Origin of the sequence: Streptomyces sp. NPDC058326 (assembly GCF_042879855.1) — a bacterium.
GTDB lineage: Bacteria > Actinomycetota > Actinomycetes > Streptomycetales > Streptomycetaceae > Streptomyces.
Window position 1 is genome coordinate 1 of record NZ_JBHVZO010000008.1, and the last position, 323,931, is coordinate 323,931.

The window sequence follows — 323,931 nt, forward strand, 5'->3', positions numbered from 1 at the left end:
TGAGTTCTCAAGGAACGGACGCTTCCTTTGTACTCACCCTCTCGGGCTTTCCTCCGGGCTTCCCTTCGGTCTTGCGTTTCCGACTCTATCAGATCTTTCCGATCCGATTTCCTCGGTGCTTTCCGGTCCCTTTTGTTTTCACTCCGGGGGCCTTTCGGCGGTTCCGACTTTATCAGATTCGTTTCGGCCGACCTAATCGGTGGCTTTCTTGATTCGAATAAGAATCGGAGTGACTCCGTGGAATCGAGTTCCCGACCGGAGTGAGTAAGAGTCTACGCTGGTCGCCACCGAACTGTCCAGTTCCAGGCAACCGTTAAAATCTACCTCCCCACGGCCGCCATGTCAATGGCTTTTGTGGGCACCGGTGGAGACTAGCAGCTCAGCGGGGCCGTACGCACATCAGGCGGCAGTGGGGAGCTCGGCGCTGCGGTCGGGCTCGTCCAGGTCGCCTGCCTCGCCGGCGCGGGAGGCTCGGCCACCCAGGACGTAGACGTAGGCGAGGAAGACCAGCTCAGCGGCGATGCCGATGGTGATGCGGGCCCAGGTGGGCAGGCCGGACGGGGTCACGAAGCCTTCGATCAGACCCGAGACGAAGAGGACAAGGGCCAGGCCGATCGCCATGCCGACCGCGGCCCGGCCTCGTTCCGCCAGGGCCGCGCGGCGGGTGGTGGGCCCCGGATCGATGACGGTCCAGCCGAGGCGGAGACCCGTGCCCGCGGCCACGAAGACGGCGGTCAGTTCAAGCAGGCCGTGGGGAAGGATCAGCCCCAGGAAGACGTCGAGGCGGCCGGCCGATGACATCAGACCGATGGCGACGCCGACGTTCAGCATGTTCAGGAAGAGGATCCAGAGCACCGGGATGCCCAGGAACGCGCCCAGGACCAGGCACATGGCCGCGGCCTGGGCGTTGTTCGTCCAGACCTGGGCGGCGAAGGAGGCTGCCGGGTGGCTGGAGTAGTACGTCTCGTACTGGCCGCCGGGGCGCGTCATCTCGCGGAGCTCGGCGGGGGCGCCGATCGCGGCCTGGACCTCCGGGTGCGTACCGATCCACCAGCCGATCAGCACGGCGAGCAGGGTGGAGAGGACGGCTGTGGGGATCCACCAGTGCCGGGAGCGGTAGACGGCTGCCGGGAAGCCGGCCGTCAGGAAGCGGGCCGCGTCGCGCCAGGAGGAGCGGCGGGTGCCGGTGACGGTGGCGCGGGCGCGGGCCACGAGCTGGGTGAGCCGGGCCGTGAGCATGGGGTCGGGGGCGCTGGACTGGACGATCGAGAGATGGGTGGCCGTGCGCTGGTACAGGGCGACGAGTTCGTCGGCCTCGGCTCCGGTGAGTTTGCCGCCCCGGCGCAGGAGCTGGTCGAGGCGTTCCCACTCGGCCCGGTGGGCGGTGACGTAGACGTCGAGGTCCATGATCGGCTGCTGCTCCAGGCATCGGCTGCGAACGGGTCCGTACTGCTGCGGCGCGCTGCGGGTCAGCTTGGCAGACTGGCGTTCGGAGGGGTCGGGAAGGTCGGAGAAGGGTGGGTGCCGTGAGTGGGCTGGTGACGGGAGACGCCGTCGTACTGGGATTGCAGCCCGCGCGGCTGCCGAGCCGGGCGCTGGCGGTCCTCATCGACCTCGTCGTCGTGTGGGCCGCGTATCTGCTGATCACGCTTGGGCTCGCGGTCGCCACCGCGTCGCTCGACGAGGCGGCGGTGACGGCTGTGTCCATCGCGTCCTTCCTGCTGATCCTCGTCGGGGCTCCGATCGCGGTGGAGACGCTTTCGCACGGACGGTCGCTGGGGAAGCTGGCCTGCGGTCTTCGCGTGGTGCGGGACGACGGCGGGCCGATCCGGTTCCGGCACGCGCTGGTGCGCGGGGCGATGGGGGTCGTGGAGATCCTGATGACCTTTGGGGTCGTCGCCTGTGTCGCGTCCCTGGTGTCGGAGCGGGGGCGGCGGCTCGGGGACGTCTTCGCGGGGACGCTGGTGGTGCGAGAGCGGATACCGGCGGCGCGGGTCCAGGTCGTGCCTCCGCCGCCGCCGTGGCTGGTGGGGCGGTTCGCCGGGCTCGATCTCTCGGCCGTGCCCGAGGCTCTGTGGCTGGAGATACGACAGTACCTGACGCGCGCGCGTGAGCTGGACCCGGTGGTGGGACGGCAGCTCGCGGAGCGACTCGCGGACGAGCTGGTGGCCCGGACGGGGACGCCCCCGCCGCCGGGGGTGCCGGCCGACGCGTATCTGGCGGGGGTGGTGGCCGAGCGGCAGGCTCGGGACGCCCGGCGGGCGTTCGTCTCCTCACCGGAGGTGGGGACGGGGACGGGCTTCGTGACTGGGGAAATGCCGGGTGGGGGTGGGCCGGTCGTCGGTCCGCCGACTGCGGGGGCGACGGTTGTCGGTCCGCCGGTTGTCGGCTCTGCGCCTGCTTCTTCGCCCGTTTCTTCGCCCGCGGCCGGAGAGCCCGCGGCGCCCGTCACCGGGTTCGCTCCGCCCGCCTGAGCGTCAGGGAAAGACCGACGGCGGGGTCTCCAGTGCTTCGAGTTCGATGCCGGGGGCTGCGAGGACCACGTCGCCGGCGATGTGGACGGTGTGCCGCTCGCCCGTGTCCAGGGCGCTGACCTGGTACTCGTCCACCATCAGGGGGCCGTTGTCAGTGGCATGCGCTTCACTCTTCAGCAGGGCCCAGGACTGGTCGGCCGTGAGGGGGGCGAGCACCGGGTCCGTGAAGGCGACGAGCCTGACACGGGTCTCGGGGGAAGCGGGGGTGAGACGCAGGAGTCGCGTGAGCGCGATGAGGAACGCCGGGGACATGCCGGTGAAGGCGTGGGCGCGCACATTGCCTTCGGTGGCGTGGGTTCCGGTGGGGTCCGTGCGGACCCAGGTGACGCCGTCGAGGGCCGCGCCGCGGACCTGCCAGCCGGCGGCGTGGAGTTCGAGGCGGATGGGGCGACCGAGTTCGTCGACGGCCAGGTCGACGGAGCCTCGGTGGTCGCCGGAGGGGGTGGTGATCTGCGAGACGTAGCGCCAGCCGGAGGGGCCGGGCGCGCAGTGGAAGTGTTCTTCACCGAGGGGGGTGTGGTCGTGCGGGTCATGGAGCGAATATCGGCCGCGGGGCATGGGTCGGTCCTCGGGAGGGGTCGCTTCCAGGAGCGGTAGCGGGGGCGGGACGGGGCAGGCCCCCCGGCACGGGGGTGCGGGGGGCCTGCCTGAATCCTCTACGGGTGTCCGGGACGGCGCCGCGTCAGCGCGCGGGCGGCGCCGGCCGGGATGTCAGTAGCGGTAGTGGTCCGGCTTGAAGGGGCCCTCGACCTCGACGCCGATGTAGGCGGCCTGCTCGGGACGGAGGGTCGTCAGCTTCACGCCCAGGGCGTCCAGGTGGAGACGGGCGACCTTCTCGTCCAGGTGCTTCGGCAGCACGTAGACATCGGTCGGGTACTCCTCCGGCTTCGTGAACAGCTCGATCTGCGCCAGCGTCTGGTCCGCGAAGGAGTTCGACATGACGAAGGAGGGGTGACCGGTCGCGTTGCCCAGGTTGAGCAGGCGGCCCTCGGACAGGACGATGAGGACCTTGCCGTCCGGGTAGGTCCAGGTGTGGACCTGCGGCTTGACCTCGTCCTTGACGATGCCCGGCGTCTTGGCGAGACCGGCCATGTCGATCTCGTTGTCGAAGTGGCCGATGTTCCCGACGATCGCCTGGTGCTTCATCCTGGCCATGTCCCCGGCCATGATGATGTCCTTGTTGCCCGTCGTGGTGATGAAGATGTCGGCCGTCTCGACGACCTCGTCCAGGGTCGTGACCTGGTAGCCGTCCATCGCCGCCTGGAGCGCGCAGATCGGGTCGATCTCCGTCACGATCACCCGCGCGCCCTGGCCCCGGAGGGACTCGGCGCAGCCCTTGCCGACATCGCCGTAACCGCAGACGACGGCCGTCTTGCCACCGATCAGGACGTCGGTGGCGCGGTTGATGCCGTCGATGAGGGAGTGGCGGCAGCCGTACTTGTTGTCGAACTTCGACTTCGTCACGGCGTCGTTCACGTTGATCGCCGGGAAGAGGAGCGAGCCGGCCTGGTGCATCTCGTACAGGCGGTGGACGCCGGTGGTCGTCTCCTCGGTCACACCGCGGATCTCGGACGCCAGCTGCGTCCACTTCTGCGGGTCCTCACCGAGGGTGCGGTTGAGGAGACGCAGGATGTGGCCGTACTCCTCGCTGTCCGCGGTGGAGGGGTCCGGGGCCGAGCCGGCCTTCTCGAACTCGACGCCCTTGTGGACGAGGAGGGTGGCGTCACCGCCGTCGTCCAGGATCATGTTCGGACCGCCGGTGGGCGTGTTCGGCCAGGTCAGGGCCTGCTCCGTGCACCACCAGTACTCCTCCAGGGTCTCGCCCTTCCAGGCGAAGACCGGGACACCCTGCGGGTTCTCCGGGGTCCCGTGGGGGCCGACAGCGATGGCCGCGGCGGCGTGGTCCTGGGTGGAGAAGATGTTGCACGAGGCCCAGCGGACCTCGGCCCCGAGAGCGACCAGGGTCTCGATGAGAACGGCGGTCTGCACCGTCATGTGCAGCGAGCCGGTGACCCGGGCGCCGGCGAGCGGCTGCTGCTCGGCGTACTCGCGGCGGATCGACATCAGGCCGGGCATCTCGTGCTCGGCGAGAGTGATCTCCTTGCGGCCGAAGGCGGCGAGGGAGAGGTCGGCGACCTTGAAGTCCTGGTGGGCGGCAGTCGTCATGACTGGGCTGCTCCTCGTGTGATCGAGTGCGAGGGTCGGTTGGGCGCCGGGCGCCACGAAGGGTCCCTGGGCACACGAATGCCCGGGGTTCTCCACGGTGCCGTCGTCGGAGGCCCTCTCTCCCTCGGCCGGTCCGTGCGGACCGCCCGACCGCCATCAGCAGCGACGTCTGGCTGGTCACGAATCTACACCGGACGGGGCGGCGGCCACAGTCCGCGTCGGGCGGCGGGGCGGTCCCGGAGTCTCGTACGGACGCACGAGACCCCCGGGACGGCGGGGTCCCGGGGGTCTCGTGACGGCGGGGGTCAGTGACCGGCGCCGTCGGGGCTCTTGGCCGGGTTCCCGCCGGTGGAGGCGGCGTTCTCGGTGTAGATGTCGGGCTCCAGGTAGATGACCCGGGCGATCGGGACGGCGGCGCGGATACGGTCCTCCGCCGCGTTGATGGCGTTCGCGACGTCGATGGCCGATTCGTCGTGCCGGACGGCGATCTTCGCGGCGACGAGGAGCTCCTCGGGGCCGAGGTGGAGCGTCCGCATGTGGATGAGGCGGGGGACGGTCGCGCCGTCGACGACCGCTTCCTCGATCTTCTTGACGTCGTCGATGCCGGCGGACTCGCCGAGCAGCAGCGACTTGGTCTCGGCGGCCAGGACGATCGCGATGACGATGAGGAGGACGCCGATGCAGAGGGTTCCGATGCCGTCCCAGACGCCGTTGCCCGTGGCGAGCGCCAGGCTGACGCCGACGAGCGCGAGGATCAGGCCGACGAGGGCGCCGAGGTCCTCCAGGAGGACGACGGGCAGCTCGGGGGCCTTCGCCCGGCGGACGAACTGGGTCCAGGACAGGCCGCCGCGGATCGCGTTGGACTCCTTGATGGCGGTGCGGAAGGAGAACGTCTCGGCGATGATCGCGAAGACGAGGACGCCGACCGGCCAGTACCAGGCCTCGATCGCGTGCGGGTCGTGGATCTTCTCGTAGCCCTCGTAGATGGCGAACATGCCACCGACGGAGAACAGGACGATGGAGACGAGGAAGGCGTAGATGTACCGCTCGCGGCCGTAGCCGAAGGGGTGCTGCGGGGTCGCCTCGCGCTGGGCCTTCTTGCCGCCGAGGAGCAGCAGGCCCTGGTTGCCGGAGTCGGCGAGCGAGTGGACGCTCTCCGCGAGCATCGAGGACGAACCACTGAAGACGAACGCCACGAACTTGGCTACGGCGATCGCCAGATTGGCGGCGAGTGCCGCCACGATCGCCTTGGTTCCGCCTGACGCGCTCATGGTTGTACGTGGTCCCTTCGTCGGTGCACCGGCTCTGTCGCCGCGGTTCGGCCGGTCATTGTTGCATCAGGCCACGACCGTCGCGCGGAAGACCGTCCCCGTACCGGAGAGTTCGAGCGGTTCGCCCGCCGGTACGAAGACGGATTCCCCGGGAGCGAGGGTGACATCGCCCGCTTTCGGCCGGCCTGCGACGGCGAGCAGGATCTGCGGGGCGGGCCTGGTCAGGTCGGTGGGGGCGGCGCCCTCGGCCCGGGCGAACCGGGAGAGGCGGAACTCGTCGGTCGGGGTGTCGTAGACCTCCTCGCCGGTCGGGGAGGCCTCGGGGCGCAGGACGTTCGGGTCGGCCGGCTCGAAGCGGACCACGCGCAGGAGTTCGGGGACGTCGATGTGCTTGGGGGTGAGTCCGCAGCGCAGGACGTTGTCGGAGTTGGCCATGATCTCGACGCCGAGACCGTCGAGGTAGGCGTGCGGGACGCCCGCGCCCAGGTAGAGGGCCTCGCCGGGCTGGAGCCGGACCCGGTTGAGCAGCATCGCGGCGAGGACGCCCGGGTCGCCGGGGAAGTGGTGGGCGAGGCGCGCGAACGGGGCGTGGTCACCGCCCAGGCGGTCGGCGGCCGCTGCCGCTTCCGCGACGGTGTGCGCCATCTCCTCCGGGTCCGCGGTCAGCAGCCCCGTCAGGACCTCGCGGAGCGCGGCCTCCTCGGGGTGGGCGTGGAGCAGGTCGACGTACGGCTTGAGCGAGTCGACGCCGAGCGCGGCGATGAGGTCGGCGGCCTCGGCCGGGGCGCGGAAGCCGCACAGGCCGTCGAAGGGCGTGAGGGCGCAGATCAGCTCGGGCTTGTGGTTGGCGTCCTTGTACGTGCGGTGCGGGGCGTCGATGGGGATGCCGGCGGCCTCCTCGGCCGCGTGACCGGCCTGTGCCTGCGTCAGGTCGGGGTGGACCTGGAGGGAGAGCGGGGCGCCTGCGGCGAGCACCTTCAGGAGAAACGGGAGGTGCGGGCCGAACTTTCCGACGGAACGCTCCCCCAGCTCGCGTACGGGATCGGCGTCGATCAGCTCGTTCAGCGAGCCGCGCTCGGTGCGGGAGGGCGCGCCGGGGTGGGCGCCCATCCACATCTCGGCCTGGGGCTCGCCGGACGGGGCGATTCCGAGCAGTTCCGGGATGGCCGTCGTGGACCCCCAGGCGTAGGGGCGAACGGTGTTGACGAGGCGGTCCATGGTGCCTGCCAGCTCCTCGGGGTGGTGACGGATGGTGAGGGTGTCGGGAGACAGGTGACAGGGGGCGGGTGACGGGTGGGTGACGGGGTGGTGGACGGGGCGCGAGGGGTGGGGTGTGCCCCAGTGGGGGTCCCTAGTGGGGGGTGCGGGCCGGGGTGGTCAGGGAGAGGTAGACGGCCGCGAAGTCGGTCACCGCCAGCAGCTCCGCCAGGGTCTCCAGCTCGCCGCCCTCCTCCGGCTCCAGCTCGCTGACGGCCGTCTCATGGCTGAGGGCCAGCTCGCGGGCCGCGTGGGCCGCCGTGAGGCCGTCCGACGGGCGGTCACGGAGCAGGACCACCCGCGCGCGCAGCGCCTGCGGCTCGTCCACCCGGTCGCGGAAGAAGTCGTCGGGATCGGCGCCCGCCGCGTAGTCGCCCGCCAGCAGGACGCCGTGGGCGGGCAGGGCCTCCGGGAGTTCCGCGGCCAGGGCCGGCAGGCCGGCGAGTTCGGCGAGGACCGCGGCGAAACGGCGGCCCGCCGGGGCCGCGGCGGCGCCCTCGGTCCAGATCAGCGGAAGGGAGTCCGCGAGCTCGGCGGCGAGCGTCTTCGCCGGGTTGCTGTACGTGGCGATGGCCGGACCGCAGCGTTCGGCCGTACGGTCCAGCCGGTCGGCCACCTTCTCCAGTGTCTCGGGCGGCGCGTCGAGGAGCCCGACCCGGTCCAGGAGTACGAGCAGGGGGGTGAACAGGGCCCACAGGGCGCCGGGTCCGGCCGCGATGGTCTCGGCGTACTCGTCGGCGGACTCGTTCGGGGCGGTGGCCATCGGGACGAACATGCCGTGGGAGCCGCTGACGGACTCCGCGAGCGGTGAGGCCTTCGGGGCGACGGCGACGACGGTGACACCGCGCCGGTACGCCTGCTCGGCGAGGAGCGCGAGGCCCGGTTCCGCACCGTCCGTCGTCGGGAGCAGGAGAAGGTCCACCGAGCCCGCCCAGCCGGGCAGGGCCCAGCGCAGGGCGCCAGCGGCGGGGGCGACGCCGGTCGGCTGGAGCCGTACGACGGGGGCGGAGGCTCCCGCGAGGGCGCCGATCAGGTCGGCGACGCCCGCGGCGACGGTGCCGGGGCCCGCGACGAGGACGGCGCGGGGGCGGCCCTCGGGGCGCAGGTCCGCGATTCCGGCCTCGGCGGCGTGCCGGGCCGCCGTCCTCACCCGGGCGCCGGCCTCGGCCGCGGCGCGGAGGAGGCCGCGGCGGTCGGCCACGGCCAGGTCGTCCGGGGCGTCGAGGAGGGTCTCGTCGAGCATGGGCGGTGCCTCCGGTCGCGTCGTCGTCGGGGTCCATGCGGGGCCCTGCGGGGCGGGGCGGGGTGCGGGCCTCGTGGTGCGCCCCGTGGTGCGGGGCCCTGCGGGGCGGGCGGGGTGCGGGGCCTGCCCGCCCGGCCTTCGGCGGGGCTTGTCGGTTCCCACCCGCATCACCCGTGGTGCGGGGCTTCCCGTAGGGGGTCCTCGCCGTCGGCGGCGGGCCCCCAATGGGAGGGGGCGCCGGGCGGGCGGTCGTCAGCCGTGCCGTACGGCGTCCCGTGCCGCCTGTCCCGCGCGCTGCCTGCCGGTGGGAGTGTCCGACGCGGTCAGGACGGGCGGCGGGCTTCGTCCGTCAGGAGGACCGGGATGTTGTCGCGGACCGGGTAGGCGAGGCCGCAGTCCGGGCTCGTGCAGAGGAGTTCGGGGGTTTCGTCCGCCGTGCGGTCGTTCAGCGGAGCGTGGCACGCGGGGCAGGCCAGGATCTCCAGGAGGCCGGCTTCGAGCGGCATGGGGTGTCCCTTCGAACAAACGGTGGTGGTGCTGCCCTTCGGGCCAGGTCAGCCTACCGCCGGGGAACGAGGGGCGCCCCGTTCCCCGGCGGCCGGCCGGGTCAGTCCGTCGCCCGGACGAGGGCGAGGACCTCGTCGCGGATCTTGGTCATCGTGGCCTCGTCGCGGGCCTCCACGTTCAGGCGGAGCAGCGGCTCGGTGTTGGAGGCGCGGAGGTTGAACCACCAGTCCGCGGCCGTCACCGTCAGGCCGTCGAGGTCGTCGAGCGTGACGTCGCCGTGCTCGTACGTCGCGCGTACCTTCGCCGCGCTCGCCGTCTGGTCCGCGACCGTGGAGTTGATCTCGCCCGAGGAGGCGTAGCGGTCGTACGCCGCGACCAGGTCGGAGAGGGTGCCCTCCTGGCCGCCGAGGGCCGCGAGGACGTGGAGCGCGGCGAGCATGCCCGTGTCCGCGTTCCAGAAGTCCTTGAAGTAGTAGTGCGCGGAGTGCTCGCCGCCGAAGATGGCACCGGTCTTCGCCATCTCCTCCTTGATGAAGGAGTGGCCGACGCGGGTGCGGACGGGCTCGCCGCCGTTCTCGCGGACGACCTCGGGCACCGACCAGGAGGTGATCAGGTTGTGGATGATCGTTCCGCCGGGGTGCTTGGCGAGCTCGCGGGCTGCGACGAGGGCCGTGATCGCGGACGGCGGGACGGGCTCACCGCGCTCGTCGACGACGAAGCAGCGGTCGGCGTCGCCGTCGAAGGCGAGGCCGAGGTCGGCACCCTCGGCGCGGACGCGGGCCTGGAGGTCGACGATGTTCTTCGGGTCGAGCGGGTTGGCCTCGTGGTTGGGGAAGGTCCCGTCCAGTTCGAAGTACATCGGGACGACGTCGAGGGGGAGGCCCGCGAAGACGGTGGGGACGGTGTGGCCGCCCATGCCGTTGCCCGCGTCGACGACCACCTTGAGGGGGCGGATCGCCGTGAGGTCGACCAGGGCCTTCAGGTGGGCGGCGTAGTCGGCGAGGGTGTCCCGCCGCGTGATCGTGCCCGGCGTCGCCGCGGCTTCCGGCGCACCCGTCTCCGACCAGCGCTCGGCCAGCTCGCGGATCTGGGCCAGGCCGGTGTCCTGGCCCACGGGGGCGGCGCCCGCGCGGCACATCTTGATGCCGTTGTACTGGGCCGGGTTGTGCGAGGCGGTGAACATGGCGCCGGGCAGGCCGAGGCTGCCGGACGCGAAGTACAGCTGATCGGTGGAGCAGAGTCCGATCAGGGTGACGTCGGCGCCGAGGCGGGCCGCGCCGCGCGCGAAGGCGTCGGCCAGACCGGGCGACGAGGGGCGCATGTCGTGTCCGATGACGATCGCGTCCGCGTCCGTCACCCGTACGAAGGCGGCACCGAAGAGCTCGGCGAGGTCCTCGTCCCACTGGTCGGGTACCACTCCGCGGACGTCGTACGCCTTCACGATCTGCGACAGATCGGCAGTCACGGATCCACCCTCCTGAGTCTCGGCACGCGTGTGCGGCGCGTGTACGGAACGCCAAAACTACCCGGAGGTGTGAGGGGTATACGCGGACGGTGGCCGGTTGCGCCCGGCCGGCGGCTCAGTTGTCCGGGGAACGGAGCACCCTGAGGTGACCTCTGCGGCCGACCTCCATGGGGTCGCCGCCGCGGCCACCGCCGCCCTTGCCGCCGGCCTCGGCCGCGCGTTCCTGGGGGCGGGCGGCTTCCCGCACCGCGTTGGCGAGGGCTTCGAGGTCGTCGCCGCTGGGGCGGGCCGGGGCGGAACCGTCGGTGAGCCGCACGACCTCCCACCCGCGGGGGGCGGTGAGGCGCTCGCTGTGCTCGGCGCACAGGTCGTAGCAGTGGGGCTCGGCGTAGGTGGCGAGCGGGCCGAGGACCGCAGTCGAGTCGGCATAGACGTACGTCAGTGTCGCGACGGCAGGGCGGCCGCACGCGGTGCGCGAACAGCGACGTACAGGGCTCACGACGTTGGACGGTACCGCACTCTTGAGCGGGCCGCGACGACTCTCCCTCAGGTCACTCCACCGTGTCGCGCTGCGACCTCCGCCACCCTCCTCGGGAAGGTGGTCACTCTGACCTGCGCGGGAGGGGGCGCAAGGGGGCGGGGCCGGGAGTCGATCCGGACAGTCCGGGGTACAGATCCGGTCAGCCACGGCCAGATGGCCGATCGCGAGGGGCTGTCGGATCGAGCGGATGGTCGGCCGGAATGTTCAGGTTTCGACAGGGGGCGTGGTGGCGGCTCGGCGGCGCCGGGGAAGGTGGCGAGGATGCGCCCCGGTGCGGGGAGACAGATGAGGGTTACGCTGCGTCAGTGATGGACAGTCCTGTACCGCCGAGCCAGCCGCACCCCTCGCCGGAGCCCCCCGCGGAGCCTCGGGCGCGCCGCCGTGACCGGCACGGCCGCGGGATGCGCGGACCTGTCGCCCCGCCGCAGGTGCCGCTCTCCGCGAGCCGGGCCGACACCTTCCGCGATCTGGTCCTCGACTCGGTGGAGCGTCTGGAGCGGCGCTGGCCGCAGCTCGCGGACGTCGAGTTCATGGTGATGGAGGTGCCGCCGACGGTGACGGGCGAGACGGTGCCGCTGGGCGGTTCGGCGCCGGCCGAGAAGAACGAGCCGGCCCGGGTGGTCGTCTACCGGCGGCCGGTCGAGATCCGGTCGAAGAACCGGGACGAGCGGGCCCTCCTGGTCCACGAGGTGGTCGTGGAGCAGGTCGCCGAGCTCCTCGGGCTCTCCCCCGAGTCGGTCGATCCCCGGTACGGACAGGACTGACCCCGCCCGTACGCGAGTCCTGACGACAGGCCGGACTGACCCCGCCCGTACGCGAGCCCTGACGACAGGGCAGGGCAGGCGCCGCACGTACGCGAGCCCTGACGACAGGGCAGGGCTCAGTCCAGTACGCCGAGGTCCTGGCGGGCCGACGGGACCTCGACCGTGCCCCGGTCGTCGACGAAGGTCTGGACCGTGAACATCGGGGTGCCGTCCAGCGGCACGGCGAGGATCCGTGCCGCGTACACCTTGCCGCCGGAGACCGGTTCGACGGTCAGCGCGTAGGAACCCTTGAGGCCCTCGGGGACCAGGTCCGTGAGGGTCGTCGTCGTGCCCGCCTTGACGGTGACCGTCCTCGACACCGGCGTACCCCCCTCGGAGCCGGCCGAGGCCGTGACCTTGACCTGGGCGGCGGCGTCGGGAGCGGTCAGGGTGAGCGTCGTGCCCTTGGCCCGGTTGTCGGCGACCGTCGCACGGGCGGCGACCGCGGCGGTCGCCGGTACGAAGGCGATCTCGGTGTCGTCGCCCTTGCCGCGGACCACCCGGAGGCCGGCCACGATCGGCGTGGCCTTCTTCGGGTCGCTCGGGGTGAGCAGCAGGGAGCCCCCGTCGCCGCGGGTGAGGTCGGGCAGGTCCACCGAGGCCGTCATCCCGGACTTGACGTGCAGGGATCCGGCGCCCGCGGGGACGATCGTGCCGGACTCGGTGACGAACTGGACCTTCAGGTCGGCGTCGTCCTCGCCGGGGACGAAGGCCACGAGCCGCACGGAGGTGGCGTCGGCCGGGATGCCGGGGAGGACGGCGCCGGTCGCCGGGTCGGCCGCGGCCGCGATCCAGTCGCTGCCGCGCTTGTCGTCGGCGGCGGCGATGGCGGCGCCGATGCGTCCGCTGCGGGTGGTGACGTGGACGGTGACGGCCTCCTTGGCGGCCTCGCCGGTGAGGGTGGAGAGGAGGACAGGGACCGTGGAGCGGGCGGGGACGGGGATGCCCTCGGTGAACTGGGACTTGAGGGCGCCCTCGGGGCCGTACAGCTCGATGTCGGCGACCGCGGCCGTGTCGTCGGGGTTGGTGAGGTGGACGTAGTCCTGGCGCTCCTTGGCGGTGGAGGCGGCGGGGAACCAGAAGTCGGTGTCGGGGGCGCCGCAGCCGAGGCCGAGGAGGCCGCGCGCGCCGCCCGCCGGGACGACGGTGGTCTGCTGGACGGTCCAGCCGGGGGCGAGGGTGCCGGTCGCCGAGCCGGCGAGGGCCGGTGCGGCGGGGCCGTTCGCCTCGGCGGTGACGGGCTTGCCGGGGGCGGTGACGGTGGCCGGGGCCTTGGGGGCCTTGGGCTTCTTGCCGTTCTTGGCGGTGCCTTCCGGGGGCGTCGTGCTCGCGGCGGGCCGCAGCTGTGCGGTGGGCTGCTCGGACTTGTCCGTGCCGCCCTTCGCCGCGCCCGTGCCGGTCGGGGTGTACGAGGTGTAGAGGGTCTCGGCCACCTCGGAGGTGCTGGGCGCGGGGCAGACCAGGCCGACGCGCTCGACGGGCAGCCGGGTGGGCGCCTTCGCCTCGGGGGCGGCGGTGCCCGCCGGGGCGCTGAGGGAGGCGAGGCCCGTGACGGCGGCGAGCGCCGTGGTGACCGCGATCAGGGAGAGGGTCGTGCGCTTCACTGGTTGCTGCTCCCGTCGGGACGCTGCTCGGTCTCGTGGCCCTGGGGGTGCCCGTAGCCGGGGTCGTACGGGTCGTACTGCCCGCCGTCGTACGGCTGCGGGGCGTACTGCTGTGGGGCGTACGGCTGTTGCGGGTCGTAGCCCTGTTCGGCGTACGGCTGGGGCTGGTCGTACTGGTGCGGCTGCTGCTCGTACCCCTGCTGAGGGTAGGCGTAGGGCTGCTGCTGGTACGGGTCGGCGGCGTACTCCTGGTAGTAGCCCTGTTCGGCGTACGGCTGGGGCTGCTGCTCCTGGTACTGCGCCGGGGCCTGTTCCTGGGCCTGAGCGTAGGCAGGGTCGTGGCCGCCGTCCCATTCCTGGGGTTCGTAGGCCTGCTGCTCCGGGACCGGGGCCGGGCCCGCCGCCTCTTCCGGGCCGTGCTCGGTGGGCTCCACGGCTTCCGCCTCCGCCTCCGCGGCGGCGCGCAGCCGGCGGGCCCGGCGGCCGTCGCCCTCGGTCGCCTGGGCGGGGATCGCGAGCTCCTCCTCGGGCAGGTCGTCGTCGATCTCGCGGCGCCGCCCCGGCAGGGCGAGGACGAGGAGGACGACGGCGAGGCCGGCCTGGGCCCAGATCCACGCCGTGTGGGTGAGCGGCTCGTCGTAGGTGACGTCGAGGCGGCCGCCCTCGGCGGGGAGGGCGAAGCCCTGGGCCCAGCCGTCGACGGTGGTGGGCGTCAGTTCCCTGCCGTCGAGGGTGGCGGTCCAGCCCTCGTCGGCGCGGTCGGCGAGGCGCAGGACGCGGCCGGCGGGGCCGGCCGGGATCTCGGTGTGCGCCTCGACGGGGCCGGCGGCGACGGGGACCGGCCGGGCGGTCTCGCCCTTGGCTCCGGTCTCGGCTCCGGCCTTCGCCGCGGGCGGCACGATCACGACGCGGGCGACCTCACGGTCCACGCGCCAGAGGGCGCTGCCGTCGAGCTGGCTGAGGCGGCTGAGACCGGGGGTGGAGTCGAGGACACGGCCCATCCGGCGGGGTGCGCCGTCCCGTACGAGCACATAACGGATCGCGTAGCCGCTGAGCTCCTCGGTCTGGTCGGCGCCGGAGCCGGCGACCAGATGGGCGACGACGTCGTCGAGACGCGGGTCGTCCTCGGCGGCCGCGGTGAGTTCGGCGTCGCCGAGGCGGGCGCCGGAGCCGCGGACCAGGGTGTAGGCGACCTCTCCGGAGGTGCTGCCGCCGAGGACGAGGGTGCGGGCCTGGTCGCGGGTGCCGCTCTCCTCGGCGACGAAGGCCGGAACCTGGACCGGGTCGCGCCGGGTCAGCGGCCCGTCGGCGCCGCCGATCATCCATCCGGCGGCGGCGACGGCGGGGCCGACGGCGCAGGCGAGGGCGATGAGGGCGGCGACGGGCTGGCGCCAGCCGAAGCCGTGTGCGGCGACGCGGGTGCGGCCGCCCTCGGCGCCGATCATTCCGGCGGCGATGAGGGCGGCGCCGTAGACGAGGGTGGCGGGTCCGGCCCAGCCGGTGCCGCCCGCGCCGTTGGAGAGGACGGCGAGGAGGAGGCCGGCGAGGGCGGCGGACCAGGCGGTGAGGACGGCGAGCCGGCGCTCCTCGCGCAGCAGCCCGGCCAGAGCGGCGAGGACGAGGCCCGCGAGAAGGAGGCCGCCGGTGGTGCCGGGGCCGCCGGGGCTGGTGCCGAGGAGGTCGAGCGCGGTGGCCGTGCCCGTACGGATGTCGATGCCGGCCTCGCGCAGGAAGGCTGCGGGGTCGGTCAGGAGCGTGAGCGACCAGGGCGCGAGGACGAGCAGCGGGGTACCGACGGCGGCCAGGAAGCGCAGTCCGTACGCGGTGATGTCGGAGCGGCGTACGGCGAGCACGCCGAGGCCGAGGACGACGGCGAGCGGCCAGACGGCCGGGGTGAACGCGGTCGCGAAGGTGAGCAGGAAGCTGTACGCCCACGTGGCGCGCCAGCTGCCCCGGTCCGGCCGGTTGAAGCCGTGGGCGGCGACGGCGGCGCGGGCCATCAGCGGGAGCAGGATCGCGAGGACGGCGGTGCCGAGCCGGCCGGTGGCGAGGGCCCCGGTGACGGCGGGCAGGAAGGCGTACGCGACGGCGCCCCAGGCGCGCAGGAGCCGGGACTCGACGATGCCGCGGGCGGCGAAGTAGGCGGTGAAGCCGGCGAGCGGGACCGAGCAGACGAGCAGCAGGGTCAGCGCGGTGGAGGTGGAGCCGAGGAAGAGCGCGGAGAGCGCGGCCAGGACGGCGAGGTACGGCGGGGCGGTCTGGGTGCCGCCGGTGCCGAGGGCGTGCCAGGCGTCGGCGTACCGCGACCAGAGGCCGGAGACGGTGTCGGGGGCGGGCAGCAGGGCGCCGCCGGCCAGGGAGCCGCCGGTGAGGAGGTTGCGGCAGGCGACGAGGGAGACGAGGAGCAGGAGGGCGAAGAGGACCGGGCCGGGTCTGGCGGCGATCTTCTTGAGCCGGGCGAACTGCTCGATCTCCAGGTAGTCGGCGTCGTCGCCGCCGGGGCCCGACTCGACGACGCCGTGGCGGGAACCGCCGGAGTCGGCCTCGGAGCCGCCGAAGTTGGCGGTGAACTGTTCGACGGCGGCGCGGACGGTGGCGCCGGGCGGCGGGAAGAGCGCGCGGAAGTAGGTGTTGAGGACGGCCGGGTTCTTGCGGCGCTTGCGGGCGGCGAGGATCTTCTCGGGGCGCAGCAGGGTGGCGAGGAGGCCCATGACCTCGTCGACGGCCTGACCGGGGACCTTGCCGACGAGGTAGGCGAGGGTGCGGAGCAGCGTGCTGACGACGAGCCGTGCGAAGACGTACGGGAGGGCGGCGCCGCGGGTGTTGGCGAGGAGGGTGTAGACGGCGCCGGCCTTGTCGACGCGGTGCGGGTTGGCGGCCGTGCGCCCGGCGCAGTCGACGGTGCGGCGCTCGCGGGCGGAGGCCTCGGCGTGCCGCAGGACGGCGTCGGGCGCGACGAGGACGTGGAAGCCGGCGGAGTGGGCGCGCCAGCACAGGTCGACGTCGTCGCGCATGAGGGGCAGGCGCCGGTCGAAGCCGCCGAGGCCCTCGAAGACGTCGCGGCGGACGAGCATGCCGGCGGTGGAGACGGAGAGGACGGAGCGGACCTGGTCGTGCTGGCCCTGGTCCTGCTCGCGGCGGTCGAGTCCGGTCCAGCGGCGCCCGCTGCGGGCGATGGAGACACCGGTCTCCAGGAGTTGTTTCCTGTCGTACCAGCCGCGCAGCTTGGGGCCGATGACGGCGGCGTCCGCGTCGGAGTCGGCGACGCGCAGGAGTTCAGCGAGGGCCCCGGGCTCGGGGGCGCAGTCGTCGTGGAGGAGCCAGAGCCACTGGACCGGTTCGCCGTGCGGCAGGTCGGGGAGGTCGTAGGCGTCGTCGTTCCAGGTCCGGCTGACGGGGTCCCAGCCGCTGGGGCGCTTCAGATAGGGGAGGTCCTCGGGGCCGAGCACGGGCGCGGTGCGGGCGGCCTCCTCGACCGCGGCGCCGAAGCCGGTGCGGCGGGCGAGGTGCAGGACGCGGTCGGCGCCGATGGCGTCGGCGAGGAGCTCCGCCGAGTCGTCGGCGCTGCCGGTGTCGGCGGCGACCACGTTCTGCACGGGGCGTTCCTGGGCGAGCAGCCCGGCGAGGGCGTCCGGCAGCCAGCGGGCGCCGTCGTGGGTGACGAGCACGGCGGTGACGACGTGTCGCGGAAACTCAGGAGTTGAGGACATCGAGCTACGGGCCCTCCGGCCGGGGTCGCCCGCGGGGGGCGTGGGGAGCGTCTCGGACGGAGGCCCACACTAACGGCTGCACGCGGGGCGGTCCGCCCCTGTGGACAGCGCCCTGTGGACAGAGCACGCAGAACGGTCCGCCGCCTGGGGACGGCGCCCTGCGGACGGAACACGCAGAACGGTCCGCCGCCTGTCCGTAAAGCACAGGGGGCGGACCGTTCCGCTTCTTCCGGGTGTTCTGGTGGGCCGCGCCGTGGTGCGCGGGGCCCGGTGGGCTTCCCGCCGTTCAGACGGCGGCCTTCTTCAGGCGGCGTCGCTCTCGCTCGGAGAGGCCGCCCCAGATGCCGAACCGTTCGTCGTTCTGCAAGGCGTATTCGAGACATTCGGAACGGACCTCGCAGGCGAGGCAGACCTTCTTGGCCTCGCGGGTCGAGCCGCCCTTCTCGGGGAAGAAGGACTCGGGATCGGTCTGGGCGCACAGCGCGCGCTCCTGCCAGCCGAGTTCTTCGTCCGCGTCCTCGACCAGCAGTTCCTGGAACAACTCGGTCATGTGCGCCCCTCGTCTGTTCTGTGCGTCCCCGTGATGTTGCCGTTGCTGAACCGGCCGAACGACACGAGTGAAATTACAAGTTCGTGCTCTGCGCGAGTCAAGCCGAGATCTGCTATTGGGCCCCGTATTCACTCTGCGGAACCAAGCCTATGCGGAAAGTGTTCAAATCACCAAAAACCATGACACATGCCACCGGCCTGGATGGCACCGAGCGGCCCTCACCGAGGAGGACGTCCGAGACTTGGATCTTGTTGCGATCCAGCCATGGAAGCGATCCGGATCACAGTCCGGTCACGGACGGTCCGGACCCGGCAGTGACCGACCGGAGTCGATCACGCGGGCGCTGCCATGTTTACGGGCACGGCTGAAGCGGCATCTCTCCTGGTCCACGCCTGAACAAACCTTTCTCCGGGCGCTGTAACCGGATGAGGTGAAACATTACCCCCAAATCGGGCATTGGGTTGACAGTCGGATGCTGTTCCGGCCACCTTTGGTGGCATGCCAGCGACCGCAGCGCTCTCCGCGACCCACAGCCGTGGGTTCCGCAGCGCTGTCCAGGCGCGCTGTTGCTGTTGCTGTCCCAGCTGTTGAGCCGTAGAGCTCCGGCTTCTTTCTCCCAGCGTCACCCTGCGTCACTCGCGTCACTTCGTCTCCGTGACCCCCACCGCTTCTGTTTCTGCTGAGGAACCACCCCACCCATGAACATGGACAGCGACCTTCAGATCGCCGGCGACATCCTCGAGGTCCCCCACCTCCTCCAGCCCGAGCGAGCCCACCCCCTCACCGTGGCCGAGTTCGCCGGCCTCGCGCGCTCGATCGCCGACGACCGCTCCCAGTGGGCCCCGTACGTCGAGTACGACGCCACCACCCGCTGGTACCACCGGCTGCGCACCGGCCCCGGCTACGAGGTGTGGCTGCTCTCCTGGGTGCCCGGCCAGGGCAGCGGACTCCACGACCACGGGCTCTCCTCCGGCGTACTGACCGTCCTGGAGGGTGAACTGACGGAGCGTACGGACCGGGGCGCGCGGACGCTCGAGCCCGGGGCGCAGAGGGTCTTCGCGCCGGGGTACGTCCACGAGGTCGTCAACGGCTCCCTCGAACCGGCCGTCAGCCTCCACGTCTACTTCCCCGGCCTCACCGAGATGCCCATGCACGAGTCGCTCCAGGCGCAGTGCGCCCCTGTCACCGCCGGTGTCATCGCGGCCTGACAGACTGCTGTGCATGCGCATTGTGGTTCTGGCCGGCGGCATCGGTGGTGCCCGTTTCCTTCGCGGCCTCAAGCAGGCCGCGCCGGACGCGGAGATCACGGTCATCGGCAACACCGGTGACGACATCCATCTCTTCGGGCTGAAGGTCTGCCCCGACCTGGACACGGTGATGTACACCCTCGGCGGTGGCATCAACGAGGAGCAGGGCTGGGGCCGCCGTGACGAGTCCTTCGCCGTCAAGGAGGAGCTCGCGGCGTACGGCGTCGGACCCGAGTGGTTCGGCCTCGGCGACCGGGACTTCGCGACCCACATCGTCCGTACGCAGATGCTCGGCGCGGGGTACCCGCTGAGCGCCGTCACCGAGGCGCTGTGCGCTCGCTGGCAGCCAGGCGTACGCCTCCTCCCCATGTCCGACGACCGCGTCGAGACGCATGTGGCGATCGAGGTCGACGGCGAGCAGCGCGCGGTGCACTTCCAGGAGTACTGGGTGAAGCTGCGCGCCTCCGTGGACGCGAAGGCGATCGTGCCGGTCGGCGCGGAGGCCGCGAAGCCGGCGCCCGGCGTCCTGGAGGCTGTCGCCGAGGCGGACGTGATCCTCTTCCCGCCGTCCAACCCCGTGGTGAGCGTCGGGACGATCCTGGCCGTCCCCGGGATCCGTGAGGCGATCGTGGCGGCCGCGGCGCCCGTCGTCGGCCTCTCCCCCATCGTCGGCGGCGCGCCCGTGCGCGGTATGGCCGACAAGGTGCTGGCGGCCGTGGGCGTGGAGGCCACGGCGGCTGCCGTGGCCCGGAATTACGGCTCCGAGCTCGTCGACGGCTGGCTCGTCGACACCGTCGACGCGGGCGCGGCCGCGGAGGTCGAGGCGGCGGGCATCCGCTGCCGGGCGGTCCCGCTGATGATGACCGACGTCGAGGCGACGGCCGCGATGGCACGGGAGGCCCTCGCGCTCGCCGAGGAGGTCCGCGGGTGACCGCCGCGCCCCCCTCGTACCGGGTCTGGGCCCTGACCGGACTGCCGGAGGTGACGGCCGGGGACGACCTGGCCAAGCTGATCTCCTCCGTCTCGCCGGGGCTCGTCGACGGGGACGTCCTCCTCGTCACCTCCAAGATCGTGAGCAAGGCCGAGGGGCGGGTGATCGCCGCCGACGACCGCGAGGAGGCCATCGACGCCGAGACGGTACGGGTGGTGGCGCGGCGCGGCACCCTGCGGATCGTCGAGAACCGGCAGGGGCTCGTCATGGCCGCCGCCGGGGTCGACGCGTCCAACACCCCCGCGGGGACGGTGCTCTTGCTGCCCGAGGACCCCGACGCCTCGGCGCGGCGCATCCGTTCGGGACTGCGCGAGGCGCTCGGCGTCGACGTGGGCGTCGTCGTCACGGACACCTTCGGGCGGCCCTGGCGCAGCGGGCTCACCGACGTGGCCATCGGGGCGGCCGGTGTACGGGTCCTGGACGACCTGCGCGGCGGGACCGACGCGCACGGCAATCCGCTGAGCGCGACCGTCGTCGCCACGGCCGACGAACTCGCCGCCGCGGGCGACCTGGTGAAGGGCAAGACGGCCGGTCTGCCGGTCGCCGTCGTCCGCGGTCTGCCGCACGTGGTCGCCGGGGACGCGGAGCCGGGGGCGCGGGCTCTCGTGCGCGGCGCGGCCGACGACATGTTCCGGCTCGGCACCTCGGAGGCCGTGCGCGAGGCGGTGACGCTGCGGCGCACCGTACGGGAGTTCACCGGGGATCCGGTCGACCCGGGCGCGGTCCGGCGCGCGGTCGCCGCGGCCGTGACGGCTCCCGCCCCGCACCACACCACGCCGTGGCGGTTCGTGCTCCTGGAGTCGGCGGCCTCACGAGTGCGGCTGCTCGACGCGATGCGGGACGCGTGGATCGCGGACCTGCGGCGGGACGGCAAGTCCGAGGAGTCCATCGCCAAGCGGGTGCGGCGCGGGGACGTCCTGCGGAACGCCCCCTACCTGGCGGTGCCCTGCCTCGTCATGGACGGCTCCCACCACTACGGCGATCCGCGCCGGGACGCGGCCGAGCGGGAGATGTTCGTGGTCGCGGCGGGCGCGGGCGTGCAGAACTTCCTGGTGGCGCTCGCGGGTGAGCGGCTGGGGTCGGCGTGGGTGTCCTCGACGATGTTCTGCCGGGACGTCGTACGGGAGGTCCTCGACCTGCCGGACGGCTGGGACCCGCTCGGCGCGGTGGCGATCGGACATCCGGCGGCGCCGGCGAGGGAACGGCCCGCGCGGCCGGCGGCGGAGTTCGTCGAGGTGCGCTAGCCGCGAGCCCGGCCTGATCGACAAGACACCCCCTGGGGCGGTTTCCGCGTCCGCCGGGTGAGCGCGGAAAGGCATCGATCGGCGGTCGGTGGGTGCAGACGTGTCCGGACTCCGAGTGGACGGCGAGGTCCTGGCCAGGTCAGATCGCCGTGATGTCACCCGGGGTCATGCGGGGCGCCCTGCGGGGCGGGACCCGGCCGCTGAGGAGGATCAGCCGGGCCGCGCGGTGGCGCTGGCCCGCGTACGGGGCGAGGAGCTCCAGCATCGTCTCGTCGTCCACCGTGCGGTCGCCCGCGAGGGCCCAGCCGACGATCCCCGGGAGGTGGAGGTCGCCGGTGGTGACCTCGTCGGGGGCGCCGTTGCTGCGCTGGATCGTCTCGGCGCTCGTCCAGGGGCCGATGCCGGGGACCAGTTCCAGGCGTGTCCGGGCCGCCGGCGGGTCCATGTGCGCGGCCTCCTCCAGGCGCGCGGCCACGCGGGCGGCGCGGACGATCGTGGCCGAGCGTTTGCCGTCGACGTTCGCACGGTGCCACTCCCAGGACGGAATCCTCGCCCACGTGCGCGCGTCCGGCATCACGTACATGCCGTCGGGGGCGGGGCCGGGGGCCGGCTCGCCGTACTTCCGTACGAGGAGTCGCCAGGCGCCGTACGCCTCGTGCGTCGTGACCTTCTGCTCGAGGACGGAGGGGATCAGCGACTCCAGGACCAGGCCGGTACGGGTGAGACGGAGGCCGGGGCGGCGGCGGTGGGCCGCCAGGAGCAACTTGTGGCGAGGGACGAAGGCGGCCGGGTCGTCCTCGGCGCCGAGCAGCGCGGGGAGGCGGGCCATGAGCCAGGAGCCGCCCGCTCCCCACGCCTCGCCCGCGACCCGGCCGCCGCGGACGGCGACACGGAGGGTGCCGGGGCCGTCGGGGGTGCGGCTGGCCCGCCAGACCGAGCCGTCGGGGGTCATGCGGAAGGTGGGGTCGGCGGGGCCGCGGCGGAGGGGGCCGAGAGTGAGGCCCAGGTCAGGGCCCTGGACGTGGACCGGATCGTGGTCCACGGACTCAGGCTGGGGCTCCGGTGGCGGCTGGTCGTCCGGTGCGGCTTCGGTCCGGGCGTCCGGGACCGGGCCGTGCGGTACGGGTATGTGGCCGCCGCGGATCGTGGTGCGGGTGGGTCTTGGTGCGTAGCGGCCGGCCATGGCTACGAGCGTAACCGGGCGCGGGGGGCTCGCGGGCGGGCCGGAGTGGGGACCCGCGTGAACGGCCGGAGTGACGCCCGCGGGCGGCCGGAGCGGGGGCCCTCGCGAGCGTGGTCGGTGCGGGGGAGGTCCCCCGGGGTCCCCGGGTGGGCGCGCTGGTGCACGGAGGCCCGCCTCCACCGTGAGGTCTGGCCCCGCTCGGGGCGATGAGGCGGGCCATGCGCGTCGGTCTCGGCGTCGCCGGCCCGGTGGGCCGAGGCGGAGGGGCCGGGGCCCGCCCCTGGTGGGGCGGGCGACCGGGGGTTACTGGTCCGAGGAGAAGCGGACCGTGGCTGCGGGGAGGGTGGCGTCGCACCAGACGCGGACGCCGTCGCGGAGTTCGTTGTCGGGGCCCACCTGGGCCCCGTCGCCGATGACCGCGCCCGTGAGGACCGAGCGCGCGCCGATGCGGGCGCCCGCGCCTATCAGGGAGTCGGTGATCACCGCGCCCGGTTCGACGACCGCGCCCGCCAGGAGCGTGGAGCCCGTGATGCGGGCGCCCTCGCCGACCACCGCGCCTGCGCCGACGACCGTGCCGCCGGTCAGCTTGGCGTCCGGGGCGACGCGGGCCGACGGCAGAACCAGGCGGTCGCCGCAGCGGCCCGGGACGGCCGGGGAGGGGGCGCGGCCCAGGACCAGGTCGGCGGAGCCGCGGACGAAGGCCTGCGGGGTGCCGAGGTCCAGCCAGTACGTCGAGTCGACCATGCCCTGGAGGTGCGCTCCGGAGGACAGGAGCTCCGGGAAGGTCTCGCGCTCGACCGAGACCGGGCGGCCGGCGGGGATCGTGTCGATGACCGAGCGGCGGAACACGTACGCGCCCGCGTTGATCTGGTCGGTGACGATCTCCTCCGGGGTCTGGGGCTTCTCCAGGAAGGCGGTGACCCTGCCCGTCGCGTCCGTCGGGACCAGGCCGAAGGCCCGCGGGTCCTCGACCCGGGTGAGGTGGAGGGAGACGTCCGCGCCGGAGGAGGAGTGGGTGGCGACGAGGGCCCCGATGTCGAGGCCCGTGAGGATGTCCCCGTTGAAGATGAGGACCGGGTCGTCGGGGCCGGAACGCAGCCGGGAGGCGACGTTACGGATCGCGCCGCCGGTGCCGAGCGGCTCCTCCTCGGTGACGTACTCCAGGCTCAGGCCGAGCGCGGAACCGTCTCCGAAGTGCGGTTCGAAGACCTCGGCCAGGTAGGAGGTGGCGAGCACGATGTGCTCGACGCCGGCGGCGCGGGCGCGGGCCAGCTGGTGCGTCAGGAAGGGGACGCCCGCTGCCGGGACCATGGGCTTGGGCGTGTTGACCGTGAGCGGTCGCAGCCGTGTTCCCTTGCCACCGACCAGGAGGATCGCTTCTGTCACCTTGTCGTCTCTGCTTCCTGTTCGGGGCTGGTCAGCTCGCCCGTCTCGGTCGTCCGTGCGATATGACCGGTCAGTTTAGGCAGATGGTTGCCCCGATGACCCCATCAGCGCCTTCCCTGGTACTTCGCGGAGCTCGCACGAGCCGTTCCGAGCTTGCCGTACAGCCGCACTCCGGGGCATTCCGTGGCGAATCCGTCACGATGTCCCGCGATGGCGTTGAACCGGACCTTCGTGCCCTTCTTGTACAGGTTTCCGCCCCCTGAGACGAGATACGACGTTCCCTGCGGGTTCAGCCCGTACAGCCCGAGCTTCCAGGCCGTCAGACGGGCGACGGCGGTCACGGCGGCCGCCGGCGGAGTGGTCTTGCTGAAGGTGCCGAGGACGGCGATGCCCATGCTGTTGGTGTTGAAACCGAGGGTGTGCGCGCCGAGAACGGGCTTGGCAACGCCCCCCGCACGTCCTTCGTAGATGTTTCCGCACTTGTCGACGGCGAAGTTGTAGCCAAAGTCCCGCCATCCGCTGCTCAGGACGTGGTAGCGGTAGATACTGCGCAGGACGGAGGGCGCCTGGCCGCAGGTGTAGTTGTTGCCGGTCGCGCTGTGGTGGACGAAGGCCGCCTTGATGCTCTTCGTGTAGACGAAGCCCTTCTCCCGGATCTTCTCGTCGGCGCCCCAGCCCTTGCGCGTGATGATCTTGGGCCGGGGGCCGATGTACGGCTTCGCCGCGGCCGGCTGCGCCGCTTCGGGGGCGTCCGGCTGCGCCGCGTCCTGTGCGGCGGCGTCCTCGGCCGCCTGGGCGGCGGCGTCCTCGGCGTCCTCGGCGGACGCCGTCTGGACGTAAGGGAGGTGGGACCAGAGGCTCTCCATCGTCTGCGTCCGGGGCAGGAACGGGATCGTGATCTCCGTCGCCTCCTTCGACAGGGCGGGGATCCAGTGGGCGCCGAACGCGGCCAGCTGGGCGTTGACCGCGCTGGCCGCCGCCTCCGCCGCGTGCAGTCCGGTCAGGCCGGCGAGGCCCGCCACGGGGATCGGGGACGCGGCGGTCCGGGTCACGGGGGCGGGCGCGGGCACGGACCCCGGCGCGGGTGCCCCCGGGCCCTCGCCCGGGTCGACCAGTTCCAGGCGCAGACCCTCGGGAAGCGGTTCCTCCCCCCGTACGCGGATCTCCACGCCGTCCGAGTCGCCCACCCACAGCGGGGCGGTGGAGCCCTTGAGCGCCCGTCCGGAGCCTTCGGCGGTGTCCGGGTCGGCGCCGTGTTCCTCGTTGTGGGTCTCCACGTCCTGCCACTCCGACCAGACGTCGCCGCCGGTGGCCCGGGTGCGGACCTGCACGGTGCCGTGCAGTGCGGCGGCCGGGTCGTCCCAGACGACCCCGACGAGGGAGAAGGGCCTGACGTCACGTCGGGTGAGCCCCTGCGCGTCCGTCCCGTCCGCGCCGCCGCCCAGGGAGCGGTCGGCGTCACCGCCGAGTGCTTCCAGCGGCAGGGACTGGGTCGCGCCGGGGAGGTCGGGCTTGGGTGGCTGTGCGGAGAGTGCGGGTGGCAGTCCGAGCGCCGGGGGCACCTCGGCCGCCGCGGGCGCGGCGAGGGAGACCGGCAGGGCGAGGACCGCCGCGCAGGTGACGGCGATCGAGGAGGCGAGTGAGGCACGCATGGGCCGATCGTGCGTAGCCGGGAGCCGTTCCGCGCGCCGGGAACCGGCCCGGAAACTGACGTCGTGTCGGGCCGACCGGTGGACGGCGTCACCGGTACGGCGGACCCCGCGTGGCCCCCGCGCGTACGCTGTCCGGCGTGAACGCCAGCGACCGTACCCCTGCCGACCTGCTGCGATCCGCGCTCGCCGCGGACCCCGCCCGCCCCTTGGTCACCTTCTACGACGACGCCACCGGTGAGCGGGTGGAATTGTCCGTCGCCACCTTCGCCAATTGGGTGGCCAAGACGGCGAACCTGCTCCAGGGCGAACTGTCCGCGGAACCCGGCGACCGGCTCGCGCTGCTGCTGCCCGCGCACTGGCAGACCGCCGTCTGGCTGCTCGCCTGCTCCTCCGTCGGGGTGACCGTGGAGATCGGCGGCGACCCGGCGGACGCGGACCTCGTGGTGGCGGGTCCTGACACGCTCGACGCGGGTCTCGCCTGCTCCGGCGAGCGGATCGCTCTCTCGCTGGCCCTGCTGGGCCGCCGCTTCCCGGCCGCGCCCCCCGGATACGCGGACTACGCGGTCGAGGTACCGAGCCAGGGCGACCGTTTCGCCCCGTTCGCACCGGTCGATCCCGACGCCGCCGCGCTGGTCGTCGACGGTACGGAACGCAGCGGCGCGCAGCTCGTCGGGCAGGCCCGCGCGGACGCGGAGGCGCTCGGCCTCGCGCCCGGCGCCCGGCTGCTCTCCGGGCTCGGATACGGGGAGTGGAAGGGGCTCTCGGCCGGTCTGTACGCGCCCCTCGCGGCCGGCGGTTCCGTGGTCCTCTGCCGGAACCTGGACCAGCTGTCGCCGGAGTCCCTCGCCAAGCGCGTGGAGAGCGAGCGGGTGACCGTCACGGCCACCGCCTGATCCGGGACACCGACCGCCCCGAACGAGGAACCGCGACCACCGCCGACGGTCGGGCGCCCGCCGGCTCCGGCCACGACGCCCGTCACACCCCCGCCGGCATCGGCCCTCGACCCCCGTCGCACCCCCGCCGGCATCGGCCCCCGACCCAGCCGGGCGCCGCTCCGACCACGGACACCACCCCGTTCGGCGTAGCACCGCGCCGAGTCCCCGGGTCCCGGCACGCCGTCCGGTGGATGATCGGCCGGGGGGAGTCGATTCCTTCCGTACAACCATGTGTCGGGTTCGGCCGTCTCCTTCTTCGACCGGCGGCCGCCCGGCGTGCCGCCGACGCCATGAAGGACGGACTCAGACGTGACGGACCGCGTGGGCACGCCCGCCGAACCGGATCCGCCTCCGGCGGAGGGCACGGCGCCCGGCGCCCCGGAGGGGCATCGCCGGCGGCAGTGGCCGGGGTGGGCCGCGCCCGGCGCCCCGGAGGGGCCTCGCCGGCACCGCTGGCTGCGGTGGACGGCGCTCGGCGTCTCGTTCGTCGTCCTGGCCGCGGCCGGGGCCGGCTGGTGGTTCTACCGGAAACTCGACGGCAACATCACCACGGACACCCACGCCGCCGACGAGCTCCGGAAGTACGAGAAGGAGCGGCCGGCCGCGGTCGTCTCGGCCGCCCGGAACATCCTGCTCATCGGTTCGGACACCCGGTCCGGCGAGGGCAACCGCGAGTACGGCAGGGACAAGGGGACCCAGCGCTCCGACACGACGATCCTGTTGCACCTGTCCGCGGGGAAGTCGAGCGCGACCGCGGTCTCGCTCCCCCGCGACCTGATGGTGACGGTCCCGAGCTGCCGCAAGGCCGACGGGACCCGGACCCGCGAGCAGTTCGCGCAGTTCAACGGGGCCTTCGAGGTCGGTGGTACGGCGTGCACGATCCGTACCGTCGAGAAGCTGACGGGAATCCGGGTGGACCACCACATGGTGATCGACTTCCGGGGCTTCAAGACGATGGTCGACGCCGTCGACGGCGTGGAGGTCTGCCTGAAGGAGCCCGTGGACGACCCCGACGCGAAGCTGAAGCTGCCCGCGGGGCGCCAGACGCTCCACGGGGAGCAGGCGCTCGGCTTCGTACGCGCCCGGAAGTCGATCGGCGACGGCAGTGACACGGAACGCATGGACCGCCAGCAGCAGTTCCTCGGCGCCCTCGTCAACAAGGTGCAGAGCGACGGGGTGCTGCTGAACCCGACCAGGCTCTATCCGGTCCTGGACGCGGCCACCAAGGCGATCACGACCGACTCGGGGCTCGACTCGCTGCGGGACCTGTACGACCTGGCGCGGTCGATGCGATCGGTGCCGACCGAGAAGGTGCAGTTCCTCACGGTCCCGCGCCGCCCCTACGCATATGACGCGAACCGTGACGAACTGGTACAGCCGGCGGCGAGTCAACTCTTCAAGCAGCTACGGGAGGACAGGCCCGTGGCGGTGACCCCGGTCGAGAAGGACGACGACGGGCGGGGCGGCGGGACGGACGGAAAGCCCGACGACGCGGACACCCCGACACCCTCCACGACCCCGACCTTCACCGGCCGGAACGCGGCGGAAGGGGTGTGCGCCTAGGAGGCCGGTCCGGCGGGGGCCGGTGGAGGGGCGGTGAAAGGGGTCTCCCCGAGGGGCCCCTGGGGACGCTGAGTAAAGGCCACACCAAGGGGAGGGCCGAGAGCGATGAGGTTTGAGCAAATTGCCCGGTTGTAAGGGGCGTGGAATTTGTCACGCGCGTCGCCCCACGCTGAACTGGGCGGATAGTGTGACGCGATCCGGTGCACCCCGACCGTGTGGTCGCATCACCAAGGATCGAACGACCGAGAGAGCGGCGCCCTGTGGGGGAGGCGCCTCGCGTGGCACCGACGGAGGACTCGAGTAACCGTGGACGCGCACAGCCGTGGACGGGCGGACGAGATCGACCCCGCCGACCAGTGGGTGCTCAACCCGCAGACCGGCAACTACGAACTGCGACTGGACCACTCCGCTGGGCAGTCGCAGCCGCAGGCCCCGTCCAGGACCCGCAGAGCCACCGTTCCCGCGCCGGCGCCCGCCGACACCCCCGTCGAGGCACCCGTGCCCGGCCAGCGCCGCCGCCGGGTCACCGAGACGGGCGGCGGCCGGCAGCAGCCGCCCGCGAGCCGCCGCAAGCGCAAGCAGGGCGCGTCCCGCAAGAAGAAGGTCCTGCTGTGGACCGGCGGCACGATGGCGTTCGTCCTCGTGGGCGGCGCGACCGGGGCGTATCTGCTCTACAGCAAGCTCGACGGCAACATCGGCTCGGTCGACGTCGGCAACGCCGCCGTCAATGCGGAGACGATGGACGGGCCGCTCAACATCCTGATCATCGGCAACGACGTCCGCACCGGTGAGGGCAACGAGAGCTACGGGAATAAGACGAACGTCACCGGCCACGCCGACACGACGTTCCTCATCCACATCTCCGAGGACCGGACCAACGCGACGGCCCTGAGCATCCCCCGCGACCTCAAGATCAAGATCCCGGACTGCCCCACGAAGCAGCCCGACGGCTCGACGAAGATCATCCCCGGCTCGGTCGGCACGACCAAGTTCAACGAGTCGTTCGGTGTGAACGGCCGCGACCCCGGCTGCACCATGCGCACCATCACGGAGATGTCGGGCCTGGGGATCAACCACTTCATGATGGTCGACTTCAACGCCGTCAAAACGCTGTCGACCGCGGTCGGCGGCGTGAAGGTCTGCCTGTCCAAGCCCATCCGGGACAACAAGTACTCCAAGCTCAACCTCTCCGAGGGCGAGCACCGCATCCAGGGCGAGGACGCGCTCGCGTTCCTCCGCAACCGGCACGGCCTCGGCAACGAGAGCGACCTGGACCGCATCAAGATGCAGCAGCAGTTCCTCGCCTCGATGATGCGGCAGCTCAAGGAAGACACCCTGGACAGCCCGTCGCAGCTGCTCGACGTCGCGAACGCGGCCACCGAGGCGCTCACGGTCGACAAGGGGATAGACAGCGTCATGAAGCTGACGACCCTGGCCAAGGAGATCGGCAAGGTCGACCTGAAGAACATCAGCTTCGTGACCGTTCCCGTCGTCGACAACCCCGACGAGCCGCCCACCAAGCGGGCGACGGTCGTCCTCAACCAGGAGCTGGCCCCTCAGGTGTTCTCGATGATCGAGAACGACGTCTCCTTCACCGAGGTGAAGAAGAAGGAGAAGCAGGCCAAGGACGCCAAGGCGCAGGCCCAGGCGAAGCTCCTCCAGGGACCGCGCGCCGCGGCCGCCGACGTACGCGTCGACGTCTACAACGGCAGCGGCATCCAGGGCGCGGCCCAGTCGACCATCGTCTGGCTGCAGAACGAGCAGGGCGTGAGCCGGTCCACCAACAAGAGCAACGCCCCCGAGAAGGCGGCGAAGACCACGCTCACCTACGCACCGAACCAGGCCGATCAGGCCCGCAAGCTCGCGGACATGATGGGTCTGCCCGCCACGGCGCTCAAGCCGGGCACACAGGACGCCGGGGAACGCGAGCCCATGACGCTCGTTCTCGGCGCCGACTTCAAGGGCGCAGGGATTTCCATGGCCGCTCCGACGAAGGCGCCGGACGTGGGTCAGGTAGAAGCTGACAAGCAGGTGTGCGCCAAGTGACCCGGAAACACCGGGACTCGGCACGCTCCTGACTGACGAGGGGACCAGGGGTGGGACAGAACAGCGTGCGTGGGGAGGGAACGCGGGGACGCGTACCACGCGCCCGTGAACTGGGCTGGGACGACGATCTTCACGACGCCGGTGAGGCCACCGGCGCCGGGGGCGGCGCTCCCGGGGAGAAGGCGGCCGACGCACCCGCGTCGACCCGCGCCGAGCGCCGCCGCGGAAACGCCGGCGGCGGTACGGGTCCTGGCCGCGGTGGTACGGGGTCGGGCGGCGGTACGGGAGCGGGCGGCCGCGCCGCCGCGCGCCGGCGCGCCAAGAAGACCGGCAAGCGCAGAGCACTGCGCTGGGTGGCGATCGCCCTGTCGGTACTGATACTCGGCACGGCCGGCGCCGGATACCTGTACTACGAGCACCTGAACAACAACATCCGCGGCGGCTCGCGCGCGGGCGGCGACAGCGGCGTGAAGAAGGCCCCGCCGAACGCGCTCGGCGACACCCCGCTGAACATCCTCCTGATCGGCTCCGACAGCCGGGCGGACGCCAAGAACGTGGCGCTCGGCGGTGGCAAGAACCTCCGCGAGGCGAAGCCGCTCGCCGACGTCCAGATGCTGCTGCACGTCTCGGCCGACCGGCAGAACGCCTCCATCGTCACCATCCCGCGGGACACGATCGTGCCCATACCGGAGTGCAAGGGCGAGGACGGCTCCACCTACCGCGCGACGACCACGGAACCGATCAACGAGACGCTGGGACGCGGCGGTCCCGGTTGCACGCTGACCACCTGGGAGAGCATCACCGGGGTCTACATCGACCACTGGATGATGATCGACTTCGCGGGTGTGGTGGCGATGGCCGACGAGGTCGGCGGTGTCCCCGTCTGTGTGAAGACCGGCGTCCACGACAAGCCGACGGCGAGGGTGAAGGGCGGCTCGGGTCTCAAGCTGAAGGCGGGCACCACGGAGATCCAGGGCAAGCAGGCCCTCCAGTGGCTCCGCACCCGGCACGCCTTCGGCAACGACCAGGGCCGGGCCAAGGCCCAGCACATGTACCTCAACGGCATGGTCGAGAAGCTCCAGAAGCAGAACGCCTGGAGCGACACCAGTCAGCTGACGGGACTCGCCGAGACCGCCACCAAGGCGCTCCAGGTCTCCGACGAGCTGAAGTCGGTGAAGAAGCTCTTCGACCTGTCGATGCAGCTCAAGAACGTGAAGATGAACCGCCTCACGACGGCGACGGTCCCCACGGTCGAGTGGTCCCAGGACAGGAACAAGCTCGAGATGGTCAAGTCGTCCGCCGACAAGATGTGGGCGATGCTCCGCGACGACATCGCCTTCGACAAGAACGGCAAACCGGCCACGGCCAAGCCCAAGCCGAGTACGTCCGCGAAGCCGAAGGCCACTCCCGAGGCCCCCGGCTCCTTCGCCGTCACGGTCGCCAACGGCACCGCGGGCACCGGCGACGCGCCCGTCGAGGGACGTGCCAAGGCCGTCGCCGACACCCTGACGGGCAAGGGCTTCACGCAGGCGGATGCCTCCAAGGAGGCGCAGCCGCGCGCGGACTCGGTCGTCATGTACCCGAAGGCGGACGGCGACCAGGGCAGGGCGAACGCGGTGTCCGTGGCGAAGGCCCTCGGGCTGCCTGAGGCCAAGGTCCGGCCGGACGCCAAGGCGGAGGGCATCACGCTCGTCGTCGGCGCGGACTGGCGCGAGGGCGATGTCTACAAGGCTCCCGCGGTGGAGGCGGGCGATCTGCCCGAGGGCGCCGACGACAAGGCGACCTGCATGGACATCTACTCGGTCTACCAGTGGGACGGAAAGAGCTGACCCCCGCGCGCGCGTGAACGCCGACGGCCGGGCCCCGTGAGGGACCCGGCCGTCGCACGTGTCCGGGAAGCGGTCAGACCGTCTCGGTCTCGCCGGCCTTCACGGCCGGGCGGCGGCTCGCGATGACCTTCTTCGCGAGCGAGCGGGGGCTCGTGAGGAAGCCGTACCCCCACGACATGTGCATCGTCGCGAGCGCCACCGGGATCTGGAGGCGGGCCTTGAGCGGGAGGCCCCTGCCCGCCGGGACGGAACCGGCCGTGATCGCGGCGAGGTAGCCGGCCGGGATCACGAAGCCGAGCGGGGTCAGGACGGCGCCCACGACCAGGCCGGCGGCGATGGCGCAGACGGCGGTCGGCGGGGCCAGGTAGCGGAGGTTGATGGAGCCCTGGTGGTAGCGGGCCACCACATGGCGCCAGCGGCCGTAGTCCTTGTACTGCTTGGCGAGGGCCTTCACGGAGGGCCGCGGGCGGTACTGGACGCGCAGCTCGGGCGAGAACCAGATCAGGCCGCCGGCCTCGCGGATGCGGAAGTTCAGCTCCCAGTCCTGGGCGCGGATGAACTCCACGTTGTAGCCGTCCTGCCGCTCCAGCGCCTCGCGCCGGAAGACACCGAGATAGACCGTCTCGGCGGGGCCCGCCTCGCCGCCCGTGTGGAAGGCCGCGTTGCCGACGCCGATCTTCGAGGTCATCGCGGCGGCGACCGCGTCCTCCCAGGCGTTCTCGCCCTCGGCGTGCATGACACCGCCGACGTTCTGCGCGCCGGTCTCCTCCAGGAGCCGGACGGCGGTGGAGATGTAGTTCGGCGAGAGCATGCCGTGGCCGTCGACGCGCACCACGATCGGGTGACGTGAGGCCTTGATCGCCGCGTTGAGGGCGGCGGGCGTGCGGCCCGTGGGGTTCGGCACGGTCGTGACGCGGGGGTCCTCACGGACGAGTTCGGCGGCGATCTCGTCGGTACGGTCCGTGGACGGGCCGAGCGCGATCACCACCTCCATCTCGCCGTCGTACTCCTGCTCCAGGATGTGACGAACCGAGGTGCGCAGATGCCGCTCCTCGTTGAGGACCGGCATGATCACGGAGACGGGGGGCGTGGCGTTCATTGCCCGCCACGTTACCGCGAATGGGGGACAGCGGTGCGCGCCGCATGGGTGGTGCTCCCTTGCGCTGATCGTATGGGCCTACGGTGCTCACGGTTCCCTTTGTCACACCCGCGGAGGTGTCCGTCCGTGCCCGCACCGCCCCGCACGCCCCGTCCCCGGCCCGCCGCCCGCCGCGTGCCGGTCCGCCGGCCGCGGAGGCGCCCCCGGTGGGGCATGCGGATGGCGACGGCGCTCTCCGTGGCGGTCCTCGCGGCCGGCGGGATCGGGCACGCCGTGGTGACGGGTCTGGACACCGGGATCACCCGGGTCGACCCCTTCAAGGACATGAAGAACCGTCCGCAGGCCGGGCACGGGATGAACATCCTCGTCGTCGGCACCGACGGCCGGGACCGGATCACCCCGGAGGAGAAGGCGAAGTACCGGCTCGGCGGCGCGCCCTGCCACTGCACCGACACGGTGATGCTCGTGCACATCTCGGAGGACCGGGAACGGGCGAGCGTGGTGAGCCTGCCCCGTGACTCGTACGCCGAGATGCCCGAGCACACCGACCTCACCAGCGGGAAGAAGCACCAGGCGCACCCGGTGAAGCTGAACGCGGCGTACGCCGAGGGCGGTCCCGGGCTGACCGTGCGGACCGTCGAGTCGATGACCGGCGTCAAGATCGACCACTATCTGGAGGTCGACTTCACCAGCTTCATGCGGACCGTGGACGCGGTCGGGGGGGTGCAGATCTGTACGACCCGGCCCGTGAAGGACGCGTACACCGGGCTCGACCTGGCCGCGGGCACCCATGAGCTGGACGGTGGCCAGGCCCTCCAGTACGTGCGCTCCCGGCACATCGACGGGGCCGCCGACATCGGGCGGATGCAGCGGCAGCAGCGCTTCCTCGCGGCGCTGATCGACCGGACGACCAGCGGCGGGGTGCTGCTCAACCCGGTGCGGTTCCGTCAGGTGGCCACGACCATGCTGGGCTCCGTCCGGGCCGACGAGGACTTCGGTACGGACCAGCTGTTCGCCCTCGCCAAGGCGATGCGCGGCTTCACTCCGGCGTCGTCCGAGTTCGTGTCCGTACCGGTCGGGGACATGAGCTTCCCGGTGAAGGGGATCGGCTCGACGGTGAAGTGGGACGCGTCGAAGGCGCAGAAACTCTTCCAGGCGCTGCGGGAGGACCGGCCGCTGACCCCCGCGGAACCCGACTCCTCGGCTTCCGCGGAGAAGACGCCGAAGGCCGTCGTCGTGGACGTGGCGCCGCGCGAGGTGCGGGTGCAGGTCTACAACGGGACCGGGACGGACGGGCTCGGCCGGAAGGTCGACGACGCGCTGCGCGGGACCGGCTTCGACACGACGCGGACGCCCATGACCGCGCCGGGGAAGGACCGGGCGCGCACGGTCGTGGAGTACGACCCGCGCTGGGACCGCTCGGCGAAGACCCTCGCTGCGGCGCTGCCGGGGGCGGAGCTGAAGCCGGTGACGGGACGGGGCGGGACCCTGCGGGTGACGGTGGGGACGGATCACCGGGGCGTGCGGGCGGTGGCGGAGGAGGAGACGGGGCGGGAGGGGCCGTTCGAGGCGGTGACGGGGGACCGGGTGGTGTGCCCGTGACCGCCGTCACGGCGCGTCTCAGTCCTCGTAGCCCTCTGCCGCCCGGTGGTCTCTCAGGTCCTTGATGGCCTGGCGGCGGGCGAGGCGGTGGGTGCGGCGGATCTGGGCTTCCTGGTTCCGGCGCTTGTCCTGTTCCGTCTCCGGGATGACCTGCGGGACCTCGCGCGGCTTGCCCTCCGCGTCGACGGCGGCGAAGACGAGATAGGCGGAGCCGACCTGGGTGGCGGGCGTGGACTCGTTCCAGCGCTCGGCCATGACCCGGACGCCGACCTCCATGGAGGACCGGCCGGTCCAGTTGACCTGGGCCTTCACATGCACCAGGTCCCCGACCCGTACCGGCTCGAGGAAGGCCATCTCGTCCATGGAGGCGGTCACCGCGGGCCCGCCCGAGTGCCGGCCCGCGACGGCACCGGCGGCGTCGTCCACCAGCTTCATGATCACGCCGCCGTGCACCGTACCCAGGAGGTTGGTGTCGTGGCTGGTCATGATGTGGCTGAGGGTGGTGCGGGAGGCGGAGGTCGGCTTGCCCGGGATATCGCCCTGATCTGTCATGCCCTCCACCATATGCCGGGTCCCGCGGGGGTCGCCGTTCGGTCCGCTTTGCATCAGCTTGGCAACAGCACCGGTCCGATGTTCCACCCGGCCTGTCGCCCGTAAAGCCCTGACCGGCACACTGGTCCGCATGAATGACTGGCCCGATGACGGCGGACACGGCCGCGGCAGCTCGAACCCCCACCCGGAGGGTCCTCGCCGCATGAGCCATGTGCAGCGCCCGCAGGTTCCGCAGCAGCCGCCTCGGCACGACCAGGGCTACAACCCGAACTTCACGCAGGCCCAGGGCCAGGGGTACGACTCCGGTTACAGCTCGGGCCAGGTCTACGGCGGCCCGCAGGGCCAGGGCGGCGGGCGCGGCACCGTTCCGCCGCAGTACGCGCCGGGTCCCGGCACCGGCGGTCCCGGGCGGCCCGCCCCGGACTGGCGCAAGCGGATCAAGGTCGGCTCGATCGTCCTCGTCGTCGGCGTCCTCGCCTGGGGCATCGGCACCTACGCCTGGGCCAGCTCGCAGATGCGCAACGAGGTCGACCTCGCCAAGGTCATCGAGCGGCCGGCCGAGGGCGACTGCACGACGTACCTGATCGTCGGCTCCGACAGCCGCGAGGGTATGACCGCCGAGGAGAAGAAGAAGCTGCACACCGGCTCCGCCGAGGGCAAGCGGACCGACTCGATGATGATCCTCGCGGCCTGCTCCAGCGGGAACACGATGGTCTCGCTGCCCCGTGACTCCTGGGTGACGATCCCGAACTTCGTCGGTTCCGAGTCCGGCAAGTCCTTCCCGGCCCGCGGCGGCTCCAAGCTGAACGCGGCGTACGCGATGGACGGCCCCGAGCTGCTCGTGCGGACCGTCGAGTTCAACACCGGCCTCCGCATCGACCACTACGCGGAGATCGGCTTCGCCGGCTTCGCGAACATCGTGGACGCGCTCGGCGGTGTCGAGCTGAACATCGAGAAGGGCTTCAAGGACAAGAAGTCCGGCGCCGACTTCCAGGCGGGCACGCAGACCCTCGACGGCGAGCAGGCCCTGGCCTTCGTCCGGACCCGGTACGCCTTCGCCCAGTCGGACCTCCAGCGGACGAAGAACCAGCAGAAGTTCCTGTCCGCGCTCGCCAACGAGGCGGCGACTCCGGGCACGATCCTCAACCCGTTCGCGCTGTACCCGACGCTGGGCGCCGGTCTGGACACGCTGATCGTGGACAAGGACATGTCGCTGTACGACCTCGGGAAGATGTTCTTCGCCATGAAGGGCATCAGCGGCGGCGACGGCACGTCCATGAACATCCCGATCTCCGGCAAGGCGCCGCAGAACTCGCTCAAGTGGGACATGCCGAAGGTCAAGCAGCTGGTGCAGCAGATCCAGAACGACGAGAAGGTCACGGTCGTTCCGAACCCGTGACCCCCGGACCGGAGGGGGGCGCAGCGCACGGCCGCCTGCACCCCCTCCGGCCAGGGCACGACTATGCTCGGGCAGGCATTCCGCCCGACCTTCCCTGGAGACCCGCATGGCCCTCAAGATCACCGTGATCGGCACCGGCTACCTCGGCGCCACCCACGCCGCGGCCATGGCGGAACTGGGCTTCGAGGTCCTCGGCCTGGACGTCGTCCCCGAGAAGATCGAGCTCCTGTCGTCCGGACGGGTCCCGATGTACGAGCCGGGTCTCGAGGAACTCCTCGCGAAGCACGTGGCCGGCATCGAGGGGTCGAGCGGACGGCTGCGGTTCACCACCTCCTGGGAGGAGGTCGGCGCCTTCGGCGACGTGCACTTCGTCTGTGTGAACACCCCGCAGAAGCACGGGGAGTACGCCTGCGACATGAGTTACGTGGACGCCGCCTTCACCTCCCTCGCCGGGGTCGTACGCGAAGGGGCCCTGGTCGTTGGCAAGTCGACCGTGCCCGTCGGCTCGGCCGAGCGGCTCGCGGGCCTGCTGCCGGAGGGCGTCGAACTCGCCTGGAACCCCGAGTTCCTGCGGGAGGGCTTCGCCGTGCAGGACACCCTGCGCCCGGACCGGATCGTGGTCGGCGTCCACAGCGAGCGCGCCGAGAAGACGCTCCGCGAGGTGTACGCCGGGCCGGTCGGCGAGGGCTCGCCCTTCGTGGTGACCGACTTCCCGACCGCCGAACTCGTGAAGACGTCCGCGAACTCCTTCCTCGCCACCAAGATCTCCTTCATCAACGCGATGGCCGAACTGTGCGAGGCCGCCGGCGGCGACGTCGCCAAGCTGGCCGAGGCGCTCGGCCACGACGACCGGATCGGGCCCAAGTTCCTGCGGGCCGGCATCGGCTTCGGCGGCGGCTGCCTCCCGAAGGACATCCGCGCCTTCATGGCCCGCGCCGGCGAACTGGGCGCCGACCAGGCGCTGACCTTCCTGCGCGAGATCGACTCGATCAACATGCGGCGGCGCGGCCAGATGGTGGAGATGGCCCGGGAGACCCTCGGCGGGAACTCCTTCCTCGGCCGCCGGGTCGCCGTGCTCGGCGCCACCTTCAAGCCGGACTCGGACGACGTCCGCGACTCCCCCGCGCTGAACGTGGCCGGTCAGATACACCTCCAGGGCGGCCAGGTCACCGTCTACGACCCCAAGGGCATGGACAACGCCCGGCGCGTCTTCCCGACCCTCGGATACGCGGACTCGGCGCGCGAGGCGGTGCGCGGGGCCGACGTGGTGCTGCACCTCACCGAGTGGCGCGAATTCCGCGAGCTCGACCCGGCGGACCTGGTGGACGAGGTCGCGTCGCCCGTGCTCCTCGACGGCCGGAACGCGCTGGACGCGGAGCGGTGGCGGGCGGCCGGCTGGACGTACCGGGCGATGGGCCGCCCGCGGGCCTGACACGAGGACACACGAGAGGGAGGGGGCGCGGTCGCGCCCCCTCCCTCCTTCGTACGGCCGGTCAGGCCACGGCCCGCCGGGTGCGGTTCGCGCGGGACAGGAACTCCGTCTCCCGCAGTGCCCGGGTGACGTTCGCGTGGGCGAGCCCGACCAGGTCCTGGGCCGGCCAGCCGCGGCGCAGCAGCTCGGCGAAGAGCGGGACGTATCCGAGGGCCGGGGCCGTCGTGTGCGAGACGCCCGTACAGTGCGGCCCGGCCTCCGTGCGCACCCGGTCCAGGACGTCGGCCGCCGGAACGGGGTCGTCGGTCACCGTGACCATGCAGACGGCGCCGTTGTCTCCGAGCAGGCCCAGGACGTCGTCGGAGAGGCTCTCGGGGGCCGCCCGGGTCAGCAGGACCGGGGCCCGGGTGACGGCGAGGGTGCGGTGGACCGTGTCCTGGTCGGCGCCCGAGAGGTCCACGGCCAGGCCGATGCGGTTCATCTCCCGTACCGCCTCGCGGGCGAAGCGGTCGAAGCGGGTGAGGTTGACGACCCGTACGCCCAGGGCGTGGTAGGCCCGCAGGGTGGCCGCCGAGCCGCCGAGCGTCGTCCAGCCGACGGGGCCCAGGAGGGCGGCGACACGGCCGCAGTTGCGGGCGTGGGACATCTCGCCCGTGGTGTGCGCGAGGCGGAGGTCCTCCGGGCAGGCGGCGACGAGCGCGCGGACGGAGTCGATGCGCCGCAGGGTCCCGATGACGCCCTCGTCGGTGTCGACGAGCAGGGACCAGAACTGGGCCCCGGCCTCACGGGCGCGGACGGGCGGCAGATCCTCGGGGTCGAGGGACCCCGGGAGCTCGGTGTGTCCCTCGGCGACCGGCTGAGCGGCCAGGAGGGCGCGGGCGCGGGCCGTCTCGTCGAGCGGCGGGGGTGGCTCCGGTGCGTCGAGCTCGCCGGCGGCGGCAGGGACGGTGGAGAGGTCGGGAGGGTCGTCTATCAGGTCCGCCATGGTCTTACTCCGAACTCGGCGATGCAGTACCGCCCCGCCGAGTTCGGCGGGGCAGTACCGTCCACCGTGCCACCGGCCCCCCGCGGGGGCGCGGCGGGCTGGACCGTTCGGGTGACCGCCTGGTTACGGTGCGTCGAGGACGTCGATGGTCGCGTTCGACGGTGCCGTACGGCTCCTCAGGTCGCGGGAGACGGCCTCCGCGTCTCGGAGGACGCGGACCGCGTTGGACCAGGTCAGTTTGGCCAGGTCCGGGTGCGACCAGCCGCGGTGCAGCAGCTCCGCGATCAGGTTCGGGTAGCCGGCGACGTCGTCGAGACCGGCCGGGGTGAAGGCCGTCCCGTCGTAGTCGCCGCCGATGCCGATGTGGTCGATGCCGGCGGCCTCGCGCATGTGGTCGAGGTGGTCGGCGACCGTGGCGGCGGTGGCGACCGGGCGCGGGTTCGCCTCCTCGAAGGCGCGGTGCAGCTTCATCGCCCCCGCGGTGGTGTCGAGGTGGTCGAAGCCGTGCGCGCGCAGGTTCTCGTCGGCCCGCGCGGTCCACTCGACGGCCGCGGGCAGGATGAACTTGGGCACGAAGGTCGCCATCGCGACGCCGCCGTTGGCGGGCAGCCGCTCCAGGACGTCGTCCGGGATGTTCCTCGGGTGGTCGCAGACCGCCAGGGCCGAGGAGTGCGAGAAGATCACCGGCGCCGCCGTGGCGTCGAGGGCGTCCCGCATGGTGGTGGCGGCGACGTGCGAGAGGTCGACGAGCATGCCGGAGCGGTTCATCTCGCGGACGACCTGCCGGCCGAACGCGGAGAGCCCGCCGACGCCGGGCCCGTCGGTCGCCGAGTCCGCCCAGTCGTTGTTGTCGTTGTGGGTGAGCGTCATGTAGCGGACGCCGAGGGTGTGCAGCGCGCGCAGGGTGGCGAGGGAGTTGTTGATCGAGTGGCCGCCCTCGGCGCCCTTCAGGGAGGCGATACGGCCCTGCTTCCTGGCCGCCTCCATGTCGTCCGCCGTCAGGGCGGGGGCCAGCTCGCCCGCGTACCGCTCCAGGAGCTGGTCGACGATGTCGATCTGCTCCAGGGTCGCGCTGACCGCGTCGTCGCCGGCCAGCCGGCAGGGCACGTACACCGACCAGAACTGGGCGCCGACGCCGCCGGCCCGCAGCCGGGCGAGGTCGGTGTGGAGCGCGCCGGTCTGGTCCGCGCCGATGTCCATGCGGTCCAGGTCGTACCGCACCTGCTCGCGGAGTGCCCACGGCAGGTCGTTGTGGCCGTCGACGACCGGATGGCCCGCGAGCAGCTCGCGGGCCTCCGCCAGACGGTCGGCCGCAGCGCTCACTTGCCGAAGCCGAAGGAGTCGGCGCCCTCGACCTTGGCCCGCAGCCGCTTGCCCTTCTCGGCCGCCTGGTCGTTGAGCTCCTGCAGGAACTCGTTCATCCGGGTGAGGAGCCCGGGGTCGTGGGCGGCGAGCATCCGGGCCGCGAGCAGGCCCGCGTTCCGGGCACCGGCGACGGAGACCGTGGCGACGGGGACACCGGCCGGCATCTGCACGATGGAGAGCAGCGAGTCCATGCCGTCGAGGTACTTCAGCGGCACCGGGACGCCGATCACGGGGAGCGGGGTGACGGAGGCGAGCATGCCGGGCAGGTGGGCGGCGCCGCCCGCGCCCGCGATGATCGCCTTCAGGCCGCGGCCCGCGGCCTCCTCGCCGTACGCGATCATCTCGCGCGGCATCCGGTGCGCCGAGAGGACGTTGACCTCGTAGGGGATCTCGAACTCGTCGAGCGCCTGGGCCGCGGCCTCCATGACCGACCAGTCGGAGTCGGATCCCATGGCGATGCCGACGACGGGGGAGGTGCTGATGCTGCTCACTCGGTGATCGTTCCTCGCAGGTAGCCGGCGGCGTGACGCGCGCGCTCCAGCACGTCGTCCAGGTCGTCGCCGTAGGTGTTGACGTGCCCCACCTTGCGGCCGGGCTTCACGTCCTTGCCATACATGTGGATCTTGAGCTGCGGGTCCCTGGCCATGCAGTGCAGGTACGCCGCGTACATGTCCGGGTAGTCGCCGCCCAGGACATTGCACATCACGGTCCACCGCGCGCGCGGCCGCGGATCGCCGAGGGGCAGGTCGAGGACCGCGCGGACGTGGTTGGCGAACTGCGAGGTGATCGCCCCGTCCTGGGTCCAGTGACCGGAGTTGTGCGGGCGCATCGCCAGTTCGTTGACGAGGATGCGGCCGTCCGTGGTCTGGAACAGCTCGACGGCGAGGTGGCCGACGACGCCGAGCTCCTTGGCGATCCGGAGGGCCAGCTCCTGCGCCTGGCCGGCGAGCTCGCCGTCGAGGCCGGGCGCGGGCGCGATCACGGTGTCACAGACGCCGTCGACCTGACGGGACTCGACGACCGGGTAGGCGACGGCCTGGCCGTGCGGGGAGCGGACGATGTTCGCGGCGAGCTCGCGCGTGAAGTCGACCTTCTCCTCGGCGAGGACCGGGACCCCCGCGAGGAACGGGTCGCGGGCCTCCTCCGGCGTACGGACGAACCAGACGCCCTTGCCGTCGTAGCCGCCGCGCACGGTCTTGAGGATGATCGGGAAGCCACCGCCCTCGGCGGCGAAGGCCGCCGCGTCCTCCGGGTCCGCCACGATGCGGTGCCGGGGGCTGGGCGCGCCGATCTCGTCGAGCTTCGCGCGCATCACCCCCTTGTCCTGGGCGTGCACAAGGGCGTCGGGGCCCGGGCGGACGGGAATGCCGTCCGCTTCGAGGGCGCGCAGGTGCTCCGTGGGGACGTGCTCGTGATCGAAGGTGATCACGTCGCATCCGCGCGCGAAGTCACGCAGCGTGTCCAGGTCGCGGTAGTCGCCGATGACGACCTCGCTCACCACCTGGGCCGCGGAGTCCTGCGGGGTGTCGCTGAGGAGCTTGAACTTGATGCCGAGGGGGATGCCCGCCTCGTGGGTCATACGGGCGAGCTGCCCGCCGCCGACCATGCCTACTACGGGGAACGTCACCCTCTTAGGGTATCCGCACCATCCGGGAACACTCGTCCGGCTGTGGTTTGGCACAAGAACACCGCAGGTGAAGCCCTGGTTCTCCAGGGGTTTACGAGGTACACGGGCGGGTGACAGGAGCGCTGGTTAGCATGGATGGGTTGACGTCGCCCGGACGTCATCCGGACGGACGGGACAGAGCCATCACCATGAGTGAACCCGGCGCGCTGCGCACGCGACTCGACCGGCTCGTCCGCGAGGTCGCCAAGTTCGGGGTGGTCGGCGGTCTCGGCGTCCTGGTCAACCTCGGCGTCTTCAACCTGGTCCGCGGCACGACCGACATCCCGATGGTGCGGGCGAGCCTGATCGCCACCGTCGTCGCCATCGTCTTCAACTACGTGGGGTTCCGCTACTTCACGTACCGCGACCGGGACAAGTCGGGGCGGACGAAGGAGATGTCGCTGTTCCTGCTGTTCAGCGTCGTCGGCATGGTCATCGAGAACGGCGTGCTCTACGCGGCGACGTACGGCTTCGGCTGGGACGGCCCGCTGGCCAGCAACTTCTTCAAGTTCTTCGGGATCGGCATCGGAACGCTGTTCCGCTTCTGGTCGTACCGCACCTGGGTGTTCCGTGCGCTGCCCGCGAAGGAGGCGGTGCAGACCGCCGAGTCCTTCCTGGAGCAGGCCCCGCGGCAGGCGACCCGCCGCCAGCCCGACCGCGTCTGACCAGCCCTTCTCAGCGTACGGGGCGGTCCCTGGGCTCGTCCGAGACGCTGCGGACCTCCCGGCTCAGGAAGAGCGCGAAGACCGGCGGCTGCTGCTGGAGCAGTTCGAGCCTGCCGCCGTCCGCCTCCGCCAGGTCGCGGGCGACCGCGAGGCCGATGCCGGTGGAGCTGCGGCCGCTGACGGCCCGCTCGAAGATCCGGGCGCCGAGGTCGGCCGGGACGCCCGGGCCCTCGTCGGTGACCTCGATCACCGACTGGTTGCCGATGACCCGGGTCCTGAGGGCGACCGTGCCGCCGCCGTGCATGAGCGAGTTCTCGATCAGGGCCGCGAGCACCTGGGCGACCGCGCCCGGGGTGCCGACGGCCCGCATCCCCTGCTTGCCCGAGTGGACGATGGCCCGCCCGGCGCTGCGGTAGGCCGGCCGCCACTCCTCGATCTGCTGCTTGACGACCTCGTCCAGGTCGAAGGCGACGGCGGAGCCGGAGCGCGGGTCCCTGGAATTGGTCAGGAGCCGCTGGACGACGTCGGTGAGCCGCTCGACCTGGGTGAGCGCGATCGTGGCCTCCTCCTTGACCGTGTGCAGGTCGTCGGCGAGGGCCACTTCCTCCAGGCGCATGGAGAGCGCGGTGAGGGGCGTCCGCAGCTGGTGCGAGGCGTCGGCGGCGAGCCTGCGCTCGGCGGTGAGCATCCGGGCGATGCGTTCGGCGGAGGCGTCGAGGACGTCCGCGACCCGGTCGAGCTCGGGCACCCCGTACCGCTTGTGCCGGGGCCGCGGGTCGCCGGAGCCGAGGCGTTCGGCGGTCTCCGCGAGGTCGGTGAGCGGTGAGGTCAGCTTGTTCGCCTGACGTACGGCGAGGAGGACGGCGGCGATGACGGCGAGCAGGGCCACCGCGCCGATGATCAGGAGGGTGCGGCCGACCTCGTCGGTGACGGTGGAGCGGGACTCCTCGACGGTCACGGTCTCGCCGCGCTCGCCCTCGGCGAGGCCGCGGATGACGTCCCCTTCGGGACGGGTGCCGATCTCGATGGTGTCGCGGCCGGGGATGTGGATCTGGGCGTACCGCTTGGCGCCGCTCTGCTCGGCGAGGATGTCCGGGTTGACCGGCTCGCCGCCGATGAGCCGGCTGTCGACGATGGAGGCGAGCCGCACCGCCTCGGTGTCCACCCGCTCCTGGGCGGTGCTGGTGATGGTGCGGGTCTCGACGATGACGAGGGAGACCCCGAACACCGAGATGACGACGAGCACCACGGCGAGCGTGGAGTTGATCAGTCGGCGGCGCATGGCGTGGGGGTGGCTCAGCTCTTCTCGAAGCGGAAACCGACTCCGCGCACGGTGGCGATGTAGCGCGGGTTCGCCGCGTCGTCGCCGAGCTTCTTGCGCAGCCAGGAGATGTGCATGTCGAGGGTCTTGGTGGAGGACCACCAGGTGGTGTCCCAGACCTCGCGCATCAGCTGGTCGCGGGTGACGACCCGGCCGGCGTCCCTGACCAGGACCCGGAGCAGGTCGAACTCCTTCGCGGTGAGCTGGAGCTCCTCCTCGCCCATCCAGGCGCGGTGCGACTCGACGTCGATCCGTACGCCGTGGGTCGCGGGGGCGACGGCGGGCTCGCTGGAGCCGCGCCGGAGCAGGGCCCGGACCCGGGCGAGGAGTTCGGCGAGCCGGAAGGGCTTGGTGACGTAGTCGTCGGCGCCGGCGTCGAGCCCGACGACGGTGTCGACCTCGTCGGCCCGTGCGGTGAGCACCAGGATCGGGACCGCGTGCCCCTCGGCGCGCAGCCGCCGTGCGACCTCGAGACCGTCCATGCCGGGCAGGCCCAGGTCGAGCACGACCAGGTCCACTCCGCCCTGGAGTCCGGCGTCGAGTGCGGTCGGACCGTCCTCGCGGACCTCGACCTCGTACCCCTCTCTCCGCAGGGCACGGGCCAGCGGTTCCGAGATGGAGGCGTCGTCCTCGGCGAGCAGTACACGGGTCATGGGGTGATGGTAGTCGGCACGGGTACCGGGGCGGGGCGTGATGTGCAAGGACCGGGTAACCCTTGGAGATCTTGTGACCATCCAGCACATGACCTTGGAATGGCCTTGTACGGTTGCAGTTCTACCTGTGATCCATCTCTCAAGTCCTTCCATATCCGGCACTGTCGTGTCGTATGGTGTCGAGACGTCTGTAGCGGTAAACGGGGACCTTTGGCCAGCTTCGCGGGCCAAGGTCCTCTTTCTGCGTGAGGTCGGCCCCGCCGATCCTCGAAGACGGCGAATGACCTGTGGGCCGGGTCCCGGGACGCGCAGACGCGTCTCCCGGGGCGTGGATCCCGGTGGGGCCGTACCGGCTCCCGCCGGTGCCGGCCTCCCCCACCGGGCGCACCACGCTCACAAGGCGCGCGTCCCGACAGAGCAAGGATCGACATGGCGTCCAGCCTGACGAAGGACTCGGCCGACACCCTCGGCTACGAGAAGACCTTCCTCGGCCACCCCCGCGGCCTGGCCACTCTCTTCATGACCGAGATGTGGGAGCGGTTCTCCTACTACGGCATGAGGGCCCTTCTCGTTCTGTACCTGGTCTCCGGCGGCGTGGACGCCGCCACGGGCAGCCAGGGCGGCGGCCTCGCGATGACCGCGGCGACGGCGACGGCGATCTACTCCGTCTACGTCTCGATGGTCTACCTCATGGCCATGCCCGGCGGCTGGTTCGGCGACCGCGTCTGGGGCGCCCGCAAGACCGTCACGATCGCGGCGTCCGTGATCATGCTCGGCCATGTCTCGCTGGCCCTCCCGGGCCAGGCGATGTTCTTCGTCGGTCTCGCACTCGTCGCGGTCGGCTCCGGTCTGCTGAAGGCCAACATCTCGACGATGGTCGGCCACCTCTACAAGAACGCGGACGACCCGCGCCGTGACGGTGGCTTCACGATCTTCTACATCGGCATCAACCTGGGCGCGTTCCTCGCTCCCCTGGTGATCGGCACCGTCGGCGAGAAGGTCAACTGGCACCTGGGCTTCGCCCTCGCCGCCGTCGGCATGGGCCTGGGCCTCGCCGTCTTCCTGCTCTTCGGCAAGACGCTGAACCCGAAGAGCAGCGAGGTCCCGAACCCGCTGTCCGCCGAGGAGCGCAAGGCCGTCATCACCAAGGCCGCCGTCGTCACCGTCGTGATCGCCGCGTTCTACGGTGCCGTCGTCGCCCTGGGCATGTACACCCTGAACTGGGCGATGGTCCCGATCACCCTCGCCGGTCTGATCATCCCGGTCGCCGTCCTGGCCCGCATCAAGCGCGACAAGGACCTGAGCTCCGGCGAGAAGTCCCGCGTGACCGGCTACATCTGGTTCTTCGTCGCCGCCGCCATCTTCTGGATGATCTACGACCAGGGTGGCTCGACGCTGTCCCTGTTCGCCGACGACAAGACCGCCGACACCATCTTCGGCCTCGGCTTCCCCGCCACCTGGTACCAGTCGCTGAACCCGCTGTACGTCATGGCGCTGGCCCCGGTCTTCGCCTGGCTGTGGCTGTGGCTGGCCCGCAAGAACCAGGAGCCGAACACCATCGTGAAGTTCGCGATGGGTCTCGTCCTGGTCGGCGCGTCCTTCTTCGTCTTCATCGTCCCGATGAACATGGCGGGCGACGGCACCAAGGTCTCCCCGATGTGGCTCGTCTCGATCTACATGATCCAGACCATCGGCGAGCTGTGCCTCTCCCCCGTCGGCCTCTCCGTCACCACGAAGATGGCGCCGCAGAAGTACGCCTCCCAGATGATGGGTGTCTGGTTCCTCGCCGTCACCGCCGGTGACTGCACGACGGGTCTGCTCTCCATCGCGGGTGTCGACCTCAACGGCACGGGAATCATCGGCATCCAGGCGGCGCTCGCCGTCGCGGCCGGATTCGCGATCTACATGTACCGCAAGAAGGTCCAGGGCCTCATGGGCGACGTCCACTGACGCTTGCAGGTCCGCGGAGGCCGCCGCACCGGGTCCGGTGCGGCGGCCTCCGTCGTTCTCTCACCTCCTGAGCCGCGCCCACGGGGTGAAGGTGAACACCGCGCCGCCGAGCAGGATCACCGTGCCCGCGACCAGGGCGAGGGCGCGCAGGGCGCCGTCGCTCTCGGCGCCGGTCTCCGCGAGGTTCCCGCCGTCGGAGCCGCCGGAGCCCGAGCCCGATCCTGAGCCGGTGGTCGTGCTCGTACCGCCGTCGGAGCCGCCGGACGCGCCGCCCGCCTGCTTGCTGGTGTCCAGCTCCAGGGAGGCCTGGACCGCGCCCTTGACCGCGCAGGGGATCACGATCGGGGTGCCGCCGAGCGAGACGCTGATGGTGAGCGCGCCCGGGCTGAGGGTGGACCGGCCCGTCGCCCCCGGCGTGTACGTGCCCTTCATGTCGGACAGGTCGACCGGCTTGCCCGCCTCCAGCGGGGCGGCGTTGGCGGGTCCCGTGACCTTCACCGTCCCCCCGTCGGCACCGCCGACCTTGACGGCCATGGACGGCTTGAGTGCGCCGGCCGGGAGGGCCGCAGGGCTGTTCATGACGCCCTTGGCGGTCTTGACGGTGAGGTCGTAGCCGTTGCCGTTCTTCTTGGCGTCGATCGTCACCTTGGAGGCGATCGAGGCGGGGCCGGGGGGCTGGCAGGAGAACTGCACGGAGACCTGCTTGCCGGGGAAGTCGGTCTGCCCGCCGCCCCCGCCGGAGCCTCCGGAGCCTCCGCCGGAGGTGGACGTGGAGCCGCCCGTACCGCCGCCGGAGCTGGTGGAGGAGCCGCCGGTGCTGGTCGATCCTCCGCCGGTGCTGCTCGTACCGCCGGAGGTGGTCGTGGTGCCGCCGGTGCTGCTCGTACCGCCGGAGGTGGTCGTGGTGCCGCCGGTGCTGCTCGAACCGCCGGAGGTCGTGGTGCCGCCGGTGCCGCTCGTACCGCCCGACGTCGTCGTCCCGCCTCCGTCCGCCGTCACCTTGATCGTCGCGGCGACCGGGACCGTCTCCTTCGGCGCGCACTTCGTGTCCGTCGACAGCGGCTTGGACACGTTGATCGTGTACTTGTCCGGCGTCAGCGTGATCTCGCCCGCCTTCTCCAGCTTCAGCTTCCCCTTCATGTCGGGGAGCACCATCGGGCTGTTCTTGGGGATCGGCGGGTTCTTCCGCGGTCCCTCCATCGCCACCGTGCCGCTCGCCGCGCCGCCCACGGTGAGGACGCCAGTCGGTTTGACCGTGTCCTCGCCGAGGTCGAGCACGTCGGGGTTCTTCGAGGCGGCCTGGACCGTCTTCCAGACGATCTCGACCTCGTCTCCGACCTTGGCCTCCGCCGGTGCGGTGATCAGCACCTTCGTGGTGCCCTGCACGGGCGGAAGCCCGGAGATGGACGGCGGGATGCACTCCGTCCGGTACGAGACCTCGGCGGCCTGGGCGGGGCCGGCGGAAATCAGGATCCCCGCGCCGCCGAGCATCAGCGCGACTCCGGCCGCGCTCATCCTCCGTTGCGTACTCACGCATGTCCCTTCGTCGTCGGGCTGCTCTCCGGTGCTGACGGTGCGGAGTCAGGACTGAACCACGGCAGGACCGCGGTCGGTCCGTCGTCCCCCGGGTCCCGCCGCGCGGGAACGGGGGCACGTGTACGGGGCCGCCGGCGGCGCGGGGGCCGGGCCCGGGCAGGGCTGGCGGCCGGACGGACGCGGTCCACCACCGCCATCCCGATCCGGAACAGAGCCGCCGGTACGACGAGGGCGAGGAGAGCCCAGAAGAGCGTCACGCCCCAGGGTCTGCCGACCCCCCACGGCTGCTCGGCCAGGACCTTGCCCGCGTACCGCACGGAGACCTGGTAGTCGCCGTGCGCGCCCGCCGCGAGTTCCACCGGGAGCCGGACGAGGGCCTTCCCGCCGGGTGCGACGGTGCCGCGCCACTGGTGTTCCTCGTACTGCGGCGCGAAGACGCCGTGGCCGGTGCCGACCTGGAAGACGGGGTCCTTGACGGCTGCGGAGCCCAGGTTGCCGACGGTGAGGACGATCTCCCGGCGCGGCGGCGCCCCGAACCAGGTGAGGAGGCCGCTGGAGCCGTCGAGGCGTACCGCGGCGAGGACGGCGAGCCGCCCGTCGCCGGAGGCCTCGGGGAGCGGGGCCGTGGGGTGCCCGGCGACGGTGAACTCCCGGTCGACGGCGTCCTGCTGGCCGGTGACCCCGGCCACGTGCACGACGCAGGGGCAGGGCTTGGGGGGCTCGGCGACCGGGAGTCTCGTACTGAACGCGCCCCGGACGTCGACGGTGGCGGCCCTGCCCTCGGTGTTGGCACAGGAGTTGGTGCCGCCGATGACGCCCGTACCGGGGGCGGACTGGCCGCAGATCAGGAGCATGAGCAGCGCGCCCGGCTTCCAGCCGCTGCCGCTGACGGTGATCGAGCCGCCCTTGCCGCCCTCCTCCTGGGAGAGTTCGACGACGGGGCCGGGGGCGGCGTGTGCCGGGGCGGCGGGCAGCAGAGCGAGGGCGAGGACCGCCAGGAACGCCGTGGCCGTACGTGTCCATCTCATGGGGTCGCTCCCGCCGACGCCGGTGGGGTACGGGACCCTCCGCGCCGCCGTAGCGCGTGTCCGCCGCCGGCCGCCGCCGCGAGGAGCAGGCCGGCCGCGCCGGTGAGCGCTGGGCCCGAGGCGAAGGAGGCCTCGGCGCGGGCGGTGGCAGGGGCGGCGCCCTGGGCGGTGGCCGTCAGCCGGACGGTGACGGAGTCGAGGCCGGGCGGGTCGGGCCAGGGTTCGGTGCGGGTGGTCCGTTCGCCGGGGCGGAGGGTGAGCGGCAGGGGGCGGCGGGGCCGGTCGAGGAGGGTGCCGAGGACGCCTTCGGCGTGGACCGCGAGGTGCGGGGCGAGGACGGTGGTACCACGGTTGACCAGGGTGTAGCGGAGGGTGCCGGTCGCGGTCTCGACGTGGACGTCCTCGACGGTGAGGGCGGCGAGCCGGGGGCCGCTGACCCGTAGCCGCAGGTCGACGCGTATCTCCCGGTCCGCCGCCGCTGCCCGTACGGTGCCCCGGTGTTCGCCCGGCGGAGTGTCCGCGGTGACGGTCACGGCGAACGGCACGTCCGCCCTGGTCCTCGCGGGCACGGTCACGGTCCGGGCGGCGAAGGACACGGGCGCGCCGTGGCCGCTGAGCCGTACGGTGAGCGGCCGGGCGCCCGGGTTGGTCAGCGACAGGGTGTCCTGGAGGACGCTCCCGGCGGGACCCTCCAGATAGGCGTACGGCCGTCCGGCGGCCGGCGCCGCCGTCCAGGCCCGGGTGCCGGGGGGAGCCGCCGTCCGGTCCTCGGTGCCGGGGGGAGCCGCCGCGACCGCGCCGATGAGGGCGGTCACGGCGGCCACGAGTCCGGTGCGTGCCGCTGTCCTGGGCGCCTGGCGTGCCGGACGCCGGCCCGGGCGTGCCGCCGTCCGCATCAGCGTGCCGTGCGCCGGGTGAGCCAGAGGACTCCTGCGGCGCCGGTCAGCAGGACGGTGCCGCCGAGGGTGCCGAGGGCCATGGCGGAGTCGAGCGGGCCAGTCCTGGGCAGTTCGGCTCCGGTGTCCTCCGGGTCGTCGGCGGGCGGTGGGGTGCCGGAGCCCCCGGAGACGCCGCTGACCTGGAGTTCGAGCGACGGCGCGGGGCTGTTCTCCGGGGTGCAGACGGCCGCGTCCATGCCGAGGGCGTGGACGGTGAGCCTGCCGGCCGTGAAGGTGACCTTTCCGTTCTTCTTCGGGGTGTACGTGCCCGTCAGCGTGCCGATCCTGATGGGGGTGTCGGGCGGGACGGCGGCCGTGTTGGGCGTTCCCTTGACCTGGACGGTGCCTTCGGCGTCGCCGCCGAGGACGAGTTCGGCGCGCGGGGTCATGACCCCCTTGGGGAGTTCGACCGGGCTGTCGGAGACGCCCTTCTCGAACGACATGGTGATCGTGTAGGCGCTGCCGTTCCTGACGGCCTTGATGTCGACGGGTGAGACGGCGCTCTTGGGGCCGATCTTCGTCTCGCAGGCGTAGGCGACGTCGACGACGGCCGCCTGCGCGGCCGGGGCGCCGGCCAGCACGGCCGCGCCCGCCACCGCGGCCGTGAGCGCGGCGGTCGTTCTTCTCCGGTTCGGCTCCTTGGACACCCCGAGCACCCCTCACCGCAAGGCAACTGACGGTCTATCAGATTGGGCGTCAAGGTACGCCTGAGGCCTTGCGGAGGGAAGGCAGGAGAACGAGTGGGATTGTGAAGGTCCCAGGGGGGCGGGGGCGGCGCGCGGCTCCGCAGGGGCGGGGCGCCCCTGGGGTCAGGTCCTAGACGGGCGAGGCGAGTTCGGCCCAGACCGTCTTGCCGGGCGCGCCCGGGGTGCGCTCGATGCCCCAGTCGAGGCAGAGGCGCTGCACGATGAACATCCCGTGGCCGCCGGGCCGGCCGGACCGGTGCGGGGTGCGGGGCGCGGGCTGGCCCGCGCCCCGGTCGGAGACTTCGAGGCGCAGGACCTTGGCGAGCCGCAGGACGCGGAGGCGCTCAGGGCCCTCGGCGTGCAGGCACGCGTTCGTGACGAGTTCGGAGACGACGAGGAGGACGTCCTCGGCGGCGGCCCTGCGGTCGGCGGTGGCGGCAGGCAGCCAGCCCCATTCGTGGAGCGCCGTCCGTGTGAAGTCACGGGCGAGCGGAACGGTTCCGCTGGTCTCGCCGAGGGCGAGCGTACGGACGTCGGAAGCTTGGTCCATCAGCGCTTCACCTCACCGATCGACGGGACAGAGGGGCAGGACGTACGGGCCGTGCGGGCGAAGCCGTGGCACGCGGGCCGGGGCCCGGCCGGGGAGGGCCGGGACTCAGCCGGAAGAGTCGGGGCTCAGCCGGGAGAGCCGGGGCTCAGCCGGGAAGGGCCGTGTCGAGTGTCTCGTGCACGGTGAAGACGGCTTCCGCGCCCGTGATCTGGAACACCCGGGCGACCGCGGGCCGCATCGCCACCAGATGGACCCCGCCGCCGGCGGCGTCCGCCCTCAGTCTGGCGCCCAGCAGGACGTTGAGTCCGGTCGAATCACAGAACTCCAGGCCCGAGCAGTCGACGACCAGCCGTGAGCGGCCGGCGTCGAGCGCGTCGTCCAGGGGGGAGCGCAGCAGGTCGGCGGTGTGGTGATCGAGCTCACCCGCCGGCGAGAGGATCGCGCTCGCCCCCACGGTCCGGACCTCGACCCGCAACCGCGCGGGCGGTGCGCTGCCGATGTTCTCGCGGTCCATGGCCGTGCCTCTTCTCGCTCTCGCGGATGCCGACTGACGTGCCTCGAACCCTACAAGCGGGGCGGCCTTCCGTGCACACGAGGTCCCCCCTATAACCGGACAAACCGGATTGTCGACACTTGCGACCTTGCGCGTCCAACAGGTAGGGCTAGAAGAGAACACCCGACACGACCGGCTTCGGAGGCGCCGCAAACCGCAGCAGAAGAACCACGAAGGAGACCCATGTCACCCCGGCTCGACGCCCCGCGTACCCCCGACGCGCCGTCGGCAGCAGTCACCCTCGACCGACCCACGACCCCTGCCGTGAACCGACCTCTCGACCGTCCCGCGGACCCCGCCGCGGCCCCCGCCGACCGTTCCGTCCGGCTCCCGGACGAGCTCACGGACCGGCTCGCCGACGGGCCCCTCGACCGGATCGCACCGGTCGACGCGCGCGCCCTGTCGAAGCAGCTCTTCGCCCGGCTCGCCGAGCTCGAAGAGGGCACCCACGACCACGCGTACGTCCGCAACACCCTGGTGGAACTCAACCTGGCCCTCGTCCGGTTCGCTGCCGCCCGCTTCGGCACCCGCAGCGAGCCGATGGAGGACATCGTCCAGGTCGGCACCATCGGCCTCATCAAGGCGATCGACCGCTTCGAACTCGCCCGCGGCGTCGAGTTCCCCACCTTCGCGATGCCGACGATCATCGGCGAGATCAAGCGCTTCTTCCGCGACACCTCGTGGTCCGTGCACGTGCCGCGCAGACTCCAGGAGCTGCGGCTCGACCTCGCCAGGGCCGGTGACGCGCTCTCCCAGCGCCTCGACCGCGCCCCGACCGTCGCCGAACTCGCGAAGGAGCTCGGGATCTCCCCCGAGGAGGTCGTCGAGGGCATGGCCGCGAGCAACGCCTACACCGCCACCTCGCTCGACGCGCAGCCCGACGAGGAGGACGGCGCCGGAGGCGAGGCCACGCTCGCCGACCGGCTCGGCTACGAGGACCACGGTCTCACCGGGATCGAGTACATCGCCTCCCTGAAGCCGATGATCGCCTCGCTGCCCGCCCGCGAGCGGCAGATCCTCTCCCTCCGCTTCGTCTCCGGCATGACCCAGTCGGAGATCGGCACGGAGCTCGGCATCTCGCAGATGCACGTGTCCCGGCTGCTCGCCCGCACCCTCGGGCGGCTCCGCCGCGGACTCACCCTGGAGGAGTGACCGCGCCCCGGAGGAACGTCCCCACTGTGGGGGAATGACCTCCGCCGCCTCCCCCGAGCCGCCAAGATGGCTTCGGAAAGGGCCCGTTCACGGTCTTCGGACCCGGGACGGGCCCTTCCGCGTGACCGGAGGTGCCTTGTTGACGCGCCGTCCGGATTGGGCCACATTGAGCCCGGGGTTCAGGGGGGAATCACATGGTTTCTGCGTACGCGGACATGGAAGAGCGCATGCGCGGCAGGCTCGGGGGCCGAGAGTGCCTCTACGTGCCGTCGTGCCGCTTCGGTCTCTATCTCGCGCTGCGCCACTGGTGCCGCCCCGGCGGCCGGGTGCTGATGTCACCGGTCAACGACGACGTCATCCTCTTCGTCGTCCTCGCCGCCGGGCTCCGCCCCGTACAGGCTCCGCTCGACCCCCGGAACGGGTCGATCGACACGGCCGCCGTGCCCGAGGCCGTCTGGCGTGACCTCTCGGCCGTCCTCACCACCAATCTGTACGGGAACCCCGACCCGGCACCGGAGCTGCGGGACCGCTGCGACCGGCTCGGCGTCCCGCTGATCGAGGACGCGGCGCACGCGATCGGCTCGACCGTCGGCGGACGCCCCGTCGGCACGTACGGCGAGGCCTCCGTCTTCAGCCTGTCGAAGCACACCGGCGCCAAGGCCGGCGGCTTCCTCGCCCTCGCCGACCCGGCGCTGCGCGGCGAACTCACCGCCGCCCGTGACGCGTTGCTGCACCCGACCCGTACCACCGCCGAACTCGCCTATCTGCTCAGGCCGTACGCCGAGGCCACCCTGCGCGGGCTGCGCCTGACCGGGGCCGCGCGCGCGGCCGTGCGGCGGCTCGGCCTCCAGGAGCGCGAGGAGATCCGGATGCCGCTCCGTGCCGATGCCCTGAAGCGGGCCCTCCCGTCCGCGCCCGCGCTCGAACCCTTCCACTCCTGGGTCCGGGTCGACATGCACGACTACCGGCTCCGGCCCGGCACCGGCAGGCTCCGCCGCACCTCCCGCAGGCTCGACCGGCTCGACGGTGTCCTCGCCGCCCACCGGGACGGAACCGCGCGCCTCCTGGGCAGCGAGTACGGCACGCCCGGCGCCGCGGAGGAACCGGCGCAGCCGCTGTTCCGGGTGCCACTGCTCGTCGACGACAGGGACGCGGCGATCGACGCCCTCGCCCGGCACCGGATCACCACCGGCTACGTCTACGACCCACCCCTCGACGGCTACGCGGGCGAGGCGTTCACCGAACCCTCCCCCGCGCCCGGCCCTGCCGCCTGGTTCGCCCGGCACGCCCTGCCCGTGGACCCGCGCCGCGCGGACGAGGTCCTGCGCGTCCTGCGCACCGCGGCGATCCGCCCGGCGCACCTGTCGGCGGCCCCCGGCGGCGCCCGGTGACCGAGACCGTACGGCTGCGGGACACCGACCGTCCCGCCGCCGAGGAGCCCGGGGACGCGGCCCCGGAACCCCCCGCCGGCCAGGACGGCGCGGGCGACGGCTCCGGCGAGAGCTCCCTCTTCCGCAACGCGTACGCGCTGATGCTCTCCACCGGCGTCTCCGCCGCCCTCGGGCTCGGGTTCTGGCTGGTCGCCGCCCGCTACTACACGGAGGAGGCCGTCGGACAGGGCTCCGCCGCCATCGCCGCCCAGCGGATGCTCGCCTCCCTCACCGCGACGACGCTCACCGGCGCGGTCGTCCGGTACGTGCCCCGCGCCGGGCGCGCCACCGGTCCCCTCGTGCTGCGCCTGTACCTGTTCAGCACCCTGGTCGTCGGTGTCGCCTGCGGGGTCTTCCTGCTCACCCTGGACTGGTGGGGACCCTCGTACGCCCCCCTCGGCACCCTGTCCGCGGGGATCTTCTTCACCGCCGCCAGCATCGGCTGGGCCCTGCTCACCCTCCAGGACGCGGTCCTCACCGGGCTGAGACGCGCCGTCTGGGTCCCCGTCGGCAACGCCGTCTTCTCGCTCGGCAAGCTCGTACTCCTCGTCGCCCTCGCCGTCGCCCTGCCCGTGCTCGGCGTCTTCGTCTCCTGGGCTGCGGCCATAGCGCTCTCCGTCGTGCCCGTCGGCTGGCTCGTCTTCCGGCGCCTCATCCCCCGGCAGGCGCGCGCCGACCGGGACCGCGAGCCGCCGACGATGCGCGAGATCGGCCGGTTCCTCGCCGGGGACTCGGTCGGTTCGGTCTTCAGCCTCCTCATGATCAGCCTGCTGCCGATGATGGTCGCCGTCCGCTTCGACGCCGCCCACAACGCCTTCTTCTACACGGCCTACACCGTCGGCGGCACGATGGAGTTCATGGCCATCAACATGGCCTCCTCGCTCACCGCGCACGCCTCCCACAGCCCCGACTCCCTCGCCGAGGGGGTCAGGGGCGCGCTGCGCCGCATGGTGCTGCTGCTCGTCCCGGTCGTCCTCTTCCTCGTCGTCCTCGCCCCGCTGCTCCTCGCGCCCTTCGGCGGGGACTACGCCGCCAACGGCACGACCGTGCTGCGGCTGCTCGCCGCCGCCGCGCTGCCCCGGGTCGCCGTCGAGCTGTACATCGGGGTGCTGCGCGTCCAGGGCCGTACGGGCATGCTCGCCGCCCTCCAGGGCGCGATGTGCGTCCTGGTCCTCGGCAGCGCGGCCTTCCTCCTCGGGCCCTTCGGCATCGCCGGGGCCGGATACGCCGTCCTGGGCGGGATGACCGTGACGGCGATCGCGTGCGTACCGGGCCTGCGGGCCGCGCTCAAGGGCCGGGCGGCCCCCGCCGAGGGGGCGAAGGCCGAGGCGCGGGTGAGGGAACGCGCGGAGGACGGCTACGGCACGAGCTGGGCGCGGGAGAGCGCCTATCTGCGCGGGGCGCACGACTCGGTGACGCCCGCGTTCGGCATCCCGGTGTACGTACCGCGGCAGCACGAGGGGGAGGCGGGGGGAGGCGCCGGGGAACAGCACGGCTCGGGCGCCGCGCCCGAGCCGCGAGGCACCGGCCCCGCGGGCGCCGCGGCTGGGGCGCATGGCACCGGCCCCGCGGACGCCACCGCTGGGGCGCGTGGCACCGGCCCCGCAGGCGCCGCTCCCCGCCGCGGCCGGGCCATGGCCGGGCTGTGGCCGCTCCTCCGCCATGGCCCGGCCGCGACCTGGCTGTGGCTGCTCCTCGGCCTGGCCGCCGGGCTGTTCTGGCTGCCGCTCGCCGGTTCCGGCGCGCTGGACGTGGAGCGGCTCTCGGGGACCGGTCTCCTGACCGCGCTCCCGCCCGTCACCCTCGCCGCCGGGCTGCTGTTCGTCGCCCTCCAGGGCGCCGCCGTCGGGCTCCGCGTCTTCCGGCCCGCGTTCGCCGGAACGGTCCTGCTCGCCACCTTCCTCGCCCTGCACACCGCGCCGCCCCTGCTCGGCCTGCGGCCGGCCGAGGCGGACGGCCCCGGCGCCACGCTCCTGGGCGACGGGGTGGAGCGGGCCGTCGCCCCCGTCGTGCTCCAGGCGCTCTGTCTGCTGCTCACGGCCGTGCTGCTGCGGGTCGTCGGCGCGGGCGCGCGGGTCACGGCCGGGGTGGTGTGGGTGCTGGTGTGGGCGGGCTGGGCGGGGCAGCAGGCCTTCGCCGCCGCCCCGCTCCCCCTCTTCCTCGGCCTGGCCGGCGGCACGATGGCGGTGTGCGCCTTCCGGGGCCTGACATCGGGCAGGCGCTAGAGGGCGGGCGGACGATGAACCGCCCCGCCCCTCAGTCCCCCGGCACGTCCTGGTGGAAGTACGGGTCCTGGCCCGCGATCCGGTAGCCCTCCAGGCCGGGGCCCGAGTCGACCGTCAGGTCGCAGCCGGGGCCGGGCACGGCACGGTTCCAGTGGACGTACGCCTTCACCTCCGGCAGCGTCGGCGCGACCTCCGGGATGGCGGTGTACCAGTCACGCTGCCGCTCGGGCCGCTTCGGGTCGGGGGCGGTGGAGAACTCGGAGAGCATGACGGGCTTGTCGGCGGAGATGTTCTTCCGGAGCCAGTCGTAGCTGGGGCGCTGGCTCCTGTCGAAGTCCAGCCACTTCGACGTCCCGTGGCAGAGGTGGTAGTTGTACTGGTCCATGCCGATCCAGTCGACGTAGTCGTCGCCGGGGTAGAGCTGCTTCATCGTGTCCGCGCTGCCCAGGTAGCCGGAGACCGTCCACACCCAGACCACGTTGTCGGCGCCGAGTTTCCTGAACCGCTCGTGGAGGTGACGGTAGGCGGCCACGTACTCGGCGGGGGTGCCGGCTCCCTCCTTGATCCGGGCGTCGGCCTCCTGGTCGAAGGAGAGGAAGACCCGCTTGCCGTAATCCTTGATGCGGCGGATCTGCGGGTCGAGGATCTCGGTGTCGTACCGCCCGGAGGCGATGGTCTTCCAGCCGAGCTGGGTCTCGGTGTACCCGGCGTGGTGCGGCTCCTTCCACACCGTGGACTCCCAGGCCAGCATCAGCATCCGGTCCCTGCCGAGGGCCCGCTCGTCAGGGGTGAGGAGGGTGCCGTCGAGCTCGTTGCCCGACATGTCGTGGTACGTGTAGACGAGATCGAGGCGGCGGCCGATCTTCTTCTCGAAGGCGAGCACCGGCCGGGTGAGCGAACTGTCGCTGTCGTACGGGATGTACGCGCCCCACCAGGCCCCGCAGGGGGCGACGAGCCGGGCGTCCGGGGCGCAGCGGTCGTCGCCCTCCGCGACGGTCGCCCACACCCCGATGCCGGCGGTCAGCGCGCCGACGGCGGCGAGCGCCACCGCGAGCCGTCCGGCCGGCCCGCCCCCGGCGTGCCGGCCGGTCATCGGCCCCCACCGTGCCCTCGTTTGCGGAACCGGAAGGATCCGGTGCCCTCGGGTTCGGCCGCGCCGCGGGTGGCGGCGGGCAGCGGCAGGCCTGGCAGGAGGGCGACGACGGTGGAGAACGCGGCGAGCGGGACGAGGAAGGCGGTCACGGAGAACCCTTCGATCAGGAAGAGGAGGGTGGCGGTGAGCGTGGCGAGGGAGAGGCTGATCGGCGCGGCGAGCGCGAACGCCTCAAGGCGGGCGCCGGGCCGCAGTCCCCGCGGCTGGGGGTGGAGCAGGGCGAGGCCGGGTCCGAGGCAGACGAAGAGCAGCACGGGCAGCCAGCGCAGGGGCGAGCCTCCGGGCAGCAGGGTCGCCGCGAGGGCCACCCAGCCGGAGACGGCGACGCTCGCTCTGATCCGGTTCCGGGCCGACGTCAGCGGGCTCCGGCTCTGGGGCGACTTCACGGCATCCCGGTTCTGAGGCGACTTCACGGCGCTCCGGTCCCGGGTCGACTTCACGGCGTTCCGGTTCTGGGTCGACTTCACGGTGTACCGCCCGGGGTGGCCGGCGACGCGGGGGACGCCGGGGTGTAGGCGAGGACGATTCCGTACGGATGTTCCTCGACGGTCCTGAAGAGCGGGGACGCCTTCAGGCGGGTGCGCAGGGTCTCGAAGCCCCCCGGCGGCAGCAGGCCCTCGCCCGCCGTGTAGACGTCCTGCGTGCGGGTGAGGACGACATGGGCGGTGGTGCCGCGCGGGATGCCGTCGGCGAGGTAGCGGGCCGGGTCGGCGAGCATCTTCTCGTTCTCGGGCAGCTCCTGCTCGGCGAAGAACCAGTGCTCGACCTCGTCGTAGCGGTGCAGCGCCTCCGGGAAGGAGCCGGCGGTGGCGAGGAGCAGCCCGCCCTCCGGCAGCCGGTCGATGGCGCGGGTGACCAGCTCCGACTCGGCGGGCGGGGTGTAGTACATCGTCTCCTTGCCGTAGTACGCGGGCAGGAACCCGGCGGTCAGGGCGAGGAGGGCGACGGGCAGGGCGACGGCCGCGACGCGGCGCCGGGCACGGGCGCCGCGGCTCCGGTGGGCACCCGCGGTGGCGGGCACCAGGGCCGCCGCCGCGAAGAAAGCGGCGCCGGGAAGACCGAACAGGTAGACACGGAAGAGCATTTCGCCGCCGTAGTCGTTGACGGCGAAGAGCGGGACCGGGGCGATGGAGACGAGCAGCAGCGGCAGGGCGCTGCGGGTCAGCCGGCGGCGGCCGAGCACGGCGATCCCGGCGAGCACGACGACGGCGAGTGCCATGACGATGCCGGCCCGGCCGGCCAGCTCGGGTCCGGGACCGGTGAGCTGCCCGGCGTATCCGGCGCGGGAGTTCTCGGTCAGCCGGCCGAGCGAGTCGCTCAGCGTGCCGAGCGTCTCCAGGAACAGCGGCCGGCCCATGGTGAGGTTCCAGGTCAGCATCAGCAGCCCGGCGACGACGAGAAGACCGTAGTTGCGGTAGCGGCGGGTGAGACCGAGGACGAACAGGGCGGCGCACAGCATGACCGGCGTGAGCTGGTGGACGGCGTTGATCGCGAAGATCAGCGGCGAGATGATCACCACGCAGACCGCGCGCTGGCGCAGACCCGTCGGCGGTGGCACGGCGGTCGCGGCCGGGTCGAGGTACGCGCGGTCGCGCAGCCGCCCCGCCGAGCCGGGCCGTACGAAGTGCCGCATCACGACGGCGAGTACGGACAGGTGCAGGACGTACGCGAGGCCCTGCGGCGCCAGGTAGTCCTGGCCGACCCAGTTGGCGAGCTGGAAGATCCAGACCGCGGTCCACACGAGCCGCCAGTCTTCGGCGAAGGTGCGGTAGATCAGCACGAGCAGGGGCAGCGCGATCAGACCGAGGACGATCGGCGCCCAGTTGAGGTAGACGGCGGTGCTCTCGACGCCGAAGGCGCGGACGAGCGCCGCGTTCAGGGTGAAGAAGCCCGGCCACTGTTCGTAGGCGGACATGTTCCCGGACAGGGCCGCGTTGGGCCGCAGTTCTCCGGCGCCGAGGATGACGTCGACGACGGCGTCGTGCTTGGAGGCCCAGGGGTAGCGCACGGAGTCGTAGAGCACGGCCGGGGGCGCCTTGAGCGCGACGAGCAGCGCCACGCAGTAGGCGAGCGGCCAGGCTCGCGAGGTCCCGGCGCGCCGCAGCGTCAGCAGGAACCCGGCGGTGAGCACGAGCAGGGAGGCGTAGAAGGGGGCGGGCAGCCGGTCCAGGAGCCCGTAGTCGCCCATGGTGCGGAAGTCGATCCCGGGCAGGGCGAGCACCCACAGACCGAGGCCGAGCGCCAGCACGGCGGGCGGCAGCCAGGCGCGGTCGGCCAGGGCGGTGCGGGGCGCGCGGGGCGCGGCCGTGCCCGGCCGGTGCTCGGAGGGGGCGGGCGGCACGCTGTTCTCCGGTGCCGGTGTGAACACGTTCTTCGTCATCCCGCGAACTCCGCTCCGCGCACCAGCGCGCGCGTCCGCCGGTACATCCGCCACCCGACCGTGGGCAGCGAGTCCGGGTACGGAGCGGTCTTCGCGCCCCGGCCCTCCATCCACCGCTCCACGTCGGCCGTGGTGTGGGTGCGGCGCACGATGAGCCGGGCGATGCGGTAGACCTCGTCGCGCCGGGAGCTCAGGGCGTGCCGGACGGCGGCGGCCGAGGTGTAGCCGGCGGCCGCGGCGGCCCGGCGTACGGCGGGGCTGTTGTATCCGTGCGGGTAGGCGAGGTGCCGTACCGCGTGGCCGAGGACGTCCTCCAGGACCGCCTTCGGCTCGCGCAGTTCGCGGCGCAGGGCGCCCGGGGCCAGGGTGTCGAGCTGCGCGTGGGTGGCGGTGTGGGCGCCGACCTCCATGCCGTACTCCTCCAGGCGCGGGGCCTGCGCGAGGGTCATCATCGGCGCGGGCGGCAGCAGGCAGGGCCGGCCGCGGGTGATGGCCCCGGTGGTGAGGTACGCGGTGGCCGGCAGGCCCCGGGCGGCGAGCGCCTCGGCCGTCGGCCCCACCAGGTCGGCGAAGCCGTCGTCGAAGGTGATGACGGCGGGCCGGTCCGGCAGCGGTGCCCCGGAGGCGAGGTGTGCGGCGAGGGTGCCGACGGTGACCGGGGTACGGCCGCTGGCGACGATCGCGTCGAGCTGGGAGGCGAACTGCCGTGGTCCGACCGTGAATTCGGCGATCCAGTCGGGGGGGTCGTCCATCACGGCGTGGTAGAGGAGGACGGGGACGCGGGCGGGGAGGGGGACGCCGCTCATCGGGGGTTCCTCCCGTGCCGTCGTGCCGTGACGCGGGCTTTCGCGTATCCGATGGGGCCGTAGAGCATGCCGCGTCGCTCCAGTCGGGAGAGGCTTCGGGGCCAGGGGTGGTGGTGGGTGCCGTGCTCGCCGGGTACGCCGCCGTCGGCCGGCTCCCCGCGCTGGGCGGTCATCGCGCGGGCGTACGCGAGGCCGCGGGGCAGCCGGGTGAGCAGCGCGGGCAGCAGGCGGGGGCTGCGGACGAGGGTCGCGGTGAGGTACGCGGTGAGGCCGGCGCCGTAGCCGTACGCCTGGTTCCGCAGGTCCTGCCAGGTGTCGCGGTGGTGGTGCCAGACGAGGGCCTCCGCGGTGTAGCGGAGCCGGAAGCCGGCGGAGAGGACGGCGACGAAGGCGTACAGGTCGTCGCCGCCCTTCGCCGGGGTCCCGGTGCCGGTGGCGGGGTCGAAACCGCCGGCCTTCCGGAGGGCTTCCGTCCGGAAGGCCATGTTGGCGCCGGAGCCGAAACTGCCCGCCGTGAAGGGGAAGAGGGGTTCGTCGGCGGGCGGTTCCGCGGGGTCGTACAGGCGGGGCGCGAAGCCCTTCGCGAAGCCTCCGTGGGATTCGAGGAGGATCTGGGCGGGGGTGGCGAGCCGGGCGGGCAGGATCAGACCGGTGACGCAGCCGAGGCCCGGATCGGCGGTGAACGGCGCGGTGAGCGCGGTCAGCCAGTGCGGGTCGGCGATGACGTCGTCGTCGGTGAAGGCGAGGACGGGGCCGTCGGCGGCGGCGAGACCGGCGTTGTGGGCGACGGCGAGACCGGGGGTGTCCTCGCGGACGTACCGGACGCGGTCGGCGTACTTCCTCGTGACCAGGTCACGGGTGCCCGTGGTCCGGGGCGCGTTGTCGACGACGACGATCTCGAAGTCCGGGTGGTCCTGGACGAGGAGCGAGTCGAGGGCGCGGGCGAGCTGCTCGGGGCGCTCGCGGGTGGCGACGACGACGGAGGTGCGGGGCGGCGGGCCGGCGGAAACCGGCCGCGACCGGGCGGCCAGCCGCTCGGCGTCGCCGCGGGGCCCGGCGGCCACGAGCCGCTCGCGGGCGAGGGCGCCGAGCACCTCGGCGGGGTCCTCGCCCGCCGCGACGGTCCCGATGACGGTGGCGGCGGGCCGCCCCCGGAGCCGTACGAGCGCGTACACGTCACCGGCCACGACCGCGGGGCCGCCGGGCGCGGGGCGGAGCGACAGGACGTTCCCGTCGGGCGCGTCGAGATCGAGCTCGGCGACGGAGATCGGACGCGGGGGCGAAGGTGGAGCGGGTCGGCTGCTCAACGGGGTCCCTCGGGGAAGTACGGCGACGGGATACGGACGGTGCCCACGGGAGCGACCGCCCTGGCGTCCGCCGGGATCGCGGGTACGGAAGAAGCCCGCCGGAGCAGCGGGTACGGACGCCCCCGGCTAACGGTTGCCCCGCAGCCTGGCGACCCCGTTGAGAGCGGATCTCGCCCGGGCCGCGAGGGCGGGCCGGCCGCGGACGAAGCTGTGGGCGCGCCGGGCGGGCTCGCGTCCCAGCCAGTGGAGGGCGGCACGCGCGCCCGGGACGAAGACGGCACCCTCGCTCACCGTCAGCTCCCCCGTCTTCAGCGCGTCCTTGTACTCGGCGTCGCCGCGCCCCAGGTCCAGCATCCCGATCCCGGCGCCCGCCGCCGCCTCGGCCATCCGCAGATGCAGCACGAGGCCGGGCGAGAACTTCGCGAACTCGGGGTCGTACGAGGGGAACCAGCAGGACAGCACGGTCGCGGACCGCAGCCCGAAGTGCGCGGCGATCGGCCGCTCCCCCACGTACAGCACGGACAGGACGCCGGAGCAGCCGGGCGTGCGCCGCTCGTGGAGGCGCCGGACGAGGGTGCTGATCCACTCCTTGGCGAAGCGGTCGCCGCGGCCGGTCCTGCGGTACTGGGCGGACTTCCACTCCATGAGGGTGCGCAGGGCCGCCGGGTCGCGCTCGTCGAAGACGAACCGCACCTCGCCGTCGGCCTGCCGACCGAGCTTGCGCTCCTTGGCGAGGGTGGTCCTGAGGAACTTGGGCGACTGGGCGCGCAGCAGCGCCTCGTATGCCGCGTATCCCTCGCCGACGTCGATCACGGGCGAGGCGAAGGACTCGGTGGCGGCGCCCGCGAAGACGGGCTGGCCGTCCTCCAGGTTGTCGAACTCCCACATGGCGATCCCGCAGGCGCGGAGCACCGCGCGTGCGCCCGGCCGGAGCCCGGGCCGCAGGACGGCGCCCTGGCTGTCGGAGACGCCGAAGCCGACGGCCCGGCCCTGCCCCAACGGGCCCTTCTCGAAGGGGAAGAAGCCGACCGGCTCGTCGCCCTCCGACCACACGGCGACCCGCGACCGGGGCCGCACCTCGGCCACGGCGAGGGTGAACTCCGGTTCCATGAAGGGGTTCGCGGGCGCTCCGGACTTGACCCGTAACTCCCGCCAGGCCTCGACCTCGCGCTCGCTCAGCTCCCCCGGCCGCACGATCCGCACACGAAAAGCACTCACCTTGCCGACCCCCCGGTCCACCCCTGAGTACTGCCAGGACAGGACGGTACCGGTCCGGAACCCTGCGAGACAGGGATACTCGGTCTTTCCGTGACCAACCCGTGAAGGAGGGACACGGCGGGGCAGCGGTGGCCGGAGCGGGGACGCCGCCGGGTTCCGCGCCCGGCCGGCCTACCAGCCGATCTGGACGTCCCCGAGCACCTCGCCCCCGATCGCGGCGGCCAGCTTCCCGGCTCGGGAGAGGTCGCCCCACTTGCCGACGTGCACGAAGACGGTGTGGTGCGGGGTCCATTCGTCGACCTGGGCCCTGTCGCCGTGCAGGACGAGCTGGACGCCGTCGTACTGGGCGGAGCTGTGGATATCCGCCTCCGGGTCGTCCGGCCACCGTCCGTGCCAGCTGATGTCGGTGGTCCCCTCGCCGACGGCCCGGACGATCTCCGGCCCGACGGTCGAGACGGGCACGTCGGCGGAGAAGTACAGCGGCAGTTCGGCGCGGATCTCGTCGTCCCCCGCCGTCGCGGCGTCAAGAGCGCAGTAGAGGTGCTCCCCGGTCACGGGGTCGCGCCTGCCCTCCGCCCAGTCGACGGCCGCGCCCGGCAGGAGTCGCGCGATCCGCCGCGCCTCCTCGACGGTACGCACCTCCGCGTCGACGTACACCTCGTCGTCGACGTGCTCCAGGAGCCCGACGAGCCGCCGCGCCCGTGCGTACGCCTCCTCGGCGTCGGTGGTCGTGAAGACGGCGTGCGCCCGTGAGTTCCCCATGCCGCCCACGCTGGCACGAGAACCTGCCCCCGGGCCACCGCATATCCTCCCGGCGGGCCCGCCGCTCAGGCCGGCGCTTCACATCGGGCGCTTCACATCGGGCGCTTCACGTCCGGCGCTTCACGTCCGGCGCTTCACGTCCGGCGCTTCACGTCCGGCGCTTCACGTCCGGCGCTTCACGTCCGGGCAGCGGACCTCCACGGAGGCGCCGCGCCCTGCGCCCGGCCGAGCGCTCAGACCACCCGTGCGCCCTGCCGCCAGACCTCCGTCACCAGCGGCACCCCCGGCCGGTACGCCAGGTGGACGTGGGACGGGGCGTCCAGGACGGTCAGGTCCGCCCGTGCGCCGGGCGTCAGGCGGCCCACGTCCGTGCGGCGGAGGGCCGCCGCGCCGCCGGCCGTGGCCGACCAGAGCGCTTCGTCGGGGGTCATGCCCATGTCCCGTACCGCGAGCGCGATGCAGAACGGCACGGAGGACGTGAAGGACGAGCCGGGGTTGCAGTCCGTGGAGAGGGCCACCGTCGCGCCCGCGTCGAGGAGGCGGCGGGCGTTCGGCCACTGGGCGCGGGTGGAGAACTCCGCGCCCGGGAGGAGGGTCGCCACCGTCGACGAGTGCGCCAGGGCGTCCACGTCCTCGTCCGTCAGATGGGTGCAGTGGTCCGCGCTCGCCGCGTCGAGTTCCACCGCAAGCTGGACGCCGGGGCCGTACGTCAGCTGGTTGGCGTGGACGCGAGGGTGGAGGCCCTTCGCCCTGCCTGCGGTGAGGATCGCGCGGGCCTGGTCGCCGTCGAAGGCGCCCTTCTCGCAGAAGACGTCGATCCAGCGGGCGTACGGCGCGCAGGCGTCCAGCATCTCGCCCGTCACGAGGTCCACGTACGCCGCCGGGTCGTCCGCGTAGTCCGGGGAGACGATGTGCGCGCCGAGGTACGTCACCTCGTCGGTGTGCTCGGCGGCGATGCGGAGGGCGCGGGCCTCGTCCTCGACGGTCAGGCCGTAGCCGGACTTCGTCTCGAAGGTGGTCGTGCCCTGGGTGAGGGCTTCGCGCAGGTAGCGGGCGACGTTCGCGGACAGGGCCTCGTCGCTCGCCGCCCGCGTCGCCGCCACCGTCGTGCGGATCCCGCCCGCCGCGTACGCCTGGCCGGACATCCGGGCGTTGAACTCGGCCGTGCGGTCGCCCGCGAAGACGAGGTGCGAGTGGGAGTCGACGAAGCCGGGGATCACGGCCCGGCCGGCGGCGTCGACCCGGTTGTCAGTGGCCGGTGCTTTGCTTGATTCACCGACCCAGACGACACGGTCGCCTTCGATGACGACGGCCGCGTCCTGGATCAGGCCAAGGGGAGTGTGATCACCGAGGGAGGGGTCGTTCGTGACGAGGCTGGCGATGTTGACGATGGCGGTGGCGGTCTTCGCCACGGCGCTGTTCGCGCTCGTGGGGGCCGAGGTCGCCGCCGGGTTGTTCGTCGCCGCGGGGCCGGTGTTCATGGTGAGAGGTGTCTCCTTCAGTCGCGCAGGGCGGCGATCGAGTCGGCGAGGGCCCGGCCCACGTCCGGTACGGAGTGGTGGACCCCGTCCCGTACGACATGGCGGCCGCCCACGACCGTGTGCCGGACGTCCGCGGCCGACGCTGCGAATACCGCCGTCTCGGCTGCCAGACGCGGTGCCGGTCCCGCTGTCCTGACCGAGTCGAGCGCGATCGTGGTGAAGTCGGCGAGCGCGCCCTGCTCCAGGGCTCCCGCCTCCTGCCAGCCGAGGGCCGCGTGGCCGTCCGCCGTCGCCGCGCGGAGCAGGGCCGCCGCCGTCCAGTGGCCTCGGGTGCGGGTGCGCAGGCGTTCGTTCAGTTCCATGGCCCGCGCCTCCTCCAGGAGGTCGATGACCGCGTGGCTGTCGCTGCCGAGGGAGAGCGGGGAGCCCTCCCGCTGGAGGGCGGCCGCCGGGCCGATGCCGTCCGCGAGGTCGCGTTCGGTCGTCGGGCACATGCAGGTGCCCGTGGCCGACGAGCCGAGGAGGGCGATGTCGCCGTCCGTGAGGTGGGTGTTGTGGACGCCCGTCGTCCTCGCGTCGAGGACGCCGTGCTCGGCGAGGAGCTGGGTGGGGGTCATGCCGTGCGCCGCAAGGCAGGCGTCGTTCTCCGCGGTCTGCTCCGACAGATGGACGTGGAGGGGGGCCTCCCTGTCCCGCGCCCAGCGGGCCACGGTGGCCAGCTGGTCGGCCGGGACCGCGCGTACGGAGTGGATCGCCGCCCCGACGCGTACGCCGTCCCGGTCCTTCAGCCAGTCGGCCCGTTCGGCCCAGGCGTCCGCCGTGCCGTCGGTGAAGCGGAGCTGGTGCCGCTCGGGCGCGGCGCCGAAGCCGGAGGAGAGGTAGGCGGTGTCGAGGAGGGTGATGCGGATGCCCGCTTCGGCGGCGGCCGCGATCAGGGCCTCGCCCATGGCGTTGGGGTCGGCGTACGGGGTGCCGCCGGGCCCGTGGTGGAGGTAGTGGAACTCGCCGACGGAGGTGATGCCCGCGAGGGCCATCTCCGCGTACACGGCGCGGGCCAGAGCGAAGTAGCTGTCGGGGGTGAGCCGCTGGGCGACGGTGTACATGACCTCGCGCCAGGTCCAGAAGGTGCCGGAGCCGACCTGGACGGTGCCGCGCAGGGCGCGGTGGAAGGCGTGCGAGTGTGCGTTGGCGAGGCCGGGGATCGTGAGGCCGCGGAGGGCGACGGCGCCGGGCGGCGGGGCGGCGGTCCCGGTGCGGACGGCGGTGATGCGGCCGTCCGTCACGTCCAGGGCCACGCCCGGCTCGACGTTCGTGCCGAGCCAGGCGTGTTCCAGCCAGTACGTCGTCAGCGGCACGCCAGCTCCTCCAGTACGTCGGCGAGTGCGAGGACTCCGGCCACGCAGTCGTCCTCGGCGGCGAATTCGGCCGGGGAGTGCGAGACCCCGGTGGGGTTCCGTACGAACAGCATGGCGGTCGGGATCGACTCGGACAAAATACCCGCGTCGTGGCCCGCGCCCGTGCCGAGTACCGGGACCTTCCCGGTGGAGCCGAGGATGCGGGACAGCTCGTCGCGCAGGGCGTGCGAGAACTCCACGACGGGGGTGAAGGACTCCTGGACGACCGTGAGGTCGATGCCGTGGCGGTCCGCGTAGGAACGGGCCTCCGCCTCCACGCCCGCGACGACCTTGTCCAGGGACCCCTGGTCGGCGGCGCGGGCGTCGAGCCAGCCGCGGACCAGGGAGGGGATGGCGTTGACGCCGTTGGGCTCGACCGCGATCTTTCCGAAGGTGGCGACGGCGCCGGCGAGTTCGGCCTCGCGGCGGGCGGCGAGGACCGTCTCCGCGTAGGTGAGCATCGGGTCGCGGCGGTCGACGAGCCGGGTGGTGCCAGCGTGGTTGGCCTCGCCGGCGAAGTCGTACCGCCAGCGGCCGTGCGGCCAGATGGAGGAGGCGATGCCGACGGGGTCCCCGGACAGGTCGAGGGCACGGCCCTGCTCGACGTGGAGTTCGACGAACGCGCCGATGCGGCTCAGCCGTTCGGGGTCGGGGCCGATCGCCGCGGGGTCGTGGCCGGCGGCCTCCATGGCCTGCGGGAGGCTGATGCCGGAGGCGTCGCGGAGCTCGTACGCCTGCTCCTTCGTCAGCCGGCCCGCGGTGAGCCGGGAGCCGACGCAGGCGAGGCCGAAGCGGGCGCCTTCCTCGTCGCCGAAGTTGGTGATGGCGAGGGGGCGCTTGAACTGGACGCCCCTGGCGCGCAGTTCGTCGAGCGCGGCGAAGGCGGAGACGACACCGAGGGGGCCGTCGAAGGCGCCGCCGTCGGGGACGGAGTCCAGGTGCGAGCCGGTGACGACGGCGTCGCCGGCCGTCGGGTCGCCCAGCCATGCCCACTGGTTGCCGTTGCGGTCCGTCTCGACGTCCAGGCGGCGGGCCTCGGCCTGCATCCGGAACCAGAGCCGGCAGTCGGCGTCGGCCTCGGTCCAGGCGTAGCGCCGGTAGCCGCCGGAGGCGGCGCTGCGGCCGATGGGCCGCAGCGACCGCCACATGGCGTGGAAGGTGGCACTCACGCCGAGCCTTCCTCGGAGTCGCCCTCGCGCATCGGGACGCGGACGCCCTTCTCGTCCGCGACCCGCTCGGCGATGTCGTAGCCGGCGTCGACGTGGCGGATGACGCCCATGCCCGGGTCGTTCGTCAGGACGCGGCGGATCTTCTCGCCCGCGAGCGCCGTGCCGTCGGCCACCGAGACCTGGCCGGCGTGGATGGAGCGGCCCATGCCGACGCCGCCGCCGTGGTGGATGGAGACCCAGGAGGCGCCGGAGGCGACGTTGACCATGGCGTTGAGCAGCGGCCAGTCGGCGATGGCGTCGGAGCCGTCGAGCATGGCCTCGGTCTCGCGGTACGGGGAGGCCACCGAGCCGCAGTCGAGGTGGTCGCGGCCGATGGCGAGGGGCGCGGCGAGGGTGCCGTTGCCGACCATGTCGTTGAACATGTCGCCGGCCTTGTCGCGCTCGCCCTGGCCGAGCCAGCAGATGCGGGCCGGGAGCCCCTGGAAGTGGACCCTCTCCCCCGCCATCCTGATCCAGCGGTGGAGCGATTCGTTCTCCGGGAAGAGCTCCAGGAGCGCCTTGTCGGTCTTGTGGATGTCCGAGGCCTCGCCGGAGAGGGCGGCCCAGCGGAACGGGCCCTTGCCCTCGCAGAACAGCGGTCGGATGTACGCCGGGACGAAGCCGGGGAAGGCGAACGCGCGGTCGTAGCCGGCGAGCTGGGCCTCGCCGCGGATCGAGTTGCCGTAGTCGAAGACCTCGGCGCCCGCGTCCATGAAGCCGACCATGGCCTCGACGTGCCGGGCCATGGACTCGCGGGCCCGGGTCGTGAAGCCCGCCGGGTCCTTGGCCGCGTACGTCGCCATGTCCTCGAAGGCGACGCCCACCGGGAGGTACGAGAGCGGGTCGTGGGCGCTCGTCTGGTCGGTGACGATGTCGATCGGGGCGCCCTCGGCGAGCATCTGCGGGAGCAGGTCGGCGGCGTTGCCGAGGAGGCCGATGGAGAGCGGGCGGCGGGCGTCGCGGGCCTCGGTGGCCAGCTGGAGGGCGTGGGCCGGGCTGTCGGCCTTCACGTCGAGGTAGCGGTGCTCGATGCGGCGCTCGATGGCGCGCGGGTCGACGTCGACGCAGATCGCGACGCCGTCGTTCATGGTGACGGCGAGCGGCTGGGCGCCGCCCATGCCGCCGAGGCCTGCGGTGAGGGTGATCGTGCCGGCGAGGGTGCCGCCGAACTTCTTGGCGGCGACGGCCGCGAAGGTCTCGTACGTGCCCTGGAGGATGCCCTGGGTGCCGATGTAGATCCAGGAGCCGGCGGTCATCTGGCCGTACATGGTGAGGCCGAGGTGCTCCAGGCGGCGGAACTCCTCCCAGTTGGCCCAGTCGCCGACCAGGTTGGAGTTGGCGAGGAGGACGCGCGGGGCCCACTCGTGGGTCTGCATGACGCCGACGGGGCGGCCGGACTGGACGAGCATCGTCTCGTCCTGCTTGAGGGTGCGCAGGGTGCGGACCATGGCGTCGAAGGAGCGCCAGTCGCGGGCGGCCTTGCCGGTGCCGCCGTAGACGACGAGCTTGTCGGGGTGCTCGGCGACCTCGGGGTCGAGGTTGTTCTGGAGCATCCGGAGGGCGGCTTCCTGCTGCCATCCCAGGGCGCTCAGTTCCGTACCGCGCGCTGCTCGTACGGGGCGGGGTCCTGACATGGCGGTGCCTCCTCGAATGACGTTCAGATATTCACATCCTGGCGCCATGAATAGATGTAGTCAACAGGGCCGCCCTCACCCGTACCGGTGAACCCGTCGGCGAGGATGGGCCCCATGGCCTCCTCCCGTCGCGATCTCGCCGTCCGAGCCTCCGTCGATCAAGGACTCCTCTCCCCCTCCCAACCGGTCGTCGCCCTCCTCGACACCGCCGGCATCCGCGCCTCCGCCGCCGCTCTGACCAGCGCCTTCGCCGCCGTCACCGACGCCCACGTGCTGCACGCCTTCGCCGTCAAGGCCGCCCCGCTCGTGCCCGTCCTGCGCCTGCTCCACGAGGCCGGACTCGGCGCCGAGGTCGCCAGCCCCGGCGAGCTGGCCCTCGCCCGCGCCGCCGGGATCCCGCCCTCCCGCACCGTGCTCGACTCCCCCGCCAAGACCCCCGCCGAGCTCCGCCAGGCCCTCGCGCTCGGCATCGCCGTCAACGCCGACAACCTCCAGGAACTCGCCAGGATCGACGCGCTCGTCGCCTCCGCGCCCACCGCCTCACCCCTGGGCCTCCGGGTGAACCCCCAGGTCGGAGCCGGTGCCATCGGCGCCCTCTCGACCGCGACGGCCACCTCCAAGTTCGGCGTGACGCTCCGCGACGAGGGAGCCCGCAAGACCGTCGTCCAGGCCTACCTGGACCGGCCCTGGCTGACCCGGCTGCACACCCACACCGGCTCCCAGGGCGTCCCCCTCGCCCTGATGGCCGAAGGAGTCGGGGAGGCCTACGCGCTCGCCGAAAAGATCAACCGCACGGCCGGCCGGCAGCAGATCGACACCCTCGACATCGGCGGCGGCCTGCCGGTCAACTTCACCTCCGACGAGGAGACGCCCACGTACGCCCAGTACGCCCGGCTGCTCGCCGACACCGTCCCCGGGCTCTTCGACGGCCGCTACCGCCTGGTGACCGAGTTCGGCCGCTCCCTGCTCGCCAAGCACGGCACGGTCCTCGCCCGGGTGGAGTACACCAAGACCTCGGGCGGCCGCCCGATCGCCGTCACCCACGCGGGCGTGCAACTGGCCACCCGTACGGTCTACGCCCCCGAGTCCTGGCCCCTGCGGCTCCTCGCGTACGACTCCGAGGGCCGCCCCCGCACCGGGGACACCACCGTCCAGGACGTCGCCGGCCCCGCCTGCTTCGCCGGGGACCTGCTCGCCACGGGCCGGGAGCTGCCGCTGCTGCGCCCCGGCGACGTGGTGGCCGTCCCGGACACCGGCGCGTACTACTTCGCCCACCACTACGCGTACAACAGCCTGCTCCGGCCGGGCGTGCACGGCTTCACGGTGACCGACGAGGGCACTGTCACCTTCGCGACGGTACGGACGCCCCAGACGCTGGCCGAGATCGTCGCCGAGTCGGGCGGGGCGCACGCGGACGCGCTCGTACGGTGAGGGCGGCCGGGCGGGTCGCCGGGGTGACGGCGGGCCGGTCCGGCCCGACCGTCCGGTAGCGGCGGACCGACGGCCCGGCTTCCATTGAAGCCATGACTGGAACCGGTACGGACACCACATCCGTCGTCGTCGAGCGCCGGGTCGCCGCCTCCCCCGGACGGGTCTGGGAGGCGATCACCGACCTGCGGGAGATGCCCCGCGTCCTCTCGGGCGTCGAGAAGGTGGAGGTGCTCACCGACGGCGGCTTCGACGTGGGCACCCGCTGGCGCGAGACCCGGCGGATGCTGGGCAGGGAGGCGACGGAGGAGATGACCGTGACCGAGTGCGAGCCGCCCGACCGGTACGTCACGGTCGCCGACTCGCACGGCATGCACTACGTCTCCGAACTCACCCTCACCCCCGACGGCAGCGGGGGCACCACGCTGCGGATGACCTTCTCCGCCACGCCCTCCCACGGCCGCACCCCGGGCTTCGTCACCCGGCTGCTGGCCCGCTTCGGCGCGAAGGCCGTCGCCAAGGCGCTCGCCAAGGATCTGTCCGACATCGCGAACGCGGTGGAGTCACGCCTCTGACCGCCGGACCCCCGCACGACCCCGGACCGGTCCCCGTCGGACGCTGGCATGTTCCGATGGAAAATGCCAGAAAGCCTCCCCGGATGCGCTGCGTTGAGTAACGTCACCGTCACTGCCGCACGTTCGCACGCCGTATCGGGAGGGGAATCCGCGTGCCCGGAATCGACGAGTGCCTTCTGGAGGCCATGGCCCTGCCGGGCGCTCGCGGAGCCTCCCTGGTCGACTGGACCAGCGGGCTCGCTCTCGGGACCGCAGGCGACTCGCCGGTCGGGGACCACGAGACCACGGCCGCCGAGACCGCCGAACTCGCCCGCTCGGCAGCCGAGTTCGACACCTTCGCGGCGACGGGCGAGAGCCCGGGGGACGGACCGCCCGTCGAGGACCTGATCGTCACCACCCGCACCGGCTACCACGTCCTCCGATTCGTCGAGACCTCCTTCGACAGCAGCGTCTTCCTGCACCTCTGGCTCGACCGCCACACCGGCAACCTCGCCCTCGCCCGCATCAGGGTCCGCGACCTCGCCGAGAGACTGGTCCTCGGATGAGCGCCGTCGCCACCCCCGTCTCCCCCATGCTGGTCCGGCTCGCCGCAGAGAAGGCCACCGGCGCCCTGCTCCGCGACCACGGCACGCTCTACCTCGTCGACGGCCGGGTCGTGCACGCCGAGAGCCCCGCCGCCCCCGGCATCGACGTCCTCCTCACCACCGGCGGACGGCTGCCCCGCGAGGGCTGGGACGAGGCCGTCGACCGGGCGGGCGCACACCGCGCCGTCGGCCGCTTCCTCGTCGACAGCGGCCGCCTCCACGACGGCGAGCTGGAGATCTGCCACCTCGGCGCCGTCTTCGACGCGGCCTTCTTCGCCCTCTCCCCCACCGGCGGACCGACCCGCTTCCGGTACGGGGTCGGGCACTGGTTCGGCACGGTGCGGCCGGTCTCCGCCGAGGCCGTCGAGCGCGAGACGGTACGCCGCCGTGAACTCCTCGACGCCGTCTGGCCGTACGCCTCCGTGGACACCGCCCCGGTCGTGCCGCGCCCCGCCGCCCCGGGTCAGACCGTGGGGGCCCGCCGGCGCGCGCTCCTCGCCGCCGCCGACAGCGGGGAGCGGACCCCGGCAGAGCTGGCGCGGCTCCTCGGCCGGCCCGCCTTCCACACCCTCCTCGACGTACGACGGCTCGCCGCCGCCGGGCTCGTCGCGACACCCACCGACCCCGAACCCGTCCCCGCGCCGCCGCTCCCCTCAGCGGCCGTGCGGGTGGCCGATCCCGACATCGCCCTGCTGCGCCGGCTCCGTGACGCCCTGGAGGCACACCTGTGATGAGGCGTGCCCTGCGCCTGCGCGCCGAAAGGAAACAGCTCATGACGGCAGAAGCCGAGGTCCTCGGCGAGCTCAGACGGCTGCGGGCCCGGCTGCCCCAGCTCACCGGGGCACTCGCGGCCAGCGCCGACGGGCTCGTCCTGGCCCACGACACCGTGGACGGCGAGGCGTCGAGCGTCGCCGCGCTGACCGCGGCGGCGCTCGGCGTCGGCCGGCGGCTGACCGAATCCACCGGCCAGGGCCGCTTCCGCGAACTGCTCGTACGCGGCGAGAACGGCTACGTGGCCACGTACGCGGCGGGCGACGCCGCCGTCCTGACCCTGCTCGCCGAACCCCGGATCAACGTGGGGCGGCTCCATCTGGAGGCCCGCAGGTCCAGCGTCCGGATAGGCGAACTCGTCGACGGCGCGCTCGACCGCGGAGACCCGAACTGAACCGCATCCGAACCGTCCGACAGCACACCCGAGAAGGAAGAACGACACCATGGCGAACACCGAGACCTCCCTCAAGGAAGCGGCCTCCATCGACGGCGCGATCGGCGCGGCCCTCGTCGACTACACCAGCGGAATGGCGCTCGGCACGATCGGCGGCGGCAAGGAACTCGACCTGAACGTGGCGGCGGCGGGCAACACCGACGTCGTCCGGGCGAAGGTCCGGGCCATGGAGCTGCTGGGGCTCAACGACGAGATCGAGGACATCCTCATCACCCTCGGCTCCCACTACCACCTGATCCGGCTGCTCAAGGGACGCGGCACCAACGGCCTCTTCCTCTACCTGGCCCTCGACAAGAGCCGGGCCAACCTGGCGATGGCCCGCCACCAGCTGAAGAAGATCGAGAACGAGCTGGAGGTCTGACCCCGGACTCCGCCCCTACTCGACGAACAGGCCCCGCGCCGCCGCCTTCGTGTCGAACTCCTCCAGACGCGCCTGCGCGTCCGGGAGTTCGTCCGCCATGGCCTCCAGGAGGACCCGGCCGAGCATCATCGGCGCGCAGGCGGTGTCGAAGGCGAGCCCGGTGCCCACGGCGGCCGGGATCAGCAGGTCGCTGTGGGCGGCGACGGGCGCGAAAGCCGACTCGGCGACGGTCACGACCGTGAGCCCGGCCGCCCGCGCGTACTCCAGGGCCTCGACGACCTCCCTCGGATGCCGGGGCAGCGCGAAGCAGAGCAGCGCCGTGGCCCCGGCCCGTACGGCCGCGTCGACGCGGTCGGTGAGCATCGAGCCGCCCTCGTCGAGGAGCCGGACGTCGGGATGCACCTTGGCGGCGAAGTAGGCGAAGCCACGCGCCTGCGAGGAGGCGGCCCGCAGCCCGAGGACGGGCAGCGGGCGGGAGCGGGCGAGCAGCCGCCCGGCCCGCTCCACGGGTCCGGGGTCGGCGAGCAGGCCTGCGAGGTGCTGGAGGTTCTCGATCTCGGCGAGCACGGCCTGCTGGTACTCGTTGAGCGCCTCGCCCTCGCCCTCGCCGCCGGGCTCGGGCGGCGCGACCTCACGGAGGTGGCGGCGGAGCGCCGGGTACCCGTCGAAGCCGAGGGCGACGGCGAACCGGGTGACGGAGGGCTGACTGACCCCCGCGAGCTCGGCGAGCTCGACGCTGGACAGGAACGGCGCATCACCGGCGCGCCGCACCATGCAGTGCGCGATCCGCCGCTGCGTCGGCGTCAGCCGGTGCCCCTCGAAGAGCGCCTGCAGCCGGCCGGCCGGGCTGTCACTCATGCCGCCCCCTCGGATATTCACCTGCCAATGACTCTGCATGAGGATATGCAGCCCGGCGGGCGGAGGGCCAGCGCGTCCGGCATCGGAGACCGGCGCGCGGGGGGCTGGCGCGGCCGGCGTGGCCGGCACCGGAGACCCGGCGGGCGGAGGGCCGGCGCGGGCGGTACCGGAGACCGGCGGGGGTCGTGGGAGAGGTTGCGCGGGGACCGCCGCACCCCCGTTGCCGGGGGGCGGGACGACGGCGGTCCCCGCGAGGGACACGGGCCCGGGTCAGGGCCGGCCTCCGCGTCCGCGACGTCTGTGGAGGCCCGGGAGCCGCTCCGGAAGTCCGTGACGCCGACAACCACCAATGTGCCGGACGCGTGTTAAGCGGGTGCTGCCCCTACGTGTCGCGCTCGTACCAGTTGTGCGAAGCGCCCGTTACACGTACTACTTCGCGCCACCGTTGGCCAGGAAGGCCAGCAGGTCCTGACGGCTCACGACGCCGGTCGGCTTGCCCTCGACCAGGACGATCGCCGCGTCGGCGGCCTCGCCGAGGACGGACATCAGGTCGGCGACGGGCTCGCCGGAGCCGACCTGCGGCAGCGGCGGGCTCATGTGACGCTCCAGCGGGTCCTCGAGGGAGGCGCGCTGGGTGAAGAGGGCGTTGAGCAGCTCGCGCTCGACGACCGAGCCGACGACCTCCGCGGCCATGACGTCGGGGTGTCCGGCGCCCGGCTTCACGATGGGCATCTGGGAGACGCCGTACTCGCGGAGCACCTCGATGGCCTGGCCGACGGTCTCGTCCGGGTGCATGTGGACGAGGGACGGCATGACGCCCTCCTTGTGACGCAGGACGTCGGCGACGGTCGCGGTGGAGGTGTCCTCCAGGAAGCCGTGGCCGGCCATCCACTCGTCGCTGAAGATCTTCGACATGTAGCCGCGGCCCGAGTCCGGCAGCAGCACGACCACGACGTCGTCCGGGCCGAGCTCCCTGGCGACCTCCAGGGCGGCGACGACCGCCATGCCGCAGGAGCCGCCGACGAGGAGGCCCTCCTCCTTGGCGAGGCGGCGGGTCATCTGGAACGAGTCCTTGTCGGACACCGCGACGATCCGGTCCGTGACGTTCCGGTCGTACGCGGTCGGCCAGAAGTCCTCGCCCACGCCCTCGACGAGGTACGGGCGGCCGGAGCCGCCCGAGTAGACGGAGCCCTCCGGGTCGGCGCCGATGACCTTGACGGAGCCGCCGCTGACCTCCTTGAGGTAGTTGCCGGTGCCGGAGATCGTGCCGCCGGTGCCGACGCCCGCCACGAAGTGGGTGATCTTCCCGTCCGTCTGCTCCCAGAGCTCGGGACCGGTGGTCTCGTAGTGGGAGCGCGGGTTGTTCGGGTTCGAGTACTGGTCGGGCTTCCAGGCGCCGGGCGTCTCACGGACGAGCCGGTCCGAGACGTTGTAGTACGAGTCCGGGTGCTCGGGGTCGACCGCGGTCGGGCAGACCACGACGTCGGCGCCGTACGCCCGCAGTACGTTGATCTTGTCGAGCGACACCTTGTCGGGGCAGACGAAGATGCACTTGTAGCCCTTCTGCTGGGCCACGATCGCCAGGCCGACGCCGGTGTTGCCGGACGTGGGCTCGACGATGGTGCCGCCGGGCTTCAGCTCACCGCTCTGCTCGGCCGCCTCGATCATCCGCAGGGCGATCCGGTCCTTGACCGAGCCTCCGGGGTTGAAGTACTCGACCTTGGCCAGGACGGTCGCCTGAATGCCCGCTGTGACGTTGTTGAGCTTCACCAGCGGGGTGTTGCCGACGAGGCTGATCATCGAGTCGTGGAATTGCACCGTAATCTCCGGGGTCTCCGTAATGGTGTGGCCAGCGTATGCGTAGTCGGAGCGGGTTACGGGGCAGTTAGACCCTGAACGGCTTGAAGGAGGTGACGGCCCCATGTCGAGGGCGAGGGTGGCGCGGCGGATCGCGGCGGGTGCGGCGTACGGCGGCGGGAGCATCGGGCTGCTCGGGGTGGCGGCCGTGGGCGTCCTGCTGGCCGAGATGCAGCTCGCGAAGCGGACGGTGGGCGGCGGGGCGGCCCCACTCCCCCCGGGCGCGGACGGTCTGTACGGCAGGGCGTTCGGTACGGACGATCCCCTGCGACTGGCCCTTCTGGGTGATTCCACGGCGGCGGGCCAGGGGGTGCGCCGCTCGGGTCAGACCCCGGGCGCGCTGCTCGCCTCGGGCCTTGCGGCGGTGGCCGAGCGACCGGTGGTGCTGCGGAACGTGGCCCTGTCCGGGGCGCGCTCGGACGACCTGGAGCGCCAGGTGTCGCTGCTCCTCACCCAGCCCCTGGGGCCGCCGGACGTGTGCGTGATCATGATCGGGGCGAACGACGTGACGCACCGCATGCCGCCGACCGAGTCCGTACGGCTCCTGGCGTCGGCGGTACGGCGGCTGCGGACGGCGGGCTCGGAGGTGGTCGTCGGCACCTGCCCGGACCTGGGAACGATCGAGCCCGTCTACCAGCCGCTGCGCTGGCTCGCCCGGCGGGCCTCCCGGCAGCTCGCGGCGGCCCAGACGATCGTGGTCGTGGAGCAGGGCGGACGGACGGTGTCGCTCGGCGACCTGCTCGGTCCCGAGTTCGCGGCGAACCCGCGCGAGATGTTCGGTGTGGACAGCTTCCACCCCTCCGCCGAGGGGTACGCGACGGCGGCGATGGCCGTCCTGCCGACGATGTGCGCGGTGCTCGGCGTCTGGCCCGAGACCGACCGTCTCGAACCGGCGCGGCGGGAGAACATGCTGCCGGTGGCGAAGGCGGCGGCCGAGGCGGCGCGGGAGGCGGGCACCGAGGTGACCGGGGCGCGGGCGCCGTGGGCCCTCCTGAAGCACCGGCGCCGGCGGCGGCTGCCGGCGGCGGAGACCCCGGAACCGGCCCCGGAGGACGCCCAGACGTAGCACCGGGCCCCTGTTGCGACCGGCGGGCCGCCCCACACAGGCGGCTCCCACACCGCGGTGAGCGCCGGCGCGCGCGGTTGCCCACCACGGGCGAAGGACAGGCACCCCCAGCCCCATAACTGAGCGCTCGCTTAGAAAAGAGGTCCGCGTCACACCGTCAGAGCGGTGACCCCTGCGGTACGTACGGGTAACTTCCCTTTCAGTCCGCTCACTCCGCACCCTCATGGAGCCGTGATGCCCGAAGCCGTGATCGTCTCGACCGCCCGTTCGCCCATCGGCCGGGCCTTCAAGGGCTCCCTGAAGGACCTGCGACCGGACGACCTCACCGCGACCATCGTCCAGGCCGCCCTGGCGAAGGTGCCGGAGCTCGACCCGCGCGACATCGACGACCTGATGCTGGGCTGTGGTCTGCCCGGCGGCGAGCAGGGCAACAACCTCGGCCGGATCGTCGCCGTGCAGATGGGCATGGACCACCTGCCGGGCTGCACGGTCACCCGCTACTGCTCCTCCTCGCTGCAGACCTCCCGCATGGCGCTGCACGCGATCAAGGCCGGCGAGGGCGACGTCTTCATCTCGGCCGGTGTCGAGATGGTGTCCCGCTTCGTGAAGGGCAACTCGGACTCGCTGCCCGACACGCACAACCCCTTCTTCGCCGAGGCCGAGGCCCGTACCGCCGAGGTCGCCGCCTCCGAGGGCTCCACCTGGCACGACCCGCGCGAGGACGGCGTCGTCCCGGACGCGTACATCGCGATGGGTCAGACCGCCGAGAACCTGGCCCGCCTCAAGGGCATCAGCCGCCAGGAGATGGACGAGTTCGGCGTACGGTCGCAGAACCTCGCCGAGCAGGCCATCAAGAACGGCTTCTGGGAGCGCGAGATCACCCCGGTGACGCTGCCCGACGGCACCGTCGTCTCCGGCGACGACGGCCCGCGCGCCGGCGTCACCCTGGAGGGCGTGCAGGGCCTCAAGCCGGTGTTCCGCCCCGACGGTCTGGTCACGGCCGCCAACTGCTGCCCGCTGAACGACGGCGCCGCCGCGCTCGTGATCATGTCGGACACCAAGGCCCGCGAGCTCGGCCTGACGCCGCTGGCCCGCATCGTCTCCACCGGCGTCTCCGGCCTCTCCCCCGAGATCATGGGCCTCGGCCCGGTCGAGGCCTCGAAGCAGGCCCTCAAGCGCGCCGGCCTGACCATCGGCGACATCGACCTCGCCGAGATCAACGAGGCCTTCGCCGCCCAGGTCATCCCGTCCTACCAGGACCTGGGCCTGGACCTGGACAAGGTGAACGTCAACGGCGGCGCCATCGCCGTCGGCCACCCCTTCGGCATGACCGGCGCCCGCATCACCGGCACCCTGATCAACAGCCTCCAGTTCCACGACAAGCAGTTCGGTCTCGAGACCATGTGCGTGGGCGGCGGCCAGGGCATGGCCATGGTCATCGAGCGCCTGAGCTGACCACCGGGCAGCGGGTCAACCGCACCGCGTCCGAGCCGTGACCGAATCTCCCCCAGGATGTGACCTATCTCCTGGGGGAGATCGTTTTCCCAGGTCAGAGCCGTTTCGGGACTAAACACCTGGCAGAAATACCTGTCCAATTCGTGACGTAATGCACTGACAGCGAGCCCCACCCCAGGACAAGCTGATGTAGGAAGTCGGGGGATCGACTCGGAATCGGGAGTACGTCAGTGAGCACCATGCCTCTTGCCCTGCTGCTGACCACGGCCGCCGCCACGGCCGTGGGCGCTGCCGCCCTGCACGCCGTCCACGGTCTCCGCAAGCAGGTCACCGCCCTGCGGAACGAACTGGCGGCCGGGCACGGTGTCACCGTTCCCGCGGCGCGCTCCGCCACGCCCGCCGCCGAGATACGGGCCGCGGTCACGGAGGCGCTGGCCGAGGAGCGCGAGCGCGAGCTCGCCGAGGCGCGGGCCTTCTGGGCCGCGCAGGAGGCCCGGGACGCGGCCGACGCCCCGTCCCTGCTCGGCGGCCTCGGCGGCCCGGCCGACGAGGGCTCGTTCTTCGTGCCGCGTCAGGCGGACTTCGTCGGCCTTGAGGCGATGGCCCTCGACGCCATGGAGGCGGAGGCGGTCTCGCTCGACGGCCCCGACCCGCTCGACGCCCTCGACGCGCTCGACGAGTACCCCGAGGACTCGGCGGAGCTGGCCGCGGCCCGCCGCCGGCACCCCTCGCACCCGGACTTCGTGCCGGTGCAGACGCCCGTGGTCACCGACCACGAGCGGACGGTGGCGCGCCTGGAGGAGCTGGCCGACACCCGCACGGCGCTGACCGACGTGCGCCCGGGCCCGCTCGGCACGCTCGACGTGTACGTCTTCGCGGACGGCACGACGCTCTGCATGACCCCGGGGCACCGCGAGACCGCGGAGCGCCTGGCGGAGGCCCTGCGCTCCGGCCGTACGCCGGTGCTGCTCGGCGGCTCGGGCGTCTCGGGCGCGTTCGCCCTCACCTTCTCGTACGGCGAGTCGGACGAGGAGAACGTCTACATCCTGGCCGACCGCGTCATCGCGTCCCTCTGACATCGCGCCCCTCGCCCCGCTCGGCCCAGGGGGCCTCACGGGCTTCGAGGCGCTGCGGCGGCCTCCGACCGCCGTTCGCGGGGCGCGCGCCGGGCTCGCGGCCGGGGCAGGACGCCCCTAGAGCCCCGAGCGCCGCGCCGCTTCCCGTACCAGTTCCACGGCCTCGCCCAGGTCTCCCTCGCGGGAGCCGGCCGGGGCCGTCCGCAGGATCTCGGCCAGGTCGTTCCCGGCGACGACGAGCTGGTCGGCGACGGTGAAGACCCCCGCGTCCGGCATGATCCTCGGTTCCCTCTCCGGGTCCTCGACGCGCTGCGCCCGCCCCGCGAGCTCGCGGGCGAGGGCGAGCCCTTCGGCCGCCGCGCCCCGCTGGAGACGGCTCTGCGGGGCGGCCCGCAGCCGGTCGGCGAAGCGCTCGACGGCGGCGGTCAGTTCACTCGTATCGCGCACCCCGTGACCCTACGCGCCGTCTCGGGCCCCTTGCCAACGGGCCGTGCCTTCGGCACGGTGTCGTGAAGGAGTACGAGGAGCACACGGTACGACGCGTCCGGAGGCGCCGATGTCCCACACATTCTCCGAAGAGACCCACCGCAACATGCTGGCCCGGATCCCGCGCCGCACCGGTCGTGAGATCGCCGACTGGATGCGCACGGTCGAGGAGGGCCCTTCCCTCCTCCGGTTCGAGGAGCGGGTGAGCTGGCTGCGCGGGGCGCACGACCTGGCGTACGGCCACGCGAAGGCGATCCTGCACGAGTACGACCTGCGGCGAGCGGCGCGCAGACTGCTCTGAGCCCCGCGCCTTCATCCACACCTTCGCGGCGCGGCCCTGACGCGGCCCTGGGCACGCGGAAGGGCCCGCCCGGCGCGAAGCCGGACGGGCCCTTCCCCCGAGTCTCGGGGTACGTCAGTCGTCGCCCTGCAGGATCGACAGCAGACGCAGCATCTCCAGGTAGATCCACACCAGGGTCATGGTGAGACCGAAGGCGGCCAGCCAGGCCTCCTCGCGCGGCGCGCCGTAGTTCACGCCGTCCTCGACCTGCTTGAAGTCGAGGGCGAGGAAGCAGGCGCCCAGGATGATGCCGATGACACCGAACAGGATGCCGAGGCCACCGCTGCGGAAGCCGAGGCCGTCACCGCCGGCGAAGACGGCGAACAGCAGGTTGGTCACCATGAGGAGCATGAAGCCCATCGCGGCGGCCATCACGAAGCCGTAGAAGCGGCGGTTGACGCGGATCCAGCCCATCTTGTAGGCGATGAGCACACCGGCGAAGACCGCCATCGTGCCCAGGACCGCCTGGATGACCACGCCGTCGGCGATGTACGTCGAGACGGCGGCCGAGATCACTCCGAGGAAGACACCCTCGAAGGCCGCGTAGCTCAGGATCAGCGCCGGCGAGGGCTTGCGCTTGAAGGACTGCACGAGCGACAGCACGAGCGCGACCAGGAAGGCACCGATGGCGATGCCGTAGGACTTGGTCAGGTTCGCCGGGTCGACCGGCAGCAGCAGCCAGGAGAGGACGGCGGTGAGCACGACCGTGCCGAGCGTCATGGCCGTACGGCTCACGACGTCGTCGATCGTCATCACATTGCCGCGCGCCTGCTGGGGGGCGCCGAGCTGCGTGTCCTGCGGGGCGTACGGGTTGGTCGCGTACGGGTTCGTCGCGCCCTCGGCATACGGGTTGCCGGTGGCGTACGGGTTCGCTCCGACGGTGGGGCCCCCGGCCTGCGGCTGCTGGCCGTTGAAGCCCGCGGTGCCGGTGTCGCGGCTGAACCCCCGTCGCGAGAAGACCGGGTTGCTGCTCCTCATCTCACTCCTCCATGGCGTGCCGCATGTGCGCGGCCTCTCGTCAAGAGTAATGCGTAGGCAAAAGAAACTCTCTAGTGCTCGGGGAGGATCTTTTTCGCGAGTGCTCGATCTTCGCGCACGTCGCGCCGGACCGCTCGGCGGGAGGGGACCGGGGCCCCGGCGAGGAGGAGGGCCGGACCCCTCGACGGGCAGGATGAGGAGGAGACGAGGAGCGCGGCCGCCCGCCGCTGGGCCACCCGCCGCGTCGGCGAGACCATGGTGCCCGGAACCGGACTCGAACCGGTACGGCCCGAAGGCCAGCGAGGTTTAAGCTCGCCGTGTCTGCATTCCACCATCCGGGCGTCGCGAAGCTCCGCGTTGGCACATGAGCCTATCGGGGCGCTTCCCTCATTCAGCGGAAGATCCGCCCGATGTTGTCTTATTTTATTGACGCCTGAGGGTGCGTCAGTGCAGGTGAGGGCCCTTTCGCCAAACTGTGACAGGGGTCGCAGGCGCAAAGCCGCACCCCCTGGAATGACGAAAAGTCGTCGCACTTCTGTCACGTCGGGCGAACGCCGGCGCGAGGCCGTCCCTCAGGGACGCCGTCATACCTCAGGAGGACCGTCCGGGGCCCCCGTCCGACTCCAGGCTGCCCCGGGAACGGGCACCTGGGCGGACGTCCGGCGCCGGAACGCTCGACAGGATGGAGAGGTTCCCGCAACAGCCCCGCAGTGACAGGAGTCCCTCGTGACCACCACCCCCACCGTGTCCCGTGCCACCGCGGTGGCCGCCCGCGCCACGGATCTCTCGAAGGTCTACGGACACGGCGAGACCCAGGTGGTCGCGCTCGACCGGGTCAGCGTCGACTTCCGCCAGGGCGAGTTCACCGCGATCATGGGCCCCTCGGGCTCCGGCAAGTCGACGCTCATGCACTGCGTCGCCGGCCTCGACTCCTTCTCCTCCGGCTCGGTCCGGATCGGCGAGACGGAGCTCTCCACACTGAAGGACAAGCAGCTCACCCAGCTGCGCCGGGACAAGATCGGCTTCATCTTCCAGGCCTTCAACCTGCTGCCGACGCTGACGGCCCTGGAGAACATCACGCTGCCCATGGACATCGCGGGCCGCAAGGCCGACAAGCAGTGGGTCCAGCAGGTCATCGACATGCTCGGGCTCTCCGCCCGGCTCAGCCACCGTCCCACCGAGCTCTCCGGCGGCCAGCAGCAGCGCGTGGCCGTGGCCCGCGCCCTCGCCTCTCGCCCGGAGATCATCTTCGGTGACGAGCCCACCGGAAACCTGGACTCCCGCTCGGGTGCCGAGGTCCTCGGCTTCCTGCGCAACTCGGTACGGGAGCTCGGCCAGACCGTCGTCATGGTCACCCACGACCCGGTGGCCGCCTCCTACGCGGACCGCGTGATCTTCCTCGCCGACGGCCGGATCGTCGACGAGATGCTCCACCCGACGGCGGACGGCGTGCTCGACCGCATGAAGGCCTTCGACGCCAAGGGCCGTACGAGCTGACGCCGCCGGGCCGGAACCGGACTCGAACCGGTACGGCCCGCACCCCGCGCGCTCCCGCCCGCCGCCCCTCCCTTCCCTCAGGACACACCCATGTTCCGTACCGCCCTGCGCAACGTCCTCGCGCACAAGGCGAGACTGCTGATGACCGTCCTCGCCGTGATGCTCGGCGTGGCCTTCGTCTCCGGCACCCTCGTCTTCACCGACACCCTCTCCCAGGCCTTCCGCAACCAGTCCGCGAAGAGCTACGACGACGTCGCCGTGGCCGTCGAGATGTACCCGGACGCCGAGGAGGCCCAGCAGACCCCCGGCCTCTCCCAGCAGGTCGTCGACAAGGTCGCGAAGCTCGACGGGGTCGCCTCCGTCACTCCGCGCGTCGACGGGTTCGCGGGCGTGCCCGACAGGGACGGCAAGCTGATCGGCCTCGGCTGGGCCAACAAGGGCGCCAACTTCGCCCCCGGCAAGGACGGCAAGGACCGCGCGTACACCTTCACCGCGGGCAGCGGTCCGGCCCGGGACACGCAGATCGCCCTCGACCGGGACACCGCCGACAAGGGCGGCTACAAGGTCGGCGACACCGTCCGCGTCGCCACCAACGGCCCGGTGAAGGAGTACGAGCTCTCCGGTGTCTTCACCACCGAGGACGGCGCCGTCAACGCCGGCGGCAGCCTGGTCGTCTTCGACAACGCCGTCGCGCAGAAGCTCTACCTGAAGCCCGGCTACTTCCAGAACCTGGCCGTCACCGCCACCCCCGGCACCGACGCGGACAAGCTCGTCACCGAGGTCCTGAAGGTCGTCCCGAAGTCCGCCACCGCGCAGACCGGCGCGGCGCTCGCCGACCAGCAGGCCAAGGACATCGAGGCCGGCATGGGCGCGCTCAACCAGATCCTCCTGGGCTTCGCCGGCATCGCGCTCTTCGTCGGGATCTTCCTGATCTCCAACACCTTCACCATGCTGGTCGCCCAGCGCACCAAGGAACTGGCCCTGATGCGCGCGGTCGGCGCCTCGCGCCGGCAGATCACCCGTTCCGTCCTCGCCGAGGCCGGTCTGGTCGGCCTGGTCGCCTCCGCCGTCGGCTACGTCCTCGGCATCGGCCTCGCCGTCGGGCTCCGCTCGGCCATGAGCGCCTTCGACCTGAAGGTCCCGGACGGTGACCTGGTCCTCGGCGCCACCCCGGCCGTCGCCGCCTTCTCCGTCGGTGTCCTGATCACCATGCTCGCCGCCTGGCTGCCCGGCCGCCGCGCCGCGAAGATCCCGCCGGTCGCCGCCATGAGCAGCGTCCACGCCACCGCGAGCACCAAGTCGCTCGTCGTACGGAACTCCATCGGCGCCGCGCTCACCGCGCTCGGTGTCGTGCTGATCGTGCTCGGTGCCGGCCAGGGCGGCGACGAGGGCCGCATGCTCATCGCGGGCGGCGCGTTCGTCACCCTCATCGGTGTGATCGTGCTGATCCCGTTCCTGTCCCGCCCCGTGATCGCCGTCCTTCGCCCGCTCTTCGTGAACGTCTTCGGCGTCTCCGGCAAGCTCGCCGGCCTGAACGCGGTCCGCAACCCGCGCCGGACCGGCGCCACCGCCTCCGCGCTCGCCATCGGTCTGACCCTCGTCACCGGCCTCTCGGTGCTCGGCGCGACCGTCGGCACGGCCATCGACAAGATGACGGTCGACCAGATCAAGGCCGACTACATGATCTCCATGGCGAGTGGCACGGGACTCGGCAAGGAGACGCTGGCCGCCCTGGAGAAGGCGCCGGGCGTCACGGCGGTCTCCCCGCAGCAGGCCGGCGCGTTCGAGCTCAAGGGCGACTACGTCTCGGCCTCCGGCGTCACCCCCGGCGCCGTCGAGAAGGTCCTCGCACTCAACGTCGTGAACGGCTCGCTGTCCTCCCTCGGCAAGGGCCAGATCGCCGTCGAGGAGAAGACCGCCGCGAAGCGCGGCCTGAAGGTCGGCGACACCGTCCCGGTCGAGTATGTCGACAAGCAGAAGGGCAGGCTGACCGTCGGCGCGGTCTACGAGGGCAGCGAGTTCGTCTCGCCGGTCCTGATCGACCGCAAGGTGATCGAGGCCCACGAGCAGCAGCCCTACATCCGGGAGATCTACGTCGCCATGGACGGCGGCCCGTCCGACGCCCACCAGAAGGCGCTGTCGAAGGCCATGGGCGACAACCCGGCCATCACGGTGATGGACCACAAGGACATCCGTGACTACTTCGGCGGCCCGATCAACATCATGCTCAACATCATGTACGGCCTGCTCGGCATGGCCCTGATCATCGCCGTCCTCGGTGTCGTCAACACCCTCGCGATGTCCGTCTTCGAACGTCAGCAGGAGATCGGCATGCTGCGGGCGATCGGCCTCGACCGGCGCCGGGTGAAGCGGATGGTCCGTCTGGAGGCCGTCGTCATCTCGGTGTTCGGCGCGGTCGTCGGCATCGGCCTCGGCTCGTTCCTCGGCTGGGCGATCGGCGAGACCTTCAAGAGCAGCCTCCCGGGCTACGCCCTGGTCCTGCCCTGGGACCGGATCGGGATCTTCCTGGTCCTGGCCGCCCTGGTCGGCGTCCTCGCCTCCCTGTGGCCGGCCCGCAGCGCGGCGAGGCTGAACATGCTCGCCGCCATCAAGGCCGAGTGACGACCGGCGAAATGCGCCGAGGGCCGGGTTCCCGTGGGAACCCGGCCCTCGGGCGTCTGTCAGACCTTCTCGTTCCAGACGCGCGGCCGCAGCGCCGTGCCGCTCTTCCCCGACACCGGGGTCTTCACGGCGAGGAACTGGTTCACGCCGATCCGGTTGCGCTCGAAGGAGACGGCCGAGGCCGCCATGTAGAGCCGCCAGATCCTGGCCCGGCCGGGTGAGGTGAGCCCGACCGCCCGGTCCCACTCCCGCTCCAGGTTGGCGACCCAGCGGCGGAGGGTGAGCGCGTAGTGCTCGCGGATCGCCTCCACGTCCCTCACCTCGAACCCGGCGTCCTCCAGGGTGCTCAGGGTGCGGCCCATGGGGGCGAGTTCGCCGTCGGGGAAGACGTACGCGTCGATGAAGGGATCGACCTCGTACGCCTCCTCGTCGGGCTCGGGGCGGCGGGAGATCTGGTGGTTGAGGAGCCGTCCGCCGGGCCTGAGGAGCCCGTACAGCGTGTCGGCGTACTCCCGGTACTTCACGGCCCCGACGTGCTCGGCCATGCCGATCGAGGAGATCGCGTCGTACGGGCCGTCGTCGACGTCCCGGTAGTCCTGGACCCGGATCTCGATCAGGTCGGTCAGGCCCTCGTCGGCGATCCGCTTGCGGGCGAAGGCGGCCTGCTCGCGGGAGAGGGTGACGCCGACGACCCTGGCGCCGTACTCACGGGCGGCGTGGACGGCCATGGAGCCCCAGCCGCAGCCCACGTCGAGGAGCCGGTCGCCCTCCTTGAGGTTCAGCTTGCGGGCGATGAGGTCCAGCTTGTCGCGCTGGGCCTCTTCGAGGGTGCCGTCCTCGGTCCAGTAGGCGCAGCTGTAGACCATCGACGGGCCGAGGACGATGCCGTAGAAGTCGTTGCCCACGTCGTAGTGGTGACTGATCGCCTGCTTGTCGCGGCGCTTGCTGTGCCGGCCGCCGCTGCGGCCGCGCATCTCCTCGGCGGGCGGCCGCGGCGGCGGCAGCGGTCCGGCAAGACCCAGCAGGGAGCGGGCGGCGGCCCGGAGCCGGGGATCGCGTACGGATTCCAGGAGGCTCCTGCTCGACTCCCCGCGCTCCCACAGGAGACCGGAGAGGCTGTCCAGGAGCTCGTACAGGTCGCCCTCGACGTCGAGGTCGCCGGCCACCCAGGCGCGGGCCAGGCCCAGTTCGCCGGGCTTCCAGATCATCCTCCGCAGCGCGCGGCGGTCCCGGACGATCAGGACGGGACCGCCCACCGGGCCGGCCTCGCTGCCGTCCCAGGCTCGCAGCCGGACCGGGAGCGGTCCGCCGAGCAGCTCCTCGGCGAGGGTCGTCAGCCGCGTCGCGGCGTCGGCCATGGTGCACACCTCCGTGATCTCGTGCCCCAGAAATGTTCGTCACCAAGGGAACACCGACCGTAGGTATTTCCACTCCCGCCGCAGCGCAATCCGTCGACAGAACACGCGAAGGGCCGTCCGCACCACGGATGGCGGACGGCCCTTTTACGGCCTTGCGTGTACTGCGGGGTGTTACGAGGCCTTGGCCTTCTCCTGCGCCGGGGCGGCCGGCGCGGGGGCGGGCTTGGCCGCCTCGTAGAACTCCTCGCGCGGCGTCTCGATGGCGCCGAGGGAGACGACCTCACGCTTGAGGAACATCGCGAGGGTCCAGTCGGCGAAGACGCGGATCTTGCGGTTCCAGGTCGGCATCGCCATGCCGTGGTAGCCACGGTGCATGTACCAGGCGAGACGGCCCTTGAGCTTGATCTTCACCTTGCCCATGACGATCATGGCGACGCCCTTGTGCAGACCGAGTCCGGCCACCGCGCCCTTGTTGGCGTGGCTGTACTCCTTCTGCGGGAAGCCGCGCATGCCGGCCACGACGTTGTCGCCGAGGACCTTGGCCTGGCGCAGGGCGTGCTGGGCGTTCGGCGGGCACCAGGCGTTCGGGTTGCCGGCCTTGCGGCCGACCATGTCCGGGACCTGGGCGTTGTCGCCCGCGGCCCAGGCGTAGTCGAGGCCGTTGATCTGGAGCTTCTCGTTGCAGTCCACGTGGCCGCGGGGGCCGAGCGGCAGACCGAAGCGGGAGAGCGCCGGGTTCGGCTTCACGCCGGCGGTCCAGACGATCGTGTTGGAGTCGACCTCGAGGCCGTTCTTCAGCACGACGTGGCCGTCGACGCAGGAGTCCATGGAGGTCTCGAGGTAGATCTCGATGCCGCGGCTCTCCAGGTGCTCCTTGCCGTACTGGCCGAGCTTGGGGCCGACCTCGGGAAGGATCTTGTCGGCCGCGTCGACCAGGACGAAGCGCATGTCCTCGCGCGACACGTTCTGGTAGTACTTCGCGGCGTCACGGGCCAGGTCCTCGACCTCGCCGATGGTCTCCGCGCCGGCGAAGCCGCCGCCCACGAAGACGAAGGTCAGCGCCTTGCGGCGGACCTCCTCGTCCGTGGTGGAGTCGGCCTTGTCCAGCTGCTCAAGGACGTGGTTGCGCAGGCCGATGGCCTCCTCGATGCCCTTCATGCCGATGCCCTGCTCGGCGAGGCCGGGGATCGGGAAGGTGCGGGAGACGGCGCCCATCGCGATGACGAGGTAGTCGAAAGGCAGCTCGTACGCCTCGCCGACGAGCGGCGCGATCGTGGCGACCTTGCGGTCCTGGTCGATGGTGGTGACCCGGCCGGTGAGCACCTCGGCTCCGCGGACGACGCGTCGCAGCGGGACGACGACGTGCCGCGGCGAGATGCTGCCGGCGGCGGCTTCGGGGAGGAAGGGCTGGTAGGTCATGTACGACCGCGGGTCGACGACCGTGACGGTCGCCTCCGCGTAGCGCATCTTCTTGAGGATGCGCCGAGCTGCGTACAGGCCTACGTACCCGCCGCCTACTACGAGGATCCTGGGACGCTCCGTGGTGCTCATGGGATCGAGTATCCACCCCTCAGGAGGGGGGTGCTCGTGCGCCCCTTCACAAGGTCTTCGGGTACCTCTGCTACACTCCGCCGCCCACGTGATCCATGTCATGGTGCTGCAAAGGAACCGGGATGCAAGGGCGAACGTTGTTCACCCCTTGTGAACTGGCCAGGAGAGCCCCCGTTAACGCTGAACCACGGGACACGTTCACACGATGGAAACATCGAGCGAATCGGCCTCCACGCCTGCGAAAGGCCCCTGAGGGGCCCCTCGGAGGGCCCGAAGACCCCCCTCAGACCCTCCTCGGGCACCATCAGGGCCCTTTTCCTTGTGAAGAACTTCACGAACTTTCCCGACGGAGTGTCGCCAGGAGGCCCGATAGACGCCCGCTATGCCACGGATAGGGCGATCCCATCGAGGATGTCGTGCTCGCTGACGACGACCTCGTGGGCTCCGACGCGCTCCACGATCTCCCTCAGGACCAGCGCCCCGGCGATGATCACGTCGACCCGGCCGGGGTGGATGACGGGGATCGCGGCCCGCTGGGCGTGGGTCGAGGCGAGCAGCCGCTCGGTGACCTCGGCGACCTGCGCGGCGGAGATCCGGGCGTGGTGGATCTTCTCGGAGTCGTACTCCGGGAGCCCGAGGGCGATCGCGGCGACCGTGGTGACCGAACCGGCGAGCCCGACGAGCGTGCCGGCGGTGTCGAGCGGCACGGTCCCGGCGGCCAGGTCGAGCGCCGCGCGGACGTCGGCGCGGATCGCGTCGGCCTCCTCGGCGGTCGGCGGGTCGTGCCGGACGTGCCGCTCGGTGAGCCGGACGCAGCCGATGTCGACGGAACGGGCCGCCTCGACGTGCTTGTTGCCGGTGACGAACTCGGTGGAACCGCCGCCGATGTCCACGACGAGGTACGTCTCCGTGCCGTGCAGCTCGCCGGTGGCACCGGTGAAGGAGAACTCGGCCTCCTGGTCGCCGGTGATGACCTCGGGCTCGACGCCCAGGATCTCCACGACCCCGTTCACGAACTCGTCGCGGTTCTCGGCGTCGCGGGAGGCGGAGGTGGCGACGAAGCGGAGCCGCTCGGCGCCCAGCTCCTTGATGACCTCGGCGTACTCGCGGCAGGCCGCGAAGGTGCGCTCCAGTGCCTCGGGGGCGAGCCGGCCCGTCCTGTCGACGCCCTGGCCGAGCCGGACGATCGTCATCCGCCGGTCCAGCTCGACGAGGCCGCCCGTGTCCGGGTCGACGTCGGCGACGAGGAGGCGGATCGAGTTCGTACCGCAGTCGATTCCGGCGACCCGGGTCACTTCTCCTCGCCCTCCTTCTTCTCCGCGCACGGGGTGACGCAGGGGCCCTTGGCCCACCACTCCGGCAGCATCGCGAGGGCCTCGTCCCCGAACGGGTTCACGCCCGGGCCGGCCGCCAGCGAGTGGCCGACGAGGACGTGCAGGCACTTGACCCGGTCCGGCATGCCGCCGGCGCTCGGGAAGCCCTCAAGGACCTCGATGGCGTCACGGCGGGCGATGTAGTCCTCGTGCGCGGCCCGGTAGGCGGCGGCGAGCTCCGGATCGGTGGCGAGCCGGGCCTGCATCTCCTTCATGACCCCGTTGGCTTCCAGGGTCCCGATGGCCGAGGCCGCCCGGGGGCAGGTCAGGTAGTACGTGGTCGGGAACGGGGTGCCGTCGGGGAGCCGGGGCGCGGTCTCGACGACGTCCGGGTTGCCGCACGGGCAGCGGTGCGCGATGGCGCGCAGGCCGCGCGGCGGCCGGCCGAGCTGCAGCTCGAAGGCGGCGATGTCCGCCTCGGAGGGCTCGGTGCGTTCGGTCTGCGGAGGGGGCGTTTCCATGTCTGCCTTGATCGTCAGGTCGTTACGGGCGGTCGGCGTGGTCGACGCCGTCCCAGAGGTTGTCGTACCAGGGGCGGTCCGCCGCGCCCTGCTCGGCGCGGGGCCGTTGCTCCGCGTCGGGGTCGTTCACGGTGAAGCCGGTCTCGCCGGGCAGCACGTAGTGCAGGTGCTCGCGGGCGAGGCGGCGGACGTAGGCCGGGTCCTGGAGGCGGGCCTTCTCGTCCTTCAGCTCCTCGACCCGGCGGGCCGCCTCGGCGGCCCTGCGCTTCTGCTCGGCGATCTCGCCCTGCTGGGAGACGTAGCTCCGCATCGGGTAGGCGAGCGCCACGACGAGGGAACAGACGACCAGCGCGAGGAAGGCCGCGCGGCCGGTGAGCCGGGAGCGGCGGGCCTGGCGGCGGGTCTGGGAGCGGTAGACACGGGCGGCGGTCTGCTCGCCGAGCAGCCTGATCCGGGTCGCGGTCGAGAACCGGTCCCGGTCCTTCGCGGCCATGTCGTGTCGCCTCCCCTGTTCATACGTACGTCCCCGCACACGGTACGGGACCGAGTACGGGGACGTACGGAGGCTGCTTCAGAGAGAAGCCGCTCAGCCCTTGAAGCGCGGGAACGCGCTGCGGCCGGCGTAGACCGCGGCGTCGTCGAGGATCTCCTCGATGCGCAGCAGCTGGTTGTACTTGGCGACGCGGTCCGAGCGGGCCGGGGCGCCGGTCTTGATCTGACCGCAGTTCACGGCGACCGCGAGGTCGGCGATGGTGACGTCCTCGGTCTCGCCGGAGCGGTGGGACATCATGCACTTGAAGCCGTTGCGCTGGGCGAGCTCGACGGCGTCGAGGGTCTCGGTCAGCGAGCCGATCTGGTTGACCTTGACCAGGAGGGCGTTCGCGGTGCCCTCCTCGATGCCGCGGGCCAGGCGCTCCGGGTTGGTGACGAAGAGGTCGTCGCCGACGATCTGGACCTTGGCGCCCAGCTTGTCGGTGAGGACCTTCCAGCCGGCCCAGTCGTCCTCGTACAGCGGGTCCTCGATGGAGACCATCGGGTACGCGGAGACGAGCTCCTCGTAGTACTCGGTCATCTCGGCGGCCGAGCGGGTCTTGCCCTCGAACTCGTACGAGCCGTCCTTGTAGAACTCGGACGCGGCGACGTCGAGCGCGAGCGCGACATCGGTGCCCGGGGCGTAGCCGGCCTCCTTGATGGCCTCGATGATGAGGTCGAGGGCGGCGCGGTTCGACTCGAGGTTCGGGGCGAAGCCGCCCTCGTCGCCGAGGCCGGTGGAGAGGCCCTTGCGCTTCAGGACGGCCTTGAGGGTGTGGTAGATCTCCGCACCCCAGCGAAGGGCCTCGGAGAAGGACTCCGCGCCGATCGGGGCGATCATGAACTCCTGGATGTCGACGTTGGAGTCGGCGTGCGACCCACCGTTGAGGATGTTCATCATCGGAACGGGCAGCAGGTGCGCGTTCGGGCCGCCGAGGTAGCGGAAGAGCGGGAGGTCGGAGGCCTCGGACGCGGCGTGCGCGACGGCGAGGGAGACGCCGAGGATGGCGTTGGCGCCGAGCGAGCCCTTGTTCTCCGTGGCGTCCAGGTCGAACATGGCCTGGTCGATCAGGCGCTGCTCGGTGGCGTCGTAGCCGACGAGCTCCGGGCCGATCTGCTCGATGACGGCGAGGACGGCCTTCTCGACACCCTTGCCCATGTAGCGGTTCGGGTCACCGTCGCGAAGCTCGATGGCCTCGAACGCACCGGTGGAGGCGCCGGACGGAACAGCAGCACGGCCGGTGCTGCCGTCGTCGAGGCCGACCTCGACCTCGACCGTGGGGTTGCCTCGGGAGTCCAGGATTTCCCGGGCTACGACGACGTCGATGGACGGCACGAGCATCTCCTTTTTGGGATGTGACGCTGGATGTGACGCATGGCCGGTGCAGGGTCGCTCGGCCTTGCGACAAGAGCCTAACCGGCTCGGGGGCTCCGGCCGGCCGGACGCCCGCCCCCTGGGACGAAAAAGGACCCAAGGGCATGCATCCCGGGACGAAGGCCCCCGTATCTACTGGACGGTAACCGCCGGGGCCCGTAAGACGGCGGAACCCCGGTCCGGCGCGCACGGGGGAGGGCGCGCCGGACCGGGGTGGTCACCGCGGGAGGGTCGTGGGGGCCGCGTGAGCCGCCGGACTCACGCGGACCGCCGGGCCTACTTCAGGTGGAGCTGCTGGCCCGGGTAGATGAGGTCGGCGTTCTCGACGACGTCCTTGTTGAGCTCGAAGAGCTCGGCCCAGCCGCCCTTGACGCCCTGCTTCTGGGCGATGGTGCTGAGGGTGTCGCCGGCGACGACCTTGTACTCGCCGTCACCCTTCTTGACCGTCTTGCCGGTCGGGGTGGTGACGGTCTTCTTGGCGGCGGCCTTCGGCGCGGCCTGCTGGGGCGCGGCCTGCTGCGGGGTCTGGCGCTGCTCGCTGCGGGTGGTCGGCTGCTCGGCCTTCCGCTCCGGCTGCGGAGCGCTCTCGGCGGCGCCGCCGGTGTAGGCGGCGCCGGAGAGGCCCACGCCACAGCTCGGCCAGGCGCCCTTGCCCTGGCCCGCGAGGACCTTCTCGGCGATGGCGATCTGCTGGGACTTCGACGCCTGGTTGGCGGTCGAGGCGTAGGCGGTGCCGCCGTACGCGGCCCAGGTGGAGGCCGAGAACTGGAGGCCGCCGTAGTAGCCGTTGCCCGTGTTGATGGACCAGTTGCCGCCGGACTCGCACTGGGCGACGCGGTCCCACTCGGAGGCCGTGGCGGCCGAGGCGGTGCCCGCGGTCATCAGCGGGGCCGCGACGGCGACACCGGTGACGCCGACGAGCGTGGCGACCTGGGTGGCCTTGGAGGGACGGCGGTGTTTGCCCTTGCCGGAAAACAGCATGGAGATTCTCCTCACCGACGCCTGTGAGGTGAGCTGTCGGGTTCGGGCCGGAAAGTTGCCCGGCCGCGTGTCCTAGCACGCGGCTTCACCCCAAGCCGGTCGTCGGCCGTCTGTCTCAACGGCCTGGACCGGCACTTACCTTGGGTCCCCCACTCCTGCCTTCGGCGCTGACGCGACGACTGTTCCCATCGGCCGACGGCAGGATTCGGCGTTTCGGTCGACGGGGCCCGCGGTGGCGAGCGGTTAAGACCGTAGACACAGACCCACCGGAAGTTCAAAGAGGCGTATTGCGGAAATATCGCCCCTACTTGCCCTTCCGGGAGTGGCGTTTGTGCAGGTGAGAGGTGGCGGAGGCAAAAGTTACGGTCAGGACACGCCAGTTGGAGTGAAGAGACCCATGTCTCACTTGCACAGAACCGGACATAGGCCCTTGAATCACTCGGCCGTCGCGGGCGAACCGTTCGTCAGATCGAGGCTCTGGCCAGGGAGGATGAGGTTCGGATCGATGCCCACCGTCTGCCGGTTGGCGTCATAGAGGGCGGTCCAGCCTCCGAGGAGTTCGTTCTCCTGCGCGATGTCGGAGAGGCTGTCGCCCGGCTGCACGGTGTACGCGTCCGAAGTGCCCCGACTGTCCGTTGCGCCCGAATCCGTCTCGCTCTCGGCCGGCGTCGCCGTGACGGGCGTTTCGGTCACCTTGCTCGTGGATGAGGCATGTCTACCTGATTCAGGCGAAGTGCCCTCCTTGCCGGTTTCCTCCGGTGCGGCCTCGCCCCGGTGCTTACCGCTTCCGGGCGTGGCCGACGGCGTGTCACCCTCCGGAGTGCCAGGCGTAACGGACGAATCAGGCGTAGCGGGCGTGGCAGAGGCGTCAGGAGTGACCGGGGTGGCCGGCGCGGTCGGCGCGCTCGGGTCGGCCGGGTCGGTCGGCGCGGAGGGGCTCACCGGCGTGGTGGGCGCCCCGGGCGCGGTCGGCGAGACCGGCGTGGTGGAGGTGGCGGGCGCGCTCGGGGTGACGGGAGCGGTCGGCGCGACGGTGCCCGTGGTCTCCTCGGTCCCGGTGGAGCCGGTGGAGGCCTCCGGAAGGCCCGCGGTCCTGTTCGACTCGACGACGGGCCCCGTGGGCACCTTCGGGACGGAGGCCGGACCAGGGTCCACCCCGGGCGCCGTGCCGTCGTTGGCGAGACCCGCGATCGGCGCGCAGGTGGCCCACTCGGTGGAGCCCTTGGCAAGGGCCTTCTCGGCCACCGCGATCTGCTGGGCCCGGCTGGCCAGATCGGCGCTGGGCGCGTACGCGAGGCCCCCGTGCCGCTCCCAGCTGTCCTGGGTGAACTGGAGGCCTCCGTACATGCCGTTGCCGAAGTTGGCGCTCCACTGGCCGCCGGACTCGCACTCGGCGACCCGGTCCCAGGTGGCCGCGTCGGCGGCGGAGGCGGATCCGGTGGCGAGCAGCGGCAGCGCCATGGCGGATCCGGTCACACCTGCGGCGACGACGAGGGCGGGGGCCTGACGGGGGCGACGGTGTCGTCCGTTCCCGGAACGCATAGGAGCGCCTTTCGCGTGACGGCTGAGAGTGCGGTGAACGTAGCGGTATTCGAACGCTCGTCACAAGTCGATGGCCGCACGATCACGCGAGGATCACATTTCTGACACGCCGTCACTGTGGCGGAGCGGTACGGACGGGGAGAACTCCACCGGAAGCGTGCGCAATCCCCGCATGATGAGCCCCCCGCGCCACCGCAGTTCGGCCGGATCGGCGGCAAGCCGCAGGTCCGGAAGACGCGTCAGGAGGGTCGCGAGCGCCGTCTGCCCCTCAAGGCGGGCGAGCGGCGCGCCCAGGCAGTAGTGGATGCCGTGCCCGTACCCGAGGTGCTGGTTGTCGCGCCGGGCGAGGTCGAGGGTGTCCGGGCCTTCGAACCGCTCGGGGTCCCGGTCGGCGGCGGCGAGCACCACGAGCACCGGGTCGCCCGCCGGGATCTCGTGCCCGCCGATGGTCAGCGGCTCCGTGGCGTACCGCCAGGTCGCCATCTCCACGGGCCCGTCGTACCGCAGCAGTTCCTCCACGCCCGTCTCCAGGAGCCCGGTGTCGCCCGCCGCGATCGAGGCCTGGAGCCGTTCGCGCTGCCCGGGGTGGCGCAGCAGCTGGTACATGCCGTTGCCGATGAGGTTGACGGTGGTCTCGAAGCCGGCGAAGAGCAGGATGAAGGCCATGGCGGCGGCCTCGTTCTCCGTGAGGTGCTCGCCGTGGTCGGAGGCCTTGATGAGCCCGGAGATCAGGTCGTCGCCGGGATCGAGCCGCTTCCGGTGGATCAGCTCGGCGAGGTAGCCGCGCATCTTCTTCACCGACCGGGCGACCCCGCCCCGGGGCCCGCCGCCGTGGCGGATCATCATCCCCGCCCAGTCCCGGAAGTCGTCCTGGTCCTCCTCGGGCACGCCGAGCAGGTCGCAGATGGCGTAGATGGGCAGCGGGAAGGCGAACTCGTGGATGAGGTCCGCGCTGCCCCTCTCCGCGAAGGAGTCGATGAGCCGGTCGGTGAGCTCTTGCACGCGCGGGGTGAACTCGGCGACCCGGCGCGGGGTGAAGGCCTTCGAGACCAGGCGCCGCAGCCGGGTGTGGTCGGGCGGGTCGATGTTGAGCAGATGGGTCATCAGCTCGGCCTTGCGTTCGCCCGGGATGCCCGTCTTGCCCTTCGCGAGCGGGGACTCCGCGTGGTGCGCCGGGTTCTTCGAGAGCCGCTGGTCGGCCAGGGCCTGCCGGGCGTCCCCGTACCGGGTCACGAGCCAGGCCTCGACACCGCTGGGCAGTGTCGTCCGGCGCACGGGCGCGTGCTCCCGCAGCCAGGCGTACGCGGGGTACGGATCGGCGGCGAACTCCCAGGTGAAGAGCTCGGGGACGGGCGAGGGGACAGGCGAGGGGGCGGGGCGGGGGCCGGGGGTGGTGCTCACCCCCCGACCGTACAGGGCGGCCCCGGCGGTGAGGTCTGTGAAGATCCCGTGATCACGAGGGGATGCCGTGCCCTAGATTCGTGTCGGTGGATCCTCAGATGCTCAGAAGCACGTTCGCGGTCGTCGAGAGACGGGCCGAACACGCCGTCACCTTCTTCTACTCGCATCTTTTCTGGAACAACCCGGCCCTGCGCGAGCTGTTCCCCGAGGACATGCGGCCCCAGCGGGACCGCCTCTTCGCCGCGCTCACGCACGTCGTGACCCATCTGGAGACGCCGGGGCTCACGGAGTACCTGGGGCGCCTCGGCCGTGATCACCGCAAGTTCCTCGCCTCCCCCACGCTCTACGCCGCCGTCGGGTCGAGCCTGCTCGCCGCGTTCGCGCACGCCGCCGGATCCGCCTGGACCCCGGCCGCCGAGAAGGCGTGGGCGGAGGCGTACGGCCACGTCGCCGACCTGATGCTGGCGGGCGCCGACGAGGCGGCCGGGGCCGGGGAGCCGGCCTGGTGGGACGCGGACGTCGTCCGGCACGAACGGCACGGCGAGGACCTGGCCGTCCTCACCCTGCGGCCCCGGCAGCCCCTCCCGTACCTCCCCGGCCAGTACGTCAGCGTCAGCTCGCTGCGCGTCCCGCGCGTCTGGCGCACCTACTCCCTCGCGGACGCGCCCCGCCCGGACGGCACCGTCGAGCTGCACGTGAGCCGGATCAGGGGCGGCGCGATGAGCACGGCGCTCGTCGAGGAGACGGGGCCGGGCGAGACCCTGCGGCTCAGCGCGCCCGGCGGCGCCCTCACCGCGCGCACGGAACCCGGCGGTCTCCGTACGTACATATGCGCGGGTACGGGCTGGGCGCCGGTGCGGGCGCTGCTCGCGGCGGCGGCGAAGGACGAGCCGGAGCTGAAGGGCCGTCTGTTCGTGGTGGCCCGCGCGAAGGGGTACCTGTACGGGCGGCGGGACGCCGAGCACCTGAGGGAACGCCTCCCGGGCCTGAGCGTCACCTACATCACGTCGGCGCCCGGACATCCCAAGGACCAGGCGACCGAGCGGCTCCTCCAGTCGCTGCGGGCCTGTGTCCACTGGGCCTCGCACGACGTGTACCTCGCCGGGCCGCCCGGCTTCCTGACGGAGGTCACCGAGACGCTCGTGGAGCTGGGCACCGAGGCGGCCCGGATCCACCACGACACGCTGCCGCCGGTGGGCGGCTTCACCGTCCGCCCGAGCACCGCGGCCGAACGCCTCCTGGGTCCGCCCTCCCCGCCCTGGCACGACCCGGAGGCCCGCGCGCCGCGCCGGCTCTGAGCCCGTCCTTCGCCCCGGCCCCTCAGGCCTTGAGGCCCTCCGCCGCGCGGATCGCGTCCCGGTACGTCCTGGCCGCCGCGCGCAGGGCCGCCTCCGGGTCCACGCCGGAGGCCTCCGCCCGCGCGGCGAGGGCGAGGAGCTCGTAGCCGATGCCCTCCCCCCTCGGCAGCGGTACGTCGAGGCCGGCCGTCCGTACCCGGCCCGTGAGCTTCGTCGCGAGCGCGAGACCCGGCTGGCCCAGCGGCACGCCGTCGGTGACGGACTCCCGCTGCTTCTCGATCGCCTTGGTCCGCAGCCAGTGGGCCCGGACCTCCTCCGGGGTCTCCGCGGTCTCGTCGCCGAAGACGTGCGGGTGCCGCAGGATCAGCTTCTCGACGAGGGTCCCCGCGACGTCGTCCACGGAGAAGGGCTCCTCCGGGTCCTCCTCGGCGATCCGGGCGTGGAGGACGACCTGGAGGAGCACGTCGCCGAGCTCCTCGCGGAGTTCGCGCCGGTCGCCGTCCTCGATCGCCTCGACGAGTTCGTACGCCTCCTCGATGGCGTACTTGGCGAGCCCCCGGTGGGTCTGGCGCGAGGACCAGGGGCACTCGCGCCGGATGCGGTCCATGATCTGCACGAGGTCGAGGAGCCGGGCGCCGGGAAGGTCGTACGAGCCGGGCAGCAGTTCGAGGTCGGGCATGGAGACACGGCCGGAGCCGGCGAGCCGGGCCAGGCCGTCGGTCAGCGCCCGGTCGCCCTCGCCGGAGGGGAGCAGCAGGACGGTCCGGCCCCCGGCGCACGCCCCGACGAGTTCCTCGGCGGTGGGCCGGAGGTGCTCGACGGCGACCCCGGCCTCCCGCAGGTACGGCAGCTGGGGGTGGTGCTCGTCGGGGCAGAGCACCCGGTCCGCGGCGGCCAGCGCCTGCCACGCGGGCCAGGACAGGAGTCCGGGGGCCACGCGGTGGCTGGCGGTGAGCAGGATGATGCGGCCGGGGCTCTCAGAGGTCACCCCTCGAACTTACCCGCCCTCAGGCACCGGCCGGGAGGGCCCCCGGGTCCTGGCTGATCCGGCGCAGCCAGGGGGCGGTGGTGGCGGAGAGCCGGACCTGGGCGTCGTCCCAGGCGCCGTAGCGCGGGTTGACGTCGATGGCGAGGGCCTTGGACGCGGCGGAGAAGACGTCCGTCAGCTTCTTCTGGCCCTCGGGGGTGTCCGTGACGCCGAGCTTGGCGGCGATCTTGTTCATGAGGACGTTGCGGCGGACGACGTCGTCGATCTGGCCGGGGGCCACGCCCTGCTCCTGGAGGAGGGCGGTGGCGAGCCGGTCCTCGCCGCCGCTCTCGCGGACGAACGCGGTCCTGGTCTGCTGGAGCTCGGCGCGGGTGACGGTGACGCCGTTGTCCGCGGCGACCTTGTCGACGACCCGGTCGAAGATCATGACGTTGAGCTTGCGGCGGGGCAGGTCGCCGGTGGCCTGGACGAGCTGGGCGGCCTGCGGCGAGCGCTCCTGTGCGGTGCGTACGTCCTTCACCTGGGCCTGGAGGCTGGAGACGTCGATCCGTTCACCGCCGACGACGGCCGCCGCTCCTGGGTGGGCGTCACTGCCACAGGCGGTGAGCAGCGGGGCCGCGGCGAGGAGCGCGGCGGAGACGGTGAGCGCAGTGCGGCGGTGCAAAGGAGCCTCCCGGGCTGGTCGTGCGTCAGTGGAACGACCTTGCGGTGATCGATGGTAGGGAGTCGCCGGGGCCGGAGCCACTACTTCGGTGCGACTGTTTCCCACAACGACTCACCCGTACGCCGGGTGTCGGCCCGCACCATGCCCGTCTCGGGCCCCTCACGTCCCTCGCGTGTCCCCGCGTGGGCCCCTTCGTGTGTCTCCTGCACCAGGTAGTGGGGCCGCCGTTTGACCTCGTAGTAGATGCGGCCGACGTACTCGCCGATCAGTCCGACCATCACCATCTGGACGCCGGCGAGGGCGGTGACGGCGACGAGCAGGGTGACGTAGCCGGGGGTGTCGACGCCGTTGGCGAGGGCGTCGACGACGATCCACGCCGCGTAGCCGAGGGCGACGAGGACGAGGAGGAACCCGAGGTGGACGGCGGCCCGCAGCGGCTTGTTGTTGAAGGAGAGGAGTCCGTCGAGGCCGTAGTTGAGGAGCTTGCCGAAGGTCCACTTGGAGCGGCCCTGCTCGCGGACGGCGTTCTCGTAGGAGAACGTCGTGGTGCGGAAGCCGACCCAGGAGAAGAGGCCCTTGGAGAAGCGGTTGTACTCGCCGAGGCCGAGGACCGCGTCGACGGTACGGCGGGACAGGAGCCGGAAGTCGCCGACGCCGTCGACGAGCTCGACGTCGACGAGCCGGTTGATCGCCCGGTAGTAGAGGCGGGCGGTGAGGGTGCGGGTGACGCGGTCGCCCTCGCGGGTGCGGCGGGCGACGACCTGGTCGTACCCCTCGGCGTGCAGCGCGATCATGCGGTGCACCAGCTCCGGCGGGTGCTGGAGGTCGGCGTCCATGATCACGACGGCGTCGCCCGCGGCGGTGCGGAGCCCGGCCAGCATCGCCGCCTCCTTGCCGAAGTTGCGGCTGAAGGAGACGTAGCGGACGTGGCGCGGGTCGCGCGCGGCGAGCTCCCGGAGAAGCGGGAGGGTCCCGTCCCGGCTTCCGTCGTCCACGTAGACGATCTCGAACTCGCCGTCGGTTCCGGCGAGTTCGTCGGTCACACGGTCGTGGAAGCGGGCGAGGACGTCCTCCTCGTTGAAGCACGGGACGACGATCGATAGCAGCACGCGGACCACGACAACGGAGCGCGGTGACCCGGCCGGTCCACGGGGATGGCCTTCAGGCGACCATTGAATGAACTGGGTGGCCGTGCCCGGTTTCTCCCCGCCGTTCGCTGGCATATTCGAGCCGTCATGCCGAACACCACGCGCTCCTTCCTTCTCTCCGCCTTCCTCGCCGTGGCGGCCGTCTGCGGCGGGGACGCCGCCGCCCGGGTCTTCCCCTTCGGGCCGCGCCACCGGGCCGTCAACGACCTCGCGAACCAGTTCGTGCCGTTCCACGCCCACCTGTGGGACCTGCTGCGCGGCCGGGCGGACGGCGGGCTCCTGCTCGACTGGCGGGCGGGCTGGGGCACGAGCTTCCTCCCCGACTACGGCACCTATCTGTCGAGCCCCTTCGCCCCGCTGGTCGCCCTCCTCCCGCGCGGGGACATCGAGTACGCGGTGTACGCGGTGACCGTCCTGAAGACGGCGGCCGCGGCGGCGGCCATGACGTTCCTGCTGCGCCGGCTCGGCCCGGGCGTGTGGTGGTGGGCGGCGGTCCTGGGCGCCTCGTACGCGCTGTGCGGCTGGTCGCTCGCGGAGGGCACGTACAACCCGATGTGGCTGGACGGCCTGATCGCCTTCCCGCTGCTCTGCCTGGTGGGCGAGTGGGTACGGGAGGGCCGGCGGCCGCTCCTCGGGACGCTGGTGGTCGCGGTCTGCTGGACGGCCAACTTCTACACGGCGTACATGGCGACCCTGGGCGCGGCGCTCGTCCTCCTCGTCCGCCTGGCGGTGACGGACTCCTTCCGGGTACGGACCCTGCTGCGGGCGGGGGTGACGGCGGGCCTCGGGGCGGGCCTCGCGGCCCCCGTCCTCGTCCCCGTGTTCCTCGGCTCCCGGCACGCCCACCCGGGCCTGGTCCGGGAGTTCGACCCGGCGCCCCTCACCGACCTGCTGGCCCGGCTGCTCCCGGTGACGTACAGCTTCGCGACCCCGGCGGCCTTCGTCTGCACGGCGGTCCTGCTGCTCACGGGCGCGCTGCTGTTCCGCCGGGACGTGCCGGGGCGGGAGCGGTGGCTGTGGCCGGGCCTGTGCGTGGCGGTCACCGCCTCGATGCAGTGGGGGCCGACGCACCTCCTGTGGCATGCCTTCGCCACGCCGAACGGCAGCCCGTACCGGCAGACCTTCGTCCTCTCCGGTGTCCTCGTCGTCGCCGCCTGGACGGGCCTCACCCACGGGCCCCCGGACCGCCGGTCCCTGCTCGGCGGGACGGCGGTCGTCGTGGCCCTGACGGCCGGGGCGTCGGCCAGCCCCTTCCTCACCGGCTGGGCACTGCTGTTCGCGGGCGCGGGCCTCGCCGCGGTGGCGGGCGCGCTGCTGCTGCCGGCGCGGGGCCGGTACGGGGTGCTCGGCGCGCTGCTTGTCGTCGGGACGCTGCTCGGCCAGTCGGCGGCGACGACCGCGTACGCGGACCGGGAGCGGCTCGCCCGGCTCGACGACTATCCGCCGCTCGGCGCGGAGCAGGAGCGGCGCGCGGCGGCCCTGGCCGCGGCGGACGGCTGGCCCGCCTACCGCACGGACGCGGGGCTGCCCCGGGTCGCGGGCAACGATCCGCTGCTGCTCGGCGGCCAGGGCGCCGCGTACTACTCCAGCCACACCCCCGCGGTCCTGACGGAGACGCTCACCGCGCTCGGCGGGGGCTGGACCTCGCGGGGCCGGAACCTGCTGAGCCTGGACAACCCGGTGACGGACGCGCTGTTCGGGGTGGGGGCACGGTGGCGGGACGGCACGGTCGTCCGTACGGAGACGTATCTGCCGCTGGTGACGGTACGGCCCCCGGGGCCCGCCCCGGTCTACGGCCCGTCGCCCTTCCGCAACCAGGAACTCCTCCTCGGCGCGCGGGTCTACGGGGCTCCGCGCGCGGGCGCCTGCCCGGTCGGCACCGAGGTCTTCCTCTGGGCCCCGGACGCGACGGGCACGGCCCGCCTGGGCGACCGCGAGACCCGGCTCCTCGGCGGGCAGCCGAAACGGCGGGCGGCCCTGACGTCCCTCGGCACACAGCCGGGCCCCGGCGTGAGGCCGGTCCTCCCGGGCCCCGGCGAGCTCGGCTGCCTGGACCACGACCGGCTGCGTACGGCGGTCGCGGCCCTCCGCGCCCGAGCGGCACCCTCGGTCCACGTCACCTCGGACGGCATACGGGCAGGCCTTCCGCCCGGCACGACGGGCACGGCGGTCGTGGCGGCCCCCCGGATCGCGGGCTGGCACTGCGAGGGCGCCCGCGCGACCTCGTACGGCGGTCTCCTCGCCGTCGACGTCCGTCCCGGCACCACGGTGCTGGACTGCGCCTTCCGGCCACCGGGCCTCCGGGCAGGACTGACGGCGGCGGCGACGGCGGCGCTGCTGCTCCTCGGCCGGGTCCTGGCCGCGAGGAGGGCGCCCGGGCGGCCCGTCAGGGATGAGTCCGGGGCCCCCGGGCCTCACCGGGCGGGCCGGGCACGCTGACCGCGTCGCCGTCCACGACCTCCGCGTCTCGGCGCCGCTCCCAGCGGATCTCGCCGTCCTCCACGATGTCCGTCGGGGTGAGGCCGGCGGCGCGGGCGACGGCCGCGGAGGCCGCGTGGTCCGGGTGGACGTGCGCCACGAGGGTGCGGACGCCGTGTTCCCGCAGCAGTCCGACGAGGCCCTCGGCCGCCTCCCGGGCGATCCCCCGCCCCTGCCAGTCCGTGCCGATCACCCACGCGACCTCCGCGACCCGCCCGCCGCCGGTGACGGTCGCCTGCACGGTCCCGGTCAGCCGGTCCTCGGCCCGGAGCCGGACGACCCAGTTCGCCCAGACCGTGGCCGGGTCCGGCGAGCCGGCGACCAGCCGCTCGTACCGCGCGCGCAGTCGGGAGACGGGGAGCGGGGCGCCGCCGGTGAAGGTGTGCAGGGCGGGGTCGGCGAGGACCCCGGCCATCTCCTCGGCGTGCGCGACGGCGAGCGGCACGAGGTCGAGCCGGGCGGTCCGTACGGACGCAGTGGGGAGGGGCGCGGTGGGGAGGGACGCTGTCACGTCGACATCCTGGCAGCCGGAGGCCCTTGGACGGCCTTCGGGAGGCCGGCGGCCGTCGGTTCGGCGGCCGTCGGTTCGCCGGTTCGCCGGTTCGCCGGTTCGTCGATCACTCCGCGCACGAGCGGCTCTTTCGCGCCTCAGGGCGCCGGTGACGGCGGCGACGGGTTCGTCCCGGCCGATGGAGCCGCCGGCTCGTCGGAACTTTTCCGGCCCGGATCGCAACCTCGGGGGGTGACGCACGTCTGGTGGGGTGAAGGCGCCCTTCAGACCGTGTACCCGTCCCCCTTCCTCGGGAGAACCCATGTCCAGCCACGCCAAGCGGAATCTCCGTCCCCGCCCCCGGGTCCTGGGCGTCGTCGCCGGTGTCGCGCTGCTCCTCGGCGGCGGCTTCGCCGCCCAGGCCGCCGCCGACTCCGACTCCGCCCCCAGGCCCGCCCCGGCCGCGCCCCAGGCGGACGCGGCCGACGCGTCACCGGCCGACGCACCGGCCCCGGCGCCCGCCACGAAGGCCGTCGACGCGGGCAGGCCCTCTGCCGCACCGGCGCCCGCCGCCAGGCCCGCCGACACACCGGCACCCGCGCCCGCCCCTGCCAGGCCCACCGCCGCACCCATGCCCGTGCCCGCCGACGCACGGCCGACCGCCGCGCCCATGCCCGTCCCCGCCGACGCGCACCCGACCGCCACGCCCGCGCCGGCCGTCGAGCCCGCCGCCCGGCCCGTACCGGCACCCGCACCGGCCGAGGCCACGCCCCGGGTGATCGCGCCCGGAACCGGCGTCGGGAAGTAGCACCACGGAGGTGCGGCCGGGCCGGCTCCCGCGGACCGGCCCGGCCGCGCCTCCCGCGACGAGTGAGGACCGCAGTTGTCGTACGCCATACCCGCCATCGCACCGCCGCCCCTGTGGTCCCGGCTGCTCGCCCGGCTGTCCTCCCGGACCGGGGCCGCGCCGGCACGGGAGCGTCACCTGCGGACCGTCGGCCCGTCCCACGGGCAGGAACCGCCGCCCACGCTCACCGAGCTGTACCGGGCGCGGCGGCTCGACATGGTGCGGCTGGCGCTCTTCCTCGTCGACGACCTCCCCACCGCGGAGGATGTCGTCCAGGACGCGTTCGCCGCCGTGTGCCGGACGTACGGCACCTCCCTCCACGGGCTCCAGGACCCGGGCGCCTATCTGCACACCGCCGTGGTCAACGCGGCCCGCTCCGTACTGCGCAGGCGCCGCACCGCGCGCGCGTACACCCCGCCGCACCCCGGCGCCGGGGCGCCCGTCGACGAGGGGCTGCTGCTCGCCGAGGAACACCGGCGCGTCCTCGACGCGCTCGCGGGGCTGACCCGTCGCCAGCGCGAGGTGCTCGTGCTGCGCTACTGGTCCGAACTGACCGAGGCGCAGATCGCCGAGACGCTCGGGCTCTCGCGCGGCACGGTGAAGTCCACCGCGAGCCGCGCCCTCGAGGCCCTGGAGAAGAAGCTGGAGGCGGGCCGATGAGACCGAGGTCCGAGGAGTCCCCGTCCGCCACAGAGGACCGGCTGCGCGCCGCGTTCGCCGCCCGCGCCGCCCTCGTGACCTACCGCGACCTGCGCCCCGGTGTGCCGCCCGAGGGGCGTGACCGGGGGCTGCGCCGGGTGCGGGGCCTCGCCTTCGCCGCGCTCGGCGGGGCCGCCGCCGCGGCCGCCGCGTACCTGTTCGTCCTGGCGCCCGGCGGCCCGGCCGAGCCGGTTCCCGTGCCCCCCGCCCGCAGCCCGGACGTCAGCAGGCCGGTGACAGCGCCCACGCCGCACCCGGCCGCCCCCTCCGTGGCGCATCCCGAACCCGCGACGCCGGGGGACCTCGGGCGGCCGTGACCCCCTACGGGAAAGGGCCGGAACCCCCGTGGAGGGGTTCCGGCCCTTTCGGGAGGCGCGCGACTACTTCGCGGCGACCTCTTCGAGGCAGAGGACGAACTTGTCCGAGTTCAGCTGCTGCGCGAGCGCGGAGAGCTCGGCGCCGCACTGGTTCACGTCGAAGGTGCCGTCGATGACCTTGACGACCTTGAAGAGGTCGGGCTTCCCGGAGGAGCAGTCCGTGGTGTCGACCTTGGGGTCGTTGTCGGGACCGGTCACGGTGACGCACTCGCCGGCCTGGGCGTGCACGGGGGCGTCGCCGGTGAGGTGCGGGAGGCCGAACTTCACGGCGAGGGCGACGATGATCGCGACGACGACTCCGCCGACCTTCTTGAGGAGGCGGCCGCCCTTCTTCGCGGGGGCGGCGGGCTGCTCGGCGGCGGCGGGCTGCTCGGGGGCGGGGGGCGCGGACGGCGTCGTCATGAGAGGTTCCTTGTAAGCGCGGACATGATCAGACGCGAACGTTACATGCGCCAAAACAGGCAAAACGGATCATGAAGATCCACTTCCTGATCGTTTGCCGAGTCGTAATCCTGTCCACACGTCAGGAGCGCGGCCCCAGCTGCCGCTGGTGTTCGAGCACACGCCGCAAGTCCACCGGAAGCGGGTGATACGGGCCGTACGCGCGCTCCGCGTCGAGCAGCAGCCGCTGGAGCTGGTCCTGCCCCGCCGCGTGCTCGCCCGCCGCCACGAGGAGCAGCCCGATCCGCTGCCGGATGTCGAAGGCGCGGGCGAGATCCCGCTCGTAGTACGGCAGGACCGCGCGGAACTCCGTGAGCGCGGCGGCCGTCTCCCCCAGCTGCTCAAGACAGAGCGCCGCGTCGTACCGGAACTGCAGGGCCTGCGGATCGGCCGGGCCCGCCTCCGCGTCGCGGTCCGCCGCCAGCCGGCGCAACTCCGGCAGGGCGCGCCGGTACTGACCGTCGTCCATGAGCGTCGACGCGTACTGCTTGCGCAGGATGTGGACGACCGGCGAACGCTCGCCGTGCTCGGCCGCGGCCGCGGGCAGGATTCCGCCGAGGATGTCCACGGCCTGGGTGAGCGAGCCCTCCCCCAGCAGCCGCTTGACCTCGTCGACGGCGGCGGCGACGTCGGGGCGGGCGGCCGGCGGGGTCGGCCCCGGCACCGGAACCGGCGCGGCGACAGGGGCGGAGACGGGGACGACGGCGGGCGAGGGAGCGGTGGGCACGGCGGCCTGCGGGTACGCCGCCGGGCGGTCCGGCCAGGGCGCGTGCGGGCGGAGGAACGGCCGGGTCGGGTCCATCGGTCCCGCCGGGGCCCCGCGCGCGGGGAGCAGCGGCAGCAGGTGCTCGTACACCTCGTGCGCGCCGGACGGACGCTCCCGCGGGTCCTTGGCGAGGAGCCGGAGGACCAGCGCTTCGAGGGCCTCGGGCACCTCGGGCCGCAGCTGCCGGAGCGGTACGGGAGGCTCGTAAAGGTGCCGGTGGAGGACGCCGAGCGCGGTGGACCCGGCGAACGGCACGGTGCCGCTGAGGAGTTCGTGGAGCACGACACCGAGCGCGTACAGGTCGGTGGACGGGCCGACGGCGCCGCCCATGGCCTGCTCGGGCGCCATGTACGAGGGGCTGCCGATGGGCGAGCCGGTGTGGGTGAGCCGGGTGGTGTCCGCGTCCAGGACGGAGGCCACGCCCAGGTCGAGGACGACGACCGATCCGTCCGGGCGGACCATCACGTTCCGCGGCTTGAGGTCGCGGTGCACGATCGGTACGGCGTGGACGGCGGCGAGCACCGCGCAGAGCTGCGCGGCGACGGAGACCGCCCACGGCCAGGGGTACGGGTCGTGCTCGGCAAGATGGTCGGCGAGGTCCGCGCCCTCCACGTACTGCATGACGAGATACAGGTCGTCGCCCTCGCTGCCGGCGTCGTGCACGGTGACGAGCCCCGGGTGGTCGACGTGCGCGGTCACCCGGCACTCCCGCACGAAGCGGCGCCGCAGCTCCTCGGCGGCGGTCGCGGGGCCCGTCATGGTGGCCGGCCGGAGCAGCTTCACCGCGACCCGGCGGTCGAGCCTTCCGTCGTACGCCGTCCAGACCTGGCCCATGCCGCCCTGGCCGATGACGGTGGCGAGCTCGTAACGCCCGCCGATGACACGTCCGTTCACGGCCGTCCGTCGTCCTCTCTGTGGGTGCGGAGGAGGTCGCTCAGCTCGTCGAGCTCGGCGCGAACCTGGTCGATGCGGGGCGCGGCGGGCGGCTGGGGGGCGGTGAACAGCTGGGGCGCGATGAACGGCTGGGGCGCGGTGGGCGGCTGGGGCGCCGGCACGTGACCGGTCGGCCGGTACGGGTACGGCGGCCGCACCGGCGGCGGCGGGACCATGATCACGACCGGCGCGGGCTGGTGGTGGCGGATGTCGACGACCAGGAAGTAGCAGGTCACGACCGCCATCTGGACGAGCAGGACCACCATGCCCGCGGTGTTCATCCACGTACCGGCGAACCGCTGCTCCAGCGGCACCACACAGGCGATGTTGAAGGCCAGATGGACCCAGAAGAGCGCCCAGTCACGGCCGGAGCGCCGCATGATCGCGATCCGGAGCATCGCCACCCACGCGAGGAAGCCCAGGGAGAGGACGACCAGGACCGTGATGAGCACGCGGACGGTGATCGTGGCCGCCGACGGGCCGGTAGCCCGTGCCGGCGGGGGTGTGGGCACCTGACCGTACATACGACGCTCCCCCAGACGGATGATCAGGCTAAGAGAGTATGACGGTCACCGCCCGGGCTCCACGCCTCTGCCGTCACCCGGGTTCCACGCTTCCGTCGGCGAGACCGTCGTACAGGCCCTGTACCAGCTGTTCGCCCAGGCGGGCGGCGAGCCGCAGGGCCTCCTCGAACTCGGCGAGGGACTTGAAGTGGGCGCCGTGGCGGCGCTGGTCGGCGAGGGGCAGCCGGGGCAGCTGGAGGCGGCGCACGTCGAGCCGGGTCGCGGTCGACGCGAAGCTGCTGGCCTGCCGGTTGTTGGCCGTGCCGCGCAGGAATCCGGCGAGGAACCAGGGGTCGAGAGCGGCCGGATCGGGCCGCAGCAGCTGGAGGTTGCGGCCGAGGGCGGCGCCCGCGGTGGCCGCGTCCACGACCCGGGTCACGGAGCCGCCGCCGAGGACGGGCACGACGACGTCGCCCTCGGCGACGAGAACGGGCTCCTCGGCGGGGCCGCCGCCGGGAAGGGTGCCGGAGGGGGCGCCGCCGGACAGGACGTCGTGCTCGGTGAGGACGGGGACGTCGTCACCGCCCTCGGGCGCCGTGCCGGAGCCGCCGGTGCGGAGCTGGAGGGCGCCGGTGCGGGCCAGTTCGCCGACGGTCGTGAGGGGGCGGGGCCCTGAGCGAGCGGGGACGGGGGTGGGGGCGAGGCCCCGGGTGCGGCGCAGCGTCTCGTCGAGGCGCTCGCGGACCGTGGCGAGTTCGGGGGCGGTGCCGCCGGCGGCGGGGGCCGTGAGGTAGCGGGCGGGGGCGAGGTCGACCTCGTCGTCGAGGAGTTCGATGACGGGGACGGCGCGGGCCACGGACTCCTCGCCGCCCCGTCCCGCCCAGGCGTCGAGGACCGTGTTCCTGAGGGTCGGCCAGGGCAGTTTGTCGCGGCCGGCGTCCGGGACGAGCCCGGCGGTGTCCACGAACAGGGTCTCCGCCGGGGGCCGCTGGTCCCCGCCGGGCCGGACGAGGACCCAGAGGTGGAGCGGAATGCCGTACGGGGGCGCGGCGCCGGCCGGGAGGGCGATCACGGCGCGGAGCGCGCCGCGGCGCAGGAGGTCGGCGCGGATCCGGCGGCCGGAGCGGCGGGAGGCGACGGCGGGCGGCATGAGGAGGACCGCGGTCCCGCCGTCACGGAGCCGGGCGAGGGCGTGCTGCACCCAGGCCAGTTCGGATTCCGTGCGGGCCGGGAAGCCGTACTCCCAGCGCGGGTCGTAGGCGAGTTCGTCGTGGCCCCAGGTCCGCTCGTTGAACGGCGGGTGGCACAGGACCGCGTCGGCGGCCAGACGCGGGAAGGCGTCGGCGCGGAGGGTGTCGGCGGTGGCGGAGCGGATGTCGGCGTCACCGTGGAGGGCGAGCCGCAGGGCCGTGAGCGCGGCCAGGTCGGGGTCGGTGTCCTGGGCGTACAGAGCGGTGGGATGCGGGACGGCGCGCAGCAGGCCGCCGGTGCCGGAGGCCGGGTCGACGACGGTGGCGAGGGGGTGGCCTTCGGGGGCCGCGGCGGCGGCCAGCTCGGCCATGAGCTCGGCGAGCGGGGGCGGGGTGAGCGTGTACTGGCGGGGGTTGGCGTCCAGGTGACGACCGAGCAGGAACTCGAAGGCCTGGCGCGCGCCTCCCAGCTCGGCCGACAGCTCGGCCGCGGCTCGGAGCAGGGGGACGGCGGGGACGGTCTCGGCGGCGGTGGGGGTGCGGACGGCCCTCGGCAGGCCGAAGCGGCCGGTGAGGACCTCTTCGAGGGCCTCGGGCAGGACCCCGGCGAGCCGGTCGTCGGGGAGCGCGGCCAGCGCGACCCAGGCACGGGGGCGCTCGCGGAGGAGGAGCAGGAGGCAGCCGGTGTGGACGAGCGCGGCGACGGTGCCGGCGGGGTGGCCGGAGAGCTGCTGCCAGACGCGCTCGCGGAGCGGCACTTCGGCGAGTTTGCCCTGGTCGCGGAGCCACTGCTCGACCTCGCCGAGGGCGAAGGAGGGGCTGGTCTCCGTCCCGCCGACGGGCCGGGGGAAGTCGGCGTGGCGGCGGCGCCAGTTGCTGACGGCGGCCCTGCCGACTCCCGCCAGCCGGGCGATACCGGCGGCGGTGACCTCTGTCGCGCTCTCTTCGGGCACCTGTCCGACTCCCCTCGTACGTGTGTGAACACACCGAGCCTACCGCTCACACCAGTTCACGGCGTGAGTGAACTCAAATCCCGTGAACGCTGTTGACTCGGTTCACAGTCTCTGCTGTGATTACGTCATCGAAACACGGAGTCCTCACACAGAGTCCTCACAGCGCCCGGAAGGTGCCACAGCCATGTCTCAGCAGCAGCAGCGCAACTGGTTCGCCCGTCACAAGGTCCTCACCGGCGCCGGAGCGATCGTCGCCGTCATCGTGATCGGCGCGGCGATGGGCGGGGGCGGCGACAGCGAGTCCCCCCGGGCCGGCGCCAAGCAGGAGCAGCCCGCGAAGCAGGGCGGCGACAAGAAGGCCCCGGAGGCCCCGGAGAAGAAGGCCGTCACGATCGACGGCGACGGGGACTTCGAGGTGGGCACCGACGCGAAGCCCGGCCTCTACCGCTCCACGGGCAACAAGGACGCCGAGTGCTACTGGGAGCGTGCGAAGGACGCCTCGGGGGAGCTCGACTCGACCCTCGCCAACGACAACGTGACGGGCACCGCCTACGTCGAGATCAAGGCCTCGGACAAGCTCTTCAAGTCCGCCGGCTGCGGAACGTGGGAGGCGGTCGACCCGAAGGCGACGGGCACCCCGTCGGGCACCACGCTCAAGGGCGACGGCGGCATGTTCAAGGTGGGCGTCGACATCGCCCCCGGCACGTACAAGTCCACGGGCAACAAGGACGCCGAGTGCTACTGGGAGCGCACGAAGGACGCGAGCCACGGCACGGACTCGATCCTCGCCAACGACAACGTGACGGGCACGGCGATCGTGAAGGTCACGGCGAAGGACGCCTACTTCAAGTCCTCGGGCTGCGGGGACTGGGTGAAGGCGGGCTGACGCCTCCCGGACAGGGGGGCGCGCCAGGAACGGAGAACAGAACCACGCTTCGAGATGGTCGACCAGTACCGCCATCCCGCGTTCCGCTCCCGCTCCGGGCCGTCCGGCCCCTCCGCCTCGGTCCGGACGCCGGGAGCGTTCGACGACTCGGCACCTCTGACCGGCCGGCGGGAGTCCTCAGCCCTGGAAGAAGTACCGCGGAGCGTGTTCCACGTCGGCCGGGCAGACGAAGACGTTCATCGAACCCCAGCGGCCGACCGTGACGTGCGTCGGAATGTTCGCGTCCATCACGTCGGCCGTGGCCCGGTCCTCCAGCGGGATCCAGCTGCGGCTGCCGCCGTCCCATTCGCTGCTCGCCACCGTGAGCAGCAGGTCCATCGCCGAGCCGCAGGCGCAGGTCACGGGGCCCGCGTCCGTGGAGTTCCAGGCGGCGAACCCGCCCGCCTTCCAGCCCGGGGCGACCGACAGGTCGGACCAGTACAGGACGGAGTCCTCGTCCTGGTCCTCCTCGTCGCCCTCCCACTCCTCGATACGGGCCTGGAGCTCCGGCGGCAGCAGGTCGAAGTCCTGGTGCTCGACCACGGTCTCGGGGTCGAGGACGCACGGCGAGGGGACGTAGCCCTCGGAGCCGACCACCACGGGCTCGGGCTGGTCGGCCAGCACCGCGCCGACCTCGGCGGCGACGCGCCACCGCAGCTGTACGGCCGGCTCGTGCTTCCCGTGATGCGCGTCGAACGGGCACCACAGCAGCTGAAGCAGGTCCCGGTCGGCCGGGCCGCCGAGTCCCGGCACGTCCCGGCGGTACAGCTGCGCCACAGCCATCAGCGGGATGGGGTCGGTGTCCTCCAGCCACGGGGCGTGACGCCCGCGCTTGAAGGAGCTCAGGAGCTCCCCCTCCTCCGCCGTCGGCCCCGGCTGGGCTCCGGGCGCGGGCGTCCGGCCCCATGCCTCGGCGAGGATGCGGCGCGTGGTCCGCACGTCCTCGGTCCGGTCACCGTACCGGCGCCGGTGCGGCTCCGTGCACACCGGCCACGGTTCGTCCGCCGGCCACAGGAAGGGGCCACCCACCGAACTGTCCCCGACGCCGGGGGCCCCGGGCCTGGGGTGCAGCCGCGTCGCCGTCGCCCGGTACCCCGCGAGTTCCGGGAACAGAGCTTCGACGTCGGCCGGACGGGGCGGGGTCGTGCGGGTCATGGAGCTCCTCAAACAGTCTGGGCGCAACAGGTTAGTACCTGCTGCGCCCAGTCTCATGGGAGGGGAGGCCCTTCTTCCTCCTCCTGCCTCCTACTGCCTCCTATCCGTGTGTCACCTCACCGGCGTCCGTACCCCGGCGGCCGGATTGTCCAAGAATCCGCTCAGCTGGAACCCCCGGTTGCCGAAGGCCTCGAACTCCAGCCGGATCGGGATCGGATTGCCTGCCGCGTAGACGGGCTTCACCGAGTACTGAACGCTCTCGCCCTTCTTCACCGCGTTGTAGATGGGCGCCTCGATCAGGTCGCGCATCAGCGGGCTGTTCACCGGATCCTGTGTCAGGGTGACCAGGTTCCTCCGGGCGTACTTGCCCTTTCCGGCGCCGCCGAGGCGACCGGCGAGGAGATGGCCGCGCGCCTCGTTGAAGTCGGTGCCGTTGCCCCGCCAGCCGGGCGTCCGGGTCTTACCGGCCGGGGAGCCCTTGTCCAGCATGTTGGGCGTGACGGAGGCGTCGATGCCCTGCGGACGCCCGAGGTCGTCCAGGCCGCGGTAGCGCACCTGGCCGCCCCACGCGAACTGGTCCTGCTTCGCCTTGGCGTTGCAGTTGTGGACCAGGAGCGCCGCGTCGCCCGCCACCACGAAGTACGTGTGGAGACCGGCCACGGTCAGGTCGTACGTGATGGCCGTGTCGGCGTACATCCGGGTGTTCACGACCACGGCGGAGGAGCCGTCGGCCGTCTGCAGGCGGTCGCCGCCCTTCAGCTCCATGGCGCGCTTCCACGTGTTCGTGGACGCGTCGTAGATCTGGTGGAGCGCCGTCGTCTGCAGCTTCTTCTCGCCGCTCGCGGTCTTGACGGTCACCGTCACGTAGTCACGGTCGTGGTCCGTGACGTGGACCTTCGTGACCTCGTGCGTCTCCTTGCCCTTCTTGCCGGGCTCGGAGGTCAGGACCTTGTCGCCGGTCTTCACCTGGCTGATCGGCTTGGTCTTGCCCGAGGCGAGGACCACGGCCGTCGAGCCGGTGAAGCTGTGGCAGCCACCGCCCTTCGAGGCCGCGGCTCCGAAGACACCGCCCATGCCCGCGCCGATGGCCGTGGCCTTCGCCGCGCCGGCGACGCTGCAGCCCTCCTCGCTCCTGACGCAGGAGGTGCCGTACTCGACCGCGCCGGTCGCCGCGCCCTCGGCGGCACCCTCGGCGGCGCCGGAGACGATCTTGCCCATCGTCCCGGACATCAGCTTCCCCGCGGCGTTCGCCGCGAGCCTGCCGCCCACGCCGCCCACCGCGCCGGTGAGCGCGCCGACGCCGACGGCCATGGCGAAGCCGCCGAGCGTCTTCGGGCCGTCGCTCATCGCGTAACCGACGGCGTTGCCCGCGGCTCCCGCAAGAGCGGCGCAGCCGATGGCGCCCACACCGGCCGTGATCGCCGTGCAGCCCGCGAAGACGGCGATGCCGACGGCGACCGAGGCGATGGTCGAGGCGTGTTGCTTGACGAAGTTGGCTGTCGCCTTCGCCGCCTTCTTGACGGCTCTGCCGACCTTCTTGGCCGCCTTCACCACCTTCTTGGCTACGTGTTTGACCGCCTTGGCGACCTTCCGCACGGTCTTCTTGACGTGCTTGACGACCTTGTGGACGTAGCGCTTGACCCGCTTATAGGTGCGTTTGACGTATCTCTTGACCTTCTTGACGCTGTCGGCGACATACCTGACGGCCTTTCTGACGGCCCTCTTCGCCCGCTTGACCACCTTTTTGACGGCCCGCTTGACGGCCTTCGCCGCCCGCTTGACGACCTTCGCGGCCTTCTTGACCGTGGCCTTCGCCTTCTTGTAGGCCGACTTGACGGTCTTCTTGACCTTCTTGGCAACCTTCTTGACGGCCTTCTTGGCCCACTCGAACCAGTGACCCGTCGGGTCGACACCGGTCAGCGGGTTGCCGTTCGCGTACGCGTAGCGGTTGGCCCCGATGGAGTTCGGGACACCGCCGGTGGCGACCGTGTCACGGCTGTTGAACTGGCCGGTCTGCGGCGAGTACCAGCGCGCGGCCATGTTGACCTTGGACGTCTCCGGGTCGGTCCAGCCCGACTGGTAGCCGAGCGCTCCGAGCATCCCGGAGGTCCCCAGGACCTTGCCGAACGGCGAATACGCGGTCGAGCCGGTCAGCGCCTCACCCGTCGCGGTGAACTGCGCCACCACGTCGTCGTGCATGTCCGTCAGGGCGAGCACCGACGACACGGGGGTCTTCACGCCGACCAGCGAGCCGTCGGCGTTGCGGCTGTAGGACGTCACACCGTCCGAGGCGACGTCGTTGCCGGCGCCGCTGTACTGGAAGGTGTGGACGGCCGCGCCGGTCTCGTCCTTGGCGGTGAGCAACCGGTCCATGCCGTCGTAGGCGTAGGTGCGGTCGCCCTCCTGGATGACCCGGTTGAAGGCGTCCGCCTTCACCTGCGTCGTCCGGCCGCCCTCGTCCGTCACCGAGCTCATGGTGCCGCGCGAGGTGTAGGCGTAGGAGCTGTGGCCGTCGGACGTGAGCCGGTTCCTGGCGTCGTACGTGTACGTGTCTCCGCCCACGCGGGTCCGGTTGCCGGACCCGTCGTAGCCGTAGGCCTCCGTGGTGGTCCCGTTGTTCCAGGACGTCAGACGGTTGGCCCAGTCGTACGTGTACGTGTTGGTCGTGGCGCCCGTGACCCCCTTGGTGATCTTGGAGGTCTCGTTGTCGTTGGCGTCCCAGCCGTAGGTGGTGGAGGCCAGCTCCTTGCCCGTCGGCGAGACCAGCTTGTCGCTGGTGAGTCGCTGCAGGGAGTCGTAGCCGAAGCTGCGCTTCGACTTGCCGGAGCCGTAGTCGATCGACGTGACCTCGTTGTTGACGCCGTAGGCGTACGTGGCCGTCGTGCCGGTCGCGCCGTCGTTGACGGTCTTGAGTCGGCCGGCGGTGTCGTAGCCGTACGTCGAGGCTCCCGAGGCGTCCGTCCGCGAGGTCATCGCGCCGTCGCCGTTCCAGGCGAAGGACGAGGAGCCGGAGGGGCCGGAGGCCGACAGGAGCAGACCGCGGTCGTCGTAGGAGAAGGTGTTCTTGGTGTCACCGGCACCCGCGACGGCCGTGATCTGGTCGTCCGCGTCGTAGTCGTAGGTGTGGTCGACCGTGGCGGCCTCCGCACCGTGACCCGACTGCCGCACGAGACGGCTCTTCACGTCGTACTCGTAGGAGACGCTCACTCCGCCCGGCGAGCGCATCTCCTTGGCACGGCCCGCCGCGTCGTACACCGCGGTGAACGTCCGGTCCGCGAGGTCCGGATGCGACGGCGTCGACGGTTCGACCGTCGACTCGGGCATGCCCCACGTGTTGTACGTGGTGATGAACGGGTTGCCCCGTCCGTCGGTGAAGCGGGTGAGGTTGCCGGCGACGTCGTAGCCGTACGTCGTGGTGATCGACTCCGTCGCCGATACCGGCTCCACCAGCTTCGTGACGAGACCCGTCGCGTCGTACGTGAAGGTCTTCGTGTGACCGCGGTAGTCCGTCAGCGTGACCGGGTTGCCCATGCGGTCGTACGTGGAGGAGCTGGTGCGCAGCACGTTGCCCTGCGCGTCCAGGTCGCTCGTGGCGACCAGCTGCCCGAACCCGTCGTAGGTGTTGCGGGTGCTGGTGCCGTCCGGGTCCGTCGAGGTGAGGACCTGACCGTCCATGTCGTACGTGAAGCGGGAGGTGTTTCCGGCCCCGTCGGTGGTCTCGATGACCTCGCCCACGGAGTTGTACTTGTACGACTCCGTGACTCCGGTCGCGGAGACCGTCCGGGACAGCTCGCCGCCCGGGGCGTTGTACTCGTTGATGTCCGTGTACGCCCGCTGGGTCGGCTGGCGCACGATGTCCGTGCTGGTGACCGGCCGCTCCAGGTAGTCCCAGGTGGTCTCCTGCCGGGCGCCGTTCGGACGCGTGGCAGAGAGCTGGTCACCGTTGGTGTCGTAGGTGTACCGGGTGGTGCCGCCGCCGGGTTCCGTGACCGAGGCCAGGTCGCCGAGCTGCGTGTAGGTGTAGGTGGTGCGGTTGCCGAGCGGGTCGATCTCCGCGGTGACCTGGCCGAGCTTGTTGTACTCGTTCCAGGACGTCGCCCGCATCGGGGTGGTGGCCCCCGGCGCCACGTAGTCGGGCGAGGTGGTGGAGGTCTCCTGGCCCTCGGCGTCGTAGGCCGTCACCGTCACGTTGCCGAGCGCGTCCGAGGATTCGGTCGGCTCGCCGAAGGTGTTGTAGCCGGTCATGGAGACGGGGCGGACGGAGACCGGGGCCCCGCCGTTCTGCTCGGCGTTCACTGCGGGCTCGGTGACGGAGGTCTGCTGACCCGATTCGTCGTAGCCGTAGTCCGTGGTGTTGCCGACCTCGTCCTTCATCTGGACGGGCAGACCGCGCTGGTCCAGCTTCCACGTGGTGGAGCGGACAGAGCTGCCCGCGGCCGGCAGGGTGCCGCCCTTGACGGCGGTGACCTGCGCCGCGGTCAGTGCCTCGGAGTAGACCTGGACGTCGTCGATGCCGCCCTTGAACTCGTAGTCGTAGTTCCCGGCGCCCATCTTGTGACGGCCGATCTGGAACGGACCGGTCGCCTCCCAGTTGCCGCTGACCGCGACTTCCTGGGCGAGCGTGCCGTTGACGTACAGGCGCAGCTTGGAAGCCTGGGCGTCGTACATGCCGACCAGGTGCGTCCAGGCTCCGGCGACCGCCGCCGACGGGGCGGAGACCGCCCGGTCGTAGGCGAGGGGCAGCGCGTCCGAGCGCGGTCGGGCGAACGCCCAGCCGGTGTTGGCCGCGTAGTACAGCACGAAGCCGTACACGCTGCCGGCGTCCTGGGACAGGACCGTCCGGCCCGTGGTCAGGTCGGACAGCTTGGCCCACGCGGAGACCGTGAAGCTGCCCGCCGTGTTCACGGCCGGGCCCGAGGCCTGCGCCCAGGAGTTGACGTCACCGTCGAAGGCGGCGCTGCCGCTCCGGTCGGTGCTCCAGTGCATGCCGGTGCCGTGGGTACCGCTGTTGTTGCCGCCGGAGGAGTCGGCCAGGCCGAAGCCCGTCGTCTCGTCCAGCTTGTAGCGGGAGACCGGGGCGGTGGTGCCGTCGTGGACAGTGGTGCCCGTGACGTTGCCCAGGTGGTCGTAGCGGGTGTCCGTGGTGGAGGTGTCGCCCGTCGCCGGGTCGTACTCCGACTCGGTCACCACGTTGTCGTCCGGGTCGTATCCGACCTTGCTGGTCCTGGCGAGCCCGTTCGGGTCGAGGACGGACATGGTCGTGCGGTCGGCGGCGTCCACCGTGAAGGTGGTGCGCGACTGGCCGTCGTCGGTGATCTGCTCGATCAGGTTGCCGGCGGCGTCGTAGCTGTTCGCCTGCTCCGTGAACGACTTGCCGTTCTGCGGGTCCTTGCGGACCACGGTGGCCGACAGGCCGTCGTCGGTGTAGGTGTACGCCGTCACCCAGCCCATGGCGTCGGTGATGGACGCGAGGCGACCCGCCGGGTCGTACGCCCGCGACTCCTGGACGAGGGTCGTCGGCGGCGAGGGGTTGTACGGGTCGCCCGTGTAGTTCAGCAGGCTGGTGGTGAGGGGCCGCTGCTCGGCGTCGAAGGTGTAGACGTTGACGGTCCCCGCGGGGTCCGTCTCCTTCACCTTGTTGCCGTAGGCGTCGAACTCGAACGACGTGGTGTCGCCGCCCGGGTCCGTCCTGGTCACCATCCGGTTGTACGCGTCGTACGTCATCGACGTCGTGCGTGCCGTGTCACCACCGCTGAGGTCGGTGACGGTCTGGGACAGGATGTTGCCGTCCGCGTCGTAGGCCGTCGTCGTCCTCGCCTGGTGCACCGCGCCGGTGACCCGGTTGGTGACCTTGGCGTCGGTGTCGGTGACGACCTGGTCGTTCTTGTCGTACGTCTGCGAGGACGTCACGCCCGCGGGGTTGGCGTCGGAGATTTCGGTCTTGCTGATCTGCCTGCCGATGTTGTCGTACGTGTACCGCGCCTTGGCGCCGTTGGCGTCGGTGATCTCCGCGAGGTCACCGTTGGCGTAGTACGTGTACGAGGTCTTCTTTCCGCCGGCCGTGGTCACCGTCGCCACGAGACCGGCGGGCACCGTCGCGGTGCCGCCCTCGAACGCCGGCGTGGTGGCGGTCGTGTACGTCGTGGTGGCGGTCCGCCCGTTGGGGTGGCCCGGCACCGGCGGGGTCGTCACCGAGAGCAGGTTGCCCCCGGTGTCGTAGCTGTACGACGTCTTGTACGTGTTGTCCGTGGGGCCGGAGGAACGGCCGTCGCGCTCGGTGAGCACGAGGTCGTTGCGCAGGTCCATCGGCGGCAGCACGGTGGTCGCGTCCGGGAAGTACGTGTAGTACTCCGTCGCGCACTTGTTGGCCTTGGTGTCCTGGCAGGTGGTCTGGGAGACCGCGTTGCCGCGCACGTCGTGGCCGGTGATGGAGCGGTTGCCGTTGGCGTCGGTCACGGTGTGCAGGAAGCCGCCCGTGTCGTAGCCGTAGGTGGTCCGCTTGCCCTCGGTGTCGATCGCGGCGAGCAGGCGGTTGCCCATCTCCGCGTCGTACACGTAGGTCAGCGTCTTGTTGGTGGGGTCGGTCAGCTTGACCGTCCGCACCGGGGCGATCCCGGAGGACGCCTTGTAGGCGGACCAGTGGGTGGCGACGTCGGCTTCGGTCAGGCCCTTGGAGTGGACCGCGACCTCGGCGATGGAGCCGGTGAAGTAGCTGACGGCGCCCGGCGAGCTGTACCAGTTGCTGAAGCCCGCGCCGATGAACGTCCGCGAGGTCGTCTGGTCGTTCGGGGCGCCGGTGCAGGTGCCCTGCTTGACGCCGTCGAGGTAGAGCGTCTGCGTGGTGCCGGCGGCCGACAGGACGGCGTGGTGCCACTTGTCGTCCGTGACCGTGCTCGTGGAGCCGAGGGTGGCGTTGCCGTTGCAGGTGGAGCTCCACCAGTGGCCGTGCAGCTTGTTGTCCGCGCCGACGTAGAGCAGGTCGCTCCAGCTGCCGGTGGGGGTGGTGGTGCTGTTCGGAGCGACGCTCTGGTCGCTCATGATCACGCCGGGTTCGGCGGTCTTGAACCAGAGCTCGACCGAGCGGTCGGGCTTGGCGTGCAGCGGACCGTACGGGATCTCCACGAAGGAGCTCGTCCCGTCGAAGGTCGCCGCCGTCACGTCGTCGGCGCCGAAGGGGCCTTCCGCGCCCTGGGTGACGTTGTTGTAGGTGCCGAAGCCGGTGTTGACCTGGTTGGCGGCCTGGGCCGCGGCCTGGGTGTCGTCCAGGCGCCAGTAGCCGGCCGGGGCGGTCCCCATCACCGCGGAGCGGTAGACCTGCGAGGAGCCGGTGATCGTGGCCGGGTTGAGCTTCCACGTACCGCCGTTGCCGTCGGTGGCCTGCAGGACCAGGTCGTCGGTGGTGCCGTAGACGACCGAGGCCTGGGTCTTGCCGCCCGGGGTGGTGATCGTCTTGAGCAGTCCGGCGGACCGCTTGGCGGCCTGGTACTGCGTGGAGATCACGGACGCGGCGAGCGGCTCGGAGAAGACGGCCACCTCGGCCATCTGGCCCGTGAAGTGCCCGAGCTGGTCGTTCGGGTTCATCGACGGCCAGCCGTCGGTGTTCACGCCCGCGCCCAGGGTGATGTAGGGCTGCACCCAGTCGTTGATCGTGCCCGCGAGGGAGCCCTGCGAGACGCCGTCCAGGTACAGGGTCTGGCTGTTGGCCACACCGGTGAGGACGGCGTTGTGCCACTGGCCGTCGGTGACGGTCGCGGTGGACGTGATCGTCGACATGCAGCCGGGCGACATGGCGAGGCAGCCGCGCAGCTTGCCGTCCATGCCGACGTAGACCGCGGGGGTGTTCTTGGTGGTGTTGGCGACCGGGTTGGGGTCGCTCAGCGGCTTGTCACCGTAGTAGAAGAGGACACCGCCGGCCGTGGTCGTCTTGAACCACAGCGACACCGACGTGTACGACGGCGTGGCGCCCGGGGCGCTCGGCATCTCCACGTACGAGGTGGTGCCGTTGAAGGTGGCCGCCTTCTGGGTGGAGCCCGCGAGGGGACCCGTCCCGCCGAGCGTCACGTTCTTGTACGTGCCGTTGTACTGGCCCTGGTTGGCGTCGATCGCGTCGGCGGCCAGGGTGCCGGAGGTCTCACCGAGACGCCAGTAGGCGAACGGGTCGGCGTCCAGGACGGTGGTGCGGTAGTGGTTGCCGGTGGCGTACGTGTACGTCGTGCACTTGGTCCAGTCGGCCGGCGGGCACACCTTGGTGAGCTGGTCACCGGTGTAGCCGTACTGCCAGGTCTGGGCCGTGGCGGCGTCGCCCACGGTCGACGGGTCGGTGGCGACCGTCTGGACGTGCGGCACGGTCGCGCCCGCCGGGGTGGACCAGGCGAGCGTCAGCGAACGCTTCGACGTCGTGTTGGTGATCTTCGTCAGCTGGCGCGAGGCGTTGTAGGTGAACGTCTCGGCGCGGCCCGCGAAGTCGACGATGCCAGAGATCGCGTAGGTCCCGGCCTTTCCGGTGGCCTGGGTGAGCGAGTAGGCGGTGAAGTCCTTGTCCGTCAGCTTGTAGCCGGCGGCCGGGGTCGTCACCGTCTCCAGGCGCGCGTAACGGCCGAGCGGCGGCACGAACGTGCCGTCGGTGTTGCGGCCGAAGGCGACCTGCTCACCGCCGGGGTAGGTGATCACCACGCTGGTGACCGTGCCGGCGCCGTCCTTGACCTCGGTGGCCTTCATGTCGGCGATCGTCGACCAGCCCGCGCCGAAGGCGCCGTCGATCCGCGGGTCGAGGCTGTTGTAGGAGCGGTCGATCTCCAGGGACGGACCGATGACGGGGACGTCGGCGTCGGTGTCCTCGGTCGTGTAGTTGCCGTCCGACGGGTCGAACTCGTGGCCGTCGGTGTTCTGCGCCAGACCCGAGGTGACGGGCGGCTGGGGGACGGCGGTGGTGAAGCCGCTGGAGTGGACGATCTCCGTCGTGCCGTCGCTGACGCCGACGAGCCAGTCGTAGTTCTTCGACCACTTGAGCTTGCCCGCCGAGATCTTCCAGCTGCTCTTGGTCAGAGCGCCGGAGGAGGCGACGAGCGTGGTGCCGTCGTAGACCTCGAAGGTGTACGACAGCGGGTTCGGGCCCTTGTCGGCGTCGCTCGCGTAGACGAGCAGCTCCGGCTGGAGGGTGTTGGCCTGGAAGTTCTGCGGCGGGTACGAGGCGTTGACCTGCGGCGCGGTGTTCGCCGTGTACGTCAGGTCGAGGGCCGGGCGGAAGCCGGCGGTCGCCGAGTTGTCCGAGTGGAACTTCTTCCAGTGGAGGTTGTCACCGGTCGGCGCGGTCAGCGCCAGACCGTAATTCACCGCGCCGCCCGCGACCTGGTTGAACCAGGTCGTGTTCAGGCTCACCGGCATCTTCACGCCGACGCTCGCCGAGTTCCCCGTGTTGGAGCAGGAGGCTCCGGGGGCGGGGGTCGCCGAGCCCATGGCCGCGCCGAAGCTCGGGCCGGGGTAGCTGGTGACGCCCGACGGGGTCCAGGACTGGGTGACCGGATGCACCGAGAACGACTGGGCGGAGCAGGTCGAGGACCAGATCGCGTAGACGTTCAGGGTGGCGGCGGTGACCCGCTGGCCCTTGAGGGTGGTGCCGAGCGAGGAGAACTGCAGGAACGAGTTCGTCTTGTTGGTTCCCGCGTCGTACGAGCCGACCTTGATCTGGGTCTCGGTGGAGTGGTCGCCGCCGATGGTGTTCTGCGTGTACGTGGAGTTCGACGCGGTCACCGTCGGGTCGACGGTCACGGGGTAGACGCGGGCCGGGTCGTCCAGCCAGGCGCGGTCCGCGGTCATCCGCAGGGCCGGCTTGCCGTCCACCGTGACGAGCTCGTAGGTCACGGCCCGCGACTGGGCGGGGTCGCCCGAGCGCGGGTCGATCCTGGAGTCCTCCATGTACGCGTGCGGGATGGTCGCGGTGACCTTGCCGTCCGCGTCGGTGAACTCGACGTCGCCGTCGGCGGCCACGCGGGGCGTGAGCCCCTTCACGGCCAGCGGGAAGGTCCAGGAGTTCGCGGCCTGCGGCGAGCGCAGGACGATGTTCTCCTTGAAGCCCTCCGCGAGCGGCACGAGCTGCACGTCGGTCTCGGGCAGCACGTCCGCGTACGTGACCGTGCCGTTCGCCGCGACGACGGGCTCGGACTTCGCGGCGTCCTTCAGGGCGTACGCCAGCGAGCGCCCCGCGCCGAAGTCGACGGAGGCGAGCTGCCGGTCGGCGGCGTCGGGCGCGAACTCCACGTCGAGGGAGTTCGAGCGCTGCTGGAGGCGGCCGTCGGTGTCCTCGGTCAGCCGGGTGTCGATCGGCTTCCAGGTCCCGTCGGTGCCCTTGAAGTTCGTGCGGCCGGGGAAGTGGCGCACGGTGGTGGAGCCGTCGGCGTTGACGTAGAAGTCCGACGTCGCCGTCGACTTCTTCGCGTCCCGCTTGCTGGTGCGGGCGTCGAAGCTCTTGGCGTTGCCCTTGGCGGCGCCGGTCTTCGACGTGCCGGGGCGGTCGGTCTCCCGCGCGAACGGCGGGAGCTCGCCCTTGCCCTTGCCCGGCTTGCGGCCGGCCTCGCCTTCGAGGCTGGTGGCGTCGGCGGAGGCGTGGTGGCTCTTGCCACGGGCCGTGCCGCCCTGCTGGTCAGGGGTGTCGAGCGGGTTCTCGTGGAGCCACTTCCAGAGCCCCGAGAAGGAGAGCTGCGGCATGCGCACCGAACCGAGCGTGACGCCGGCGGCGACCGCGGATTCGGTGGTGAGCATGAGGAACAGCGAGAGGAGTACGGAAAGAGCCGTAGCCCTCAGCCTGCGTCTGCCGGTGCGACCCGGTGGGAACAGGCGAGGGCTACGGACCCGGCGTATACGCATGGGCCAGCCTTTACTGATGCGATGCTTACAAAGCTTCGCGAGCCTGCCCGATGACGGTTCACCAGTTCGCACCAGGGTAGAGCTTTTTACCTTCCCTTTACTTGAGGGAGGGAACTCTTCCGGATCGCCCCCACCCCCCGTGCGTCCCCGGGACCGGGGGCGGGCCGTCAGCCCCCGTCGGCCAGCCGCTTCAGCGTCGCCGTGACGTCGTCCTTCAAGGACGCTCCGGGCGCCACCCGGACCAGGTTGTCGTGCGCGGCGCCGCCCTCCCGGGCGACCGTCACGAACCGGATCTTCGGGTTCTTCTCCACCGCCGCTTCGGCCGCCGCCACCTGCGGGGCGCCCGAGGCGACGACGATCTCGCAGTTCCGCTGCACCAGACCGTTGAGGAACGGACGGGCGTTCGCCACCGACTGCTCCCCCATCACCGGCACGAATGTCACCCGGATCCGGCCGTCCGCGGACGCCGCCTGCATCCCCTCCCAGACGGGAGCCGCCGGGGAGCCCGTCACGATGCCCCGCTCGTCGGTGAGCAGACAGGCATCCCGGTCCTCGTAGGCACGGGCCCGGGTGTCGGGCGGGGTGCTCCGCTCCTCCGACGCGGCGAACAGCCGGGCGCCGAGGAGGCCGAGGACCAGGATCAGGACGGCCCCCAGGGCCCAGCCGATCCGGCCGCGCAGCGCCGCCGCGGTGCCGGCGAGCACGCCGGAGACCCGGACGCCGGACTCCGCCGCCTCCTTCTTCGCCGCCTGCCGTTCGGTCTCGCGCCAGGCACGACGGGTCTTCATCGGCCGGCCTCTCCGACGAAGAGGCAGTGGGCCGCCGCGCCCACGGTGGAGGTCGCGAGCAGCACCAGGTCGAGGAGGTACGGGAAGCCGTGCGTCTCCTCCGGGGTCAGCGCGATCTGGAAGCACCAGCCGACCGAGACCGCCGTGAACAGCAGCGCGGCCAGCCAGTCGCCGCGCGTCCCCCGGCGCAGCGCGAGCGTCAGCGACGGCACGAAGCCGAGGACGCCGAGGCTCAGCGGCGCCACGAGCGCGAGCCCGGTCCGGATCCACCGGCCCGGCAGCTCCCTGTGGTGCGGGGACTCCGCACCCTCGGGCTGCGGGAGTTCCGCGCCCTTCTCCCAGCGGACGGCCTCGTTCACGATCGTGGGACCTCTCGGGGATGCGCGCGCCGGGGCGCACGGGTGTACGGCAGGGGACGCCGTACGGTACATCCCCCGCCGTGAAGATCACCCTCCGGGCCCTGGCCTAAGAGGTGACGCGGTGCCTGACCCACACATTGGGCTCGACGTAGACCGCGTAACCGCGCGAGGCCTCGCAGTGGACGGGGACGAGCGCGCCCTCGACCTCGACCGGGCCGTCGGTGTCGAAGGGGAGGCCGGTCCACTTCCGCCACTGCTCGACGGAGCCGGAGACGGTCATCGACGCCGGGGCCACCGCCTCGATCACGCCGCCCGCGCGCACATGGACACGGAGCCACGCGTCGTGCGGCAGGCCGTCGGCCTCGCGGGTACGGAAGGCGTACTCGTGGATGCCGGCCCCGGCCTCCAGGTGCTTGCCGTTGGGGCGGACCGGGGCGACCAGCTCGGAGAAGCCGCGCGCGGCGACGTTCTCCCGCATGGCGGCCAGCATCCGGTGCGAGACGCCGCGGCCGAGCGCGCTCGTGTCGACGGTGATCTCGATGGCGCTGACGGTGTCGGCCTCCCGGCCGTGCTTCAGGTCGGAGAACGCCCAGAGCAGCACCTCGTCCCAGCCTCGGGCGGGCAGTTCGCGGCGGCCGTCCACGTCGAGGCGGAAGGGGACGCTGAAGCCCCGGGCGACGACCTTGCCCCCGGCGTCGGTGGCGATGAGCACGTACTCCGGCAGCTCACGCACGATCCGGCCGATGTTCGCCCAGCCGACCGGGTCGTACATCATGAACTCGGGCCAGAGGTCGCGCATGTCCCACATCGGCCCTTCCAGCTCGGGGTGCTCGGCGAGGGTCGATATGTTGAGGTCCATGCCGGCAGCGTAAAGATCATCCGACGGCACAGCCAACCGTTTTTCCGACCGCCGGCCTCTTCCCCGGAAGTTTCTACGGAAGCTTCTGCTGCGGACAGTTGCGGAGGACCCGCTTCATCGCGTCCCGCTCCCCCGCCGTGACCCACACCCCGTACTTCTTCTTCACCGCGACCTGCCGCGCCACGTAGGTGCAGCGGTACGCCTTGTGGGGCGGCAGCCAGGTCGCCGCGTCGCCGTCGGACTTGCGGCGGTTGGCGGCCGAGTCGACGGCGAGCAGGTTGAGCGGGTCGTTGGCGAAACGGCGCCGGGTCCCCGGGTCCCACTTCGCCGCGCCCTTCTGCCAGGCGTCGGAGAGGGCGACGACATGGTCGATGTCGACCTTGCTGCGGCCACGGACATAGCGGACGTCGGTGCCGGTGTACGGGTCGTCGGTGAGGGTGCCGGAGGCGACCTTGCAGCGGCCGTCCGTGAAACGGACACCGGTGAGGTCGCGTTTGAGTATGTCGTCCCGGGTTCCGCAGCCGTTGCCGTCGACGTCCGCCCAGGCCCGGCCGAACTTCTCCCGCTCGTAACCCGTCTTCGGCGCCCGTCCCTTGACGGTGAGCGCGTCCACGGCGGCGAGTGCCGAATCACGCGCGGCGGGCTTTCCGGCGTCACCGCCGCTCCCCGGGCCGTCGGCCCCCGGTGAACAGGCGCCGGCGAGGAGGACGAGCGCCGAGGCGGTCAGGGCCGTTCGAATCGTCCGCTCGGTAAGCATTCGGGGATTCTAGGCCGGACAAGCCGCCGGGAGGCGGTGCCGGACAGTCGGCTACGCCCCGCGCGTGAAGGTCGGTTCGGACGTCCCCGCAGCGGAAGACCGTTGAGCGGCCGCGGGCGTCGCCGGCGCCGGGTCTGTGCCGGTGGAGTTCTCGAAGTCGCCGGGATCGGGCAGCTTGCACGCCCCCTTGCCGACCCGATGGGTGCCGTGCCGGTGTTGCCGACACGGGACCCGCCACCGGCGTCCGGCCACCCTTGATCGGGGCACAACAATCAAGTGAGCAGCGCGTGGCGTCGTGTTCCCTGACGTCACGCGGGTGACTATGTGCGGACCCAGCCCTCTTCCCGCACCGAGGCGATGCGATGCCCGACCGCACCGGTCCTGTCCGTTCCGAGAACGTCGCACCAAGGTGGATCTCACGGCTCCGGCCGCCGGAGCGGTCGCTGTCCAGCGGCATCTACGGACTGGTGCTGGCCAGCGCCCTGGTGGCCGCGTTGGACGCGACGGGCGACAAGGCCCAGCCCGGTCCGGACGCGCTGTGGGTACTGCTCACCGCACTGGCGTCAGGCACCGCCCACGGGTACGCGCACGTCATCGCCCAGCGTGCGTCCGTCGACCGGGCGGCCACCACCAGCAGACTGCGGCTGGTGCTCGCCGAGTGGCCACTGGTCGCCGCCGTGCTGCCCACGGTGGGGATGCTGCTCGCCGCGGTAGCCGGGTGGTGGGCAGAGGCCACGGCTGTGGACGCGGCCCTGCTGTTCAACACCGTCGCCTTGTTCGGCTGGGGCACCTGGGCCGCCCGCGCCGCCGGGCACGGATGGCCGTCCTCGTGCCGGGCAGGGGGCCTGGACATGCTGATCGGCCTGGTGATCATTATCGCGAATGCCCTGATCAAGTAGACGGGCCGTCGGGTGCCATGTCGGCGGGAAAGGCCGCGAGTCCTTGATCCATGGGCCCGGCCCATGACCAGCCTCACGTCCCCGAGGTCACCGGGGTGGCGTCAACCGCTGTACCGCTGCGCCCCGAGGCCGTACGAGGCCCGGGTGTCGCGTGTGCGGCACCCGGGCCTCTCCCGTTCCCTCCGAGGAAGCCGACCGCCCGGCCCTCACACCTTCCCGATCCCCAGGGTGTTCTCGGCGGGCAGCAGGCCGGAGCCGATCGCGGCGAGCCAGGGGCCGCCGAGCAGCTCGGCGAGGCGGGCGGTGGCGTCCGGGCCGAGGGCGGTCCAGGGGGCGGTGGCCAGTTCGTCGGTGTGCCGCTCGACCTCCGCGCGCAGGGCGCGGCCGGTGTCGGTGGCCGTGCCGTCCGGGTGCAGGAGGCCCCGGGCGGTGAGCCGTTCGCGTGCGGCGGCCCACTCGGCCGGGCTCCAGCCACGGCTCGCGAAGACGGCCTCGGGTGCGGCGCCGATCGCCGCGAAGGAGACGAGCGCCTCGACGGGGTCGAGGCCGGCGGCGGCCAGGGCGGCGAGGTGTCCGTCGCCCCGGTGCTCGCGCAGGACCGTCGCGGCCTGCCAGAGGACGAGGTGCGGGGCGGCGGGCCACGGCAGTGCGCCGTTGGCGGCGGCGAGAGGGCGGTCGTCCCCGGGTCCGGTGCGCACGGCGGCCTCGGCGGCGCGGCGGGCGAGTGCGGCGGCCTCGGCGAGTCCGGGTCCGGCGACGGTCTCGTCGCCGAGGACGGTCCGGTAGGTGCGGTCGGCGGCCCGGAGCCGGGCGGCGAGGACCTCGGCCGGTCCTGCGGTCCTCCAGGCGGCGGGGACGTACCGGCCGACCATGGCGGGGCTGAAGCTGTGGAAGGCGGAGGTGACCCGGTCGGGCCCGGGGGCGCCGAGGGGGGCGGCGCGCCAGGCGAAGTACGCGGGCCAGCGCTCCGTGGTGTCGTACCCGAGGGCGGCGGCCTCCTCGAAGGCCTCGGGGGCGTAGTAGAGGAGGGCGTGCAGGGGTTCGAGCAGGTGCCACATCTGACGTACGCGTCCGGATTCCACGGCGTGTTCCCTTCGTCGCATCGTGCCGCCCACGGGACACGGGGCTCCCCGCCTCCCATCTTGTCACTGACAAGATACTGCGCCGCAGCCCTCGAACTTGTCAATGACTAGATGCGGGCTACGCTGCTGCCATGACGAGCCGGAGCACCTACCACCACGGCGACCTGCGGCAGGCCCTCCTCGCCGCCGCCCTCGACGTCATCACCGCCGAGGGCCCCGGAGCGCTGAGCCTGCGCGACCTCGCGCGCCGCGCCGGCGTCTCCCACGCCGCGCCCGCCCACCACTTCGGGGACCGCACCGGACTCCTCACGGCCCTCGCCGCCCAGGGGTACGACCTCCTCGCCGAGGCCCTCGCCGCCGCGCCCGACCTCCGCGAACGCGGAGTGCGGTACGTGCGCTTCGCGGTCGAGCACCCCGGCCACTTCCAGGTCATGTTCCAGCCGGAGCTGCTCCGCGCCGACGACCCCGCCCTCCGCGCCGCGAGGGAACGCGCCTCCGCCGGACTCCGCGAGGGCGTCGCCGCGCTGCGGGACGTCCCCGACGCCCGCGCGGCGGGCATCGCCGCCTGGTCCCTCGCCCATGGCTTCGCGACCCTGCTCCTCACCCACAACGTCCGGGACGCGGTCGGCGACCGGGACCCCGAGGAGTACTTCCGCGACCTCACCGGCCTGCTCTTCACGGGCCAACTCGCGCCGGAGGCAGGGGAATAGGTGGCGTCGGCAGGTAATTGACGCAAACATGCGAACGACGAACACCCTCCGCCGCGCCGCCCTCGCCCTGGTCACCACCGCCGCCCTCGCCCTGGCGCCGACCGCCCTCGCCGACACCGGCCACCACGGCCCCGCCTGGCGGGCCGCCTGGGCCGCCTCCCCCCAGTCACCGACCGCGCCCCTCGTCGCCAACTGGTCCGAGGAGGGCTTCGACAACCACACCGTCCGCCAGGTCGTCCGCGTCACCACCGGCGGCACCCGGGCCCGGATCGAGCTGACGAACCGTTACGGCACCACCCCGCTGAGGATCACGGGAGCCACCGTCGCCCGCACCGCGGGGAACGGCGCCGTGCACCCCGGCTCGATACGCCACCTCCGCTTCCACGACCGGCAGTCCGTCACCGTCCCGGCCGGCGGCACCCTCCTCAGCGATCCCGCGACCCTCCCCGTCGACGCCTTCGGATCGCTGACCGTCACCCTCTACCTGGCCGGTGACACGGGCCCCGCCACCTTCCACCACTTCGCCTCCGCCACCAGCTACCGCGCCACCGGCGACCACCGCGCCGACGTCACCGGCAGCGCCTTCACGGAGACCAGCTCCTCCTGGTACTTCCTCTCCGGCGTCGAGGTCACCGGCGGCCGCGACACCGCCCGCCGCAATGGCGTCGTCACCTTCGGCGACTCCATCACCGACGGCGTGGGATCCACCCAGGACACCGACCACCGCTACCCCGACGAACTCGCCGAACGCCTCGCCGCCGCCGGCCGCCCCCGTGCCGTCCTCAACCACGGAATCGCCGGGAACCAGGTCGTCAACGACACCACCTGGGCGGGCGAGAAGGCCCTGACCCGCTTCCGCCAGGACGTCCTCACCGAACCCGGCGTACGGACCGTCGTCCTCCTCGAAGGCATCAACGACATCGGCGGCAGCACGGTCGACTTCCCCGCCGCCGCCACCCCCGACGTCTCCGTCGACCAGCTGATCGCGGGCCACCGCACCCTGATCCGCGAGGCCCACGCCAAGGGCCTCAAGGTCATCGGCGCGACCCTCACCCCGCTCAAGGGCTCCTTCTACGACACCCCGGCCAACGAGGCCAAGCGGGACGCCTTCAACACCTGGGTCCGCACCTCCGGCGCGTACGACGCGGTCGTCGACTTCGACCGCGCGGTCGCCGACCCGGCCGACCAGGACCGCATCCTCCCGGCCTACGACTCGGGCGACGGCATCCACCCGAACGACGCCGGCTACACGGCGATGGCCGAGGCGATCGACCTGGACGAGCTCTGACAGCCCCGCGCCCCGGCCGGTTCCGCCGAACCGGCCGGGGACCGGCTCACGATCCGAGGATCGTCGTCAGGAACTCCCCGGTCCACGCGAGCAGTTCACGCCCCACCACCGGCTTGCCGCCGATCTTGCCCGCCGTCGGACGCGGCACCAGAATCTGGTGGACCGCCGGCTTGATCACCGTGCGCGGATGGAGCCGCTTCAGACGCAGCTCCTGCGACTCGCGCAACTCCACCGGGGCGAAACGGATGTTGGGACCCTGGAGGACGATCTCGCCGACCCCGCAGGCACGGGCCAGCATCCGGAGACCCGCCACCAGGAGCAGGTTCTCCACCGGCTCGGGCAGCTTGCCGTAACGGTCGGTGAGCTCCTCGCGTACGGCCCTGATGTCCTCCTCCGAGTTCGCGGAGGCGATCGAGCGGTACGCCTGGAGCCGCAGCCGCTCCCCCGGCGCGTAGTCGTGCGGCATGTGGGCGTCGACCGGCAGCTCGATCTTGACCTCCAGGGGCGCCTCCTCCTCCGCGCCGCCCTCCATCTGCGCCCGGTAGTCCGCGACCGCCTCGCCGACCATCCGCACGTACAGGTCGAAGCCGACGCCCGCGATGTGACCGGACTGCTCGCCGCCGAGCAGGTTGCCCGCGCCCCGGATCTCCAGGTCCTTCATCGCCACGTACATGCCGGCGCCCATCTCGGTGTGCTGGGCGATCGTCGCGAGCCGCTCGTGCGCGGTCTCCGTGAGCGGCTTCTCCGGCGGGTACAGGAAGTACGCGTACCCCCGCTCCCGGCCACGGCCGACGCGGCCGCGCAGCTGGTGGAGCTGCGAGAGGCCGAAGTTGTCGCCGCGCTCCACGATGAGCGTGTTGGCGTTGGAGATGTCGATGCCGGACTCCACGATCGTCGTGGAGACGAGGACGTCGAACTTCTTCTCCCAGAAGTCGACGACCACCTGCTCGAGGGCGCTCTCGCTCATCTGGCCGTGCGCCGTCGCGATCCGCGCCTCGGGCACGATCTCCCTCAGGCGGGCCGCCGCGCGGTCGATGGAGTCGACCCGGTTGTGGATGTAGAAGACCTGGCCCTCGCGCAGGAGTTCACGCCGGATCGCGGCGCCGATCTGCTTCTCCTCGTACGGTCCGACGAAGGTGAGGACCGGGTGCCGCTCCTCCGGCGGGGTCGTGATCGTCGACATCTCACGGATGCCGGTGACGGCCATCTCCAGCGTGCGGGGGATGGGGGTCGCCGACATGGTGAGCACGTCGACGTTGGCGCGGAGCTTCTTCAGCTGCTCCTTGTGCTCGACGCCGAAGCGCTGCTCCTCGTCGACGATGACCAGACCCAGGTCCTTGAACTTCGTCTCCGAGGAGAAGAGGCGGTGGGTGCCGATGACGATGTCGACCGAGCCGTCCCGCAGCCCCTCCAGGGTCGCCTTGGACTCGGTGTCGGACTGGAAGCGGGAGAGCGCCCGCACCTTCACCGGGAACTGCGAGTACCGCTCGCCGAACGTCCCGAAGTGCTGCTGCACGAGCAGCGTCGTCGGGACGAGCACCGCGACCTGCTTGCCGTCCTGCACCGCCTTGAAGGCCGCCCGTACCGCGATCTCCGTCTTGCCGTAGCCGACGTCGCCGCAGATCAGACGGTCCATGGGGACCGTCTTCTCCATGTCCTCCTTCACCTCGGCGATGGTGGACAGCTGGTCGGGGGTCTCCGCGTACGGGAAGGCGTCCTCCAGCTCGCGCTGCCAGGGGGTGTCGGGGCCGAAGGCGTGCCCCGGGGCCGCCATGCGCGCGCTGTACAGCTTGATCAGGTCCGCCGCGATCTCCTTGACGGCCTTCTTCGCGCGCGCCTTCGTCTTCGTCCAGTCCGCGCCGCCGAGCCGGTGCAGGGTCGGCGCCTCGCCGCCCACGTACTTGGTGACCTGCTCCAGCTGGTCGGTCGGGATGTACAGCCGGTCGCCGGGCTGGCCGCGCTTCGCGGGCGCGTACTCGACGAGCAGGTACTCGCGGGTCGCGCCCTGCACGGTCCGCTGGACCATCTCCACGTACCGGCCTACACCGTGCTGCTCGTGCACGATGTAGTCGCCGACCTCCAGGGTCAGCGGGTCGATCGTCTTCCGGCGCTTGGCCGGCATCCGCCGGCCGTCCTTGCCGGCCGCCTTCTGGCCCGACAGGTCCGTCTCGGTGAGGACGGCGAGCTTCAGGGCCGCGTCGACGAAGCCGTGGTCGATGGAACCGCAGGCGACATGGACGACGGACGGGGAGATCTCCGTCAGGTCGGAGTCGAGACGCGCGGCGATGCCCTCACCGCCGAGGACCTCGACCGTACGCGCCGCCGGACCGTGCGCCTCCGTCACGTACACCGTGCGCCAGCCGTCGGCCAGCCACCCCTTGGTGTCGGCGAGCGCGCGGGCGGTGTCGCCACGGTACGACTCGGGGGCGTGCATGCCGAGAGTGAGGGTGTCCCCGTCCCCCGGCCCGGTCTCGTCCGCCGCGAACGGCGACACCGACCACCAGGCCATGCCGAGCTCGCGCGCCCGGTCCCGTACGTCCGCGATCCCCCACAGGGAGGCCGCGCCGACGTCGATCGGGGCCACGCCGCCGCCGGCCGTCGCCGCCCAGGACGCCTGGAGGAACTCCTGGCTGGTGGCGACGAGGTCCGAGGCCCGCGTCCGCACCCGCTCGGGGTCGCAGACGACGGCCATGGACCCCTGGGGCAGGACGTCGAGCAACAGCTCCATGTCGTCGACGAGGACGGGGGCGAGGGACTCCATGCCCTCCACCGCGATCCCCTCCGCGATCTTGTTGAGCAGCTCGCCCAGCTCCGGGTGCTCCTCGGCGAGCGCCGCCGCCCGCTCCCGTACGTCCTCCGTGAGGAGCAGCTCACGGCAGGGCGGCGCCCACAGACCGTGCTCGGCGACCTCCAGGGACCGCTGGTCGGCGACCTTGAAGTAACGGATCTCCTCGACGTCGTCGCCCCAGAACTCGATCCGGAGCGGGTGCTCCTCGGTCGGCGGGAAGACGTCCAGGATGCCGCCGCGCACGGCGAACTCGCCGCGCTTCTCGACCAGCTCCACACGGGAGTACGCGGCGGCCGCGAGGCCCTCGACGATCCCGTTCAGATCGGCGGTCTGGCCACTGCGCAGACTCACCGGCTCCAGGTCGCCGAGCCCCTTGACCTGCGGCTGGAGCACGGAGCGGATGGGCGCGACGACGACGCTCACCGGGCCGGCGGCCGGGTCGTCGTCACGGGGATGGGCGAGGCGGCGCAGCACGGCGAGGCGGCGGCCGACGGTGTCCGAACGGGGCGAGAGCCGCTCGTGCGGCAGGGTTTCCCAGGAGGGGTACTCGACGACCGTGTCCGGGTCGAGCAGGGACCGCAGCGCGGCGGCGAGGTCCTCTGCCTCCCGCCCGGTCGCGGTCACCGCGAGCACCGGCCGCCCGGAGTCGCGGGCGAGCGCGGCGACGGCGAAGGGACGCGCGGCGGCCGGCCCGATCAGGTCCACGTGCGGGCGGTTCCCGTCGGACGCGGCCTTCACCGCCTCGGCGAGGGCCGCGTCCTTGACGACGACATCGAGCAGACCGTGCAGGCTCATGAAGCTTTCCATCCCGGGGTCGGACTACGGGGCGAGGGCTGGGGCTGGGGCTGGGGCTGGGGCTGGGGCTGGGGCTGGGGCTGGGCAACGCGAACAGCCCGACACGTGACACGGGCCGGGTTGCTCCCGGACACGTAGGGCCCGGTGCCTCACAGCCTACGACCTGCCACTGTCACTCGCCCGAAGGACGTGGGCCACTCGGGAGAGTGACGGAGCTGGCTTCCGGGCCGCTCGTACGACTAACCTTAGTCTTGCACTTAGTCCACCTGGCTCGATCTAGCTGTGAGAGGCCGCGATGGAAGCAGCCCGGCAGTACAACGTCCACGAGGCGAAGACCCACTTCTCCAAGATCCTGGAGGCGGTCGCCACCGGCGAGGAGGTGATCATCAGCAAGTCCGGCGAACCGGTCGCGAAGGTGATCCCGCTGGCCGGGAAGGTCCACCGGACCGACTACGGCTCCCTACGGGGGCGCATCACCGTCGCCGACGACTTCGACGACCTTCCCGAAGGCTTCGCCGAGGCGTTCGGAGCTGACGAGTGAAGCTTCTGCTCGACACGCACGTCGTCCTGTGGTGGCTCAACGGCGGCCTTCCGGACGAGACCCGCGATCTCCTGGCCAAGGAGCGCTGGGTGTACATGAGCGCCGTCACACCGTGGGAACTCTCCGTCAAGCAGGCCACCGGCAAACTCGACGCCCCCACCGACGTCGCGGACCAGGCCAGAAACACCCAGTTCCTGGCCCTGCCGATCGTCGCGGAGCACGGCATCCGCGCCGGTCAGCTCCCGCCCCACCACCGTGACCCCTTCGACCGGATACTGATCGCCCAGGCGCAGACCGAAGGGCTCACGCTGGTCACCCGGGACAAGCACATCCCCCGGTACGACGTTCCCGTGCTCACCGTCTGAGCAGCGGTACGGCCCCGGCGGACCCGGCAGGGTCCACCGGGGCCGCACTCCCCCCGTTGCCGTCCCGCGACCGCTACTCGCTCGCGATCGCGTTCAGGACGTTCATCCGGCCCGCGCGGAACGCCGGGACCAGCGCCGCGAAGAGGCCCACGAAGGCCGACCCCACGAACACCGTCAGGATCGTCGGCCACGGGATCTCCAGGACACCGAGGCCTTCCAGGGCGAGCAGCTTCTGGGCCGCCGTGCCCCAGCCCATGCCCAGGCCGAGGCCGAGCAGCGCGCCGAAGAGCGCGATCACCACCGACTCGAGCCGGATCATGCGCCGCAGCTGCCGGCGCGAGAGGCCGATGGCCCGCATGAGGCCGATCTCGCGGGTCCGCTCGACGACCGAGAGGGCCAGGGTGTTCACGACCCCGAGTACGGCGACGATGATGGCCAGGGCGAGGAGCCCGTACACGATGTTGAGCAGCTGGCCGACCTGGTTCTTCAGCTCCTCCTTGTAGTCGGCCTGGTTGCTCACCTTGTACTGGGGGTAGGGCGCGAGCGCGTCCTTGAGCGCCTGGTAGGCGGCGGTCTCCTGGCCGTCCTTCGCTCCGGCGAGGAGGAGCAGGCTGTGCGGGAGGCGGTCGGCGGGGACGTACTCGGCGAGGGTGGTGACGTTGGTGTACATCACCCCGTTGTCGACGGTGCCGGTGTCGGCGGTGATCGCCGCGACCTTGAGCTTCGCCGGCTTCCCTCCCTTGAAGGCGAGGGTCAGGGTGTCGCCGACCTTCACGCCGTGCTCGGCGGCGTAGTCGCTGCCCACCGACATCGCGCCCGGTCCGTAGGCCTCGGTGAGGGTGCCGGCGGTGGTCTCCCTGCGCAGGTCCTTCACGTACGTCGGTTCGGTGGCGGCCAGGTTCGCCTCCGTGGCCTTCCCGCGCGGGTCGGTGACGGTGGCGTCGACCCACTTGTACTCGGTGACGTGGTCGAGGCCGGGCGCCTTCTCCAGGGCGGCCTGGGCCTGCGGCACGATCGGCTGGCCGGTGCCGGACCGCACGATGAAGTCGGCGCCGACGGACCGGTCGAGTTCGTCGGTGGCGGAGGCGACCATCGAGGAGCCGACGACCGACAGGGCGGCGACGAGCGCGAGGCCGATCATCAGGGCGGCGGCGGTGGCGCCGGTGCGGCGCGGGTTGCGGAGCGCGTTGCGTTCGGCCAGGCGGCCGACGGGGCCGAAGATCCGCAGGACGACGGCACCGAGGGCGCGGACGACCCCGCCGGCGAGGAGCGGTCCGACGACGACGAAGCCGAGGAGGGTGAGGACGACGCCGAGGCCGAGCCAGAGGGAGCCGGGTCCGGCTTCGGTGGCACGGGCCGCCGCCACCAGGGCGGCCGCTCCGGCGGCGGTGAGGGCGAGCCCGATCCCGCCCCGCACCCGGCCCGCCTTGCCGTCGGCGGGGGTGCCCGCGTCGCGGAGGGCGGCCATCGGGGAGACCTTCCCGGCGCGGCGGGCCGGGAAGTAGGCGGCGAGGACGGTGACGACGATGCCGAGGGCGAGGCCGACGGCCGGGGTCGTCCACTTCACGGTGAGGTCGCCGGTGGAGAGCTCCATGCCCATCGAGGACATGAGTTCCATGAGGCCGACGGCGAGCCCGACGCCCGCCGCGACTCCGGCGACCGAGCCGACGAAACCGAGGAGCAGCGCCTCGACGAGGACGGAACGGTTGATCTGCTTGCGGCTGGAGCCGATGGCCCGCATGAGGCCGATCTCGCGGGTGCGCTGGGCGACCAGCATGGAGAAGGTGTTGACGATGAGGAAGATGCCGACGAGGAAGGCGATCCCGGCGAAGCCGAGCATCGCGTACTTCATGACGTCGAGGAAGCCGGCGACGTCCTCGCGGCCCTCGTCGGCGGCCTCGGCGGCGGTCTGCAGCTTGTAGCCGTCGCCGATCGCGGCGGCGATGTTCCCCTTGAGGACGTCGTCGCTGACACCGGTCTTCGCGTCGGCCGCGATCTGGGTGAACAGGCCTTCCTTGCCGAGGAGTTCCCGCTGCGCGGTCGGGGTGTCGAAGTAGACGACGGTGGCGCCCGGGTTGGTGACCTTGAAGTCGACGATGCCGGAGATCTTCGCGGTGAAGTCACCGGTGGCGGAGATCGTCCGCAGTGCGTCGCCGAGCTTCAGGCCGTGCTTCTCGGCGGTGGCGCCGTCGACGACCACGTCGGTGGGGCCGCGCGGCTCGTGGCCGGAGGCGATCTCCACCGAACGCAGCTCGTTGGGGCTCCAGTTGACGGCGATGGTCGGGGCGCCGCTGGTGGGCCCGACGTTCTTGTTCTTCGCGTCGACGACGGTGACGCCGGTCGAGGCGACCGCACCCTGGGCCGCCTGGACACCCTCGGCCTTCCGTACCTGCTCGACGAGCGAGGCGGGGAAGGCCTCGGGGCGGCCGGACTGCGGGGTCTCGTCGCTGACCGAGCCGCCCTTGGGGCTGACGGTGACGTCGGACGCGGTCGACGCGAAGAGCTTGTCGAACGTCGTGTTCATCGTGTCCGTGAAGACGAGGGTCCCGGAGACGAAGGCGACGGAGAGGAGGACGGCGACGGCGGAGAGCGCCATCCGGCCCTTGTGCGCGAGGAAGTTGCGCAGGGAGGTCTTGAGGACGGTCATGACGTCCGCCCGCGCGCGTCGAAGTCCTTCATTCTGTCGAGTACGGCGTCGGCGGTGGGCCGCTCCATCTCGTCGACGATCCGCCCGTCGGCGAGGTAGAGGACGCGGTCGGCGTAGGAGGCGGCGACCGGGTCGTGGGTGACCATGACGATGGTCTGGCCGAGTTCGTCGACGGAGGTGCGGAGGAAGCCGAGGACCTGGGCGCCGGCCCGCGAGTCGAGGTTTCCGGTCGGCTCGTCCCCGAAGATGATCTCGGGCCGGGCGGCGAGCGCGCGGGCGACGGCGACACGCTGCTGCTGGCCGCCGGAGAGCTCGTTCGGCCGGTGCTTCAGCCGGTCGGAGAGCCCGACGGTGTCGACGACACGTCGCAGCCATTCGGCGTCCGCCTTGCGCCCCGCGATGTCCATGGGGAGCGTGATGTTCTCCAGGGCGCTCAGGGTCGGCAGCAGGTTGAACGCCTGGAAGATGAAGCCGATCCGGTCCCGTCTGAGCTGGGTGAGCTTCTTGTCCTTGAGTCCGGTGATCTCGGTCTCGTCGAGGAAGATCTCGCCGCTGGTGACGGTGTCGAGCCCGGCGAGGCAGTGCATCAGGGTCGACTTGCCGGACCCCGAGGGGCCCATGATCGCGGTGAACTGTCCGCGGGCGATGTCGACGTCGACGGAGTCGAGCGCGACGACCCGGGTCTCCCCGGAGCCGTACGCCTTGACGACCTGACGCGCCCGCGCGGCGACGGCCGTACGCCCTCCAGTACCCCCGTGCCTGGGGATGGTCACAGCCGTGGTCACGGTTCTCTCCTAGGAGCAGTGGGTGGGATTTGTAAGTTCAAGTTAAGAACCCGACGGCCCTCTTCTCGTCCTCCGCCGGGACGAACGACCCCTGGCCCGTATGGGGGAGAGGCCCCTAGGGGTTCCTACGACCCCGGTACGGGTGAGACCCTGACCGCGCCCATTTAGGTGTACGAAGAAAGGAACTGCGCGGTGACGGACCCGTCGACCACGCGAGCGGGAGCCGATGCGGCCCCGGCGCCCTCCCCCGACCGTCGCCGTCCCGTCGTCCTCGCGCTCATGCTCACCATGGGCCTCGCCGCCCTCGACGGCACCATCGTGTCCACCGCCGTCCCCCAGATCGTCGGCGATCTCGGCGGACTCTCCGTCTTCTCCTGGCTGTTCGCCGGCTATCTGCTCGCCGTCACGGTCACCCTGCCCGTGTACGGGAAGCTCAGCGACACCTTCGGCCGCAAGCCGGTCCTCATCGCCGGCACCGTCCTCTTCCTCGTCGGCTCGCTGCTGTGCGCCGCCGCCTGGGACATGGCCTCCCTGATCGCCTTCCGTGTCGTCCAGGGCCTCGGCGGCGGCGCCCTCCAGGGCACCGTCCAGACCCTCGCCGCAGACCTCTACCCCCTGAAGGAACGCCCCAGGATCCAGGCGAGGCTGTCGTCCGTGTGGGCCGCCTCCTCGGTCGCGGGCCCGGCCGCGGGCGGTCTCCTCGCCGGTTACGCCGACTGGCGCTGGATCTTCCTCATCAACCTGCCCGTCGGACTCGTCGCCCTCTGGCTGATCCAGCGCCACCTCGTGGAGCCGTCCCGGCCCCGAGCGGCCGGAACGGGAACGGAGGGGGCCGCGCCCCGCGCGCGCGTACGGATCGACTGGGCCGGAGCCCTCGCCATCTTCGCCACCGGCGCGCTGCTCATCACCGCGCTCGTGCAGGGCGGCGTCGCCTGGCCCTGGCTCTCCGCCCCGTCCCTCGGCCTCTTCGGCGGGGCCGCCGCCCTCGCCGCGCTGACCGTCGCCATCGAGCGGCGCGCGGCCGAACCGATCATTCCCGGCTGGGTCTGGCGCCGCCGGACGATCGCCGCCGTCAACCTCTCCCTCGGCGCCCTCGGCCTGCTCATGGTCGCCCCGGCCGTCTTCCTGCCGACGTACGCCCAGGCCGTCCTGGGCCTCGGCCCGATCGCCGCCGGGTTCGTCCTCTCCTCGTGGACCCTCAGCTGGCCGATCTCGGCCGCCCTCTCCAGCCGGGTCTACACCCGCATCGGTTTCCGGCTCACCGCCGTCCTCGGCATCTCGCTCGCGCTGGTCCTGCTGCTCGCGTTCCCGTTCCTGCCGTTCCCCGGGGAAGCCTGGCAGCCCGCCCTCCTGATGCTGCTGCTCGGCGCGGCCCTCGGCCTCTTCCAACTGCCCCTGATCGTCGGTGTGCAGTCGACCGTCCCGTACGAGGAACGCGGCACGACCACCGCCTCCGTCCTCTTCTGCCGCCAGGTCGGCCAGAGCGTCGGCGCGGCCCTGTTCGGCGCCATCGCCAACGGCGTCCTCGCCGCCCGCCTCGGCGGCAGCGGCGACCTGGACTCCCTGGCCCGCGCCCTGGACACCCCGGCGTCGCTGACGGCCGAGGCCGCCGACCACCTGCGCCGCGCGGTCGACGCGGCGGTCGACTACGTGTACCTGGGCGCGGCGGCCGCCGCCGCCCTCGCCCTCCTGGCCCTGCTCACGCTCGCACCGCGCCGCTTCCCGGTCCTCGCGGAGGAGTCCGAGCGGAGCTGAGCGGCCGTCAGCGGCGGTACGAAGGCCTCAACCACGCTCGCGGAGGTACGCGTCCAGCTCCGCCGCCCCCGCCAGCATCGCCCGGCCCCGGGCGGACAGCCGGCCGTGCCAGTCACCGAGGGCGGCCGCCAGCGGCTCCGTGCCACCGGCCGCCCGCACCTCCGCGAGCAGCGGGGCGATCCGCTCCAGCGGGTAGCCGCCCCGCCTCAGCTGGTGGGCCAGCCGGACGTCCCGTACGTCGGCCTCGTCGTAGACGCGGTAGCCGGTACGGGGATCACGGCGCGGGCGCACGAGCCCGGCGCGCTCCCATTTCCGCAGCGTCGCGGGCCGGAGGCCGAGCGCCCCGGCCAGCGGCCCGATGAACGAGCCCCCGGCCCCGGACGCCACGAGCGGCGCGGACCCCGCACCCTCCCCCAGGTCGCGCAGGGCGCTCTCCACGGCCTGCAGGGTCCGCCGGTCGTCGAGGAGCTGGGCGTGGCTCTCGTCGACGAGGCGGAACGCCCCGTCGACCGCGCCCTCGTTCACGGCCCGCATGATCGACGCCGCCGTCCGGTGACCGTGCCCGGGCACCAGGGCGAGGAAGGCGCGCAGGGCCGCCGCGTGCAGCGAGGTGTAGGCCCGGTACCCGGCGGGGGTGCGGTCGGCCGCCGGAAGGATGCCGGCCTCCTCGTAGTTCCTGACCGCCTGGGTGGACAGACCGTGCCCGCGCGCCAGATCAACCGGCCTGAGCCGCCCACCACTTTGAAGCTTTTCCCGCATGAGAGCGACGGTATCGCGAAAAAGTCTCCACCGAAGGTTCAAGGGTACCGTTGAAGGCATGGCGACTGACATCAAGGACACCGCCCATGCCGCCGACGCCGCCGCCGTCATGAGGCTGCTGCCGGCCCGGCCCCGGCTCCTCGCCCTCGGCGAGCCCACCCACGGCGAGGACGCGCTGCTCGGCCTGCGCAACGAACTCTTCCGCCGGCTCGTCGAGGAGGAGGGCTACCGGACGATCGCGATGGAGACCGACTGCCTGAGAGGCCTGGCCGTGGACGCCCACGTCACGACCGGCACGGGCACGCTCGACGAGGTCATGGAGTACGGCTTCAGCCACGGCTGGGGAGCCTTCGCCGCCAACCGCGCACTCGTGCGCTGGATGCGCGCCTTCAACGAGGACCGGCCCGCGCCGGACCGGCTCCGCTTCGCGGGCTTCGACGGCCCGCTGGAGATCACGGAGGCGGCGAGCCCCCGCGAGGCCCTCACCGCCCTGCACGACCACCTCGCGGCTCGCGTGGACGCGAATCTGCTCCCCTGCACCCGGGACACCCTCGACCGGCTGCTCGGCACCGACGACCGCTGGACCGAACCGGCCGCGATGACGGACCCGGCCAAGTCCGTCGGACGGTCGGCCGAGGCGGGTGAACTACGCCTGCTGGCCGACGCGCTGACGGCACTGCTGGACGCACAGACACCGCACCTGATCGCGACGGGCTCGCGCGAGGACCTGGAGCGGGCGCGCCTGTACGGCCGCACCGCCGCCGGCCTGCTGCGCTACCACCACGCGATGGCCGACCCGTCGCCGTCCCGCATGACACGCCTGTGCGCCCAGCGGGACCTGATGATGGCTCACAACCTCCTCGCCCTCGCCGCCCGGGGCCCGGTGCTCGTCCACGCCCACAACTCCCATCTCCAGCGCGAGAAGAGCTCGATGCGGATGTGGGAGGGGCCGGTGGAGTGGTGGAGCGCCGGGGCGCTGGTGAGCGCCGAACTGGGCGAGGAGTACGCCTTCCTGGCCACGGCCCTCGGCACGCTCCGGCACCAGGGCGTGGACACACCACCCCCGGACACCGTCGAAGGACTCCTGTACGCACTCCCGGAGAACAGCTACGTCATCGACACCCGCCGCCTGACCACCGCCCTTGGCCCGACGCTCCCCGCCCCGCGCGTCTCCCCGTGGTTCGGCTACGCCCCACTGGCCCCGGCGCACCTGGCGGGCAGCGACGGCATGGTGTTCGTCAAGGACGTCCGGCGGAACGAGGCGGTATGAGAAAGGATGTGCGATCCCGGTCCGCCCGGCCCACCGGCTGCCTACTCTGGGGTGCATGACAGCCCAGCCTCCAGAGCCTTCGCCGCACCCCGCCCCCTCGGCAGAGCTCCGCGCCTCTCACGACGACGCGAAGCGGTGGTGGATCAGCTGCGCGACGCGGCAGCCGAGGGCCGCATCGACTTCGACGAGTTGGACACACGCCTGGAACAGGCGCTGACGGCCAGGACGCACGGCGAGCTGGCCGCCCTGACCGCCGACCTGCCGAGGGTCGACTCCCCCGCGAGCCGGCCGCCGCTGGTGCTCAAGGGCGGCATGTACGGCGCGTCCCGGGGCCCCGCGCGCTGGGAGGTACCTGGGCACGTGATCGCTCACGGGGGCGTGGGCGGGGTGAAGGTCGACTTCACCCGCGTCGAGTGCCGCCTCGCGGAGGTCGCGGTGGAGGCGTACGGGGAGACATCTGGCGTCACGATCGTCATCCCCGACGGCTGGGCCGCGGACACTAGCGGCATCGACCCCGGCGTCGGCGGTCTGAAGGACGAGACCACCGACGCCCGGCTCCCGGGAACGCCGCTGATCCGCCTCACCGGGGCCGGTGGCGCGGGGGGCGTGGTCATCCGCCACCCCAACCGCCGGGAACGGCGCAAGCTGGACGGCAACCCGGTGCGGGGCTAGCACCTGACGGAAGAGCCCTGCCGGTCCGGCTCGGACGGGCAGGGCTCTCGCGCGTACAAGAGGCGGCTGTACTACTCCGCCGAGGCGAGCCCGACGAACCCGGCCCACGCCTCGGGCGAGACCCGGAGGGCCGGCCGGGCCACGTCCTTGGAGTCACGGACGTGCACGGCTCCCGCGCCGGTCGCGACCTCAACACACTGGCCACCCTCACCACCGCTGTAGCTGCTCTTGAACCAGCCGAGGGATTCCGTGTTGTTCATAGTTCTCCCAACAACTTCTCGATAAACGCGAGTGACTCTCGCGGGGTGAGAGCCTGCGACCGGATGATCCCATAGCGGGCTGCGGCGAGAACGGCCTGCTTGGGGTCGGTCTCCAAGACACTGGCACCTTGCGCCTCGGCGTAGACGAACCTCTTGCCGTCCTCGCGTGTGATGACGGTGAACGGGCCGTCCACACCCGCGTTTTCACTACAGTCGAGAGGCATGACCTGCAGCTCGACGTTCCTCCGCTGGCCGATGAGGAGGAGCTGTTCCAACTGTCCGCGCAGCACCTCCTTCCCGCCGAACTTCCGCCGCAGCACCGACTCGCACATGAGGAAGCTCAGTAGCGGCTCAGGGCGCCGGTCGAGAATGTCCTGCCGGGCCAGCCGGGCGGTCACCCGCTGCTCGATGGTCTCCGTATCGAGCGGCGGACGACGATTGCCCATCATCGTCCGGCCGTACTCCTCGGTCTGAAGCAGGCCGTTGACCACCAGGGTGTCGTACGCGAGCAGCTCAATCGCCTGCTTCTCCAGCTGCGCCATCCCCTGGAAGAACGCCGGGTACTGCGCCTTCTCCAGCTGGTCCTTCCACACCGTCAGGAGACCACCCGCGTCCAGCACCTCGTCCGACCGGTCGATCGCGCGTGGTGGCGGGATCCTCCGGCCCTGCTCGAACGAGGCGATGGTCGACGCCGAGTAGCCCAGCCGTTTGCCGAACTCCTCCCGCTCCATCCCCGCCCGTGTCCGCAGCGTCTTCAGGCTCTGCCCGAACGCCGCCACGACACCCTGCCCGGACTTGTCCGCCGTCTGGCCCGCGTCCACCTCGGGCCCTGACTCTGGCGCCGCACCCGCCTGCTCCTCCGCCAACGCACCCCGCCTCTCGTACCTGCACCGACGCACCACGTACAAGGCGGCCGCGTCGGTGCGTCACCACTGGTCACGCTACGCCACCAAGAGGAGCTTGGGAGGCATGACGAGCGACAACCTCAGCCCCACCGCACCCGCGCAACTCGGCGGCCACTCGGCTCACTTGGGCGGCCGGGTCTTCACCCTGCGGTTCACGTCGACGCCCCGGGGCGCCCGGCTCGCGCGCCGCCTTGTCGGCGTGCGGCTCGACGAGTGGGGCGTGCCGTACGGGACCGGGCCGCACGAGAGCGTCGTCCTGGTCGCCGCCGAGCTGGCGGCGAACGCGGTGCGGCACGGACACGTACCCGGACGGGACTTCCGCCTGCTGCTGCGGGTCACGGACGGGCCCCGGCCCGTCGCGCGGGTCGAGGTGAGCGACACCCGGGCCGAACGCGTACCGCCGCGCCCGGGAAGGCTCACCGGCCCCCTTCCGGAACTGGCGGACGGGGGCCGGGGCTTGCTGCTCGTCGAGTCGCTCGCCGACCGCTGGGGCTGGTGCCCGAGGCTCGGGGCGCCGGGGAAGACGGTGTGGGCGGAGTGCGCGCTCGGCTGAGGCGCGCGGGGATACGGGCGTCCGGGCCTCGCCCTACTGCCAGGTCGCGGTATCGGGGTCGATGCCGTGCGCGCGTGCGTCGGCGTCGATGATGCGACGGAGCCACGCGGCAAGGCCGGAGCGGATGCCGTCGTAGTGGGCGGCGAATCCCTCGTCGGACTCGTACATGCGGCCGAGACAGACCTGCATCTGCCGGGTGAGGGGAAAGTACGAGGCGAAGACCTCGCGGTGCCGGTCGACGAGCCGACTCGCCTCCGCGCTGCCCGGCGCGACGCCGGCGTCCATCGCCTCCCCGAGTGCGCGGTCGAGGCCGGTCATGGCGTCGGCGACGGCCTGCCACTCCTCCGGACCGCGAGAGGCGGAGCGCTCGGCGTACTGCCGCCATTGCGCCGTGTCTCCGTAACGCTGACGGGCCTGGGCGGGCCCGTCCGGGTCCCAGTGGGGGCCGAAGATCGCGGCCTGCTGCTCGACGGTCAGCAGCAGGCCGCGCTCGTGGGCGGCGATCATCCGGTCCAGTCCCACGCCGAGCTGCTGGAGGCGGTCGATCCGTTCGGCGACCTGGATGCGCTGCGCGCGCAACGCGCCCGGCACGTCCAGGGTCGAGTCGTCCAGGATCTCCCGGATCCTGTCCAGGCCGAGACCGATCTCGCGGTAGACGACGACGCGGTGCAGGCGTTCCAGATCACCAGCGGTGTAGAGCCGGTATCCGGCAGCCGTGCGGAGCGACGGACGCGCCAGGCCGATCTCGTCCCAGTGGTGCAGCGCGCGGACGGTCACTCCCAGACGCGCCGAGACCTCACCGACGGTCAGGCCATCGGCGTCGGTGACATCAGACATGCTCCCCATTGTCCCCGCGAACGGCATCCGGGAGGTTGATCCCGATGGCCGCGAGGTTCCGCGCCTCCTGGCTTGCCGGATCGAAGGGCTTCGCCGCAGTGAGGACGACTCGTGCGTTCTCGGGGGTGATCACCTCCACATCGCGGGTGTTCCAGGGCGTGTCCCGTGGACCGTCGACCGAGTCCGGGCGCAGCGCACGGCAGGCCTCGACGAGGGAGTCGACCTGGCTGAGCACGCACGCGAAACTGACGCTCATCGTCGGAGCCTGCTCCGGAACGCTCCCCTCCGAGACGAGAAGCACGTCCTGAAAGGCCCACCGGCGCAGATGCACGAGCGTGCCGGGGATGCTGAACAGCTCGAAGAACCCGAGCCCGCGCACCCAGAAGTCCACCGACGCCGCCAGATCGCGCGTGGGGATCGTCACGAACGCGGGCATTCCGTAGATGCCGCGGAACAGCTCCGGCGGCATCGCGTCCGGGCCGGGAGTGGGTACGGGACTCGTCTCGAACGCGTTGTAGTAGTCACTCATGCGCCCTACCCTCCGGCCTCACGCGGCGTGAGGGTCAAGCTGGATTCCGGGGCGGTTGGCACCGGTCGGCCGCGCGGGCCGAGGCGAGGTGAGCGGCACCCGGGCCGAACGCGTACCGCACCGGCCCGGACAGCCCCCCGGCCCCCGTCCTGAAGTGGCGGACGGGGGCCGGGGGTTGCCGATCGTCGAGTCGCTCGCCGACCGCCGGGGCCGGGGCTCGGGGCGCCGGGGAAAGACGGTGTGGGCGGAGTGCGCGCTCGCCTAGAAGGCCGTGTTGTACCGGAGCCCGCTCGTGATGTCGGTCTTCACGCCGCCCTTGAGGGGGGACTTCCAGTTGCCCGTACCGGCGTAGAAAGTGGCGCCGCCGACCGAGGCGATCAGGTCGGCGTGACCGTCGCCGTTGGCGTCCCCGACGCCGACGAGGTCGGTGAAGCCGCCCCAGCCGGCACCGATCCGGGTGCGGGCGGCGAAGGTGCCGTCGCCCTTGCCGAGGTACAGCCAGAGGACACCGGCCCTGTCCCGGGCGAGGAGGTCACCGGCGGGGCCTCCGGCGAGGTTGCCGACGGCGGCGAGCTCGTTGTAGATGCCCCAGCCGCCGCCGATCCGCTTGCGGGCGGCGAAGGGGGTGCTGGTGTTCCCGGTGCCGGGGTAGAGCCAGAGCACGCCGGTCTTGTCGGTGGCGAGGGCGTCGGGACGGCCGTCGCCGGTGACGTCGCTGCCGGCTGCGATCCGGTCGTACGTCTGCCAGCCGCCACCGATGCGGGTGCGGCCGGAGAACGGCTTGTCCCGGTCGCCGGTGCCCTGGTAGAGCCAGAGGACGCCGGAGCTGTCCCGCGCGAGGACGTCGGGCGCGGTCGTGCCCGCGATGTTCCCGGCGGTCTCCAGCCGGTCGTAGATCTGCCAGCCGCCGCCGACCCGTGTCCCGCCCACGAGCTCGACGGACCCGCCCACCGCGACGGGCTGGGTGCCGAACTCCCACAGGTCGCCGTTGACCTCCCGGGTCAGGAGATCGGCGGTGCCGTCGCTGTCGAAGTCGTGGGGCGCGGGGGGCCGGGTCACGGTGAACCGGCCGGAGCGCTTCTGCGGCGCCCCGATGCCTTCGTCCGGCGTGGCCGTGATCTCCCACTCGTACTCGCCCGCACGGGCCGGGCTCAGCACCCCGACCGGGCGCTCCGGGTCCTTGCCGTCCCAGTGCCAGTCGATCCGACGCGGGCCCGTGTCACCGGCGGGCCACTCCTGCGCGAACGACTGCCCGCTGCGGACGTGCTTCAGACTGACCCGTACGTACGTGTCCCCCCGGGACAGGTCCCAGCTGAAGTCGAGCCCGCCCGCGAGCTGGTCGGCGGAGAGCGTCTTCGGGACGGTGGAGCCGGTGGTGAGGGTCAGGGTGGTCACCTGGCCCGTGGAAGCGACCAGTTCCACGTCCGGCCGGCCGCCGTCGGCGCGGGGCGAGAACCGGTAGAGGCCCTCCCCGTGCTCGGGGGTGCCGCCGCGTACCAGGAGCGAGCCGCCGGGGCCGGCGACGGCCGAGGAGAACGCGGTGAGTGCGACGGACTTCTCCCCGGTCTCGACCGACTGGAGGGTGAACGGCCGCACCGTGGCGGGGGCCACGCCGTCAGAGGCGGAGGCGTCGATGTGGGCCTTCTGGCCGGACGCCATCCAGCTGCCCACCAGGTACAGCGGGTCCTGCACCTTGCCCACGTCGTCCGGGAGCCACTTGCGCGTCGCCCCGCCGCCGCGCTTGAGGGCGACGATCCCGTCGCCCCCCGTCCGCGCCTCGCGCCAGGCCACGTGCGTGGCGGACACAGCGCCGTCATAAGCCCACTGGCCCTCCTCCTGGAGGTGCCAGGCGGATGCTCCCGAGGCGAGATCGACGGAGATCTTGGCGGGCATCCGTGACGAGCCGATGCTGCAGTCGTAGAGCGCGGAGGCGGTGTCGGTCCAGCCGTCCCCGCCCTCATGGCACTCGATCTCGGAATTGTAGAACAGCAATCTGGGCTTCGGGGTGCCGCCGTCGAGCGTGACGGCGTACTGCCGCACGCTCTCGCCGACCGTGTACTGCCCGAGAAGCAAGGTGTTTCCGGCCAGGCCTTCGAAGAAGTAGCCGTCGCCCAGCGCTTCGAGGTCCACCTCCTGCGGGGCCACGGCGGCGGTGGCGGGCGTCGACAGGTCGTAGACACGCACCACCCGGCCGGCGACCGGGGCGGACCGGTCGACGGTGACGACGAGGTCCGAACCGCCGGCTGCGGCGGTGGTGGCCCCGGGCAGCACGATCGACGACCCGTCCGCGTACCAGGTCCACCGGAACTCGGGCGTGGTGGTGCGGGTCTTCGACAGGAAGCCGCTGGGGCCCGCGCCGACGACGTCCGCGTTGCGCGGGAACGGCACGGTGGTCTGCTGCTGGTCCTGCTGCGTCGCGGCCGGCACGGCTGCCGTGGCCGGGAGCGCGGTGAGCGTGCCGCCCGTGGCGGCGAGGACGATGGTGACGGCGGCGGCCGCGAGACGGCGGCCGCGCGTACGTGCGTGGTTCAAGTAGGTGTTCCCTCCCCTGGAAATCGGGAGATTAGCGGACGGGCGGCGTCCGGCCGCCACCGCCCCGTGTTACGCGCTGCCGCGCGGGACCGTCAGGCAGAACGGGTGCCCCGCCGGGTCCAGGAGGACCCGCCCCAGGTCAGGGAGCGGCTGGACGGCGGGTACGGTCGCGCCCCACTCGACGAGCCGGGCCGCCGCCTCGTCCAGGTCGTCGACGGCGACGTCGAGGTGCAGCCGCTGGGGGGTGTCCTGGCGAGCCCGGCCTGATCGACAAGACACCCCCCAGGGGGCGTCCTGGCGGGGCCCGGAGCCGGCGTGGCCGCCGAGGGCATCGGCTGCGGCGTTCGGGTGGCCCGTCCGTCGGACCGGAACGGCCGGAGCCTACGGGAGGGCACCGACAGCCGTGTGTCGTCGATGCCCGCCAGTTCCGTCCGCTGTCACGCGTCGGTCTTCTTCATCGACTCCAGCAGAGAGGAGAAGCTGTCCGCGGCATGGCCGGCGTCCATGCCGCGCCGGAAGAGCTCGACGACCGCGGCCGGAAGCACGGTGTCGACTCCCGCGTCCGCGTTGGTGTGCAGGACGTGCTCGACGCTGGCCATCCCCATGGCGAGGCGGTCCACGTCGCCGGCGTGCCGGCCGGCGTCGATGCGCTCGGCGTAGAAGGAGAAGAACCCGGGCAGCGAGTTCGCGGTCTCCACGGCGTGCGGCAGGATGTCCGCCGCCGTCAGCCCGTTGGCGTCGGCCAGGGCGATGGCCTGCCAGTAGCTCAGCATGGAGGTCCAGAACATGACCATGCCGATCTGGTACATGAGCGCGGCGAGCCCGGGGTCCTCGCCCCGGTGGTCGGTCCGCCCCGTGATGACTTCGAGCGCGGGGCGGTGCCGGTCGAAGACCTGACGCGGGCCGCTGTAGAAGGTCGACGATTCGGCCTGGCCGATCCCGGAGGGCGGGACGGTGACGCCGCCGGTCAGCTGGACGGCGCCCCGCTCGGCCGCCCAGCGGGCCGCCGCCCGGGCCTTCTCCGGCGTGTCCGAGCTGAGGTTCACCAGGGTCCGGCCGGACAGTGCGGCCTCGGCGGGCCCGAGCGTGGCGTACACGGCGTCGTAGTCCGTGAGGCTGAGGACCACCAGCTCATTGGAGGCGAGGGCCTCCTTCACGCTCGGAGCGAGCACCGCCCCCCGCGCGACCAGGGCGTCCGCGCGGGACGCGGTGCGGTTCCAGACGGTGACGTCGTAACCGCTGTCGAGGAAGGCGCCGGCCATGGCCTGACCCATGGGGCCGAGGCCGATGACGGTGACGGACCGGCTGTTGCTGTTGCTGTTGCTGTTGCTGTTCATGACGAGATCTCCACTCCCGCTCGCTAAAACGAGCGCTCTATTTAGTGCGTGGGGAGAACGTAGCACAGCTCTAGAACGAACGCTCTACCCAATGCGCGGTACGGTGTCTCCATGCAGACCACCACTCGGGACCGGATCGTCGTCGCCGCCTCACGCCTCCTGCAGCGGCAGGGCTACGTGGGCACGGGAATCAAACAGATCGCCCAGGAGTCGCAGGCCACCCTCGGGTCCGTCTACCACTTCTTCCCGGGCGGCAAGGAGGCCGTCGCCGTCGCCGCGATCAAGCACGGCGCCGAGGAGTTCGCCACGCTCCTGCGGGAGGCGCTTGACAGTGACGACGACGCGGCCGAGGCGGTGACGGCCTGCGCCCGGCGACTCGCCGACGAACTGCGCGAGTCGGGCTGGATCGACGGCTGCCCGGTCACGGCGGCGGCCCTGGAGACGCTCGGCACCGAGTCGGAGATCCAGCAGACCTGCGCCGACGCACTGCGCGGCTGGGAGCAGTTGGTCCACGACAAGCTGCTGCGCTGCGGCTTCCCCGCCCAGAGCGCCCGGGAACTGGCGAGCACCGTCATCTCCGCCCTGGAAGGCGCGGAAGTCACCGCCCAGGTCAACCGCAGCGAGGAACCCCTGCGGGCGGTGGGCCGGCAACTCGCCCGCCTGATCCGCTCGCACGAGGTGTAGGGCCGGGCCTGCCCGAGTCGGCGACCGCAGCGACCGGATTGCTCGCGAGGTGACCGGGACGACACCCGCCGTACATCGCGTCGACGACGTGAGCGAGGCCGCCGCGGCGCTGTTCGCACCGGCCGTCACCGAGGCCCTGCCCGTGCGCGCCGACGAGGCAGATCGTGCGGAAGTTCCGCACCGGGATCGCCTGGCGGGACCCGCCCGAGCGACAGGGGCCTCCGCGGCCGGGCGCTCGGCCGGTCCGGAGGCGGACTGACCAGCAAGATCACGTCAGGGAACGGTGCTTCACCCGGTCGAAGCGGGGGCGTGGGATCGCCACCCGCCACGACAAGACCGCCGAGCCCTATGAAGCAGCCGTCCCCCTCGCATCACCCCTGATGTGGGCCTGGCATCGAGCGACCGAACCTGGCGACTTGTCGGGGAGCATTCGGCTGATGGGTGGTCGCGCCGGTCCCCGAGAGCCCAAGGGCGCGACCGGCCCGTGCACCGTACCCAGCGGAAGCATGCGCTCGGTGTCGTTCTCACCGCGGCCGTGGCTGGCGACAGTGAGGTAGGGGGCAACCGCCACAGGCGAAGCTCCTGAGGACTCGGGTGGCCCGGCCCCTACTCGCGCTCCGGACCGTCCGGCTCCTCCGAGCCCTCCGGCGTCGCCTTCGCGCCCTCAGGGTGATCCGGCTCGGAGGCGGGCGGGCGGCCCGTCAAGGCCGCCAGGGAGTTGCGGATGTGCTCCATGTGCCCGTGGATCTCGTCCCGCGCCTCCTCGTGCTCCCGCAGCACCCGCTCCGTCTCGCGCTCCGTCCGTTCCGCCTTCAGCCGCGCCCCGGCGAGCAGTTCGCCCGCGCGCGCCTCCGCGTCCTCCTGGCCGTGACGGGCCTGCTCCTCCGTCTTCGCCAGGGACTTCTGGGCCTCCGCGAGCCGGCCCTCCGCGCGGGCGAACAGTTCCTGGTGGCGGGCCTCCAGGGCCGCCGCCCGGCCCTGCTCCTCCCGCTCGGCCTCGTCCCGTACGGCCTTCTGTCCGGCGTCCTGCTCCGCCAGGAGCTCCGCCGCGCGCCGTTCGGTCTCCTCGAAGACATCCCGCGCCGCCGCCGTCAGCTCCTCCGCCTCGCGGGTCGCGTCCGCCGTCAGCTCCTCGGCCCGCGCCCGCGCCGCCTCCAGGGTCGCGCGGGCGGCCGCCTCGGCCGCCTCCCGGACGCCCTCCGCGTACGTCCGCGCCGCCTCCGCCGCCGCCCGGCCCGCCTCCTCGGCCGCCTCCGCGAGGGACTGCGCCTCGGCCTCCGCGGCCCGTACGAGCGTCTCGTCCTCCAGCTCGGCGAGCTGGAGAATCTTCCGCGCGCGGTCGCTCAGCGACTCGTACCGCTGCGGCGCGAGTGCCTCGACGGCCTCACGCAGCCGGGCGGCCTCGGCCTCCATCTCCTTCTCCAGGACGGTGAGCCGCGCGGCCCGCTCCCAGGCCCCGTCGCGGTCCTCGGCGAGCGCCGCCAGGTAGCGGTCGACCTGCTCGGGGCGGTAACCGCGCCCCCGTCCGACGGCGAAACTCATCCCTGACGCCCCTTCCCTGTGACCCGAACGTCCAGGATGCTTCATCAGAACGGACAAAAGGCGCCCAACGTGCACACACGTCGAGCGCCATTCATCACATTCTGTCCAACGGTGTCAGAGGGAAACCCCTGCCCCTCCTCTTACAGCAGGCCGTCCCACATCTGCTCCAGGAGCACCGACCACCAGTTCTCCGGCGACGACAGAGCCGCCGGGTCGAGGATCGCCAACTGCGCCTGGAAATCGACCGTCCAGCGGCCCGCCTGCTCCGGGTTGAGCCCGAACCGCAGCCGCCACATCCGGCCGAGCAGTGCCATCGCACGGGTGAACTCCGGCAGCCCGGTGTTCACGAACTGCGGCGGCACCGACTGCCCGCCGGGACCGGCCTCCACCGGCACCGCCACGATGTGCGCGGTTCCGTACTGGACACACAGCGCCCGCCCGAAGTCCGAACCGAGCACCAGGTACGAGCCCGCGTCCGGCGCGGCCGGAACCTGCCGCTGCGCCGCCAGCTCCGCCAGCGTCGGCACGACCGGCACGGCCGGCTGCGCCCAGAAGAACGGCCCGAAGTCCGCCGGCAGACCCGCCCACACCAGCGTGCGCGCCACCAGCTCCGGCACGCCCTGACGGGACACCGCGCGCTGGTCGAAGCGGAGGACGCCCGGACCGAACGCCCCGGCCAGCTCCTGCGCGATCGCCTCCGGCGGGACCGGCGGCGCCGGCTGCACCTGCGGCAGCGGCGCCCGTACCGGGGCGGGCCGCGCGGGACCGTCAGCGACCTGGTGCAACTCACCCTGATGAGTGAGAAGTTGCCGCATGCCCTGCTGCCGGCCCGCGTGATCACGACCGTACGGGGCGATGCTGGTGATCCGCGCCTGCGGCCAGGTCTCCCGGATCATCCGCGCGCAGTAACCGCCCGGCAGCTCACAGGACTCCAGCTCCGTGTGCAGTTCGAGGACCTGCTGCGGCGGCACGTTCATCGCGCGCAGCTCGTGCAGGATCTGCCACTCCGGGTGCGGGGTGCCCGGCGCCGAACGCCGGATGATCTGCGCCTCGGAACCGTCGGGCGCGCGATAGCGCAGCACCGCCTGGTAGCCGGGACCGACCGTCGGCTGCCCCGCCGGGTGCGGATAGCCGTACGCCGGAGGTACGGGCGCGGGCGGCGGCGCCTGCCCCCCGTGCACCGGCGGAGGCGTGTGCCCGCCGTGCGGGGGCGGAGGCGTCTGCCCGCCGTGCACCGGCGGCGGAGGAGCCGGCGGGCCCGGAGGCTGCGGCGCCGAAGGGCCACCCGGACCCGGGTGCGCCAGCATCGTCGCGGCGTGCGCGATACCGCCCGCGGGCGTACCGGGCACACCCGGCGGCGGCGGGGGCGGCGGAGGCGCGCCAGGACCGCCCTGGCCCGGGTGCGCCAGCATCGTCGCGGCGTGGTGCACGGGCTGAGGCGGCGTCACCGGACCGGGCGGCGCCGGAGCGGGCGGCGGACCGGGCGGCGCGGGCGACTGGGGCCCGTCGGGCCCGAGCTGCGACACCAGCTGCGTGGGGAGGTACGCAGCGGCACCCGACGAGGCGCCCGGCGTACCCGGCGCACCGGGAACACCCGGAACCCCGGGGGCTCCCGGCGGTGGAGGCGGCGCCGCCGGGCCGCGCCCGCTCTTCGGCGGCAGAGCGGCCTTGCTGGTCGCGGCGTCCGCGATGTCCCCGGCACCCGGCCCCGACGGCGCGGGCGCAGGCGGCGGCATGCCAGGACCGCTCAGACCGGCAGAGCCGCCCCCCTGAGAGGGCGGGCCGGCCTGCGGGGGCACGGGCGTCGGAGGGCCGGGCGGCGCGGGCGGGACGGGCGGGGCCGCCGGGGCGCCGCCCGGCGGCGGCGCGGCCGGGTCGAGCCGGGGCGCGATGGCGGTCGGGGGCAGCGCGCTGCCCCCCTTCATCAGGGCCGTCGGCGCGTCGGCACCCACCTGCGGAGGCGGGGCGTCCTCGTCGTCCGTACCCGAAAGCGCCGGCGCGAAGACGGTCGCGGGCAACGGCACGGCGCCGTCCGCACCACCGGAACTCGCGTTCGCGTCGACCCACGGACTCCCCCCGGACGGGGACGAGGGCGCGGGCGGCGCGTCAGACGCGGAGGCGGGAACAGGCGCGGGCGCCGCATCAGACGCGGAGGCGGGAACGGGCGCGGGCGCCGCCGGAGCCGGGACCGCCGCCGGGGCCGGAGGCGCGACCGGCGCGGCGGCCACCGGAGCCGCGGGCGTCTCCGCCGGAACCCCGTCCATCGCCGTCGGCTCGTACGCGACGGCGGAAGCCGGCGCCGGCGCGGCCGCCGAAGGGAAGGACCCGGACCCCGACGACGACGAAGCCACCGAGGCCGAAGGCCCCGCCACCGCACCCACCGGATCCGAGGCGTCATCCGCCGGAGGCGACGAACTCCCGCTCTCCTGCGACGCGTTCGGCTGCTTCGGCAGACCGATCTTGTCCGCCGCGTCCTGCAGCCACTCCGGCGGACTCAGCAGGAACGACGTCTGGTTCAGATCGATCCGGGCCGCCGGAACGGCCGCCTGCGCCGGAACGTCCTCCGCCGCCCCGTACTCCTCCTCGTACCGCCGGATCACCTCACCCACCGGCAGTCCCGGCCACAGCGTCGCCTCACCACTGTCCCGGGCGATCACCAGCCGCTGACGCCCGCCGTCCGACGTCGGACCGCCCTCGCGGTCCTCCGCCCACACCACGAACCCCAGCTCGAACTCCCGCACCCGCACCTCACGGTGCTGATACGACGGCAGATCGCCGTTGATCCACTCCTCGGCGCGCTCCTGCGCCTGCGCGAACGTCACCACAGCCCACTCACTCCCCCACCTGGACCACGGGCACCGCACGCGCGAAGCCACCGTCCACCATCAGGTTCGCCACCGTCTCCAGCTCCGGCGGATTGCCCGCGAGACGCTGCAGAAACGCGTCGAAGTCCGCACCACAGGGCAGCAGCAGACGCTCCACCCGCTCGGCCACCGACCAGCCCGCCGCCACCTCACCGGAGTCCCGGGCGTCGTCGTACGCGCAGAACCACACCGAACCGACCGCCTCACCCCGCACCTTCAGCGCGATCAGACCGCCCTGGACGAACGCGACGCCCAGATAGTCCTTCGTCAGATGGTCACGCAGACACTTGTTGACATAGACGAGGTCATTGACACCCGCCTCCTCCCGCACCGTGAAGAACGGCTGGTCGACGAGGAGCCCCAGCTCCGCGTCCAGCGCCGCACCCACCGGAGCGCAGCCACCCGCCGCCTTCAGGAACGAGCGGTACGCCCCCGGCAGCCGGTACCCCAGGTCCTCCTCGACCCCCTGGAGCTGCTGCTCCGACACCGACACCAGACCCTTCGGCAGCCCGAAGTGCACCGGCCGCGTCTCCTGCAGCGGACGCGTACCCCGCTTCCCGTGATCGACAGCGGCCGTCGCCACTCCGCCGTGATGACGCAGCAGCGCCTTCACCTCGACCGGGACCAGCTCCATCCGGCGACTGCGCGCCACGTGGTGCCACGTCCAGCCGTGCGGCGTCGCCACCGCCGGAATGGTGTCCCACAGCTCATGCCCCGTCGCCGCCATCGCCGCGTTCGCCGACACGTAGTCCGTCAGCCGCAGCTCGTCGACACCGAAACCCTCCGGCGGATCCGCGATCTCCGCCGCCGCACGCGCGTACGGCGAGAAATCCGGATGACCGAACTCGTCCACCCGCACCCCTCTCGGGTGACGGGAGGCACGGACCGGGTCCGGGAAGTGCACGACCTGCCCGGCATAGGCCGCGTTCGGTGGCGCGGTGTCCTGCCCGAGCCGACCTGTCGTCATGGCGGTTGCCCCCTGCACTGGCGTCGCTGACTGCTACTACGCGCAGCCGCTGGCTGCTCCTGACTGATGCCGCACAGCCTATGCGCTGCCACAAGGGCCCGAACCGGCCCGATCCGGCGGTCACCAAGTGTCACGACCCCATGACAGGCGCACCATGATTCCGACACACCGAAGCCCCGTTTCGCCGCCCCAGCTTCCCCATATGGCTCCCTATTTGGCAGGCTGTCCCCGCAACTCGGGGGATTGCAGGAGGGGAAGACCAGAACCATGCACGCAGCACCTACGCCCACTCAGGGTGACCCACGCCTCAACTGGAGCAGCAGCGCCGAGGCCACCCGCGCGCCGTTACTGCGTCACCGCCGCGACGGCATCCTTCCCACGGTCGGGGCCGCCCTCTCCGTGCGCGGAGAGACCCTCACGTGCACCGCGGGCCGCGGCGACCGCCCGCCCGCCCTGCACGCCCTCGTCCAGGACTTCCTCGACACCCTCACCAGCAGCCAGCGGGAACGCTTCACCGGACGCTGCCCCGAAGCCATCCTGCTGTCCCGGCACCTCACCGCCGCCGACAACGGACGCTCCAAGCGCGCCCAGCGCAAACCGCTGACCCACAGCGAGGCCCGCCGCTCCCTCAAACACGCCAAGATCACCGCCCGGCGCATCCGCGAGGACGGCGACCCGCTCCACGGCAGCTACGCCGCCCCCTGCCGCTCCTGCACGGCGATGCTCGCCCACTTCGGCGTCCGCGCCGTCGACCCCACCACGCCTGTCGAGAACGGCTGACCCCACACCCCATGCCCGACCACCTCAGCACCACCCGCTTCCCCGTCAACGTCGACGCCGCCCTCCGCGAGGCCGGCTGGCAGCCCGGCCGCTGGGACATCAAGCTCGCCGAAGAATGGGCCGACACCCTGCGCGCCCACGTCTCCCCCGCCGGTCACCGCCACAGCGTCTTCCCCGCCGCCGTCGAGGCCTGGGCCGAATTCGGCGGCCTGCGCATCACCGCACCCGGCCACGGGCGGCAGATAGCACCCGCGGCCGTACGCTTCGACCCCCTCGCCGGACTCCACCTCTCCCGCACCCTCGCCGACCTCGGCCGCGCCCTGGAGACGGAACTCGCCCCCCTCGGCGAGGAGGGCGACCACCAGGCGATCCTCGCCATGGACGCCGAAGGCCGGGTCTACAGCCTCGACCACGCGGGCGACTGGTACCTCGGCAAGGACATCGACGCCGCGCTCTCGACCCTGGTCACCGGCGCCCAGCCGACCCGCCTGACGGCGGGCTAGGGCGTGCCCTGTCGTCGCGGGCAAGGGGGACGACAGGACCCAGGAGTCGCGGGCAGGGGAACGACAGGGCCCAGGAGTCACGGACAGGCGGACGACACGGCCCAGGAGTCGCGGGCAGGGGGACGACAGGGTGCCTAGGACCCGTCGGGCAGCACGGCCGACACCCTGAACCCGCCGACGTCGGTCGGCCCGGACACGAACACACCCCCGAGTCTCAGCACCCGCTCCCGCATCCCCACCAGACCGTTCCCACCGCTCGGCAGCCGCACGTCCGCCGCACCCGCGTCCGAGGGACACGGGCCGTTCTCCACCTGCATCGCGACCTCGGCCTCCCGATGCGCGAGCCTGACCACGACCTTCGCACCCGCCGCATGCTTGTGGACGTTGGTCAGCGCCTCCTGCACCACCCGGTACGCCGTCCGCTCCACCTCCGGCGGATACGCCCGCACCTCCCCCGACACCACGAGATCCACGACCACCCCCGCCAGCCGCGACTGCTCGCACAAGGCCTCAAGGGCGTCCAGACACGGCCCGTCGTCGGCGGCCGCCTCGGCAGCGGCGGCGGCGGCCCTGCCGACGGCGGCCAGCGGCACCACGGCCGGAGCCGCCGGAGCGGCCCCCTCCCGCAGCACCCCCAACATCTCCCGCAGCTCGGTCAACGCCTGCCGCCCCATGTCCCCCACGAGCGCCGCGTTCCTCACCGCCTTCTGCGGATCCTTCAACGCCACCGCCTGCAACGCCGCCGCGTGCACCACCATCAGCGACACCCGGTGCGCCACCACGTCGTGCATCTCCCGCGCGATCCGCGTCCGCTCCTCCCGCCGCGCCCACTCCGCCCGCTGCTCCGCCCGGTCCGCGAGCAGCGACAGCTCCTGCTCCAGACTGTCCGCCCGCTCCCGCAGACTCTCCATGAGCCGGCGCCGCGCTCCTATGTAGAGGCCGAAGAGCAGCGGCGGCGCGTTCAACCCGAGCGTCATGAAGAGCGAGACGACCGGCACGTACCAGCCGCTCGGGTCGATGTCCCGCGGACCGTCGTCGACCTGGGCCACGTCCTGCCGCATCCGCACCACGGTCACGACGAACACGGCCACCGTCGACATGCCGGCCAGGACGGCGGTGATCCGCCGGGGCACTTCGGACGCGGCGAGCGAGTAGAGCCCGACGATCCCCATGAGGAAGCCCATCTCGGCGGGCGCGACAGCGATCGACACGAGCACGACAGCGATGGGCCACCGCCGCCGGAAGACGAGCACGGACCCGACGACCAGCCCGAACAGCACCCCCACGGGCACGGGAAGCCCGGCCTTCTCGGCGAACCCGATCCCCTCGAACGCGCACTCCAGCGCGGACGCGAACCCAAGCCCCACATCGAGAACGGCACTCCGCCGTCTCCCCCACCACAACCAACTCCGGACGCCCCCAGCGTCCCGGTCTGCCCCCGTTACGGTCATGCCACCCACCCTACGGGCGAGGCCCCGACCGCAGCACGGAACGTCAACCCTGCGTACACCAGTCCCTCGAACTATTGAATCGCCAGAGTTTTCGACCCGGACGTCCGCATTCCGGACGATGGTGCTCGTATGACAGCCGAAACGAGCCGGTACGCCGACTTCGAGAGCCTCCAGAAACAGGCCGTCGCCCTCCGACGCGAGGGGCCTCAGCCTCCGCCAGATCCGCGACCGCCTGCAGGTCTACAACAACGACCTCCTCCACCGCCTGGTGAAGGGCGAGCCCCCACCGGAGTGGACGAAACGCCCCAACGCGAAGGACGACCTCCGCGCCCGCGCAAGGGAGCTGCGCCTGGAAGGCAGGACGTACGACCAGATCCAGGTCGAGCTGGGCTGCTCGAAGAGCTCGATCTCGCTGTGGGTCAGGGACCTGCCGAAGGTGGACCACCGAACACCCGCCGAGCAGGGCAGGGAGGCCGCGCTGAAGCGATGGGCTCACGAAGGCCCCCTCCGCGAGGCCGCACGTACTGCAGCCATTCGCGAGGCACGGGAGGCGGTCGGGGCTCTCAGTGATCGAGAGCTATTCCTTGCCGGAGTGGCCCTCTACTGGGCGGAAGGATCCAAGAGCAAGCCCTACCGCCGCGACGAAACCGTCGCCTTCATCAACAGCGACCCTGGTGTCATCGGCGTCTACCTCGCTTGGCTTGACCTCTTGCAGATCCCACGCGAGCGGCTCCGGTTCCGGGTGATGATCCACGAATCCGCCGACGTGAGCGGAGCGGAGGAGTACTGGGCAGAGCTCGTCGGCATCCCCAGGTCGCAGCTACAGAAGACGACGCTCAAGAAGCACAACCCGAAGACCGTCCGCAAGAACACCGGGTCCGACTATCGGGGATGCCTGATCATCCGGGTGTCCGCCGGCTGCCACTTGTACCGTCGCATCGAGGGGTCCTGGTACGGCATAGTGGGGGCCATCAAGCCGGCGGGCTGACAAATTGTCCGTTTTGGCAAGGAATGCCATCCCCTGTGGTGTAATCGGCAACACGGGTCACTTTGGATGATTTGTTCCAGGTTCGAGCCCTGGCAGGGGAGCCACACGTTGCGGGTCCTGGCCGTCACGGTCAGGACCCGCACTCATGTCCGCCCCCTTGCCCCCCGGTATCCTTCGTGCGTCCACCACCCAAAGCCGAAGGGCATTCCCGTGAGCGCCAATCGCCCGGCAGCCGTCGTCGTCCTCGCAGCGGGTGAGGGCACCCGCATGAAGTCGAAGACCCCCAAGGTCCTGCACGAGATCGCCGGACGTTCGCTCGTCGGGCATGTCGTCTCCGCCGCCCGGGAGTTGGAGCCCGAGCATCTCGTCGTGGTCGTCGGGCACGCCCGCGAGCAGGTGCGGGGGCACCTGGAGGAGCACTACGCCGGGACCCGTACGGCCGTCCAGGAGGAGCAGAACGGCACCGGGCACGCGGTGCGGATGGCCCTGGAGGAGCTCGGGCAGGCGCCCGACGGGACCGTGGTCGTGGTCTGCGGCGACACCCCGCTGCTGTCCGGGGAGACCCTGCGGGCCCTGGCGGACACCCACGCGGCCGACGGCAACGCCGTCACCGTGCTGAGCGCCGAGGTGCCGGACTCGACCGGTTACGGGCGGATCGTGCGGGACGCGTCCGGGGCCGTGACGGAGATCGTCGAGCACAAGGACGCCTCGGGCGAGCAGCGCGCGATCCGGGAGATCAACTCCGGCGTGTTCGCGTTCGACGGGCGGCTGCTCGCGGACGCGCTCGGCAAGGTGCGGACGGACAACAGCCAGGGCGAGGAGTACCTCACCGACGTGCTGTCGATCCTGCGCGAGGCCGGTCACCGGGTGGGCGCGTCGGTCGCCGGCGACCACCGGGAGATCCTCGGGATCAACAACCGGGTGCAGCTCGCCGAGGCCCGGGGCCTGCTGAACCAGCGGCTGATCGAGCGGGCCATGCTGGCCGGCGTGACCGTCGTCGACCCGGCGTCGGTGTTCGTCGACGTGACCGTCACCTTCGAGCCGGACGCGGTGATCCTGCCGGGTACGCAGCTGCTCGGTGCCACGCACATCGGCGAGGACGCAGAGGTCGGCCCGAACACGCGCCTGAAGGACACCACGGTCGGGAAGGGCGCCCGCGTGGACAACACCGTCGCGGACTCCGCCGTGATCGGCGAGAGCGCGTCCGTGGGTCCGTTCGCGTACCTCCGTCCGGGGACGAACCTCGGCAAGAAGGCCAAGGCCGGCACGTACGTCGAGATGAAGAACGCGACGGTCGGCGAGGGCACGAAGGTCCCGCACCTGTCGTACGTGGGTGACGCGACGATCGGCGAGTACACGAACATCGGCGCCGCGAGCGTCTTCGTGAACTACGACGGCGAGACGAAGCACCACACCACGATCGGTTCCCACTGCCGGACCGGCTCGGACAACATGTTTGTGGCTCCCATCACGATCGGGGACGGCGCGTACACCGCCGCCGGGTCCGTGATCACGAAGGACGTACCGGCCGGTTCGCTGGCCGTCGCCCGGGGCCAGCAGCGGAATATCGAGGGTTGGGTGGCCCGGAAGCGGCCCGGAAGCGCTGCCGCGCAGGCCGCTCAGGCCTCCTCTGAGGACTCCGCCGGCGAAAGCTGACCGGAAACGGGTACGTCGAACTCGGCGTACCGTGATACGTGCACACAAATTCGGCTGGCTCGCACACGCGCACGACAGCTCGTGGTTCGCGACCAGACAACACGTCTGAGGAGACAGTGCTGTGACCGGGATCAAGACGACCGGCGAGAAGAAGCTGATGCTCTTCTCCGGCCGCGCCCACCCCGAGCTGGCCGAGGAGGTCGCACACCAGCTGGGTGTCGGTCTCGTTCCCACCAAGGCGTTCGACTTCGCCAACGGTGAGATCTACGTCCGCTTCCAGGAGTCGGCCCGTGGCGCGGACTGCTTCCTGATCCAGAGCCACACGGCTCCGATCAACAAGTGGATCATGGAGCAGCTGATCATGGTCGATGCTCTGAAGCGGGCTTCGGCCCGGAGCATCACGGTGATCATCCCGTCGTACGGCTACGCCCGTCAGGACAAGAAGCACCGCGGCCGTGAGCCGATCTCGGCGCGCCTGGTGGCGGACCTGCTGGAGACGGCGGGTGCGGACCGCATCCTCACCGTCGACCTGCACACGGACCAGATCCAGGGCTTCTTCGACGGCCCGGTGGACCACCTGTCGGCGCTGCCGGTGCTCGCGGACTACGTGGGTGCGAAGGTCGACCGCGCGAAGCTGACGATCGTCTCCCCCGACGCGGGCCGCGTGCGGGTCGCCGACCGCTGGTGCGACCGTCTGGACGCGCCGCTGGCGATCGTGCACAAGCGTCGCGACAAGGACGTCGCCAACCAGGTGACCGTGCACGAGGTCGTCGGTGACGTGAAGGGCCGCGTCTGTGTCCTGGTGGACGACATGGTCGACACCGGTGGCACGATCTGCGCCGCCGCGGACGCCCTGTTCGCGCACGGTGCGGAGGACGTCATCGTGACGGCGACGCACGGCATCCTGTCGGGTCCGGCGGCCGACCGTCTGAAGAACTCGAAGGTCAGCGAGTTCGTGTTCACGGACACGCTGCCGGTGCCGGGCGCCCTGGAGCTGGACAAGATCACGGTGCTCTCGATCGCGCCGACGATCGCGCGTGCGGTGCGCGAGGTCTTCGAGGACGGTTCGGTGACGAGCCTCTTCGAGGAGCACTGAGCCGCGGAGTGACCCCAGGAGGGCCGTTTCCCCGTTCGGGGGAGCGGCCCTCCGCCGTGTTTCGGTGATCGAATTGGGTGGTAGGGGGGTCGGCCGGTAGACTGCCGTAGTTGCTCGGCGAGGGAGGCCGTACCCGTACGGATGTACAGGGTCACGGCGGTCCGTTATCGACGCGCTCTTCGTAGCAGGCCATCGCCAGTCGTGGCCGGGTGGCACTTCTTCATCGTTTTTCGTCACCTTTCTACGAGGAGTGCACCATGTCCGAGATCAAGCTCGCCGCTGCCGTCCGTACCGAGTTCGGCAAGGGCGCCGCCCGTGCGATCCGCCGTGACGGCCAGGTTCCCGCCGTCGTCTACGGCCACGGCTCGGAGCCGGCGCACGTCACCCTCCCGGCCCACGACCTGGCCCTGGCGCTTCGTACGCCGAACGTCCTGCTGTCCCTGGACGTCGACGGCAAGAACGAGCTGGCGATCCCGAAGGCCGTCCAGCGTGACGCCATCAAGGGCTTCCTGATCCACGTCGACCTGCTCCTCGTGCGTCGTGGCGAGAAGGTCACCGTCGAGGTCGTCGTCGAGACCGAGGGTGACCTGGCCCCGGGCAGCTTCCTGGTCGAGAACGTGCTGAACACGCTTTCCGTCGAGACCGAGGCCACGCACATCCCGACCTCCGTCACCGTCTCCATCGAGGGCCTGGAGGCCGGTGCCTCCATCCTCGCCAAGGACGTCGAGCTGCCGGCCGGCACCACCCTGGTGACCGACCCCGACGCCGTCGTCATCCAGATCCTGGCCGCCCAGGCCGAGGAGCCGGCCGCCGAGGCCGCCACCGAGGGTGCCGAGGCCTGAGCCGTAGGCTCTGCCTGACGGGCCTGCCTTGCGGGCTCTGCTTGACGTGACGGGGTGACGGGCCGATCGGCCCGTCACCCCGTTTCTCTTGTACGGACGGACACGAGGAGACCTGACGCACATGACGGACGACGCGAACGCCCCCTGGCTGATCGTCGGCCTCGGCAATCCGGGGCCGGAGTACGCGGCCAACCGCCACAACATCGGCTTCATGGTGGTGGATCTGCTCGCCGACCGGATGCGGGGCTCGTTCAAGCGGGCCCAGAAGGCGCAGGCGCAGGTCGTGGAGGGCCGGATGGGTCCTCCGGGGCCTTCGAGCCGCCGGGTGATCCTCGTGAAGCCGATGTCGTACATGAACCTGTCGGGCGGTCCCGTGACGGCGCTGCGCGACTTCTACAAGGTGCCGACGGAGCGGGTCGTGGCGGTCCACGACGAGCTGGACATCGACTACGGGGTGCTGCGGCTGAAGATCGGCGGCGGCGACAACGGGCACAACGGTCTGAAGTCGATGACGAAGGCGATGGGCGCGGAGTACCACCGGGTGCGGTGCGGGATCGGGCGCCCGCCGGGCCGGATGCAGGTGGCGGACTTCGTCCTGAAGGACTTCTCGTCGGCGGAGCGCAAGGACCTGGACTGGTTCGTGGACCGGGCGGCGGACTCGGTGGAGTGTCTGGTGGCGGAGGGCCTTGAGCGGGCCCAGTCGGCGTACAACTCGTAGGGCCTCCGGCCCCGGGAACGTACGACTGTACGATCGCGGGTCATGACGCACGTCCGTAACGCCGCCATGGCCCTGGTCGCCCTCCTGCTGCTCGTCGCGGGCGCCTGGGCCTCCTGGAACTCGGCCCAGCACGTCCTGCTCGGCAAGGGGCGGGAGCACGGGACGCTGACGGTGACCGGCTGCACCGAGAAGACGTGCAGCGGTCGCTATGTCCCGGAGGACCCGTCGTCGACGCGGCGGACGCTGACGATCGCGCGGTCGGTCGCGGCGGAGCGGGGTGTGACGATCCCGGTGGTGGTGAAGCCGGGCACGGGCGAGGGCGTGCGGACGGGCTGGGGCGGTGGTCTGCACGCGTGGCTGCCGCTCGGCGGGGCGCTGCTGCTCGCGGCGCCGCTGATCGGCGGTGGTCTGCGGCTGCCGCGGGTGGCGTGGTCGGCGGCGGGTGCGGGCGGGGCGCTGCTCGTGGCGGCGTTCCTGACGCTCTGAGAGGTTCCGCCCGAGTGGGGCCCGATCGTTATGAGCCACTGGGTTAAGGGTGACTTAAGGCGACGGATAGGCTGCGTCCGCCACCTCCCACGGCATCATCCTCATCCCACAGATGGACGACTGCACATGCGACGTACCCTCATCTCTTCCGGCGCGCTCGTCGCTGCCGTAGCGGGTTCTCTGGTCCTGGCGCCGTTGGCTTCGGCGTCCGACGGCCCGAAGACGTACGAGCTTCCGCTGCACCAGCCGACGCCGATCACGGCCGCCAAGTTCCAGCAGGGCGAGTGCCCGGACACGATTCCGGCGGGCAAGGACGGCTGGCACTTCATCCTCCCCGGCGGCGGTGTGAACTTCGTCGAGCTGACGGTCACCTTCGACAACGGTGCCCCGATCACGATCAAGGAGTTCGGCCCGCCGAAGGACGACCACGCCTACGTGGCCTCGGAGGCCGGTGCCGAGCTGACCTCGGCGGTCGCCCTGGTCGACGGCGAGGTGAAGCAGGGCTTCTTCAACCTGTCGCACACCTGCGCGGCCACCGAGACCGGCGGCACGAACGGTGGCACGACGGGCGACACCACCAACGGTGGCGCGACGGGCAACACCACCAACGGTGGTACGACCGGTGACACCACCAACGGTGGTACGACCGGCGACACCACGACCGGTGGCACGACCGGCGACACCACCACCGGTGGGACCACCACGGGTGAGACCACCACCGGTGGCGCGACCGGCGGTTCCACCACGGGCGAGACCACGGGTGCGACCACCACGGGCGGCTCGGCCACCGGTGGGACGACCACCGGCGGCTCCACCACCGGTGACACCACGTCGGGTGGCTCGGCCACCGGTGGCTCCACCTCCGGTGAGACCGCCACCGGCGGCGCCGGCGACACCGATGGCGACCTGGCCGAGACCGGTTCCAGCGCGCCCGTCGGTGTTCTCGCCGCCGTGGCCCTGGCCCTCGCGGGTGCCGGCGCGTACCTGGTGACCCGTCGCCGCAAGGCCGCCCAGCAGGGCTGACGTATCCCGTCATGACGGTGCCCCCGTGGAGATCTCCACGGGGGCACCTTCGTGTCTGCGGGCAGGCGGTCAGCCGGTGTTGCGGAGGCCCGCCGCGACGCCGTTCACGGTGAGGAGGAGGGCCCGCGCGAGCAGCGGGTCCGGCTCCTCGCCGCGCTCGGCCGCGCTGCGCTGACGGTCGAGCAGGGCGACCTGGAGGTAGGAGATGGGGTCCAGGTAGGCGTCGCGGATGGCGAAGGTCTGCTGGAGGACCGGGTTGGAGTCGAGGAGCTTCTCGCCGCCGGTGACCTTGAGGACCTCGGCGACGGTCAGCGCGTGCTCGGCCTCGATGGTGTCGAAGACGTGCTTGAGGTCGTCGGGGACCAGGGTGTCGACGTAGTGGCGGGCGATCCGCAGGTCGGTCTTCGCGAGCGTCATCTCGACGTTGGAGAGGAAGTTGCGGAAGAAGTGCCACTGTTCGTACATCTCGCCGAGGACCGGGTCGAGTCCGGCCTCGCGCAGGGCCTTGAGGCCGGAGCCGACGCCGAACCAGCCGGGGACGATCTGGCGGGACTGGGTCCAGCCGAACACCCAGGGGATGGCGCGGAGTCCGTCGAGGGAGACGCCGGAGCCGGGGCGGCGGGAGGGCCGTGAGCCCAGGTGCAGGTCGGCGAGCTGGTCGACGGGGGTGGAGGCGAGGAAGTACGCCGGCAGGCCGGGGTCCTCGACGAGCTTGCGGTACGCGGTGTGGGCGGCGTCGGAGACGGTGTCCATGGCCGCGTCCCAGCGGGCGAGGGCCTCGTCGGACTGACGCGGGGCGGTGTGCAGGGCGGAGGCCTGCAGGGTGGCCGCGACGGTGAGTTCGAGGTTCTCGCGGGCGAGGGAGGGGATCAGGTACTTGTCGGAGATGACCTCGCCCTGCTCGGTCACCTTGATCTCGCCCTCCAGGGTGCCCCAGGGCTGGGCGAGGATGGCGTCGTGCGAGGGGCCGCCGCCGCGGCCGACGGTGCCGCCGCGGCCGTGGAACAGCCTCAGCCGCACCCCGTAACGGTGGGCGACGTCCCGCAGCCTCCGCTGGGCGCGGTGGATCTCCCACTGACTGGTGGTGATGCCGCCGAACTTGGAGGAGTCGGAGTAGCCGAGCATGACCTCCTGGACGTCGCCGCGGAGCGAGACGAGGCGCCGGTAGGAGGGGTCGGCGAGCATGCCGTCGAGGATGACGTCGGCGGCCTTGAGCTCGTCGGTGGTCTCCAGGAGCGGCACGATGCCGATCTTCGCCCAGCCGCCGTGCAGGTCGATGAGGCCGGCCTCGCGGGCGAGGACGGCGGCGGCGAAGACGTCGTCGGCACCCTGGCACATCGAGATGATGTACGACTCGATGACCTCGGGGCCGAAGCGCTCGAAGGCTTCCTTGACGGTGTGGAAGACGCCGAGGGTCTTCTGTCCGGCCGCGTCCAGCGGGGCCGGGGTCGGGGCGAGCGGACGCCTGGACCGCAGTTCCTTGGCGAGGAGCTTCTGCCGGTAGTCGCGGGGCATGTCGGCGTACCGCCAGGACTCCTCGCCGAGACGGTCGAAGAGCTGCCCGAGGGCGTGGTGGTGGGCGTCGGCGTGCTCGCGGACGTCCATGGTGGCGAGCTGGAGGCCGAAGGCCGAGAGGGTGCGGATGGTGCGGTCCATGCGGCCGTCGGCGAAGAGGCCGCCGCGGTGCTCGCGCAGGGAGGTCTGGATGAGGGTGAGGTCGTGGACGAGCTCGGCGGTGCCGAGGTAGTCGCGGCCGTCCTGGTGGGGGGTGCCCTGGGCGAGGCGCTCGCGGGTGTTGACGAGCTTCTGCCGGATGCAGGTGGCCTTGAGCCGGTACGGCTCCTCGGCGTTGAGGCGCTTGTAGCGGGGGCTGATCTCCGGGAGGAGCTCCAGGTCGCGCTGGAGGGAGTCCAGGAGTTCCTGGGTGGCTCCGGCGTAGCGGATGGAGTTGGAGAGGAGGCCGCGGAGGTAGTCGACGAGTTCGAGGGCGTCGGTGATGCCGTGCTCGTGCTGGAGGATCAGGACGTCCCGGGTCACCTGGGGGGTGACGTTGGGGTTGCCGTCGCGGTCGCCGCCGATCCAGGTGCCGAAGGTGAGCGGGCGGGTGCCGGCGGGCAGCTCGACGCCGACGCGCTCCAGTTCGGCGGCGAGGTCCTCCAGGACGTCGCCGACGGCGCCGGCGTGCAGCTCGTCGAGGTAGTAGATGGCGTTGCGGGCCTCGTCGGCGGGCTCGGGCCGGACGACCCGGAGCTCGTCGGTCTGCCAGATGAGGTCGATGTTCTCGGCGAGCCGGAGGTCGTGGCGGCGCCGGTCGGCCTCGATGACCGGGGTCTCCAGGAGGGCGGCGATTCGGCGGAGCTTGTTGAGGACCGAGCGGCGGGCGGCTTCGGTGGGGTGCGCGGTGAAGACGGGCCGTACGTTGAGGTTCTTGACCGTCTCGCGGACGTGCTCGGGGTCGCCGTCCTTGAGCATGTCGGCGGTGCGGGCGAGGAGGCCGCCTTCGGCGGCGCGCTTCTCGCGCATCTCGCGGCCGCGGTGGACCTGCTCGGTGACGTTCGCCAGGTGGAAGTAGGTGGAGAAGGCGCGCACCAGCTTGGCGGCCGTCTCCAGCTCGACGCCCTGGAGCAGCTCGGCGGCGGCCTCGCCGTTCTCGCGGGTGAGGCCGCGGACCCGCTCGACGAGGTCGAGGAGTTCGGGGCCCTCCTGGCGGACGAGGGTCTCGCCGAGGAGATCGCCCAGTCGGCGGATGTCGGCGCGCAGCTCGGCGCTGGCGGTGGGGGTCTGGTCGGCACTGCTCACAGGTGCGGCTCCTTGCAGTGTTTCAGCACGTCTGGAGGGGTTCTGGAGGCTTGCGGACCGCGCTGTCCGACGCACCCAGGATAGGTGTCCATCTGCCGGACAGCGGTCAGGGTCCTCTTGTGCCCTCTTGCCGCGCGCCCCGGCGCTGCCATACTTACGACGCCGTAGGTTACGGAGGCGTAGCTACGCGCCCGTTTCCTACCGTTCCGCTCACTTTCATCCCTCTTCCCTCATCCCCAGGGGACCCTTATGACCACAAGCCCCGAGACACTCGAATCCGAACAGGAGCTGCCCGCCGCCACGCTCGGCGGGGACAAGAAGCGGTCGATCGAACAGATCACGCTGCTGCTGTTCATCACGGTGCCCTTCGCCGCCCTGGTCGCGGCCGTGCCGCTGGCCTGGAGCTGGGGCGGTGTGTCGTGGCTCGATCTGGGGCTGATGGTGGCGATGTACTACATCGGCTGCCACGGCATCACGATCGGTTACCACCGTTACTTCACGCATGGTTCCTTCAAGGCGAAGCGGCCGCTGCGGATCGCTCTGGCGATCATGGGCTCGCTCGCGGTGGAGGGGCCTCTGGTGCGCTGGGTGGCGGACCACCGCAAGCATCACAAGTTCTCGGACGCGGAGGGCGACCCGCACTCGCCGTGGCGGTTCGGCGAGACCGTGCCCGCGCTGATGAAGGGCCTGTGGTGGGCGCACATCGGCTGGATGTTCGACGAGGAGCGCACCCCGCAGGCCAAGTACGCGCCCGACCTGATCAAGGACCCGGCGCTCCGGCGGATCTCCCGTGACTTCATCTTCTGGACGATGCTCTCCCTCGCGATCCCGCCGCTCGTGGGCGGTCTGGTGACGTGGTCGTGGTGGGGCGCGTTCACCGCCTTCTTCTGGGGCTCCCTGGTGCGGGTGGCGCTGCTGCACCACGTGACCTGGTCGATCAACTCGATCTGTCACGCGGTGGGCAAGCGTCCGTTCAAGTCGCGGGACCGTTCGGGCAACGTGTGGTGGCTCGCGGTGCTGTCCTGCGGCGAGTCCTGGCACAACCTGCACCACGCGGACCCGACGTCGGCGCGGCACGGCGTGCTGCGCGGTCAGGTCGACTCCAGCGCGCGGCTGATCCGCTGGTTCGAGCAGCTGGGCTGGGCGTACGACGTGCGCTGGCCGGCGAAGGAGCGCATCGAAGCCCGCCGCCAGACCGCGTCCGCAGACGCGGCATGATGGAAGACGTGGCGATCGACGGCAGGACCAGCGGCACCGGCAGCGGCGAGCAGAAGCCCCGGCGCGGGCGCCGGGTGCGGATGACGGGCGCGGAGCGCCGGGAGCAGCTGCTCGACATCGGCCGCACGCTCTTCGCCGCGAAGGGTTTCGAGGGCACGTCGGTGGAGGAGATCGCGGCGAAGGCCGGGGTCTCCAAGCCGGTGGTGTACGAGCACTTCGGGGGCAAGGAGGGTCTGTACGCGGTCGTGGTCGACCGGGAGATGCGCCAGCTCCTCGACGGGGTGACGGGCGCGCTGACGGCCGGGCATCCGCGGGAGCTCCTGGAGCAGGCGGCGTTCGCGCTGCTCGACTACATCGAGAACTACACGGACGGCTTCCGGATCCTCGTGAGGGATTCTCCGGTGGCGCAGTCGACGGGTACGTTCGCGTCGCTGATCAGTGACATCGCCACGCAGGTGGAGGACATCCTGGGTCTGGAGTTCAAGGCCCGGGGGTTCGATCCGAAGCTGGCTCCGCTGTACGCGCAGGCCCTCGTGGGCAGTGTGGCGCTGACGGGGCAGTGGTGGCTCGACGTCCGCAAGCCGAAGAAGGCGGAGGTCGCGGCGCATCTGGTGAACCTGGCGTGGCACGGTCTGGACGGTCTGGAGCCGAAGCCGCGGCTGATAGGGCACCGCAAGAGCTGACGGAGCCGCGAGAACCGACGCAGCCGAGAGCTGACGGAGTGCGGAAACCCGTTCGACTCCCCTTGATCGCGCAGGGGTACACTCCTCCCCACATCCGGGGGGGTGTTCGCCCCCCGTACGCGCCCTCGGCCGTGCGGGGGCGTCGCGGACCCCCCGTTCCGGTCCTTGGTTCTCACGTTCCCCAGGGGGGGATCTTTTGCGTTCCGCATTCTTCGGGCGTGCTCGTCGTGTCACCACCTGTACCGCGCTCGCCCTGTCCGCCGGCATGGTCATGGCGTCACCCGCCGTTGCCGAGACCGGCCCCCGGCCCGTCGTGGAGCAGCCGCAGTTCGCTGACACGACGACGCCGAAGCTGGACATGTCGCAGCCGGCCGTCGAGACGGGCACAGCCCGTACCGCCGGCGCGACGGCCGTCGTGGCGCCCCGTTTCGACGTGGACGGCGACGGCAGGACCGATCTGATCCACCGCAAGCAGGACGGCCGGACGTACGTCGCCACGAGCAGTGCGACGACGACCGGCGAGTTCGATACCTCGGGCGCGCTCCTGGACCTCGACCTCATCCCGATCGGCGACCAGAACGGCACGGGCAAGCCGGAGGTGCTCACCCTCGCTCGGGACGGCGTCCTCCGGCTGTACGAGGAGGCCGGCACGAACTACGGCTGGCCCGCCTGGGAGGGCAGGGGCTGGAACATCTACAACAAGGTGTTCTCGCCCGGCGACATCAACGGTGACGGCAAGGCCGACCTGCTCGCCCGCCAGTACAACGGCGAGCTCTACTCCTACCGGGGGACGGGCGAGCCCACGCAACCGCTCACCGGCCGCGCCAAGGTCGGCGCCGGCTGGGGCGTCTACGACCAGCTCGTGGGCGTCGGTGACAACAGCGGCGACGGCCGCGGTGACCTCGTGGCCCGCACCACGGACGGCCGGCTGCACTTCTACGGCAGCACCGGCAACCCGGCGTCGCCGTTCAAGCCGCCCAGGGTGCTCGGCCAGGGCTGGAACGCGTACAACCAGATCGTCGCCCCGGACGACCGCAACGGTGACGGCAGGGCCGATCTGCTCGCCCGTGACCAGGCCGGTTCGCTCTGGGCCTACAGCGGTCTCGGCAACGGCTCGTACTCGGCGCCGGTGAAGCTCTCCGGCAGCTGGCTCGGCGTGGACCAGTTCGGCGGGGCGGGCAACATCCCGACCGCCGGCAGGAGCGGGTTCATCGGCCGCGACCGCGCCGGGACGCTCTTCTGGTACGGCGACCAGAACAACGGCAAGCTCACCGCACGCGCGCAGTGGGGCAGCACCGGCGGCTGGGCCGGCGCGAACATCTCGTACGTCTCCGCCCTGGACGAGGGCGCGTTCGCCGACCTCCTGGAGATCTACCGGGGCCACCTGTACAACGCGGACCGGGACCTCGGCGGCGGCTGGCAGATCTACAACCTGCTCATCGGCCCCGGTGACCTGAGCGGCGACGGCAAGGGCGACCTGCTGGCCCGCGACACCTCCGGCGTCCTGTGGCTGTACCGGGGCAACGGCTCCGGTACGGGCGTCGCCTCCCGGATCCGGGTCGGGGACGGCTGGAGCGCGTACAACCGGATCCTCGGCGCGGGCGACTTCACCGGCGACGGGCGCACGGACCTGATGGCCCGTGACGGCGCCGGCGCCCTCTGGCTCTACAAGGGCACCGGCTCGGCGACGACCCCGTTCACCGGCCGGGTGAAGATCGGCACCGGCTGGAACACGTACAACAAGCTGGCGACGCCGGGCGACCTGAACGGCGACGGCAAGGCCGACCTGCTCGGGGTGAACGCGGCGGGCGAGCTGTACCGCTACCTGGGCACGGGCACCGGCTCGGCCATCGGCTCCCGGGCGAAGATCGGCACCGGCTTCCAGACCTACACGCAGCTGTACTAGGAGCCCTCGGACGCCCCGCACCGGAATTCCGGTGCGGGGCGTCTCACGTTCACGAAAAGACCGCTGGCATACGGCGCGCGCATGAGTAGAATCACGTTCAACATCCGGGGGGGTGTTCCCGACCTTCGAACGAGGTCGTCTCCGCGTGCCCGATGGCCTGCGCTGACGCCGTTCGACGCTGTGCGAACCCCCTGTTCGGTCCTGCCGAATCTCTGGTCCCTGGGGGGATCTCTTGCTTTTCACGCATTCCCGGCGTGCTCGCCGCCTCGTCGCCTGCACCGCTCTCGCCCTCTCCGCAGGCATGCTCTTCTCGGGCACCGCGTCCGCCGATTCGCCGGCGCCGCAGCCCACGATCCAGAAGAAGGACACGTCCTTCACGCCGCCGCAGCTGGTCCGCCCGGGTCAGGACGGCGCCCGCGCCGGCGCCCAGGCGGCCGCGGCGACCTCGCCGCTCCTGTCGGACCTGGACCTCGACGGCATCGAGGACCTGGTCTTCCGCGCCGGTGACGGGATCTACACGACCGCCGGCGAGGGCGAGGAGGTCGTGCTCGGCCGCGTCGACGTCGCCAAGGACATCATCCCGATCGGCAACCAGGCCGGCGAGGCCGAGCCCGAGATGCTGGTCCTGTCCGAGAACGGCACCCTGACGCTGTACAGGGACGTCGCCGAGTACGGCACCCCGTACGAGCACTCGGTCGGCGGCGGCTGGCAGGCCTACAACAAGATCACCTCGCCCGGTGACGTGAACGGCGACGGCAAGGCCGACGTGATCGCCCGCACCCCGGCCGGTCAGCTGTACGTGTACATCGCCACCGGCGACGTGACCAAGCCGCTCGGCGCGCGCATCCTCGTCGGCTCCGGCTGGGGCGCGTACGACCAGCTCGTCGGCCTCGGCGACGGCAACGGCGACGGCCTGGCCGACATGTACGCCCGCGACCGGAACGGAACCCTGTGGTTCTACACCGGCACGGGTGACAAGAACCACCCGTTCGCCACCCGCAAGTCCATCGGCGGCGGCTGGAACACCTACAACCAGATCCTGCCCGCCGGCAACGGTGCCCTGTGGGCCCGGGACAACTCCGGCACGATGTACCTGTACATCGGCAAGGGCGACGGCACCCTGAACCCGCGCCAGAAGGCCGGCGACACCGGTGACTTCGCGGGCATCGAGCAGTTCGCCCTCGGCGGCAACATCCCGTACACCGGCAAGGACGGCTTCCTCGCCCGCGACACGGCCGGCACGCTGTTCTGGTACGGCCCCTCGACCACGGGCAAGGTCACCCCGCGCCAGGTCGCCAGCGGGACGGGCGAGTGGAAGAACGCCGTCTGGACCGCCGTCTCGTCGATGAACCCCGACAACATGCAGGACACCGTCCAGAACCTCGACGGTGACCTGTGGATCGACGGCGCGTACTACATCGGCTCCGGCTGGGGCATCTACAACGCCTTCGCCGGCCCGGGTGACCTGAGCGGCGACGGCAAGGGCGACCTGCTCGCCCGCGACCGCTCCGGCGTCCTGTACCTGTACAAGGGCAACGGCGAGGGCGACAAGTTCGCCACCCGCATCCGGGTCGGCTCGGGCTGGGGCGGCTACAACAAGATCTTCGGCGGCGGCGACTACACCGGCGACGGCCGCGCCGACCTGCTGGCCCGCACCACCGGCGGCGACCTGTACCTGTACGCGGGCACCGGCAACGCCACCACCCCCTTCGGGGGCCGCGTGAAGATCGGCTCCGGCTGGGGCACCTACAAGCACCTGGCCGCCGCCGGCGACCTGAACGCGGACGGCAAGGGCGACATCGTCGGCATCACCTCCGCCGGCGACCTGTACACCTACCTGAACACGACCCCGGGCAAGTTCTCCACCCGGGCGCGGTTCGGCGGCGGCTTCCAGATCTACAACCAGATCGGCTGACGCCTCCCGGCACCCGACGGGGTCCCTCACCGGTGCTTCCGGCGAGGGACCCCGTCCCCGTTCCCCCGCCCCTCCATCCCTCCCTCCCTCCCTCCCGAAGAGGACCCTTCTTGCGTTCCGTGTTCTCCGGGCGTGGCCGCCGCGTCGCCGCGTGCACCGCCCTCGCCCTCTCCGCCGGCATGCTGCTGGCGGCTCCCGCGTCGGCCCAGGACCCCGTGCCGGGACCCGCACTGCTGACACCGTCCGCGCCCTCCGCCGTGCCGCCGAGGCCGGTGGCCCCGCCGACTGCCGACACCGGCGCGGGCCGCCTCGCCGCCGAGGCGTCCTCCGCCCGGCTGTCCGACCTGGACGGCGACGGCGCCGAGGACCTCCTCTACCGCTACTACGACGGCGAGCTGTACGCGTCGTCCCCCGCCGTGCCGGAATCCTCCCTCTTCGACCTCGGCCGGAAGGAGATCGCGAGGGACTTCCTCGCCATCGGCGACCAGGGCGGCGCCACGTCCCACCCGGAGGTGCTCGTCCTCTCCGAGGACGGCACGCTCACCCTGTACGCGGACGCCACCCTGGACGGCAGCGGCACCGCGCACCGGGTGGGCGGCGGCTGGCAGGTCTACAACAAGATCACCTCGCCGGGTGACATGAACGGCGACGGCCGCGCCGACCTGCTCGCCCGCACCAAGGACGGGCAGCTGTACGCCTACGCGGCCACCGGCGACCTGGCGAAGCCGTTCGGCGCGCGCGTCCTGGTCGGCGGCGGCTGGGGGGTCTACGACCAGCTCGTGGGCCTCGGCGACGGCAACGGCGACGGACGCGGCGACCTGTACGCGCGCGACACCACCGGCACCCTCTGGTGGTACGCGGGCAGCGGTGACCCGGCCAAGCCCTTCGGCACGCGCACGTCCGTCGGCGGCGGGTGGAACACGTACACCCAGATCCTGCGCGCCGGTGACGGCGGGCTGTGGGGGCGGGACGGCGACGGCACGCTGTTCCACTACGCCTCGCGCGGCGACGGCACCCTGAACGGGCGCGTGCGCTCCGGCGACGTGGGCGCCGAGCGGTACGTCGCGCAGTTCGCGGGCGCCGGCAACAACGCGTACACCGGACGGGACGGCTTCGTCGCCCGCGACGACATCGGGACGCTGTACCTGTCCGGCGGCCTCACGTTCGAAGCCGACGCCCCCGTCCAGTACAGCGAGTGGGGTGGCTGGAAGGGGCTCTCCTGGACCAGCGTCGCCTCCCTGGACGGGGACGGCACGCTGGACGTCCTCCAGGTCTCGGGGGGCGCGCTGTACGCCGACATGGAGTACATCGGCGGCGGCTGGAGCATCTACGACGCCCTCGCCGGCAGCGGTGACCTGAGCGGCGACGGCAAGGCCGACATCCTCGCCCGCGACAAGAGCGGCGTCCTGTGGCTGTACAAGGGCAACGGCCTGGGCACCGCGCTCGCCGCCCGCGTGAAGGTCGGCTCGGGCTGGGGCGGCTACAACAAGATCTTCGGCACCGGCGACCACACCGGCGACGGCCGCGCCGACCTGCTGGCCCGCACCACCGGCGGAGACCTGTACCTGTACGCGGGCACCGGCAACGCCACCGCCCCCTTCAAGCCCCGCGCGAAGATCGGCTCCGGCTGGAACACGTACAAGCACCTGTTCTCCCCCGGTGATCTCAACGCCGACGGCAGGAGCGACGTGCTGGGCGTCACCACGACCGGCACCATGTACCGCTACCTGGGCACCACCCCGGGGAAGTTCTCCGGGCGGACCCCCACCGAGTGGTCGTACTCGATCTACGACCTGTTCTCCTGACGCCCCGACACCACCCGTGACCGCCCCGCACCGGATCGTCCGGTGCGGGGCGGGCTTGTCTCCGGGCGGCGTCAGCGGGGCTTCGTGGCCATGGCGAAGATGCGGCGGAAGGGGAAGACGGTCCCGTGCCGCCCCGGTGGGTAGGCCTCGCGGAGGAGGGTGCGGTACTGGCCGAGGAAGGCGTCGACCGCCTCCTGGTCGTCGCCGAGGGCGGTGAGCACGGGCCGCAGGGCGGTGCCCTTGACCCAGTCGAGGACCGGGTCCTCGCCCTGGAGCAGCTGGCAGTACGTGGTCTCCCAGACGTCCGTCTCGCAGCCGAGGTCGGTGAGGCGGGTGAGGTAGTCGGCGGCGCCGAGGATGTGGACGAAGCGGCGGCCCTGGTCGCCGACGCGGCCGCGCCATTCGGGGGTCTCGCAGAGTTCGCCGAGCAGGGCGTGGCTGGGCGAGGTGAAGTTGCCGGGGACCTGGAAGGCGAGGGTGCCGCCGGGGTGGAGTCCGTCGATCCAGCCGGCGAAGGACTCGGGGTGGTTGGGCACCCACTGGAGGGCCGCGTTGGAGACGATCAGGTCGTAGGGCTCGGTGGGGGTCCAGTGGGCGGCGTCGGCGGGGCGGAAGTCGAGCCACCCGCCGCCGCGCGTGGTGCCGGACCAGTCCTTCTCGGCCCGCTCCAGCATCTCGGGCGAGAGGTCGAAGCCGGTGATGTGGGCGTCGGGCCAGCGGTCGGCGAGGAGGGCCGTCACATTGCCCGGGCCGCAGCCGAGGTCGGCGATCCTGGCCGGCCGGTCCTGGGCGGGGAGACGGGGTATTCGGGCGAGCAGGTCGAGGAAGGGACGGGTGCGGTGGCCGGCGTGACGGAGGTACTGCTGCGGGTCCCATGTGGGTGCGGCGGTTTCCACGGAATGCATGTTCGATGCCCCTTGCTGGAACGAATGGCCGAAACGGAATGGAGTTCCGGCCGGGTCCCTTCCCCATAGTCCAGCGGAATATATCTTGAACACAAGATACTCGACATCAAGAAACTTGAACCCAAGAGACTTTATGTCAACAGACCCTCTACACTGATCGTCATGGAGGACGAGGTCGACCGACTGGTCGCAGCATGGCGCCGCGAGCGCCCCGACCTCGACGTGGAACCGCTCGAGGTGCTCAGCCGTGTCTCCCGGCTCGCCCGGCACCTCGACCGCGCCCGGCGGCTCGCCTTCTCCGAGCACCAGCTGGAGCCCTGGGAGTTCGACGTCCTCACCTCGCTGCGCCGGGCCGGCGCCCCCTACCAGCTCTCCCCCGGCCAGCTCCTGACGCAGACCCTGGTCACCTCCGGCACCATGACCAACCGCATCGACCGGCTCACCAAGAAGGGCCTTGTCGAGCGGCTCCCCGACCCCAGCGACCGGCGCGGCGTCCTCGTCCGGCTCACGCCCGAGGGCCGCGACCGCGCCGACGAGGCGCTCGCCGGGCTCCTCGCCCAGGAGCGGGCCATCCTGTCCCAGCTCTCCCGCGCGCAGCGCGGCGAACTGGCCGGGCTGCTACGCCGGCTGACCGCCCCGTTCGACAACATCCCCGGCTAGCCGGACCTCGTCCAGCTGCGCCGGGCCCACGCCCGCGCGGCGGGCCAGCGCCACCGCCGCCAGGGTCGAGTGCACGCCCAGCTTCCCCAGCACGTTCTGCATGTGCGTACGGACGGTGTGCGGGGAGAGGAAGAGGCGCTCGGCGACCGCCTTGCGGCCCAGCCCCGCGACCATGCAGCACAGGACCTCCCGCTCGCGCGGGGTCAGCGACTCCACGAGCCGCTCGCTGTCCGTCCGGTGCTTACGGGCCGCCGTCAGCTCCCGCAGGACGCCGGTCAGCAGCGCGGGCGGCAGATGCGTCTCGTCCCGCAGCACCCCGCGGACCACCGCGAGGAGCCGCTGGAGCGAGCAGTCCTTCGCCACCCAGCCCGAGGCCCCCGACTGCAGGGCGAGCGCCGCCCGCCGCGGGTCGTCCTTCTCCGCGAGGACCACGGTCCGTACGGCAGGGTGGATCTGGCGCACCCCGGCGACCAGCGAGATCCCGTCGACGACGCCCTCGGCGTCGTCCGGCACGGCCCGGGCCACGGCCGCTCCCGGAGGTGACCCGCCCAGCTCGGCGTCGACGAGCAGCACGTCGAACCTGCGCCCCTCCGCCGCACCGCGCTCCAGGCAGCGCAGGGCGGCCGGGCCGCTTCCCGCGGCGGCGACGTCGACGTCGGGTTCCGCGGCGAGCGCGGCGGCCAGCGATTCGGCGAAGACGCGGTGGTCGTCCACCACCAGGACACGGATACGTGCCACGGACACCCCCAAGTGTCGAGGAACGGACCGACGCGGGCACGGCGCCGGAGCGGGTCCGTCACTCGCGCGGCCGCCGCCGTGCGATGAGAGTTACCCCGCTGCCGGCGCCGTACCCGACCGGGTCTCGCACCCTGAAACAGCACCGGCCCCCACCGGCGCTGCCCCACACAGTAGGGGCGGGGCGTCGCGGTGGGGGCCGATTCGCGGAACTGTCCGAAGTCGTGCGGGCCTGGGGGCCGGCGCTCAGAGGCGGCGGGCGCCCGCCGAGGGCACGGCGGTGAAGATGCCGGGGGCCGCGTATCCGGCGTCGGCGAAGGCCTTCCCGACGGCGGCGGCGACGGCTTCGGCCCGTTCGGTGTCGACGAGGACGAGGGCGGAGCCGCCGAAGCCTCCGCCGGTCATGCGGGCGCCGAGCGCCCCTGCGGCGTTCGCCGCCTCGACGGCCAGGTCCAGTTCGGGGCAGGAGACGCCCAGGTCGTCCCGGAGCGAGGCGTGGCCCTCGGTGAGGACGGGGCCGACCGCCCGGGTGTCCCCCGCGTCGAGGAGCGCGATGGTCCGCTCCACGCGCGCGTTGTCGGTGACGACGTGCCGGACGTACCGCAGAATCGTCTCGTCGCTCAGTCGTGCGAGGGATGCGGGGAGATGCGCGGCGCTGACGTCACGCAGGGTCCGCACTCCGAGCGCCCGCGCACCGGCTTCACAACCGGCGCGCCGTACGGCGTACGCGCCGTCCCCGAGCGCGTGCTTCACGCGGGTGTCGACGACGAGCAGCCGCAGCCCCTCGCGGGCCAGGTCGAAGGGGACCTGGCGGTACGAGAGGTCCCGGGTGTCCAGATGGAGGGCATGGCCCTCCTCGGCGCAGGCGGAGGCCATCTGGTCCATGACGCCGCAGGGGACGCCGACGAAGGCGTTCTCGGCGCGCTGGGCGAGCCTGGCGAGTTCGGGCCGGGAGAGCCCGAGCGCGAACAGGTCGTTCAGGGCCAGGGCCGTGACGACCTCGAGGGCGGCCGACGAGGAGAGCCCGGCGCCGGTCGGCACGGTCGAGGTGAGGTGGATGTCCGCGCCGGTGACGGGGTGTCCGGCCTCCCGCAGGGCCCAGACGACACCGGCCGGATAGGCCGCCCAGCCGCCGCCGGAGAGCGGTTCGAGGGCGTCGGCCTCCAGCTGGACGATGCCGCCGTCGATGTCGGCGGAGTGCAGGCGCAGCACGTTGTCGTCGCGGCGGGAGACGGCGGCGACGGTGGTGTGCGGCAGCGCGAGCGGCAGCACGAAGCCGTCGTTGAAGTCGGTGTACTCACCGATCAGGTTGACCCGTCCGGGGGCGGCCCAGACACCGTCGGGGGCGGCGCCGTACAGCGCCTCGAAGCCGGCGGCGACGCTCATGAGCCGTTCTCCTCTTCACGACGGGCGAAGGCCCAGGCGTCGGCGACGACGTCCGCGAGGTCGGGCCGGGACGGCGTCCAGCCGAGCCGTTCCCGGGCGGCCTCGGCGGAGGCGACGAGCACCGCGGGGTCTCCGGCGCGGCGCGGGGCGGTGATCTCCGGGACCGGGTGGCCGGTGACCTTCCGTACGGTCTCGACGACCTCGCGGACGGAGAAGCCGTTGCCGTTGCCGAGGTTGCAGATCAGGTGCTCGCCGGCCGGCACGGTGTCCGCGGTCATGGCGTCGAGCGCCAGGAGGTGGGCCTCGGCGAGGTCGGCGACGTGGATGTAGTCGCGGACGCAGGTGCCGTCGGGGGTGGGGTAGTCGTCGCCGTACACGGAGATCGCCTCGCGCCGGCCCAGGGCTACCTGGAGGACGAGCGGGATCAGGTGCGACTCGGGCTCGTGCCGTTCGCCGAGGGGCCCGTGGGCCCCGGCCACGTTGAAGTAGCGCAGCGAGACGGCGGCCAGGCCGTGGGCGGTGCACTCGCCGCCGATCATGTGGTCGACGGCCAGTTTGCTCGCCCCGTAGGGGCTGGTGGGGGCGGTCGGCGCGGACTCGGTGATCGGCACGCTCTCCGGCTCGCCGTAGGTGGCGGCGGTGGAGGAGAAGACGAGCCTGCGGACGCCGGCGGCGCGCATCGCGGCGAGCAGCGCCATGGTGCCGCCGACGTTGTTCTCCCAGTACTTCTCCGGCTTGGCGACGGATTCGCCGACCTGGGAGAAGGCGGCGAAGTGCAGGACGCCGTCATAGGAGCCGTCCAGCCACTTCGCGGCGTCCTGGATCCGGCCCTCGATGAACTCGGCGCCCTCCGGGACGGCTTCGGCGAAGCCGGTGGAGAGGTCGTCGAGGACGGTGACCCGGTGGCCCCGCCCCAGGAGGTGGGCGGCGACGACGCTGCCCACGTATCCGGCCCCGCCGGTCACCAGATACCTCTGTGTCATGCGCTTGCCACCTCTCGGAGTCGTCGGGCCGCGTCTTCCGGCCGTACGTCGTTCATGAACGCGCCCATGCCGGACTCGGTGCCCGCGAGGTACTTCAGCTTGCCGGAGGCCCGTCGGACGGTGAAGAGCTCCAGGTGCAGTCCGAAGTCCTCCCGCCGCGCGTCCGTGAACGGCGCCTGGTGCCAGGCGGCGATGTAGGGCGTCGGCGACTCGTCCGGGCCGAAGATCCGGTCGAAGCGCCTCAAGAGTTCCAGGTAGACCTGTGCGCACTCTGTGCGCGCCGCGCCGTCGAGGGCGAGGAGGTCGGGCACCCGGCGCTTGGGGTGGAGGTGGACCTCGTACGGCCAGTGGGCGGCGTACGGGACGAAGGCGATCCAGTGCTCGGTCTCCAGGACCACCCGCTCGCCTTCGGTGCGCTCGCGCTCGACGACGTCGTCGAAGAGGTTCCGGCCGGTCTCGGCCCGGTGCTCGTCGATGCGGCGGCGCATGGCGGCCGTGCGGGGGGCGACGTACGGGAAGGCGTAGATCTGGCCGTGGGCGTGCGGGAGGGTGACGCCGATCTCGGCGCCCCGGTTCTCGAAGCAGTAGACCTGCTCGACGCCGGGCAGGGTGGAGAGCGCGGCGGTGCGGTCGGTCCAGGCGTCGAGGACGAGGGCGACGCGCTCCTCGGGGAGGTCGGCGAAGGACGCGGTGTGGTCGTCGGTGAAGCAGACGACCTCGCAGCGGCCGACGCCGCCGGAGAGGGAGGGGAAACGGTTCTCGAAGACCGCCACCTCGTAGCTCTCCTCCGGGATCTCGCTCTCGCGTCCGTCGCGTGCGGGGCAGAGCGGGCAGGCGTCGGCCGGCGGGTGGTAGGTGCGGGCCTGCCGGTGCGAGGCGATGGCGACGGGGTCGCCGGTGAGGGCGTCGTGCCGGATCTCGGAGCGGGAGACGACGGGGGTGAGGGGGCGGGGGTCGACGGCGGCACGGACGGTGTCGTCGTGGGCGTCGTAGTAGATCAGCTCGCGCCCGTCGGCGAGTGTGGTGACGGTCTTCTTCACGGCGGTGCCCTCCGGGCGGGATCAAACAGAACCACGCACAAGGAATCACATTCCAACATCGCCGTCAACGGCGGAGCTCCGGTCCCCCCACACGGCAGGACCGGCCCATCGACACCTCGGGTCAGAAGGGCTCCCGCGGCCCCGGCACCGCGCGGTCCAGCAGCCCCGTACGGGCGGCCAGGGCCGCCGCCTCCAGGCGGGACCCCACCCCCAGCTTCATCAGGACCCGCTGCACATGCGTCCGCGCCGTGCTCGGCGCGATCCCCATCCCCGCCGCGATCAGCCGGGTGTCCTCCCCCTCCGCCACCCGGACGAGGACCTCCACCTCCCGCCGCGTCAGGAGCCGCAGCAGCCGCAGCCCCTCGTCGTCGGGCTGCGCCGAGGGGTGCAGGAGCTCCGCGAAGGCCGCCCTGAGCAGCTGCGGCGCCACCGCCGACTCCCCCGCCCTGGCCTTCACCAGGGCGCGCTCGACGCCCTCGATGCGCTCGTCGTGCCGGACGTAGCCCGAGGCCCCGGCCGCGAACGCCGCCGCGATCCCGCGCGGCGAGGGCACGGGACCGAGGACCACCACGGCCACCTGCGGCCGCTCCCGCTTGATCCGTACGACCGGGTCGAAGACCCCCGGCTCGGCCGGCGAGGCCGTGCCGAGCAGACAGACCTCCGGCGCCCGGCTCACCACCAGCTCCGCCGCACCCGCCACCGGCGCGGCCGCCGCGAGCACCCGGTGCCCGCGCAGCTTCAGCGCCGAGGCGAGCGCCTCCGCGAGCAGGCGGTGGTCGTCCACCACCACGAGGCGTACGCCCATCCCGGTCATCCCCCATCCTCCGCGCCGTCCCCCGGCACGCCTGACCCGGCAAGGTACACGCTCCCCCGCACCATGACGCGCCAACCGTGTCCCGGTCCGACGGGACGTCACCTCACCCTTCCCGGTGACACCGTGGCGGCACGTCGGCGGCCGCGCGCCGTCCGGCGGCGGGCCGAGCCGACGGAAAGGGCCCCTCCGGCATCGCCGGAGGGGCCCTTTCGTCTCGGCCGGCGGCCGTCAGCCTCCGGTGCCGTACGAGACGGCGAGGTACTCCCGGCCGGCCGTGGTGCCGCCGTCGCGGGTCTTGCTCACGTACGTGCGCGAGACGAAGAAGCGGCCGCCGCCGTAGAGGTACTCGCTGCCGGTCACGCCGAAGCTCCGCTCCGTCTCCCGGACCGACTTCTCCGACGGGTTCTCCATGAGGAGGGTCTCCTTCATCGTGCCCCCGTTGATGGACACGATCCGGCCGCCCTTGTCGTACGGGGGCACCTTGTACGCGATCAGGTCGCCGCCGTCCATGCGCAGCGGGACCAGCGTGTACGTGTCGCCCGCGTCGGCCTTCTCGGGCACCGTCTTCCCGGTGGCCAGGTCGAAGGCGATGATCTCGTTCGTCTCGTCGCCGTACTCGCCGGTGGAGCCCTCGTGCTCCTCGGTCGGCACGTAGAGACGGCCGTTCCCGACGAGCACCTGCGTGCAGGACTCGACCTTGGTCGAGCGGCAGCGGGCCCCGTACTGGTCGGCGTCCGCCGTGATCTTCGCCTTCAGCTTTCCGGTCTTCTCGTCGATGGAGAAGAAGTCCGAGATGCCGCTGCCGTCACCGGCGCTGTCGCCGACGTCGGCCGCGACGACCAGCGGCTTCGCGGAGACCACCGACGCGTACTTCACACCGGTCGGCATCTTGAACTGCGCGACCGGGGCGCCCGTCATCGGGTCGAGGTTCTGGATCATCACGTACTGGCTGTCGTACTGACCGCACTTGCGGACCGCGACGAGTCCCTCGCCGCCGCCGTACCCGAGGTCGTAGCAGCTCTGCGCGTCGGCCTGCGGCTTCCAGCGCGGGTTGCCGCTGGCGACGTCGAAGGCCGCGCCTCCGTCGGTGCCGCCGGCCGCGACGGTCTTCCCGCTGAGCGTGACCTCGCTGAACCGGGCCTTCTGGTCGCCGGCGTTGCCTCCGGTGACGGAGGTGGACCAGAGCAGCTTGCCGGTGTTCAGGTCGACCAGGCCGACCTCGGTGCACTGCTGGTAGTAGCGCGGCGCGACGCGCTTCTTGGCCTCGAAGAGGATCGGCACCTTGTGGTCGGCGGTCATGTGGCGCGAGGCGCCGCAGACCTGGCCCGTCAGCGGCAGGGTCCACAGGACCGTGCCCTTGGCGAGGTCGTAGCCGACGACGGAGTTCACGCCCGTCTTCACGAACGCCTTGTCGGTGATCCAGGAGCCGGAGACGTCCGTGGTGTCGGGGACCTTCGGCAGGGCGAGGCGGAAGACCTGCTTCGACTGGGTGACCGCCGGGGCCTTCTCCTTGCCGTCGCCCCCCAGACCGTTCGAGCCGCCGGACCCGCCGTCGGTGCCCTGCGAGGTGCCGGCCGTGCCCTTGGCCTCCTTGCCCGGGTCCTCGCCACCGTCGGAACCGGCGTACCAGATGCCGAAACCGACGATCAGGGCGACGGCGACGGCCGCCGCGATGATGATCTGCAGCTGTGCCGACAGCTTCCCGCCCCCGCCGGCCGCCGGGGCCGGGGCCGGCTGCTGGTAGCCGTCGTAGGGCTGCTGCGGCTGGGTCGGATAGCCGTACGGGGGCTGGACCGGCTGCTGGTAGCCGCCGCCGTAGGGCTGCTGCGGCTGCTGCGGCGCGGTCGGGTAGCCGTACGGCTGCTGCGGCGGCGCGGGAGGCTGCTGCGGGGCCGTCGGCGGCTGCTGCGGCTGCCCGTAGCCCTGGCCGGGCTGCTGCGGGTAGCCGTAACCCTGCTCCGGCTGCTGCGGATAGCCGTAGCCCGGCTCCGGCTGCTGCTGGGGGTAGCCGTAGCCCGGCTGCTCCTTGGCGAAGCCGTAGCCCGGTTCGGGCTGCTGCGGCGGGGGCGTCGGCGCGCCGAAGCCGCCCTGGGGGTCCGGGGGCTGGTTCGGCGGGGGCGGGGGTGGCTGCGTCATCGGTCCGTGTACCTCACTTGCTGAAGGCCATCATCGTCTTGACCTGCTTCTCGGCCTCGTCGTTGGTGGCGGACACGCGCCCGCTCGCCACCACGAAGGTGCCGCCGCCGTAGGCGTAGCCCGGGCTGTAGAAGCTGCTCTCGACCTGGGCCGTGGACGCCGGGTGCTGGAGCAGGATCTTCGGCGCGCCGCCGGTCGGGGCGATGGTCGCGACGGCGCCGCCCGTGTCGTACGACGGGTCGACGTAGACCAGGACCTGGCCGCTCTCCATGCGCAGCGGGATCATGGACTGCTTGCCGGGCGCCTTGGAGCGCCACTTGGCCTTGCCGGTCTTCAGGTCGAAGGCGACGACCTCGTTGGGAGTGCCGTACGAGGTCTCCGTGGCCATGTAGAAGGTGTTCGCGTCGGCCGCGACACCGGTGCAGCCCTCGAGGTTCTTGCCGAAGATGACGAAGCCGCCGCCGCACGACGGGGCGAACTTGTCCTTGCCGCCCTGGATCTGCGAGCGGAGCCTGCCGTTGGCGTCGAGCGCGAAGACGGTCCACTTCTTCTGCTCGCGCTGGGTGGCGGAGACGACCAGGGGGTCGATCGAGTAGACCTTGTCGACCTCCCAGCCCGCCTCCAGCTTGAAGGTGTACTTGGGCTTGCCGGTGGCCGGGTTGACCTCGCCGACCGCCTGGAGCTTCTTGCTCGTGCTGCCCGAGGGGCAGTCCATGGCGGCGATCAGCCTGCTGCCGCCCGCGTACGCGAAGGGCTTGCAGCCGGTGGTGGGACCGGTGAACAGCTGCTTGCCGTCGGCGAGCGAGAAGCCGTAGGCGCTGCTGGTGCCCGCGACGGTCACCGTGTTGCCGCTGATGGACAGGGTGTTGTCCGAGAAGGCGAACAGGCCCTTCGGCTTGGGCACGGCCTTCTTCCAGCCCGCCTTGCCGGTCTTCAGGTCGACCATCTGCAGCTGGCTGCACTTGGCGCCGTCCTTGGCGCTCTCGGCGTAGCCGAAGACCATGACGCCGTTCGCCGACGGGTTCGCGGGCGCCGCGCACAGCTCGAACGGCACGTCGACCTGCCACTTCGAGGAGCCGTCGCTGAGGCTGAAACCGGCGATGCTCTTGTACATGGCCTTGACGACCGTGTCGCCGACGATCCAGGGGCCGTAGACGTCGGCGCCGTTGCGGGGCAGGTCGACGTTGTTCTTGAGCAGCCAGTTGATCTTGGCCTCGCCGTCCTTGCGGCCGGCGTTGAGGTCCTCCTCGCCGTTGGAGCCGTCACCCGAGCCATCGCCCTTGTCGACGGACTCGGTGGGCTTGGGCGCGCCGGTGGAGGAGGGGGCGGTGGCGGTCGGACCGGCGACGGGGTCCTTCTCGTCGTCACCGCCGACGACGGCCCAGGTGGTGACGGCGGCCACCAGGACGGCGGCGGCGGCCACGGCCGCGACGATTCCGGTACGGCCCTTGAGGGGTCCGCCGCCGGACGGCGGGGTGGGGGCGCCCGGGTATCCCGGCTGGGCGGGGTAGCCGCCGTACGGGTTCTGCTGCTGGCCGTACGGGCCCGGCTGCTGCGGATAGCCAGGGCCACCCTGCGGCGGGTACCCGGGCTGGCCCTGCTGCGGGTAGCCGTACGGCTGCTGCGGAGGCTGCTGGCCGTACGGCCCGGGGGCCTGCTGCGGGTATCCGTAACCGGGCTGCGGCTGCTGCCCGTACGGTCCGGGCGCGGCCGGCGGGCTCTGGGGCGGGACGGGCGGGACGGGCGGGACGGGCGGCGTGCCCTGAGGCTGGCCGGCGTACGGGCCCTGGTTCGGGTCCTGGGGGACTCCGAAGCCCCCCGGCGGCTGGTTGCTGGGCGGCTGGGTCATCAGCGGTTCCCCCTTGACGTGAACGGGTTTTCTTTCTACCACTCACGCCGTGGCGCAAAAGCGACCGGTCCGTCCCTTGTACCCAAGGGAGGACCGGCCTGTGATGCCCTCGTTATGCGTCCTCGGCCAGTTCGAGCCAGCGCATCTCCAGCTCCTCGCGCTCCCCGGCGAGTTCCCGGAGCTCCGCGTCGAGCTTCGCGACCTTCTCGAAGTCGGTGGCGTTGTCGGCGATCTGCGCGTGCAGCCTGGTCTCCTTCTGGGAGACCTTGTCGAGCTGCCGCTCGACCTTCTGCAGCTCCTTCTTGGCGGCGCGGGAGTCCGCGGCGGAGACGCCCGCCTTCTGCGGGGCGGGCGCGGCGGCGGGCGCCGGGACGGACGCCTCGATCATCCTGCGGCGCCGCTCCAGGTACTCGTCGATGCCGCGCGGCAGCATCCGCAGGGTCCTGTCGCCGAGCAGCGCGAGCGTCTTGTCCGTGGTCCGCTCGATGAAGAACCGGTCGTGGGAGATGACGACCATGGAGCCCGGCCAGCCGTCGAGGAGGTCCTCCAGCTGGGTGAGGGTCTCGATGTCGAGGTCGTTGGTGGGCTCGTCGAGGAAGAGGACGTTGGGCTCGTCCATGAGGAGGCGCAGCAGCTGGAGACGGCGGCGCTCGCCGCCGGAGAGGTCGCCGACCGGCGTCCACTGCTTCTCCTTGGTGAAGCCGAACTGCTCGCAGAGCTGACCGGCCGTCATCTCGCGGCCCTTGCCGAGGTCGACCCGGTCGCGGATCTGCTGGACGGCCTCCAGGACCCGCAGGGTGCCGGGGAGTTCGGTGACGTCCTGGGAGAGGTAGGCGAGCCGGACGGTCTTGCCGACGTTGACCCGGCCGGCCGCGGGCTGGATCTCGCCCTGGCTGACGGCCGCGTCCGCGAGTGCGCGCAGGAGTGAGGTCTTGCCCGCGCCGTTGACGCCGACGAGGCCGATCCGGTCGCCGGGGCCGAGCTGCCAGGTGAGGTGCTGCAGAAGGGTCTTGGGTCCCGCGGTGACGGTCACGTCCTCCAGTTCGAAGACCGTCTTGCCGAGGCGGGCGTTGGCGAACTTCATCAGCTCGGACGTGTCGCGCGGCGGCGGCACGTCGGCGATCAGCTCGTTGGCGGCCTCGATGCGGTAGCGCGGCTTGGAGGTACGGGCGGGGGCGCCGCGCCGCAGCCAGGCCAGCTCCTTGCGCATCAGGTTCTGCCGCTTGGTCTCCTCGGTGGCGGCGATGCGCTCGCGTTCGGCCCGCGCGAAGACGTAGTCGGAGTAGCCGCCCTCGTACTCGTGCACGTCACCGCGCTGCACGTCCCACATGCGGGTGCAGACCTGGTCGAGGAACCAGCGGTCGTGGGTGACGCAGACGAGCGCCGAGCGGCGGGTCTGGAGGTGCTGGGCGAGCCAGGCGATGCCCTCGACGTCGAGGTGGTTGGTGGGCTCGTCGAGGACGATCAGGTCCTGGTCGTCGATGAGGAGCTTGGCGAGCGCGATGCGCCGCCGCTCGCCACCGGAGAGCGGGCCGATGACGGTGTCCAGGCCGTGCTCGAAGCCGGGCAGGTCGAGCCCGCCGAAGAGCCCGGTGAGCACGTCACGGATCTTGGCGCTGCCGGCCCACTCGTGGTCGGCCATGACGCCGATGACCTCGTGCCGGATGGTGGCCTTCGGGTCGAGCGAGTCGTGCTGGGTGAGCACCCCGAGGCGCAGCCCGCCGCTGTGGGTGACGCGGCCGCTGTCGGCCTCCTCCAGCCTGGCGAGCATCCGGATGAGGGTGGTCTTGCCGTCGCCGTTGCGGCCCACGACCCCGATCCTGTCCCCCTCGGAGACACCGAGCGAGACCCCGTCGAGGAGGGCACGGGTGCCGTAGACCTTGCTGACGGCCTCGACGTTGACGAGGTTGACGGCCATTTCACTCCTGTACGGGGGGATCGTTCGACGCCCCAGGGTAGACGCTGGACGGCCCGGTCACTCTTTGTGACGACGCGATCGACGTTCTGCCGTTACCGTGGACGGCAGGCCGAAGAATCCCAGCATGGGAGGAACCCTGACCGCCGAGCCGACGACCGGGCCGAAGGCCGAGGGCGGAGCAAAGCAATGGCCGCAGCCCCGCAGGACGGCTGGACGGTGGACGCATCGACCTCACCGCGATCGACGAGATGTAGGCCACTCGACGAGCAGCCAGCCCACGAGGGCCAGCGCCACCGCCGCCGGGGCGGTGAGTTCGAACGCGATCAGGGTCGCGGTGTGGCCGTCCAGGATGCCGCCGAGGCCGGTCGCGGAGAGGCCGAGGACGCCGAAGAGCGCCAGGGTGACGCCGAGGGCCGCGAGCGGCCCTGAGCCGCCGTCCCTGCGGGTGGGGCCCGGGGCCTCGAAGCGGCGGAAGGCGGCGACGAGCAGCGCCGTGAGGACGGCCGCCGCCGCGATACGGACGGGCACCTGCGCCCACCAGGCGCCCGAGGCCGGAGCGGGCAGGCCGACGCCGGACCCGAGCATCGCCCCGTACACCCCGAGCATGGCCGTCAGGTGCCAGAGGAACGCGGTCATGGCGATCCCGTTGGCGGCGACCACCGCCCGCCAGACCCCGGCGCGGGCCACCAGTCGTGCCCCCGGCCCCTTCAGCAGCTCGACCGCGCCGACCAGCCACAGGCCGTGGCAGAGCAGAGCGAGGGTCGGCGGGGCCATGTTGGAGACCTTCTCGCCGGGCATCCCCACCATGGACAGCGGGTACGGCCCGAGGGCGACCAGCGCGGTCGCGCCGATCAGTCCCGCGCCTGCCAGGAGAGCGGGGCGGCGGATCATGCCGTCGGCGCGCAGGAAGCCGAGCTGGTGAACCGCGAGCCACACGAACGCGAAGTTCAGGAACTCGACGAACGGGACGTGCGCCGCGAACCGCAGGACGTCGACGAGGACCGCCGCCCCGGCGAGCCCGGCGAACGCGCCCCACCCGTACCGCTCGTGCAGCCGCAGCAGCGGCGGGGTGAACGCGACCATCGCCAGGTAGATCCCGATGAACCAGAGCGGCTGGGTGACGAGCCGCAGCGCGACGCCGGTCAGGCCGCCGTCCGCCCCGGACAGCTGGAGGACGAGCGCCGCCGCGCCCCACACCCCGACGAACACCATCGTCGGCCGCAGCAGCCGCTGGAGCCGGGCCCGCAGGAAGGCCGCGTACCGGGGGCGGGAGCGGTGGGCGAGGGCGTGCGAGAAGCCGCCGACGAAGAAGAACACCGGCATCACCTGGAACACCCAGGTGACGAGCTGGAGTTCCGGCACGACGGCGAGGAGGTTGCCGACCTGCCCGTCGCCGGTGACGGCAGCCATCAGCCAGTGCCCGAGCACCACGACGGCGAGCGAGGCGACCCGGAGCAGGTCGACGTACCGGTCGCGGGTGGCGGGGGTGGCGGCGGCGAGGTCGCGCGCGCGGAGACGGTTTCCCATGGGCGTACGGTCCCGCGCCGGCCCGTACGGGCGAAAGGGCGGGAGTACTCACCGCGCCCTGAGTATCCGGCCGCCTTTCCCGCCTCGCGGGGCGATTGCCCCACGGGGGCAGCGGGCCCCGGCGGGCGCGGCGGGTCAGGCCGGGAGGACGACCGCGCCCTGTGTCGGGGACGTCGCCACGCGCGCCGTGCGGCAGGTGCCCGAGGCGGTCAGGGCCGCGGCCACCGTCCTCGCCGACTCCGCGTCCTTCACCAGGAACGCCGTCGTCGGCCCCGAGCCGGAGACGAGGGCGGCCAGCGCCCCCGCCTCCGTACCCGTCGTCAGGGTGTCCGCGAGCGACGGGCGCAGGGAGAGCGCCGGGGCCTGGAGGTCGTTGGTGAGGGCGGCCGCGAGGGCGGTGGTGTCGCCGGTGCGCAGGGCGTCCAGGAGGGCCGGGGAAGCGGTGGGTTCGGGGATCTCGGCACCCGCCGTGAGGCGGTCGAACTCGCCGAACACCGTCGGCGTCGAAAGGCCGCCGTCGGCGACGGCGAACACCCAGTGGAAGGTCCCGCCGACCGGCAGTTCCGTCAGCATCTCCCCGCGTCCGGTGCCGAGCGCCGCCCCGCCGACCAGGCTGAACGGCACGTCGGAGCCGAGTTCCGCGCAGATCTCCAGGAGCTCCTCGCGCGAGGAGTTCAGGCCCCACAGGGCGTCGCAGGCGAGGAGGGCGCCCGCACCGTCCGCGCTGCCGCCCGCCATGCCGCCGGCGACCGGGATGTCCTTGGCGATGTGCAGGTGCACGTCCGGGGAGAGGCCGTGCCGGGCGGCGAGCAGCTCGGCGGCGCGCGCGGCCAGGTTGGTGCGGTCCAGCGGCACCTTGTCGGCGTCCGGGCCCTCGCAGGTGACCGTGAGGGTCTCGGCGGGCGTCGCCGTCACCTCGTCGTACAGCGACACGGCGAGGAAGACGTTGGCCAGGTCGTGGAAGCCGTCGGGGCGGGCCGCGCCGACGGCGAGCTGCGCGTTGACCTTGGCGGGGACGCGGACGGTGACGGCCCCGCTCACGCCTTCGCCTCCGCGATCCGGGCGAACTCCTCCACCGTCAGCGCCTCGCCGCGCGCCTGCGGCGAGATCCCGGCCTTCACCAGGGCCTCCTCGGCCGCCGCGGGTGAGCCCGCCCACGTCGCGAGGGCCGCGCGCAGCGTCTTGCGGCGCTGGGCGAAGGCCGCGTCGACGACCGCGAAGACCTCCTGCCGGGTGGCGGTGGTCGCGAGGGGCTCGGTGCGGCGGACCAGGGAGACGAGGCCGGAGTCGACGTTCGGTGCGGGCCAGAAGACGTTCCGGCCGATGGACCCGGCGCGCTTGACCTCGGCGTACCAGTTGGCCTTGACCGACGGCACGCCGTACACCTTGTTGCCCGGCTTGGCGGCGAGCCGGTCGGCGACCTCCGCCTGGACCATGACGAGGGTCCGCTCGATGCTCGGGAAGCGCTCCAGCATGTGGAGGAGGACCGGCACGGCGACGTTGTACGGCAGGTTGGCGACGAGCGCGGTCGGTGCCGGGCCCGGCAGCTCCTGGACGTGCATGGCGTCGGAGTGCACGAGCGCGAAGCGGTCGGCGCGCGCGGGCATGCGGGCGGCGATCGTGGCGGGCAGCGCGGCGGCGAGGACGTCGTCGATCTCGACGGCCGTCACCCGGTCCGCGGCCTCCAGGAGGGCCAGGGTGAGGGAGCCGAGTCCTGGCCCCACCTCCACGACCACGTCGTCGGGGCGCACCCCGGCCGTGCGGACGATCCGCCGGACGGTGTTGGCGTCGATGACGAAGTTCTGGCCCTTCTGCTTCGTGGGGCGCACGCCGAGGGCGGCGGCCAGCTCACGGATGTCGGCGGGGCCGAGGAGGGCGTCGGGGCTTTCGGGGCCGGTGGTGGTGCTCACCGGTACAGCCTACGGCTCACCGGTACAGCCTCCGGCCGCAGTGCGGCCACGGACTCGCGCCCCGCTGCACGTAGAGCTTCTTGGCCCGGAAGGTCTGTTCTGCGGCGGGGGCGTCCTGGGCGGTGCCGCTGCCGCCGAGGGAGCGCCAGGTGCCGGGGTCGAACTGGTAGAGCCCGCCGTACGTGCCCGAGGGGTCGACCGCGTTCGGGCGGCCGCCGGACTCGCAGGCGGCGAGCGCGCCCCAGTCGAGGCCGTCGGCGCCGGCGACGGAGGTGGGGAGCGGCCGGGTGCCGACCCGCACCTTCCGGGTGACCGGTTCGCGGACGATCTCCTCGGCGATCCTGCGGGGCTTCTGGCGGACGCCGTTGACCGTGCGGAGGCTGTACGTGACGCGGCGGACGCCCTGGGCGCCCTGGCGTTCGACGGCCTCGGTGCCGGCGAAGAGGTCGGGGTCGCGGGTCCGCTCGACGGCGTACGGGATGACCTCCTCCCGGACCTGCCGGGAGCCGGTGATCCGCAGCACGGTGACGGTCTGGCCGTCGCGGGGGAAGGAGTCGGGGGCGACGGAGGTGGCGTCCTGCCCGGAGAGGGTGATCCCGGCCTCGGTGAGGGCCTCGCGGACGGTGGCGGCGTTGGTGCGGACGGTCCGCTCGCGTCCGTCGGCGAGGAAGGTGACCGTCCGCTCGGTGCGGACGTCGAGGGCGAGGCCCTGGCGGGAGATGGGGGCGCCGCGGGAGGCCGAGAGGTAGGCGCCCTCGGCGCGGACCCCGAGCTGGCGCAGGGCGCCCTCGACGGTGCGGGCGGTCGTCCACACCTGGCGGCGACGGCCGTCGAGGGTGAGGGCGACGGGGCGGCCGTAGCGGACGACGATCTCGTCGCCGCTGGTCAGCGCCTCGGCGGGGGCGGGCGCGACGATGTCGTGGTCGCCGACGGTCAGCCCTTCGTCGGCGAGGAGTTCGTGGACGTCGTCGGCGAAGGTGTGGAGGGTGCGCGGCACGCCGTCGACGGAGAGCCGGACCGCCTTGTCGTCGGCGACGAAGGCGCTGGTGCCGCCGGCGAGGAAGGCGACGACAAGGGCCTGCGGGACGAGCCGCCGCAGGCCTTCCCCGGCGGGCCCTGAGGCCCTGCGGCGGCGGGCGGCACGCCGGGACCCGGCACGGGAGCCCTGCCCGGGGACGGCTCCCGGGGCCGCGCCGGGGAGCGGGCCGGCGGGGGGAAGGACGAGCGGCGCGGCCAGCGTCTGCTGCTCGTGGAGGGGCAGGGTGGCCGCGGCGCCCCGCCGTCCGGCTCGGTGACTGCCCTGGGAAGTGCTCACGAGGCCGGGACCCTAGCCCCGGCCCCGGTGACTCTCCCGGACGACCCGACTACGACACGTAACCGTTATGCATCAGTAATCGAAGGCGCGGGCGGTGTTCACGGCGATCGCCTCGGCCATGTCGTTCTCCCCGATGCCCCGCACCTCCGCCATCGCCCGGAGGGTGACCGGGATCAGGTACGGGGCGTTCGGGCGGCCCCGGTAGGGCGCCGGGGTGAGGAAGGGGGCGTCCGTCTCGACGAGGACGAGTTCCAGCGGGGCGACGGCGAGCGCGTCCCGCAGGTGCTGGGCGTTCTTGAAGGTGACGTTGCCCGCGAAGGACATGTAGTACCCCTTGGCGGCGCAGATCTCGGCCATGGCGGCGTCGCCGGAGTAGCAGTGGAAGACGGTCCGCTCGGGGGCGCCCTCCTCGTCGAGGACGCGCAGCACGTCGGCGTGGGCCTCGCGGTCGTGGATGACGAGCGCCTTGCCGTGGCGCTTGGCGATCTCGATGTGGGCGCGGAAGGAACGCTCCTGCGCGGCGATGCCCTCGGGGCCCGTACGGAAGAAGTCGAGGCCGGTCTCGCCGACCCCGCGGACATACGGGAGGGCGGCGAGCCGGTCGATCTCGGCGAGGGCGTCGTCGAGGGCCGCGTCACCGCCGCCGTCGCGGGCACCCTGCCGCGACCAGCCGTCGGGGTCCCCGAGGACGATCCGGGGCGCTTCGTTGGGGTGCAGGGCGACGGCCGCGTGGACGTGCTCGTGGGCGGCGGCGGTCTCCGCGGCCCAGCGGGAGCCCTTCACGTCGCAGCCGACCTGCACGACCGTGGTCACCCCGACGGCGGCGGCCTTGACGAGGGCCTCCTCGACGGTCCCGGACTGCAGGTCCAGGTGGGTGTGCGAGTCCGCGACCTCCACGAGGAGGGGTTCGGGCAGCGGGGGCGGGGCGTCCTTGGCACTCATGCCCCCGATCGTACGAGGGCGATGAGTGCCCGCGCGCGGGGTCTCCCGCCGGCCGGGCCGGGAGCGCCCGCGCGCCGGGTCACCCGCGGCGCCGGGAGCCGGTCAGTGCTGCCGCCGGAAGGGGTGCAGGAGGTCGGAGAGGTGCCAGTGGTGCGGCACCGGCGGGCTCTCGGGGGTCTCCTCGCCGGGTTCGCGCCCCTGGGGCCGGGAGAGGTCCTCGCCGCGTTCCCGCCGGCCCGGCCGGGAGGGGTTCTCGGTGAGTTCCTGCCCGATGGGCCCGGACGGCGAGACGGGCTTGGTCGCCCTCGCACCGTGCTGGTGCTTCTCCGTCGCGGCGATCAGGTCGAGCACCGACGACACCTGCCCCGCGCGCATGATGCGGACGACGTGGCCGCCGCAGTTCATGCAGGTGGGGCTGGAGAGCGGGGACGGGACCCGCTCGCCTTCGGCCTTGTAGACGACGAATTCATGGCCGGCGGCGTCGACGTGGTGCTCGATGTCGTACGCCTGCTCCCAGCCGTATCCACAGCGCATGCAGGCGAAGGCGTACGCCTCGTGGGCGACGGATATGCCGGTGCCGGTGATCTCGCTCATGCCAGCTCCTCTCCACTGATCAGTGGACGCCTTTTCGGGCCGGAGCGCATCAGCGGGGATCGAACCATGGGAGGCTTTTGGCTCTTCCCTTGCCAAGCGCCCCTGGGAATTGTCCCGGCGCCGGGTTCGGCTTTACCTTTCAGAATAAATCAGCACAGGACGCCCTGACCGCCCCTCCCCGTGGAGCTCGGGGGAGGGGCGGCCGGGTACCTCACTCGCGCCTGGGCGACGCTGTTGAACGTCGAGCCCTCGCCCGCGTACAGGTTGGTCGTCATCCGGCCGAAGGGCGTGACGGCGGTCAGCCGGCGTCAGCTCTTCGCCGGTCCCTCCGCGTTCTTCGCCGCCACCACGGCGTCGAACACCTCCCGCTTCGGCAGCCCCGCGTCGGCGGCGACCGCGGCGATCGCCTCCTTGCGCCGCTCCCCCGCCTCCTCGCGCACCCGCACCCTGCGCACCAGCTCCTCGGCGTCGAGTTCGGCCGGGCCGGTCTCCGGGGCGCCCTCGACGACGACGGTGATCTCGCCCCGTACGCCCTCGGCCGCCCAGGCCGCGAGCTCGGCCAGCGGGCCTCGCTTGACCTCCTCGTACGTCTTGGTCAGCTCGCGGCAGACGGCGGCGCGGCGCTCGGCACCGAAGACCTCGGCCATCGCGGCGAGCGTGTCGTCGAGCCGGTGCGGGGCCTCGAAGTAGACGAGGGTGCGGCGCTCGTCCGCGACCTCGCGGAGCCGTCCGAGGCGCTCGCCCGCCTTCCTCGGCAGGAAGCCCTCGAAGCAGAAACGGTCCACGGGCAGCCCGGAGAGGGCGAGCGCGGTGAGCACGGCCGACGGGCCGGGGACGGCCGTGACCTTGATGTCCTGCTCGACGGCCGCGGCGACGAGCCGGTAGCCGGGGTCCGAGACGGACGGCATGCCCGCGTCGGTCACGAGCAGCACCCGGGCGCCGCCGGCCAGGGCCTCGACGAGTTCCGGCGTACGGGCGGACTCGTTGCCCTCGAAGTACGAGACGACCCGTCCCGTGGTGTGGATGCCCAGCGCCCGGGTCAGACCCCGCAGCCTCCGGGTGTCCTCGGCGGCCACGATGTCCGCGCTCTCCAGCTCGGTGGCGAGTCGGGGCGGAGCGTCCGCGATGTCACCGATGGGGGTCCCTGCGAGTACCAGCGTTCCTGTCACAGGGGTCATCCTCCCAGCCCGGACAGGCGACGCGCACAGGCGCGTTCCCTACGATGGCGCGGTGACCAGTACCGCACCCGAGGCCCTGGAGGGCCGGCACGCCGTGGCAGAGCCCTCTTCGTGGCAACAGCGGCTCCGGCGTTTCGGCTACGCGCCGCCCACCGGAAGCGCCGCACCCATCGGGCTGCGTGAGCGGCTCGTCCCCGCGTACACCCGCCCCTCCGAGCGCGTGATGTCGCTCATCGGCCTCGGCCCGGGGCCCGCGGAGCGGCTGTGGCGGCTGATGGCCTGGGGCGGTCCGCTCCTGGTCACGGCGGTCGCGGGGCTGCTGAGGTTCTGGAACCTGGGCAAGCCGCGCGCGGTGATATTCGACGAGACGTACTACGCCAAGGACTCCTGGGCCCTGATCAACCAGGGCTACGAAGGGGCGTGGCCGAAGGACATCGACAAGACGATCCTGGCGGACCCCGGCTCGGTGATCGTGCCGACCGAACCCGGCTACGTCGTCCATCCCCCGATGGGCAAGTGGGTCATCGGCCTCGGCGAGAGGATGTTCGGCTTCGAGCCGTTCGGCTGGCGCTTCATGGTGGCGCTGCTCGGCACGCTGTCCGTGCTGATGCTGTGCCGGATCGGCCGGCGTCTCTTCCGCTCGACGTTCCTGGGCTGTCTGGCGGGCCTGCTGCTCGCCGTCGACGGGCTGCACTTCGTGATGAGCCGTACCGCGCTCCTCGACCAGGTGCTGATGTTCTTCGTGCTCGCCGCGTTCGGCTGCCTGGTCCTCGACCGCGACCGGGTCCGGAAACGGCTCGCGGGCGCGCTCCCGGAGGACGAGGAGGGGGTGCTGCGGCCCGACGCGGAGATCGCGGAGTCCGTGCGCCTGGGGTGGCGGCCGTGGCGGATCGCGGCGGGTGTGATGCTGGGGCTCGCGGCGGGAACCAAGTGGAACGGCCTGTACGTCATGGCGGCCTTCGGCCTGATGACGGTCCTGTGGGACATCGGCGGCCGGCGCACGGCGGGCGCGGTCCGCCCGTACGTCGCGGTGATCACGAAGGACCTCGTCCCGGCATTCGTGTCGGTGGTGCCGGTGGCGGTCGTCACGTACCTGGCGACGTGGACGGGCTGGATCGTCAGCGACAAGGGGTACTTCCGCGGCTGGGCCGCCCAGCAGGACAAGCTCGACGGCGGCGGCATGTGGGGCTGGATGCCGGACTGGTGGCGCAGCCTCTGGCACTACGAGACCGAGGTGTACACCTTCCACGTCGGCCTGACGTCGCCGCACACGTACGAGTCGAACCCGTGGTCGTGGATCGTCCTCGGCCGGCCCGTCTCCTACTTCTACGAGTCCCCCGCCCCCGGCACCGCGGGCTGCCCGGCCACGACGAAGGAGAAGTGCGCGCAGGAGGTCCTGGCGCTCGGCACCCCGCTCCTGTGGTGGGCCGCCTGCTTCGCGATCCTGTACGTCCTGTGGCGCTGGGCGTTCCGCCGCGACTGGCGCGCGGGCGCGATCGCCTGCGGCGTCGCGGCCGGCTGGGTCCCCTGGTTCCTCTACCAGGAACGCACGATCTTCCTCTTCTACGCGGTCGTCTTCGTGCCCTTCCTGTGCCTGGCCGTGGCGATGATGCTGGGGGCGATCATCGGCCCGGCGGGCTCGTCGGAACGGCGCCGCACGTTCGGCGCGGTGGCGGCGGGCTGCCTGGTCCTGCTGATCGTCTGGAACTTCATCTACTTCTGGCCGATCTACACGGGCACCCCGATCCCGATGGACGAGTGGCGCGGGCGGATGTGGCTCGACACCTGGGTGTGACGGTGACGGCCGGGGGTGCGACGCACGCGCCCCCGGCCGTCGGCCGTCAGGCGCCGGCGGGCTTCGTGAACTCCTCGATGAGGACCGGGTACTGCTCCCCGCCGTGTCCGGCCGCTATCGCGCGGTCGGCCATCGCCTTGAACAGCTTCGGCAGTTCCGCGTTGACGCCGAGAGCCTCGCTCTCCTCGATGAGGTGGGCCATCGCCCGCGCGTCGGTCTCCAGGGCCGCCACCTCCGCCGGGTAGGAGCCGCGGTCGATCTGCCCGGCGTACCCCGGCAGCCATTCGGCGACCCCGGCGGCCATCTGCCGGGCGAACGGCGCGTACGTCGCCGCGTCGACGCCGGCCGTCCTGAGCAGGGCGGTGCCCTGGAGCCAGGCGTTGAGGACGCTCCACATCATGGTGAGGCCGGCCATGTCGTACAGCGACGCGAGTCCGTGGTCCTCGCCGAGGTGGGTCACGGTGCCGAGCGCGCCGAGCGCCGACTCGTACTCCTCGAAGGCCTGGTGCGGTCCGCTGTGCAGGATCACCGCGTCGGCGGTTCCGATCACCGGCGGTACGGCCATGATGGCGCCGTCCAGGTAGCGGGCGCCGCGCTCCCCGGCCCAGCGGGCGGCCTCCCGGGCCTGGGCGGAGTCGCCCGAGGTCAGGTTGACCAGCGTCGTGCCGTCGAGGTCGACGTCGCTCGCGCCGAGCAGTTCGCGCACGGCCCGGTAGTCGGTGAGGCAGACGATCGTCAGGGAGCCGGCCCTGACCGCGTCGCCGGCCGTCGGCGCCAGGCGGGCGCCCTCGGCGACCAGGAGATCGGCCTTGGAGGCCGTGCGGTTCCACACGGTGGTGGGGTGGCCGGCCTTCAGGAAGGCGCCGGCGAGCGACCGGCCCATCAGGCCAAGTCCGATGACGGTCACGGGAGTAGGGGATGCGGAGGCGTTGTTGTCGGTCATGGCAGCATCGTCGACGTTGATACCGGTGTGAAGGTCAAGGGAGGCTTCGATGCGGATCGGAGAGCTGAGCCGCCGGACGGGCGTCCACACGCATCAGCTGCGCTACTACGAGGCCCAGGGCCTCCTTGAGGCCGGGCGCGGCGCGAACGGATACCGCGACTACGACGAGAGTGCCGTGCTGCGCGTGCGGCAGATCAGGCACCTGCTCGACGCGGGACTGTCCTCCGAGGACATCGCGTACCTGCTGCCCTGCGCGGTCGGGGAGACGCCGGAGCTGCTCGGCTGCCCGGAGCTGCTGACCGCGATGCGGTCACGGATGCGGCGGATCGACGACCGGATGGAGCAGCTGGCCCGGTCGCGCGCCGCTCTCGCCGTCTACATCGACGCGGCCGAACGCGTGAGCGACGAGAACTACCCGCCCTTCGACGGTTCCGGCCTGGAGCGGGCCCGCGCCTGAACGTTCCTCACGGAGGCGCCCGGACCACGTGACGGATGTGCCGTTAGTTGCTCGACACACGGAAGGGACGCTGCTTGACTGGACGGCCACCTGGGGAGGGGAACCGCAGTCATGCGCAGTGGAGCCAAGGTCGCGATAGTCGGGGGAGTGTTCGCCGTCGTGGCGGGCGGGGTCGGGTACGGGGGCTACAACCTGTGGAACGGGATCACGGGCGGCGACACGTCCGTGGGGTCCCAGTCCGGCGACGCGCCGAGAACAGGGCCCGTCACTCCCGACGAGGTCACCACCACCGCGGCGGAGTTCCTGGCGGCCTGGGCGGCAGGGGAGCCCGAGAAAGCCGGGCAGCTGACGAACGACCCGGTCACGGCAGGCCCCGCCGTGGCCGCGTACCGGGAGGGCGCGAGCGTCTCGGAGGCCACCATCACGCCGGGGACGCCCGTCGGGACGAAGGTCCCGTTCACGGTGAAGGCGACCGTCACCTACGAGGGCGTGTCGAAGCCCTGGTCGTACGCCTCCGCCCTGACCGTGGTGCGGGGCGAGTCCACGGGCCGGCCGCTGGTGAAGTGGGCGCCGTCCGTGCTCCACCCGAAGCTGCTCGGCGCCGACGCCACCCTGCGCACGGGCGAGGCGAAGACCGCGACCGTGAAGGCCGTCGACAAGAACGGCGACGAGCTGTCGGTGGAGAAGTACCCCTCGCTCGCGCCGATCATCGCCGACCTGCGCACCCGGTACGGGGCGAGGACCGGCGGCACGACCGGGATCGAGACGTGGATCGACTCGGGCAGCGAGACCGTCCCCGACACCACGGTACTGGTCCTGCAGAAGGGCAAGCCCGGCACCCTGAAGACCACCATCGACCCGGACGTCCAGGCGGCGGCCGAGAAGGCGGTCAAGGCGTACGGGCAGGCGGCGGTGGCGGCGATCGAGCCGTCGACGGGCGCGATACGGGCGGTCGCGAACAGCCCGGCGGGCGGCTACAACACGGCGTTCCTGGGCAAGCAGGCCCCCGGTTCCACGATGAAGATCGTGACGGCGGCGATGATGATGCAGAACGGTCTGGCGACGCCCGGGAGCACGGTGGAGTGTCCCGCCCAGGTCTTCTGGAAGGGTGTCCCCTTCCACAACCTGGACAACTTCAAGATCGACGGCGGCACGTTCACCGAGTCTTTCAGCCGCTCCTGCAACACCGCCTTCATCAAGTCGCTCGGCCCTCTCAGCGACAAGGACATCGAGGACACCGTCCTCGGCGAAACCGCCCGCCGTTCCTTCGGCATCGGCCTCACCTGGAAGGTCGGCGTCCCGACGGAGGACGGCAACGTGCCCGAGTCGTCCGGGGGCGAGACGGCGGCCTCGTACATCGGCCAGGGCAGGATCACGATGAGCGCGCTGAACGTCGCCTCGCTCTCCGCCACCGCGAAGAACGGCGGCTTCCTCCAGCCGTACCTGGTGGCGCGGTCGCTCGACGACCGGGAGTTCGCCCAGGCCGACCGGCTCTCCTCCGAGGTCACCCTGGGGCTGCAGAAGATGATGAACGCGGCGGCGACGGGGCACGGCACCGCGGCGGAGGCGATGGCCGGTGTCCCCTTCCCGAAGGGCGCCAAGACCGGCTCCGCCGAGGTCGACGGCCAGGCCACGTCCAACAGCTGGTTCACCGGCTACTCGGGCGACCTCGCGGCGGCGGCGGTCGTCGAGGAGGGCGGCCACGGCGGCGACTCGGCGGGCAAGGTCGTGGGGACGGTCCTGAAGGCGGGCTGACCGCGCATCGGAACCCGGCCGCATGGCCCGTACCACCACCACTACGGTGCGGGCCGCCCCGCCCTTCGGGCAAGCCCTCCGGCCTCCTGGCGCACCACGCCGTACCGGAGGCAGACGACCTGTGAGCCGAGGGTGCGGGTTTCGAGGAGTTCGAGGTCCATCCGCTGCTCGCGCCGGGGATAGTACGGAATGCCGCCGCCGACGAAGACCGGGTAGACCCTGGGCCGGTACTCGTCGATCAAGCCGTGTGCGGCCGCCTCGGCGGCGAGAGTGGCGCCGCCGATCGCGATCTCGCCTTCCCCGGGCTCGGCCCGCAGCCGCGCGATCTCCTCGGCCACGCTGCCGGTGGCCAGACGGGCGTTGCCCTGCACCTCCGACAGCGTGGTGGAGAACACGACCTTGGGGAGCGGTTTCCAGAGCGCGGCCCATTCGAGCATGGCGTCGCCGAGCGAGGGGTCCTGGTCGGCGGTCTCCCAGTACAGCATCGTCTCGTACAGCCGGCGTCCCATCAGATGGACGCCGATCTGCCGCAGCTCGTCGTTGAAGAAGCGGTGGAGCTCCTCGTCGGGCTCCGACCAGTCGAAGCCGCCGTCCGGCCCGACGGTGTAACCGTCGAGCGAGACGCCCATCGAATAGGTCACGCTGCGCATCAGAAGTCCTCTCGGTGGGGGGATTCGACCGTACGGCCGCCGGATGCCCGGGAGCGGTCGCGGCTCGCGGGATCCCTGGCATCACCCGTACACCTAGGGGGTGTCGTCGCCCAGTACCTCCGCGAAGTGGGTGTTCACCGCGAGCAGTCCGCCGTCCACCCGCAGGACCGTGCCGGTGATCCAGGACGCGTCGCGGGAGGCGAGGAAGGCGACGGCCGCGGCCACGTCCTCGGGGGCGCCGACGCGGCCCAGGGGGTAGACGCGGTCCGCCAGTGCGGCGAGTTGGGGTTCCCGGCCCGCCCAGGCCGTCGTCGCGATCGTGCCCGGGTCGATCTGGTTCACGCGGACCCCGCGCGGCGCCGCGTCGCCCGCCAGGGTGCGGGTGAGGGACGCCAGGGCCGCCTTCGCCGCGCTGTAGGCGTGGCCGCCGAAGTCCGCCTCGGCGTTGACCGAGCCGATGGTCACGATCGCCCCGCGCCCGCCGGCCGCCGCCAGGTGCGGCAGCGCCGCACGGGAGCAGCGGACGGCGCCCATGAAGGTGACGTCGTGCTGGGCGGTCCAGCCGTCGTCGGGCTCGTCCTCGAAGCGGTCCCGGTCGGGGGCGACGGGCGCGAGGGCGTTGTTGACGAGGACGTCGAGACCGCCGAAGGTCTCCACGGCGTACGCCACCGCCGCCTCCACCGAGGCCCGGTCGGCCACGTCGCAGCGCAGGGCCGCCGCGCCGGGGATGCCGGCCGCCGTCCTCCCGGCCTCCTCCGCGTCGACGTCCGTGACCAGGACCCTGGCGCCCTCCGCCGCGAGGCGCCGGGCGGTGGCCGCGCCGATGCCGCGTGCCGCGCCCGTGACCAGTACTCCGTATCCGTCGAACCGCCTGGTGAGTTCCATGGGCCGATCTCAGCACCGACGCCCCGGCCGCGCCAGGCCGCCCCGACTCTGTCATCTCGCCCTCGCGCGGCGGGCCGTCGATCGGCTAGCGTCACAGGGCCGTCCTGAGGCGCGGGGCGCGCGGGTGCGGGGGACGGAAACATGACTCAGCTGATCGCCGTGGCGGTCATCACCATTCTGGCTGTCATCAGCCCCGGCGCGGACTTCGCCATGACCGTCCGCAACAGCTATCTGTACGGGCGCACGGCGGGCGTGCTCGCGGCCGTCGGCATCGCCCTCGGCGTGCTCGTCCACGTCACGTACACGATGCTGGGCGTGGGCCTGCTGGTGTCCCGTTCGCCGATGCTGTTCACCGCGATGAAGCTGATCGGCGCCGCGTACCTGGTGTACATCGGGTACAGGACCTTCGTCACCAAGTCCCGGGTGGACGTCGACCTTTCGGACGGCGCGGGCCTGTCCAAGGCGGGGGCGCTGCGCACCGGGTTCCTGACGAACGCGCTCAACCCGAAGACGATGCTCTTCGTCCTGAGCACGTACACGCAGGTCGTGAGCGCCGACACCCCCGTCGTCCAGCAGATCGGCTACGGCCTGTTCATGTCGTTCGCGCACCTGGTGTGGTTCGGTCTCGCCGCCGTCCTGTTCTCCCAGGAGGGCCTGCGCGCCCGCCTGCTGCGGAAGCAGGCCGTGCTCAACAAGGTGATCGGGACCGTCCTCGTCGGGCTCGGGATGGTGCTCGCGCTGACGCCGGCCGTCGCCTGATCCGGCGGGTCAGTCCACCGGCGACGCCACCGCCCGCACCGCCCTCACGAGGGACTGGGCGCGCGGGTCCGCCGTCACCGTCCTGCGCATGCCGTTCGTGACGTATCCGAAGGCGATCCCGGAGTCGGGGTCGGCGAAGCCCAGGGAGCCGCCGCGGCCGGGGTGGCCGAAGGACGACGGGCCGAGGAGCGGGGACGCCGGGCCGTGCAGCATGTGGCCGAGGCCGAAGCGGGTGCCGACGAGCAGCACCTTGTCCAGGCCGGCGGACTCCTCGGTCCGCGCGAGGGTGAGGGTGTCCGCGGTGAGAAGCCCGCCGAGCGTGGCCGCGTAGAAGGCGGCGAGGGCGCGGGCGGTCGCCACCCCGGCCGAGCCGGGCAGTTCGGCGGCCCGGTAGGCGGGGTCGTTCTCGTCGGGCTTGGGGTCGATGACCCCGAAGGCGCGCCGGGTGAGGGATTCCGGGTCCTTGTAGGCCTCGGAGACGGACCGCTTGGGCCGGAGCTTGAGGGCGCCGCTTCCGGCCGGTTCGATCTCCTCGACCGGGCCGATCCTGCCGACCCGGTGGGTCTCCGCCTCGGGCAGTCCGATCCACAGGTCGAGTCCGAGGGGGCCGGTGATCTCGTCGGCGACCCAGCGTCCGATGGTGCGGCCGGTGACCTGGTGGACCAGTCCGGAGAGCAGCCAGCTGAAGGTGTGGGCGTGGTAGCCGTGGGCGGCGCCGGGCTCCCAGACGGGGGCCTGGGCGGCGATGGCGGCGGTCGCCGTCGGCAGGTCGGTCGCTTCGGCGAGCGTCAGGGGGCGGTCGAGGACGGGGACGCCCGCCCGGTGCGCGAGGAGCTCGCGCACGGTCACCCGGTCCTTCCCTGCCGCCTTGAAGCCGGGCCAGTACGCGGCGACCGGGGCGTCCAGGTCGAGCAGGCCGCGCTGGTGCAGCAGCAGGGGGACGGTGGCGGCGACGCCCTTGGTGGCCGAACGGACGACCTGGGCGGTGTCCTCGGTCCACGGGTCGGTGCCGTCGACGTCACGGCTGCCCGCCCACAGGTCGACGACCTTCACTCCGTCGCGGTGGACGGCGACGGCCGCCCCGCGCTCGCCGCGCTGCTCGAAGTTGCGCAGGAACGCGTCCCTGACCGGCTCCCAGCCCGCCGCCACCGTGCCCTGGACGTCCACCTGTGCCACGCTCCCTCTCGTTCGACCGGACCACGACCGGACCACGGCCGGCTCCGACCGGCTCCATGGTGCAACGTGAGGGGAGACGGCCGGATTCCGGGGTCAGACCACCGAGGCCGGTACGAAGCCGAACGGCAGCTCCAGGCGGTGCCGGGCCATCAGCTCCTCGTCGGCGAGGATCTCGCCGGTGCGGCCGTCGGCGGCGATCACGCCCTCGCTGAGGATCACCGCGCGCGGGCAGAGCTCCAGGGCGTACGGCAGGTCGTGGGTGACCATGAGGACGGTGACGTCGAGGGAGCGGAGGATGTCGGCGAGTTCGCGGCGCGAGGCCGGGTCCAGGTTGGAGGAGGGTTCGTCGAGGACGAGGATCTCCGGTTCCATGGCGAGGACGGTCGCGACGGCGACCCGGCGGCGCTGCCCGAAGGACAGGTGGTGCGGCGGCCGGTCCGCGTACTCCGCCATGCCGACCCGTTCGAGCGCCCGGGTCACGACGGCCTCCAGGTCGGCGCCCCTGAGGCCCGCCGCGGCCGGGCCGAAGGCCACGTCCTCGCGGACGGTCGGCATGAACAGCTGGTCGTCGGGGTCCTGGAAGACGATGCCGACCTTGCGGCGGATCTCCGCCATGTGCTTCCTGCCGACGGGCAGCCCGGCGACGGTGACCCCGCCCGCGCCGCCGGTGAGAATGCCGTTGAGGTGGAGGACCAGGGTGGTCTTGCCGGCGCCGTTGGGGCCGAGGAGCGCGACCCGCTCGCCGCGCCCGACGGTCAGGTCGACACCGAACAGGGCCTGGTGGCCGTCGGGGTACGCGTACGCGAGGCCGCGTACCTCGAGAGACGGGGCAAGGGTCATCGGAGCGTCCATCCCAGGAGGCAGATCACGAGTGCGGTGAGGGGCAGCGCGGCGGCGTACGCCCACTGCGGGCGGCTCGCGGTCACCTCGTCGATGACCGGCATGGTGCCCGTGTAGCCCCGGCTGATCATGGCGAGGTGGACCCGCTCCCCGCGTTCGTACGAGCGGATGAAGAGCGCGCCCGCCGACTTGGCGAGGACGCCCCAGTGCCGTACGCCCCGGGCCTCGAAGCCGCGGGAGCGGCGGGCGACGGACATGCGGCGCATCTCGTCGGTGATGACGTCGCCGTACCGGATCATGAACGAGGCGATCTGGACGAGCATCGGCGGCAGCCTCAGCCGCTGGAGGCCGAGGAGCAGGTCGCGCAGTTCGGTGGTGGAGGCGAGGAGCACGGAGGCGGCGACGCCGAGGGTGCCCTTGGCGAGGACGTTCCAGGCGCCCCACAGACCGGGGACGCTCAGCGACACCCCGAGGAAGGTCGTCCGCTCGCCGGGGACGACGAAGGGCATGAGCAGCGCGAACGCGACGAACGGCACCTCGATGAGGAGCCGCTTGAGCAGGAAGCCGGCCGGGATCCTGGCCTTCGCCGCCACGGCCGCGAGGAGCAGGGCGTAGCAGGCGAAGGCCCAGACGGCCTCGCGGGGCGTCGAGACGACGACCACGACGAAGCCGAGGACGGCGGCGAGCTTGGTGTGCGGGGGCAGCTCGTGGACCGGCGACCGCGCGTGCCGGTAGAGCTGGTGTGCGTGCCCCGCTCCCACGTCAGACCTGCGCCCCGGTCTCGTTCCTGCGGCGGCGGACCACCCAGAAGGCGCCCGTGCCGACGGCGAGGGTCGCGCCCACGCCGATGACTCCGGCGAGGCCGCCGGAGAGGCGGGCGGTCTCGACGCCCTCGACGCCGTAGTCGGCGAGCGGTGAGCCGGCGGCGGCGTGCTCCTCGACCTTGCTGTCGAAGCCCTTGTCGGCGGCGACCTTCTCCAGGCCGTCGGGGCTGGCGGAGGCGTAGAAGGAGACGAAGCCGGCGAGGACGAGGGCGGTGACGACGCCGCCGATCCACAGCTTCTTCGGTGACCCGCCGGCCGCGGGAGCGGCCGCCGGTGCGGCGTCGACCAGTTCGCCGTCGACGCGGAGCTTGAGCGGCGCGGTCAGGCCGCGGGCGCCGTACACGAGGTCGGGGCGGACGGCGATGACCGCGCCGACGGTCAGCATGGTGATGACGGCCTCGCCGACGCCGATGAGGACGTGCACGCCGACCATGGCCGTGAGGACCTTGCCCAGCGGGACGTCGGTGGTGCCGCCGATCGCGTAGAGCAGGGTGAAGGCGGCGGCAGACGCCGGTACGGAGACGAGCGCGGCGACGAAGGAGGCCACGGTCACCGAGGCGCGGGTGCGGGGCAGCAGGAGGACGAGGCCGCGGAAGAGCGCGTAGGCGACGACGACGGTGACGACGCCCATGACGGTGATGTTGACGCCGAGGGCGGTGAGGCCGCCGTCGGCGAAGAGGAGGCCCTGCATGAGCAGGACGACGGCGATGCACAGGACGCCGGTCCAGGGCCCGACGAGGATCGCGGCGAGCGCGCCGCCGAGCAGATGTCCGCTGGTCCCGGCGGCGACCGGGAAGTTCAGCATCTGCACGGCGAAGACGAAGGCGGCGACGAGCCCGGCGAGCGGGGCCGTGCGGTCTCCCCCGTGGCCGTCGTCCAGCTCGCGGCGGGCGCCCCGCAGGCTCACGGCGACGGCGCCGGCGGCGACGACACCGGCGGCGACCGATACGGGGGCGTTGATGAATCCGTCAGGTACATGCACGTACTGAATGATGAGCGCTCTTGCGAAGCACTTGCAAGAGCGCTCGGGTCACAGAACGGCGGCGCGCGGTCACGCGTGAGCCCGCCCATCCCTCCGGGTCCGGGGCGCGGTCACGCGTGAGCCCGCCCACACCCGGGGCCCTCCACGCATGCGCCGCGCGCCCGAAGGGAAGGAGTGAAACATTAGTCGATAAGAGGACAAACCGTGAGGAGCCCCCGATGGCCGCCGCGCACGACCGCGAAGTCGACGACCACGCCAAGGGCCGGATCATCAGCGACGCACCGCTCTCCCGACCCGTCCCGGTGGCCCTCCGCTACGACCCGGACTCCTCCCCGGCGACCGTCCGGTTCGTCTTCCCCCACGACGTCGAGTGGTCCTTCCCCCGCGCCCTCCTGGAGCACGGGCTCCGCGTCCCGTCCCGCCGCGGCGACATCGAGGTGTGGCCGTGCGGGCGGGTGCAGACGGTCGTCGAGTTCCACGCGGACGACGGGGTCGCCGTCGTCCAGTTCGACACCGCCGCCCTGCTGCGCTTCCTCCGGCACACGTACGCCGCCGGTGCGTCGATGACGACACACTGACGGCGTACGCGCGGGGCGGGGCGGGCGGTGGACGCGGGCGCCTCCTCGCCCGCCCGCCACGTCAGACCTTCACGAGGTCCGGCTTCGCGCCGGTGCCCTCCTCGGTGCGCTTCGCGAGAGCCTCACCCTCGACGTCGACGTTCGGCAGGATCCGGTCCAGCCACTTCGGCAGCCACCAGGCCTTGTGCCCGAGGAGCGCGAGCACGGCCGGGACGATCGCCATCCGGACCACGAAGGCGTCGAAGAGGACCGCGACCGCGAGGCCGAAGCCGATCATCTTGACCATCTGGTCCGTCATGCCGATGAAGCCGGCGAAGACCGCGATCATGATCACCGCGGCGGCGGTGACCACCCGGGCGCTGTGCCGGAAGCCGGTCACGATCGCCTCGCCGGGCCGCTCCCCGTGGACGTACGCCTCGCGCATCCGGGTGACGAGGAAGACCTCGTAGTCCATCGCGAGACCGAAGACGACACCCACCATGAAGATCGGCATCATCGACATGATCGGGCCGGTCTGCTCGACCCCGAAGAGGCTTCCGAGCCAGCCCCACTGGAAGACCGCGACGACCGCGCCGAGGGCCGCGACCACCGAGAGCAGGAAGCCGAGGGCCGCCTTCAGGGGGACGAGGACCGAACGGAAGACCAGGGTCAGGAGCAGGAAGGCCAGTCCGACGACGAGGGCCAGGTAGGGCACCAGGGCGTCGTTCATCTTCTGCGAGAAGTCGATGTTCATCGCGGTGGCGCCGGTGACGAGCACCTCGTCGCCGGTGGCGTCCCGGATGTCGTGGACCAGGCTCTCGGTGGCGGCCGAGGACGGCCGGTCCTTCGGGACCACCGTGATCATCGCGGCGTCGCCGGCCTTGTTCGGGGTCGCCGGGGTGACCGCCGCCCAGCCTTCGAGGCCCTTGATCGTGGAGACCGCCCGGTCGGCGGTCGCCTTGTCGCCGTCGACGACGACGAGCAGCGGGCCGTTGAAGCCGGGTCCGAAGCCGTCCGAGAGCGCGTCGTACGCCCGGCGCTCGCTGGTGGAGGTCGGCTTGACGCCGTCGTCCGGGAGGCCCATCTCCAGGGAGGCGGCGGGCAGCGCGATCGCGCCGAGGCCGAGGACGCCGACGACGAGCACCATCACGGGACGGCGGATGACGAAGCGGGCCCAGCGGGTGCCGCCGTTGGGCCTGCCGGCCTTCTCGTCGCTCGTCGCGGCGCCATCACCGGCCGCCGCGGCCTTGCGCTGCTTGCGGCCGATGACCTTGTCGCCGGCGAAGCCCAGCAGGGCGGGGATCAGGGTGAGCGCGATCAGTACGGCGATCACGACCGTGCCGGCGGCGGCGAAGCCCATCTTCGTCAGCATCGGGATGTTGACGACGGCCAGGCCGACCAGGGCGATGACGACGGTGAGTCCGGCGAAGACGACGGCGGAGCCGGCCGTGCCGACCGCGCGGCCCGCGGCCTCCTCCTTCTCGCGGCCCTCGGCGAGCTCCGCGCGGTAGCGGGAGACGATGAAGAGGGCGTAGTCGATGCCGACCGCGAGGCCGATCATCATCGCGAGGGTGGAGGTGGAGTTGCCGAGGTCGAGGACGTTCGCGAGGGCGGCGATCGACGAGACGCCGATGCCGACGCCGATGATCGCCGTGAGCAGCGGGAGTCCGGCGGCGACGAGCGAGCCGAAGGTCAGGACGAGCACGATGCCGGCGATGACCACGCCGATCGCCTCGCTCGCGCCCTGCTCCGGCATGGTCTGGAGGGCGTCACCGCCGACCTCGACGGTGAGTCCCTTGCCCTGGGCGTTGTGACCTGCCTGGGTCAGGGCCTCGCGGGTCTCCTCGGTGAGCTCCATCGCGTTGACCTTGTAGGCGACGGAGACGTAGGCGGTGGAGCCGTCGCGGGACACGGCCTGCGCGGCGTAGGGGTCGGCGACCGAGACGATCTGGTCCGAGCCGGACTTCAGCGCGGCGACGGTCTCCCCGACGACGGCCTTGTGGGCCGGGTCGGTCATCTTCTGGCCCTCGGGGGCCTTGAAGACGACACGGGCGGTGGCGCCGTCGGCGCCGGCACCGGGGAAGCGCTCTTCGAGCAGGTCGAAGGCGCGCTGGGCCTCGGTGCCCGGGATCGAGAAGGAGCTGGAGGTCGCGACGGGTGCGGTGGCGGCGCCGATCCCGGCGACCGCCAGGAGGGCCACCCAGAGGAGGGCGACGAGCCGTCGGCGCCGGAAGGCGGAACGGCCCAGCTTGTAGAGAAACGTGGCCACGGGGGCGTACTCCCATTGTGGGGTGGGACAGGGCATGGGGAGCCGGCCCGACGGCGTGAGCGGTTCGACGTCAGGTGGAGCGAAGGTTCTGGCGGTGCTGGTGGGGCTCAGACGCCGAGTGAGGGGAGCACGACGGCGTCGACGTACGCGGTGAGGAACGCGCGGTCGACCGGCTGATCGTCGATCAGCGGCCGGGCGACGAACGCACCGATCAGCATGTGGGGGATGAGCCTCAGCGCCGGGTTGGCGGCGTCGACCTCTCCCCTGCGGACCGCTCGGCGCAGCACTTCGTCGAGGCCGTTCATCTCGGGTTCGATGAGCAGCTCGCGCAGCGCCCGGTGCAGTTCGGGGTTGGTGTGGACGGCATGGGCGAGACCCCGCATCAGCGCGGAGTCCTTCTCCATCTGGCAGTCGTCGGTCCGTGACATCAGCTCGTGGAAGTCGCCGCGCAGCGAGCCGGTGTCGATCTCGGAGATATCGGCCGGCTTGTTGTCGCGCAGCGCCCTGGCGACCAGCTCGGGCTTGCTCCCCCACTGGCGGTAGAGGGTGGCCTTGCTGGAGTGGGTGCGGGAGGCGACGGCGTCCATGGTGAGGGCGTCGTAGCCGACTTCGCGGAGGAGGTCGAGCACGGCCGCGTACAGCTCGGACTCCCGCTCGGGAGTGAGTCTGCTGCGTGCCATGGCCGGTGCCTCCGGTCGAGTGCTCGTACGAAACGGTTTCGTACAGTACGAAGATACCCCCGCCCCCAGCGAAACGAAACCGTTTCGTACGTGTTCTGGGCCACACGAACGGGCCGCGCCCGGGGCCCACACCTCACAGGACGCCCGCATACACGTACGAGTTGCCTGACCCCCTCCGCGCGGAAAGCATGAGGAGGTGAGCCACGACGTCGCGTACCTCCGCTTTCCGCATCTCCACGACGACCTGCTGTGCTTCGCCGCCGAGGACGATCTGTGGATCGCCCCGCTCGTCCCCGAGGGCCGGCGCCCCGGCCGGGCCTGGCGACTGACCGTCGACAGGACACGGGTCGGCCACCCTCGCTTCTCGCCGGACGGGCGCCGGATCGCGTACACGAACTGGCGCAGCCTCGACCCCGAGATCCATCTCGTCCCCATCGAGGGCGGACCCGCCCGGCGGCTCAGCTACTGGGGCTCCACCGACACCCGGGTCTGCGGCTGGACGCCCCCCGACAAGGACGGCCGCTCCGAGATCCTCGCCGTCTCCTCGCACGGGCAGCCCTTCTCGTACTACTCCTGGGCCTACACCGTCCCCACCGACGGCTCCCCCGGCAGGCGCCTGCCCTGGGGCCCGGTCTCCGACATCGGCGTCATCGACGACCACGAGGGAGAGCGCCGAACCCTCCTCCTCACCGGGAAACCCCCGCACGAGCCGGCCGCCTGGAAGCGGTACCTCGGCGGCGCCACCGGACGTCTCTGGCTGCACGGCGAACGGCTGCTGCCCGACATCGGCGGCCACCTCGACTGCCCCATGGCCGTCGACGGGCGGATCGCGTTCCTCTCCGACCACGAGGGCATCGGCAACCTGTACTCCTGCCTGCCCGACGGCACCGACCTGCGCCGCCACACCGACCACGACGAGTTCTACGCCCGGCACGCATCGAGCGACGGACGTCGGGTCGTCTACCAGTGCGCGGGCGACCTGTGGATCGTCGACTCGCTCGCCGCCGACTCCCGCCCCCGGAAGCTGGAGGTGCGGCTCGGCGGCCAGCGCGTCGGCAGGCGCGCCTACCAGGTGCCCGCCGCCCACCACATCGACTCGCTCTCCGTCGACGAGACCGGCCGCGCCAGCGCCGTCTCCGTGCGCGGCAGCCTGTACTGGCTGACGCACCGCGACGGCCCGGCCCGCACGATCATCGACGAGCCGGGCGTCCGCGTCAGGCTCCCCGAGATGCTCGGCAGCGGCGGACAGGTCGCGTACGTCACCGACGCCGAGGGCGAGGACGCCGTCGAGGTCGGCTACCTGCCGCGCGCCAGCGGCGACCGGCCGCCGCGCAGGCTCGCCTCCGGCGACCTCGGCCGCGTCGAGGAACTCGTCGCCGACCCCGACGGCGAACGCCTCGCCATCGCCTCCCACGACGGACGGCTCCTCCTCCTGGACGCGACGGAGGACTCCAACGGCGAGGTGACGGAGCTGATCCGCTCGGTCAACGGCCCCGTCCGCGACCTCGCGTTCTCCCCCGACGGCGACTGGATCACCTGGTCCCACCCCGGCATCGGCCGCTCCCTGCGCTCCATCAAGATGGCCCGGATCGCGGGGCCCGGCGCCCGGACCGTCGTCGACGTCACCAACGGCCGCTTCGAGGACGAGAACCCCGTCTTCACCCGCGACGGCCGCTACCTCGCCTTCCTCTCCTGGCGGGGCTTCGACCCGGTGTACGACGTCCACACCGGCGACCTGTCGTTCCCGCTCGGCTGCCGCCCCTACCTCGTCCCGCTCTCCTCCGCCACGCCCTCCCCGTTCGCGCTGCTCCCCGACGGGCGTCCGGCGGCCGGCGGCCTCGACCCCGCCGACGACGACACGGACACCGGCGACGGCACCGTCACCGTCGAGATCGAGGGGCTCCCCGAACGGGTCACCCCCTTCCCCGTCGCCGCCTCCAAGTACTCCGGCCTGCACCCGGTCAGCGGCGGCGGCCTCGTCTGGCTGCGCTGGCCGATCTCGGGCGCCCTCGGCGAGACCTTCGCCAACCCGGCCGACACCTCGGGCCGCCCCACCCTGGAGCACTTCTCCATCGTCAAGGCCCGCAAGAGCGAACTCGCCAAGGACCTCGACTGGTTCGCGGTCAGCGGCGACGGCACCCGGCTCGTCGTCGCCGACGAGGGCGAGCTGCGGGCCGTGCCCGCCACCGAGCCCGGGGACGGCGACTCCACCGTCTACCTGGACCTGCGGCGCATCCTGCACGAGGTCGACCCGGGCGCCGAATGGCGGCAGGCCTTCGACGAGGCCGGCCGGATCGTCCGCGCCTACTTCTGGGAACCCGGCATGGGCGGGGTCGACTGGACGGCCGTCCTCGACCAGTACCGGCCGCTCGTCGAACGGGTCGCGTCCCCCGACGAGTTCGCCGACCTGCTGCGGGAGGTGATGGGCGAACTCGGCACCTCCCACGCGTACGTCACCCCCGCACGCCGCAACGAGGGACCGCCGCACTACCAGCGGCCCATGGGGCTCCTCGGCGCCAACCTGGTCCCGCGCGAGGCCGGCTGGACGGTGAAGCGGATCCTGCCCGGCGAGTCCTCCGACTCCAAGGCCCGCTCGCCGCTCGCCGGCACCGGCATCCGCGAGGGCGCCGTCCTCACCCACGTCGACGGCCGGCCCGTCGACCCGGTCACCGGCCCGTACCCGCTGCTCTCCGGCACCGGCGGCACCACCGTCGAACTCACCTTCACCCCCGCCGAGGGCGAGGGCCGGGCCCGCCGCGTCGCCGTCGTCCCCCTCGTCGACGAACGCCCGCTGCGCTACCAGGACTGGGTCGCCAAACGCCGGGCGGTGGTACGGGAGGTCAGCGGCGGCCGCTGCGGCTACCTCCACATCCCCGACATGGGCGGCTCCGGCTGGGCCCAGTTCAACCGCGACCTGCGCATGGAGGTCTCCCGGCCCGCCCTCATCGTCGACGTACGCGGCAACGCCGGCGGCAACATCAGCGAACTCGTCATCGAGAAGCTCACCCGCCGGATCCTCGGCTGGGACCTCACGCGGAACGCCCAGCCCGTCGCCTACGCCTCCAACGCCCCGCGCGGCCCCGTCGTCGCCCTCGCCGACGAGGCCACCTCCTCCGACGGCGACATGATCACCGCCGCGTTCAAGCTCCTCGGTCTCGGCCCCGTCGTCGGCCAGCGCACCTGGGGCGGGGTCGTCGGCATGACCGGCCGCCACCGGCTCGGCGACGGCACCCAGATCACCGTCCCGATGAACGCGGCCTGGTTCCCCGAGTACGGCTGGTCCCTGGAGAACCACGGCGTCGAACCCGACCTCGCGGTCCTCCGCACCCCCCTCGACTGGGCGGAGGGCCGCCACGCCCAGCTGGACGACGCGGTCCATGTGGCCCTCGCCCTCCTGACGGAGACCCCGGCGGCGAGCCCCCCGGGCTACGAGAACCTCCCGGACCGCTCCCGCCCGAAGCTGCCGCCGAGGCCGGACGCGTAGGTCTCAGGGGGGTGCCTGACCGACAGGACCCCCCTAAGCGGTCAGGCCGAGGTCCAGTTCGTACGAGATCCCCGCCCGCCCGTCGATCGTCACGCTCCCGACCGCACCGAAGCCGACCCGCCCGAGCACGGTCCTCGACCCCTCGTTGTCGAGGGTCGTGACGGCGGTCAGCCGGCTCAGCCCGTACTCCTCACGCGCCCGCCGGCACACCTCCCGGACCCCGGCCGTCGCCACCCCGCGCCCGGTCGCCCGCTCGGCCACCCGGTACCCGAGCTCCGCGCCCCCGTCGGCGACGTCGACCAGATTGAACCGCCCGAGGATCTCCCCGTCCTCCCCCACCAGCACATGGAAGTGGATCGCCCCGGTCTCCTGCTCGTCGAGCAGCGCCCGGTGCCGCTCCTCGAACCCACTGAAGTACGCGTCCCCCCGGTCGGGCACGGACGCGGCGAAGTACCCCCGGTTCTCCCGCTCGAAGACGAGCAGGGCGGGGGCGTGATCGGATCGAAGTCGCTCAAGTACGGCCATGGTCGCCACCGTACGAAGATCCGGCCCGGGACACGTACAACTTTTCGGCCCGGTGCCGGTCCGCAGGTCGCACACGCGAAGGCGCACCCGGTGTCGCGGGTGCGCCTCGCTGGTGGAACGCCGGGTCAGATGCCGGACTCGCGGTCCGCGCGCTCCTGCTCCAGGCGGTCCTGCTCCATACGCTCCTGGGCATCCTGCTGACCCCTGCGGCTCGCGTCGTCGGAGCGCTCGCGGCCACGGGAGGCGCGGGAGGACGCTTCGTCCTTCGCCTTGCCCATGGCCTCCTTGGCCTGCTGCTTCGCCTGCGCCGCCTTGTCCTTGAACTGGTCCTGCATGCCCATGGAATTTCACTCCTAGAAGGCTGTGTGGGAGGGGACTTCGTGCCCCCTCGGGCCACGATCAGCGTCGCATGGGCGAGCACCCCACGCATGTCGATCAGTCACGGAGCGTGAGCACCGGCCGTCAGGCACGTGCACGAGCACCGGCCGTCAGGCGCGCTCCGACCGCGCCTGCTCGTCGGCCGCGCCGCCCGCGCCCACCAGGCCCTTGGACACCGAGGCGAGGCGCGGCTCGAAGCGCTTCATCTCGCGCTGCCCGACCGTGGCGATGACGCCCGGCAGACCGCCGCGGACCGACTGCATCCCGCGCAGCCACCACTGCGCGTACACATGGGCCGAGCGCCGCTCGATGCCCGCCACGATCCGGTCGACGGCCGGGCCGAGGGGGTACGTGCGGTTCGAGGGCCACGGCAGCCGCTGCCGCAGCTCCTTCATCACGTCGTCCTGGTCGGCACCCCGCACCATGTCCGTGTCGGTCCAGGAGAGATAGCCGACGCCGACCTTCACCCCCTTGTGCGCGACCTCGGCGCGCAGGCTGTGCGCGAAGGCCTCGACGCCCGACTTGGAGGCGCAGTACGCCGTCATCATCGGCGCCGGGGTGAGGGCGGCGAGCGAGGCGATCTGGAGGAAATACCCGCGGGACTCCATGAGGACCGGCAGGAACGCCCGGCCGGTCACCGCGCCGCCGATCAGGTTGACCTCGATGACCCGACGCCAGGCGTCCGGGTCGGAGTCGACGAACGGACCGCCCGCCGCCACACCGGCGTTGGCGACGACGATGTCGACCTTGCCGAACCGCTCCTTCACCTCGGCCGCGACCTTCGCCATCGCCTCGTGGTCGGTGACGTCGGCGTGCCACCAGTCGGCCTCGGTGTGCAGCCGCCCGGCGACGTCCTTGAGCTGCTCCGGCTCCAGGCCGACAAGGGCGATCCGCGCGCCGCGCGCGGAGAGCTTGCGGGCGAGGAGTTCGCCGACCCCGCGCGCCCCTCCGGTGACGACCGCGACCTGTCCTTCCAGACTCACCCTGCTCATGCCTGCTCCCTCTCCTTCTCCTTCTCCTGCTCCCCGTCCCCGGACGTCACGCCCAGGTAGGTGAGGGTCAGTTCGCGGATCTGCGCGGTGACGGCCTCGGGGGCCTCCACCGGTGTCATGTGGCCCATGCCGGCCAGTTCGACGAGGCCCGTGCAGTGCGGCAGCGCCTCCGCCATCGCGCGGGAGTGGACGGCCGGGGTGAGCCGGTCGGCGGTGCCGACGAGCACGGCCACGGGCAGCCGCAGCCCCCGCAGCCCCTCGCCGAGATCGAGTCCGGCCAGGACCTGCGACCAGCCGTACCGGGAGGCTCGCGGGCAGGCGTGCACGATCCGCGCGCAGGCGTCGACCCGCTCGGGCGCCGAACCGGGCCCCATCGTCGCGTACTTGAGGATCTTCTTCGAGACGGCGTTGACCGGCCCGAGCGGGGCCTTCGCTCCCAGGACGGCCCGGGTGAGCCGGGTGCGCAGACCGCCCGGCCGCAGCGGCACCACGGTGGCCTCTTCCGTCAGCCGGGAGGGCCCGGTCGAGCAGAGCAGGACGGCGGCGGCGTGCTGCCGGAAGCGGGGGCGTCCGGCGGCCGCCATGATCGTCATGCCGCCCATGGAGTGACCGGACAGGACGGCCCGTTCGCCGGGGCCGAGGGTGGCCGCGAGCACGGCCTCCAGGTCGTCGGCGAGCGCCGTCGTCGAGTACCCGCCGGGGCCGGGCACCAGGGAGCGGCCGTGGCCGCGCTGGTCGTAGGCGATGACCCGGTGGTCGGCGGCGAGCGCCCGTATCTGCTCTGCCCAGAAGGTGGTCGAGCAGGTCCAGCCGTGGGCCAGGACGACGGCGGGGGCGCCCTCGGGGCCGTAGACCTCGATGGGGACCGGGGAGCCGTCGGCGGAGACCGCGGTGAGTTCGCGGGACACGGGCAGCGAGGTCAGGTGGCGGCTCACTGGGCGGCCTCCTTCTTCCGGGAGGCGGTACGGGTCTTCGCCCCGGTGACGGGCTTGGGCGCGCGGAGCACCTCGTACTCGGAGAGGTCGACCTGCCGGGTCTCGCGGCGGAACTCGCCCGTGGTGCCCGGCCAGAGCGTGGTGTTGCGGCCGTTGGCGTCGAGGTACCAGCTCTCGCAGCCGCCCGCCTTCCACACGGTCCGCTCCATCCGGGCCTGCACCTTGCGGTTCCAGGCGTGGACGGCGGAGGGCCGGACGGCGAGGGCGGTGCGCCCCCCGAGCACGTCGAGCTGGCGCAGGTAGTCGGCCATGTAGTTCAGCTGGGACTCGATCATCAGGATCATCGAGGAGTTCCCGAGGCCCGTGTTGGGGCCGATGACCGTCATGAAGTTGGGGAAGCCGGCGGCGGTGGCGCCGCGCAGCGCCTCCATGCCGCCCTTCCAGCTCTCGGCGAGGGTCTTCCCCTCGGCGCCGACGACCCGTTCGGCGATCGGCATGTCGGTGACGTGGAAGCCGGTGCCGAAGACGATCGCGTCGACCTCGGTCCCGGTGCCGTCGGCGGCGATGACGGTCGAGCCGCGGACCTCGCGCAGGCCGGAGGCGACGACGTCGACGTTGGGCTTGGCGACCGCCGGGTAGTACGTGCTGGAGAGCAGGATCCGCTTGCAGCCGATGCGGTACGAGGGGGTCAGCTTGGCCCGCAGCACCGGGTCCTTGATGGACTTGGCGATGTTGGCCTTGGCGAGCTTCTCGACGAGCCCGAGTTCGTTCGGGTGCTTGGTGAAGGCGCCGACCTGGAGTTCGCGGATGCCCCAGAGCAGGCCGCGGCGGAGGGTGCCGGTGACGGGCAGGGTGCGGTGGAGCCAGCGCTCGGGGCCGCTGATGGCCCGGTCCATGCGGCGCATGACCCACGGGGGCGTGCGCTGGAAGAGGGTCAGCTTCGCGACCTGGGGCTGGATCGCGGGGACGATCTGGATGGCGGAGGCGCCGGTGCCGATCATGGCGACGCGCTTGCCGGTGAGGTCGTAGTCGTGGTCCCAGCGGGCGGAGTGGAAGACCTTGCCGGGGAAGTCGGCGAGCCCCGGGATGTCGGGGATCTTGGGGTCGGAGAGCGGTCCGGTGGCGGAGACGACGACCTCGGCGCTGAAGGAGCCCGCGCCGGTCTCGATCTCCCAGCGGAGCGTCTCGGCGTCCCACTCCATCCGCAGCACCTCGTGGTTCAGGCGGAGGTGGGGGCGGAGCCCGAAGGTGTCCGTGACATGCTCCAGGTACGCCCGGATGTGGCGCTGCCCCGAGAAGGTCCGCGGCCAGTCGGGGTTGGGCGCGAAGGAGAAGGAGTAGAGGTGGGAGGGGACGTCGCAGGCGCAGCCGGGGTAGCTGTTGTCCCGCCAGGTGCCGCCCACGGAGCCGGCCCGCTCCAGGACCACGAAGTCGGTGATGCCTTCGCGGCGCAGCCGGACCGCGGCGCCGAGGCCACCGAATCCCGATCCGATCACCGCCACCCGTACGTGCTCGTGCTTCGCCATGCCGCCTCCCGTACACCCGACCAATCACGCCAGCAATCACTGGCACAGTCGGGACTGTAGAGCAGCTCCATACCGAGCGGTAGGGGTACGGCGAGGGAAAGTTACCGGCGGTACAACATAGGCTGGCGTGTGTGGCTGAAGGATCAGACGGAGAACAGGCACCGGCAACGGGCGCGCACCCGGGCGTACGCGAGTACCGCATGGAGGAGCTGGCGGCAGCCGCCGGCATCACCGTGCGCACCCTGCGCTTCTACCGCGAGCGCGGCCTGATCCCGCCACCCCGCCGCGAGGGCCGGATCGCCTGGTACGACGAACAGCACCTGGCCCGGCTCCGCACCATCGCCGCCCTCCTGGAGCGCGGCCACACCCTCAACGGCATCGCCGACCTCACCACCGCCTTCGAGAGCGGCCGCAACGTCCGCGAGGTCCTCGCCCTCGACACCCCCAGCGAGGAGGAGCCCGTCCGGCTCACCCCCGAGGAACTCGCCGACCACTTCGCCGGCGAGGTCACCCCGGAGAACCTCGCGGCCGCCCTCGACCTCGGCTACCTCGTCACCGACGGCGAGGAGATCATCCACATCAGCCGACGCCTGCTCGACGTCTCCGCCGCCCTCGTCCGCGAGGGCGTCCCGCTCGCCGAGGTCCTCAAGGCGGGCGCCCGCGTCCGCGAGCACGCCGACGCCCTCGCGGAGCTCTTCACCGACCTGCTGCGCACCCACGCCGCCGAGGACGACCTGTGGCGGCTGCGCCCGCTCGCCAAGAGCGTGGTGGAGGCCGAACTCTCGATGGCGCTCGACCGGCGGCTGCGCCCCGCGCCCCCCGGCGAACCGGCCTCATGATCGCCTGACAGGTTCTTCAACAGTTCTTCATCACCCCCGTCCTACGGTCGCCCCACCCACCGAGGAACGGGAGAACCGATGAGAACCAAGCGGGTGCTGACGGCCGTGGCGGCCTCGGTCGTGGCGTTCGCGCTGACCGGCTGCGGCGGCGGGAGCGACGGGTCGGGGAAGATCCCGACGGCCGCGGACGGCACCGCGTCCGCCGGTACGGGCGGGGGGACGGCCACCGGCGGAGACAGCGGCTCCGCCGCCGGCAAGGACGAGGTCGCCGCGTACGTCGAGGCCCGGCGCGCCTGGGTGTCCTGCCTGCGCGAGAACGGCGTCGACGCCCCCGACCCCGACGCGAACGGCCAGGTCGACCTCGGCGACGGCGTGGCCCTGAAGAAGAACCCGACCTTCCTCAAGGCCTCGGAGAAGTGCGCGCCGCTCAACCGGACGGTCCCCAAGGAGATCGAACGCAGGCTGGCGCCCAAGCTCACCCCCGAGCAGATCAAGACCCAGTTCGCGTTCGCCGAGTGCATGCAGAAGAACGGCGCCCCCGACTTCCCCGATCCGGAGCCCGACGGCAACGTGTACGGGGACATCCAGTGGGACTCGACGACGGCCGCGGCCAAGCAGGCCGCCCGCACCTGCGCCCCGATCATCGGAGACCCCGTCGAGCAGGGCCCGGGCAAGGGCTGAGCGATGAGCGGGATGTTCACGGACAGGGACGACGGGTCCACGGCCGGGGGCCCGGGCCAGGACCCTGCCGCCGGCGGGGAGAACGGGGAGGTCAGGGAGGCGGAGCCGCTGCCGGAGGGGACGGCTCCGGCGGGCACCCCCGGACGCCGGAGGCACCGTACCGTCCTCGTCGCCGCCGCCTTCGTGGTGGTCACGGCGGTCGCCGTGGTCGGCGCGCTCGGCCTCGGAGGTGGCGGCGCCGAGGGCCCCGAGGCCCCGCCGAGAGCGGGTGCCACGGTCGCCGTCACCCGCACCACCCTGGTCGAACGGACCAAGGTCGAGGGCACGTTGGGGTACGGGACGGAGACACCGCTGCCGGTCAAGGCGACCGGCACGGTCACCTGGCTCCCGGAGGCGGGCGCGACCGCCGAGCGCGGGGACACCCTGCTGCGGGTCGACGACCGGCCGGTGGTCCTGCTCTACGGGACGCTGCCGATGTACCGCGAACTGGGCCTCACGGCAGCCGCGACGGCGCCGGAGACCGGGGCCTCCCCGCCTCCGACGCCGGGGGGCACCGGAGACGAGGGCTCCACCTCGGACCCACGCGGGGGTACGGGCTCCGCCTCTAACCCGGGCGGGGGTACGGGCTCCGCCTCGGACCCGGGCGGGGGTACAGGCTCCGGAAAGGGCACGGCCCCGCCACCGGCGACGCCGACCCAGCCGCCCCCGCCCCCGCAGCCGCTCCGTGGCATGGACGTCCTCCAGTTCGAGTCCAACCTCGCCGCCCTCGGCTACGGCGGCTTCACCGTCGACGAGAAGTTCACCTCCGCCACCGAACGGGCCGTGAAGGACTGGCAGAAGGCGCTCGGCGTGCCCAGGACCGGACGGATCGGCCTCGGCGACATCGTGTACGCCTCCGGCCGGGTGCGCCTCGGCCAGGCGGGCGTACGGCTCGGCTCAGCGGCCGGCGAGGACGTCCTCACCTACACCGGCACGACCCGCAAGGTCGTCGTCAACGCCTCGGCCCTCGAAGCCTCCTGGGCCGTACGCGGCGCCGGCGTCACCGTCGGCCTGCCCGACGGAACCCCGGTGAAGGGCGAGGTCGCGGCCATCGGCAGGCAGGCGACCGCGCCCGAGGGAGACAGCGGGCCCCCGACCGTGCCGATCACGATCACCGTCCCCGACCAGCGGGCCCTGGGCCGCCTGGAGAGCGGCCCGGTCAGCGTCGAGTACGTGGGCCGCGAGCGCGAGAACGTCCTGGCCGTCCCGGTCGCCGCCCTGGTGGCGCTCGCCGAAGGAGGGCACGGCCTGGAGACCGAGGACGGCCGCTTCGTCGCGGCCCGGACGGGCCTCTTCGCCGACGGCCTGGTCGAGGTCAGCGGTCCGAAGCTCCGCGAGGGCCTGAAAGTGAGGATCCCGCAGTGAGCGACAGCACGGACCCCGCCCCCGTGGTGGAGTTCCGGTCGGTCTCGAAGACGTACCCCGGCGGGGTCAGGGCGGTCCAGGACGTCAGCCTGCGGATCCGGCGGGGCGAACTCGTCGCGATCGTGGGCCCGTCGGGCTCGGGAAAGTCCAGCATGCTGAACCTGATGGGCAGCCTCGACCGCCCCTCGGCCGGCCACGTCCTGGTCGACGGACACGACGTCGCCACCCTCACGGACCGGGAGGTCTCCGCACTGCGGGCCACCCGGATCGGCTTCGTCTTCCAGCAGTTCCACCTGGCGGTCGGCGTCCCGGTCCTGGACTCGGTCGCCGACGGCCTCCTCTACGCCGGGGTCCCCGCCCGCCGCCGCCGGACCCGCGCGGCCGCCGCCCTCGCCAGGGTCGGCCTGAGCCACCGCGTCCACCACCTGCCGCACCAGCTGTCCGGCGGCGAACGGCAACGCGTCGCGGTGGCACGGGCGGTGGTCGGCGGACCGGCGGTGCTGCTCGCCGACGAACCGACCGGAAACCTGGACTCCGCGTCCGGGACGGCGGTGCTCACGCTCCTGCGCGAGCTGCACACGGCCGGTACGACCGTCGTGGTCATCACCCACGACCGGGAGATCGCGGCCGCCCTCCCCCGCCGCATCGAGATGCGGGACGGCCGGGTGGTCGCCGACACCGCCACGGAACCCACGAGAGGAGCGCTCGGATGATCCCCGCTCCCCGAGGCAGACGCCCCGGGCCCGGACGCCGGGGCCGGCGCGCCGGGCACCCCGGCCCCGCGCTCCGTCCGGCCCGGCTGCGCCCCGCCGACGTGATCCGCCTCGGCGGCACCGGCCTGCGCACCCGCCCGCTGCGGGTGTTCCTCTCCGCGCTCGGCATCGCGATCGGCGTCGCCGCCATGATCGCGGTGGTCGGCATCTCCGGCTCGGGCCAGGCGGAGGTGGACCGCAGGCTCGACGCGCTCGGCACCAACCTGCTGCGGGTCGCCCCCGGTGCCACGCTCAGCGGGCAGCGGACCAGGCTCCCGGCCGAGGCGGTGGCGATGATCGGCCGCATCCCCCCGGTCGACGACGGTGCCGCCACCGGCACGACCGGGGCGAAGGTCTACCGCAACGACCGGATCGCCGTCGGACGCACCGGCTCCCTCACCGTCCTGGCCGCCGACGACGGACTCCTCCCGGCGGTCGGCGGCGAGCTCCGCAGGGGCCGCTGGCTGGACGCGGCGACCGCGCGCTACCCGGCGGTGGTGCTCGGCGCGACGGCCGCCCAGCGACTCGACATGTACACCCCCGGGACCCGGGTCTGGCTGGGCGGCCGCTGGTTCTCCCTGGTCGGCGTCCTCGACCCCGTACCCCTCGCTCCGGAGCTCGACGCGGCGGCGCTCGTCGGCTGGCCGGCGGCGCGGACGTATCTGCGCTTCGACGGGCATCCGTCGACGGTGTACGTCCGGACCGAGGACAGCGCGATCACAGCGGTACGGGCGGTGCTCCCGGCCACCGCGAACCCGGCGAAGCCCGCCGAGGTGCAGGTGTCCCGCCCCTCGGACGCGCTCGCGGCCCGCGAGGCCACCGAGTCGGCGCTCACCGGACTGCTCCTGGGTCTTGGCGGGGTCGCGCTGCTCGTCGGCGGGGTCGGCGTCGGCAACACCATGGTCATCTCCGTCCTGGAGCGCCGGCCGGAGATCGGGCTTCGCCGGGCGCTGGGGGCCACCCGCGGCCAGATCCGGGGCCAGTTCGTCACCGAGTCGCTGCTGCTCTCGGTGATCGGCGGTCTCGGCGGCACCGTCCTGGGGACGCTGATCACGGCGGCGTACGCCCTGAGCAGAGGGTGGCCGACGGTGGTCCCGGTGTGGGCGACGGCGGCGGGCGTGGGGGCGACGCTGGTGATCGGCGCGCTCGCGGGCCTCTATCCGGCGGTGCGGGCCAGCCGCCTCGCCCCGACGGTGGCCCTGTCGGGAACGTGATCCCGCAGCGGCTCTCCGTCCCCCGGGAAGCGGCCAATCCGGTCCCGTACCGCACGGACCGGATTGGCCTTTTCCCTCCGGTACGGAATTCTGAACTCCGAAGGAACGGAAGGAATTCCGCCACCCCGACCGGCGGCCACCACCCCGCACGAAGGCACCGGAAAAGGCCGGGGAACCGGAAGAGGAAGACGATCTCCCACCCTCTCCGCCATCCCCCAACGCGTCCGAAAAAGCTTCCCGCACCGAACCCGCGAAAAGCAGCCGACCGCCCTTTCCCCCATTGAAAGCGAGCGACCCCCCGGCAATTCTTTCTCCGCACTCGAACGAACCGGCCCGCCCGTCGCCCCGACGGACGGGAACGACCAAGAGTTCAGGAGAGATCGATGCGTCTTCGGACGAAGCTCGCCGCGGTGGCGCTCGGCGCCGTCGCGGCCACCGGCGGCCTGGTCCTGCCGACCACGGCGGCCGTGGCCGCGCCGGAAGGCACCGCCGCGTGCTACAGCCCCGGCTGGTCCAACAAGGACGGCCGGGCCGGCAGCACGAACACGAACTACGTGAACATCCGCTCCGGCCCGACGACCGAGTGCGGTTCGCACGGGCAGGCGCAGATGAGCCACAGCCTCACCCTGCACTGCTGGGTCTCCGGCCAGAACGGCACGTGGTCGCACGTCCGTGACAACACCACCGGCGTCTCCGGCTGGATCAAGGACAGCCTGCTCAACGGATACGGGTCCAACGCTCAGTGCTGATCCCGCACGCCGCTGCCGGCCCCGCCGCGCGGGGCCGGCAGCACCACCGTGAACACCGACCCCACCCCCACCTCGGACGTCACCTCGACCGCCCCGTGATGGTCCGCCACGATCTGCCGGGCGATGGAGAGACCGAGACCGCTGCCTCCGGTCGCCCGCCCGCGGGCCGCGTCCGCCCGCCAGAAACGGTCGAAGAGACGCGGCAGGTCGGCGGCGGGAATCCCGCTGCCGGTGTCCCTGACCGCGATCCGCACCAACTCGTCCCGTTCCGCGAGTTCGAGCCGCACACCACCCCCGGGAGCCGTGTGCCGCACCGCGTTGCCGACGAGATTGCCGAGGGCCTGACGCAGCCGGTCCGGGTCCCCGTGCAGACGTACGGTGCCGGGGCCCGCCCCGACCACCTCGACGGTCACCCCGGCCGCCGCCGCCCGCGCGCTGTGCGCCGTCCGGCAGGCCTCGACGAGCTCCCGGGCGTCGAGGGTCCTGCGGTGGTACGTGAGTGCGCCCGCCTCCGCGAGCGCCAGGTCCTGGAGGTCGTCGACGATCCGCTGCTGGAGCAGCACCTCCTCGTGGAGCGAGTCGAGCAGCTCGGCGTCGGCGGCGAGGACACCGTCCCTCAGCGCCTCCAGATAGCCACGGAGGTTGGCCAGCGGGGTGCGCAGCTCGTGGGCGATGTCCCCGACGAGCCGGCGCTGCCGTTCCTCGCTGTCCTGGAGGGAGCCGGCCATCCGGTTGAAGGACCGGCCGAGCTCGGCGATCTCGTCCCGGCCCGAGGCGGGCACCCTGCGGCCGAGGTCACCCTCGCCGAGCCCCCGGGAGGCCGCCGTCAGGGCCCGTACGGGTCGCAGCACGGCGCGGCTGAGCAGCAGCGCGCAGGCGAGCGCGGCGGCGGCGACGCCGGCCGCGACGACGACGGTCGGGCCGACCTCCAGGGTCTGTCCGGCATCGTCGACGGCGCCGAGCCGCACGGTGAGCGGCTGGGGTCCGACGGCCGCGGTCCGTTCGGTGAAGACCCGCTGGAGGCAGCTGTGGAGGGCGGCGGTGGCCTGCTGGGCGCGGCAGACCGCGGTGGCGGCGAAGTTCTCGTCCTGCGTGCGGGCCGGCGGTTCCCCGGCCCGCACGCAGGACGCCGAGCCCTGGCCGCCGCCGGGGGCCTTCCCGCCGTCCGTGAAGACGGGCACCCCGTACTTCCCGCGCTCGACGGTGACCGTGTGCCCGGCGCGGGTGAGACAGGCGGCGTACGTCACTCCCGCCGCGTACTCGTGGATCATGTGGCCGGTCACCTTGCCGAGGGAGCCGGGGTCGAAGGACGGGGGCAGGCCGAGGGCGGGCCGGGGGTCGACGAGCAGCGGGGGCGCGGTGCCGCCGGGGCGCGGGTCGCGGCCGAGGAGCGCGTCGGAGTCGGCGATCTGCCCCTGGCCGCCGGTGCTGATCCGGATGCGCTGCCCGGTCTCCTCGCTGAGGGCGCGTACGGTGCCGGCGATCCCCTCCCAGGTGCCCCGGGTCGCCCCGTAGGCGCGCAGCTCCTCGGTGATCCGGGCGACGGACTGCCGGTCGGCGGCGGCGGACTCGCGGAGCTGCCCGGCGGCCTGACGGAGAGTCAGCCAGGCGGTGGCGGCGGTGGCGGCGAGGGCGACGAGCAGGACGAGCGAGAAGACCCGCAGCCGAAAAGTCACGCGCCCGCCCCTTCCCCGGCCGGCCCGTCGGAGAGCCGGTATCCCCGCCCGTACACGGTCTCCAGGCGGCGGGGGCGGGCCGGGTCGGGCTCCAGTTTCAGCCGCAGATTGCGCACGTGGACGTCGACGGTGCGTTCCAGGACGTCGCTGTCGAAGCCGAAGACCCGCTCGATGATCTGCGCGCGGGTGAAGACCCGCCCCGGCTCGCGGGCCAGGACTTCGAGGAGGGAGAACTCCTTCGAGGTAAGGGCGACCGGGCGGCCGGCGACCCGGACCTCGAAGCGGGCGGTGTCGAGTTCGACGTCGCCCACCCGCAGCAGCTCGTCACGGGCTGCCGCGCCGCTCGCCCGGGACCGGCGGAGGAGGGCGCGGACCCGGGCGGTCAGCTCCCGGGGGCTGTACGGCTTGGTGAGATAGTCGTCGGCGCCGAGGTCGAGGCCGAGGAGCATGTCCTCCTCGGTGCTGCGCGCGGTGAGCAGCAGGATCGGGACGTCGGATCCCTCGGAGCGCAGAATGCGGCACACGTCGAGTCCGTCGACGAAAGGAAGCATCACGTCGAGGACGACGAGATCCGGTCGTACGGTCCGGACCCGTTCCAATGCGGAACGTCCGTCCGCGACCACCTGGACGGTATTCCCCTCCCGCTCCAGATAGATCCGAATCAGCCGTGACTGCTTTTCGTCGTCCTCGGCGATCAGAATGCGCGCGTTCAACGATGCCCCCCACCCGGTTCCGCCCATTCGTATCGAACGGTACCGCGCGGGATTCGCCTACAACTCGTAGACGGCGGTGACGGGGGCGTGGTCGCTCCACCGTTCCTCATGGGTCGCGGCCCGCTCGACGTACGCCTTCACGGCCTTGGCGGCGAGACGGGGCGTGGCGATCTGGTAGTCGATCCGCCAGCCGCTGTCGTTGTCGAAGGCCCGCCCGCGGTAGGACCACCAGGAGTAGGGCCCCTCCTGCTCGGGGTGGAGCGCGCGCACGACGTCGACGTAGCCCCCGTCGCCCTCGCCGAGGACCCGTCCGAGCCACTCCCGCTCCTCGGGGAGGAACCCGGCGTTCTTCCTGTTGGCCCGCCAGTTCTTGAGGTCGGCCTCACGGTGGGCGATGTTCCAGTCGCCGCAGACGACGACGTCCCGGCCGTCGGCGGCGGCGCGGCCCCTGAGGTCCTTCAGATAGGGGAGGAACTCCCCCATGAACCGCATCTTCTCGTCCTGGCGCTCGGTGCCGACCTCGCCGGAGGGCAGGTAGAGGCTGGCGACGGTGACGCCGGGCAGGTCGGCCTCGACGTACCGGCCGCTGCCGTCGAACTCACTGGACCCGAAGCCGACGCGCACCCGGTCGGGCTCGCGCCGCGTGTAGAGGGAGACCCCGGCGCGGCCCTTGGCGGCGGCGGGGGCGTGGACGGTGGACCAGCCCTCGGGCGCCCGCACCTCCACGGGCAGCTGCGCCTCCTCGGCACGCACCTCCTGGAGGCAGACGACGTCGGCGGAGGTCCCGGCCAGCCACTCCACGAAGCCCTTCTTTGCGGCGGCGCGGAGACCATTGACATTCACGGTGGTGACAGTGAGCATCCGGGGAGAATACCGGCACCAAACGGTCGCATACATGTACGATACTCCGCATGAACATCCAGCCCACGCCCTATGACCACCCCGACGCCGTCAAACTCAACGACGCCGTCCAGGCCGAGTACGCCGTCCGCTACGACGACGAGGGCGATGTCACACCGCTGGACGCCGGGATGTTCGTCCCTCCGCGCGGCCTCTACCTCCTCGCGTACGACCCCGAGGACCGCCCCGTCGCCAGCGGCGGCTGGCGCACCCAGGACAAGAACGACGAGGGCTACGAGGACGGCGACGCCGAGCTCAAGCGCATGTACGTGATCCCCGAGGCCCGCGGCCTGGGCCTGGCCCGCCGCATCCTGGCCGCCCTCGAGGCCGACGCCCGCGCGGCCGGCCGCACCCGCATGGTCCTGGAGACGGGCGTCGCCCAGCCGGAGGCGATAGCCCTCTACGCCTCCAGCGGCTACGAACCCTGCCCCAAGTTCGGCTACTACCGCGACCACCCCACCAGCCGCTGCTACGCGAAGCCGCTGACCTGAGCACAGCCGGCCCGGAGCAGCGGGTGGCGCTCCGGAAGACCGGGCGGGTGGCGCGGCTGGTCACCGCGACGAGCAGCCGGTCCGCGCCGGGACTCAGACGCCGGAATCAGGGGCCGGTGTCGCGGCATGGATCAGCCGGTCCGTCCCGATGATGGGAAGAGCCGTGTCGCCGCGCCCCGGGGAGGAGATCGTCCATCTCCAAGGCTGTCCGCCCTCTCGCGGGCACCGTGCCGGACATGTCTGGGCCACGAAGGGCCGCAGGCGCCCTCCTGCCCGCAGCGCCGCCTCGGCCTCGGCCCGGCCACTCCGGCCGTCCGCACGGGCGAGAACGCGGAGGCCGTCGTACGACCCCCGAAAACGACGAAGATCCCGCCCGATCTTGCGATCGGACGGGATCTTCGGTGTCTGTGGACCTGTGGGGATTTGAACCCCAGACCCCCTCGATGCGAACGAGGTGCGCTACCAGACTGCGCCACAGGCCCTTGCGACGTGTGAAACATTAGCATCCCGGCCGGGGAGAACAAAAATCGCTTCCGCCGCAGGTCAGCCGGGGGCGGTCGGGGCCCCCGGCCGGGGGTCATTCGTTGGCGGCCCGGGGGCGGTCGTCGTCCGCGTACTGGTCGAAGAGCGGGGTGCGGCCGTGGTCGCGGCCGCGGCGCGGCGGGGTGGCGCGCTGGCGCGGGGCCGGCGCGGGGGCCGGGGCCGGGTCGGCCGCCGTGGAGGAGCGGGCCGCGCTCCAGGTCTCCGGATCCGTGATGTCGATGCCGCTGGTGGCGCGCGGGGCGACCGGGGCGGTGACGTACGTGGGGAGCGGGACCGGTACCGGCTCCCAGCTGTCGCCGCGGGCCGGGCCGCGGTCGCGCTGCTGGTCGACCCACTCGGCGTGGTCGGTCTGCTCGACCAGGGCGCGGCGGTCCGCCTCCTGAGGAGAGGGAGTCTGGGAGGCGTCGGGCGCCGGCTCGGGCGTGGGGGCGGGGCGCCTGCTCTCGCGGAGCCGGGCCGCCGCCGCCTCGGCGCGCCGACGGTCCATCACGTACACGAAGCGGCGTCGTTCCTGGACCCGCAGATGCACGATGTACGCACTGAGGAGCAGCGCGGGGACTGCCGGCGCCCACAGGAAGGGGATTCCGCCGACGGCCGCGACGACGGCGCCGAGGGTGAAGGCCGCGAAGAGGAGCGTCGTGGTGCGGCGGCGGCGCGCCAGGACCTTGCCGCGGCGGGCGCGTTCGGCGGCGGCTCCGGTGGCGGGGCGGGCCGGCGAGGGCGCGGGGTTCGGCGCGGGTTCCGGTTCGGGTTCCGGGAGTTCCAGGCGCGCCTCGGTCCTGGCCGGGGGCGCGGAGAAGGCCCGGACGTCGACCGAGCTCAGATGCTCGGTCTCCGCGTCCGGGTCCACGTCGGGCGTCGGACCCTCCGCCGTACGGTCCCGCTCCCTGAGCTCCTTGGCGTACCGGCGCTCCATGCCCGCCCGTCCGGAAAGCAGCCGGATGGCGGTGCTGAAGCGTTCCGTCGGACGGGCTTCGTTCAGCTCGTCCTGCCTGCGGAGCCACATCGGCACCAAGTAGGCGGCCCAGGCCCCGACGATGACTGCGTAGATGAGGCCGCTGCTGCTCACGCTTCACACGGTAGAGGGGTTCGCGTGACGGCATCGGCCAATTGGCCCGGTGTGTCGCACGATCTGGCTGATATCACTGAAGTTTTTTGTGATTGTTCAGATCGATTGACCGTCAGCGACCGCTGAATTCGAACATTCATTTTATTCTTGCTTGATGCCAGCGGCGCAGCAGCCCCTCCGGCACCTCCTCCACCGTCAGCGCGAAGACCAGATGGTCCCGCCAGGCGCCGTCGATATGGAGATAGCGGGGCCGCAGCCCCTCCTCGCGGAATCCCAGTTTCTCCACGACCCGGCGCGAAGGCCCGTTCTCCGGGCGGATGCACACCTCCATGCGGTGCAGCCCGACCGAGCGGAAGCAGTGGTCGACGGCGAGCGCGACCGCCGTCGGCATCACCCCGCACCCGGCCACCTCGCTGTCCACCCAGTAGCCCACGTGCCCCGAGCACATCGAGCCCCAGGTGATCCCGGCGACCGTCAACTGGCCGACGAGCCGCCCCCGGTACTCGATGACGAACGGCAGCATCCGGCCCGCGTTCGCCTCGGACCGCAGATGGCGGACCATCTGACGGAACGTCGGCCGCCGCGCGACCGGCCCGTCAGGAGGAGGCGGCGGAACGGTCGCCTCCCAGGGCCGCAGCCACTCGCGGTTGCGCCGGTTCACCTCCCGCCAGGCCGCGTGGTCGCGCATCCTTATCGGACGGAGCACCACATCGCCGTCCACGAGGACGACCGGCCAGGACGGGATCACGACGGTCTCGGGTGGTCGCCGCCACGGATCTGGTCGACGGCGTGCCGGAGGATCGGCTCCAGGACGGCAAGACCGTCCCGTACCCCGCCGGACGATCCCGGCAGGTTGACGATCAGGGTGCCTCCGGCGACCCCCGCGAGGCCACGCGAGAGCGCCGCCGTCGGGACCTTCTCCCGGCCGTACGCGCGGATCGCCTCCGGGATGCCAGGGATCTCCCGCTCCAGGACCCGGCGGGTCACCTCGGGGGTCTCGTCGGTGGGCGAGATGCCCGTACCGCCGGTGGTGACGATGACGTCGTACCCGGCGGCGACCCCGGCGCGCAGCGCCGCCTCGACGGGCGCCCCGTCCGGGACGACCTGCGGGCCGTCCACGGCGAACCGCATCCGGGTCAGGCCCTCCGCGATCAGCGGACCGCCCTTGTCCTCGTAGACCCCGGCCGATGCCCGGTTGGAGGCGGTGACGACCAGCGCGCGGTAGGCCGCGGCCGGGACCTCCTCCGGCGGCCCCGCGGGCTCCTCGTGCTCGTGTGCCCCCGCCACCCGGCCCGCGCGCGTCACGCCTCGGCCCTCGTCCAGTGGCCCGACTTGCCGCCCGTCTTCTCCTCCACCCGTACGTCGGAGATGACCGCGCCCTTGTCGACCGCCTTGATCATGTCGACGACCGTCAGGGCGGCCACGGAGACCGCCGTCAGGGCCTCCATCTCGACGCCGGTGCGGTCCGTGGTCTTCACCGTCGCCAGGATCTCGACCGCCTCGTCGGTGACCGCCAGGTCCAGGGTCACGCCGGAGACGGCGAGCGGGTGGCAGAGCGGGATGAGGTCCGGCGTCTTCTTGGCGCCCATGATCCCGGCGATCCGCGCGGTCGCGAGCGCGTCGCCCTTCGGGACGCCCTCACCGCGCAGCAGCTCGATCACGCGCGGCGAGACGAGGACCCGCCCGCTGGCGCGCGCCGTGCGGGACGTGACGTCCTTCGCCGATACGTCGACCATGCGGGCCGCGCCCGCCTCGTCGATGTGGGTGAGACCTTGCTGCGTGCTCATCGCCGTGACACTCCCGGTCGCTGTGTGGGACGACACCGTACCCCCACCCTCGCCCCCTCAGCCGAGGAGGACCACTTCCAGCGCGGTGCCCGGCTCCACCGTCTCCGTGTCCTCCGGGACCACGAGCAGGCAGTCCGCGTGCGCGAGGGCCGCGATCAGATGGGAGCCGGCGCCGCCCACCGGGGTGACCGTGCCCGCCTCCGGGTCGTACCTCCCCCGGAGGAACTGCCGGCGCCCGGAGGGTGACGACAGCGCCTTGTCGGCGACGAGCTCGGCCCGCACCCGCGGCCGGTGCAGGTCCTCGACGCCCATCAGGGCGCGGATGGCGGGGCGGACGAACAGCTCGAAGGAGACGTACGAGGAGACCGGGTTGCCCGGGAGCGCGAGGAGCGGGATCTGCTCGGCGCCGATCGCGCCGAAGCCCTGCGGCTTGCCCGGCTGCATGGCCAGCTTGCGGAAGTCGACCTGGCCGTCGGCGGTCAGCGCCTCCTTCACCACGTCGTACGCGCCGACGCTCACCCCGCCCGTGGTCACGATCAGATCGGCCCGGATGAGCTGGTCCTCGATGGTGGCGCGCAGCGACTCCGCGTCGTCGGCGACGGCGCCCACCCGGTAGGCGAGGGCGCCCGCGTCCCGCGCGGCCGCGGCGAGCGCGAAGCTGTTGGAGTCGTGGATCTGGCCCTCGCCCAGCGGCTCGCCGGGCTGGACCAGCTCGCTGCCGGTGGACATGACGACCACGCGGGGACGGGGACGGACCTTCACCGTGCCCCGGCCGATGGCCGCGAGCAGGCCGATCTGCGGCGGGCCCAGGACCGTGCCCGCCGCGAGGGCGAGCTCGCCCGCCCGTACGTCACTGCCCGCCCTGCGGACATGAGCGCCCGCCTCGGCGGACCGGTGCACCCGGACCTCGCCGGCCGCGCCCTCGGGGGCGGCGCTCGCGGCGGTCATGCCGGTGGCCGCGCCCCCGCCCGTACCGCCGTCGGTCCACTCGACGGGGACGACGGCCTCGGCGCCGGGCGGCAGCGGGGCGCCGGTCATGATGCGGGCGGCCTGACCCGGGCCGACCTCGGGCAGTCCTTCGGCGCCCGCGGCGACGTCGCCGACGACGGTGAGGACGGCGGGGAACTCCTCGGTGGCACCGGCGATGTCGGCGACCCGGACCGCGTACCCGTCCATGGAGCTGTTGTCGAAGGGGGGCAGCGCGACCGGCACCGTCACGTCCTCGACGAGGACGCAGCCCTGCGCGTCGAGGAGTTGCAGTTCGATGGGTTCGAGCGGGCCGACGGTCGCGAGGATGTCGGCCAGGTGCTCGTCCACCGACCACAGACCGCGGGCGGGGCCCGCGCAGGGGTCGGGCGCGCCCTTCTCCCGGTCGTCGTGGTCGTCGTGGGACGGCGACGGTGCCGCGCTGCTGCTCAAGGTTCTACATCTCCTCGCTGACGTATCTCCGGAGCCAGGACCGGAAGTCCGGTCCCAGATCTTCACGTTCGCACGCGAGTCTGACAATGGCACGCAGATAGTCACCGCGGTCACCGGTGTCATAACGGCGGCCCTTGAACACGACGCCGTGCACCGGGCCGCCGATCTTCTCGTCCGAGGCGAGCGTCTGCAGGGCGTCCGTCAGCTGGATCTCCCCGCCGCGGCCCGGCTCGGTCTCCCGCAGCGTCCCGAAGACGGCCGGATCCAGTACGTAGCGTCCGATGATGGCGTAGTTGCTGGGCGCCTCGTCCGCGTCCGGCTTCTCGACCAGGTCCGTCACCTTCACGACGTCCTGGTCGGCGGTCGGCTCGACGGCCGCGCAGCCGTACAGATGGATCTGGGAGGGGTCGACCTCCATGAGGGCGATCACGCTGCCGCCCTCCCGCTCCTGGACCTCCACCATCCGCGCGAGCAGCGGGTCGCGCGGGTCGATCAGGTCGTCGCCGAGGAGGACCGCGAAGGGCTGGTCGCCGACGTGCGGGGCGGCGCAGAGCACGGCGTGGCCGAGGCCGCGCGGGGCGCCCTGGCGGACGTAGTGCATGGTGGCGAGGTCGCTCGACTCCTGGACCTTGGAGAGGCGTTCGTCGTCGCCCTTCCGGCTCAGGGCCTCCTCCAGCTCGTAGTTCCGGTCGAAGTGGTCCTCCAGGGGACGCTTGTTCCGGCCGGTGATCATCAGGACGTCGGAGAGGCCGGCCGCGACGGCCTCCTCGACGACGTACTGGATCGCCGGCTTGTCGACGACCGGCAGCATCTCCTTCGGCGTCGCCTTGGTCGCCGGGAGGAAGCGGGTGCCGAGGCCGGCGGCCGGGATGACAGCCTTGCTGATCCGGCCGAGCCTGGGGAGCGACTGATTCATACGAGCACCTTAGTCGTTGGGAATGAGAGGAAGATGTGGGTTTGGTTAACTTCCTCCACATAAAGACAGTTGCAAGCGTTTTGCGCATACACACGAGGCCGTCATGACCCCTGAGATGTCCGAAAAGACCCTGCTGCGCAGTCGACTTCTGGGCGCCCGCGCCGCCCTGGACGCCGCCACCCTGACGTGGACGGCCGAGTCGCTCGCCGGCCACGGAGTGGAGCTGCCCGAGCTCGCCGAGGCGTCCACCGTCGCCGCCTATGTGTCGGTGGGCCGCGAGCCGGGCACGCGCGCGCTGCTCGACGCGCTCCACGCGCGCGGGGTGCAGGTCCTGCTGCCCGTCCTGCTCCCCGACAACGACCTGGACTGGGCCGTGTACGAGGGTCCGGAGCGGCTCGCGAAGGCCCGCCGGGGGCTTCTCGAACCGATGGGGCCCCGGCTCGGTCCGGACGCCGTGTGCGCCGCGGACGCCGTCCTGCTGCCGGGGCTCGCGGTCGACGGGCGCGGGATGCGCCTCGGGCGGGGCGGCGGCTCGTACGACCGGGTGCTCGCCCGGCTCGCACGCGCGCGCAAGGACCCTGCCCTGGTGGTGCTCCTCTACGCGGACGAGGTGGTCGCCCGGGTCCCGGAGGAACCGCACGACCACCCCGTGCACGCGGTGGTGACCCCGGAGGGGGTCACCCGCTTCTCCGCGGCGCCTACGGCTTGAGGACCAGCGTGTCCTTCGTGGCCGCGTCGACCGCCGCCCTGCCGTAGGGCCAGTCGTAGAGCTCGCCCCTCGCCCAGGCGTCCGTCTGGTCGGTGTAGTGGGAGTGGAAGGCGTGGCCGGAGGCTCCGGTCAGGTTGATCCACCGGGACCTGTCCCAGTCGCCGACGTTGACCACCATCCGCATCGACGGCACCCAGATGACCTCGTAGCCGCCGGCCGCGTTCCAGCCGGTGGCGTCGACGGCCGCCTCGCCGCCGCCCAGGTTCCAGGGACCGCGGTTGAGCATCCGCCGCACGGCGTCGGGTCCCGCGGTGCCGAGGGTCTGGTTCTCGAGGGTCAGCTGGTGCAGCCGGCCCCAGCTCCAGGTGGAGACGTCCTTGCCGAGCTTGGCGGTCAGCTCCCAGCGGGCGTCCTTCATGGCGCGGGCGAGCAGCTGGTCACGGGTCTCGGTGGCCTGGTCGGTGCGGTTGCCGGGGGTGACCCACCACTCGCTCTTCTCCTGCTTGAGGAGCGGGCGGACGACCTCGTACCAGCGGTCGCCGCCGTCCGGCTGCGCCGAGTCGGGGTCGCGCTGGCCGCACTCGCGGACGAGCTTGTTCTGCTCGTCGACCGGGCCGGTGGCGTCGGCCGGGCGCACGTTGATGCAGTCGCCCTCGGCGCGCAGTTCCTTGGGCAGCTTGTCGCCGAAGGACAGCTTGAGGACGTTGCGCCAGACCGCGTTGAAGTAGGCGGCGGCGGCTGAGTCGGGTTCCTGGGTGTAGTCCCAGCCCTCCAGGAGCTTCTGCGCCTCACGGACGTACGGGTCGGCGATGTCGATCTTCAGCAGGAGCGGGTTGAGCAGGGTCGCGATCTCGCTGCGGTTGTCCGTCTGCATGGTCCGCATGTCGTCCGGCGAGATCTTTCCGCCGTCCTTGGTCTTCGACTCGATGAGGTCGTTGATCCGCTGGCTGCGGGAGCCGTAGCCCCAGTCCTTGGTGAGCAGGTCGGGGTAGGTCCTGGGGTCGATGACGGCCTGGTTGGCGGTGACGATGTAGCCGCGCTCCGGGTCGTACTCGTAGGGCAGCTTCTCGAAGGGGATGTACCCCTTCCACCGGTACGAGGAGTCCCAGCCCGGCGCCGGGACGGTGCCGTCGAAGCCCTTGGAGCGCTGCGGGATCTTGCCCGGGGACTGGTAGCCGATGTGGCCGTCGGTGTCGGCGTAGACCAGGTTCTGCGAGGGGACCTCGAAGTTCTTGGCGGCGGCCCGGAAGGTGGTGAAGTCCTTGGCGCGGTCGATCGCGAAGATCGCGTCCATCGACCTGCCCGGCTGGAGGGCGGTCCACTGGAGGGAGACGCCGTAGCCGGTGCTGCGGTCGGGGGCGGAGTTGCCGACGGGGGCCTTCTGTCCGACCTTCTCCAGTTCGGCGGAGCGGTCGGAGACGAGCGGGCCGTGGCCGGTGGAGCGGACGGTGATCTTCCGGTCGCTGCCGCCGGCGACCTTGATGGTCTCCTCGCGGATGACGAAGGGCTTGACCTTGCCGTCGACGAGGTAGCCGTCGGGGCCGATCTTCTCCAGGAAGAGGTCGGTGACATCGGCGCCGAGGTTGGTGAGCCCCCAGGCGATCTTGTCATTGTGTCCGATGATCACACCGGGCATGCCGGAGAAGGTGTAGCCCGAGACGTCGTAACGGCAGGTCGCCGAGACCGAGCGGCAGTGCAGGCCCATCTGGTACCAGAGGGACGGCAGCTGCGGCGCGAGGTGCGGGTCGTTGGCGAGCAGCGGCTTGCCGGAGGTCGTGTACTCGCCCGAGACGACCCAGGAGTTCGAGCCGATGCCGTTGCCGTTGGGGCCGAGGAGGGCGGGGATGCCGTCGAGGACCTCGGAGAGGGCGCCGAGCTGCGACTCGATGCCGCCCTGCGAGGAGCCGGAGCCGCCGGGGCCGGTGCCCGGGGTCTCGCCGGTGGTCGCCCCGTCGCCCTCGTCGGCCTTCGCCTTCGGGTCGAACGCGCCGGTGGACCCGTCGACCGCGCCCCGACCGACGATCGGCTGGTGGAGCGCGTACGGGTACTCGGGGTACAGCTGCTTGATCTGGCTCGCGCTCAGCCGGCTCGTCATCAGCGAGCGGTCGATCTCGTCCTGCATGTTGCCGCGCAGGTCCCAGGCCATCGCCTTGAGCCAGGCCACCGAGTCGACCGGCGTCCACGGCTCGATCGCGTAGTCGTTGGTGAAGGCCAGGGCCGCGTACTCGACGGAGATGTCGGCGGGCTCCCGGTCCTTCAGGTAGGCGTTGACGCCCTCCGCGTACGCCTTGAGGTACTTCTTCGTCTCGGCCGACAGGACCGTGTCGTACTCCTGCTGCGCGACCCGGCGCCAGCCGAGCGTGCGCAGGAAGGAGTCCGTCTCGACCTGGCCCTCGCCGAACATCTCGGAGAGCCGGCCCGCGGTCACGTGCCGCCGGACGTCCATCTCGTAGAAGCGGTCCTGCGCCTGGACGTAGCCCTGGGCGCGGAAGAGGTCCGTCTCGTTGTCCGCGTAGATCTGCGGGACGCCGTTCGCGTCGCGCTTGACCTCGACCTCGCCCGAGAGGCTGTCGAGCCGGATCTCGCCCGTGGTCTGCGGGAACGAGGCCCGGACGGTGCTCACACCCCAGTACCCGCCGTACGCGACGCCCGCGACCAGGGCGAGGACCAGGACGAGGAGGATCAGGCGGGCGCGCCGCCCTTTCTTCTTGGCGGGAGGCGCGGTCGTGTTGGAGGGCATCGCTGTCCTTCGAGGGGCAGGGTGGTCCTGGAGTACGGGAGCAACCTTAGGCGCAGCGTCCGGACGGCCCGGACGCGGTGTCAGGAAGAGAACCGTACTGATGAGCGAGGAGACGCACCGCGGGCGTCAAGAAAACGTTAAAGATTAGGTAAGGTAACGAAGTGTCGGCCGCTGGAGGAACGATCCAGCTGCATGTGAGGGGAAGGAACGGCCACTGACTGTCCACCAGCTCAACGAACTCCTGCTCGTCAGCTCCCTCGTGCTGCTGATCGCGGTCGCGGCCGTACGGATCTCGTCCCGGAGCGGGCTCCCCAGCCTGCTGCTCTACCTCGGCATCGGCATCGCCATCGGCCAGGACGGCATCGGCAACGTCGCCTTCGACAACGCCGAGCTGACGCAGGTCATCGGCTACGCCGCCCTCGTCGTGATCCTCGCCGAGGGTGGCCTCGGCACGAAGTGGAAGGAGATCAAGCCGGCGCTGCCCGCCGCGGTCGTCCTCTCCACCGTCGGCGTCGCCGTCAGCGTGGGCATCACGGCCGCCGCCGCCCACTACCTCGTCGGTCTCGACTGGCGACAGGCCCTGATCATCGGTGCCGTCGTCTCCTCCACCGACGCCGCCGCCGTCTTCTCCGTTCTGCGCAAGGTGCCGCTGCCCTCACGGGTCACCGGCGTCCTGGAGGCCGAGTCCGGCTTCAACGACGCCCCCGTCGTCATCCTCGTCGTCGCCTTCTCCACCGCGGGACCCGTCGACCACTGGTACGTCCTCGTCGGCACGATCGCCCTCGAACTGGCCATCGGCGTCGCCGTCGGCCTCACCGTCGGCTTCCTCGGCGCCTACGGCCTCCGGCACGTCGCCCTGCCCGCCTCCGGCCTCTACCCGATCGCCGTCATGGCCATCGCCGTCGTCGCGTACGCCGCCGGCGCCATGGCCCACGGCTCCGGCTTCCTCGCCGTCTACCTCGCCTCGATGATCCTCGGCAACGCCAAGCTGCCCCACGCGCCCGCGAACCGCGGCTTCGCCGAGGGACTCGGGTGGATCGCCCAGATCGGCATGTTCGTCCTGCTCGGCCTGCTCGTCACCCCGACCGAGCTCGTCCACGACTTCTGGCCCGCCGTCACCATCGGCCTGGTCCTGACGGTGGTCGCGCGGCCCATGGAGATCCTGGTCAGCCTGCTGCCCTTCCGCATCCCCTGGCAGGAACAGGCCCTCATGTCCTGGGCGGGACTCCGCGGAGCCGTCCCCATCATCCTCGCCACCATCCCGATGGTGACGGAGATCGAGGGCAGCGAGCGGGTCTTCAACATCGTCTTCGTCCTCGTCGTCGTCTACACCCTCGTCCAGGGACCGACCCTCCCCTGGCTCGCGAAGGCGCTGAAGCTCGGCGCCTCCGACGGAGCCTCCGACCTCGGTGTCGAGTCCGCCCCCCTGGAGCGGCTCCGCGGCCACCTGCTCTCCGTCGCCATCCCGGAAGGCTCCCGGATGCACGGCGTCGAGGTCGCCGAGCTGCGCCTCCCGGCCGGAGCGGCCGTCACCCTCGTCGTACGCGAGGAGAAGAGCTTCGTACCGGGCCCCGCCACCGTCCTGAGGCGCGGCGACGAACTCCTCGTCGTCGCCACCGACCCCGTACGGGACGCCACCGAGCGCCGACTGCGCGCGGTCGGCCAGGGGGGCAAGCTCGCCGGCTGGCTGGGCACGGGCGGCGCCACGGCGGCCTCGACCCCCGAAGGGGCGGCACTGCGCTTCCACCGTCACGGCCACGGCCACGGGGAGAAAAAGCCCTCCGGCTGAGGCGAACATCCGGTTGATCCGAGGCATTGATTCGGGGTGGGAGCGTTTTCCCAGGCAGGAAGACGCTCCTCCCTGTACCATGAAGGCACACCTGATCGAACCAACTCTGCCTGACGCAGAGCTGGCGCGACCGTATGGCGGCCGTGGCGCCCCTCCACAATGGGGCCGGCCCGGTATCTACCGCAGTAACGCGCATGAGGACAGCTCTCGGCGACACCCGCACCACCGTGCAGGGGCGCGCTACCAGGCGGCAGAAAGGCCAGGACCGTGGCGTCCACGGTCAACTCGGACAAGCGGCCCGGCTACGGGCAGCTGCTGCGCACACCTGGTGCGCTGTCCTTCCTGCTCCCCGGCTTCGCCGCACGGCAGCCCTTCGCGATGCTGACCATCGGCATCGTCCTGCTCGTCCAGCACACCACCGGCTCCTTCGGCAGCGCCGGCGCTGTCGCCGCCGTCACCGGCGTCTCCATGGCGCTGTTCGCGCCGCAGAGCGGCAAGCTCGCCGACCGCTTCGGCCAGCGCGCCGTCCTGATCCCCGGCGTCCTGGTCCACACCGCGTCCGTCTCCCTGCTGGTGGTGCTCGCCCTGGCCGGCGCCCCGCTCTGGGCGCTGTTCCTGGCCGCCGTGCCCGCGGGTGCCTCCGTGCCCCAGGTCGGCCCGATGGTCAGGGCCCGCTGGGCAGCCAAGCTGGACGGCACCCCGCTGATGCCGACGGCCGCGGCCTTCGAGTCCGTCACGGACGAGTTCACCTTCGTCGTCGGACCGGTCCTCGCCACCGCCCTGTGCACCGGCGTCCACCCGGCCGCCGGACTGATCGCCGAGGCCGCCCTCACCCTCGTCGGCGGACTCTTCTTCGCCGCCCAGCGCGCCACCCAGCCCGCGTTCGGCATCGCCGCGGCCGCCTCCGCCGAGCCCCGCCGTTCGGCCCTCTCCATCCCCGGCGTCCGCGTCCTGATCGTCGCCTTCCTCGGCATCGGCTCCGTCTTCGGCGGCATGCAGGTCTCCCTGACCGCCTTCACCGAGGAGATCGGCAACCCCGGCGCCAACGGCCTCCTGTACGGGATCTTCGCCGCCGGCAACATGCTCGCCGGGCTCGCCATGGGCGCCGTCGCCTGGAAGACCGGCCCCCGCCGCCGCCTGATCCTCGGATACACGGGCCTCACCGTCGCCGCGTCCCTGCTGTGGACGACGCACTCGGTGCTGCTCCTCGGCGCCCTGGGCCTGGTCGTGGGCCTGTGCATCGCCCCGGCCCTGATCACCGGCTACACCATCGTCGAGACCCTGATCCCGGCGTCCGCCCGTACCGAGGCCTTCACCTGGCTCACCGGCGCCGTCGCGCTCGGCCAGGCCGCGGCCGTCACGGTCGCCGGCCGCCTCGCCGACGCCCATGGCGCGAGCACCGGCTTCCTGGTGCCGATGGCCGGCACGGCGCTCGCCCTGGCCACGCTCCTCGCCCTGCGGTCGCGGCTCAGGCCGCGTCCTCAGACCGAGGCGAGCCGGGTCGCGGCGCGTGGTATAGGTCACCGCGTGCCGGTGGCGGTGGACTGAACCCCCGGAATACGTCACTATGGATTGTCGTTAGCACTCGATGAGTGTGAGTGCCAGGAGGAAGACACGTGCCGACCTACCAGTACCAGTGCACCGAGTGCGGCGAAGGCCTCGAGGCGGTGCAGAAGTTCACCGATGACGCGCTGACCGAGTGCCCCAGCTGCAAGGGACGCCTGAAGAAGGTGTTCTCGGCCGTCGGCATCGTCTTCAAGGGATCCGGCTTCTACCGGAACGACAGCCGCGGCTCGTCGTCCAGCAGCTCGCCGGCCTCGGCGAAGCCGTCGACCCCCGCGGCCTCCTCGACGTCGGACGCGAAGCCGGCCGCGTCGACCGCGGCGGCTTCCTCTTCCGCCTCCTCGACGTCCTCGTCGGGCACCGGAAGCTCGGCCGCCTGATCATCGCTCTCCCCGTGGGCCCCTTCGCCGTGTGCGAGGGGGCCCTCGGCGTTTCCGGGACCGGCCCATAGGGTGATCCCCATGGCGACCCACGACGCGTACGCGGACATCGGTGTGATCGGCGGATCCGGCTTCTACTCGTTCCTCGAGGACGTCACGGAGGTGTCCGTCGACACCCCGTACGGCAGCCCCAGCGACTCCCTCTTCCTCGGCGAGATCGCCGGCCGACGGGTCGCCTTCCTCCCCCGGCACGGCCGGAGCCACAGCGTCCCGCCCCACCGCATCAACTACCGCGCCAACCTGTGGGCGCTGCGCTCCGTGGGCGTACGGCAGATCCTCGGGCCCTGTGCCGTCGGCGGGCTGCGCGAGGAGTACGGGCCGGGCACGCTCGTCGTCCCCGACCAGCTCGTCGACCGTACGAAGGCCCGCGCGCAGACCTACTTCGACGGGGAGCGGCGGGCGGACGGGGCCGTGCCCCGCGTCGTCCACGTGACCTTCGCCGACCCCTACTGCCCCGACGGGCGGCGGGTCGCCGTCAAGGCCGCCAGGGGGCGGGGCTGGGAGCCGGTCGACGGCGGCACGATGGTCGTGGTCGAGGGGCCCCGTTTCTCCACCCGGGCGGAGTCCCGCTGGCACGCGGCCGCCGGCTGGTCGGTCGTCGGCATGACCGGACACCCCGAGGCCGTCCTCGCCCGCGAACTGGGGCTCTGCTACACCTCGCTGGCGCTCGTCACCGACCTGGACGCGGGCGCCGAGACCGGCGAGGGCGTCTCCCACACGGAGGTGCTGAGGGTGTTCGGCGAGAACGTGGGGCGGCTGCGCGAGGTGCTGTTCGACGCGGTGGGCGCGCTGCCGGCGACCCTGGACCGGGACTGCCTGTGCACTCACGCGCACGACGGCTGGGACCTGGGGATCGAGCTGCCGTGAATCGCCCCGAGGGGTGAGGGAGTTGTCCACAGGCGCCGGGTGATACCCAGGCCGGAGCGGGGACACGGCGGGGCCGGGAGAGTGGGAGCGCATCCCACTCCCGACCAGGACGGGCGGTTCCCGCGATGTCGTCTCCCCTTCCCTCCCCCAGCACCTCTGCCTTCCCTGCCTCTTCCGGCTCCTCTGTCTCCTTCGGCTCCTCTGCCTCCTCCATGGCTTTCGGCCCCTCGCCTCACCCCTCCGTTCCGGCGCCGTGCGCGGTGCCGGTCTTCGAGCCCCTCCGGGTACGGGGTGCCCGGCGCCGGCTGCGGCGGGCGCTGAGGCGGGGGCGGTGGGCGCCGGCGGTGCTCCTCGCGCTCGCGGCGGCCGCCCTCACCGTCGCGAGCGGCGCCCCGGCGGCGCCGCCGCCCGACGCCGGAGGGCCGCCGGCCTCCGCCGTCGCCGCCCGCGCGCGGCCGTCCGTCGCCGTCCGCCTGGTGTCCGCTCCGGTCCGGATCGCCGACGCCGCGACCGTACGGCTGCTGCGCCCCGGTGACCGGGTCGACGTGATCGCCGCGCCCAACTCCTCGCTGGGCGCGGGCGGTGAGGCCCGGGTGGTGGCCTCGAGCGCCCGAGTGGCCGAAGTACCGCACCCGGGCGAGACTCGTTCGGACGGAGGTGCGCTCGTCGTCCTGTCCGTGCCGCGGTCGACGGCGACGGCCCTCGCGGGTGCCGGGGTCACCTCACAACTGGCGGTGACGGTGTGCTGATTCGCACTGACTCCGTGTCAAGTCACCGTTACGAGTGTACGGATTGGACGCCTCTGCGCCGTTCGCGGCCTAATGGCTGCGCACACAGCGACACAAACAACGAAAGGCACCTTGGTGGCCGAGAAGAAGGAAAACGTGATGGCGGGCTTCAAAGCCTTCCTGATGCGCGGCAACGTGATCGATCTCGCGGTGGCGGTCGTCATCGGTGCCGCGTTCACCAACATCGTGAACTCGGTGGTCAAGGGCGTCATCAACCCGCTCGTGGGAGCCTTCGGAACGAAGGACCTGGAGAGCTACCAGTCCTGTCTCAAGGGCCCCTGCCAGGTCGACGACGCGGGGAACGCGGTCTCCGGCATCCCGATCATGTGGGGCACCGTCCTCAGCTCGATCCTGAGCTTCCTGATCACGGCGGCCGTCGTCTACTTCCTGATGGTCCTGCCGATGGCGAAGATCCTCGCGAAGCGCGCCGCGCACGACAAGGCGAAGGAGGGCGTCGCCGAGACGATGGAGATCAGCGAGCTGGAGGTGCTCAAGGAGATCCGCGACCACCTCGTCTCGCAGCGCGGCCCGTCCACGGGGACGGGAACGGGCGCCGGCACGGGCGGTGGCTCGGGGACGGGCGGCGGTTCGGGGGCGCACCCCACCTCCTGACCGGCGCCGCAGGCCGGAATCAGAGGTGGTGCGGCGGCTTCTCGTCGAGGAAGCGCGCGAGGTCGGCAGCACTGCCGCCGCCGGCCGGAGGCCGCTCGCCCCACCCACGGTCCGTGTCGTCCGCGGACTGCTGGTCCAGCGGATCGTCGAAGACGAGTACCGGCTTCGTCTCGGTCGTGGGATGCGGGCCGGGCCGCTTCGCGTCTCGCGGTCCGTGGGCGGGGGCGGTGCTCATGTCTTCAGGGTACGCCCGCGGCCCCGCCCCGCACCTCTCTCCGCGGACTTCCGGAACGGGTCCGCGCCCAGCGGCTCAACGGTCCTTCGGGTCCACCAGCCAGAGGCCGAGCACCACGAGGAACGACAGGACGAGGAAGCCCGCGCCCCACCACGCGGTGCCGGTGTCGCCCGACATCCACTCGTCCACCACGGTCGTCAGCGCCCAGAGCTGGCCGATGACGACCGTGAGGGCCAGCGCCAGACGGGCCGACAGCTTCGAGGAGCGTTCCGGTTCCTGCTCCGTGCCGGCTCCCGGTCCCGGCCCGGTGTGCCGGACGCGGGGATCGCCGTAACCGCTGGTGGGGCGGATCTGCGGATACCTCTCGTGCACGGGACGGTTCAGCCGGGGCTGCGCGCTGCCGGGGCGGTACGCGGGGGGCCGGGGAGTCTCCGGATCCTGGGGGAACGGGGCGCCCGTCATGTCCGCTCACTCCTCTCCGTCGTCGTCCGGGCCGGTCCTCCGGCGCCGAAGCCGGGGCAGCCGGGGCGGTCCTCGCCGTTCTGGCGGCAGAAGCCCTCGACGGCGCTCTCGCCCGAGCGGGCGGTGCCGATCGCCCAGACGCTGCCGTCGGCCTGTTCGACGAGCAGCACCTTCGGCAGGCCCCTCGGCGGCGGGCCGGCGGTGACCTCTCCCGTACGGGCGTCGAAGACACCTTCGTGGCAGGGGCAGTACAGCTCGCCCTCGCTGCCCCGCTCCTTTCGCCACAGCACGGCGCAGGCGAGGTGGGTGCAGACGGCGGAGTAGCCGGTGAGGGTGCCGTCGTCCATGCGGACGGCGATGGCCCGGTCCTCGGCGCCCGGGTAGCGGAAGGCGAGGGACTCCCCCGGCTCGATCCGGTCGGCGATCTTCTTGATCTCGGGCGCGCCCTCGGCGTCCCCGTGCCGGTGGAGGATGCCCGAGGCGACGGCGACGCCGCCGACTGCGAGGCCGCCGGAGACGGTCGCGACGATCCGCAGGTAGTCGCGGCGGGTGGTGAGGGAGTCGGCGGCGATCCGGTCGTGGAGCGCCTCCCGGGCCGTGTCGGCGCCGGGGTCCGCGGCGGGCGGCTGGGGGTCGGTGACGCTCAACGGACATCCCTTCCATTGATCTCGACGACGGGAAGGCCGCCGGGCACCGGCCACTGGACCTTGTCGGCGGGGACGACCATGGCCACCCCGGTGGAGACGGTGGTGGAGCCGAAGGTGAAGGAGTCGGCCACCTGGACGCCGGGGCGTTCGGCCTGAAGCTCTTCGAGGGTTCCGTAGAAGAGGGCGCCGGTGGGGCAGACGGTGGCGCACATGGGGGCGAGGCCGTAGGCGGTGCGGTCGTAGCAGAGGTTGCACTTCATCTGGAGCTTCGCCTGGAGGTCGATCTTGGGGACGCCGAAGGGGCAGGCGTTGACGCAGTTGGCGCAGCCGATGCAGCGGGTGGTGTCGGCCTGCTGCACCACGCCGTCGGCGGTCACGAGGATCGCGTCGGCGGGGCAGACCTCGGCGCAGGGGGCGACGGGGTCCTCGCAGTGCATGCAGACGGTCGGGAGGGAGGCGACGGAGTGGCCCTCGTCGGGGTAGTCGAGGTGGATCATCGACTTGCCGCGGTGCGAGTCGCATTCACGGCAGGCGGAGACGCAGGCCTGGCAGCCGATGCAGCGGCCCGGGTCGATGAAGATCGTGCGGCCCATCATGCGCGGGTCAGCTCCTCTCCGCGGTGCCGCGGCCCTGGGGGGAGGTGGGGGGCAGCGGGTCGGTGCGGGAGACCTGGGTCTCCGGGTAGGCCCGGTGTCCGGGGGCGGTGGGCGGCGCCGGGACCTCGTCGACGTGCGGGGCGGGCTCGATGCGGGCGGCGCAGACCTTGTACTCCGGGATCTTGGAGCGGGGGTCGAGGGCGTCGATGGTGAGGGCGTTGGCCGCGGTGGGGACCGGCCAGTGGTAGGGGACGAAGACGGTGTCGGGGCGGATGGCCTCGGTGACCAGGGCGGGGAAGACCTCGCTGCCGCGGCGGGTGACGACCCGGACGGGGTCGCCGTTGCGGAAGCCGTGGGAGGGGTGGACCTCGACCCAGGGGCGGGGGGTCTGTTCGACGAGGGCGCCGAGGCGGCGGGTCTGGTTGCCGGAGAGGAAGTGGGCGACGGTCCGGCCGGTGGTCAGCGACAGCGGGAACTCCTCGCTGTACGGGTCCATCGGCGGGTGCCACTCGACGACCTGCAGATGGATCAGGCCGTCGGGGTGGTAGGTGCGCCCGTCCTCGAAGAGGCGGGGGGTGCCGGGGTGGTCGGTCGTGGGGCACGGCCAGGAGATCCCGCCGGTCTCCTCCAGGCGTTCGTAGGTGATGCCGTAGTAGTCGTTGACGGTTCCGGCGGAGGCGACGCGGAGTTCCTCGAAGACGGAGCGGGAGTCGGGGAAGTCGAACTTGTCGCCCGCGCCGAGCCGCCGGGCGAGTTCGCACATGACCCAGGTGTCGGTGCGGACGCCGGCGGGGGGTTCCTGTGCCTTGTTGTGCTTGACGACCCGGGCCTCGGCGTTGGCCATGACGCCCTCGTCCTCGGCCCACACGGTGACGGGGAAAACCACGTGCGCGTTGGCCGCGGTCTCGGAGAGGAAGAAGTCGAACTGGGCGTGGAACTCGAGGGTGTCGTAGCCGTCCTTGACGGTGGCGTAGTGGGGCAGGGAGACGAAGGGGTTGTTGCAGATGCCGATGAGACCGCGGATCTCCTTGCGCTGCATCTGCCAGACCATCTCCATCATGGAGGTTCCGGCGGGCGGCAGTTCGGTCTCGTCGATGCCCCAGATCTCGCAGATCTGGCGGCGGTGCTCGGGGTTGGTGATGGAGCGCCCGCCGGGGAGGAGGTCGGACTTCTGGCCGTGCTCGCGGCCGCCCTGACCGTTGCCCTGGCCGGTGATCGTGCCGTATCCGGCGCCGGGCCTGCCGATGTTCCCGGTGGCGGCGCAGAGGTTGATGATCGTGAGGCAGTTCTCGACGCCCTGGGAGTGGTGCTCGACGCCGCGGGCGTGCCAGGCCATGGCCTTGCCCGCGCCCGCGAACATGCGGGCGACCTGGACGATCTGTTCCTCGGGGACGCCGCAGATCCGGGCCGCGCGGGCGGGCGGGTAGTCGGCGACGGTCTTCCTGACCTCCTCCCAGCCGGTGGTGTGGGCGGCGAGGTACGCCTCGTCGGTGAGGCCTTCGGCGACGACGACGTGGAGGACGGCGTTGAAGAAGGCGGAGTCGGTGCCGGGCTTGAGGGCGACGTGGATGTCGGCGGTGCGCGCGATGGCGGTCTCGCGGGGGTCGACGACGATCAGTGTGGCGCCCCGGTCGCGCGCTCCCCACAGGTACTGGGTCATGACGGGGAAGCACTCGCCGACGTTGGAGCCGGCGATGAGGAGGCAGTCGGTGAGGAGGATGTCGGAGAACGGGTTGCCGGCGCGGTCGATGCCGAAGGCGAGCTTGTTGGCTCCGGCGGCGGAGACCATGCAGAGGCGTCCGTTGTAGTCGACGTGCCGTGTCTTGAGGGCGACCCGGGCGAGCTTGCCGACGAGATACGTCTTCTCGGAGTAGAGGCTGGCGCCGCCGAGGAGACCGAAGGCGTCGTTGCCGTACTCGCCCTGGATGCGGCGGATCTCGGCGACGGTGTGGTCGAGGGCCTCGTCCCAGCCGACCTCGCGGAACTCCTCGTCGCGACTGCGGCGCATGAGCGGTGCGGTGAGCCGGTCGGGGTGGTTGACCTGCTGGTAGGCGTTGATGCCCTTGGGGCAGAGCCGCATCCGGTTGATGTCGTGGTTGCGGGGTTCGACGCCGAAGACCTTGCCGCCGCGGTCGACCCGGAGGTACATGCCGCACTGGACGCCGCAGAAGCAGCAGTGGGTGGGGACGAGGGTCTCGCCGTTCTGGTCGGCGTGCCAGCGGTCGGCGGGGATGCCGCCGGCGTCACGGAAGGCGCGGGTGCCGGGCGGGGCGAGGGAGGGGTCGAGCGGCACCGGCTGCCCGGGAGTGGTCGCGGGGTCGGTCGCCGTCATCGGAAGCCCTTCTTGACGTGGTCGAGGTAGGCGTTGCCGCGGAGGACGCGCTTGCAGCGGGGGCAGTACTCGGCCCACTCGTCGAAGCCCAGGTCGAGGTCGCGCATGGTGCCCTTGAGGTTCTCCACGTACGGCGCGGTGTCGATGGGCTCGTGGCAGCGGCGGCAGGCGAGCACCTCCTCGTCCGTGCGGCGGGAGGTGTACTTGAAGAGCTGCATGCCGACGGCGGCGGGCCGCTGCACGATGTGGAAGAACTTCCCGAAGGGGATGTAGATGAGGGTGAAGACGACTGACACCATGTGGAGGATCGCGAGGAACTCGTAGCCGCCGCCGTGCAGGAAGACCGACGAGAAGGTCAGCAGGAGCCCGGTCACGGAGATGACGACGAGGGCGATCAGCGGCACGAGGTCGTAGGCGAAGCGCTGGCCGGTGACGGCCCCTCGGTCCTTCATCCGGCGCCGGAGGAAGTAGACGGCGCCCGCGATGACGAGGACGGCGGCGATGTCGAGGCCGTGGAACATGAGCCAGCCGAGGATGCCGAGGGCGTCGAATCCGATGATCTTGAAGCCCCAGATCCGCATTTCGTACCCGGGACCCGAGCCGGTGGCGGAGGTGAAGGTGAACCAGCCCCAGGTGAGCGGGAAGGTGATCGCGGCGGCGAGCAGACAGCCCCAGAAGATGAGCTGGTGGGCGGCCCAGCGGGCATGGGAGCGGGCGCCGAGGAACTTCTGGAGGCCGAGGTAGGTGGCGATCATCTTCGGGAGGGCGGTGGGCGCCCTGCGGAAGTTCGCGACGGAGAAGAAGGAGCGCCACCCCTGCCTGAAGAGGCGGCGGGCGCCGGGCGCGGAGACCCAGACGGTGTAGCGGTAGGCGACGCCGAAGGCGAGGAAAACGGTGGCGACGGCATAGGGCAGGAGGGCCGAGTCGAAGTCGCGGAGCAGTCGGCTGCCGAAGACGATCGCGAGGATCAGCAGGGCGGAGACGGCGGTGCCGGCGAGGGCGGCGCGGCGGCGCACGGCGGCCGGTGTCCGCGGCGCGGGGACGTCGGCGGCCGTGCTGCCGGGCGCGGGGCCCGGGGCGGGTCCGGGCGCGGGGGGCGGCTCGGCTGTCTTCGGTGGCTCGGTCACGCGGTTACGGTAAGTCCGTATGTGCGCTTTCGTCCTGTTTTGCGAGGTAGCGGGGTGAGGGCGTCGCTCAGAGGATCCGGGCGGCGGTGGCGCGCAGGGACCGGGGGGCGGCCGGGGCCGGCGGCGGCCAGGATCGGAGACGGCCGGGGCCGGCGGCCGTCAGGACCGGAGACGGCCGGGGCGCGCGGGCCGCGTGACTCGCCGCCGGAGGAGCGCGTCACTCCGCGTGGCAGAAGCGCGGGAGGGTCTCCGGCTCATGATGTGCTGAGGTCATGACACAACCGTTCCTGCCCCTCACCGCACGCTCCCGCGAGGAGTCCCACCGGGCGGCCACGCCCCTGGAGCTCTTCTTCGACCTGTGCTTCGTCGTCGCCGTCGCCCAGGCGGGCGCGCAGCTCGTGCACGCGGTGGCCGAGGGGCACGCGGGCGAGGGAATCATCAACTACGCGATGATCTTCTTCGCCATCTGGTGGGCGTGGATGAACTTCTCGTGGTTCGCCTCCGCCTACGACAACGACGACGTTCTCTACCGGGTCGTCACCCTCGTCCAGATCGCCGGTGTACTGATCCTCGCCGCGGGCGTCTCCCGGGCCTTCGAGGAGCACGACTTCCTCGTCGTCTACCTCGGCTACCTCGTCATGCGGCTCGCGCTCGCCACCCAGTGGCTGCGCGCGGCCCACCACGCCACCGACCCCGCCGAGCGGGCGATGTGCCGGCGATACGCGGGCGGGGTCGTCGCGGTGCAGATCGGCTGGCTGGCGCTGATCCTCGCGCCGGAACCGGCCCGCCCCTGGGTCTTCCTCGTCATGGCGCTGGCCGAGATGGCCGTCCCCCTGTACGCGGAGAAGGACAAGCCCAGCACCTGGCACCCGCACCACATCGCCGAGCGGTACGGCCTGTTCACCATCATCGTGCTCGGGGAGACCGTCGCCGCCGCGACCGTCGCCGTGAAGTCCGGCATCGTCGAGAACGACGCCCTCGGCGAGCTGCTGCCGATCGCCGCCGGCGGTCTGCTGCTGGTCTTCGCCGCCTGGTGGATCTACTTCGTCGTCCCCGCGCACGACCGCCTGTCCTCCAGCCGTCAGGGCTTCCTGTGGGGTTACGGCCACTACGTGATCTTCGCGTCCGCCGCCGCCGTCGGCGCGGGCCTGGAGATCGCCGTGGAGCAGGCCGTGGGCAAGGCGCACATCTCCACGCTGGCCGCCTCGGCGTCGGTGACGATCCCGTCGGCCGTGTTCCTGCTGTCGGTCTGGCTGCTGCACGCCCGCTACTTCAAGGTCGGCATCGCGCAGCAGCTCGTCCTGCCCGTCTCCGCGCTCCTGATCCTGCTGTGCTCGTTCGCGGGCCGCTGGGCGGTCCTGGCCGCCGGTCTCGTCGCGGCGGCCACGGTCGCCGTCGGCGTGACCCTGACCGCCCGGAACCCGGCGACACGCGCTCCCCGTGGTGGGCAGGGAGCATGACACAGCCCGAGGGGACGAACCGCCGGGACGCCATCACCGACGTCGGCGGGCTGCGCGTGGGGCACGCGCGCGTGGAAGGGGACGGGGCGCTCAGCGGCACCACGGTGGTGCTGGCGCCGGAGGGCGGGGTCGTCGCCGCCGTCGACGTGCGGGGCGGAGGGCCGGGTACGCGGGAGACGGACGCGCTCGACCCCCGGAACGTCGTCCAGCGGATCGACGCCGTCGTGCTCACCGGCGGCAGCGCGTACGGGCTCGAATCCGCCACCGGGGTGATGGCCTGGCTCGAAGAACGGCACCGGGGCGTGCGGGTGGGGCCCGACCCGTCCCACGTGGTGCCGGTGGTGCCCGCCGCGTGCGTCTTCGACCTGGGCAGGGGCGGCGACTTCGCGGCCCGGCCTGACGCGGCGACGGGACGGGCGGCGGCCGAGGCGGCCGACGCGAGCGGCGACCACGCGCGCGTGGAGACGGGCGCGGTCGGCGCGGGCACCGGCGCGGTGGTCGGCGGCCTCCGGGGCGGGGTGGGCACGGCGAGCGCGGTCCTGGAGTCCGGGATCACGGTCGGCGCGCTGGTGGTCGTGAACGCCGTGGGCTCGGCCGTCGACCCGGCCACGGGTGCGCTGTACGGGAGTTTCTACGCCGAGGGCGGCCCGCCGCCCTTTCCCGCGGCGGCCGTGCACGAGGCGGCCGTGCGGCGCCTCACGGAGGCGCGGGCGGCGAGCGTCCCTCCCCCGCTGAACACCACGCTCGCCGTCGTCGCGACGGACGCGGCGCTGACCCGGGCCCAGGCGCAGAAGGTCGCGGGCACGGCGCACGACGGCATCGCGCGGGCCCTGCGCCCGGTGCACCTGATGAACGACGGGGACACCGTCTTCGCCCTGGCCACCGGTGTGCGGGAGCTGCCGGACGGCCCCGGTCCGCTGGCCCTGAACGAGGTCCTCGCGGCGGGCGCGGACCTGGTGACCCGGGCGATCGTGCGGGCGGTGCTCGCCGCCCCCGGCGGCCGGCGCGGTCCCGGCGGGGACTTCCCCTCCTACGGCGAGCTGTACGGAACGGAACCGGTCCCGTACTCCCGGTAAGCTCAAGGGAGTTGACCCGGAACGGCCCGCCCGGGCCGGGAACTTCCCCCGGGCACCCTTCGTTTTCCGGAACCCCGGACACGATGTCAGACCCAGGGACTACGTTAAGCAAGCACCAAGTGACATGCGGCGACGGCCTGGAGACCCTCTTGAACGATCCGCAGGATCCTCACGATCCGTACGAGACGACCGAGACGCATGTTGAGCGGCTCCTCGGCCGGGCGCTCAACTCCTTCGATCTGCCCGACTCGACCGTCGAGCGCCTCGGCACGGCGCTCGCCCACTCCAGCGCGCTGCACTCCTCGCACCACAGCGCGTCGCTGCACCGCTCCACCTACCGCCACACGTATCTGCTCGGCGACGGCAGCGCGCTCTCCCTCTGGGAGCTCACGCACAACGCCGGCCGGGACGGCACCGAGCAGCACGAGCTGTACACCGAGGAGTCCGAGGCACGGCTCGCCGCCTCGCGTCTTCCGTCCGGGGCCCTGCCGGGCTGGAGCGCGGAGCGCTCCGACGGCCGCGCCCTCGACGAGGACGGGGACGGGGACGACGAGGCCTTGGCGCTCCTGAGCGCCCTGCTCGCCCGCCCGATACCCGCCCAGCCCCGGATGTACGTGCCGGACAACTCCGCCGACCATGCGCGCCGCGTCCTGCGGCGCGCGGAGAACGCGGACCGGCCGGGCGAGCGGACGGCCCGCCGGCTCCGGCTCGCCTTCGCCCACCACATCACCCAGGCGTTCGGACGCCACTCCCTCGCGGAGGGGGGCCGGGACGCCGGCTTCACCCTCTACGAGCACCAGTTCCTGCTGCTCGACGGAAGTGAGGTCAGCCTCTGGGAGGTCGAGCACACGTCGACGCCCGACGGCCGGCACATGTGCGAGGTGTACGAGTCCGAGGGCGCGGCCCGCGAGGCGATGGAGTCCCGCTCCCGGGTCCGCTGACGCCTCGCGCGTACGCACCCCGTCGGCCGTTCCCGCACCGGTCGTTCCCGCGCCGGTCGGACCTGCGCGGGGAGGGCCGCCTCGGCCGAGGGGCGGTGCGCTCGCGATGCGCACCGCCCCTCTCGACCGGGCCCCCTCCTGTCCGGAGGCCCGGGGGTCAGGCCGCCACGGTCACCTTCGTGTCGACGGCCTGGGCGGGCTCCCCCTCCGGGGCGGTCCGGCGCACCCCCTTGAGGAGGATGACGAGACCGGCGCTGACGACCGTGCCCGCGACGATGGCGAGCAGATAGAGCAGCGGGTTCCCGATGAGGGGGATGACGAAGAGGCCACCGTGCGGGGCCCGCAGGGTGCATTCGAAGGTCATCGACAGGGCGCCCGTGACCGCGCCGCCGGCCATCGCCGCCGGGATGACCCGCAGCGGGTCGGCGGCGGCGAAGGGGATCGCGCCCTCGGAGATGAACGAGGCGCCGAGGACCCAGGCCGCCTTGCCGTTCTCGCGTTCGGTCCGGGTGAAGAGCCTGCCCCGCACGACCGTGGCGAGGGCCATCGCGAGCGGCGGCACCATGCCCGCCGCCATCACGGCGGCCATGACCTTGAGGGAGCCCTCGTTGGGGTTGGCGAGGCCGCCGACGGCGAAGGCGTACGCGACCTTGTTGACCGGGCCGCCGAGGTCGAAGCACATCATCAGGCCGAGGATCACGCCAAGGATGACCGCGTTGGCGCCGGAGAGCCCGGACAGCCAGTCGGTGAGCGCCTTCTGGAGCGAGGCGATGGGCTTGCCCACGACGAGGAACATCAGGAAGCCGACGACGACCGAGGACACCAGCGGGATCACCACCACCGGCATGACGCCCCTGAGGACGGCGGGAATCCTCACCCGCTGGATGGCGAGGACGGTGGCGCCCGCGATCAGGCCGGCGACGAGACCGCCGAGGAAGCCCGCGTTGACGGTGAGCGCGATGGCGCCGCCGACGAAGCCGGGGACGAGGCCCGGGCGGTCGGCCATCCCGTAGGCGATGTATCCCGCGAGGACCGGTACGAGGAAGCTGAACGCGAGACCGCCGGTCTGGAACATCAGCGCGGCCCAGCTGTCGGCCTGGCCCCAGGCGAAGTACTCGGTGACGGACGGGGCCTTGTCGATGTCCCAGCCGCCGATGGCGAAGCCCAGGGCGATGAGCAGACCGCCGGCGGCGACGAACGGCACCATGTAACTGACGCCGGACATCAGCCACTTGCGGAGCTTGGTGCCGTATCCCTCGTGCGGTTCGCCCGCGTTCTCGACGGGCGTGGGCTTCGCGGCGGAGCCGGCGGAGACCTCGCCGCGCTCGGCCCTGCCCCGGACCTCGGCGATCAGTTCGGCGGGCCGGTTGATGCCGGCCTTGACGCCGACGTCGACGGTCGGCTTTCCGGCGAACCGTTCCTTCTCCCGTACGGGCACGTCGTGGGCGAAGATCACGCCGTCCGCGGCGGCGACGACGGCCGGGTCGAGCCGGGTGAACCCGGCGGATCCCTGCGTCTCGACGGCCACCTCGACACCGGCGGCCTGTCCGGCCTTCTCCAGGGACTCGGCGGCCATGTAGGTGTGGGCGATGCCGGTAGGGCAGGAGGTGACGGCGACGATCCGGAACGGCTCCTCGGCCACGGGAGCGACCGGCGCGCCCGTCGGCTCCTCGGACTCTTCCTCCCCAGGCTCTTCCGCCTCGGGCTCCTCCTCCCCCGCGATCAGCGCCGCCGCCCCCGCCGGGGAGGCCGCCGTGCGCAGGGCACTCGTGAACTCCTCGTCCATGAGGTGGCGGGCCAGGGCGGAGAGGATCGTCAGGTGGGCGTCGTCCGCGCCCGCCGGGGCGGCGATCAGGAAGATCAGGTCCGCCGGGCCGTCCGGGGCGCCGAAGTCGACACCGGCGGCCGAGCGGCCGAAGGCGAGGGTCGGCTCGGTGACATGGGCGCTGCGGCAGTGCGGGATACCGATGCCGCCGTCGAGGCCGGTCGGCATCTGCGCCTCCCGGGCCGCGACGTCCGCGAGGAAGCCGTCCAGGTCGGTCACCCGCCCGAGGGCGACCATGCGCTCGGCGAGCGAACGGGCCGCCGCTTCCTTGGTGCCGGCGGACAGGTCGAGGTCGACCAGGTCCGCGGTGATCATCCTGCTCATCGCGGGCTCCCTTGCTCGCTGAGTACTCGGTCGAGGGGTACGCCGGAGGTCACCGTGACCGCCGACGGGTCCAGGTCGCCCGGCGTGGGCATCTCGCTGCCCGGCAGCCGCACGGCTGCGGCGCCGTGGGCGACGGCCGCGGCCAGGGCGTCGGGGCCCTCGCCGCCCGCCGTGAGGAAGCCGGCGAGTGAGGCGTCGCCGGCGCCGACGTCGGAGCGGACCACGGAGACGGTGGCGTGGCCGTACCAGACGCCGGCCGCCGAGACGAGGAGCTGTCCGTCGGCGCCGAGGCTGGCGAGGACGGCGCCCGCGCCGAGGCCGCGGAGTTCCTCGGCGGCCTTGACGGCGTCGCCGACGGTGAGGAGAGGACGGCCGACGGCCTCCGCCAGTTCGTCGGCGTTGGGCTTGACGACGTCCGGGCGGGCGGCGAGCGCCGCGAGCAGGGACGGGCCCGAGGTGTCGAGGGCGATCCGGGCGCCGGCGCCGTGCGCGCGGGTGACGAGACGGGCGTACCACGCGGCGGTGAGGCCGCGCGGGAGGCTGCCGCAGCAGGCGATCCAGTCGGCGGCGGGCGAGTACGCGCCGACGGTGGTCAGGAGGGTCTCCGACTCCTCCTCCGTGAGCTCCGGGCCCGGTGCGTTGACCTTGGTGAGGGTGCCGTCGGGCTCGGCGAGCGCGATGTTGGAGCGGGTGTGTCCGGCGACCGGGACGGGCGCGACCTCGATGCCCTGTCCGGCGAGGAGCTGGGCGACGAGTGCGCCGGGGGCTCCGCCGAGCGGGACGACGGCGACGGTGCGGTGTCCGGCGGCGGCGACGGCCCGGGAGACGTTGACGCCCTTGCCGCCGGGGTCGACGCGTTCGGCGCCGGCGCGCAGTACCTCGCCGCGGTCGAGGGCGGGGATCTCGTACGTCCGGTCCAGGGAGGGGTTGGGGGTGACGGTGAGGATCATGCGCGGACGACTTCCGTTCCCGCCGCCTCGATGGCGGCGGCGTCCTCGGGGCTGAGGCCGCTGTCGGTGATGAGCAGGTCGACGTCGGTCAGGTCGCCGAAGCGGGCGAAGTGCTCCTGGCCGTGCTTGGCCGAGTCGGCGAGGAGGACGACACGGCGGGCGGCCGCGGCGACCGCGCGCTTGACGGCCGCCTCGGCGAGGTCGGGGGTGGTGAGGCCGTGCTCGGGCGAGAAGCCGTTGGCGCCGAGGAAGGCGACGTCGGCACGGATCTCCCCGTACGCCCGGAGCGCCCAGGCGTCGACGGCGGCGCGGGTGCGGTGGCGTACGCGTCCGCCGACGAGGTGGAGGTCGATGCCGGGGTGGTCGGCGAGACGGGCGGCGGCGGGGAGGGCGTGGGTGACGACGGTCAGCGCGCGGTCGAGGGGGATCTCGGCGGCGAGGCGGGCGACGGTCGATCCGGCATCGAGGACGACGCTGCCCTCCTCGGGCAGTTCGGCGAGGGCGGCCCGGGCGATCCGGTCCTTCTCGTCGGCGGCGGTGGACTCGCGTGCGGTGAGGTCGGGCTCGAAGTCGCGCGAACCGGCGGGGATGGCGCCGCCGTGCACCCGGCGGACGAGCCCGGCCCGGTCGAGGGCCTTGAGGTCGCGCCGTACGGTCTCGGCGGTGACCTGGAACTCCTCGGCGAGGGAGAGGACATCGACGCGTCCGCCCTCGCGGGCGAGCCGCAGGATCTCTTGCTGACGCTCGGGTGCGTACATGGGGTTTACGTCCGTTCGATGCCCGAACCTGTGGTTTCGGGGTCAGAGTACGCCCGGATTTCCGCAAAGTAAACGGACTCGGGCATTCAAACGGGCATGAACGGACATCGGCGGATGTCCCGGAGCGCGCCGAAGGGCCCTGGGTCCCGGGAGGATTCCCGGCACCCAGGGCCCTTCGGGGCGGCCTTCGGGCGCTCAGTGCGTCAGCGCCGGCTCCTTCTCGACCGCCACGGCGTCGGTGGCGTCGCCCTCGGCCACCACGGCGTCGGTGGCGTCGTCGCCGCCCTCCAGGTGCTGCTTCGGCTTCGCCGGCAGGGCGAACATCACCAGGAAGATCACCGCGAGGACGCCCGCCGCCCAGCCGAGCGAGTTCTGGAAGGCGTCGGTGAAGGCCGCCCCCGCCTCGGACGGCAGCCGGACGTTCCAGTCGTCGATCACACCGAAGAAGAAGACCGACACCAGGCCGAGCCCCAGCGCGTTGCCCATCTGGCCCGTCGTGTTGATGAGGCCCGAGGCCGAGCCCGCGTGCTCCCTCGGCACCTCGGAGAGGACCGCGTCGGTCAGCGGCGCCACGATGAGGCCCATGCCCAGGCCCATGACCACCAGCGGCGGGACCATCTGCCAGGGCTCGATCCCGGTCCCGTACCGGCCCGCCTCGAAGAAGTAGAGGAGGAGGCCCGCGATCATCGTCAGCGCGCCCGCCTGGAGCACCTTCCGGCCGAAGCGCGGCACCAGCTTCTGCACGGAGAGCCCGGCCGCCACGGAGACCGCGACCGAGAACGGCACCCCGGTCAGACCCGCCTTCAGCGCGCTCCAGCCGAGCCCGACCTGCATGTACAGCGTCCAGACCAGGAAGAAGATGCCCAGCACGACACCGAAGGTCAGCTGCACCGCGATGCCGGCCGCGAAGCTCTTCACCCTGAACAGCGACAGCTCGACGAGCGGCGAACCGTCCTTCTTCGTCTTGTACTTCTCGTACGCGACGAGGGCGGCGAAGACGAACGCGCTGCCGATCATCATCAGATGACCCCACAGCGGCCAGTCCAGCTCACGGCCTCGCGTCAGCGGGTAGATCAGCATCAGCAGCGCCGCCGCCACCAGGAGCATGCCGACGATGTCGAGCCGGAGCGCCTTCGGCGCCTTCGACTCGGTGATGAACTTCCGGCCGAGGAGCAGGCCCGCGATGCCGACCGGCAGGTTGATGAGGAAGATCGGGCGCCACTCGAGGCCCGCGATGTTCCACTCCGTCAGCAGCGCGCCGAGCAGCGGGCCCGAGACCGCGCCGAGGCCGATGACCGCGCCGAACATCCCGAAGACCTTGCCGCGCTCGTGCGCCGGGAAAGTGACGTGGATGATCGAGAGGACCTGCGGCACCATCATCGCCGCCGCCGCGCCCTGGAGCAGGCGGGAGGCGACCAGGATCTCCGGGTTGGCGGCGAAGCCGCAGAGCGCCGAGGCGAGCGTGAAGGCGGCGGTGCCGAGGAGGAAGAGCCGCTTGCGGCCGTAGATGTCCCCGAGCCGGCCGCCGGTGATCAGCCCCGTCGCGAAGGCGAGGGCGTAGCCGGCGGTGATCCACTGGATGGCCGCCGAGGAGGCGCCGAGGTCCTGCTCGATGCTGGGAATCGCGATGTTGACGATCGTGGCGTCGACCAGATCCATGAAGGCGGCCGTCATGACGATGGCGAGGGCGATCCAGCGCCTCTTGTCGCTCGTACCGGCCGGAACCTCGTCGACGGGGGCCGCTTCCGTGACGGCGTCGTGTGAACTCATACGAAGAAGATAGAAGTCATCTAGGTCAGCTAATGTCCTAGATCGGCCTCATCCTGAATGCCATGACGGACACTCCGGCACGACTCCTGAATCTGCTCTCGCTCCTCCAGACCCCCCGCGAGTGGCCCGGAAGCGAGCTCGCCGAACGGCTCTCGGTCTCCCCGCGCACCATCCGGCGGGACATCGACCGGCTCCGTGACCTCGGCTATCCCGTCGAGGCGACGCTCGGCGCGGTCGGCGGCTACCGGCTCGTCGCCGGTACGGCCATGCCTCCGCTCCTCCTCGACGACGAGGAGGCCGTCGCCATCGCGGTCGGTCTCCGGGCCGGGGCCGGGCACGCGATCGAGGGCGTGGAGGAGGCCTCCGTACGGGCCCTGGCGAAGCTGGAACAAGTGCTGCCCGCGCGCCTCAGGCACCGGGTCTCCACGCTCCAGAACGCCACGATCCCCCTCACGCGAGGCGACGGGGCCACGGTCGCTCCGGCCACGCTCACCGCCCTGGCGGGCACGGTCACCGGCCGGGAGAGGCTGCGCTTCGGCTACCGGGCGGGGGACGGCGCCGAGACGAAACGCCTGGTCGAGCCCTACCGGCTCGTCTCCACGGGGCACCGGTGGTACCTCGTGGCGTACGACCTGGGGCGCGAGGACTGGCGCACCTTCCGGGTGGACCGGGTGAGCGAACCGCTCGCCACCGGCGCCCGCTTCACCCCGCGCGAGCTGCCGGCGGGCGACGCGGCGCAGCTCCTGCTCCGTTCCATGTCCCGCGCCCAGCCCGAGATGGAGCTGGACGTCAGCTTCGAGGCTCCCGCCGGCTTCGTCACGGCGCGGCTCCCCTCCCATCTCGTCCCCACGGAGACGGGGCCCGACAGTTGCCGTCTGCGCGTCCGGGCGACGGACTCGGTGGAATGGCTGGCCCTCCGCCTCGCCCTGGTGGACGCCCCCTTCACGATCCACGGCCCGCCCGCCCTCCACACCTATGTGGAGGACCTGGCGAGCCGTCTGTCGGCGTCGACACGCGGATAGGGGCCGGGCCCTGGTTCCCCGGCCCTCGGGTCACCGGGAGCCAGGGCTCACGCGGGCGCTCGGGTCATCGGGAGCCAGGGCTCACGCCGCCGCGTCGAAGCCCGTGTCGCGGGCCATCTTCTTGAGTTCGAGCAGGGCGTGCTTCTCGATCTGGCGGATCCGCTCCCTCGTCAGACCGTGCTCCTTGCCGACCTCCGTCAGCGTCCGCTCGCGGCCGTCCTCGATGCCGTACCGCATCCGGATGATCGACGCCGTGCGGTGGTCGAGCTTGTCGATGAGGTCGTCGAGCTCCTCGCTGCGCAGCAGCGTGAGCACCGACTGCTCCGGCGAGATCGCCGAGGTGTCCTCCAGGAGGTCGCCGAACTGCGTCTCACCCTGGTCGTCCACCGACATGTTCAGCGAGACCGGGTCGCGGGACCAGTCCAGGACGTCGACGACCCGCTCGGGCGTCGAGCCCAGCTCGGCGGCGATCTCGGCGGGCTCGGGCTCCCGCCCGTTCTCCCGGTTGAACTCGCGCTGCACCCGCCGGATCCGGCCGAGCTCCTCCACCAGGTGGACGGGGAGCCGGATCGTGCGGGACTGGTCGGCGATGGACCGGGTGATGGCCTGGCGGATCCACCAGGTCGCGTACGTGGAGAACTTGAAGCCCTTCGCGTAGTCGAACTTCTCGACCGCGCGGACCAGGCCCGCGTTCCCCTCCTGGATCAGGTCGAGCAGCGGCAGCCCACTGCGCGGGTAGCGCCGGGCCACGGCCACCACGAGCCGCAGGTTGGACTTGATGAAGAGGTCCTTGGCACGCTCGCCCTCGGCGACCAGTGCTTCGAGCTCCTCGCGGGACGCGCCGCCCGCCTCGCTCTCCACCTCTCGGTCGAGGATCTGCTGGGCGTAGACACCCGCCTCGATCGTCTGGGAGAGCTCGACCTCCTTGGCGGCGTCGAGCAGGGGCGTGCGCGCGATCTCGTCGAGGTACATGCCGACCAGGTCGCGGTCGGCGATCTCCCCGCCCACGGCGCGAACGCTGCTTGCCCGTGCGGCCCCGCTCTGGGCGGAGGTCTGACGACGGGCGACGGCACGGGTTGCCATGCGTGCTCCCTTGCTGAGTAGGTCGCGACACCCTTACGAGTGCCCTGCATCCGACGGAAACAACGACTGGAATCCGGACAGAATTCCCACCGTGCACATGGATTTTCGCGATCATGCAGTATCCTGCGCGGCCGTCGCCCCGTCGGGCATGCCGCAGGCACCCACGGAGGCGCAGGTCAGACCGGGCACGGGGGGTGGTCCGGCGCCGCTCGCGGTGCCCCCGACCACACCGTCGGTGAGACCCCGATCACATACGGCGTCACCTTTCAGGACGCCGGGAGGGGGCAGGAGGTTGCCCCGCCGGCAGGGAGCCCTCACTCCCGCGCGGGGGTGGCCTCGGACTCGCGGACTAGGTCGCGAGCCCGTTACGCGGCGCCCTTCCCCGCCCTACCGTCGCCCTCATGAGCAATGCGAGCGGCATGACTGCGATGAGCGACACCACCGGAACCCTCGACGAAGCCCTCGAACGCCTCCACACCACCGGCCCCGAGCGCAACGGCTGGCTCACCAATCACGCCCCGATGGCCGTCGAGGCCCTGGCCCGCCACGGCCAGGCCCCGGCCGTGCACCGCTGGCTCGACCGGTACGCGCACAAACTGGAGGAGCTGCCGCCCCCGTCCCGCCCCGTCACGGCGGACAACTGGCGCGAGGCGCTCGGCGATCCCGTCCGGATCACCGACTGGACCCGCTTCTTCGGGCGCGAGCTCGACGGGCACCCCTGGCGCGAGGTCCTCTCCGCCTGGTGGCCCCGCCTGCTGCCGGGCATCGCCGGCGGGGCGACGCATCCCGTGATCCGTACCGGTCATGCCGTACGGACCCTCCTGACGTCCGGCGAGGAGACGGCACCGCGCCGCGCCGAGCTGGCCCACGCGCTCGGCTACTGGGCGGCCCGCCACCAGCCGCTGCCCGCGCTCACCCCGCTGGCCGCGGCGCCGTCGGCGGCGGCCGCCCTGGACGCCGTACCGCCGGTTCCCGACCAGGACGGCGGGATCCGGGCGCGGCTCGTCCAGCTGACGGGGTTCCCGGTCTGGGGCGGGGCCCCAGATCCGGAGACCGCGAGGGCGCGGCTCGTGGAGCTGGTGACGGCGGCGACGCACCGGTACGCGACGCACGGCCACGGTGAGCCGATCATGCTGGTCCACGCGGCGACGGCGCCGAACGCGGTCCTGCGCGCCCTTCCGGCGCTCCCCCGCGAGCTGTGGGCGCCGAGCCTGGCGGCCGCGTGGACGGCGGCGGCCGCGGTGACGGCCGCGTACACCCCGGCGGAGGCGGCGGCCCTCGCGCCCACGTCCCTCACGCTGACGCCGGAGGAGGTCTTCGAGCGGGCGGCCGCGCACGGCGACGACCACACGATCAAGTTCACCGACACGGCGCTCGACGTGGGCGACCCGCTCGCGCTCGCCGCCGCCGTGCGCTCGGTCGAGCTGAACCCGCCGGTGTTCTGAGGAGCGCCGGTGTCCCGAGGGGCCCGACCGACGACCGGTCTCAGCCGAACTGCACGGACCGCTTGGCGAGGCCCATCCAGAACCCCTCGATCACCGACCGCTCCGCGTCGAGGTCGCCGGCCGCGTCCGCCGCGCCCATGGTGACGAAGAGCGGGGCGAAGTGCTCCGTACGCGGGTGGGCGAGGCGGCCGGCGGGTGACTTGTGCGCGAAGTCGAGGAGGGCGTCGACGTCGTGCGCGGCGAGGGCCTCACGCCCCCACGCGTCGAACTCGGCGGACCAGCCGGGCACGCCGCCGCCGGTGTGGCGGAGGGCGGCCAGGTTGTGGGTGAAGAACCCGCTGCCGACGATGAGAACGCCCTCGTCGCGGAGGGGGGCGAGCCTGCGCCCGATGTCCATGAGGCGGCGCGGGTCGAGGGTGGGCATGGAGATCTGGAGTACGGGGATGCCGGCGTCCGGGAACATCTCGACGAGCGGCACGTAGGCGCCGTGGTCGAGGCCCCGGTCGGGGATGTCCTGGACGGGCGTGCCGGGCGCGCGGAGCAGCTTGCGGACCGCCTCGGCGAGGGCGGGCGCGCCGGGGGCCTCGTACCGGACCTGGTAATAGTGCTCGGGGAAGCCCCAGAAGTCGTACACGAGGGGGACGGTCTCGGTGGCACCGAGCGCGAGCGGGGCCTCCTCCCAGTGGGCGGAGACCATCAGGATCGCCCGGGGGCGGGGGAGGCCGGCGGACCAGGCGGCGAGTTCGCCGGGCCAGACGGGGTCGTCGGCGAGCGGCGGGGCGCCGTGGGAGAGGTAGAGGGCGGGCATCCGTTCCAGCGTGGCGTCCATGGTGACGAGACCTCCGGCATCCTCGTGTTACTTGAAACTTCAAGCTCAGCATCTGCAGAGTAGACCTAAATAGTTCAACTTTCAAGGATGGGTCGTACGATGGGAACCATGGGAGACATGACCGAACCGCGCTGGCTCAGCGACGAGGAACAGCGCACCTGGCGCGCCTACCTGCATGCCACCACGCTCCTGGAGGACCACCTCGACCGCCAGTTGCAGCGCGACGCCGGGATGCCGCACGTCTACTACGGGCTGCTCGTCCAGCTCTCCCAGGCCCCCCGCCGCCGGCTGCGGATGACCGAGCTCGCCAGGAACGCCAAGATCACCCGCTCCCGCCTCTCCCACGCGATCGCCCGCCTGGAGAAGAACGGCTGGGTACGGCGCGAGGACTGCCCCTCCGACAAGCGCGGCCAGTTCGCCCAGCTGACGGACGAGGGCATGGAGGTGCTGCGCCGCACCGCGCCCGGCCATGTGGCGGCCGTGCGCCAGGCGTTGTTCGACCGGCTCTCCCCCGAACAGGCGGACCAGCTCGGCGAGATCATGCGGGTGATGGCCGAGGGCCTCGAACCCGCGGGCCCGGACGCGGACCTGCCCTGGCTCCGCTGAGCACACGGCTCGCGGAACCAGGGCAGGTCCGGGTGCGGACGGGAGGCCGGCCCGGATGCGTACGGAGAGCCGGTCCGGCCGGGGTCAGTGGGCGATGACCGGCACCTTCACCTCGTCGTCCGCGTCCGCACCGGACCCGGCGACGACCCCCATGTCCGGCTTCCCCGTGGTGATCAGGGCGAAGGCGATCGCGGCCGAGACGACCAGGATGCCGACGGCCCACCAGATGGCGGCCGTGTAGCCCTCGACCATGCCCTGGAGCTGCAGCAGCCGCTGCCCGGCCGGGGTGGTCGCGCCCGCCGCGTGGTCGGCCAGGTACGCGGTGGTCGCCGAGGCGGCGATCGTGTTCAGCAGGGCCGTACCGATGGCGCCGCCGACCTGCTGCGAGGTGTTGACCATCGCGGAGGCCACACCGGCGTCCCGCGGATCCACGCCGAGCGTCGCGAGCGACATGGCCGGCATGAACGCCGTACCCATGCCGAGACCGAGCAGCAGCTGCGCGGGCAGGATCAGACCGGCGTACGAGGTACCGACCTCCAGCTGGGTGAGCAGCAGCATGCCGACGCCCGCGGTCAGGAAACCGGGGGCCATGAGCAGCCGCGGCGGGACCCGGGTCATCAGGCGCGTACCGATCTGGGTCGAGCCGGCGATCATGCCCACGATCATGGGCAGGAACGCGAAGCCCGTCATGACGGGCGAGTAGCCCTTCACGATCTGGAGGTAGTACGTCAGGAAGAGGAAGAGGCCGAACATCGCGATGACCGCGAGACCCAGCGACAGGTAGACACCGCCGCGGTTGCGGTCGGTCAGGACCCGCAGCGGCAGCAGCGGGGACTTCACCAGCGACTCGGTGACGACGAACGCGATGAGCAGCAGACCGGAGCCGATGAACAGGCCGACCGTGCCGGCGTCGCTCCAGCCCTCGGACTCGGCGCGGGTGAAGCCGTACACGAGCGCGACCAGGCCCAGGGTCGAGAGGATCACGCCGGGGATGTCGAGCGTCGAGCGGTTGCGGCCGCCCGCCGGCTCACGGACGACGAGGTACGCGCCCACGGCGGCGACGACGGCGAACGGGATGTTGACGAAGAAGGTCCAGCGCCAGTTCAGGTACTCGGTGAGGAAACCGCCGAGGATCAGACCCACGGCGCCGCCGCCACCGGCGATCGCGCCGTAGATGCCGAAGGCCTTGGCGCGTTCCTTGGCGTCGGTGAAGGTAACGGCGAGCAGCGAGAGCGCGGCGGGCGCGAGGAGCGCGCCGAACGCGCCCTGGAGCGCGCGGGCACCCAGCATCATGGCCTCGCCCGTCGCCGCCCCGCCGAGGGCGGAGGCCGCGGCGAAGCCGATCAGGCCGACGACGAAGGTGCGCTTGCGGCCCCACAGGTCGGCTATGCGTCCGCCGAACAGGAGCAGCCCGCCGAAGGCGAGGGCGTAGGCGGTGATGACCCACTGCCGGTTGCCGTCCGAGATCCCGAGGTCCTGCTGGGCGGAGGGCAGCGCGATGTTCACGATCGTCGCGTCGAGCACGACCATCAGCTGGGCCAGGGCGATGAAGACGAGCGCTTTCCAGCGGCCCGGGTCGGGGTGGGTCATGGAGCTGTCGGGGACTTTCGGCATGGGGGTAGCCACCTCTTGGCGCGTACTGGTGAAAAAGGGACGGAAAGGCTTACGTGAAGGGGTGCGGGGCCCCGGCTCTCATGACGGACAGGAGTCGCGCCTCAGGTCCTCCAGGGTCACGGCCGTCCCGGGCAGCTCGGAGCGCGCGGGCGCTTCGAGGCCGTCGAGGAACAGCTGCAGATGGCGGTGGACGAACTGGTCCCAGCCGGCGCCGCAGGCCGTCCCGGGCAGCGGGCGGGTCAGCTGGGACACCGCCACCATGAGGTCCCCGACGCCGACGTCGGAGCGGAGCCGGCCGGCCCGCTGGGCGCGGTCGACGAGCGCCTGGACGACTTCCTCCAGGCGGTCGCGCTCGGCGATCAGGTCGGGGTGGTCCTTGTCGAAGGCCCCGTCGAGCATCGGGCACAGGGCGCCGATGCGTTCCTCGGCGGCGGCGTGGGTGAAGCGCCGGAGGGCGGCGAAGGTGTCGGCCTCCTCCTCGGCGGCCCGTTCGGCGACCTCGGTGACGCGGGCCATGAGCGAGAGGACGACCTCGCGGACGAGGTCGGGGCGCTCGGGGAAGTTCCGGTAGAGGGTGGCGTTCCCGACGCCGGCCCGGCGCGCGACCTCGTCGTACGGCACCTGGGGGCCGAACTCGACGAACATCTCGCGCGCCGCCGTCACGATCCGCTCGCGGTTGCGCAGCGCGTCGGCCCGCGGGCGGGGCACGCGACGGGCGGGTGCGGTGTCGGCACTGGTGGTCACGCCACGACCTCCTCGGTCGTCTCGGATTCGGTATCCGGGGAGGGACTCCCCACTTCGTTCAACACAGTCCTGAACGGGGACCTAGTCCCCGGTTATTTCCCACCCCCGTTATGACCTGGGTCACAACCGTCGGCCCCTGCTCGGGATCCCACGATCGGGCCACCCGGCGCGCGCGGACGAACCGCTCGTCACAGGCTGATCGGACAGCGCGGGCCCCGCGGACCGGAAGGGCCCGTGGCGCCGACCTGCCCCCACCGGAGAGGCGACCGTATGCAGCACTCCCGCCGACGGATACGCAGACCCGTCGCCCTGGCCGCGACCACGGCGCTCTCCCTCACGCTGCTCGCCTCCGCGAGCACCACCCTCCCCGGGCCCGCCCCCGCCTCCGCGGGGCCCGTGGCCACCGCACCCGGGGGCGCCCAGCTCGGCCCGTGCCGCATCGCCACCACGCTCGGCGTGCAGATGTCGGAAGGGCTGCCCACGGCCCCCGGGTACGTCCGCTCCACGGGCCAGGTCAAGGCCCTCAACCTGATGATCGACTTCCCCGACGCCACCGGCGACGGCACGGCGATGGGCCGCTTCCGCGAGTTCTTCCCGCAGACCGCCGAATGGTTCCGCGTCAGCTCGTACGGGCGTCTGCGCTACCAGGCCGAGGCGCCCATACCCGACTGGCTGCGGATGCCCAAGGCCTTCTCCGCGTACGGGATCGAGCGCGGCTCACCGTACGAGCCGGGGTACCGCTCCCTCGTCGAGGACATCGTGACGACGGCCGACGCCAAGGTGGACTTCAGTGCGTACGACCTGGTCAACGTCCTGGTCACGCCGAACGCCGGGCCCTCCGCCCTCGACACCGTCCTGTCCGTGACCTTCTCCGGCAACGACGACGCCCCCTACGCCGACGGCGTGCCGCTGGCCAACACGTCCTTCGTCTACAGCCGCCAGGACGACGGGTCCGGCAGCTTCGCCGAGACCGGCTACCGCGTCCTGCCCCACGAGAACGGGCACGTCTTCGGACTGCCCGACCTGTACACATCGGACGGCGGCGGGTCCGTCGGGCACTGGGACATCATGTCCGAGGACTGGGGCGCCAACAACGACCTGCTCGGCTGGCACAAGTGGAAGCTGGGCTGGCTCGACAACGACCAGGTCGGCTGCGCGTCCGCCGCGGGCACCGGTGACTGGACCCTCACCCCGCTGGCCGTACCCGGCGGCCCCAAGCTGACGTTCGTCCCGCTCTCCGGCACCTCCGGTTACGCGGTCGAGGTCCGCGGCAAGGGCGGCAACGACGAGGCCGTCTGCGAGGAGGGCGTCCTCGTCTACCGGGTGGAGTCCGACGTGGACACCGGCCACGGCCCGGTGACCGTGTCGGACAGTGAGCGCGCGAGCGGCGGCTGCACCCGGCGCGCCAACGTCCACGCGGAACTCTCGGACGCTCCGTACCGCCCCGGCGAGACGTTCACGGACCGGGCGAACGGCATACGGATCAGCGTGCTGGACGAGGACGAGAACGGCACGTACCGGGTCCGCATCACGCGCGACTGAGGAGCCCGCGTCACCCGCCCCGCGTACCCGCCCGCGTCACCCGCCCCGCGTACCCGCCCGCGTCACCCGCCCCGCGTCACGAGCCTCCGTGCGGCCCCGTACGAGCCTCCGTGCGGCCCCGTCACGAGCCTCCGCGCGACCCCGTCACCCGCCTCCGAACAGCCCGTCCCGCAGCTCCCGCTTGAGGATCTTCCCCGTCGGGTTCCGGGGCAGCTCCTCCTCGCGTACGAGGACACGTGCGGGCACCTTGAAAGCCGCGAGGCGCGTCCCCACGTGGGCGCGCAGGCGCTCGGTGTCGGCGTCCGCCCCGGCGCGCAGCCGTACGACGGCCATGACCTCCTCCCCCAGGACGGGGTGCGGCACTCCGAGGACGGCGGCGTCGACGACGTCCGGGTGCTCGTGCAGCACGGTCTCGACCTCGACGCAGTACACGTTCTCCCCGCCGCGGATCACCATGTCGGTGAGCCGGTCGACGATGCCGACCCGGCCGTCCCCGTCGACGCGCGCGAGGTCCCCGGTCCTGAACCAGCCGTCGTCGGTGAAGGCGGCGCGGGTGGCGGCCTCGTTCCCCCAGTAGCCCCGGACGAGGGACTGTCCGCGCAGCCACAGCTCCCCCACGCCCTCGGCGTCGGGCCGCTCGATCCGCACCTCGGTGACGGGCGAGGGCCGGCCGACGCTCCCGGGGTGGGCGCGGTACTCGGCGCCGACGTTCGACAGCACCCCGCCGCAGGTCTCGGTGAGCCCGTAGCCGTTGCGGGGCTCGACGCGGTCCCCGTATCCGGCGCTGATCCCGGCGACGATGCCGGGCGGGGCGGCGGCGCCCCCGGTGCTCAGCAGGGTGAGGCTCTCCAGCGGGTCGCCGGTGGCGCGGGCGAGGTCGAGCAGCTGGAGCGCGGTGGTGGGCACGCCCGCGTAGTGGGTGACCCGGTGTTCCCGGATCAGTTCGAGAGCCCGGCCCGCGTCCCACTTCCGCATCATGACGAGCGTGCCGCCCGCGGCCATCACGGCGTAGAGGGAGGTGAAGGCGGCGACGTGGAAGAAGGGGAACGTGGTCAGCGACACGGGCGCGGGCCCCGTCCCCGGCACGTCCCCGCGAGCGAGGGCCGCGGCGGCGGCGAAGTACCGGGGGTTCATGGCGGCTCCGGCCTGCGCGAGATGGGTGGCGACGGCGCCCTTGGGGCGGCCGGTGGTGCCGGAGGTGTAGATGAGGGTGGCGTCGTGCTCGGGCAGGACGTCGACGGGCGGCGGCCCGAGGAACGGATCGGTGTCGGCGACGTAGGGGACGAAGCCGCCCCCGTCCCCGTCTCCGTCCCCGGCGTCGGCCTCGGCCCGGGGGAAGACGCCCCCGCTCCCGGCGTGGAAGACGATCCCCGGCACACCGTTGCGCCGCGCCCATGCCCGCACGCGTCCGACCCGCTCGCCGTCGACGAGCAGCACGCCCGGCGCGCAGTCGTCGAGCGCGTACGCGAACTCGTCCTCGGTCCACCAGGCGTTGAGGGGTACGGCGACGAGGCCGGCGAGCTGCGCGGCCCAGAAGGCGACCTGCCACTCGGGCAGGTTCCGCATGGCGACGACGGCACGGTCCCCGGGGCGCAGCCCGTACTCCCCGGCGAGCCGCCGGGCGAGCCCGCAGGCGGCGTCGAAGAACTCCCGGTAGGTCATGGGCCCGCTCTCGGACACCAGGAACACCCGGTCCCCGTAGCCCCAGACGGCCTCCACGAACTCCCGCAGCGTGCGGGGCCCACCGGCGTACACCCCGTCCACGACGGCGAAGGGCGCTCCGGGCGCGGTCAGCCGCGCTTCCCCCGACCGCCCGTCGGACACCATCACGAGGACCTCCTGAGCGCTCGCTTACCCCAGCGCGGCGACGCTATGCGCCGCCCTCCCCGGGGTCAACCCCGGCAGACCCGCCGCGGGGCGCACCGGAGCGGAAAGGGACCCGTCTTGGTCCGCGCGTCAAGAGCACGTCAAGATGACGCCGGAGACGCCTCACGAACCGGAGGCGCTCCGAGAACCGGGGACGCGCTTCGAGAACCGGAGACGCTTCGAGCACACGGGGGGACCATGACGGAGAGGGAACCGGCCGAGGAACACCTCGACGGGTACGCCGCCATCCTGGCGGACGTCTGCGCGACCGGCCGCGGGCTCACCCGTGACGAACGCGACGCCCTGCGCTCCCGCGGCGAGCGGGCCGCGGAGGCCGGCATCGGGCTGCGGGCCGCCGTCCGTTCCCACCTGACCGCCGCCGAGCGGCTGCGCCCCGGGCTGCCGAGGATCGCCGCCGACCACCTCCTGAGCGCCGTCGGGCAGGCCGTCGACGCCTTCGCCGAGGGCCACGAACGGGCCCAGCGCCTCGCGGTGCGCCAGGAGGAGGCCGCACGGCGTGAGTTCATCGACGACCTGCTCCACGGCCGCAGCGACCTCGGCCGCCTGGCCGAGCGCGCCGAACGCTTCGGGCTGCTCCTGTCCCACGCCCACGCCGTGGCCGTCGCCCAGGGCCCGGAGCCGTACGACGACGGGTACGCGGTCACCCGTACCGTCGAGTCCTCGCTCACCGCCCGCTTCGGCAACCGCCGCCTCCTGCTCACCACCAAGGACGGCCGGCTGATCTGCGTAGCCCCCGCCGACGAGCCCGACGTCCTCGCCCACTTCGCCAAGCAGGCGTACGCGGCGACCGACGGCGGCCGGGTCGCCGTCGGCCGCGCGCACCCGGGCGCGGGCGGCGTCGTCCACTCCTACGAGGAGGCCCTCAACGCCCTCGACCTCGCCGACCGCATGCACCTCGACGACCCGGTCCTGTACGCCGCCGACCTCCTGGTCTACCCGGTCCTCACCCGCGACCGGCAGGCCATGGCCGACCTCGTCCGCAGCGTCCTCGGCCCGCTCAAGGAGGCCCGCGGCGGCGCGAAGCCCCTCCTCGACACCCTCAGCGCGTACTTCGACACCGGCTGCGTCACCGCCCAGGCGGCCCGCCGACTCAGTCTCAGCGTGCGGGCCATGACGTACCGCCTCGACCGCATCCACCGACTGACCGGCGCGGACCCCGGCGACCCGGTCCAGCGCTACACCCTCCAGACCGCCGTCGTCGGCGCCCGCCTCCTTGACTGGCCCGACCAGCCGCTGTGAGCCCCGGCCGGCGCGGAGGCAGCCTCACGCACACAGGCGGCATCAAGAGCGCGTAAAGACTGCCGGAACCATGCAGTGAACGTCAGCGCTGTCCCGTGGCAAACTCCCTGGACAACGGGAGAGACAACGCACGGGGACAGGTGGCGCACATGGGCTGGTTTCTCGGTCTCGGCATCGTCGGTCTGGTGCTGCTCGTGCTGTCCCTGGTCTTCGACGGGGTGCTGGAGGGGGTCCTCGACGGGGCCGGCGGGGGGCTTGACGGGTTTCTGTCGTTGCCGGTGATCGCCGGGTTCGTCTCGGCGCTCGGGTTCACGGGGGCGATCGTCCTCGGGACCACCGGTACGGGGGCGGGGGGCGCCGCCGGTGCGGGTGCGGTCGCGGGGGGTGTCGTGGGGTGGGTGACCTGGCGGTTCAGCCGGGCACTGACCCGCGACGGGGCCGCACCCGCGCCGCGGGGCGAGGACCTGGCCGGTACGAGCGGTTCGGTGGTCACCGCGATCCCGGCCGACGGGTACGGCGAGGTCCTGCTCCACCTCGCGGGCCAGCCGGTGAAGTACGCGGCGAAGGCCGACGCTCCCGTCGCACGCGGCGCCGAGGTGTGGGTCGAGTCCGTGCTCTCACCGACATCGGTCACCGTCCGGCCGGTCGAGCGATGACCACCCTCCGCCTGCCGTTCTTCACGATTCATCTCTGATCGAAAGGGGTTCCCATGAGCCCTGTACTGATGTCCGTGGTGGGCATCGTCGTCCTTCTCGTGCTGCTCGCCCTCGTCGTCATCACCCGCTACAAGGTCGCCGGGCCCAGCGAGGCGTTCATCATCACCGGCCGGCGGGGCAAGCAGGCCACCGATCCCGCCACGGGGCGGGTGTTCACCGACAACAGCGGCCAGAAGGTCGTGGTCGGCGGCGGCGTCTTCGTCGTCCCGTTCGTCCAGCAGAAGTTCACGCTCGACCTCTCCAGCCGGCACATCCCCGTCGCCGTCCGCGGCGCGGTCACCCTGCGCGGAGTGAAGGCGAACCTGGAGGGCGTCGCGATCGTCAAGGTCGGCGGCACCGAGGACTCCATCCGGGCCGCCGCGCAGCGCTTCCTGATGCAGCAGGACGGCATCGTCGGCTTCACCCAGGAAGTGCTGTCCGGCGCGCTGCGCTCCATCGTCGGCCGGATGTCGGTCGAGGACATCATCCGGGACCGCGCCGCGTTCGCCGGCCAGGTCGCAGAGGAGGCCGAGGCCAGCCTGTCGGGCCAGGGCCTGGTCCTCGACGCCTTCCAGATCCAGGACATCACCACCGAGGGCTCCTACCTGGAGGACCTCGGCCGCCCCGAGGCCGCCCGCGCCAAGCAGGAGGCCGACATCGCCGAGGCGGTCGCCCGCCGCGCCGCCGAACAGGCCCGGCTGAAGGCGGAGGAGGAGATCGCGATCGCGCAGCGCACCCTCTACCTGAAGCAGGCCGAGATCAAGGCCCAGACCGACGAGGCCGCCGCCCAGGCCAACGCGGCCGGCCCGCTCGCCGAAGCCGACCGCCAGCAGCAGATCCTCACCGAGCAGGAGAAGGTCGCCGAGCGCCAGGCCGCCCTGACCGACCGCCAGCTCGACACCCAGGTCCGCAAGCCCGCCGACGCGGCCCGCTACCAGGCCGAGCAGGAGGCCGAGGCCCGCCGTATCGCCCTGGTCAAGCAGGCCGAGGCCGACGCGCAGCGTTCCCGCCTCACCGGTGAGGGCGAGAAGGCCCACCGTGCGGCTCTCGCCGACGCCGTCCGCATCGAGGGCGAGGCCGAGGCTGCGGCCATCGCCGCCAGGGGCTCCGCCGAGGCGGAGGCGATGGAGAAGAAGGCCGACGCCTTCGCCCGGTACGGCGACGCCGCCGTCCTCCAGATGCTCGTCGAGGTCCTGCCGCAGGTCGTCGCCAAGGCGTCCGAGCCGCTGTCCGCCATCGACAAGATGACGGTCATCTCCACCGACGGGGCGAGCCAGTTGTCCCGTACGGTCGCCGACAACGTCGCCCAGGGCATGGAGCTCCTCTCCTCCACCACCGGAGTCGACCTCGCCCAGCTCCTCCAGGGCATCACCCAGAAGAAGCCGGTCCCCGGACCGGCCCAGCCGGCGCCGTCCACCGACGGCGCCATCGAGATCACCGACTGAGGGACGGCGGGGGACGCGGTGAGAACCAGCTTCAGGATCCACGCGGGGGCGCAGCTCTCCCTCTCCGGTCTTGGACTTCTCGCCGCGGCCCTCGCCGCCGTGCCACTCCTCCCACCGTTCGCGGACGAGTGGCTCCTCCTCGGCGCCGGCATCGCCCTGCTGGTGCCCCTGCACCTGGCGACGCTCGTCCGCGGCGTCGCCGTCGGGCTCCGGGACATACGCTTCGCGAGCAGCAGGGCGAACCAGTGGCGCGCCCTGCGCTCCCTGCCCCGGCGCGTCCAGGCGCTGCTCGCCGCCCTGGGCCTGGCCGGCCTGGCTCTGATCACCGGTGTCGGTGCGGACGACTCCTCGCTCCAGAAGGCGGACTCCGTCCGGGGCCGTTACTTCGCCGTCGACCCCACCGACCCCCGACGCATGCGGTTCGAGGTCCCCAGGGACACGTACGAGACGCTGCGCAAGGAGGAGCAGCGGGTGGCGTTCGCGGCCTACGCTCTCGTGGCGGCGGGGGGCGCCGGACTGACGCTCGTCTCTGCGAGGTTCGACAGCCGGGCGGTCGGACCGTGACCGGCGGCCCACCGTCCTCGCAGCCGCACGGCGGAACTCCGCGGTCCGGCCGATACCGGGGGGGGAATCGTGACCGCGCTACCGCACCAGGACACCGGAGACGCACGGAACGGCGGCCACATGGTGGTCTGCGGCGACGACGGGCTCGCACTCCGGCTCGCCTCCGAGTTGCGGGACGTCTACCGCCAGCGGGTCGTCCTCGTCGCGCCCGGCGACGGGACCGAGGAGACGGAGAGGTCCGCCGTACTGTCCCGCGCGGCGCGCCTTCTGCGCCGGGCCGACGGCACCGTCACCGGCACGTCCCCGCACCCGCGGGACGTCGTGTCCGCCTCTCCCGCGGAGGCGGCGCTGCTGCGGGCCGGGGTGGACCGGGCCGCTGCCCTGGCGCTGCTGTACGAGGACGACGAGACCAACCTGCGGGCCGCGCTCGCGGCCCGCAGGCTCAACCCCGGCCTGCGGCTCGTCGTCCGCATGTACAACCGGAAGCTCGGTCAGCACCTGGAGGAACTCCTCGACCAGGCCGCCCTGCTGACCGCTCCCGGAACCGACCGGGCCGTTCTCGACGCCTCCACCACCGTCCTGTCCGACGCGGACACCGCGGCCCCCGCGCTCGCCGCCACCGCCGTCGCCGGCACGAGCAAGGTCGTCCAGGCCGACGGCGTACTCCTGCGCGCGGCCGAACGCGCCCCGCACGGACCCGACGAGGTCCCCGACCCCGGCCTGTGCACCCTGGCACTGCTCTCGTCCACCACGACCGACCCGGCGGGCGCGGAGGGTTCGGAGAGCAGCGGCCCCCAGGGCCCTCTCCTCCTGCCCGACGACCGGGCCGTGGCGCGGGCGAGCGGGCGCGGCAGCGTCGTCCTGGAGACCGTGCGGTACGCCGGTCCCAGCCTGTCGGCACGGCGCCTGGCCCGCCGCGGAGCGCCGCTGCGGGAGCTCTTCTCCAGCCGTCTGAGGTGGGCGCTCGCCGGCATCGTGGTCTCCGTGCTCGCCCTGACGACGGCCGCGGCGCTCCTCACCGACGCCGATCCCGTGCACGCCGCCTATCTGACCCTGCTGGATCTGTTCTCGATCAACGACCCCGCCGTCGACGGGCCGGCCACCCGCCAGATCCTCCAGCTCCTCTCCGGCCTCGTCGGCCTCGCGCTGCTCCCCCTCCTCGTCGCCGGAGCCCTGGAAGCGCTCGGCACCTTCCGCGCCGCGGGTGCGCTCCGCCGCCCGCCCCGCGGCCTGTCCGGCCACGTCGTCCTGCTCGGCCTCGGCAAGGTCGGCTCCCGCGTCCTGGCCCGGCTGCGGGAGCTGGACATCCCCGTCGTCTGCGTCGAGGAGGACCCCGACGCCCGCGGCATCCCGCTCGCCCGGGGCCTCGGCATCCCCGTGGTCCTCGGCGACGTCACCGAGGAGGGCGTGCTGGAGGCCACCAAGATCCACCGTGCGCACGCCCTGCTCGCCCTCACCAGCTCCGACACCACCAACCTGGAGGCCGTGCTCTACGCCCGTACGGTCAAGCCCGACCTGCGCGTGGCGCTGCGCCTGTACGACGACGACTTCGCCACCGTCGTCCACCGCACCCTGCGTACCGCCCATCCCGAAGCGCTCACCCGCAGCCGCAGCGTCTCCCACCTGGCCGCACCCGCCTTCGCGGGCGCGATGATGGGCCGCCAGATCCTCGGCGCCATCCCGGTCGAACGCAAGGTCCTGCTCTTCGCCGCCCTCCTCGTCGCGGGCCACCCCCAGTTCGAGGGCCGCACCGTCGCCGACGCCTTCCGTCCCGGATCCTGGCGCGTCCTCGCCCTCGACACCGCCGCCCCCACGATCCGCCGCCCCGACCTGGCCTCCTCGCACCGCGCGGGCGAGGAACCCCAGCTCCTCTGGGACCTGCACCCCGGCTACGTCCTGCGCCCCGAAGACCGAGTGGTCATCGCCGCCACCCGCCGAGGCCTGGCAGAACTCCGCGGCACGCCCCCCGAGCAGGTCATGGCAGGGCCTGGGTGATGGCGTCGAAGAACGCCTCGATCTCCTGGATGACGGCCCGCTGGATCTCCGCGAGGTCCCCGTACATCAGGTTCTCCACCCGGCCCCGGCCGGTCACCCTGATGGCGATGCCGATCGGCTCGTTCAGCCGCTCGGGGGGAATTCCGCTGCCGTCCCATACGAAGTGGCTGCGCAGCGCCGCTCGCAGTGCTGCGACGAACTCCCGGGGCGAGTGCCGGTCTCCGAACGCCACCCGGGCCCGTTCCCGCAGCGCGTCGTGGAAGGCGGCCTGGCCCACCGTGCCCGCGGGGCGCTTCGGTTCGCCGACGACCGACCCGCCGCCCGAGTGGACGCGCACCTCGGAGGGCGTCTTCGGCTCCTTCTTGGGCTCGTATCCGGCACCTGCGCCCTCGGGAACGAAGGAGTACACCACCCAGTTGGTCGGTGTCCGCAGGATGTGCATCGACCTGATCCAGTGGAGGCCGCGCAGGACGTCGCCCTGACGGGCCAGTTCGACCGCGTGCTCCAGCACGTCGCCGATGCGGTTGACCGGGATCCACTCGTGCTGGCCGGGCGCGGCGGCGCGGAACTGGGTCTTGATCCAGCCCCTGGAGGCTCCGCCCGTGTTCCACAGGGTCCTGAACTGGTCCCATGTCAGACCGCCGGCCGTGCCGCGCTCCACGAGTGCCTCGAAGAAGGCGACCACGGCGCCCGGATCTCCTGGGCCGTACGCCCTCACCGCGTCCCACAACCCCGGGTGCAGCCTGGACCCCACGAAGGGGTCGAAGCGGCCGTACTGCTTCTCGCCCGCCTCCCCCGAATGCCGGAAGCCGATCCCCGAGATCTCCTTGCGGAGGTGCTGATCGGCGTTCTCCGGCAGCGTGCCCTCGGCTTCGAGCCTGAGGTGGCCGGCCGCGGACTCCCCGATGCGGCGGATGAACGCGCCGCGCACCATGTGCGGGTACGCGTTCTTCGTTCGCGGCAGCGCGAAGAGGAAGTCGTAGAACCCTTCGGTGGTGACCTTCTTCCGGCTGGGCTGCTTCGCCGGCCCGTCCCCGGAGTCCGCTTCGTAGAAGTAGGACTTCACGAGTCTCGCGGCGTCGGCACTGCCCAGGTAGCCCACACCTTCCTCTTCGGTCCCGCCCAGCACCCCGGGCCGCCAGACCTGGACGTCGCGTCCGTCCGTCGGGACGTACAGCACGGGCTTGCTGACCTGGCGCGTCCACCAAGCCTCGTGCACCCCAGCGGCGAAACGCCTTCCGAAGAGGGGGAGCTGGGCAGAGATCTCGACCAGCAGGTTCTGCATGTCGTCGCGGCCCTCTCCGAAGGCCGCGAACAGCTCGCCGAGCAGACGGGCGATCTCCTTCTGCTGATCTTCGAGGGCCTTGTCGTCCAGAGCCTGTGCCGGTTGCGCCGGTACCTCCCCGGAAGGGGCCGACTGCCGGGTGGTCGCACGCTCCTTGGCCAGCCGGTCCGCCTCGGGGTCCGCGCTCTGCGTCAATCCGCGTACGGCGGCGATGTTCGCCCGCACCTTTGCCAGTTCCCCCTCATTGTCCTTGAATCGATCCGGCGCCTCCCTGGTCCACGCGGCCAGCTTCGTCTCCAGCGGGGTGGGCTCGCTGGCCACCATCAGGTCGGCGGCGGCGCCGGTGACGCGGATCCAGTGGCGGTGGGATTCACCGCCCGCCGTGAACACGACGGTCTGGCCGATCTCCTCCTCGTCCCCCTCCCCGCCCTTCTTCTCGCCCCCGCCCAGCCCGAGGGAGGCGAGCAGGGCGCGGCCCTTGGTCACCAGCCAGGCGATCACCGTTTCGGCCAGGCCGAAGATGTAGTCCTGGAAGCCCTTGATGTTCTCGGCGACCTTCTCGGGCAGGTCGCCGAGGCCGACCAGGCCGGCCAGCAGGTCGATGACGATGGGCAGCAGCATCGCCAGAGCGGCCTCGACCTGTTTGGCCATGCCGCCGATGTCGCCCGCGAGGATGGCCGCGGCGCCGTTGACCACGGTCTCGACCAGCCGGAAGATCGAGGCCGCGTTCTCGAAGATCCAGCGCAGCACCTTGTAGATCAGCATGATGGCCTGGAGGACGGCGCCCGCCGGGTTGAGCATGCCCAGGATGCGCATCGCGACCTGTTTCACCAGGGTTTCGGTGATGTAGGAGATGGCGGCCTGGATGATCCGGTCGAGGAACGCCCTGGGGTCGAGCTTCTCCTTGAGCATCTGAAGGAGGCCCTCGGGGCCCTTCTTGATCAGGGCGGAGATCAGGCTCCACGCCTGCTCCACCAGGGCCACGTTCTTCTCGCCCACGTGCTTGACGATGATCCCGCGGATCCTCGGCCAGGTCAGGCCCATCAGCTGGAGGGCGAAGGTGATCAGGCTCGACACGCTGAGGTCGGTGGGGATCTGCACACCGACCGAACCCAGGCCCCGGAAGAGCCAGTCGAAGAAACCGTTGATCAGGTGGTCGGGGAAGTGGTCGAAGAACAGCCGGAATCCCTGGGCGACCGCGGCGACCAGGTTGTTGCCGAAGGTGACGGGGTCGTCGGCGATGTCCGCCACGACCTGCTGGATCTTTTCGACCAGGGCCCAGAAGGCGGGCGGCGGGATGCCGGCCAGGAGCAGCAGTCCTTCGATGATCGCCTTGACCGGGTCGTCGACGAACTGCTGGACCGCCTTGAGGACTTTGCCGATGAGTCCGCCCGCGGCCTCGCGCAGCTGCTCGACCTCCCGCTGTACCTCGGCGACGGCGGTCACGGCCTGCTTGGTGATGTCCTTGGTGAAGTCCTGGCGGGTCTGCGCCACCTTGGATTCGAGACCGTTCAACCGCTCGGCGAAGGTGGCCTGTTCGGTCGCGGCCCACTCGCGCAGTTCCGCCGGCAGATCGGCGAACAGCCGGGCGAGGCGCTGCCGGGCGTCGTCGATGAGGGCCTTCGCCGCCGCGATCACCGACTCGACGTCCGCCGAGATTTCCAGCAGCAGCCCGCACACCCGGTCGCCGAACTGCTTCTCCGCCGCGTCGTACGCCTCCTTCACCCAGGCGGGCAGTCCGGTGAGCGCGTCCAGGCCCTCCAGGAGTGCGCCGCCGACTCCTTCGTGACGCTCGGCGATCCACTTGGCCACCCGGTCCAGCGCCTGCCGGAATTCGGTGGAGTGCCGCTCCACCCCGGCGGCCCATTTGTCCATGGCCGTGCGGGTGAGGGGCTTCAGCAGACCGTCCACCCGGTTCTGGGCGTCGGAGAAGATCTGCTGCGCCTGCCGGCTGACGGATTCCCGGGTCTGCTGCTCGGTGCCGACCATCGCGTTCTGCTTCGACGCGACATCGCCGACCGTGCCTCCGCGCGAGGAGTTGAGCGTCTCCAGCGCCTTGGTCTGGAGCTCGGCCATACCCGTCCGGGCTCGGTCCAGGGCCTCGTCCTGCTTGGCCAGGACCTCGGCGGGGCCGTTCGCCGCCATCGTGCCGAGTTCCTGCTGACCCTCGCGGACGGTGGAGAACGGCGGCTGTCCGATGGGTTCGGCGGATGGACGGTTGATCCGCGAGTCGGCGACCTTCTTGTCGACATCCGCCTTGTCGGCGTCGAGGGAGACGTTCTGTGCCGGGACCGGGTCGGGGGCCGCGCCTGGCGCCGCGATCCCCGGGTCGGCCACGCCCGGGGCCGGGCGGGCGATCGGCTGCGGGGTGGTGGCGGGAGTGCCCGCGGGCTGCTGCTGGAGCCCGTTGTACGCGCCCGCCGTCTTCGCCGTGTCCCCCTCGACCGAGGAACCGAGCGCCTGCCCGGCGTCCTTGGCCATCGTCTTGGGGTCGGCCTCGACGAGGTGTTCCTCGTCGACGGGCCGTTTGCTGCGGATGGCCCTGCGGATGTCCTCGCAGAGCCGGAGGATCTGCGAGCTCGGCGCGGGCCGGGTGCCGAGGGCGTCGGCGAGGGCGGCTCCGGCCCGGGCGGCGGTTTCCGTCGGCGGTTCGGTCACGGCCCCGCGGGCCGTGGCGGTGCTCGCCTTGGCGTCGGGCAGGCTGCTCGCGGTACGAGCTGCCCGCCCGGCTCCGTGGACCACGCCCGCGATGCGCTCCTGGTGGGCGGGGGAAGGGGCGTCCGGGGCGGGCGGGATGTGGAGGGTCACCTCCGGGCCGGGCGGCGCCGCTTCGGCCGCGGCCTCCGGGGCCGCCGCCGCCGCGCCCGGGAGTTCCACGGCCCCTTCGGGCGCGGCGGGTTCGGCTCCGGCGGCGACTTCGGCCGCAGCGGTGTCGACCACCGTTGGTTCGGGGACGGCTGCTTCCTCCGGCGCCGGCCCCGTCCCGGGGCCGGGAGCGGCTTCCCCGGCCGGGGTGGCCACGGGAGCCGTGTAGGCCACGGCGGGCACGGCCACCACCCGCAGGCCGGCTTCGCCGACGTCCGCCTCCGCGTCAAGGACGGTGTCCCGCCCGGCACCCGGTCCGCCCCGCCGCGAGGGCTCCGCGGCGGCCGGTCCGGCTGCCGCGTCCGACGCCGGACCAGGGCCGAGGCCCTCCCCCGCGCCCCCTGTCCGCACGGCCGGCGGGACACGGCCGGTGCCGTCCGCCCCGGTCCCGTCACCCTCCGCCGTCCCCGGTCCCGCCGGCCCCGCGGGGGTCACCGGCACGGTGAAGGACGACGCCGGCGCCGGGCGCGCGCCCGTGCCGGTGTCGAGCTCCCAGCGCCCCCCGGCGGTCTGGCCGTCCAGCCGCACGGTCGCGACACCCGCGTCCACGGTCACGTACGGCAGGGGGGCCTCGCCCGGCGGGTGGGGCTGTGCCCGGCCCGCGTCGGACTCGTACGTCAAGCGCGCCAGCGTCGTGCCGAGCACGGTGACGGTCGCGTCGAGCTCGACCCGCCCTGTGGTCCCGCCGTCCTCACCGACCTCGAAGCGCATCCACCCGCGGACGAATGCCGCCTCCACCGGCCGGGACACCCAGTCCCGGCCCGCGCCCGTCCCCCCGGGCCCGGTGGCCGTGCCGCGGTCCGTCCCCGGCGCGCGGGCCCCGGACCGCCGCGACGGACCGGCGGTCCGGGGTGCGCGGTCCACGACCCCGGACCGCTGCTCGGGGGCGACGCGAGTACGTTCCACCGGTCCTCAGCCCGTGGCCGACGGCGGTGTGCGCCCGCTCTTCGCGAAGGCCGTGCCGATGCCCGCCGTCAGGTGCTCGCGGGTCACCACCCGGCCGTCGGCAGCCGCCGCGTACGCCGCGGCCAGCGCGGCGTCCAGGATCTCCGCCCCCGTCAGCGGGTAGCGCTCCGCCAGCGCGGGCAGGCCGAGGTCCTCGGCAACCGGCAGCCGGGCCGGCAGCACACCCCGCCAGATGGCCAGCCGCTCGGCCGCCCCCGGCGCCGGGAACTCCACCCGCAGGTCGATCCGCCGGGCGAACGCCTCGTCGATGTTGCCCAGCAGGTTGGTGGTCAGGACCACCACGCCCCGGTGGCGTTCCACCCGCTGGAGGAGATAGCTGACCTCCTGGTTCGCGTAGCGGTCGTGCGCGTCGGACACCTCCGTGCGGCGGCCGAAGACCGCGTCCGCCTCGTCGAAGACGAGGAGGCACTCCTCCTCCTCGGCCCAGTCGAAGACGCGGGCGAGGTTCTTCTCCGTCTCCCCGATGTACTTGCTGACCAGCGCCGATACATCGACCCGGTACGCGGGGACGCCGAGGGTCCGGCCGAGTACCGCGGCCGTCATGGACTTGCCGGTGCCCGGCGGGCCGTGAAAGAGCACCAGGGTGCCCCGTACACCGTCGTGTGCCCGGGCGAACCCCCATTCCTCCAGCACGGTGTGCTTGTGCCGGACGCGTTCCAGTACGGTCGCCAGCCGACGGCGTACCGGGCCCGGCACGACGATGTCGTCCAGGGTGTGCGCGGTGTCCATGAGGTCCACGGGCAGGTCCGGCGGCGGTCCGCCGGCCACCGGACCGCCGGTGAGGTAGGCCACGAGGGCGCGGTGCGGAACCACCCGGCCCGCGAGGGTTCCCCCTTCGGCCGCCGTCAGGTCGAGCAGCCGCGCGCCGCGCAGCCGTCCGTGGGCGGCGAGCAGTTCGCGGGCCGCGAGGCGGCCCGCGAAGGTGCGGGCGCACAGCGTGCGGAGCACTTCGCCGGTGAGGTGCGACGCCCCGGGCCGGTCGGCGAGCAGCCCGTAGTAGAGGGCGAACTTCTCGTCGATCTCCGGAGCCACGGCGGCGAGCAGGGCGAGTGCCTCGGCGGCGTCGAGCGAGCAGTCCCGCACCACCCGGGCCAGCGGCCCGTCACCGGCGTAGGTGTGGACGGCGGGGAGTCCTTCCGTCCCCTCAAGTCCCAGGGGCCGTGCCATCAGCGCGGCGACCGCCCGCTCGGGCTCCGCGTCCAGGCCGGCGCGGACGGCACACGAGCGCCGTTCCTCCAGCCTCAGCCCGATGACCGCTTCCAGAGCGGTCAGCGCACGGTGCAGTTCCTCCTGGTGGGCTGCCGGGAGCATCAGACCTCCAGCCGTGGTGGACAGGGCAGGGGGCCGCCGTCGAGGGTGACCCGGACGGGCGGCGACCACGGGAGGGCGAACGAGCCCACCGGGTAGGGCAGTCGGGCGAGTACGGGGTCGAGCGGCAAGGGCGCGAGATCCACCCGGATCACCCCGCCGGGCGCCGTCTCCAGCACCGCCTCCCGGAGGAGGAACCCGGCCCTGAGGTAGCCCGGGCTCGACCGCCCGAAGCCGGGCAGCGCGGCGGCGAACTCCCGCAGCACCCCCTCCGCGGCACCGGCGACCTCCTCCGGGACCTCGCGCGTGACCGGCTCTCCGTCGGCGGGCGCCTCCGAGGCCCGTGCCGCCCCGGCGAGCAGCAGGATCAGCGGGTCGCCCGGCGTCCCGGGATCCGCCGGGCCGGCCAGAGCGCCCAGGGCGATCCGGCGCAGGTCGGTCTCCGTCGCCGTGGCGAGGGCAGCTGCCCCGGACGCGCGCAGGAGGCGGGTCGCTTCGTGCACGTAGCCGGCGAGCCAGGGATGCAGCAGGACGACCCCGCCCGCCCGGGAGGACAGCGGTCCGCCCGCCGGGGCGGGCCGCACGCCGGTCCTGGCCGGCGCCGCCGGCACGGCCCGGAGCCCGGAGGGGACCGCCGGCTCGTACGGCGCGGGCTCGCCCGGTCGCGCCGTACGAGCCGCGGGCGCCTGCCCGGGCAGGTCGACCCGCACCTCGGCTCCGGCCGCCGGAAGGGGCGGCGCGGAAGCGCCGCCGTCCGGCCGGCCGGCGGGCGCGGCCCGGTCCGGGCCGCCGTCCGCTGCTTCCGGTGACGTGGGGGCGGGCGGTACCGGGCGGTGCCGGCCGTCCGTGAAGGGCTCCCACCGCTGATCGGTTTCCTCCGGGCGTACGGCCGGGATGCGAGCCGGGCGGGTCGGGACGACCGTGGCCGGACCGGTCGTGCCCGGCCCCACGGACGGCATGCCGGAGCCGGTCGACGCGGGTTCCGGCGGCGGGGAAGCAGGGGTGCTCGCCGGGCTGCGGCCCGGTGCCCGCGGCCCGCGGGTGACGGGGCCCGCGGGCGTGACGGACAGCCGGTGCGCCACGGCGGCCCGGATGTGTTCGGCCCACAGCAGCAGCACGGTGTCGTCGTCGTGGTCCGCGGGATCGAAGCCGAGCGGCACCACCAGGCGGTCCACCCGGACTTCGGGCACGTGCTCGCCGCCGCCGGGTTCGCCGCCCAGCGCCCGGCCGAGCACGGCGGGCAGCCGTTCGGCCGCCAGGCGGCACAGCCGGGCTCGTACGGCCAGGGCACGTTCCTGGTCTCCGGGGGCCGCCCGGCAGCGGATGGTGAGGCGCTCCAGCCTGACCTCCGCCGTGCCAGGGGCCGTCACGAGGGCCCCTGGCGCAGCAGCGCGGTGAGGGTCCGTGCCGAGTGGCGTACTCGGGTCAGCTCCGCTTCCGGCCGGTCGGCGGCCTCCGCGGCCGCGACCAGGGCCTCGACCAGTGCGACGAGCTCCTCGCTCCCGGACACCGCCGGTGAGGACTCGGCGCCGGCCAGCGCACCGCTCAGCGTGTCCAGGAAGTCGCCGAGGAGGGGGACGAAACTCTCCGAAGAGGCGAAGCGCGAGGTCCCGTACTGGAAGAGATGGTCGACCCGGCCATCGTTCTTCTTGACCAGCTCCAGACTCAGGGCGACGTCCTCCTTGAGATTCGTGTGCTCGTTCCACAGGCCGGCGACCTGTGCGGCCGCGTCGATGACTTTCTGCTGCAATGCCGAGGCCTGCTGGTGGGCGTACGCGATCTCGCCTTTGAGGTCCTTGCGGAGTTGGATGAGGTCGTCCTTGACCACCACGTTCTCGACCCGGGCGGTCAGCGTCGCGAGCTGCTGGAGCTGCGTCGTGTCACTGACCTTCAGCTGGGACAGGCTCGTCTTCAGCTCCTGCACAGCGGTCTGCACCCCGGCGACCTCCTGCGCGGCCTGCTGGGCGCCGGCGGCGGCGTTCACGGCCTCGGCCAGCACGCCGCCGGCACTCTTGAGTGCCTGCTGGTTGGGCACCCGGCCGACCTCCACGACCCTGCCGGCCTGGTCATGGACCAGGACCAGCTTGTCGCCGAGGCTGATCGCGCCCTGGACCGAGAAGCCCTTCAGCTGTCGGGCCTGGTCCGCCGTGAGTACCTGCACATCCGGACTGAGTCCCTGGTCCGTGATGAACGCCTTGAGGGACTCCGCCGTCGCGGCGGCGCTCGCGCCCAGCGCGGGGCCGAGGGAGAACACTCCGGCCTGTGCGAAGTCCAGCGGATCCGTGCCGTAGAGGACGTCGATACCCACGGGATCCATCAGACCGTGGCCGGGCCCCTTGATGAAGGGAGCTTCCTCGAGGTAGAAGTCGCGCCACTTGTCCGGGAGCTTGCTCGGCGGGAAGTAGACGTCGAAGCAGGGATTCTTCACGCCCAGCAACATCCTCAGGCGAGCCAGCGACTTCTCCCCCTTGGGACAGACGTGGAAGTCGCCCTTGCCGGGCGGCGGCTTCATCGGGACCTCCGGTCCGGGGACCGTCGGCTCGTTGTAGCTGAGCAGCAGCGATTCGAGCCGGTTGCGCATCTGTGCGACCGCGTCCAGCGGGCCGGCTCCGGTCAGGGCGTTCGCCAGCCCCACGGGCGGCTCGAAGTCGTGCCGGTACGCCGGCTTCCACACGTGTACCCCGCCTTCCGTCGCGAGCCAGCCGAGGGCGATACCCGGTCGTGTGGTGGCCCGGGAGGTCGGCGTGTGAAGGGCGCGGACCCGCAACAGGTCGAGAGTCGCGAAGAACACGTGGTTGAGGAAGGCCGCCCGGTACTGACCGACCGCGAGCGGCGTGGAGGTGGTGAGGGCCAGGCCGCTCAGGCGCTGCGCCGCTGCCGCTGAGAGCTCGATGCCCACCGCGTTCAGGCGCGCGGAGACCGCGTTCCGCAGCTGGTCGAAGTCGCCTCCGACGTCCCCGTTCGCCTGGATGGTCAGCGGCGCCTCGTCCAGCAGCGGCTCGGTGGCGAAGTCCGCCGCCGTGGACTTCAGCCGGCCGGGTACGAGGAGGACCTCCGCGACGCGCAGCTTGAGGGCGGAGTGTCCGGCGCAGTCCGTCTCGCCGCACTGCGGGACGCCCTTGTCCTTGTCGTCCAGGACCAGGACCGGAGTGGTCCCGCCGGGCCCGGCCTCGATGAAGTCGAACGGCGTCTCGAGGGGCGGGGCCGCGTGCGCCTCCTCGATCGCCTTTGCCAGATCCGGCCACTGGACGGCGGTGCCCAGCCACAGCACCTGTCCCGGCTGGTCGATGCCCAGTCCCGGATCAACGGTGAACTGCCGCTTGCCCTCGGCATCGGGGGTGCTCACCGTTCCGGTGAGCCCGGCGGTGATGCCGAAGCCGATGGCCTGCCCGAGGAGCCGGTCCTGGCCGTCGAGGAAATCGCGCAGCTGGTTGAGGTCTTGGTGGGTGAGGACCTGTCCGCCGGTGAAGCAGGGATAGGGCCGGTCGCCGCCGGCCGTGCCGTTCGGGCCGGAGCGCGCCCTGGTCTTTCCCGTCATCCGCTCTCATCCTTCCGTGGCCGGGGAGGGCAACCGCCCCACGTCCAGCCGGTCGGTGGGCGCGCCGTCGTCGACGCATTTCCCCAGCCGCAGACCGTCCTTGTGCGGGACGTGGTCCACCGCCTCGCACAGCAGGCGGCGAACCCGCTCACGGAAAGCCGCATCGGTCTCGTCCGGTGGCACACCTGGTCCCTGGCCCTTGCGCAGGACGAAGCCGGAGGGCACCCAGCACAGCCGCGTCAGCAGGTGGGCCGGGGCGTACCGCTCGACGACGGCGGCGGCCTCGCGCCGGGCCGCTGCATCCCGGAACCTCGTCGAGAGCGGTACGAACAGGGTCACGCGCAGCCAGGGCAGCGGCCTCTCCCGTCCGTCCGGTCCGGTCTGCGGCTTCCCGTCCCGCTCGCCGTCCTCGGCGAACCGGAAATGCTCCACAAGCACCGGCCGGGAAGCCGCCCTTTCGATGCCGAACCAGAGGCAGAACCAGTCCAGGAAGCCGTCGGGCGTGCCGCGCCGCCGCCACAGCCGCGCCGCCCGCTGCAGGAACCTCCGCTTGCGAACCAGCCCCTGCGGATCGCGCCAGGTCCCGGGGAACGAGAAGCCCCACCATGCGGCCAGTTCGTCGTAGAGGGCGGAGATCCGGGCCAGCAGGGCTTCGCCGCCCGCGTTCTCCGGCAGGTCGGGCGGCCAGGCGGCCGCGTCCGGGCCGCACCAGAGGGGCAGTTCGGCCAGCCGCTCCAGATGCGCCCGGTTGAGCTCGTCGACCAGGGCGAGGTAGCCCTCCAGCTGCTCGAAGCTCTCCTGGTCGGCAGAGAACACCGCGGGCAGGTGTGCGGCCACCGGCGTGTACTCGGCCGCCGGGTGTTCAGCAGCCACGGGTGTCCTCCTGGGGCAGCTCGGGGCGGACCACCAAGCAGTGCTCGCCGGCCGGGCCCAGCACCGGGACGCCGTGCTCGGGGACGGGCAGCGCGTCCGTGTGCCACGTCGGCTTGCCTTCGGACGCCCGGGTGCTGATGGCCGCGGCCAGGTCCGTGACGCCGAGCACCTCCGGGTCGGCCGCGATCACCTGGGCCAGTTCCGCGATGCGCACCTGCTCGCCGGGCTGCCAGCCCCGCCCGGGTGCCGCGGGCGGCTTCCCCGAGCGGGGCCACGGTCCCTCCACGGTGGGCGGGCGGGCTGGGTCCGGATGGTCTCCGGCGACGCTCCCCGCGGACTCGGGACGGCCTGCGTCCAGCAGGGCCCCGACCCGGTGCAGGGCATCGCGCAGCACGCGTCCGGCGGATGCCGTCACCGGTACGTACAGCACACCGCGCAGCCGCACCGGGCAGGTCTCCAGGAGCGCGGCACCGACCTCGTCGCCCATGAGCCGCCGCTGGGCGCCGGTCTCCTCCGCCGAGGGGAACCCGGCCTCCCCCGGGTCCCGCACCCGCGACGGTTGCTGCTGCCCGGCCGGCGCGTAGGTGAGTACTCCGGCGAGCACGGCGCGCAGGAACCGGTGGCCGGCCTCCTCGTCGGCCTGGAGTGCGGACGGCTCGGGCTCCACCAGGATCGTGACCGCCCCGGGCCTCCCGCTCCCCCCGCCCGTGGGCCGCCCGTCGAACCCGATGCCCGGCAGCACCCCGGGTACCGCCCAGGCGCGGCCCACGCTCACCTCCGGGCCCGGCTGCCCGTCGTCGTGGGGGTCATAGGTCAGGCCGACGGCGAGCCGGGCGTAGTCGTCCGTGGTCACCGGCTCGACCGTGCGTGCCTGGAGCGGGTGCGCAGGCCAGTGCCGGGTGCGCCCGGCGGCGTCCTCCCAGTCCTCCGGGTGCGCTCCGGGTGGTGCGGGGTGGCAGCCGAGGGCGTCCAGCTCCTGGGGTGCGCCGAGGCCGAACTCCTCGGCCAGCGCGGTCCGGACGGCCTCCAGGGCCACCGCGTCGTCCGCCCCGGCGACCAGCGCGCGGATCCGCTCCTCCGCGTCCCTCAGACGTTCGGCGACCGCCTGGCGCCGACGGCGTTCCGCCACCCGCTTCCGTTCCTCGGGGAAGAGGGGACCGGCGGCCTCGTCGCCGTCCATGGCGGCCCGGAGCAGCAGCGGTGCCCGCAGCAGCCGGATCGCCGCCGCCCGCACCGCCGCGTTGGTGACCTTGGCGCCTCCGGGCAGCCGGACGGTCTCCAGGCGCGTGTCCGCGGTCTGCGGGTCGGGGGCCTCCCGTACCGCCTTGCGGTCCGCCGGCCGCAGTGCGGCCAGCAGATCGCCGAGCTGCCGCAGCCTCGCGGGGGATTCCGGCAGGGGGACACCGCTCCAGTGCCGCTCGGCCCGGCTCCGGAACAGCCCCGCCTCGGCCGACCAGCCGGACAGCGGCCGGTTCCCGGTGCGGTAGTGGAGGTCGGCGACCGACCACACCACCGATTCGAGCAGGGTGACGCCCGGGTTCCCCGGGTTGTGGTCGGTCCACCCCGGTGCATGCGCCCGCACCGTCGCCAGTGCGGTGGCCAGCAGGGTGGCGAAGTCGCCGTCGGGCGCCGTCGCGGGGGCGGCGCTCACCGGCGGCGGGGGCGCGGGCGGAGCGGGCAGGACCGGTCCGGGCGGCACGGGAGGGGTCACAGCTGCTCCTCCAGGACGAGTTCGTGACCGCCGGCTGAGGCGATCAGGCCGCGGTGCGGGTCGGGGGCCACCCTCGCCACCGTGTCGTGCGGCGGCAGCAGCCGCAGGAGCTGTACGTGGTCGACTTCGGGCCGCTCCTCGAACAGGACGGTCAGGGCGGAGGGGTAGAGGGCGCGCCCGAAGTCGGCCGGGCCCCGCCCGGTCGGATGGAGTCGGTCCTCCAGCGCCGCGGTCAGGGTTTCGAGCGCCTCGGCGGCCGCGACGCCGGGCGCCAGGGCCAGTCGCGCGTGCACCCGTACCTCGGCGTACCGGGGGCAGAGCACCACCGGCCGGGCGTGGGGGGACCGTACGGGCTTCAGCCGCGCCAGGATGCGCTCCGCGAGGGTCACCCCCGGGTAGGGCAGCCGTTCGCGGCCGTGCGGCACGACGACCAGGGCGACGGAACCGGGCTCGGCACGGCAGTCGGTGCCGGTGTGCGGCAGGCAGCGGACCGCGGCGACCTCGGGGAAGGAGTCCCGGACGATCCGCTCGTAGTCCCATGCCTGTACGGCTCGGCCGCGGTGGCGGACCAGGCCGGTGGCGCGCCGCAGGTACGCCTCGTCGTCCTCGGCCGCCCGTCCCGGGGTGCCGGCCGCCGGATTGCCCGCCTTCACCCCGGGCAGCGGCCGCAGCAGCCCCTTGAGCTCGCCGGGAGCCAGGGGCCGCTCCGGTGTGCGGTCGCGGCCGCCGCCGGGCCGGCCCCGGTAGACGGCGGTCACGGCGTCCGTCCGGACGTCCAGGATCTCTCCCACCGACCGGGGGGTCGTGGTGCGCAGTCGGAGCCAGCGGCCCTCCTGCGTGCCCTGTGCGGCGCAACCCTGCGCCCAGTCGGCCGGGATCCGCACCCTGAGGACTCCGCTCTGCCGCAGACCGCGGGTGCCGTCGAGGACCGTGAGCGGCTGCCATGCCTGGGCCTGGCTCCAGTACTCCCACGAGGCCTGGTGCGGGTGCCCGGTGGAGCCGCAGGCGGGCGCCTGGGTGACGCGTACGTGCAGGGACAGGGCGCCCGCGGCGCCGGGGGCGAGGCCGGTCAGACCGAGGGCGACCGTGCCGTGGGCTCCCGCGGTGGTGTCCAGGGGCTGCTCGAAGGGGTGTTGCGGGGTGGGGAGGGCGAGCTGCCGTACCGCGTGGCCGTTGTGGGTCCGCACGTCCCGCACGGTGACCTCGCGGGTGCGGTAGCCGAGCATGACGCGGGAGGCGGTGGGCGGGGTGGGCGCGAGGAGGTCGGCCGCCTTGGCCTTGGCGGGTGACGCCGCCACCTGCTCGGCGAACCGTGCCACCCGGTGCAGGTAGTTCTCCCAGCCGAAGTCGCCGCTGCTCAGAAAGAGGCGTACGTAGTTCCCCGTGGTGCCCGCCACTTCGGCTGGCTCGGACAGCGGACCGGTGCCGGTGTCCACCGCGGCGGTACGGCTGCCGTGCAGGGTGCTGCCCGCCGAGCTGAAGGTCTGCCAGCCGCCGCCCGTGCGGCGCTGCCACTGGATGCCCGGGTCGGCTGCGTCGTACGTCAGCTTGCCGAACAGGTCGATGCCCTTGGCGTTCAGCTCTTCGAGGACCCACCGCTGGACAGGGGAGGCGTAGTCCACGGCGTGCAGACCCTGACCGGAGTCGCCGAGGAGTTCGAAAGTGAGGGTCAGGCTCTCCAGGGGTTTGCCGAAGCATTCGTCCGAGCGCAGGTAGAAGCTGTCGCCGCGGCGCGGGGCCGGCCCGAAGGGCTGGAATTCCCGGGTGATGTCGACCGTTCCGCTGCCGGTGCCGCCGGCCTCGGGGCGCACGTCCGCGCGTTCCATCCGCAGCCGTACCTCGCCCATCTCGAAGGCGAAGGCGCGGGGCAGCGGGGTGTCACCGCTGAAGGAGGCACGCAGGAACGGCAGCGGTGAGGCGTCTCCGGGCAGCGGGCCGCATGCCTCGGTGAGGACGAGGGTCACGCTCTCGCCCGCGTACACCGGGGCGCCGGACAGTACGGTGCTCAGGCCGCGGGGGGTCGACCAGTGCCAGTCCACGCCCTCCAGGGCGGTGGCGTCGCGGCCGGGGAAGGTGACGGTCACGGTGGCGGTGCCGCCGTCGAAGGCCAGCACCTCGCTGGCGAAGTCCGCCTGGTGGACGGCGGCGGTCCCCGCGAAGGGCGCGAACGGCGTGCCGGAGGCCGGGCGAACGGCTGTCCGGTCGCCGTCCGGCGTGGCCAGGGTGCCGGTGACGCCGAGGACTCCGGTCCCGTGGAGGGTGAGGGGGTCGGTGGTCGTGTAGGTCCGTTCGCCGCCGTCGTCCGTGCGGCCGCCGCGCAGTTCGGTGCCGATCGGCAGGACCACCGGACGGGCCGCTTCGCCGGGTGCGGGGGCCGGGGCGGGCGGGGCGGTGAACACGGCCACCACCTCGTCGGGTTCCATGGGGCGCCGCGGGATGCCGAGCCGGTCGGCCAACCAGCTCAGCCGGGCCCGGCCGGGCAGGTCCGCGCTGTGCCGGGCGAGCCCCTCGTGCAAGGCGGCGACGGCCATAAGGAGTGCCTGGGAGGGATCGTCGGGGTGCCGCAGTTCCGGGGTCCGCGGGCCCGTACCGGGACTTCCCTCGGGGGTGAAAAGCAGCTCGGCCCAGGGAGGGGCGGTCTCCTCGGGACCGCGCAGGTGCGGGACCGGCCGGGCGGCGGCCGCGGAACGGGCCATGGCGGCGATCTGGTCGCCCTGCGACACGTGGTGCGGGCCGGGACCGCTCGCGGACCGGGAGCCAGGACCGGTCCCGGTGGGGTCGCCGCTCATGCGCCGCCCTCCAAGTGGAAGGGCAGGACCAGGTTCGTCGGGCGCCGGTGCGGGTCCGTCCGGTACTCCACCGTCACCACCACACGCCCGTCCGCCTCGCGGTCCGCCACCGCCTCCAGGCGTTCCACGACGGCCCGGGGCTCGCAGCGCAGCAGGGCCGTGCGCAGTTCGTGCGCGAGCCGGTGGCACGAGGCGGCGTCCGAGGCCGCGAACACATGGTGGTGGGCGGTGGATCCGAAGTCCGGCCGCATCACGCGTTCACCGACGGCGGTACGGACGACCAGTTCGACGGCCTGGGCGACGGTGTCCTCCCCGGTCGCGGTGCGGACCCGGACGCCGCCCGCCGAGGGGCTCCCGGACTCCGCCACCGGCTCGTACCAGCGCACCGGGAAGCTCCAGCCCGCGCCGAGGTGCGGCAGGCCGTTCATCCGATCACCACCGTGGGTGCGCCCACCGCGACCGCGGCGCCGCAGCCGCAGAGGTCCCCGGCCCGCAATGCGGGACGCCCGCCGACGAGGACCTTCGGGCTGCCGGAGGTGAAGGGGGTGCTCGGCGGGTGGCCGGGCTGGATCGGGCAGGCGTGCAGGTCTCCGAGGACGGCGGCGGGCAGTCCGGCGATCAGCACCGTGGCCACGCCCGGACCGGCCACGACCCCGCCGTGCACGGTGAGGTCGGTGACCCGGGCCGCGGGGGGCGTCACCTGTGCCCGCCCGGGTGGGCGGACCCGCGGACACCGCGCCGGCCGCGAGGAACGTGGCGAGCACCCGTCATCGTCGTACCCCTTAGTTGATCTTCACCAGTGCGCCGGTGACGGACAGCACGCCCGCCGCCTTGAGCTCCAGGGCCGCGGCGCTCTCCACGGCCGCGACCCCGGTGGACTTGGCCGTGAAGGAGGCGGCGGCCACCTTCACCGCCCCGGCCGGGGCCGACAGCGTGATGTCCCCGCTCCGCGCCGTGATGGCCACACCGCCGGAGGAGAGCGCCACGGAGCAGCCTCCGCCCTTCTCCGTGAGGACCACCTCGCCCTTCCCGTCGTCCAGTTCGAGCCGGTGCCCGGCGGCGGTGGTCAGGGCGATCCGGCCGCCCGCCGCGTCATCGAAGGTGAGCCGGTGGCCGGACCGGGTGACCACCGAGCGGATGCCGTTCGTCTTCGGGTCCATCCGCTCCGGCGGCGCGGCCCGGCCGTTCCACAGCGCGCCCAGCACCACCGGGAACCGGTGGTCGTCGCCGATGAACCCCACCAGCACCTCCTGGCCGACGTCCGGTACGAACCAGGTGCCGTGCCCGGACCCCGCCGACAGGGTGCTCAGCCGCGACCAGACCGGTTCGGCCGCCGGCGCCAGCCAGGGGAAGGCGACCTTCACCCGGCCCAGCCCCAGCGGGTCGTCCAGGTCCTGCACGAGGCCCAGCACCAGTCCGTCGGTGACCGCCGAGGCGCCCGCGGCGGCGGTTCCGCGACCGCCCGGGGCCGCGGCCGGGGCCTGCGGGCGCAGCGGTGGTGGTGAGCCCACCTGGAACTCCGTCGTGTAGCCGCGCCGGCCCAGCCGGTGCCGTACGGCACTGACGTAGTGGCTGCCTCCGAGCGTGGAGCCGATCCCGGTGAGCCGCACCCACGAATCGGCGCGCAGCCGGGGCATCCCCAGGGCGCTGCCGGTGCCGTGGAGATGGCGCAGCGTCTCGCCGGAGGCCGCGGCGACGGCACGCCGGTCGGCCTCCTCGACGGAGATGCCGGTGGTGTACCCCAGGTGGGCGGCGCGCAGCGGCCAGCGGGCCGTGCGCAGGTCCTCGGCCGGCGTGGGCCGTCCTCGGCCGCCCTGCTCGGCCCTGCCACTGTCGGCCTCGGCGACCACGGCCTCCAGCGTCGTGGAGTCGAAACCCGCGTACGAGACGGGGTCCGCGCGCCCCGATACCTCCCGGGTCAGCTTCAGTTCCCGCAGTGTGGTGCCATAGGCGAGGCTGAGGTCGTCCCCGCCCGGGGCGGCGGCCGGGCGGAACACCAGCCGGTCGTCGGCGACGTAGGCCACGTAGCCGAGCTCGGCGGCCCGGCCGGTCACCCAGTCCCAGTCCGAGCGGCCGGAGAAGGCCACCAGGGGCTGCCGGATTCCGGGGGCCTCGTCCGCGGTGAGTCCGTAGGCGGCCGCGATGTGCGCCACGACCTCGCCGTCGGTGGTGTCCTCGTGGACGCGGGCGCGGGGCACCGCCGCGAGGAGCACGCTGCGGGTACGGCAGTCCACTTCCAGCACCGGGCCGGAGGCCGTGCCGAACCGGGCGGTGACGCCGGTGACCACCCCGCGGAACACCGGTTCCAGGGCGCCCCGCCAGCCGAGGGAGATCTCCATGGCGGTCCCCGGCACGAAGGGCCCGGTGTCGGAGTACCGCACTTCCCGGGCGTCCGGGTTCCAGTTGCGGACGAGCAGCACGGCGCGGCCGTGCCGCAGCACCTCCGCACTGACGTCCAGCTCCAGCACGTCGAGCCGTACCTGCGGATCGAGCGGCTGCCCGGCCAGCTTCACCGCGAACTCGGGCAGGTCGGGGACGCCCCCGGCAAGTTCGGAAGCGGTGGCGGCGGCGGGGGTCGCCATGGCTCACACCGCCTTGGGCGGCAGGACGAGGACCGTGCCCGGGCTCAGCCGCCGCGGGTTGACCAGGCGGTTGGCCTCGGCCACCGGCCGCCAGAACTCCACCGCGCCGTACACCCGGTGGGCGATCCCGTCGATGGTGTCGCCCTCGCGCACCAGCCAGGTCCTGTAGAGGTCCGCGGATTCCCGCCGCTCGGCCTTGGCCAGGTCCTCCGGCTCGACCACCTCCTGGAAGGTGGCCTTGACCCGGGCCCGGACCGGCTCGCCCTCCCGGTCGAAGAGGTGGTAGGTGACATCGGCGCTCAGCATCACCCCCGGGAAGACGAAGTCCCCCCAGTGCAGCCGTAGGTAGTAGGGGGCGTGGCTGTCCGGCTGGAAGCGGGTCAGGTCGAGCAGGGCACGCAGCCGGGCGCGGACCGTGTCACCGGCGTCCACCACCCCCGTGCCGTCGAAGAAGAACTCCAGGGACAGCTGGTCGGGTTCGCCGCCCGCGTACGAGGTGGCCGGTTTGCTGGCGCCGGCCGGCTGCTCGTTGGTGTAGCGGTTCTTCAGGCCGAAGGAGAGCTCGGTCGGGTTGAACTGGGCCTGCCAGCGGCCGGCCGGTTCGGTGAACCGCTGGTCGCGGAAGACCTCGATGGTGAGTTTGGCCAGCTGCTGCTCGTCGAGGATCACCGCTCAGACCTCCCACTCCCGGCGCAGCTGTTCCAGGACCCGTTCGACGGCACGGCGCACCACCCGCTCCAGGAGTTCCTCCTCCGCCGGGCCCGCGCCAGGCCCCGGCGGCGCCGCGGCCCCGGCCGGGCCGGCGGGCCCGGTGGTGCCGGTGAGCGTCACCTCGCTCACGATCTCGCTGATCACCACGGCCATCGCGGCCTCCTGTCGGGTCGGTCGGGTCGGATCGGTCGCATCGGATCGGTCGGATGGGACCGGGGAGGTCCGGTGGCGGTCAGGTGGTTCAGCCGGGCGGGGCGACCAGGGCCAGCCCCTGGTGGGCGATCTCCACGGACTCGAGGGCGACGGCCGCCGACATCGCGTTGAGGTCGGGGCCGGAGATCTTCACCGGCCAGCCTCGCCGGAAGGACCACACCCGCACCGGGACGGTCTCGCCGGCCACCGTGCCGAGCAGCTGCACCTGTCCGTCGCGGGGCCCGACCCGGCCGAGCCGCGCGTACTCCGCGTACCAGTCCCACAGCCCCCGGTCCGCGGTGGCACCCCGCTTGAGCACGAGGTTGGGCGCCGAGCCGCGGGACGGGAACCGGTGCGTGAACCGGTTCTCGCCACCCTCGGCGTACTCCTCGACGCCGGTCTCCGACGCGAGGCCGGTGCACTCGCTGAAGTCCGCCATCGTCATGCCGTCGATCCGAAGCCGGAAGGAGGCGGTGACATAGGGATACCCGAAGCCGTCCATCGTCAGGGAATCGAGACCGTGATGCCCTCGTGGGCGATCTCGAGGGACTCGACGGCCACTTCGGTTCCGGTTGCCTTGAGCCCCGGTCCCTCCAGCTTGACCGGCCAGGCGTTCTTGATGGTCCAGGTCATCACGTTCTCCTGCTGCTCGTTGCACAGGGTGACGGTCACCACCCGCCGGAACTCGCCGCCCGCCTGCACCTGTGCGAACCACCGGAACAGGCCGGCGCCGGCTTCCGGGACGATCCCCCGCTTCAGCGTCACGCTGCCGTACTTGCGCAGTCCGGGCAGCTTCTGCACCGTCCGCTCGGTGTGGGCCCCGCCGCGGTACTCGACCGTCTCCGCCTCCATGGTCAGGCCGCTCACCTCGGAGAAGCTGGAGGTGGTGTCCCCCCATCCCACCTTGAAGTTGAGTGTTGTCATCGGGTAGCCCATGGGCTGCTCTCCTAGGGACGTCGCTCGGTTCGTCGGTCGGCGGCCGCGCTCATTCCGTCAGCCGCTTGTGGCTGAACCGGAACACCACGAACTCGGCGGGCTTGACGGGTGCGATCGCCACCTGGGTGACGACCAGACCCAGGTCCACGTCCGTCTCGGTCATCGTCTCGCCAAGACCGACCCGTACCCGGTACGCCTGCTCCGGGCTGGTCCCGGCCAGCGCCCCGGCTCGGAACAGCTGGTCGAGGAAGTTCTCCACCGAGACCCGGATGCGTAGCCAGGTGTCCTGGTTGTTCGGTTCGAAGACCACCCAGTTGGTGGACCGTTCGATGGAGGTCTCGACCATGTTGAACAGCCTGCGGACGTTCACGTACCGCCACATCGCGTCGTCGGTCGAGGTCCGCGCGCCCCAGACCCGGGTGCCGCGGGCGGGGAAGGACCGGATGAGGTTCACGCCCGCCGGGTTCAGCAGGTCCTGCCGGCGCTGCGTGTACTCCTGTGCCAGTCCTACGATGCCGTGCACCCGCTCGTTGGCCGGAGCCTTGTGGACACCCCGTTCCCGGTCGGTACGGGCGAAGACACCGGCGACGAACCCGCTCGGGGGGACGGTGACGATACGCTCGGCGGCCTCCGGGACCAGGTTGACCATCCGTACGTGCGGGGCGTAGGTCCCGGCCTGGATGCTGTTGACCACCTTGCCCCGCCATTCCGCGAGTTTCCTGTCCCGTTCCGGGTCCTGGTCCCCGTAGTGCGGCGGGTCGACGATGGCGAAGCGGCGGAACTCCTCGCAATGCCTGGTCATCGCCCCCACCACATCGGTCTGGAGCTGTTCGTCCGCCAGGCACAGCACATCGGGGCAGATGACCATGGCGGGCTCGGTGACACGCTCCAGCTCGGTGAAGCCCCGTTTGAGCCCGGCAGCCGCGACCGTCCGGTTCGATCCGGCCCGCACGTCGTGCACGAACAGCGGCTTCGCGGCCGGGTCCATGGCCGGGGGGTTCTTCGGGAACACAGCGATCCGCGCGGACACGCCGTTGACGATGCCGTCCTTGAGGTAGTACCGCGGATGGTCGGGGTGCAGGGCGAGCTGCCCGTAGGATTCGGCCGCCGTGCCGTCCTCGGAGACCTTCAGGGTGAAGCGCTGCGCGGTCAGAGAGGTCCGCTCGAATCTGTACAGCGGGTAGCGGAGCCCGGTGCCCACCGCCACGGTCCCGGAGCCCTCGACGAACACCAGGTACGCGTTCCCGTGCTTCTCGACGCTCTTGACCGCGTGCTTCGTGTCGCCTTCCAGCTCGATGAAGTCCGTGCCCGGCTCCGGCCGCCGCACGCAGCGCACCACGAGTCCGTCGGTGGCGTCGGCGGGCTTGCCGATCCGGACCCGCTGCCACACCTTGTCCGCGGGGTCCGGGAGCAGGGGCTCCCAGCCGTCGGCCGCGCCGGTCTTGCGCTTGAGGGTCAACGTGGTGCCCTCGTCGTCATCGAGGGTCAGGTCTGTGCCGTTCGGGACGAAGGAGTACGCGTCCCTCAGTTCCTCCCGCGTCGGGTGCTCGAGCCGCACTTTCTCCTCGAAGGGCCGCGCCGCCACCTGTACGTCCACTTCGACCGGGCCCACCGGCACCCGTGCGGAGAACTTCAGCCGCTTGTCGCCCGTGTGCCACGCGCCGGGCAGTCCGTCCGAGGCCACCGCATGATGACCCTCCGTCAGGTCGCCGTCCTGCGGGACCGTTTCGTCATCCCAGACCAAGTCGGTCAGCATGAGGATCCGCGCGTCCGGTACGGCGACCTTGGGCAGCCGGGCGGACATCCGCACGGTCCGTACGGCGAACTCGCCGGCCGGCAGCGCCGGGTCCAGCGGCTCGGCGAGGCTCAGCAGCGGTCCGGTCGCGGCGTCCGTCACGCCGCCGACGACCACCGAGCGGCGCCTCATCGAGGGGGTCAGTACGGCCAGGGCCTCACCCCGGTGGAACCCGCCGCCCGAGGCCGGACGGAGCGCGGTGGCCCCCTTCGGCACCTGCGCGGCGACCCAGGTCGCCTTCGGCGACAGGGTCAGCTCGGGTCCGGCCAGGACGTCGAGGGTGAGCTTGGACTGCACCGTGTCCACGGAGGCGACGGTGGCTTGCCGCTGCCCGGCAGGCGTGACGACCAGCACCGTGTCTCCGGACGCCACTCCCTGGACCGAGGCGACCGCGACCGCATGCTGTCCGGCCGTGGCGGGGAGGGTGATGCTCGACGCCAGCTCCACAGCGCCGGCGTACAACCTGCCGCTGCCGTTCGTGAGGTCGGGGACCACCGACGGAGTCAGTCGGGAGCCCCAGGCGCCGGGCGACGCGGCCTTGATGTCGAACAGCGGGGTCTCGTCGTCGGCGTGCACGGCCCAGGTGGCGGTCTCCGAGTCGTCGCACCGCACCACGTATGCGGCCGGTCCGCCGTTCTCGAAGAACCCGTACATGGCGTGCGCCGTGTACCCGCCGGAGACCGGGCGGCCGAAGACGGCCTGGAACTCGGCCCATCCGGTGATCCGGGTCGGCTGCTGGTAGGGGCCGCGTTCGGTCGCCCCCGCGATGGCCACCACGCTCGTCGGCGCGGCGGTGATCGGCTGGGGTCCGGAGGCGATCTCTTCGATGTAGACGCCGGGCGAGTCGTAACTGATCACGGGTGGCCTCCAGCTCTCACGTGGTGTCGACGAGCCGGATGCGCGTGGTCCGGCGGGCGGTGTCAGGGAAGGCGCTGCACAGCCTGGTTCCGTTCACACGGACGACGAACGGGTGGTAGGGCGCGGTCCAGACCCTGGGGGCCGAGCGGTAGCACCCCGGCTGTCCGGACACCTCGGTCAGGGTCACCGTCGCCGCTGTGCCCTTCGTGGGATGCACGGTGACGGTCACAGTGCCGGGCGGGGTGGGCTGCGGATCCCCGGCGACGAGCACGACTTCCACTATGGCCTTGACCGGGACAAAACGGACCGTCACCACGCGCCGGTCCAGCTTGATCACCCGATCGGGCTTGGCCAGCCGCACCGCGACAGCGGAGTCACCGACGGCGAGCCTCAGTCGTACGGGCTGCCCCGCGGGCGACGTGGCATCGGGTGCGGTGACGACGAGGAGCCCCGCGGCCACGGTACGGACCTGCCAGCCACGCGGTGGCGGGCCCTCGAACGCGGCGGAGACCGCGAGCGGTTCGCCGCTGCCCGCGTGGACGGCGTGCACCTCGTGCCGCAGGAACCGGCCGACGGATTCGCCGATCATGGTCACCCCGTCGGCTCCGGCCGGGCCGCTCATGCGCGGACCGTGCCGAATTCGACGCGGTGCCCGTTGATCCGCCCGGTGATCTCCGGCTGGAGCGGCGGCAGGGACAGCACCTCCACGCTGTAGTAGAGCGCCAGCCGGTACTCCCGGCCGTAGGCGTTCCACAGGCCGGTGCGCTCCTCGTAGCCCGGTGAGTTCAGCCGGACAGCGAGGTGGCGGACGGCCGGACGGAGCTCGGCTCCCAGCTCCGGGGGGCCGAGGCGGGGAGTCGAGTGAAAGACCTGGGCCACTCTGGCCAGCCGCTTCTGGGCCTCCAAGCGGTCTCCGACATACGTCATCACGTACTGCAGGACCAGTCCGAGCGGTGGCGGCTCGTATCCGGCCGCCGTGCTCACCGGCGGGCTGTTGCGCACATGGCTGTGCGGCTCCACGGCGTAGAGGCAGAGATGCAGCTTGTGCTCGCCGAGAGTGGACTTGCCTTCGAGGGAGCTCATCTCGACCCAGCCCGGCGGAAAGCCCGCGTGGTTCTCGAGCAGGTCCTTCAGGGCGCGCGTCACATGTTCGATCACGGATGCTCCAGGAGGAGGCGATACCGGCCGGACGCATCGGACCCACTGCGTCCGGTTGATCCTAGTTCGCGGCTCAGGGGCCGACAGGGACCGCGCGGAGCGTGTCCCGGCGGTCTTGTACGTGCGCCGGGACGGGGGCTCGGGCGGTCGGAAACCTGTCACTCCCCACGAAGGAGTCGACTCCATCACGTTGATAAGAGGGGTTACCAGGCGACCAGCAGGTCCTCCCTTGATCGACAGTAGGCTTCTGTCGTCCGTCGTCGGCGGCTCTGCCCCGAGCCGTCACGGCGGTCGCGATTCCACGGATCTTCGTGGACGTCCACGGAGCCCACGGAAAGGGGGAACCGATGAGCGGCCCCACGCCGGTCGACGGCTCCCCCAGCCTGCCCGGTCCGCTGTCCTGGCGTATCGGTTACGCCGAGATCGCCGCCCTCGCCCAGGTGAAGCGACCTGTCCCCACGACGTGGAGCCGGCGTCACCCCGGCTTCCCCGCGCCGGTGACCCGCGAGGGCGGAAGCCCGCTCTTCGACGCCCAGGAGGTCGTGGACTGGCTGATCCGGACAGGCCGCGGCAACGCCGAGCCCCGCCGCCTGCGGGCAGAGGCAGCCCTGCACACCCTCTCCGCCTGGCGGTCCTCCGGCCTCCCCGCCCCCGTCCTGGTGGGTGCGCTGACGGCCCTGATCTGCCTGCGCCAGCAGCACGACGCACCGGTCGGGAAGCACGCCTGGAGTGATCTCCTCGACCGGGCCGCGGACCTCGACGCGGAGGACACCTTCCTCCTGTCCGAGCTGCGAGCCGTCCCCGACCCGGACCACCTGGGCCCGGCCCTGGGCGCACTCGCCGACGAGCTGACCGAGGCCGCCCACACCCCCGCCGAAGCCTTCGACCGGGTCCTGGAGGCCCGCCGGCGCCTGGGCTCCCACGACCTGGCCGCCGACGAGCCCACCCCTGCGGTGGCCCGCGCCCTCGCGGCCCTGGCCGGGATCGACGGCCTGCCCGACGAGTCCGTCCTCGCCACCCCGTACGCCCGCAGCGGCGACCTGCTCGCCGCCCTGCACACGGCCGCGCCCGAGGACGCCGGCCACACCTACCTCGCCGCCGAGCCCGACCCGACGCTCGCCCGTCTCGTCCGGCGCCGGATGCTCGTCCGGGGTGTGTTCGAGTTCTCGCTCGACGTCACCGAGGGCGAGGAGCTGTCCACGGACGACTGGGGCGACCCCGACGTCCTGGTCTGCGCGCTCCCGTACGAGGCGGGTGAGACCCGCAGCGCACGCCAGGCCCTGGAACGGATCCAGGACCTCACCGACCACCTCGGCGACGGCTCGACGGCGGTCGTTCTCGGCCCGGCCGACGCACTGGTCCGCCCCCTGCCCCGGCACGGCGACGCGGACCGGCTACGCCGTTCCTTCCTCGACAAGGGGCTCCTCAAGGCGGCGATCAGCCTCCCCGACGGAGCCTTCGCCTACCGCCCCGGCTACCGCACCGCCGTCTGGATCCTGGCCCGAACGCCCCGGGACGAGCGCGCGGGCCGTGTCCTTCTCGCCGACTACTCCGCCCAGCCGCTCACCGAGCCGGTCCTCGACGCGCTCGCCGAGGACATGGCCATCTGGCGGGCCTCGGCATGGCGCGGGGACCGCCGCCACGAGCCCCGCCACGCGGCCGTCGTACGGGCGAAGGACCTCGACGACCGGCCGGGCTCGGCCTTCACCCCCCAGCACCGCTCCCCCGAGACCCGGTACACCCGGGCCGTCGTGGAACGCCCCGCCCGCGTCGCCGACGTGGAGCGGCACCTCGCCGCACTCGACGAGCGGGCGACGCGCCTGGCCGACGGCTCTGTGAGGACCGGGGCCGTACTCCGCCCCGAGGACCAGCAGCTCCGCCGCACGACCGTCCGCCGCCTCCTCAAGGACCGCCGTCTGCGCCGCCGCCCCGGCCACCGCGTCGCCCCCGAACACCTCTCCTCCGACGGCCACTACACGGTGATCGGACCGGAGGAGATCCTCGGCGCCGCACGGTTCGGCAGCCGCCGCATCGACCGGGGCCTGGTCCTCACGGCGTACGAGCAGGTCCAGTTCACCGAACCGGGCGACCTCGTCGTCACCACCAGCCCGCGTTTCGGCGTCCACGTCGACACCGAGGGCCTGTCGGTCGTCATCACCCCTGCCCGCATCCTGCGCGTCCGCCCCGACGCCGATCCTCCGGTACGCCCCCGGGCGCTGGCGGCACTCCTGCGGGCCGCCGCCTGCGACCACGGCCGCACCAGCGGAGCCGTACGGGCTTCGCGCGGCATCGAGGACCTGATCATCCCCGACCTGGGGGGCGAGGAGCTGGAGCGGTACGAGGCCGTGCTCGCCGGGATCGAGCGCCGGGCCGAGCTGCTGCGGCAGCAGTCCGAGGCCCTCGACGACCTGGCCCGCATCACGGCCGCCGGCATGGCCGACGGCACCCTGACCATCCAGAACCACCCCGAAACCGCCAGCTGAAGGAGACGACCCACTCCATGCCCTCGCGCAAGAAGAAGCCCACGGAGCAGGAGGAGCTGTTCAGCGCCTCCACCGCCAAGGAGATCCAGGCGATCCTCTGGAAGGCGGCCGACAAGCTGCGCGGCTCCATCGACGCCGCGCAGTACAAGGAGTTCGTCCTCGGCCTGATCTTCCTGAAGTACGTTTCCGACGCCTTCGAGGAGCGCCGCAACGAGCTGGCCGAGGAGCTCGCGGAGGACGGCATCTCCGAGGATCGGATCGGGGACTTCCTGGAGGACCGCGACGAGTACACCGGCGCCCACGTCTTCTGGGTCCCGGAGACGGCCCGCTGGTCCTGGATCGCGGCGAACGCCAAGAGCCACGGCGTGGGCAAGCTCCTCGACGAGGCGATGGACGCGGTCATGCGGGAGAACCGCCCGCTGAAGACCGTCCTCCCGAAGATCTTCAACCGCGACAACGTCGACCAGAAGCGTCTGGCCGAACTCGTCGACCTCATCAGCGACGCGCGCTTCGGCGGCACGGAGGACAAGCCGGCACAGGACGTCCTGGGCGAGGTGTACGAGTACTTCCTCGGCAACTTCGCGCGCGCGGAGGGCAAGCGGGGCGGCGAGTTCTACACCCCTCAGTCGGTCGTCCGGCTGATCGTGGAGATCCTGGAGCCGTACCACGGCCGGGTGTACGACCCGGCGTGCGGCTCGGGCGGCATGTTCGTCCAGGCGGCCAAGTTCATCGAGGCCCACCGTGGCAAGGGCCACAAGGCCGATATCTCCGTCTTCGGCCAGGAGCTCAACGAGCGCACCTGGCGCCTGGCGAAGATGAACCTCGCGATCCACGGCATCGACGGCAACCTGGCGGCGCGCTGGGGCGACACCTTCGCCGACGACAAGCACCCGGACCTCAGGGCCGACTTCGTCATGGCCAACCCGCCCTTCAACATCAAGGACTGGGCGAGGGACGAGAGCGACGCCCGCTGGAAGTACGGCGTCCCGCCCCGGAACAACGCCAACTACGCGTGGCTCCAGCACATGGTCGCGAAGCTGGGCGAGCGCGGCACGGCCGGCATCGTCCTGGCGAACGGCTCGATGAGTTCTCAGGCTAGCGGCGAGGACGAGATCCGCCAGTCGATGGTGGAGGCGGACCTGGTGGCGTGCATGGTGGCGCTGCCCCCGCAGCTGTTCCGTACGACGCAGATCGCGGCGTGCCTGTGGTTCCTGGCGAAGGACAAGTCGCCGCAGGGGGAGAAGCGCCTGGCGGACCGGCGCGGGGAGATCCTGTTCATCGACGCCCGCGGGATGGGCGAGATGGTGGACCGGACGGAGCGCGTGCTCACGGGGGCGGACCTCGCGAGGATCGCGGGCGCCTACCACGCGTGGCGCGGCACGGAGTCGGCGAGGGCCGAGGGACTGACGTACGAGGACGTACCGGGCTTCTGCTTCTCGGCGGGGCTGGAGACGGTGCGGGAGCACGGGTACGTGCTGACGCCGGGACGGTACGTGGGGGCGGTCGACGCGGAGCAGGAGAGCGCCGAGGCGGTGGCGGCGCGGATCGCCTCGCTGACGGAGGAGCTGTTCGGGCTCTTTGAGAAGTCGGCGGATCTGGAGAAGACCGTGCGGGAGCAGATGGGGAGGGTCGATGTCTGACTGGACCGAGACCACCATCGGTGAGGTGGCCACCGTCTTCGACGGCCCCCACGCCACCCCGAGGAAGACCGGGGAAGGACCCTGGTTCCTCAGTATCTCCAGTTTGGAGAAGGGGCGTCTCAACCTCCAGGAGTCCGCCCACGTCTCGGAGGAGGACTTCGAGAAGTGGACCCGCCGGGTCACCCCGCAGCAGGACGATGTCCTCTTCTCGTACGAGACCCGCCTCGGTGAAGCGGCCCTGATGCCGGGAGGAATCCGGGCCTGTCTCGGACGGCGCATGGGAATCCTCCGTCCGAAGAGGAACGTGGTCGATCCGCGGTTCCTTCTCTACTCGTACCTCGGCCCGGAGTTCCAGGGAACCATCGCCGCGCGTGCGGTCCACGGGGCGACCGTGGACCGGATTCCTCTGGTGAATCTTCCGGAATGGCCCCTCCGCGTACCCGCTCTCGGTGAACAGCGGGCGATCGTGTCGGTCCTCGCCGCGCTGGACGACAAGATCGCCGTCAACGAAGACACCGCCCGCGTCTGCCGGGAACTGGCTCGCGCTCTGTTCCGGCAGGCGGCCATGGACCCCGGCGGCAGAAGCGTCGCGTTGAGCGACATCGCCATCCACAAGCCCGGGAAATATCTTTCGAAGGACGCCTACACGGCGGGCGGCCCCTACCCCGTCTACGGGTCGAACAGCGTCATGGGCAGTTACACGGAGTACCTCTACGAGGGCAGGTTCTCGGTTCTGGCGAGGATCGGCAGCAACTGCGGCAGCACGCGCTGGTCGGAGTCTCCCGCCTGGGTGAACAACAACGCCTCCGCGATCGTCCCGAAGAACCCCGCCGACGCCATGGTGCTGCGGTACGCGCTGGAGACCGTCAACATGTCGACCCACCGGGCCGGCAGCGGGCAGCCCTTCATCCGCGTCGAATCGCTGATGGCCTCGACCGTCGCCGTACCGGCACCGGAGGACCAGGGGCGGCTCACCGCACGGCTGGAGCCGCTGGCGCGGCGGGAAGCGGCGGCGGAAGCCGAGAACCCGGTCCTCGCTCAGCTCCGCGACACCCTCCTCGTCCAGCTCCTGTCCGGCCGCCTCCGCGTGCGTGACGCCGAGAAGACCATCGGGGATCACGTATGAACCACGCCTCCGACGACAGAACGAACCACCGCCCCTACGAGTCCGACTGGGAGCTCCTGGCCCTCGAAGAGCTGGCCCGGGCCGCCTGGAAGCCCGGCCCCGGGAACGAGTTCGCCCCCGGCTCCGGCCACCGGAAGTCGTGGGACGACCTGATCCTGTACCCGGACCTTCGGGAAGCCGTCGAGCGGCTCAACCCGGACCTGCCGCCGGACGCCGTCCGGGACGTCGTCGGAATCGCGGCGACGCCGACCTCCCAGGACACGTACGAGGAGAACCGCACCGCCCACGGTCACCTGACCGCCGGCATCCGGTCCGTCACGTACACCGACGCCTTCGGGGCCGAGCACAACCCCACCGTCCGGCTCGTCGACCTCGACGACCGGGACGCGAACGTGTACCGCGTCCTCCACCAGGTGACCGTCATCGACGGCGAGAAGCGCCGCCGCTTCGATGTCGTGCTGTACGTCAACGGACTGCCGCTCGCCGTCCTGGAGCTGAAGCGCGCCGGCGACGAGGACGCCACCCTCCAGGACGCGCACACCCAGGTCACCCGCTATGCCGCCGAGTTCCCGACCGCGTTCCGGTACAACGCGGTCGTCCTCGTCTCGGACGGCATCACCGCCAAGTACGGCACGCCGTTCACCCCGTACGAACACTTCGCCCCCTGGAACACGGACGAGTTCGGCGAGCCCGTCGACCCGTTCGCCGCCGAGGACATGGGCGACTCGGGCCAGAACCTGGCCCTGCACGGCCTGTTCACCCGGGACCGGTTCCTCACCCTCATCAAGTCCTTCATCAACTTCGTTCCGTCGAAGCGGACGAAGCGGATCGCGAAGCCGCACCAGTACCACGCCGTGACCCGCGCCGCCGAGGCCGTACGCGTGGCCGCCGCGAGCGACGGCAAGGCCGGTGTCGTCTGGCACACGCAGGGCTCCGGCAAGTCCGAGGAGATGCTCCTCACCGCCACCATGGTGATGAAGGACCCGGCCCTCCTGAACCCGACCGTCGTCGTCATCACGGACCGCACCGACCTCGACGACCAGCTCTACTCGACGTTCCTGGAGAGCGAGATCCTCCCGGAAGAACCGAAGCAGGTCCTCACCCGGGCCGAGCTGCGCGAGAAGCTCGCGGACAAGCGGGTCGGCGGGATCCTCTTCACGACGCTGCAGAAGTTCGGGCGCACGAAGGAGGAGAAGGAGTCCGGCGCGGACCACCCCCTCCTCTCCGACCGCCGGAACATCGTCGTCGTGGTCGACGAGGCGCACCGCAGCCACTACGACACCCTCGACGGCTACGCCCGCCACCTGCGCGACGCGCTCCCGCACGCCACACTCCTCGCCTTCACCGGTACGCCGGTCTCCGAGGCCGACCGCAACACCCGCGAGGTGTTCGGCGACTACATCGACGTGTACGACCTCAAGCGGGCCGCCGACGACGGCGCGACGGTCAAGGTCTTCCACGAGAGCCGGGTCGTCCAGCTCGTCATGGACCGGGACGTCGACCCGGCGGCCATCGACGAGGAGGCCGACCGGATCACCGACGGCCTCGACGACGTCGAGCGCACCCGCGTCGAACAGGCCGTCGCCACGATGAACGCGATGTACGGCGCACCCGCCCGCATCCGGGACCTCGCCGCCGACCTCGTGGAGCACTGGGAGACGCGCCGGACGGCGATGCGGCCGTTCGTCGGCGGCTCCGGGACGGGCGGCGCGCCCGGCAAGGCGATGATCGTGTGCGCCACCCGCGAGATCTGCGTCAGCGTGTACGACGCCCTGCGCGCACTGCGGGAAGAGTGGCACAGCGACGACTTCGAGAAGGGCGCGATGAAGATCGTGTTCTCCTCGAACACGCGCAAGGACGACGACCGGCTCCTCGCCCACGCCCTGAGCGACAGCCGCCGCAAGGCCGTCATCAACCGGGCCAAGGACCCGGAGGACGAGCTCCAGCTGCTCATCGTCAACAACATGCTGCTGACCGGCTTCGACGCGCCGCCCGTCCACACCATGTACCTGGACCGGCCGCTCAAGGGCGCCGGCCTGATGCAGGCCCTGGCCCGCGTCAACCGCCGCTTCCGGGGCAAGGAGGACGGCCTCCTCGTCGGGTACGCGCCGCTCACCGAGAACCTCCAGCGGGCGATCGCCGAGTACACGGACGCGGACCAGCAGGACCGTACGCTCGGCCAGGACCTCGACCGGGCGCTGGACGAGCTGCGCAACGAGTACGACATCCTCAACGGCATCCTGCGCGGCCTCGACTGGCGGACCCGGCTGGACATCCCTTCCAGGACGGCGTTCATCGACGCCGCGAGGCGGGCCGCAAGCCACCTCCTTGACCCGGCCACCCCCGGCAACAACCCGGAGAAGCTCGACGACCCCCGGCAGACACTCGGCCGGCGCTACCGCGAGCACGCCCACCGCCTGGAACGCTTCCACGCGCTCTGCGGAAGCTCCACCGACATCGGCGAACGCTTCCCGGACCACCCGGCCTGGCGGCGGGACATCCAGTTCTTCGTCGAGGTCCGCGCCTACATGGCGAAGATCGACGCGATGAACCGCGAGGCCCGCGGCCTCCCCGTCGCCCGCGACGTCGAGCTGTACCTGGCCCAGCTCACCTCCTCGGTCGTCGAGACCGGCGGAGTGACCGACCTGCTCGCCGAGGCCGGCCTGGAGACCGCCGACCTGACCCACCTCAACGACGCGCTCGCCGCGAAGCTGCAGAGCAGCGAGACCCCGCACCTGGCGGCCGAGGCCCTGAGGCGGCTCATCGAGCGGAAGATGCGCGAGGTGACCCGGCACAACATCGTCCGGCGCACGACGTTCTCCGAACGGCTGCAGGACCTCATGGTCCGGTACATGCGGCAGCAGTGCACGAGCGCGGAGCTCATCGCCAAGCTGGTGGAGATGGCCAAGGAGGTCATGGAGGACGCCCGGCGCGGAGAGAAGTTCGAGCCGCCGCTGGACTGGCGCGAGCTCGCCTTCTACGACGCGGTCGCCGACCACGGCACGGCCCGCTCCGTCATGGGCGACGAGATCCTCGCCGGCATCGCCCGCGAACTGGTCGCGGAGGTCCGCAGCAAGCTCAAGCCGGACTGGATCGCCCGCGAACCGGTCCGCGCCCGCCTCCGCAGCGCCATCAAACGCCTCCTGGCCCGCCGCAACTACCCACCGGACGAGGCCCCGGAGGCGATCGAGCTGGTCCTGAAGCAGATGGAGTACTTCGCCGACGAATGGTCCACGCACGGGGCCAAGGACAGCTGATCCGACACGAAACCCGGAAGGACCGGCACGAGGCGACAGATCCACCTCGTACCGGTCCTTGTGGCACCGGGCACGCAACGGGGTACGCAATTCTCAGACGGCCTGAGACGGCGCACTCTGCGGGCGCCCCAGGTCCGGCCCCCAGCTGGACGGCTGTCCCCCCAGCCGGGCGGGGTAACCACCACGCCTGCGCACCCCCACCCGCTACACTGACGGCGGCGCGCCAGTCCGCTGGCGCACCTCTGGACCAGTGGGTCAATGTGTCCGGTATCGCGACTTTCGTCGCAATTCCCTCCACATTTTCCTACAGATTCCCGCCTTCGTAGGGCTTGGAGAAAACCCCATCGCTGCAGGTCAGAGCCCTGCTGCGGAAGGCCCTGAAAACGCTTCCCTGGATCCCTCGGAACGCAATGCCCATCTCCGCAGCTCAGGGCGATCTACACCGCAGTCGCCACCACCAACGACCGCGAGGGCCGCACCGTCAGCTCCGACGGCCACACCAACCTCCCCCTTGCCCACCCCCAAGCCCTCGGCGGCAACGGCCAGGGCACCACCCCCGAGCAGCTCTTCGCCGCCGGGTACGCGGCCTGCTCCGCCAGCGCGATGGGCGAGATCGCCCGCCAGGAGGAGATCAACATCGCGGACGCCTCCATCACGGCCGAGGTCTCCATCGGCAAGAACCCCGCGAACGGCGGCTTCGGCCTCGCGGTCATCATGCGCGCCAAGTTCCCGGACCACCTCCAGGGCGCGGCGGGCAAGTCCCTCCTGGAGAAGTCCCACGCCTTATGCCCGTACTCCAAGGCGACCCGCTGCAACATCAAGGTCGTGGAGTAGTCGCCTCCATAGCTCACGAGAAAATCCCCCGGCGCGCACCTTGCGCACCGGGGGTTCTCCCTCAGGAGGCATCTATTCCGCTCACTCAACGGAGCGAGCGGCCACCTACCTCACGTCGCAATACTCGATCGAAGCCATGGCTTCGTACTGAAACCGATCAAGATCGCCATAGACGCCGGGAAACCCGGTGCGCCTGGTAGCGAACTTCACCGTGGCACCGTGCGTGAAGTAGTCATCATCCACTCCAACCGACACGATCGCTACGAGAAGTTCGCAGTGCTGCAGTCCGGCAGCGGCTCCCAGCATGGCACGCGCAAACGCACGAGACCGCGCGACGGCACTGCGGAGAAAGGAATCGCGCTCCTCCGGAAAGTCGTCGCAGGGGATGCTCACATCGTTGACCTCGAACTCACACTGCGGAACGTTCTCCGCCTGCCAGTCGTCACGCCAACCAGCCCCGTCACCGTAGCAACCGGCAATCACCAGAGAATCCGCGGGTCCAACTTTCCAACCAGATTCGACCAGATCACGCAGCTCGCCGGGCAGATCATCCGGCTTCTCGGTTTCAGCGCCAGACTGCAACAACGATTGCATCAAGGGATTTACCCTCACGGTGCCTCCATACCGAAGAATTGGTACGCCTTGTTGATCGCACTCTGCGGCACCTGCTTGGCGACTCGCGAAGAAAGGATATCCCCTACCTCCGTGCGCCAACTGCCATTGGCGGGGTCGTAGTAGTACTTCTTCGGATCCGCACCACGCCCCATGAACTGAAGGTGGATGCCTGCGCCCGGCTGGCCCGGATTCTGGTTCTCAATGTCCACACGGAACGAGCCGTCCTTGGACTTGTGCACGGTCTTGCTGTTGATCACGGGAGCGTTCGCCGGAGTGGTGATGGAGCACGTACCCGGCGGCTTGTTGTGTACGAGAACGGGTGTAGCGCCCGCCAGCACGTAGTAAGTGTGGATCCGATCGACCGTCAGGTCGTAAGTGCGCTGCCGTTTCGTGTTGTGCCGGACGGCCGTAACCTCGACAGCTGAACCTTCCGGCGCACGCAAGGTCGTGCCCGGGGTGATGTCGCCAGCCTCGATCCACTTCTTCAGGCTGACCGACCAGAACGGGTGCGTGTCCGTGGCGACGAGCTTCGAGTCGCCCGCCTCGGTCTTCACCGTGAGCTCGGTGAAGTCCTTGTCGTCCTCCGTGACGATGACGTCGAGGACCTTCTGGCCGCGCGTTTCGCCGGTGTCCGGATCCGTCGCCAGGACTGTGTCGCCTACCGCGACGTCCTCGATGCTCTTGGACGAGCCGTCGGCCAGCAGGACCTTCGTGCCCGGTAGGAAGCTGTGCTTGACACCGCACACCACGGCTGCGGCTTCCACGCCCTCTTCCACCTTCTCGCCAGCCTTGAGGCCCTTGAGGAGTTTGAGACCCTTGAGCGGCTTCAGAACCGGAAGGTCAGTGGCTGCCCAGCCACACTGCGACCACGCCCCGTCCCCGATGCAGTCCGACCATGCCTGGGCGTCCGGAAGGATGAGGCTTCCGACGATCGGGCCGATGTACCGGCCGTAGAAGTTCACTGGTGGAGGCGGATTTTTTACGACCTTCATCGGTGTCGCAAGTCCGTGCCCCTTGGATGTGGCTCGGCCCGACCAGATGGTCTGTGAAAGTGTGACGCCGCCGTAGACCTGGTTGTAGCGGTAGCTCCAGCCGCCGTATTGGTCCAGGAACCAGCTGCTTCCCGCGGTGGACTCGTTGTACCCCCCGGCGGATGACCCGCTGGCAGCCGTCTCCCGCTTGTCGTTGTAGTCGGCACCGCCGACCGGGCCGTCGGGGCGCAGGCCCGTCGGGTCGCTGAAGGAGACCGGATTGTTGTTGCCGTAGCTGTAGCCCTGGGACTGCTGCGGGTCGTTCAGGTCGAGGATCGGGTCGACGCTGATGAAGCGGCCGATGGCCGGGTCGTACTCGCGTGCGCCCAGGTGGGTGAGCGAGGTGTCCGGGTCCTTGGTGCCGCCGACGAAGCCCTTGTCGCCGATCCAGTTCGCCGGCTGGGTGCCGCGAGGGCCGCCGAAGATGGTGGTTTTGCGGCGGGTGACGGCCTGGGACGCGTCGTTGGTGATCTGGGTGCTGCCGGTGCCGTGGTGGTCGGCGAGCAGGAAGGTGAGCTTGCCTCCCTTGTACATGGCGTAGCCGCCGTAGTAGCGGGTTCCGGTGATCTTGCCGGTCTTGTCCTTGTGTAGCTCGTTGCCGCCGGGCAGGTAGAGGGTCGTGCCGGTGGAGTCGCGGCGGATGAGCCGTTGTCCGTTGGTGTCGTAGAGGTAGCTGGTGGTGTCGGTGACCTTCGTGGCGGACTTGAGGTGGCCCTCGTCGTCCCAGGCGAGGGTCTGGAGGTCGGCGTTGCCGATCTTCCGGGTCTGGGTGTTGCCGGCCGCGTCGTAGGTGTACGTCTCGGTGCGCGGGTCGGCGCCGGTCTGTGTTACGGACGGCAGGTTGTGCGTGCCGGTCTTCGGGGCCGCGTAGTCGCGGGTGATGTCGGCGGACGGTCCCGAGGGGGTCTTGTGCTGAACCTCGGTGTCACGGTTGCCGACGGCGTCGTAGGTGTAGCTGGTCCAGTAGGCGTCCTGCCCGCCGACGACGCTTTCGGAGGGATCGGTGGCGCAGGTCGTGCCGGTATTGGTCCAGGCCTGGGTGACGCGACGCAGGGCGTCCAGTTGGAAGCACTGGGTGTCCGTGGTTCGGGTTGTGCCCTGGTCGTATCCGGTGGCGATGCGGGTGATGTTGCCGGCCGGGTCGTAGGTGTAGGAGGTGTCCTCCACCCTCTGGGGGGCGGTGTCCCGGTCGGTGAACGTGTTCGTCACTTGACCGGTGTGCTCGTCGTACTGGCTGGTCGTCCACACGTGGCGGCCGAACTCGCCGTATTCCGCACGGATCGGTCGGCCGTAGTGGTCGTAGGTCATGTCCGAGATGAGCGTGGCGCTGCTCGTCTCGGTCATCGTGCCGACCCTGTCGAGCAGACCTATGACGGCGGTGTAGCCGCTGCTGACCAGTTCGTAGGGAAGGTCGGCCATCTGGGGATGCTCGACGTCCTGGACTTGGCCGGTGTTGTCGTTATAGGAGGTGTACCACTCGTACGTGCCGGCCAGACCCGTTTCCGACGGCGGGACGGTGACCCTGGTGATCGACGGCAAATAGGAGCTGTTGTACTCGTTGGCTTCGGTGACCCAGGCGTTGCCCGAGTCGTCGTAGCGCGTGGACTTCCACGGCTGGCCCTTGGCGCCGACCGGGTCGTAGCTCCAGGCCGCCAGGTCCTTGGTGCCCTTCTTCAGCGCGGTGGGGCGTCCGAGGGCGTCGTAGTCGGTGTGGAGGGTGACCTGGCGGGCGTCGGTGATGTCGGTCGGGCGGTCGCCCTTGTCGTACGCCGTGACGGCCTTGCCCTTGTCGGGGTCGACGGCTTCGGTCTGACGGCCGCGAGTGTCGTACGCGTACGTCCACTCGGCGCCCGAGGGGTCGGTAACCTTCGCCAGTCGGCCCTTGTCGTCGTAGGTGTAGTGGGTGGACTGGGCGGTGGTACGGGCCGCGTCGGTGTGCTGCTTCAGTTCGACGGTGCGGTTGAGCGCGTCGACGACGGTCGTCGTGGCGATGCCGCCGGCCGGCGGAACGACCGTGGTCGTGTCACCCGTGTATGCGTAGGTGGTCCGCTTCTCCTCGTCGGTGTACCGCTTGGCGATCACCGCGGTGGGTCGGCCGAGACCGTCGTACTCGGTCTCCGTCGAGGACGGGTACATGGTCTGCTGACCGGTCACCGGGGCCGGCTCGGGTGCGCCGTCCGCGAAGTAGGTGCCGGAGTTGACGATCGCCTCGCCACGGGTGTTGTAGAACACCTCGGTGACCAGGCGGCCGGCCCGGTCCGGGGATTCCTCCTGGGACTGCAGCGCCCGGAGCAGGCCGTCCTGGAACGCGTAGCTCGTGCGGTACTGGTTGTCGTGGGTGAGGGTCTTCGTCGTGACGACGGTCGGCCCGTTGTTCCGCAGTAGGTATTCGAACTGGAAGTTCGGTCCTGCGGGGTACGACGCCTGGGGCCTGGCTGGCAGCCACGCCTTGATCACCCGGCCCAGCGGATCGTAGACGGTCGTGGTGACCTTGCCGTTGGCGTCGGTGACCTTGGTGGGCAGGGCGCGCCGGGCCGAGAGCACGGTGGTGACCGTGTGGCCGAGCGGGTTGGTGACGACACTGCTCGTCGGCACCTCTCCGGTGGCGGGGGTGAAGCTGCTGCGGCTCACCTTGCCGTAGGCGTCCGCCTCGGCGAGCTGGCGGCCATAGATGTCGTAGCAGAGCTGGGTGCCTCCGGTGCCACAGACGCTCGGCGTGGAGGAGACGACGTCGTAGCCGGTGCCCGCGCCGTTGACGCGCTCGGACTTGGTCACGAGGCCCTTGACCGGTGCCGCGTGCAGGGCCAGACCGTCGTAGTACGTACGGACGTCGTCGATCACGTCCGCCGGACGCGACACGGTCTCACCACAGGCGACGGCGACGGTTTCGCTACGGGAGACCTTGTCCAGGATCGTGGAGGTGCCAGTTCGGGCGTAGGTCGTGGTGGTGCACTTCTCGTCACCGGGCTTGTCCACGTCTCCCAGTTCGGAGACGGTGCTCACCAGTCCGTAGGAGTCGAAAGTCTTGATCGACCGTGTGGTGCGCTCGCTACCGGTGATCTTGACGCGCGTCTCTTCCGTCTGCGTACCCGTCATATACGCCTCAAGGGCGGGCAGTCCGGTACGCGCGCGCGTACCGGTGACCGCGGAGCGCCAGGGGATGTAGGAGGAGGCGCTGACGAGTGGTCCGCCGTCACCGTTATAGGTGGCCTTATCGCGCAGCATGCCGGCGAACTGTTCACGGTCGGTGACGGCGACACCGGCGGAGTTCTTCACGGCGGCACCGTCGATGCCGCGGAAGTACCGGGACTCGCTCAGCGTCTTCTTGTCGGAGCCTTCGCCGGTGCGGGTCTGGACGAGGTAATAGCCGCGGGGCAGCGAGTAGGTGCGGTCCTCCGCCTTGGTGAACTCGTCCTCGCTCTTGGCCCACTCGGCGCCGCCCACGTATGTGTACTCGGTGACGACGTCCGGGCTGTCAACGATGTTGTCGCCCTCGGTGACGCGCTGGACGGGGTAGGTGTTGAACCAGTCGTGCTCGGGGTCCGGTCCGCTGATGATCGTCTTGACGGTGTAGCAGCGCGTGGAGTTGGTGTCATCGGTCGGCGGGAGAGCGGTCGCGGTGCAGTCGGGGTCGTAGTAGTCGACGCCGATGGTGCCGCCCGACTCCGTGATGATCTGCGACATCCGCATACGGATGAATGGGGCGAGACCATCGCGAAGCTTGTCGACACGGTTGGGCTTCTGCACCGGCACGAAGGTGATCATCGGGACGTCCGCCGTAGCGGCGCCCTCCATTGCGGACCGCTTGATGCCATGCAGCCACATCGGGGTGGAGATGCCGTCACCCGACGGGGGGAAGGTCTGCGTCAAGTGCCAGGAGTCGACGTTCGTGTAGACGCCGCCGGTGAGGACCTGCGTCGAGATGTCGGTCAGCCGCATGCTTGACCAGAAGCTCGGCGAGTACTGCCCCTTGCACTCCGTCGCCGTGTCCTTGCAGTACAGATCGAGCGGAGTGTCCGGCCAGTAGGTCGCGTTGGAGACGTCGAAGGTGCAGTTCGTGTCGCACCTGGGCTTGGAGGTGAAGGTCACCTTACCCATGGCCTTGGCGGCGTAGGGCGCGCTGTCCCGGAGGCCGTACTCGATGCGCTCGAGGTAGGCACCGCGGTCGTACGGGGTCTTCGTCGCCGAGCCGGTGGTCGCGTTGACGTTAAGACCGTAGTTGTTGGTCTCCTGCTTCCAGTAGTAGGCCATCGCGTTGCCACGCGGATCCACCACATAGTCAAGGTTCCAGCGCCATGCCTGCTGGCACCAGGAGGTGGCGAAGGAAGAGGTGGCGCAAGGCTCGTTCGTGTGGTTGCCGAAGACGGGTGCGGTCAGGGTCGAGTTGGTCACGGCGTTGCCCGTGACCCACCCGGGAAGCTTGTGCCTGCCGAAGAAGTACTGTGTGCCGTCGAGCGTCGTCACCTTCCAGTACTCGCCCTTGCCCGCGACGGTGCCCGTGCCCTCGTCGCCGTTGTCGGCGCCACTGAGCTTCTCGATCTTCTCGCCGCCGTCGGACGTGGGGTGCCAGCCCCTGGTGGCGTCGAGGACGAGTTCGGTGGTCTTACCGCCGAGCGAGAGGGTGGCGTTGTTGCTGTACCAGCACTGGTCGCCGACTTTGGTGGTGTTAGTACCGCCGACCTTGTCGTCCTCGCAGGACTTGTAGCGGCGCTCGATGTAGCCGGGTTCGTAACCCCAGCCGTCACCGATCCATCCGGCCTGGTTGTTCGAGGCCGAGGTACGGCCGTCGACGGCCTGCGAGCTGTAGCCGAGCGTGACGCCGGGCTTGAGGCCGCCGGGGACGTTCGGGACGCCGACCGGGTAGCTCCAGCTGAAGCCTCCCGTGGAGCTGCCCGCGCTCCAGGCGCCGGACGGTTCCAGCGAGGTCGCCGTGAACGAGCCACTGGAACCCTGGGCCCCTGCCGTTGCGGCCAGAACCGTCATACCGGACGCCGCCGCGGTCGCAGAAGTAGCCGAACGGGCCCCCGCCGACACTGGTGCCACGGCAGTGAGGGTGCTTTTGCTCGTATCGTTCGCCGTCTCGAGCGGCTTCGTCACACGGCACCCGGGCTTCTCGGGGGTCGTGAGGGCGCAGGCCGGGAGCTGGACCAGGCGCAGTCGCGCCGCCCAGTCGCCACCGTAGGCGTTCTTGAACGACGCGTAGTCGACGCTGACGCGCGCCTGCCCGACGGAGTTCACGCCATCGGCCCTGCCGACGGTGAGCAGAAGACCGTCGACGCCGGCCTTCTCGGCGGCGGCGCGGGTCTCGACGGAGACCCTTGCTCGCGTCAGCGCGGGAGCCTTGGCGGCCCCCCGCGCGCCCTTCGTCGCCGCATCAGCGACGGCGGTCACCGACACCGGGAGTTCGCGCGCCACTCCGGTGGCGCGGCTCAGCGGCGACTGTGCCGAGACACTGACCGTCTGCACGCCGGGTGCGGGCCAGGCGGCACGGACGGGTGCCTTGACGGCGCCGATGTCCGGGCGCTTCTTTCCCCCCGCGCGGACCGGTTCGACCGGGACCGGCTTCGGCTGCTTGAGACCGGGCAGCGAGGTGCTGATGCCCGGGTCCTGTTCTGTGAGTGCGGTGGAGGTTGATGGCAGCAGTCCCACTGACATCACCGCGGACAGCGCCACGGCCCACCCTCGCGTACGGAAATTACTCACTTACTCCCACCCCTTGAAATCCGATAAATCCGGGGAAGCGTAACAGGGGGGGGTCCCGAGAAAGCGGAATTGGAAACAATTTCCCATTGAACGCATCTGCCGACACAAGCTCCCGATGAGCCCCCGTTGACCCACAGCTGCCCCACAGAGTCCCAGGTCAGGGGTGATCGACACCTCGCATCCAGACTCTCCCAGGTTCCCTGACTTGCCCACCTTTACACCGCAAACACACCATCTCCCCACCCTTCCTTGTGGGTCATCACGGAAATAATTCACCCCTGTAGAGTCAGACCACTTCGCATCGCCGGGTCATTTTTCAGTCGTCGGCATGCGAATTCGGACACAAGTAAGGGGAGGAAATTAATCGTGTCCATGCCAAGAAAGTGGGGCTTCAGACGCGGCAGGGGGGCCGCTCTGATACCGGGTCTACTGGCCGGCACCATGATGACCTCGATCATGGCGGCCGTGCCTGCCACGGCCCTCGCACCGCAGATGTCTCCCGCAGTTGCCACAGCCGTGGAGGTCTCCGACGACCCTGTGGCCAACGGGTCGCTGAGCGAGGAGGACTACGCACTGCAACAGGCCGCGGCGACGGGGCAGCCCGTCGAGGTGGTCTCGCGACGGACGGAGAGTTCCGATACCTGGGCACAGCCCGAGGGGTCGTTCAAGGTCAGCGAGCACGGAACGCCCGTACGGCTGTGGCGCGCCGGGGGCTGGGTCCCCGCCGACCCAAGTCTGGAGTTTGCCGCGGACGGGTCCGTGGTCACCAAGGCCACGAACGTCGCCGTGAAGTTCTCCGGCGGCGGGACCGCGCCGCTGATCCAGGGTGCCATGAACGGCCGCACGCTGACGCTGACCTGGCCGAACGAGCTGACGACACCGACCCTGGACGGCAACGTCGCCACATATGCCGAGGTGCTGCCCGGTGTCGATCTGCAGTTGAAGGCGGAGGTCGAGGGCTTCTCTCAGGTCTTCGTCGTCAAGACCCCGGAGGCCGCGCAGAACCCCGAGCTCGCCAGGCTGCAGTTCGGTATCGCCGCCGACGGTCTGACAGTCGAGGAAGACTCCGAGACGGGAAGCCTGACGGCCAAGGACCCAGCCGGCGAGATCATCTTCTCCAGCTCCGCTCCGATGATGTGGGACTCCACGAAGACGGCAAGCGGCGAGACCGGTTTGAGCACCATGCTCGGCGCCATGGCGGCGACCACCGAGACCACTGAGACCACAGGCGACGCAAGCGCGTTCGACCCGGGCTTGGGCGCACAGGACGCCGTGATGCCCACCGAGCTGACGCCGGACACACTCACCATCACTCCGGACCAGAAGCTGCTGACCGGCACCGAGACCACCTACCCGGTCTACATCGATCCCAGCTGGAGCTTCGGCGACCGGCAGAAGTGGAACTGGACCCGCGTCTACAAGAAGTACGCGAGCCAGTCGTTCTGGAACTCCAAGGATCCTGTCCGCGTGGGCTACGAGGCCCAGACCGGTGGTTCCGACCGCATCTCCCGCTCCTTCTTCCAGCTCGATGTCTCCCCCTTGGCTAACACCGAGGTGAAGGCGGCGACCTTCCGGGTGAAGAACACCTGGTCCTGGTCCTGCGAGGCCCGTGAGCTGTACCTGTACCCGACCGGCGCGATCAACTCCAAGACCAACTGGAGCAACCAACCAGGCAAGCTGACGACCTCGCCCCTCGACACGGTCAACGACGCCAGGGGCTGGGTGTCGCAGAACAGTTCTTCCTCGGCGTGCCCCGCCAAAAGCCTCGAGTTCGACGCGACCAGCTGGGTCAGGACCAAGGTGGCCGCGGGCGCGGAGACCGTCACTTTCGGCCTCTACGCCGACGAGGACGACACCTTCGGCTGGAAGAAATTCGACCCCAAGACTGTCGTCCTGGAGACCGAATACAACACTCCCCCGGACCTCCCGAGCAAGCTCGGCACCAGCCCGCTCACCCCGTGCGCCAGCGGCGGGATGCTCGGCAACGTGGCGGTCAGCCTGTACGCCACGATCAAGGACGAGGACAAGGGCAACCTGACCGCCGAGTTCGAGCTCTACGAGAACAAGGCCGGCGTCGCCACCCGCGTACTCACCAAGGCCATACCCGCCCTCAACGAACGGGTCGCCACACTCGCGGTCCCCATGTCATTGACACCTGGCGGCAAGGGCAGTGACGGCAAGGACATCACCTACTCCTGGCGTGTACGCGCCATCGACTCCGACAAGTCGGACTCCGGTTGGAAGAACGCGCCCTGCGCCTTCAAGGTGGACCGCCAGCGTCCGAAGCAGCCGCCGGTGATCGTCTCGCCCATAGGTGCCGACGGTAAGCCCATCTTCCCCTCCGGCGACCTGGAATGGCCGGCGAAGACAGGCAAGGCCCGCCAGAAGGTGACCTTCACCTTCCTGCCGGTCGAGAAGGACATCAAGAAGATCAACTGGTGGACCGACACCGACCCGGACGTCAAGGAGGTGTCGCCCGTCAACGGCGTCTACTCCGGCCTGGTGTCGATCCCCTCCTACGGCCCGCACATGATCTACGCCTACAGCGTCGACACGGCCGGCAACCGATCTGACACCGCGACCTACCTCTACTACGCCAACAAAGAGCAGGATCGCGACGAGTTCCATGACGTCAACGGTGACCGGTTCAAGGACATCTGGAGCCCTGACGGCAACGGCACCCTGATTGCCTACACGGGCCACGGCAACCGGGTCTTCTCCACCATGAACGCCGCCTCCGGCGAAGCGACCTTCCCGGGCCAGCAGGTCTCCGCAGTCGGCGACTGGGTAGGGGAGGACGGTTACAACGATCTGCTCGCCCTCGTCCCCAACGAGCTTCAGGGCGGCGCGAAGGATCTCCAGATCTACAAGAACAACGGCTTCGGACTCGTCAACACCGACGAGAGCCCGCAGACCCTCCGGCCGTCCAGGACGAGGGACAACCGCTGGTCCAACGCCGATCAGGTCATCGGCGGCGACTTCGACGCGGACACCAAGCCCGACGTCCTCGTCAAGCAGGCAGAAAACCTGTGGTTCTACCGCGGCGCCCGCGCCGACACGATCGGCTTCGGCACGGGCGCTTTCGCTCCGCTGGGCGACGCCACATCGGAGTGGAACAAGTACACGATCGTCTCCACCGGTGACATCAACGGGGACAAGCTTCCGGACCTGCTGCTCCGCGACGATGCCACCGGCGATCTCTTCCGCTCGCACGCCACCGCCGACCCTGCCAACCCGGCGAAGATGAACTTCGCCACCTGGGGGCGGGACCGGACCAAGATCGGCAGCGGTCTGAAGAAGTCCCTGTACCCCCAGCTCGGCGTCTCCGGTGACCTTGACGGTGACGGCTCCGGCGACGGCATCGTCGACGGCGACAAGATCATCGACCTGTGGGCCCGCAAGGCCGACAACACCATGGTCGGCTGGCGCGGCAAGGGCACGCCCACCAGCCTCACCGGCCTCGACGCCCCGTACGTCATCGACGGCATAACCGGCGGCATCCGTCTTATTCCCAAGACCGAGATCGCCTCTGGCCACTCCATCACCGGCCAGTCCTCGACCCTGACCATGGGATTCGACGGCAATCTGTTCATCACCACCAAATCCGGCGCGAAGGTCTGGAGCAGCTCGCGCGGCGTCAAAGACGCTGTCGCGCGCGTCAATGACAACGGCAACCTCACCGTCTACAGCCCAGCTAACGATCCCCTGTGGACGACCAACGTCGCCAACCCCGGGGCAGGCTTCGCCGTTCTCAAAGACTCCGGCGACCTCGTCATCTACAACGACAAGAGCCAGTCTCTGTGGTCAAGCGGCACCTCTGTCCGCCACGACTACAACCGCGACGGCCGCAGCGATATAGCCACCTGGTACAACTACGGCGACGGCCACGATGAGCTCCTCTCCTTCACGACCACCTCAGACGGTAGGTTCAATCCACCGATCCACGGCTGGAACACTGCGGCCGGCAACTACTGGGTCGAGAACATGAAGCACACCACCGGTGACTTCAACGGCGACGGCATCGGAGATATCGCCGCCTTCTACGGCTACGGGGACGGCCGGATGAACCTGCGCACCTGGCTGGGCAAGGGGGACGGCACTTTCAACGCGCCGTTCGTCTCCTGGAGCGTGCCGGCCGGCCACTGGAGTTTCAACGCGATCCACGTCCAGTCCGGTGACTTCAACGGCGACGGACGCGACGACATCGCCACCTGGTACGACTACGGCAACGGCAGCGACAAGCTGTTCACCTTCACCGCCAACGTCAAGGGAGGCTTCAACTACCCCTTCTCCTCGTTCTACCGTGCCGACGGGTGGGAAGCGGCACGCATGAAGTTCGCCACCGGCGACTACAACGGCGACGGCCGCGACGACATCGGAGCCATGTACGGCTACGCCACCGGCGAGGTCAAGCTCGTCACCTTCACCACAAGGCCCGAAGGCGGCTTCAACGAGCCTATCCACGGCTGGAGTTCCCCTAGTGGCTGGACGTTTTCGCAGGTCAGCGTCCACTCCGGTGACTTCAACGGTGACGGTCGCGACGACATCGCCACCTGGTACGACTACGGCAACGGTGACGACGCGGTGATCAGCTTCAATCCCAGCGGCACCACCGGTGCATTCGGCAACCGCCAGGAAGTCTGGACCGGCGAAGCCGGACGCTTCTGGCGCGAGAACATGAAGATCGTCACCGGTGACTACAACGGCGACGGCTTCGACGACATCGGAGCCATGTACGGCTACGAAGACGGCCGCGTCAGGATGCTCACATGGACGGCCAAGACCGACCCCCTCCTACGCGGACACTTCAACGAACCTCTCCACAGCTGGGAGGGCTCAGCAGGTAGCTGGACCTTCAACAGCGTCCGGATGATCGAACGCTACAGCCCTGCCTGAGATCAGTCGTTCAATCCGGACCTGGAACGATGGGTCATCGAGCAGCGTTGAGGAGCAGAAGACAACGCTGCTGTGAGTGAGGAATGACGACAGGGCCTCTTGGTGCCGCGGGATTACACGTCTTCCCAGCGGGTCCAGGAGGCCCTGTCGTCACGTCAGACTGTGGTCACAGGTTTTTACGTTGCTGACCAAGCGAGAACGACATGGTCAGGGACTCGTACGACCGGCCGAGCTGAACGTCGCCCCGCCTCAGGCGGTGGTGATCACGACGCCGAGAGAACGGACCGGACACGGAAGCCAGCTCGGTGACGTCCGAGCGACTCCGGGCGGTACGCGCCGTGCGTACCGCCCGGTTGCTGCCGGTCAGGACCAGTGGTGGTAAGGGGATCGGTTTGTCTGGAGGTTGGCCGCAGCACGGTTTTTGAAGGGGGTGGCCGTGTTGCCCGTACCGGCATAGAAGTACGCACTGCTATGGGTTGTGGAGTTGGCGATCAGGTCGGGGCGTCCATCATGGTTGGCGTCGCCCACGCCCACGATGTCGCTGTACGTGCTCCAGCCGCTGCCGATTCTCGTGCGACTGTGGAAAGTACCGTCGCCCTTGCCCTGGTAGAGCCACAGGACACCGCCCTTGTCCCGGGCGACCAGGTCACCGGCGGAGGTACCCGCGATGTTGCCGGTGGCGGTCAGGAGATTGTAGGTCTGCCAGCCGCCGGTACCGATCTTCTGGCGGGTCGCGAAGGGCTTGGCACTGTTGCCGGTGCCCTTGTAGAGCCAGAGGGCTCCAGCCCTGTCGGTGCCGACAAGGTCGGGCGTGCCGTCACCGGTGAGGTCACCGCCGCCGGCGAGCCGGGCATAGGTCTGCCAACCTCCGCCGATCTGCGTGCGGGTTGCGAAACCTCCGCGGCCGTTGCCCTGATAGAGCCAGAGAACGCCGGAGGCGTCCTGGGCGACGAGGTCCGGGTGGGCGGAACCGGCGATGTTCCCTGTGGCCTCTATCTTGTCGTAGACCTGCCAGCCACCGCCGACCTTCGTCCGTACGGAGGTGAGCATCCTCTCGACCGGGTGGTCGTAGGTGCTCTCCAGCCACAGCGCGCCCGCCCCGTCCCGGATGAGTACGTCGGCGGCGCCGTTGTCGTCGAAGTCGTGCGGCTTCGACGTGCGGGTGACGGTGAAGGCGCCGGACTCCTTGAGCGTCGGGCCGATGCCGCTGAGCGGCATGGCCGTGATCTCCCACGTGTACTCGCCGTTATAGGCGCTGCGGTCGGGCCTCCAGGCTCCCGGGTCGCCGAGGTCCCCGTTCCAGTCGAAGACGGCGACGCCGTTCTGCGGCTGATAGGTGGACATCGAGACGGTCTTGCCGGTGCGGACGTGACGCAAGGTGGCGGAAAAGGCCACGTTCCAGCGGTTCAAGGACCACGTGAAGGTGGCCCCGCCGCCGTTCTTGTCCAGGTCGACCGAAGTGGGCACACCTGCCGGCTTCGTCAGGGCGACGGCTGTGGACTCGCCGGTGCTGGCGAGGAGCGTGGCGGCCGGCTTACCGGTGGCCTCGTCGAGTGCGATCCGGTAGACACCCTCGCCGTGTGCGACGGTGCCGCCGCTCACGAGTCGGCCGCCGTCGACTGTGGGTGTACCGCTCCGTCGGACGTGGTCGATCAGCTTGATCGTCGAGTCGTCCTTCAGGCTGCGGGCGGTGAGGGCCTGCAGGTGCGCCGCAGATGAGGGCCGGACAAGTTCGTTGCCGCCGGGATAGCTGTAAGTGACCCAGTCACCGACCAGCCCGATCTCCAGTGTCCAGGGCGCCGACGTCGTGCCGAGGTCGATGACCTTGCTCTCGTCGGTACCCCGCTCACGCACGACCACTTTCGTCTCCCACCCGTTGCTCGCCTCGAGGTAGGCGATATGGGTGTCCGAGACAGCGACGTTCCCGTCGCCCGTGCGGTATGTCTCGGTGATCTCGCCGGTGGTGAGGTCGACGAGGGCCCGGTAGGTCTGTGCGTCCTCCTCGGTGTACGTCGAGTAGGACACGATGGCGTGCCGGGCCGTGCCAGGCCGCACGGACACGTCCTCGGCATCGACGGGGAGGCCCTTTACTTCACGGAGGCCGTCCGCCGGTGAGTGCGCCCGCAGCGTAGCGCCGGCGTCCGACGTCATGGTGGTGAAGAGCGTCCTGCCGGCGGCACCCGCAAAAGTCACGCCAGGGACGAGAGGGGCGACCTCGACACTCCACGCCGTGGCCTCGCCGGTGGCAGCGTCCCGAAGCCGGACCGAGGAGCCTTGCGCGTCGCGGACGGCCAGCAAGTCCTCGGTGAGCGTGGCCGTCGGCGCCGGGTCCCACTGCATCGTGCGCGCCGCCCCACCGTCATACGGCGTCCAGCGGTACTCGGCCCCCTCACCGCGCGAAGCGCCGTCGTACGCGGAAAGGAAGCCGGTTGCGCCGGCACCGACGACATAGGAGCCGGCCGGCAGCTTCAGAGCTTCCGCCGCCGTGACCGAAGCCCCGACAGCCGCAGCAGAGTCCGCCAGGGCCGCGGGAGCCGCCAGCGCGCCGGCACCGAGGGTGATGGCAAGCACGGTGGCGACGGCGCCGCAGAGGTGGCGCCGGGTGGTGCGTACGTATGTCAAGGAAACCCCTTATGACAAGCGGAGCGGCATGCACCGATGCGTGCCGTCCGATCAGACTTCCGGCCAGGCGAAGAAGTTGTACGTATGCTCGACCTGAATGACTGTGGCCACAGGGGCGCTTCGCTCATCTTCAGGGAAGCCACCCACCTGACCTCTGACGAACCGCGCCGGCAAGTAGCCAGGTTGGGGCTGCGACAGAGCATGGGCCGAACCGGCTCCCGCTTCGACAATGCCGCCGCCGAGAGCTTCTTCGCACTACTCAAAGAGGAGATCGGCACCCGCCACTGGCCCGACCGGACCACTGCCCGCGCGGAGATCTTCGCCTTCATCGAGACCTTCTACAACCGCAGACGCCTCCGGAAGCAGTACTCCGATTCGCGATCGGACGGCGCGGTGCAGCCGGGCTGCCGCCGATGCCGCCCACCCCCGCGCTGCCGACACCTGACCACATCGATCCCCATCCCCAGACATCCCGCCGGAAACTCGCAGGTCAGAAGGCATGCAAGAACGCGCGGCAGCGCGCAGTGGCAACGGAGGCGACCTCGGCAACCCCTATCCGCTAGGCTGTCAGCGGTCAGTCGACCTTCAGGGCAGCTGCCCGGGAGAGTGTCCCTCCGGACCCACCCGGCAACGCTCCGAGGAGAGCCTGACCAGGGCGTTTGCCTCAACCGCCTCGGCAACCCCCCATTGGGGGTTTCCGGCACGGTTTTCGGCAAGCCCCCGCCTTCGTAGCTCAGGGGATAGAGCACCGCTCTCCTAAAGCGGGTGTCGCAGGTTCGAATCCTGCCGGGGGCACAGCCGGAAGGGCCAGGTCAGGGGGACATTCCCCCGGCGCTGGCCCTTCTGCGTGATCGTGGGCCGTGCCGCCCCTGTGCCGGAAGGCGGCGGGTTGCCGTCCTTCCGGGCCTGGCGTGCATCCGGAGCGTCGAGTCATCAGATGTGTGAGGTCGGCACGCCCCCTGGTGGTCAGTCGGTGGCGACGACGTCCTCGGGCGGCGGGGCCTTCGGTTCGACCGGGCTCTCGTAGTGCGAGAAGGTGATCGTCCCCGGCTCCTCGCCGCCCGTCGTGACGATTTTCAGCAGGTACGGGGGGCCCTCCGCGGCGATGTAGACGGTGGTCGTCTCGCCGTCGCTGCCGACCGGCTTCGCCAGCTTCAGTGCCTTCCGCCCCTCGACCGTGGTCGCCTCGCTCTTCGCCGAGTCGTCGTCCCAGCCGTTCTCCAACCCGGCGGGGGTTCTCTTCCCGCCGCAGAGCGCCAGTTCGTCCGGGGAGTCAGGGCCGTCGACGGGCGGCTTCGTCCAGCGGCCCCTGAGGTCGTCGAGCAGGGCTTCCAGGTCCTCCGGGCTCCGGTGTCGCTCCTGCATGCGCAGGAGCGGCTCGTCGCGGCGCAGGTACACGTCCGTGTCGTCGATCTTGATCAGTTCGACCGTGCCCGCCGTGCCGTAGGACATCGTGGCGGTGCAGTTCCCCCGGCTGTCGAGGGAGACGTGGCCCTTCATCGGCACCGCCAAGGAGAGCACGTCGGTGTGACGGGTCACGGACTTCGCCGACTCCGTCGCCTCGATCGCCCTCCCGAGGATCTCAGGTCTGGTCAGGTCGCCCAGGACCGGACCGCACGCGGTGGCGGAGAGGGTGACGGCCACGCAGATCAGGGTGGCGGCGGGGCGGCGGAGTGCGGCGGGCATGGTCGCAGTGTCTCCGTGGAGGATGAGCGAGGGAAGGGGTCTCCCGTAGGCCCCCGGCCCAACGCCCGTCAGTGACCGGCAGGAAAGGCCGTGAGCCGGCTTTCGGACAACAACTCGGGACCGACCCCCTCCTCCGTCACGGGGGAAGGCCCCTGGCGGGTATGGGGCGTTGGGGTGGGGGTAGCTTCGGGGGGTGATCGCGTCGTGAGTGCGTTGCCGTTCGTCGATGAGCATGCCGTTGTCGTCGATGCCGGAGCCGAGGAGTTGTGGCAGCGGCTGCTGGTGAGGGTGGAGCGGTCGCTCTCGCGGGAGAGCGGGGCTCGGTACGCGCGGCTCGTCCGGGCTGAGCCCCGCGGATCCGGTGGGGCCCGGCCGATTGCCGAGGGGTCGGAGTTTCCCGGGTTCCGGGTCGCCGCGGTCGTGCCCGGGCGGGAGCTGGCGCTCCGGGGCGGGCATCGGTTCTCCTCGTACAGCCTCGTATTCCGGATCGAGGAGCTGACCGAAGGGCGCTGCCGGCTGCGGGCCGAGACCCGGGCCGTTTTTCCCGGGGCCGCGGGGTGGGTCTACCGGCTCCTCGTCATCCGCAGCGGCGGGCACGCCCTCGGCATGCGGCGGATGCTCGCCGGTTATCGACAAGACACCCCCTAGGGCGTGTCCGTAAAGTTGGTGGCTCGTTGCTCTGTTCGTGGTGCGTCGACATGAACTGACGGATGAGTCGTGGGCGTTGATCGCTCCGTTG

General features: G+C 72.0%; 257 protein-coding genes, 4 tRNA genes, 2 pseudogenes and 1 riboswitch. Of the genes and pseudogenes, 101 read left to right on the plus strand and 162 right to left on the minus strand.

The features are described 5' to 3' along the window. Nucleotides 1–399: 399 nt before the first annotated feature. Entirely contained in the window at nt 400–1,407 is a 1,008-nt protein-coding gene (locus tag ACFVYX_RS16760) for a stage II sporulation protein M (RefSeq protein WP_389682107.1), read from the minus strand. A gap of 119 nt (nt 1,408–1,526) precedes the next feature. Here ACFVYX_RS16760 and ACFVYX_RS16765 point away from each other — a divergent pair, with 119 nt between their 5' ends. Continuing rightward, nucleotides 1,527–2,474, plus strand: a complete 948-nt coding sequence (locus tag ACFVYX_RS16765; protein ID WP_389682108.1) for an RDD family protein — start codon at nt 1,527–1,529, stop codon at nt 2,472–2,474. A 3-nt stretch (nt 2,475–2,477) separates the two neighbouring features. On the opposite strand, the gene ACFVYX_RS16770 is transcribed toward ACFVYX_RS16765, so the two are convergent. The 8 genes from ACFVYX_RS16770 to ACFVYX_RS16805 form a co-directional block, all read right to left on the minus strand. Further along, entirely contained in the window at nt 2,478–3,092 is a 615-nt protein-coding gene (locus tag ACFVYX_RS16770; protein ID WP_389682109.1) for a hypothetical protein, read from the minus strand. 153 nt (nt 3,093–3,245) lie between these two features. Next, nucleotides 3,246–4,700, minus strand: a complete 1,455-nt coding sequence (ahcY, locus tag ACFVYX_RS16775) for an adenosylhomocysteinase (protein WP_389682110.1) — start codon at nt 4,698–4,700, stop codon at nt 3,246–3,248. 305 nt (nt 4,701–5,005) lie between these two features. Then, a complete protein-coding gene (locus ACFVYX_RS16780) occupies nt 5,006–5,971 on the minus strand; it encodes a cation diffusion facilitator family transporter (protein ID WP_389682111.1) in 966 nt (321 codons plus the stop codon). A gap of 66 nt (nt 5,972–6,037) precedes the next feature. Next, nucleotides 6,038–7,189, minus strand: a complete 1,152-nt coding sequence (gene manA, locus ACFVYX_RS16785) for a mannose-6-phosphate isomerase, class I (protein WP_389682112.1) — start codon at nt 7,187–7,189, stop codon at nt 6,038–6,040. 133 nt (nt 7,190–7,322) lie between these two features. Beyond that, entirely contained in the window at nt 7,323–8,471 is a 1,149-nt protein-coding gene (locus ACFVYX_RS16790; protein ID WP_389682113.1) for an SIS domain-containing protein, read from the minus strand. A gap of 323 nt (nt 8,472–8,794) precedes the next feature. Next, nucleotides 8,795–8,977, minus strand: coding sequence for a Trm112 family protein (locus ACFVYX_RS16795; protein ID WP_073820091.1), 183 nt, complete (start codon nt 8,975–8,977; stop codon nt 8,795–8,797). Between the two features lie 101 nt (nt 8,978–9,078). Beyond that, nucleotides 9,079–10,443, minus strand: a complete 1,365-nt coding sequence (locus ACFVYX_RS16800) for a phosphomannomutase/phosphoglucomutase (RefSeq protein ID WP_389682114.1) — start codon at nt 10,441–10,443, stop codon at nt 9,079–9,081. Nucleotides 10,444–10,558: 115 nt separating this feature from the next. After that, nucleotides 10,559–10,993 carry a DUF3499 domain-containing protein gene (locus ACFVYX_RS16805; RefSeq protein WP_389682344.1) on the minus strand — a complete coding sequence of 145 codons (435 nt, stop codon included), beginning with the start codon at nt 10,991–10,993 and terminating at the stop codon, nt 10,559–10,561. A 299-nt stretch (nt 10,994–11,292) separates the two neighbouring features. Here ACFVYX_RS16805 and ACFVYX_RS16810 point away from each other — a divergent pair, with 299 nt between their 5' ends. Continuing rightward, nucleotides 11,293–11,748: a metallopeptidase family protein gene (locus ACFVYX_RS16810; RefSeq protein WP_389682345.1), complete on the plus strand. Its 456-nt coding sequence runs from the start codon at nt 11,293–11,295 to the stop codon at nt 11,746–11,748. Between the two features lie 116 nt (nt 11,749–11,864). On the opposite strand, the gene ACFVYX_RS16815 is transcribed toward ACFVYX_RS16810, so the two are convergent. The 3 genes from ACFVYX_RS16815 to ACFVYX_RS16825 all read right to left on the minus strand — a co-directional run bounded on the left by ACFVYX_RS16815 (nt 11,865) and on the right by ACFVYX_RS16825 (nt 17,651). Then, nucleotides 11,865–13,391, minus strand: coding sequence for a DUF5719 family protein (locus ACFVYX_RS16815; RefSeq protein WP_389682115.1), 1,527 nt, complete (start codon nt 13,389–13,391; stop codon nt 11,865–11,867). Further along, nucleotides 13,388–17,101: a glycosyltransferase gene (locus tag ACFVYX_RS16820; RefSeq protein WP_389682116.1), complete on the minus strand. Its 3,714-nt coding sequence runs from the start codon at nt 17,099–17,101 to the stop codon at nt 13,388–13,390. Before ACFVYX_RS16820 ends, ACFVYX_RS16815 begins: the two co-directional genes overlap by 4 nt. Nucleotides 17,102–17,387: 286 nt before the next feature. After that, the gene (locus tag ACFVYX_RS16825) at nt 17,388–17,651 is read right to left on the minus strand and encodes a WhiB family transcriptional regulator (protein ID WP_015033978.1); all 264 of its coding nucleotides are present in this window, start codon (nt 17,649–17,651) and stop codon (nt 17,388–17,390) included. Between the two features lie 698 nt (nt 17,652–18,349). On the opposite strand from ACFVYX_RS16825, the gene ACFVYX_RS16830 reads away from it, so the two are divergent. Genes ACFVYX_RS16830 through ACFVYX_RS16840 form a run of 3 tightly spaced genes read left to right on the plus strand, consistent with a single transcriptional unit; the run spans nt 18,350 to nt 21,133 of the window. Further along, nucleotides 18,350–18,859: a cysteine dioxygenase gene (locus ACFVYX_RS16830; RefSeq protein WP_389682117.1), complete on the plus strand. Its 510-nt coding sequence runs from the start codon at nt 18,350–18,352 to the stop codon at nt 18,857–18,859. A 13-nt stretch (nt 18,860–18,872) separates the two neighbouring features. Continuing rightward, nucleotides 18,873–19,829: a 2-phospho-L-lactate transferase gene (cofD, locus tag ACFVYX_RS16835; RefSeq protein WP_389682118.1), complete on the plus strand. Its 957-nt coding sequence runs from the start codon at nt 18,873–18,875 to the stop codon at nt 19,827–19,829. Further along, on the plus strand, nt 19,826–21,133 hold the full coding sequence (locus ACFVYX_RS16840; protein WP_389682119.1) for a coenzyme F420-0:L-glutamate ligase: 1,308 nt from the start codon (nt 19,826–19,828) through the stop codon (nt 21,131–21,133). The genes cofD and ACFVYX_RS16840 overlap by 4 nt, the downstream gene beginning before the upstream one ends. Nucleotides 21,134–21,272: 139 nt before the next feature. Here the strand turns inward: ACFVYX_RS16840 and ACFVYX_RS16845 are convergent, their stop codons facing one another. From ACFVYX_RS16845 to ACFVYX_RS16855, 3 genes are all read right to left on the minus strand, one after another. Further along, nucleotides 21,273–22,316, minus strand: coding sequence for a DNA-3-methyladenine glycosylase family protein (locus ACFVYX_RS16845; protein ID WP_389682120.1), 1,044 nt, complete (start codon nt 22,314–22,316; stop codon nt 21,273–21,275). A gap of 303 nt (nt 22,317–22,619) precedes the next feature. Next, nucleotides 22,620–23,702, minus strand: coding sequence for a sugar phosphate nucleotidyltransferase (locus ACFVYX_RS16850; RefSeq protein ID WP_389682121.1), 1,083 nt, complete (start codon nt 23,700–23,702; stop codon nt 22,620–22,622). Nucleotides 23,703–23,806: 104 nt separating this feature from the next. Continuing rightward, nucleotides 23,807–25,354, minus strand: coding sequence for a peptidoglycan recognition protein (locus tag ACFVYX_RS16855; protein ID WP_389682122.1), 1,548 nt, complete (start codon nt 25,352–25,354; stop codon nt 23,807–23,809). 137 nt (nt 25,355–25,491) lie between these two features. Between ACFVYX_RS16855 and ACFVYX_RS16860 the strand changes: the two genes are divergently transcribed. The 4 genes from ACFVYX_RS16860 to ACFVYX_RS16875 all read left to right on the plus strand — a co-directional run bounded on the left by ACFVYX_RS16860 (nt 25,492) and on the right by ACFVYX_RS16875 (nt 31,727). After that, nucleotides 25,492–26,247 carry a TIGR03089 family protein gene (locus tag ACFVYX_RS16860; RefSeq protein ID WP_389682123.1) on the plus strand — a complete coding sequence of 252 codons (756 nt, stop codon included), beginning with the start codon at nt 25,492–25,494 and terminating at the stop codon, nt 26,245–26,247. A 351-nt stretch (nt 26,248–26,598) separates the two neighbouring features. Further along, entirely contained in the window at nt 26,599–27,852 is a 1,254-nt protein-coding gene (locus ACFVYX_RS16865) for an LCP family protein (protein ID WP_389682124.1), read from the plus strand. Between the two features lie 306 nt (nt 27,853–28,158). Beyond that, complete coding sequence (locus ACFVYX_RS16870; RefSeq protein WP_389682125.1) at nt 28,159–29,898, plus strand: LCP family protein; 1,740 nt, start codon at nt 28,159–28,161, stop codon at nt 29,896–29,898. 50 nt (nt 29,899–29,948) lie between these two features. Then, nucleotides 29,949–31,727 carry an LCP family protein gene (locus tag ACFVYX_RS16875; protein WP_389682126.1) on the plus strand — a complete coding sequence of 593 codons (1,779 nt, stop codon included), beginning with the start codon at nt 29,949–29,951 and terminating at the stop codon, nt 31,725–31,727. A gap of 73 nt (nt 31,728–31,800) precedes the next feature. On the opposite strand, the gene ACFVYX_RS16880 is transcribed toward ACFVYX_RS16875, so the two are convergent. Beyond that, the gene (locus tag ACFVYX_RS16880) at nt 31,801–32,826 is read right to left on the minus strand and encodes a glycosyltransferase family 2 protein (RefSeq protein WP_389682127.1); all 1,026 of its coding nucleotides are present in this window, start codon (nt 32,824–32,826) and stop codon (nt 31,801–31,803) included. Nucleotides 32,827–33,039: 213 nt separating this feature from the next. Here ACFVYX_RS16880 and ACFVYX_RS16885 point away from each other — a divergent pair, with 213 nt between their 5' ends. Further along, complete coding sequence (locus ACFVYX_RS16885; RefSeq protein ID WP_389682346.1) at nt 33,040–34,428, plus strand: LCP family protein; 1,389 nt, start codon at nt 33,040–33,042, stop codon at nt 34,426–34,428. Between the two features lie 18 nt (nt 34,429–34,446). Here ACFVYX_RS16885 and ACFVYX_RS16890 read toward each other — a convergent pair whose 3' ends face one another. Next, nucleotides 34,447–34,980 carry an acyl-CoA thioesterase gene (locus ACFVYX_RS16890; protein WP_389682128.1) on the minus strand — a complete coding sequence of 178 codons (534 nt, stop codon included), beginning with the start codon at nt 34,978–34,980 and terminating at the stop codon, nt 34,447–34,449. A gap of 130 nt (nt 34,981–35,110) precedes the next feature. Between ACFVYX_RS16890 and ACFVYX_RS16895 the strand changes: the two genes are divergently transcribed. Together ACFVYX_RS16895 and ACFVYX_RS16900 are read left to right on the plus strand one after the other, a co-directional pair. Continuing rightward, nucleotides 35,111–36,379 (plus strand): LCP family protein, encoded by a 1,269-nt coding sequence (locus ACFVYX_RS16895; RefSeq protein WP_389682129.1) that lies wholly within the window; start codon nt 35,111–35,113, stop codon nt 36,377–36,379. A gap of 106 nt (nt 36,380–36,485) precedes the next feature. Then, entirely contained in the window at nt 36,486–37,811 is a 1,326-nt protein-coding gene (locus ACFVYX_RS16900) for a UDP-glucose dehydrogenase family protein (protein WP_389682130.1), read from the plus strand. Nucleotides 37,812–37,872: 61 nt separating this feature from the next. Here the strand turns inward: ACFVYX_RS16900 and ACFVYX_RS16905 are convergent, their stop codons facing one another. The 4 genes from ACFVYX_RS16905 to ACFVYX_RS16920 form a co-directional block, all read right to left on the minus strand. Then, the gene (locus tag ACFVYX_RS16905) at nt 37,873–38,796 is read right to left on the minus strand and encodes a membrane dipeptidase (protein WP_389682131.1); all 924 of its coding nucleotides are present in this window, start codon (nt 38,794–38,796) and stop codon (nt 37,873–37,875) included. Nucleotides 38,797–38,919: 123 nt separating this feature from the next. Next, nucleotides 38,920–40,119 carry a dipeptidase gene (locus ACFVYX_RS16910; protein ID WP_389682132.1) on the minus strand — a complete coding sequence of 400 codons (1,200 nt, stop codon included), beginning with the start codon at nt 40,117–40,119 and terminating at the stop codon, nt 38,920–38,922. Continuing rightward, nucleotides 40,116–40,613: a 5-(carboxyamino)imidazole ribonucleotide mutase gene (gene purE / locus ACFVYX_RS16915; protein ID WP_389682347.1), complete on the minus strand. Its 498-nt coding sequence runs from the start codon at nt 40,611–40,613 to the stop codon at nt 40,116–40,118. Before purE ends, ACFVYX_RS16910 begins: the two co-directional genes overlap by 4 nt. Before the next feature lie 35 nt (nt 40,614–40,648). Continuing rightward, on the minus strand, nt 40,649–41,842 hold the full coding sequence (locus ACFVYX_RS16920) for a 5-(carboxyamino)imidazole ribonucleotide synthase (protein ID WP_389682133.1): 1,194 nt from the start codon (nt 41,840–41,842) through the stop codon (nt 40,649–40,651). A gap of 134 nt (nt 41,843–41,976) precedes the next feature. Here ACFVYX_RS16920 and ACFVYX_RS16925 point away from each other — a divergent pair, with 134 nt between their 5' ends. After that, entirely contained in the window at nt 41,977–42,492 is a 516-nt protein-coding gene (locus ACFVYX_RS16925; protein WP_389682134.1) for a GtrA family protein, read from the plus strand. A gap of 10 nt (nt 42,493–42,502) precedes the next feature. Here ACFVYX_RS16925 and ACFVYX_RS16930 read toward each other — a convergent pair whose 3' ends face one another. After that, nucleotides 42,503–43,774: an ATP-binding protein gene (locus ACFVYX_RS16930; protein ID WP_389682135.1), complete on the minus strand. Its 1,272-nt coding sequence runs from the start codon at nt 43,772–43,774 to the stop codon at nt 42,503–42,505. Between the two features lie 14 nt (nt 43,775–43,788). Continuing rightward, complete coding sequence (locus tag ACFVYX_RS16935; protein ID WP_389682136.1) at nt 43,789–44,466, minus strand: response regulator transcription factor; 678 nt, start codon at nt 44,464–44,466, stop codon at nt 43,789–43,791. Nucleotides 44,467–44,895: 429 nt separating this feature from the next. Between ACFVYX_RS16935 and ACFVYX_RS16940 the strand changes: the two genes are divergently transcribed. Continuing rightward, the gene (locus ACFVYX_RS16940; protein WP_389682137.1) at nt 44,896–46,416 is read left to right on the plus strand and encodes a peptide MFS transporter; all 1,521 of its coding nucleotides are present in this window, start codon (nt 44,896–44,898) and stop codon (nt 46,414–46,416) included. Nucleotides 46,417–46,476: 60 nt separating this feature from the next. Here ACFVYX_RS16940 and ACFVYX_RS16945 read toward each other — a convergent pair whose 3' ends face one another. From ACFVYX_RS16945 to ACFVYX_RS16970, 6 genes are all read right to left on the minus strand, one after another. After that, nucleotides 46,477–47,931: a hypothetical protein gene (locus ACFVYX_RS16945; protein WP_389682138.1), complete on the minus strand. Its 1,455-nt coding sequence runs from the start codon at nt 47,929–47,931 to the stop codon at nt 46,477–46,479. Nucleotides 47,932–47,945: 14 nt separating this feature from the next. Further along, nucleotides 47,946–48,980 (minus strand): hypothetical protein, encoded by a 1,035-nt coding sequence (locus ACFVYX_RS16950; protein WP_389682139.1) that lies wholly within the window; start codon nt 48,978–48,980, stop codon nt 47,946–47,948. Continuing rightward, on the minus strand, nt 48,977–49,804 hold the full coding sequence (locus tag ACFVYX_RS16955) for a hypothetical protein (RefSeq protein ID WP_389682140.1): 828 nt from the start codon (nt 49,802–49,804) through the stop codon (nt 48,977–48,979). The genes ACFVYX_RS16950 and ACFVYX_RS16955 overlap by 4 nt, the downstream gene beginning before the upstream one ends. Nucleotides 49,805–49,875: 71 nt before the next feature. Then, nucleotides 49,876–50,565 carry a peptidase gene (locus tag ACFVYX_RS16960; RefSeq protein WP_389682141.1) on the minus strand — a complete coding sequence of 230 codons (690 nt, stop codon included), beginning with the start codon at nt 50,563–50,565 and terminating at the stop codon, nt 49,876–49,878. A 169-nt stretch (nt 50,566–50,734) separates the two neighbouring features. Next, nucleotides 50,735–51,154 carry an ATP-binding protein gene (locus ACFVYX_RS16965; RefSeq protein ID WP_389682142.1) on the minus strand — a complete coding sequence of 140 codons (420 nt, stop codon included), beginning with the start codon at nt 51,152–51,154 and terminating at the stop codon, nt 50,735–50,737. Nucleotides 51,155–51,299: 145 nt separating this feature from the next. Next, nucleotides 51,300–51,668 (minus strand): STAS domain-containing protein, encoded by a 369-nt coding sequence (locus ACFVYX_RS16970; protein WP_389682143.1) that lies wholly within the window; start codon nt 51,666–51,668, stop codon nt 51,300–51,302. A 222-nt stretch (nt 51,669–51,890) separates the two neighbouring features. Between ACFVYX_RS16970 and ACFVYX_RS16975 the strand changes: the two genes are divergently transcribed. The 3 genes from ACFVYX_RS16975 to ACFVYX_RS16985 all read left to right on the plus strand — a co-directional run bounded on the left by ACFVYX_RS16975 (nt 51,891) and on the right by ACFVYX_RS16985 (nt 56,514). Continuing rightward, complete coding sequence (locus tag ACFVYX_RS16975) at nt 51,891–52,859, plus strand: RNA polymerase sigma factor SigF (protein ID WP_389682144.1); 969 nt, start codon at nt 51,891–51,893, stop codon at nt 52,857–52,859. 194 nt (nt 52,860–53,053) lie between these two features. After that, nucleotides 53,054–54,250: a DegT/DnrJ/EryC1/StrS family aminotransferase gene (locus ACFVYX_RS16980; protein WP_389682145.1), complete on the plus strand. Its 1,197-nt coding sequence runs from the start codon at nt 53,054–53,056 to the stop codon at nt 54,248–54,250. Continuing rightward, nucleotides 54,247–56,514, plus strand: coding sequence for a lipopolysaccharide biosynthesis protein (locus ACFVYX_RS16985; protein ID WP_389682146.1), 2,268 nt, complete (start codon nt 54,247–54,249; stop codon nt 56,512–56,514). Before ACFVYX_RS16980 ends, ACFVYX_RS16985 begins: the two co-directional genes overlap by 4 nt. A 31-nt stretch (nt 56,515–56,545) precedes the next feature. On the opposite strand, the gene ACFVYX_RS16990 is transcribed toward ACFVYX_RS16985, so the two are convergent. From ACFVYX_RS16990 to hutU, 11 genes are all read right to left on the minus strand, one after another. Continuing rightward, nucleotides 56,546–57,607, minus strand: a complete 1,062-nt coding sequence (locus tag ACFVYX_RS16990; RefSeq protein WP_389682147.1) for a glycoside hydrolase family 26 protein — start codon at nt 57,605–57,607, stop codon at nt 56,546–56,548. After that, a complete protein-coding gene (locus ACFVYX_RS16995; protein WP_389682148.1) occupies nt 57,604–58,053 on the minus strand; it encodes a hypothetical protein in 450 nt (149 codons plus the stop codon). The genes ACFVYX_RS16990 and ACFVYX_RS16995 overlap by 4 nt, the downstream gene beginning before the upstream one ends. A gap of 77 nt (nt 58,054–58,130) precedes the next feature. Beyond that, nucleotides 58,131–60,047 (minus strand): hypothetical protein, encoded by a 1,917-nt coding sequence (locus tag ACFVYX_RS17000; RefSeq protein WP_389682149.1) that lies wholly within the window; start codon nt 60,045–60,047, stop codon nt 58,131–58,133. Next, on the minus strand, nt 60,044–60,853 hold the full coding sequence (locus ACFVYX_RS17005; protein WP_389682150.1) for a polysaccharide deacetylase family protein: 810 nt from the start codon (nt 60,851–60,853) through the stop codon (nt 60,044–60,046). Before ACFVYX_RS17005 ends, ACFVYX_RS17000 begins: the two co-directional genes overlap by 4 nt. Beyond that, nucleotides 60,850–62,160, minus strand: a complete 1,311-nt coding sequence (locus tag ACFVYX_RS17010; RefSeq protein WP_389682151.1) for a glycosyltransferase — start codon at nt 62,158–62,160, stop codon at nt 60,850–60,852. Before ACFVYX_RS17010 ends, ACFVYX_RS17005 begins: the two co-directional genes overlap by 4 nt. A gap of 126 nt (nt 62,161–62,286) precedes the next feature. Beyond that, entirely contained in the window at nt 62,287–63,378 is a 1,092-nt protein-coding gene (locus ACFVYX_RS17015) for a GNAT family N-acetyltransferase (protein ID WP_389682152.1), read from the minus strand. A 171-nt stretch (nt 63,379–63,549) separates the two neighbouring features. Beyond that, nucleotides 63,550–64,140, minus strand: a complete 591-nt coding sequence (locus tag ACFVYX_RS17020; protein WP_389682153.1) for a hypothetical protein — start codon at nt 64,138–64,140, stop codon at nt 63,550–63,552. A 233-nt stretch (nt 64,141–64,373) separates the two neighbouring features. Beyond that, nucleotides 64,374–65,621, minus strand: a complete 1,248-nt coding sequence (hutI, locus tag ACFVYX_RS17025; protein WP_389682154.1) for an imidazolonepropionase — start codon at nt 65,619–65,621, stop codon at nt 64,374–64,376. Nucleotides 65,622–65,638: 17 nt separating this feature from the next. Next, nucleotides 65,639–66,976: a formimidoylglutamate deiminase gene (locus ACFVYX_RS17030; protein ID WP_389682155.1), complete on the minus strand. Its 1,338-nt coding sequence runs from the start codon at nt 66,974–66,976 to the stop codon at nt 65,639–65,641. Then, nucleotides 66,967–68,163: an allantoate amidohydrolase gene (locus tag ACFVYX_RS17035; RefSeq protein ID WP_389682348.1), complete on the minus strand. Its 1,197-nt coding sequence runs from the start codon at nt 68,161–68,163 to the stop codon at nt 66,967–66,969. Before ACFVYX_RS17035 ends, ACFVYX_RS17030 begins: the two co-directional genes overlap by 10 nt. Nucleotides 68,164–68,180: 17 nt before the next feature. Continuing rightward, nucleotides 68,181–69,857, minus strand: a complete 1,677-nt coding sequence (hutU, locus tag ACFVYX_RS17040) for a urocanate hydratase (protein WP_389682156.1) — start codon at nt 69,855–69,857, stop codon at nt 68,181–68,183. A gap of 105 nt (nt 69,858–69,962) precedes the next feature. Between hutU and ACFVYX_RS17045 the strand changes: the two genes are divergently transcribed. From ACFVYX_RS17045 to ACFVYX_RS17070, 6 genes are all read left to right on the plus strand, one after another. Next, nucleotides 69,963–71,288: a diaminopimelate decarboxylase gene (locus tag ACFVYX_RS17045; protein ID WP_389682349.1), complete on the plus strand. Its 1,326-nt coding sequence runs from the start codon at nt 69,963–69,965 to the stop codon at nt 71,286–71,288. A gap of 92 nt (nt 71,289–71,380) precedes the next feature. After that, the gene (locus ACFVYX_RS17050; protein WP_389682157.1) at nt 71,381–71,860 is read left to right on the plus strand and encodes an SRPBCC family protein; all 480 of its coding nucleotides are present in this window, start codon (nt 71,381–71,383) and stop codon (nt 71,858–71,860) included. A 152-nt stretch (nt 71,861–72,012) separates the two neighbouring features. Further along, nucleotides 72,013–72,405, plus strand: a complete 393-nt coding sequence (locus ACFVYX_RS17055; protein ID WP_389682158.1) for a hypothetical protein — start codon at nt 72,013–72,015, stop codon at nt 72,403–72,405. After that, a complete protein-coding gene (locus ACFVYX_RS17060; RefSeq protein WP_389682159.1) occupies nt 72,402–73,175 on the plus strand; it encodes a transcriptional regulator in 774 nt (257 codons plus the stop codon). The genes ACFVYX_RS17055 and ACFVYX_RS17060 overlap by 4 nt, the downstream gene beginning before the upstream one ends. A 41-nt stretch (nt 73,176–73,216) precedes the next feature. Beyond that, nucleotides 73,217–73,609 carry a roadblock/LC7 domain-containing protein gene (locus tag ACFVYX_RS17065; protein ID WP_389682160.1) on the plus strand — a complete coding sequence of 131 codons (393 nt, stop codon included), beginning with the start codon at nt 73,217–73,219 and terminating at the stop codon, nt 73,607–73,609. Between the two features lie 49 nt (nt 73,610–73,658). Next, complete coding sequence (locus ACFVYX_RS17070; RefSeq protein WP_389682161.1) at nt 73,659–74,030, plus strand: hypothetical protein; 372 nt, start codon at nt 73,659–73,661, stop codon at nt 74,028–74,030. 15 nt (nt 74,031–74,045) lie between these two features. On the opposite strand, the gene ACFVYX_RS17075 is transcribed toward ACFVYX_RS17070, so the two are convergent. Continuing rightward, nucleotides 74,046–74,888, minus strand: coding sequence for a MurR/RpiR family transcriptional regulator (locus ACFVYX_RS17075; RefSeq protein WP_389682162.1), 843 nt, complete (start codon nt 74,886–74,888; stop codon nt 74,046–74,048). A 429-nt stretch (nt 74,889–75,317) separates the two neighbouring features. After that, complete coding sequence (locus ACFVYX_RS17080; protein WP_389682163.1) at nt 75,318–76,706, minus strand: cystathionine beta-synthase; 1,389 nt, start codon at nt 76,704–76,706, stop codon at nt 75,318–75,320. Between the two features lie 118 nt (nt 76,707–76,824). Here ACFVYX_RS17080 and ACFVYX_RS17085 point away from each other — a divergent pair, with 118 nt between their 5' ends. From ACFVYX_RS17085 to ACFVYX_RS17095, 3 genes are all read left to right on the plus strand, one after another. Next, nucleotides 76,825–77,811, plus strand: a complete 987-nt coding sequence (locus tag ACFVYX_RS17085) for an SGNH/GDSL hydrolase family protein (protein WP_389682350.1) — start codon at nt 76,825–76,827, stop codon at nt 77,809–77,811. Between the two features lie 234 nt (nt 77,812–78,045). Next, nucleotides 78,046–79,266 (plus strand): acetyl-CoA C-acetyltransferase, encoded by a 1,221-nt coding sequence (locus ACFVYX_RS17090; RefSeq protein WP_389682164.1) that lies wholly within the window; start codon nt 78,046–78,048, stop codon nt 79,264–79,266. A gap of 239 nt (nt 79,267–79,505) precedes the next feature. Continuing rightward, nucleotides 79,506–80,342 (plus strand): hypothetical protein, encoded by an 837-nt coding sequence (locus ACFVYX_RS17095; protein ID WP_389682351.1) that lies wholly within the window; start codon nt 79,506–79,508, stop codon nt 80,340–80,342. Between the two features lie 117 nt (nt 80,343–80,459). Here ACFVYX_RS17095 and ACFVYX_RS17100 read toward each other — a convergent pair whose 3' ends face one another. Continuing rightward, nucleotides 80,460–80,789, minus strand: a complete 330-nt coding sequence (locus tag ACFVYX_RS17100; RefSeq protein WP_389682165.1) for a hypothetical protein — start codon at nt 80,787–80,789, stop codon at nt 80,460–80,462. A gap of 109 nt (nt 80,790–80,898) precedes the next feature. On the opposite strand from ACFVYX_RS17100, the gene ACFVYX_RS17105 reads away from it, so the two are divergent. Continuing rightward, complete coding sequence (locus ACFVYX_RS17105) at nt 80,899–81,129, plus strand: DUF4287 domain-containing protein (protein WP_266892640.1); 231 nt, start codon at nt 80,899–80,901, stop codon at nt 81,127–81,129. Nucleotides 81,130–81,243: 114 nt separating this feature from the next. Here the strand turns inward: ACFVYX_RS17105 and ACFVYX_RS17110 are convergent, their stop codons facing one another. Beyond that, nucleotides 81,244–82,146 (minus strand): Bax inhibitor-1/YccA family protein, encoded by a 903-nt coding sequence (locus ACFVYX_RS17110; RefSeq protein ID WP_389682166.1) that lies wholly within the window; start codon nt 82,144–82,146, stop codon nt 81,244–81,246. A gap of 256 nt (nt 82,147–82,402) precedes the next feature. Then, a tRNA-Leu gene (locus ACFVYX_RS17115) sits at nt 82,403–82,487 on the minus strand. Between the two features lie 385 nt (nt 82,488–82,872). On the opposite strand from ACFVYX_RS17115, the gene ACFVYX_RS17120 reads away from it, so the two are divergent. Both ACFVYX_RS17120 and ACFVYX_RS17125 read left to right on the plus strand, forming a co-directional pair. Then, nucleotides 82,873–83,643 carry an ABC transporter ATP-binding protein gene (locus ACFVYX_RS17120; RefSeq protein WP_389682167.1) on the plus strand — a complete coding sequence of 257 codons (771 nt, stop codon included), beginning with the start codon at nt 82,873–82,875 and terminating at the stop codon, nt 83,641–83,643. Between the two features lie 90 nt (nt 83,644–83,733). Beyond that, a complete protein-coding gene (locus ACFVYX_RS17125) occupies nt 83,734–86,265 on the plus strand; it encodes an ABC transporter permease (protein ID WP_389682168.1) in 2,532 nt (843 codons plus the stop codon). 59 nt (nt 86,266–86,324) lie between these two features. Here the strand turns inward: ACFVYX_RS17125 and ACFVYX_RS17130 are convergent, their stop codons facing one another. The 9 genes from ACFVYX_RS17130 to ACFVYX_RS17170 form a co-directional block, all read right to left on the minus strand. Continuing rightward, nucleotides 86,325–87,623 carry a class I SAM-dependent methyltransferase gene (locus tag ACFVYX_RS17130; protein ID WP_389682169.1) on the minus strand — a complete coding sequence of 433 codons (1,299 nt, stop codon included), beginning with the start codon at nt 87,621–87,623 and terminating at the stop codon, nt 86,325–86,327. 171 nt (nt 87,624–87,794) lie between these two features. Further along, nucleotides 87,795–89,174, minus strand: a complete 1,380-nt coding sequence (locus ACFVYX_RS17135; RefSeq protein WP_015034097.1) for an NAD(P)/FAD-dependent oxidoreductase — start codon at nt 89,172–89,174, stop codon at nt 87,795–87,797. Between the two features lie 380 nt (nt 89,175–89,554). Then, complete coding sequence (locus ACFVYX_RS17140) at nt 89,555–90,469, minus strand: exopolyphosphatase (protein ID WP_389682170.1); 915 nt, start codon at nt 90,467–90,469, stop codon at nt 89,555–89,557. Further along, a complete protein-coding gene (locus ACFVYX_RS17145; protein WP_389682171.1) occupies nt 90,466–91,008 on the minus strand; it encodes a DUF501 domain-containing protein in 543 nt (180 codons plus the stop codon). The genes ACFVYX_RS17140 and ACFVYX_RS17145 overlap by 4 nt, the downstream gene beginning before the upstream one ends. A gap of 22 nt (nt 91,009–91,030) precedes the next feature. Continuing rightward, nucleotides 91,031–91,501, minus strand: a complete 471-nt coding sequence (locus ACFVYX_RS17150) for a septum formation initiator family protein (RefSeq protein WP_389682172.1) — start codon at nt 91,499–91,501, stop codon at nt 91,031–91,033. A gap of 93 nt (nt 91,502–91,594) precedes the next feature. Continuing rightward, complete coding sequence (eno, locus tag ACFVYX_RS17155; protein WP_389682173.1) at nt 91,595–92,881, minus strand: phosphopyruvate hydratase; 1,287 nt, start codon at nt 92,879–92,881, stop codon at nt 91,595–91,597. Between the two features lie 309 nt (nt 92,882–93,190). Then, the gene (locus ACFVYX_RS17160; RefSeq protein WP_389682174.1) at nt 93,191–93,895 is read right to left on the minus strand and encodes a transglycosylase family protein; all 705 of its coding nucleotides are present in this window, start codon (nt 93,893–93,895) and stop codon (nt 93,191–93,193) included. Nucleotides 93,896–93,898: 3 nt separating this feature from the next. Then, nucleotides 93,899–94,072: riboswitch (cyclic di-AMP (ydaO/yuaA leader) on the minus strand. Nucleotides 94,073–94,330: 258 nt separating this feature from the next. After that, entirely contained in the window at nt 94,331–95,437 is a 1,107-nt protein-coding gene (locus ACFVYX_RS17165) for a transglycosylase family protein (RefSeq protein WP_389682175.1), read from the minus strand. A 93-nt stretch (nt 95,438–95,530) separates the two neighbouring features. Then, nucleotides 95,531–96,838, minus strand: coding sequence for a cytochrome P450 (locus ACFVYX_RS17170; protein WP_389682176.1), 1,308 nt, complete (start codon nt 96,836–96,838; stop codon nt 95,531–95,533). 98 nt (nt 96,839–96,936) lie between these two features. Here ACFVYX_RS17170 and ACFVYX_RS17175 point away from each other — a divergent pair, with 98 nt between their 5' ends. Further along, nucleotides 96,937–98,136 carry a globin domain-containing protein gene (locus tag ACFVYX_RS17175; RefSeq protein WP_389682177.1) on the plus strand — a complete coding sequence of 400 codons (1,200 nt, stop codon included), beginning with the start codon at nt 96,937–96,939 and terminating at the stop codon, nt 98,134–98,136. A 22-nt stretch (nt 98,137–98,158) separates the two neighbouring features. On the opposite strand, the gene ACFVYX_RS17180 is transcribed toward ACFVYX_RS17175, so the two are convergent. The 3 genes from ACFVYX_RS17180 to ACFVYX_RS17190 form a co-directional block, all read right to left on the minus strand. Further along, on the minus strand, nt 98,159–99,124 hold the full coding sequence (locus ACFVYX_RS17180) for a nucleoside triphosphate pyrophosphohydrolase (RefSeq protein ID WP_389682178.1): 966 nt from the start codon (nt 99,122–99,124) through the stop codon (nt 98,159–98,161). A 19-nt stretch (nt 99,125–99,143) separates the two neighbouring features. Next, nucleotides 99,144–99,788 (minus strand): SurA N-terminal domain-containing protein, encoded by a 645-nt coding sequence (locus tag ACFVYX_RS17185; protein ID WP_389682179.1) that lies wholly within the window; start codon nt 99,786–99,788, stop codon nt 99,144–99,146. 80 nt (nt 99,789–99,868) lie between these two features. Beyond that, nucleotides 99,869–100,897, minus strand: coding sequence for a glycosyltransferase family 2 protein (locus ACFVYX_RS17190; protein ID WP_389682180.1), 1,029 nt, complete (start codon nt 100,895–100,897; stop codon nt 99,869–99,871). A gap of 126 nt (nt 100,898–101,023) precedes the next feature. Here ACFVYX_RS17190 and ACFVYX_RS17195 point away from each other — a divergent pair, with 126 nt between their 5' ends. Next, the gene (locus ACFVYX_RS17195; RefSeq protein WP_389682181.1) at nt 101,024–103,375 is read left to right on the plus strand and encodes a YfhO family protein; all 2,352 of its coding nucleotides are present in this window, start codon (nt 101,024–101,026) and stop codon (nt 103,373–103,375) included. On the opposite strand, the gene ACFVYX_RS17200 is transcribed toward ACFVYX_RS17195, so the two are convergent. Further along, entirely contained in the window at nt 103,323–103,925 is a 603-nt protein-coding gene (locus tag ACFVYX_RS17200; protein ID WP_389682182.1) for a GNAT family N-acetyltransferase, read from the minus strand. The genes ACFVYX_RS17195 and ACFVYX_RS17200 overlap by 53 nt on opposite strands. A gap of 301 nt (nt 103,926–104,226) precedes the next feature. On the opposite strand from ACFVYX_RS17200, the gene ACFVYX_RS17205 reads away from it, so the two are divergent. The 3 genes from ACFVYX_RS17205 to ACFVYX_RS17215 all read left to right on the plus strand — a co-directional run bounded on the left by ACFVYX_RS17205 (nt 104,227) and on the right by ACFVYX_RS17215 (nt 105,767). Next, on the plus strand, nt 104,227–104,712 hold the full coding sequence (locus tag ACFVYX_RS17205; protein WP_389682183.1) for a hypothetical protein: 486 nt from the start codon (nt 104,227–104,229) through the stop codon (nt 104,710–104,712). 75 nt (nt 104,713–104,787) lie between these two features. Beyond that, complete coding sequence (locus ACFVYX_RS17210) at nt 104,788–105,411, plus strand: RNA polymerase sigma factor (protein WP_389682184.1); 624 nt, start codon at nt 104,788–104,790, stop codon at nt 105,409–105,411. Further along, nucleotides 105,408–105,767, plus strand: coding sequence for a hypothetical protein (locus tag ACFVYX_RS17215; RefSeq protein WP_389682185.1), 360 nt, complete (start codon nt 105,408–105,410; stop codon nt 105,765–105,767). The genes ACFVYX_RS17210 and ACFVYX_RS17215 overlap by 4 nt, the downstream gene beginning before the upstream one ends. A 63-nt stretch (nt 105,768–105,830) precedes the next feature. On the opposite strand, the gene ACFVYX_RS17220 is transcribed toward ACFVYX_RS17215, so the two are convergent. The 4 genes from ACFVYX_RS17220 to ACFVYX_RS17235 all read right to left on the minus strand — a co-directional run bounded on the left by ACFVYX_RS17220 (nt 105,831) and on the right by ACFVYX_RS17235 (nt 110,613). After that, nucleotides 105,831–106,229: a hypothetical protein gene (locus tag ACFVYX_RS17220; RefSeq protein ID WP_389682186.1), complete on the minus strand. Its 399-nt coding sequence runs from the start codon at nt 106,227–106,229 to the stop codon at nt 105,831–105,833. Nucleotides 106,230–106,350: 121 nt separating this feature from the next. Further along, nucleotides 106,351–107,928, minus strand: a complete 1,578-nt coding sequence (locus ACFVYX_RS17225; protein ID WP_389682187.1) for a protein kinase — start codon at nt 107,926–107,928, stop codon at nt 106,351–106,353. Beyond that, entirely contained in the window at nt 107,925–108,491 is a 567-nt protein-coding gene (locus ACFVYX_RS17230) for a hypothetical protein (RefSeq protein ID WP_389682188.1), read from the minus strand. Before ACFVYX_RS17230 ends, ACFVYX_RS17225 begins: the two co-directional genes overlap by 4 nt. Nucleotides 108,492–108,564: 73 nt before the next feature. Beyond that, complete coding sequence (locus ACFVYX_RS17235) at nt 108,565–110,613, minus strand: N-6 DNA methylase (protein WP_389682189.1); 2,049 nt, start codon at nt 110,611–110,613, stop codon at nt 108,565–108,567. Nucleotides 110,614–110,797: 184 nt separating this feature from the next. On the opposite strand from ACFVYX_RS17235, the gene ACFVYX_RS17240 reads away from it, so the two are divergent. Continuing rightward, nucleotides 110,798–111,499, plus strand: a complete 702-nt coding sequence (locus ACFVYX_RS17240) for a hypothetical protein (RefSeq protein WP_389682190.1) — start codon at nt 110,798–110,800, stop codon at nt 111,497–111,499. Between the two features lie 177 nt (nt 111,500–111,676). Here ACFVYX_RS17240 and ACFVYX_RS17245 read toward each other — a convergent pair whose 3' ends face one another. The 6 genes from ACFVYX_RS17245 to ACFVYX_RS17270 all read right to left on the minus strand — a co-directional run bounded on the left by ACFVYX_RS17245 (nt 111,677) and on the right by ACFVYX_RS17270 (nt 126,319). Further along, nucleotides 111,677–112,693 (minus strand): hypothetical protein, encoded by a 1,017-nt coding sequence (locus ACFVYX_RS17245; RefSeq protein ID WP_389682192.1) that lies wholly within the window; start codon nt 112,691–112,693, stop codon nt 111,677–111,679. A gap of 111 nt (nt 112,694–112,804) precedes the next feature. Beyond that, entirely contained in the window at nt 112,805–123,451 is a 10,647-nt protein-coding gene (locus ACFVYX_RS17250; protein WP_389682193.1) for a LamG-like jellyroll fold domain-containing protein, read from the minus strand. A 272-nt stretch (nt 123,452–123,723) separates the two neighbouring features. Further along, complete coding sequence (locus ACFVYX_RS17255) at nt 123,724–124,344, minus strand: BMP family ABC transporter substrate-binding protein (RefSeq protein WP_389682194.1); 621 nt, start codon at nt 124,342–124,344, stop codon at nt 123,724–123,726. Continuing rightward, nucleotides 124,341–124,703, minus strand: a complete 363-nt coding sequence (locus ACFVYX_RS17260; RefSeq protein ID WP_389682195.1) for a hypothetical protein — start codon at nt 124,701–124,703, stop codon at nt 124,341–124,343. Before ACFVYX_RS17260 ends, ACFVYX_RS17255 begins: the two co-directional genes overlap by 4 nt. Nucleotides 124,704–124,809: 106 nt before the next feature. Beyond that, nucleotides 124,810–125,562, minus strand: coding sequence for an N-acetyltransferase (locus ACFVYX_RS17265; protein ID WP_389682196.1), 753 nt, complete (start codon nt 125,560–125,562; stop codon nt 124,810–124,812). A 73-nt stretch (nt 125,563–125,635) separates the two neighbouring features. After that, nucleotides 125,636–126,319: an HNH endonuclease family protein gene (locus ACFVYX_RS17270; RefSeq protein WP_389682197.1), complete on the minus strand. Its 684-nt coding sequence runs from the start codon at nt 126,317–126,319 to the stop codon at nt 125,636–125,638. A gap of 362 nt (nt 126,320–126,681) precedes the next feature. Between ACFVYX_RS17270 and ACFVYX_RS17275 the strand changes: the two genes are divergently transcribed. Further along, on the plus strand, nt 126,682–127,218 hold the full coding sequence (locus tag ACFVYX_RS17275) for a hypothetical protein (protein ID WP_389682198.1): 537 nt from the start codon (nt 126,682–126,684) through the stop codon (nt 127,216–127,218). Nucleotides 127,219–127,424: 206 nt separating this feature from the next. On the opposite strand, the gene ACFVYX_RS17280 is transcribed toward ACFVYX_RS17275, so the two are convergent. Further along, a complete protein-coding gene (locus ACFVYX_RS17280) occupies nt 127,425–128,321 on the minus strand; it encodes a hypothetical protein (RefSeq protein WP_389682199.1) in 897 nt (298 codons plus the stop codon). A 110-nt stretch (nt 128,322–128,431) separates the two neighbouring features. Between ACFVYX_RS17280 and ACFVYX_RS17285 the strand changes: the two genes are divergently transcribed. Together ACFVYX_RS17285 and ACFVYX_RS17290 are read left to right on the plus strand one after the other, a co-directional pair. Then, nucleotides 128,432–129,010: a TetR/AcrR family transcriptional regulator gene (locus tag ACFVYX_RS17285; RefSeq protein ID WP_389682200.1), complete on the plus strand. Its 579-nt coding sequence runs from the start codon at nt 128,432–128,434 to the stop codon at nt 129,008–129,010. A gap of 28 nt (nt 129,011–129,038) precedes the next feature. Further along, nucleotides 129,039–130,298: an SGNH/GDSL hydrolase family protein gene (locus ACFVYX_RS17290; RefSeq protein WP_389682201.1), complete on the plus strand. Its 1,260-nt coding sequence runs from the start codon at nt 129,039–129,041 to the stop codon at nt 130,296–130,298. 46 nt (nt 130,299–130,344) lie between these two features. Here the strand turns inward: ACFVYX_RS17290 and mfd are convergent, their stop codons facing one another. After that, the gene (mfd, locus tag ACFVYX_RS17295; protein WP_389682202.1) at nt 130,345–133,881 is read right to left on the minus strand and encodes a transcription-repair coupling factor; all 3,537 of its coding nucleotides are present in this window, start codon (nt 133,879–133,881) and stop codon (nt 130,345–130,347) included. A gap of 295 nt (nt 133,882–134,176) precedes the next feature. On the opposite strand from mfd, the gene ACFVYX_RS17300 reads away from it, so the two are divergent. Both ACFVYX_RS17300 and ACFVYX_RS17305 read left to right on the plus strand, forming a co-directional pair. Beyond that, entirely contained in the window at nt 134,177–134,422 is a 246-nt protein-coding gene (locus tag ACFVYX_RS17300) for a type II toxin-antitoxin system Phd/YefM family antitoxin (protein ID WP_389682203.1), read from the plus strand. Further along, nucleotides 134,419–134,787, plus strand: coding sequence for a type II toxin-antitoxin system VapC family toxin (locus ACFVYX_RS17305; RefSeq protein WP_389682204.1), 369 nt, complete (start codon nt 134,419–134,421; stop codon nt 134,785–134,787). The genes ACFVYX_RS17300 and ACFVYX_RS17305 overlap by 4 nt, the downstream gene beginning before the upstream one ends. A gap of 73 nt (nt 134,788–134,860) precedes the next feature. Here the strand turns inward: ACFVYX_RS17305 and ACFVYX_RS17310 are convergent, their stop codons facing one another. Together ACFVYX_RS17310 and ACFVYX_RS17315 are read right to left on the minus strand one after the other, a co-directional pair. After that, entirely contained in the window at nt 134,861–137,434 is a 2,574-nt protein-coding gene (locus tag ACFVYX_RS17310; RefSeq protein ID WP_389682205.1) for an ABC transporter permease, read from the minus strand. Next, nucleotides 137,431–138,219 carry an ABC transporter ATP-binding protein gene (locus tag ACFVYX_RS17315; RefSeq protein WP_389682206.1) on the minus strand — a complete coding sequence of 263 codons (789 nt, stop codon included), beginning with the start codon at nt 138,217–138,219 and terminating at the stop codon, nt 137,431–137,433. Before ACFVYX_RS17315 ends, ACFVYX_RS17310 begins: the two co-directional genes overlap by 4 nt. A 192-nt stretch (nt 138,220–138,411) precedes the next feature. Between ACFVYX_RS17315 and ACFVYX_RS17320 the strand changes: the two genes are divergently transcribed. After that, nucleotides 138,412–139,974 carry an MFS transporter gene (locus ACFVYX_RS17320; RefSeq protein ID WP_389682207.1) on the plus strand — a complete coding sequence of 521 codons (1,563 nt, stop codon included), beginning with the start codon at nt 138,412–138,414 and terminating at the stop codon, nt 139,972–139,974. Nucleotides 139,975–140,001: 27 nt separating this feature from the next. On the opposite strand, the gene ACFVYX_RS17325 is transcribed toward ACFVYX_RS17320, so the two are convergent. After that, nucleotides 140,002–140,733 carry a TioE family transcriptional regulator gene (locus tag ACFVYX_RS17325; protein WP_389682208.1) on the minus strand — a complete coding sequence of 244 codons (732 nt, stop codon included), beginning with the start codon at nt 140,731–140,733 and terminating at the stop codon, nt 140,002–140,004. Between the two features lie 58 nt (nt 140,734–140,791). On the opposite strand from ACFVYX_RS17325, the gene ACFVYX_RS17330 reads away from it, so the two are divergent. After that, entirely contained in the window at nt 140,792–142,003 is a 1,212-nt protein-coding gene (locus tag ACFVYX_RS17330; protein ID WP_389682209.1) for an erythromycin esterase family protein, read from the plus strand. 138 nt (nt 142,004–142,141) lie between these two features. Next, nucleotides 142,142–142,675 carry a DUF1707 domain-containing protein gene (locus tag ACFVYX_RS17335; protein WP_389682210.1) on the plus strand — a complete coding sequence of 178 codons (534 nt, stop codon included), beginning with the start codon at nt 142,142–142,144 and terminating at the stop codon, nt 142,673–142,675. A gap of 71 nt (nt 142,676–142,746) precedes the next feature. Here the strand turns inward: ACFVYX_RS17335 and ACFVYX_RS17340 are convergent, their stop codons facing one another. Both ACFVYX_RS17340 and ACFVYX_RS17345 read right to left on the minus strand, forming a co-directional pair. After that, nucleotides 142,747–142,935, minus strand: a complete 189-nt coding sequence (locus ACFVYX_RS17340; protein WP_389682211.1) for a DUF397 domain-containing protein — start codon at nt 142,933–142,935, stop codon at nt 142,747–142,749. Beyond that, entirely contained in the window at nt 142,932–143,801 is an 870-nt protein-coding gene (locus tag ACFVYX_RS17345; protein WP_389682212.1) for a helix-turn-helix domain-containing protein, read from the minus strand. The genes ACFVYX_RS17340 and ACFVYX_RS17345 overlap by 4 nt, the downstream gene beginning before the upstream one ends. A gap of 103 nt (nt 143,802–143,904) precedes the next feature. Between ACFVYX_RS17345 and ACFVYX_RS17350 the strand changes: the two genes are divergently transcribed. Further along, nucleotides 143,905–144,393, plus strand: a complete 489-nt coding sequence (locus tag ACFVYX_RS17350; protein ID WP_389682213.1) for an ATP-binding protein — start codon at nt 143,905–143,907, stop codon at nt 144,391–144,393. 33 nt (nt 144,394–144,426) lie between these two features. Here the strand turns inward: ACFVYX_RS17350 and ACFVYX_RS17355 are convergent, their stop codons facing one another. The 5 genes and pseudogenes from ACFVYX_RS17355 to ACFVYX_RS17375 all read right to left on the minus strand — a co-directional run bounded on the left by ACFVYX_RS17355 (nt 144,427) and on the right by ACFVYX_RS17375 (nt 149,628). Further along, a complete protein-coding gene (locus tag ACFVYX_RS17355) occupies nt 144,427–145,230 on the minus strand; it encodes a MerR family transcriptional regulator (RefSeq protein ID WP_389682214.1) in 804 nt (267 codons plus the stop codon). Next, nucleotides 145,223–145,759, minus strand: coding sequence for a VOC family protein (locus ACFVYX_RS17360; protein ID WP_389682215.1), 537 nt, complete (start codon nt 145,757–145,759; stop codon nt 145,223–145,225). Before ACFVYX_RS17360 ends, ACFVYX_RS17355 begins: the two co-directional genes overlap by 8 nt. A 261-nt stretch (nt 145,760–146,020) precedes the next feature. After that, nucleotides 146,021–148,291, minus strand: a complete 2,271-nt coding sequence (locus ACFVYX_RS17365; RefSeq protein ID WP_389682216.1) for an FG-GAP repeat domain-containing protein — start codon at nt 148,289–148,291, stop codon at nt 146,021–146,023. A 69-nt stretch (nt 148,292–148,360) separates the two neighbouring features. After that, a pseudogene (locus ACFVYX_RS17370) lies at nt 148,361–148,624 on the minus strand (VOC family protein); the annotation flags it as partial. 104 nt (nt 148,625–148,728) lie between these two features. Next, nucleotides 148,729–149,628, minus strand: coding sequence for an NAD(P)-dependent oxidoreductase (locus ACFVYX_RS17375; protein WP_389682217.1), 900 nt, complete (start codon nt 149,626–149,628; stop codon nt 148,729–148,731). Nucleotides 149,629–149,739: 111 nt separating this feature from the next. Between ACFVYX_RS17375 and ACFVYX_RS17380 the strand changes: the two genes are divergently transcribed. Beyond that, nucleotides 149,740–150,312 (plus strand): TetR/AcrR family transcriptional regulator, encoded by a 573-nt coding sequence (locus ACFVYX_RS17380; RefSeq protein ID WP_389682218.1) that lies wholly within the window; start codon nt 149,740–149,742, stop codon nt 150,310–150,312. A gap of 606 nt (nt 150,313–150,918) precedes the next feature. Here ACFVYX_RS17380 and ACFVYX_RS17385 read toward each other — a convergent pair. The 3 genes from ACFVYX_RS17385 to ACFVYX_RS17395 all read right to left on the minus strand — a co-directional run bounded on the left by ACFVYX_RS17385 (nt 150,919) and on the right by ACFVYX_RS17395 (nt 155,685). After that, nucleotides 150,919–151,854 (minus strand): cellulose-binding protein, encoded by a 936-nt coding sequence (locus tag ACFVYX_RS17385; RefSeq protein WP_389682219.1) that lies wholly within the window; start codon nt 151,852–151,854, stop codon nt 150,919–150,921. Between the two features lie 140 nt (nt 151,855–151,994). Then, on the minus strand, nt 151,995–154,679 hold the full coding sequence (locus tag ACFVYX_RS17390; protein WP_389682220.1) for an SUKH-4 family immunity protein: 2,685 nt from the start codon (nt 154,677–154,679) through the stop codon (nt 151,995–151,997). Nucleotides 154,680–154,686: 7 nt separating this feature from the next. Then, nucleotides 154,687–155,685, minus strand: a complete 999-nt coding sequence (locus ACFVYX_RS17395) for an SMI1/KNR4 family protein (RefSeq protein WP_389682221.1) — start codon at nt 155,683–155,685, stop codon at nt 154,687–154,689. Nucleotides 155,686–155,952: 267 nt separating this feature from the next. On the opposite strand from ACFVYX_RS17395, the gene ACFVYX_RS17400 reads away from it, so the two are divergent. Further along, on the plus strand, nt 155,953–156,465 hold the full coding sequence (locus ACFVYX_RS17400; protein WP_389682222.1) for a YwqJ-related putative deaminase: 513 nt from the start codon (nt 155,953–155,955) through the stop codon (nt 156,463–156,465). 11 nt (nt 156,466–156,476) lie between these two features. Further along, on the plus strand, nt 156,477–156,968 hold the full coding sequence (locus ACFVYX_RS17405; RefSeq protein WP_389682223.1) for an SUKH-3 domain-containing protein: 492 nt from the start codon (nt 156,477–156,479) through the stop codon (nt 156,966–156,968). A gap of 134 nt (nt 156,969–157,102) precedes the next feature. On the opposite strand, the gene ACFVYX_RS17410 is transcribed toward ACFVYX_RS17405, so the two are convergent. Then, nucleotides 157,103–158,419, minus strand: coding sequence for a sensor histidine kinase (locus ACFVYX_RS17410; protein ID WP_389682224.1), 1,317 nt, complete (start codon nt 158,417–158,419; stop codon nt 157,103–157,105). A gap of 129 nt (nt 158,420–158,548) precedes the next feature. On the opposite strand from ACFVYX_RS17410, the pseudogene ACFVYX_RS17415 reads away from it, so the two are divergent. The 8 genes and pseudogenes from ACFVYX_RS17415 to ACFVYX_RS17450 all read left to right on the plus strand — a co-directional run bounded on the left by ACFVYX_RS17415 (nt 158,549) and on the right by ACFVYX_RS17450 (nt 165,228). Beyond that, a pseudogene (locus ACFVYX_RS17415) lies at nt 158,549–159,407 on the plus strand (hypothetical protein). Nucleotides 159,408–159,436: 29 nt separating this feature from the next. Next, nucleotides 159,437–159,511 (plus strand) — tRNA-Gln (locus ACFVYX_RS17420). A 106-nt stretch (nt 159,512–159,617) separates the two neighbouring features. Next, nucleotides 159,618–161,063 carry a bifunctional UDP-N-acetylglucosamine diphosphorylase/glucosamine-1-phosphate N-acetyltransferase GlmU gene (gene glmU / locus ACFVYX_RS17425; RefSeq protein ID WP_389682225.1) on the plus strand — a complete coding sequence of 482 codons (1,446 nt, stop codon included), beginning with the start codon at nt 159,618–159,620 and terminating at the stop codon, nt 161,061–161,063. Between the two features lie 121 nt (nt 161,064–161,184). Continuing rightward, complete coding sequence (locus tag ACFVYX_RS17430) at nt 161,185–162,159, plus strand: ribose-phosphate diphosphokinase (protein WP_056649212.1); 975 nt, start codon at nt 161,185–161,187, stop codon at nt 162,157–162,159. 257 nt (nt 162,160–162,416) lie between these two features. After that, nucleotides 162,417–163,001, plus strand: coding sequence for a 50S ribosomal protein L25/general stress protein Ctc (locus ACFVYX_RS17435; RefSeq protein WP_389682226.1), 585 nt, complete (start codon nt 162,417–162,419; stop codon nt 162,999–163,001). 121 nt (nt 163,002–163,122) lie between these two features. Next, on the plus strand, nt 163,123–163,719 hold the full coding sequence (pth, locus tag ACFVYX_RS17440) for an aminoacyl-tRNA hydrolase (RefSeq protein ID WP_389682227.1): 597 nt from the start codon (nt 163,123–163,125) through the stop codon (nt 163,717–163,719). Nucleotides 163,720–163,761: 42 nt separating this feature from the next. Beyond that, nucleotides 163,762–164,205, plus strand: coding sequence for a hypothetical protein (locus ACFVYX_RS17445; protein ID WP_389682229.1), 444 nt, complete (start codon nt 163,762–163,764; stop codon nt 164,203–164,205). 126 nt (nt 164,206–164,331) lie between these two features. Next, complete coding sequence (locus ACFVYX_RS17450) at nt 164,332–165,228, plus strand: LPXTG cell wall anchor domain-containing protein (protein ID WP_389682230.1); 897 nt, start codon at nt 164,332–164,334, stop codon at nt 165,226–165,228. 69 nt (nt 165,229–165,297) lie between these two features. Here the strand turns inward: ACFVYX_RS17450 and ppc are convergent, their stop codons facing one another. Then, nucleotides 165,298–168,027, minus strand: a complete 2,730-nt coding sequence (ppc, locus tag ACFVYX_RS17455; RefSeq protein WP_389682231.1) for a phosphoenolpyruvate carboxylase — start codon at nt 168,025–168,027, stop codon at nt 165,298–165,300. Between the two features lie 249 nt (nt 168,028–168,276). Here ppc and ACFVYX_RS17460 point away from each other — a divergent pair, with 249 nt between their 5' ends. The 5 genes from ACFVYX_RS17460 to ACFVYX_RS17480 all read left to right on the plus strand — a co-directional run bounded on the left by ACFVYX_RS17460 (nt 168,277) and on the right by ACFVYX_RS17480 (nt 175,554). Next, nucleotides 168,277–169,245, plus strand: coding sequence for an acyl-CoA desaturase (locus ACFVYX_RS17460; RefSeq protein ID WP_389682232.1), 969 nt, complete (start codon nt 168,277–168,279; stop codon nt 169,243–169,245). Beyond that, nucleotides 169,245–169,928, plus strand: coding sequence for a TetR/AcrR family transcriptional regulator (locus ACFVYX_RS17465; protein WP_148005190.1), 684 nt, complete (start codon nt 169,245–169,247; stop codon nt 169,926–169,928). The genes ACFVYX_RS17460 and ACFVYX_RS17465 overlap by 1 nt, the downstream gene beginning before the upstream one ends. A 196-nt stretch (nt 169,929–170,124) precedes the next feature. After that, nucleotides 170,125–171,834, plus strand: a complete 1,710-nt coding sequence (locus tag ACFVYX_RS17470) for an FG-GAP-like repeat-containing protein (protein ID WP_389682233.1) — start codon at nt 170,125–170,127, stop codon at nt 171,832–171,834. A gap of 232 nt (nt 171,835–172,066) precedes the next feature. Beyond that, nucleotides 172,067–173,749, plus strand: a complete 1,683-nt coding sequence (locus ACFVYX_RS17475) for an FG-GAP repeat domain-containing protein (protein ID WP_389682234.1) — start codon at nt 172,067–172,069, stop codon at nt 173,747–173,749. Nucleotides 173,750–173,868: 119 nt separating this feature from the next. Beyond that, entirely contained in the window at nt 173,869–175,554 is a 1,686-nt protein-coding gene (locus tag ACFVYX_RS17480; RefSeq protein WP_389682352.1) for an FG-GAP repeat domain-containing protein, read from the plus strand. Between the two features lie 71 nt (nt 175,555–175,625). On the opposite strand, the gene ACFVYX_RS17485 is transcribed toward ACFVYX_RS17480, so the two are convergent. Next, nucleotides 175,626–176,459, minus strand: coding sequence for a trans-aconitate 2-methyltransferase (locus ACFVYX_RS17485; RefSeq protein WP_389682235.1), 834 nt, complete (start codon nt 176,457–176,459; stop codon nt 175,626–175,628). A gap of 162 nt (nt 176,460–176,621) precedes the next feature. On the opposite strand from ACFVYX_RS17485, the gene ACFVYX_RS17490 reads away from it, so the two are divergent. Beyond that, the gene (locus ACFVYX_RS17490) at nt 176,622–177,119 is read left to right on the plus strand and encodes a MarR family winged helix-turn-helix transcriptional regulator (protein ID WP_389682236.1); all 498 of its coding nucleotides are present in this window, start codon (nt 176,622–176,624) and stop codon (nt 177,117–177,119) included. On the opposite strand, the gene ACFVYX_RS17495 is transcribed toward ACFVYX_RS17490, so the two are convergent. The 15 genes from ACFVYX_RS17495 to rsmI all read right to left on the minus strand — a co-directional run bounded on the left by ACFVYX_RS17495 (nt 177,078) and on the right by rsmI (nt 195,446). After that, entirely contained in the window at nt 177,078–177,857 is a 780-nt protein-coding gene (locus ACFVYX_RS17495) for a LuxR C-terminal-related transcriptional regulator (protein WP_389682237.1), read from the minus strand. The two genes, ACFVYX_RS17490 and ACFVYX_RS17495, sit on opposite strands and share 42 nt — an antisense overlap. Before the next feature lie 243 nt (nt 177,858–178,100). Further along, on the minus strand, nt 178,101–179,240 hold the full coding sequence (gene galK / locus ACFVYX_RS17500; protein ID WP_389682238.1) for a galactokinase: 1,140 nt from the start codon (nt 179,238–179,240) through the stop codon (nt 178,101–178,103). Further along, complete coding sequence (gene galE / locus ACFVYX_RS17505; RefSeq protein ID WP_389682239.1) at nt 179,237–180,223, minus strand: UDP-glucose 4-epimerase GalE; 987 nt, start codon at nt 180,221–180,223, stop codon at nt 179,237–179,239. The genes galK and galE overlap by 4 nt, the downstream gene beginning before the upstream one ends. Beyond that, nucleotides 180,220–181,263, minus strand: a complete 1,044-nt coding sequence (gene galT, locus ACFVYX_RS17510; RefSeq protein WP_389682240.1) for a galactose-1-phosphate uridylyltransferase — start codon at nt 181,261–181,263, stop codon at nt 180,220–180,222. Before galT ends, galE begins: the two co-directional genes overlap by 4 nt. Before the next feature lie 121 nt (nt 181,264–181,384). Then, a complete protein-coding gene (locus ACFVYX_RS17515; protein WP_389682353.1) occupies nt 181,385–182,068 on the minus strand; it encodes a LuxR C-terminal-related transcriptional regulator in 684 nt (227 codons plus the stop codon). Between the two features lie 237 nt (nt 182,069–182,305). After that, nucleotides 182,306–184,213, minus strand: a complete 1,908-nt coding sequence (locus tag ACFVYX_RS17520; RefSeq protein WP_389682241.1) for a PQQ-binding-like beta-propeller repeat protein — start codon at nt 184,211–184,213, stop codon at nt 182,306–182,308. A gap of 13 nt (nt 184,214–184,226) precedes the next feature. Further along, nucleotides 184,227–186,062, minus strand: coding sequence for a PQQ-binding-like beta-propeller repeat protein (locus ACFVYX_RS17525; RefSeq protein WP_389682242.1), 1,836 nt, complete (start codon nt 186,060–186,062; stop codon nt 184,227–184,229). A 112-nt stretch (nt 186,063–186,174) separates the two neighbouring features. Beyond that, on the minus strand, nt 186,175–187,980 hold the full coding sequence (locus ACFVYX_RS17530) for an ABC-F family ATP-binding cassette domain-containing protein (RefSeq protein WP_389682243.1): 1,806 nt from the start codon (nt 187,978–187,980) through the stop codon (nt 186,175–186,177). Between the two features lie 231 nt (nt 187,981–188,211). Further along, nucleotides 188,212–189,507 carry an acyltransferase gene (locus ACFVYX_RS17535; RefSeq protein ID WP_389682244.1) on the minus strand — a complete coding sequence of 432 codons (1,296 nt, stop codon included), beginning with the start codon at nt 189,505–189,507 and terminating at the stop codon, nt 188,212–188,214. Between the two features lie 135 nt (nt 189,508–189,642). Continuing rightward, entirely contained in the window at nt 189,643–190,548 is a 906-nt protein-coding gene (locus ACFVYX_RS17540; RefSeq protein WP_389682245.1) for a 4-(cytidine 5'-diphospho)-2-C-methyl-D-erythritol kinase, read from the minus strand. Next, nucleotides 190,545–191,417: a 16S rRNA (adenine(1518)-N(6)/adenine(1519)-N(6))-dimethyltransferase RsmA gene (gene rsmA / locus ACFVYX_RS17545; protein ID WP_266892799.1), complete on the minus strand. Its 873-nt coding sequence runs from the start codon at nt 191,415–191,417 to the stop codon at nt 190,545–190,547. Before rsmA ends, ACFVYX_RS17540 begins: the two co-directional genes overlap by 4 nt. Nucleotides 191,418–191,433: 16 nt before the next feature. Continuing rightward, nucleotides 191,434–192,732: a ubiquitin-like domain-containing protein gene (locus ACFVYX_RS17550; RefSeq protein ID WP_389682246.1), complete on the minus strand. Its 1,299-nt coding sequence runs from the start codon at nt 192,730–192,732 to the stop codon at nt 191,434–191,436. Nucleotides 192,733–192,804: 72 nt separating this feature from the next. Next, nucleotides 192,805–193,674 carry a TatD family hydrolase gene (locus ACFVYX_RS17555; RefSeq protein ID WP_389682247.1) on the minus strand — a complete coding sequence of 290 codons (870 nt, stop codon included), beginning with the start codon at nt 193,672–193,674 and terminating at the stop codon, nt 192,805–192,807. 102 nt (nt 193,675–193,776) lie between these two features. Beyond that, the gene (locus ACFVYX_RS17560; RefSeq protein WP_389682248.1) at nt 193,777–194,268 is read right to left on the minus strand and encodes a hypothetical protein; all 492 of its coding nucleotides are present in this window, start codon (nt 194,266–194,268) and stop codon (nt 193,777–193,779) included. A 308-nt stretch (nt 194,269–194,576) separates the two neighbouring features. Then, on the minus strand, nt 194,577–195,446 hold the full coding sequence (gene rsmI / locus ACFVYX_RS17565) for a 16S rRNA (cytidine(1402)-2'-O)-methyltransferase (protein ID WP_389682249.1): 870 nt from the start codon (nt 195,444–195,446) through the stop codon (nt 194,577–194,579). A gap of 52 nt (nt 195,447–195,498) precedes the next feature. On the opposite strand from rsmI, the gene ACFVYX_RS17570 reads away from it, so the two are divergent. Next, entirely contained in the window at nt 195,499–197,241 is a 1,743-nt protein-coding gene (locus ACFVYX_RS17570) for a dolichyl-phosphate-mannose--protein mannosyltransferase (protein WP_389682250.1), read from the plus strand. A 46-nt stretch (nt 197,242–197,287) separates the two neighbouring features. On the opposite strand, the gene ACFVYX_RS17575 is transcribed toward ACFVYX_RS17570, so the two are convergent. Continuing rightward, nucleotides 197,288–198,184, minus strand: a complete 897-nt coding sequence (locus ACFVYX_RS17575) for an NAD(P)-dependent oxidoreductase (protein WP_389682251.1) — start codon at nt 198,182–198,184, stop codon at nt 197,288–197,290. Nucleotides 198,185–198,233: 49 nt separating this feature from the next. Between ACFVYX_RS17575 and ACFVYX_RS17580 the strand changes: the two genes are divergently transcribed. Next, nucleotides 198,234–198,641, plus strand: coding sequence for a MerR family transcriptional regulator (locus ACFVYX_RS17580; protein ID WP_389682252.1), 408 nt, complete (start codon nt 198,234–198,236; stop codon nt 198,639–198,641). A gap of 111 nt (nt 198,642–198,752) precedes the next feature. Then, nucleotides 198,753–200,396, plus strand: a complete 1,644-nt coding sequence (locus ACFVYX_RS17585) for a penicillin-binding transpeptidase domain-containing protein (protein WP_389682253.1) — start codon at nt 198,753–198,755, stop codon at nt 200,394–200,396. 41 nt (nt 200,397–200,437) lie between these two features. On the opposite strand, the gene ACFVYX_RS17590 is transcribed toward ACFVYX_RS17585, so the two are convergent. Both ACFVYX_RS17590 and ACFVYX_RS17595 read right to left on the minus strand, forming a co-directional pair. Further along, nucleotides 200,438–201,046, minus strand: a complete 609-nt coding sequence (locus ACFVYX_RS17590; protein WP_389682254.1) for a dihydrofolate reductase family protein — start codon at nt 201,044–201,046, stop codon at nt 200,438–200,440. A 93-nt stretch (nt 201,047–201,139) separates the two neighbouring features. Continuing rightward, nucleotides 201,140–201,931: an SDR family NAD(P)-dependent oxidoreductase gene (locus tag ACFVYX_RS17595; protein WP_389682255.1), complete on the minus strand. Its 792-nt coding sequence runs from the start codon at nt 201,929–201,931 to the stop codon at nt 201,140–201,142. Between the two features lie 141 nt (nt 201,932–202,072). Here ACFVYX_RS17595 and ACFVYX_RS17600 point away from each other — a divergent pair, with 141 nt between their 5' ends. Further along, on the plus strand, nt 202,073–202,690 hold the full coding sequence (locus ACFVYX_RS17600) for a LysE family translocator (protein ID WP_389682257.1): 618 nt from the start codon (nt 202,073–202,075) through the stop codon (nt 202,688–202,690). Nucleotides 202,691–202,699: 9 nt separating this feature from the next. On the opposite strand, the gene ACFVYX_RS17605 is transcribed toward ACFVYX_RS17600, so the two are convergent. From ACFVYX_RS17605 to ACFVYX_RS17620, 4 genes are all read right to left on the minus strand, one after another. After that, entirely contained in the window at nt 202,700–203,857 is a 1,158-nt protein-coding gene (locus ACFVYX_RS17605; protein ID WP_389682354.1) for a serine hydrolase domain-containing protein, read from the minus strand. Nucleotides 203,858–203,959: 102 nt separating this feature from the next. Further along, nucleotides 203,960–204,706, minus strand: a complete 747-nt coding sequence (locus ACFVYX_RS17610; protein ID WP_389682258.1) for an energy-coupling factor ABC transporter ATP-binding protein — start codon at nt 204,704–204,706, stop codon at nt 203,960–203,962. Beyond that, nucleotides 204,703–205,467 (minus strand): cobalt ECF transporter T component CbiQ, encoded by a 765-nt coding sequence (gene cbiQ, locus ACFVYX_RS17615; RefSeq protein WP_389682259.1) that lies wholly within the window; start codon nt 205,465–205,467, stop codon nt 204,703–204,705. The genes ACFVYX_RS17610 and cbiQ overlap by 4 nt, the downstream gene beginning before the upstream one ends. A 1-nt stretch (nt 205,468) precedes the next feature. After that, entirely contained in the window at nt 205,469–206,512 is a 1,044-nt protein-coding gene (locus ACFVYX_RS17620) for an energy-coupling factor ABC transporter permease (RefSeq protein ID WP_389682260.1), read from the minus strand. Nucleotides 206,513–206,730: 218 nt separating this feature from the next. Here ACFVYX_RS17620 and ACFVYX_RS17625 point away from each other — a divergent pair, with 218 nt between their 5' ends. Further along, nucleotides 206,731–207,090, plus strand: a complete 360-nt coding sequence (locus ACFVYX_RS17625; protein ID WP_389682261.1) for an SsgA family sporulation/cell division regulator — start codon at nt 206,731–206,733, stop codon at nt 207,088–207,090. A 61-nt stretch (nt 207,091–207,151) separates the two neighbouring features. On the opposite strand, the gene ACFVYX_RS17630 is transcribed toward ACFVYX_RS17625, so the two are convergent. After that, nucleotides 207,152–209,338: an MMPL family transporter gene (locus ACFVYX_RS17630; protein ID WP_389682262.1), complete on the minus strand. Its 2,187-nt coding sequence runs from the start codon at nt 209,336–209,338 to the stop codon at nt 207,152–207,154. Between the two features lie 107 nt (nt 209,339–209,445). Further along, nucleotides 209,446–210,018, minus strand: coding sequence for a TetR/AcrR family transcriptional regulator (locus ACFVYX_RS17635; RefSeq protein WP_389682263.1), 573 nt, complete (start codon nt 210,016–210,018; stop codon nt 209,446–209,448). A 196-nt stretch (nt 210,019–210,214) separates the two neighbouring features. On the opposite strand from ACFVYX_RS17635, the gene ACFVYX_RS17640 reads away from it, so the two are divergent. Further along, nucleotides 210,215–213,502 (plus strand): S41 family peptidase, encoded by a 3,288-nt coding sequence (locus ACFVYX_RS17640; RefSeq protein ID WP_389682264.1) that lies wholly within the window; start codon nt 210,215–210,217, stop codon nt 213,500–213,502. A 33-nt stretch (nt 213,503–213,535) separates the two neighbouring features. Here ACFVYX_RS17640 and ACFVYX_RS17645 read toward each other — a convergent pair whose 3' ends face one another. The 5 genes from ACFVYX_RS17645 to ACFVYX_RS17665 form a co-directional block, all read right to left on the minus strand. After that, nucleotides 213,536–214,027, minus strand: a complete 492-nt coding sequence (locus ACFVYX_RS17645) for a GNAT family N-acetyltransferase (protein WP_389682265.1) — start codon at nt 214,025–214,027, stop codon at nt 213,536–213,538. Between the two features lie 125 nt (nt 214,028–214,152). Continuing rightward, nucleotides 214,153–214,368, minus strand: coding sequence for a hypothetical protein (locus tag ACFVYX_RS17650; protein ID WP_389682266.1), 216 nt, complete (start codon nt 214,366–214,368; stop codon nt 214,153–214,155). A 147-nt stretch (nt 214,369–214,515) separates the two neighbouring features. Beyond that, complete coding sequence (locus ACFVYX_RS17655; protein WP_389682267.1) at nt 214,516–215,397, minus strand: SDR family oxidoreductase; 882 nt, start codon at nt 215,395–215,397, stop codon at nt 214,516–214,518. After that, nucleotides 215,394–216,332 carry an alpha/beta fold hydrolase gene (locus tag ACFVYX_RS17660; RefSeq protein ID WP_389682268.1) on the minus strand — a complete coding sequence of 313 codons (939 nt, stop codon included), beginning with the start codon at nt 216,330–216,332 and terminating at the stop codon, nt 215,394–215,396. The genes ACFVYX_RS17655 and ACFVYX_RS17660 overlap by 4 nt, the downstream gene beginning before the upstream one ends. Beyond that, complete coding sequence (locus ACFVYX_RS17665) at nt 216,329–217,858, minus strand: flavin-containing monooxygenase (protein ID WP_389682269.1); 1,530 nt, start codon at nt 217,856–217,858, stop codon at nt 216,329–216,331. Before ACFVYX_RS17665 ends, ACFVYX_RS17660 begins: the two co-directional genes overlap by 4 nt. A 200-nt stretch (nt 217,859–218,058) precedes the next feature. Here ACFVYX_RS17665 and ACFVYX_RS17670 point away from each other — a divergent pair, with 200 nt between their 5' ends. The 6 genes from ACFVYX_RS17670 (at nt 218,059) to ACFVYX_RS17695 (ending at nt 223,497) form a co-directional block, all read left to right on the plus strand. Then, nucleotides 218,059–218,697: a MerR family transcriptional regulator gene (locus ACFVYX_RS17670; protein WP_389682355.1), complete on the plus strand. Its 639-nt coding sequence runs from the start codon at nt 218,059–218,061 to the stop codon at nt 218,695–218,697. A gap of 78 nt (nt 218,698–218,775) precedes the next feature. Beyond that, complete coding sequence (locus ACFVYX_RS17675) at nt 218,776–219,378, plus strand: hypothetical protein (RefSeq protein WP_389682270.1); 603 nt, start codon at nt 218,776–218,778, stop codon at nt 219,376–219,378. Between the two features lie 3 nt (nt 219,379–219,381). Further along, nucleotides 219,382–220,782 carry a peptidoglycan-binding protein gene (locus ACFVYX_RS17680; protein WP_389682271.1) on the plus strand — a complete coding sequence of 467 codons (1,401 nt, stop codon included), beginning with the start codon at nt 219,382–219,384 and terminating at the stop codon, nt 220,780–220,782. After that, nucleotides 220,779–221,495, plus strand: a complete 717-nt coding sequence (locus ACFVYX_RS17685; RefSeq protein WP_389682272.1) for an ABC transporter ATP-binding protein — start codon at nt 220,779–220,781, stop codon at nt 221,493–221,495. Before ACFVYX_RS17680 ends, ACFVYX_RS17685 begins: the two co-directional genes overlap by 4 nt. After that, the gene (locus ACFVYX_RS17690; protein WP_389682273.1) at nt 221,492–222,748 is read left to right on the plus strand and encodes an ABC transporter permease; all 1,257 of its coding nucleotides are present in this window, start codon (nt 221,492–221,494) and stop codon (nt 222,746–222,748) included. The genes ACFVYX_RS17685 and ACFVYX_RS17690 overlap by 4 nt, the downstream gene beginning before the upstream one ends. A gap of 383 nt (nt 222,749–223,131) precedes the next feature. Further along, nucleotides 223,132–223,497: a hypothetical protein gene (locus tag ACFVYX_RS17695; RefSeq protein ID WP_389682274.1), complete on the plus strand. Its 366-nt coding sequence runs from the start codon at nt 223,132–223,134 to the stop codon at nt 223,495–223,497. Here ACFVYX_RS17695 and ACFVYX_RS17700 read toward each other — a convergent pair. Genes ACFVYX_RS17700 through ACFVYX_RS17710 form a run of 3 tightly spaced genes read right to left on the minus strand, consistent with a single transcriptional unit; the run spans nt 223,488 to nt 226,747 of the window. Continuing rightward, nucleotides 223,488–225,173: a sensor histidine kinase gene (locus ACFVYX_RS17700; RefSeq protein WP_389682275.1), complete on the minus strand. Its 1,686-nt coding sequence runs from the start codon at nt 225,171–225,173 to the stop codon at nt 223,488–223,490. The two genes, ACFVYX_RS17695 and ACFVYX_RS17700, sit on opposite strands and share 10 nt — an antisense overlap. Then, nucleotides 225,170–225,886, minus strand: coding sequence for a response regulator transcription factor (locus ACFVYX_RS17705; protein ID WP_389682276.1), 717 nt, complete (start codon nt 225,884–225,886; stop codon nt 225,170–225,172). The genes ACFVYX_RS17700 and ACFVYX_RS17705 overlap by 4 nt, the downstream gene beginning before the upstream one ends. A gap of 57 nt (nt 225,887–225,943) precedes the next feature. After that, nucleotides 225,944–226,747: an exodeoxyribonuclease III gene (locus tag ACFVYX_RS17710; protein WP_389682277.1), complete on the minus strand. Its 804-nt coding sequence runs from the start codon at nt 226,745–226,747 to the stop codon at nt 225,944–225,946. Between the two features lie 50 nt (nt 226,748–226,797). Between ACFVYX_RS17710 and ACFVYX_RS17715 the strand changes: the two genes are divergently transcribed. After that, nucleotides 226,798–227,277 (plus strand): GNAT family N-acetyltransferase, encoded by a 480-nt coding sequence (locus tag ACFVYX_RS17715; protein WP_389682278.1) that lies wholly within the window; start codon nt 226,798–226,800, stop codon nt 227,275–227,277. Between the two features lie 408 nt (nt 227,278–227,685). On the opposite strand, the gene ACFVYX_RS17720 is transcribed toward ACFVYX_RS17715, so the two are convergent. The 7 genes from ACFVYX_RS17720 to galU all read right to left on the minus strand — a co-directional run bounded on the left by ACFVYX_RS17720 (nt 227,686) and on the right by galU (nt 233,011). Then, nucleotides 227,686–227,759: transfer RNA gene (locus tag ACFVYX_RS17720), tRNA-Ala, on the minus strand. A gap of 95 nt (nt 227,760–227,854) precedes the next feature. After that, nucleotides 227,855–228,889: a gephyrin-like molybdotransferase receptor GlpR gene (gene glpR / locus ACFVYX_RS17725; protein ID WP_389682279.1), complete on the minus strand. Its 1,035-nt coding sequence runs from the start codon at nt 228,887–228,889 to the stop codon at nt 227,855–227,857. 136 nt (nt 228,890–229,025) lie between these two features. Continuing rightward, nucleotides 229,026–229,637 (minus strand): GNAT family N-acetyltransferase, encoded by a 612-nt coding sequence (locus tag ACFVYX_RS17730; protein WP_389682280.1) that lies wholly within the window; start codon nt 229,635–229,637, stop codon nt 229,026–229,028. After that, nucleotides 229,634–230,176 (minus strand): molybdenum cofactor biosynthesis protein B, encoded by a 543-nt coding sequence (locus ACFVYX_RS17735; RefSeq protein ID WP_389682356.1) that lies wholly within the window; start codon nt 230,174–230,176, stop codon nt 229,634–229,636. Before ACFVYX_RS17735 ends, ACFVYX_RS17730 begins: the two co-directional genes overlap by 4 nt. Nucleotides 230,177–230,190: 14 nt before the next feature. Beyond that, nucleotides 230,191–230,676 (minus strand): cyclic pyranopterin monophosphate synthase MoaC, encoded by a 486-nt coding sequence (moaC, locus tag ACFVYX_RS17740; RefSeq protein ID WP_030690225.1) that lies wholly within the window; start codon nt 230,674–230,676, stop codon nt 230,191–230,193. Nucleotides 230,677–230,733: 57 nt separating this feature from the next. Further along, nucleotides 230,734–232,095, minus strand: a complete 1,362-nt coding sequence (glp, locus tag ACFVYX_RS17745) for a gephyrin-like molybdotransferase Glp (protein WP_389682281.1) — start codon at nt 232,093–232,095, stop codon at nt 230,734–230,736. A gap of 4 nt (nt 232,096–232,099) precedes the next feature. Continuing rightward, complete coding sequence (gene galU, locus ACFVYX_RS17750; protein ID WP_389682282.1) at nt 232,100–233,011, minus strand: UTP--glucose-1-phosphate uridylyltransferase GalU; 912 nt, start codon at nt 233,009–233,011, stop codon at nt 232,100–232,102. A 103-nt stretch (nt 233,012–233,114) separates the two neighbouring features. On the opposite strand from galU, the gene ACFVYX_RS17755 reads away from it, so the two are divergent. Beyond that, nucleotides 233,115–233,720, plus strand: a complete 606-nt coding sequence (locus tag ACFVYX_RS17755; RefSeq protein WP_389682283.1) for a 5-formyltetrahydrofolate cyclo-ligase — start codon at nt 233,115–233,117, stop codon at nt 233,718–233,720. Here the strand turns inward: ACFVYX_RS17755 and ACFVYX_RS17760 are convergent. Further along, nucleotides 233,710–236,460: a penicillin acylase family protein gene (locus ACFVYX_RS17760; protein ID WP_389682284.1), complete on the minus strand. Its 2,751-nt coding sequence runs from the start codon at nt 236,458–236,460 to the stop codon at nt 233,710–233,712. The genes ACFVYX_RS17755 and ACFVYX_RS17760 overlap by 11 nt on opposite strands. 259 nt (nt 236,461–236,719) lie before the next feature. Here ACFVYX_RS17760 and ACFVYX_RS17765 point away from each other — a divergent pair, with 259 nt between their 5' ends. The 6 genes from ACFVYX_RS17765 (at nt 236,720) to mscL (ending at nt 242,519) form a co-directional block, all read left to right on the plus strand. Next, the gene (locus ACFVYX_RS17765; protein WP_389682285.1) at nt 236,720–238,249 is read left to right on the plus strand and encodes a potassium/proton antiporter; all 1,530 of its coding nucleotides are present in this window, start codon (nt 236,720–236,722) and stop codon (nt 238,247–238,249) included. A gap of 267 nt (nt 238,250–238,516) precedes the next feature. Then, nucleotides 238,517–239,797: an MFS transporter gene (locus ACFVYX_RS17770; RefSeq protein ID WP_389682286.1), complete on the plus strand. Its 1,281-nt coding sequence runs from the start codon at nt 238,517–238,519 to the stop codon at nt 239,795–239,797. Nucleotides 239,798–239,865: 68 nt separating this feature from the next. Further along, entirely contained in the window at nt 239,866–240,192 is a 327-nt protein-coding gene (locus ACFVYX_RS17775; RefSeq protein ID WP_389682287.1) for an FmdB family zinc ribbon protein, read from the plus strand. An 81-nt stretch (nt 240,193–240,273) separates the two neighbouring features. Next, nucleotides 240,274–241,119, plus strand: coding sequence for an S-methyl-5'-thioadenosine phosphorylase (locus ACFVYX_RS17780; RefSeq protein WP_389682288.1), 846 nt, complete (start codon nt 240,274–240,276; stop codon nt 241,117–241,119). A gap of 344 nt (nt 241,120–241,463) precedes the next feature. Next, entirely contained in the window at nt 241,464–241,868 is a 405-nt protein-coding gene (locus ACFVYX_RS17785) for a hypothetical protein (RefSeq protein WP_389682289.1), read from the plus strand. Nucleotides 241,869–241,982: 114 nt separating this feature from the next. Next, nucleotides 241,983–242,519, plus strand: coding sequence for a large conductance mechanosensitive channel protein MscL (gene mscL / locus ACFVYX_RS17790; protein ID WP_389682290.1), 537 nt, complete (start codon nt 241,983–241,985; stop codon nt 242,517–242,519). A 19-nt stretch (nt 242,520–242,538) separates the two neighbouring features. On the opposite strand, the gene ACFVYX_RS17795 is transcribed toward mscL, so the two are convergent. From ACFVYX_RS17795 to ACFVYX_RS17820, 6 genes are all read right to left on the minus strand, one after another. Further along, the gene (locus ACFVYX_RS17795) at nt 242,539–242,754 is read right to left on the minus strand and encodes a hypothetical protein (RefSeq protein ID WP_389682291.1); all 216 of its coding nucleotides are present in this window, start codon (nt 242,752–242,754) and stop codon (nt 242,539–242,541) included. Nucleotides 242,755–242,829: 75 nt separating this feature from the next. Continuing rightward, complete coding sequence (locus ACFVYX_RS17800) at nt 242,830–243,216, minus strand: hypothetical protein (protein ID WP_389682292.1); 387 nt, start codon at nt 243,214–243,216, stop codon at nt 242,830–242,832. Beyond that, a complete protein-coding gene (locus ACFVYX_RS17805; RefSeq protein WP_389682293.1) occupies nt 243,213–243,863 on the minus strand; it encodes a ubiquinol-cytochrome c reductase iron-sulfur subunit in 651 nt (216 codons plus the stop codon). Before ACFVYX_RS17805 ends, ACFVYX_RS17800 begins: the two co-directional genes overlap by 4 nt. Continuing rightward, on the minus strand, nt 243,860–244,459 hold the full coding sequence (locus ACFVYX_RS17810) for a 4Fe-4S dicluster domain-containing protein (RefSeq protein WP_030315529.1): 600 nt from the start codon (nt 244,457–244,459) through the stop codon (nt 243,860–243,862). Before ACFVYX_RS17810 ends, ACFVYX_RS17805 begins: the two co-directional genes overlap by 4 nt. A gap of 7 nt (nt 244,460–244,466) precedes the next feature. Then, nucleotides 244,467–246,791 (minus strand): molybdopterin oxidoreductase family protein, encoded by a 2,325-nt coding sequence (locus tag ACFVYX_RS17815; protein WP_389682295.1) that lies wholly within the window; start codon nt 246,789–246,791, stop codon nt 244,467–244,469. Next, a complete protein-coding gene (locus tag ACFVYX_RS17820; RefSeq protein WP_389682296.1) occupies nt 246,788–247,918 on the minus strand; it encodes an MFS transporter in 1,131 nt (376 codons plus the stop codon). Before ACFVYX_RS17820 ends, ACFVYX_RS17815 begins: the two co-directional genes overlap by 4 nt. Before the next feature lie 272 nt (nt 247,919–248,190). Between ACFVYX_RS17820 and ACFVYX_RS17825 the strand changes: the two genes are divergently transcribed. The 3 genes from ACFVYX_RS17825 (at nt 248,191) to ACFVYX_RS17835 (ending at nt 251,395) form a co-directional block, all read left to right on the plus strand. Beyond that, nucleotides 248,191–249,378, plus strand: coding sequence for a low temperature requirement protein A (locus ACFVYX_RS17825; protein WP_389682297.1), 1,188 nt, complete (start codon nt 248,191–248,193; stop codon nt 249,376–249,378). Continuing rightward, nucleotides 249,375–250,454, plus strand: a complete 1,080-nt coding sequence (locus tag ACFVYX_RS17830; RefSeq protein ID WP_389682299.1) for a P1 family peptidase — start codon at nt 249,375–249,377, stop codon at nt 250,452–250,454. Before ACFVYX_RS17825 ends, ACFVYX_RS17830 begins: the two co-directional genes overlap by 4 nt. An 83-nt stretch (nt 250,455–250,537) precedes the next feature. Continuing rightward, nucleotides 250,538–251,395, plus strand: coding sequence for a DUF6227 family protein (locus ACFVYX_RS17835; protein ID WP_389682300.1), 858 nt, complete (start codon nt 250,538–250,540; stop codon nt 251,393–251,395). 157 nt (nt 251,396–251,552) lie between these two features. Here the strand turns inward: ACFVYX_RS17835 and ACFVYX_RS17840 are convergent, their stop codons facing one another. From ACFVYX_RS17840 to ACFVYX_RS17855, 4 genes are all read right to left on the minus strand, one after another. Further along, nucleotides 251,553–253,544, minus strand: a complete 1,992-nt coding sequence (locus ACFVYX_RS17840; RefSeq protein ID WP_389682301.1) for a fructose-specific PTS transporter subunit EIIC — start codon at nt 253,542–253,544, stop codon at nt 251,553–251,555. Further along, nucleotides 253,541–254,494, minus strand: coding sequence for a 1-phosphofructokinase (gene pfkB / locus ACFVYX_RS17845; RefSeq protein ID WP_389682302.1), 954 nt, complete (start codon nt 254,492–254,494; stop codon nt 253,541–253,543). The genes ACFVYX_RS17840 and pfkB overlap by 4 nt, the downstream gene beginning before the upstream one ends. After that, the gene (locus tag ACFVYX_RS17850) at nt 254,491–255,252 is read right to left on the minus strand and encodes a DeoR/GlpR family DNA-binding transcription regulator (protein ID WP_389682303.1); all 762 of its coding nucleotides are present in this window, start codon (nt 255,250–255,252) and stop codon (nt 254,491–254,493) included. Before ACFVYX_RS17850 ends, pfkB begins: the two co-directional genes overlap by 4 nt. A gap of 195 nt (nt 255,253–255,447) precedes the next feature. After that, nucleotides 255,448–257,022 (minus strand): MFS transporter, encoded by a 1,575-nt coding sequence (locus ACFVYX_RS17855; RefSeq protein ID WP_389682304.1) that lies wholly within the window; start codon nt 257,020–257,022, stop codon nt 255,448–255,450. A gap of 62 nt (nt 257,023–257,084) precedes the next feature. Here ACFVYX_RS17855 and ACFVYX_RS17860 point away from each other — a divergent pair, with 62 nt between their 5' ends. Further along, nucleotides 257,085–258,044 (plus strand): helix-turn-helix transcriptional regulator, encoded by a 960-nt coding sequence (locus ACFVYX_RS17860; protein WP_389682305.1) that lies wholly within the window; start codon nt 257,085–257,087, stop codon nt 258,042–258,044. Nucleotides 258,045–258,125: 81 nt separating this feature from the next. Here ACFVYX_RS17860 and ACFVYX_RS17865 read toward each other — a convergent pair whose 3' ends face one another. Next, nucleotides 258,126–259,127: an RNA polymerase sigma factor RpoD/SigA gene (locus tag ACFVYX_RS17865; protein ID WP_389682306.1), complete on the minus strand. Its 1,002-nt coding sequence runs from the start codon at nt 259,125–259,127 to the stop codon at nt 258,126–258,128. 428 nt (nt 259,128–259,555) lie between these two features. Between ACFVYX_RS17865 and ACFVYX_RS17870 the strand changes: the two genes are divergently transcribed. Beyond that, complete coding sequence (locus ACFVYX_RS17870; protein ID WP_389682357.1) at nt 259,556–260,572, plus strand: questin oxidase family protein; 1,017 nt, start codon at nt 259,556–259,558, stop codon at nt 260,570–260,572. Nucleotides 260,573–260,612: 40 nt separating this feature from the next. On the opposite strand, the gene ACFVYX_RS17875 is transcribed toward ACFVYX_RS17870, so the two are convergent. Continuing rightward, complete coding sequence (locus ACFVYX_RS17875; RefSeq protein WP_389682307.1) at nt 260,613–261,401, minus strand: dioxygenase; 789 nt, start codon at nt 261,399–261,401, stop codon at nt 260,613–260,615. A 99-nt stretch (nt 261,402–261,500) separates the two neighbouring features. Here ACFVYX_RS17875 and ACFVYX_RS17880 point away from each other — a divergent pair, with 99 nt between their 5' ends. Continuing rightward, the gene (locus tag ACFVYX_RS17880) at nt 261,501–262,007 is read left to right on the plus strand and encodes a MarR family winged helix-turn-helix transcriptional regulator (protein WP_389682308.1); all 507 of its coding nucleotides are present in this window, start codon (nt 261,501–261,503) and stop codon (nt 262,005–262,007) included. 84 nt (nt 262,008–262,091) lie between these two features. Here the strand turns inward: ACFVYX_RS17880 and ACFVYX_RS17885 are convergent, their stop codons facing one another. Both ACFVYX_RS17885 and ACFVYX_RS17890 read right to left on the minus strand, forming a co-directional pair. Next, nucleotides 262,092–263,621 carry an MFS transporter gene (locus tag ACFVYX_RS17885; RefSeq protein ID WP_389682309.1) on the minus strand — a complete coding sequence of 510 codons (1,530 nt, stop codon included), beginning with the start codon at nt 263,619–263,621 and terminating at the stop codon, nt 262,092–262,094. A 78-nt stretch (nt 263,622–263,699) separates the two neighbouring features. Beyond that, entirely contained in the window at nt 263,700–264,365 is a 666-nt protein-coding gene (locus tag ACFVYX_RS17890; protein WP_389682310.1) for a TetR/AcrR family transcriptional regulator, read from the minus strand. Nucleotides 264,366–264,635: 270 nt separating this feature from the next. Here ACFVYX_RS17890 and ACFVYX_RS17895 point away from each other — a divergent pair, with 270 nt between their 5' ends. Beyond that, the gene (locus ACFVYX_RS17895) at nt 264,636–265,907 is read left to right on the plus strand and encodes a M6 family metalloprotease domain-containing protein (RefSeq protein WP_389682311.1); all 1,272 of its coding nucleotides are present in this window, start codon (nt 264,636–264,638) and stop codon (nt 265,905–265,907) included. Nucleotides 265,908–266,051: 144 nt separating this feature from the next. Here ACFVYX_RS17895 and ACFVYX_RS17900 read toward each other — a convergent pair whose 3' ends face one another. After that, entirely contained in the window at nt 266,052–267,734 is a 1,683-nt protein-coding gene (locus ACFVYX_RS17900) for a class I adenylate-forming enzyme family protein (RefSeq protein ID WP_389682358.1), read from the minus strand. A 237-nt stretch (nt 267,735–267,971) separates the two neighbouring features. Here ACFVYX_RS17900 and ACFVYX_RS17905 point away from each other — a divergent pair, with 237 nt between their 5' ends. The 5 genes from ACFVYX_RS17905 (at nt 267,972) to ACFVYX_RS17925 (ending at nt 273,732) form a co-directional block, all read left to right on the plus strand. Beyond that, nucleotides 267,972–269,033: a PucR family transcriptional regulator gene (locus ACFVYX_RS17905; RefSeq protein WP_389682312.1), complete on the plus strand. Its 1,062-nt coding sequence runs from the start codon at nt 267,972–267,974 to the stop codon at nt 269,031–269,033. Between the two features lie 149 nt (nt 269,034–269,182). Further along, the gene (locus ACFVYX_RS17910; RefSeq protein WP_389682313.1) at nt 269,183–269,689 is read left to right on the plus strand and encodes a hypothetical protein; all 507 of its coding nucleotides are present in this window, start codon (nt 269,183–269,185) and stop codon (nt 269,687–269,689) included. A 53-nt stretch (nt 269,690–269,742) separates the two neighbouring features. Beyond that, nucleotides 269,743–271,173: a flotillin family protein gene (locus ACFVYX_RS17915; protein ID WP_389682314.1), complete on the plus strand. Its 1,431-nt coding sequence runs from the start codon at nt 269,743–269,745 to the stop codon at nt 271,171–271,173. Between the two features lie 18 nt (nt 271,174–271,191). After that, entirely contained in the window at nt 271,192–271,737 is a 546-nt protein-coding gene (locus ACFVYX_RS17920) for a hypothetical protein (RefSeq protein WP_389682315.1), read from the plus strand. A gap of 120 nt (nt 271,738–271,857) precedes the next feature. Beyond that, the gene (locus ACFVYX_RS17925) at nt 271,858–273,732 is read left to right on the plus strand and encodes an NAD-binding protein (protein ID WP_389682359.1); all 1,875 of its coding nucleotides are present in this window, start codon (nt 271,858–271,860) and stop codon (nt 273,730–273,732) included. On the opposite strand, the gene ACFVYX_RS17930 is transcribed toward ACFVYX_RS17925, so the two are convergent. From ACFVYX_RS17930 to ACFVYX_RS18010, 17 genes are all read right to left on the minus strand, one after another. After that, nucleotides 273,713–278,788 (minus strand): hypothetical protein, encoded by a 5,076-nt coding sequence (locus ACFVYX_RS17930; RefSeq protein WP_389682316.1) that lies wholly within the window; start codon nt 278,786–278,788, stop codon nt 273,713–273,715. The genes ACFVYX_RS17925 and ACFVYX_RS17930 overlap by 20 nt on opposite strands. Before the next feature lie 6 nt (nt 278,789–278,794). Then, complete coding sequence (locus tag ACFVYX_RS17935) at nt 278,795–280,159, minus strand: ATP-binding protein (RefSeq protein WP_389682317.1); 1,365 nt, start codon at nt 280,157–280,159, stop codon at nt 278,795–278,797. Continuing rightward, nucleotides 280,159–281,526 carry a contractile injection system tape measure protein gene (locus ACFVYX_RS17940; RefSeq protein WP_389682318.1) on the minus strand — a complete coding sequence of 456 codons (1,368 nt, stop codon included), beginning with the start codon at nt 281,524–281,526 and terminating at the stop codon, nt 280,159–280,161. Before ACFVYX_RS17940 ends, ACFVYX_RS17935 begins: the two co-directional genes overlap by 1 nt. After that, nucleotides 281,523–283,694 (minus strand): hypothetical protein, encoded by a 2,172-nt coding sequence (locus ACFVYX_RS17945; RefSeq protein ID WP_389682319.1) that lies wholly within the window; start codon nt 283,692–283,694, stop codon nt 281,523–281,525. The genes ACFVYX_RS17940 and ACFVYX_RS17945 overlap by 4 nt, the downstream gene beginning before the upstream one ends. Nucleotides 283,695–283,700: 6 nt before the next feature. Next, nucleotides 283,701–284,567, minus strand: coding sequence for a hypothetical protein (locus ACFVYX_RS17950; RefSeq protein ID WP_389682320.1), 867 nt, complete (start codon nt 284,565–284,567; stop codon nt 283,701–283,703). Continuing rightward, on the minus strand, nt 284,557–286,278 hold the full coding sequence (locus tag ACFVYX_RS17955) for a hypothetical protein (protein ID WP_389682321.1): 1,722 nt from the start codon (nt 286,276–286,278) through the stop codon (nt 284,557–284,559). Before ACFVYX_RS17955 ends, ACFVYX_RS17950 begins: the two co-directional genes overlap by 11 nt. After that, the gene (locus tag ACFVYX_RS17960; RefSeq protein ID WP_389682322.1) at nt 286,275–289,067 is read right to left on the minus strand and encodes a baseplate J/gp47 family protein; all 2,793 of its coding nucleotides are present in this window, start codon (nt 289,065–289,067) and stop codon (nt 286,275–286,277) included. The genes ACFVYX_RS17955 and ACFVYX_RS17960 overlap by 4 nt, the downstream gene beginning before the upstream one ends. Next, entirely contained in the window at nt 289,064–289,495 is a 432-nt protein-coding gene (locus ACFVYX_RS17965) for a GPW/gp25 family protein (protein WP_389682323.1), read from the minus strand. Before ACFVYX_RS17965 ends, ACFVYX_RS17960 begins: the two co-directional genes overlap by 4 nt. Beyond that, on the minus strand, nt 289,492–289,767 hold the full coding sequence (locus tag ACFVYX_RS17970) for a PAAR domain-containing protein (protein ID WP_389682324.1): 276 nt from the start codon (nt 289,765–289,767) through the stop codon (nt 289,492–289,494). Before ACFVYX_RS17970 ends, ACFVYX_RS17965 begins: the two co-directional genes overlap by 4 nt. An 82-nt stretch (nt 289,768–289,849) precedes the next feature. Then, nucleotides 289,850–291,649, minus strand: a complete 1,800-nt coding sequence (locus ACFVYX_RS17975) for a phage baseplate assembly protein V (protein WP_389682325.1) — start codon at nt 291,647–291,649, stop codon at nt 289,850–289,852. A 3-nt stretch (nt 291,650–291,652) separates the two neighbouring features. Beyond that, nucleotides 291,653–292,318 carry a LysM peptidoglycan-binding domain-containing protein gene (locus ACFVYX_RS17980; protein ID WP_389682326.1) on the minus strand — a complete coding sequence of 222 codons (666 nt, stop codon included), beginning with the start codon at nt 292,316–292,318 and terminating at the stop codon, nt 291,653–291,655. A 3-nt stretch (nt 292,319–292,321) separates the two neighbouring features. Further along, nucleotides 292,322–292,513 (minus strand): hypothetical protein, encoded by a 192-nt coding sequence (locus tag ACFVYX_RS17985; RefSeq protein ID WP_389682327.1) that lies wholly within the window; start codon nt 292,511–292,513, stop codon nt 292,322–292,324. Nucleotides 292,514–292,601: 88 nt separating this feature from the next. Then, complete coding sequence (locus ACFVYX_RS17990; protein ID WP_389682328.1) at nt 292,602–293,054, minus strand: phage tail protein; 453 nt, start codon at nt 293,052–293,054, stop codon at nt 292,602–292,604. Nucleotides 293,055–293,056: 2 nt separating this feature from the next. Next, nucleotides 293,057–293,488 carry a phage tail protein gene (locus tag ACFVYX_RS17995; protein ID WP_389682329.1) on the minus strand — a complete coding sequence of 144 codons (432 nt, stop codon included), beginning with the start codon at nt 293,486–293,488 and terminating at the stop codon, nt 293,057–293,059. Nucleotides 293,489–293,537: 49 nt separating this feature from the next. Beyond that, the gene (locus ACFVYX_RS18000) at nt 293,538–296,141 is read right to left on the minus strand and encodes a phage tail sheath subtilisin-like domain-containing protein (RefSeq protein WP_389682330.1); all 2,604 of its coding nucleotides are present in this window, start codon (nt 296,139–296,141) and stop codon (nt 293,538–293,540) included. Nucleotides 296,142–296,157: 16 nt separating this feature from the next. Beyond that, nucleotides 296,158–296,763 carry a hypothetical protein gene (locus ACFVYX_RS18005; protein WP_389682331.1) on the minus strand — a complete coding sequence of 202 codons (606 nt, stop codon included), beginning with the start codon at nt 296,761–296,763 and terminating at the stop codon, nt 296,158–296,160. Next, nucleotides 296,760–297,299, minus strand: coding sequence for a Pvc16 family protein (locus tag ACFVYX_RS18010; RefSeq protein ID WP_389682332.1), 540 nt, complete (start codon nt 297,297–297,299; stop codon nt 296,760–296,762). Before ACFVYX_RS18010 ends, ACFVYX_RS18005 begins: the two co-directional genes overlap by 4 nt. A gap of 347 nt (nt 297,300–297,646) precedes the next feature. Here ACFVYX_RS18010 and ACFVYX_RS18015 point away from each other — a divergent pair, with 347 nt between their 5' ends. The 5 genes from ACFVYX_RS18015 (at nt 297,647) to ACFVYX_RS18035 (ending at nt 306,639) form a co-directional block, all read left to right on the plus strand. Continuing rightward, the gene (locus ACFVYX_RS18015) at nt 297,647–299,782 is read left to right on the plus strand and encodes a hypothetical protein (protein ID WP_389682333.1); all 2,136 of its coding nucleotides are present in this window, start codon (nt 297,647–297,649) and stop codon (nt 299,780–299,782) included. Nucleotides 299,783–299,799: 17 nt separating this feature from the next. Continuing rightward, entirely contained in the window at nt 299,800–301,422 is a 1,623-nt protein-coding gene (locus ACFVYX_RS18020; protein WP_389682334.1) for a type I restriction-modification system subunit M, read from the plus strand. Further along, on the plus strand, nt 301,415–302,548 hold the full coding sequence (locus ACFVYX_RS18025) for a restriction endonuclease subunit S (protein ID WP_389682335.1): 1,134 nt from the start codon (nt 301,415–301,417) through the stop codon (nt 302,546–302,548). The genes ACFVYX_RS18020 and ACFVYX_RS18025 overlap by 8 nt, the downstream gene beginning before the upstream one ends. Beyond that, a complete protein-coding gene (locus ACFVYX_RS18030) occupies nt 302,545–305,805 on the plus strand; it encodes a type I restriction endonuclease subunit R (RefSeq protein ID WP_389682336.1) in 3,261 nt (1,086 codons plus the stop codon). Before ACFVYX_RS18025 ends, ACFVYX_RS18030 begins: the two co-directional genes overlap by 4 nt. 435 nt (nt 305,806–306,240) lie before the next feature. Further along, the gene (locus tag ACFVYX_RS18035; RefSeq protein ID WP_389682360.1) at nt 306,241–306,639 is read left to right on the plus strand and encodes an Ohr family peroxiredoxin; all 399 of its coding nucleotides are present in this window, start codon (nt 306,241–306,243) and stop codon (nt 306,637–306,639) included. A 105-nt stretch (nt 306,640–306,744) separates the two neighbouring features. Here the strand turns inward: ACFVYX_RS18035 and ACFVYX_RS18040 are convergent, their stop codons facing one another. Then, a complete protein-coding gene (locus ACFVYX_RS18040; RefSeq protein WP_389682337.1) occupies nt 306,745–307,251 on the minus strand; it encodes a hypothetical protein in 507 nt (168 codons plus the stop codon). Then, nucleotides 307,248–313,958 (minus strand): polymorphic toxin-type HINT domain-containing protein, encoded by a 6,711-nt coding sequence (locus tag ACFVYX_RS18045; RefSeq protein WP_389682338.1) that lies wholly within the window; start codon nt 313,956–313,958, stop codon nt 307,248–307,250. Before ACFVYX_RS18045 ends, ACFVYX_RS18040 begins: the two co-directional genes overlap by 4 nt. A gap of 471 nt (nt 313,959–314,429) precedes the next feature. Here ACFVYX_RS18045 and ACFVYX_RS18050 point away from each other — a divergent pair, with 471 nt between their 5' ends. After that, nucleotides 314,430–318,884: an FG-GAP-like repeat-containing protein gene (locus tag ACFVYX_RS18050; RefSeq protein WP_389682339.1), complete on the plus strand. Its 4,455-nt coding sequence runs from the start codon at nt 314,430–314,432 to the stop codon at nt 318,882–318,884. A 363-nt stretch (nt 318,885–319,247) separates the two neighbouring features. Here the strand turns inward: ACFVYX_RS18050 and ACFVYX_RS18055 are convergent, their stop codons facing one another. Then, nucleotides 319,248–321,506 (minus strand): FG-GAP repeat domain-containing protein, encoded by a 2,259-nt coding sequence (locus ACFVYX_RS18055; RefSeq protein ID WP_389682341.1) that lies wholly within the window; start codon nt 321,504–321,506, stop codon nt 319,248–319,250. 722 nt (nt 321,507–322,228) lie between these two features. On the opposite strand from ACFVYX_RS18055, the gene ACFVYX_RS18060 reads away from it, so the two are divergent. After that, nucleotides 322,229–322,301 (plus strand) — tRNA-Arg (locus tag ACFVYX_RS18060). Between the two features lie 171 nt (nt 322,302–322,472). On the opposite strand, the gene ACFVYX_RS18065 is transcribed toward ACFVYX_RS18060, so the two are convergent. Further along, entirely contained in the window at nt 322,473–323,192 is a 720-nt protein-coding gene (locus ACFVYX_RS18065) for a hypothetical protein (RefSeq protein ID WP_389682342.1), read from the minus strand. A 204-nt stretch (nt 323,193–323,396) separates the two neighbouring features. On the opposite strand from ACFVYX_RS18065, the gene ACFVYX_RS18070 reads away from it, so the two are divergent. Further along, the gene (locus ACFVYX_RS18070; RefSeq protein WP_389682343.1) at nt 323,397–323,840 is read left to right on the plus strand and encodes a hypothetical protein; all 444 of its coding nucleotides are present in this window, start codon (nt 323,397–323,399) and stop codon (nt 323,838–323,840) included. Nucleotides 323,841–323,931 lie beyond the last annotated feature (91 nt).

Bases quoted from the DNA above. Each gene is read 5' to 3' on its own strand.
- ACFVYX_RS16760 (WP_389682107.1), bottom strand. From the start codon at position 1,407: ATGGACCTCGACGTCTACGTCACCGCCCACCGGGCCGAGTGGGAACGC.
- ACFVYX_RS16770 (WP_389682109.1), bottom strand. From the start codon at position 3,092: ATGCCCCGCGGCCGATATTCGCTCCATGACCCGCACGACCACACCCCC.
- ahcY (WP_389682110.1), bottom strand. From the start codon at position 4,700: ATGACGACTGCCGCCCACCAGGACTTCAAGGTCGCCGACCTCTCCCTC.
- ACFVYX_RS16780 (WP_389682111.1), bottom strand. From the start codon at position 5,971: ATGAGCGCGTCAGGCGGAACCAAGGCGATCGTGGCGGCACTCGCCGCC.
- manA (WP_389682112.1), bottom strand. From the start codon at position 7,189: ATGGACCGCCTCGTCAACACCGTTCGCCCCTACGCCTGGGGGTCCACG.
- ACFVYX_RS16790 (WP_389682113.1), bottom strand. From the start codon at position 8,471: ATGCTCGACGAGACCCTCCTCGACGCCCCGGACGACCTGGCCGTGGCC.
- ACFVYX_RS16795 (WP_073820091.1), bottom strand. From the start codon at position 8,977: ATGCCGCTCGAAGCCGGCCTCCTGGAGATCCTGGCCTGCCCCGCGTGC.
- ACFVYX_RS16810 (WP_389682345.1), top strand. From the start codon at position 11,293: ATGGACAGTCCTGTACCGCCGAGCCAGCCGCACCCCTCGCCGGAGCCC.
- ACFVYX_RS16820 (WP_389682116.1), bottom strand. From the start codon at position 17,101: ATGTCCTCAACTCCTGAGTTTCCGCGACACGTCGTCACCGCCGTGCTC.
- ACFVYX_RS16825 (WP_015033978.1), bottom strand. From the start codon at position 17,651: ATGACCGAGTTGTTCCAGGAACTGCTGGTCGAGGACGCGGACGAAGAA.
- ACFVYX_RS16830 (WP_389682117.1), top strand. From the start codon at position 18,350: ATGAACATGGACAGCGACCTTCAGATCGCCGGCGACATCCTCGAGGTC.
- cofD (WP_389682118.1), top strand. From the start codon at position 18,873: ATGCGCATTGTGGTTCTGGCCGGCGGCATCGGTGGTGCCCGTTTCCTT.
- ACFVYX_RS16845 (WP_389682120.1), bottom strand. From the start codon at position 22,316: ATGGCCGGCCGCTACGCACCAAGACCCACCCGCACCACGATCCGCGGC.
- ACFVYX_RS16855 (WP_389682122.1), bottom strand. From the start codon at position 25,354: ATGCGTGCCTCACTCGCCTCCTCGATCGCCGTCACCTGCGCGGCGGTC.
- ACFVYX_RS16880 (WP_389682127.1), bottom strand. From the start codon at position 32,826: ATGAACGCCACGCCCCCCGTCTCCGTGATCATGCCGGTCCTCAACGAG.
- ACFVYX_RS16885 (WP_389682346.1), top strand. From the start codon at position 33,040: ATGCGGATGGCGACGGCGCTCTCCGTGGCGGTCCTCGCGGCCGGCGGG.
- ACFVYX_RS16890 (WP_389682128.1), bottom strand. From the start codon at position 34,980: ATGACAGATCAGGGCGATATCCCGGGCAAGCCGACCTCCGCCTCCCGC.
- ACFVYX_RS16895 (WP_389682129.1), top strand. From the start codon at position 35,111: ATGAATGACTGGCCCGATGACGGCGGACACGGCCGCGGCAGCTCGAAC.
- ACFVYX_RS16900 (WP_389682130.1), top strand. From the start codon at position 36,486: ATGGCCCTCAAGATCACCGTGATCGGCACCGGCTACCTCGGCGCCACC.
- ACFVYX_RS16905 (WP_389682131.1), bottom strand. From the start codon at position 38,796: ATGGCGGACCTGATAGACGACCCTCCCGACCTCTCCACCGTCCCTGCC.
- purE (WP_389682347.1), bottom strand. From the start codon at position 40,613: ATGGGATCCGACTCCGACTGGTCGGTCATGGAGGCCGCGGCCCAGGCG.
- ACFVYX_RS16925 (WP_389682134.1), top strand. From the start codon at position 41,977: ATGAGTGAACCCGGCGCGCTGCGCACGCGACTCGACCGGCTCGTCCGC.
- ACFVYX_RS16930 (WP_389682135.1), bottom strand. From the start codon at position 43,774: ATGCGCCGCCGACTGATCAACTCCACGCTCGCCGTGGTGCTCGTCGTC.
- ACFVYX_RS16935 (WP_389682136.1), bottom strand. From the start codon at position 44,466: ATGACCCGTGTACTGCTCGCCGAGGACGACGCCTCCATCTCGGAACCG.
- ACFVYX_RS16940 (WP_389682137.1), top strand. From the start codon at position 44,896: ATGGCGTCCAGCCTGACGAAGGACTCGGCCGACACCCTCGGCTACGAG.
- ACFVYX_RS16945 (WP_389682138.1), bottom strand. From the start codon at position 47,931: ATGAGCGCGGCCGGAGTCGCGCTGATGCTCGGCGGCGCGGGGATCCTG.
- ACFVYX_RS16950 (WP_389682139.1), bottom strand. From the start codon at position 48,980: ATGAGATGGACACGTACGGCCACGGCGTTCCTGGCGGTCCTCGCCCTC.
- ACFVYX_RS16965 (WP_389682142.1), bottom strand. From the start codon at position 51,154: ATGGACCAAGCTTCCGACGTCCGTACGCTCGCCCTCGGCGAGACCAGC.
- ACFVYX_RS16970 (WP_389682143.1), bottom strand. From the start codon at position 51,668: ATGGACCGCGAGAACATCGGCAGCGCACCGCCCGCGCGGTTGCGGGTC.
- ACFVYX_RS16975 (WP_389682144.1), top strand. From the start codon at position 51,891: ATGTCACCCCGGCTCGACGCCCCGCGTACCCCCGACGCGCCGTCGGCA.
- ACFVYX_RS16980 (WP_389682145.1), top strand. From the start codon at position 53,054: ATGGTTTCTGCGTACGCGGACATGGAAGAGCGCATGCGCGGCAGGCTC.
- ACFVYX_RS16990 (WP_389682147.1), bottom strand. From the start codon at position 57,607: ATGACCGGCCGGCACGCCGGGGGCGGGCCGGCCGGACGGCTCGCGGTG.
- ACFVYX_RS17000 (WP_389682149.1), bottom strand. From the start codon at position 60,047: ATGACGAAGAACGTGTTCACACCGGCACCGGAGAACAGCGTGCCGCCC.
- ACFVYX_RS17005 (WP_389682150.1), bottom strand. From the start codon at position 60,853: ATGAGCGGCGTCCCCCTCCCCGCCCGCGTCCCCGTCCTCCTCTACCAC.
- ACFVYX_RS17020 (WP_389682153.1), bottom strand. From the start codon at position 64,140: ATGGGGAACTCACGGGCGCACGCCGTCTTCACGACCACCGACGCCGAG.
- hutI (WP_389682154.1), bottom strand. From the start codon at position 65,621: ATGAACACCGGCCCCGCGGCGACGAACAACCCGGCGGCGACCTCGGCC.
- ACFVYX_RS17035 (WP_389682348.1), bottom strand. From the start codon at position 68,163: ATGTGGCGGTCGCTGCGGCCCATCGGCCGCAGCGCCGCCTCCGGCGGC.
- hutU (WP_389682156.1), bottom strand. From the start codon at position 69,857: ATGTCAGGACCCCGCCCCGTACGAGCAGCGCGCGGTACGGAACTGAGC.
- ACFVYX_RS17045 (WP_389682349.1), top strand. From the start codon at position 69,963: ATGGGCCCCATGGCCTCCTCCCGTCGCGATCTCGCCGTCCGAGCCTCC.
- ACFVYX_RS17050 (WP_389682157.1), top strand. From the start codon at position 71,381: ATGACTGGAACCGGTACGGACACCACATCCGTCGTCGTCGAGCGCCGG.
- ACFVYX_RS17060 (WP_389682159.1), top strand. From the start codon at position 72,402: ATGAGCGCCGTCGCCACCCCCGTCTCCCCCATGCTGGTCCGGCTCGCC.
- ACFVYX_RS17065 (WP_389682160.1), top strand. From the start codon at position 73,217: ATGACGGCAGAAGCCGAGGTCCTCGGCGAGCTCAGACGGCTGCGGGCC.
- ACFVYX_RS17070 (WP_389682161.1), top strand. From the start codon at position 73,659: ATGGCGAACACCGAGACCTCCCTCAAGGAAGCGGCCTCCATCGACGGC.
- ACFVYX_RS17075 (WP_389682162.1), bottom strand. From the start codon at position 74,888: ATGAGTGACAGCCCGGCCGGCCGGCTGCAGGCGCTCTTCGAGGGGCAC.
- ACFVYX_RS17090 (WP_389682164.1), top strand. From the start codon at position 78,046: ATGCCCGAAGCCGTGATCGTCTCGACCGCCCGTTCGCCCATCGGCCGG.
- ACFVYX_RS17095 (WP_389682351.1), top strand. From the start codon at position 79,506: ATGCCTCTTGCCCTGCTGCTGACCACGGCCGCCGCCACGGCCGTGGGC.
- ACFVYX_RS17105 (WP_266892640.1), top strand. From the start codon at position 80,899: ATGTCCCACACATTCTCCGAAGAGACCCACCGCAACATGCTGGCCCGG.
- ACFVYX_RS17110 (WP_389682166.1), bottom strand. From the start codon at position 82,146: ATGAGGAGCAGCAACCCGGTCTTCTCGCGACGGGGGTTCAGCCGCGAC.
- ACFVYX_RS17125 (WP_389682168.1), top strand. From the start codon at position 83,734: ATGTTCCGTACCGCCCTGCGCAACGTCCTCGCGCACAAGGCGAGACTG.
- ACFVYX_RS17130 (WP_389682169.1), bottom strand. From the start codon at position 87,623: ATGGCCGACGCCGCGACGCGGCTGACGACCCTCGCCGAGGAGCTGCTC.
- ACFVYX_RS17135 (WP_015034097.1), bottom strand. From the start codon at position 89,174: ATGAGCACCACGGAGCGTCCCAGGATCCTCGTAGTAGGCGGCGGGTAC.
- ACFVYX_RS17145 (WP_389682171.1), bottom strand. From the start codon at position 91,008: ATGGAAACGCCCCCTCCGCAGACCGAACGCACCGAGCCCTCCGAGGCG.
- ACFVYX_RS17150 (WP_389682172.1), bottom strand. From the start codon at position 91,501: ATGGCCGCGAAGGACCGGGACCGGTTCTCGACCGCGACCCGGATCAGG.
- eno (WP_389682173.1), bottom strand. From the start codon at position 92,881: ATGCTCGTGCCGTCCATCGACGTCGTCGTAGCCCGGGAAATCCTGGAC.
- ACFVYX_RS17160 (WP_389682174.1), bottom strand. From the start codon at position 93,895: ATGCTGTTTTCCGGCAAGGGCAAACACCGCCGTCCCTCCAAGGCCACC.
- ACFVYX_RS17165 (WP_389682175.1), bottom strand. From the start codon at position 95,437: ATGCGTTCCGGGAACGGACGACACCGTCGCCCCCGTCAGGCCCCCGCC.
- ACFVYX_RS17175 (WP_389682177.1), top strand. From the start codon at position 96,937: ATGCTCAGAAGCACGTTCGCGGTCGTCGAGAGACGGGCCGAACACGCC.
- ACFVYX_RS17195 (WP_389682181.1), top strand. From the start codon at position 101,024: ATGCCGAACACCACGCGCTCCTTCCTTCTCTCCGCCTTCCTCGCCGTG.
- ACFVYX_RS17205 (WP_389682183.1), top strand. From the start codon at position 104,227: ATGTCCAGCCACGCCAAGCGGAATCTCCGTCCCCGCCCCCGGGTCCTG.
- ACFVYX_RS17215 (WP_389682185.1), top strand. From the start codon at position 105,408: ATGAGACCGAGGTCCGAGGAGTCCCCGTCCGCCACAGAGGACCGGCTG.
- ACFVYX_RS17220 (WP_389682186.1), bottom strand. From the start codon at position 106,229: ATGACGACGCCGTCCGCGCCCCCCGCCCCCGAGCAGCCCGCCGCCGCC.
- ACFVYX_RS17230 (WP_389682188.1), bottom strand. From the start codon at position 108,491: ATGTACGGTCAGGTGCCCACACCCCCGCCGGCACGGGCTACCGGCCCG.
- ACFVYX_RS17240 (WP_389682190.1), top strand. From the start codon at position 110,798: ATGTCTCAGCAGCAGCAGCGCAACTGGTTCGCCCGTCACAAGGTCCTC.
- ACFVYX_RS17245 (WP_389682192.1), bottom strand. From the start codon at position 112,693: ATGACCCGCACGACCCCGCCCCGTCCGGCCGACGTCGAAGCTCTGTTC.
- ACFVYX_RS17250 (WP_389682193.1), bottom strand. From the start codon at position 123,451: ATGCTCACCACCGAATCCGCGGTCGCCGCCGGCGTCACGCTCGGTTCG.
- ACFVYX_RS17255 (WP_389682194.1), bottom strand. From the start codon at position 124,344: ATGAAGACCCGTCGTGCCTGGCGCGAGACCGAACGGCAGGCGGCGAAG.
- ACFVYX_RS17265 (WP_389682196.1), bottom strand. From the start codon at position 125,562: ATGGACCTCAACATATCGACCCTCGCCGAGCACCCCGAGCTGGAAGGG.
- ACFVYX_RS17270 (WP_389682197.1), bottom strand. From the start codon at position 126,319: ATGCTTACCGAGCGGACGATTCGAACGGCCCTGACCGCCTCGGCGCTC.
- ACFVYX_RS17275 (WP_389682198.1), top strand. From the start codon at position 126,682: ATGCCCGACCGCACCGGTCCTGTCCGTTCCGAGAACGTCGCACCAAGG.
- ACFVYX_RS17280 (WP_389682199.1), bottom strand. From the start codon at position 128,321: ATGCGACGAAGGGAACACGCCGTGGAATCCGGACGCGTACGTCAGATG.
- ACFVYX_RS17285 (WP_389682200.1), top strand. From the start codon at position 128,432: ATGACGAGCCGGAGCACCTACCACCACGGCGACCTGCGGCAGGCCCTC.
- ACFVYX_RS17290 (WP_389682201.1), top strand. From the start codon at position 129,039: ATGCGAACGACGAACACCCTCCGCCGCGCCGCCCTCGCCCTGGTCACC.
- mfd (WP_389682202.1), bottom strand. From the start codon at position 133,881: ATGAGCCTGCACGGTCTGCTCGATGTCGTCGTCAAGGACGCGGCCCTC.
- ACFVYX_RS17300 (WP_389682203.1), top strand. From the start codon at position 134,177: ATGGAAGCAGCCCGGCAGTACAACGTCCACGAGGCGAAGACCCACTTC.
- ACFVYX_RS17310 (WP_389682205.1), bottom strand. From the start codon at position 137,434: ATGACCGTCCTCAAGACCTCCCTGCGCAACTTCCTCGCGCACAAGGGC.
- ACFVYX_RS17325 (WP_389682208.1), bottom strand. From the start codon at position 140,733: ATGCGGGAAAAGCTTCAAAGTGGTGGGCGGCTCAGGCCGGTTGATCTG.
- ACFVYX_RS17330 (WP_389682209.1), top strand. From the start codon at position 140,792: ATGGCGACTGACATCAAGGACACCGCCCATGCCGCCGACGCCGCCGCC.
- ACFVYX_RS17340 (WP_389682211.1), bottom strand. From the start codon at position 142,935: ATGAACAACACGGAATCCCTCGGCTGGTTCAAGAGCAGCTACAGCGGT.
- ACFVYX_RS17350 (WP_389682213.1), top strand. From the start codon at position 143,905: ATGACGAGCGACAACCTCAGCCCCACCGCACCCGCGCAACTCGGCGGC.
- ACFVYX_RS17355 (WP_389682214.1), bottom strand. From the start codon at position 145,230: ATGTCTGATGTCACCGACGCCGATGGCCTGACCGTCGGTGAGGTCTCG.
- ACFVYX_RS17360 (WP_389682215.1), bottom strand. From the start codon at position 145,759: ATGAGTGACTACTACAACGCGTTCGAGACGAGTCCCGTACCCACTCCC.
- ACFVYX_RS17375 (WP_389682217.1), bottom strand. From the start codon at position 149,628: ATGAACAGCAACAGCAACAGCAACAGCAACAGCCGGTCCGTCACCGTC.
- ACFVYX_RS17380 (WP_389682218.1), top strand. From the start codon at position 149,740: ATGCAGACCACCACTCGGGACCGGATCGTCGTCGCCGCCTCACGCCTC.
- ACFVYX_RS17385 (WP_389682219.1), bottom strand. From the start codon at position 151,854: ATGAGTTTCGCCGTCGGACGGGGGCGCGGTTACCGCCCCGAGCAGGTC.
- ACFVYX_RS17395 (WP_389682221.1), bottom strand. From the start codon at position 155,685: ATGACGACAGGTCGGCTCGGGCAGGACACCGCGCCACCGAACGCGGCC.
- ACFVYX_RS17400 (WP_389682222.1), top strand. From the start codon at position 155,953: ATGCACGCAGCACCTACGCCCACTCAGGGTGACCCACGCCTCAACTGG.
- ACFVYX_RS17405 (WP_389682223.1), top strand. From the start codon at position 156,477: ATGCCCGACCACCTCAGCACCACCCGCTTCCCCGTCAACGTCGACGCC.
- ACFVYX_RS17410 (WP_389682224.1), bottom strand. From the start codon at position 158,419: ATGACCGTAACGGGGGCAGACCGGGACGCTGGGGGCGTCCGGAGTTGG.
- ACFVYX_RS17435 (WP_389682226.1), top strand. From the start codon at position 162,417: ATGTCCGAGATCAAGCTCGCCGCTGCCGTCCGTACCGAGTTCGGCAAG.
- pth (WP_389682227.1), top strand. From the start codon at position 163,123: ATGACGGACGACGCGAACGCCCCCTGGCTGATCGTCGGCCTCGGCAAT.
- ACFVYX_RS17445 (WP_389682229.1), top strand. From the start codon at position 163,762: ATGACGCACGTCCGTAACGCCGCCATGGCCCTGGTCGCCCTCCTGCTG.
- ACFVYX_RS17450 (WP_389682230.1), top strand. From the start codon at position 164,332: ATGCGACGTACCCTCATCTCTTCCGGCGCGCTCGTCGCTGCCGTAGCG.
- ACFVYX_RS17460 (WP_389682232.1), top strand. From the start codon at position 168,277: ATGACCACAAGCCCCGAGACACTCGAATCCGAACAGGAGCTGCCCGCC.
- ACFVYX_RS17465 (WP_148005190.1), top strand. From the start codon at position 169,245: ATGGAAGACGTGGCGATCGACGGCAGGACCAGCGGCACCGGCAGCGGC.
- ACFVYX_RS17485 (WP_389682235.1), bottom strand. From the start codon at position 176,459: ATGCATTCCGTGGAAACCGCCGCACCCACATGGGACCCGCAGCAGTAC.
- ACFVYX_RS17490 (WP_389682236.1), top strand. From the start codon at position 176,622: ATGGAGGACGAGGTCGACCGACTGGTCGCAGCATGGCGCCGCGAGCGC.
- galK (WP_389682238.1), bottom strand. From the start codon at position 179,240: ATGAGCGTCGCCGCCGGCTTCGAGGCGCTGTACGGCGCCGCCCCCGAC.
- galE (WP_389682239.1), bottom strand. From the start codon at position 180,223: ATGACACAGAGGTATCTGGTGACCGGCGGGGCCGGATACGTGGGCAGC.
- ACFVYX_RS17515 (WP_389682353.1), bottom strand. From the start codon at position 182,068: ATGGGCGTACGCCTCGTGGTGGTGGACGACCACCGCCTGCTCGCGGAG.
- ACFVYX_RS17520 (WP_389682241.1), bottom strand. From the start codon at position 184,213: ATGACGCAGCCACCCCCGCCCCCGCCGAACCAGCCCCCGGACCCCCAG.
- ACFVYX_RS17525 (WP_389682242.1), bottom strand. From the start codon at position 186,062: ATGACCCAGCCGCCCAGCAACCAGCCGCCGGGGGGCTTCGGAGTCCCC.
- ACFVYX_RS17530 (WP_389682243.1), bottom strand. From the start codon at position 187,980: ATGGCCGTCAACCTCGTCAACGTCGAGGCCGTCAGCAAGGTCTACGGC.
- ACFVYX_RS17535 (WP_389682244.1), bottom strand. From the start codon at position 189,507: ATGGGAAACCGTCTCCGCGCGCGCGACCTCGCCGCCGCCACCCCCGCC.
- ACFVYX_RS17555 (WP_389682247.1), bottom strand. From the start codon at position 193,674: ATGAGTGCCAAGGACGCCCCGCCCCCGCTGCCCGAACCCCTCCTCGTG.
- ACFVYX_RS17560 (WP_389682248.1), bottom strand. From the start codon at position 194,268: ATGAGCGAGATCACCGGCACCGGCATATCCGTCGCCCACGAGGCGTAC.
- rsmI (WP_389682249.1), bottom strand. From the start codon at position 195,446: ATGACCCCTGTGACAGGAACGCTGGTACTCGCAGGGACCCCCATCGGT.
- ACFVYX_RS17575 (WP_389682251.1), bottom strand. From the start codon at position 198,184: ATGACCGACAACAACGCCTCCGCATCCCCTACTCCCGTGACCGTCATC.
- ACFVYX_RS17580 (WP_389682252.1), top strand. From the start codon at position 198,234: ATGCGGATCGGAGAGCTGAGCCGCCGGACGGGCGTCCACACGCATCAG.
- ACFVYX_RS17585 (WP_389682253.1), top strand. From the start codon at position 198,753: ATGCGCAGTGGAGCCAAGGTCGCGATAGTCGGGGGAGTGTTCGCCGTC.
- ACFVYX_RS17590 (WP_389682254.1), bottom strand. From the start codon at position 201,046: ATGCGCAGCGTGACCTATTCGATGGGCGTCTCGCTCGACGGTTACACC.
- ACFVYX_RS17595 (WP_389682255.1), bottom strand. From the start codon at position 201,931: ATGGAACTCACCAGGCGGTTCGACGGATACGGAGTACTGGTCACGGGC.
- ACFVYX_RS17600 (WP_389682257.1), top strand. From the start codon at position 202,073: ATGACTCAGCTGATCGCCGTGGCGGTCATCACCATTCTGGCTGTCATC.
- ACFVYX_RS17610 (WP_389682258.1), bottom strand. From the start codon at position 204,706: ATGACCCTTGCCCCGTCTCTCGAGGTACGCGGCCTCGCGTACGCGTAC.
- ACFVYX_RS17625 (WP_389682261.1), top strand. From the start codon at position 206,731: ATGGCCGCCGCGCACGACCGCGAAGTCGACGACCACGCCAAGGGCCGG.
- ACFVYX_RS17635 (WP_389682263.1), bottom strand. From the start codon at position 210,018: ATGGCACGCAGCAGACTCACTCCCGAGCGGGAGTCCGAGCTGTACGCG.
- ACFVYX_RS17645 (WP_389682265.1), bottom strand. From the start codon at position 214,027: ATGGCCGTACTTGAGCGACTTCGATCCGATCACGCCCCCGCCCTGCTC.
- ACFVYX_RS17650 (WP_389682266.1), bottom strand. From the start codon at position 214,368: ATGGGCATGCAGGACCAGTTCAAGGACAAGGCGGCGCAGGCGAAGCAG.
- ACFVYX_RS17655 (WP_389682267.1), bottom strand. From the start codon at position 215,397: ATGAGCAGGGTGAGTCTGGAAGGACAGGTCGCGGTCGTCACCGGAGGG.
- ACFVYX_RS17665 (WP_389682269.1), bottom strand. From the start codon at position 217,858: ATGGCGAAGCACGAGCACGTACGGGTGGCGGTGATCGGATCGGGATTC.
- ACFVYX_RS17670 (WP_389682355.1), top strand. From the start codon at position 218,059: ATGGAGGAGCTGGCGGCAGCCGCCGGCATCACCGTGCGCACCCTGCGC.
- ACFVYX_RS17675 (WP_389682270.1), top strand. From the start codon at position 218,776: ATGAGAACCAAGCGGGTGCTGACGGCCGTGGCGGCCTCGGTCGTGGCG.
- ACFVYX_RS17680 (WP_389682271.1), top strand. From the start codon at position 219,382: ATGAGCGGGATGTTCACGGACAGGGACGACGGGTCCACGGCCGGGGGC.
- ACFVYX_RS17690 (WP_389682273.1), top strand. From the start codon at position 221,492: ATGATCCCCGCTCCCCGAGGCAGACGCCCCGGGCCCGGACGCCGGGGC.
- ACFVYX_RS17695 (WP_389682274.1), top strand. From the start codon at position 223,132: ATGCGTCTTCGGACGAAGCTCGCCGCGGTGGCGCTCGGCGCCGTCGCG.
- ACFVYX_RS17710 (WP_389682277.1), bottom strand. From the start codon at position 226,747: ATGCTCACTGTCACCACCGTGAATGTCAATGGTCTCCGCGCCGCCGCA.
- ACFVYX_RS17715 (WP_389682278.1), top strand. From the start codon at position 226,798: ATGAACATCCAGCCCACGCCCTATGACCACCCCGACGCCGTCAAACTC.
- moaC (WP_030690225.1), bottom strand. From the start codon at position 230,676: ATGAGCACGCAGCAAGGTCTCACCCACATCGACGAGGCGGGCGCGGCC.
- galU (WP_389682282.1), bottom strand. From the start codon at position 233,011: ATGAATCAGTCGCTCCCCAGGCTCGGCCGGATCAGCAAGGCTGTCATC.
- ACFVYX_RS17755 (WP_389682283.1), top strand. From the start codon at position 233,115: ATGACCCCTGAGATGTCCGAAAAGACCCTGCTGCGCAGTCGACTTCTG.
- ACFVYX_RS17760 (WP_389682284.1), bottom strand. From the start codon at position 236,460: ATGCCCTCCAACACGACCGCGCCTCCCGCCAAGAAGAAAGGGCGGCGC.
- ACFVYX_RS17780 (WP_389682288.1), top strand. From the start codon at position 240,274: ATGGCGACCCACGACGCGTACGCGGACATCGGTGTGATCGGCGGATCC.
- ACFVYX_RS17795 (WP_389682291.1), bottom strand. From the start codon at position 242,754: ATGAGCACCGCCCCCGCCCACGGACCGCGAGACGCGAAGCGGCCCGGC.
- ACFVYX_RS17800 (WP_389682292.1), bottom strand. From the start codon at position 243,216: ATGACGGGCGCCCCGTTCCCCCAGGATCCGGAGACTCCCCGGCCCCCC.
- ACFVYX_RS17810 (WP_030315529.1), bottom strand. From the start codon at position 244,459: ATGATGGGCCGCACGATCTTCATCGACCCGGGCCGCTGCATCGGCTGC.
- ACFVYX_RS17815 (WP_389682295.1), bottom strand. From the start codon at position 246,791: ATGACGGCGACCGACCCCGCGACCACTCCCGGGCAGCCGGTGCCGCTC.
- ACFVYX_RS17825 (WP_389682297.1), top strand. From the start codon at position 248,191: ATGACACAACCGTTCCTGCCCCTCACCGCACGCTCCCGCGAGGAGTCC.
- ACFVYX_RS17830 (WP_389682299.1), top strand. From the start codon at position 249,375: ATGACACAGCCCGAGGGGACGAACCGCCGGGACGCCATCACCGACGTC.
- ACFVYX_RS17835 (WP_389682300.1), top strand. From the start codon at position 250,538: ATGTCAGACCCAGGGACTACGTTAAGCAAGCACCAAGTGACATGCGGC.
- ACFVYX_RS17840 (WP_389682301.1), bottom strand. From the start codon at position 253,544: ATGAGCAGGATGATCACCGCGGACCTGGTCGACCTCGACCTGTCCGCC.
- pfkB (WP_389682302.1), bottom strand. From the start codon at position 254,494: ATGATCCTCACCGTCACCCCCAACCCCTCCCTGGACCGGACGTACGAG.
- ACFVYX_RS17850 (WP_389682303.1), bottom strand. From the start codon at position 255,252: ATGTACGCACCCGAGCGTCAGCAAGAGATCCTGCGGCTCGCCCGCGAG.
- ACFVYX_RS17855 (WP_389682304.1), bottom strand. From the start codon at position 257,022: ATGAGTTCACACGACGCCGTCACGGAAGCGGCCCCCGTCGACGAGGTT.
- ACFVYX_RS17860 (WP_389682305.1), top strand. From the start codon at position 257,085: ATGACGGACACTCCGGCACGACTCCTGAATCTGCTCTCGCTCCTCCAG.
- ACFVYX_RS17865 (WP_389682306.1), bottom strand. From the start codon at position 259,127: ATGGCAACCCGTGCCGTCGCCCGTCGTCAGACCTCCGCCCAGAGCGGG.
- ACFVYX_RS17870 (WP_389682357.1), top strand. From the start codon at position 259,556: ATGAGCGACACCACCGGAACCCTCGACGAAGCCCTCGAACGCCTCCAC.
- ACFVYX_RS17875 (WP_389682307.1), bottom strand. From the start codon at position 261,401: ATGGACGCCACGCTGGAACGGATGCCCGCCCTCTACCTCTCCCACGGC.
- ACFVYX_RS17880 (WP_389682308.1), top strand. From the start codon at position 261,501: ATGGGAACCATGGGAGACATGACCGAACCGCGCTGGCTCAGCGACGAG.
- ACFVYX_RS17885 (WP_389682309.1), bottom strand. From the start codon at position 263,621: ATGCCGAAAGTCCCCGACAGCTCCATGACCCACCCCGACCCGGGCCGC.
- ACFVYX_RS17895 (WP_389682311.1), top strand. From the start codon at position 264,636: ATGCAGCACTCCCGCCGACGGATACGCAGACCCGTCGCCCTGGCCGCG.
- ACFVYX_RS17900 (WP_389682358.1), bottom strand. From the start codon at position 267,734: ATGGTGTCCGACGGGCGGTCGGGGGAAGCGCGGCTGACCGCGCCCGGA.
- ACFVYX_RS17905 (WP_389682312.1), top strand. From the start codon at position 267,972: ATGACGGAGAGGGAACCGGCCGAGGAACACCTCGACGGGTACGCCGCC.
- ACFVYX_RS17910 (WP_389682313.1), top strand. From the start codon at position 269,183: ATGGGCTGGTTTCTCGGTCTCGGCATCGTCGGTCTGGTGCTGCTCGTG.
- ACFVYX_RS17915 (WP_389682314.1), top strand. From the start codon at position 269,743: ATGAGCCCTGTACTGATGTCCGTGGTGGGCATCGTCGTCCTTCTCGTG.
- ACFVYX_RS17925 (WP_389682359.1), top strand. From the start codon at position 271,858: ATGGTGGTCTGCGGCGACGACGGGCTCGCACTCCGGCTCGCCTCCGAG.
- ACFVYX_RS17935 (WP_389682317.1), bottom strand. From the start codon at position 280,159: ATGCTCCCGGCAGCCCACCAGGAGGAACTGCACCGTGCGCTGACCGCT.
- ACFVYX_RS17945 (WP_389682319.1), bottom strand. From the start codon at position 283,694: ATGACGGGAAAGACCAGGGCGCGCTCCGGCCCGAACGGCACGGCCGGC.
- ACFVYX_RS17960 (WP_389682322.1), bottom strand. From the start codon at position 289,067: ATGAGCGGCGACCCCACCGGGACCGGTCCTGGCTCCCGGTCCGCGAGC.
- ACFVYX_RS17965 (WP_389682323.1), bottom strand. From the start codon at position 289,495: ATGAACGGCCTGCCGCACCTCGGCGCGGGCTGGAGCTTCCCGGTGCGC.
- ACFVYX_RS17975 (WP_389682325.1), bottom strand. From the start codon at position 291,649: ATGGCGACCCCCGCCGCCGCCACCGCTTCCGAACTTGCCGGGGGCGTC.
- ACFVYX_RS17985 (WP_389682327.1), bottom strand. From the start codon at position 292,513: ATGGCCGTGGTGATCAGCGAGATCGTGAGCGAGGTGACGCTCACCGGC.
- ACFVYX_RS17990 (WP_389682328.1), bottom strand. From the start codon at position 293,054: ATGGACGGCTTCGGGTATCCCTATGTCACCGCCTCCTTCCGGCTTCGG.
- ACFVYX_RS17995 (WP_389682329.1), bottom strand. From the start codon at position 293,488: ATGGGCTACCCGATGACAACACTCAACTTCAAGGTGGGATGGGGGGAC.
- ACFVYX_RS18005 (WP_389682331.1), bottom strand. From the start codon at position 296,763: ATGAGCGGCCCGGCCGGAGCCGACGGGGTGACCATGATCGGCGAATCC.
- ACFVYX_RS18015 (WP_389682333.1), top strand. From the start codon at position 297,647: ATGAGCGGCCCCACGCCGGTCGACGGCTCCCCCAGCCTGCCCGGTCCG.
- ACFVYX_RS18020 (WP_389682334.1), top strand. From the start codon at position 299,800: ATGCCCTCGCGCAAGAAGAAGCCCACGGAGCAGGAGGAGCTGTTCAGC.
- ACFVYX_RS18025 (WP_389682335.1), top strand. From the start codon at position 301,415: ATGTCTGACTGGACCGAGACCACCATCGGTGAGGTGGCCACCGTCTTC.
- ACFVYX_RS18030 (WP_389682336.1), top strand. From the start codon at position 302,545: ATGAACCACGCCTCCGACGACAGAACGAACCACCGCCCCTACGAGTCC.
- ACFVYX_RS18050 (WP_389682339.1), top strand. From the start codon at position 314,430: ATGATGACCTCGATCATGGCGGCCGTGCCTGCCACGGCCCTCGCACCG.
- ACFVYX_RS18065 (WP_389682342.1), bottom strand. From the start codon at position 323,192: ATGCCCGCCGCACTCCGCCGCCCCGCCGCCACCCTGATCTGCGTGGCC.